The following is a 454206-nucleotide window of genomic DNA, read 5'->3' as shown; positions in this document are numbered from 1 at the left end:
CGCGCCTTCGCCTCGACCCAGTTGATGACGCCGTTCTTGGCGACCTCGTTGCCGAGGAAGATGTTCTCGGTGATGGAGAGCTCGGGGATGAGCGCGAGTTCTTGGTGGATGATCACGATTCCGGCATGTTCGCTGGAACGGATGTCCTTGAAGGCGACGTGCTCGCCCCGGAAGACGATGTCTCCCGTGTAGGTGCCGTAGGGGTAGACCCCGGAGAGCACCTTCATGAGCGTGGACTTGCCGGCACCGTTCTCGCCGCAGATGGCGTGCACCTCTGCGGGCATCACCGTGATGGAGACCTCCGACAGGGCTTTGACGCCCGGGAACTCCTTGGTGATGGACCGCATCTCGAGGATCGGTTGAGGCTCAGACGGCATCGCTTATTTCCCTCCGCACCGTGGCTGAACGTGGACTCCGGCGCTGCCTGCATCGAGGGCCGGCACGCTGTACGGGTTCCCGGCAGCAGTGCTGCAGCGGAAAAGCGCGGTGTCGCTCACGGTCTGACCTCGATGTCAAGGATGGGTCGGATTGCTTGATGCTCGGTCGTGTGACCGTTCACATCGTGTCCCATCGTGCATCTTTCGCGTTCGGACGTCAAGTTGAGGGCAATTACGCTTCAGTAACGGGCGCTGACCGCGTGGATCGGGCCCGTCGAGCCGCGTGCCACGAGCGTGGGCACGACCTGCTCGCCCGCGCCGGCGGTCTCGCCCCGCAGCTCGGCCAGCAGCAGGTCGACCGTACGGCGACCCACCTCGCGGAAGTCCTGGTGCACGGTGGTCAGCGGCGGCCAGACGTGCTGCGCGACGGGGATGTCATCGAACCCGACCACGCTGATCTCGCCGGGCACGTCGACGCCGTGGTCGCGGAAGGCGTGCATCAGCCCGATGGCCATGAGGTCGTTGGCGCAGAAGACGGCGGTGAAGTCGCGGTAGCGCAGCAGTTCCTTGCCGGCGTAGTACCCGAAATCGGCGGTCCAGTCGCCCAGGATGGGAGGGTGCGTGCGCAGGTCGGCGTCGATCACGGTGTCGAGGAAGCCCCGCATGCGTGCCTCCGCCTCGATCCAGTCCTGGGGTCCGGCCAGGTGGATGATCTCCTCGTGCCCGAGTTCGACGAGGTGACGCGTGGCCTCCTTGGCGCCGGCCATCTGGTCGAGCGCGAGCTCGCGGGGATCCTTGGACCCCGTGGATTGCAGGCTCACGAAGGGGACGTCGAGGGCCATCCCGGCGAGCACGTCGAAGACGCGCACCTGCGGAGCGATGACGACCAGTCCCTCGATGTCTTGGAGCATCAGGTGCTTCAGCGCGTCGACGATGGCATCGGGCCGGGTCGAGGTGAGGTTGGCCGTGTTGACGTAGTAGCCCTCCGCGCGCGCGGCATCCTCGATCGCGGCGATGCTCTCGGAGGGGCCGTACTCTCCGCTCGTCGCCGAGAGCACCCCGATGGTGCGGGAGCGGCTTGTCACGAGGGCGCGGGCCGCCCGATTGGGCCGGTACTTCAGCGCCTCCATGGACTCCAGCACGCGGGCGCGCGTCTCGTCACGGATGCTGGGATGGGCATTCAGCACTCGGGAGACCGTCTGGTGGGAGACGCCCGCGAGGCGCGCGACATCGCGGATGCTGGGCGCACGACCCTTCTGCGGCTCTGGCGACATTGACGACCCGATTCGATGTTCACGTTCACATGGAAAAGCTCAGGTCAATTATGCACACTCCATGAGCACGGCGAGATCACCGCGTGAACGTCACGCCGACTGGGTCCCGAGGGCGCCCGAATGCTCGGCGGAAGCATTCCGCCAGAGGAATGCAGGCACCAGCGAGGATACTCTCCACGGCTCGCTTCGCGTCAGGGCGCGGGTGACAGCATCCGGATCGCCGCCGGGCGCACCCCGCAGCGGGTCACCCCGGTCTAGAACTCCTCGTTCGTCTCGGGATCGCCGCCCCAGAGGCGTCCGCGCTCCAGTGCCGACATGGCCTCCATCTCGGAATCGTCGAGCGTGAAGGAGAAGATGTCGAGGTTCTCGCGCTGACGCACCGAATCTCCGGATTTCGGAATCGGAACGCTCGGAAGCTGCGTGTGCCACCGGAGCACTACCTGCGCCGGCGACACCTCGTAACCGCCGGCGATGTCGACGACGACCGGGTCCTCGAGCAGGCCGCTCCCCTTGCCGAGGGGACTCCAACTCTCGGTGATGATCCCATTCCGCTCGTGGAATTCACGCAACTGGGATTGGGGGAAGTACGGATGCAACTCGACCTGGTTGACCGCCGGCGTCACTCCCGTCTCGTCGATCACACGGGTGAGGTGCTCGACCGTGAAGTTGCTGACGCCGATGGAGCGGACCAGGCCGCGCTCCCGCAGCTCGATCATCGCCTTCCACGACTCGACGTACTGGTTCACCCGCGGCAGCGGCCAGTGGATGAGGTAGAGGTCGACGTCGTCGAGCCCGAGATTCTCCCGCGACTCCTCGAATCCCTTGAGGGTGTTCTCATAGCCGTGGAAGCGTCCGGGCAGCTTGGTCGTGACGAAGATCTCCTCACGGGCGATCCCCGACCGCCGGATGCCTTCGGTGACGGTCTGCTCGTTGCCGTAGTTGAGGGCCGTGTCGAGCAGGCGGTAGCCGCCGTCGATGCCCGCGGCGATCGAATCCGCACCCGAGTCGCCATGGAGCCCATAGGTACCGAGCCCGATCGCGGGGATCGTGCCACCGTCGTTGAGGGTGTGCGTGGGAGTCGATGTCATTGCTCGATCCTCGCCCCATCGGCCGCTCGGCACCAGTGCCTTGACACGGATGCGGACGGTGGTGAGTTCCCGACGCTTCGGCGCGCTCGCACGGCCCGACGGCTCAAGCGCCAGCGCCGACCCGGCGGCCGTACCCTCAGGCGCCGGCCTTGAGGGCCGCGAGGCGCGCCTCGACCTCCGACTGCTCCCCCGCATCCTCGAGCTCGTTGAACTGGGCGTCCAGACTCGACGCAGCCAGCTCCTGGGCTCCCCGGACCTTGGCCTCTTCCCGCCGGATCTTGTCTTCGAACCGGGAGACCTCGCTGGTGGGGTCGAGGATGTCGATGGAGCCGACCGCCTGCTGCACCTTGGTCTGGGCCTCGGCGCTCTTCGCCCGCGCGACGAGCTCGCTGCGCTTGGACTTCAGCTGCTCGAGCTTCTCCTTCATCTGGTTGAGGCCGTTCTTCAGCCGCTCCACGACCTCGGACTGCGCGGCGATCTGCGGCTCCGCAGCCTTCGCCTCGTTCTCGGCGCTGATCTGGCGACCCAGGGCGACCTTCGCGAGGTTGTCGAACTTGTCGGCGTCCGCCGCATTGCCCGCGGTGCGGAACTCGTCGGCCTTGCGGCTGGCCGCGAGCGCCTTGTTGCCCCACTCGGCCGCCGCATCCGCGTCTTCCTTGTGGTCGTCTTCGAGGAGGCGCAGGTTTCCGATCGTCTCGGCGATCGCGCTCTCGGCGTCGGCGATGCTGTTGGTGAAGTCGCGCACCAGCTGATCGAGCATCAGCTGGGGGTCTTCAGCGGAGTCGATGAGTGCGTTGACGTTCGCGCGCACGAGCTGTGAGATGCGCCCGAAGATGGACTGCTTTGCCATGATGTTCCCTTTCGTCGTTTCCTGCTGAATCTGACTGCTGCCGCCTCAGAAGCGGCCGCCGCTGCCGAGGCGGCCACGAGAGCCGCCCCCGCCGAAGCTCCCCGGGCTGAATCCCCCGCCGGAGCCGCGCCGGCCGCCGCCTCCACCGAAGCCGCCGCCACCGAAGCCGCCGCCACCGCCGCCTCCGAGGATGCCGCCGATGAGGATGCCGCCGAGCACCGCCCCGAGGTCGCCGCCGCCGCGCGAGCCGCCGTAGCCGCCACCGCCGTAGCCGCCGCCCCCGTTGTAGCCGCCGCCCCCGTAACCGCCGAAGCCCCCGACATCGTTCTGGGCCAGTTGCAGCGCTTCCGCCGCGAGCGCCCCCGCGCGCTGGGCCACGGGCAGGGCCGCCGCCGCATCCGCCGCTCCCGTCGCCTCGGCCTGGGCGAGCAGCCGGGTTGCCTCGGCGAGGCGGGTGCGGGCCTCTGCTCCGACGGCACCACGCCGGGCGACGATGAAGTCGTTCGCCGCCGAGACCTGGCTGCGCGCGGTGAGCAGTGCCTGCTCGAGCATCGTCTGCGCGCGCTGCTCCGCGGCCCGGGCCTGCTGCACGCTCGCGAGCGCGCCGTCGATGCGGCTGTTCGCCTGCTCGAGCTGTTTGACGAGGTCGAGCGGGTTGCGCCCGTTCAGCCCGGCCGACTGCTGCACGGCGGCGACGGTGGCCTGCGTCGCCGCGACGGCCGCCGAGAGGTCGGGTGCCGCAGAGGTGGGGGCGACGGCGGCCGCTGAGCGCAGGTCGCCCGCGAGGTCGGTGAGGCCGGCGGTGATGGCGGCATCCGCCGACGCCAGGTCGCCGGCCAGCCGGTCGACGGCGTCGATGAGCGTGGCCGCCTGGTCGACGGCCTCCTCGGCTGCACGGATGCCGACCGCGGCGCCCCCGGTGTCTGCGGCAGCCAGCCGCGTGCGCGCCTGCTCGAGGGCCGAGCGGGAGAACGCGATTCGGGAGTCGGCCTGGTCGGGATTGTCGGCGACGGTGGCCAGGGCCGCCGCCGCGTAGACGGACTGCAGCTGCGCCAGTCGCGAGCGAGCCGGTTCGATGCGCTGCTCGGCGGCATCGGCCTGACGGCTCACCTCGTCGAGCTGCTGCGGAGCGTTCTTCTCCAGGGCACGCAGCTCGTCGAAGGCGGCGGCCTGCTCGTCGAGCACGTGATTGGCGTTCGCGGTGAGATCGATGATCTGCGCGTACCAGGTGCGCTGCTGCTCCTCGGTGTCGGCCTCGGTGTCATCGAGCTTCTGCTGCAGCCGGAAGGCGTCGCGCAGCCGGGCCTTCGCCTCGTCGAGGGCGCCCTGGAACGGAGCCGTGGCATCCGTTCCGTACGACGCGACGGCGAAGCTGAGCTCGTCTTCGCTCGTCTTGATGGCGTCGTCGGTCTGCACGAGCGCGCTGCCGGCACGCCGCTTCAGCTCCGCCGTGGGAACGGCTGCCACGGCGGGCGGTCCTGCGGATGCTGCGGCGGCCCGCTGCCTGCGCCCTCGCCAGACGAAGAACCAGACGACGCCCGCGGCGAAGAGCACGAGCACCACGATCCACAGCCAGCCGCCGCCACCGCTGCCGCTGCCGCCACCGCTACCGCTGTCGCTGCCGCCACCGCCGCCGGTGCCCGCACGCAGTCCGTCGGCGGCGGCGAGAGCGGCGCCCGCCCAGTTCTCGTCGCGCAACTCCGGTTCGATGCGGTTCTGCGCGATCTGAGTCGCCTGGTCCTGCGTCAGCGAGGACCCCTGGTCGATCGAGAAGTAGTAGGCGCGGCCGTCGATGGCGACCGCGAGTAGGTAGTCCTCGTCGCCCATGTTGTTCCGCGTGGCCGTCGCATCCGCCCACTGCTGCGCGTCGGACGGGTTCGTGAAGTCGTCGACGTACGCCACGAAGAGCTGGCGCCCCGTGTCGTCCGCGAGCGCGTCCAGCGCATCTTCGACCCGCGCCGTGTCGGAGCCGAGTGCTCCCACGGTGTCGACGACGGGAGAGGATCCGAACTCCACCGGGTCTTCCGCGAAGGCGGGCGTCGCACCCAGCAGCAGGATCGCGGCGGCCAGCGCAGTCGCGCCAACCGCCGTCCGTGCCCTCATCGGCCTCTTTCGCTGCTCGGGTGCCCCACGCTCAGCGAGTTTATGGTGCCCCGCCGAACCGCGTAAAGGTCGCCCCGCACCCTTGACAGCAACGCCTCAGCCGCGGAAGACGCCCTCGAGTCTCAGCCGACCGGCACCTCGGCGTAGGCGCGCACCGGGAACGTGCCGAATGCCTCGACCTTCGGAGGCACCGCCGTGAACCGGGCGCCGCGGGCGGGAACGGCATCCAGGCCCGTGAGGTGCTCGACCACGTGGATGCCCGCCGTGAGCAGCAGGGAGTGGGCCGGCCGCTCGCCGCCGCTCTCGGTGTCATCGATGTTGAGCGAGTCGATGCCCACGAGGCGAACGCCGCTCTCGACGAGGTGACGCGCACCTGCCTCGGTCAGGTACGGCGCTCCCTTCGCGTACTCGGGCGTGCCGAAGTGGCGGTCCCAGCCGGTGTGCAGCAGCACGGCGCGATCACGCAGGTCCCGATCGAGGAAGACCTCGGCCCGGATGCCGCGCTCGCGCGCATCCGTGAGGTGGAAGACCTCGGCAGGCAGGGCGACGAGGGTCGACAGTTCGAGCCCGGCCAGGTCGGTTCCGCCCTCGTAACGGTGGAAGGGGCTGTCGAGGTAGGTTCCCGTGTTGCCGATCATCGTGATGAGGTCCATCGCGAACTCCGTGCCGGGGGCATACGTCGACCGGCTCGCCTCGCGCGTGAGGTGCGGCGTTATGACAGGGGCGGGAAGGCCCGGGTAGGTCACCAATCCCGCCCGGATGCTGTGGCTGAGGTCGACGAGACGGGTGGCCGCGCCAACGGGGTCGGCGATCGCGGAGGCCTCCCCGGTGAACCGGCTGCCCCGGTGCTGTTCTGCGACCACGCTGAATCCGCTGAGCGCGACGCTCTCGACGAGCGCGAGCCCCAGGTGCCGCACGAGCAGCTCGCCGACCTGGGCCTCGCTCACCTCGCTGGAGGGAACGTCGAGGCGGAACCCCCGGGCCGTGAGGCCCCCGCCGTTGACGAAGGCGATCTCGGCGTCGAAGTGAGCGCGGTACTCGGTCATGCGGTTCTGGCCTTCCGGTGCTTGATGAGAGCGACGACGAGCGCCGCCACGGCGAGGACGAGCGGGATGAGCAGGTGCACCCCGGCGAGCACGAGCAGGCCGAGGGTGAGCACGGTCGAGATCACCGCCATCCACCAGCCGACACTCCACGTGCCCAGAAGCCGCACCGCTGCGATCATGCCGAAGGCGTAGATGGCGGCCATGCAGCTGGTGTGCACCAGGATGAAGGCCTGCAGGTCGAAGCCGGCGAGAACCATGGCGACGTAGTACACGGCGAACAGCACAGCCGTCAGCCCGAGGGCACGACGGGCGATCTCGCCATCGGCCACCCCCTTGGCCAACGTGCGGGGAAGGTCGCCGTCGCGGCCGAGCGATGCCCCGAGCTTGGCAAAGGCGCCGAGATAGGCGTTGACGACGCCAAGGACGACGACGGCCGCGATGACCGCGATTCCGATGCGCCCGTAGAGCGGTGATGCGTGCTGCACGAGATCGAGCAGCGGCACAGGGCTGGCCGAACCGCGCTCACCGAGCACCGCCACCGTGACCACCTGGAGCACGAGGTAGGCGGCCCCGACGACCACGACGGCGATCGCGGTGGCAAGCGGGATGACGCGGCGCGGGTTGCGGAACTCCCCGGCGATGTGGGTGCCCACCTCCCAGCCGGCGAACGCCCAGAGGAACAGGCTGATGCCGGCGCCCACGCCGCCCCATCCGTGGGGAAGGAACGGTGAGAAGTTCGCCGCATCCGATTGCGGCACCGCGAGCGCGACGACGGCGATCACCACGAGCAGCAGCAGCCCGGTGAGCACGAGCTGGGCCGCACCGGAGACGCGCACCCCGAAGAAGTTGGTGAGGAACGGCGGAACCAGGATCGCGAGGCCCACCCAGGCGACCGCGCCGTGGTCGACGCCCAGCACGGCCACGACGTATTCGGCTCCGAGAACGCCGACGACCGGTGCGCCGACGCAGACGCCGAAGTAGAACCAGTAGCCGGTCATGCGGGCCGCCGTGTCGCCCAGCGCACGCCTGACGTAGCTCGCGACCCCGCCGGGATCGGGGTAGCGCGACGCGAGGGCCGCGAACGTTCCCGCGAGCGGAATGGAGAGCAGGAAGACGGCGGCGACCGAGATGATGGAGGCCGGTCCGGCGATGGATGCCGCCAGGCCGGGCAGCACGAGGATGCCCGTGCCGAGCACGGCGGCGATGTACAGGGCCGTGCCGCGGACGAGGCCGAGCGTGCCGGCCTGCGTGCCCGCGAGGGATCGGCCGGAGGTCGCTTCGCTGGCTGTCGCGCTCGTCACGGCTCAACTATGGCGCAGTAGGGAACGCCGGCGCGTTGGCGGCGGTGACACACTCCGACGAAAAACTGCCAGTTCAGTCCTCGTGCTCGGCGTTCGGCACCTCGACCCACCACTCGGTGAAGCTGTTCGCGCGACCGTCGGGCTCGAGCCGGATGACCCAGAGATTGTGGTACCCGGGCCGGTCGCGGTAATCGGTGAACCCCTGGATCACCGCCGTCGAGGGGGTGAGAGCCACCGGTTCCCAGCGGAACGTGTAGTCGCCGGGCTCGTCGCGGGCCTCGAGCCACCACTCGACGATGGCGTCGACGCCCTTCTTGGGCGGGCGGCCGGGAAGCGTGTAGTACTCGGCGTCGTCGGTGAACAGTGCGCGGATGTGGTCGGGGTCGTTCGAATCCCACGCGGCGATGTAGCGCTGCATCCAGTCGTTGATGTCGCTCATGGTTCCGTTCTACCCCCGGCCCCTGACACGCGATGCACGGGGCTCATCGTCGTCCGGGTCGCGCTGCTCCCTCATCGGGAACTCGGAGCCGAACCAGATCACGCATCCCAGCACCCAGAGGAGCAGGCCGGAGATGAGCGTCACCATGAACGGCGTACCGTCGAACGCCATCAGCGCGCCCAGGATGAGTACGGCGATGCCGAGCAGGGCGCATGCGCCGCCGAGGATGCGCAGGCGTGCGCTGCCGCCTCCTGGAGTCATTCGTCGGGACAAGGTGCGACCTCTCGTTCACCAGACGTGCCCAGCAACGACGCTACAGCGCTCCGAGCGCCTCGTCCACGTCGGCGACGAGATCGGCGACGTCTTCGATGCCCACCGAGAGGCGCACGATGTTCTCGGGAACCTCGAGTTCTGTTCCCCGCACCGAGGCGTGGGTCATCGCCGACGGATAGTTGACGAGCGACTCGACGCCGCCCAGCGACTCGGCGAGCGTGAAGACCCGCAGCGACTCGGCGAACCGGCGGGCCGCATCCGCCCCGCCCTTCACGGCGAGGGAGATCATTCCGCCGAAGGCCGACATCTGGCGCGCTGCGAGCTCGTGTCCCGGGTGCGAGGGCAGGCCGGGGTAGAGCACGCCCTCGAGGGCCGGGTTGCCCTGCACGCTCTCGGCAATGGCGAGCGCGTTTGCCGAGTGCCGCTCCATGCGCACTGCGAGGGTCTTGATGCCGCGCGTGGTGAGGAAGGCATCCATGGGTGCCGACACCGGGCCCGCGGCGAACTGGATGAAGGCGACCTTCTCGGCGAGCTCGTCGTCGTCGAGCACGACCGCGCCTCCGATCACGTCGGAATGCCCGCCGAGGTACTTCGTCGTGGAGTGCACGACCACGTCGGCGCCCAGGGTGAGGGGCTGCTGCAACGCCGGCGACGCGAAGGTGTTGTCGACCACGACGAGGGCGCCGGCCTCGTGCCCGATCTCGGCGAGTGCGGCGATGTCGCTGATCTTCATGAGCGGGTTGGACGGCGTCTCGATCCAGAGGATGCGGGTGCGCTCGGTCGCGACGGCACGGCGCACCGCATCGAGATCGGCGAGGTCGACGGGGGTGTTGCGGATGCCCCACGCGCCGTGGATGCGATTGATGAGCCGGTAGGTTCCCCCGTAGACGTCGTTTCCGAGCACGACGTGGTCGCCGGGGGCGAGTGCGGCACGCAGCAGCGAGTCCTCGGCAGCGAGGCCGGAGGCGAACGAGAACCCGTGGGCCGCACCCTCGAGCGCGGCGAGCTGGGTCTCGAGGCTCGTGCGGGTGGGGTTGCCGCCGCGTGCGTACTCGTACCCGCCGCGCAGCCCGCCGATGCCGTCTTGGGCGAAGGTCGAGGTCTGGTAGATCGGGGGGATCACGGCGCCGGTGGTGGGATCGAAGTCCTGGCCGGCGTGGATGGCGCGGGTGGCGAAGCGGTCGGAGGCGGTCATTGTTCTTCCTCAGTCGAGTTCGTGGCTCTGCGACGGCGGATGCGGGTGCCCCGCGCCGCCGGGGTGGGGGGCGCTCTCAGGCGCCGAGGTAGGTGAGCAGGTCGCTGCGAGTGGCGACGCCGAGCACCTTGCCGCCGTCGGTCACGAGCAGGGCAGGGTGCTCACCGAAGGCGGACCGGGCGGCCGCGACGGGCTCGTTCACGCCGATGAGCGGCAGTGGAGCCCCCACGACCGTTCCGACCTTGTCGGTGAGCTTGACCTTGCCCGAGAAGACGAGCTCCATCAGCTCCTCATCGTGGATCGCGCCCGACACCTCGCCGAGCACGACGGGGGGCTCGGCGCTCAGCACGAGCAGCTGCGAGACCCCGGTCTCGGTCATGCGGTCGATGGCCTCGCGCACGGTGTCGTCGGGGTGGGCGTAGACGAGGTGCGGCGTGCGATCGGCCTTCGCCTTCAGCAGGTCGGCGACGGTGTGACCGGAGGGGGCGTTGCTGAAGCCGTAGGAGCGCAGCCACTTGTCGTTGAAGATCTTGCCGAGGTATCCGCGGCCGCCGTCCGGCAGCAGCACGACGACGAGGGCGTCCTCCGGAAGGTCGCGCGCAGCCTTCAGCGCCGCCGCGACGGCCATGCCGCTCGAGCCGCCGACGAGGATGCCCTCCTCGAGGGCGAGCCGGCGCGTCATGGCGAAGGACTCCGCATCCGTCACCGCGATGATCTCGTGGGGGATCTCGGGATCGTAGGCGGAGGGCCAGAAGTCCTCACCGACGCCCTCCACGAGGTAGGGGCGGCCTGTTCCGCCCGAGTAGACCGAGCCCTCCGGGTCCGCGCCGATGATGCGCACGGTGTCATGGGAGACCTCGCGCAGGAAGCGGCCGGTGCCCGTGATCGTGCCGCCGGTGCCGACACCCGCGACGAAGTGCGTGATGCGTCCGTCGGTGTCGCGCCAGATCTCGGGACCGGTCGTCTCGTAGTGGCTGCGCGGGCCGTTGGGGTTGGAGTACTGGTCGGGCTTGAACGCTCCGGGAATCTCGCGTGCGAGCCGATCCGAGACGCTGTAGTAGGACTCGGGGCTGTCGGGGGCGACGGAGGTGGGGGTCACCACGACCTCGGCGCCGTACGCCGTGAGCACGTTGCGCTTGTCCTCACCGACCTTGTCGGGGCAGACGAAGATGCACCGGTAGCCGCGCTGCTGGGCGACCAGGGCCAGCCCGACCCCCGTGTTGCCGCTCGTGGGTTCCACGATGGTTCCGCCGGGCTTCAGCTTGCCCTCGCGCTCGGCCGCCTCGATGATGCGCTCCGCGATGCGGTCCTTGGACGAGCCGCCGGGATTGAAGTACTCGAGCTTGACCAGCACCGTGGCGGCGATGCCCTCGGTGACCCGGTGGAGCTTGACGAGGGGGGTGTTGCCGATGAGGTCGAGAATCGTGTCTGCGTAGTGCACGGGTCAGGTTTCCTTACGTCTCTTCGCTCCGCGCCGTCGCGGGGCATGCTGATGGGGTCGCGGGATCAGCGACAGCAACAGAAGAGCAGGCTCACCCGCCCTACTCTACAGAGTGCGCGCCGGCCGGCGCGCGTGCGGGCGGGGGCGCCGTTGCGCCACTTGCACGGCCGTTGCGCCAGAACATCTGGCGCAACGGCCGGGGAAGTGGCGCAACAGCGCCTTGGGGTTGGGGGCGGCGGGCGGGGGCCGGGCGGGCGGCGTGCGGGCGCGACGCTACAGCGCGGCCTCGGGGGCCGCGGCCTGCTGCGAGTAGAGCGACGCGTAGGGGCCGCCCGCCCGCAGCAGCTCGGGATGCGTGCCCCGTTCGACGATGCGACCGCCGTCGACCACGAAGATGACGTCGGCGTCGATGATGGTCGAGAGCCGGTGGGCGATCGCGATGGTCGTGCGGCCACGGGCGGCGTCGTCGATCGCAGACTGCACGACGCGCTCCGAGATGGTGTCGAGGGCGCTCGTTGCCTCGTCGAGCACGAGCACCTCGGGGTCTTTCAGCAGTACCCGGGCGATGGCGATGCGCTGCTTCTCGCCGCCGGAGAGCCGGTAGCCGCGCTCCCCGACGACGGTGTCGTAACCGTCGGGAAAGCTCGCGATGGTGCCGTGGATGTTGGCGGCCCGGGCCGCCGCCTCGAGTTCGGCGTCGCTGGCATCGGGCCGCGCGTAGCGCAGGTTCTCGGCGATCGTGGCGTGGAACAGGTAGGTTTCCTGGCTCACGATGCCGATGTGGTCCACGAGCGAGTGCTGCTCGAGGTCGCGCACGTCGACCCCGGCGAAGCGCACGGCTCCCCCGGTGACGTCGTAGAGGCGCGGGACGAGGTAGCCCACTGTGGTCTTGCCGGCGCCGCTGGGCCCGACGAAGGCGGCGAACTGGCCCGGCTCGATGCTGAACGACACGTCGTCGAGCGTCGGATGCGCCGCCCCGGCGGCATCGGGGTAGTTGAACGTGACGTGCTCGAACTCGACCCGCCCGAGTCGGCCGTTCTCGGGCACGGGCCGGGCATCGGGCGCGTCGGTGATCGCGGGCTTCAGGTCGAGGTACTCGAAGATGCGGGCGAAGAGCGCACCAGAGGTCTGCAGGTCGAGGGCGACCCGCATGAGGCCGATGAGCGGGAACAGCAGCCGCGACTGCACCGTCGTGAACGCGACGATGGTTCCTGCGGTGATCGCCTCGGTGCCGTTGGCCGCGAGCCAGCCGGCGAGCAGGTAGACGATCGCCGGGACGCTCGAGAGGAAGATGCTGACGAGCGCGAAGAACCACTGCCCGCTCATCGCCTGGCGCACCTGCAGGCCGATCTGGTTGCGGTTCTCGTCGGAGTACCGCGCGATCTCGGTCTGCTGCCGGGCGAACGCCTTGGAGAGCAGAATGCCCGAGACCGACAGGGTCTCCTGCGTGATCGCGGTCATCTCCGAGAGCGACTCCTGGGTCGCGCCGGCGATGCGCGCGCGTACCTGGCCGACCCTGCGCTGCGCGATGACCATGAAGGGCATCAGCACGACCGCGACGATCGTCAGCCGCCAATCGAGCAGCACCATCGCCACGAAGGCCGAGATGACGGTGACCGTGTTGCCGAGCACCGACGACACGGTGTTCGTGAGAACGCCCGCGACTCCGCCGACGTCGTTCTGCAACCGGGACTGGATGATGCCCGTCTTGGTGCGCGTGAAGAAGCCGAGCTCCATCGATTGCAGGTGCGAGAACATCCGCACCCGCAGCGCGCCCATCACCCGGTTGCCGACCGTGGCCGTGAGGTAGGCCTGCCAGACGCCCAGCAGCGAGCTCACGACGAAGACGATGATCATGGCGGTCACGATCGTGACCAGCACGGGGAGGTTCGGGCCCCTGCCGGGAGGGAAGAGCCCGTCATCGAAGGCACGCTGGGTCAGCAGCGGCGGGATGACAGCGAGCGCGGCCGTCACGAGCACGAGGATGACGGTGAGCGCGAGCGGCGGCTTGTGCGGCGCGAAGAGCTCGGCGATGCGCCGGCCCAGATGCGGGATCTTGGGCGCCTCGGCGTTCGCCGCCTTCTGCGCCTGGATGTCGACCGGTCCGCGGCGCGGGCCCTCGTGGGCCGTCACGCCGGAGGCACGGGCGGCCGGCGATCCGCCGCGACCCCCGCCCATGCTCATTCGATCAGCCTACGCGGACCCCCCGACGCATCGCACCGACGCATCGCGTCGACGCTCACCACTGCGAGCCGCACCACCGCACCACTGCACGGTGCACGACAAGACAGGATGCCGCACTCAGGCGATCTCGGCGCGCGCCCCCCTGCCGGCGATGGGGATGCCCATCACGCGGATGAGCAGGTCGTCGAGTTCGATCTCGAAGGCCGCCAGGCCATCACCGTCCACGCTGCGGGTCTCGATCCAGAACTCGAGCACGACCCACCCCTCGCGAGGAGCCTGCTGCGGGCAGGGTCGACTCGAGAAGCCCTGGCCCCACATCCGCCACATCAGTCGGTAGAGGTCGGCCGCGGGCACCTCTCTCTGCATCACCACCCGGCACGTCACGTCCTTCAGCGTGCGGTGCCATCCCGCTCGGGGGAAGGGTCTTTACCCGCTTGCCCGCGCCGGGTATAAGCCTGCTGCCGACCGCCGCCCCTGAGGCGTAAGGCGGGCGACCGCGGGAGTCGAAACCTTTGCGCCGGGCGCCCGCAGGGGGGAGGATGCGAGTGTCACGAACGACGGGGGGCATCGATGCCGAAGACGGGGACTCCCGCTGCATCCGGTTCGGTGTTCGGCCCGGGCGAGGGCGCGTGGCGCTCGATCGGCGTCGAGGAGGAACTGCTCCTGGTCGACGCCGAGACGGCCGCTCCGGTGCCGGTCGCGCCCCGCGTGCTGCGCCACTCCTCTCCGGCCTCGGCGGGCTTCACCGTCGTTGCGGAGCTGCACCGCGAGATGCTGGAGCTCGTCTCGAGTCCGCAGCGCGCCCTCGCCGACGCCTTCGAGGGAATACTGGCTGCTCGCGAGTTCGCCGACGATGCCGCCAGACGCGTCGGCGCGCGGGCCGCCCCGCTCGCGACCTCGCCCCTGCCGGGAACCCCCCATCCCTCGGCCGGCGATCGCTATCGACAGATGGTGGACCGCTACGGCGCCCTGCCCCGACGGTGCATGACGTGCGGCCTGCACGTGCACGTGAGCATCGAATCGCCGGCCGAGGGCGTTCAGGTGCTCGACCGCATCCGCGTCTGGCTCCCCGTGCTGCGGGCACTCGCTGCGAATTCGCCGTTCCACGACGGGGTCGACACCGGCTACGCGAGTTACCGGTTCTCGCAGTGGAGCGCCTGGCCCTCGAGCGGCCCGACCGACCTGTACGGCGATCTTGCCGCCTACGAGCGGTCGATGAGCGAGGTGCTGGCCACCGGCGCCCTGCTCGACGAGCACATGTGGTACCCCGACGCGCGCCTGTCCCGCCACGTTCCGACGGTCGAGATCCGCGTGGCCGATGTGCCCCTGCTTCCGGATGCGACGGCCGCGATCGCGGCGCTCTGCCGCGGACTCGTGACCGTCGTCGCCCGGCAGGCGCGGGCGGGCGTCGCGGCGCCCTCGACCTCGTCCGCGGCCCTTCGCCTCGCCTCGTGGACCGCCTCCCTGGAGGGGTTGGACGGACAGCTGGTGCACCCTCAGCACGGAGTCCCGGCCCCTGCAGCCGAGGTCGTGGCCGCCCTGCTCGATGTCGCCGCCGACGGCCTGGATCTCTACGGAGAGGAGGCGGCCGTGCGCTCGGGCATCGCCCGCATCCTCCGTGAGGGCAATGGGGCGAGCCGACAGCGCGCCCGGGCAGCGTCCGAGGGGCTGCCCGCCATGGTGCTGGGCCTGACGAGCGACAGCCTGCGAGCGGGCGAGCCGCCTGCGGCGAGCGCCGCGACGGCCTGACCGCCCGGCTACCCCTTCGTAGAGCCCGCCAGCAGGCCGCGCACGAAGTACCGCTGCAGGCTGAAGAACACGATCAGCGGCACCACGATCGAGATGAACGCGGATGCGGTCAGCCGCTCCCAGGCGCCGCCGCGCGTTCCCACGAGTTCGGCGAGCCTCTGCGTCAGCGGAGCGACATCCTGCGTGCCGCCCGAGAAGATGAGGGCGACGAGCAGGTCGTTCCACACCCAGAGGAACTGGAAGATCGCGAACGACGCCAGGGCCGGCACCGCCAGGGGCAGCACGATGCGGAAGAACACCTGGCTGTGGCTCGCGCCGTCCACCCGCGCCGCCTCGATGACGTCGTTGGGGATCTCGGAGATGAAGTTGTGCAGCAGGAAGATCGCCAACGGCAGGCCGAACATCGTGTGCGCAAGCCAGATCGGCAGGTAATTCTGCTCGGGGATGATCGGGATGACGTCGTGCAGCCACTCCTGACCGGGGCGCAGGAAGGTGGTGAAGAACTGCAGCAGCGGAATGAGCGCCATCTGCAACGGGATGATCTGCAGGGCGAACACCACGATGAACAGCGCATTGGAGCCCTTGAAGGGAATCCAGGCGAACGCGTAGGCCGCCATCGCCGCGATCACGGTCGCGAACACCACGACGGGCACGGTGATCGCGATCGAGTTGACGAAGTACGCGCCGAGCTCCGGGGAGGATGCCGAGGTCGAGAGCAGCACGTCCTTGTAGTTGTCGAGGGTCCAGCCCCAGTTCCACAGGGCCGTCCACCATCCGGTGGTCTGGATCTGCTCCGCCGGCCGGAACGACGAGACGAACAGGCCGAACGTCGGGATCGTCCACAGCACCGCGATGATGAGGGCGATCACCGTTGCCGTGCGCGAGGTCAGCCGGCGCTTCACCCGCTTGGTCTGGGTCTGGCCCAGCTCGGCGGCCTCGATGGCCCCGAGGTCCTTGGCGACGGGAAGGTCTGCCGGCGCTACGCTGCTCATCGGATCTCCCTCTGCTTACGAAGCACATTGACGTTGTAGATGACGATCGGAAGCACGAGGACGAACAGGATGACGGCGAGCGCCGATCCTCTTCCCGCCTCGCCCGCACGGAACGCCTGCGTGTACATCTCGTTCGCGATGACGCTCGTGTTGAAGTTGCCACCCGTCATCGTGCGCACGATGTCGAAGACCTTCAGCGTGGCGATCGAGATGGTGGTGATGACGACGACGAGCGAACCGCGGATGCCCGGGACGGTCACGTTCCGGAACCGCTGCCAGCCGTTCGTGCCGTCGAGCTGCGCCGCCTCGATCTGCTCGGTCGGCACGCCCTTGATCGCGGCGCTGAGCACGACCGTGGCGAAGCCGGTCTGCACCCAGATCATGACCACGATGAGCAGCAGGGTGTTGATCGGATCGGTCTGCAGCCACTGCACGGGCTTGCCGCCGAAGCCCGTCACGATCGCGTTCAGGATGCCGATCTGGTCGGTGCCCGGCGGCCGGTACTCGTAGATGAACTTCCAGATGACGCCCGATCCCACGAACGAGATGGCGAACGGCATGAAGACGAGGGCCTTGTAGGCGCGCTCACCGCGGGATCGGTCGATGAACACGGCGTACGCCAGGCCGATGGCCGTCGAGAACACCGGCACGAGGATGACCCAGAACAGCGTGTTGATGAGGGTGCGGATGGCGGTGGGTTGCGTGAAGACCCACACGAAGTTCGCCCACGTGAAAGATCCGCCTCCGTTCGGGAGGAAGGCGAGCGTGGTCGTGCGGATGGCCGGGTAGATCAGCCCGATGATGAGGAAGATCACGGCCGGCGCCAGGAAGGCGACCAGCTGCCAGTAGTCGCGGCCCTTCTTGGGCGCCTTGTCGATGAAGAAGATGAGCAGGCCGATGATCGCCGCGAACACCGCGAGTCCCATCACGACCTGGAGGATCTTGCCGAGGAGGTCGGCTGTGGTCATTGGCCTGTACCCTTTCTTCGCCGTTGAGGTCCGGGGGGATCGAGGGGCGAGGATCCCGGAAGGACCCCGCCCCTCGATCAGGCTGCCAGCGCAGCCATGCGGGCTAGCTGGCCGGCCAGCTCGCTTCGATGTTGTCCACCGTCTCCTTGGTGCTCTGACCGCTCACCCACGCGATCGCCTGCTTCCAGAAGGAGTCAGCGCCGACGGCGCCCGGCATGAGGTCGGAACCGTCGAACCGGAACGTCGTGTCGGGGTCCTGGAGGATCTCGACGCCCTGCTTGAGCAGCGGGCTCTGCGCGTTGTCGGGGTCGAGGCCCTTGTTCGCGCTGATCACGCCGCCGAGCTTGACGCGGATGTTGGCCCACGTATCGCTCGACATGAAGGCACGCACGGCCTCCACCTCCTTGGCGTCACGGAAGGCGACGGGGAACTCGCCACCACCGGTGACGGCCTGGCCGGCACCCTCGTCGGTCGGCGGCATGAGGAAGGCGTAGACGTCGCCGTCGGGGTCGACCTTGGTGCCCTCCGGCCAGAACGAGGAGTAGAACGTGGCCTGGTGCATCAGCGAGCATTCGCCCTTGAGGATCGGCAGACCCGCATCGCGGAAGTTCGTCGACACGAGCGTCGAGGAGTCACCGAAGCCTCCGTTGACCATGTCGTTGTTCTTCAGGATGTCGCCTGCCGCGTCGAACGCCTTCACGATCTCGGGAGAGTTGAAGGGGATCTCGTGTGTCGTCCACTGGTCGTAGACGTCGGGCCCCGACTGACGCAGCACGTAGTCCTCGATCCAGTCGGTGGCCGGCCATCCGGTCGCCTCCGCGGATTCGAGGCCGACGCACCACGGCTTGTGGTCGCCGTCCTTCGCGATCTTGTCGGCGAGGTCGTTCATCTCGTCGAGGGTCTTGGGAACCTTGTAGCCCTTGTCCTTGAACTCCTTGGGCGAGTACCAGATGAAGCCCTTGATGCTCGCCATGAGCGGGGCGGCGTAGAAGGTGCCGTCGGCCGTGCCGTACTTCTTCCAGTCCTCGGACCAGAACTTGTCGGCGTTGGCCTCGACCGGCTTCGAGGCCGGGATGAGCCAGCCGCCTGCTGCGAGCCGCTGCAGGAGTCCGGGCTGGGGGACGATGCCGATGTCAGGGGCGTTTCCACCCTCGGCGAGCACGGCGATCTGCGCCTCGAATTCTCCGGAGCCCTGGTAGTCGACCTCGATTCCCGTGCACTGGGTGAAGGCGTCGAACGTCTTCTGCAGTGCGTCGGCCTCCACCTCGAGGATCGTGCCCGACATCGTGACCTTGGTGCCGTCATCGAAGGTTCCGTAGGTCTTGTACGGTCCGCAGTCGGTGTCCTTGGCGTCGTCGGCCGCGATGTCTCCGGTACATCCGGTGAGTACGAGTCCGACCGCCGCTGCTGCCACGACGGGGACCAACCACCGGCGATGCCGTGTGAGTCTCATGTCCATCTCCTCATTGAGTATGTGTGCAGGGGAACTGGGGAACCGGTTCCAGACGTCACGCTACAGTGACCCGCGTTCGCGGCACAACAGTCGCGCATCACGAAACGGTCACCGTCGAAACGCCCGCCCAGGTTCCCGGAGAACGCTCCCGCCAGCGCGTCTCGCGCGACGGATCCGGCGTGTGGGATCGGTTCCACAAACGGGGCGCATCCCGTTACACTCGGCTCGACGGTGCCACCCGATGGAGAGGGGCCCATGAACGCGATCGCGGATGTCGCGCGCCAGGCAGGGGTGTCGAAGGCGACGGCCTCGCGCGCCCTGAGCGGTCGTGGCTACGTCGCGGAGGAGACGCGCGTGCGGGTGGTGCGGGCCGCATCCGACCTCGGCTACATCGCCTCTCCCAACGCCGCGAGCCTCGTGACGGGGCGCACGAAGAACGTGGGAGTGATCATCCCGTTCGTCAATCGCTGGTTCTTCGGAGAGGTGCTCGAGGGCATCGAGCGCGAGCTCGCGGCCGCCTCGTACGACCTCACGCTCTACAACCTGACGGCGGATGCCGCCGGGCGCGCCCGGATCTTCGAGTTCTTCCTGGCGCGCAAGCGCGTGGATGCGGTCATCGCCGTCGGCGTGGAACTGAGCGCCGACGAGGTGGATCGGCTGCAGCGCATGGGCAAGCCCGTCGTGGGGGTCGGCGGCGCCATCGACGGCGCCACGACATTCGCCATCGATGACGTCGCGGCGGCGCAACTGGCGACCGAGCACCTGATCAGCCTCGGCCACTCACGCATCGCCCATATCGGCGGCGACATCGCCCAGCAACTCGACTTCTCGGTGCACGGCAAGCGCCTGCGCGGGTGGCAGCAGGCCATGACGAGCGCCGGGCTGGGCACCGCCGATGCGTTCTGGCCGGCATCCTTCAGCATGCCGGGCGGGTACGCCGCCGCCCTGCAGGTGCTCGGCGACCCTCGGCAGCGACCGAGCGCCATCTTCGCCGCCTGCGACGAGATCGGCTTCGGCGTGATGCTGGCCGCCCAGCGACTCGGGGTCGACGTTCCCCATGCCCTCTCGGTCGTCGGCATCGACGACCACGAGTACGCGCCCATGTTCGGGCTCACGACCGTGGCCCAGCACCCGGGCGAGCAGGGGCGACTCGCCGTCGCATCCGTCATGCGGCTTCTGGAGAGCGACGCCACCACCACGGCGTCGCAGACCGTGCTGCCGGTACGGCTCGTCGTGCGCTCCTCGACGGCGGCGCCGCGCTGATCAGGATGTGCGCATCCGGTGATGGATGCTCACTATAGGCTCGGCCCAGAGACCGGATGACACAGCGACCGGATGACACAGAGACCGGATGGGCACCGACACCGGGATGGACCGACCGGATGGAGTGAGCATGACCCGAGGGCTCGAGACGCTGAGAAAGCGCACCGCCGCAGCCACGACCGAGACGCGCGCGCTGCTGTTCGCGGTCGCCGGATTCGCCATGGGTCTCCTCGTCGGGTTCATCGGGTTCGGGGGCAGCGACCTGCCGATCGGGGGCCGCGGATCGCTCGGCGAGGTCGCCGCCATCACCGCTGCCATCGTGGCGCTGCCCGTCTTCGTGGGCGGCTACGTGCTCTCCTACGACGAACCCGACCGGGCGTGGCTGAGGCGCGTGAGGCTGGGCCGCCAGATTCTCGACATCGGCGCGCTCGCCCTCGTGCACGCCTCCATCTGCCTGCTGCTCTGGACGGTCACCTTCGCGCTCCTGCAGCAGTCGTTCGTCGACGCCGTGGTGTTCCCGTTCGCTGCCGCGGCCATCCTGGGGGCGGTCGTCGCCCTCAGCGCCTACTTCGTGTTCCTCTCGGCGTCGGGCATGACGACGTCGCGGCTGGCGAGCACCATGGCCGTCTTCCTCGTGCTCGGTGTGGTCGTGAGCATGCTGACTGTCTCGAACGATCACTGGTGGCAGATGAACCTCAGCGCCCTGGGCCAGTACGACGACTTCTCGGCCGGCACCTTCAACCTCACGCTCATCATCGGGGGCATCGTCATCACGACCCTCGCGAACTACATGACGACGGAACTCGAGTCGGGTCCGCTCACGAGAACGGATGCCGCGACGAGCGACGCCACCGCCCTCAGCCGGGCGCGCTACGTCAAGTGGTCCCTCGTGCTCATCGGCGTCTTCCTCGCCTGCGTCGGGATCTTCCACGTGGACGAGCACTTCTGGGTGCACAACACGGTCGCCTCGGGAATGGCGGTCGTCTACGGCGTGCTCGTCATCCGGTTGCGATGGATCGTTCCCGGGCTGCCCGAGTCGTTCTTCATCGTCGGCTACGCGTTCCTCGGGCTCGTCGTCGTCGCAGGGGTCTTCTTCGCGACGGGCTACTGGAACCTCACCGCGGTCGAGATCCTCGCGTTCGCGCTCATCTTCACCTGGCTGCTCGTGCTCATCCGCATGATCTCGGCTGCGGCGACGGATGCGGCACGCGCCTCCGGCAGTACGCCGCAGCCGTCTCCGCTCGTCGCCGAGCCCCAGGGTCCCTCTTCCTAGGCGGCGTCGCCGACGAGCACGGCCTCGGCCTCCGACTCCTCGTCGAGTTCCTCCTCGTCCACGTCGGCACGGGCGAGGGGCTTCGCGGCGAAGAACACCACCAGGAAGGCGATGAAGACCGAGATGGCCGCGGCGTAGTACGGGGCCTCGGGCGAGAACGCCTTCGCGATCTCCGTCGCGGCCGGCGGGGCGATCGCTCCGCCGATGAAGCGCACCGCGGAGTAGGCACTCGAGGCCACCGCGCGCGGCAGGTCGGTCGCCGCCATGACGCACTCCGTCAGCACCGTGTTCAGGATGCCGAGCACGAGGCCGCCGACGATGATGAGCACGACGAGGGCAGCCGTGTTGTCGACGAAGACGGCGGCGAGTGCGAGGTCGATGGCCAGCAGGGGCAGGGCGATCCAGAGCACGCGCGAGCGCCGCATCCGTGCCGTGAGCAGCGGTGCCACGAACACCGACGTGACCGCCAGGCCGACGCCCCAGCCGAAGAAGGTGAGCCCGAGGCCCCAGACGTCGAAGCCGAGGACGAAGGGCGAGTACGCCAGAAGCACGAAGAAGCCGATGTTGTAGAACAGCGCCGCGAGTGCGAGCACGAGCAGCGTCGGCTTGCCGAGCGCGCGCAGAGGGGCCGACAGTGGCATCGGCTCGAGGTCTTGCTTCTCATCCTTCTTCAGCAGCACGAGGATGGCGATGAAGGCGATCGCCATGAGCGCAGCCGTTCCGAAGAAGGGTCCCCGCCAGCTGATGTTGCCGAGGGCCGCCCCCACGAGCGGGCCGACGGCGATGCCGAGGCCCAGTGCCGCCTCGTAGAGGATGATGGCCGACGATGACCCGCCGGATGCCGCACCCACGATGGTGGCCAGGGCGGTTGAGATGAAGAACGCGTTGCCGAGGCCCCAGCCGGCGCGGAAGCCGATGACCATCTCTACGTTGCCCGAGAGGCCGGCAGCCGTCGCGAACACGATGATGAGGGCGAGCCCGATCATGAGCGTCTTCTTGGGGCCGATGCGGCTGGAGACGAAGCTCGTGATGAGCATCGCGACACCCGTCACCGCGAGGTACGCGGTGAAGAGCATCTCAGCCTGGGTCGGAGTCGCCTTCAGGCTCTGCGCGATCGCGGGAAGGATGGGATCGACCAGGCCGATGCCCATGAAGGAGATGACACTGGCGAAGGCGACCGCCCAGACGGACGTGGGCTGGTGGAGGATGGATCCCCCGTGTGATTTCGTGGCGTGGCTCATTGCGTGTTGTACCTCTTGATGCGTTCCGTTTATCCGATGAAGTGAGAAAACCCGGCTACTCGGGCGACGTGAGCTCGGCCGCGATGCGGTCGAGGATCAGGCGTGCCGAGCGGGTGAGGGCGTTCAGGTCGTCGTCATCGACGTCTGCGAAGAGAGGGAACATGGCGGCGCCGAGCCGTTGGCGCCAGTCCTCGAGGGCGTGGCTTCCGGCATCCGTCACGCCGATGAGGCTCACCCTGGCGTCGTCGGCATCGGCGACGCGCTCGACCCAGCCGTACTCCTCGAGGGTGTGCACGAGGTTCGTCATGGTGGGCTGCGAGACCCGGGATTCGGCGGCGAGCGTGCCGAGGCGCAGGGAGCCCGTCGTGGTGAGCACGCTCAGGGTGCGCCACAGGGCCGGAGACTCCACGCTGCCGGCCATTCGGGCGGCGACCCGGGTGAGCCGGTTGGCCGCGCTCGTGATCTCCACCATGGCGGCGCGCACGCGTGCCTCCCGCGCGGATTCCGAAGTTTCTTCGACCATGCTTCGATTATACATAGCTTGCCTATATATATCTATCGGTCGCGCCGCGGAAACGACGGATGCCCCGCCTTCGCAGCAATGCTGCGGAAGCGGGGCATCCGGTGTAGCTGCGGCGCAGGTCGCGCCGCGGAGTGACTACTTGAGGGTGACGGTGGCGCCAGCCTCTTCGAGAGCAGCCTTCGCCTTGTCGGCGGTCTCCTTGTTCGCGCCCTCGAGAACAGCCTTGGGGGCGCCGTCGACGACGGCCTTGGCCTCGCCGAGGCCGAGCGAGGTGAGCTCGCGGACGACCTTGATGACCTGGATCTTCTTGTCGCCGACCGACTCGAGAACGACGTCGAAGGAGTCCTTGACCTCGGCCTCTTCCTCAGCAGCACCGGCGCCGCCGGCCGCGGGGGCGGCAACGGCGACGGGAGCGGCCGCGGTGACCTCGAAGGTCTCCTCGAACGCCTTGACGAACTCGGAGAGCTCGATGAGGGTCAGGCCCTTGAACTGCTCGAGCAGCTCTTCAGTTGACAGCTTTGCCATGATTTTTCTCCTTGGTTTCTTAGTTTTCTCACCGCTTGGGAATCGCGCGTCGACCCGGAGGCCGGACGGGGATTACGCAGCGGACTCCTGCTTCTCACGCAGCGCGTCGACCGTGCGAACGGCCTTCGACAGCGGGGCGTTGAACAGATATGCGGCACCGAACAGCGAGGCCTTGAAGGCGCCGGCAAGCTTGCCGAGCAGCACCTCACGGGACTCGAGGTCGGCGAGCTTGCCCACCTCTTCAGCGGTCAGCGGCTTGCCATCGAAATAGCCGCCCTTGACCACGAGCAGGGGGTTTGCCTTGGTGAAGGTACGCAGGGCCTTCGCGACGGCGACGGGGTCGCCGTGCACGAATGCGATCGCGGACGGACCGGCGAGCTCGTCGTCGAACGACGAGATGCCGGCGTTGTTCGCCGCGATCTTGGTGAGCGTGTTCTTCACCACGGCGTAGGTGGCGTCCTCACGGATGTTGGTGCGCAGCTCCTTGAGCTTGGCAACAGTGAGGCCGCGGTACTCGGTCAGCAGAACGGCGGTCGAGCTCTGGAATGCCTCCGTGAGCTCGGCGACCGTGGCTTCCTTGTTCGCCATGGCGTACTCCTCTTGTCTAGGTCACACGTCGCGGGAGCGTCGTGTGAACCGCGACCGTCGAGCCAGGCTTACATGAAAAAAGCTCCGGCGCAGAGGCACGGAGCACATCGGGAGAAAACCCGGGGAGTTCAGTACACCTGCGCAGGCGCTTGCTCTCGCAAGCCTTCGATCGGCATCCGCATTTCTGCGCACGCCGACAACCGGCGGTCTTTGGCTCCTCCTAGGCTAACGGATGCCGGGAGCTCCGCCAAATCGGGGTTGCCGGGCATCACAGCGTTGCGGCGAATCCGGTGAGCAACGCATCGATGGCGAAGCGGAAACGATGCTCGTCGTCGGTGCCCTGTCCCGTGCGCGCCGCTTGGACGAGCAGCGGGTAGGCCGTGGCATCGAGGCCCGCGATGGCGGCCGTCGACCCGGTTGCTCCGGCCTGGTTGACGGCGGTCGTTGCGTGCTCGGAGACGGCGTGCCCGATGGCGAACACGGAGATGATGTTGATGATGTCCAGTGCGCGACCGAGGTCGAAGCCGGCGGCGATGAGCATGGCTGCTCCCCCCTCCCCCACCGCGAGCAGCCGGGGAGTGGACGCCGGCCGCTGTGAGGCGATCGGAAGGACGCCAGGGTGGGCAAGCAACGCCCGGCGCAGCCCGATGGCGTAGGTACGAAGCGTCTGCTGCCAGTCGGCGGAGGCGACGGCCCGCGGCACCGCCGCATCGAGCACGCGCTCGACGAGCCCGTCGAGCAGGGCGTCCTTGTTGGGGAAGTAGTTGTAGAGGGTCATGGCCTCCACGCCGAGCACGGCGGCCAGCCGCCTCATCGTGAGCGCCCCGATCCCCTCCGTGTCGGCGAGCGCGAGGGCCTCATCGAGAATGCGGTCGCGCGACAGGCCGGCTCGCTCCCCGCGACTGCGCTCGGGCATCCGCACTCCCCTTCTCTGGATGTTCGCCTCTTCTGGGCCTTGGCCTCTGACCGATGGTGGCCTCTTGTAGAACTTACGGCGTAAGTATATAGTGGCCGCAGTTTCTTACGTTGTAAGTTATTGGAGGACTCGCCGTGTTGTTCATCGTTGCGCTTGCGCTCACCATCGGGACCGTCGTGCTTCACCAGCTCACGACGCTCGTGGACCTCTCCCCGTTCAACAACATCCACGGCGCCTCGCCGCGCGAACGCCGCACCGAGGCACTCGTCAACGGTCCGCTGATGGCGCTGCCGGCCGTGCTCGTCGGCGTCGCGTGGTCGACCGGAGTCGCCGCCCTCGGCTACGCGGCCGCCGGGCTGGAGCTGGCATTCGCACTCAGCGGCCTCGCCCTCTGGTGGCTGCCCTACCTCGCCGGCCGCTCCGTACCGTGGGCGACGATGGGCGGTGAATCGTGGGAGTCGCTGCACGCGCGCACCTACGCCTCGACGATCATCGTGCTTCCCGAGCACCGCGGTCGCCCGCGCCCGAACCTCGAGCACATGATCCTGCACACGCTGATGCTGCTCAGCGCGGCCGCCTGCCTCCTCTTCGCGCTGACCCTCTGAGGGATGCGGAGCCCAACCCGCAGAAACGGTGGGTTCGTCTCCGCCGAGCCCGCAGAAAAGGTGGGTGCACCCCGCAGCACACCCACCGATACTGCGGTCTCGGCGCGGTGCGGCGCGGCGCGCGCCCCGGTGGTATTTTCTGAACATGAGCCCCGAGGCGATCGCCACGCTCACGCACCTGCGCCGTGCGCGCGACCTCATCGACCGCGACTACGCGAAGCCCCTCGACGTTCCGACCATGGCGGCCAGGGCGCTCATGTCGCCCGCGCACTTCTCGCGACAGTTCCGCGACGCCTACGGTGAGACCCCCTACCGCTACCTCATGACCCGGCGCATCGAGCGCGCAATGGCGCTCCTGCGCGCGGGCGTCAGCGTGACGGATGCCTGCATGACGGTCGGGGCGACCTCGCTCGGCTCCTTCAGCTCCCGGTTCAGTGAGATCACGGGCATGACCCCGAGCGAGTACCGCATTCGGGAGCACTCCGCCGTCAACGCGATGCCGTCGTGCGTCGCGAAGGCGCACACCCGCCCGAGCGGGCAGCGAGGCGATGCGGCGGTGCAGATCTCGGGATTCCTGCCGAGCAGCATCCGTGACTCCGTGGGCGCACCCGCCTCCTGAGGTCCCCCCGCCCCGCGCCCGATCGAACGGCGCACTGCAGTGCGCGAGAAATCTTCGCGCCGAGGGAATAGTTGACCTCAGTCAATAGTTGACCCAGTACAACTAAGAGATATATAGTTGATATTGATCAACTTGTGAAAGAAGGACACCCGTCTTGTCAGCAACAACCCTCCCGTCAGTGGAGCAGAAGCGTTCGCACCGCGAGGTGCTCATCGCGCTCTCCGGACTCGTCATGGGCATGTTCGTCGCCGTCCTCTCGGGCACGGTCGTCTCGACCTCGATGCCCCGCATCATCGCCGACCTCGGCGGCGACCAGACCGCCTACACCTGGGTCATCACCTCGACCCTTCTCGCCACCGCCGTCTCGACTCCCATCTGGGGCAAGCTCGCCGACCTGCTCGACCGCAAGGTGCTGCTGCAGGTCGCGCTCGGCCTCTTCGTCGTGGGCACCGCGATCGCCGGGTTCGCCCAGAACACGACCATGCTCATCGCGGTCCGCGTCGTGCAGGGCCTCGGCGCCGGCGGCCTGATGTCGCTCGTCATGATCGCCGTCGCGCTCATCATCTCTCCCCGTGAGCGTGGAAAGTACATGGGCCTCGTGGGCGGCGTCATGGCCATGGCCACCATCGGCGGTCCGCTGCTCGGCGGCGTGATCACCGACTCCTTCGGATGGCGTGCCAACTTCTTCATCGGCATCCCCTTCGCCGTCGTCGCCATCATCCTCATCCAGCGCACGCTGCACCTGCCGAAGAACAGCCGCAAGGTGAGCATCGACTACCTCGGTGCCGCGCTCCTGGCCATCGGCGTCTCGCTCGCCCTCGTGTGGGTCTCGCTCGGCGGAAACCAGTTCGACTGGAACTCGACCACGAGCTTCGTCATGGCCGGCGTCTCCGCCGTTGCGCTCATCGCCTTCGTCATCACCGAGTTCTTCGTGCCGGAGCCCATCGTTCCGATGACGCTGTTCAAGAACCGCACGTTCACCCTTGCCGTGATCGCCTCCATCGCGGTCGGCGTCTCGATGTTCGCGACGAGCGTCTTCCTGGCGCAGTACTTCCAGCTCGCGCGTGGAGCCAACCCGACGGAGTCGGGCCTCATGACCATCCCCATGGTCATCGGCCAGATGGGCGCCTCGATCGGCATCGGCGCGCTCGTGAGCCGGTTCGGCAAGTGGAAGGGCTGGATGCTCACGGGCTCCGTGCTCATGATCATCGGCGTGAGCCTCATGTCGACCCTGCACTACGACACCGACTACCTGCTCGTCTCCATCTACATGGTCGTGCTCGGCGCCGGCCTGGGCATGGTGATGCAGAACCTCACCCTGGTCGTGCAGAACGACACGCCCGCCTCGCAGCTGGGCGCCGCGAGCTCGAACGTGAACTTCTTCCGCTCGATCGCCGGCACCGTCGGCGTGACGGTCATGGGCTCGGTCCTCGCGAGCCAGGTGAGCACGCACATCAAGAGCGGCCTGTCGAACTTCGTTCCCGGCTCGCCCGCCGAGATCGCGGGGCTGAAGTCGCTGGCCTCCGGCAACGTGCCGAAGGTCTCAGAGCTGCCCCACGCCATCCGCGTGATCGTCGAGGGCGCCTACGGAAGCGGCATCGGCGATGTCTTCCTCATCGCGGTCCCCCTGGCCGTGCTCAGCCTGATCGCGATCGCCTTCCTGCCCAACAAGTCGCTCTCGACCAAGACCGCGGCGGAGAACCTCGCGGCCGAGAGCGAGCAGGTCGCGATCGACCTGGCCGAGGCCGAGATCGCAGCACCCGTCACCTCGTCGGTGGGCATCGTGACCGGTCACGACGAGAACGACGAGGCCGGGCGCCGGCCCGTGAGCCGCTCAGCGGGGCGTTCTCACTAGCATGATCACCATGACCGGTGCCGACACGAGCATGGACTCGGCGATCGAAGACGTCGAGGAGCAGTTCGGCGTGCTGTTCAGCCGGGTGCGCACGAGCTGGAAGGATGCCGCGGCGCAGATCCACCCCGACCTGCAGCCCGTCGGCTACAAGATCCTCAGCACCATCGCGCGCTCCGGCTCGACGAACGCCCACGCCCTCTCGGAACTGCTCGACGTGGACAAGAGCGTCGTGAGCCGGCAGGTGCGCATGCTCGAGGACGCCGGCCTGGTGCAGAGCGAGGCGGATGCCCGCGACGGCCGGGCGCGTGTCCTTCGTCCGACACCGCTGGCCATCGAGCGGGTGAACGCGGTGCGCTCCGGCAACAAGGGCAGGTTGCACGAGCTGCTGCGCTCCTGGCCGGAGTCGGACGTGAGGGCGTTCGCCGACATGCTCGGCAAGCTCACCGCCGTCTGAGGCGCAGGCAACGAAGAAGGGCGGCACACCGATCGGTGTGCCGCCCTTCTTCGTGTCTCTGCGACTACGCGGTGCGGCGGCTGCCCTTGCGGCCCACGATGAGGCCGTAGATGAGCAGCACGATGATCGATCCGACGATCGCGAGCAGCCAGGTCTGGATGGAGAAGAAGTCCTGCAGCGGGGCGTTGAAGAGCAGGCCGCCCAGCCATCCGCCGAGGAGTGCGCCGACGATGCCGAGCAGCAGCGTGATGAGCCAGCCGCCGCCCTGCTTGCCCGGGAGGATCAGCTTGGCGATGGCGCCGGCGAGAAGACCGAGGATGAGGAAACCGAAGAAGCCCATTTGGGGGTTCGCCCTTTCAGATGCTGTGTGTGCCGCGCCGGTGGACGGGGCGTACCGACAGTAGCGTTTGCTGGGAGAACCAACCGGAGGGTGGCGCGTCGCACACCGCGTCTGCTATAGGCGCGCAGGGAGTGAGACCGTGAACGTGGTCGCTGCCGGTTCGCTCGTGACACTCACCGTTCCGCCGTGCGCCTCGACGACCGCGCGCACGATGGCCAAGCCGAGTCCGGTACTGCCCGTCGCCCGGTTGCGGGAGGCATCCCCGCGGGCGAAGCGCTCGAACAGGGTGTCGGCGATGGCGGGATCGATACCGGGTCCGTCGTCGGTCACGCTCACTCGCACCTCGTCGCCGGCGTCGACCAGCGCGACAGTGACGGTCGTCCCCTCAGGCGTGTGCACGCGCGCGTTGGCGAGCAGGTTCATCACGACCTGCTGCAGTCGCGGCGCGTCGCCGCTCACCTCGATGGGCTCGTCGGGCAGGTCCAGTTCCCACACGTGATCCGGCCCGGATGCGTGGGCATCTCCCACGGCGTCCACGAGCAGGGCGGTGAGGTCGACGCGCTCGTGCGCCAGCTCGCGCCCCTCATCCAGGCGCGCGAGGAGCAGCAGGTCTTCGACCAGCCCCGTCATGCGCACCGACTCGGACTCGATGCGGGAGAGTGCCCGTGCGATGTCGGGAGAGAGCTCTTCACCGCTGCGACGGGTGAGCTCGGAGTACCCGCGAATGGAGGCGAGCGGCGTGCGCAGCTCGTGCGAGGCATCCGCCACGAACTGCCGGACCTTCTGTTCGCTCTGCTGCCGCGCCTCCAGTGCCGCTCCGACGTGATCGAGCATCGTGTTCAGGGCAGAGCCGACATGCCCGACCTCTGTGCGGGGGTCGGCGTCGCGGGCGGGCACGCGCTCGGCGAGCGCGACCTCGCCGTGGGCCAGCGGCAGGCGCGCCACCCGGGTGGCCGTCTCCGTGACGCGGGTGAGTGGGCGCAGGGCGATGCGGATGAGCCACGAACCGATGACCCCGACGATGACGACTCCGAGGATGGCGACGATCGCGATGGTCACCGAGAGCTGGGCCGTCGTGGCGTTGACGCCCGTCAGCGGCAGCCCGATGAAGATGATTCCGCCGAGCTCCCGGTCGATCGCGACGACGCGGTACTCGCCGAGATCGCCCCCCACGTCGACGGTGTGAGGGCGTCCATCGATCGGCACGCTCACCAGGCGCATGCCCTGCGCCACCGTCATGAGCCGCACCGCCCCCTCCTCATCGAGGTAGCCGGCGCTCTGCACGCTGCGGTCGGCCGCGACCAGCGCGATGGTGCCCTCGGCCTGACCCGGGGTCTCGAGGATCATGGCCGCGCTCGGAAGGCCGATGGCCCCTGATCCGTCGTCGTCGGGGCGCAGCGGACCGACAGCCACACGTCCGCGCTCCGTCGCGTTCTGCAGCTGCGAGTCGACGCGTTCGACGAGCGAGGTGTGCAGCACGAGCACGCTCACGATGCCGACGATGGCGCTGACGACGACGAGCACCGCCACGACCGTGATGAGCAGTCGGCGGTTCAGGGTCCACGGCGCCCGGTCGCGCTTGGCTGCGATCACTAGGCGGGCTTGATGAGGTACCCGGCGCCCCGCACCGTGTGGATCATGGGGGTGCGACCGGCGTCGATCTTCTTGCGCAGGTAGGAGATGTAGATCTCCACGACGCTCGAGCGTCCGCCGAAGTCGTAGCTCCACACGCGGTCGAGGATCTGCGCCTTGCTGAGCACGCGGCGGGGATTGCGCATGAGAAAGCGCAGCAACTCGAACTCCGTGGCCGTGAGCTCGATGTTCTCGCCGCCCCGGGTGACCTCGTGGCTGTCCTCGTTGAGCACGAGGTCGCCGATCTCGATCACGGGGTCGGAGGCGACGGCCGTCGTGAGCGTCGATCGCCGTACCAGCCCGCGCAGCCGGGCGACGACCTCTTCGAGGCTGAACGGCTTGGTGACGTAGTCGTCGCCGCCCGCAGTCAGTCCCTTCAGGCGGTCATCGAGCGAGTCCTTGGCGGTGAGGAACAGCACCGGGGCTTCCGGCCGGTCGGCGCGTACCCGTTGCAGCACCTGCAAGCCGTCGATGTCGGGAAGCATGATGTCGAGCACGATCGCATCCGGCCGGAACTCCCGCGCCGCGGCCACGGCGCTGCGGCCGTCGGATGCGGTACGCACGTCCCAGCCCTCGTAGCGCAATGCCATCTGGAGCAGGTCGGTGAGGGTGTTCTCGTCGTCGACGACGAGAACACGAATGGGACTGCCGTCGGCTCGGCGGATGCCGGGCGTATGTGCGCGCGCGGCCGCCTGCTCTGTGAGATTGCTCGTCATGGTGTCTACCAGTATTCGCGGTTTCCTATGAAGGAGCTATGCGGGCGTTGGGAATCAGCTTGGCCAGGGCCTGCTGTGCCTGAGAGAACCGGCGTCTCAGGCGAGGCAAAGGTGCGGCATAGCCCTCCGATAAGCGCGCTGCCTAGCGTCGGCTCGACCGAATCGAAGGAGCAGCATGTTCTTCACCTACTTACGACGCGAACTCGCGGGGCGGCGACGGCAGACCGCCATCATCGCCACGGGCATGGCTCTCGCGATCGCGCTCGTCATCATCGTCAACTCCGTGTCTGCCGGCGTCAGGGCCGCCCAGGCCACGGTGCTGGAATCGGTGTACGGCGTCGGCACCGACATCACCGTCAGCCAGGCCGCAACCCCCCCGTCGAGTGACGGCTCCGCCGCACCCCGCCAGCGCTTCCAGTTCGGCTCGGGTGATGGCCAGACGAGCGATGGCACCACGACCGTCAGCCAGTCGCGCCTCATCGCGGGGCCCGGAACGACGACTTTCGACGCGAGCGCGCTGAAGGACGTCACCGGGGTCGAGAACGTGAAGGCCGCATCCGCGACCCTGTCGCTGCGCAACGTGAGCTTCAACGGCCAATTGCCGCAGTTCAACCGGAGCCAAGGCGACACGACGCAAGGGGCCCAACCGCCCGCCGACCAGAGCGCCCCGCAGGGCGGAGCCGACGGCGCCGGGGGCAGCGCCTTCGACGTCGACTCCTTCACGGTGCTCGGCCTGGATCCGAGCGCCGATGCGATCGGCCCGCTCTCCTCGGTATCCGTCAAGGACGGCCGCACGCTGAAGGCCTCCGACGACGGCACGGCCGTGGCCGTGCTCGACGCCGACTACGCCACGAGCGCGAGCCTGGCGACCGGCGGCACCATCGACATCGGCGGCACGACCTTCACGATCGTCGGAACGGTCACCTCGAACACCGCTGACGGGCAGAGCGCCTCCAACGTCTACATCCCGCTCGATGAGGCGCAGACGCTCTCCACCGAGACAGGCAAGGTCTCGACGATCTACGTGCAGGCCGACTCGTCCACCGACATCGCGCAGATCCAGAAGGACATCGAGAAGGCGCTGCCGGATGCGACGGTCTCGACGCAGGCCGACCTCGCCTCGAGCGTCTCGGGCTCGCTCGCCACAGCGTCGAGCCTCATCGCGGGCCTCGGGCTCTGGCTCTCGATCGCCGTGCTGGTCGCGGCGTTCCTTCTCGCCATCCTCTTCACCATCTCGGGCGTGACCCGTCGTACCCGTGAGTTCGGAACCCTCAAGGCCATCGGCTGGTCGAACGGCCGCGTCGTCGGACAGGTCGCCGGCGAGTCCGTCGTGCAGGGACTCATCGGCGGCGCGCTCGGAATCGTCATCGGCCTGGTCGGGGTGCTCGTGATCAACCTCATCCAGCCCACGCTCACGGGCGGCACCGCCCGCGGCTTCTTCGCGGGCAGTGCGGGTTCGAACGCGGGAACGGGCAACGCCGCCCCCGGGGCGGGCACCGGTGAGTTCGCCGGTCGCGGCTTCGGCCAGGCGGCGCGGGCAGCATCCAGCGCGACGCAGAACGTCGTGCTGAATGCGCCCGTGACGGTCAGCGTCATTCTCATCGCGGTCGCATTGGCCGTCGTCGGCGGCCTCGTGGCCGGTGCCTTCGGCGGCTGGCGCGCCTCGCGGTTGCGCCCCGCAGAAGCCCTGCGGAGCGTCGGTTAGAGCTGGGAGGAACCATCATGTACACACTCGAGAACGTCGGCAAGACCTACACGCAGGGCCGCAGGACCGTGACCGCGCTGAGCGGGGTGAACCTGCGCATCGAGAACGGCCAGATGCTCGCCATCCAAGGCCCGACGGGCGGTGGCAAGTCCACGCTGCTCCAGATGCTCGGAGCCCTCGACCGCCCCTCCACGGGCACCGTCTCGCTCGGAGAGTCGGAGCTCTCACGGCTGCCCGACCGCAAGCTGGCCGGCATCCGCGCCAAGGAGATCGGCTTCGTCTTCCAGGGCTTCAACCTCATCCCCACGCTGACCGCTCAGCAGAACGTCGAGACGGCGCTGGAACCGCTCGGCATCCCCAGCGCGCAGCGCTCCACGCGTGCGGCGGATGCGCTGGCCTCCGTGGGGCTCGCCGACCGCGGTTCGCACCTGCCCAACGAGCTCTCCGGCGGTCAGCAGCAGCGCGTCGCGATCGCCCGGGCGCTCGTGAAGGAGCCCGACGTGCTGCTGGCCGACGAGCCGACCGGAAACCTCGACGAGGAGACCCGCGACGAGATCATGGACCTTCTCGAGGGTCTCTGGCGCGACCGGGGCCTCACCCTCGTCGTCGTCACCCATGACTCCGCCGTGGCCCGGCGTGCGGAGCGTCGGCTCAACATCAAGCACGGCACGGTGCGGGAGGTCTGAGCGCTCGATCGACCGCCGAGGGCCGCCGCATCCGACACCGGGAACGGCAGCCCTCGGGCGTCGGGCGCTACTGGTTCGAGAACGCGGCGTCGAAGGATGCCGTCGGCCGCTGCCAGAGCAGTGAGCGGATGAAGCCGAGCGCCTCCCTCGCGCCGTGCAGCCGGTCCATGCCCGCGTCCTCCCACTCGATCGAGATCGGCCCGGTGTAGCCGACGGCATCGAGGGCACGGAACGCGTCCTCCCACGGCACGTCGCCGTGGCCGGTCGAGACGAAGTCCCATCCCCGGCGCGGGTCGCCCCAGGGCAGGTGCGAGCCGAGCACACCCGCTCGTCCGTTATGGGGACGCAGCCGGGTGTCCTTGCAGTCCACGTGGTAGATGCGGTCCTGGAAGTCCCAGATGAAGCCGACGGGGTCGATGTTCTGCCACATCATGTGCGAGGGGTCCCAGTTGAACCCGAAAGCAGGGCGATGCCCGATCGCCTCGAGGGTGCGCACGCTCGAGACGTGGTCATAGGCGATCTCGGAGGGGTGCACCTCGTGCGCGAACCGCACGCCCTCGTCGTCGAAGACATCGAGGATGGGATTCCACCGGTCGGCGAAGTCCGTGAACCCCGCCGCGATCACCGAGGCGGGAACCGGTGGGAACATCGCCACGTAGGGCCAGATCTTCGAACCCGTGAAACCGACGACGGTGTCGACGCCGAGGGCGCGGGCCACGCGGGCGGCGCGCTTCATGTCGTCGGCGGCCCGCTGGCGCACGCCTTCGGCGTCGCCGTCGCCCCAGGTGTAGTCGCGCACGATCGCCTGGTGGCGAAAGTCGATCGGGTCATCGCACACGGCCTGCCCGGTGAGGTGGTTCGAGATGGCGAACACCTGCAGCCCGTTCCGCCGCAGGATCTCACGCCGCTCCTCGAGGTAGCCGGGCTCCTCCTCGGCCAGCTTCAGGTCGAGGTGATCGCCGGAGCAGGCGATCTCCAGTCCGTCGTAGCCCCACTCGGCGGCCAGGCGAGCCACGTCGGCGAAGGGCAGGTCGGCCCACTGGCCGGTGAAGAGGGTCACGGGGTGACGGGCCGCGTGCTGTACGGATCCGGTCTCGGTCATCGGTTCTCCCTCTCGTGCTGCAGTCGCTGCAGGTGACGGATGCTGCGCTCGGCGAGCGCATCCTGGCTCTCGGCGAGGGGCCTCCAGATGGAGGCAGCCACGGCGATCGTCTCGTTCCCGCCGGTGAAGCTCTCCAGGCCCAGCACGCCGTCGTATCCGGCGTCATCGAGCGCGTCGAGCACCTCGGTCCAGTCGATGTGGTCGTCGCCGACGGGGCCCCGGTCGTTGCCGCAGACCTGCACGTGGGCGATGTGCGGGCCGGCGAGACGGATGGCGTCTCCGATGCGACGCTCCTCGATATTGAGGTGGTAGCTGTCCAGCGCGAGTCCCAACGCGGGTCCGAGGAGCGGTTCCAGTGCGTCGAGAGCCTGTTCGACGGTGTTGAGCAGGCTGGTCTCGTAGCGGTTGAGGGGCTCGATCGCGATCCGCACGCCGGCGCGCTCGGCCTGGCGCACGAGAGGTGCCAAGGCTGCGCGCAGGCTCTCGTAGTGCGCTCGGCGCTCGGCCGCATCCATTCGCCAGGTGCGGCCCGTCGCGGCCGTGAACGGACCGGCCACCACGCCGGAACCGACCTCGGCCGCGACTGCGATGCAGTGCACGAGGTAGTTCTGGGTGGCGAGGATGTCGGAGGCCGGGGCGGCGATGAGGTTGCGTCCCGGCGCCATCGCGCCCACGACGACGGCACGCAGTCCGTGGTCGCCCAGAACCTCCCGGGCCAGCGACGGCGACCAGTCCCCCACGTTCTCGACCGGCAACTCCATCGCGCCGAATCCCATGCGGGCAGCGGTGGCGGCGAGCGCCGGCAGTGTCTCGTCGGTGAGCGGCGATTGCCAGACCCAGGTGTTGACGCCGATGGTGCGGCGCATCCTGCCTCCGTTCGGGGATGTGCAGTCGAAGCGAGCGTTCTGATTCCCGGCCCTTCGACAGGCTCAGGGACCGGGACCGAAGCGAGCGAACCGGTTCCCGGGCTCTTCGACAGGGACCGGGAACCGGCGCGCTCGGCTACGGAATCTGGCGCTGCTGCCAGACCGTGGGATATCCCAGCAGGTCCTCTCCGCCGAACTTGGCGTAGTGCCCGTCGGGCATGCCGTCGTTGGCGGCCAGGAACTCGTCGAGTTCTCCGGCGGTGATCGGACTCTGCGGCAGCACCCATTCGCTCGGCACCTGCTGGCCCTGGAAGATCATCGAGGCCGCGAGCAGCGGCGTGCGCCACTGGAAGTTGGAGTACACCGGTGCCAGGCCGTTCAGGCCGGTCTCCTTCCACTTGCGCAGGAAGCTGAGCTCGTCCTCCCCCGTCATGACGGGGTAGTCGACGCCGGCATCCTCGAACGCCTCGATGGCCGCGACCGCTCCATCGCCCGCATCCATCCAGACTCCGTCGACATCGCCCTTGGCCAGTTCGTCCGAGATGATCTTCTTGATCTCGGCCGGGTCGGCGCCGGTGAAGTAGTCCGCCGCCGTGATGTCGTTCTCGGAGAACAGCTTCTTCGCCGCCGCCCAGCGCTGTTCGAGCACGTCGACACCCGGAAGGATGCGCAGGGCCACGACCTTGCTGCCCGGTTCGAGGTTGTCGATGAGGAACTCGGCAGTGTCGATTCCCCACGCGAAGCCCCCGATCGGGTGGATGAACGTGACGGGGCAGTCGGTCTTGACGCCGCGGTCGAAGACGATCACCGGCTTGCCGGTGTCGCACGCGCGCTGCACCGCCGGCGTCATGGCCGCCGTCGAGTTGGGCGAGATGAGGAAGACGTCGCAGTTGCCCTCATCGATGAAGTAGTCGATGTCGGCGATCTGCGTGTCGTCGCTGTCCTGCGCGTCGCGGGTCTCCATCTCGGAGATGAGGCCCTGCTGCTGCAGTTGCTTCAGCTGCTCGTTCATCGTGATCCACCCGGTCTGGCGCCAGGGGTTGGAGATGGAGGCGTTGGCGAAGCAGGCCTTCTTGGCTCCCGGGCTCGTGAACTTCGAGGTGTCGACCATCTCGGCGTTGATGTACTGCAGGTACGGCTTGCCCTCCGGCCCCTCGGGAACGACGTCCCGCTCCGCGTCCTGCTTGTCGTAGAGGTCCTGGTCGAACCAGTCGACCTCCTCCTCGGCGCTGGGCTGGCCCGAGGGCGCGCTCACGTTCGGATCCGTCGTGCATCCGGCCAGTGCGAACAGCGCGAGCGCGCCGACCATGGCCGACGCCACGGTATATCTGCGTCGCATCACAAACCTCCTTTGGTTGTGTGTTCTGAACCCTCGCTGACGAGGGAGTGGACTGCAGGTCGGGCCGGGCCCTGCGGCTCCGGCTCCTTCTCCGGTGCCGGAGAAGCCTCTGGGGCGCGCCCGCGACGGCGCGACCGGAAATCGGATGCGGCGTAGGCCACCGCGATGATGATGATCACGCCCTGGATCGCGTCGCGCGACGTCGAGGGGACGCCCGCGAAATTCAGCAGGGTGAACAGCGCCTCGAGGGCGAACGCCCCGGCGGCGGCGGCAACGACCCAGCCACGCCCTCCTCCGAGCGTCACTCCGCCGAGCACGACCGCCGTGATGGCGATGAACTCGTAGCCGCGGCCGACCGACGGATGCACGCCGGCATAACCGACGAGAAGCACGCCGGCGATGCTCGCAGCGAGGGCGGAGATGATGAAGGTGCTCACCTTCACCCGGCCAACGCGTGCACCCGAGTACCGCACCGTCGTCGGGTTGTCGCCGAGGGCGAGGATCGTGCGCCCGAAGGGCCGCCGGGCGAACCAGATGGCGGCAGCCAGCACGACCGCGAGAACGATCACCGAGTACGGGATGATCTCGAGCACCGGCACGTCACGGATGCCGCCTCGGCCGATCTGGCGGAAGTTGTCGGCCGGATTGCCGGTGGCCGCTCCTCCGGTCCACCAGAGCACCCCGCCGAGCAGCGCCAGCATCATGCCGAGGGTGACGATGAAGGATGGCACCTTGAGCAGCACGACGACGAGGCCGTTCACGAGCCCGATGAGTGCGCCGAAGACGAGCATGAGCGCGAGCACCGGGAGGGCCTTGGACTCGTCCTGCCCCACGAGGTTGCCGGCGATGACGACTTGGGCGGTCACGACGGACCCCATGGACAGGTCGAATTCGCCGCCGACGATCACGAAGTACTGCCCGATGGCGGCGATGGCGATGGGCGCGACCCGCTGGATGAACCGGATGAACTGGGAGGGCTCGGCGAAGTGCGGGTTGTAGACGGTGATCGCGACGAGGAGCACGATCAGCAGCAGGAAGACCGCACCGCGCGGGCTGATCAGCACGCGACCCAGGTGGGCCAGTCCTGCACCGAAGCCGCGCTGTGCCTTGGGTGCGATGCTCATGATGCGCCTCCGCCCTGCACGACCGGGGGAAGATGCTCGGACTCGCCGACGCGTGAGGTGGAGGCATCCGGCACACCACCGCTCCCGCCGAAGCGCGCCCGGCGTCGATGCACGCTGCGGCTGGTGTAGACCGCGACGGCGGCCACGATCACGACGCCGCGCACGACGTCCTTGAGGAATGGATTGACCTGCAGAACGCTCATCACGCTGTCGACGACGGCGAAGATGGCCACGCCGCCGATGGTGCCCCAGACCGAGCCCCGGCCGCCCATGAGCAGCGTGCCTCCGAGCACGACGGCCGCGATGGAGAGCAGGTCGTATCCGCCCTGCGTTCCCACGGTCGGGCTTCCCACGCCGAGCCGGCTGGCCAGCAGCAGGCCGGCGAGCGCCGCGCAGATCGAGCACAGCACGTGGGCGACGATGAGCGGACGGCTCGTGTGGATGCCGGAGAGCCGGGCGACGTGCTCGTTGCCGCCGACGGCGTACATGTGGTTGCCGGTGCGAGTACGGGCCAGGAAGAGGCCCACGAGCGCGGCCACGACGAGCATGATGATCGTCGAGACGGGCACCGGGCCGAGCCCTGTGGCGCCGATGAGCTGGAACGCCCACGGCACCTCGCCCGCCGTTCCCTGGTAGACGGTGTCGAGGTAGCCCTTGATGATGAGGCCGACGCCGAGCGTCGCGATGAAGCCGTTCACGTGCAGTCGCGTGACGATGAGCCCGTTGACGAGCCCGATCGCCGCCGCCACCGCGAGCACGAGCAGCAATGCGGGAAGGATCCTGCCCGCGTCGCCGCGCATGGCCTCGGCGGCGATGAGGCTCGAGAGGCTCACGACGTAGGGCACCGAGAGGTCCAGCGATGCGCACAGGATGACGAGGGTCTGCCCGATGGCGACGAAGCCGAGCACGCTCATGCCCGTGAGGATGTCGCGGATGTTGCCGGGGCTGAAGAAGTTGCGGCCTGCGGAGGCCACGAGAACCGCCCCGATGAGGATCACCGCGACCAGGGCGATGCCGACGATCCACGTCGCGTCGAGGCGACGCCGGCGCCTTCCGGCGGGGTTCACGAGCGCTCTCCCATGCTCAGGGCGCCGGTCGCCGCCGCCAGCACGGTCTCCTCGTCGGAGGCCGCGGGAAGCTCTGCGGCGATGCGCCCGTCACGCAGCACGAGGATGCGATCGGACATGCCGAGAAGCTCCGGCAGCTCCGAGGAGATCATGAGGATGGCGACGCCGTCCGCGCTGAGCCTGCGCATGAGGTCGTACACGGCGACCTTCGCGCCCACGTCGATGCCGCGCGTCGGCTCGTCCATCAGCAGCACGCGCGGCGCCACCATCAGCCACTTCGTGAGAACGACCTTCTGCTGGTTGCCGCCCGAGAGGAACTGCACCTCCTGGTCGAGGCCCTGCGCTGCGACCCGCAGGGAGGCGAGCACACCCGGCACGTCCCGGCGAGCGGCCGCCGTGCGGCGGCTGAACACTCCACGCACCGCGAGCAGGGCGTTGTCGAGCACCGACTGGTTGAGGGCGAGGCCCTGCGCCTTGCGATCCTCGGTGACGAGCACGACGCCCGCGCGCACCGCATCCCGCGGGCGTGCGATGCGGCGAACGCGCCCGTCGAGCGTGAGCGTTCCCCGGGTGAAGGGTGCAGCACCGAAGATCGCCTCGGCGAGTTCGGTGCGACCGCTGCCCTGCAGACCGGCGACGCCGACGACCTCTCCCGAACGCACCTCGAGGTCGATGCCGTCGACGAAGTCGTTCCCGGCATCCTTCAGCGAGAGCACCGGCTCTCCGAGCACGGTGTCGTCCGCGACGGCGGGGTAGTACGTGGAGATGGGCCTTCCCACCATCCGCCGCACGAGCTCGTTCGTGTCGATGCCGGATGCCGGTCCGCTGGAGACGAGCGCGCCGTCTTTCAGCACGGTGATGGTGTCGCACAGCTCGAAGACCTCGGCGAGGCGATGCGAGACGTAGAGCACCGCGACCCCGCGCGCCTGCAAACGGCGGATGATGGCGTAGAGCAGCTCGACCTCGTGATCGGCGAGCGCGGCCGTCGGCTCGTCCATCTGGATCACCCGGGCGTCGTAGGAGAGCGCCTTGACGATCTCGACGATCTGCTGCTCGGCGACCGTGAGGCCGCCCACCCGTGCCGTCGGGTCGATGCCCGCGATGCCGATGCCCTCCAGCAGCTCCCGTGTGGCCCGTTCCATGCCGGCGCGGTCGAGGAGCCCTCGTCGTCTCGGCTCCCGGCCCAGGAAGACGTTCTGGGCGACACTGCGTTCGGGAAGCAGGGTGAACTCCTGGAAGACGGTTGCCAGTCCGGCCTTCATCGCCTGCACCGGATGCGTGAAGGCGACGTCCTCGCCACCCAGGGTGATCGTTCCCGCATCGGCCTGGTGCACGCCGGCCAGGATCTTCATGAAGGTCGACTTGCCCGCGCCGTTCTCGCCGACCAGGCCATGCACGCTACCGGGGTAGAGAGACAGCCCGACGCCGCGCAGCACGGGAACGCCGAAGAAGCTCTTCGAGAGTCCGGATGCGGTGAGCACGGGCGCCCCGCTCATGACGCCACCTCGACCCAGCCACCGCTGCGCACCGAGGCGAGTACGGCGGCGGTCACGCGCACGGCACGCAGGCCATCCTCGAACGTCGGGAGCCCGTCAGGCGGCTCCGCTCCCCTCATCGCCGCGTAGCTGTCGGCGACGAAGGCGTTGAAGGCGTCCTGGTACCCCATCGGGTGCCCGGGCGGAACGAGGGAGAGCCGGGCCGCATCGGCCGAGAGCTCGTCGCCGCGGCTGAGCACGCGGGACGCGCCCGGGCCCCCGAGCCACAGGGTGTCCGGCGCTTCCTGGTCGAAGCGCACCGCAGCATCCGTGCCCGAGAGCTCGAACACGAGGCTGTTCTTCCGCCCCTGCGCCACCTGTGAGACGAGCAGGCTCCCGAGGGCGCCGCCGGCGAGCTCGACGACGAGCGCCACCACGTCCTCCGTGGCGACGTTCTCGGTGCGGGCGCGGTCGGCGTAGACCGTGCGCGCACTCGCGACGAGCCGCACGATGGGCTCGCCCGAGACGAACTCGATCAGATCGCACAGGTGCGAGCCGATGTCGGCGAAGGCGCGCGACGGGCCGCCGCTCGCGACGTCGACCCGCCAGTCATCCGCGCCCGGATCGGCCAGCCAGTCCTGCAGGTAGGCACCGTCGACCGAGAGGATGCGCCCCAGTTCGCCGCGGGCGATTCGGTCGCGCGCCTCCCGCACGAGCGGATGGAAGCGGTAGACGAACGGCACCGTTCCGAGCACCCCGGCCTCGCGGGCGGCTGCGACGACGCGTTCGGCGTCGGCGACGGAGGTCGCGAGCGGCTTCTCGCAGATGACGTGCTTGCCCGCGGCGATGGCGGCGAGCGTCATCTCGGCGTGCAGCGCGTTCGGCGTGCACACGTGCACGACATCGATGCCCTCGGCGGAGACGAGTTCCTCGACCGAGTCGAATCCCCGGTCGATTCCGAGCGCGTTCGCCGCCCGAACCGCCCGCTCGGGAGAGGACGAGGCGGCTCCGGCGAGCGTGGCCCGAGCAGCCCTGGCCGCCCTCGAGTGCACGGCGGCCATGAAGCCGCCCCCCAGGAATGCCGCGCGCATCACGCTCGCAGGGGCCATGACATCCGTTGTCATGGAGACATAGTGGCACAGCGCCGCCGACTTCTGTCAAGCATTAGACAAAAGTCACCTGTAGGAGAAACAAATCACCGAGGGACTTCGGTCGAAGCGCTATGTTGTTTGCCATGGTCGACACCAGCCGGGCAGGCGCTCCCTCGGCGGCAGCCGCCGGGGAGCTCTTCCAGTTGCTGCGCGACGGCCACCCCCGCACGCGCGCCGAGCTGGCGAGCATCACCGGCCTGGCCCGGTCGACCATCGCACTGCGCGTCGACTCCCTCATGTCGCTCGGCCTCATCGGCCCAGTCGGCGATGCGCTCAGCACCGGCGGACGGCCGCCGTCGCGGTTCGCCCTTCGTCCACAGGCCCGGTTGGTGATCGGTGCCGACCTCGGCGCCTCCCACGCGACGGTCGGCATCACCGACCTCACCGGCACGCTGCTCGCCGAGCACTCGGAGGAGATGGACATCACGAGCGGTCCCGAGACCGTGCTGTCGTGGCTCACCGAGGCGAGCCTGCGCCTCTTGAAGCAGCTGGGACGATCCCGGGCGGACGTCGCGGCCGTGGGCATCGGCGTTCCCGGACCGGTGGAGCATTCCACCGGCAGGCCCTCGAATCCTCCGATCATGGCCGGGTGGGACGGCTTCGACATTCCCGGCTGGATGCAGCGGCACCTCGAGGTGCCCGTGCTCGTCGACAACGACGTGAACATCTCCGCCCTCGGCGAGCGCTCCGTCGCCTGGCCCAACACCGAGCACCTCATGTTCGTCAAGGTCGCCACCGGAATCGGGTCGGGCATCATCTCCGACGGACGGCTGCAGCGGGGGGCCCAAGGCATCGCCGGTGACATGGGGCACGTGCGGGTCTCGCGGGGAGCGGGGGTGTACTGCCACTGCGGCAACGAGGGCTGCCTGGAGGCGCTCGCGTCGGGGCCGGCGATCGCCGGCGCGCTGCGCGAGGCCGGTGTCCAGGCGCAGACCGGCGCCGATGTGGTCGAGCTCGTGAAGCGGGGCAACCTGCAGGCGATCCAGGCCGTGCGCCAGGCCGGTCGCGACATCGGGGAGGTGCTGACGGCGGCGGTGAGCTTCATCAATCCGTCGGTCATCGTGCTCGGCGGCTCGATGGCCCGCGTGGGCGAGCACCTCATCGCCGGAGTGCGCGAGATGGTCTACACGCGCTCGATGCCCCTCGCCACCGAGCACCTCACCATCGTGCAGTCGGTCGCTGCCGGGGATGCCGCGGTGCGCGGCGCGGGAATGCTCGCCATCGACCACGTGCTCTCGCCCGACGGCCTGGACGCCCTCGCCCGCGCGCTCTGAGGTTCGCCCGGCGCTGCTTCGCGTATCACCGGGTTGTGCGCGACCCGCGAGCGCCGTGGCGCCGGATGTCGCCGTCGGGGGTCAGAATGGAGGGGTGACCGATGTGCTGCTCGACCTGTTCGACGAGGTCGAGTCGGCTCCGCTGCTCCCCCTTCCGGCGTCGCATCCGTCGTTGCGTCCCGCTCCACAGAGTGCTCCCGTGCGGCATCCGCACCTGGATCGCATCGTCGCGGATGCGAACAACCGGGTCGCCTGGCTGAAGGCACGTTCCCGAGGCATCACGGCGACGGATGTGGCCAAGCTCGCGACCGCCAAGTCGATCCGGAACGCCGCGTGGGAGAAGCTGAACGGCACCAACTTCGGCGGGAATCCCTACACCGACCACGGCCGCACGCGCGAACCGGTGATCGCGCAGTGGGTGCTGCGGGAGCACGGCATCATCTCCAGCAGCACCCTGTTCCACGCCGAACGCGAGACCCGCCACTTGGCGACCCCCGACGGCATCGTCGTGCGGCCGACGGGCCACGTCGAGCTCGCCGAGATCAAGACCACGAACAAGCCCTGGCGCAGCATTCCGCGCACGTACCTGCGTCAGGTGTGGTGGCAGCAGTACGTGCTCGGAGCCGAGCGTACGCTCGTGGTCTGGGAGCAGCACTCCGACTTCGTTCCGGTGAACGACGAACCGCAGTGCCGCTGGGTCGACCGCGACGAAGACCAGATCGAGATGCTCGTGCGCCTCGCCGACGCGCTCATCGACGAACTGCACGCCATCACCTCGCGCTGAGCCTCTCCCGGCATGGAGAGCGGCGATCCCGCGGATCGCCCGCGTGGGTACGCGAGACTGGTCACGTGAGAATCGCGCTCATCCACGGCCTCGGTTCGCAGCGCCGCTACATGCTCGACCTGTTCGGGCCGGCCCTGCCCAGCCGGGCGCGGGTGCGGGCGCCCGACGTGCGCGCTCACGGGTCGTCGCCGCTCGTGGGCAACCCATCGGACTTCGCCCTGGAGAGTCTGGCCCTCGAGGCGGAGCACGATCTCTCGGATACCGCGTGGCATCCGGCGAGCTCGCTGGAAGAGCTCGACGGCGCCGCGGACCCGGAACCGCTGACCCTCATCGGAGTCTCGATGGGGGCGGCGATCGCCCTGCGCATCGCCATAGCCGGGCGGGTGCCGGTGGAGCGCGTCCTGTTCGTGCGGCCCTCGTTCACCGACGTGCCCCTGCCCGCCAACCTCGTGCCCTTCGCCGTCATCGGACAGCTCCTCGATGACCTGGGCGCGACGGAGGGCGCCGCGCGCTTTCGCGAGACCGGCATCTACCACGACGTGCGTGCCGTCTCCGCCCTCGGCGCGAGCGGCCTGCTCGCCCAGTTCGGCTATCCCCTCGCCCGGGAGCGGGCGATGCGGCTCGTGGAGATCCCGCGCAACCGGGCGTTCAGCGATCTCACCGAACTCGCCGGCCTCGCCGTTCCGAGTGCGGTGATCGCGGCGCCCCGCGACCCCGCTCATCCGTTGCCCGTGGCCGAGCAGTGGGCGGGAGGCTTGAACGCACCGCTCACCGTGCTCCCGGCACGCGACGACGGACAGGCCGCCCAGACCGCAGCGTTGCGTTCCACCGTGGCGGAGTGGATCGCACGCTGAGGAGGGCCCCGTTCGTCGACCAGGGGCTCCCGAATCGGGCGGTTCAGGTGTGGAAGGAAGGCATGGCAGAGACGATGCGCGCAGTCGTGATCGATCGCACCGGAGGCGCGGAGGAGGTGCACGTCGCCGACGTTCCGCGTCCGCTGCGCATCTCGGATGAGGTGCTCGTGCGGGTGGTGGCCGCGAGCGTGAATCCGATCGACGTGAAGACCCGCGCCGGCAAGGGCGCGGCTGCGGCGATCACGACCTGGCCGTTCATCGGCGGGAGCGACTTCTCGGGAGTCGTGGAGGCGGTGCCGTACGCACGGCATCCGTTCCCTCCCGGAACACCGGTGTTCGGCATGGGTCGCGTGCCGAGGGTGGGCGGCAGCTTCGCCGAGTACGTCACCGTAGCGAGCACGGCCCTCGCCGTGAAGCCCGGGCAACTGAGCCACGTCGAGGCTGCGGCAGTTCCGGTCGCGGCCATGACGGCGTGGGGAATGGTGATGAGGCTCGCGCATGCCTCCTCGGGCATGCGGATGCTGGTGCACGCGGGCGCGGGAGGCGTCGGCCACTTCGCCGTTCAGTTCGCCAAGCGGGCCGGAGCCTCCGTGATCGCGACGTGTTCGGCACGCAACGCCGACTTCGTGCGGGAACTCGGCGCCGACGAGACGATCGACTACGGCTCCCAGCGCTTCGAGGAGGTCGTGCGCGACCTCGACGTCGTCATCGACCTGATCGGAAACGTCAAGGACGAGACCGGCACGCGATCACTGAAGGTGCTGCGACCGGGCGGCCTGCTCGTGAACGCGCCGACCGGCAGCTGGCCCGGTATGGCGCAGGAGGCCGAACAGGCGGGGGTGATCGCGACCGGCTTCAACGTGCCCGCCGACGGACGAGTGCTCGCCGAGATCGCCGATGTGCTCGCCGCCGGTGAGGCCCGCGTCCACGTGAGCCGGGTCTTCGAGCTCGACGAGGCCGCCGACGCCCAGCGGGCCGTGGAGGAGGGACACGTGCGCGGAAAGGTGGTCATCCGCATCGCGGACGAGTGAGGGACGGCGACCGGTGAGCACGCAGGGCGCCGAGGCTCAGGCACCGGCCGGCGAGCAGCGCCTCTCCGAGTTCACTGCGCACGTAGAGCACGCTGCGGCCGTAGCGGGTGGACGAGAGCAGTCCCGCATCCCGAAGCGCCCGCAGGTGCTGGTTGACGGCGGAGGTGCTCACGTCGAACCGCACGCCGAGCTCCGTCGACGACGCCGGCTCGGCGAGCGCGGTCAGCAGGCTCGCGCGCACCTCTCCCAGCACGTTGGCCAGGGCCCCGGGGTTGGCCACCCGTTCGGTCTCCCAGAGCGCACCCTGACCGCGGGCCGTGTACATGATCATGGGCGGCCCCGACCCGACGGGGGCCGATGCGCGTCGCGTGAACATCGTCGGCACGAGGGTGAGGCCAGCGCCATCGGTCGGATAGCTGCGGTCGCGCGGATCGCGCATCTGGACCGAGACGACTCCCGCCGAGAAGGAGACGCTCGGCGCGATCTCGTTGAGCATCGTCGAGAGTCCTCCCTGCGCGAGCGCCCGGCCGCGGTAGACGATGTCGGCCTCGAGCACCGACCGCATCCGGGGCCAGTACGGTTCGAAGCAGCTCTCCCACAATCGCTCCAACGCACGGAGGGTGTTCCGCAGCGCCTCTTCGGCGGTCGAACCCAGCTGCTCCGGGATGCGTCCGTGCACGGCGACGAGGTCGCGCTCCACCACCTCGGCCGGCGTGCGTGCCAGCTGGGCGAACTCGTCGTCGATGCGGGTCAGTGGTGAGGCCGGCCGGGGGTTCAGGAAGTCCGGCGTCCACAACCGGTCGTCGATGAGCGCCATGAGGGTGCGCAGGTCGAGCGCGGAGCGGGCCTCCTCGGTGCGACGCAGCCAGGGCAACTGCAGCGGGAATGCGGAAGGCTCCCGAATGGCGCGGAGCGAGAGTCCCAGTTCGCACAGCGGCGAGACCCCGAATCGCACGCCGCCCACATCCGACTCGCTGAGCTGGTAGCGCAACATGTAGAAGAACGCTACATCAATACCGCTCGAGGTCGCGCCCGGGCAGAGTCGCAGTGTGCCAGACGCGACCACCGGATCCCTCCCAGCCATCGATGCTGCGGCCGAGGCTGCCGCGGAGGCAGCGCTCGACAGCCGACCGGGCGGCGGCGCCGCCACGCGTTCGGCGTGGAACTCCCGCGTGCGAGCGTCGGTGGCCGATCCCGTGCTGCGCGTGCTCGTGCTCTCAACGCTCATCGGCCGCGTCGGCCGAGGGATCTTCCTCTCGGTCACCGTGCTCTACTTCACGCTCGTGGTCGGGCTCTCGCCGCTGCAGGTCGCCGTGATGATGGCGGCCTCCAGCGCGCTCGGCGTCGTCTCCTCCGGGGTGGCCGGCCACCTCGCCGACCGACTCAGCGCGCGTCGCATGCTCATGGTCTGCATGATCGTCGAGGGAGTGGGCCTCGGCGGTTACGTCTTCACGACGACGTTCCCGTTCGCCCTCGCCCTCGCCTGCGTGGTGGGCGTGTTCGATTCCGCCGGTAACGCGACGCGCATGGCGATCGTGGCGCGTGCCTTCGAGGGCGGCGCCCGCGTGAACGCGCGGGCCATCCTGCGGACGGTCACGAACATCGCCATCGGCGTGGGAGCCGCCATCGGCGGGTTGGCACTGCTGCTGAACACGCCGACCGCCTACCGCGTGGTCATGGTGGCGGCCGCCGTCGTCTTCCTGGCCGGCACGGGAATCCTGCGGCGCCTGCCGCGACGCGTCGACGCTGCCCCGCGCGAACGCGCCGACGGTGCGGAGAAGGCGCGACGGCAGAGCGCGTCACCGTGGCGCGACGCCCGCTACCTGGCCGTCACCGCTCTCAGCGCCATCTTCGGCATGCAGTTCGGACTCGCCGAGATCGGCGTGCCACTCTGGATCGCGCACGACACCGCGGCGCCGACGGTCGTGGTCTCGGTGCTGCTCATCCTCAACACGATCATCGTCATCGTCTTCCAGGTGCCGCTGTCGCGGGGCACGCACGACGTGCGCCGCGCCGGCACCGTGACCGGCTGGGCGGGAATCCTCATGGCCGCCGCGTGCGTGCTCTATCTCGCCGCCTCCGGGCAGATGGTGATCGCCGCCATCGCGCTGCTGGTCGCAGCGGCCATCGCCCACGCGTTCGCCGAGGTCATGTCCCAGGCGGGCGGATGGGGGCTGAGCTTCGAACTGGCCGACCCGCGGGCACCCGGCGCATACCAGGGCGTCTTCGGGATGGGCTTCAACCTCGGCTCCATGCTCGCTCCCATCCTCATCACGGCAGCCATCGCCGCGGGTACGGGCGGCTGGCTCGTTCTCGCCGTCGTCTTCCTGCTGTCGGCCTTCGGCACGACCGCGATCGCGTGGCGTGCGTCGCGCCGCCATCCTGCGTCGGCCACGGCGTGATCTCGCCGGATCCGCGTTCATCGGATGCGCGCGGCCGCGAACACAGCCCGCGTACAGGGCGGGGCTCGGCGGCCGATTAGCGTTGAGGCATGCCGGAACGTGGGAGGCGCCCCCAGCCCCACGGAACGAGTGCGCCGTCAGCGTCAACACTGTTCGCGCATCCCCGAGCCCAAGCCGGCGTTCGGCGCATCCTGGGCGGGTGGCGCATCGGCCTCGCGGCGCTCGAACTCGTGGCGATTCTCGGCAACCTCGCCTACGTGCTCGGCTTCAGCGCCTTCGGAACGGCGAACTTCTTCTGGTACTTCACCATCCAGACCGCGTTCGCGGCGGTGCCGGTCTTCGCCGTCACCGGGGTCATCGCCGCGCGGGGCCGCGCGGAGCGACCGGCCCTCGCCACCCTGCGCACCGTCGTGCTGACGCACCTGCTGCTCTCGGGCGGCGTCTTCGCCATCATCGTGGCGCAGGCCTCGAGTCGCGACTACCGCATCGAGGTTCCCTGGTCAGACGTGCTGCTGCACTTCGTGGTTCCCGCCGCGGCCCTGCTCGACTGGCTCGTCGACCGATTCCTGGCACCCCCCGCCGTCGCGATCCCGTGGCGGGCGCTGGCCTGGAGCCTGCCGTTCCCCGCCGTGTGGCTCGCGTGCACCCTGCTGCGCGGCGAGATCGTGGGCTGGTACCCGTACTTCTTCCTCGACCCGTTGCAGGTGAGCGGTCCCCTCGAGATCGCCGGCTGGTGCGCCCTCGTGCTCGTGATCATGGTCTCCCTGACCGCAGCGCTTGCCGGGGTGAGCCGGCGCCGCTGCCTGCCTGCGCGTGACCCGATGAGCCCGGATGCCGGGGCTCGGGTCGGGGCTCCGGTCGGCGAGCCTGCCGCGGCCGCCCCCGCGACCGACCAGCAGCACGGCCGGTCGGGGCGGGATTCGGTTCAGGCCAGGTAGGGCTCAAGGCTCGGCAGAACGGCCGCGAGGGCCGCGCCGTCGTCGAGCCGTGCGAGCGAGCGCGCATGGTTCGCGGCGACGGTGCCGGCGAGCACCGGCTCGCCCGTCAACGGCAGCAGGTTCACCCAGTGCGCGACCGTATGCCCGCTGCCGACCGTCGCGAGCACGGTCGCATCCGTCGACCAGAACGGCTCGTCGTAGCGCAGCCACACGCGATCCAGCGCCCCCATGCCCAGCACGGCGATGGCACGCGCCTTCTCGGTCGGCAGTTCCGGAGCGAAGCGGATGGTGTCGGTCTTCAGCACCCCGAGGGGCACGGTGACGATGGCACGATCGACGCCGAGTGACTCCCCGCGCGCGAGTCGGATGCTCACGCGGGAGGCCGTGTACGCGATGCGGGTGACCGCGCTCGTGGTGAGCACGTCGAGATCCTTCGCCAGCTCTGCGATCAGGTCGTCGTAGCCGCCGGTCTGCGGCAGGATCGTGCCGATGTCATCGCCCGGCTGGGCCGCGCCGCCGTTCCAGGCCGAGAGCCGGTCGGCGGCTCCCGTGGTTCGGGTCTCGACGTTGACCGCCAGGTCGTACGCGAGCCAGTCGGCCGGCGCGACGCCGGACTCCTCCGGCGTGGAGGAGAGTGTGCCGGCTCCGGATGCGGCGAGCGCCGTCGCAAGGGTGAGGTCATGGGGCCGGGTGCCCGAGAACTCCACCGCGGTCGCCACCGCCTGCGCGCCGAGGGGGTTCACCGCCACCACCGCCCGCGTGGCGGTGCGCACCTCGTCACGGCGAAGCAGGTCGGCGAACGTGACGCCCGCCGCCTCCGCTTGCCCGCGGACCGAGTTCTGCTCGGGTGGCAGTGTCCATGGCCCCAGCTCCACTGGAGAGGGCCAGCCGTTGGGACGAGCCGTCGAGATGCGACCGCCGAGCCGATCGCGCGCCTCGATGACGACGACGTCGTAGCCGGCCGCCCTCAGCGCCGCCGCGGCGGTCAGGCCGGCCAGACCCGCGCCGATCACCCCGATGCGCTCACCGGTTCCGGCGACGTTGGAGACCTCCCGCGCGGCGCGCTCACCGGACTCCGCGGCGCCGCCGAGCGTTCCGGGGTGCTCGCTGGAGGTCGCCTCCCCGGCGAAGAACAGCCGGTCCTTCACGGGTGCGGCCAGGTCGATGCGATTCGTGCTCGTCGAGCCGACGGCGGGGTAGCTGCTCGCGCCACGCGCGAACGGGTCGCTGCTCCAGCGCGAGCGCACCATGGCTGCGGGCTGCGGAACGGGTGTCGGAGTGCCCGTCGGTGTCGGCGTTCCGGTCGGGGTGGGCGAGGCGGGCGTCGTGGGCCGGGTCGTCGGCCCGAAGCATCCGCTCAGCAGGGCGAGACTCGCACCCGCTGTGCCGACCACGAAGGCACGGCGTGCGATGGGCCTCGACGCGTTCATACCCTCATTCTGCTGCCGCGCGGGGTGCTCGCGGGCATGCAGACGTGAGCGGCGTCAGTTGAGGGGCCTCTCCATGACGAAGTCGTTCTCGAGGCGCTCGCCGACGAGGAAGCGCTTCGCGCCCACCCTCTGAAAGCCGTTCTTCTCGTAGAAGCGGATGGCGCGAGCGTTCTGCTCGTTCACGCCGAGCCAGATGCCGACCGCGTCGCGTTCGCGGGCCGCGTCGAGGGTGGCCGACATGAGCAGCGCCGCGATACCCGAACCGTGGGCCTGCGCCCGCGTGTAGAACTTGCTCAGCTCGACCGTTGGCCGGATTCTGATCGCGGCGGCCGCATCCGCATCGTACGGCTCGCCGAAGACGAGCATGCTGTAGCCGACGGCGGCTCCCCCGTGCTCCGCGACGACGATGGTGCGGTGCGGCTCGGCGAGGTAGCGGGCGAAGTGCTCGCCGGAGAGGTTCGCCGCGAGAAATGCCGAGACGGCGTCGGGCGTGGTTCCGGGTGGGCAGGCGAGGGCGAACGTCGCCTCCGCGAGCTCTGCGAGCGCATCGGTGTCGGCGGGAGTCGCGAGGCGGATGCTGGACGGGTGGCTGGCGGTCACGGGCAGCACCCTACCGGCCGTTCCTGAACAGGCTCGACCGCAGAAGAACTCAGCCGCTGCAGATCGTCTGCAGCTCGTCCATGCTCGTGGAGTACGCGGTCACCTGGTCGGTGAAGTCGGCCGTTGCCGCCGCATCGGGGTCGGAGAGGACCGTGCGCAAGAACTCGTAGTAGGTGCGGGTGGCGTCGGACGCCTTCTGCGCGGCCGGCTTGACGTCGGCATTCGTGACGGATGCGGCGGCGTCGGCGATCTTCTTTTCGGACTCGTCGATGATCGAATCCACCGACGCGTCGGAGTCGGTGGCGTCGGTGGGCACGCCGCTCTCGTCCAGTTGATCGATGGCGCCCGTCATGATGGCGCAGGCATCGGCCTTGGACTGTCCGGCAGCACCGCCACCGGAGGCGTCCGGCGCCGGCGTGCCGGAGGCACCTGGCGTGGGCGTCGGTGTTGCCGTAGACGCGGTGGAGGTGGGCTTCGGAGTGCTCGAACTGCGGTGCGTGGCCGTGGAGGTGGGGCTCGCCGGGCCCGAGGACCCGCATCCCGCCAACAACAGAACGGCTGCGATCGCCGCAGCCGCAACGCCGGTCATGCTCTTCGAGCCCATCGTCACCCCCGTCGGTCGTGCCCGCCGTCGGCCGGGCTGCCTTCGACAGTAGCCGAAGCCCGTCGGATGCGGCAGGGGCTGACTCGACACCACGCAGCACGCCCCTCAGCCTCTGGCTGCCTCGGCCGGGGGTCGCGTTAGCAGGGCGACGCGGCCGGATGCAAGCCTCAGCGCGCCGCTGTCGCTTGCCGGTACCGTGAGCGGGCTCCCCGACACCGGAGGAGCACCCATCCCTCACAGAACGAAGGAACTGCAGTGATCGCCCTGTCCTGGCTCCTCCTCTTCGCAATCATCGGCGGCGTGCTCGCCCTCATCGACGGCATCCTGCGGGTGCGCGGCCGCGGAACCTCCATCATCGGCGTCATCGAGATCATCGCCTCGGCGCTGTTCCTGCTGGCGCTGTTCCTGCCCGGCATCCCGTTCGGCGCGGTGACCCTCGGCATCATCACGCTCATCGTGCTCGTCATCGCCCTGGTGCTCGGACGCGCGCGCTCCGCACTCAGCATCGCCGCGATCATCCTGCTCGCGGTCTGGCTCATCCTCACCCTCGGCTGGCTGCACATCCCCGGCATCAACTGAGGCACCCGGCCGAGAAGCGAGGACATTCCGAAAAGCGAGGCGATTCGACGCGAACCGCCGTGTGGGCGCGCCCCGGACCGGCGCGGCGCAGAGAATCGCCTCGCTTCTCGGTCGGAGAACACGGAGCGGGAGTGTGCCGCGCCATTCTCCCGGCTCCGGGAACGGATGGCAAGCGGCTTGTCCGCATCCATCAGCCGCGTACCGTCGATATCGGCTCACACGTCGGGAAGAACGCAGATGCAGATCGGATACAAGCTTGCGGCAGAGGGTTACGGACCCGCCGAGCTGATCCGCCAAGCCGTGCGGGCCGAGGAGGCCGGGTTCGACTTCGTCGAGATCAGCGATCACTACCACCCGTGGCTCGACGTGCAGGGCCACTCCCCGTTCGCGTGGACCGTGCTCGGTGCGATCGCCGCGAAGACGAGCACCCTCGGCCTTGCCACGGGCGTCACGTGCCCGAGCGTGCGGTACCACCCCGCGATCATCGCGCAGGCTGCGGCGACGCTCGCACTCATCAGCGAGGGTCGTTTCACGCTCGGCGTCGGCGCCGGTGAACGACTCAACGAGCACATCATCGGCACCGGATTCCCGGGGGTGCATGAACGGCACGAGCGTTTCCGCGAGGCCCTCGAGATCATCCGCCTTCTCTGGAAGGGCGGCTACCAGAACTACACCGGCAAGCACCTGCGCATCGAGGATGCCCGGGTGTTCGACCTTCCTGAGGAACTGCCTGCCATCGCCGTGGCCGTGAGCGGTCCGGCATCCGTTCGGCTCGCCGCCGAACTGGGCGACGGCCTCTTCGCCGTTGATCCGGATGCCGAACTCGTCGACGGTTTCGCGAAAGCGGGTGGCTCCGGCCCCGTGTACGGCGAAGCTCCGCTCGCCTGGGCGCCGACCCAGAAGGAGGCGGTCGAAGCGCTCTACAAGACGTCCCGCTGGGCCGTCACCGGCTGGAAGGTGATGGCAGAGCTGCCCAACCCCGTGAACTTCGAGGCGGCGAGTGCGACCGTGCGCGAGGAGGACCTGCTCGAACAGTTCGCCTGCGGCCCCGACGTCGCCCGTCACCTCGAGGTGATCAGCCAGTTCACGGATGCCGGCTTCGATCACGTCGTTCTTCAGAACGCCGGCCCAGATCCCGATGGCTTCATCGATTTCTTCGCCAGCGAGCTGAAGCCACGGCTCACCCGGACCTCGTGAGCCTCGCAACGCCCGCCGCGCGGCGCGCACCCTGAAGTGAACACGCTCGTGCCGAGTTGAGGGATCCTGGCACGGACGTTTCAGGGTGACCCGCGCGGCGGGTCCCTCATCCACCGCTCAGGAGAACGCCGACAGGCCGGTGAGCGCCCGGCCGAGCACGAGCTGGTGGATCTCGTCGGTGCCCTCATAGGTGCGCACCGCCTCGAGGTTGGCGGCATGGCGCATCACGGGATACGCGTCGGTGATGCCATCCCCTCCGAGCAGCGCCCTGGCCTCATGCGCGATGGCGAGGGCCTCCCGAACGCTGTTGAGCTTGCCGACGCTGATCTGCGCGGGCGTGAGCTCACCGCGCTCCTTCAGGCGGCCGAGGTGCAGCGCGAGCAGCATGCCCTTCTCGTACTCGACGGCCATGTCGGCGAGCGTGGCCTGCACGAGTTGCCTCGCGCCGATGGGCGCGCCGAACACCTCGCGCGTCACGGCCCTCTCGATCGCCGCCTCGATGCAGGATGCCGCAGCACCCATCGCTCCCCACACGATGCCGTAGCGTGCCTCGTTGAGACAGGCGAACGGACTGGAGAGCCCACGGGCCTTCGGGAGCATCGCCGCGGCGGGCACTCGCACGCCGGCAAGCTCGACATCGCACTGGATGGAGGCGCGCATCGAGAGCTTGCCCTCGATGACCCGTGCGGTGAAGCCCTCGCTCTCGGTGGGCACGAGGAAGCCGCGCACGACGTCGTCGTCGTCCTTCGCCCAGACCACGGCGATGTCGGCGATCGACGCGAGACCGATCCAGCGCTTCTGCCCCTCGATGATCCAGTGCTCACCGTCCCGGCGGGCCCGCGTGGTCATCGCCGCGGGATCGCTGCCGCCCGAGGGCTCGGTGAGGGCGAAGCATCCGATCGCCTCACCGCGTGCCATGCGCGGCAGCCAATGCGCCTTCTGCTGCTCGGACCCGTGCGTGTGGATGGCCGACATGGCGAGCGAGCCCTGCACCGAGACGAAGGTGCGCCAGGCACTGTCGGCCGCCTCGAGCTCGTGACACACGAGCCCATAGGCAACGGCGCCGGCGCCCGCGCAGCCATAACCGGCGAGTTGCATGCCGAGGAACCCCGCCTCGGCGAGCGGCGCGATCACGTCACGCCGAAAGTGCGCCATCTCGAAGTCGGCGTCGATGACGGGGCGGATGTGCTCATCGGCCACCGCGCGCGCCTTCCGGCGCCAGTCGCGCTCCTCGTCGCTCAGCAGCGCGTTCAGGTCGAAGACCGTCTCGAGGGCCATGGTCGGCGCTCCTGTCCGTGGTTGGGTCCGATGCACGGGCCGCGACGGTGCGCCCGCGCGGCGCCGAGGGGTGCTTCATCCTAGGCGCGCACCGGCGCCATTGCCCCGCCGCACTCGCATAGGCTGACATCCACAGGCCGACCCGGCGGCATCCGACCCAGATGCGCGCCGCGACTCGCACGGAGAAGGGACTCCCATGAGCCAGTACGCAGTGATCAATCCGGCGACGGGTGAGCGGATCAAGGAGTATCCGACCATCACCGACGCCGAGCTGGATGCCGCGATCGCCGCTGCCGACAACGCCTACCGCGGCTGGGGCCGCACTTCGACGGTGCAGGAGCGAGCCGACCTCGTGCGCCGGGTCGGCGACCTGCACACCGAGCGCCGCGACGAACTCGCCGCCATCATCGTGCGCGAGATGGGAAAGCCCCTCGAGCAGGCCTACGCCGAGGTCGACTTCGCCGCCGACATCTACCGCTACTACGCCGACACCTCCCCCGACGTGCTCAAGGACGAGCCCGTCTCGCTGCTTGCCGGCGACGGCAGCGCGGTCATCCGCCGCAGCCCCCTCGGCGTGCTGCTCGGCATCATGCCGTGGAACTTCCCGTACTACCAGGTCGCCCGCTTCGCCGGGCCGAACCTCATCATCGGCAACAGCATCCTGCTGAAGCACGCGCCCCAGTGCCCGGAATCGGCCGAGGCGATCGAGCGCATCTTCTCCGACGCCGGATTCCCCGAGGGCGCGTACGTCAACATCTACGCCACCAACGAGCAGATCGAGCACGTGATCGCCGACCGCCGGGTGCAGGGCGTCTCGCTCACGGGCTCCGAGCGCGCCGGTGCGGCGGTGGCCGAGATCGCCGGGCGCAACCTCAAGAAGGTCGTGCTCGAACTCGGCGGTTCCGACCCGTTCATCCTGCTGTCGGCCGAGGATCTCGACAAGGTCGTCGAGGATGCGGCTGCCGCACGCCTCGACAACAGCGGGCAGTCCTGCAACGCGGCAAAGCGCTTCATCGTGATCGACGAGCTCTACGAACCCTTCCTCGAGAAGTTCCGGGCCGCCCTGTCGGCGGTGCAGCCGAGCGATCCCGCATCCGAGCAGAGCAAGCTGGGCCCGCTCTCGTCGTCGGCCGCCGCCGACCGGTTGCAGGACCAGCTCGACCGCGCGGTCGCGGGCGGCGCCCGACTGCACGCCACCGGGGAGCGCAACGGCAACTACTTCGCCCCGGCGATCCTCACCGACATCACGCCCGACAACGACGCCTACCACGAGGAGTTCTTCGGCCCGGTCGCCTCGGTGTACCGCGTGGGCTCCGAGCAGGAGGCGATCGCCCTCGCGAACGACGTTCCGTTCGGACTCGGTTCCTACGTCTACACGACGGATGCCGACCAGGCCCAGCGCGTGGCCGACCAGATCGAGGCGGGCATGGTGTTCGTGAACCTCGTGCTCGCCGACGGAGTGGAACTGCCCTTCGGCGGCGTGAAGCGCTCCGGCACCGGCCGCGAGATGGGACGCCTCGGCGCCGACGAGTTCGTGAACAAGAAGCTCATCCGCGTCGGCTGACGCGCGCGGCAGGGCTCCCCTCTCGCCGTTGAACCATTTCGTCGCCGTTGATCCGTTCCCGGCGGATCAACGGGCACGAAATGGTTCAGCGGCGATCGAGGTGCGGCGCGCCTCAGTCCAGCGGGCGCAGGATGCGGTCCAGGAAGCGGCGGGTGCGCTCCTGTTCCGGCGCGGTGAAGAGCTTCGCCGGCGGTCCGCTCTCCACGATCACGCCGCCGTCGAGGAAGAGCACGTCGTCGGCGACCTGCCGGGCGAAGCTCAACTCGTGCGTCACGACGACCATGGTCCAGCCCTCGTCGGCCAGCTGCTTCATCACGCCGAGCACGTCGCCGACGAGCTCGGGGTCCAGCGCGCTCGTCGGCTCGTCGAACAACAGCAGGTCGGGCTTCAGCGCCAGTGCGCGCACGATGCCCACCCGCTGTTGCTGGCCGCCCGAGAGCTCGTGCGGGTAGGCATCCCTCTTCTCCGCCAGGCCCACCTGGGCCAGGAGCGCCTCGGCCTCGGCCACGGCCCGGGACTTCGGAACGCCGTGCACGCGCACCGGTCCCTCGATCACGTTCTGCAGCACGGTGCGATGCGGGAACAGGTTGTGCTGCTGGAACACCATTGCGGAACGATCCCGCAGGGCGGCGCGCTGCGCCTTCGTGACGGGCCGCGCGAAGTCGATGTCGGGCCCGCCGGTGATGCTCACAGTGCCGGCATCCGGGGTCTCGAGGCCGTTGAGCGAGCGCAGCACGGTGGTCTTGCCGGAGCCGCTCGGGCCGATGAGCACGACGACTTCTCCGCGCTGCACCGAGAGGTCGACGCCCTTCAGCACCTCGGTCCCGCCGAAGCTCTTGTGCAGGCCTCTCGCCGTCAGCAGAGCTCCACCCTGCGCAGAACCGGCATCCGTGCCGGAAACGGGGTCGCTGGGCTCAGTGGGCGACATAGCGGTCCAATCTCTTCTCGAGCAGGCCCTGGCCGCTCGAGAGCACGAGGCAGATGAGCCAGTACACGAGCGCGGCCTCGATGTAGAGCAGCATGAACTCCTGGCTGAACGCCGCGATCTTCTGCGCCACCCGGAACAGCTCGGTCACGAGGATGAGGGAGGCGAGCGAGGTGTCTTTCACGAGCGAGATGAAGGTGTTCGACAGCGGCGGCACCGCCACCCGGGCCGCCTGCGGAAGGATGATGCGACGCAGGGTGAGGGTTCGCCCCATGCCGATCGTGAAGCCGGCCTCCCACTGTCCCTTCGGAACGGAGAGGATGGCGGCACGGATGATCTCGGCGCCGTAGCCGCCCACGTTCAGCGAGAACGCGATGACCGCACTCGGCCAGGGGTCGATCACCATTCCGAGCGACGGCAGGCCGTAGAAGATGACGAACAGCTGCACGAGAAGCGGTGTGCCGCGGATGACCGAGATGTAGAACCGCGCTATGCCCGACAGCACCCGGTTGCGCGAGATGCGCATGAGGGCGATGCCGAGCGCGATCGCCAGTCCGAGCACGAACGAGAGCACCGCGAGCGGGATCGTTCCCGTGATGCCGCCCCAGACGATCGGCCAGAACGAATTCAGGAAGAGCTGCAGGCCGTCGTTCATGCAGGAAGGTTACGCGAAACGGATGCGGCGCCGACGCTACTTGGACACATCGGTTCCGAAGTACTTCTCGCCGAGCTTCGCGAGCGTGCCGTCGGCGCGCAGTTCGTCGAGCGCCTTGTCGACGGCGGCCACGAGCTTCTTCTTGTCCTTGGCGAACGCGAAGGCGTTCAGTGAGGGATCGTCGGTCTCGGCCGCGACCGCGAGGCCGCTCTTGCCGTTGGTCTTCGTGTAGTCGAGGTAGGTCAGCTTGTCGTTGACGGTCGCGTCGACGCGGCCCTGCGTGAGCAGCTCGACGGCCTGCGCCCAGCCCTCGACCGCTTCGACCTTGGCGCCGTTCTGCTCGGCGAGGGTGTACCAGTTGCTCGTGAGCGACTGCGCCGTCGTCTTGCCCTTCAGGTCGGCGAAGCTCGAGATGTCCTTCGTCGAGTCCTTCACCACGATCACGCCGGGCGAGACGGTGTAGGGCGAGCTGAAGAGGTACTTCTTCTTGCGCTCGGGGTTGATGGAGACCTGGTTGGCGATCACATCCGTTCGCCCGGACTCGAGGCCCGCGAAGATGGCGTCCCACTGGGTCTCCTGGAAGGTGACCTTGAGGTCGAGCTTCTTCGCGACGGCCTTCACGATGTCGACGTCGTAGCCGGTCAGGTCGCCCGAGCCGTCCTCGTGATAGCTGAAGGGCCGGTAGGTGCCCTCGGTCGCCACGGTGAGCGTGCCCGGCTTCGTCAGGCCGTAGTCGTCGCCCGAGCCGGATGCCGTCGTTCCCGATCCGCCACCCGAGCAGCCGGTGAGGGCGAGCGTGAGAGCGGCAGCGGCCGTGAGGGCGGTGAGGAGAGAGCGACGCATGGGAGGTGAAATCCGTTCGTGTGGAGCAGAGGCGCGCCTTCCGCGCCCCCGAGGGGCAACGTCCACTCGATCACGGTCATTCCCCGCGCGCCACCTTTGTGACCGGGAATGTCGGTTCGCGCCTCAGGGCCGCTCGGCCGCCGCGAGCTTCTCGTCGATCTCGGCGCGGCGCAGCTGGATGATGCGGTCGACGAGGGCATCCGAGGGCGGATGCTCGAGCGAGAACCGCAGCGTTCCCTGCGTGTGCGAGAACTCGTCGAGGTCGGGTCCGAGGGCCGTGAGTACCTGGCCGCTGTACGGGTAGAGCGCCAGGTGCTTGGCCGCCTGCATCGTGGCGAGCAGCCCCTTGCCGTGATAGAGGTAGGCGGGCATGGCGTAGCTCGTTCCCTGCACGACCTCGGGGACGAGCACGTAGACGCGGTCCCGGATGCGCCCGAACAGGGCGCCGACTCGGGGCTCGAGCGTGGCGAGGTAATCGTCGACGGTGCCCATGCCGTCATCCTGTCACGTCGTCGAGCCCGGCGACAGGAGAGGCCGGGATCCCCACCGGATGCACAGAAGAGGCCCGCCGACATGCGACGGGCCTCTTCGTGGACGTGAGGTGTTACAGGGCGTTGACGTCCAGCGGGATGCCGGGGCCGAACGTGGTCGACACAGCGCCCTTCTGGATGTAGCGGCCCTTGGCGCTCGAGGGCTTGAGGCGCTGAACCTCGTCGAGAGCCGCGGTGAAGTTCTCGTCGAGCTGCTCGTTCGAGAACGACGCCTTGCCCACGACGAAGTGCACGTTGGCGTGCTTGTCGACGCGGAACTCGATCTTTCCGCCCTTGATCTCGGTGACGGCCTTGGCCACGTCGGGGGTGACGGTGCCGGTCTTCGGGTTGGGCATGAGGCCGCGGGGGCCGAGCACCTTTCCGAGACGGCCGACCTGGCCCATCAGCTCGGGCGTCGAGACGGCCGAGTCGAACGACGTGTAGCCGCCGGCCACCTTCTCGATGAGCTCGGCGCCGCCGACCTCGTCGGCGCCGGCCGCGATCGCAGCCTCGGCCGCGGGGCCGGTCGCGAAGACGATGACGCGGGCGGTCTTACCGGTGCCGTGGGGAAGGATGACGGTGCCGCGCACCATCTGGTCGGCCTTGCGGGGGTCGACGCCGAGCTTCAGCGCAACCTCGACGGTCGAGTCGAACTTCGCCGAGCCGGTCTGCTTGGCGATCGCGACCGCTTCGGTGGGGGTGTAGTACTTGCCGGCCTCGAGCTTCTCGGCCGCGGCCCGGTAGGCCTTGGACTTGGTTGCCATGTTGGTTCTCCTTGAGAGAGTTGTGGTCAGTCGCGCCTGGCTGGCGCTGCCACGAATGTCTGGGGTGTGAACGGATGCGACGCATCCGTTTCGAGGGTGCCGTCAGTGACGGCAGGCGCTCTACTCGACCGTGATGCCCATCGAGCGGGCGGTGCCGGCGATGATCTTCGACGCTGCGTCGATGTCGTTCGCGTTGAGGTCGACCATCTTCGACTCGGCGATCTCACGCACCTGGGCGGAGGTGAGCTTGCCCACCTTCGAGGTGTGCGGGGTGCCGGAGCCCTTGGCGACGCCGGCGGCCTTCTTGATGAGTTCGGCGGCGGGCGGGGTCTTCAGGATGAAGGTGAACGAGCGGTCCTCGTACACGGTGATCTCGACCGGGATGACGTTTCCGCGCTGCGCCTCGGTGGCGGCGTTGTACGCCTTGCAGAACTCCATGATGTTCACGCCGTGCTGACCCAGGGCCGGGCCGATGGGCGGTGCGGGGTTGGCTGCGCCGGCCTTGATCTGAAGCTTGATCAGACCTGTGACCTTCTTCTTCGGTGCCATTGTTTTCTCTCTTTCTTGTTCGAGCATCCGGGCTGAGCGTGTCAGGGCCGGAGCACTCTCCCGCGCGCCCGATCTGGGCGGCGGTGATCTGTCTGCGCGAAGGCGACCTTAGACGGTATCGAACTCGCGCTGCGAAATGTCTTAGAGCTTGGTGACCTGGTCGAAGCTGAGCTCGACCGGCGTCTCGCGCTCGAACAGGGAGACGAGCACGGTGAGCTTTCCGCTCTCGGGCTTGATCTCGCTGATCGAACCGGGCAGGCCCGCGAACGAGCCCTCCTTGATGGTGATCGTCTCGCCGATCTCGAAGTCGACCTCGGCGGGGATGACGCGCTGAGCCGTTGCTCCGCCGCGGCCCGACGAACCCTTGGCCGCAGGGGCCTCGGTGATCTGCACGAGGCTCTTCAGCATGCCGAAGGCCTCCTCGAAGCGCAGCGGCGTCGGGTTGTGCGAGTTGCCGACGAAGCCGGTGACGCCCGGCGTGTGGCGAACGACCGACCAGCTGTCCTCGTTGAGGTCCATGCGCACGAGAACGTATCCGGGGATGCGCACACGGGTGACCATCTTGCGCTGGCCGTTCTTGATCTCGACGACGTCTTCCATCGGAACCTCTACCTGGTAGATGTAGTCCTCCATGGCCATGGAGGTGCGGCGGTTCTCGATGTTCTGCTTCACGCGGCGCTCGAAGCCGGCGTAGGAGTGGATGACGTACCACTTGCCGGGCAGGAAGCGCAGTTCCTGGCGGAAGGCGTCGTAGGGGTCGGCGGGGCCGGCCTCTTCGAGCTCGGTTTCGTCGTCGGCTTCGGCCGCATCCTCGGCAGCGAACTCCTCTGCGGCATCCTCGGTCGCCTCGAAGGCGGCCTCGGCCTCGTCGAGCGAGTCGATCTCGAGGGCGTCGTCCACGACGGCGTCGGCCTCGGGGTCGTTCGCATCCGCGATCGCGTCGAGCACGGCGTCGAGGTCGACCTCGGTGTCCTCGTCATCCACGACGTGGATGGCGTTGTGCTCGGCGGCCACGACCTCGGCCTCGTCGTGGGCGAGGGTGTTGCCCTCCTGGGTCTCGTCGTCCTCGGAGGACTGCTCCGCCGCGGTCGCCCAGTCGACATCGTCGTGCTCAGTCTTAGCCAATTGCTCTCAATCCTTTGCTTCGTTGGGCATCCGATCGGATGCCTGCCGCGTCGGTCTCAGCCCTGTGGTGTGCCGAAGACCCATGCGACGACGAGTGCGAACACCCAGTCGAGCCCGCTCACGAGAGCCATCATGATGATCACGAAGACCAGCACGACACCCGTGTAGCTGAGCAGTTCCTTACGCGTCGGGGTGACGACCTTCTTCAGTTCGCCGATGACCTGGCGGATGAAGAGCGAGAACCGCGCGAACGGTCCACGCTTGGTCTCGCGATCCTTCCTCGCGTTCGCGACGACATCCTCGCTGGGCTCGTCGATAACTTTCCGGGCCACCTCGTATACCTTTCGTGGGGTCGGAGCACGCAGCGCCGACGTGCAGGGCGGACAGGACTCGAACCTGCAACCTGCGGTTTTGGAGACCGCTGCTCTACCAATTGAGCCACCGCCCTACGGCATCCGTTGCCGATGCCGGGACGCCTGAGCCGCGCCTGCCCGCACCGTAAATAGGCGCGGAAAAGCTTGGCTGAATCAGGCAACCTCAGCAAGTGTACGTGACGCCGGAGGCTACGTAAAACCGGCGAGGGCAGCGGGAGGGCTGCCGGCACCGCCGAACGTCACCCACGAACATGGCGGCGCTGTCAATCCCTCCCTGTGCTCGCTGGGGCAGGGGTAACTTCACCATCGGCCGGTCTGCATCGGGGCGGATGCGGCGCGTTTGCGATGAGGGAAAGGACGACCGTGGCGACGACGCACGAGTTGAAGACCATCTCCACGACCATTCCGGCACGCATGGACCGGTTGCCGTGGTCGCGCTGGCACTGGCTGATCGTGATGGGTCTCGGCACGGTGTGGATTCTCGACGGACTCGAGGTCACCATCGTCGGCGCCATCGGCAGTCGCCTCACCGAGCCGAGCAGCGGTCTCGGCCTGAGCACGGCGCAGGTCGGTCAGGCCGCCGCGATCTACGTGGCCGGCGCGTGCTGCGGCGCGCTGTTCTTCGGTTACCTCACCGACCGGTTCGGACGTAAGAAGCTCTTCCTCATCACGCTGGGCGTCTACCTGCTCGCGACCGTGGCGACGGCGTTCTCCTTCAATCCGCTGTTCTTCTTCGCGTGCCGGTTCTTCACGGGCGCCGGCATCGGCGGCGAGTACGCCGCCATCAACTCCGCGATCGACGAGCTCATCCCCGCCAGACGCCGAGGCGTGGTCGACCTGGCCATCAACGGCTCGTACTGGCTCGGCACGGCATTCGGTGCGGTGCTCACGGTCTTCCTGCTGAACACCGACATCTTCGCTCCCGACTTCGGCTGGCGCCTCGCCTTCGGGCTGGGAGCGGTGCTCGGCCTCGTGATCCTGCTCGTGCGCCGCAATGTGCCCGAGTCGCCGCGCTGGATGTTCATCCACGGGCGCGATGACGATGCCGAGAAGCTCGTCGGCACCATCGAGGAGGAGATCGAGAAGGAGACCGACACCCGGCTCGAGACCGTGGATGATGACCGGGCCATCCGCATCCGCCAGCGGGAGAGCACCGGCTTCATCGAGATCGCCAAGACGGCCATCACGCGCTACCCCAAGCGCTTCGTTCTCGGGCTCTCGCTCTTCATCGGGCAGGCGTTCCTCTACAACGCCGTGTTCTTCACCTACGCGCTCGTACTGACGAAGCTGCTCGACGTGCCCGACGACGTCGCACCGTGGTCGCTCGTTCCGATCGCCATCGGCAACTTCCTCGGCCCGGCCCTGCTCGGTCGGTTCTACGACAGCGTCGGGCGCCGCATCATGATCTCCAGCTCGTACATCCTCTCCGGAATTCTGCTCGTGGGCACCGGCATGCTGTTCGGCGCCGGCATCCTCGACGGCTTCTGGCTCACGGTGTGCTGGGTCATCGTGTTCTTCTTCGCCTCGGCGGGCGCCTCGAGCGCATACCTCACCGTCAGCGAGATCTTCCCGCTGGAGACCCGCGCCATGTCGATCGCCTTCTTCTACGCGGTCGGCACGGGTCTGGGAGGCATCATCGGACCGCTGCTGTTCGGCCAGCTGATCACCGACGGCATCCCCGCCGTCGCGGTCGGGTACTACATCGGCGCCGGCCTCATGATCGCGGCCGGAATCGTGGAGATCTTCCTGGGCGTCGACGCCGAGAACCGCTCGCTCGAAGACATCGCGGCACCGCTCTCGAGCCAGGAGGACGAAGAGCGGGTCTGAGGCGCCCGCTCAGGCCGCCGCGGTGCCCGGCGCGCGGCGCGGGAGAGCCCAGAGCACGCCGCCGACCAGCCCGAGCACGACGCCCACGACGGCGACCGCGAGAGCGCTCTGCGCGGGGATGTCCAGGTACACGGTCAGCCCCAGGATGCGGGACAGGCCCCACGGCAGCAGTCCCATCTGGTCGTTCCACACGGTGAGGGCCTGCTCGAGGCCGACCGTCGCGACGAAGCCGCCCCCGAGCGCCAGCACGGCACCCGCCGCGAGCACGACAACGCCGGCCGCCCGGCGCCTGCCGAGCGCTCCGGCGAGCGCCCATGCCCCCGCCACGAGCACCCACCCGAACAGGGCGAAGGCGAGCACGATGTAGGCCGACCGACGCAACGGGTCGGTCCAGAACGCGAACCAGTACCCGCCGGGCCCGGTCACGGCGATGGCCGCCAGCAACAGCACGCAACGCATTCCCGCAGCGCCGCCGACGCTCGCCAGGACGGCCCACACCGCGGTGGAGCGGCGGGCCGCCAGGAGCAGGACGGCGACGAAGAGGGCCCACGCCGACAGCACGAGCACCAGGTGAGCCGGCGCCTCGAACCACGTGAAGATGCCGCGGCTCGCGACGAGGAGAACGGCCGGAACACCGACCACGAGCCCACGCTCGCCGCCGTTCAGCCCGCGCACCGCATCCGCTGCCTGCCAGGGGCGGGTCGCGGCGACCCACGACGCGCGCGCGGCTCGCGCTCCTGGCCACTCCCCCACCCGAGGCCACCGTGCGGCGAATCCCAGCGCCAGCCAGCCGACCGCGAGCAGCAGCGCCACGCGTGCGAGCCAGGCCATCGGCTCGTCGCGCACGGCCCGGTCGACGCCCAGCTCGGCAGCCGTGAGGTTGTAGGCGGGATGGTAGACGTCGCCCTCGTAGCGGGCGAGGTGCGCATCCGCCGCCTGCTGGAAACGAACGACGGCGCCCTTCCACCGTTCGTGCGCGGCATCCGAGAGGGTGTCGTGCCACTGCGCCTGACTGAGCACCATGGTGCGGTAGGTCGAGAGCAGGTGCAACAGGTCGACCTGGTAATCGAGGGTGTCGAGGAACTGCCGGCGCATCCCAGAGTCGCGCCAGTTCTCGGGAGCCGTGTTCGCGAGCGTGGCGCGCAGCTGCTTCGCGGTCTCGACCGCGCGTTCCCCCTGCGCGATCGCCGCATCCACCTGCTGCCTGCTGATGGAGTAGATGACATCGAGCACAGCGCTGTCGCCCGTCAGGATGTCCCACTCGAAGATCCACATCATGGGCGGCGGCTCGAGGCCGATCGCGTAGACCTTGCGTTCCGCGAACGGGCCGATGTAGAGCCCCGTCCCGATCACGTCGCGGGAGGCGGCCATGACGGATGCGATGGACGCGAGCGTCGCCGGGTCGTCGGAGAACCACCGCCGCGCCCAGTCCTGCGTGATCGCGCCAGGATCGGCATCCGGATTCCTGGCCAGCCGCACCGCCAGCTCGGTGTTGAGGTCGTAGAGCTGCCAGAACCCGCTCTTGCGTTCGAGCGTCATCGGTCCCGCCCGCCACGGGCCGCCGTCCTGGGTCCAGGTCCAGATGCCCTCCACGTGCGGATTGGCGGCGATGAACGCGCGAAGGGCCTGCTGGTAGAGGTCGCCGAGGTCGTTCGGCAGCGACCCGAAGGCCTCGAACTCGCGACGGCTCTGGAACTCGATGATGCGACGCTGCTCGCCGGTCTCGAGTGTCGTGTTGAGCGGCAGGTGCGAGTAGAAGTCGCCGAGCGTGTACTTGGTCGAGACGATGAGCTTGTCGGAGTCGATGCCGTCGAGCACGGCATGGTAGGAATCGGGATTCGTGTGCATGTCGCCCACCGCACCCACGCCCACGCTCCAACTGCGGAAGATCACCTCGTGATCGGAACGCTCCGCCTGTGCCGTGAACGCCGTCAGCATCGCCCGAACGGCATCGACGCTCGTGACATCCAGCGCCGAATAGTAATCCCAGCCGGGAACGTCGTAGACCCGGCCGGCTTCCCCGATGCGGATGAGCACCCCATCGAGGAAAGGAAGGGCGCGGTAGAGCTCGTCGAGGCCGGCGGAATAGACGCTCCAGAACTCGGCGGATGCGGTGTCCAGGCCGCCGAACCTGTCGGTGAGGTAGTGCTCGAGCGGGGTGCTGAGCGAGAGCATGTCGGTGCGGAAGTACACCTTCATCCCGAGGTCGTGGGCGTACTTCCACAGCGGTCCGAAGGCACGCTGCATCGCTCGCGCCCGCGCGATGTGCTCGTCTCCCGCGGCATAGACGTCATGGCCGTCGCCGACATCGCTGAAGGTCAGGTATTCGATGAAGCCCGGTACGGCGATGGCGTTGTAGCCCTCAGCGAGCATCCGGTCGACGTAGTCCTCGAAGTCGGCCCGGGCGAGGGTGAGCGCCTTCTCATCGATGTACGGAGCCGACGGCAGGATGACGTCGCTGAAGGCCTTCGAGGCGTGCGAGTAGTCGTCGCCGGGCAACCACTGCTCGGCATCGGGTTGCACGCCGACCGACCCCATGTCGACCATGCGGAATCCAAGCGCGGAGTCGACCTGCAGTCCGAGGCCGGCATCGATCGGGCGGTGGTCGCGCACGGCGGAAGCGAGGTCGTACACGCCGCGCACCGCCCCGGCCTCGGTGGGCGCGACGACGCGGAGCGCGGATGCGGTGCCCTCGAGCCGATAGGACTCGGCGCCGCCCTCGCCGCCGGTCACGGCGACGGACAGCGTCGCGGCGCCCGTCGTGGCCGGCGCCTCGCCGATGGCGTGCTGCAGCTCGCCCAGGGCGAGGTTCATCCGGTCGGTCGCCGGAGCATCCGTCACCGTGACGGTCGGCGGCTGCACGCCCGCTGAGGGCTCAGCGGCGTGCGGCCGCTCTGAGGGCACGTCGGCAGCCTCGCTGCGGATGCCCAGCGCGTCGCCGACGCCGCTGGCGATGCCGGCGCCGAGCACGAGCAGCACCACGATCGCGATCCCGGCGACGATCGGCCGTCCGAGATGCGTCTTCACGTGCTGCACAGTAACAGCGCGTCACGCCGATACGGCCATGCCGTCTCGACGAAAACGGACCGCGCCCCCGAAGGTGGGGCGCGGTCCGAAGCGGTAAGCGAACTAGCGACCCGCGGGCGTCACCCGACGCTTCACGGCGAACGCGCCGATGCCGAGGGCGAACAGTCCGCCGGCGAGAGCCAGGGGCAGGCCGGCGTCGAATCCCGTCTCGGCCAGTGCGGCACGGGCGGCCGTCGTCGTGACGGCAGCCACTCCCGTGACCTGATTTGTCCTTGCCGCGATGGCGAAGCTGATGGCAACGAACTGGTTGGCGTCTCGCGACCACAGCAGGAGCGTGTGATCACCGGCACCCAACTGCGAGAGCTGAGCGGTGGTGAGGTGAATCGTGAGGACGCCATCGCGGTCCGTCACGAAACTCCCGATGAGCGTCGGAGTAGAGAACGCCCAGACGTCGTACACGGTGAGATCGGAGATCGACTGGTCGCCGTCCGTGTCGATCGTCGCGGTGAAGGGCTTGGTCGGGTCGATGCTGTCCGGCAGGCCGACCTCGTGAGCAGAGTGATGCTCGAGGTCGCCGTGAGCGATCGCGGCTGCGACGGCGTCCGAGTCTGCAAGACCCGACGGCACCGAAAGAGCGGGCTGAGCGAAGAGGGTGATGGCTCCACCGAAATCGATGCCCCAGAGCGTCGACCATCCGTCGTCGTTCGACTGAACGCCATAGCCGATGAGGCTGTAGCCGTTGTCTCCCAAGGCGCCCAAGATGTCGGCCAGGGTCGCCGCCGCGTGCGGCGCGCTGATCACGTCCGATCCGACCACGGGATAGGTCGAGTGCCAGACCTGGTCGAGGTCGACGTAGCCCGCGGTGTTGTCGTCGGGATAGAGAGTCGTGAACTTGCCGCCCACGACGTTCCCTGAAGAGTCGAGCGCGCCGAACACGAGCTGGAAGTTGATCGGACTGTCCGCACCCCAAGCGATGCCGTCCTCGCCTTCGATGGTGTCGACGAGCGCATCCGTCGAAAGGGAGGCATCGCCGAGGCCGGTGATCAGCTGGCTCTTGCCCTTGATCTCGATTCCTCGGTTGAGGAGGGTCCAGTTCACGGGATCGCCGGCAGCGGAGTTGTAGCCCTCGTGCCAGGAGTTGTACGTATCAGAGTCCTCGTGGTCGGCGATCGAGGTCACGAGCTGAATTCCCGTGGTGTCCTGCTCGTCTGCTGAAGCCGGAAGCGCGCCGGCCAGGCTGATGCCTCCGGCCAGAAGCAGTGCGGCGCTCGCGGCTCCGATGCGGCGTGCGCTGAACCGAATGTGCATGTCTTCCCCTCGTTGGCGGGCCGACCGCGGAAAGCGGCCGGCCGGATGTGTCCGAATCCTATGAATCCGCTGTGTTCGGACACCAGTGCACGCAGGCAAGTCACACCCCTACTGGGGTGTGGGTGGTCACGTTGCGCCGCGAATCCGTCGCGAGCGCGCGCTCTCGATAAGCTGGGGGCGTGGCCGAACTTCCCCGTATTTCCGCACGTATCTCCGCCATCGCCGAGTCCGCGACGCTGAAGGTCGACGCCAAGGCGAAGGCGCTCCAGGCTGCCGGTCGGCCGGTCATCTCCTACGCGGCCGGCGAGCCCGACTTCCCGACGCCGCCGCACATCGTGGATGCCGCACGGCGCGCCCTCGATGACCCGAAGAACTTCCGCTACACGCCCGCCGCGGGCCTTCCCGAGCTGCGCGAGGCGATCGCCGCGAAGACGCTGCGCGACTCGGGCCTGCAGGTGGCTCCCTCACAGGTCGTCGTCACGAACGGCGGCAAGCAGGCCGTCTATGAGGCCTTCCAGACGATCATCGATCCGGGCGACGAGGTGCTCGTTCCGACGCCGTACTGGACGACCTATCCCGAGGCGATCAAGCTCGCCGGCGGCGCCCAGGTCGACGTGTTCGCGGGCAGCGACCAGGGCTACCTCGTGACCGTCGAGCAGCTCGAGGCGGCGCGCACCGAGCGCACCAAGGCGCTGCTGTTCGTCTCCCCCTCCAATCCGACCGGTGCCGTCTACTCCCCCGAGCAGACGCGGGCGATCGGCGAATGGGCGCTCGCGAACGACCTGTGGGTGATCAGCGACGAGATCTACCAGAACCTCACCTACGCCGCCTCGGGCTCCGACGCATCCGCGACCCCGGTGAAGGCGCTCTCGATCGTCGAGGCCGTGCCGGAACTGGCCGACCGCACCATCCTCGTGAACGGTGTTGCCAAGACCTACGCCATGACGGGCTGGCGCCTCGGCTGGCTCGTCGGCCCGGCGGATGCGGTGGCGGGCGCGGCCAACCTGCAGTCCCACCTGACGTCGAACGTGTCGAACATCTCGCAGCGCGCCGCGCTCGAGGCGCTCACCGGTCCGCAGGAGAGCGTCGAAGAGATGCGGCAGGCCTTCGATCGGCGCCGCCGCACCATCGTCGCCGAGCTCAACAAGATCGACGGGGTCGTGACCCCCGATCCGCAGGGCGCCTTCTACGTGTACCCGGATGTGACGGGCCTGCTCGGGCGTACGTGGCACGGCGTGACGCCCACGACGTCGCTCGAACTCGCCGACCTCATCCTCGAGAAGGCGGAAGTCGCCGTCGTTCCCGGCGAGGCGTTCGGCCCGAGTGGCTTCCTCCGGTTGAGCTACGCGCTCGGCGATGAGCCGCTGCTCGAGGGCGTGCAACGCCTGCAGCGCCTCTTCGCCTAGCTGCCGCCCACCTGCCTCGGATCGAGGTGCCACCTTTTGTGGGTTCGAGCGCGCCCGAACCCGCAAGAAGTGGCAAATCGGCCGAGGTTATTCAGCGGACGAGCGCGAGGCGGGCCTCCGCGGCGAGCTCGTCGGCCACGGCGCTGAGCAGCTCGGACCGCAGGTTCCACTGCTGCCAGTAGAGCGGAACGTGCACCGCGCGCCCCGAAACGAACTCCACGAGTCGCCCGTCGGCGAGTTCTCGTTCGCACTGGGCATCGGGCAGCATCCCCCAGCCCAGACCGAGCGTCACGGCGCGCGCGAAGTCGTTCGACGCCGGCACGTAGTGCGTCGGCGGGACGGCATCGCCCACCCCCATCGCGCGCAGGGCCTGGGCCTGCAGGTCGTCGCGACGGTCGAAGAACACGACCGGCGCGCCGGCGAGCGCCGCCGCCGTCGGCCCGTGCGCCAGCCAGTGCTCGACGAAGTCGGGCGTCGCCACGGGCCGGTACCGCATGGCGCCGAGGAAGGTCGACGTGCATCCGCTGACCGGCTGCTCGCGCGAGGTCACGGCGGCCATCACCTCCCCGCGCTCCAGCAGCTGGGCGGTGTAGTCCTGGTCTTCCCGCCGCAGGTCGAAGGCGACCGGATGCCGGGCTGCGACGCGGGCGAGGGCCGGCAGAATCCAGGTGCCGAGGCTGTCGGCGTTGACCGCCAGGGGAATCGTGGCCACGCCCTCATCCGACAGTCCGAGGCTGCCCAGCGCGTCGTGCTCGAGCAGCGCCACCTGCCGGGCGAGCCGCACGACGGCGGCACCGGCATCCGTCAGCTGCACAGGCTTGGACCGCACGAGCACGACCTGCCCGAGCTGCTGCTCGAGCGCCTTCAGCCGCTGACTGACGGCCGAGGGCGTGATGCGCAGGCGCTGGGCTGCGGCATCGAGGGTGCCGGCGTCAATGACGGCAACGAGCGTGCGCGCAAGGTCGAGGGGGACTGTCACGTAAGCAACACTAACGCTGTAACAGAATCCTGAACTGGACTACAGATGTCACGGCGCTTAGCGTCGAATCATGCTCCCCACCCTTCTCGCCGGCCTCGGTCTCGGGCTCTCGTTGATCATCGCCATCGGCGGCCAGAACCTGTTCGTGCTGCGCCAGGGCATCCGACGCGAGCACGTGCTCGCCGTAGTCGTGATCTGCGCGCTCTCGGATGCGGTGCTCATCGCGGTGGGAATCAGCGGCATCGGAGCTGCGCTGCAGCACCTGCCGTGGCTCCTGAGCGCCGTTCGATGGGTCGGGGCGGCCTTCCTCGTGTTCTACGGGCTGCTCGCCGCCCGGCGCGCGCTGCGGCCCACGGCGCAGTCCGCCGCCCTCACCGACGATGACACCCTCGGCCCCCGCGAAGGCGACGACGGTGTCGCCGGCGCCGGTGTCGACACCTTCCCGGCCGGTGCTGCGGCGCCGGAGGCCGCGGAATCGGATGCTGCCCGGCAACCCGGCCCGGTGCTCACGCGCACAACACCCGCGGCGCGCTCCTCGCTCATCACCGTCATGCTGACCTGCCTGGCCCTCACCTGGCTGAACCCGCACGTCTACCTCGACACCGTCTTCCTTCTCGGCTCGGTCGCCAACACGCACGGTGACGACCGCTGGGTCTTCGGTCTGGGTGCGGCCATCGGCAGCGTCGCCTGGTTCACGGCGCTCGGCTTCGGCGCTCGCCATCTCGGGCGGTGGCTGCGCTCACCACGGTCGTGGCGCATCCTCGACGCCGCCATCGCCGTCGTGATGGTCGCACTCGGCGTGATGCTCGTCGTGCAGGGCTGATTCCCCCGAGGCCGGGCCGACCCACACTGGCGCCAGCGTGCCGGTCCATGCGACGTGCACCGGAAAAGAATTCCGGTCGACTGTCGAAATGGCGATACCGCCGTTCGTCGTCTTCACATAGCGTGACAAACGAAAGGACGGCGCGATGCAATACATGATGTTCGTGGCAACGGATACCGAGCCCGACGACAGCGACACCCCTGAACCCGACGTGCAAGCGTGGGTCGACGAGCTCGACGCCAAGGGAATCCGCATTCGCGGTGAGCGCCTGCGGCCCGCCGAGGAGGGGAAGACCGTTCGGGTACGCCGGGGAGAGCTGCTCGTGACCGACGGTCCGTTCACCGAGGCGAAGGAGTGGATCGCCGGATACGACATCCTCGAGTGCGACAGCCTCGAGCAGGCGATCGAGGTCGCCTCGCGGCATCCGATGGCCCGTGCGGGGCGCATCGAGGTGCGCGCGTTCTGGCCGTTCGAGGGGTGACGGCGATGCGGTACCTCTTCTTCATCTCGACGGCGACGGATGCGGAACCGTATCGCGCCGATGAAGACGACATCGCCGAATGGGTCGCCGAGATGCGCAGGAGCGGCGCCGGGATCGCCGGCGATCGGCTGCGCCCGCCCGACGACGCCACGACGGTCAAGAAGCGCGACGGACAGGTGCTCGTGACCGACGGACCCTTCGCGGAGGGCAAGGAATGGATCGCCGGGTACGACCTGGTCGAGGCGCCGGACCTCGACGCGGCCATCGCGATGGCGTCGCGGCATCCGATGGCGCGGTTCGGGCAGATCGAGATCCGGCCGCTGTGGCCGCTCGACCTGCCCGCGGCCGAATGAGCCGTCTCGCGTGCGCCGCCCGATCGGAGACGGCGTGAGCCCGGCCGACGTCCGGCCGGATGTCGCGGCGGATGTCGCGGCGGATGTCGCGGCGACGATTGCGCACCATCACGGGGAACAGTGGTCGCGCATCGTCGCCGCGCTCATCCGCATCACGGGCGACTGGTCGCTCGCCGAAGACAGCGCGGCCGAGGCGTTCGCAGTCGCACTGGAACGCTGGCCGAAGGAAGGCATGCCCATGAAGCCGGGGGCGTGGCTCATGACGGTCGCCCGCAATGCGGCCATCGATCGCATCCGTCGCAGCATGAACGAGCGCGAGAAGCTCAAGGAGGTCGGCGTGATGCGCGAGTTGGGCGAGAGCGCCGACGAGGACTTCGACGACGACCGGCTGCGGCTGATCTTCACCTGCGCCCATCCCGCGCTGAGCCTCGATGCCCGGGTCGCCCTGACGCTGCGCACCGTGGCGGGCCTCTCGACCCCGCAGATCGCCCGTGCCTTCCTCGTGCCAGAGTCCACCATGGGACAGCGCCTGGTCCGGGCCAAGCGCAAGATCGCCGAGGCCGGCATCCCCTACCGCGTACCACCACCCGACCAGCTCGAGGAGCGGCTCGACGCGGTGCTCACGGTCATCTACCTCGTCTTCAACGCGGGTTACACCCTGACGGATGACGCCGCGCACGACACCGCCCTCGCCGATGAGGCGATTCGGCTGTGCGAGTTGCTCGCGGTGCTCATGCCTCGGGAGGGCGCGGTGTTCGGTTTGCTCGCACTGCTTCAGCTGCAGCACAGCCGCCGCGCCGCTCGCCGTGACGCGAGCGGAGAACTCCTCACTCTCGAGCAGCAGGATCGATCGCTCTGGGATTCGACGTTGATCCGCCGCGGCCTCACCGCGCTCGACCGGGCGGTCGCGCTGGACTCCCACGGCCGTTACCAACTCATGGCGAGCATCGCCGCCGTGCACGCGGTGGCCCCCTCGGCAGAGGGCACCGACTACGTGCGACTGGCCGACCTGTACGTGGTTCTGAGCAGGGTCGATCCGAGTCCCGTCGTCGCGCTCAATGCGGCGATCGCGCGCGGTATGGCCGATGGGCCCGAGGCCGGACTGCGCGCGCTCGAGAGCGCCGCGGCATCCGGTGTGCTCGACGGGTACTACCTCTTGCCTGCCGCACAGGCCGACTTTCATCGTCGAGCTGGTCAGACGGATGCGGCGCTCGAGGCGTACCGGCGTGCGATCGCGCTCTCGCCAGAGGGTCCCGAGCGACGGTACCTCGAGCGCCGCATCGCGGCACTGCGGTCGCCGTGACGGCTCGCCGCGGCGACCTCGTTGCGAATCCGGTTGCTGAGCGCCCGCCGTCGATTCGCGATCGCCTCTGCCGCTGGCGGCCCAACCCTGACACTCTGTGTGAATGAGCGTCAGCGAGGCCGCCGTGAGCGTGCAGAACCTCCGTAAGTCGTACGGTGCGCTCACCGCCGTCGACGGAGTGAGTTTCGAGATCCTGCGCGGTGAGACGTTCGCCCTACTCGGTCCCAACGGTGCGGGGAAGTCGACGACGATCGAGATTCTCGAGGGATACCGTGACCGCACCGCCGGCGACGCACGCGTGCTCGGCATCGATCCGGCAAGCGGCGGCACGGCGTGGAAGGCCCGGCTCGGAATCGTGTTGCAGTCGGGGCAGGAAGCGGGCGTGATGACCGTGTCCGAGCAGTTGCGGCACTTCGCGGGACTGTATCCGCGGCCGCGCGACGTGGCCGAGGTCATCTCGGCGGTCGGGCTCGAGTCCAAGGCGCGCACCCGCATCTCCCGGCTCTCCGGCGGCCAGCGACGTCGGCTGGATGTGGCCCTCGGCATCATCGGACGACCCGAGCTGCTCTTCCTCGACGAGCCGACGACCGGGTTCGATCCCGAGGCGCGGCGGGAGTTCTGGACGCTCATCCGACGGCTCAAGGCCGAGGGGACCACCATCCTGCTCACCACCCACTACCTCGATGAGGCCGCTCAGCTCAGTGATCGCGCCGGCGTGATCAACGCCGGGCGGCTGATCGAGATGGGACCCATCGGCGAGCTCGGCGGTGCCGAGGCGCGCGTCCCCATCGTGCGCTGGCGTGAGGCAGGCGCCCTGCGTGAACAGCGAACGAGCGAGCCGGCGGCCCTCGTCGCCGCCCTGACCAACCGGTTCCAGGCTGAGCCGCCCGACCTCGAGGTCATCCGGCCGAGCCTCGAAGACATCTACCTGCGCCTCGTCGCCGGCAGCACGATCGAAGAGGAGGTGACGGCGTCGTGACCTCGCACGCTGCGGTGACCGACCGTGGACCGAGCCTCATCGGAGCAGGAGTCGCACGCATCCGCTACGAGGTCATCGGATACTTCCGGTCAGCGGACACCGTCTTCTTCACCTTCCTGTTCCCCCTCGTCATGCTCGGCATCTTCACGGCCGCGTTCAGCGCGTCGGGCGATATCGTTCCGAGCCCGGGCGCCGAGGGCGTCTCGGTGGGCGCCTATTACCTTCCCGGAATGCTGGCGGCCGGCATCCTGCTCTCGGGGGTGCAGAACCTCGCCGTCGACATCGCCGGTGAGAAGAGCGATGGCACGCTCAAGCGCCTCGGCGGCACGCCGCTCTCGCCGGTCAGCTACTTCATCGGCAAGATCGGCCAGGTCTTCGTCACCGGAGTGCTGCAGGCGCTGCTGCTGCTCCTGGCCGCCGTGCTGCTGTTCGGCATCGAGTTGCCCACCGACGGTGCGAGCTGGGCCACGTTCGCGTGGGTGTTCGTCTTCGGCATCATCACGAGCGCGCTGCTCGGCATCGCGCTCTCATCGGTACCCCGCACCGGGCGCAGCGCTACCGCCGTCGTCATCCCCATCGTGCTCGTGCTGCAGTTCATCTCGGGCGTGTACCTGCAGTTCTACCAACTGCCCGAATGGATGCAGAACATCGCGAGCGTCTTCCCTCTCAAGTGGATCGCCCAGGGCATGCGGGCTGTCTTCCTGCCGCAGAGCTTCGAGACGCTCGAGGTGGGCGGCGAGTGGAACCTCGGCGGAGTGGCCGTCGCGCTGGCCGTGTGGCTCGTGGTCGGACTGGTGCTCAGCCGCCTCCGCTTTCGCTGGGTGCGTCGCTCCGGCCTCTGACCTCGCCGACTTGCCACTTTTCGCGGGTCGAAGGCGCGTTCAAGCCGCGAAAAGTGGCAAGTCGAGCGAAGGTGTGGAGAACGGCATCCGCCTTCCCGCACGAGGTGGCACCATTTCGGGATGCCTCGCACGAGCCGGCTTCCCGACCACTTCGTCGATGTGCCCTTCACCGTGACCGCTGCCCGAGCCAGCGGCGTCAGTCCCTCGCGTCTGCGAGCCTCTGACCTCGCGTCGCCGTTCACCGGGGCACGAACGCCATCGGCGGTCGAACTGGATCTCATCGCTTCGTGCCACCTCGTGCTGCGGATGCTGCCCGCAGACACCCTCGTCTGGGGGCCCACGGCCGCCGTGCTCCATGGCATCCCGCTGCCCCTGCCGGTCGAGAGGGAGGCGACGGCGATACTGACGCTCGCCGTGCAGCCCCCCACGCGCGCCGTGCGGCGGAAGGGCGTCTGGTGCCGTCAGGTCACGGTTCCGCCGGATCAGCTTCAACTCGTCGGCGGCCTTCCGATCACGACGCCGGAGCGCACGTGGTGCGACCTCGCCTCGCAGGTCAGCCTGAAATGGCTGGTCGCTGCTGGTGATCGGATCATCGCGCGTGAGCATCCGCTGTGCAGCAGAGACCGACTCGCGGATGCCGTGCAGCGCTTCGGGAGCCGCCGAGGTCGGGCGAACCTCGACCAGGCGCTCCCAATGCTGAGCGATCGAGCGGAGTCACCTCGGGAGTCCCTGCTCCGGGTGATCGTCGTGTCGCATGGCCTGCCCCCCGTCGTGGCGAATGCCGAGATCCGGAACGCCACAGGCGCATTCGTCGCTCGGGTCGACCTGCTCTTCCCCGACCACAGGCTGGTGCTGGAGTATCAAGGCGACTACCACAGGGATCCGGATCAGTGGCGAAAGGACATGTCGCGGATCGCCGAGATCGAGTCCCATGGCTACAAAGTGATCCAGGTCAACGCGGACGACCTCGAGGATCCGCGCAGGCTGATCGCGCAGATCAAGCGCTACCTCGCCGCGCGCTGACCTCGCCGACCTCGCCGACTTGCCACTTCTTGCGGGTTCCAGGCGCGTTCAAGCCGCGAAAAGTGGCAAGTCGAGCGAGGGATCAAAGGAGCTTGCGCGCGGTCGCCCAGGCCGTGAGCTCGTGCCGCGATGAGAGCTGCAGCTTGCGCAGCACCGACGAGACGTGGCTCTCCACCGTCTTCGCCGAGATGTAGAGGGTCGCCGCGACCTCCTTGTAGGCGTAGCCGCGGGCGATGAGGCGCATCACCTCCTGCTCCCGGGCCGAGAGCCGGTCGAGTTCCTCGTCGGTGGATGCCGTCTCGCCGACGGCCGCACCGAACGCGTCCAGCACGAAGCCGGCCAGCCTCGGCGAGAACACGGCGTCGCCGTCGGCTACGGCGTGCACTGCGCGCGAGACATCCGCACCGGACGAACCCTTGGTGATGTAGCCGCGGGCGCCCGCCCGGATGACGCCGACCACGTCTTCCGCGGAGTCGGAGACGCTGAGCGCGAGGAACCGCGTTCCCGGCACGAGTGCACTCGTGCGCTGGATCACCTCTGCGCCGCCCGAGCCGTTCGGCGCATCCCCGCCCGGGAGGTGCACGTCGAGCAGCACGACCTCCGGCTGTCGTTCGGCGATGATCGCGACAGCCGACGGCACGTCGTCGGCTTCGCCGACGACCTGGATCGAGCGGTCCAGGTCGGCCCGCAGCCCCGACCGGAAGATGGAGTGGTCATCCACGACGACCACGGTGATGTTCCTCTCAGCCACGCGCCGTCTCTCCCGTCTCGATCCGGAGATGCACTTCCGTCCCCACCCCGCCGGCTCCCCGACGCGCGGTCGCGCTTCCGCCGGCTCGCCGCATCCGGCCGATGATCGACTCACGCACACCAAGCCGGTCTGAGGGAACCGCTGCGGGATCGAAACCGGGGCCACGGTCGCGCACGTAGACGTCGACTCCGGAGCGCGCACCCTCGATGTACACCGAGACCTCGCCGCCCGCGTGCCGCGCGGCATTCAGCATGGCCTCGCGCGCCGCTGCCGCGAGCTCGCCGCTGGCACGCTCGGTGAAGGTGCCGACCGCGACGACCTCGATATGTACGGGATAGTCCAGCTCCAGGGCGGCGGCGAAGTCCCGCAGGTCGCTCGCAAGGTCGCTGTCCGCCGGAAGGTCGCCCGCGAACAGCCAGCTGCGCAGCTCCCGCTCCTGAGCCCGCGCGAGCCGACCGGCCTCGCTGGAGGCGCCCGCCCGATTCTGGATGAGCGCGAGAGTCTGCAGAACCGAGTCGTGCAGGTGCGCCGCGATCTCGGACCGCTGCTCGTCGCGGATGCGGCGCACGCGCTCGCGGGTGAGGTCGTTCCACAGCGTGACGAGCGAGGGGGCATAGACGAGGGCGACGCCGGCGACGACCACGAGCACGCTGATCACGGTGATCGCCGGCGACCCGGCCGCCCCCGGACCGACGATGAGAGCGGCCGCCATGACCACGAGGGCGATGGTGAGCACGACGCGCACGACGCCGACGGTGCGCTGGCCGCGCGCGGGGTCATCCCTGTCGATGAAGCCCACCCACGCGCCCGCTCCGACGGCGAGCGCCACGGCGAAGAAGGCGGAGGCGGTCCACGGCGGTGTCCCGGCCGATTCGGCGGGTGTCGCGAGCATGACGGCGGCCACCGTCAGCACCGCCGCCGCCACGGCGAGCACGGTGAGGATGACCGCGACGGGCGCCCGCCGCAGCGGACGGCCATCGGATGCGAGGGCGCCGACCCCGGGCTCCTCCCACGGCACGAGCGCCCAGAACCAGGCGTACAGCAGCACGCCCACGCCACCCAGCAACCCCGACACGACGAACAGCACGCGCACGAGCAGCACGGGCCACCCGAGATGCCGGGCGAGGCCGCCGGCGACCCCGGCCACGAGGCAATCGCGTTCCCGCAGGAGCGGGAGCGGGGCGCGCACGGTGGACATGTCTTGATCCAAGCAGATCGCCCCGCCTCCCTGAGGGTTCGGCCGCGAGATTCAGGGTCGCATCAGGGTGGTTCCCGATAGCGGCCGGCGGCGGCCGGGCGGCAGCATCGAATCATGGCGAAAGATGCGACACCACCGAGCGACGAGACCGATCCGGCGACGGATGCGGGCCCTTCGACAGGCTCAGGGAACGGCGGGTCGGTTACCGAGACTGGGAGCGACCGTTCGACTGGCTCAGGGAACCGCGGGTCCGGTCCCGAGGCGGGGAGCGACCCTTCGACAGGCTCAGGGAACCGCGGGTCCGGTCCCGAGGCGGGGAACGGCCCTTCGACGGGCTCAGGGAACGACGGATCCCGTCCCGAGGCGGGGAGCGACCCTTCGACAGGCTCAGGGAACGGCGGGTCCGGCCCCGAGGCGGGGAGCGGCCCTTCGACGGGCTCAGGGGACGACGGATCCGGTCCCGAGGCGGACAGCGACCCTTCGACAGGCTCAGGGAACACAGGCTCAGGCAGCGGCGGCGCCGGCAGCGGCGGCGCCGGCAGCGGGGGGCCGTGGGCGGCCTACGCTCGGCCCGCCGCCGCCGGTTCCGGGAACGGGGCACGGTTCTACGGTTGGCTGCGCTCTCTCGGACTGCCGCGCCAGCCCGGCTGGATCGGCGGTGTCTCGGCGGGCATCGCCGCACGGCTCGGCATCGACCCGCTCATCGTTCGCGGCGTGCTCATCGTGTTCGCACTCTTCGGAGCACCGGCGTTCATCCTCTACGGCATCGCCTGGCTGCTGCTGCCCGACACGAGCGGCCGCATCCATCTCGAAGAGCTGCTGCGCGGCGTCTTCGACTCGGCCATCGTCGGCATCGCCATCTTCCTGCTCGTCGGCCTCTTTCCGGGCAACTGGGGCGGCCGCACCTTCTTCAGCAGCGCGTTCGATTCCGTGACGTCGGGCGGGTTCCTCCCCCACGCCCCCTGGGTCGGAGGAATCATCTCCGGCCTCTGGACGATCACCCTCATCGGCGGTGCGGTAGCCCTCGTCATCTGGCTCGTCCACCGCTCCCGCGAGACGCCGACCGCCGGCTATGGATCAACGTCGCCGCAGGATGCGTTCGCCCAGTACGAGGCCGAGGCCGCGACCGGAACGGCAGCCACCGCAGCCGCGGGAGGAACGACGCCGACCGCATCCGCCGCAGCGGGAACCGACACCCTGACCGCCGGAACCCTCACCGGTCCGACCACGCCGCTGCCGCCGACGCCACCGACCCCGCCGTCCGGCGCGCCCAGGGGGTCCGACGACTATGCCGCGTGGAAGCTGCAGCACGAGACCTGGCGGGCGGAGAACGATGCCTGGCGCCGCTCGCAGGCCGAAGCCAGTCGGGCGGCTCGCGCGCAGCTCGCCGCCGAGAACAAGGCACGCGCCGCGCAGTTCCAGGCACAGGCCGAACAGGCACGTCGCCTGCGCCGCCAGACCCGGCCCCGCATCAGCTTCGCGTACTTCATCGCGGCCCTCGGATGCGCCCTGCTGGCCGGAGCCATCGCGGCAATCGCCGCGCTCTCCTCGGCCGGCACGAGCGCCTATGCGACGAGCATCGGCCTGAGCGCAGCGACGATCGCCACGGCCCTCGCAATGGTCGGCGCGGGCATCGCCCGCCGCCGCAGCGGCTGGCTCGCCTTCTTCACGGTCGCTCTCCTGCTGTTCTCACTGGTCTCCGCCACTGCGCCCCGCTCCCAGATTGTCGGCGCGGAGTTCTCCACCGACGTGGTCACCCGATCGGTCGTGCAGCCGGCGGGCACGATCGACGTGCAGGCCGATGCGGCGCTGCTGAGGGCATCCGGCACCCCCCACCTCGCCATCACCCAAGGCGGGGGCGAGGTCGTCGTCCGTGTGGACGCCGACGTGGCGCTCCGGTTCGATGTCCGCTGCGGCAACTGCAGCATCCGGGTCGAGAGCGTGAGCGGCGACCTGGTTCGCCGCACGCAGGTCGTGCAGCTGGCCGCCGACCGCGGCAGAACCTCGTGGAACGACACCGTCGGCCCCGACGGCCGCCCGGCAGATGCTCGCGTCTCGCTGCGCGGCGGCGCATCCACCATCACGATCCAGAGCATCGAGGAGAACCGATGAACGACGAGACGACCGCCAAGATGCCGACGTTCGACGGCCTGAGCGAAGAACTCACGCCTGTGGCGCCGCAGGAGCCGACGGCGAGCCCATCGAGCGTTCCGGATGCTGCGCCCCACCCGCGCGTGCGATGGGCGGCGATCATCTGGGGCATCGCCTTCGCCACGGTTGCGACGGCACTGCTCGTGACCCTCACCGATGCGGATCGACGGGATGCGGCTGCCGCGTGGTGGCAGACCACGTCGCCGTCGACCATCGCGCTCACCCTCCTCGCGGGTCTTGGGGCGGTGCTGCTCGTGGCGGGGCTCGCCGGGCTCGCGCGCAGGGCGGGCAACCGAGCGGTCGAGCGGCCGTAGGCGGCAGGTCCGGCCGGGCACGCGGGTCGGCGCCCGGGAGCCTGGTCCCGGCTAGCATTGCCACGAGAGCAGTGCGAGGCGAAGGGCCGGGATTGTCCATCGAAGCGACGGGTCGACCGACCGCGACCGACTCGAAACCGCGGGGCCGCCTGCGGTCCTGGCTGCTGACCGGACTGGTCGACGAGCGCGGCAGCCATCAGGGGCCACACGCCGAGAACGCTGAACGCACGCACACCTGGTGGCAGGTCATGTGCCTGACCGGCGTCGACTACTTCTCCACTCTCGGCTACCAGCCGGCCATCGCCGCACTCGCCGCCGGCCTCATCTCGCCGTTCGCCACGATCGTGCTCGTCGCCCTGACACTGCTGGGGGCACTGCCGGTTTACCGGCGCGTGGCCCGCGAGAGCTTCAGCGGGTCGGGATCGATCGCCATGCTCGAGCGACTGCTGCCGTGGTGGGCCGGCAAGCTCTTCGTGCTGGTGCTGCTCGGCTTCGCCGCCACGGACTTCATCATCACCATCACACTCTCGGCCGCGGATGCCAGTGCCCACGCCATCGAGAACCCGTTCGCTCCCGCGTGGTTCGAGGGCAACCAGGTGGGCATCACCCTGTTCCTGCTGGCCCTGCTCGGTGCGGTCTTCCTCGGCGGATTCCGCGAGGCGATCGGCATCGCCGTCGTGCTCGTCGGGGTCTACCTCGCATTGAACGTGGTCGTCGTGCTCACCGCGCTCCTGCACGTCGCGGAGCACCCCGTGGTCATCACCGACTGGTGGAGCGCGCTCAACACCCAGCACGGCGACCCCCTTCTCGTGGTGGGCATCGCGCTGGTCGTCTTCCCCAAGCTCGCCCTCGGCCTGTCGGGCTTCGAGACCGGCGTCGCCGTGATGCCGCAGATTCGCGGCGACAAGACGGACACGCCGCAGAATCCAGCCGGTCGCATCCGGGGCACGGGCCGCCTGCTCACGACGGCAGCGCTCATCATGAGCGCCTTCCTCATCACGTCGAGCTTCGCGACCACCCTCCTCATTCCCCAGAAGGAGTTCCAGTCGGGCGGATCGGCGAACGGCCGTGCGCTGGCCTATCTCGCGCACGAGTACCTGGGCAACGCCTTCGGCACGGTCTACGACATCAGCACCATCTGCATCCTGTGGTTCGCGGGGGCCTCGGCCATGGCCGGCCTGCTGAACCTGGTTCCGCGCTACCTGCCGCGCTACGGCATGGCTCCGCAGTGGACCCGTGCCGTTCGGCCTCTCGTGCTCGTCTTCACGTTGATCGCGTTCCTCATCACCATCATCTTCCAGGCCGACGTCGACGCCCAGGGCGGGGCGTATGCGACGGGCGTGCTCGTGCTCATCACCTCGGCATCGGTCGCCGTGACGCTCTCGGCGCGTCGCCGCCGGCGCCAGGGCGCCACCATCGCCTTCTCGGTGGTCTCGGCCGTCTTCCTCTATACGACCGTGGTGAACGTGATCGAACGGCCAGACGGGCTGCGGATCGCGAGCCTGTTCATCCTCGGAATCATCGTCATCTCCGTGGTCTCGCGGGTCGGGCGCTCGTTCCAGTTGCGCGCCACGTCGGTCACCTTCGACGACAAGGCCCTCGAGTTCCTCCGCGACGACGCCGGCACCGGGCAGTTGCTGCTGATCGCCCACGAGCCCGACCCGTCGGACACCGACGAGGAGTACGTGAAGAAGTTCCAGGACGAGCGCAAGTTCGCGCACATCCCTCGGCAGTCGCGCACGATCTTCCTCGAGGTGCACCCCTCCGACTCCTCCGACTTCGAGGAGGACCTCGTGGTGCACGGCGTGGTCGAGCACGGCTACCGCATCCTCACCGTGAGAAGCGGCAATGTGCCGAACACCATCGCGGCCGTGCTGCTCGAGATCCGCGACCTCACGCGCGTCGTGCCGGGCATCTACTTCCAGTGGACGGAGGGCAACCCTCTCTCCAACGGCCTCCGCTACCTCGTCACCGGCGTCGGCGAGGTCGCGCCCGTGACGCGCGAGGTGCTGCGCGAGGCCGAGAAGAACCTCAAGCGCCGCCCGACGGTGCACGTCAGCTGACGTGCCGGGCACGCCGCCGTCCATGGTGTAGCGGGCGGGGGATGCCTCGTCAAGGGCCGTTGTGGATTTCCCGACTCATTTAGCCGGGCTATAGAACTGACGATGGTCGTTTCGACTAACTCAGTGAGCAACAGGCGGGACAGGGATGATGTCGGCAGGGGCGCAGCAACCTCAGGGTGTCGAGACGGTGACGCTCGCGGGCCGCTACGAGATCCGTTCGATCATCGCCCGGGGCGGCATGGGAAGCGTCTACTACGGCTGGGACACCACCCTGGCTCGAGCCGTGGCCGTCAAGGTCATTCCCGCGGGTGTGACCGCCGATGAGCAGTTGCGCAGCGAACGGGAGATCGCCATCGCCAGCCACGCCCGGCATCCGGGGTTCGTCGAGGTCTTCGACGCGGGCGATGCGGTGTGGAACGATGTCGCGTCGCGCTACCTCGTGATGGGATACGTCGACGGCGAGTCCCTTCACGCCGAACTGGCCGAGGGACCGCTCGACCTCGAGACGGTCGCCGAGATCGGCGCCCAGGTCGCCGACGCGCTCGCGCACCTGCACGGCCGCGACCTGCTGCACCTGGATGTGAAGCCCGGCAACATCCTGATCGAACCCGTGCCCACGCTGGGATTCAGCTGCCGCGCCCGGGTGATCGACTTCGGCATCGCACGCCCGAGCGACTCCTCGTCGCGGGAGGCGAACGGCGAGCTGTTCGCGAGTGCCGCCTACATGAGCCCCGAGCAGGTCGCCGATGAGCCACTGTCGGGCGGAAGCGACATGTACTCGCTCGGGCTCGTGCTGCTGCGCGCGATCACCGGCGTCGAGGAGTACACCGGAACCAAGGTCGAGGCGGCCGTCGCCCGACTGCACCGCGATCCGGCGGTGCCCTCGTGGCTCCCGCAGCAGTGGCGAGACCTGCTCGCCGCGATGACGGCTCGCGACCCTCAACTGCGACCCACCGCGCACGACGTGGCCGCCGAGCTCACCGGCATGCTGCACCGGGCGCACGTCCAGTCCGAGCCGCGTCACGCGACGCGGACCAGCTCACGCACCGGAACGCGGCCCGGCTCCCGGCCCGCCGGCATCCTGAGCTTCCTGCAGCGCGACCTTCCGCTGGTGTCGCGCCGGATCGCCTGACGCCAGGGATACCGCCGAGAGTCCGGCCGAAAAGCGAGGCGATTTCGGCGACACCCCGCCCTCGCACGCGTGAAACGCGGCGCGCCGACGAAGAACGCCTCGCTTTTCGGGATGTCCTCGCTTCTCGGCACGGGTTTCGGAGCAGCGGGCGGGTCTGCCGTGCCTCCGGGCGGCGCCGTTGCCAGATCGTGACCATTGTTCATCGGAGATTCAGGGTGATCCCTGTTCCCTTTCGGGGTACACACCGATTAGAACGGATGTAGCGGCAGCAGTGATTTTCGGGGGAAGCCGCTTTCTCGGGGAAGGACCGCAGATGTGCGAGTCAGGTGGCGATGACAGCGAAGTCACGATGCTTGCGGGCCGCTACACACCGGGATCCGTCATCGCACGCGGGGGAATGGGAACCGTGGTCACCGCATGGGACACGGTGCTGCGGCGCACGGTCGCCGTCAAGATCATGAACGCCGACTCGTCGGCCGAGGCGAGCGCCCGGGCCGAGCGCGAGATCGACATCGCGAGCCACGCGCACCACCCGGGGTTCGTCGAGGTGATCGACGTCGGAACGGTCGCCCTCCAGGGCAGCGACCGGCGCTACATCGTGATGGAGTACGTGAAGGGCTCCTCGCTGCAGCAGATCCTCGACGAGCGTCGACCTGAGCCGCGGGCCATCGCCGAGATCGCCGCCCAGGTGGCTGATGCGCTCGGCTACCTGCACCTGCGGGGCATCCTGCACCTCGACGTCAAGCCGGCCAACATCCTCGTCGAACCCAGCCCGACCCTCGGGTTCGGCCGTCGCGCTCGGCTGATCGACTTCGGCATCGCGCAGGCGATGGATGGCCACGGCCGCGCCGAAGGCGCCCCGATCGTGGCCAGTGCGGCCTACATGAGCCCCGAGCACGTTCAGGGTCGGCCGCTCACCGGTGCCAGCGACGTCTACTCGCTCGGTCTGGTGCTGTTGCGCTGCCTGACCGGGCACGAGGAGTTCGCCGGAGACCGGGCGGAGTCCGCCATGGCGCGCCTGCGGCGCGACCCGATCATCCCCGAGAACCTTCTCTCGGGGTGGGATGACCTGCTCCGCGCGATGACCCGGCGGGAACCCGGGCAGCGCCCCCTCGCGCACGACGTCGCGGCGGAATTCTCCGATCTGGCCCGCTCGCTCCGCCATCCGGCACCGTCGGCATCCACGGCCTCGCCGCTGATCCCCGACACGATCGCCGACCTGGAAACGGCGGATGCCTCCCCCGCGCCGCTCGATTCCGCGCTGACCGCGCAGCTCGCTCTGCGCTGACCGCGCAACTCGAGCTGCACTGAAGCCATCGCGCCGGCACTCTCAGGCCAGGTCGCGCACGTAGGTCACGCTCTCCCGCCCGGTGATGGGATGTGCGAACGGCTCGCCGAGCACCGTCCACCCGCCGGCGTCATACAACCGCCGAGCACGGGCATTGTCGGCCACAACGTGCAACACGAGCCGGTCGTATCCTGCGGCCGCGGCATCCCGTGTGATCTCCTTCAGCAGGAGGTTCCCCAGGCCGCGCCCCTGCGCTCGCGGATGAACAGCCAGCAGCGAGAGGTAGGCGGCGTCGGGCGGATCCGACGCCATTCCACTGCCGGCCGGAGCGAGCAGGGCGAAACCGTCGATCGAGCCGGCGTCGAGAGGCAGGTCATCCACCCCATCGGCGTTGAGCGGCGGATCGGAAATTCCATTCGGCACCCGGGAACCGGCCGCCTCAGCGATGAGGAGAGACACGCGAGGCGCCGCCAGCTTCTCCTGAAGGCGGGCACTCTGTGCCGCGCTGGGCTCCACTCCGTCTCGTGCCAGCAGGGCGGCGAGCCACAGGTCGACGCACCGGCTCGCCTCTGCCTCGGTTCCGCCGCGCAGCCCCCGGCGCATGCCTCAGAGCTCGATGCCGACGAGAACCGGCTCGGGCTGCAGGTTCACGCCGAACTCGGCCTGCACCCGCCCCTGCACCAGACGCGCGAGCTGGGCGACCTCGTCGGCCGTCGCATCCCCCCGGTTCGTGATGGCGAGGGTGTGCTTGGTCGAGATCGCCGCCCGGGAGCCGGGCAGGCTGAAGCCGCGACGGATGCCGGCGCGCTCGATGAGCCACGCGGCCGAGAGCTTGACCAGGCGCGGCTGCGCCACCCTGGCGGAGTTCGGCGCCGACAGGGACTGCTGGGCCGCCGTCCACGCATCCACGGGTGCGGCGTTCAAGGGCTCGACGACATCGGGCTCGTCGGGAGTGAGCGGCCAGCGCGGTGCATCCGCAGGAAGCGAGCGCGCGAAGCTCTCGCGAACGATCGGGTTCGTGAAGAACGACCCGCAACTCCAGGTGTCGGGGTCGTCGGCGTCGAGAACCATGCCCTTGGAGGCACGCAGACGCAGCACCGCCTCGCGCACCTGCTGAAGCGGCACACGGTCGCCGAGCTGGACGCCCAATGCGGTCGCGAGCTGGGCGTACTCGATGGGATCGCCGAGCGCCTCGCCGAGCACCTGCTTCTCGCCGGAGGTGTCACGCAGCTGCACCTCGATCGACACCACCACGCCCGCACGGCCGTGCTTGAGCGTGGAGCTGCGGTACCCCAGCTGCAGGTCGGCTGCGGGAACGCGTTCAACCTCGCCGGTCTCGTAGTCGAGGAACTCGATGGCGACGAGCGCGCTCGCTACCTCCTGGCCGTAGGCGCCGATGTTCTGCATGGGAGCCGCACCGGCGAGGCCCGGGATGCCCGAGAGTGCCTCGATGCCCGCCCAGCCGTTCTCGACCGCGCGTGCCACGAGCCCGTCCCAGCTCTCGCCCGCCTGCACCCGCAGCCGCACGAAGCCGTCCGGCGCATCCGGCAGCACGTCGATACCTGCCGTTGCGACCCGGATGACCGTGCCCTCGAAGGGCTCATCGGCCACGAGCAGGTTCGATCCGCCGCCCAGCACCAGCCAATCGTCCCCAGTGGCCCATACCGAGAGGGCGGCGTCGACGAGATCGCGCTGCGTGGTCGCCGTGATGACGCGCTCGGGCACCCCGCCCACGCGCATGGTCGTGAGCCGGCTGAGCGCCACGGATGCCGACTCAGCCAAGCGCGACTCTCACCTGGGCCTTGCCGAGCACCGTCTCGCCACGGAAGGTGACGGTGAGGTCGATACGCGCGATGTCGGCCTCGGCGTCGAGAGCGCCGACCTTCGCGACCACCGATACGACGGCGCCGGTGTCGGGGTCAACGATCACCGGTCGGGTGAATCGCACCTGGTAGTCGAGAACCCGTGCGGGATCGCCGATCCAGTCGACGACCGGTTGCACGGCGAGGCCCATCGTGAGCATGCCGTGCGCCAGAACGCCGGGCAGGCCCACGGCCGAGGCGACGTCGTCGCGGTAGTGGATGGGATTGAAGTCGCCGGATGCGCCCGCGTAGCGCACGAGCGTGTCGCGGGTGAGGGCGAAGCTGCCCTCGGCCACGACCTCGCCGACCGTCAGGGAGTCGATGCTGGGCATCAGTCCTCCCCTCGGACCACGAGCGTCGAGACGGCCGTGACGACGTGCTCGCCCGCGGCATCCGTCACCGTCGACTCGGCCGTCACCATGCCGTGGCCGCCGAGCGACTTGACGCTCGTGACCGCGAGCTGGGCGGTGAGCTCGTCACCCGCCACGATGGGGCGGGTGTAGCTGAAGCGCTGGTCGCCGTGCACGACACGGGTGAAGTCGATGCCACTGTCCGCTGCGTCGAGAAGCTGGGCCAGCGTGTGCTCCTGCAGCACGATCGCGAAGGTCGGCGGCGCGACGATGTCGGCGTGGCCGGCCGCCCTCGCCGCCTCGACGTCGTGATTGATGGGGCTGCTGGCGAAGACGGCGCGGGAGAACTCGCGCACTTTCTCGCGTCCGACGAGATACGGCTGCGCCGGCGGGAACGCGCGGCCCTGCAGCTCGGGGTTCACTGACACGCGCCTCAGTCTACGGAACGCCGGCAACCGGGCGGAGTCCGAATGCGCTGGCGGAGGGACGAGCATCCGCCAGCGCATCGATCGTCCGCCGAGGTTCCTTGGCCGTCCGCTGCGCTCGCCGAAGGCCGGCGCCACCTGATCACGGGCGTAGGCTCGTGCGGTGCCCCTGTTCTCCAGCTACGTCGCCATCGGCGACTCCTTCACCGAGGGCGTCGGCGACGAGCAGCCCGACGGCACGGTACGCGGATGGGCCGACTTCGTCGCGCTCGGGCTCGCGCAGGCCGCTGCCCCCGAACCGGTGACCTACGCCAACCTCGCGATCCGTGGCCGCAAGCTCGGGCCGATCGTGGACGAGCAACTCGAGCCGGCCATCGCCCTCGCGCCCGAGCTGATCAGCTTCAACGGTGGAGGCAACGACATCCTGCGGCCCAAGATGCCGACCGAGCGGGTCGTGACCCGCTTTCGCGAGGCCATCGAGGGCATCCGAGCCGCGGGCATTCACGCACTGATGCTCTCGGGCGCCAACCCGCTCGACCACCTGCCCATGGGCCGTCTGTTCGACAAGCGCGGCAAGGAGCTCACGGCAGCCCTCAGCGACCTCGCGGAGCTGCCGGGAGTGACCTTCGTCGACAACTTCAGCGACGAGGGTTTGCGCGACATCCGATACTGGTCGGCCGACAAGCTACACCTGAATTCCCTCGGGCACGCGCGGGTGGCCAGCAACGTGCTCAGAGCGCTCGAGCTGCCGGTGCCGCCGGAGTGGGGCGTCGAGGAAGTCGCGTCGCAGCCCCCGGGGGCTCGCGCCCGTAACACTGCGGCCTACTACCGCGAGTACGTGCTTCCCTGGATCGGGCGCCGTCTCACCGGGCGCTCGTCGGGCGACGGGCGCAGCTTCAAGCGTCCCGTGCTGGAACGGATCGACATCTCGGCCTGAGTCCCGGCGATCGCCCGCCGATCGTCGCCCGTCGATCCTCGACGGGTATCTTGAGCCTTCCTCAGTGCGGCGTACGCTGGTAGCACGTAGTGAAGGAGGGATGCTGATGCAGGCACAGGTCGGACAGAACCTCGTCATCCGCGGAAGGGTCGTGGGTTCGACAGACCGCCGCGGCGAGATCATCGAGGTGCGTGGCGAAGACGGAGCTCCGCCCTACTACGTGCGATTCGAAGACGGGCACGAGAGCCTCGTCTACCCCGGACCGGATTGTTCCGTCGAGGCAGCCACTCCCGCGAGCGCCGCGGACTAGCGTTCAACAGACCGTCGTTGTCACCCCTGTCGCCGCTTGTCAAGCCCGAGCGCGAACGTGAGCGAGGTCCTAGCGTTGAGCCGTCAACAGAAGGAGTGATTCTCAACCATGATCGCGCTCGTCGTCGTCCTGCTCATCGTCTGGGCGATTCTCGCCGTTCTCGGCTTCGCCATCAAGGGCCTGTTCTGGCTCGCCATCATCGGCATCGTGCTGTTCGTGATCACGCTGATCATGGGATTCATCCGACGCAACACAAGCAAGATCTAGCGTCGCCGGCCTGAATCGCGTCAGGCCAGCACGCTCTCGACGAAACGACCGGCGCGCTCCGCGAGACCGCTGACCCGCGCATCCGCGTAACCGGATGCCGGCACCTCCAGCGGCGCGAGGGGCGCGCCGAGTCGTACGTTCTCGGGGCACGACAGGTCGGCGCAGATGTACTGGCCGACGGTGTTGCCCGCCTCGCCGGCTTCACCGGTGCGCCGGGCCGTGAAGAGCGAGACCTGGTCGGCGGGCTGGAGCGTGTGGCACAGGCTGCAGTACGCGCTGCGGTTGTGCGGCATCACCGACTCCGCGGCACGCAGCACGACACCGAGCGGTCGGCCGTTCTTCTCGGTCACGAGATAGCCCCGGCGCGGTGCCCGAGGATCGCGCCAGCCGAGGAAGTCGATGTGTTCCCACTCGGTGAGAAGGTAGTCGACCGGAAGCGCGATGCTCCGCGCCTCCTCCGGAGTCTGGTTGACGAACGAGCTGCGAATCTCGTCTTCGGTCAGTGGGCGCATCGATAACCCTCCCTGCGCAGGCCTGATCAGCCAAGTCTAGGCAGAAGGATGCCGCGAACCACCCGCGTCCGCCGCGCGCGACGTCGAGCCGAGCGCTCAATCCACCCGTACTTCGACGTCGTCACGGGTCTTCCACCCGACGTCTCGATAGGTCGCCATGGCGTACCAGCGCAACGCGCGGAGCACGAACCACGACCAGAGGGCCATGGCGGGAGCCGTGAGGTAGACCAGGCAGCGCTGCCCGACGCTCTGGTCGCTGCGGGCGATCGAGAGATAGCGAGAGGTGACCGCCAGCTGGATGCCGATCGTGACGCCCAAGGCCCACAGCAGAAGACCGGGAGTCAACAGTGCACCCGAGAACAGCAACGCCACGAACACCACGGTGACGGCGACGTACGCGATCCACTTGGCCGCGTGCAACCAGTAGGCCGGGTGTGAGAGCGGGATGTAGCGGAACCGCCACCAGGAACGGATGAACGATCCGCGCATCCACCGCAACTGCTGGCGGGCGTGATGTCGAAGCCGCTCGGGCATGAGAGTGAATGCGAACGCGGACGGCTGCTGCACAGCCAGGCCTTGGCGTAGTGCGAACAGTGTGAGCATGCTGTCGTCGGACATGTGAACCGGCCGGCCGAAGAGGGTCTCCGTCAGATAGGTCTGCGCGTTTGCGCGGAGCAGGTTTCCGCGTTAGAACGCACATCCGCCGGAGTTGACCATGACGGAACCCACTGTGGACAATGCGGACCGGTCGCCGAGTTGCAGGCTGACGCAAAAGAGATCCATCATCCGCGTGAGCAGGTTGGTGCCGTAGTTCGCGGTCAGGATGACGGCGGCCACGGATTGCACTCGCCGATCCGCGAACGGCTTGAGGCCCTCTTCGAGGGCATGCGCGTCGAGCCGGCTGTCGGAATCGACCGTCACATAGATGTCAGCAGTCGACTCGAGGCGGGCTGCGACCACCTGCGCTGAACGTTTGCCGGCGTTCTCGGTACGTCGCCAGTGCCCGCGAACGCCCATGGCCGCCGTCTCGGCCACGAACCATTCCCGCACTGTCGCGTAGTCGGAGGTCGTACTTCCGTCATCGGTCAAGGCGATCGCCTGCGGAAGCCGCGTCTGCTCGAGCAGCGATCCCAGGCAGAGCCGGAGCGCCTGGGGGTCCTCGTTGTAACACGGCACGAGTACGACCACCGTGAGACGCTCCAGCGCTGCTTGCTCCTCTGCGTCCACCGTGAAGGGCCGGGAGAATTGCGCGGCGGCGAACTGCACGAGGAGCAGCACCAATGAGCCGAGGTAGACGGCCGTGGCGAGGCCCGTCTGGCCCCCGAGCACGACGACGAAATGTCGAGCGGCGAACGCGAACACAGCGAGACCGGCGATCGCACCGACCGCGGAAGCCAGACCGGGCAGCCGCCGCGCCGCCAGCATCGCGCCTAAGCTCTGCCGTGGTCTTCGGTGCCAGTGCCAAATGGGCCCTCGGCGGGAGCAGGCCCCCCGAACACCGGCCGGCTCTCGTCGGCGAATCCCACGTAGCCCTGGTTCATCACCGGCTGGTGAGCCAGGGAATGGCGTCGGCTCAGTCGGATGAGAATGATGCCGACGATCGCGGCCAGCACGGCCGCCACGAGGAACCAGTACCAGCCGGTCGCGACGCCCGTGAGCGCGAGCGCTCCGGCAGCAGTACCGGTTCCCGTCATCCCGTCACTCATATCGCACCCCTCGCTTCAGGGTAGGACGTGGCCGGAGAGGGGGCAAGGCACCCTCGAGCACTGCTCCTCGAGCGTGATTCAGACATCCGACAGCGAGCGGGTCTAGTTTGTAGCAATGTCGTCTGCTGCACGATCTACCCGGTTCGCGGTGCTGTGCGGCATTCTCGCGGCGGCGCTCACGGTGGCTGCGAGCGAGGTCGCTGCCCTCTTCATCGGGTCGTCTACCTCGCCGCTGTTCGCGGTGGGGTCGTGGGTGATCGACCTCACTCCAGGCTGGCTGAAGGATGCGGTGGTCGCCGCGTTCGGCACCGCCGACAAGATCGTGCTCTTCATCTGCCTGGGCATTCTGCTCGTGCTGCTCGCCGCGCTGATCGGAGTTCTCGAATACCGCCGGCCTCCCTGGGGCTCGGTGGGACTGGCCGTCATCGCGGGAATCGCCATGGTGGCGGTGCTCACGCGTTCCGGCGCAGGCGCGTTGTCGCCCCTGCCGACGCTGATCGGCGCGGGCGTCGGCGTGTGGGCGCTGCGCACCGGCATCCGTCGGCTGCATGCCTGGCAGGATGGGCCGGCCCCGGATGCGCGCGGAGTGGATCGGCGCTCGTTCCTCGTGTTCGCTTCGGTCTCGGCGGCGGCAGCGGTGATCGCGGGCACCGGCGCCCGCCTCGTGAACGGCGCGAGCACCGCCGTCAATTCGGTGCGGGATGCCCTGAAACTGCCCCGCCCCGCCACGCCCGCCGCGGCGGTACCGGCCGGCGCGGAACTCGGCATCGAGGGACTCTCGCCCTATGTCACGCCGAACGCCGATTTCTACCGCATCGACACCGCCCTGGCCGTCCCATCGCTCGACCCCTCCGACTGGAAGCTCCGGGTGTACGGCATGGTCGACCACGAGTACGAGCTCAGCTGGAAGGAACTGCTCGAGTTGCCGATGACCGAGCACATGCTCACGTTGGCGTGCGTCTCGAACGAGGTGGGCGGCGACCTCATCGGCAATGCACTCTGGCTCGGCTACCCCCTGCGGGAGCTGTTGAAGCGGGCAGGGCCGAAGGCCGGTGCCGACATGGTGCTCTCCCGCAGCAGCGACGGCTTCACGGCCAGCACGCCGCTCGACGTGCTGCAGGACGAGGGCACGGATGCGCTGCTCGCCATCGGCATGAACGGCGAGCCGCTGCCTCTGGAACACGGCTTCCCGGCCCGACTCGTCGTGCCCGGTCTCTATGGCTACGTCTCAGCCACGAAGTGGGTCACCGAACTGAAGGTGACCACCTTCGCGGCCGACCAGGGCTATTGGACCGACAAGGGATGGACCGCCCGCGGCCCGGTGAAGACCGAGTCGCGCATCGACACTCCGCGCTCGGGCGGATCGGTGAGGCCCGGACGGGTCGCGGTGGCCGGCGTCGCTTGGGCGCAGCACACCGGTATCGCGAAGGTCGAGGTGCAGGTGGACGACGGCTCCTGGGAAGCAGCAACGCTCGCCGACTCGGTCTCGGCCGACACCTGGCGGCAGTGGGTGTACCCGTGGGACGCGCGCGCAGGGCGGCACACGCTGCGCGTGCGGGCGACGGATGCGTCGGGCTACACGCAGACAGGCGCGACCGCACCCCCGGCTCCGGATGGTGCGACCGGATGGCACGAGGTGACGTTGACCGTCGCCTGAGAGAAGGGAAGCACGTATGAAGGCAGCCAGCTTCAGCCGCTTCGGCGGTCCGGAGGTTCTCGAGATCGTCGATCTTCCCGACCCTCATCCCGCCCCCGGCGAGGTGCGCATCGCCGTGCGCGCTGCGGGCGTGAACGCGAGTGACTGGAAGAAGCGTCAGGGCCTGATGGATGAGGAGCTGCCGCAGACGATGGGCTACGAGGCCGCGGGCATCGTCGACGAGCTCGGCGAGGGGGTGACGGCGGTCGCTCTGGGGTCCTGCGTGTTCGGGTACTCCAACGGCGCCGCGCAGGCGGAGAAAGCGGTGCTGTCGTTCTTCGTGCCGATCCCGCCTGCACTCGACTTCGCGGATGCCGCGGCTCTCCCGTCGGCCGTCGAGACGGCTGCGCGCGCGCTCGACCAGCTCGGCGTCGAGTCCGGCTCGACGCTGCTGATCAGCGGCGCCTCCGGATCGGTCGGAAGCGCTGCCGTGCAGCTCGCCGTGTCTCGGGGAGCTCGGGTGATCGGCACGGCCAACCCGGCCAACCACGACGCGCTGCGTACTCTCGGCGCCGAGCCGATCGCCTACGGGCCGGGCTTGAAGCAACGCGTGCTGGCCCTGGCGCCCCATGGCGTGGACCGCGCGCTCGACGTCGCCGGAAGCGGCATCCTGGATGAGCTCATCGACCTTGCGGGCACCGCCGAGCACGTTCTCACCATCGCCGACTTCACCGGCTCACGCACGCACGGCGTGCGCTTCAGCCGAGGCGACTCGGGCAGGGCCACCTACGCGCTCGAGCAGGTGAGCGCGCTGATCGAGGCGGGCCGCTACCAACTGCCGCCGGTGCACACCTACCCACTGGCCGACATCGCGGAGGCCCACCGAGCCGGCGAGTCGGGTCGCATGCGCGGCAAGCTCGTGCTCACCGTCGACTGACGCCCACCGCGTCCGCCAGCACTGGTGCGGCGTACTTCTCCTCCACAGGCGTGGATGCGGTGGACGTGCCTGTGGATAACAAATTGCCTGATCAAAGTGGCTTCTTTGCCGTTCCAGTGTCGGTGGGCGGTGGGATCGTTGAGTTATGCAGAACCCGGCCCTGGATGCTCTCGCGGAGGAGCTCGCGACGCTCGACGCGATCTGGTCGGGTGCGCTGCCCGCTTTCGGTGCCGTCGCCCAATTGGGTGCTGGGGAGCAGGTGGAGTGCATGAGCGATGCCGGCCTGGTGCAGGTCAACGACGCCGCCGCCGCCATCGTGCGTCGCGGTCTCGCGGTGCTCAGCGCGTCCGCTGCCGAGATCGCCAAGCGGTCGGCGCCCGAGCTGGGAAAGGAGGGTCTGGCGAAGAGGCTCGGGTTCCCCAACGCGACCCAGCTGGTGGCCGCCTCGATGCGCGGCCGGGCAGCGGAGGCGGCCAAGGTCGTGGGCGTGGGTAAGGCGTGTGCTCCCCGGCAGGCGATCAGTGGTGAGCAGATGCCCGCGCGGCACCCGCATGTCGCCGACGGTGTCGCATCCGGTTCGATCAGCATCGACGCCGCCTCGGCGATCGCGGCCATGCTCGACCGGGTGGGTGTGCGCGCGGACCCGGTCAGAGCGGACAAGAGCGAGCAGGTGCTCGCGAAACTGGCCGCCACGCTCCCGTACGACCTGCTGCTGAAGGCGATTCAGCGGGCCGAGGCCCGGCTCGACCCCGACGGAGTCGAGCTCCGGGAGCACGAGGCCAAGGCGCGGCGGGCGTTGACGATACGCCACCACCACAACGGCATGACGCACCTGCGCGCCGTGCTCGACGCCGAATCAGCGGCGGTCATCAAGACGGCCATCGAGGGCATCGTCACGCACTGGATGAGAGCCGGCAGCGACGCCTGCGCCTCCGGGCATAACGAAGACACCGATGGCCGGGTGGCGGAGGGCGCCGGCGTGATGGGAGACGGCCGTACGATTCCGCAGATGCAGGCCGATGCGCTGGCCCTGATCGCCCGGCACGCTCTGGGCTGCCGGCGGATGCCCGAAGCGCCGGCCATGAGCATCGTGGCCCGCGTCGAGATGCAGACTTTGGTGGATGGTCTCGGCGTGGCCACCATCGACGGGTTGCCCCAACCGGTCTCCGCCGGCACCATCCGGCGCATGGCCGCCACCGCCGAACTCATCCCCGCCGTCTTCGGCGGAGCAAGCCTCCCCCTGGACCTCGGCCGCGATAAACGCCTCTTCAGCCGCGCCCAACGCCTCGCCCTGGCCGAACGCGACGGCGGCTGCGCCTCCTGCGGACTCGACGTCGCCTACTGCGAAGCCCACCACATCCTCTGGTCCAAACGCGACCACGGACGCACAGACCTCAGCAACGGGGTGATGTTATGCCCGCCCTGCCATGCCCGCATCCACCACGACGGCTGGATCATCAAGATCATCAACTCCCACGTCTGGTTCCAGCCACCACCCCACGTGGACCCGCAACAGAAATGGCGACTCGGCGGCCGCGCCCGATTCGACCCCGTCGCCGCATAACCGAAAGTGAGGGGCGGTTGCGCTGCCCTGGGCGGTGCTGCCGTCGGCGGAAACGGATGCGGCGGTTCCGCCCGCGGCGCAGGCTGACGTCATGGCAGACGACGACCCTCAGGTACCCCGGTTCGATTCCCGGGCCCGGCAACAACTCCTCCACCAGCGCGTGCTCGTGCTCGACGGCGCCCTCGACGACGACAACGGCACGCTGCTGGCCACCCAGCTGCTCACCCTCGCCGCGGAAGACGAGCACACCGACATCGCACTGTGGATCCACTCCCCCGGCGGCTCCGTGCATTCGATGCTCGCCATCCGCGACGTGATGCGACTCGTGCCGTGCGACGTCTCGACCCTGGCCCTCGGCATCGCCTGCAGCGCAGGCCAGTTCCTGCTCTCCTCCGGAGAGCCCGGCAAACGCTACGCACTGCCGCACGCGCGCATCCTCATGCACCAGGGCTCGGCCGGAATCGGCGGCTCAGCCGTCGAGGTCGAAGTGCAGGCCGACGACCTGCGCCACATGCGCGATACGGTTCTCGGCCTCATCGCCTCAGACACCGGGCAGCCGGTCGAGCGCATCTTCGAGGACTCGCTGCACGACCGCTGGTACACCGCCGCCGAAGCTCGCACCTACGGTTTCATCGACCACATCGTCGACTCGTTCGTCCAGGTCATGCCCGCCCGCCGGCATCCGGTCGGCTTGGGGGTTCCCGCATGAGCAGCTACACCATCCCGAGCGTGATCGCCCAGCATCCGCGCGGCGAGCGCATCATGGATGTCTACTCGCACCTTCTCACCGAGCGCATCGTCTATCTCGGTACGGCGATCGATCCCGGCGTCGCGAACGTGCTCATCGCGCAGCTGCTCCACCTGGAGGCCGAGAGCCCCGACCGCGAGATCAATCTCTACATCAATTCCGAGGGGGGCGACATGACGTCGATGCTGGCCGTCTACGACGCGATGCAATACGTTCAGGCACCGGTGGCCACCACGTGCGTCGGGCAGGCTATCGCTGCCGGCGCCGTCTTGCTGGCTGCCGGAGCTCCCGGTCGCCGAGCGGTGCTGCCGCACACCCGCGTGGTGCTGCACCAGCCCGCCGCGCGGGGTCAGGGCACCATCCCCGACCTCATCCTGCAGGCCGACGAGGTGGTGCGGGTGCGTTCCGAGATCGAGAACATCCTCTCGGAGCACTCTGGCCAGTCCGTCGAGACGCTGCGACGAGACACCGACCGCGACCGCGTGTTCACTCCCGAGGCGGCGGTCGCCTACGGGCTCGCCGATCGAGTGCTAGGCCCTCGACGCTCCGCACGCAACTGAGGGTGCGCGGGTGGTGGCCCGCGCATCCGTCAGGCGGCGAGCGCCACCATGCTGCGGCTGAGGGCGGCGTGAACGGATGCCGTCAGCTCGCGTCGGCGCAGTTCGTCGGCGACCTGCTGGGTGAGGTCGACGAGCGAGCTGTCGAGGGCTCCCGCCACCGCCGCGATCATCTCGCTCGAGGGCTCCTTGCGACCCCGCTCGATCTCGGAGAGGTACTGCGGCGAGATGCCCGCGCGCTCCGCGGTCTCGGTGAGGGTTCCCCTGCGCTCGGCGCGGAGCCTTCGCAGGCGATCCCCGAGCAGCTCCCGCCAGAGCGGCTCGATGGCCGGCGGCGCTGTGGGCTTCTGTGGTTCGTCGGGCGCATGCTGCTTCATGGCCTCACGTTAGGCATCCGGGCACCGCGCTGTCAGCCGATTCCGCTCAGAGCAGACGAGGCAACACAGGGCTAGCATCGCAATCAGCGCAGCGCTTCGCTACGTCTTCACGTCGACGACGACCTGCAAGGAGACCGCTCATGTGCCGCTGGCTCGCTTACGCCGGTGATCCGCTTCTTCCCTCGATACTGGTGCTCGATTCTCCGCATTCGATCGTCGCGCAGTCCCGCAATTCGCCTCTCGGCGCCGAGACCGTGAACGGCGACGGATTCGGCTTCGGCTGGTATCCGAGGGACGACCGCACCTCCGGCAAGCCCTCGCTCTTCCACAGCACGGAGCCAGCCTGGAACGACGAGAACCTGCGCGAGCTCACGACGGCCATCGAATCACCGCTCTTCTTCGCGCACGTGCGGGCGGCGACTCATCCGCCCGTGCAGCAGAGCAACTGCCATCCGTTCCGTTACGAGAACTGGATGTTCATGCACAACGGCGCGATCAGCGGCTGGCCCATCCTCAAGCGAGACCTCACCCTCGCGGTCGACCCGGCGTTGTATCCGCTCATCAGCGGCACCACGGATTCCGAGGTCATGTTCTACCTGGCGCTCACCCTCGGCCTGCAGCAGGATCCACTGAACGGACTGCGTGAGGCGGTGCGGCTGGTCGAGGCCACCGGTCGCAGCCACGGGGTGCGGTTTCCCATGCAGGGCACAATGGCGGTCTCCGATGGACACACGCTCTGGACCGTGCGCTACTCCACCCAGGGCCGCTCGCGCACCCTGTTCCACTCCGCCGACATCCCCACGCTGCGCCAGCTGTACCCGGATGCGGAACAGTTGCACCTGTTCAGCGACCACGACCGGGTCATCGTCTCGGAACCGCTGAACGACCTGCCCGGTGCCTTCCTCGAGGTTCCCGAGTCAACGGCCACGATCATCGACGTCGACGGATTCCGCTACGAGCCCTTCGCGGTGGCCGCGTGAAGTTCAGATGAGGTTGATGGTCACGTCGTCGATGTAGAGCAGCCCGGCGATCAGCACCGACAGCGTTCCGGTCGCCAGCAGCAGGCCCGGATGCGCGAGGCCGAGGATGATGGCGCGCGTGCGCGGCGCATCCTCGAGAAAACGGCTCGGCAGGCGCGTCATGGCCGGCCGCGCCCTCCAACCGCGCAGCCGGGTGAGGAACCAGACGTAGCGGAGGATGAGCAGCAGCCACAGGAATGAGACCACGACCGGAACCGCGGCGACGAGCAGCGAGATGCCCGCGCCGATCGTGTCCTGCTCGTTGCCGTGGCCGGCGGACTGCAGGTCGGTCGCGATCGCGGCACTCAGAACGACGGATGCCGTCCAGACCACGAACGCGAAGGCATAGCCGGCGAAGCGGTTGAAGAAGTGGCCGAGCACGGACTCCTCTCGCCTCAGCGAAGAGTGCGGGGTGTGGCTGAGCACCACGACGGTCGCGGTGAAGGTGGGGGCGACCATGAGCACGACGACGAGCACCCAGATGGCCGCGTGCCAGTCGAAGTGGTCGGCCGCGAGCAGCACTGGCACCCAGATGGCCGCCCAGACCCAGCCGGCGGCGAGCGGATGCGAGACGAGCCAGGTCGGATGCCGGCTCTCGAAGTGCGCGGCCGCACGAACCACAGAGCGTCGTGCGACGACGAGATCGAGCGGCTCGTTCATGCGACCAATGTAGCGGCAGCCGCTGGCGAAGCCGCGCGCTGAGCCCGTCAAAGCGGCGTACGCAGCGCGGGGACCGGCCCTTCGACAAGCTCAGGGACCGGACTCATCCGCTGCTCGTCACCACCGCTCGCTGAGCCCGTCGAAGCGTGGCACCCAGCGCAGGGACCGGCCCTTCGACAAGCTCAGGGACCGGACTTTCCAGCATCGCTCAACCACCGCTCAGGCACGGGACCTTCCCACCGCTCGCTGAGCCCGTCGAAGCGTCGCACCCAGCGCAGGGACCGGCCCTTCGACAAGCTCAGGGACCGGACTTTCCCCGCCGCTCGTAACCACCGCTCGCTGAGCCCGTCGAAGCGCGGCACCCAGCGCAGGGACCGGCCCTTCGACAAGCTCAGGGACCGGACCCTCCAGCGTCTCAGCCGACCGGGCGCGGCGGGCCCGCAGCCACCCGGGCTCGCGCGTACCCCGCGATCTCGTCGGCCGGCACCTGCCAGTTCGACTCCAGCCACCAGGTGGCGCCCGCGGCGATCCACGGCTGCACGGTCTCGGCGTCAGCGCCGGCATCGCGTCCCGTCGTCGTGCCCTCCTGCACGATGTCGAAGGGCGCATCCCCCACGCCGCGCGCCTCCCGCTCCTGCACGATCCAGCGGATCGCATCCGCTGCCACCTGCGGCGTATAGAGACGCTGCTGCTCCTCGGGACCGCTGGGGCTCGTGCCCACGGGCGCGTAGTTGGGAATCCACCCGTCGTAGTCCAGGACACGGCGCATCGATCGCATCCGTGGCCACGCACCGACGACCCACACCGGGATGCGCGGCTGCTGGACGCTCGGCGGCGGAAGCATCTGATCGGTGCGCTTCGCCCGGTAGTGCTGCCCGTCGAACTCGAACGGCTCCGCTCGCCAGAGCCACTGCATCAGCTCAAGGCTCTCGTCGAGCAACTCCGCGCGCACCTTGCGACCGGGATCGTCTTCGAAGATCCAGAACCTCGGCTCGGCCTCCGAGACGCCGAGCCCGGCGGAGAGGATGACGCGCCCTCCCGAGAGCCGGTCGACCGTCATGCTCTGGCCCGCAAGCTCCCACGGGCGACGCCGTGGAACAGGTGTGAGCATCGTTCCGAGGCGGATGCGCTCGGTCACGACGGCGGCAGCGGCCAACGTGGACCACGGGTCGACCGCCCAGATGCCCTCCCAGACGAAGAACCCGTCCCAGCCCGAGGATTCCGCCAGTGCGGCCAGTTCGACCGCGAGGTTCGGGTCGCTGCCGGTGAAGATGAAGCCGTACTTCATGCTCGAACGTTAGCGTGCGGCCACGACATCGTCGCCGGTGATGCACTGGGAGCACCCCGCGATGAATGCCCCGGCACGCGTAACCTTGACCCCATGGCACACGAATTCACGCACGAGGCGGATGCCCGGCGTTACGTGATGCGGGTCAACGGGCAACTCGCCTCCACGGTCGAGTACTCCATCCTCGGCGACGCCGTCTCTCTGACGCGCGCCTTCACGACCCCCTCGATGCGAGGAAAGGGCTACGCGGCTGAGATCGTGCGATACGCCGTCGATGACATCGAGGCGGGGGCCAACCGGCGCATCGTGCCGATGTGCTGGTACGTCTCCCAGTGGTTCGACGAGCACCCCGACCGAGCCCACCTGCTGAACGCGCGCCCTGTCGCCTGACCGCGCTGTCGCCTGACCGTCCTGGTGACGGGTCTGCCGTCTCGATGCCGCCGCTCAGACAGAGCCGGCGAGAAGGTCCGGCAACCCGGCGACCGATCCGAGGATGTGGGTGTGCCGGTGCCGGCCCAGTTCTTCCGCCGTCGCCGCTCCCGTCAAGACACCGACGACCAGCCGCGCTCCCGCATTGATGCCGGCGCCCAGGTCGTTCGGCGTATCGCCGGCCACCAGGACCTCGTCGACCGAGTGCACGCCCGCCACTTCCATGCTGCGGAAGACCAGGTAGGGCGCCGGGCGTGAGGCGGCCACCTCATCCGATGTCACGAGACCGTCGATGTCGCGACCGACCGCCCAGCCGACGGCGTCGAGGAGCGATTCGGCGACCTCGCGGGTGTAGCCCGTCTGCAGCACGACGGCCACGCCGTTGCGGCGGAGCTCGATGATCGCCTCGCCAACGCCCGGCAGGGCCGTCGGCGCCTCGCGGGAATAGGCCTCCGCCAACCGCACCAAGAACTCCTGGAACAGCACGTCGGCACGCGCGACGTCGCCATCCATCTCGGCGAGGATTCCCTCGATCGCCTCGCGCTTGCTCGTTCCGGTCCACCGGGCGAGCACGTCGGCGGGAACCGGCCGACTCAGCTCGCCCTCGATCGTCTCCTGCACGAGCTCGTAGACCACCCCGCCCTCATCGATCGTCGTTCCTGCCATGTCGAGTGACACGAGTCGGATGCTCATCGTTCTCCTTCGGGGATCTGGCGTCCCACTGTCGGTCGCGCCTGGCTGCGCGAGCGCGCGTTATGGATGGAGAGGGCGGCACGGTCGCTGCGGTAGCGGTCATCCGAGTACTCGATCGGCTCGCCGCGCTCGGACCGCGTCACCCGTTGCACACGCAGTAGCGGGGCCCCGCGTGGCACATCGAGCTGCTCGGCATCGACCGCGTCGGCGGGAATCGCGTCGATGGTGTGCGAGCCGCTGTCCAATGGCACGCCACGCTCGAGCAGGGCGTCGAAGATCGAGCCCGCGTCGGTGTCGATTCCGAACAGCGGGCGTCCCGCCCATTCGACGAAGGTCGTGCGTTCGAGCATGACGGGCGCGTCGTCGATCAGCCGCAGGCGGGTCAGCTCGACCGCGGTGTCGGCGCCCGACAAGCCCAGCGCCACACGGGCCGCATCGGATGCGGCACGCCGGGCGATCTCGAGGGTTCGCTGGCCGGGGGTTCGGCCCGTCGAGCGCACCCACGACGAGAACGAGAAGAAGTCGTCGATCGACTGTGCCAGCGGTCGCTGCTGCACGACCGGCACCTTGCCCTGCTGTGTATGGATGAGCCCCTCGGCGCTCAGAGCGGTGATCGCCTGCCGCACCGGGCCGCGGGAGGCACCGAACTCGGCACACAGCTCCGCCTCGGAGGGCAGGGCTGCTCCGATCGGGAGAAGCCGACCTCGTCGTCGTAGGCGCCGGCATCCTCGGGCTCTCGGTGGCATGGCACGCGGTTCAGGCTGGGCTTCGGGTCGTCGTCCTGGAGCGCGACGCCGTGGCGTCGGGTGCGAGCGTGCGCAACTTCGGGCACATCTGCACCTCCGCGCAGGCCGGTCGGGCCCTGGAGTTCGCCCTCGACGCCCGCGAGGAATGGTTGCGCATCGGTCGCGAGGCGGGCATCGTCGTGCGCGCCAGCGGAACCGTCGTCGTGGCACGCACGGCGGCCGAACTGGCCGTGCTCGAGGAGTTCGCGGCAACGCGTGACGGCCTTGCCGAGGTGCTCGACGCGCCTGCCACCGCCGCCCGGTCGGGGTTCTCCGCTCCCGGAACCGTCGGCGGCGCCTTCCTTCCCCTCGACCTGCGGATCGACGCCCCATCCGTCATCCCGGCCCTGACCGCACACCTCATCGCCCGAGGAGTCGACGTGCGGTTCGGGGAGAACGTGCTCGAGGTGACCTCCGGCAGCGTGCGCACCACCCGCGGCAAGTACGCCGGCGAGCGGGTGGTGGTCGCCGTCGGGCACGACGTCGACCGGCTTTTCCCCCAGATCGCAGAACGCGAAGCGGTGCTCCGCTGCCGTCTGAGGATGCTCGAGGTCGCCGCCCCGGGCGGCCTTACCGTCACTCCGGGCATCTTCACGGGCCTCTCGCTCCTGCGCTACGAGGGCTTCTCGTCGACCGCGGCCGCAACGGCTGTGCGGGACGAGATCGCCGCATCCGCACCCGAACTGCTCGATCACACCGTCAACCTCATGTTCACCCAGCGCCCTGACGGTCGGCTCGTGATCGGCGACAGCCACCACTACGAGAACACGCTCACGCCCTTCGAAGACGACCGCGTCGATGAGTTGCTGCTCTCGGAGTTCCGGCGCCTGCTCGACGTCGACGAGTTCGCCGTGCTGCGGCGCTGGCGAGGCGTCTACGCCTCGAGCGTGCGCGGCCCGTACCTCATCGAGCGTCCAGAACCGGGAGTGACGGTCGCATCGATCACGAGCGGCATCGGCATGACCACCGCCCTCGGACTGGCGCGATCCCTGCTCGCCTCAGACCTTCCCTGACCCACCTCGGCAGCGCCCGCTTCGCCGAGTCAACCGCAGCACACAGGAGGAACACCATGCAGTCACGAATCACGCGTCCACGGGTGGCCCGAGCCGCCCTCGCACTCACGATGGCCGGTGTCGCCGCCCTCGCGCTGTCCGGATGTTCCGGAGCCGCGACCGCGTCGTCGACGAGCTCGGTTTCGAAGGCGGATGCCGCGAAGGCGACCAGCGCCGAGGACTTCGGCGGCATCGACGGCCTGGTGGCCGCGGCCAACGCCGAGGGACACCTGAACGTCATCACCCTGCCGCCGTCGTGGGCGAACTACGGCAAGATCATCGCCGGCTTCGAGAAGAAGTACCCGAAGATCAAGATCACCTCGGCCAACCCGAACGGTTCCAGCGCCGACGAGGTCGCCGCTGCCAAGTCGCAGAAGGGCCAGAGCACCGCACCCGACGTCTTCGACATCGGCACGGCGGTGCTCAGCCAGAACCTCGACCTCATCGCTCCGTACAAGGTGGCCAACTGGGCCGACATCCCCGATGAGTTCAAGGATGCCGATGGCAAGTGGTACTACGACTACACCGGCCTCATGTCCATCGGCTACGACTCCAAGCAGATCACCAAGGCTCCCACCTCGGTGGAAGACCTGCTCGGCTCGGAGTACAAGGGCAAGGTCGCGATCAAGGGCGACCCCACCCAGGCCAACGAGGCGGCGAGCGCGGTGTACTGGGCCGACCTGCAGTCCGGCGGAACCGCCGACGACATCCAGCCCGGCATCGACTTCTTCGCCAAGCTGAAGTCAGCGGGCAACTTCCTGTCGGTTCTGCCCACGCAGGCCACGGTGAACTCGGGCGAGACGCCCGTGGTCATCCAGTGGAGCTACAACAACCTCGCCTGGGGACCCGACGGCGGCTCGACCGGAAACCCCAACTGGAAGACGGTCGTTCTGCCCGGCGTCGCGCTCGGCAGCTACTACAACCAGGCCATCAACGCCGACGCTCCCAACCCGGCCGCGGCGCGTCTGTGGGAGGAGTACCTCTACAGCCCCGAGGTGCAGAACCTCTACCTGGCCTCCGGCGCCTACCCGGCGACCCTCGCGGCGATGCAGGAGAACAAGACCGTGGATGCGAGCGTGCTGAAGTCGGTCGGCGAGCCGCCGAAGGACTTCGTGCAGCTGACGAGCGACCAGGCCGCTGCCGCAGCCACGGTGCTCGGCTCCAGCTGGTCAGCCGCCATCGGCTGAGAACCCCCTCATGACCGCGACATCCGCAGAGATCGCGACGGCCGCCGTGCCTCGTGACGTGAGCGCCACACGGCGCGCACGTCGCGGGGCCGGCTGGCTCGGCTTCACGCCGTTCGCCGTCTACGTGATCCTCTTCCTCGCCGTACCGACCGCCTACGCCGTGGCCAGCGGGTTCTTCACCAACGACGGCGCATTCACCATGGCGAACCTCGCCGCGTTCGCCAATCCGGTGATCATCACCGACTTCGTGAACTCCGTGGTGGTCTCGGCGGTCACCGCTCTCCTCAGCGCAGTGGCGGGTGCGCTCATCTGCGTCGCCCTGCTGGCGACCCGGCCGGACGGAATCCTGCGTACCCTCGTGGATTCGGCCAGCAGCGTGCTCGCGCAGTTCGGCGGCATCATGCTCGCCTTCGCCTTCATCGCGCTCATCGGCATCCAGGGGGTGCTGAGCATCTGGCTGAAGCAGGCCTTCGGGGTCGACATCAACGCGAACGGCCCGCTGCTCTACCAGGTGAGCGGGCTCATCTTCCCCTACGTCTACTTCTCGGTGCCGCTCATGGTGATCACCTTCATGCCCGCCGTCGAGGGCCTCAAGTCGCAATGGGGTGAGGCGGCCGCAACCCTCGGCGCCACCCGCGCCGACTACTGGAGGAGGATCGCCTTGCCCATCCTCGCCCCGGCGTTCTGGGGCAGCACGATCCTGCTGTTCGCCAACGCGTTCTCGTCGTTCGCCACGGCGGCCGCCCTCATCAACCAGGGCGGCATCGTGCCCCTCGCCATCAAGCAGCAGTTGACCAGCGAGACGATCGTCGGAGTCTCGAACACCGCCGGTGTTCTGGCCCTGGGCATGATCGCCGTCATGGTCGTGGTGATGTGGGCCTATTCGGCCTTGCAGCGACGTGCGCGGAGGTGGCAGCGATGAGCGAGAGCGCGGCCGCTGCGGCCGCTCCTCTCGTGACGCAGTCCACGCGGGCACGCCCCGTGCGCGAGCGCCCGGTCGGAGCGGTGCCCACGCGAACCACGGCCGTCGTCATCCTGGCAGTCGCCGGCATCCTGTTCCTGCTTCCGATCGGTGCTCTGCTGCTCTTCACGTTCCGCGTCGCCGGCGACCCGAGTGCCTTCACACTCGCCCACTACGCCGCGATCTTCGACCCCGATCAGGCGTACACCTACGACGGCCTGTTCGAGGGCATCGGCAACTCCCTGGTCATCTGCGCGATCACCGTGCTCATGGTGCTGCTCATCCTGTTGCCGACCATGGTGCTCGTCGAGCTGCGTTACGTTCGGATGCGACGGGTGATCGAATTCGTCTGCCTGCTGCCGATCACCGTGCCCACCGTGGTTCTCGTTGTCGGGTTCGTTCCCGTCTACCAGGTCGTGGCCGGAGTCTTCGGTCCGGTGCCGTGGACGCTGTCATTCGCCATCGGCATCATCGTGCTGCCCTACGCCTACCGGCCCATCCAGGCGAACCTGCGCTCGATCGACTCGGTCACCCTGAGCGAGGCGGCTCGCTCTCTTGGAGCCGGCTGGTTCACCGTGCTGTGGAGGGTCATCCTCCCCAACCTGCGACGCGGCATCCTCTCAGCCGGCTTTCTCACGATCGCCGTCGTACTCGGCGAGTTCACCATCGCCTCCTTCCTCACCCAGACCACGTTCCAGACGGCGCTGTTCCTGCTGCAGCAGACCGATCCGTACGTGGCCGCCATCTTCGCCGTGTTCGCCCTGCTGTTCGCCTTCGTTCTGCTGGCGGTCATCGGGCGAGCCGGCGCCATCCCCCGAAAGCGAGCAAAACGATGACGACGACGGTTCCCATTGCTCCGACCGGTCCGCTGGCCATCGCCGGCACGGCGGTCGAGCTCTCCGGGGTGAGAAAGCGATTCGCCTCGCACACGGCGCTGGCGGGAATCAGCCTCAGCATCCGGCCCGGCGAACTCGTCGCACTGCTCGGACCATCGGGCTGCGGCAAGACCACCGTGCTGCGCGCGCTGTCTGGCTTGGAGCGCATCGACGAGGGCAGCATCACCATCGACGGCGACGACGTGGAGAACCTGCCGGTGAACCGACGCGACATCGGCATGGTGTTCCAGTCGTACTCGCTCTTTCCCCACCTCAGCGTGGAGCAGAACGTGGAGTTCGGCCTGAAGATGCGGAGGGTGGATCGCCGGCGTCGCGCTTTCCGCGTCGCCGAAGCCCTCGAACTCGTGGGACTCGGCGAGCACGGAGCGCGCTACGCCTACCAGCTCTCCGGAGGGCAGCAGCAGCGGGTCGCCCTGGCACGCGCACTCGTCACCCGGCCCCGGGTGCTGCTGCTCGACGAGCCGCTCTCCGCCTTGGACGCCAAGGTTCGTGTGCAGTTGCGGGAGCAGATCCGCCGCATCCAGCGCGACCTCGGAATCACCACCCTCTTCGTGACGCACGATCAAGAGGAGGCACTCGCGATGGCCGACCGGGTGGCCGTGATGAACGCCGGCGTGATCGAGCAGATCGGCACGCCTGAAGACCTCTACCTGCGGCCCGCCTCCCCCTTCGTCGCCGACTTCGTCGGCCTCAGCAACCGGATGCGCGGCACCGCCGCATCCGGAACGGTCACCCTGTACGGGCAGCAGCTGCCCGTGATCGGAGACGCCGTCGGCGGTGAGGTGACCGCGTTCGTACGCCCCGAGGACATCATCTTCGCCGGCACCGGCATTCCGGGACGGGTCGTCGCCTCGAGCTTCCTCGGTTCGCTGCGCCGCACCACCGTTCGGCTCGACGACGACTCGATCGTCGCCGTGCAGCACGAGGTCGAGAACCGGCCGGCACCGGACTCCGAGGTGCGGCTGCGCTTCACCGGACGCCCGGTCGTGGTGCGTTCGACGCAGTGACCACCAACTCGAAGCGCGCTGAAGGAATCAGGCGCGCAGCAGCACCTTGCCGACGCGGCCCGGCTCGTTGCTCGCCGCAACCGCCGCACCGATCTCGCCCAGGTCGTGGGTCGCAGCGACGGGCAGTGTGAGTGTGCCGTCGAGCACGCGACCGATCAGTTCACCGAAGAGCTGACCGCGGATGTCGGCCGGCATCTGGCGGCTGACCGCGCTTCCCCAGAAGCCCTTCACGCTGACCTGCCGGAAGATGATGTCGCCGGAGGAGATCTCGAGGTTCGGTGCGGCCATCGCGCCGAAGACGACGAGGGTGCCGTTGTCGGCCAACGCCGAGACGACTTGGCCCGCCGCTTGACCCCCGACCGAGTCGATTCCCACGCGGATGGGGGCGCCTCCCGTGATCGCTGCGACCTCGTCGAGCCAGCCGTCGGAGTCGGTGGCCACGATGCGCTGGATACCCTGCGCCCGCAGTTCGTCGACACCTGCCGCGCGCCTCACCAGCCCGACGACGTTGATGCCGCGGGCCGCGGCCAGCTGGGCGACCATGCGACCCACAGCGCCATTCGCGGCGTTCTGGATGAGCCACTCGCCCTGCTGCAGGTCGAGCGAGTGCAGCAGGCTCAGCGCGCTGAACGGCATGGCCACCAGCTGGGCGGCGGCCTCGTCGGGCAGCGCATCCGGAACCGGGATCAGCCCGGCTGCGTCTGCCACGAAGTACTCGGCCCACACGCCGAAGGTGCCGCCGGTCGTGACCCGCTGGCCGACCTCGAGGCTGTCCACACCCTCGCCGAGTGCGTCGATCACTCCGACCGCCTCTGTCCCCGCCTGTGCGGGGAGTTCGGGCTTGAACCCGTAGGTGCCGCGCACGGTCCACAGGTCATGGTTGTGGATGGGCGAGAGCAGAGTGCGCACCCTCACCTGTCCCGGCGCGGGCTCAGGCAGCGGCCGGTGCTCGACGGCGAGAGCTGTGGCGGGGTCGCCGAATTCGCTGTGGACGAGGGCGCGCATGGTGTCCGCCGGGTTCGGGTTGTTCATCAGTGCCTTTCCGTCGATCCCGTCACGCGCCATCGGTGACACCCGACCGCTGAGCGGTCAGCGTGCCCGGCGCCGAGGCGGACGATGTGCGCGAACAGACAGGGTGCACGCGCCGAGGATGAGCAGGACGACAGCAACCAGTATCGCAGGCTCACCCTGATACCCGCTTGCCGAGAGGGACCCGGAAGCTCGGTCGGTGGGTGCGGATGGAGTCGGCGGCACAGGAGGAACCGGCGTCACCACCAGGTCTGCACTGGCCGAAATGACGCCCGGCGACAGGGGGTTCTGCCACTCCACCGAGGCCGTGTTCACGAGCGCGCCGACGGCGGTTGCGAGAACTTCGACGTCGATCTGAACCGGGTCGGCGTTGGCCGCGATCGACGGGAAGGCGCAGTTCAGCGTGCTGCCTGCCACGACGCACGCCGGATCCGAGACGCTCACGATGGAAAGCCCACTCGGCAACGGATCACTGAGCACTACGTTCGTCGCGGCACCGGGGCCGGCGTTGGCGATCGTCAGTCGGAAGCTGCCCGCACCGCCCTGTGCGACGGCCGAGGGAAGTGCCTGCTTGGTGAGGCTGAGAGCAGCCGGCGCGGGGCCCGCGACGATCGTCGCCGACGACGAGTTGTTCGCCAGATTCGGGTCGTACGGTGTGGAGGCGCTGCGATCGGAGGATGCACTGCTGGTGATCGTTCCCTCCGCCGTCACCCGGGCGACGACGGTGAGCACGGCACCGACATCCGGATGCGCAGGGTCGAGGTCGATGGGAAGCAGGCCATTCGGCAAGGTCCAGATGCCCGTCGCGGCGTTGTAGGTGCCGGCGGTCGGCGTGGCCGAGATCAACTCCAGACCCGACGGGAGCGGCGCCGCGACGAGAAGCAGACCCGACGGGTCGCTGAACCGGTTGCTGACGTCGATGGTGAACGTGACCGTGTCGCCGACGTAGCTGACCGGCTTGTCCACGGAGGCGCGCACATCGATGTCGGCGGAGGGCACCGTGAGGTCAACCGATGCGACGTTGTTGGTGATGTCGGGATCGGGCCACAAGCCGCTTCGTACCGAGGCGGTGTTGCGGAAGAATCCGCTCTCAGCGTTGACTCTGGCGTGTACTTCCAGGGTGACGCTCGCGCCGTTGGCGAGGTCGCCGATGGTCCACACTCCCGTCGAGCGGTCGAAGCTCGTACCCGCCGGAGCGATGACGTCGAGGATACGAGGGTCCGTGCCTGCGGCGTCGAACCCGGTGACGTCTTCGGCATCATTGGGGCCGGCGTTGGTCACGGTGATGTTGTAGACCACCTCCTGCCCAGGACGCGCGATCAGGTGGTCGACGCTCTTGAGAACGCGAATGTCGTTCAGACGGATGATCCCGAACGGCACGGAGGCGAGGTTATTGGAGGGGTTGGTGTCCGTCTCGCCGACAGTGAATAGCGAGACCGAATTCGTGGTGCTCGAGGGGGCCACGCCGACTTCGGTGAGGCGGATGGTCGCGGACTGACCCGAGGCGAGCGCGCCCACCGTCCAGACGCCGGTCGCGGGGTCGTAGGTTCCCTGCCCGGACTGCGAGACGAACTGCAGTCCGGTCGGCAGCGCGTCGAGGAGCGAGAGCCCCGTGGCGGCGGTCGGGTCGGGCCCGGACTGGTTGTTGGTGGCCGTCAGCTCGAAGGTCAGGGGTACCCCTATGGGGACCGCAGTGGGGGCGTACCCGCCGCTGTCGACGATCGATTTGGTCACGGCGATGTCGAGAGGCGGCTCGACGCCGGTGACGGTGGCACTGGAGACGTTCTTCGAGGGGTCGGTGTCCTGTTGATTGAGCGCGTCGATCGTGGCGGTGTTCGTCTGCGAGCCCGGCGCAATGACCCGCGCTGTGAACGTGGCGTGGGCGAGGCCTCCAGGTTCGAGTGTGCCGATGTCCCAGCGTGAGTTCGCGGCGTCGGCGGTGCCCTGCGATATCTGCGAGGTCAGGATCTGCACGCCCGGCGGAGTGTTGTCGATCGCATACACGTCGTAGGCCGTCTCGGGGCCGAGGTTCGTCGCATCCACCTGGTAGGTCACGACGTCGCCCACGGTGGCGGTCTGCGGGAAGACGTTCTTCACGATCGAGAGGTCGGTCAGGACGGGGCGAACTGTGAGCGTGGCGCTCGAGGCGTTGTTCGTGGCGTTGTTGTCGGGGGGCGACGACGTGGGGGCCAGGATCGCGAGGTTGGTGAAGGTGCCCACTTGAGTCGTCTGCACGCCGATGGTGAACGACGCGGTACCCCCGACCGGCACACTGCCGACCGTCCAGACACCCGAGACGGGATCGTAGGTGCCGTCGCCGGAGGAGGCCGCAGCGTCGTAGACGAGAGACGGCGGCAGTGCGTCGAAGAGCCGTACCCCCGTTGCATCTCGCGGGCCGAGGTTCCTCACCGTGACCCGGAACGCCGAATCGGTGCGGTAGGCGACGGTGGTGTCGCCCACGACGGTCTTGGTCACCGCGAGGTCGGCCGTGGGTGTGAACGGTGACAGCGTCACGGAGGCGAGGTCGTTGACGGGATTGATGTCGAGCTGGTCGACGTGCACCACGGCCGCTGTATTCGTCGTCGGAGCACTCGAATTGACCTTGGCGACGACCTGGAGCGTGACGGATTGGGAGACCGCGAGGCTGGGAATGGTCCACAGGCCGGTTGCCGGGGCATACGTCGTTCCGGCAGGGGGCGCCGATGACACGTACTGCAGGCGACTTCCGCCGGCGAGAGAGGGAACAGGGTCCGATACCTGCACGTTCGTCGCGGGGCTCGGGCCGTAGTTGGTCGCCACGATCGTGTAGGTCTCATTGGCGCCGACGTCGGGCGCGGGGTTGGCGGCCGTCTTGACGATGCCGACATCCGTCGCCACCGGGATGCTGAAGGAGGCAGGCGGCGAGACCACGGACTGACCGATCGGTGTCACGGCACTGGCGGTGGCCGTGTTGACCAGATATCCCGCCGTAGTCAGATCCTGCGTTCGGATGACGGCACTGCCTGTGCACGTGGCGGTCTGCTGTGGCAGCAGTGTGGTGCGATCGCAGGTGATGGCGGAGGTCGGGATGCGGTCGTCGGTGACGGCGACGGTGCTCAGTGTGGAGGACCCTGTGTTGGTGATCCCGTACTGGTAGCCCACCTGCTGGCCGATCGCATACGGCGCGGGCGTCGAGGCGGCCTTGGTGAGCGACAACGCCGACACGAGCGGAACCGTCACATTCGCCTGGGGCGACACGACTCGACCACCGCCCGAGTCGTAAGCCGACGCGGTCGCGACGTTCGTGACGGAGCCGGCTGCGACGTCGGCGGAGGTGACGGTGTAGGAACCTCGACACACCGTCGTCGAGCCGATCGCCGGCGCGGGAGCCAGGGTCGTCGAGTCGCACGCGATCGCAGGGATGCGGTCATCCGCGATGGCGAGAGCCGACACGGGGACCGTGCCCGCGTTGGTCACCGTGTACTGGTACGGAATCTGCGTGCCAGCGGAGATCACCGCCGGAAGCGTTGCCTCTGTGCGATCCACCTGCTTGGCGAGTTGCAACTCCGGGAGCGGATCGATGGTGGAGATGCGTGCCGCCCGCACGAGGTGCACGTCGGTGCTTCCTCCCGTCGACGACATGATGCCGAACTTGTACGTGGACGGAACCTCGGGCGGCGCAAGGATGTTGAGCTCCTCCACCCAAGGACCGCCGTCGGTGTATTGCACCTGCACGATGATGCGCGGGATCGGATTCGCGCCGCTCACCGGGGTGACCTGCACATTGACCGTGCGCTTGGAGTCCGCGATGTCGGCACCGCGCAGCGTGCCACGACTGGCGTTCAGCGTCGTTCCGGGATGCTGCGGGTTCGTGACGGGCGTCGGCACTGTGGCGCCGATGAGGCAGTAACCCACGATGCCGCGGCCCGGTCCGCGCACGGCGATGACGTTGGGTGCAATGGGGCCGTTCGACGTCGTCGGCGACTTCTGCGTCGCCGGGCATCCGTTTCCACGGTTCTCGCCGTCGTCCCAGTAGTTGCCGTAGGAGTCCAGTCCGACGCCGATGTAGCCGCCTTCGATTCCAGGGCTGAGGTTCCGCTGCGCGTAGCCGAGGCTGCCGCCGTCTGCGCCCGTCTCGTTGAGGTTCGTCGAGCCGTCGACGAGGAAGAAGCCGATTCCGTCGGCTCCGCTGCCGCCGTACTGGTACTGCTCGAAGGTGATGGAGACACCGGCTGTGGCTTGAATGGGCAGGTTGTAGAGGGCCGCGCCGCGAGTGAAGCCGCCGTTGTCTGTCAGTTGCAGGTACCCGGGTGTGACGGCGAGCGGCGGCACAGCGCCGTTGCGGTGCGTTGAGCAGTCGGGAAAGTTCGCCGATCCGGCCGGTGGGGCGCCGTTCGCGCCGGTCAGGCAGGCATCGTTGAGCGCCACCCAGTTCGGGTCGGCGACGCTGGAGCCTTCGAAGCTCTCGGCGACGACGGTGGTTCCGCCCGTCGGCGGATCGGCCGAGGCGGGGGAAGGCGGCTCAACAACGGCTACGCCGATCGCGCCGATCGCGAGTGCGACGACCAGCAAAGCTGCGCGACCACTGGGCCTGGCCCCGGCCGGGTGCCCCTGCAGAAAGCTGCTCCGCATGGCACCCCCAACGTGAGCACGTCTCATCTGCTCTGGCGTCAGTCAATCACAGCGCGCCCGCTGGGTGCCATACCCGCCCTTGCGAGGCTGGTGGGAGGTTGATGGGATGCGGCGGCGCGTGCGCCCCGAGGATCGCGATCCTGCGCAGGGCACCGGAGAAGACGCCTGAAAGTGGGCTGTTCTAAGCCGCGTGATTCCGGCGCTCGTGGATAGCTCATTGATAGGAATCCTCTAGCAGAGCGCAAATTATCCTCTACCGATTCCGCACCAGCAAAATAGCTGCTCAGATCAGTAATCGGATCGCCCAGATCCTTCAAGGACTGGTTCCACCACCAAGGTGTGAAATGTCCGGCCCAAACGTCATGTCCAAAAGCTGAATGTCTCGATGGATGACTACTGGCAGGTGAGCTGTGGCATCACCGTTGGGCGAAAAAGTGGCGGAGAAGGGGTGCTGGGTGGCACTTTCGATTCCTTCAGTCGTGAGCGGTGTTGACCATCCCAGGTCCGTGATCGGAACGTGTCTGCTGCGAATTGCCGTTACTACAGCCGTGTCTCCGACTGTGCCACCACTTTTCGCGGAAACCAGTTGATGGAACTGGAGAATCGGCTCGAATGTCGCGGCAACATTGTCAGCATTCGCACGGTGAACGAACTTGATCGATCGTTCGAGCTCGCGAAGGGCTCGATGCGGGTACGGTGAGCCCACGGCGCCGACAAGCACCCGGTGATTGCCGAGCCCGTTGTGCCTCACCGTAAAGTCACCGACACCGTAAGCCTGTACGCGGCCTCCCGCTTCGCGCCATTCACAATTCGAGACTTCGATCCCCATCGGGATTCGTGCGGGAACTCGAGCTGTGTTGTATCCGAAACCTAGGAGCCGGAAATGATGCGGGATGCCTCGTACAGCGGGAGTCGTTCCGTAATAGGCCTGCATCGCATCCCGGAGTATCTCTGGCCAGTCGAGGGGGTTCTGACCGGCAAGCCGATCGGCAACCCATTCGGCCATCGACTGACCACCGACCTCGGCGAGCCCGGTGAAGCCCATCAACAACTGTCCGTTCAAGAGGAACGTCTTCATCGCGGAGTCCTCGAAACTCACCGCACGGCCGCGCACAAGTCTGGTGACGCGGCGATCGCTGACGATGACTGCATACTCGGGGGTAATCGCCCACGTGATCAAGGTCATGCGCGATGGTACGACATCGACGTTCCACCAATGTGGAGTCAGGTCCGGGATTACCAAGCAGTGACACGGGACTGTCACTCGTCTGTCACTCGTCGCTGACTGTCGACGAGCTTCCCTGCAACTCGGTGCAGCGAAGTTGCCGCTGACCTGCGGAACCCATTTCTACGGAACGCCTTGACGTCGTACGACGTCCTAGGACATGTCAGTTACACGTCATATGTCAGTCCCTGTCAGTCACCGAAATCTCATGGAAGCTCTCCGTCCTCCCCGGTCAGCCAACAAAAATCCGATTTGCCAAAACGTCGGTGGGTGTGCGTATTGTTCTCGGCATGCCTCGCACCGACGCGTCCCTCCTCGCCGCAATCGCGGCGCTTCGACGCGCCCACGAGGAACCCACCTGGAAGCTGCTTACCGCCTACAAGGGTCCGGAGGTGATCAGCATCCTCCGGTCAAACTTCTACGACGCCGGTGCCAGCCGGGTCCCTGCGGCACGTCTCGTGGAGCGGGTCGCCGACGACCTCCGCGCGATCGAACGCACCGACCGGAACATGCTCCTCAGTCCCCAGAAGTACATCTCCGACTGGGTCGGTGACGGCTGGCTGCTGCGCGACCTCAGCGACGACGGGACCGAGGAAGTGTACGACCTGTCCCCGGAGGCGCTGCACGCGATCCTCCTCGTGGAGCAGATCACCACCCCGGCGTCCTCGGCCACCGAGTCGAAGATCTCCTCGACGTTCAACCAGCTCACCGAGATCGCCGTCGCCACCGACGAGAATGGCGAAACCCGCCTCGCCGCCCTCATCGCCCGCCGCGAGGAACTGGACCGGCAGATTGCCGACGTCCTCGACGGGCGCACCACCGTCACCGGCGACGAACAGGCGCTGGAAGCGGTCCGCGGCATCCTCCGCGACAACCGGCAGCACGAGGCGGACTTCGCCCGGCTGCGGCGGTCCGTGGACACCGCGCTGATGGACCTGCGCCGGCAGGCGATCGAATCCGACGGCGCCCGCGGCGACGTCCTGGAGCTCGTGCTGCAGCAGGTGAACCAGCTCGACAACACCGACTTCGGCCGGTCGTTCAAGGCTTTCTATCAGGTGCTCGGCGACCCGGAACGGATCCGCGGCCTGGAAGCGACCATCGAGGCGCTGCTGTCCCGCTCGTTCGCCGACAAGCTCACCGCCCGCGAGTACGAAGAGCTACAGGACATGATCCCGAAGCTGCTGCGCCGAGCCTCCGACGTGCACGCCGTGTTCGACGCCCTCGCCGGCAAGCTCCGCTCCTTCGTCGAGGACCGCCACTTCGCCGAGGAACGCCGCGTCGACCAGATCGTCCGAGACATCTACGGGGCGTACCGGACGCTGTCGCAGACCCAGCACATGTCCGGTCGCACGAAGGTGCCGTACGAGCTGCAACTGTCCACCAGCGAGATCCGCTCCGCCAGTCAGATCCAGCCGAAGCTAGTGGACACCACGTTCCCGGACCCGGTGGACGACAACTCCGCGAACACCGCCCCGGACATCGCCACCCTCGCCCACCTGGTCGAGGAGTCCGACATCTACTTCCCCGCCCTGCGGAAGAACATCGCGGACGCCATCGCTGTCCACGGCGGAGGTGTCTCGATCGCCACGATCCTGAGGCTGCACCCGGCCGCGCAGGGGCTCGCGTCCCTGATCGGCTTGGTGCTGCTCGGCCTGCGCGGCGCTAGCGACCCGACGAAGAAGACCGCAGCCGTCTACGCCGACAAGCACGAGACCGTGTCGTGGACCGACGGCCGGTACGCCCGCATCCCGAAGATCATCTTCCACTCCGAGGAGAGCCGTGTTTGACGAGCTCGGCCACACCCCCAGTGCCACCGGCCCGGACGACTTCGAGACCATCGATGGGAACGCCCGCTCGATGTACTTCGAGGGTGACACCGGCGAGTACCGCGTCACGCTGCGGACCGCGATCGTGAAGCTGGTCCGCGGACCGCTGCTCAGCTTCGAGGACGACCCGGAAGCGTGGAACGCGTTCGCCGCGAACCGCGAACTGGTCACCAAGCACCTGGCGGAGATGTTCCTGACGGTGAGATGCGACCCCGACCGGAAGATCGCGTTCGCGAAGCAAGCTGAGTCCGACCACGCGTTCCCGAAGCTGATGACGAAGAAGCCGCTCACCCTCGTGGAGACCGCCGTGCTCATGTACCTCCGCCAGGCGCTCTCCCAGGCCGCCGGGCAGGACTACGCAGCGGTGTCCACCGAGGAGATCTACGACGAGATCCGGGTGTTCACCAGGCTCGACGGGAACGCCGCCGGATTCCACAAGAGCGTCGAGAACGCCGTCGACAAGATGGTCAGCTACAACATCCTCCGCCCGCTCCGCGGCTCCGAAGGCCGGTACTCCGTCCAGCCGGTACTGCGGATGCTGTTCGACGCCACCCAGGCTGTCGCGCTGCTGGAAGCGATGAACACGATGATCTCCCCCGCGAACCGCGCCACCGAACCCGAAGGAGCAGCCAACGATGACTGACACACTCACCCTGATCGACGACGCCAGCGAGCCCCGCCCCGACCCGCAGTTCCGCCTCACCCGGTTCCAGATGGTGAACTGGGGAACTTTCAGCGGGTACTGGGACATGCCGGTTTCCCCCGACGGACACCTCATCACCGGCGAGTCCGGGAAGGGGAAGTCCACCATCCTCGACGGGTTCGCCGCCGTCCTGTTCGCTCCGAAGGACCTGGACTTCAACGCCGCCGCCCGCGATGCCACCACCAAGGGACGCGACCGCACCCTCCTCACCTACGTCCGCGGCGCCTACGGCAACAAGCCCGACGACGAGTCCGACGCCACCACCCAGTACCACCGGCAGAAGATCGCCACGTGGAGCGCCCTGTCGCTCGAGTTCACCCACCCGGACAAGGGCGTGGTCAACCTCATCCGCATCTTCCGCGCCGCCGCTGGCACCGAGGACGTGGAGTCCCTGTCGAAGGTGGCGATGATCCTCGACCACAGCTACGACCTGAAGGACCTCGAAGAGCTCGTCCGCATTCGGCTGGACTCCGGCGTCCTCAAGCGGAAGCTGAACCCGGTCCTCGTAAAGTCCGACTTCGCCCGGTATGCGGAGCGGTACCGCGCGCTTCTCGGCATCGAGTCCGAGCAGACGCTGGCGCTGCTGCAGAAGATCCAGGCGATGAAGGGCCTGGACAGCCTCGACGGGCTGATGCGGGAGTTTATGCTGGACACCCCGCAGACGTTCGTGATCTCCGACCGCGCCGTCACCCAGTTCACCGACCTGAAGGCGGCGCACACCTCCGTCGTCACCGCGAAGGCGCAGCGGGACCACCTCCGCCCCATCGTCGGGATCGCAAAGGACCGCGAGGAGGCAATCGAAGCAATCGCCACCCTCGAAAAGCAGTCCTCCGCCGTGGAACGCGCTCGCATCGGACGTGCGGTCAACCTCCTCACCGAAGGCATCCGCACGGCGGAGACCGAGGAGGCCACCGCGAAGAAGGACGCCAAGACGGCTGCCCGCCTGTTCGAGCAGTACGACACCCAGGTCCGTGGTCTGCAGGCTGCGTACGACGGCGCCGGCGGCGACCAGCTGAAGGAGCTGGACACCCTGATCGACCGAGCGGCGCGCGAGAAGTCGGCACGGTCTGCCGCATGCCGCACCTTCCACTCCACACTCGCTGGACTCGGTCTGCCGCTCCCGTCCGACGCGGACGAGCACGCCGCCGTCGTGGCCGCAGCCCAGGCCGAACTCGACGGGATCGACCAGCAGCACAAGGACAGCCGCGGCGAGGCGTACTCCGCCCACGAGCGCGTGGCGAAGCTGGGCGGCGAGCTGCGGAACGCCGAGCGGGAGCTCGCCTCGCTGCAGAAGCGTCATTCCAACATCGACGACCGGGACGTTGACCTTCGCGACGTGATCGCCCGAGCCTGCGACCTCGACCCGTCTGACCTCCCGTTCGCTGCCGAACTGATGCAGGTCAAGGGATCCGAGTCCGACTGGGCCGGCGCGATCGAGCGGGTTCTCCGTTCGTTCGCCACCTCGATCCTCGTGCCGTCCGAGCACGCCTCGAAGGTGTCCCGCTACGCGAACGGCCGTCACCTCGGCCGGGACGTGTTCTTCATCTCCGTGCACAACCGCGACGTCCAGGAGCGCACCGACTACTCCGCGGACAGCATCATCCGGAAGTTGGACGTCGCCGACCACCGGTTCCGCGGGTGGATCCTGGACCGGCTCCGGAGCAACCTGAACTACCACTGCGTCGACAGCGTCGACGAGCTGGGCGGAAACCGTCTCGCCGTCACCCGGGAGGGCCTCGAGTCCTCCCCCGGGGACCGGTTCGCCAAGCGCGACCGTCACAACATCAACGACCGGAGCCGGTGGGTGCTCGGGTTCGAGAACACCTCCAAGCGGGGCCTGGTCGAAGCGCGAGTCATCGAGCTCCGCGGCCTGCTCGAGAAAGCGGTCGACGCTCGCACCCTGGTGGAGGCGGAGCAGGAGGCTCGACGTGCCCGCGAGGGGAAGCTCCGCTCCGTCATCGCCCAGGACTGGGCTGACGTGGACGTCCTCGGCGCCGTCGACGACATGGACTCGTTGACCATGACCCGGGACTCCATCCTGAACGACAACACCGACCTCGCCGCTATCGCCAAGCAGTTGGACGCCGTGAAGAAGCTGAGCGACAAGCAGGCTGAAGCCCGCGAGGAGGCAGCCGGGATCGTGGCAGCCGCAACCCGAGACCGGGAGCGCCTCGCCGTCAGCCTGGCCGCCGAGCAGCGCCGTCTCACCGGGGAGCCGGAAGCGGACCCAGAGACCCTGGCAGCGATCGACGCCCGGTTCGCTGCGGAGGACTGCTCCGACATGGATTTGCTCACCGACGTGGCCCGGCAGATCGCCGCCCAGATCACCGAGGATGAGGACAAGGCTCGTGCGAAGCTCACCTTCACCCTCGCGCACATGACGAAGGTGTTCTCGAAGTTCCTCCGCGACTACCCCGACGTGGGCGCCGACCTGGACGAGAGCATCGACTCGCTGCCGGACTTCCTCGCGCTGCTGGATCGGATCGAGCGGGACCGACTGCCGGAGTTCGAGCGGGAGTTCCGCCGGCTCATGCAGGAAGGCCCGACCCGGCACCTCACCGACCTGATCCACCGGCTCGAAGAGGAGCGGAAGCTGATCGACCGGAGGATCGAGCCGATCAACCGGGCGCTGTCCGAGACGTCCTTCAACCGCGGAACCCACCTGCAGATCGAGGTGAAGAAGGTGACCGTGGAGCCGCTGAACGAGTTCAAGCGGATGCTGCACGAGTTCATGCAGCTGTCGATCCGGGCGGCGGAGGACACCGCCGAGGAGCGGTACGAGAAGCTGGACCAGATCATCGGGAAGCTCTCCTCCGAGGACCGCGAGGCGGTGCAGTGGAAGCAGGCGGCGCTGGACGTCCGCAAGCACGTCCGGTTCGTCGCCAACGAGTACCGCGGCGAGGAGATCATCGACGTCCACACCTCCGGCACCGGCCGCTCCGGCGGCCAGCGGGTCAAGCTGGTGACGTTCACGCTCGCGGCCGCGCTGAAGTACCAGCTCAGCCAGCCCGGCTCCGACAAGCCGCTGTTCGCCGCCGTCATCATCGACGAGGCGTTCGCGAAGGCTGACCACGGGTTCACCGAGCAGTCGTTGGAAGTGTTCCGCACGTTCGGGTTCCAGCTGATCCTCGCCACCCCGAACAAGATGCTGATGACGTTCCAGCACTACGTCGGCGGGGTCACCATCGTCGACCGGTCCGACATGACGAACCAGAGCTCCGTGCACCACATCTCCACCGACGAGCTCCCGGAGTCCGCATGACCGACCCGTTCGCCCCGGTCCGCCGGGAGACGTTTAGAAAACTGAACCGCAACCTGGCGGAATGGGTGCACACCGCGGTGACCGGGCAAGAATTCTCTCTCCGCATCCCGATCACGGGGGTGTCGGAGACGGACGCCATCGCCGACTGGGATCAGACGCTCGCGCGGGTGCAGGCCTACCACGGTCATACCGGCCATGGCGAGGTGAACTTCGCCCGGAGGCGTTGGCGGGCCACCGGTGTCATCGACATACCTCGGTACATAGTGTTCACCTCGGCCGCCGACGCCAGCCGGTTCGCCCGCGCCGACGAGATATGGGATCTCGCCTACCGGCGGGTGACTGACCTCCGCGACGAATGGCCGGAAACACAGGAGATCCGCCGCGGTGTCCTAAACCTGCTCACCGGGTTCCCGGAGGACGAATGGCAGCGACTCCTGACCGCGCTCCGCTGGTCGGAAGACCACGATGTCGACGGGCTACTGCCCAGGATGGTGGCGATAGAAGGCCTGGATACCAAGCAGGTGCAACGGCTGTGGCCCACGGTCAAGCTGCTCGCCGGACTCGGTGTTCGCCGGAACAGCCAGCCGATCGGTGAGGTGCGGGCGGTGGAGACGGTAACGTTCGTCCGACTCCTCGACGACGACCTCCGCGTCCAGGCCGGCGGTCTGGGGCTCTTCTGGGCGCCGCCGTCCGAGCTCGAGAAACTGCAGGTCACCCCCCGGCAGGTGATCATCTGCGAAAACCTGTCGAACGGGTATTCGTTCACGGACCGCTCCGGCACCGCCGTCCTTGCCGGCAAAGGCAACGACGTCGCCCGGTTCGCTGAGTTCCCTTGGGTCAGGGACGCGGAAGTGCTGTACTGGGGCGACATCGACACGTACGGGTTCCGGATCTTGAACCTATTCCGTGGCCACATGCGGAATGCCCGCTCCGTGCTGATGGACGAGACGACCCTGCTCGCAAACCCTGGCATGTGGGTGAGGGAGGAGAACCAGACCATCGGAGAGTTGACCGAACTGACGGCGGAAGAGCAGAAGGTGTACCGGTCGTTGATCGACGGAACCCATGGCGACAAGGTACGGCTCGAGCAGGAGCGGATCCCGTGGCCGCAGGTGGTTGCCGCGCTCGGATAGCACAGCTACCAGCTAGTCCATAAACAAAGACGGCCCCTTGCGGGGCCGTCGGGCCATGGTTGGCGTGAACCAACCAGGCGGGGTGTAAGAATGCTATAGCCCCCGGATCCGGGGCGCCAGTCCATTTGGAGTCCCGGGCGTGTCGAGGTGCGAATTGACCAGTTTACCAGCCAAACCACATAGGCCGGCCGATCGCCTGATCGTCTACATCGATGGCTTCAACCTCTATCACGGCATGCATGACGCAAGCGGCCGGAGCGCGCTCTGGATCGACTTCGTCCAACTCGCCAAGCTCCTCAGGCCACGCAGTCGCCTTGTCGCGGTGAAATACTTCACCGCGCCCGTCCTCGATGATCCGGGTGGGCTCAGCCGGCAGGCGCACCATCAGGCCGCCTTGCTCGCGAAGTACCCCACACTCTTCGAAGTAACCCAGGGACGCTACCAGACAAAGACAGTGACCTGTTTCAAGTGCAATGCGCCGCGGCAGGTTCGCGAGGAGAAGGAAACCGACGTCAATATCGCGGTAAGTCTGGTGAGTGATGCAGCACAGCGGCACATGGACGCAGCCCTGCTGATCAGTGCGGACAGCGATCTGGCTCCAGCCGTTCGAATGGCGAAGAATCTGCAACAGAACACGTTCATCGCGGCCGCCTTTCCGCCGGAGCGCTACTCGAATGAGCTGAAGGCCCTAATGCCGGCCTCGTTCCAGATCGGCCGTGACCGGGTAAGAAAAGCACAACTACCTCCCTCTTTCTCGGTGGGCTCGACGACGTTCAACAAGCCGACGAAGTGGGCCTAGATCTGTCGACCGTGGCTGCGACGACACTCGATCCACATCAAGGGGAAGATCGCAGCTCAGCCAAGCGGGGTGTTCACTCCGAGGGTGTCAGCGCTCGCGCTCGTCGCCCAGCAAGCTCTCGCTACCGAGCGCTTCATCGCAAGAAGTCATGCGCAGCGTGACCCGGCCAGGTCAGGCGCGCGAAACCCAAAAGGCGAACATCACCATGCGGCCGCCATCCGCCAGGTCAACCTCGACCGGGAACGGAGGTGCTTGGTCCGGTTCGGCGTTGAACCCATTCTCGCCGAAAAGCTGACGCGCGGCTGAGTCGAGGACTTTCAGCACCTCGGCGTACTGACGACCGCTCTTGTCCGAGTACACGTACTGCATAGGTTCGAAGGGTGGTACCGCCCCGGCAGTCTGCAACTCGCCGATCGCCGGAACGGCGCCGGATCGGGATCCGTGATCTCTTGCCACCGCCGCCGTTAGCAACGGTGCAACGATGTCACCGCCCCCCGGGATCGACTCGAACCGGGCAACCCCGATCCACACTCGGACCGGCGAACCAGTCACGTCCTGCAGTGCCTCATGCCATGAACTCACAACCGAACATCATACGGAACTGGCCAGCGACCAAGTTTCGGCACAGAGATTCACCGAAGCGCAGGACGGCGCGTCATGTCCAGCCCGCACACGGCGTCGACCAGAAGACGTCTCGTTCGCAGAACTGAATCGGCCTGACTTTCGTTCCTATCGGGAGCCTTGTCCGACAGGTGCCGGTTGGGCTGATTCCAGGTCAGCGTAGTGCGCCTGCTCGACCTCGAGTGGGGTGCGCATGTCCAGCTCGCCGTGCAACCACTGGTTGTTCCACCACCAGACGTACTCGAGGGTTGCGAGTTCGACCTGCTCGACCGTGCGCCAGGGGCGCGCTGACGGATCAACTCGGTCTTGTAGAGGTTATTGATCGCCTCAGCCAACGCGTTGTCATAGCTGTCGCCGACCGTTCCCCTGGACGGGATCGCCCCGAGTTCGACGATCCGGTCGGTGTAGACCATCGCCATGTAGTTCGAGCCGTGGTCGGAGTGATGCGTCAGCCCGGTCAGGTCACCGCCCGCGTCCCACGCGGCCATGTCGAAGGCCTGCAACAGCAGGATCTCGGCCTTCAGGGTCGCGGCAACGTTCCAACCCACGATGCGGCTCGAGTAGACGTCCGTGACGAACGCGACGTACGCGAACCCGGACCACGTCGCCACATAGGTGATGTCGGCAACCCAGAGTCGGCGCGGGGCATCAGCGGTGAAGCGGCGATTGACTAGGTCCTTCGGCCGGGATTGCGTCGGGTCGGTCTTTGTCGTGAAGACCCGCTTGGACTTCTTCACCCCGCGCACCCCGGCCAGGCGCATGAGTCGTTCGGTTTGGTCGCGGCCGATGTCCCAGCCCTGCCGTCGCATCAACGCGTGCATCTTGCGGCGCCCGTACACGCCGTAGTTCTCCGCATGCAGCCGCGCGACTTCCGGGAGGAGGAGATCGTCGCGCAGCTGTCGTGCCGACGGCGCACGAGTGCTCGCGGCACGGTAGCCGCGCGCGGTGAGGAACCCCGTGACTGCCGGCCTGAGGACCCGGCAGATGAGCTCGACCCCGAAACGATCCCGGTGCACGTCGATGAACCGGATCATCTCAGTCAGGGGCGGTCGAGCTCCTTCGCGAAAAGCACGCTCGCAGCCTTGAGGATCTCGTTCGCCTTCCGCAGCTCGGCGTTCTCCTTCTTCAGACGTTTGATCTTCGCCGCTGCGTCCGTGCTCAGCCCGGGCTTCGCCCCGGCATCGACCTCATAACGGCGCTGCCACAACCGCAACGTCTCAGCGCTCATCCCAATCAGCCCCGCGACGTGCCGGACCGCACTCATCATGTTCGGGTGATCCTGCCGTGCCTCCGCGAGCATCCGCAACGCCCGCTCACGCATCTCCGGCGAGTACTTCGTATTCATCGAGTTCCATCCTTGCTTGAAGAACGGAACGAAAGTCAGGCCGATTCACCAACTGCAGCAACTACAAGAAGGGCTGGCCGCTTCCGGCCAGTCGGTTCATCGAGCCACCGCCAGACTGACCCGGCCGCTCTCAGCAGCTCCCGACACCCCCCGCGTACCGACTAACCGAACAATTCGACGCGCCCAAAAACAGGGAATCGGGCGTTCAGAGGGTACCGACCTCGAAAAAGATCCTCTGCAGAAGTGCCAGACCACACGGAACAGACGACAAAAGGCCCCCGGAACACCGGAGGCCTCTTCTTTAAGCCAGTTCTAAGAACAACTGCCGAGGGCAGCTTAGACAAGCCCCTGAAAGTAGCGGGAGCGGGACTTGAACCCGCGACACCACGATTATGAGCCGTGTGCTCTAACCACCTGAGCTATCCCGCCGCAGCCTCGACGCGAACATCGCGCAAAGCCGGAGCCCCGAGTCAGGATTGAACTGACGACCCCTTCCTTACCATGGAAGTGCTCTACCACTGAGCTATCGGGGCGCGTCCCCCATCGCGTCACCGCGATTTGGCACCAGTAGAGAATAGCATCCCCGCAACGGGGCCGAAGACAGCCACGAGACGTGCGGTCTCGGCCGAGCGGATGCCGCTGCGTGCCCTTTCCGAGCAGCATGCCACCGGGACCGCCCTGTCCTCGGCAGGGGCTCGCCCCCGGCCCAGGTTGAGGGCTGGTACCGATAACCGTCGCGTGCGGGCGGCGTAGCGTGAGCATCATCCACAGAGTCCCTCGATGTGGAATCCCGTCGCTATTGGGGTGATGATGGGCGCGATCAGCGCGAGTCCGCTCGCCGGAGCATCAACCGACATTCTCCGACCGCGCCTGCTGGAGCACTTCGGCTCACGGCGCGTATTCGTGATCGGAGCCATGGGGAGCGGCAAGTCGGCCCTGCTGCAGCAGTTCGCCGCCTCCGCCGGCGTCGAACCGCTGCGACTGGGGCCGCAGCACTCTTCGCCTGCCGCTCTCGCGGCTACGCTTCAGCGGCTTCCGATGACGACCAGTGACACGGTCATCATCGACGATGCCGGCTGGGCGATCGGAACCGAAGCGGAATCGGTGCTCGAGGGCCTCATCAGCGAAGCCCCCGGCCGCGTGATCATCGCCTCCCGAACCACGCCGCGTCACGGGGTGAACCACTCCGAACTCGGATCGACCGAGGTCATCGACGTCAGAGCCCTCGCGCTGCGGCTTCCCGAGATCGTCGGTGCCGTTCGCGCCGCGACGGGTCAGGCCATCGGGCTGGAATGCGCCTCACGGGTCCTCACCGAGACAGGGGGATGGCCGGCTCTCGTCGGCCTCGTCGCCCGCGCTGTGCGCGGTGTCGACGCGGACGGGATGGATTCCGCCATCGACGCCGCCATCTTCGGCGACGTCGCGACGCCGTTCTTCGATGCACTGCTCGAGGAACTCGATCCGACGGTACGCGACGCGCTCGAGCATTCCTGCCTGACTCCGGCGATCGACCCTGAGACGTGCGCAAGCCTCTTAGGCGGTGAACGTGCCCGAGCCCTCATCGCGGCTCTGGACTCCGGACAGCTCGTGAACCGGCTGGGCCGGGGGCAACTTCGGGTGCTGCCACGCATGCTGCAGCGCCATGTCGCCCGGCACCTCAACGCATCCGCTCGCACGAGGCGCGCCATCGAGACCTCGAGCGCACTGCTCACAGCCGGCGACGTGCGTGGGGCGACGGCGGCCCTCGCGAGCGCCGCGGCGTGGGTGCCGCTCGCCGAGCAGCTGAACAGCACCCCAGAGTTGATGCTGAGCCCGGGCAGCTGCCCGTGGGCGCTGCACCTCTCGCCGGCCGTTTCGCGACACGAGAGCATCGCACTCGCTCAGGTTCGGGCACTGATCGATGACCGCGCCCTCGTCGATGCCCGCGAGGCGCTGACGCACGTCGACCTCGCCGACCTCAGCCACGTCGCCGCTCAATTGAGCATCGAACTGGAACCGGCCACGCCCCCGGCCAGACGTCATTTGCCGGGAGCCCGCCTGACGCCCGACGGAACGTTCGCGGCCGCCGTCGGGCGACTGCGGTTGGGCGACGTGGTCGGAGCCGTACCGCTTCTGCAGCGCGCCGTGCACGCGCGCTCGGCGACCGCATCCGTGTGCATCTCGGCCCGTCTCACGCTCATCGTTCTTCGGGCGGCCACCGCCCCGCGCCCGGCGACGATGACAGCGCTCTGCCTTCTCGAACGCGATGCCCTCGAGAACGGACTCAGCGGCCTCGCCCGCCTGGTGCGGGGTGCGATCGCCGCCCATCTGAACGACGCGGATGCCAGCGCGGTCGCCGGAGTCGTCTCCGAGTGCGAGGCCGCCGCAGACGACGATGGCGCCGCGATCGTCTCGGCGATGCATCTGCTCGTGCGACTGCGCGAAGGACGAGCGCCACTGGCGCACGCGGTGGAACTGGCCGATCGCTTCACGCGGGGCCATCGCACGGATGCCGCGGCATGGGTGCAGGCCGTCGCCGCGCTGATCGCGGCCGAGCACGCGTCGCCGCACGCCCGCGCCCTGCTGACCTCGGCGGAATCGGCCGCCATCACGGCCGGCATTCCGGCGATCCACGTCTTCCTCGATGCGGCCCGAGCGTTCCTGCACCCCGAGGAGGCGGCCCGCCGCCTCCTCACGGCCAGGCGGACGGCCCGGGAGGTCGGGCTGCCGCGCATCCCGGGCTCGTTGCCTGCACCGCCGCGCGCCAACGCGGGCGCGGCTCAGACCACCCTCCGTCTGCCTCGCATGACGATCGGATGCTTCGGCGGATTCCGGCTCACGATCGACGGCACCGACCTCGACCTGCGGGGCGTGCGCCCTCAGGCCCGGACGCTGCTGCGCATGCTCGCGCTCAATGCCGGCAGTCCCGTGCATCGCGAGATCATCGCCGACCTGCTGTGGGGCGACCTCGGTACCTCGTCGGCGGTGCACGCCCTGCATGTGAGCATCTCGAGCCTTCGACGCGCCCTCGGCGCCGACGCATCCGTCCCCATGGTCGAACGGGCAGGCGAGGCGTACCAATTGCGACTGGCGAACCGCCGCGACTGCGACCTCATCGATTTCGACGCCAGCCTCGCGGATGCCGGCGTCGCGAAGGCACGCGGCGAGGCGCAACTCACCGCTGAAGGGCTGCGGCACGCGGTCGGCCTCTACGTGGGCGAGGTACTGCCGGAGGACGGGCCTGCCGAGTGGGCCATCGGTGCCCGCGACCGCTACCGCACGCGGGCGGCGGAGGCTGCGGCATCACTCGCCCAGCTCGAACTGCACTTCGGGGACCGCCGAGCCGCGGTGGCCGCGGCGGAGCGTTCGGTCGAGATCGACCCGTGGCTCGACGAGTCGTGGCGCACCCTCGTGGCGGTTCATCAGACCTCGGGTGACGTCGTGGCCTCCCGGCGAGCGCAGCAAGGGTACCGCCGCATGCGCGTAGCGCTGGGTGTGTAGGGCGCAGCTTCGCGAGCGGAGGTTCCGGGAGCCTGTTCGCTGAGCCTGTCGAAGCGAACGCGACACCCAGCGGGCGCCGTCCCTTCGACAGGCTCAGGGAACGGGGGTTTCCGGAACGCGGCTCACCGACCCCGGAAGGCGAGTTCCGCGATACCCACATGGGTCGCGTCCGTCGCGCCGTGTGCGGTGGCCAGCGTCAGCCGCACTGCCTTCACGTCGTCGACCCCCATATCCCATGACTGCGAGCCGGGCTCGTCGGCGACGGTGATCGTCTTCTCGACCGTGCCGCCGCTGGCCCGGGTCAGCGTGACCAGCACGGTGTCCGGGCGCCCGTCAGCGAGGAAGTCCGCCGGCTTGTCGGATGCCCCCGCGATCATCTGCAGCGACACCAGTCGGAACGGCTTGGCGAACGTGGCCTCGATGAATTCCCCCGCGGCCGGGCCGGCCGCTGCCGGCGCCCACGAGGTGTTCGAGAAACCGTCGTAGGCGAGTTCCGCTCCACGACCGTCCATCGAGGAGGACGCGGTCAGCTGGTTGGGGCTCACAGGGGTCGCCGCCGCCACCCGGTCGATGAGCGACGCCGTCAGGCTCGCGATCGCGTCGCGTCCCAGCCAGGCCGCCGCCGCGAGAACGAGGATGAGCACCGGTACCACGATGAAGGCCGGTCGCATCCGGCTGCGCTTGGCGAGAGGACGCGCCCCCGCGACCGGCTGGCTCGAGGGCGCGAGCGTGCGGTTCGCCGTCGCCGTGAGCTGCATGGCACAGCGGCGGCAGAAGTTGCGGCCGGGAGGGTTTCCCGCTCCGCATCGCGGGCACACCACGTCGCCGGGCTTCGGAGCGTCTTCGGGCCTGACGTGCACCTCGAACGTGCGAGGTGCGGTGGCGACCGGGCGGCGAGCGGCAGGTTCCTCGGCGACCGATGGCTGCGGTCTCTGCGCCGGTGGTTGCTGCGCCTGCTCAGGTTGGGGCCTGAGGGCTTGGATCGGCACGGCATCGGCGGCGAACGGCTCGAACTCCGTATCGCTCGGAGGCTCAGTCAGCTCGATCGTCTCGGGTTCCGCGGATGGCGGGACGAAGAAGTCGGCGATGTGCGTGGTCACGTCGTCGACCTGAGGGGCGTGCTCCTTTGGTGCCGAGTGCTCCACGGATGCCGAGGCCGTCGCGAGAGGCGCCTGGGCCACGGGAGCTTGGCCTGCGTCGAGCGGCGCCCCAGTCGGATCGGGGCCATCGGGCGCATCGGTCGCATCGGGCGCATCGGGCGCCTCGACCTCCTCCCAGGCGAGGTAGGAGCCGCAGTTGCCGCAGAAGTCATCACCCGCCGGGTTCTTGGTACCGCACTCGGGACAGGTGATCAGCGTCGCGGTCACGTCGAGCGTCCCTCGTCGTCCGGCTCCGCCGGCGGCTTCGCCGCCTCATCAGCGGCTGCCACAGCATCCGGAGGCGCCTCGGCCGGAGTGACGGGCGCCACGTCGGGCAACGTCTCGGCGGGCGCCGTGGCGCCGGCCGGCTCCTTGCCCGGGCCCTGCACCACGACGGTGCACGGGACGTGGGCCGGCACGAGGCTCATCGCCACCCGTTCCAGCCGGTGCTGCAGCGCGTCGACGTCGCCCTCGGCAACGCCCACCCTCACCCGCACTCCAGGCGCATCAGAACCCGGAAGCGCTCCGCCGGGGGTGCGCGACGATGCCGTCCCGCCCGATTCCTCCACGTCGACGGATGCCTCCGGTCCGGCGGCCAGTCGCACGGCGTCACGGATGCCCGAGGCGGTTCCCAACCGGTGATGCAGCGCGGCCGCGCCGGCGATGATGTCGCGCCGTTGCTGCTGGGACCACGCCTCGTCGACGGCGATGTCGACCCAGCCCCCGATCCACTCGAGGAAGTCGGCGGGCGCCAGCTGCGGGTCGATGTAGGCCGTCAGGTTGTCGAGCACCGCGAACACCGGCGCGAGCGTGTCGTCGAAGGCGGGCAGCATCCGCTGCAGGAAGTCATCGTCCTGCAGGATGGCCGGAACACGCGTGATGAACGGCGATGGGCTCACCAGTCCGGGAACGATGCCGCGCATCTCACACCCCCGCCGCGACCCGCACCCGGTGCTCGAAGCTGAACACGAGCGAGTTGGCATCGAGCGGGATGCGCTGGGCCGGCTCCCCGCGCTTGCCGGTCACGGGGTCGGCGGCGAACAGCAGCACCTCGTCGACGAGCTCGGTTCCCGGCAGCGCCTGCAGGACGGCGTAGACCTCGCCCGCCAGGACAGGGCGTCCGAACGGCCAGCCGCCGCCATCCGCACCGCCGTAGACCGGATCGAAATGGCGGTAGAGGGCGTCGAGGGCCTGCGAGCGCAGGGTGTCGACCGCCACTCGCGGCCGAGCGATGAGCTTCGCCACCACGGTGACCCCCTGGTACAGCGGCGGCTCGATGAGCAACCGGGAGCCCACGGGCCGGCGGCCATCCAGGTCGTCCGCGATGGTGCGCAGCACCTCGTCCGACGGGATGAGGTCGGCGAAGTCCCGTCGCCCGTCGCCGCCGACGGCGGCATTCGGAACGACGAGCAACCGCACGCCGAGCGCCTCGCCCTCCGCCCGCGCCGGCACGCACCGAGCCCGCGCGATTCCCGGGGCCGCCCGCTTGGCGAGTTGCTCGTAGTCGGCCGCGGTGACGGCGCGATCGCGCGTGCGCAGGGCGAGCGGCCCGCGCACCTTCGCCTCATCGATCGACTCGCCGTCGGTGCCGTCGTGCGCGGCCACCCGGTTGATCGTTCCGCTGACGAAGGGAACCGTCGAGCGCAGAACGCTGAGCGCCCCGGCCGAGACGTTGCCCGCCCGGCCTCCGCCCACCCTGTACCGCGGCACGCGCAGCGGCGCGCCCTTCGGCGGCACGGCTCCGTAGTGCACGAGCGACCCGTCCGCCTCCCTCACCGCGGGCGGGAAGGTGACGATGCCCCGAGTGCGGTCCACCTGCACGACCTGGTCCGCGGCATCCGCGCCGGCGAAGGAATCCACCTCGCGCCACTCGTCCCAGCCGCCGCCGTTGCCCACGTCGACGAGGAACGCCTCGCCGTCGTTCAACACGGGATGCGCGGCGAGCTCGAAATGCTGGCCGGGCACCCCCTCGGAGAGTCCGAGGATCTCGTCGTCGACCGTTGCGGCATGGATGGCGCTCGTCACACCGCCGACCGTCGATCCCGACACCGACCTGATCAAGGGAGAGGCCGAATACGTCGGCGTTCCGAGGGGAACCTCGACGAGCCGGCAGCGCAGCCATCCCGCTCGGTTGCCCGCGAGAACGGATGCGACGTGGTCGCGCGGCACGATGACCACCACGTCGCCGGCCTTGTTGAGGCCGCCCGTCCCGTCGGAGACGAGGTCGCAGGCGACCCAACGGGCGCCGTTCCACGCCTCCCACACGATCGGCGGGTCGAGCGGGTCGACGCCGACTCCGCGCACCAGGCAATCCAGGCGCACGCAGATCGCCAGGTTCGGCGCAGCGGCATCCAGCCCGATGAGCAGGGCGTCGCCCACCTGCGGCTTCGCCGAGAAGGCGTCGATGCTCTCCTCACCCAACCGGGCGGTGCGCACCCATGGCTCACCCGTCGCCGGCGCCGTGCCCACGAAATCGACGGTGCGTGGAGGGATCTCGAGCGCCCGCAGCGTGGAGAAGACGATGGCCGCGTTCTCCTCCGTGCGCGGCGTGCCCACCTCGGTGCGCGCCGGAACCGTGACGGTCTCCTTGAGCGGAGCGGAGAGCCACATCACCACGTCGGCCGTCGCGGCCGTCGGCGGGAACAACTGCACGCCGAGCAGTTCGAGAAAACTGACGTAGAGCTTGTCGGGAACGCGGTTGAGTCGGTAGAAGAGCTCATCCGTCATGAAGGCGAACGTCTCGATGAGCGTCACGCCGGGATCGGAGACGTTGTGGTCGCTCCACTCGGGGCAACGCAGCGCGACGAGGCGCTTCGCGTCGTCGACGAGGTCTTGAAAGCGACGATCGTCGAGGTTGGGAACGGGCAGCGTCATGAGACGGCCTCCGATTCGTCGCGGGGAATGATGTAGAAGGGGAAGACGAGGTTGCGGGGGTCGTTCGTGCCGAGGATCACGTAGCCGATGCTGATGAGCAGGGTTCCCCCGTCGACACCGTCGAACGAGACGCTGATGCCGGTCACGGCGATGCGCGGCTCCCAGAACTGCAGCGACGAGCGCACGGCGGCGCCGATCGCGCCGGCGGTGGTGGCGTCGGCCGGCGCGAAGACGTAGTCGTGCACCGCGCAGCCGAACTCGGGGCGCATCGGCCGCTCGCCGGGCGCCGTCGCGAGAATCAGGCGGATGCTCTCCTCGATCTCGCGCTCGTTGCTCGAGAGCGCGATCCGGCCCGTGTCATCAGCGTGGATCGGGAATGCCCAGCCCCGCCCGACGAACTCCTGCGCCATCGTGATCGCCGCCTCAGTTGATCTTGACCATGCCACCGCTGATGGTGGTCATCGCGCTGCCCGAGAGTTCCGCCGTCGCCTGGGCCTTGAGGGACAGGGATGCGCCGGAGACCTCGGCCTTGCCCGTACCGGCGAGCTTGATGCCGACGCCCTGCACGTCGACGTTGCCTCCGGCGGAGAGCTTCAGGTCGGTGGTGGCCTTGATCTCGACGGTCTTGCCCGAGAGCGTGATGGTGCCGGAATCGGCCGTCACCGTCGCATCCGTCTTCGCGGTCACCTGCACCGGACCTTCGGAGATGATCTCGATGCCCTTGCTGGCCGTCTGCGTGAGGGTGACGCGCTGGGCGCCCTCGTTGGTCGAGATCTGCACGAACTCTGAGCCCGTGTCTTCGGAGAGTTCGACGAGCATTCCGGTACGCGAGGTGAACGAGCGACGGAAGGGCGTTCCCGACTTCACGGATGCCGCCCAGCCGCCTTTCGGAAGGTCCTTGCCGTTGTAGAGCCCGCCGAGCACGAAGGGGCGGTCGAGCGAGCCGTTCTCGAAGGCGACGAGCACCTCATCGCCCACCTCGGGCAGCACCACCGTTCCCCGGTCGCCGCCCGCGCCGAGCTGAACGGGGCGCGCCCACGAACTCTCGTAGTCGTCGGAGAGCGTGGGGAAGGTCACCTTGACCATCCCGTCTGCGTTCACGGAGCCGCTGCTGTCGCCGTGCGCCGTGACCACGGCCGGTACGACGCCGTGCATCGGCGAGGTGCCGATCGCGGCGCCGAGGCCCCCGGCGGTCGTGATGCCGTACAGGGAACGATCGGAGGCATTGCTCACGATCGCCTTGGTCGTGTACCCGACCTCTGGACTGAAGTCGTGCACGGTCTCGGTCACCGAGTACCGGCCGTCGAACGGGTCGCCGAAGCCCTTGAGCTTGACGGCGGTGCCCGAGCGGATGCGCGCCGTTCCCAGCACGAGCGCCTCGAGTTCGGCGAATCCGCCGGCGATGCGCTCGGCCACCGCGGCGGCGAGCCCGTCCTGCGACTTGGCCTCGCCGTCCCCGACGGAGAGCACGTACGACGGACTCTTGAACACGTCGGCGATCTTCGCCGGCGTGATCGAGAGCTCGGCGCTACGCGTCTTGGCCGGTGCCTTGGAGAGCACGGTCTTCTTGTCCTTCACGTTCCAGCCGCGCACCTCGACCTGGGGAACCTGCTCGGCACTCGTGATGGTGGAGTGCAGGTAGAGGGTGTTCATGCCGTGCTCGATCACGACCGGATCGCTGCGCGCACCCTCCGAGCCCGATGGCGCATCCGCGGCATCGGTGGGCTTCTCGAAGCTCAGCTTTCCCTGGCTCACCGAGAAGCTGTATCCCACCATGTCGGAGAGCCGCTTGAGGAAGACCCAGTCGCTCACGTTGTCCTGGCTGATCTTGGCGTACACCTGCGATGTCGTCGAGACGGTCGCCGTCGTGATGCCGGCATCGGTGGCCACCTTCTGCACCACATCCGAGATGGTGCTGTCGATGAAGGCGCGCACCCTGCGACCGCGGAAGAGCCGGTGGCTCTTGTCGAGGCCCCGCACCCGGGTGATGAGCGCTCCCCCGATGTCTTCGCGTTCCAGCGCGGTCACCTCGCCGTCGACGAGCACGGTCGGGCTCTCGGGCCCGTTCTCCGAGACCGAGATCGTGACCGTGGAACCGATCTGGATGCGCGCCTTGGTGAGCAGGTCGCCTGCACTGTCGGTGAACTCGAGATCGAAGCCGTCGGGCAGGCTCGCGGCATCCGTCACGCGGCCGTGCGTCAGCAGGCCGGAGAGCTGCGCGTCGAGCTGGGCGCCGTTCACGGCGACGAGCATGAGACTCGTGTAGACATCAGCGGAGGGCACGGGCCAGCTCCTCTCGCACGGCTTCGCGCGGGCCGCGGAATTCCTCCTGGGTCGGCAGCAGGATGCTGGTTCCCGGTCGGATGCGCTGCGGATCGTCGATGCCGTTCACATCGGCGACCGCTCGCCACAGCGCCGCATTGCCGTATTCGCGGTAGGCGATCGCGGGCAGGGTGTCGCCCTCGCGGACGACGTGCACGCGACGGGGTTGCAGGCCACCCGAGGTCGGGTTCTGCTTGCCGGGCTCGGCCGCCATCTCCTCCATCGCGACGGTGCAGACGGCCCGCAGGGGGGAACCTGCCGGAGAGAACAGCGTGTACTTCGCCGAGACGCTCGTGATGTAGCCGACGAATCCGGTCAGGCCGCCCCACGTGAAGCGCACCCAGGGCGCGGACGGGGTCTTCGTGCTCTTGGACTTGTCGGTCGGAGCGGTCGCCTTGAACAGCGCCTCCACGTTCTCGACCACGCTGTTGTCGCGGGAGAGCGAGGCGTCGAAGTACATCTCGATGCTCATCTTCTGCGGCTCGGGGCCGAGGTAGCTCGCCGGCGGGGCCGAGCTGGCCTTCTTCTGGTTCTTCTTGTCCCACTTGGCGCCCTTGGCCATCGTGAGCTCTTTGGGATTGATCTGGAACTTCAGCGTGCTGAGCACCGGGCCCGGCGCGCCGGCGCTCTGGCCTGGCTCGAGCAACTCGAGTGAGGCGTGGACGAGCTTGGTCGTGTCGGCTGCGGTCTGGGTGATGGGCATCGTCGTGGCCTAGAACTTCGCGCCGGTCTTGCTGAACCCGTGATGGGCGATCTCGAGGGTCTCGGTGAGCACCTTGGGGCTGTCGGACGTGAGGGCCGGACCGGTCCACCGCACCGGGATGACGTCGTTGAGCTCCCAGGTGGCGATCACGTCGCCGTGGGCGGTCATCGCCTCGATCTTGCCCGTGCTGCGTTGCATGCCCGTCGTCGTCGCGAGGATCCAGTTGATGATCTTCTCCGAGGTCTCCGGCCCGATCGGCCGCGACAACTTGATGTTGGGATACTTCAGCCGCGTGGGGAACTGCCAGACGAAGGCGTTGTTGCCGCCCTCCTCCCTGCTCTCCAGCACGACCTCGACGCCGAGCCCCTCGCAGCTCGAGAACTCACCGAGCTTTGAGGTGTCGAGCTCCACGCGGTAGCAGACGCTCACCGCGGTCTGGGTGTCTTCGATCACGAGCGGCCTCACAATCCGTCGATGCGAACGCCGCGGCGTTCACGATCGAGCAGCATCTCGGACTTGATGCGCCGAACGAGTGGCGCGTACAGGCGGGCGGCGAGTTTCTCGAGCTCCTCCGGCGACGAGGCGGCGGCTGCCGGTGCCGTGCTTGCGGTGCCCGCAGCCGCCGAGGGCGCGGGGGCGGATGGCGCCGAGGCCTCCCCGTCGCCGGGTTCCTCGGCGCGCTGCACGACGATCTCGCGGACAGCCGCGGTGGCCGGTTCGGCCTCGGCGCTCGCCACCACCGTGCGCGGTGCCGGCACGGCGACCGGCATCGCTCCCCCGCGAGGTGCGCCGGAAGACGGCGCCGTGCTGGGCGCGGACTCCTGCCGCTGAACGGTGGGCATCGCGACGCTCTCGCTCGGCTCGACCGTCGTCGAGACGACGTGGTCGGCCCGGGCGCCCGCGGCATCCGGCAGCGTCGGCTGCGGAACCAGCACGCGCGCGCTGACCGTCTGGGAGGAGGTGCTGTGGCCGGAGGTGCCCGGTGCCGCGGAGGTACGTTGCACGGACGCTCGTGCGGGCGGGACGCCGAGAGGAGCGCCGAGGGAGGGCGCCAGGGCGACGAGAAGCGGAACGGACGGGCGCGCTGTGCGGGTGCCGCCCTCGGTTGAGCGCTGCACTGCCGGGAGCGAGGATCTGCCGAGAAAGCCGGCCGTTCCGCCTCCCGCAGCGAGCGTCATCGACGTGCCGGTGGGCGCGTTCGACGGTCCTGCCGCCGCCAAGGGACTGCCGCCCGCGGAAGACCCCGGAATCGCGCCAACCGGAAGCACGTGCGCACCGGCTTCATCGACGAAGCGCTGCACGAGAGGCGGGAGTGCCTGACCGATCGACGACGGGGAGGCAGGAGAGTCGTCGGACTCGGACGGTTCGGCTCCGAGCGCCGGCTCGAGGGCACGCTCGCCGAGCAGTCCCTGCTGCAGATCCGAGCCGGATCCGCGGGATAGCGTCGGGAGGAGGAGCCCGGCGTCCTGGGCGGTCGGGTCGGCGGGATGCGGGGATGCGAACGAAGGCGCGGCTGCGGTCGAGGGCAAGGACGGGGTCCACGTAGGGGACGCGGGCGACCGCGACGAATGCGATGACGTCGAACCGGATGCCGCCGACTGGTCCGCGCTGCGCTGCACCGGCAGGGCCGATCGTCCCGGCGAAGCGGAGGTCGAGGTGGGCAGGGGCGCCCCGAGGCCGAGTCGGCGCGGCGGCGACGCCGGCGCGGACGGCGCCGTTCCTGCCTGCCGTTGCACGTGAGCCCCGGCAGGTGCATCCGCCGTTCCCAGGGTCGGAGCCGCCGCCCGTGGGGTCGGCGGCGTCGTCGTCGGTGCGGCTGCCTCCGGGGCGGGCGCGGTCGCCGCGTTGCCGGAGGGAGGGGAACCGACTGCCGCCGAGGATGCGCCGGCTCCTCCCGTGCTCGCAGCTGCGGATGCGGCCGAAACGCGCTGCACCGCCGGAGCTGCGGACGAGGAAGACGGGGCCGCGGTCGGCTCCGGATGCGGAAGCGGCATCGAGGCCCCCTCGGCCGGGGTTGAGGTCGGCTTCGCCGCTGCGGGAGTGGCGTGCGCACCTGCGTCCGGCCGCGCGACGGAGGGGCCCGACGCATCCGTCGCCCCGAGCGTGGAGCGCTGCGGCGACCGCTGCACCGGGGCGCCGGGCATCGCGGAGGCGCCCATGGCAGCAGACGGCTCACTGGCGGAGGAATCGACCGCGGCCTCGAACGGCGCGCCGTCGACAGCTGCGTCGAGCAGCGGCGTGCCCTCGTTCACGAGAGGCGACGCCCCGGCCTCGACGCGCTGGGCCGTCACGCGCCCCCGACCGCCGACCGCACGATCCTCGCGCGGTGCGTGCAGCGGGAACTCGGCGGGCTCCGCGCGCTGAACCGGGAGGCTCAAGGCGGCTTCGTCTCGGGCGACGGTTCCGGCGGGCGCAGAGGGATCGAGCAGGTGGCCCATGGTTCCGAGGAAGGTGGGGTTCACCCTGGTCGGAAGCCGGTCGAGAAACGTGGCCGGCATCGCGCGCGGCGGCGTGCGGTCGACCTCGCGCTGCAGCGGCGGAAGGAACGCCCAGCCCGCGGGCGCCGGTGCGGATGGCGCGGCATCCGTCGGGGAGTGCGACGGATGCCGCGTCGGCTCGTTCCGCTGCCAGGGCCAGCGCATGGCTCAGCGCTCCTCGGAGAGTCGGGTGTTGATGGCCGCGATCTCGTGCACGTAGCGCAGGCGCGTCGGGTGCTCCATGTCGAGGATGTCCTCGAGCGACCAATGGAAGTGATAGGCGACGTACGCGACCTCCTCATGGATGCGGTCGGCCGCGTACGTCATGATTCCCCCAGGCGCCCACCCGCGAGATCGGCCGTGAACTGGTGCGAGCACTCCGGGCACGTCACCGCGATGCGGGTGTGGCCCTCGGCGTTGATGCGGCGGTAGAAGTCCTGCAGGAAGGCGACGTCGGAGGCGAACATGTTCTCGATCACCGAGCCGTCGACGTGGCCGAGCTCGCCGAGCGAGGTGATCACCCGGGCCAGCAGAACCACGGTCGTGTAGGCCGCGTTCTCCTGAACCCGGGCGTCGTACAGCGGCAGCAGCTCGTCGCGGGCCGTCGCCAGGCGCATCACACCGCGGCGGTGCACCCGGCCGTCCGGTCCGAGGTAGCCTCGCGGCAGCTCGAACGCGAACTCGGTGCGCATCACCCCGTCGTCTGCGGCCGGCGACTCCGGCGCATCCGTTGTGCTCGGGCGCGTGGCGATGACCCGTTGCATCACGACACCGTCGACTCGTCGTAGCAGACGGTGAACTTCTCGGTCGCCTGCTCGGCCGCACCGGCCTTGAGGGAGTTGAGCTCGACGCTGCGTACCCAGCAGTTCTTGAACTCGTAGGTCTTCAGCGTCTCGCCCTTGTAGTCGAGCAGGGCGACGGATGCCGTCTTGCGGGCACCGGCCACGTCGCCTTCCATCACGACCTTGAGCCAGTCGGTGACGGTCTTGCTGTCGGTGAGACCGCGCGTCACCGTGAACTCGCCCGCCTTGGGGCGGCCGATGAGCTGGCGCACGATGTACTTGCCATCCTTGGTCTGCTGCTTGAGCTCGATCTTGTCGACCTCGTTCTTGAGCCCCGAGACCTCGATGACCTTGGGTATCTCGACACTGTCGATGGTGACGGTGAAGCCGTAGGCCGGTGCGGAGTCGAAGGCGTCGGCGAGTGGCATGGTGTCCTCCTAGTGATGGGTCATTCGGTGACGAGGCTGGTGCCACCGGAGAATTGCGAGAGTTCGAAGACCACGAATTCCGCGGGCTTCACCGGAGCGATGCCGATCTGGCAGACCACCTGGCCGGAGTCGATCACATCCGCGGGGTTGGTCTCGTCGTCGCACTTGACGTAGAAGGCCTCTTCCGGAGTGCGGCCGAACAGCGCGCCCTTGCGCCACTCCCCGATGAGGAACGACGAGATCGAGCGGCGCAGCTTGCCCCACAGGGCGGGGTCGTTGGGCTCGAAGACCGCGAACTGGGTGGCGTTCAGCACCGACTTCTCGATGTAGTTGAACAGCCGACGGATGTTGATGTAGCGCCAGGCCGGATCGCTCGAGAGCGTGCGGGCTCCCCAGACACGGATGCCGCGGCCCGGGAAGAACCGCAGGGCGTTGATGCCGATGGGGTTGAGCAGTTCCTGCTCCGTGCGGGTGAGTTGGGTCTGCACAGCGACCGCGCCGCGGATGATCTCGTTCGCCGGCGCCTTGAAGACGCCGCGTTCGGAGTCGTTGCGGGCCCAGATGCCGGCGAGGTGACCCGACGGCGGCACGAAGCGGTTGGTTCCGGTGATCGGGTCGAGCACCTTCACCCACGGGTAGTAGAGGGCGGCGAACTTGGAGTCGTAGCCGGCGCCGTTGCGCCGCCAGTCGCCGATCTCCTGGGCGTTCAGGCCGGGAGGGGGATCGAGGATCGCCATCCGGTCGCCCATGAGCTCGCAGTGCGCGATCACCGCCAGTTGCACGGCCTTGACCGTCTCGAGGTCGATGGCACCCGCTTCGTAGGCGGCCATGAGGTCGGGAACCGACACCATGGTGATGTCTTCGATCTCTTCGAGGCCGCTGAAGCCGGTGCGCTCCGCGGCGTCGCCGATGTAGTTCGCGGCCGACAGCTTGTCGAGGGCGAGCGGCTCGGGTGCCGGTTCGGGCACCGCGAGGTCGAACGTTCCGACGGCCGGCTTCACGGGCGGTGTCGAGGGGGCGGCCTCTTCCGCGGTGAGCAGCTTGGACTCCGACGACAGCTTGGTGACGACGTAGTTGTCGTTGCCCGGCTTCGTGGACAGGTTGCCCCAGACCTCGGGCTGGCGGCCCTCGACCACGACGGTGAGCTTGAACTCGTCGTCGGGTGGGTTCTCGCCGTCGGCCGCACCGATCTCGACCTTCACGGGCTTGGCGTTCGGCGAGGCGTTCTTGGCGATCAGCCGGTAGTTGCCGATCGTGAGTTGCTGCGGCTCCGCCGATACGGGCTTGGCCTCCCGGCGACTCCCCTTGGCGCTGGCCGCCGCCGTGCCGATCCGCACGATGTAGCAGTTGCCGCCTCCGTTGAGGAAGTAGCCGTAGACGGCGTACGCGAGGTAGGAACCGGGGTAGAGCCCGCCGAACTGCTCGACGTACTGCGTCCAGTTGGACACGAGGGTCGGAGAGTTCTCAGGGCCGGTCGGGGCGAGCCCGATGAATGCGGCGACCGCGGTGCCGACGCCCTCGATCGGCCGCGTCGCGGCGTCGATCTCCTGCACATATACACCGGGTGAAAGATAGGTGGGCATCGGCTGCTCCTTCGATGAACTGCATGCGTGCTGCAAGCATCGAACGGATGCCGAGGGCGCCCTCAGTCTGCGCGGCCTGCCGCGGGGGAAGCGTTGGCTGCACGATGGGGCACGGTGCGGGCCGCGCTTCGCGGCGCGCGTTGCGAGCGGATGGCTGCGTTCTCCGGGAGCCGTTCCCTGATCCTGTCGAAGGGAACCCAACCCGCAGAAACGGTGGGTTGCGAGCCCGGGACACCCGCATCCATTGCGGGCTCGGCGTGAGGCAACGCACCGAAACTGCGGGATCGATGCCGCACGCGGCACTCGTAGACGCCGTCACCGCGCTTCGACAAGCTCAGCGAGCGGACGGGCGGGTTCCCCGGAAACCGTTCCCTGAGCCTGTCGAAGGGAACCCAAGCGCCGAGCGGATGGCAGGGTTCCTAAGGAGCCGTTCCCTGAGCCTGTCGAAGGGAACCCAACCCGCAGAAACGGTGGGTCGTGAGCCCGCAACACCCACATCCATTGCGGGCTCGGCGTGACGCAACCCAGCGAAACTGCGGGGCCGGCAGCGCGAAGCGCGCCAGCGCTCACCAGCCGCGCGGCTTCACCCGGATGAGCTTGCCGACCGACAGGCCCGAACTGGCGAGCCCCCGCATCTGGGCGAGGAGGTGCTCCGTCTTCGCCCACACCGGAGCGAACGCGTAGAAGTGCGAACGCCGCAGCGCTCCCGCGAGCGTGTCTTCCAGGATGCGCTCGTCGAAGGCGCCCACGCGCTGCTTCAGCGCCTTCGTGAGCATCGCCCGGGTCTCCTCGGCGAAGGGGTTGTCGGCGTGCAGCAGCGAGCGCGCCTTCGACTCGTTCCACCGCAGCCCACCCTGGGTGCCGAAGTCGGTCGCGCTCAGCGAGGGCACGTGGTTCGAGTCGCCCGCGATGTGCTTGCACTCGAGGTTGTAGAGCTGGATGAGGTCGCCCTGCTTCGCGATGCCGAGACCGTCGTAGCCGTGGCCACCGCCGTGCAGCTTGGCGTCGATCACCGTCATGCGGGGCAACCCCTGCTGGCTGAAGTAGCCGGATGCGCTGCCCTGCCGGATGATGCGCTCGAATTCGGCAGGCGACATCGAGGCGAGCTTGAGCTCGCTGAAGGGCACCTCGACGATCTCGACCATGCTGCGCTGCAGGCTCTTCTGCACCGGTGAGGCGGGTGCCATGGACTCGACCTGCGCGTTGATCGCGGCGCTGAAGTCGGCAGCCTTGCCGCCGAATCCCACGTACCCCATCTCCTCGCTGCCGCCTCCGCCGATGATCTCGATGACGGCATCGAGGGCCTCGCCCATGGCCGCCTGTTCGATGCCGCTCGCGATGGCGAGTGCGGCGCGCGCGGCCGACCCCTCCTGCCCGGCTGCGGCCTTCACCGCACTGGCCTCGGCCGCCTGGAAGACGCCCGTCCGCCAGCCGGTGAGCTTGGCCACGGCGCCCGGCTCGGCGGTTCCCACGAGCTTCTGCCAGTTGCCGAACGCCTTCGCGGTGGCCGCGGGTCCGATGGAATCGACCGAGCGCGTCACCACGGCGCGCGCATCGGCGACCGCAGCGCCCTGGGCCACCTTGCGCAAGGCCGCCGCATCCGAGACCCGTCCCTCGAGGGCGGACACCGCCGCCTTGCTCGCGGTCGACGCGGCCTTGACGGCCTTGCCGACGCCGTAGACGTCGAGCAGGGCGGCCGCCGTCGAGATGAGGGCGCCGAGTTGGGCGGCATCCGCCTGGTCCTGGGTGACGATCGCGTTCTTGTCGCTCACGGTCGACTTCGCCGCAGCTTCGAGCTTGCTCCAGTCGTTCCAGCTGGCCGCTGTCGTACCGGCGGATGCGGCGAGGCTGATGAGCGCCCCCACCACAGGCGTCGCGGTTCCGCCCGATGCCACCTCAACAGTCGTGATGAGCGCGATGGTCAGCAGGCTCACGAGCTTGCTCGCCGCGGCTTCGGCCCCGCCCTCCTCGGTCACATAGTCGGCCGCGACCTTCTTCGAGAAACCGTCGCGGAACTGCGGATCGCCTGCCAACACCGTGCGGTGAACGGGCTGCATCTCGCTGAAACTCAGAGAGCGGTCCTGGATGTCGGAGCGCGTCTTCGTGGCGTTGCGCATCACGTCGAGCAGCGCCTCGGACATCTTCGCCCGCACCGCATCCGTGCTGCCCTCGAGGGCGGCATCCGTTCCGCCCCGAGCCGCCATGGCGTACAGAGCCGGATTGGCGTTGAGCAACTCGCCGACAGCCGTGGTGATCGACTCGTGCACAGCCTTGACGGCCTCGTACTTGCCGATTCCGGCGCCCGGGTTGGGGTCGGGGTCCGAGCGCTCGAGAGGCGGCTTGTCGGGATCGAAGGTCGCGATCTTCTTCGGCTCGATGTCGGGCGTTCCGCCGGGTGGAAGGGCCGGCGCCTTTCCCCCGCCGGCGGTGCCCCAGCTGGGCGGCCCGTACCCCACCGGGATGGTGCGCAGCTGCTTGAGCTTGGCATTGGCATCCCGAATCTGCATGGCGACGCCGCGTTGCTGGGCGACGGCCTCATCGGCCTGCGCCGAGGGCTGCACCGGGCTGCCGTCCACGGCGATGCCGAGCCGCTTGGCCTCCGCCGTGATGGCTGCGGAGTTCTTGTCGACGCTCGTGGTCGCCGACTCCCTGACCCGGTCGGCGAACGTCGTGCGCAAATCGCGCATCCACGGGATGAGGGCCATCTCGGCGCCGTAGTTGTCGCACTCCTTCCAGAGCGCCCAGTCGCTCTCCTCGAGGTGCGAGCGGTCCCCCGCAACGGCCCGCCAGGCTGATTCGATGGTGACCTCGTCGTCTGGCCCGACCCAGCGGTTCTTGTCGATCACCAGTCGGCAGATCTTGCGCAGCTGGGGCACGGACAGTGGCGGGAACGGCCGGAACGGCTTCAGAGCGTCGGGGTCGTCGCCCTCGAGTACCTCGCCGAAGGTCTTCTTCTCGTCATCGCGCTGAACGACCGCTTCCGTACCCGGCACCTTCAGCCGCGAAGCCACGAGGGCGGCCACGGCGTGGTTTCCGCTCGCGCGCTGCAGTGCGACCAACCGGCCACCGACAGCGGATGCCGCTGCCGACCCTCCCTCGGAGCGCGCGGACGCGGCCGGTCGGGCGACGCCGAGGGTCGCCGACTGCTCGTGCGATGCATCTGCGGGGGTGGGCGGCATGCGGATATCTCAGGCGCCGAGTTCTTCGTCTTCCTCCGTCGGCGCCTCCTCACGCTGTACGAAGGAGCCCTGCAGCGATTCCTCTTCATCCTCCTCGGTCGCCTGGGCGCGCTGCACCGAGGCGCCGGCATCCGCACCGGCCGAGTCGCGCTGCACAGGTGCCGCGGACGCTGCCGCCGGCGCCGCGGCGCTCATGACCCGGGTGGCGTTCTCCGCGGCCGCCCTCTCGTACCGATCACCCGGATTGCTCACGCTCACTCCCGAGGCGGTCGGCGTGCCGTCGACCGGTCCGGAGCGCTGCTGGATGACGTGGGTCAGTTCGTGCGCGAGGGTCGTGCGGCCCGCATCCGACGAGGGGTCGAAGGCATCGCGCTGGAACACGACGTTGGTGCCGACCGTATAGGCGTGAGCGCCCACCGACCGCGCCGACTCGTGGGCGTCGGACCCCGTGTGCACCCGCACGTCGGAGAAGTCGGCGCCCAGCCGGCCTTCCATGTCGGCCCGCACGTCGGCCTGCAGCGGCGTACCGCCGCCGGAATTCACGACGTCGAGCACCGGCGACCGCTGCTGTTCGACGAGGTCGCTCACCGCCTCGTTGCCGGCATCCCGCTGCAACTGCAGCAGGCCGCTGCGGCCGAGCACGTCGGGCCGGTGCTCGGCCACGCCGGCGAGACCGGCCTGTTCGGGCCCGGCTCCCTCTTTACCGCGACGGCCGACCTCGAGGTCGAGTCCGTCGAAATCGTGCGTGTGCATGACGCACCTCCATTTCCTGCTTCACGACGCATTGCTTCACGACACCTTCCGCCGTTGAACCATTTCGTCGCCGTTGAGCCGCTACAGGCGGATCAACGGGCACCAAATAGTTCAACGGCGAAGAAGAAAGGTGGGGGCCCGACGGCGGGGCCGGATGGCGGCTCACGCGGACACCTCCTGCCAGAAGGCGCCGAATTCGCGCTCCACCACGAGCCGGCCGAGCTTGCGGTATTCGCGCTCGACCGCGAGCACGAGGTGCAGCATCCGTACGACGGCACCGTCGGCGGCAGCGAGGTACGCGGCCGTGACCGCGGCAGAACGGATGCCGCCCCCGGCGAGCTCGAACGAGCGGCCGAGGAACTCGAGGTCCACGTCGGGAGCGCGCTCGAGCGCGCGACCCAGGCAGCGGTCCCACAGCGCGCTGCGGTGCTCCGCATCGGGCATGGGGAAGTCGACGATGACGTCGAGACGGCGGGTGAAGGCCTCGTCGATGTTGGCGCGAAGGTTGGTGGCGAGGATCGCGAGCCCGTCGAAGGTCTCCATCCGCTGCAGCAGGAACGCGCTCTCGACGTTGGCGTAGCGGTCGTGGGAGTCCTTGACCTCGCTGCGCTTGCCGAACACCGCATCCGCCTCATCGAACAGCAGCACCGCGTTCGTTCCCGCGGCCGCCGTGAAGATGCGGTCGAGGTTCTTCTCGGTCTCGCCGATGTACTTGTCGACCACCGTGGAGAGGTCGACCACGTAGAGGTCGAGTCCGAGTTCGCCGGCCACGACCTCTGCCGACATCGTCTTGCCCGTCCCGGAGTCGCCCGCGAACAGCGCCACGACACCGTGCCCACGCCCTCCGCCCGGCCGCATGCCCCAGTCTCCGAGCACCCGCTCGCGGTGCCGCGCGCGCAACTCGATCTCGTGCAGCGCGTTCATCGTGGCCGGGGGCAGCACGAGGTCGCGCCATCCGACGGCCGGGCTCACCCGGCGCGCCAGCCGGTCGAGGGCCGATCCGTTCTCGGCGCGCGCGCCCGCCGCGAGATGCTCGGGAGTGATCACGCCGCTCGGCGTCAGCGCGGCCTGGCTGAGCGCCGTGGATGCCGCCCGCTGCACCTGCTCGGGTCGCAGCCGGAACTGGGCGGTCGTCGCCGCGACGTCGATGCCACCGGCGGTGCCGCCGAGCGCCTGCAGCCACAGCTCGCCGCGTTCCTCACTCGTGCTCGCTCGCACCTCATCCATGGCGGGGAGGGTGCCCGACCAGCCTGGATCCCACATCGACTCACCGATGAGGATGGTGGGCTGCGGGCTCGCGTCAAGGGCCTCCAGCAGGCTCGGACGCACGTCACGACCGACCGGAGAGGCGATGAGCCCGCAGCGCCGCAGCCGCGCCTCCCGCGCGGCGAGACGGGCGAGTGTCGCGGAGTCCTCGTCGGATCCGAGTCGGGACAGGTCGACGTGCAGGGCATCCAGTCCGCTCGCGCGCAGGGCGCGCACGGCGACCGCCTGCCCCGAACCGGTCGCCGATTCGCGCAGGTACAGCAGACGGATGCCGGCGGCCAAGGCTCGCGCGACGCTGCGTTCATCTCCCCAGGCCACGGCGGCGGGGTTTCGCAGCACGCCGTCGAGAGCGCGGTCGGCGGAGTCGTCGCCGAGCAGGTGGCCCACCACCCGATCGGGCGCGCGCACCGCCCGGCTCGGAAGCGGCCTGTCGAGGTCTTCGACGATGAGCAGTCCGCGTGACACGAGCGGCCCGTCGACCAGGCGCGCCCGGTCGGCCGGCGAGGTCAGCGGCACCCCGCACAGCTCCATGGCGACGACAACAGAGGGGCGGCGCCTGCCCACGTCGTCGTTGAGGTAGCCGAAGAACCGCTCGAACCTGGCGTCGAGGTCGGCGGCGAGCGCCACGACGAGAAGGTCGATGTCGAGGGCGTTGAGCCCGAACGTCGTCGTGAGCTCCCGCAGGCGCAGCCGGTGCCCGGCGGCCTCGGCCATGTCGGCCCCCTGCTCGCAGGCGGCGAGCCGCGCCGACGCATCCGACCAGTCGTGAATCGGCGGCACCTCGGCGAGCAGCCGGTCGATCATCTCATCGCTGAGATACAGACCGCGGAACGGGTCATCGGGCTGCGGGTCCACGCTGCGACGGGCTGCGACGAGACGACGGATGCGGTCCTCGATCACGCCGAGACGGCCGAGCAGGTGGGTCACGCTGGGGTCGGCGATCATGTCAGCGTCCTCGGCTGCGGGCCGGGGCCTCTGCCGGCTTCTTCGGCGAGCGCCACGAGCGGGATTCGCTCACGTCGAGCCCGATCCATTCGAAGTTGCCCTTGAGCCCGACGGTCACGGGCGGTCCGACCCGGTAGACGACGCCCGTCGAGATGGGGGCGGTGACGACCACGTCGAGCGACGGCTTCAGCTCGCCGCCGAGCGATGACCAGACGTCGGCGAAGGCGCGGTCCTCGGGCGGCGGCAGCGCCACCGAGATCCAGGCCGGAAGGCCGGTCTCGGCGATGGTGTCGACCACGAAGGCCTCGGGGATGGCGTCGAAGCGCAGGAAGCAGCGCATGAGGGCGTCGAGCAGGCGGTGCTCGTCGTCGGGGCGTTGGGTCCACGCGGTGACCAGATAGCTGAGCTTGAAGTACCGGGGAGGAGGCGTGCGCTCGGTCACGATGCCCTTCTCGTCGCGTCGTTCGAGAAAGCCCTGGGAGCGCCGCTTGGTGTCTTCACGGATGTCGTAGAGGAACAGGTTGACCGTCGGGGCGTTCCGCCGCGCGGCCCAGTCCTTGGTCGGCGCCTCGAGCGCGACGTCGATGTCCTTGCCGATGCCGGGCGCCTCGCGCACGAGCGATCGCATGGCATCGTCGATCTCGCCGATCATCCGCCTCTCCCCACGAGGTTGGGCGCCGAGGCCTGCCGCGGCACGACGAGCAGTGGATTGGCCGTCTCGATGTCACCGAAGAGTCCGTTGACGCTGTGCACGAACAGGAACCGTTCTCCGGGCGTCGCCCGGCGCAGCAGCAGCACCGGCCAGCGCGTCGCGGTCGCATCCGCCGGCACGGTGATCGGGATGGGGAACGTCACAGCCGCGCTGAACGATCCCTTGGCCGACCAGCCGAACCGCAATTGCTCACCGGGCGGCAGGTTCGTCGCGAATGCCGTGACCACGTCGCCCGGCTTGCCGATGCCCGGCGCGAGCACGATGGCGGGCTGCAGGACGGTGAAGCCCTCGCGGTCGGATGCGACCCAGGACAGCGGGAGGGCGAGGTCCGGCGGCTCCGCCCCAGGGCCGGGAGTCGGCGTCGGCGTGGGCGTGGGCGTGGGCGTCGGAACCCCGGCGGTGGGCGTCGGAGTGGGCGTCGGGGTCGGCGTCGGGGTCGGCGTCGGGGTCGGCGTCGGGGTCGGCGTCGGCTCGCAGAATTCCTCGCCCGGCGCGCAGTCAGCGGGGGGCGGCTCCTCTTCCACCGGGGGCGGGGGCGCGTAGAACAGTGCGGAGGCGCTCACGGTGAGGTCGCCGACCTGTGCGTCGCGCGGAGGTCCGGCCGCCGGAATGTCGAAGACCATCACCACCTGCTTCGACGCTCCCACCGCATCCAGCCCGGTGAGAACGCAGGTTCCCGCGGTGAAGGTGTCGCAGCCCGTCGTCGAGACGGGCGTGAGGAAGGCGGGCCAGGTGAAGTCCAACCCCACGCTCAGGTCGGGGAAGGTCGGGTCGTACCCGTCGTCGGCGGATGCCGTTCCGGGTGCATGGCTGATCGTCGTGGTGGCCACGAGCTGCTTGCCGCCGGTGTAGCCGGGGTTGTGATCGAGCACGAGGTCGACGGGGAAGGCGGCATCCTTCGAGGTGAACGGCTGGGCATCCGAACCCACCCAGGCCGTCGGCAGGTCGCCGGCATCGCCCGGCACGCCGTTGCGCAGAAAAGCCGCCGTCGCCGAGATGGCGCCCGTACCCACGCCCGCCGTCGCCATCGCGAAGGTCAGGGTGAGGGTCTTCTCCTGTCCGACGCTCTCCCACCCTTCGAGGGTGCAGACACCGTCGGTGAGGTCATCGCACCCGGTCACTGCAGCGGCGGGCAGGAACGCAGGCCAGGCCAGGGCCAAGCCCAGGAACGGCCGGTCGGCGCTCACCTTGAGCCCGTGGTCGTAGCGGACGGTGACCGTGGCGACCAGGTCGGGCCCTGTGGGCCAGCTCACGTCGCGGTCGAGGGCGACGTGCACCGTGAAGACGTCGCGGTCGACGACCAGTCGCTCGGCGGCGCTGTCGATCCACTCGAGCGGCATCGGATAGCTCGTGACCTCGGCGGGTACGACAGCGGCACGTGTCGCGGCGAGCATGCCGCCTCGGGCGCCGCCCCGCGCGAGCGAGATGATCGGGCCGGGCGGCGGCGTGATCGCGCCGCTGAACCCTTCGGCCCGCACCATGCCCTCGCCGACGGCATCGGCTGGCATGCCGAGCGTCATCGTGACCTCGCGCGGCGGGGCGCCGGCGGGGCCGAGAGCGCCGAGGGTGCACTGGGCGTCTGCGGCTCCCTGGGTCAGAATGTCGCAGCCGGCGATGCTCGGTGGCGGCAGGAAGGCAGGCCACGACAGCCGCAGCGTGACGACGGCGTCAGCGAAGTCGGCCGTGCCTGCCAGGTGGATGAGCTTCACGGTCGCGACGGATGCCGGCCCGCCCGGCCATCCGGTATTCGGCGACAGGGTGAGCTCCACATGGAAGGGGTGCAGTTCGACCACGAAGCGCTGGGCTCCCGAACCGAGCGTGGCAGTTCCCACCGACGCGCCCGTCACCGTATTGTCGGCGTGCAGGATGACGCCGCGTGAGGCCGCAGCGCTCACGTCGCCCGCGTACGGGGGCGCGAGGTCCACGTGGAAGGCCAGCGTGATCACGGTGCTCGATCCGGGCGCGGCAAGACCGGGCACCAGGCAGTCTCCGCCGTTCGGGATGTCGATGTTGAAGCCGCCCGAGGCGGGCACGAGCGCGTTCGCTCCGCCGTGCTGGGTCCAGCCCGCGCATCCCGTGACGTCGGTCACCTGGCCGCCCCTCAGCATGCCGGGCCAGCTCACCTGCACCGCGATCAGCGTGCCGGCGGCCAGGGTCGTGGCGAACAGCGGGTCGTGATGCACCGTGATGCGCGTCGTCATCGTTCCGCCTGAGGCCAGCTGGGGCGCCGAGTTCGAGACGTCGACGCTGAACGACGGGCCGGTCACTCCGGCGGCCGCCGGGCCGTCGGCGAGCGCAGCCGCCATACCTGCTCCGAGGGCGGTCACCCCGCCGAGCACGACGGCGATGGATGCCGCCGCGGCCACGATCGAGCGCACGAGTCTCACGATGCTCCTCTCGAACCTCTCCTCACTCTGCGTACGACGGATGCCGCTCGCGCCGCAGCGCGGGCACCCTTGCGGGCACCGGGCGCTTCCCTCTCGGGCAGCGGCCGGGCATCCGCTCGCGGGGTGAGGTCAGATCAGGCCCTCGCGCATGGCGTACGCGACGGCGTGCGAACGGTTGCGCAGCTGCAGGCGGGTCGTCACGTCGTGCAGCACGTTCTTCACCGTGCGTTCCGAATAGCAGAGCTTGGTGGCGATCTGGGCCGTGTCCCAGCCGTCGGCGACGAGCTTCAGCACCTCGACTTCACGCGCGGCCAGTCCGGTGAACGCGATTCCGCGCGGGTCGAGCACCGTGCGCTGCAGCCGCCCGACCTGGTCGAGCAAGCGCCCGAGCAGGTCTGGAGGAACGGTGCCCTCGCCCTCCGCGGCAGCGGCGATGACCGAGACGAGCCTGTCCGGTGTGGCATCCGTTCTGCGCACCAAGCCGACGACGCCGCTCTCGACGGCGCGAACGAGGTCTTTGTCGTCGAGCTGGGATGCGATCAGCACCACACGCGAGTCGCCGTTGCGCCGCAGGAAGCGCAGGGTGTTCAGGGCCTCGTCGTCGACGTGCTCGACGATGACGAGAACGACCTCTGGGGCATCCTCTTCGTCGGCAGCGACGATGCGCACCTCGGGACGCGGTCGAAGCTGGCTCGAGAGTCCGGCTTCGGAGATGGGATCACGTGCGTAGACGCGCACGGTTGTTCGGGTCATGATTCCTCCTGATGGGTGTGCCCACGTGGTCGGGTAGGGCAACACGAGCATTGTGAGGGGCTGCACTCTTCGCGCAGTAAACAAAGACTCAACGGGCAGAGATTCTGCACCCGCGATCGCGCGCTCGGTCAGGTCGGCAGCGCGCATCCGCTCCTACCGTTGCGACATGGCCACGGTTGCGCACCTCGATCCGATCACGCTGTCCGTCGTGCCCGGGGAACACGCCGTGTTCACCGCGAGCGTCACGAACGACTCCCTCATCGTGGAGTCCTACACCCTGACACCGGTCGGACCGGTTTCAGCATGGACCACGATCGATCCGGTCGAGCTCACGATCTACCCGGGCAAGACCGAGACGACGACCCTCACGGTGTCGCCGCCGCGCGCGGCGGAGGCCGTCACCGGCGACGTCGCGGTGGGGGTGCATGCGCAGCCGGCCGAGCAGCCGGACTTCGCCGCCTCGGCGGAAGCGACCCTGAGCATCCTGCCGTTCTCATCCGTCAACGCCGAGCTGATCCCCCGTCTCAGCCGGGGGCGAGGTCGCAAGCGCGTGCGGGTGGCCGTCGACAACCAGGGCAACACACCGCTCGTCGCGAGCATCGCCGGCACGAGTTCGGATGCCCTGGCCATCACCACCGCGACCCCCGACGTCGTGGTCGACCCCGGACACGCCGTGTTCGTCGACATCGACCTGGTCCCCCGGGCCCGGGTGTGGAAGGGCTCGGATGTCACGCATCCGTTCGGCATCACCGTCGTGCCCGAGGGTGAGCAGGCGCCGATCGAGCTGAACGGCAGCTACACGCAGCAGCGGGTCTTCCCGCGGTGGCTGTGGAAGGTGCTGCTGGCGCTGCTGCTGCTGCTCGCCGCGCTCGTGGCGCTGTGGTTCCTCGTGTTCAAGCCGGCCATCGAGGCGACGGCCAAGCAGGCGATCGACGGCCCTGTGGCCGACGCGAACCGGCGATCGGATGCGGCCGCCCAGCAGGCCGACAAGGCTGCGGCGAGCGCGAACGAGGCCAAAGCGGCCGTCGGTCAGCCCACCGAACCGGTGGCGCCGGTCGCGCCCGGTCCAACGGTGAGTACCGACAACGTCGACCTGCGCCTCACGGTGACGGTCGGGCCCGGCGCTACCGGCAAGAGCGCGAACTTCGCCATCCCTGCGAACTCCGTGCTGAAGATCACCGACGTCGTGATCAGCAATCCGCAGGGGGACTTCGGAAAGGTGACCCTGGAGAACCAGGACACCGTGGCTCCCATCTTCACGTCGGGCCTGGAGAACTTCCGCGACCTCGACTTCCACTTCGTCACGCCGATCGAGGTTCAGGCGGGCGACAATCTCTTCAGCCGGCTCACCTGCGCGGCCGTCGGCACCCCACCGCCCGGAACAGCGGCACCGACCACGTGCTCGAGCCAGGTGCTCGTCACCGGCGTCGTCGTGACGACCCACTGATCATGCCGACCGGGCCGGCACTGCGCGCGGGAGACATGGCGCTCTGCCCGCTGATGGACGGGCCGAAGCCCCACGTGGGCGGACCGATCACGCCCGCGGCGACCGTACCGACTGTGATGATCGGCGGGATGCCTGCTGCCGTGGCCAACGCCATGCCGGGCGGCATCGTGTGCGTCTCGCCGGCACCGAACGGCATCGCGATGGGAAGCATGACGGTGCTCATCGGGGGGTTTCCGGCCGCGCGGCTGGCCGACCTGAGCATGCACGGCTCACCGATCGTGCCGGGCCCGGGTTGCCCGACGGTCATCATCGGCGGCTGAGCGCCGGAGCACCGGCCGCGAAAGGCCCGGTCCCTGAGCCGGTCGAAGGGCCGGGAGCACACCTTACGACGCTTCGACAAGCACAGCGAACAGCGCACCGCGACAGGCCTCGAAAGGCCCGGTCCCTGAGCCTGTCGAAGGGCCGGGAGCACGCCTCACGACGCTTCGACAAGCTCAGCGAAAAGCGCCGCAACACGCCTCGAAAAGCCCGGTCCCTGAGCCCGTCGAAGGGCCGGGAGCACGCCTCACGACGCTTCGACCCCGGTCCCTGAGCCTGTCGAAGGGCCGGGAGCACACCTCACGACGCTTCGACAAGCTCAGCGAACAGCGCCGCAACACGCCTCGAAAAGCCCGGTCCCTGAGCCTGTCGAAGGGCCGGGAGCGCACCTCACGACGCTTCGACAGGCTCAGCGAACAGCGGCGAACGATAGACCCGGAGTCAGGCTTCCTCCGGCACGCGCAACGGCGGCAGCCGCCACGCCGCGAACGACGGACCCGCGCCGCCGAGCGCGACGCCGCCTGCCACCGGCTCAAGGGCGACGTCACCGTAGAGCCGCTTCGCCGCCGCGAGCCCGGGGAGGGTGGCATCCGTGACCGTGACACTGAACGGACCCCGGGCGGCGACGCACAGCACCGACTCCCCCACGCTCTCGCGCACGTACACGAGCGCGTCCTCCCCCACGTGCAACCAGCGCAGGCCGCCCGTGGCCAGTGCGGGATGCGCGTGCCGCAATGCGATGAGGTCGCGGTAGAGCGCGGTGCGTTCCGCCACCTCGGGCTGCTCGGAACGATCCCACGGAATCGGCGAGCGCGAGGCCTCGCCGTCTTCGCCGACCAGCCCGAACTCGTCGCCGGCGAACACGACCGGGATCCCCGGCAGCGTCACGGCCAGTCCCACGGCGACGGGAACAGTTCCCGGGCGCGCATGCGTCGCGAACCGGGCGGTGTCGTGCGTGTCCAGAGCGTTCATCGACCCGAGTCGCACCCGCCAAGGCAGCCCTGCGGTGAAACGGGTCTGCATCTGCACCAGGTCCTCCCCGGTGTACTGGGGGATGCCGCCGGTCGGCTGCCCGAAGAACCACGCGCCACGCGCCGGCTCGCTGAGCCATCCCCACACAGGCCGGGTGAAGGCGGGATACGTCATGGCGCCGTGCCAGGCGTCGCCCTGGAAGTCGCTCGCGGCGTCGTTCGTCGACTCGGCCAGCAGGATCGTCTCTCGATCGACTTCTTGCATGGTGCGCCGGATGAGCTGGCGCACCTCGGCGTTCAGGTCCTCGGCTCCGAGGCGGCCGGTCATGTTCGCCACGTCGATGCGCCAGCCGTCCAGCTCGAACGGCGGCTGCAGCCAGCGGCCGACGATGGACTCCGGGCCCTCGATGAACCGGCGTCGCAGCTCCCCCGACTTCCAGTTGAACTTGGGCAGGCTGGGCACGCCGAGCCAAGCGTTGTAGCGCTCGTTGTCGGCATCCTCGAAGTAGTAGAAGCCGCTCTCAGGGGCGTGCGGCTGCCGGAACGCCGACTCGAACCACTCGTGCCGATGCCCCGAATGATTGCTCGTGAGGTCTCCGATCACGCGGATGCCGCGGGCGTGCGCCGCCTGCACCAACCGCACGAGCGCCTCGTCTCCGCCGAGCAGCGGGTCGACGTGGGAGAAGCTCGCCGCGTCGTAACGGTGGTTCGAGGCGCCGGGGAAGATGGGCGTGAGGTAGATGAGCGTCACGCCCAGCTCATCGAGGTGATCGAGGTGGTCGAGGATGCCGTCGAGGTCTCCACCGTAGAACTGCTGCGAACGGCCGGGCGGAACGGCGTCGACCGGCTCGTGCCACTGCGCCGGAAGTGCCCAATCGGGCGCGGGCCAGACATCGGCCGAGGCGGAGCGCGCGAACCGATCGGGGAAGACCTGGTACATCACCGCATCGCCCAGCCAGGCCGGTGGCTCGTTGCCGGCGACGAGCGCGAAGTCCTCGGCGTCGAGCGTCTCGGTGCGATGCACCCCGGTCTGGTTCAGCCACTCGATCGTGCCATCGGCGTGCTCGAGCAGGAACCGGTAGCCGTGCCGTGGGTTGCGCACGACGGTCGAGCCCTGCCACCACTGCCACCCGTCGACCGAGCCCAGAGGCCGCGCCTCGTCCCAGTGCGGCTCGTGGTCGGGATTGGAACGGATGCGCACGGCTGCGAGCGGCCGGTAGCCCTCCGGAACGCGCAGCCGCACCGCCACCTCGTCGCCCAGCTGCGGCGTCAGCGTGGAGACGTGCAACGGCGAGCCGTCGTGGTGCGGGAGCGGGCCGACGGCCGCATCCGTGCTCACTTCACGCTGCCCGCGGTCATTCCGCTGACGATGTAGCGCTGCAGGAAGAGGAACAGCAGCATGACCGGCAGCGCGGCGAGCACGGCGCCGGCGGCGAAGACGCCCCAGTTCTTGGACTGGGCCTGCGACACGAAGGTGTAGAGACCGACCGCGAGGGTCTGCGAGTCGGGGTCGGTGAGCATGACCGAGGCGATGACGAACTCGCTCGTGGTTCCGATGAACGAGAGCAGGCCGACGACCGCGAGGATCGGCACGACCAGCGGAAGCACGATCGTGAAGAAGGTGCGGGCGTGGCCCGCGCCGTCGATCTTCGCCGCCTCGTCGATGGAGGTCGGGATGGTGTTGAAGAAGCCGTACATGAGGAAGGTGTTCACCCCGAGGGCGCCACCGAGGTAGATCATGATCAGGCCGATCTGCGTGCCCAGGCCGATGGCCGGGAACACGTCGGAGATCGAGACCATGAGCAGGAAGATCGCCACCACGGCCAGGAACTGCGGGAACATCTGCACGAGCAGCAGGGTGAGAAGGCCCACGCGCCGACCGGTGAACCGCATGCGGGAGAAGGCGTACGCCGCGAGAGCACCGAGGAAGACCGTCGCGAAGCCGGTCACGAGGCCGATGACGAGCGTGTTGAGGAACCACTTGGCGAACGGCAGGTCGGGGTTCGAGAGCAGGTCGACGTAGTTCTGCACATCGATGGATGCGAACAGGCGATTGGACCCGGTGAGGGTGCCCGTCGAGCTCAGCGAGACCGAGACAACGTAGAGCAGCGGGAAGATCGAGAACGCAACGGCGGCCAGGCCGATCACGTGGCGCCAGCCGACCTCGGCGAACCAGCGGCCCGGGCGCTGCCTGCGATGGGTGGGAATGGCGCGCTCGTCGTCATGGAGGCCGCGCCCACCACGGTTCGGAAGCACCTCATCCTCGATCGCGGCCTCGACCAGTGCGGGAGTGTTCGAGTCAGACATCAGTTCAGGTCCTCCAGTGCGCGGGTGCGCTTGAAGCTGATCGCCGAGACGACCGCAACGATGATGAAGATGAGGATGGCGAAGGCGCTCGCGAGGCCGTAGTCCCGCCCGCCGCCGCCACCGAAGGCCACCTTGTAGACGAGCGTGATGAGCAGGTCGGTGGAGCCGATGTCGAGCGTGGTGTCGGTGAACCGCGGCCATCCGCGGGTCAGCATGAAGATGACGTTGAAGTTGTTGAAGTTGAACGCGAACGACGCGATGAGCAGCGGCGCGACCGAGACGAACAGCAGCGGCAGCTTGACCGACCGGAAGGTGCGCCAGGCGCTCGCGCCGTCCATCTTCGCGGCCTCGACCACGTCGTCGGGCAGCGACTGCAGTGCACCCGTGCAGACGAGGAACATATAGGGGTATCCGAGCCACAGGTTCACGAGCAGCACGCTGAATCGTGCGAGCCACGGATCGGAGAGCCAGGGTATCTGCGCACCACCGAAGAAGACCTGGTTGATGAACCCGAACTCCGGATTCAGCAGGCCCGCCCAGACCAGGCCGCCGAGGAAGGCGGGGAACGCGTAGGGCAGGATCACGAGCACGCGGTAGAACTTCTTGCCCCGCACGTTCGGGTGGTTGAAGACGAGCGCGAGGAAGAGCCCGAGGGCGAAGGTGGAGAGCACCGAGAGGATCGCGAAAGCGAACGTCCAGATGACGACGCGGATGAGCGGGTCGCGGATCTGCTCATTGGTGAAGGCCTGCGCGAAGTTGTCGAACCCGATCCACACCCGCCAGCCCGGCGTCAGCGCCTCCCCGGCGTCGGAGCGGAACGTGCCGCGGCCGTCATCGGCGTATACGGTGCCGGTCTTCTCGTTCGTGAAGGTGTCGGCCTTCTGGTCGAACGCGAGGCTGCTCGTGAAGACGAAGGCCGACGAGCCGTCTGGGCTGCGGATGGTGCCGTCGTTCGGGTCGGATGAGATCGGCACCGACAGGGCGAGCACTTGGTCCTGGTAGCGAACGACCTGATTGAGGTTGAGGGTGTCCCAGCCGTCGATGCCCTTGGGGGCGCCGAGCCCGTTCAGCTCGCTGTCGACCTTCTTCAGGGGCGTGTCGTTCGTGCCGAACTCCACGTCGCCGTCGGGGTCGGCCACGAGCATGCCGAAGGTGTCGCCCTGCCGCACGATCGAGACCGTGTACTGCGGCGAGTCGGGAACACGCTCCTGCGAGGTGCGGATGATCTGCGCGACCGCATCCTCCTTGGAGCCGTTGTGCTGGTCGCCGTAGTTCGTGAAGGCGATGTAGCCGGTGTAGACAACGACGAAGATCTGGAAGACGGCGAGGAAGATGAGCCCCGGGGTGAGGTACTTCGCCGGCAGCAGCCCGCGCTTGAGGTAGATGACGTTGATGAGGATGGCGACCGCGGCCACCACGACGGCCGTCAGCCACTGCTCCTTGACGGCGAGCACGAAGAGGGCGAACACCACGGCCGCGTCGAGCAGGCCGAGTAGCACCACCTTGATCACGAGGGCGAGCATGCCGCCGCGGGATCCGCGGGGCGGCGGAGGCGCCGAGCCCTCGGCTCGGGCCCTCTTGGGAGCGGGCGCGAGCGCCGGCTTCTGCGTCACTTCGGTCATCTGCGGGTACCCCTCGTGGTGCTCGGAACGACGGAGAATGCGCGGGTGGGGCGTTTGCTGCCCCACCCGCGGCATCCGTCTAGCCGGCGATCTTCGCCTGGATGTTGGTCGCTGCCGTCGTCCACACCTGGGTGGGGTCGCCCTCGCCCTTGATGAGCTGCAGCTCGGCGTTACCCCAGTCGGCCCACACGGAGCCCATCTCGGGGATGGCCGGCATCGGAGCGCCGGTCAGGCCGATCGAACCGAAGGCCTTGATGTCGGCGTCTTCCTTCGCGGCCTTGTCGTAGGCGGCCTTCAGTGCCGGCGGGCGTCCGCCGACCTTGTAGAGGCTGGTCTGCGCGGCCTCGGTCGAGAGGTAGTTGACGATGAAGTTGGTGGCAGCCACCGCGTTCTTCGACTTGCTCGAGAGGAAGAAGCCGTTCACGCCGATGAAGGGGCGGGCAGGCTGGCCACCGGCGCTCGGAAGCGGGTCGATGGCGTATTGGATGCCTGCCGCCTTGATGTCCGGGATGTTCCACGGGCCCGTGAGGTAGTACGGCGACTGTCCGTCGATGAAGAACTGCTTGGCCTTATCGCCGTCGATGTTGGCGTTCAGGACGCCCGCGGCACCCCAGTCCTTCAGCGCTGCGGCGAACTTCTGCCCGGCCTCATCACCGAGAACGAGCTTGGAGGCGTCGTAGCTGCCGTCGGCGTTCTGCGCGAACACCTGCGAACCGAACGAGGTCTGCAGCGGGTAGAGGTGGTACGGGTCTCCCTGGTCGGGCGAGAGGCCGAGAAGGAAGGGGTACTTGTCGGGCTGACCGGCTGCCCACGCCTGGCCCTTGGCGAGCACGTCGCTGAAGTCGGCGGAAGCGTCGGGCACGAGGGCGGTGTTGCGCACGAGGGCGACGTTCTCGATCGAGTACGGCACGCCGTAGACCTTGCCGTCGTAGGTCATGGCCTGCACGGCGGACTCGGCGAACTCATCCTGCACCTTGCCGAGCTCGAGGGGAGCAACGACGCCGGCGGCCACGTAGGCGCCGAGCTTGTCGTGGGGGCTGACGATGATGTCGGGGCCCTTGCCGGTGGGAACCTGGCTGATGAAGTCCTGGTCGACCGTGGCGAAGTCCTTGACGACGAGCTTGACCTCGATGCCGGTGTCTTCCTTGAACGAGGCGGCGACCTCCTTGAGGGCCGGCGCACGCTCGGTGTCCACCCACAGCGTGATGGGCTGGCTCGAGCCCTTATCGGAGTCCTTGTCGCCGGAGTTCGACGATGAGCAGGCCGTGAGGCCGAGCGCACCGACCGCGACGACCGCGACAGCGGCCGCGATGCGACGTGAATTCACCTTCATCGGTGATTCCTTTCTGTGTGGCACCGCAGTGAGCCACGTGTGGAGCCCGTTCTCCGGCGCGCATGTGAATGCAAGCGGTTTCATGTATACCGGCAGAACGGTGTCGAGGCAAACCGGTGTTACCGAAGCGATATGGAGAGCGCGATCATCGGCGCGTGCAGTCGGTCGGCAGCCGGTTGTAAACGCTTGCACAGCTCAGATCGCGTAGGGTGTCGCTCATGAGTATCGAGACCACCCTCATCGCGCCCGCAAGCGCGTCGCGCGATCACTCGGACGCACGGCCGTCGGAGTGGTGGCGTTCGGCCGTCATCTACCAGATCTACCCCCGCTCCTTCGCCGATGCCGATGGCGACGGCATGGGCGACCTCTCGGGCATCACCGGCCGGCTGGACGCGCTCAGCGAGCTCGGCGTGGACGCCATCTGGCTCTCACCGTTCTTCACGTCGCCGCAGAAGGATGCGGGCTACGACGTGGCCGATTATTGCGACGTCGACCCGCGGTTCGGAACCCTCGCGGACTTCGACAGCATGCTGGCGCGCTCGCACGCGCTCGGCATCCGCGTGATCGTCGACCTCGTTCCCAACCACACCTCGAGTGAGCACGCCTGGTTCACGGCCGCTCTCGCAGCAGGGCCGGGCAGCGTCGAGCGCTCGCACTACATGTTCCGTGAGGGCCGCGGCGAGAACGGCGAGCTGCCCCCGAACAACTGGGAATCGGTGTTCGGCGGGCCGGCCTGGACCCGCATCACCGAAGCCGACGGCACGCCGGGCCAGTGGTACCTGCACCTGTTCGACAGCTCGCAGCCCGACCTGGATTGGAACGACGAGTGGGTGCGCGAGCAGTTCCGCGACATCCTGCGGTTCTGGCTGGATCGCGGCGTTGACGGCTTCCGTGTCGACGTGGCGCACGGCCTGATCAAGGCCGATGGACTGCCCGACTACACGCCCCCGGAGGCGGGAGGCAGCATGGGCGGTGCGGCCACGCCGCTCGAGCCCGGTGTCGCATCCGAGCACGAGGACCGGCCGCCCTACTGGGCGCAGGAGGGCGTGCACGAGATCTACCGCGACTGGCACCGCGTGCTCGCCGCCTACCCCGGAGATCGGGTGCTGTGCGCCGAGGCCTGGGTCGACCCGCTCTCGCAGCTGGCCAAGTGGGTGCGCCCCGATGAGATGCACCAGGCCTTCAACTTCGCCTACCTCGAGACGCCCTGGAAGGCCGCTCCCCTGCGCGAGGTCATCGACCGCTCGCTCGAGGCCTTCGCGACCGTCGGTGCGCCGAGCACGTGGGTGCTCTCGAACCACGACGTCGTGCGACACGCCTCCCGCCTGGCGCTGACGGCCGACAACCTGCAGGGACACGGCATCGGGCCCAACACCCCCGGCCTGCCCGACCCGGTGCTCGGCCTGCGACGCGCGCGAGCGGCCACGGCACTCATGCTCGCCCTGCCGGGCTCGGCCTACGTCTACCAGGGCGAGGAACTCGGACTGCCCGAGGCGATCGACCTGCCCGATGAGGCGCGCCAGGATCCGACCTGGTTCCGCACCCACGGTGAGCGCTACGGCCGCGACGGCTGCCGCGTGCCGCTGCCCTGGCAGACGGATGCGCCGTCGTTCGGCTTCGGCCCCTCCTCGGCGTCGTGGCTTCCGCAGCCCGCCATCTGGGCGCAGTACGCGCGGGACGCGCAGGAGGGCGACGCCGGCTCGACCCTCGAGCTCTACAAGCGGGCGCTTCTGGTTCGCCGGCAGGAGGGCCTGGGCGTCGGAACGCTCGAGTGGCTGGACGGCTTCGGCGAGAACGTGGTGGCCTTCCGCAACGGCGGCGTTCGAGTGATCGCCAACGTGAGCGGCGCATCCGTGCCGCTGCCTTCGGGAGAGGTGCTGCTCAGTTCGGCACCGCTGGAGGGCGACGAGGTGCCGGCCGACACGACGGTCTGGCTCGCCGAGTAGGGCGAACGAAGAACGCCTCCTTCCCATCGCCGGATGGGGAGGAGGCGTTCTTGCGTCAGGTCGGTCTCGACGCTCAGTTGGTGTTGGCGTACAGCCACACGAGCGGATCGGTCCACGGGCCGTTGATGCCGCCGAGACGGATCTCGAAGTGCAGGTGCGGACCGGTCGACATGCCGGTCGTGCCGACGGTTCCGATGATGTCGCCCACCTTGACCTGGTCGCCGACCTTGAAGCGCATGGAACCGTGCTGCATGTGCGCGTACACCGACGTGACCGTCTGGCCGTTGATCTGGTGGGTGATCATCATGTGCACGCCGAGGTCGCCGTCGCCGTCCTCCGCGAAGCTGACCACGCCGTCGGCGATGGCCTGGATGTCGGCGCCGAGCCCGGGGTTGAAGTCCTGACCGTGGTGGTCCTCCGAGCAGCCGGCGCAGTTGCGGTAGCCGAAGCGGTCGCCGATGTGCACGCCCACCATGAACGGCCACTGCACCGTGCCGTTGGGGTCGTTCGTGAAGGTGGCGGACTCGGGCCGGATGCCACTGGATGCGGCCACCTGGGCGAGCGACTCGGCACCGTAGCCGTCGCGCTGCACCGACGTCTCGCCGACGGCGTCGCTCACGTGAACCGATTGGGCCTCGCCCTTCGCGGTGACGTTCGTCACCGCGGCTGCGGCCTGAACGTCGGCAGGCGAGAGCAGGGCGTTGGCCGGAACCGAGGTGGCGATCGCGATGAGCGCGACGACGCCCATGACGAGGGTCGTGGCCAGGCCCTTCTTCGCCGAGTGGCGCGAGGGCTTCTTAGGAGCCGCCGTGACGACGGGAACGCTCTGCGTCGTGAGCTTGGCGCGAGTCGTGACGGCGTCGGAGTGCGCGGAGCGGCGTGCCTGTGCCGTCACCTCGTCGACCGGGTTGGTACGGGCCTCACGCCGCGAACGCGGCGGTGCCGGCGGAAGGTCGTCGCTGGTGAGATCGGCCGTGGTGCGACGCAGCGCCTCGCGGTTGCGTGCCCGACTGGTCGGCTGCTGCTCTTCGACCACGACGACGGGGTGCTCTTCGGTGGCGTGCACGGCGGGAGCGGCGGGCTCCACGACGACGAGCGTCTCATCCTCCACGGAGGCGGTGGGCGCGTCCTCGAGAGGTACGGCGACTCCGGCCGCGGGCGGCGCATCCGTCGTCGATGACGCCTCGTTGGCGGCCCTCTCCCGTTCGCGCAACTGCCGCCTGGTGAGTGCGGGCTCGCCGTCCCCAGACACAGCTGGGGCTAGGGAGTCATCGAGCACGCGTCTAAAACCTTCGGCACAGGGAACGTAGGGAACCGTCACCTGCCGGGGTAAGCGCGTAACGGATTGGTAAAGAGGCTAACGAACCCTCCCTGAAAACTCTATGAATGCGTAACAAGTCACCCCCGAATGAGGGTTGTCAGGGAGTGGTGCGCTCAGACCGCGTCGGCGCCGGATTCGATGAGCAGCCTCTCGAGCGCTTCGAACAGCTCAGACTCGGCCGCGATGGTCATGGCCTTGCTCTCGGCAGCCCCACGGAAGCCGCCGACCCTGGCACCCGCCTCGCGCGCGATCAGCGCGCCCGCCGCGTGGTCCCAGGCGTTGAGGCCGCGTTCGAAGTGGGCGTCGAGCCGGCCGGCCGCCACGTTGCACAGGTCGAGTGCGGCCGAACCGATGCGACGGATGTCCCGCACGTTCGGTAGAACGGTGTTCAGCACCTGCGCCTGCCACCCGCGCGTCTGCGAGGAGTAGGAGAAGCCGGTTCCGACCAGCGCGAGCGGCAACTGCACGCCGCGGTTCACCTCGAGGCGGCGACCCTGGTGCCAGGCGCCTTCGCCGGCGCTCGCCGTGAACACCTCGCCGCTGGTGGGGTTGATGACCACACCGGCCAGGGCGCTCCACGTGGACGGGTCGGGTTCGCCCTCGACGACGGCGATGCTGATGGCCCACGCCGGTACGCCGTAGAGGAAGTTGACCGTACCGTCGATCGGATCGACGACCCAGGTCAGTCCGCTCGTGCCGCCCGTGGCATCCGACTCCTCGCCGAGGAAGCCGTCATCGGGGCGGGCGTCGGCGATGAGGGAGCGGATGTGCTGTTCGACCTCGCGATCGGTGAAGGTCACGATGTCTTCGGGCGCGGACTTGCTCGCCGCGATCTCGATGCCCTCGGATCGCCGCCGCGCCGCGAGCTCGGCAGCCGACTCGGCGATGCCGCGGGCAAGGGTCAGCAGTTCGGCGCTCATGCCGCAACGCTAGCGCGGCCGCGCCGCCGCGCGCTGAGTGCGTCGAAGCGCGCGCCGGCGTGTGGAACCCAGCCCCGCGTTCGCTGAGCCTGTCGAAGCGCCGCACGCCGACCTGTGGGTCGCCACCCTTCGACAAGCTCAGGGAACGAGCGCGAGAGACCCAGCCCCGCGTTCGCTGAGCCTGTCGAAGCGCCGCACGCCGACCTGCGGACCGCCCCCTTCGACAAGCTCAGGGAACGAGCGAGCGAGACCCAGCCCGGTGCTCGCTGAGCCTGTCGAAGCGCCGGACCGCGGACGCGAAAACGGCCTCCCGCAGGAGGCCGTTGACAGTGGCGAGTGAGGGATTCGAACCCCCGAATGCTGAGCAGTCTGATTTACAGTCAGATCCCTTTGGCCGCTTGGGTAACTCGCCAGTGCGCACCCGCCCACGTGATTCACATGACCGAAGACGCGTCATAAGGATACCCGGCGGCGACCCTGCCGAGAAATCGGACCCGCCCGTCCGTCGGCGCGCCTACCGGGCGGCCGCGGCATGCCCCGCCGGTAGTATCGTGCCGAGACTCTCGGAGGCAGCATCCATGGCCGGCATCGACGAAGTCGCCAAGCTCGCGGGCGTGTCGACAGCGACGGTCTCGCGCGCGCTCAGCGGCAGCGTGAACGTCTCGCCGGCCACCAAGCAGCGCGTTCAGGATGCCGCACTCCAGCTCGACTACGTCGTCTCGTCGAACGCCTCGAGTCTCGCATCCGGCCGCACCCGCAACATCGGCGTCGTCGTGCCGTTCCTCGGTCGCTGGTACTTCACCTCGGTGCTCGAGGGCGCCCAGCGCGCTCTGCTGCGCAACGGGTACGACCTCACGCTCTACAACCTCTCGGGAGAGGGCGACGAGCGCCAGAGCGTCTTCGAGCACTTCCTGCTGCGGCAGCGCGTGGATGCCGTCATCGCGGTATCCCTCGAGCTCACCGAGGCCGAGGTGCTGCGCCTGCACCAGATGAAGAAGCCGCTCGTCGGCGTCGGAGGACCCATTCCGGGCGTGCCGACGCTGCGCATCGACGACCTCTCGATGGCGCGGCTGGCGACGGAGCACCTCATCGGACTCGGCCACACCCGCATCGCGCACATCGGCGGTACCCACGAGTTCGACCTGGACTTCCACCTGCCCACCAACCGCCGCCTCGCCTACGAGCAGTCGCTGCGGGATGCGGGCATCGAGGTGGACGCGAGCCTGTTCGCCTCGGCCGACTTCACGATCGGCGGCGGCTACCATGCGGCCAAGCAACTGCTCGGCGTTCCACGGGGGCGGCCGAGTGCCATCTTCGCGGCGTCCGACGAGATGGGGATCGGAGCCATCCTCGCCGCGCGCGACCTCGGCCTCTCGGTGCCCCGCGACGTCTCGATCATCGGCATCGACGACCACGACCTCTCCGAGTTCTTCGGGCTCACCACGGTCGCCCAGTTCCCGCAACGACAGGGGGAACAGGCCGTGGAGATGCTGCTCGAGGTGCTGCGACCGGCGTCGACGGATGCGGAGCCGGCCAGCGCCGCCCTGCCCCACGAGTTGATCGTGCGCTCGAGCACCGCCCGGCCGCAGTAGTCATCGGGCGCGGCTGCGCGGGTAGGATTTCGCCATGGCTGATTCCTCGTTTGACATCGTCTCGAAGGTCGACAAGATGGAGGCCGACAACGCGGTCAACCAGGCCCGCAAAGAAGTCGAGCAGCGCTACGACTTCAAGAACGTCGGCGCATCCGTCGAGTGGAGCGGCGAGAAGATCCTGCTGAAGGCGAACACCGAAGAGCGCGTGAAGGCCGTGCTCGAGGTCGTCGAGTCGAAGTTCATCAAGCGCGGCATCACGCTGCGCTCCCTCGACGAGGGTGAGCCCTACCCCTCGGGCAAGGAGTTCCGCATCGAGGTCGGGCTGAAGAACGGCATCGACAGCGACAACGCGAAGAAGATCTCCAAGATCATCCGCGAGGAGGCCCCGAAGACCGTCAAGAGCCAGATTCAGGGCGACGAGCTAAGGGTGAATTCGAAGAGCCGCGACGACCTTCAGCAGACGATCGCACTGCTGAAGGGCAAAGACCTCGACGTGGCCGTGCAGTTCATCAACTTCCGCTGAGACCGGCGCCGCAGATGGCCGACGAGACCCCCGACCGTCGCGGCCGCACCGGCCTGGATCGCGTCGGACGCGACCTGGACGGGAACCCGCGGGTACGAGTGCGCGATGTTCGCGTGCTCGCCTCCAACTGGTACGTCACCCGCACGACGACGTTCGACTTCCAGCACCGCGACGGCAGGTGGTCGACCGAGGAGCGCGAGACCTACGACCGCGGAAACGGCGCCTGCATCCTGTTGTACGACCGCGAGCGGCGAACCGTGCTGCTCACTCGCCAGTTCCGTTTTCCGGCGTACGTCAATGCGCATCCCGATGGCATGCTCATCGAGGCGGCTGCGGGACTTCTCGACGATGACGATCCCGAGACCGCCATCCGCCGCGAGGCCGAGGAGGAGACGGGACACCGGGTGGGCGAGGTCGAGCACGTCTTCGACGCCTACATGAGCCCCGGATCGGTCACCGAGAAGCTGCATTTCTACGCGGCGCCGTACACGAGCGACACCTCCACCGGCGCAGGCGGAGGGCTGCAGGACGAAGGCGAGGACATCGAGCTGCTCGAACTCGACGTCGACGACGCCCTTGCGCGGATCGGCCGCGACATCATCGACGCGAAGACCATCATGCTGCTGCAGTGGGCCGCGCTCTCGGGCCCGTTCTCCGCATCCCGCTGACCGCCGCCGGGCGCACAAACGCAGGACCAGCCGCACAGCGGGGCTGCAGAGCGGATGCTGAGCCGCTCATCCTGCGTTTCGCCGCTGGGTCGCGCCGCCGCCGCCGGACGCACAAACGCAGGATGAGCGGCACAGCAGAGCCGTGGAGCGGATGCTGCGCCGCTGATCCTGCATTTCGCCGCCGGGCAGGGCGGCATCAGCCCGGCCGGTACCCCCGCAGCCAGCGCGTCACGGCCTGGAAGGCTGCCTCCCGGGGTCCGGGCGCCGAGAGGGTCACGTCGTGCAGGGCGCCGTCGATGCGCGCGACGGTCACCGTCGACCCGAGTCTCAGCGCGGCGCGGGCGATGTCGTCGACGTCGAGAACGACGTCGCTCGTCATCATCGCGGGCGACCAACGTGGTGAGAGGGTCGATCGGCTCGAGAGCAGCGTGAGCACCGGCGCGGTGATGGCCAGGCCGGCGGCCACCTCGGCCTGTCCGGCGAAGATGGCCGACAGCCAGGCCGGATGCGTGGCGAAGCCGCGCTCGGGCCGCCAGGTGGAGTCGTAGTCCCACTCACCGCCGAGCGCCCGTGACACCGAGCGCGTGTAGAAGCCGAGGTCGACCTTGGGATGCGCGCCCAGCGGATCGAACTGCGCCCGCACCCGCTCGATCGGAGCGATCGCCTCCCGGGCGATGGCGTGCGCCTGGAACTCGAGCCACGGACTGTTGAGCACGACGGCGGCGGTGCGCACGGGATGGTGCGCCGCCCACAGGCTGAGCACGAGCCCGCCGGTGGAGTGGCCCATGAGCACGAGTGGGCGCTCGCTCAGCAGGTCTGTCTTGCCGTGCTCGATGCGATCCAGCGCGGCCTCGATGTCTTCGTCGTATGTGCGCAGGTCGCGCGTGAAGCCCGGCGTCTGGTGCGGCCGCAGGCTCCGACCGTACTTGCGCAGGTCGAGCGCGTAGAAGTGGGCGCCCTGTCCCGTCCAGAACTCCGCGAGGTGGCGCTGGAAGAAGTAGTCCGACCATCCGTGCACGTAGAGCACGTCGAGGCCGGCGGCGGCCCCGCGACGGAACGGGTCGGCGAGCGGCTCGTGGTGCCGCACGAGCGTGGCGACGACCTCACCCTCATGGTCGGGCTCCAGCTGCAGGGTGCACTGCTGAAAACCGCGGCCGAGGATGTCGGGCTTCCAGTCCTCGGCTCGCGTCACCCGATCAGCGTATGACGTCCGCCCATTCCGCGGAGGAAACCCGGCCGTCGGTGCCGTCGCAGCACCACGAGGCGAGCTCAGGCGCGGGAGATGGCGACCATGTCCTCGCGCGGAACGACCTTGATGCGCGTCCGGCCCTCGTCGGCACCGAGGCGCTGCTCGTGCTGGTCGAGGTTGTGCCAGCCGTCGAGGTCGGTGTAGGCGATGCCGCGGGAATCGAGCAGGTCGACCACGCTCTGCTCCGACGGCGACTCGGGCTGCCACCAGTTGCCGAGGTCGTTGATGAGGTGCCGCACGGTCTCCATCGCATCCGACTTGGTGTGCCCGATCAGGCCCACCGGCCCGCGCTTGATCCACCCGGTGGCATAGACGCCGTACATCTGCCGGAACTCCCCGCTCGTCTTGTCGCGGATGAGCACCTGGCCCTCGTGATTCGGGATCACGCCGAACTTCTTGTCGAACGGGATGCCGGGCAGCGGCGAGCCGAAGTAGCCCACCGCGCGGTACACGGCCTGCACGGGAACGCGGCGCAGCTCGCCGGTGCCGACGACCCCGCCCTCGCCGTCGGGCTTCGTGCGCTCGTAGCTGATGGCGCCGACGTGACCGCTGCCGTCATCCAGCACCGAGATCGGCTTGGCGAAGAAGTGCAGGTGCAGGCGGCGGGATGCTGCGCCCACCTCGCGCTGACGCCACTGCTGCAGAACCTTGTCGATCACGAAGACCTGCTTGTTGCCCGCAACGGCTGCGCGTGCGGCGTCGTCGTAGTCGAAGTCCTCGTCGTAGACGATCATGTCGACGTCGCGCAGTTCGCCGAGCTCCCGCAGCTCGAGCGGCGTGAACTTGACCGAGGTGGGTCCGCGGCGCCCGAAGACGTGCACGTCGGTCACGGGAGAGGCCTTGAGGCCCTCGTAGACGTTCGCCGGAATCTCGGTGGGCAGCAGGTCGTCGGCGTGCTTGGCGAGGATGCGAGCGACGTCGAGCGCCACGTTGCCGTTGCCGATCACGGCGACCGACTCGGCCTCGAGCGGCCACTCGCGCGGGTAGTCGGGGTGGCCGTCGTACCAGCTGACGAAGTCGGCCGCGCCGTAGGAACCCTCCAGGCCGATGCCCGGAATGGCGAGGTCGGCATCCTTCACGGCACCGGTCGCGAAGATGACGGCGTTGTAGTGCTTCTTCAGGTCATCGAGCGTGATGTCCTCGCCGAAGCGCACGTTGCCGAAGATGCGGATGTCGCCGCGATCGAGCACCTCGCGCAGCGCGGTGATGATGCCCTTGATGCGCGGGTGGTCGGGAGCGACGCCGTAGCGCACGAGTCCATAGGGCGCGGGCAGGTGGTCGAACAGGTCGATCGAGACGTCGAAGTTCCGCTCGGCTTTGAGCAGGATGTCGGCGGCATAGATGCCGGCCGGGCCGGCACCGATGATCGCCAGGCGGAGCTTTGTCATCGGGTTCCTTCTGTCGGGGCTAACTGCTGCGCTCGACGATCGAGTCGGCGAAACGGGTGAGGGCCTTGACCACCTGGCCGTCGGGAAGCACGGCGAGGGCGTCGACCGCGTGGCGCGCCCAGGCGTGCGCCTCGTCGCGTGTCGCGGCGGTCACCGGGTGGTCGCGAAGCTCGGCGATCAGCACGTCGGCGGTGTCGCTGGGGGTCTCGACGCCGATCACCTCGGCCTCGAGGCGCTCGAGCAGCCGTGCGGATGCCGCGTCGGTCTCGGCGCGCTCCCGCAGCCGAAGCAGGGGAAGCGTGACGACGCCGGCGCGCAGGTCTGTTCCGGGAACCTTGCCGGTCTTGCGCGGCTGCGGCGAGAGGTCGATCACGTCGTCGATGAGCTGGAAGGCGATGCCGATGCGCTCGCCGTAGGCGACGATCGGCTCCTCGTACTCGGCGGGGGCGTTCGAGAAGATCACGCCGGACTGCGCGGCAGCGGCGATGAGGGAGCCCGTCTTGTCGGCCAGCACCTGGATGTAATGCGCGACCTGGTCATCACCGGCCTTGGGGCCGTTCGTCTCGTGCAACTGTCCGAGCACGAGGCGTTCGAAGGTGGCCGCCTGCAGGCGGATCGCGCCCTCGCCCAGGCCTGCCATCAGCTGGCTGGCGCGCGCGAAGAGCAGGTCGCCCGCGAGGATGGCGACGGAGTTGCCCCAGACGGTCTGGGCGCTGGGAACCCCGCGACGCTTGTCGGCATCGTCCATCACGTCGTCGTGGTAGAGGCTCGCAAGATGGGTGACCTCGATGGCCGTCGCCGCCGTGATCACGTCGTCGGTGATGCCGTCGCCGAGGTGCGAGGTGAGGAGGGTGAGCATGGGGCGCACGCGCTTGCCGCCGGCGTTCAACAGGTAGCGGGTGGTGACATCGGCGATCTCGTCGGCGAACTCCACCTGCTTCAGCAGCTGCACCTCGACCTCGTCGAGGCCGGCTTCGACGGCACGGGCGAAGTCGCGATCGGCCGGAGTCGCGCGCAGACGGTCGCCGAGGCCCAGCTGGTCTGCGAGGGCATGGCTGCGCCGGACGGCCGGAGAATTCACTCCTCTAGCCTACCCAGTGCGACATGTCGGGCATTCCGGTCTCAGGCCGTCGGCTTGACGCCACGGTGCAGGGCAACAACACCCGCCGTGAGGTTGCGCCAGGCGACGTCGATGAACCCGGCTTCGCGCAGCCAGGCGGCGAGCTTCGGCTGATCGGGCCAGGCGTTGATGGAGTCGTTGAGGTACTCGTAGGCCGCATCGTTGGAGCTCGAGAGCCGCACGAGCGGCGGCATCACGTAGCGCTGGTAGACGGAGTAGCCGGTGCGTACGAGGCCGTTCGGCGGGGTGGAGAACTCGCAGATCACCACACGGCCGCCGGGCTTCAGCACCCGGAAGAACTCACTGAGCGCCTTCTGCGGCTCGACCACGTTTCGCAGCCCGAACGAGATGGTCACGGCGTCGAAGTGGTCGTCGTCGAAGGGCAGTGCCGTCGCATCCGCCTGCAGGAAGACGATGTTGGGGACACCGGCCTGGCGCCTCCTGCCCACCTCGAGCATTCCGGGCGAGAAGTCGGCGGCGACGACGGATGCGCCGGAGCGCGCGAGCGAGGCGCTCGAGGTTCCGGTGCCGGCGGCGACGTCGAGGATGGCCTCGCCCTGCTTGGGTGCGACGGCCTTCGTCGTGGCCGCCCGCCACAGGGCGGCGTTGCCAACGGACAGCACGGTGTTGGTGCGGTCGTACTGGGCGGCGACCTCGTCGAACATCGCCGCCACGCTCTCGGGCTGCTTGTTCAGATCGGCTCGCGTCATGCTCTCGATTCTAGGTGCGGCGCCGGTGAGAGCCCTGAGACCGGGAATGGCGGCAGGCATCCGTCCGTTGTCTCGAGTGCAGGCGGCGGACTCCCCCTTCCGCCGCCCTGCATGCGCCCCTCGAAGGGCCGCGCGTGCGACGGGAGAAGGAGAGACATGAAGGCCATCTGGAACGGAACGGTGCTCGCCGAGTCCGACGAGACCATCGAGATCGAGGGCAACCAGTACTTTCCTCCGAACGCCCTGAACCGCGAGTACTTCAGCGACAGCCAGCGTCACTCGGTGTGCCCGTGGAAGGGCACGGCGAGCTACTACCACGTCGAGGTCGACGGCGAGCGCAATCCCGACGCCGCCTGGGTCTACCCGACGCCCCTCTCCGCAGCGAAACAGATCACCGGTTACGTCGCCTTCTGGCGCGGCGTCGAGATCACCCGCTGATCCCGCTGCATCCCCCTGCCGACCGGCCGCGCTGCGCGCCAGCGTAGGCTGGTTCGGTGACCAGCCCGGCACTGCGCGTCGAGACCACAGCCGTCTCCGGTCCGCGGTCGCTCGTGTTCCTCACCGAGCCGCGGCATCCGCTGGTGTGGATGCGCGGCGGCGAGGGATTCGCCGGTTACGGCGAGGCGGTGCGCCTCGAATTCAGCGGCCCACGGCGGTTCACGGATGCCGCAGCGGCCTGGGCCGAGATCAGCGCGGCCGCTCGGGTCGAAGACGCGGTCGACCTTCCCGGAACGGGTCTCGTGGGTTTCGGAACCTTCGCCTTCGACGACGCCTCCTCGGCGACCAGCGTGCTCATCGTTCCGCGGGTGATCGTCGGGCGCCGTGGGACGAGGTCGTGGCTCACCCGCATCCGTGTGGGCGATGAGCAGACCCCTGATCCGGTGGAGCACGCCTTCGGAAGCGACTACCGGGTCTCGTTCCGGGCAGCGCAGCAGACCGCACCCGGTTTCAGCGACGCCGTCGCGGCCGCCGTCGAGCGCATCCGGGGCGGAGCGGCCGAGAAGGTGGTGCTCGCGCGCGACCTGATCGGCCGCGTGCCCGCCGGCGCCGACCTGCGCCGGGTGCTCGCGGAGCTCGCCCTGGGCTACCCCGACTGCTGGACCTTCGCCGTCGACGGCTTCCTCGGCTCGAGCCCCGAGACCCTCGTGCGCTCGCAGAAGGGAACGGTCTCGGCGCGGGTGCTCGCCGGAACGACTCCCCGCGGGCGCGACCTGCTCTCCGACGCCGAAGCGGCACGCTCCCTGGCGGGCTCGCCCAAGAACGTGCAGGAGCACGGCTTCGCCGTGCGCAGCGTGCTCGCAACCCTCGGCCCGCACACCCGCCGGCTGCAGAACTCCGATCCCTTCACCCTGGAACTGCCCAACCTCTGGCACCTCGCCACCGATGTCGAAGGCGTGCTGGGCGACGGCTCGACCTCGCTCGACCTGGTCGCCGCGATGCATCCCACCGCCGCGGTCGCCGGAACGCCGACGGATGCCGCCCTCGCCATCATCCGCGAACTCGAGCCCTTCGACCGGGGACGCTACGCCGGTCCCGTCGGATGGATCAACGGCGCCGGCGACGGCGAATGGGCCATCGGCCTGCGGTGCGCACAGGTCGCCGACGATGACACGGTGCGGGCGTATGCCGGCTGCGGCATCGTCGCGAGTTCCGAACCCGCGGCCGAACTGACGGAGTCGCGCATCAAGTTCCGCCCGGTCGTCGAGGCGTTCGCCTGAGGCACGTGCTCGACCGATCGCGGGATCAGCTCGCGGCGAGCCGGCCCTTCTCGACCTGGACGTCGTAGTCGGGCGTCGGCCACTCGAGGTCGAGACTGCGGAGCGCGTCGATGAGCAGGTGCTGCACGGCGAGCCGGGCGTAGCGCTTGTGGTTCGCGGGAACGACGTACCACGGCGCCCAGTTGGTCGTGGTCGTCTCGAAGACGCGCTGGTAGGCGTCCTGGTAGTCGTTCCAGCGCAGGCGCTCCGTCACGTCGCCGGGGTTGTACTTCCACTGCTTGCGCGGCTTGTCGAGGCGGTCCTGCAGCCGCTTGCGCTGCTCATCGGCCGAGATATGCAGCATCACCTTCACGATCGTGGTGCCGGCGTCGACGATCTCGCGCTCGAAGGCGTTGATGAGGTCGTAGCGTGCGTCGATCTCCTCGAGCGGGACGATCTCGTGCACCCGTGCGATCAGCACGTCTTCGTAGTGGGAACGGTCGAAGATGCCGATGTAGCCCGGTGCCGGGAGTTGCGGGCGCACCCGCCAGAGGAAGTCGTGCCTGCGTTCCTCATCGGTGGGCGCCTTGAAACCGTGATAGCGCACCCCGGCCGGGTTCGCGGAACTCATCACGTGCTTCACGGCACCGCCCTTGCCGGCCGTGTCCATGGCCTGCAGCACGAGCAGGATCGACTTCTGCCCGCCGCCGACCGTCGCCGACGCGAACAGCTGCTCCTGCAGCTCGCCGAGGATGTCGCCACCCTCCACGAGCGCCTTGGTCTGGTCGCGCTTGGAGATGTCGATGCCGGGAGTCGCCGACGCATCCACGTCGCTCAGCCGGAACCCCGGCTGCACCCGCAGCAGGTTCGTCGGATCGTCGTTCCAGAAGCTCTCAATGCCCGCCACAGACGCCTCCTCGCTCGTGATCACCCCATCCTGCACCCTCGAGGCGTCCGCGAGGCGTCCGCGAGGGCTCAGCGCGGGAGCGGCACCTCGAGGATCGTCGGCTCCGTCACGGGGGCGGTGAGGGCGTCGTTGAGCTCGCCGCGGGTCTGCGCCCGCCGGTACTGCCAGCCGTAGGCCGCCGCGAGGGCGGCGATGTCGACCGTGTGCGGCGTGTACAGCACGCGGTCGAAGGATGCGGCATCCGCCGATGCTGCGACCTCGAGGGTGTCGAAGATGGTTCCGCCGCCGTCGTTTCCGACGACCACGAGCACCCGCGGACGCGGCTCGCCCGGGGCGATGTGCAGCGAGCCGGCGTCGTGCAGCAGCGTCACGTCGCCGATGAGGGCGCGCGTGGTTCCCGGTTCACCGGCCGCCTGGCTGGCCGAGGCGACGCCGAGCGTCGTGGCGATCGTTCCGTCGATGCCGGCGAGGCCCCGGTTCGCGACGGCCCGGATGCGCTTGCCGGGCACGCTGCGGTCGGCCTCGCGGATGATGCGGCTGGCTCCGAAGACCAGGCGATCGTGCGGCCACGTGGCGTTCCAGACCGCTGCGGCGAGCATGCGGCGATCGACCGGAGTGCGCACGACGGCCATCTCGGCCTCGAGGAACGCGCGCCGGTTCTGCCTGCCGCCGCTCATCGGGAGGATCGGCGTCTCGGGCGAATCCTCGTCGAGCAGGGCTCGGCTGGTCATGACCCAGCGACGGGTCCAGCGACGCTCGTCGGGGCGCTGCGCCTCGTGCACGCGCACGGCCCGCACGAAGCGGCGCACGCGCCTGCCCGGGTTGTACTGCTCGGCATCCGCCGGCGCGACGACGACGGCATCGACGTCGTCGCGCTGCACGAGAGCGGGAACCTCCCGGCTGAGGGTCGGGTGACCGAACACGATGACACGCTCGACCGCGCCCCCGAACTCGGGGTGAGCGAGCAGTTCCCGGTAACCGACGACGAGGTTGGGGCCGAAGTGCGCGCCGCTCGTGACCTCGGCGATGAGGGGCCAGTCCGCCTCGCGCGCCAGAGCCTCCGCGTCCTCTCCGGCGTCGGCCCCGGCGATGACGACGGTGCGCGGGCCGTGCGCGAGCAGCAGCGGCTCGTCGTGTTCCCGCGCCGCGGCGCTCGGGCGCCCGGCGCTCGCCGTCGAGTGCTCCGGGGACGCCTCAGGCGACGTCGATGCAGCCTCGGGAAGCGGCCGCGTCGGGCCCGCCGACGACAACGGCTCGCGGTACTGCAGGTTCAGGTGCACGGGTCCCGGATTGCGGGGGTCGGTCGCCCCGGAGACGGCGCGTTCGGCGAGCGCTCGCGCATCCGCGGTGCTGTCGTCGCCGGCCGTCGGCGCCGGCACGTCGATGCCGAGTCGCACCGCGGTGCCGAAGATGCCCGGCTGGCGGGTGGTCTGGTTCGCGCGGATGCCGCGCAGTTCCTCCGGCCGGTCCGCGGTCAGCGCGATGAGGGGGATGCCGGAGTGGTGCGCTTCGAGCACTGCGGGGTGCAGGTTCGCGACGGCGGTGCCCGAGGTGGTGACCACGAGCGTCGGGACGCCCGATTCGCGGGCCGCCCCGAGCGCGAAGAAGGCGCCGCCGCGCTCGTCGATGCGCACGTGCAGGCGCATCCGGCCGGCCTCGTGCAACCGGGCCGCCGCGAGGGCGAGGGCCTGCGACCGGGAACCCGGGCTCACCACGACATCGCGCACCCCGAGGTCGGCGAAGGCGAGCAGCAGGGCGAAGGCGGCGTCCGTGGCCGGGCTCTGCCGGGCATCGCGCGTCGCCGGTCGCGCTGGGTCGTGCTCGGGTGTCCCTTCCGTCACCGCAACGCCCGACGGGGCGTCAGGCATCCGTACGGCCGGGCTTGTCGCCGTCGGATCGGTGGTCGGTGGGGTGCTCGTGCGGTTCGGTGTCGCTCGGGGGCTCGTCGTCCAGTTCGGCGAGTTCCTGCTCGATGCGCCGGATGCGCTCCTCCTGGGCGGCATCGCGGCCGAGCTGGCCGAGGAAGGCGGGGTCGTCGTCCGGCGCGAGAGGGCGCGCGCGCTGGGGGTCGTTGCGTCCGCGGCCCACCACGAGCCAGAGCACGCCGCCGATGAGGGGGACGAAGAGGATGACGAGGATCCAGACGGCGCGCGGCAACCCGCGGATGCGCGACCGATCGAACAGCGCACAATCGATGAGCGTGTAGATCATGAACACGACGGCCGCCACAACGAGGCCGACGAGCAAGCGGGTCATGCCCTAAGTGTAGGTCTGTTTACCTGAAGATCACCGGGGGTTCTGCCCGGCCCGTCGAGCCCGATCCGAGCCACCCGTTGCGGCGGGCACTCAGGCGTCGAACGTAGACTTGGCGCTCGTGAAAACCTCATCGCTGGTCGCGTTCACGGTGCTGCGGCTGCTCGCCTTCTTCGTGCCGCTCGCCGTTCTGCTGCTCCTGAACGTGAACCCGTGGGTCTCCGCCCTCGTCGCCGCGGTCGTGGGCTTCTGCATCTCGTACATCTTCCTGCGGCGCCCCCGCGAGCAGGTGGCCGGCGCCATCTACGAGCGCCGCCATCGCGAGACGCCCCTCGTGCACCCCGACGATGAGACCGAGGATGCGGCGATCGACGCTGCCGCCGCCACCGCAGCCGCTTCCCCTACTGCCCCGACCGCGGCGCCCGGAAGCGCCGCCGCATCCACCGTTCCGCTACAGCGCGAACGCCGCGCCGAGTCCCACGCCGACGACCAGGCCCACGAGGCTCGTCAGCTTGAGGGCGAGGACGAGCTCCGCTGAGGTTCGCGCCGTCACCGTGATGAGGCAGGCCGGCAGGGCGATGAGCAGGCCGAACAGCGTCAGCCAGGCGATCGGGTAGATCAGGGCGAACAGCGCCACGATCACGAACGGCGCGAGCAGCAGGATGCAGAACGCCACCTTCGACGCGGTCGCGCCGATGAGCACCGAGAGCGTGCGCTTCCCAGCGAGCTTGTCCTGCTCGCGGTCGCGCAGGTTGTTCACCATGAGCACCGCGCAGGCGACGAGCCCGATGGCGACGCCGGAGAGCCAGCTCTCGGTGGGCACGGCGAGAACCTGCACATAGGTGGTTCCGGCCGTGGCCACGAGGCCGAAGAAGACGAAGACCGCCACCTCGCCGAGGCCGTAGTAGCCGTACGGGCGCTTGCCCCCGGTGTAGAACCAGGCGGCGACGAGAGCCACGGCGCCGACAGCGAGCAGCCACCACTGCTGCGTCAGCACCACGAGGACGAGACCGGCGACGGCCGCGATCCCGAAGAAGACCAGTGCGACGATGAGCACACGTCGCGGATTCACCGCACCCGAGCCGGTGAGGCGGGCCGGCCCGACGCGGTAGGCATCCGTGCCGCGGATGCCGTCGGAGTAGTCGTTGGCGTAGTTGACGCCGATCTGCAGTGCGAGCGCCACGACGAGGCAGAGCAGCGCACGCACCCAGTGGTAGACGCCGGGACCGGCGAAGACGACCGCGGCCCCGGTTCCCGCTGCGACGGGCGCGATGGCGAGGGTGAGGGTGCGGATGCGGGCGCCGGCGATCCACGCGGCCGCACCGACGGGGCCGCTGTACGCCTGGGTCGCCGCGGCGCGCTTGGCCGGGTTTCCGCTGCGGGCCGCGTTGGGCCGGCGCGCCGCCGGGGTCCCGTTCGTCACCGGTTTCGCCTGCGAGGGCCGTGCCTGTCGATTCTGTGCCACGGGGAGCATTTTAGGGGCGCTTGCTTGGGCCGGGTGATCAGCAACCGGTGCGATCTGCAGGATGAGCGGCTCGGCGAGGCTCAGGAGGGGGCGCCGTGCCGCTCGTCCTGCGTTTTCAGCCCTCGGCGAGCATCCGTGCCAGGGCGCGGCGATCCGGCTTGCCCGACGACAGCACCGGAAACGCAGCGAGCAGCTCGAGCCGCGCCGGTCGGGCGGCGGCTCCGGACCGGGCAGCGACCGCCTCGCGGATCTCGGGCAGCTCGGCATGCGCCGCCGGGGGCGCCGCGACGACGACGGGAACCTGTCCCCACTCCGGGCTCGGCGCGGCGAGCACCACGGCATCCTCGAGCCCGGGCAGCGACCGCACGATGCGCTCGACCGCCCCGAGCGAGACCTTCTCGCCTCCCGAGATGATGACGTCGTCGGCCCGGCCGGTGACGCGGAGGCGCCCGTCGGGCAGGAACTCGCCGAGGTCGCCCGTGCGATACCACCGCCGCCCGTCGTGTTCGGGAAAGGCGGCGCGCGTGCGGTCGTCGTCATCGAGGTAGCCGAGCGCGAGCGATGAGCCCGACAGCTCGACGACTCCGTCGACGATGGCCGCGCGGGTGTCGCCGATGGGCACGCCGTCGTAGACGCATCCACCCGCCGTCTCGCTCGAGCCGTAGGTGCGGGTGACGGCGATGCCGAGGGAGGCGGCCCGGTCGATGAGGGCCTGCGGTGCGGCTTGGCCTCCCACGAGGATGCGGGCGAAGCGGGCGACGGAGGCCTGCACGGCCGCATCGGACGCGGCGGCCTCGACCACCCGCGCGAGTTGGGCGGGGACGAGCGAGGTGAAGCGCAGGTCGGCGTCGAGGCGATCCGCCGCGGCAGCGAAGGCCCGGGCCTCGAAGTGGCCGGCCGGCAGCAGCACGGGATCGGTCCCGGCGGCGATCGAGCGCACGAGCACCTGCGCGCCGGCGATGTAGTGGGCCGGAACGGCGAGCAGCCACTGACCCGCTCCGCCGAGGGCGACGGCGCTGGCCGCGGCCGAGGCCAGCAGCGCATCCGTCGAGAGGGCGACGCGCTTCGGCGCGCCCGTCGAGCCGCTCGTCTCCACGACCAGTGCGGTGGCTCGGGGAACGTGCTCGGGAAGCGGATGCGGGCTCGCGCCGGCGGCGGCCGGAAAGAGGGCCGGACCCTCGCCCGTCAGCGCGTCGCGCAGCGAGCGCATGACGGCATCCGGGTCGGTGCCGTCGATGCGGGCCAGCGGCCGCGTCATGCTCAGAACTGCCAGGGGAAGGGCGACCAGTCGGGGTCGCGCTTCTCGAGGAACGCGTCGCGGCCCTCCACGGCCTCGTCGGTGCCGTAGGCCAGGCGCGTCGCCTCGCCGGCGAAGACCTGCTGGCCGACGAGCCCGTCATCCACCGCGTTGAAGGCGAACTTGAGCATGCGGATGGCCGTCGGCGACTTGGTGAGGATCTCGCGCGCCCACTCGATTCCCGTGCTCTCGAGCTGCTCGTGGGGAACGACGGCGTTCACGGCGCCCAGCTCGTAGGCGCGTTCGGCCGAGTACTCGCGGGCGAGGAAGAACACCTCCCGAGCCGCCTTCTGCCCGATCTGGCGGGCGAAGTACGCGCTGCCGTAACCCGCGTCGAACGAGCCGACGTCGGCATCCGTCTGCTTGAAGCGGCCGTGCTCCCGACTGGCGATGGTGAGGTCGCAGACCACGTGCAGGGAGTGCCCGCCGCCGGCGGCCCAACCGGGGACCAGCGCGATGACGACCTTGGGCATGAAGCGGATGAGGCGCTGCACCTCCAGGATGTGCAGCCGGCCCGCCGCTGCGCCGGATGCCGTCGAGGCACCCTGAACGATGCCCGTCTCGGCGTCGGAGTACTTGTAGCCGTCGCGGCCACGAATGCGCTGGTCGCCTCCCGAGCAGAACGCCCAGCCGCCGTCTTTGGGACTCGGGCCGTTGCCCGTGAGGAGCACGACTCCGATCGCCGGATTCATGCGGGCGTCGTCGAGGGCGCGGTAGAGCTCGTCGACGGTGTGCGGGCGGAAGGCGTTGCGCACCTCGGGACGATCGAAGGCGATGCGGGCGATGCGCCCGTCGGTCGAGTGGTGGTAGGTGATGTCGCTCAGTCGCTCGAAGCCGGCGACGGCTCTCCACTGCCCGGCGTCGAACAGCTGGGAGACCTCTGCGCTCATGCTTCCAGCCTACTTCGGCGGAGGCATCCCGCCCCGGCGGCGGGTGGCGGTGCAAGGATGGGCGCATGCCCCTGCCCCCGCTCGATGAACTGCGCGCGACCGCTCGCGTGGTGGCCCTTCCGCTGCTCACCCGGTTCCGCGGCATCGACGTGCGGGAGGCGATGCTGTTCGAGGGACCGTCCGGGTGGACGGAGTTCTCGCCGTTCGTCGAGTACGACGACCACGAGTCCTCCGCGTGGCTCTCGGCCGCGCTCGACTTCGGTTGGCGGCCGACGCCGCCGACGCTGCGGGAACGCATTCCGGTCAACGCCACGGTGCCCGCGGTGGGGCCCGAGGAGGTGCCCGGGGTGCTGGCCCGCTACGCCGGCGCACGCACCGCGAAGGTCAAGGTGGCCGGCTCGGACTCGACGCTTGCCGAGGACGTGGCCCGCGTCGCGGCGGTGCGGAATGCGCTGGGCGCGGAGGGCCGCATCCGCGTGGACGCCAACGGCAACTGGAATCTCGACGAGGCCGAGCATGCCATCCACGCGCTCGCGCCGTTCGACCTCGAGTACGTCGAGCAGCCCTGCGAGACGGTGGCGGAGCTGGCGGAGATCCGTCGGCGCACCGCGTACCTCGATGTTCCGATCGCCGCCGACGAGAGCGTGCGGAAGGCCGAGGATCCCCTCGCCGTCGCGCAGGCCGGGGCGGCCGACCTCATCATCGTCAAGGCGCAGCCGCTCGGCGGCATCCGTCGTGCGCTCGAGATCGTGCGCGCAGCCGGGTTGCCCGTGGTCGTCTCCAGCGCCATCGACACGAGCGTCGGCCTCTCGATGGGCGCACACCTCGCAGCGGCCATTCCCGATCCGGAATACGACTGCGGGCTGGGCACGGCCGAGCTTCTGGCGACGGATGTCGCGCGCTCGCCACTCGTGGTCGAGGACGGCTCGATCGCGGTGCGCCGCGTCGTTCCCGATCCTGACCTGCTCGATGCGAACGCCGCATCCGATGACCGCCGACGGTGGTGGCTCGACCGCCTGGCGCGCTGCTACAAGCTGCTCTGACCGCGCCGCCCTCACCTCGCCGCGTCACCTCGCCGTTGAACCATTTCGTCGCCGTTGATCCGCGCCTGGCGGATCAACGGGCACCAAATGGTTCAGAGGCGAGGAAGAGGATGCCGCGCGAGGTCGGGGATCAGAGGCCCGAGTAGGCGTGCAGGCCCTTGAAGAACAGGTTCACGATCGTGAAGTTGAACAGCACGGCCGTGAATCCGATGATGGCGAGGGATGCGGCACGCGACCCACGCCATCCGCGCGTCGCCCGCGCGTGGATGTAGCCGGCGTAGATCACCCAGATGATGAACGTCCAGACTTCCTTGGTGTCCCAGCCCCAGTAGCGGCCCCAGGCCTTCTCGGCCCAGATGGCGCCGGCCATGAGGGTGAAGGTCCACAGGATGAAGCCGATGATGTTGATGCGGTAGGCGAGCGCCTCGAGCTTCACGGCGTCGGGGAGGGTCGCGAGCAACCGTAGTCCGGCCGGCTTGCCGGCGGCGACCGCGGCTTCGCGGCGTGCCTGCAGCAGCTGCGCGACCGAGAGCCCGAACCCGATGGCGAAGAAGCCGACGCCGGTCGTGGCCACGAAGACGTGGATGACGAGCCACACCGATTGCAGCGCCGGGGGCAGCGGGGTGACGGCGACGTAGAAGTTGACGGATGCCAGCCCCAGCAGGATGAGCACCAGGCCGGTGATGAAGGTGCCGAGCCAGCGCACGTCGACCTTGAGGTTCACGACCAGGTAGACGGTGACGATGACGAGCGTGCCGGTCATGGCGAACTCGTACATGTTTGCCCACGGCACGCGGCCGGCGGCGATGCCGCGCAGCACCTCCGCACCGAGGTGGAGCGCCCAGGCGAGAACGGTGAGGGCGACGCCGACCCGCAGCGACGGTGAGCGCCCGTAGTCGCCCGGCGTTGCGGGGGCGGCCGGCTCGCGAACGAGGGTGTCGGTCGTTCTTGCCGCCTGCACTCCCGCCACGCGCGCGGTGGCGAGTGCCGGAGCAGCGGCAGCGGCGGTCGCCCGGGAGGCGGCCGAACGCCGGGCGAGGTCGACCGCGTAGGCGATGAAGGCGAGCGCGTACACGGCCATCGCCGAGTAGAGGGCGATCACCGAGAGTTCATCGAAGTTCGTCATGCGTGTCCATCGATTCTTCGGGCGATTGCTGTGTCGATTCCTGGGCGGATTCGCCGGACCGGGGTGCGGGCGTCGGGGGCAAGCCACCCGCGTGCTTGTCGGCGACCGCGGCGACGGCGGCCTCCAGGCCGGGGTCTTCTCCGCGTGCCAGTCCAGCGTATTCGATGCGCAGGTCGCCGTCATTCCCCGTGACCTTCACCCACACGCGGCGGCGCGGGATGAACAGCGAGGTGATGAGCCCGGCGACCACCAGTGCGGCGAAGAGCGCCACCCACCCCTGAGTGGGATCGTGGTGCAGGTCGAGTGAGGCGAACCGCAGCACCGAGTGCGAGAAGTCGTTCTGCGCGGCACCGGGATCCGCCGAGTCGAAGGTCACCGAGCCAAGACCGTTGGGCAGCTCCTGGGTCTGTCCTGGCATCAACTGCAGGGCCTTGGCGTCGGCCTGCGGGCCGGCGATCTGCGTCATGTCGTCGGTGTCGAGCGCGTAGACGGATGTCGCCTTGCCGGCGTCGAGGCCGAGGTCGCCCTGGAAGACCTGGAGAGTCAGCACGGGATATTCGAGGTCGGGGTAGCTCGAGAAGAACGGGGGCTTCTGCGCTCCCTGCGTCGGGTAGAACAGTCCGATCATGCCGAGCTGCTTCGACAGGCCGTCGGGCACCTTGATGATGCCGATCGAGGTGAGCTGCGCATCCTGCGGCAGGAACGCGATGGAGTCGTGGAAGACCACTGCCCCGCTCGGGTCCTTCACCGTGATCGTGGGCGCGTAGCCGTTGCCGAGCAGGTAGATGTCGGTGTCGCCCGTGCGCAGCGGCTCGTTCACCTTGATCTGCTGCTTCTCGGGCTCCTGGCCCTTGTGCTCGACCGTCACATGCGCGGTGTAGTCGATGGGCTGGCCGAGCGCCTTGGCATTCTTCTGCTCATAGGTCACGTCGAACTCGTTCAGCGTGAGCGCGTACGGATCCAGGGAATCGGGGTTGAAGAAGCGCCCCGGGTTGAACGAGTCGTAGGCCGAGAGGGTATTGACGAAGGTCTGGCCCTGCACGATGACCCGCTGGCCCTGGAACCCGAATCCGCCGCCGAACCCCACGGCGAAGAGGATGCCGACGAGCGCGGTGTGGAAGACGAGGTTGCCGGTCTCGCGCAGGTAGCCGCGCTCGGCCGAGACCGAGCGTTCGCCCCGGCTCTCGTAGAGAGCGACGCGGTAGCCCGCGGAGCGCAGCTGCGAGCGGGCGGCCTCGACCGCGGCGTCGACCGAGCCGGATGCGCGCCGTTCGGTGAAGCCGGCGAGGCGCGAGAGCCGGGCGGGCGTCTTGGGCGGCTTGGCGCGCAGGGCGTCGAAGTGGTGCTTGGTGCGCGGGATCACGCATCCGATGAGGGAGATGAACAGCAGCAGGTAGATCGCCGAGAACCACGCCGAGGTGTACACGTCGAACGCCTGCAGCTTGTCGAGCACCGGCGCGAGGTCGGGGTTGTCGCGGAAGTACTGCGAGACGCCGTTCGGGTCGCTCGACCGCTGGGGAACGAGGCTGCCGGGCACGGCGGCGATGGCGAGCAGCAGCAACAGGAAGAGGGCCGTGCGCATGCTCGTGAGCTGGCGCCAGAACCAGCGCAGCCAGCCGACGAGCCCGAGCTTGGGCTGGGTGATGTCGGTGGAGACCACGGAGTCGACGTGGTCATCGGGCCGGGCGAGCCCCGCCTCGGCGTCGTTCTCGGGGTGCTTAGAGGATGAGGTCAAAGCCGCCGATCACCGCCTGAAGTGACGAGATCCACATCGCCCACACTCCCGTCACCATGAGAACGCCGACCGCGATGAGCAGGAGTCCGCCCACGATGTTGATCGTTCGGATATGCCGCTTGAAGAATGCGACGGCGCCGGTGACCCACGAGAGTCCGAGAGCGACGAGCAGGAATGGAACGCCGAGCCCGATGCAGTAGACCACGCCGAGCAGTGCGCCCCGCCACGCGGATCCCGAATCCAGGCTCAGGCTGAACACGGCCGCGAGGGTCGGACCGATGCAGGGCGTCCAGCCGAGGCCGAAGACGATGCCGAGCAGCGGCGCTCCGATGAGACCGGTGGCCGGCCGCCATCTCGGCTTCAGCGTGCGCTGGAAGAGCGTGAACTGGCCGACGAAGACGAGGCCCATGAGAATGACGACGACGCCGAGGACGCGCGTGATGAGGTCGGAGTAGACCTTGAGCCAGATGCCCACCGCTCCGACGAGCGCCGAGAAGGCGACGAAGACGACCGTGAAGCCGAGCACGAAGAGGGCGACGCCGAGCAGCAGGCGCGCACGGTAGCGGCGCTCCTGGCCGGCATCCGTCGACGCGTCGGTGAACCCGCCGATGTAGCCGAGGTACCCCGGCACCAGCGGAAGCACGCACGGCGAGAGGAAGGAGACCAGGCCCGCGGCGAGGGCGATGGGAATGGCGGCGAGCAGTTGCCCGCTGGCCACGATGTCGCCGATGCCGCCCATCACTCGGTCTCGGCGATGGTGTCGCGCACGAGCGTCTCGAGGATGGAGCGGTCCTCGAGCTGGCCGAGCACACGCGCCGCCACCCGGTGCTTGGCATCGAGTACGAGCGTCGTCGGCACGGCGTTGGGCGGAACGGTTCCGGCGAAGGCGAGCTGGACGGCGCCGTCGTTGGCGTCGATGATCGAGCCGTACCCCACGTCGTAGGTCTGCTCGAACGATGACGCGGTCGCCGCCTGGTCGCGTACGTTCACTCCGACGAACGTGGCGCCCTTTCCGTCGAACTCCTCGTTGACGGCCTCGAGGTCGGCCGCCTCGGCGCGGCACGGCGCGCAACCGGCGTACCAGAAGTTGACCACGAGCACCTCGCCGGCGTGCTCGGTGGAGTCGAAGGCGGTGCCGTCCTCGGTCGTGCCGGCGAACTCGACGGCGTCGGCGCGATCGTCGGGGTGGATCTCGGTGACGCTGCCGTCTCCGGCCACGTAGTTCTTACCGCTGCCCGACTTGTACTGGTCGGCGAGCGCGTCGTTCGAGCAGCCCGTGAGCGCGAGCGCGGCCACGAGACCCAGCGCGGCAACCGAGGCCGCACGGCGAACACGACGTGAGGAGGGCAGCGACATCAGACCGCCCCGACGTCGGTGGCCGCGCCGCCGAGGTGCGCGGCGGGATCGGAGTAGGCGACCTCGACCCAGCGGCCGTCGCGCCGTTCCATGGAGGTGATGCTCGACAGGTCGCAGCGTCGGCTGCTCACGTTGTGGGCGAGCGGCTTGCCCGCCACCGTACGCGCGATCATCCAGATCGGGGACTGGTGGCTGACGATGACCACATCGCCATCGTCGACGGATGCCGCTGCCGCATCCATGCCCGCCATGGCCCGGGCGGCGATCTGCGCGAAGGGCTCTCCCCAGCTCGGGCGCAGCGGGTTGCGCAGAAGGGGCCAGTTGCGGGGGCGCCGCAGCGCGCCCCCCGGGCCGCGCATCCGCATGCCCTCGAAGGCGTTGGTGGGCTCGATGAAGCGCTCGTCGACCTGGATCGGCAGCGAGAATGCCTCGGCGATGGGGGCGGCCGACTGCCGCGTGCGCAGCAGAGGGGAGGCGAACAGACCCGTCACCGGGCGGCCCATGGCCACAAGCTCATCGGCGGCGGCGCGGGCCATCCGCTGCCCGAGTTCGGAGAGGCCGAAGCCCTCGAGGCGTCCGTAGATCACGCGCTCGGGGTTGGCCACCTCGCCGTGCCGCACGAGGTGGATACGGGATGCAGCCACCCCCCAAGTGTACGGAGCGGCTCGCTCGGAGTTCGCCGAGTGCTCAGCCGGTAGAATCCACAGGTGAGCACCCGTACCCTCGTCAAGAACCTCGCCGCCCTGCCCGACGGTCCCGTCACCGTCTCCGGATGGGTCGAGACCGTCCGCGATCAGAAGAAGGTGCAGTTCGTCATCCTTCGCGATGAGTCGGGTGCGGTTCAGCTCGTGAACCCCGCCGTTCGCGAACTCGACCCCGAAGGCGTGAGCGTCGGCGCTGCCGAGGCGCTCGCGACGACCGAGTCCATCTCGGCGCTCACCCACGGCTCCTTCCTCACGGTGACCGGAGAGCTGAAGCACGACGAGCGCGTGAAGCTCGGCGGACTCGAGGTGAAGATCGGCGCGCTCGAGGTCGTCACCGCGGCCAGCCCCGAGACGCCCATCGCGGCCGACTCGAGCCTCGACAAGCGCATGGACTGGCGATTCCTCGACCTGCGCCAGCCCAAGCAGAACCTCATCTTCCGCATCCAGACCACCTTCCTGCACGCGCTGCGCGGCGTCTGGGTCGAGAAGGGGCTCATCGAGATCCAGACCCCCAAGCTCATGGCGAGCCCGTCGGAGTCCCGCGCCGAGCTGTTCGAGGTGGAGTACTTCGAGGGCAAGGCGTTCCTGGCCCAGAGCCCCCAGTTCTTCAAGCAGATGGCCCAGGCCGCCGGCTTCGGCGGCGTCTTCGAGGTGGGCCCGGCGTTCCGCGCCGACCCGTCGTTCACGAGCCGGCACGCCACCGAGTTCACGAGCGTCGACACCGAGATCAGCTGGATCGACTCCCACGAAGACGTCATGGCCCTGCACGAGGAGCTCATGGTCGCCGGTTTCACGGCCGTGAAGCAGAAGCACGGCGCCGAGATCGCCGAGTTGTTCGGCATCGAGCTCGAGGTTCCCACGACCCCGTTCCCGCGCATCCCGCTCGCCGAGGCCAAGCGCATCGTGGCCGAGAACGGCTACGTCATCCCCCGCGCCGACGACGACATGGACCCCGAGGGCGAGCGCCGCATCTCGGCCTACGTCAAGGAGACCTACGGCCACGACTTCGTCTTCCTCACCGACTACGCCTCGAGCATCCGGCCGTTCTACCACATGCGTCGCGAGGGCGACCCGAGCATCACGAACTCGTACGACCTCATCTACAACGGCGTGGAAATCTCGACCGGAGCCCAGCGCGAGCACCGCGTCGACGTGCTCGTCGAGCAGGCGAAGGAGAAGGGACTCGAGCCCGAGGAGCTGGGGTTCTACCTCGATTTCTTCCGCTACGGAGTGCCGGCGCACGGCGGCTTCGGCATGGGCCTCGCGCGCGTGCTGATGCTCATGCTCGGCGAGTCCTCCATCCGCGAGACCACGTACCTGTTCCGCGGCCCGACCCGCCTGCTCCCCTAGCCTCCCCTTTGGCCGACTTGCCACTTTTCGCGGGTTCCCGCGCGCGCGCACCCGCAGAAAGTGGCAACTCGACAGGGGATGCGCGCTGAGCTCGTCATAGGCTCGAAGTGTGAGGGATGCGACGCGCATGGTGAGGATCGAGGGCGGCACCTTCCGCATGGGCTCGACCGAGTTCTACGCGGATGAGACGCCCGTGCACGAGCGCAGCGTCGAGGCCTTCGAGATCGACATCCACCCCGTCACGACCGACCAGTTCGCCGCGTTCGTCGAGGACACCGGCTACGTGACCGTGGCGGAGCGGGCGCTCGACCCTGCCGACTTCCCCGGAGCCGACCCGGCCGATCTCGTTCCCGGCGGTCTCGTGTTCACGCCGACGCCGGGTCCGGTCGACCTGCGCGACTGGCGCCAGTGGTGGCGGTGGGGCGAGGGCGCTAGCTGGCTGCATCCGTTCGGCGCCGATTCGGGCATCGACGGCCGCGGCGATCACCCGGTCGTGCAGGTGAGCTTCGAAGACGCCCAGGCCTATGCCGCCTGGGCGGGCAAGCGCCTGCCCACCGAGGCGGAGTGGGAGTTCGCGGCCCGCGGCGGCCTGGATGGCGCCCGCTTCGTCTGGGGCGACGATGAGCGCCCGAACGGGGAGCTCATGGCAAACCGCTGGCAGGGCTCATTCCCCTATCGCAACACCGGCGCCGCGGGCTGGGTCGGCACCTCGCCCGTGATGACCTTCGCCCCCAACGGCTACGGGCTCTATGACTGCGCCGGCAACGTGTGGGAGTGGACCACCGACTTCTACACCGAGCGGCACGTGGTTCCGGGCAGTTCCTTCGCGGATGCCGGTGCCCGGCCCAACCTGCTGGCCGCGGCGAGCGCCGAGCCCGGTTCCCGCATCCCCCGCCGTGCCCTCAAGGGCGGATCGCACCTGTGCTCCCCCGACTACTGCCTGCGATACCGCCCGGCCGCTCGTTCTCCGCAGGCCGACGACACGGCCACGACGCACATCGGCTTCCGCTGCGTGAGGGACCTGCCCTAGCGATACCCTGACGCCGTGGGCGATCTCATCCTCGAGCTGGTGCCGCTGGCGGTCGGCGTCTTGTTCAGCCCGCTCGCCTACATGGCTCTCATCGCCGTGCTGCTGTCGAGGCTTGCGCGCGTGAACGGCTTCGCCTACCTCATCGGCTGGGCGATCGGCGTGGTCGGAGTGCTCGCGCTCTCCATCTGGGTCTTCGGCCTGCTCGACGTGCAGCCGCTCGGCGATCCCCCGGTGTGGGTGTCGATCCTGAGGCTCGTGCTCGGCCTCTTCCTCGTCGGCGGGGCCGTCTGGGTCTACCGTCGCGGTGCGACGCACGTGCGCACGATGAGCAAAGCGAACACACCCCGTGAGGTCGCCGCCGCAGCTCCGCAACTGCCGGGGTGGCTGCAGGCGGTCGATACCTTCACCCCCGTGCGTTCCGGCCTGCTCGGACTCGGCATCTTCGTGCTCAACCCGGTTGACGCGACCTGCGCGATCATCGCCGGTCTGGACCTCTCGCTGGCATCGGTCACCGATTCCGAAGCCACCGTCGCCGGCACGCTCTTCGCCGTGCTCGGCATCCTGCCCATCGCGGTGCCGGTGCTGTACGTGCTCGTTCTCGGTGAGAAGGCCCAGCCGTTCCTCGACGCCACTCGGCGGTGGATCGCCGGCCACACCGGCGCTCTCAACGCCGCCCTGCTCCTCGTCGTCGGCGTGCTGCAGCTCCAGAAGGCGCTCACGGCGCTGCTGTAGGCCCCCGCGGACCCCGGCGCAGCCGGGGTCGGCTCAGACGGGCCGACCGTCTGCCGGGAGTTCTCCACCGGCTACCGCTTGCGCCGGCAGTGGCGCAGCCAGCGCCTCGTCCATCGTCGCGAACGCCCGTCCCGACGACTCGACGCCCTGATACCAGCTGGTCCGCCGCGCCACCGCCAGGGCATCCTTCGGCAGGCCTGCGATGCGCAGCTGTACGCCCGAGCCGGCCAACTCGTGGTCCAGGTCGGTGAAGGCCTCCAGCACCGTGATCGAGACCTCCTCGATGCGCGCCGCATCGAGCACGAGCACCCGCAGGTCGGCCACGGATGCCGCTTGCGCGAGCACCGCCTGCTCCGTTGCCAGCACGTTGGCGGTGTACACGGGGGCCAGCAGCTTCACGCCGATGACGCCGCCACCGTCGTGCGTGCGTGCGATCCGCACCTTGTTGAGCGTCATCAGGATGAGGATGAGCGTGAGCACCACGCCGACCGCGACCGCCGCGAGCAGCCCCGCGGTGAGGCCGACCGCCGCGGTGAACAGGGCGATCCAGAAGTCCCGCCTGCTGATGCGCCACAGCCGCGTGAGAGCCGGGATGTCGATGAGGCCGAGCACGGCGACGAAGACGAGCGCGGCGAGGGTCGCCTGGGGAAGCTGACTGAGCACGGGCCCGAGGAACAGCCCGACCAGAAGCGCCAAAACGACCGTGACGAGTCCTGCCAGTTGCGACCGTGCCCCCGCGTTCTTGTTGACGGCGCTCTGCGAGAATCCGCCGGCGGCGGGCAGTACCTGGAAGAACGAGCCGACGGTGCTCGCTGCCCCCGCCGCGAACAGCTCACGATTGCTGTCGATCACGGTGTCACCGGGGTCACGGATGGCACGGGCGACCGCGGCGGTCTCCAGGAACGCCATCACCGCGATGGCGAGGGCACCCGGCACGAGGGCCGCGATGTGGTCGAAGGTCGGAAGGGCCGGCAGCGGAAAGCCCTGCGGGACAGGAGCGATCCGCTGCACCCCGGCATCCGCGATACCGGTGAACGCCACGAGCACGATGCCGGCCGCCACGACGATGAGTGCCGCGGGCACCCGCGGGAGGAAACGCTTGAACAGCAGGAGCGCAGCGACCGAGCAGACCGAGAGCACGATCGTCGGAAGGTTCGCACCGGGTACGGCGGCGAGGACTTCGAGAATCGCCCGGATGAAACCCTCCCCCGAGACATTGGTGGTCTCGCCGAGGAGCTTCGGCAACTGGCCGACGGCCACGGTCGCACCGACGCCGATCTGCACCCCGATGAGGGTGGGGCGGTTGATGATCTCGACGAGTCCGCCGAGCCGCAGCAGTCGTGCGAGCAGCAGGATGACGCCGACCATCAGGGTGAGAGTCAGCAGGTCGCCCGGGATGTCGGTCGACGACGCGACGACCCCCGCCGAGACGAGCGTCGTCGCAACGAGGGTCGCGATCGTCGAGGTCGTGGAGACGCTCATCGCCCGTGACCCGCCGAGCAGTGCGTAGACGATCATCGGCACGATGCAGGTGTACAGGCCCGCCTGTACCGGAAGGTTGGCGATGGTCGCGTACGCCATCGCCTGCGGGATGACGACGGCACCCGCCGTGAGGCCGGCGAGCACGTCGCGCCCGATCCAGGCGCGTTGGTAGCCGGCGAGGGTCGGCAGCAGGAATCGGCGGCGCGGCGGCGTGATCGTCGTCATTCTCGGAGCCTAGGCCGTGCCATCCGCCGGCTCGTCGAAGACGTTGCTCCAGTCGTTCTTCACGCTCACGACGGTGTAGCCGCGATCGGCTGCCGCGGCGAGGGCGACCTCGGCTCCCTTGTCGTACGGAGCATCCCCACGCTCGGTGTCGTCGTCGTGGTGCACGAGCAGCGCGAAGCCCGCGCCACCGTGGTGGGCGAAGTCGAGCATCTGGACGTCGCCGTTGGAGTTGCCGCCCGCGAACACCGGCCGGCGACCGATGCGGCTCCAGATGCGCACGGGCTTCTCGGGGCCGTCGTCCATGTACGAGAACGACGTGCCGTAGCGCACCTCTGCGGAGTCCTCGTCGTACCGCAGCCCCAAGGCAGAGCCGACGACGTGCTCGGGGGGAATGCCGTAGTAGTCGCTCGTCATGGGGCGCATGAAGTCGCGATCGCCGCCCGAGACGATGTAGCAGGTGAAACCGTTCTGCTCCAGGTATCGCAGCAACTCGACCATCGGCCGGTAGACCACGTCGGCGTACGGCCGGTGCAGGGTCAGGTGCTGGGCATCCCGATAGAAGTCGCTGACGGATGCTGCGTAGTCCTCGACGCTCACGTCGGCGGTCAGACCGATGATCGCGCCGATCATCGCGTGCAGGTCGGAATCATCGCCGTTGTAGTGCTTGTCGATCGCCGCGCCGAGCCAAGCCAGATCGCCCGTGACGGCAGCCTTGTACGGCTGGCTCTCGGCGAGGGACGGGTCGGCCTTCGCCGCGGCCGCCCACTGCTGCACGATGTAGTGCAGCTGCGTCGGCATGGGCTTCTCCGTCCACAGCGTGCCGTCGTTGTCGAATACCGCGACGCGTTCGACCTCCGGAAGTGCATCGGGACCGCTCGTGACGGATGCCACGAAGTCGATAAGAGCCCGCCGGGTGCTGCCGTTCCGCCAGGACGGCAGCACCCCCGGGTTTTCAGTCACGTGCCATCGCCGCCGCGTAGTGCGCCTCGACGTCGACGTAGGCGTCATCGGCGATGTCGAAGACCACCTTGACGATCTCACCGTTCGCGAACGGGAAGTTCGAGCCTTCGTACTCGCTCGAGACGGCATCCGCGGAGTCGTAGCCTATGCACAACCCCTCGCCGCACAGCGAGAAGTGGCCCAGCACCGTGCGGATCTCCTCCTCGGCTACCTGCTTGTCGTCGATGAACAGCTTCAGCGGGCCGATGCCTTCCCGATACTGCCCCATCCGCTCCTTGGTGAACTCGATGCCCACGATGTGCTTTCCGGTGAGCGCGATGGGTGCTGAGACGCGATTCTCCGGCGGGATGCCGAGGAAGTTGTACGCGTACGTCAGCACGCCGTCCTTGATGAACAGCGAATGGCCACCGAAGCGCGAGCCCGCAGCGAAGATGACGCCCTCGCTCTGCTCGGTGAGGTCGAGTTCCGCGAGCGCCTTGTAGGAGACGCCGTGCACGTTCGCAGCGGATCGCTCGGGGATTTCCGAGGTGCCGGGATAGTAGGTGTACTGGCCGGTCGGAGGAACCGGGAGCTTGAACTCCATGTGATTGACGAAGAGGTCGAAGTCCTCCGCGCTGGACAGAATCGCCAGGTCATTGAGTGGAAGCACGTCGTTCGCCTTGGCCTCCTCCATCCACAGCGCCTTGAGCTCATCGAGCTTGTCGGGATGCTCTGCAGCGAGGTCACGGGACTCCGAGCGGTCGACATCGGTGTGGTAGAGCTCCCACGTATCGTTGTCGTAGTCGCCCTTGCCGCTGACAGGCCCGTGCACCGTCACCGCCTTCCAGCCCTGATGCCAGATGCCGCGCTGGCCGAACATCTCGTAGTACTGCGTCTCCTTCTGCGTCTGCCCGTCGGGGGCGTCGTCGAAGCTGTAGCGCATCGATACCCCGTCAAGAGGCCGCTGCTGAACGCCGTTGTACTCGGCGGGCAGCTCGACGCCGCAGACGTCGAGGATGGTCGCGACGATGTCGGTCGAGTGGTGGTACTGGTTGCGCACCTCTCCCTTCGCCTGAATGCCGGCCGGCCAGTGGATGACGAGCGGATCGGCGACACCGCCCTGGTAGGTGTAGCGCTTGAACATCTTGTACGGAGCCGAGAATGCCATCGCCCACCCCGTTGGGTAGTGGTTGTAGGTGTCAGGGCTGCCGAGCAGGTCGACCTTGGTGAGGTTCTCCGCCTCGTCGTCGGGGTAGCCGCCGAAGATCTTGCCCTCGTTGACCGATCCGTTGGGGCTGCCCTCACCGGAAGCACCGTTGTCTGCGCAGTACAGGACAAGGGTGTTCTCGAGCTGGCCCGACTCCTCGAGGTAGTCGATGATGCGACCGACCTGGGCATCGGTGTACTCGGAGAACCCGGCGTACACCTCCGCCATGCGGCAGAACATCGCCTTCTCCTCGTCGTTCAACTCCGCCCACGGGCGCACGGTGTCGCCCTCACTGAACGTGCCGTCGGGCATCGGGTTGATGTCGCCGTAGACCGTGCCCTCCGGCAGCAGCCCGCGCTCGATCATGCGGGGAACCACCCACTCGCGATAGGCCTCGTAGCCTTCGTCGAACGCGCCCTTGTACTTGTCGATGTACTCCTGAGGAGCGTGGTGCGGCGCGTGGTTCGCGCCGGGGCAGAACCACAGGTACCAGGGCTTGTCGGGCTCGGTCTGCTTGCTGTCGCGGATCATCCGCAGAGCCTGGTCGGCGAGGTCCTTCGAGAGGTGGTAACCCTCCTCCGGAGAGTAGGGCTGCTCGATGTAGTGGTTGTCCTCGGCGAGCGAGGGATACCAGTTGTTGGTCTCGCCGCCGATGAAGCCGTAGAAGCGGTCGTAGCCCTGCCCGAGCGGCCAGTTCTTCTTGGAGGCGCCTGCGGTCCACTCATCGATGGGCACGTTGTGGTTCTTGCCCACCCAGTAGGTCGACCAGCCGGCGTCGCGGAGGATGTTCGCCATCGTGGCGTTGTGGGGCGGGATGTGCGAGTTGTATCCCGGGAAACCCGTCGAGGACTCCGAGATGGTCGCGAAGCCGTTCGAGTGGTGATTGCGACCCGTCAGGAAGGTGGACCGCGTGGGCGAGCACAGCGCCGTGGTGTGCCACTGCGAGTAGGTCAGGCCTCCGGCGGCGAGGCGGTCCATGGTCGGCATGTTGATGCGCCCGCCGTAGGGCGACCAGGCGGCCTGTCCCGTGTCGTCGTAGAGCACGACGAGTACATTCGGCGCGCCTGCGGGTGCCTTGTCGGAGAGGAACGCGTCCCAGTCCGCCGTCGAATCCCGCACGTCGAGCTTGATCTCGCCGTTGAACTTCTTCGCCATCATTTCCCCTTCGAGTGGCCGGTGAGCCGTTGGCATGCCGCTCTGAGCATCCCTCGCTTCACACACTAAGCGCCACAGCCCGACGCGGCCAGAGGCAGCCGCTGAACGGCGCGCCACCCGAACGGGGGCTTCTAGACCTGAGTTGATCTCACGGCTAGATTGAGTCGCAGCGCGGTCCGAAGCGGCGCGCCATCGACAACGGAAGGCACATTCCATGGGTTTCTGGGACATCCTCTGGCTCTTCTTCTGGAGCTTCGCTTTCATCGCGTACCTCTACGCCCTGTTCGCGATCATCGGCGACCTCTTCCGCGACCACACGCTGAACGGCTGGTGGAAGGCGCTCTGGATCATCTTCCTGATCTTCCTGCCCTTCCTCACCGCGTTGGTCTACCTCATCGCCCGCGGCCAGGGCATGGCCGAGCGCGCCCAGAAGGAAGCGAAGCAGGTGCAGGCGTCTGCGGACGACTACATCCGCACGGTTGCCGGATCGAGCCCCTCCGACGAGATCGCCAAGGCCAAGTCGCTGCTCGACAACGGCACGATCACGCAGCAGGAGTACGACCTGCTGAAGGCGAAGGCCCTGCAGCACCCCACCCAGACGGTCTGAGACAGGCGGGAAGCCGGTCGCCCCGCTGAGGGGCGGCCGGCTTCACTCATGCCGTCGCGAGGGCAACCCTCAATCGCGCCGGGTCGATGCGCCAGTAGTTGTGCACCTTGCCGTCGATGAGCAGCACGGGAATCTCGTCCCAGTAGCGGGCATTGAGCTGCTCGTCGTCGAGGATGGACCGCTCCTCCACGACGAGAGGTTCGCTGCGATCGGAGAGCTCCGCGACGACGGATGCGACCACCTCACGTGCGTCATCGCACAGGTGGCAGCCGGGCTTTCCGATGAGCGTGAGAGTGGTCACGCAACCGAGCCTACGATGCAAAAAGCGCCCGACCGCAGTCGAGCGCTTGTGCAGTAGAGCTGGGCCCTACTTCTTGTTGCGACGCTGGTGGCGCGTCTTGCGAAGAAGCTTGCGGTGCTTCTTCTTCGCCATACGCTTGCGGCGCTTCTTGATTACAGAACCCACGCGAACCTCACACGAATCGGGGGCGACCGGCGGCTGCGCGGTCACACGAAGTTGCCAGTCTACCGCACACCGCGAGAGCCGGATGACGTTGCCGCCCTGAGCGCCCGTCGATCAGGCGGTATCGGCCACGTGGTTCTGCACGGCCGCCTCGACCGCCGTCTCCGGAACCCGGAAGGAACGCCCGAATCGGATCGCGGGGAGATCGCCCGAGTGCACCAGGCGATACACGGTCATCTTCGACACCCGCATCATCTGGGCGACCTCGGCGACGGTGAGGAAGCGCACATCGCGCAGGTCGTTCGTCATCTCGCGAACCTTCATCATCGGTCAATCGGCACGGGAACACTCGAGTGATCCAGTGTGACGCGAGTGTTCAGTCGAACTCTAGAACTCCACGATGGGCGCAGTCCAGCGAAATCGGTGCGAATCCACCGTCGGCACGCCGGACAAGCCCCCGCTGACGAGCCGAGACGGAGCTCAGGAGCCCTTGCGCCACGCCTTGGGCGCGACGTCCTTGACGGCGTGCGAGGCGTCGGCCACGACCTTGCCGATGGCGGCGGCGAACGCCTTCTGCTCGTTCTTCAACCCGTCGCCCTGCTCCACCGCCTCGACGACCGAATCGAAGTCGACGCTGAGGAACGGGATGAGCCAGTCCTCGATCTCTTCGAGGGGGCCGTAGTCCAGGTGGTAGTAGCGGTGCTGCCCCTCTTCGCGAACCGCGACCAGGCCGGCCTCACGCAGCACCTTCAAGTGCTTCGAGACCGTCGGCTGGCTGAGCCCGAGTTCAGCCACGATGGCGGAGACGCTGACCTCTCCACGGCGCGTATCCGTCGAATGGTGCGCGAGCAGGGTGCCCAGAATGTCGCGTCGGGTCGAGTCCGCCACCACGTCGAAGATGTCCGCCATGCCCCAAGGGTAGTAAGAACAGGCGGGGAGTACCATGACATTTCGGATTACCGGCGCGGTTCTCCGAAGGCTTCAGCGAGGGGGCACGGATGCAGCGCACGCTCGCGTCGCGTCGCCTCGGCACCGCGCCGCGCAACGTCTTCGAGCGCATCCGCGACGCCATCGACGCTCTCGCCCGCCATTCGCCGTCCCGCTTCGCCATCCTCATCTTCACCGCCCTCATCCTGCTGTGGACGCTGCTGCTCGCCTTGCCGATCTCGGCAGTGGCACGCACGGCGACCCCGCTGGCCGACGCGCTGTTCACCGCCGTCTCCGTCATCTGCGTCACCGGACTGTCGACGGTCGACATGGCCACCCACTGGTCGGCGTTCGGCAACGCGCTCATCTTCATCGGCGTCAACATCGGCGGTGTCGGCGTGCTGACCCTCGCCTCCATCCTCGGCCTGGTGGTCTCGCGACGGCTCGGCCTGCGCGCACGCCTGATGGCGGCTGGCGACAGCAACCCGTCGCGCATCCACGTCGGACCGGTCAACGAGAGCCAGGCGGTGCGCCTCGGCGAGGTCGGCAACCTGCTCGCCACGGTCGCCTTCAGCGCGCTCGCGATCGAGGCGGTGACCGCCGTCGTCCTCTTCCCGCGCGTGCTGGCCGCCGGGTACGACGCCGGTGAGGCGATCTGGTACAGCTTCTATTACGCCGCGATGGCGTTCACCAACACGGGCTTCACACCCAATGTCGGTGGGCTCACCCCGTTCGCGACCGACTACATCTTCCTCGGCGCCCTCATGTTCGGCGTGATCGCCGGGGCGATCGGCTTTCCCGTGATCTACGCGCTCGTGCGCAGCTGGCGACGCCCCCGGCAGTGGAGCGTGCACGTGAAGCTGACCCTGTTCACCTACGGCGCACTGCTCGTCGTCGGGTGGGGGGCCTTCTGGTTGCTCGAGGCCGGCAACTCCAAGACGCTCGGCTCGATGGGCGTCGGCGACGGCATCGGCCAGTCGCTGTTCCTCTCGGTCATGACCCGCTCCGGCGGATTCTCGACTCTCGACATCTCGAACCTGAACGGGTCCAGCCTGCTCCTCTCCGACATGCTGATGTTCATCGGCGGCGGCTCCGCATCCACCGCCGGCGGCATCAAGGTGACGACACTGGCCGTGTTGTTCCTAGCGGCCTTCGCCGAGGCGCGCGGTCGGCAGTCGATGGAGGCGTTCGGGCGCCGCATCCCGCGCGACATCCTGCGCCTCTCGGTGAGCGTGGTGCTGTGGGGCGCCACAACGGTGGCGGTCTCGAGCATCCTGCTGCTGCAGATCACCAAGGAGTCGCTCGACGTCGTGCTCTTCGACGTCATCTCGGCCTTCGCCACCTGCGGGCTCTCGACGGGACTCACCGGGGGGCTGCCGGATGCCGGTGTCTACGTTCTCTCGGCCACCATGTTCATGGGCCGCATTGGTACAGTGACACTCGCCGCGGCACTGGCGGCGAGCGAGTCACGCCAGCTGTTCAAGCGCCCGGAAGAGAGGCCCATCGTTGGTTGATCGCATCAAGCACGACGCCCCGGTGCTGGTCATCGGGCTCGGCCGCTTCGGTGCGGCGACGGCCGGCCAGCTCGACCGGCTCGGCCGCGAGGTGCTCGCCGTCGACGACAACGAGCTGCTCGTGCAGAAGTGGTCGGAGCGCGTGACGCACGCCGTGGTCGCGGATGCGAAGTCGCTCGACGCGCTGCGCCAGATCGGTGCCCAGGACTTTTCGATCGCGGTCTGCGCCGTCGGCTCGAGCGTCGAGGCATCCGTGCTCATCACCGCCAACCTGGTCGACCTGAAGATTCCACAGATCTGGGCCAAGGCCATCTCGACCTCGCATGGCAAGATCTTGGAGCGCATCGGCGCGAACCACGTGATCTACCCCGAGCGCGAGGCCGGCGAACGCGCTGCCCACCTCGTGAGCGGCCGGATGCTGGACTTCATCGAGTTCGACGACGACTTCGCCCTGGTGAAGATGTACCCGCCGAAGCCCATCCGGGGCCTCACGCTGCGCGAGTCGGGCGTGCGCAGCAAGTACCGCATCACCGTCGTGGGCGTGAAGAGCCCCGGGAAGCCCTTCACCTATGCGACCGAGGACACCGTCGTGTCCAACCACGACCTCATCATCGTCTCGGGCACCGAGGCCGACATCGAGCGGTTCGCGGCCCTCGGCGGCTGAGGCCGTGGCCTGTCCTACCCCGCCGCGAGCTCACGGGCGCGGGCGAGGGCCGCATCCGTCGCCCGCTCGAACAGGACGGCGAGCTCGCCGTGCTCGAGCACGGCGACCGCCCGTTCGGTGGTGCCGTTCGGGCTCGTCACGCGCCTGCGCAGCTCCTGCGGGCTCTCGCCCGAGGCGACGAGCAGCTCCGCGGCGCCGCGGAAGGTGCCGTTGACCATCGTCGCCGCCTGCTCGCTCGTGAAGCCCTTTGCGATCGCGGCATCCGTGAGGGCCTCGATGAGGTAGAAGACGTAGGCGGGCCCGGATCCCGAGATCGTCGAGAGCGCATCGATCTGCTCCTCGGGAACGACGAGCACGTCGCCGACGGTCTCGAAGAGGGTGCGCGCGAGGGCGAGGTCGTGCTCGCTCGAGCGGGCACCCGCCGAGAGGCCCGTGACCGCGCGTCCCACGACGGCCGGCGTGTTCGGCATCGAACGGATGACCGCGACGTTCGCCGGCAGCAGCGCCTCGAATCTCGCCAGCGTCACTCCGGCGGCGACGCTGATCACGAGCGTGCCAGGGTCCAGCGCGTCGGCGATCTCGCGCAGCAGGTCGGGCACCATGCCCGGCTTGACCGCCACGACGACGATTCCGGCCCCGCGCACCGCGGTGCGGTTCGCGTCGGCATCCGTCTCGGTCGCCGACGCCGTCACTCCGGGCAGGCTCGCGAGCTCGGCGGCCTTGGCGCTGGAGCGGTTGGTGGCGCGGATGCCGCCGCTCACCTCGATGCCCGGCTGCAGCAGGCCGGTGAGGATGGCGCGGGCCATGCTGCCCGCTCCGAGGAAGGCGATGGAGGGGAGGTTCGTTCTCACGCGACCATCCTAGGATTGCCTCATGAGCGCATCCGGAGGAAGCAAGGCGATCGTCGCCGCACTCGCGGCCAACCTGGGCATCGCGGTGACCAAGTTCATCGCGGCGTTCTTCTCGGGATCATCCTCGATGCTCGCCGAGGGCGTTCACTCGCTCGCCGACTCGGGCAACCAGCTGCTGCTCATGCTCGGCGGACGCAGGGCGCGCAAGCGCGCCGACCGCGACCACCCCTTCGGATACGGCCGGGAGCGTTACGTCTACGCCTTCGTCGTCTCGATCATCCTGTTCTCCGTCGGCGGCGTCTTCAGCGTCTACGAGGGCGTCGAGAAGCTCCAGCATCCTCACGGGCTGGAGAACTGGTGGCTGCCGGTACTCGTGCTCGCGGTCGCGATCGGCCTCGAGTCCTTCTCGCTGCGCACCGCCGTGAAGGAGTCCAACCCGCTGCGCGGGGGCGAGAGCTGGGTGGCGTTCGTCCGGCACGCGAAGGCGCCCGAGCTGCCCGTCGTGCTGCTCGAAGACGTCGCCGCGCTCACCGGCCTCGTCTTCGCCCTTCTGGGCGTCGGGCTGACCGCCATCACGGGCGATGGCATCTGGGATGCGATCGGCACGCTGCTCATCGGCGCCCTGCTCATCCTGGTGGCGATCATCCTCGGTGTTGAGACCAAGAGCCTGCTCGTGGGCGAGGGCGCGAGCGCCCGCGACATGTCCGAGATCGAGAACGCCATCCTCGACGGCCCCGAGACCACGCGCATCATCCACATCAAGACGCTCTACCTCGGTCCTGACGAACTGCTCGTGAGCGCCAAGATCGCGGTGGACGCCGAGGCCCGGTTCGCCCAGGTGGCCGAGGGCATCGACGCCATCGAGGAGCGCATCCGCGCCGTGGTGCCGATCGCCCGGCAGATCTACCTCGAGCCCGACGTCTACCACCCGCACACCGGTCCGCAGCCCGAGACCGATGCGATCGTGATCAAGGGACTCGAGTGAGCTCCGACCGGGCGCGTTCGGCGCTCGTGCTGCGCCACGATCCGATCATCGGGCTGGGAAACCTGGAGTCGACGCTTCGCGAGCACGGCTACGACGTGCACATCATCGACACGCCGTTGACGGATGTCGCGGCCCTCGATTCGCACAGCGCCGACCTGCTCGTCGTGCTCGGCGGCGAGGAGGGCGCCTACGAGGGCGACACCCATCCGTACATCGCCGCGGAGATCGACCTGCTGCGCCGGCGGATCGCCGATCAGGCACCGGTCTTCGGCGTCTGCCTGGGTGCGCAACTGCTCGCCGCCGCTCTCGACGCCCCCGTCTACAAGGGTCCGGTCAAGGAGATCGGCTACGTCACCGTCACGCCGACCGAGGCCGGCCTCGACTCGCCCGTGCGGCATTTCGCCGGCGTGGCCGCGATGGAGTGGCACGGCGATACCTTCGACCTCCCTGAGGGAGTCACGCACCTGGCGAGCTCGGAGACCTACGGCAACCAAGCCTTCTCCATCGGGCAGTGGCTGCTCGCCGTGCAGTTCCACCCCGAGGTCACCGACGCCATTCACGAGGACTGGGTGCAGACCTCCGGCCAGGACCTGCTCGAGGTGGGCCAGACGCCGGAATCGGCGCGTGCGGAACGGGTCGCGCACTCGGCCGCCCAGCAGGAGGCCTCACGCCTGTTGCTCGGCGAATTCCTCGAACGCCTGCCGGCGCGAGAACCGGCCGAGGCCTCGGCGGGCTCCTAGGCCCTCACCCTCAGCCGTCCTGGGTCGGCACCGCTGCGATCGCGTCGATCTCCACGAGCGCCCCCGGGCGGGCGGGAGCGACGCCGAGCACGGTGACGGCCGTGCGCGTGCGTCCCCAGACCGATCCGGTCGCGGCATAGGCATCCGATGGGTCGATGCCGGGTGCCAGGTAGATGGTGAGCTTGACGACGTCGGCCTGGCTCGCGCCCGTCTCGGTGAGCACCGCGAGCAGGTTGCGCAGGGCTTGCTCCGTCTGAGCGCCGAGGCCTTCGAGGAGGGCCCCATCGGCATCGACGCCGTTCTGGCCGCCGACGAAGAGGATCGGTCCGGGCGGAGCGATCATGCCCTGCGCGAAGGCCGGGCTGCGGTACAGCTGGGGCGGATCGATCGGAGTGGTTCGGGAATCCATGATGGCGTCCTTCCTCGAGATGCTGCCAGTATGGCCCCGCCCGCAGACACGGGCACGGCGAGACCGGGCCTTCTGAGGATGAGCCCTCAGCGCCGACCCTGGAAGAACGTGAGCAGCAGCTCGGCGCACTCCTCGGCGGCAACCCCTGCGAAGACCTCGACCCGGTGGTTCAGCCGCCGGTCGCGCAGCACGTCGTACGACGAGCCCGCCGCGCCGCCCTTGTCGTCCCAGGCGCCGAACACGACGCGCGGCAGCCGCGCCGCGACAATGGCGCCGGCGCACATGACGCACGGCTCGAGCGTCACCGTGAGGGTGCAGCCCTGCAACTGCCAGTCGCCGAGCGCTTGCGCCGCCTGACGGATGGCCTGCACTTCCGCGTGGGCCGTCGGATCGTGGCGCAGCTCCCTCTCGTTGTGACCACGGCCGATGACCGCACCCGACGCATCCGTCACGATGGCACCGACGGGAACGTCGCCACTCGCGAGCGCCAGTTGCGCCTCGTCGAGCGCGAGCCTCATCCACGCTGCATGTTCTTCGATTCCCGCCATCGGCGCTCGAACCTCCTCTGAATAGGATGATCGCATGCGCGTTCATGTTGCCGATCACCCGCTCATCACCCACAAGCTGACGGTGCTCCGCGACAAGAACACCCCCTCCCCCGTCTTCCGCGCACTCGTGGCGGAACTGATGACGCTTCTGGCCTACGAGGCCACCCGCGACGTGCGCGTGGAGGCTCACGAGATCCAGACGCCGGTCGCTCCTACGACGGGCGTACGCATCGCCGACCCGAAGCCGCTCATCGTGCCGATCCTGCGCGCCGGACTCGGGATGCTCGAGGGCATGACCACGCTGCTGCCCACGGCTGAAGTGGGGTTCCTCGGCATGGCGCGCAACGAGGAGACCCTCGAGCCGACGACCTACGCCGAGCGCCTTCCCGACGATCTCAGCGACCGGCAGTGCTTCGTGCTCGACCCTATGCTCGCCACGGGCGGTTCGCTCTCGGCTGCCATCGAGTTCCTGTTCGCCCGGGGTGCCCAAGACGTGACGGCCATCTGCATCCTCGCTGCTCCCGAGGGCCTGGCCGCCGTTGAGAAGGCGTTCGACGGGCACGAGGTGACCATCGTTCTCGGAGCCCTCGATGACCACCTCAACGAGCACGGCTACATCGTGCCCGGATTGGGCGACGCCGGAGACCGGCTGTACGGCTTGGTGTAGTTCGTAGCTTCTTCGGCGTGCGCCGCGCCCATCTGCGCATACTTCACGAAAATTCGATGAATCCCCATTCGTCACCGGATTCTTCGACTGTCCGAGCGATCGCACCGGATGCTGCTGCTGGGTGGCTGCAGCGTCGCACCTCCTCCGCGCCCGATTCGTCCTTTTGCGTGAGATGAATTGACACACTCCGTCACAGTCGATTTACTTTCCCTCATGACCCACGACGCGCGCTTCTCGACCTCCTCCGAGGCCTTGAGGACCGACGGCATGATGATGCCCGTCGCTGCGCCGCTGTGCTGTCGAATGTGCCGCTGACACCGACGCCCCAGCCGAGACGCCGTCGCACCCGCTCCTGACGCGGGCCGATCATCCGTCTCCCGGATGCCCTCCGCCATCCGCACCGGCCGCCCCGGAAGCACCTCCTCGCAACGCAGACCAGCGCAGCGCACACCTCAGCGACCCGCCCCTCGGCGGCTCGCGCATCATCTTTCGAAGGATCACCCCATGTCGATCGCCATCCTCACTCCGACCACCCCCTCCCCCGTTTCACGCCCCGCCCTCGTCGACGCGCCGCAGCCGGCCGCTGCCGCCCGTGTGCGAGCGGTTCCTGAGGGCACCGAGGCCCGCGGATTCGTGCTCTACGTCGGGTTCGACGAGGCCAAGGCCGCGGTGGCGGGCACGTCGCTTCACCGCGTCGTCGAAGCACTGAAGGCGCTCGCTGCCGAGGTCGCTCCCGGCAGCGAGACCTACGCCGCCGTCGCACTGGCCCCGCAGGGAGCGGGCGGACGCGACGTCGACGTCGTGCGCCTCGCCCTCCAGGACCCCTCCGCCCTCGCCAAGCACCGTCAGGTCGCTCCGGGAGTCGATGACCGCCACCCCGCCGGCGTCATCGTCGACATCTCACGCAAGCGCGTGCTGCTCGATGGCGAGTCGGCCGGACTGACCTACAAGGAGTTCGAGCTGCTGCAGTACCTCGTTCTGCGGGAGGGCCGCACCATCGAGCGCGCCGAGCTCATCGCGTCACTGTGGGATGCGGCCGACGAAGAGGACGCACCGAACGAGCGCACCATCGACGTGCACGTTCGGCGCCTGCGGGCCAAGCTCGGCGCCTATGAGGACATCGTGCGCACCGTGCGCGGAGTGGGCTACCGCTTCGACCGCCACGCGGACGTCTCGATCCGTCAGGCCTCAACGCCCAGCCCCGATCTCTACTGAATCACCTCGGGGCCTCACTCAGTCCCGGCACCCGGTGAGTGCAACTCGAGGCTGATCTCGTCGGCATCGAGGGACTCGAGTGCCCACGTGAGCGCTCCCGACGAGTATGTTCCGGCGTTCCGCAACTCGAGTAGTCGGCGGCGCTGCGCCTGGATCATCTCGAGGCGCACCGAGCGGATGCGATCCGCGTCGCGGGAGGGGGACGGCACGTCCTGGGCATCCTGCGCGTCGTCGCCCGGCGGTCGGCGCAGCGCGCGCACGTCGATGCCGTTCTCCTTCAGTGCCGCCCGGGCTGCGATGCTCAATTCGTTCGAGAGGCGCTCGCGTTCCTCGGTGTTCGCACCGACGCCCGTCAGGCGCAGCCACCGCGCAAGCGGAGCGACGGTGCCTCCCTGCAGAAGCAGCGAGGCGGCCGCGACGAAGAACGCGACGACGATGAGCAGTGACCGCGAGGGGGTGTCGGCGGGCAGCGTCTGTGCGGCGGCCAGAGTCACGACACCGCGCATGCCCGCCCAGACGATGAGGGTTCCCTCGCGTACGCCCAGCGGTTCCGCCTGCATGTAATCGAGGTCGGCGACGAATCGCGCCAGACGGGTGCGGAAGCGCTCGGCGTCCTGCGGCCGCGGGACCGGTCGTCCTCGTGTGCGCCGGCCGGCCCCGCGCCCGGATGGCGGTTCCTCCGGCGCGGGCGCCGGACCGTGCGGCTGACCCGCGGCAGCAGCATCCAGCCGGCTCTGCATCGCTTCGACACCGTCGAGACGAGACGCGTCGCGCCTCGCCGAGCGCGAGAGCCCGGAGAGCAGCGGAGCGACATAGGCCGCACGGATGACCAGCGTCGCAACGAGGGCGAGCGCCGCCAACCCGGCTGCGATGCCGAAGCCGGCGATCTCGTCCGCTTCGACGTCGTTCAGGATCGCGGTGAGTTCGAGGCCCATGAGCAGGAAGACACCGCCCTCGAGGAGTAGTTCGATGGTGCGCCAGTTCTGCGCGTCCGAGAGCCGATGCTGCGGGGTGAGCCAGCGAGCCGCACCACGACCGGTGATGATTCCGGCGGTCACGGCGGCGACCAGGCCCGACGCCCCGAGCAACTCCGCCGGGATGGATGCCACGAACGGGATCGTGAACGAGACCGCCGTGTTGACCGCAGCATCCCTCACCCGGGAACGCAGTCGCAGGTTCAGCAGGCCCACGGCCAGTCCGATCGCCACGGCGACGGCGACGGCGTAGAAGAAGTCGCCGACGACGCCCCAGAACGAGATCGACGTCGCCGTGGCCGCGATCGCCGAGCGAAGCACGACGAGGGCGGTCGCGTCGTTGAGCAGGCTCTCCCCCTCGAGCACGGCCACGATCCGCGGCGAGACGCCGAGCTGCTTGACGATCGTCGTTGCGACCGCATCCGTCGGGCTGATGATTGCGCCGAGCGCGATGCCCGCCGGCACGCCGAGGCCGGTGATGAGCCAGGCGAACAGCAGCCCGAGACCGACCGAGCTGATCACCACGAGCACGACGGAGAGCCCGCTGATGGCGCGGAAGTCGCGGCGGAACTCCATCGTCGGCATGGAGACGGCGGCGGAGTACAGCAGCGGCGGCAGCACCCCGGCGAGAATCCACTCGGGCTCGACGTGCACCTCGGGAACGATCGGAAGCAGGCTGACCCCGATGCCCAGAACGACGAGGACGAGCGGGGCGGCGACCCTCAGGCGCGTGGAGGCCTGCGCGGCCAGCACGATCGCGAAGACGGCGAGCACGCCGATGATCAGCACATCCATGCGTCGCCCTTCGCTCGCCGGCCTTCGCTCTAGCGTGGCAGAGAACGATGCATCGTGGAGGGGTGGCGGCGCCTCCGGAGCGCATTCGAGACTCGCGGTTGAACCATTTGCTCGCCGTTGACCCGCCAGCAACGGATCAACGGCGACGAAATGGTTCAGCGGCGAGAAGGGGGCGACGCCCCCGCCGGCGGAGTGGAAGCGCGCCGGTCAGGCGGCCAGGTGGAAGGTGCTCGCGAATCGGTCGAGCAGGGTGTTCGGCCCCCGCAACACCTCCACGACGCCGGTCTCGATCGCGCGGTCGGGCGCCAGTGCGCCCGAGATGAGCCGATGGATGCCGGGCCCCGCAGCGAAGGCCAGGTCGACGGGGCCGATGCCCCGCGTCACGTCGAGGCGCGAGCCGTCCACACGGACGAGCAACTCCGCGGAACCGAAGCGCGCGCCGTAGGCGGTGGCCGGCAGCTGCGCGGCCACCTCCGGACGGAAGGCGGTGCGCAGGTCGATGGTCATCGCATCCGGCGTGATGACCTGCTCCTCGCGGGGCTCGCCGATCGCCTTGAATCCCCAGGCGCCGAGCGCGATGACGACGGGCTCGAGCTCACGCCCGTAGGGAGTGAGCTCGTAGACGATGACGCGCGAGTGCGGCACCCGGCGCAGCACGCCGGCGGCCTGCAACTCCTTGAGCCGCGCCGCGAGGATGTTGCTCGGGATTCGGGGAAGCCCCGCGGCGAGCTCTCCATAGCGGCGCGGCCCGACGAGCAGGTCGCGAACGATGAGCAGCGCCCAGCGCTCGCCCACGAGCTCGAGGGCTCGCGTGACACCACCCGCCTGCCCGTAGTCGCGCGCGGCCATCTCTCTCGCTCAGCCCTGCTGGTTCGCGAAGGCGTCGGGCCCCTGCGCGGCAGCGGTCGGGTCCATCCAGCCGAACTCGAGGATGTTGCCGTCGGGGTCGTTGAGCTGGCGCTGGTACATGAAGCCGTAGTCCGAAGCCGGACGCGCCTCGGATCCGCCCGCTGCGACGCCGTCGGCGACGGCCTTGTCGACCGCATCCCGGCTCTCGAAGAAGATGGCCGTCGAGACCGACGGGTTGACCGCGGGGTCGCCGATGGGCAGCTCGGTGAAGGTCTGGAAGTACTCGCGCACCAGGATCATGAAGTAGCTGTGGTCCTCTTCGACGACGACGCAGGCGGCGTTGTGATCGGTGAAGAGCGGGTTGATGGTGAAGCCGAGCGCCGTGTAGAACGCCTTCGCGCGCTCCAGGTCGGTCACCGGCAGGTTGACGAACATCGATGTCATCGTTCTCTCCCTCTCATGGGTCCGAAAGTGGACGATCCCCACACTTGCAAAAAACAAGTGACGCGTCAAGACCGAATCTAGCGAAGGATGGCCGCGGACGGCCGAGCGCGCCGCATCATGGGATGACGGGGCGCAGCTGGTTCTCCGTCACTGGAAAAGGGAGCGTGTAGTAGAGCTGCGGCGCGGTCATGTCGCCCCAGTCATCCTTCTTCACCCGAATGGCGGCTGCCGACACCTCCGCGATCCTTACGCGCAGCCACGAGCCGTCCTCCAGCCGCAATTCATGCGGATCAGCGAGGTAGCGCAACCCGATCTCGTCGAGCGCCTCCTCCGCGCCGAGCCAATCCACCACCTCGGTTCGCGGCCGTCCGAGCAGATCGATCGCGATGTAGCCGTCGTCGACGGGTCGCATCCAGCCCAGGCGCTCGCCGTCGGCGCCCCGCCGGTGCTCGATCCAGTCCGCGTCCATGGGTCGACATTAGCGAGTGCGTCGGCCCGCTCCTCGTTCTCGGCTCGGCGCCCGTGCCGTCAGTGCCCCGAGAGGCGTGCGACGAGCGGCGCGAGACGCGTCGCGAACTCCCCGGGCACCGTCCAGTACGAGATGCCCGTCTGCTCTCGCACCCGCCGCAGCGCCTCGGCGTCAAGCTCGACGTCGCCGGAGAGCAGCCCCACGGCCCCCGATCGCCGGAGACCGTCGGGGGTGAGACCCATCTGCTGGCGGAGCCACTGCGGCAGGTCGTCGCCCACCCCCGAGACCGAGAGTGATAACTCGAGCCCCTCGCCTGCGACGGCACCCACGCGCCGTGTCAGACGCTCCAGTTCTTCCAGATCGGCGGAGGGCGAGGTGGGCAGCGCCAGCGTGGATGCGAACTCGCCCGCCAGCCGCAGCATCCGGTCTCCCTGACCGGCGACGACGATGCTCGGCGCCGGCTGCACCTCTGCCCGAACCGCCGCGATCACCTGCCGCACGCGGCCCACCCGGTCGCCGGGGGATCCCCACTCGGTCCCCAACGATGCGGCGTCCCTCTCGCCCCCTGGTCGGCCGGCGCCGATCCCGAGTTCCAGCCGTCCGTCCGACAGGCCCTGCAGGGTCGTGGCCTCACGCACCACCTCCGCCGGCCGACGCAACGGAGCCGACAGCACCCACGTGCCAAGGCGCAGGCGCGTCGTGCGCGCGGCGACCGCCGACAGCACGAGGAACGGAGACGGCGTCCAGAGCGTGTCAGGCACCAGCAGCGTGGAATATCCCCGCGCTTCCAGTTCGCGCCCGGCATCGGCCCACGCCATCGCGTTCTCGCGCAGCGACAGCACGGCTCCGAATCGGAAGGGACGAGAACGATCACTCATGGCCCCATCCTCCGCGGGCCAGCGCGCCCCCGCATCCTCCAACGGGAGGCGGCGCTCTACTCCTCGAGGGGTACTCGCCGCTGGAGTGCGGCCGCCTCCTGCGGCATCCCGCCCTGCAGTTCCCGCGTCAGCTCGTCGAAATACTCGACGGGCCCCGCCTCGGCGAACCACAGCCACAGTTCCGCCGCGTGGATGGGCACCCACGGCTGCAGCGCGGCCACGGGCACGCCGTACCCCTCGGCCAGCGCCGCGAACGAACGCGGGTCCTTCCGAGCCGCGCCCCATGCTGCCCGCGAGAGTTCCCGGAGCGGATCGCCCAGATGCGCGGCCTCCCAGTCGATCACGGCCGAGATGCGGCCCCGGTGCGTGAGCAGGTTCCCGTCGGTCCAGTCGCCGTGGCAGAACACGGGCGGGTTCGCCGGAGGGATCGTGAAGGGCAGCGGTGGGCCGCCGGCCTCACGGTAGCGCTCGATGATGAGCGCGTCATCCGGCGCATCGGGCAGCCCCTGAGGGGGCTTCAGCGCGTGAAGTCGCCGGAGGATCGATGCGGATGCGCGCAACTGGTCCAGCCGCAACCCATGGTCGACCCTGTCGAGACGCTCGCCGGGCATGAGCGTCATAAGGATCGATCCCGGATGCACCTCGACGAGCGCGGGAACCGGGATGCCGCTCCCGGCGAGCGCGCTCAAGGCGAGTGCCTCGGTGTCGTGACGGGCCGGGTCCGTCAGGCGCTTCTCGACACACTCGTGGCCGTCTCGGCGCACGAGTCGCACCTGTCCGACCGCGCCCTGCTGCACCACGTCATCCTCGCAGGAGGCGACCTGAAACGTCTCCTGCTCGGAATGGGCGACCGCGCCCTGACGTTCGCACTCATGCGAGCACCGGCCGGCATTCCCTGATCGGCATGCTGCGCCTCGACGTCGGCAACACCGGCGCCTCCTCCCGCACGACCTGATCGAACGGCCCGAAGCGACCTCGGCCGCTGTTCCAGCCTGCAGCGCTCGCGGCCGCCGAACGCCCTGCTCAACAACCAGAAGGAGAACCACCATGGCAACCACCACCACTCGACCCGCGGATGCCTCGGGCACCTTCGCCCTCGGCGGCGACCTTTCCGTCACCCGCCTCGGCTACGGCACCATGCAACTCACCGGCCCGGGCGTCTGGGGAGAACCGGCCGACCGCGAGAACGCGATCAACGTCGTTCGGCGCGCAGCAGAACTCGGCGTGAACTTCTTCGACAGCGCGGATGCCTACGGCCCGGATGTGACCGACGGCATCCTCCGCGCGGCACTGCATCCCTATGCCGACGACATCGTCATCGCGACCAAGGTCGGCCAGACTCGCCAGGGCCCCGGCCTCTGGACTCCGACCGGCGTGCCTGCCTATCTGCGCCAGCAGGTCGAGATGGAGTTGCGGCACCTCGCTGTGGAGCGCATCGACCTGCTGCAGTTGCACCGCATCGACTCGACGGTTCCCTTCGAAGACCAGATCGGCGAGCTGAAGGCCCTGCAGGACGAGGGCAAGATCCGCCACATCGGGCTCAGCGAGGTCACCGTCGCCGACGCCGAGGCGGCGCTGAAGATCGCCCCGATCGTCTCCGTGCAGAACCTGTACAACCTGGCGCACCGCGACGCCGAAGAGCTGCTCGACTGGGCGACGGCGAAGGGCATCGGATTCATCCCCTGGTTCCCTCTCGCCACCGGCCGCCTGACCGCAGAGAGCAGCCCGCTCACGACCCTGGCGAGCGAGCACGACGCCACCCCGGCACAACTGGCACTCGCCTGGCTGCTCAAGCGGTCGCCGGTCATGCTCCCCATCCCGGGGACCTCGAGCCTCGAGCACCTGGAAGACAACATTCGCGGAGCGTCCATCCAGCTCAGCGATGCAGAGTTCGACGCGCTGTCTGCAGCCGCAGAGTAGCCCGCAGGGACCGACTCGACCTTCCTGGTCGCCTCGCGATCACGGTCCGCCTGTCCCCCATTCGATGAATAACGGGAAAAGTCGCGCCCGCTACTAGCGGCCGTTACCTCTTCGTTATATATTCAGAGAGCGTCAGTTGTTTGCTGTGGCGGCTGACGCGGAATGTGATTGCAGGACACTCTTGGTGCAAGGGAGAGGGCCGGTCGTTAGCCTCAACGACCGGCCCTCAATCACGTTTCCGGCCGTTTTCGGTCGTCCCCCTTCGCGCGGGGCGAGTGCTCGACCCCATATTCTTGTACCTCAAAGGGGAGGACAGTGGATGTCGGATCGCGCCGCCGCAGTCAACGCGTGGGAGTCGCTCTTCAGGGCGCAGGTCGCCGTCATGCGCACCCTGGCACAGGAGTTCCCCTCCCTGGACATCTCGTTCAACGAGTACGACGTCATGTTCAACATCTCCCGGCAGCCGGGGCGCCAGCTGCGCCTGCGTGAGCTCAACCGGCATGTGCTGCTCACCCAGCCGAGCGTGAGCCGGCTCGTCGATCGACTCGTCGCACGTCGCTACCTCGAGAAGGTCAACGACCCGAGCGATGGTCGAGGCGCCATCGTGCGCCTCACGGATGCCGGCTACGACCTCTACCGTCGGGTGGCCGTCGAGCACGCCGACTCCATCAGTCGCCGCGTGGGAACGATGCTCGAACCCGCGGAGCTCAGCGAGCTGGCCCGCCTCTGCGACAAGCTGCGCGGCTCGTCGATCTGATACGAAGGCGAGCGGCTGACTCGAAGGGAACGGTGGGGCGGAGACCCTACTCCCCACCCCACCGCGGCAGTCCCTCGCAGGATTGCCTTCTCGACCCGGGCTACCCGAACATGGCCCGTCGAGAGCCGTCCGATCTCGCGTCACCGGTCATCGGCGCGATCCTGCCGGAGGGCAGGACAGGCACGAATCGGGTCGCCGAAGAGCGCTCGGAAGCCGGCAGCTGGAGTTCGGGCTCCATGTGCACGCGCCTTTCGGGTCGGCTGACGTGTTGCCATGCAGAGGCTGCGTACGGCGACCTTGGCAGTGGCGCGGGATCGGGTGGGTGGCATCCGAATGGGGGATGCCTTCCGGCAACCCTACTGATGCACCGCATCGACTCAAAGTACCCCGAAGTGGGGGTTACTCGCGCCCGCGTCGGCGGCGGGGCGGATCTCAGTCCGCGGCGGCCGCATCCAGGAACGCCTGCGGGAGCACGACGTTGGCGGGTGCGCCTCGAAAGAAGGGCGCGATCTGCTTCGGAGCGTAGCCGGCGATGCCGCAGCCGATCTCGGTGACGAGGAACCGCAACTCCGGATGCGCCCCCGCATACTCGAGGAATCCACTCACCTCGCGCTCGATCACCGGGAGCCCGCTCATGGTGTCGATGCCGTAGGAGCGGCCCTGGAGCCCGCTCGCCTGGCCCCAGACCGCACCGAAGTGATCGTAGGCGTACCGGGCCGCACCGCCTCCGTGGGAACCGGAGGCGTTGGAACCGAAGACGAAGACCTCGCCCTCGCGCAGCTCGGTGATCACGAGGTCTGCTCTTACGCTTCCAGGGGCTCCGCGCCGAGCACCAGGCCCTGCGTGCTCGCCGCCGAGACCGCGAGGTCATCCAGCCACTGGCGGTTCAGGACCGGCGTGCGCGAGCCGTTGAAGCGGAAGTACAGCGGAACGGAGTCCGAGATCCAGAGCGCCCGCCGCCCGCTGCCGAGCTCGACCCCGTCGGTCCAGCTGAAGAAGAAGTTCTCGCGACGCCTCAGCTTCGCGCTGAAGACGACCTGCAGGTGCGCGAGCACACGGTCGTCGAAGGTGAATTCCGTCGCCGTTGCGCCGTAGTAGAGCGTTCCCATGTTCCCGTCCCGAATCGACAAGCGCACCGATCGCACCCGGTCACAGGGGTTGACTCGACGACGAAGTCGGGGCAAAGCTTGAACCCGGGCGAACCGGCAGGATCGCTGGTCCGGCGCGCGTAGCAATAGTACGGGAACGAACCCGCACGAACGCCCAGATCCGCGGCACTTCGCGCACGTTTCCTTGGCCGCCCGCGCCGCATCCGTCAACCCTGTTGATCCGCTCAGCTCCGCCGCCTAGCGTTCGGTCATGACCTCACTGTGGCTCGACCGTTCACCGGCGATCGAAACGGATGTCCTCGGCCGCCGCGACTTCGACGAGATCGTCGTGGGCGCGGGGCTCACCGGCCTCACCACCGCACTGCTTCTCGCCCGCGCCGGACGCAGGGTCGCCGTTCTCGAGGCCCGCGACGTGGGAGCGGTCGCGACGGGCAACACCACGGCGAAGCTGAGCCTGCTCCAGGGCTCGCACTTGCAGAAGATCCGTTCCAAGAACACCGAGGCCGTGCTGCAGGCCTACGTGGCCGCCAATCTCGCCGGACAGCGCTGGATGCTCGACTTCGCCGCAACGCACGCGGTTCCCGTGCAGCGGCGCACGGCGTACAGCTATGCGACGACGCCGGAGGGCGCGCGCACGGTCGAAGCGGAGTTCACCGCGGCATCCGCTGCCGGTCTCCCCGTGACACTCGAGCCGGATGCCGGGCTGCCGTTCCCGACCACGGCCGCCGTCGCCCTGGCCGACCAGGCGGAATTCGATCCCATGCACGTGCTCGCGGCCCTCGCCCGCGAGTTCCGCTCCCTGGGCGGAGTGCTGCACACGGGCGTGCGCCTCGTCGGCGCGAAGGCGATCCACCCCGTCGCGGTGCACACCACGGTCGGTGCGTTCCGTGCCGAGCGGCTCGTGCTCGCGACGGGAACACCCGTGCTCGACCGTGGCCTCTATTTCGCCAAGCTCCGCGCGCTGCGTTCGTACGCCGCGAGTTATCGCGTGGCGGCGGGCACCGCCCTCCCCTCGGAGATGTACCTCAGTGTCGACAGCCCGTCGCGCTCCATCCGCACGACTCCCGACGGGGAAGGCGGGGAACTGCTCGTCGTCGGCGGCAACGGTCACGTCGTCGGACGGGACCCCTCGCCGGCCGCGCTCGTCGAAAACCTGCATGAGTGGACCCTCACCCACTGGGCCGGAGCCGAGCGCACGAACTGGTGGAGCGCGCAGGATTACGAGACGCCGCACGGCGTGCCGTTCGTGGGATGGCTTCCGCGGGGTCGCGGCCGCATCTTCGTGGCCACCGGCTATGACAAGTGGGGCATGACGAACGCGGCGCAGTGCGCCCTGACGCTCGCGGCCGACCTGCTCGGCGGCGAGCCCGAGTGGGCGAGAACCCTGCACCACCGGCCGACGCTTCCCGCGGCCATCGCAACCGGCATCGGCATGAACGCGGCGCAGCTGAAGTACTACGCGGTCGGCTGGGCGGGGGCGCTCAGCCGGCGCCTGCCGGATGCCGCACCCGCCGAGGGTGCCGGCGTGGTCGGACGTGCGGGGGTGGCCCCGACCGCGGAGTCGACGGTGGAGGGCCTCACGTGCCGCGTGTCGGCCATCTGCTCACACCAGCACGCCATCCTGGGCTGGAACGACGCGGAGAAGAGCTGGGACTGCCCCGCTCACGGCTCGCGCTTCGCTCCCGACGGCGCCGTGCTCGAGGGTCCCGCGAAAGAAGGACTCGGAACGCGCACGCAACGCAACCCATCCCGCGCGGCCCAGCAGCAGCCCGCAGCCGCCGGCCGCTGACTCACGCGACGTAGGTCGGCTACTCAGAGGTTGCGGCCGGCTCAGGCGGCGCTCACGGCGAGACCGGTGAGGATGACCAGCGTGAACGTCGCCCAGTCGTTGAGGATGTGGGCTCCGGTGCTGACCCAGATGTTCTTCGTTCGGATGAAGGCCAAGGTGAGCACGAGCCGTGCGACGCCGATGACGAGCAGCGCCTGGGCGACGTTCCACTGGTACGTGGGCAAGTGCGCAGCACCGAACCAGACCGCCGTGACGAGCCACGCGACGAGAACGGCGCCCTTGCGGCCGAGCCCTGCCCGATGCATCCAGTACAGCACGGCGAGGAACGGCAGGATCGTGAAGAGCTCCTCGCCGAACAGCTGGATGCCGGTGCCGAGGTAGAACGCGATCAGGTCGACGGCACCGTGTTCGCCCACACCGCCGGCCGCAGGATTGGACGCTGCGCCGAACAGCGCTTTCACGAGGATGCCGACGAGGAACGTCACCGCCAGGTTGAGCAGCCAGAACACGACCATCGTCAGCACGTCCCGACCCGTGACCCGGCGGAAGATCGCCGACCACTGGGGCCTGACGAGCACTGCGAAGGTCACGAACGGAACCAGCGGAAAGAGGATGCGCGGGAGCAGCGCCGCGAGGTTCGTCGGCTGCGGCAGAAGAATCAGCAGGGCGAAGCCGAGGACGCAGGCGAGGATCACGACGATCCACTTCCAGCTCGCGACGTGCACCGGGATGCCGTCGTAGTAGGGGAAGTCCCTGCCGTCGTTGCGCTCGATCGCCCGCCCGAAACGATCGGCCTGCGCCTCTTGGTCCACCGCAGCTGTGCTCATGAATATCCCTCCGTTGGCAGACACGGTAGCGACTATCGATGTCGCCCAGGTTGCGCGACCGTAACGTCGGCGCAGATCGGTCGGGGTTTCGACAGGCTGGCAACGCCCCCGACGTGTTCAGGAGGGCCGAGAAACGCGAAAGGCCCGCCGAAGCGGGCCATTCGATCACTGTCTCACAGTGTGCGCCTGGAGGGACTCGAACCCCCAACCTTCTGATCCGTAGTCAGATGCTCTATCCGTTGAGCTACAGGCGCATTCCGCCGCCTCCGCGACCGGAAGCAACCTAGAGACTATATCCCAGGAAGCCGGCCATCTCCAATTCAGCCCTTGACGGCGCCGCCCAGTCCGGCGCTGCGCAGGAACAGCCGCTGGAACACGAGGAAGAGCACCACGGGGATGATCGTCGAGATCGCCAGGGCCGCCAGGAACACGTCGAGCTCTGTCTGCGACTGCACCGCTGGCAGGCGCACCGACAGCGGCTGCACCGCCGGGTCGGGCAGCACGAGAAGCGGCCAGAGGAAGTCCTTCCAGGCGGCGATGACCGCGAAGACGGAGACCACTCCGAGGATCGGCTTCGACATCGGCAGCACGATGGACCAGAACACCCGGTACGGCCCGGCGCCGTCCGTCTTGGCCGCCTCGAACACCTCGCGCGGGAGGTTGTCGAAGAAGCGCTTGACGAGCAGGATGTTGAACGCATTGGCGGCCGCGGGCAACCAGACCGCCCAGTAGGTGTTGAGCAGCGAGGTGCCGATCACGGGCGGATGCAGGATCGTGAGGTAGAGCGGCACGAGCAGCACCACGGCGGGGACGAACAGCGTCGCGAGCACGAGTCCGTTGAGGATCGGTGCGTACTTCGGCCGCAGGATCGAGAGGGCGTATCCCGCCGTCGTCGCCACGAGCACCTGGAAGAACCAGGAGCCGAGGGCGATGATGACGGTGTTGAGGAAGTACTGGTCGATGTGGATGTCGTTCCACGCCGATGAGAGGTTCGCCCAGTCGATGCCGTTGGGCCAGAGGGCGAACGGCTGGCGCAGGGTGTCCTGCGTCGGGGTGACGGCAGCCTTGGCGAGCCAGAGGATGGGGCCGAGCCCGGCGACGACGAGGCCGACGAACAGCACGATGTGCACGGCGCTCATCGAGACCCGCACACCCGGCTTGCGCCGATCGAAGCCGCTGAGTACGCCGCGATCCGCGATGTCGTCGAGCGACTGGCGACGCTTGCTCTTCCTCACGCTCATGGCCGGCCGTTCGATGCGGCTGAGGTCGGTGGGTGCTCCGGCGGTCAATTCGTGCTCCAACGCTCGGTCAACTTGAAGTAGGCGAAGCTCAGGATGCCCAGGAACACCGCGAGCATGAGGCTCAGCGCGGTGGCCTCGCCGTAGGCGCCGCCGAGACTGTTCTGGAAGGCATAGCGGTAGATGAGCAGCAGGATGGTGAGGGTCGCGTTGTTCGGTCCGCCCCCGGTGAAGAGGTACGGCTCGAGGAAGACCTGCGACGTCGCGATCACCTGCAGGATCAGCATGATGAAGAGCACGCCGCGCAACTGCGGCAGTGTGACGTGCCAGATCTTGCTCCAGATGCCGGCCCCGTCGACCTCGGCCGCATCGTAGAGCTCGGGGGGAACGCTGATGAGTGCGGCGAGGTAGATGATGATCGACCCTCCGGCCGCCGCCCAGGTCGCCTCGATCACGATGGAGGGCATCGCCGTCGCCGACGACTGCAACCACGGCTGGGGCGGAATGCCGAACCCGCCCAGGATCACGTTGAACACGCCGTTCGGACTTGCGTCGTAGAAGACGGTCCACAGCAGCACGGCGACCACCGGCGGGATGACGACCGGCAGGTAGGCGAGGGCGCTGTAGAGCCCCTTGCCGCGCTTCACCTCGCTCATCAGCACCGCGAGGATGATCGGCAGCGGAAACCCGAAGACGAGGGCGAGCGCCGCGAAGTACAGGGTGTTGAGGATCGCCGTGCCGAGGTTGGGGTCGGCGAGCACCTTGGTGAAGTTGTCGACGCCGACAAAGACCGCCGGCGTCACGAGGTTCGTCTTCTGGAAGCTCATGACGACGGACTGCACGATCGGTCCCCAGCTGAATGCCGCGAACACGATCAGCATCGGCGCGAGGAAGACGAGATTCGCCAGGCCGCCTCCACGCAACCAGGTGGTCGGGGTACGTGAGCGCTTGCGCTGCGGTGCGGGTGCCATCGGATGCTCGGGTTCCGGTTCGAGCAGGGCGGGTGCAGGATGCGTGACCGTCATCTGCTGGATTCCTTCCGGGAGTGGGGTGTAGTTCCCTTCGACAGGCTCAGGGAACAAGGCTCAGGGAACGTCCCTTCGACAGGCTCAGGGAACGGCTGCTCGGGGAACGGTTCCCTTCGACAGGCTCAGGGAACGAGGCTCAGGCAACAGCGGTTGGGGAACGGGAGCCGGGGCCGACGCCGCAGCGCCGGCCCCGGCATCCGGTCAGCCTTCGTCGATGAGCGCCTGGGCGTCGCTGTCGAGCTTCTTCAGCAGGGCATCGATGTCCGCGTTCTTGTCGGTGAGCACGGCCTGCACCACGTTGTCCATGAGTGCGTAGATGGGCTGCGTCTGCGCCTTGGACTCTCCGACCGGCTTCTGGTCGAAGATGCCGTCGAAGAAGCCCTTCATCTGGTCGAGCGGCACGTTCACGTAGGGCTTGATCCATTCCTGGTCCTGCTCGTACGTGGCCTTGTCGAGCACCGGCAGCACCGGCGTCCCCACGGCCTGGTCGCTCGCGGCGAGCGCCTTGGCGTCCTTCACGGCGGCATCCTTGTCGAGCAGCTTCTGCATGTAGTACCAGTCGATCCAGGTGACGCCCGCCTTCTTGTGGGCGTCATCGATCTTCGGGCTCATGACGGCGACGTCACCGCCGCCGAGCACTCCGCCGTCGTTCTCCGTCGGGATGACGGTGAGGCCGTACTGCTCGGGCTTCATGCCGAAGTCGCGAACGAGTGCGGTGTAGACATCCGAACCGGAGGTGTACATGCCGATGTTGCCCGCGGCGAACTCCTTGTTGATGCCGCTCCAGTCGAGCAGGAAGTTGTCTCCCATGGAGTTGTCTTCCCAGCGCAGGTCGTGCAGGTACTGCAGGGTCTCCTTCGTCGCGTCGTTGTCGATGGTGGAGGTGTACTTGCCACCCTTCTCGGTCTGATCAACGGCACCCCGCGAGACCGACTGGGTCGTCAGCTGCCACCCGCCGGTGTTGCCCTTGGTCATGGTCGCGTACCCCGCCTTGCCGGTCTTCTCGGCGATCTGCTTGGCATCGGCCCGCACCTCGTCCCACGTGGTCGGCGGCTTGTCGGGGTCGAGGCCGGCCTGCTCGAACAGGTCGCGGTTGTAGTGCAACCCGTTGGCGTAGGCCTGACGCGGGAATCCGAAGATCTCGCCCTTGTCGTCCTTGACCTCATTGAGGATCACCGGGTTGAACTTGTCGGAGTAGCCGAGGTCTTTCACCTCCTTCGTCACGTTCATGAGCTGGCCGTTCTCGAGCAGCGTCTTCGTGTCGGTGAACGGCACGAGGAACACGTCGGGCAGGCTGCCGCCGGCGAGCTGGGCGGCGAAGGTGGGCGCCTTCCACTCGTACTCGACGCCGATGATGTCGATGTCGGGGTGTTCCTTCTCGAACTGCTTCTCCTGAGTGGCGAAGGCGTCATAGGCGGCCTGGTCGGCGCCCGGAGGGAACGTGGCGACGCGAAGCTGCAGCTTCCCGTCGCTCGAACCGCCTGCGGGGCTGCAGCCGGTCATGGCGCCGGCGAGCGCGAGTGCCGCAACACCCGCGATCGCCAGCTTTGCTGGTGACTTCATTGTCTGGTCCTTTCGGTGCTGTGTTCATCTGTGGTCGGTGGTGGTACAGGGGGTGGTGCGCCGGCAGGCACGCCGGCCTCGTCGGTCAGGCGGAGATCCTCAGCCAGGCCGCGGAGTCGGAGGGCAGCATCCCGTCGAGCAGGGGTGTGCTGCTCAGCAGGATGCTGTCGTGGTCGGGCAGCTGGATCGCCCGATCGGAGAGGTTGGTCACGGCCACGAAACGGTCGCCCCTGGCGAAGGCGAGCACCCGGGGGTCGCTCGGAAGCCATCGCAGCGGAGTATCGCGCAGGTTCTCTTCGGCTCGAATGCGCAGGGCCTGCCGGTAGAGCCACAGCATGGAGGAGGGATCGGCCTGCTGCGCCTGTACGGTCAGGCTCGCCCAATCCGCCGGCTGCGGCAGCCACGGCTCGCTGGTCGAGTCCTCAGGGCTGAAGCCGAACGGCGCCTGCGTGCCCCGCCAGGGCAGCGGAACACGGCATCCGTCCCGTCCGGGATCCACGCCGCCGGAGCGGAAGTGCATCGGGTCGTGCAGCAGCTCGCGAGGCAGCTCGACCTCGGGCAGCCCGAGTTCATCGCCCTGATAGATGTAGAGGCAGCCGGGAAGAGCGGCGGTGAGCAGCGCGGCCGCGCGCGCCCGCCGGGTTCCGAGGGCGAGGTCCGTCGGCGTGCCGAAGCGCTTGGTCGCGAAGGCGAACGAGGAGTCCTCCCGTCCGTAACGGGTCACCGGGCGGGTGACGTCGTGGTTGGAGAGCACCCATGTGCTCGGGGCTCCCACCGGCGCGTGCACCGACAGCATCAGGTCGATGGACTGCCGCAGCTGGCCGGCATCCCACCCCCGCGACATGAAGTCGAAGTTGAACGCGGTGTGCATCTCGTCGGGGCGCAGGTAGGCGGCGAACCGGTCGGCGTCGGGCAGCCAGATCTCGCCGACGAGCACGCGGGTTCCCTCGTAGGAATCGGCGATGGCCCGCCAGGACCGATAGATCTCGTGCAGCTCGTCGCGGTCGGTGTTGGGATGCTCCCCTGGGCCGGGGTTCTCGGGCACCTCGGGCAGGGCGTCGTCTTTCACGAGCAGGGCGGCGGAATCGATGCGCACCCCCGCGACACCGCGATCGAACCAGAACCGCAGGATGCTCTCGTGCTCGGCCCTGACATCGGGGTGGTTCCAGTTCAGGTCGGGCTGCTCGGGAGTGAACAGGTGCAGGTACCACTCCCCCGGCGTGCCGTCGGGATTGGTCGTGCGCGTCCAGGTTTCGCCGGCGAAGTTGGAGACCCAGTTGTTCGGCATCTGGTCGCCGCCGGGGCCGACGCCGGGACGGAACCAGAAGCGCTCCCGCTCGGGCGACCCGGGCCCCGCGGCGAGCGCCGCTTGGAACCAGGGGTGCTGGTCGCTGATGTGGTTGGGAACGATGTCGATGATGGTGCGGATGCCCAGGGCGAGCGCCTCGGAGATCAGCAGCTCGGCCTCGTGAAGCGTTCCGAAGGCGGGATGGATGTCGCGGTAGTCGCTCACGTCGTAGCCCCCGTCCGCGAGCGGAGAGGGGTACCAGGGGTTGAACCAGATCGCGTCCACGCCGAGCTGCTTCAGGTACCAGAGGTGCGATCTCACGCCGGCCAGGTCGCCGGTACCGTCTCCATTGCCGTCCGCGAAACTGCGCACGTACACCTGGTAGATGACCGCGTTGCGCCACCACAGGGCGTCATCGCCCGCAGCGCCCAGCACTCCCGTGTCCAGCACCGACATCGTCACCCGGGGAACTCCTCGTCCGTTCGCACGGGGAAGTCCGTGCGCGCCGGCGACAGTATCTGAACGACGTCATCGGCGTGCTGCCGAACGTAGTGTTTGTAACAGAATGACGCAACAAATCAACAGAACGCAATCTGCTTGCGCGAATTTACGTCTGCTTTCGCGCGCTGTGATGTAACCGTGACCATCTGCGGTCGCCGCGAGGGCGCGAGAGGTCAGGCCGCAGGCGTAGCGGATCGGCCCGTGGAGGCACGCACGACGAGCTCGGGCTCGAAGAAGAGCTCGTCGACGATGGGGGAACCGCTCGTCATCTGGCGCATCAGGAGTTCGACGATCATGCGTCCCATCGATTCGATGGGCTGGCGCACCGTCGTCAGGGGCGGATCGGTGCAGTTCATCAGCGCGGAGTCGTCGAAGCCGATGACCGAGACCTCGTCCGGAACCCGCAATCCCGCGCGCCGGACTGCTCGCACCGCACCCAGGGCCATGGGATCGCTCGCGCAGATGATTCCCGTGACCCCGTCCGCGATGAGCCGGGTGGCGGCGGCCTGCCCGGCTTCGAGGGAGTACAGCGAGTGCACGATACGGCGCTCGCTCAGGCGGATGCCGGAGGTCTTCGCGATGCGCTCGGCCGCCTCGAGCTTGCGGCGGGAGGGCATGTGATCGGTCGGCCCCAGCAGGATTCCGATCTCCGAGTGCCCCAGTTGGAGCAGGTGCCCGAACGCCTGCTGCATCGAGACGCTGTCATCGCACGAGACCGTCGCGAAGTCGAGGTCGGGAACGGGTGCGTTCACGAGCACGGTCGGAAGGTTGAGTTCGCGGAGGCGGTCGTAGTGATCGTGCGACGTGTCGGCCTGAGCGTAGGCGCCGCCCACGAAGATCACTCCGGAGACGTGCTGATGAAGCAGGAGCTCGACGTAGTCGGACTCCGAGATCCCGCCGGCCGTCTGGGTGCACAGCACCGGCGTGTAGCCGTTCTGCGCCAGACCGCCCGAGATGACCTCGGCGAACGCGGGGAAGATGGGGTTCTGGAGTTCCGGCATGACCAGCCCGACCAGGCGGGCGCGCTCTCCGCGCAGTTTCGTGGGGCGCTCATAGCCCAGCACGTCGAGCGCGGTGAGCACGGTGCGGCGGGTGGATTCGCTCACGCCCGGCTTGTCGTTGAGCACGCGCGACACAGTGGCCTCGCTGACGCCCACCTTGCGCGCCACATCCGCCAACCGCCTCGACATGGCGAAAGCATACGTCAGGCGCGACACGCCGCGTGGGAGCCGACGTAGCAATGGCCCCTCCGCCGTCGCAGAGGGGCCATCGACTCGCGGAGGCTACTTCGAGGAGCAGGCCGAGTTCACGCCGTTCGCGGCGTCCTGGATGTCACCGGTCGCCTTGGCCTGAGCGTCGGCGTCGGGGTCGCTGCCGTCGGTCGGAACCGTGCCGACGTAGTCCTTGGCGGCGTCGAGCGAGTCACCGAGCTTGTCGAGCGCGTCGCTGACCTTCGAGTCGCTCTTCCAGGTGTCCTCGAGCTTGTCGGTGCGCTCACCCAGGCTGTCGAGGTACTCGGTCGCAGCGCTCTGCGCGTCAGCGTCGCTGAGGTCGCCGGCCAACTGGTTCTGGGCGCCGTTGGAGATGTCGCGAACCTCGGAACCCAGGGTCCCGCAGTCGCGCGCGGCGGTCGTGGCGGAGCCTGCGCTGCCGGAGGCGCATCCGGTGAACAGCAGGGCGGCGGAGACGGCGATGGCCGCTGCGATGGCGGGGCGGGTCTTCTTCATGTGGTTTCTCCCCTAAGAGGTGCTTGTGGAACAGGTGACGCAAAGCCATAATCCTACGCTCGTCGCCGCCGGTGCGTCCCTGACCAGTGCTCGCATTCGCCGCCGTCGGGGCCGGGCGGAGCGCGCCTCTCAGCCCGCGTGCGAGACGGAGGCCCTGCGTCCGAACGCCTCCCGCATGATGGTCTCGCCCAGGCTCGGCTCGCCCTCAGCGGTCGAGACTGCGAGGATGCGCCGCACATAGGCGTCGTCATCGACCTGGCGAACGAGCACTGCCGCGAGGTCGGCGCGCGCGGTGAACTTGCCTGCCACGTGGTTCTCCCCGATGCGATAGTCCGAGACGGCCGGTGCATCGAACAGGCCGGAGGGGCGCACGATCGTCCAGTCGAGGTCAGTGGTGCGCACGAGAGCCTCCATCCGCCGCATGTCGGCGTACACGGTGCGGCCGATGGTGTTGACGATGATCGGCTGCAGCACGCGCTCGAAGAAGAAGCCGCCATGGGCCCCCGCAGAAGGGTCGGTCGCACTCGAGCTCACGCAGGCGAGACGGCGCACGCCGTGGGCGCGCATGCCCGCGAGGATGTTGGCGATCCCGGTCGAGTAGACCGTCACCGGCCGGCGCCCGAAGGGAACTCCGAGCACGGAGAGCACCGCATCCTGACCCTCGATGGCCCGCATCGCGAAGGCGGGGTCGAGAACGTCTCCGCCGAGAACTCGCACCCCGCTCGTCGGGAAGCCGTCGGGATGACGGGTCACTGCCGTCACCACATGACCGGCGGCGGCGGCCTGGTCCACCACGAGCCGGCCCGTCGGTCCGTTGGCCCCGAAGACGACGATTCTCATGCGGCTCTCCTCGCTACTACGCTGTTGTCAGCAATCCAAACTTTACGGAAACAAGATTATATGACTTCCGAAGAAAAGCAATCGACCGAGCGGTCACGCCGTCGCGCCACGACCGACCTCAAGGACGCGTTGCGGGAGTTGCGCGTGCAGCTCTCGGTGCTCAACCATCAGGTCGGGGTGCGCGCCGACCTGCGTGATGTCGACCTCGATTGCCTCGACCTCATCTCCGCCGAAGGACCCCTCGCCCCGAGCGCTCTCGCACGCCTCGCCGGCGTGCATCCGGCCACGCTCACCGGCATCCTGGACCGTCTCGAGCGGGGAGGCTGGATTCGCCGCCAGCGCGACGAGGCCGATCGCCGCTCCATACTCGTGAGCATCGATCCCGCCCGGAATGCGGAGATGTTCCGCCACTATGCGCCGATGAACGCGCGCATGGACGCGGTCTGCGCCGAGTACGACCCCGCCCAACTGGCGCTGGTGGCCGACTTCCTGACGCGCGCAGCGGACGCCGGCCGTTCGGTGACGGAGCAAATGGTGGCGGCGAAGGACTGAGCACGCCGCCGCAGAGTTCACTCTCTGTTCACGTGCGACCTGACGGTCCGAGGCCGAAGCTGGAAGGGCTGACGACCGGAAGGACCTCCTCGTGAACGTGATCATCACCGTGATGCTTGTCGTCGCGGTCGCGCTCTTCTTCGACTTCACCAACGGCTTCCACGACACTGCCAATGCGATGGCCACCTCCGTGGCGACCGGTGCCCTCAAGCCGCGCACGGCCGTGGCGATATCGGCCGTGCTCAACCTCGTAGGCGCCTTCATCTCCACCGAGGTGGCGCAGACCGTCTCGCAGGGCATCGTGCGGGAAGGACAGGACGGCATCGAGATCACACCGGCGCTCATCTTCGCCGGGCTCGTGGGCGCCGTGCTGTGGAACCTCACCACGTGGTACCTGGGCCTGCCCTCCAGCTCGACGCATGCCCTCTTCGGCGGCCTGATCGGCGCCGCCATCATCGGCGCCGGCATCGGCGCCGTTGACTGGTCGGTCGTGCTGTCGAAGATCGTGATTCCGGCCCTCGTCTCTCCGCTCGTCGCAGGCCTTGTCGCGATGCTCGCGACGTTCGCCGCCTACCGCATCACCCATCAGGCCCGATCCCGCGGTTCGCGAGCCGGTTTCCGGCACGGCCAGACCATCTCCGCGTCGCTCGTCTCGCTGGCACACGGCACGAACGACGCCCAGAAGACCATGGGCATCATCACCCTCACGCTCATCGCGGCGGGCTACCAGGACTCCGGTACCGGTCCGCAGTTCTGGGTCATCCTCGCGTGCGGGCTGGCCATCGCGCTGGGTACCTACGTCGGCGGATGGCGCATCATGCGCACCGTGGGCAAGCGCATCACCGACGTGCAGGCGCCGCAGGGCTTCGCCGCAGAGGCCAGCTCGGCGGCGACCATCCTCATCTCGTCGCACCTCGGATTCGCGCTCTCGACGACGCAGGTGACCTCGGGCTCCGTCGTGGGAGCCGGGCTGGGCCGGCGCCTGGCATCCGTTCGATGGGGAATCGTCGGACGAATCGGCATCGCGTGGGTGATCACGCTCCCCGCGGCCGGACTGGTCGGCGGCCTCGCCGCCTGGGCGGCCTCGGCCGGCACGCTCGGACTCGTCATCGTCGCGGTGGTGGCGCTCGCGGCCGGTATCGGCATCTTCACGCTCGCACGCCGCAACCCCGTCACCCGTGAGAACGTCAACGACGTCGAGGACGCTCCTGCATCCTCGACGCCGGCGACGGTCGGAGCAGAGAGGGCATGACCATGGCGGTATCGACCTCCGGCATTCCGGCCGGCGTGGTGCGGGCGGCGGTAGAAGGCCAGTGGCTCGGCGTGGACTGGGGCGCCTTCCTCGTGGTGCTCGTCGTCACCCTCCTCGCCGGGCTGGCGACCGTCATCTTCTACTCGCTCGGCCTGCGTCTTCTCGCCGTCGGCGCACCGGACGACGAACTCGACGAGACCGCGCGCGACGGCGTGATCACCGCGCCTCGACTGTCGGCGCGGCCGGCGCTCGCCACGGTCGGGGCGGTGCTGTGCTTCGCCGTGAGCGGCGGCGCCGTTCTCTACGGCCTTTACCTGCTCATCCCGTTCTTCCACTGAGCGCGCGCCGCCCGCCCACCGGGCAGACGACGAACGCCCCGACCGAGGCCGGGGCGTTCCAAGGGGCTGATCAGTACCAGTTCATCGACTGGCTGTGACTCCAGGCCGAGCAGGGCGTGCCGTAACTGCCCTTGATATATCCCAGCCCCCAGAGAATCTGGGTGCGCGCGCTCGTCTGCCAGTCCGCACCGACGGAAGCCATCTTGCTGCCGGGAAGCGCCTGGGGAATGCCGGTCGCGCCCGATCCGCCGTTGGATGCCTCCACACGCCAGTTCGACTCCTTGGTCCAGAGCTTGTCGAGGCACTGGAACTGGTCGTCGCCCCAGCCGTACTGGGCCGCCATCAGATCGCGCGCCTGTGCGCGAGCGCCGACGGGCGTATTGGCGACGCGGGCTGCTTCGGCTGCGGCGGCAGCCTGCGCAGCAGCCGCGGCATCCGCGGCGGCGACCGCATCCTGGGTCTGCTGCGCGAGGGAGCGTGTGTCGTCGGTGAGCTTGACCACTCGACCGACGGAGAGCAGTTTGTAGTCCGCGAGCTGCGCCGTCTTCTCCTGGAGGGCCGAGGCGTCGACCTTCGAGGTCGCTGCGGCGAGCACCTGCTGGGCGCTGTCGAGAGTGGCCTGCGCCTGCTGTGTGGCCCGATAGGCCGCGACGCGCGAGTAGACGTCGAGCTGGTCGTGGTCCAGCGCGCCCTGCTGGTTGAGCGCCGCCGTTGAGCGCTCCGCCGCGGTCTGGGCGGTGGCCGCGTTCGCAATGAAGGGGGCCGAGAGAAGGGTGCCGGCGATGACGAGGGCGCCGGCGCTGCCGGCGATGAGTTGGGTGCGCTTGCTGAAGCGCGAGTTCTTGATGTGGCGGTGCACGAGGGTCCAATGGTCGGGCTTCCCTGCTGCGGGCGCCTCGGGGTGGCGGCCGCACGGAACGTACCTCGGGTGTACGGACCTGCAGGCTGGTCGGCGCTCGGGACGGGCTCGAACGCACAGCGCAGCACGCCCCGATCACCGGATGCGCGGTGCCACACTGTCCCTGACGCCGGTCGGGAGACGAGCGGCAGGTGAGATGGCGTTCGTCGACGGAGCCGGCGAACGCAGATCACCCTAAGAGGGCGCCCTGAGCGAGTTCTGTGCTCGTCCTGAGCGACCTCTGACAGCCGTGGTCGCGCGAACTCCACCAGGGCGTCGCTCGTACCCGGCCGCAGTCGCCCCCTCTAGAGTGGACGCGTGACAGATCGGCCGGGCACCTTCGATGGCGTGCACCGTCGGAACCTCTCGCGCGTGCTGCGGCTCGTGCACATGCACGGGCCCCTCTCTCGGGCGCAGCTGACCGCACGCACCGGCCTGAACCGCTCGACGGTCGCAGCGCTTGTCGCCGAGCTCGCCGAGCAGCGTCTCGTCGACGAACGACCCCCGGATCCGACCAACAAGGTGGGGCGGCCCTCACCCACCGTCGCTCCCAACGCCGGCGTCGTCGCCATCGCCGTGAACCCGGAAGTCGACGCCGTCACCATCGCGGCCGTCGGCCTCGGCGGCCGGATCGTCGAGCGGGCGCGCATCGACGTGGACCACACGATCACTCCCGAGGAGACCGCTCGGCTCATCGCGACCACGCTGGCGGGCTGGCGGGCGGAAAGCCTGCACTCCGCTCGGGTGAGCGGCATCGGCCTCGCCGTCCCGGGCCTGGTGCGCGCCTCCGATGGACTGGTGCGTTGGGCGCCGCACCTCGAGTGGACCGATGCGCCACTGGCTGGACTCGTCGAATCGGCCACCGGCCTTCCCGTGCGCATCGCCAACGACGCCTCGCTCGGATCGCTCGCGGAACACCTGTTCGGCGCCGGGCGCGACGTGAACGACATCGTCTACCTCAACGGCGGGGCGAGCGGCATCGGCGGCGGAGTGATCGTCGGCGGACGTCCCGTCGGCGGCTCCGGCGGGTATGCCGGCGAGTTCGGCCAGAACCGCCCCGGCATCGCCAATGCCGAGGACCGTCGGGCGCCGGGCGGCGTGCTGGAAGACGAGGTCAGCCGGCTGTTCCTGCTCGAGGCGGTCGGCCTGAGCACCGCCGACGAGCCGACGCTGGCCCGGGCGCTGTTCGAGTCGGGTGACCCCGCCGTCGGCGCCGAGCTCGCCCGGCAACGACGCATCCTCGCGACGGCGCTGACCAACGCCATCAACGTGCTGAACCCCTCGGTCGTGATCCTCGGCGGGTTCCTGGCGACGCTCGTGCAGAGCGACCCGAGCGATTTCGAGAGAACCGTGGAGCTGCAGGCGATTCCGGCTGCCTTCGAGGGCACCAGCATCCGGATCGCGGAGCTCGGCGAAGACCGTCTGCTCATCGGAGCGGCACAGATCGCCTTCGAGGCACTGCTCTCAGATCCCCTGACCTGAGAAGCCGTTGGCGCTCGACTGCTCGAGAGGCGGTCGGCAGAGCGCAGGTCCGTGTTCCTTGGCCCCGAATGGCGCCACGTCAAGCGGGTTGTCGCTATCCATGGGCGATCGTAACCTCGCACTATGAAGCACCTCACGTACGCAGAGAAGTCACTGCTCGTGGGCGATGAAGCGGCCGGCCTACTGCTCGAATACGCGGCCGCTCTCACCCGCAGCTCCAGTGGCGATACCGTCGAGGTGAAAGCGGTGGGCGCGGATGGGGCCGACGTCGTCGCCACCTTCCTTCTCGGGGCCGGCTCTCCCCTCATGGTCGAGAGCAGCGACAGTTCGATGGTGGAACCCGATAACTCGGCGGCCGAGGTGTACCTGCGAGACCATCTGCGCATCCTCAACGCACACCCGCAGGGGCTGCCTGTCGGTCAGGCCGACCTCGCCCAGCTCGAGGAGGACTTCCTCGACGACTGAGTTCGGCCGCTCAACCCGCGTCCCTCGGATGCGGACTCAGTCGATGAGCTCCCCCTCGGCCTCGAGCGCGGCTGCCAACTGCTCGGCGATGATTCGCGTCAGGTCGATCTCGTATGCCATCGGTGTCCCCCTTCAGGCCGGGCCCCCGCCCAGTGCATCGATCATGCCCCCATAAGTGGGCGCAGGAAAGAGGCTGAAGGTGAATTGTTCCTGCGGAAATCCCCAGCGTCGACCGTCAACGGCGCAGCGCCGTGGGGCGCGGCAGGCCGAGCTGCTCGATGAGGTCGCCGAGCCTGCGGTCCAACTCGACGGCAGCCTGCGTGATCTTGTTGTTGTCGAAGACCGCGAACACCGAACTCGGCTGATCGACGCTCAGCACCGTTCCGCCTGGCCGACTGGAGTGCATCTCGATCCTGAGCGGCAGGTGCAGCATGATGCCGGCGTCGTGACGGAACATTCGGGCGGCCGTGGCGTAGTCGCCGATGAGGTAGCTCGCGCTCTGCACGTCGGCGCCGCCGATGTGCATGATGGCACTCGGGTGATGCTGCCAGAAGGAGACGAAGCCGTGCAGTTCGCTTCCGGCCGACGCCCGCACGAACTCCCGCCATTCCGCACCCTGCTCGACAAGGCGGCGGAAGAGCTCCTCGTCGACAGGCAGGACCTCGGCCTCGAAGGCACTCCGTAACTCGGCGAACGGCACGTCGGCCTCGATCTCGATGCGGTTCACGGAGACCTGCACGACTCGCTCTTCTGCGGGGATACTCATCGGCTCATTCGTAGCAGGTCTCGAGCGGACCGTGGAGGGCCCGAGGCTCGGGAGCCGGGCTCAGACACTCGGCTCGGGCGCGAGCTCAGAGCCGTTCACCCGCATGCGCTCGGGCCGGCGCCTCGCTCGCGTGCACGATCATCTCCGGCCCACGGCTCACGAGCAACCACACCGGCAGGATGGCGATGCACAAGATCGGCAGCACCGTGACGCTGCCGGTGACCGCGACCGCGACGAAAAGCGCGATCCAACCGTCGCGCGAGACCGCCAGTACCATCCCCAGCACGCCGGCGCCTACGGCGACCACGGCCGGAACGGCGGGGACCAGTGCGTTCGAGAGCACTCCGATGGCGACGCCGATGAACACGGCGGGAAAGATGCGTCCGCCGCGAAAACCGGCTGCGGCGCTCACCAGGAGTGCAACGACCTTCACCACGACGATGAGCACCAGTGTTCCGACCGCGTATTCGGCTCGATCCTCGACGAGGGTGTTCATCTGGGCGAGGCCCTTGAAGAGCGTGATCGGGCCGCCGATGACCCCGAGAAGGCCGAGCAGCACCCCGCCGACCGTCACGTAGACCGCCGGGTTGCGCAGGAGGCGGAAGGCGTGGTGCAGCCGGGGGAAGACCGCGGCCGCGGCCAGCCCGAGAGCCGCCGCGACGGCTGCGACGCACACGGCGCCCAGCAGGTCGAGCGGCGCGACCCTGTCATATCCGGGCAGGTCGACCGCGAAGGTGGGATGCACGAGAAGCGTCATGGTCACGGAGCCGGCGGCGGCCGCAAGCAACGGCAGGAACAACCGGTCCCAGAGGGTTCCCCCGCTCTTCAGAGCCGCGACGACACCCGTGAAGACGAGTGCGGCGGCCACGGGTGTGCCGAACAGTGCGCCAATGGTCCCTGCTGCCGCGACCATGACCACCAGGTCGACGGACACCTTGGGCCAGAATCGTCGAACGAGCGCCACGAGGATGGCGGTGTTGATGACGATGATCGGTCCCTCGGGCCCGAGGCTGACACCTCCGGCGAGGGCGAGCACCGTGACGATCACGACCGAGGGAAGGGTGCCGAGACCGACCGGGGGCGCCATGAGCTCGACCGTCGCGGAATCGTGCCCGCCATGGCCGGGAACCAACCAGATCACGAGGCCGACGGCCAGTCCGACGAGCGAGAGCACGCCGAAGATCCACCATCCCGACGCGGGATCGACCCCGAGCGCATCCGGAGCGGCCTCCCAGAGCCAGTGCTCCAGCAGCGCTGCCAGCTCGTCCATCAGGTAGAGAACGAGAGCCGAGACGACGCCGACAACCAACGCCGGAAGCGACATGGCGAGGAGAAACCGCACCGTGTCGACCGCTGGCCGGTCGGCAGCCGAACTGCCGGGATGCTCGCGCGGTGCGCCTTCGGCGCTCATCCGGCCTTCCCCGACGGCGTACCCGAGTCTGCGCAGATGGTCATGCCCACCGTCCGATCGCTGCTCTCGACTGAGCCACAGGCTATCGTCGTCGACGACGCCGAGGGAAGAACGCAGCGGGCGTTCGGTCGGCGCTGCGGCACCGGCACGGCGGTGTTCCGAGCGCTAAACGGCCGCCATGAGCAGCGTGCCGGTTGTCATCGCGACCACCTCGAACCCACCCAGGAAGTAGCGGGTCGGGTTGCCGCCGTCGGTCTCCCGGCGCCGGAGCGACCGCACGACGAGTCGAACGCCATGAGCGGCATAGCCGACGGTGAGCATCAACACGATAACGTGCAGCGGAACGCCGTGGTGCTGCCACCCTGCGACGCCCCTCGCCGCCACCGCCTCATGCCCGGTCACCGCCAGAGCGGCCATGACGACCCCTCCCACAGCCCGATGCAGGGCCACCGGTTGCACCCGGCCCGCGATGCGCACCAGCGCGAACGGCACAGAGGCGAGCGCGCACGCGAAGGCAACGAGCCTCGCGCCCGGAGCAACCTGGGCAAGGACGCAGGCGATCATCGCGGCAAGCATCAGCAGGGCGCCGATACGCGCACGGCTCGAGCCAGTGACGCCGATCACGCAGCAGGCCGATGTCGTCGAGGCGACGTACGCCCCGACGTCCATCGTCATGAGCACCCGCAGCCGCAGGCCGAGCCCACGGCGGCGCCGTGATCGGTGGCGCCATGCCCCGCCCCGCCGTGCGCGGCCGGGTGAATGGTCGCGGGAACGTCGAGCGTGGGGTTGCGATCGAAGAAGCCGTACGGCTTCAGCGTGAACCCGCATGTGTCGACCGGCATGACAGGCCAATCCTCGAGACGCGGAAAGTGCGTCAGGCCGAAGGTGTGCCAGAGCACGATGTCCTCGTCCTCGATGTTGCGGTCCTGCTCGGTGTAGGCCGGCAGGCCGGCTCCGCCCGGATGCAGGTTGACCGTGTAACCGGCAGCCCACAGTTCCTCGGGAGCGTATTTCGTGACCCACAGGTGGTGGGCAGCGAACGTCGAGCGTTTGCGGGCCGGCGCCTCGTCGGCACTGAAGAGTGCTACGCCCGCCTCGGGATGCAGTACGTAGCTCGTCGGCCGCCCGACACGGTTGACCCGGTCGGAACTGCTGATGCTCCACACACGCCCGACGGCGCCGTCGGCGTCACGACGGGCCTCGGACTCCGTGTGCAGGCGGGTCAGTCGCCGGTCGATCGCGTTGCCCCACGGGTTCGCGTGCGAGACGGGAACCCTGACGACGTCGATCTCGTCGACCGAGTTGCGCGCCCCGTCGACGGCCATGTCGAGCCGGGCGCAGAACAAGTGCTGGTGCACCGGGGCGCCGAGGCGCGGGGCGAGCGGCGTGGCGTACGGGTAATCACTCCCGTCGTGGGCTCCCGTGAACACAATGCCGGTGGCCTTCGCCTCCACCTCGAAGGTGCCGTCGAGATAGAAGTAGAAATAGAAGCCGTAGTCGTAATTGCCGACGGTGGTGAAGAACGAGACCACGAGACGACGCTGCCTGCGCGTCTCCGACGTGTGCGTGAACTCGTCGTTGTGCTTCCAGAGGATGCCGTAATCCTCCTCGTGGATGCAGATCGCATTGCTGATCACTCGCGGTCGGCAGAAGTCGTCGGCCACCACGGCGTCGAGATAGACGATCTCTCCCAGGCAGTCGCAGCCCAATTCGAGGGAGTTGGCCAGCCGCCCGAACTGGTACTCGCCGGCGTCGTAGTAGTTCTGCCAGCCGTGCGTGGGTGTCGGGTCGGCGTAGTTGACGACCATCTCGGAGATCGAGGCGCGGTACAGCACCGAACGACGCTCGCCGCGGTAGCTGAACCCGACGTCGTGGAGCGTGAGGCCTTCGCGGCCGTTGAAGCCGACGCGCAGGTCCCAGTTCTCCCAGCGCAGCACACCATCTTCGATCGCGAAGCTGACGCCCTCGGGCTGGGTTATGGAGATCGGCTTGAGGGTTGTGCGCAGGGGGCCGCGCACCTCGGGGTCCAGGTAGTCCCCCGACTCCGTCGGAATGTGCTCATGCTCCGTCTCGATGAGCTGCACCACGATCTGTTCCGTGGCGTCGACGTGGGCGACGACGCCGTCGATGGGGTGCGCCCACGGCAGGTCGGCCTGGTCCTCCTGGAAGAAGGCCAGCACGCGGAACATCCGCCGCCCCTCCTCGCCCTCGTAGCCGAAGATGCCGGCTGTGAGCGGGCAGGTGCGCACCTTGGTCAGGTCGTCGACTCCGCGACGCTTCATGGCCGCGATCCAGCGCTCGTCGTTCTTGACGACCCGGTCGACGATGTCGAACTCCTCATCGAGCACCGGCGCCGTCCCCTCGGTTCGCGGGTCGAGCTCGCGGGTGTGCACGACGACGCCTTCGGTCACATCGGTCACGGTCTCGGTGACGGCGCCGGTGGCGACATCGAGCAGGAGCGCCTCGACGTGACGGCGGGCTCGCGCGGCACGCTCAGGGTCGAGCACGTCGCGCTTGTGCGGCTCGCGGAGCATGACGTAGGTGAACCGAGTCGTGGCGCCGACGAGGCCGGCGGCCGTCAGAACCTCGCGGGCGCGCTCGATCTCCGCACCGGACAACGGCGTGAGCGGGTGGGGCGCGGGAATCGTGATGGGCGCAGGCATGTGGTTCTCCTCTGACCGTGAGCTCCGATTATATTGACTGTCCAGTCAAAAACAATTCGAAGCGTCGATGCCGGGCATCGGTCAGGATGAACGCATGCCCAAGATCGTCGATCACGAGCAGCGTCGCCGCGAGATCGTGGACGCGTACCTCAGCGTGCTCGCGAAGCAGGGGATCGCCGGTACGAACGGCCGCTCGGTCGCCGCTGAGCTCGGCGTCGTGCCCGGAACGCTGTGGCACTACTTCCACTCGTTCGAGGACATCGGCGAGGATGCCGCGCTCCACGGCATTCAGCGCACCCTCGCGCGCATCGAGCGACGCGCCGGCGGCCTGCGCGGCCTGCCAGCCCTTCTCGCGATCGGCGAGGAGATCTTGCCGACCACCGAGGTCACGCGTGAGGAGGCCCGGGTGGTCGTGGCGTTCTGGGGTCAAGTGCACTCGGGTGGCGACGCCCGGTCCGCGTTCGGACGTGTGCGCGAATTCACCGAGCTGACGACGTCGGCCCTTCAGCAGGCGGTCGATGACGGCGAACTGATCGCGCAGACGCCGGTCGGGGCGCTGGTGCGACTCATCGACTCGGTCTACGCCGGCGAGCAGGTGATCTCCGCAGCCGACTCCTCGGAGAACGACCCGGACACCGTGCGACGGGTGCTGGCGACCTGCGTAGCGCCGTGGCTCGCCGATGCCGACTCCCCCGCATCCCTCACCCTGCGTACCTGGCTGGGCGAGGTCTGATCACAAATCGTCCTGAGTCCGAGGGGTCAGCGCGAAGTCGACGATCGTCTGCCCGAGCGCGATGGCCGCGTCGCGCAGCGCGCGCGTGGCATCCGGACCGACGCAGTGCTGCGCGAACTCGGGTTGGTGGTTGGTGGCCGGGAGGCTGTCGATGCCGATGTACGGGTGGATGGCCGGAACGACCTGCGACACATTCCCCATGTCCGTGGAGGCGCGATTCATGCGGCCCGACCCCGACGTGTCGAAGACGCGGCCCAGCGCCTCGGCGTTCGCGCGGTAGAGCTCCAGCGCGCGAACGTCGTTGCGGAACTCCGAGTAGGGCTTGCTCTCGGGCGTGAGGGTGAGGGTGGCTCCGGACGCGAGCGCCCCGGCCTCGAAGCAGCGCACCACCTTGGCCTCGATGAGCTCGAGCTCACCGAGAGTCTCGGCACGCACGTACCACCGCCCCTCCGTGAGGTCGGGAATGACGTTGGGAGCCTGGCCGCCGTTGGTGACGATCCCGTGCACCCGCGATCCATCCGGAAGCTGCTGGCGCAGCAGGCCGATGGCCACCTGAGCGACGACGAACGCGTCGTTCGCATTGACGCCCTGCTCCGGGTAGGCGCCCGCGTGCGCCGAGGCCCCGTCGTAGCGCACGTGCGAGTGTGAGACGGCGAAGGGGCGTGCCTCAGCGACGTCGACCGGTCCGGGATGTGCCATGACGGCGAGGTCGAGGCCGGAGAACGCCCCCCTGTCGAGCAACTCGATCTTCCCGCCGCCGCCCTCCTCGGCCGGGGTGCCGTACACCTCGATCGTGATGCCCAGCTCATCAGCGAGCGGGGCGAGGGCGGATGCGATGCCGACCGCGATCGCGGCGATGAGATTGTGACCGCACGCGTGCCCGAGTCCGGGCAGGGCGTCGTACTCGGCGCAGATGCCGATCCGGGTGGCGCCCGTGCCGGAGATGCCGAGAAAAGCGGTCTCGAACCCGAGATAGCTCGCGGTGACCTCGAACCCGGCTGCGGTGAGAACCTCCGCGAGCCAGCCGGACGCACGGTGCTCCTGCCACGCCGTCTCGGGGTTGGCGTGAATCAGTTCGGAGAGCTGCACCAGGCGGTCAAGATCGGCGTCGACCCGCGAGCGCACCTCCTCCTTGAGCACCTCAGCCGACCGAGGAACCTCACTCATCACCCGGTACCCCGTACCCGGGAGCGGCCGCCGGGTGCAGGCCGCGCACGATGTAGGCGTCGCGCTGCGGCATCCATACGTCGGTCAGGATCTCGCTCAGCTCCCCCACCGGATCGGCCGACCAGTCCACGCGCAGATCGGAGACGCGCCAGCCGGCATTACGCACGACGGCGAGACCCGCCGAGTGCACGGGCCCTTCCTCGCCGCCGGCGTCCATCGCGGCGGTGAGAGCGGCCAGCAGCCGGCTCTCGAGTTCGCCCGCGCTCGCTTCGAAGGCGTCGATCATCCGTTGCGGCACGTCGGGGCGCGCGAGCATGTTGCCTGCTGCGACAGCGCTGGCCGACCGCGCCTCACCGAAGACTCCGAGCACGTGGGCGCCTGAGTAGACGGCCGAGCGCCCGCCGGCGTCGATCGCCATCAGCTGCCGGTACTCGATGTCGGCCGTCGACCCCACGACGTCGCGCATCGCTTCGTCGACCGGCAGCCCGCGCCCCAGCCCCCGGAGCAAGCGTGGCCCGAGTCGGGGATCCGTGATGTTCTGCGAGTGCGCGCCGCCAACGTTCTCGGTGAGATTCACGCAGCGGGCTGCGACGGCGGGCGACGACGAGCAGATGGCCGAGCCGATGGCGCCGGTCTCGTCGACGGCGAGGATCGAGAACGTCATGGCGTGGCCGTCTCGCTGAGAACGGCGGTGGCGTCGATCTCGACGAGCCACTCCGGTCGCGCGAGCGCTGAGACGACGATGCCCGTCGAGACCGGGTAGACACCCTTCAGCCACCTGCCGACGACCCGATAGACCGGCTCGCGGTACCGCGGGTCGACGAGGTAGATCACGATCTTCACGACGTCGCGCAGGCTCGAGCCAGCTTCCTCGAGAAGCATCGCGATGTTGGCCATCGCCTTCTCGGCCTGTGCCTCGACGTCGCCGATGCCGACGGACTCTCGCGTCTCGAGATCCTGCCCGATCTGACCGCGCAGGTACACCACTCCATTGGCCACGACCGCCTGGCACAGGTCGTTGTCGAGGTTCTGCTCGGGGTAGGTGTCCTTCGTGTTGAACGGTCGGATGCGCGTATGGGTCGACATCAGAATGCCCCTTCTGGTGCGGCTGCGGCCGCCGCCTGCCGGTCATAGGCGAGGTAGCCGCGTTGGATCGCGATGTGGTCGGTCACGTACTTCGCGTCGTGCCAGACACCCCAGATGAAGCTGGACCCGCGCCGCGACTGCCAGGGAAGGCCCAGAAAGTAGACGCCCGGTTCCCTCGACACTCCGCGCTGTTGCTCCGGTCGCCCATTCTCGTCGAACGCGTCGACGTTCAGCCACCCGTAGTCGACGCCGAAGCCGGTCGCCCACACGATCGAGGTGATACCGGCATCCGCGAGGGCGAGCTCGAGCAGAGGCGACGTGGCGTCCTGCGGCTGTGGACCGAGGGTGCGCGCCTCGGGGTCTTCTGGCAAGTCGAGCCCGTTTCGAGCGATGTAGTCGTCGGCCTCGTCCAACAGCGACAGCAGGTTGGCGTCGCCGTTGGCGATGTTCCTGTGCAGGTCGGGAGCGAAGTACACCGTCCCGTCCTCGAAAGCCGTGGTTCGGCCGACGAGCCGGATGCCACTCTCGGACAGGGCACGGAAATCGACCGTCTTGCCACCGTCAGCGCCGCTGACGGCGATCGTGACGTGTTCGGCTCCGAGCGCCGGAGCCGAAGCGTCCCACTTGCCGAGAACGCCGAGCCACCAGACGAAGTCACGGCCGCGATAGCGCCGCGGGGGTCGATCGTGCGGACCGACCGAGAGGTAGACCTGACGGCCCGATTCTTGGATCTCGGCCGCGATCTGCACCCCCGACGATCCCGCGCCAACGACGAGCACGGCGCCGGGCGGCAACTGCCGGGGATTGCGGTAGGAGCTCGAGTGCAGCTGAAGGATGCCGGCGTCCTCCGGAACGAGGGAGGGGATGACCGGGTGCTGGAAAGGCCCCGTCGCTGCTACGACATAGCGCGCATCAATGATCCCGGCGGTGGTCTCGGCGGTGAAGCCGGGCCGGCCGACGTTCCGACGAACAGAGGTCACCTCGATTCCGCACCGGATAGGGGCGGCGATCATGTTCGCGTAGGCCTCGAAGTAGTCGGCGACCTGCTCCTTGGAGGCGAAGCCCTCGGGATCCACGTGGGCGATCGCGAGCTTGGGAAACCGATCGTGCCAGGCGGGGCCGTTGGCGACCAGCGAATCCCATCGCTGCGACCGCCAGCTCTCCGCAATGCGATCGCGCTCGACGACGAGGTGGGGGATGCCGCGCTCGCTCAGATGATCGCTCATCGCCACACCGGCCTGACCGGCCCCGACGACGAGCACCTCGACCTCTTCGCTCGCCATGCGAACTCCCTCCGTGATCTGCCAAGTCTGAAGAGGGCGCCTCGATCTGTAAAACAGACAAAAGCGCCGAAACGAATCATCAGAATCGATCTGGAAACATGGCCTGCGCCGCTCCACCCCACTTGGCCGCATCCTCTGCTGCCGGGTGCCGTGATCCTCCGGCCCATCACCGGGACAGATGTGGTGCAACGGAATCTTCCGTTCGGAGAACGAACCGGGGCATGCGTACTCTGCCCAGAAGCCCTGATTCCCTCGTCGAGCAGTGGTCGGCGCCGCACACACCAGGAGAAAGCCCATGATGACTTCCCCGACCCTGCAGCTCGACGGGCGAGCGGTGATCGGCGGGCAGCGCACCTCGGCCGCCTCCGGCGAGACATTCCTCAGCGTCAATCCGGCAACGGGGCAACCGCTCGGCGAGATCGCCAAGGCCGACGTCGAAGACGTCGATCGGGCGGTACGTGACAGCCGCGCCGTGTACGAATCCGGCGCATGGAGCCGCCGCGACGCCGCCGGGCGCGGCGCCGTTCTTCGCGCCCTCGCCGACCTCATCGACCGGGATGCGGAACAGCTCGCGCTGCTCGAGTCACTCGATATGGGCAAGCCGCTGTCACAGACGCGCACGGTCGATGTGCCAGGGACAGCCGCCACTTTCCGCTGGTACGGCGAGCTCGCTGACAAGCTGTACGACGAGGTACCGGCGACACCGCCGGGTTCCACCGCGCTCGTAACGCGCGCTCCGCTCGGCGTGGTCGGTGCGATCGTGCCGTGGAATTATCCGCTCGAGATCGCGGCATGGAAACTCGCGCCCGCCCTCCTGGTGGGGAACAGCGTCGTTCTCAAGCCGGCAGAGGCGACGAGCCTCACGGCTCTGCGATTGGGCGAACTGGCACTCGAGGCGGGGCTCCCCGCAGGCGTGCTCAACGTCGTGCCGGGTTTCGGTTCCGTGACGGGGCGGGCGCTGGGAACTCACATGGACGTCGACGCGGTCACGTTCACCGGTTCAACCGCTGTGGCCAAGCAGCTGATGCTCTACTCCGGTCAGTCGAACCTCAAGCGGCTGAGCCTCGAGGCCGGAGGCAAGTGTTCCAACATCGTCTTCGCCGACACCGAGAACCTCGCCGTTGCGGCCGAGAAAGCGGCCTTCGGAGCGTTCTACAACCAAGGCGAGGTGTGCTCGGCCAACTCACGGATCTTCGTGCAACGCGACGTCTACGACGAGTTCGTCGCGCTGCTGGTCGCCGCCGCCACGCGCTACCGTTCCGGCGATCCGCTCAGCGATGACAGCGGCAACGGCGCGCTCATCACCGAGGCTCACGCCGACAACGTGGCGCGGGCGATTGCCGCAGCCGCCCGAGACGGCGAGCTCATCGGAGGCGAGCGCATCACCCGGGGCGAGTCGAGCGCCTTCATCGACCCGGCCATCGTGCTGGGGCTGCCCCTGACGCACGAGCTGCATCGGGAGGAGGTCTTCGGACCGCTCGTGATCGTGCAAGCGTTCGATGACGAGGATGCGGCCGTCCAGGCCGCGAATGCCACGGACTACGGGCTCGCGGCATCCGTGTGGACCTCCAACCTCTCGCGCGCGCACCGGGTCTCCGAACGGCTCGTGGCCGGCACGGTCTCGGTCAACACCGTCGATGCACTCGGCCTCACCACCCCGTTCGGCGGTTTCAAGGGATCCGGGTTCGGTCGCGACCTCTCCCGCCATGCCATCGACAACTACGTGGGCATGAAGACCGTCTGGTTCCAGCACGGTTAGCGCCGAAAGGCGTGGCCGCCGGGCGCTGGATCCAAGCTGCCCGGCGGCCTCCCCTTCGTCCCGCAGGCCGGCCGCTAAGCGGTAGCCGGGGTGGTCGGCTCCGACGTCGCCTCGGCCGACGCCTCAGGGATTGCCAGGCGCCGGGCTGACGCACGGGCTTCCCAGAAGTAGCCCGCGAGCGCGAGGACCGTGATCACTACGAGTGTGCCCACCGTGAAGACCTCGAAGGTGAGTCGGTTCACGCCCCAGCCGTCGACGAAGTCGTAGTCGATTCCGAAGAGCGACTCCAGCGTTCCGGGGAAGACGGCCACCCACGAGCCCAACAGCACCCACAGGTAGATGACGGCCGTGCAGACCCACAGGCCAGCGCGGCCCCCTGGAACCCGGAACGGGCGCTCCACGTCCGCGAATCGGCGCCGAAGCACGAGCACGGTCGGGAAGATGACCAGATACGAGAGCAGGAGCGTCGAGATGGCGATGATGAGCACCACGCTGAAGACGTCGGCGGTGCTGCCTTCGAGAAGCACCGTCGCCGCCACGCAGAAGACGGAGGCGATGATTCCGGACAGCAGGTTCATGCGAACCGGCGTGCCGAAGCGAGCCGAGAACACCCCGAAGTAGCGGAAGAACGCCCCGTCCGCACCAGCGGCGGCCTGAACCCGGTCGGAGGCGATCATCCACGCGCTCGCCTGCGTCAGCACGACGAAGACGAAGAGAAGCCCAGCGATGAACATGACCGGACCCGACGCCAGTCCATAGACGGTGAAGACCTCACGGAAGGCATCGAGGAACCCGCTCGCCCCCTGCACCTTGGCTGCGGGCAGTACGGCGAGGATCGCGAAGATCGGCACGAGGTAGCAGAGGATCGAGACGGTGCCCGAGGATGCGATCGCCCGTGGCACATCCTTCTGCGGGTTGCGCATCTCCTCGGCGGCGCCATTCGGTGCCTCGAAGCCCACCACGGCGAACAGGATGACCGGGGTCACTGCGAGGAAGCCGCCGAGGGTCGGCGAGAAGTCGCCCACAGCGTAGCCGTGCACGCCGTGACGGAGCGCATAGATGCCGACTGTCACGACGAAGATGAGCAGCAACGCGATCTTCACGATCGCCCCGGCCGCCACGATGTGCTTGCCGTACTGCAGGCCGATGATGGCGGTTCCGATGGCGAGCCAGATGAAGACCAGCTTGAAGACGTAGTCCCAGAGGCTGCCTTCCGGCAGCGGCGAGATGTAGGCGCTCCAGGTCGCCGCCGAGATGAAGACGAGCGATCCGCCCATCCACAGTGGGTTCGTGATCCAGTAGAACATGGTCGCGATGGCGGCGGTCAACTTGCCGAAGGCCAGCCGCACCCAGACGAAGGGGCCGCCCTCTTCATGGAAGGTGCTGCCCAGCTCCGCCATGATGAGGGCGTACGGAATCAGGAAGGTGACGCCGATCACCAAGGTCCAGGTGAACGCCTCGGCGCCGCCGCCCGCGGCGATCTGCGCGACGGTATCGATCGCGATGATCGCACTGAGCGACAGGAAGACGATGTCCATCCTGCCGAGCGTCTTCCTGAAGTGCTGCGTTCGTATGTTTGACGTTTCGATTTCGACGGCAGTCATCGTGGCTCCTATTCTCCGATACGGATAGGGTCGGCCGGCACGGTGCCGTCGCTTGGCATAGAAGCCTGTGCCCAACATCCGCATCTATCAAGTAGAGTTGCGTGAACCACTGCATCACCTTGACAGATGCTGGCCGCGGCGAAATCGCGCCGAAACATGGGCGTAAAGAGAGGGCCGCTGTGACCAGGAAGCCCGACGTCACTCTGGCGCAACTGCGGTACTTCATCGAGGCCGCCACGCAGCTCTCGATGACGCGCGCGGCGGAAGAACTCTTCGTCGCCCAGTCGGCCGTCTCATCCGCCATCGCACAACTCGAACAGCAGGTAGGGGCGCAGCTCTTCATCCGCCAACGCTCTCGCGGGCTCGCGCTGACCCCGGCCGGTCAGCAGTTCCTCGGCGACGCCCGGGCGCTGCTGCTCAACCTCGAAGAGGCGCTCGACACCGCACGGGGAATCGACAACCAGGTGCGGGGCACGATCCGCATCGGCTGCTTCGTCACCCTTGCGCCGTTCATCCTGCCCGCGATCGTGAGCCGCATGCGCATGGCCCATCCGCACGTCGACATCGAAGTCGATGAGCTCGATGCGGATGCCGCCCGGTCGGCGTTGCGGGACGGACGCGTCGAGCTCCTGGTCGGCTACGACTTCGGGCTGGGCGAGGAGGTTCGCAAGAGCGTTCTCTCCGACATCCCTCCCCACGTGCTGGTCTCGGCTGACCACCCGTTGAGCGCCGCGCCGCAGATCTTCCTGCGCGAGCTGTCGCGTGAGCCGATGATTCTGCTCGACCTGCCGCACAGCCGCGACTACTTCCTCGGCATCCTCGCGTCCGTCGGGCTTCAACCCGAGATCCGTCACCGCTCCATGAACTTCGAGACCGTGCGGGCCTTCGTCGCGCGGGGGCACGGTTTCTCGATTCTCAACCAGCGACCACGGCACGACCTCACCTACGACGGACAGCGCGTCGCCGCCCTTCCCATCGCCGACAACGTTCCCTCTCTTCCCGTCGTGCTGGCCGCGCTGCGCTCGGTGCGCACGACGGCGAGGGCCAAGGCCGTCGCCGACGTCGCCGCTCACGTGGTCGCCGAGGTGCTGAACCGCTGAAGCCGCCGGTGCATCAGCGGACGGGTCGCGCCCCTCGCCAGGGCTCAGCCGTGCGCCTGCTCGAGCGCCTGCTCAGCGCGCTCCGGAGCACCCTCGGCGAGTCCGCGGTCGATGCTGCGACGCGACGCGAGCCACATGACTACGCCGACGAGGAACACGATCCCCTCCGTGATCGTCAGGGCCCAGATGATGCCGGGCAGGCCGAACCAGAGGTTGCCGAGGATCACGATCGGAATGAACAGCACACCCTGGGAGATCGACATGACCGTCGCCGGGAGCGCTCGTCCGGTGGCCTGGAACAGCGAGGTGATGAGGCCGGCGAACCCGTTCGCGATCATCGCGACGAGCTGTGCCGTGAGGATGCTGACCCCGATCGCCAGCACGGAAGGGTCGGGCACGAAGGCGCCGAAGACCTGGTCGCGGAAGACGTAGACGACGGCGGAGAAGAGCAGCGCGATGCCGCCCACGGTGATGGCGGATGCGCGCACGGCACTCATCAGGCGCCGGCGGTCGCCGCGTCCGTACGCGTAGGCGAGCAGTGGGAGCACGCCGAGCGTCACCCCCATCAAAAGGAACTCGGGCACCTGCGCGATGCGCACCGCGACGCCCATGGCGGCGAGTGGGCCGTCTCCATAGGCGGCAGCCAGGTTGTTCAGGACCAGCGACGTGACGATGAGGAATGCGGACTGCAGCAGTTCGCCGATTCCCACGCCGAACACCGGCTTCAGCACCGCCGACGAGAGCGTGAACCAGCGCGGCGCGAGGCTCACGTGCTCGCTGTTGCGCTGCAACCAGACGATGAAGTAGACGACGACCGCGAGATTCGAGACACCCATCGCGAGCGCGGCGCCGGCCACACCCCAGTGCAGCACGAGGATGAACAGCACGTCGAAAAGCAGGTTGGCGATCGTGGAGGCGATCAACCCGACCATGACCTGGCGCGATGCACCTTCTGCCCGCACGAGTTGCTCGAGGCAGAAGGCCGCGGCGAGCACGGGCACGAAGGCGAGCATGACCCCGACGTAAGCGCTCGTCGCGTCGGCGGCGGCGGCATCCGCCCCGAGCAGCGCCACGAGCGGATGCAGCAACGACAGGCCGACGCCTCCGACTACCGCTCCGGCGATCGCGGAACCCCAGACGGCGAAGGAGGAGACCCGCTTGATCTCACCGGCTTTCTCTGGATCGTGCTCGGAGGCGCCGAGAAGGCGGGAGATGAGTGCGCCGCCGCCGACGCCGAACACGCCACCGACGGCCATGACGAGGCCGAGGACCGGCGTGCCGAAGGTGACGGCTGCCAGAAGCGCACTGTCGTGGAGCGAGCCGATGAAGCCGGCGTTGATCACGTTGTAGACGGCTCCGACGATCATCGCGGCAGCCATCGGCACGCAGAGGTGCAGGAGGGCACGGAGGATCGGGGCCGTGGAGAGATACCAGCGGTTGCTGCCGACGGCATCCGATTCGGCGGGGGTTTCGAGGGCGATGGTGCTCATGACTGCTCCTTTCCGGGCAGCGCGGAGCCGCCGGGTACGTTCGAGGGCGCGCCGACGAGCGCCGGCACGGCGAGGGGAATGCAAGCGCGGCTGTGCCGCGAGAGGGCGAGGAGGAACGCGTCGAAGACGCGCGCTCGGCTAGGGCCGAGTGGGTTGCGGCAGGTGCGCGGTGATCTTTCTGAGCAGCGTGTTCAGCGCGGCCCGCTCGTCGTCGTTCAGAGGGGCGAGGATGCTCTCATCGGCCTGCGCCATGGCGGCGTCGAAGCCCGCGATGAGTTCTGCTCCGGCGGGCGTCGCTGAGACTCGCTTGCTCCGTTCATTGCCACCCTCCGTTCGACGTTCGATGAGACCGCGTCGTTCGAGCCCCTGCAGCAGGCTCGACACGCTCGCGGCGCTGGTGCGCGTCATCTGGGCGATGTCGCGCTGAATGGAACCGGGATTCTGGACCAGGAAGCCCAGTGCGAACGCCTGCTCATGGGTGAGCTCGCGCGCCCGAATCCAGTCCTCGCCCGCCTTGCGTTGGGCCCAACCGATCCAGCGCACCAACTCCAGGCCGGTGCTGGTTCCCATCGATCGCTCGCTCATATTAGAAGTATGACTGTTAGATCTCTAACTGTCAATCGGCGCTCGCAAGGTCTCGAACCCGCAGTTTTTGTGGGCGTGAGAGCCGCAGCACCCGCGATTTCTGCGAGCTCAGTGCGGGAGTACCCGCCGATTCTGCGTACTCGGCAGTCTGATACAGCCCTGAAGTGACGCAGCAGGTGATCGATCAGGGGGTCGCTAGCGACGAGGGTCCTACCGCACAAGAGTCAACAGCGTCGCCAACCCCACTATGACGAACGGTGGCACGACGTGGGCGAAGGTTCCGTAGAAGTGCCGTGAATACCCCACTCATCAGGCATTTCAGAGCGGAGACGGAGGGATTTGAACCCTCGGTTCCCGTGAGGGAACTCCACCTTAGCAGGGTGGTGCACTAGGCCGAACTATGCGACGTCTCCCGATGCTCGCACGCGAACATACGACAGCAATCATAACCACAGATCGGTGGCCGCCAGAATCGGCCGCGGCCAGCATCCGCCGCATCCCGGGTCATCGGATGGAGCGGAGGGCGTGGGATTCGAACCCACGAGACATTTCTGCCCACCAGTTTTCAAGACTGGCTCCATCGGCCGCTCGGACAGCCCTCCATGGTTGTCGCTCGCCCTTCGCCAGGCTCGGGGAACGAGCCGGTTCGAGGAACGATCAACCGCGGTGAGTCTAACGGATGCGGCGCCGCCGCTACTGGTCGTCGAGGGTGCGCCCCACGCTGCAGGTCTGCTCCGCCGCCGTCTGACCCGTGATGCTCTCGGGCAGTTGAACGGGCTCGGATGGCGCGGCCGTCTGGCCGGGTTCGGTCGGGGCCGGTTCGCTCGGGGCCGGTGCGGCTGGCGTCTCGGGAGTGGCCGACGGCCCATCGGTCGCCTGGCTCCCCTCACCTGTCGCGCCGGGGATGATCGGCTGGTCGGCCGCGAGGGCCTGCATGAGAACGTCCGCGTCATCCTCCCGCGGGCGCAGCCCGCCATCGGCCGCGTAGCTCGGATACTGCACGAAGCTCACGTGGTCGAGCGGGATGTCGGCGAGCGCCTTCGCAATCGACACCATGGTGGTGATGTTGTTGAGCGACGTCGAGAGGGTCATGTTGTCGGCGGCCGCCTTGGCCAGCCCGTAGAGCTTCAACGGGTTCGTGAGGGTGTCGTTGCTCTTGATGGTGCGAGCGAGCGAAGCGAGGAAGACCTGCTGGTTCGAGATGCGCGCGGTGTCGCTCCCCGTGGCGATGCCGTGCCGGGTGCGCAGGAACTGCAGGGCGTCGATGCCCTGCAGGGTGTGCATTCCGGGGTCGAGGAAGAGCCCGGTGTACTCGTCCTCGATCTTCTCCGCGACGCAGACCGGCACTCCGCCGACCGCGTTCGACATGGCCACGACGCCGTTGAACTCGATGGTGGCCGCATACGGAATCTCAAGACCCGTGAGCTGGCTGATGGTGCGGGCCGTGCAGGCGAGGCCGCCGTAGGAGAGGGCGGTGTTCAGCTTGTCGGTGCCGCCGTCACTGCCCGGGGCATCCTCGGCCTCGGAGGCATCGCACTCGGGGATGCGCACGAACAGGTCGCGCGGAAAGCTCACGACCGTCGCGTTCGAATGGTCGTTGGCGATGTGCATGAGCATGGTCACGTCGCCGAGGTGCTCGCCGCGGTCGCCGTACTGGGGGTCGCCCTGTCCACTGTCGCTGCCGACGACGAGCAGGTTGACTCCGCCGGGGATGGCGCCGATCTCGGGAATCGGCAGGGCACTGGGCGTTCCACTCGGGCCCGCGATGGGGTCCAGGTCGATCGTCGGCTTGATGGAACCGGTGACGCTGGCCAGCGCGATGGCGACGACGGATGCGCCGCTCACCAGCAGCACGCAGACCGCGATGCCGAGCAGTCCCAGCAGGGTCGACATCGGCTTGGAGGGCCGCAGGCGGCCGTGGCGCACCAGGTCGCTCAGCGGGGACCTCCGGTGAAGGATGCGAGCGCGTGCGCGAGGCCGTCTTCGTACACGGTTCCCGTCACCTCGGTGGCGGCGCGCTTCACCTCGTCGGGAGCCTGCCCCATGGCGACGGCGCGGCCATGGGCTCCCGCCCAGCGGAACATGTCGATGTCGTTCCGTCCGTCACCCACAGCGAACAGTCGATCGAAGGGGATGTCGAGTGATGCCCGCACCTTCTCGAGCCCGGTCGCCTTATTCACGCCCTCGGGCGCGATGTCGAGCCAGGCCGTCCAGCCGATGGCGTAGGTGACGTGATGCAGGCCCATGCCCTCGACGATAGTGAGGAACTCCTCGAGATCATGGTCGGGAGACACGACCACGACGCGTGTCGCGGGCTGCCCGCTCAATTCGTCGAACTCCACCATGCGGGCATTGTCGAGATTCCACTCGGTCATGCCCTCGGTGTAGAGCCGGAAGCCGTCGGCGTGCTCCACGAGAAAGCGGCCCTGCGGCAACTCGGAACGGATGCGGCGCAGCACCGGTCCCGGATCGAACGTCTCGACCCACTCGCGGCGGTAGCCCGACGCCGCAGTGGGGTCACGGCGCATCACGATGGCGCCGTTCGCACACACCACGAACTCCGGCTCGAGGCCGAGCTCGCCCAGGATCTCGTGCGCCGTCTCCCAGCTGCGCCCGGTGGCCAGCAGCACCTCGTGGCCGAGCTCGTTCACCCGTTCCACCTCTTCGCGCACGAGCGGGCTGAGCGTCTCGTCCTCGTGGATGATCGTGCCGTCCACGTCGAGGGCGATGAGCCAGCGATGCTCGCCGGGGATCGCTCCGGGACCGCCCATCAGCGCACGACCGGCTGGAGCACCTCGATGCCGCCGAGGTACGGGCGCAGCGCCTCGGGCACGCGCACCGACCCGTCCGCCTGCTGGTGCGTCTCGAGCAAGGCGACGATCCATCGAGTGGTGGCGAGCGTTCCGTTCAGCGTGGCCGCCGGAGCCGTCTTTCCGCTCTCGGTGCGGTAGCGGGTTTCGAGCCTGCGGGCCTGGAAGGTCGTGCAGTTGCTCGTCGAGGTCAGTTCACGATAGGCGCCCTGCGTGGGCACCCACGCCTCGACGTCGAACTTGCGGGCGGCGCTGGAACCCAGGTCGCCCGCCGCGGTGTCGATCACCCGGTAGCTGAGCCCCAGCGCGCCGAGCATCTCCTCCTGCCAGCCGAGGAGGCGCTCGTGCTCGGCCTCGGCCTGCTCGGGAAGGGTGTAGACGAACATCTCCAGCTTGTTGAACTGGTGCACGCGGATGATGCCGCGGGTGTCCTTGCCGTGGCTGCCGGCCTCACGCCGGTAGCAGGTCGACCAGCCGGCGTAGCGCAGCGGACCTTTGGAGAGGTCGATGATCTCGTCGGAGTGGTAACCGGCGAGGGCGACCTCGCTCGTCCCGGTGAGGTAGAGATCGTCGTCGGGCAGGTAGTAGATCTCATCGGAGTGCGCGCCGAGGAAGCCCGTGCCCTGCATGATCTCGGGCTTGACGAGCGTCGGGGTGATGAGCGGCGTGAAGCCGTTGCCGAGCGCGCGATCCAGCGCCATCGACATGAGGGCCAGTTCGAGCCGGGCGCCGATTCCCTTCAGGTAGTAGAACCGTGCGCCGCTCACCTTCGCCCCGCGCGTCATGTCGATCGCGTCGAGCAACTCGCCGAGTTCGAGGTGATCGCGCGGTTCGAAGTCGAAGCTCGGGATGCCGCCCACCTCGCGCAGCGTGACGAAGTCGTTCTCGCCGCCTGCGGGCACGCCCTCGATGATGACGTTGCCGATGCCCCGCACGATCTCATCGAACCGGGCCGCCGCATCCGTCGCCTGCTGGTTGGACTCCTTGACGCGGGCGGCGAGCTGCTGCACCTCGGCCACCAGCGCCTTCTTCTCATCGCCGGAGGCCTGCGCCACGCGCTTGCCGAAGGTGTTCTGCTCGGCGCGCAGCCGCTCGAACTCCGAGATGGCCGCCCGCCGGGTGGTGTCGGCGGCAAGCGCCTCATCGACGAGCTGAGGGGAGTCGCCGCGCGCCTCTTGCGAGGCCTTGATGAGGTCTGGGTTCTCGCGCAGGAGGACGGGATCGATCACGCGGATCAGTCTACAATCGCCCATTTGACGGCCGAGGTCGCTCTTGCGGGGCGCGGGAGCGCATGCCGTACCGTAGTGCTCGTGTCCGCCCAACCGGAAGTACGCCGTGCGGCCGTCGTGGCGAACCCGACCAAGGTCGACATGCAGCGGCTGCGCATCGCCGTAAATTCCGCCGCAGCGGCAGCCGGGTGGGGCGAGACGATCTGGCTCGAGACGACCATCGAAGATCCGGGCCACGGGATCGCGGCGCAGGCGGTCGAAGCAGGGGCGGCGATGGTGCTGGCCGTCGGAGGCGACGGCACGGTGCGCGCCGTCTCTGCCACTCTGAGGGGAAGCGAGATCCCCCTCGCCCTCGTGCCGCAGGGCACCGGCAACCTGCTCGCCCGCAACCTCCGCCTGCCGCTGGGCGACCTGACGGCTGCCGTGCACATCGCCTTCGCCGGCGAGACCCGGTCGGTCGATGTCGGCGTCGCGTCGGTGACCACCGAGCACGGCGAGCAGGAGGAGCACGCCTTCGTCGTCATGGCCGGCATCGGCATCGACGCCGACATGATCGCCAATGCCGACCCCCAACTCAAGCGCAGGGTGGGCTGGCTCGCCTACGTCGACTCCGGGGTGCGCGCCATCCCGAAGGCCACGCGCTTCCGCATCCGTTACCGCTTCGATGACCCCGAGCTGCACCATGCGCACATCAGTTCCATCCTCATCGGCAACTGCGGGGTGCTGCCCGGCAACATCCTGCTGTTCCCCGAGGCCCGCATCGATGACGGCGTGCTCGACATCGCCATGCTGCAGCCCAAGACCCTCTTCGGGTGGCTCGACATCTGGCGACGGGTGACCTGGGAGAACCGGGTGCTGCGCCGCTTCTCGGTGGGGCGCCGCATCATCAGGCTCACGGATGCCGCCCGGCCGACCACCATGACGACGGTGCAGGGAGCGGGCATCACCGTCGACCTCGCCGATCCGCGCGTCTTCGAGCTCGACGGCGACGAGGTGAGCGTCGTGCGCACGCTGCGCGCCTGGGTCGACCCCGGCTCGCTGTTCGTGCGGGTGCCCGCACTGGCGGCGTAGCGCGGCGGTCAGGGCGCGGCGATCAGGGGACGACGGCCGGTGCGTGGGCCTCGAGCCACGGAAGGAAGGTTCCGAGGGCCCTGAGAGCGACCAGCCCGTGACCGGTGTCGGCGATCTTCTCGTAGGTCACATCCGCCCCGAGGCCGCTCTGCCGACCGACGAAGGCATCCGTGAGCCCCGGCCGCACGAGCGTATCCGTGTCACCCTGGGCCACGTAGAGGGGAATGCTGATCCGCTCGGCTCCCGGCGTGTTCTCGGCGAGCAGGCTCGCCCACGGCTCGGTCGTGGCCGGGTCGGCCGTGAGGAACGCCCCGACCAGCGGATCGGCGATGGCGTGCAGTTGCGCATTCTGGCCGAGCAGGCAGAGGGCGTTCATCTTCGGCACCGCCGCAGCAGCCGCGGGCGTGAGGATCTCGTCGAGGTCGGCGCCCGGCGTCGTGGGCCCGTAGACCTCGCTGTACGCCGCGAAGGCGTAGGCGCCGATGCTCACGCCGCTCACGTCGACGATGTCAGCCGTCAGGAGCGCGGCGAGGTCGACGGCCGGGGCGGCTACTCCCACAGCCTGCACCGCCAGCTCGGGCGCGTAACTGGTGGCCAGTTGCGCCGCGAAGAGGGCGGCCTGCCCTCCTTGGGAGTGCCCCCAGAGCGCCACACGCGATGAGGAATGCGTCGCGCCGAGCTTTCGCGCCGCTCGGGCGGCGTCGAGCACATTGCGGCCCTCTGTCTCACCGATGAGGTACGACGGCGGCCCGGGCAGTCCCATGCCGGAATAGTCGGTGGCCGCAACGACGTAGCCGCGCTTCAGCAGGTCGGTCAGGCCCTCGATGTCATCGAACGGGTCCACTCCCACTGAGGGACCGCATCGGGGAGCCGTACCGGTGGTCGGATGGGCCCACGAGATGACGGTGCGCCCACCGGAGGGTGCCGGCGCCGTCGGCGCGACGATGACGCCCGAGACCTGGATGTCGTCGCCGCCGAGGTCCGTCGAGTGGTACACGACGCGCCAGCCGCGGCTGCCGCTCGGCGGGTTGTCGATGACGTCGGCGCGCACGATCGATCCGGGTGCCGCCTGTTCCGCCGGCGCCGTCGGGCTCGCATAGAAGGGCGCATCCGTGCGTTTCTGCTCGAAGCCCTCGACGAGTCGACCCTCGAACGAGCACCCGGCGAGGGCGAGGACCACGGCGAGCGCCCCGGCGTGGGCCGCTCCACGCCTACGACGACCGATTCCCCGCAGCGCTCCGTGCATCTCAGCCCCTCCGAGCCCGCGAGCCGGAGGCCCAGCGCACGCCGTAGTACGCCACGAGTGCGAGGGTCGACGCGAACAGCAGGGTTGCGCACGCCGGAATCACGAGCACCTCGAGCACGTTGACCCAGGCCCAGTCGGTGTTCGCGTACTCCTGCTCGCGCAGCCGATCGGGCAGGGCCAGAACGAGGGCGACTCCCCCGCCGGCCACCCCGGCGAGCCCGAGCACTCCGGCAGCCCACAGTGCGAACTCCCAGGGGTTGCGGGGCGGCGTCATCGCGTCGCCCGCTCTCTACCGCGCCAGTGCAACGCGTGGAACAGGGTCAGGGCCACCATCGCGGCGAGCCCGACACCGACGGCCGTCGGCGCGACGGTCCACGCGGTCTGAATGAAGATGTCGCCGGCGGTGAGCGATGGCACGAAGCGCGAGGTGGGGGTGGAAGCGGCCTGCACGATGAACCACGCGCCGGCGACGACGAGGACGGCGCTGACCACCCAGAGCGCGATCAGGAATGGGTTTCTCCGATCAGGACCCGGATGCGTCGCGGCGTCCGCGTCCTCGGCGTCGGCGTCGGCGTCGAGGTCCGCGTCGGCTTCGGTCTCATCGACGACTGGGCGACCAGCATCCGGAGCAGGCCGGTCTCGGGCGGGCGGCAACACGCCGGGTGTTCCCACGCCGATGCCACCGGTCGGATTCTTCAGCGACGACGAGAACAGCGGGCGCTCGGAATCGGTGCCCCGCGCGGGCCGGTCATGTCGTTCCGGGTCGTATCCGCGCTGGAAGCGCGGGTCGAAGCGAGGGTCGATGCCCACCGGCCGAGGGGATTGCGCTTCCCCTTCATCCGCGCCCTCACCCTCCGGCTGCGGTTCGGGAACGTATCCGCGCTGGAACCGCGGATCGAAACGAGGATCGTAGGGTGATCTGACGTCGTCGTCAGCGGGCGTGGTCATCTCCGCTTCCCCTATATGCCGTTCTCGGCACCCGCGTCGGGTTCCCCGCTCAGGATGCCGCGCAGCCAGTCACGTGCCTCGATGAACACCCCGTCGTCATAGCGCGAGACGAACTCGATGGGGCGTTTGTCGGCGCGGGGGTAGGAGCCCAGGAAGATCACCTGGGGGCTGAATCGGCGCAGGCCGAGCAGCGCGTCAGCGACGCGTTCGTCGTGCAGGTGGCCGTCGGCGTCGACGACGAACCGGTAGCGCCCGAGGGCGTCGCCGACCGGACGGGACTCGAGCAGGCTCAGGTTCACACCGCGGGTCGAGAACTGCTCGAGCATCTCCAGCAGCGCGCCGGGGCGATCATCGGGCAATTCGACGATGAGGCTGGTCTTGTCGGCACCGGTACGCTCCGGGATGTCGCGGATGCGGCTGACGAGCACGAATCGCGTGACGGCGTTCGGGTTGTCGCCGATGTTCTCGGCCAGCACGACGAGATCGTGGTGGTCGATGATGCCCGGAGGAGCGATCGCGGCATCCGCCTGGCCGCTCTCGAAGAGCTCGGCCGCCGCCGCCACGTTGCTCGATGAGGGGATGTGGCCGTGCTCGGGCAGGGTCGCTTCCAGCCACCCGCGGCACTGGGCGTAGGCCACGGGATGCGCGTTGAGCACCTTCACGTCGGCGAGCGTGGTTCCGGGTCGCGCGACGAGCACGAAATTCACCGGAACGAGGTATTCACCGATGATGCGCAGCCCTGGCACGCTCGCGAGCGCATCCTGAGTGGCCGAGACCCCGCCCTCGATCGAGTTCTCGATCGCGATCATGGCGGCGACGCTGCGCCCCGAGACGACGTCGGCGAACGCCTCACCGACGTTGTTCACGCTGCGCCAGTGCTTTCCGCGAGCGGCATCGACCTGGGCCAGTGCGGCCTCGGTGAACGTTCCGGCAGGCCCGAGGTAGCTGTAGCTCTCGGCGGCGGCGCTCACGTCTGGCATGCCGACAGCCTACTGAGCGCTGCAACCGCTCTCGATATCCACGGGGCCCGGGTGACAGACTGGGCTCATGACGGATCGCGCAGGAACGCCCGCAAGCCCTTCGGACCTCATCGACGTGGACGCGCTCATCCGCGCGTACCACGAGCTGCGACCGGATCCCTCGGTCGCCGAGCAGCGGGTGGTGTTCGGCACCTCGGGGCACCGCGGCTCCTCGCTCACCACCTCGTTCAACGAGTGGCACATCGCCGCGACCACGCAGGCGATCGTCGAGTACCGGGCCGGCCAGGGCATCAAGGGCCCGCTGTTCATCGGCGCCGACACGCACGCGCTCAGCGCTCCCGCCATGACCACGGCACTCGAGGTTCTCGTCGGAAACGACGTCACCGTTCTCGTGGACGCCTACGGCGACTTCGTGCCGACGCCCGCGCTCTCGCACGCCATCCTGACGTGGAACAACGATCCGGCCCACCGTTCGAGCGGCCAGACCGCCGACGGCATCGTCGTCACCCCGAGCCACAACCCGCCCTCCGACGGCGGGTTCAAGTACAACCCTCCGCACGGCGGCCCCGCAGACACGGATGCCACCAGCTGGATCGCGAATCGCGCCAACGAACTCATCGCCGACGAACTGCGCGGCGTGAACATGAGCGAGGCGAGCGCCGTGGAGACCTATGACTTCCGCGGCATGTACGTGGCCGATCTCGAGAACGTGATCGACTTCGACGCCATCCGTCGCAGCGGCATCCGCATCGGCGCGGACCCCTTGGGCGGCGCCTCCGTCGGCTATTGGGGAGCGATCGCCGAGCGCTACGGCATCGACCTCACGGTCGTGAACCCCACCGTGGATCCCACCTGGAGCTTCATGACGCTCGACTGGGACGGCAAGATCCGCATGGATCCCTCCAGCCCCTCGGCAATGGCCTCCGTCGTGAGACACCAGAACGAGTACGACATCCTCACGGGCAACGACGCCGACGCCGACCGGCACGGCATCGTGACCCCCGACGCCGGTCTCATGAACCCGAACCACTACCTCGCGGTGGCCATCGCCTATCTGTACGGGCACCGATCGGGATGGCGCACGGATGCCGCCATCGGCAAGACCCTGGTCTCATCGAGCATGATCGACCGCGTGGCGGCGAGCCTCGGCCGTCGGCTCTGGGAGGTGCCCGTCGGGTTCAAGTGGTTCGTGCCCGGGCTCATCGACGGATCCGTCGCCTTCGGCGGCGAGGAGAGTGCCGGCGCGAGCTTCCTTCGTTTCGACGGCACGGTCTGGACGACCGACAAAGACGGCATCCTGCTCGCGCTGCTCGCCTCCGAGATCCGCGCCGTCACCGGACAGACGCCCTCGCAGCTCTACGCCAAGCTCGTCGCCAAGCACGGCGACCCCGCCTACCAGCGCACGGATGCCGAGGCGACGCCCGCGCAGAAGTCGGCCCTGAGCAAGCTCGACGGCGACGCCATCGCCGCCACGGAACTCGCCGGGGAGCCGATCACGGCGAAGCTCTCGAAGGCTCCGGGCAACGACGCGGCCATCGGCGGCGTCAAGGTGGTCAGTGAGAACGCCTGGTTCGCCGCGCGACCCAGCGGCACCGAGAACGTCTACAAGATCTACGCCGAGTCCTTCCTCGGCGAAGACCACCTGCGTCAGGTGCAGGCCGAGGCCCGCGAGATCGTGGACGCCGCCCTCGGTGGCTGAGGGCCGCCTCCACCGGTGATCGCGTGAGGTGCCGACCTCAGCGGATGCTCCAGAACGCGATGCGCGCATCCGACCCGCCGGTGGCGAGCGCCTCGTCGACGTTCCAGAAGTCCATGTCCTTGGTGTGACCGCCGACCCAGACGCGGGTTCCCGAGTCGGTGTGCTCGACACGGGTGACGGTGGCGGTGTGATCCCAGTCCCCCGAGCCGTCCCAGTCGAACTGGGCGATGTCGCCGACCTTGAGGTCATCCCGCGTCTCACCGAGCAGCGTGGCACGCTCGGGATGCGCGGACAGGTAGCCGTAGAGCGCCGTCGAGCTCACCCACGAGGAACTCGTGGCGCCGCCTGCGTACCACCAGTCCGCATCCATCGACCAGCCCCGGGCGAGCAGGCCCTGGCTGGCGAAGTTGGCGCAGTCCGCGCCGCTGAGCTGCAGGTAATCCGGGTTGTAGTTGGACCAGTACGCCTGGATATAGGCGCTCTGCGCCTGGATGCCCGCGTCGGGTACGTAGGTGAAGGTGAGGGCCGGCGCCGCAGAGACCGCGACCGGGGAGTCCGCCGCCACGGTGGTTGCCGGGGTCAGGTCCACCGGCACTGGCGCGCCGCCGGCGTCGAGCAGGTCGATGCCGGCCGTGCCCTCGGCGTAGTGCACCGCCGAGGGCACGGTGAGCGTCACGGCATCCGGCGTAACGGATGCGAGAGCCGCCGCCTGGCCACCGACGCTGGCGGAGGCGACCTTCTCGAGGTTCGCTCCACTGAGGGTGATGGTCGTTCCGCCGGTCACCGGCCCCTGCGTCGCGACCGGGAGGGCGTCGATCACCGGGTTGCCGTCGTTGACCACGAACGGCAGACGCACCCGCGAGCCGAGGGCCGCGGCATCGATACGCGCACTCGGCTGGGACGCCGCCTGCTTCTGCCGGGGCTGCTGGGCGACGCTGGCCTGGGCGGAACCGTCCGAGCCCATGCCGAGCGTGAGGGCCCCGGCCGTGATGGCGAGCGCGAGACCGCATCCGGCCAGCACGGTGCCACCGGTGAATGACGACGGGCGCGCATGCCGCCCGCGCCGATGCCGCCGTGAGGCCAGAAGGGCGGCACGAGCGGTGAGGCTGGGCGAGGAGAGGACGGGCGAGGAGGGGGTGGTGCGGGTGGAACGAGTCACGTGAGAGAGATTTCGGGTCGCGTGCAAAGACCCGCAAGTGCACCACGCCGGAATGGGTGGGCCCTGCACGAACGCTCAACTTTTCATGGGAACGCATGAACCGCCGAGATGCCGCTTTTCGCGGGTGCCGGGCGCCTCGAGGCCACGAAAGGTGGCATGTCGACCACTCGGGTCGACGGTTCAGTAGGTCGGAGCGGCGGGCAGGCCGAAGAACTCCTCGAGCGTGGTGACACCGGTGTCGTGCATCTCGGTGGCGAGGTCGACCCCGATGTAGCGGTAGTGCCACGGCTCGAACTCGAACCCCGTCACCGGCACCTTGTCGGCCGGATAGCGCAGCAGGAATCCGAAGCGATACGCGTTCTGCGCCAGCCAGGTGCCCTCCTGAGTGTTCGCGAAGCAGGCGTCGAGCGAGCAGTTGCCGGACTCGGCCCCGATGTCGATCGCGAGGCCGGTCTGGTGCTCGCTGAAGCCGGGCCGTGCGGTGGACTGGTCCGCGGCATCCTGGCCGTGCGCGCCGACGTCCTGGTTGTAGACGCTGACCTGGGAGTCGTAGCTGCGGTACGCGCTGTTGGAGGCGAGGTGGAGACCCGCCTCGGCGGACGCCGCGGCGAACATGGCGACGAGCTGGGCCGAGGCCTCCGCCCGAAGCTGCGGGTCCCAGGTGTGCGCGACGGGCACGTCGACGAGGTCGGGGGGAACGAAGTCGGGGGGATTCAGCGCCCGCTTCTTGTCGGAGACCACCCAGATGCTCGCCGGGTCATCGATGGAACGCGCGTGCCTGTCGAAGCTCGGCGGGATCGCCGTCGGCGCTGCCGTCGATTGCGGCGCCGGACGCGGTGTCGGCGTCGCGCTGGGGGACGCCGTCCTCGTGCCGGTCGGGGGCGTCTGGGCCGCCGCATCCGTGAGACGCGCTCCCCACACCACGCCCCCGATCACCGAGAGCGCGAGCAGTACCGCCACGCCCGCCGACAGCACGATCAGGCGGTTGCGACGGACGCGCCGAGAAGGCGGTCCGGACGCACGTACTGGCATGCTCACAGGCTACTGCGGGCTCCGACGGTGTGGGCGCACCTCAGTCGGCGAGGCTCCAGTAGTAGACGGCCGCGCCGGGGTGGTCCTCGTGGATCGCCTTGTCGACATCGCGGTACTCCGAGTCATCCGTGTGCCCGGCGAAGTAGATCTTGGTTCCGGATGCGGTGTGCTTGACACGCGTGACGACGCCCGTGTGATCGCGGTCGCCGGAGCGGTCCCAGTCGAACTGCACGATGTCGCCCACCTTGACCTGATCACGCTGCTCGTCGGTGAGGGCGGTGGCCAGGTCGGGACGCGTCTTCAGCCAGTTGCGCATCGCGGTCGAACTGCGCCACGCGCTCGAGGCGTCGGCGATGTCGTCGGCCGAGTACCAGTCGTCGTCCTCGCTCCAGCCGCGAGCGATGAGGGACTGGCTGGTGAAGTTGACGCAGTCGTTGTCGTCGAGCACGCCGTAGTCGGGGTTGTAGTGCTTCCAGTACGTCAGAACGTAATCCAGCTGAGCCTTCACGGCCGGGGTTGCCGGCGAGTTGGACAGCGCGGCCGGCTCCGGCGCGCCTGCCGAGGGAGTCGGCCGCGGGCCATCCGTCGCGGGCGCGACGTGCGAGGTGCCCTGCTTCTCAGCCTCCGCTTGCGCAGCTCCCACCGAACATCCAGCCGTGCCGAGAAGAACAGCGACCGAAACGGTCAGGACAGCGGTAGATTTCAGACGGCGCACGGCGCGACCCTAACAAGCGGGAATCTGAAGAAGCCGTGAATGGTTGCCCCACTCACGAGGTCTCCACCAGCCACCGTCGGTCGCTCCCGTCGCTGTCACGCATTCTCGCCGGAAGGTACGTGCAACATGTCGAACACCGCCCCCGCCTCGAAACCGCTGATGAGCCACCGGCAGATCCTCTTCGTGATCTTCGGCCTGATGGCCGGCATGTTCCTCTCGGCGCTCGACCAGACCGTCGTGGGCACCGCCATCCGCACGATCGGCGACGACCTGCACGGCCTCAGCCAGCAGGCGTGGGTGACCACGGCCTACCTCATCGTTTCGACGATCTCGACGCCCATCTACGGCTAGCTCTCCGACATCTTCGGACGCCGCCCGCTCTTCATCCTCGCGATCGTCATCTTCGTCGGCGGCTCCATCCTCGCGACCTTCTCGAGTTCGATGCTCGAACTGGCCGCCTTCCGCGCCATCCAGGGTCTCGGTGCGGGCGGACTCATGTCGATGCCACTCGCGATCATGGGCGACATGCTGGCACCGCGCGAGCGTGCGAAATACCAGGGCTACTTCCTGGCGGTGTTCGGCATCTCGAGCCTCGTCGGCCCGCTCGTGGGCGGCCTGTTCGCCGGCGCCGACCAGATTCTCTGGATCGCCGGATGGCGCTGGGTCTTCTTGATCAACGTTCCGATCGGCATCGTCGCCCTCATCATCGTGCTGCGATTCCTGCATCTTCCCAAGGGCGAGCAGCGTTCTGTGCGCATCGACTGGTGGGGCGCCGCGACCGTCATCATCGCTCTCGTGCCGCTTCTGCTCGTGGCCGAGGAAGGCCGCGAATGGGGCTGGGACAGCGGCATCGCGATCGCCTGCTACGTGATCGGAGTTCTCGGCATCATCGCCTTCATCCTCGTGGAGATCCGGATGAAGGATGACGCGCTCATCCCGATCAAGCTGTTCCGGTCCTCGACCTTCACGATGGCGACCATCATCGGCGTCTTCGTCGGCTTCGGCATGTTCGGTGCGATGCTGACGCTTCCGCTCTATCTGCAGCTCGTGCTCGGGTCCACACCGACCGAGAGCGGCATCCAGCTGCTGCCGATGATCCTCGGCCTCATGATCTCCTCCATCGCGAGCGGCCAGATCATCGCGCGCACCGGGCGTTACCGACTGTTCCCCATCCTCGGCACCGCCTTTCTCGCGGGCGGGTTCTTCGACCTCACCTTCCTGCACTACGACTCGTCGTACTGGTTCCTCGCGGGTGCGATGCTGCTGATCGGCCTCGGCCTCGGCCAGCTCATGCAGACGCTCACCATCGCGAGCCAGAACTCCGTGGGCCTGCGCGACATGGGCGTGGCCACGAGCGCCTCGACCTTCTTCCGGCAGATCGGCGGAACGCTCGGCACGGCTGTTCTGCTCTCGCTGCTGTTCACCGTGATGCCCGCCAACATCACCGACTCGCTCTCCGACAAGGCGACCCTCTCGGATGCGATCGACGCGGCCCTCGATCCCGCGGTGGCCAACGCCCCCGAGAACAAGCAGATCATGGCGAAGATCTACACGCCGATCGTCGGGCCGGTCGAGGCCAACCTCCCCCCGCAGGTCGATCTCAGCGACGCGACCCAGCGGGCAACGGTCGTCGACCAGGTCGTCCCCACCGTGAAGGACGCCCTCACCTCCGGCACGGGCGGAGACAGCTCGATCGGCAGCGGAACCCTCGATGACACCTCGTTCCTGAACGGCACGGATCCGCGCCTGTCCAAGCCCTTCCTCGTCGGCTTCAACGCCTCGGCCGTTGAGGTCTACTGGGTGGCCCTGATCGTCGTGCTCATCGCCTTCGCGCTCGCGCTGTTCTTCAAGACGCCGCCGCTGCGTGCGAAGTCGGCCCTGCAGGAGGCTGCGGACAACCGCGCCGAGGCCGAGCGCGCAGCATCCGACGAGCCGGCCAACGGCCCGCTCGTGCGCATTCTCGGCTCGGCTGCCGAGGACGACGACGCGGAGAACTACGACACCGGCATCCTCGCAAACCGGGCCGCGGTCGACTTCGGGGCACTCATCGAACCGGGCGCCGACACCGCCTCCGTGCGAGCGCAGCGTCAGGGCAACGCCACGGAGTAGGCCTCCGCGACTCGAGTCGCGAGCGGTGCATGAGGTCACGACTCGGTAACGAACGGCTCCCGTGAGAGCGCTCTCTTGACTTCCGTAGTGCGGCATGTCAGCATCATCCTGCAACCGTGAGAGCGCTCTCACACTTCGGTGATAGCGCTCCTTCGAGCACCTATCCTGTCCACGCACACAAGGGAGTGACCGTGAAGCTTTCACGACGCACCAAGGCTGCAGCAGCCATTGCCGGCGCAGCGGCATTCGCCCTCATCGCCACCGGATGTTCCTCGAACTCCGGCGATTCGGGCAGTTCCGACGAGAAGGTAACCCTGACCGTCACGACGTTCGGCACCATGGGTCTCGACGACTTGTACAAGTCGTACGAGAAGGAGAACCCGAACATCACCATCAAGGCGACCAACATCGACACCGGTGGAAACGCCCTCACCGACTGGAAGACCAAGCAGGCAGCCGGCGCGGGTCTTCCCGACGTGCAGGCCGTCGAAGAGGGCTGGCTCGGCCAGGTCATGCAGGTCTCCGACAGCTTCACCGACCTGACCAAGTACGGCGCCAACGACATCAAGGACCGCTGGGTCGACTGGAAGCTGAAGCAGGCCACCGACAAGGACGGCCGCATCATCGGATACGGCACCGACATCGGCCCCGAGGGCCTGTGCTACAACAGCAAGCTGTTCGCCGCAGCCGGCCTGCCGAGCGACCGCGACGGCGTCGCACAGCTCTTCGGTGGTGCGGACGCGACGTGGGACAAGTTCTTCGAGGTCGGCAAGCAGTACAAGGCCGCGACGGGCAAGCCCTTCTACGACCAGTCCGGCTTCGTCTGGAACGCCATGGTCAACCAGCTGCCCGAGGGTTACTACTCCAAGGACGGCAAGATCGACGTCGAAGACAACGCCGACCTGAAGACCCAGTGGGGCAAGCTCGCCGACGGCGCAGCAGCCGGCCTCTCCAGCGCTCAGACCGCGTGGGACTGGGGTAAGGGCAAGGCCTTCACCGACGGCTCGTTCGCGACCTTCATGTGCCCGGGCTGGATGCTCGGTGTCGTCAAGGGACAGGTCGAGACCGCGGGCGGCGACGCCACCAGCGGCTGGGACTTCGCGGACGTCTTCCCCGGCGGCCCCGCCAACTGGGGTGGATCGTTCCTGACGGTGCCCACCACGTCGAAGCACCCGAAGGAGGCAGCCGCCCTGGCCGCCTACCTCACCACGGCCAAGTCGCAGGTTGCCGCCTTCCAGGCAGCCGGCACCTTCCCGAGCGTGACCGAGGCGCAGAGCGACCCCGGCGTGACCGGCGAGAGCGACCTGACCAAGTTCTTCAACAACGCACCGGTCGGCGAGATCCTCGCCAAGCGGGCGGAGGGCGTGAAGGCCCAGTTCAAGGGCCCGAACGACTCGGTCATCCAGGAGCAGGTCTTCGGACCGGCCACCCAGGAGCTCGACAAGGGAACCGACGGGAACACCGCGTGGAACGACGCGCTGAGCACCCTGAAGAACCTCGACCTCAAGTAATTCCCACCTAGCTCCATGGAGGCCCCCCGGAGACCCGTTTCCGGGGGGCCTCACTCCTCGAAGGAGAGCAGCATGACAACGACCGCGAGCAGGCCGACCGCCACGCCGTCACCGAAGCCGACGCCGGCATCCGAAGAGCGCGTGCCGCTGAGGCACCGGCTGAGCAAGCTCGATGTGAAGGTCTCGCCCTACCTGTACGTCGCGCCGTTCTTCGTGCTGTTCGGGTTGATCGGACTGTTCCCGCTCGTCTACACCTTCGTCGTCTCGCTGAACGACTGGGACATCTTGGCCGGCCCCGGAAAATGGATCGGGCTGCAGAACTACGGCGCCGAACTCGCGGACCCCTATTTCTGGAACTCGCTGTTCAACACGCTCAGCATCTTCCTGCTCAGCTCCATCCCGCAGCTGATCGCGGCCGTCTTCATCGCCGCGATCCTCGACCAGAACCTGCGTGCCAAGACGTTCTGGCGCATGAGCGTGCTCATTCCCTATGTCGTGACGCCCGTCGCCGTGGCCATCATCTTCTCCAGCGCGTTCAGCGAGAAGTACGGCCTGATCAACAACATCCTGCAGTCCTTCGGACTGGATGCCGTGAACTGGAAGACCGAGGTCTTTCCCTCCCACTTCGCCATCGCGACCATGGTCAACTGGCGCTGGACCGGCTACAACGCGCTCATCCTTCTCGCCGCCATGCAGGCGGTGCCCCGCGACATCCACGAGTCGGCCGCCCTCGACGGCGCCGGAGCGTTCCGCCGGTTCTTCTCGATCACGCTGCCGAGCATCCGCCCCACCATGATCTTCGTCATCATCACGGCGACCATCGGCGGCCTGCAGATCTTCACGGAGCCCAAGCTGTTCAACCCGCAGAGCGCCAACCTCGGCGGTCCGCACCGCGAGTACCAGACGACGGTGCTCTACCTCTGGGACATGGCCTTCAACCGCGGCAACTTCGGCAAGGCCTCGGCCATCGCCTGGCTGCTGTTCATCATCATCGTGGCCTTCGGGCTGCTGAACTTCCTGATCTCCCGCCGCATCGCGTCGGTCGAAACCCGCTCGGGCAAGAAACGAACGGCCAAGAGAATCAGCGAATTCCGTGACGAGAAAGCCGCGGGCGCAGTAGCACTGTCCGCGGCGGTCGAGGAGAAGCGACTGTGAGCACCGACACTGAAACCCGCACGGCGACCGGCTCGGCCGCGGTGCCCGCGAAGCCTGCACAGCGCGCACCGCGCCAGCCGCGGCGTCGGGCGATGGGCATCGATCGCCGTCCCGGCTTCCTCACCTACGGCCTGCTGATCGCGCTGTTCCTCGGCGGCGCCTACCCGCTGTGGTGGTCGTTCGTGATCGGCGGCAGCAAGAACAGCGCCCTCGGCGACACCTGGCCCCCGCTGCTGCCCGGCGGGCGGTTCTGGATCAACGTCGCCGCTGTGCTCGACACCGTTCCTTTCTGGACGGCGCTCGGCAACAGCATCATCGTGGCGACGACCATCACCGTCTCCGTCGTGTTCTTCTCGACCTTGGCCGGCTACTCGTTCGCGAAGCTGCGCTTCCGCGGCCGCGAGGGCCTCATGGTCTTCGTGATCGCGACGCTCGCCGTTCCGACGCAGCTGGGCATCATCCCGCTGTTCATGCTCATGAAGCAGTTCGGCTGGACCGGCACCCTCGGTGCCATCATCATCCCGACCCTCGTGACCGCGTTCGGCGTGTTCTTCATGCGTCAGTACCTGGTGGACGTGATTCCCGAGGAGCTCATCGAGGCCGCCCGTGTCGACGGCGCGAGCATGTTCGGCACCTTCTGGCACGTGGGCCTGCCCGCTGCCCGGCCGGCGATGGCCATCCTCGGCCTGTTCACCTTCATGACCGCATGGACCGACTACCTCTGGCCGCTGCTGGTCTCGCCGCAGAACCCGACGCTGCAGGTGGCCCTCAGCCAGCTGCAGTCGGCGAAGTACGTGGACTACTCCATCGTGCTCGCGGGCGCCGTGATGGCCACGATCCCCCTTCTCATCCTCTTCGTACTCGCCGGACGGCAACTCGTCTCGGGCATCATGGCAGGAGCAGTCAAAGGCTGATGACGACACCACTCACAGATCGAACCTGGCCGCACGGCTTCCTCTGGGGCTCGGCCACCGCGGCCGCGCAGATCGAGGGAGCCGCCCACGAGGGTGGCAAGGAGGATTCCATCTGGGATGCCTATGCCCGCGTTCCGCTCGCGGTCGCCAATGGCGACACCCCCGAGGTCGCGGTGGATCACTACCACCGCGTACCCCAGGACGTGGCTCTCATGCGCTCCCTCGGGCTCGACTCCTACCGGTTCTCCACGAGCTGGGCGCGCGTGGTGCCCGGCGGCCGTTCCATCAACGACGAGGGCCTGGAGTTCTACAGCCGGCTCGTCGACGAACTGCTCGAGAACGGCATCCTGCCCTGGCTCACCCTCTACCACTGGGACCTGCCGCAGGCCCTGCAGGAAGACGGCGGCTGGGCGAACCGCGCGACGGCCGACCGCTTCGTGGAGTACGCCGAAGCGGTCTACCGGGCGCTCGGCGACCGGGTGACTCACTGGACGACCTTCAACGAACCGCTGTGCTCCTCGCTCATCGGGTACGTCGCCGGTGAGCACGCGCCCGGACTCAACGATCCGGATGCGGGCCTCGCCGCGCTGCACCACCAGCACCTGGCACACGGCCTCGCCACGCGACGCCTGCGCGAGCTGGCGGCGGCCGACGGCCGGGAACTGCAGATCGGCATCACGCTCAACCTCACGAACGCCGTGCCGAACGACCCGAGCGACCCCGTCGACCTCGAGGCCGCGCGTCGCATCGACGGCCTGTGGAACCGCATGTACCTCGAACCGCTCATCCTCGGCGCCTACCCCGCCGACGTGCTCGAGGACCTTCGGGCCTACGACTTCGAGCAGTACGTGCACGAGGGCGACCTCGACGTGATCAGCGCACCGATCGACTTCCTCGGGGTCAACCACTACCACGACGACAACGTCAGCGGGCATCCGGCGCCGGCCGATGCCCCAGCCGGGTTGAAGCCGACCGCCAAGCCCGGGCGCTCGCCGTTCGTCGGCAGCGAGCACGTGAGCTTCCCGCCGCGGGCACTCTCCCGCACCGCCATGGACTGGGAGGTCAACCCCGAGGGCCTTCGCCACCTGCTCGTGCGTCTCGGGCAGGAGTACCCGACCCTGCCCGCCCTCTACGTGACCGAGAACGGCGCCTCCTACGACGACGTGCTCGAGAACGGCGAGGTGAACGACGTCGAGCGCTGGACCTACATCGACGCGCACGTCAGCGCCGTCGCGGATGCGATCGAAGCCGGCGCCGATGTGCGCGGCTACTTCGTGTGGTCGCTCCTGGACAACTTCGAGTGGGCGTGGGGCTACAACAAGCGCTTCGGCATCGTCTACGTCGACTACGAGACGCAGGAACGCATCCCGAAGCTGAGTGCCCGCCAGTACGCCGGCCTGATCGCCTCGACCAAGGTCGGCGTCTGAATCGGCACTATGGTTGATCCAACTCAGAGGACGGGAAGTGATCGGGTGGCGGGGAAGCTGCGCGACGGCGCTGTGCCGACACTCGAGATGGTCGCCGCCCACGCAGGTGTGTCGCGAGCGACCGTTTCCCGGGTCGTCAACGGCTCGCCGAAGGTGACGCCGGAGGTCGCCCAGTCGGTGCGCCAGGCCATCGAGGCCCTGAACTACGTACCGAACCGGGCGGCCCGCTCCCTCGCCAGTCGCAAGACGCAGGCGATCGCGCTGGTGGTTCCCGAGACGGCGGCCAAGGTGTTCGCAGACCCGTTCTTCGCCTCGATCGTGCAGGGCGTGGCGTTCTACCTGGCCGATACCGATTACACGCTCAACATGCTGCTCGAGTCGGAGTCCCAGCCCGGCAAGACCCGTCGGTACCTGCTCGGCGGCAACGTCGACGGCGCTCTCGTGGTCTCGCACCACTCCGGCGACCACAGCTACGCCCAGCTGAGCCAGACGCTTCCCGTCGTGTTCGGTGGCCGGCCGCTGCTGGATGCCGGCGGAGACAACTACTTCATCGACGTCGACAACGTCACGGGTGCCGAGCAGGCCGTGGCGCTGCTCGTCGAGAAGGGCCGCACGCACGTGGCCACGATCGCGGGGCCTCAAGACATGCCCCCCGGCGTCGACCGCCTCGCCGGGTGGAGGCGCGCACTGGAGTCGCACGGCCTGGACGCGACGCTCATCGAACTCGGCGACTTCACCCCGGCATCCGGTGTCGCGGCCATGAAGCGCCTTCTCGACCGGGGCGAGCCGATCGACGCGGTCTTCGCGGCCAACGACCAGATGGCCATCGGCGCCTACTCGGCCATCCGCGAGAGAGGCCTGGAGATTCCGCGCGACATCGCCGTGCTGGGCTGGGACGACGACAACTACGGCGCCACGGCGACTCCTCCGCTCACGACCGTGCACCAGCCGACCGTGGAGATGGGCCGCGAGATGGCCCGGGTGCTCGTGCGCCTCATCGAGGGCGAGCCGGTGGAGACGATCACGCGGCTGGGCACGTCGATCGTGATGCGCGACTCGGTCTGAGGGCAGCAGGAGGCCGGGCTGCCGGCTACTGAGCTGCGGGCGCGAACTGGCTGGCGACGAAGACGGCGCCGAAGGGGTCGGGCAGCCGCACTTCCTTCGTCCACTCCCCCTCGTCGCGAGAGAGCTCGGTCGCTCCCGCCTGAACCGCCAGCGCGGCAGTCGCGTCGCGGTCCTGCACGCTGAATCGCACCTCCCAGACCGACGCTCCGTCGTAGGGCTCCAGGCCGGCGATCACGTCGGCGAAGCCCGGCGGCGCGAACCGTTGGCGCTCGTGGATGCCGGGATCCGCCGTGCTCGCCAGATGGTCGCCGTAACCCGGCAGCCGGATCATGCCCGCCCCCAGGTCGGTGCTCATCTCCCACCCGAACGCATCGCGGTAGAACGCCAGCGCGGCCTCCGGATGCCTGCCTCTCAGAACGCTGAAGTTCCATCCGCCGGGCGCGTTCACGTACTGGGCTCCCACGCAGGTGCCGGCCTGCCAGAGCCGGAACTGCGTGCCGTCGCGATCGGCGCACACCGCCCAGCGTCCGTAGGGGCCGGCGTTCTCGGGCGGGCGCAGGATGCTCCCACCCTTCTCTGCGACGCGTTCGGCGGTGAGGTCCGCATCATCCGCCGCGATGTAGGTGCGCCAGGCGACCTCCACGTTCCCGCCCACGGGCGCGATGCCGGCGACGTCGGCCCCGTCGACATGCACGAAGAGGTACCCGGCCGACGGATCGCGGACCTGCCAGCCGAAGAGCGTGCCGTAGAAGCGCGCAGCCTCGGTCGGATTCGGCACGTCGAGCTGCACCCACGAGGGAACGCCCTCGGGATAGGTGCGGGGTACGGGCGTCGTATCGGTCACGTCCCCGAGGCTACGACCGCGGACTCCGTCACGCCAGCGGAAAGAGGAGAAACTCGACCGAAAAGCGAGGCGATCTCACGCGACACCCCGCATCGGCTCGTCCGCCGTCGGCGTGCCGCCCAAGATCGCCTCGTTTTTCGGAATCTCCTCGCTTTTCGGTTCCGACGCGGCGCGGCACCGGGAGGGCGAAGCGGGCGCGGCGGGCGGCGCCGGGAGGGGGAGGCGCGGCGGGGCGCGGGCTATTCGAAGGTCACGTGCGGCAGGCCGGCGAAGCGCTCGCGCATGATCGCGATGGCGTCGGCGCTCTCATCCACGAGCGTGAAGCCGCGGCCCAGGGCTGCGGCCACCGCGCCGGTCGTGCCGCTGCCCGCGAAGAAGTCGAGCACCGCGTCGCCCGGCCGGCTGGATGCCTGGATGATGCGCCGCAGGATGCCTTCGGGCTTCTGCGTGGGGTAGCCGGTCTTCTCCCGGCCCGTCGGCGAGACGATCGTGTGCCACCAGACGTCCGTCGGCAGTTTGCCGAGCTCCGCCTTCTCGGGCGTCACGAGTCCGGGCGCCATGTAGGGCTCGCGGTCGACCGTAGTCGAGTCGAACCAGTAGCCGGCAGGGTTCTTCACGTACACGAGGATGGTGTCGTGCTTCGTGGGCCAGCGGCGCTTGGCTTTGGCACCGTAGTCGTAGGCCCAGATGATCTCGTTGAGAAAGCTCGCGCGCCCGAACAGCGCATCGAGCAGCACTTTGGCGTAGTGCGCCTCGCGGTAGTCCAAGTGCAGGTAGAGCGTTCCGTCGTCGGCGAGCAGCCGCCAGGCGTGCAGCAGCCGGGGCTCTAGGAACGCCCAGTAGTCCTCGAAGCTGTCGTCGTAGCGGTAGAGGTCACCGCGGATGCGCTCGTACTGCACGCCCTTGAATCCCGAGATCGTTCCGGATGCGCCGGGCGCGGCATCCGTGCGCACGTGCGTCATGGCCTGCCGCGCCTGGGCGCGGCCGGTGTTGAAGGGCGGATCGAGGTAGATGAGCGTGAAGGCGCCATCGTCGAGGGTGGGCAGCACCTCGAGGTTGTTGGCGTGGATCACCCGGCCCGTCGCCGTCGGGGCGCTTGCGGGGGACGCGGCGCTGGGAGTCGACTGTGCGGGGGCGCCGGGCATTCCCTCATTCTGCCAGCCGCCGGTATCGTGACCGCATGACAACGGAGTTGCGGCACGAGCCTGAGCAGAACCGGTACACGTTCTGGGTCGACGGAGACGAGATCGGGCTCGCCGACTACCGGCGTCATGGCAACGTGCTCGACCTCGTTCACACCGAGATCGACCCGGCACGGCGTCGTTCGGGGTACGGCGCCCAGCTGGTGCAGGGTGCGCTCGACGACATCCGCGCGAACACGGACGCGCGCGTGGTGGCGTCGTGCCCGTTCGTTCGGCGGTTCATCGAGGAGCACCCCGACTACGAGGAGCTCACCACCCGCTGACCCGTCCAACGTCGGCCGAGCCGGCCGGCGGGACCGACCGGAGTGCTCAGAGGTCGAGGCGGATGCGACCCTCGAAGCGCGAGGCAGGCTGCGCATCGCCGGCCTCCGCCTGCGCGATGCCCTTGTCGCCGTCGCCGGGAAGGGGTGCCGGAGCGGGGAGCACGGTCTGGCGGTCCTGCTCGACGGCCGCCTCGTGATGGGTGGGCGCGAAGACCTCGTCGAGCACGCCGACCGCGCCGCCCATGCCGCCCGTGCGCGTCTTGTTCGAGAGGTCGATCCACCCCCGCTTGGTCGCGAGCACGAGCAGAGCGATGACAGCGGCGACGGCTGCGATGATCCACCAGTCCACGCCGTCATCCTATGAGCACGCCCTGATGAACGCCTCGGAATCGCCGTGGTCACGGTACGCGGTACAGCCACTCGTCGGTGGCGAACTTGGTGCGCACGAGGTCTTCGGCCGCCGCGTACTCCTCGTCGCTGATCTCCCCCGGCGTCGCATCCGTCAGCGCCGTGAAGACCTGCTTCATCCGCTCGATGATCTCGGCCCGTGGCAGTCCCGACTGGCTCTTCAGGGGGTCCACGCGCTTGGCGGCGGATGCGATGCCCTTGTCGCTGATCTTCTCGCGACCGATGCGCAGCACCTGGGTCATGACCTCGCCGTTCATGTCGTAGCTCATGGTCACGTGGTGCAGCACGCCGCCGTTGCCGAGGCGCTTCTGGGCGGCGCCGCCGATCTTGCCGGAGGGGCTCGTGATGTCGTTGAGCGGCTGGTAGCTCGCGTCGACGCCGAGCGAGCGCAGCGCATCCACGGCCCAGGCGTCGAGGAAGGCGTACGACTCCGCGAAGGTCATGCCCTGCACGAGATCGCCCGGAAGGTAGAGGGAGTAGGTGACGATGGCGCCCTTCTCCATCATCATGGCGCCACCGCCCGAGATGCGGCGCACGACGTCGTAGCCGTAGCGGGCCGCCCCCTCGGGGTCGACCTCGTTCTTGACCGACTGGAAGCTGCCGATGACGACGGCCGACTGGTCCCACTCCCAGATGCGCAGCGTGGGCTCTCGCGTGCCGGCGCCCACCTCGGTGGCGAGCACCTCGTCGAGCGCGAGGTGCAGCGCGGGCGAAACCGCCTTGGCGTGCACGATGTTCCAGCGGTAGTCACGCCAGCTCGTCGCCTTCTTGAGCGCACGACGGATGGCGACGGCCACCGATTCGGCGCTGAAGCCGAGCATGGCCGTTCCAGGGGGAAGCGCGGCGGTGATCGCCGCGGCGATGCTCTTCACGTCCGCATCCGCCGACAGTCCGTTCACGGCGGAGTCGATGGCCGCGAGCGCCTCGTCGGGTTCGAGGAAGAAGTCGCCGGCGAGCCGGAAGCCGGTGATGGCCTCGTCGACCACCTCGAAATCGACGACGACGAGCTTGCCCTGGGGAACCTTGTATTCACCGTGCATGGCCTCCAGCCTAGGCCGCGGCCGGCGCTCACTCCTCGAGCAGCACCTGCTCGAGCGCGTGCCGGCCGATGCGGGCGATCGGGCCGTCACCCTCGAGAGTGTCGACGAGCGCGGTGCCGAGCACGAGCGCCCAGCCTCGGGCACGCCCCCAGGTCGCGGCGTCGACATCGCGCCCCTCGTCGATACGGCCGCGGAAAGCGGCACGCCCGGCCGCATCGAAGCTGAGCCAGGCGGTGGCGAGGTCGGCGGCCGGGTCGCCCGCGGTCAAGTCCCCGAAATCCAGCACCGCCGCGAGGCCGCCGTGCGCGGCGATGAGGAGGTTGCCCGGATGCAGGTCGCCGTGCAGCCAGAGCGCGGGGCCGCGCCAGGCGGGGAGGGCGCAGACGCGCTCCCACAGGCCGGCCAACCGGTCGGGCGAGGGCATGCGCGGGTTCCGCAGCCGGGCGGTGACGACATCCGCGCGGGCCGCGAGCGGAACTCCCCGATACCGATTGGCCGGAGCGTCCGCGGGGGCCGGCACCGCGAGGGCGTTCACGAAGTCGGCGAGGTCTTCGGCCACGCCGAGGCGCTCGGCCGGCTCGAGGGTCGCCGCCGGCGTACCGGCGAACCACGGCACGATCGACCACGGCCACGGATAGAGCTCGCTCGGCATCCCGCGCCGCACCGGCACGGGAACGGGCACGCGGAGCCGCGGCGCGAGCTTGGGCAGCCAGCGCTGCTCCGAGAGGATGAGCGCGGCGGCCGACTCCCTGCGGGGAACCCGCACCGCCAGCGAGTCGCCGAGGCGATAGAGCTCGTTGTCCCACCCCTCGGCCGCGAGCCGAAGGGGGCCGTCGAGGTCGGGATGCTGCTGCCGCACCAGGGCCGCCACGAGGTCGCCGTGCACGGCGATGTCTGCGGGAGGGGAATCGGCGACCACGGCATCGAGCGTAGCGAGACCCCTCCGATCGCGCCCGAGCGGCCCCGTGCCCGGGCGGCCGGATGCGGCGGGCCTGTCGCGCGCCCGCCGCATCCGTCATGCCCGTCAGTCAGCCGCGCAGGGCTTGCCGTTCAGCGTGAACAGCCAGGGCTCGACCCGCTGGGCCGCGCCGCGCCCGATGAAGCCGACGTGGGTGGTCGCCCCCGCCTTGACGTTGCTCGTCAGCTTCGTGCTCGTCAGCGTGAGGGCGTCGCCGGACTGCGTGCGGGTGCCGCCGACCACGGTGATCAGCTTCTCGGAACCCTCCCAACTCCACTTCAGCGTCCAGCCCTTGAGCGGCACCGAGCCGGTGTTCGTGATGGCGATGTCACCGGCGAACAGGCCGAACAGCGGCCGGGTGGCCGAGTAGGACACGTGGCAGGCCGGTGTCTCGAATGCCGGCGACGCGAAGGCGATCAGCTCGCGCGCCTGCTCGGGGAACCACTGGCCGGCCGGCGGGTCCTGGATGCCGCGGATGGGGTCGAGGGGGCCGGCCGTGCTGCGGAAGCACTGCCCGTCGCTCTCACCGGGAACCTTGATCCAGAGGAAGGCATCGATGAGCGCATCCTTCGTGTCGGCGGTCGGCCGCTCGCCCGCGCCACGGTCCGGCGGGTTGCACCACGCCTCGATGTCGCCGTTCCAGACCGGCGGGGTCCAGGCATCCTGACCGTTGCGGCTCGTGTCGATCACGAAGTGCTTCTGCTTCGAGGGGTCGACGGTGATGCCCGCGTCGGCGAAGCGCTGCGCGTAGTCGGCGTCGGTGGCGCCCCACGTGCTGAAGTCGCTCGCGGTCGCCGGGAAGTACTGGCTGCCGCAGTAGCCGTAGTCCCACCAGCTCACCTCGGCCTTCAGCCGCAGGCAGTCGCTGATCCAGGTGCCGTACTTCTGCAGCTTCGGCGTGGCGATGTAGTTCGACGCGTTGAGGAAGAAGCCGTCGGCCTTCGCGACTCCCGCCTTGTCGAGCCGGTCGGAGATGTCGCCGACGCTGAGCCACCCGCTGTGCGTTCCATCGAGGTAGACGGCGGTGTTGGGCAGTGCCGTCAGCGCGTCGACTGCGTGGTTGAGAGCGGCGAAGCGGTCGGATGCCGCGGTCGCCGGGTCTGCGTCGGCCGGCTGGCACCATTCCTGCTGGCCCTGGTTGCTCGTGTACCAGGGGATGATCCCGAGCCCGTCGGGTTCCAGGATGATCACGGCCTTGTTGCCACCGATCCCGGCGGCAACGGCGTCGACCCACGCCTCGTAGTCGGCCGTGTTGGCGGCACCGCCGGCCGAGTACTGAGAGCAGTCGCGGTACGGCAGGTTGTAGACGACGAGGGTCGGCACGGCGTTCGCGGCCGCGGCATCCGTCGTCGTCTTCGACGCGGCTGCCTGCGCTTCAGAGGGCGTGCCCTTCGTGAGCCAGGTGGCTGAGGCGAAGCTTCCGAGCAGCTGCGCGTCTGTGCGCGCCTGACCGGTGAGCGTGGACGCAGCCTCGAGGGTCGTCGAATGCGGGTCGACGTAGAGCGCTGTGCCTGGACTCAGCACGTCGTTGGCCGCGACGGCCGGTGCCGCCGCGAGTCCGAGCGTGGCGACCGCCGCGACCGCGGCGATGCACGAGGCTCGGATGAGTGAGCGTTTGGTCATGTGTTCTGCACTCCTGGTCATCGTCGACCGTGGCCGACATCGTTGTGGACCGTGATTGCGGTTGCCCGCAGCCTGACCGTGAGAGCGCTCTCACGGCTGGCTTAGCTCTTAGAGTGCTCCCCGAGGCATGCTCATGTCAATGGGGTTTACGAGCCCGCTACGCTCCCGTCGAGAGATGCTCGTTCAGGAATGCAATGGTGTCGGCGATGACCTCGTCGCGGTTCGTCTCGTTGTAGACCTCGTGGCGGGCGCCCTCATAGACGATGAGTCGCACGTCGCTGAGGTGCGCCCGGCGCCGGTACGCATTCGCGAGTCTCAGGGCGCTGCGCTCCCCGCCGACGCTGTCATCGCCGCCGACCTGGATGAGCACCGGGATGTCCGCCATCCGCGCCGAGGGAACGCCGAAGAGGCGGGCAGCCTCGGTGAGCCCGAAGAGCCTCTGCAGTGAGACGCCCGTCGTGAGCGGGTCGTCGAGAAAGGCCTGCGCGACGGCGGGGTCGCGGCTCAGCCATTCGGCCCCGGTGGTTCCCAGTTGCCGGTGGCGGCGGTTGAGGTCGCCGGCGGCCAGGTACCCGGGCATCCGGTATGCCGTGCCGGTGAGCACTGCGGCGGCGTAGTCGGCCGCGTGCGCGTTGAGGATGATCTGGGCGATGAAGGAGCCCCATGAGTGCCCGATGAGAACGAGCGGAACGCCCGGATTCTCGGCGCGGATGATGCCCGAGAGCTCATAGACGGATGCGACGGCCGCCCGCAGCCCGCCGGGCCCGAGTCGTCCGAGCTTGCCGACGTCTCCGCCGTGCTGCTCCAGGCCGGTTCGGCCGTGCCCGTGGTGATCGTCGATGTAGACCGAGAAGCCCGCCTCATTCAGCGCCCGGGCGACGTGGGCGTAGCGCCCCGCGTGCTCGCCGACGCCGTGCACGACCTGCGCGACGCCGCGCGGGCGCTCCACAGGCCAGACGTCGTAGTGCACCCGCACTCCGGCGGCATCCGTGTAGGTGCGGGCATCATCGCTCATGCGCCCACAGTAGCGCCGGCCCTCACGGATAGCCGACCCGCGCCGCGTCACGCCTCGCGCGTGATCTCGACCTTCACGAAGTGCTCCGATGCCTTCGTGCCCGCGTACACCCCGCGCAAGGGCGAGACGTCGCGGTAGTCCCGTCCGCGGCCGACGAGCACATGCCGCTCGCCGATCTCGATGCGGTTCGTCGGGTCGAATCCCACCCAGGTGCCGCTGAAGAACTCCAGCCAGGCATGCGATTCCCCGATCACCGTCTCGCCGATGGCCGCAGAGGGTCGCGGATGCAGGTACCCCGAGACGTAGCGCGCGGGGATGCCGACCGCACGCAGTGCGCCGATGGCGACGTGGGTGATGTCCTGGCACACGCCCTTGCCGACCTGCCACGCCTCACTGGCCGTCGACGTGACCGCCGTCACGCCGGGCATGTACTCCATCCGGTCGCGCACGGCGGCGCAGATGCCCGCGGCCGCAGAGCCGGGGTCGAGGCATCCGTCGACGATCTCCCGGGCGAGACGCTCGACCTCGGCAGGCGGGGCGGTACGGCTGGTCTGCCGGGACTGCTCCACGTAGACAGTGGCGCTCTCCCGGATCTCGGCGAGCTCTTCCCAGCCGATCGCATGCCGGGCCGCCGCAGCAGCCGACACGTCGACGAGGCTCGTGGCGGTCACTGAGAGCTCCGTATGCGGGTGCAGCACCTCGAAGGTGCTCACGCGGGTACCCCAGTAGTCGAGGTAGGAGTGCTGGTGGGCTCCCGGTTCGATGCTCAATTCGCTCGCCAGCACGAACTGGCCGTCCCCATGCCACGGAAGCATGCGCGCCTCGTTGTACGAGGCGGTGGCCGCTTGGGAGTAGGTGAACCCCGTGCGGTGCACGATGCGGATGCGGCTCACGAGTTCTCCCCGATCCAGATCGGCACCGCGCTCGTGGGAAAGTAGCGCTCCCGGATGGCCTGGCTCGTGATGCTCAGGCCTGCCTGCAGCTCCTCCATCTGCTCGGGAAGCTCCGCCACGATGGAGGCGATCGGGCGGAACTCGAGCTCGGCGCGAATCTGGCCGAGGGCGCGCTGCGCGACATCCTGAACGCCGACGCGGCCGCTCGAGGGTCCCAGTTCGTGGAGGTACTCCTCGGCGCGGCTCACCGAGAACATCACGGAACGGGGGAAGAGCCGATCCAGCAGCAGGAACTCGGCGGCGTTGAGTGCGGAGGGGATGCCGCGATAGGTGCGCAGGTACGCCTCGAAGGCGCCGCAGCTGCGCAGGATGGTCGTCCAGCTCGGCCCGCTCGCCTCGGTGAGGGACCGCGTGGCGAGCAGCCGTGCGGTCATGTCGGCGCGCTCGATGGCCCGGCCGAGTGAGAAGAACAGCCAGACGTCGTCGCGGCTCGTCGAGGACTCGGTGACGCCCACGGCGAGCGCAGCGCGCTCGCGCACCCAGCGGAAGAACTCGTGCGCCTTCTCGCCGGCGACGCGTCGCGGCATGCGGGCGTTCGTCGTGTTGAGGCACTCCCAGAGTTCGGTCGAGATGATCTCGCGGGCGCGTCGGGCGTTCTCGCGTGCCGCGCTCAGCGACGAGGCGATGGATGCGGGATGCTCGCGATCCACGGCCAACAGGGCGAGCACGTCGGCGCGGGTGAGGGTGCTCTCGGGATCGGCCTCGCTGCCCATCACCGAGATGAGCGAGCGGCACGCGGTGTCCTCGTCGATCCAGGGGTCTTCGAGCAGCAGCTGCAGGTGAACGTCGAGGATGCGCGCGGTGCCGTCGCTGCGCTCGATGTAGCGCCCGATCCAGAACAGCGACTCGGCGATGCGGCTCAGCATTCGGCACCCCCTCTCTTCGCCGAGGTGCCACTTTTGGTGGGTTCACGGGGCGCCGAGGGAACAGAAAGTGGCACGTCGGCAAGGGTCTGCTGCTGTTGCTGTTCCTGCTGCTGGCGCACCGAGCCGTTGTCCTGCGGGGATGCCGCGGGCGCCTCCTTGTGGTCGTAGAGCACGGCGGCGGCGCCGCCGATCGCCTGGTCGGCGACCATCGCACCGGCGTCGGCCGCCGCCGTTCCCCCTTCGGGACGGCCGAGCACCCAGGTGTCCTTCGACCCGCCGCCCTGGCTCGAGTTCACCACGAGCTGGCCCTCGGGAAGGGCGACCCTTGTCAGGCCCCCGGGCAGCACCCACACCTGGTCGCCGTCGTTCACGGCGAACGGGCGCAGGTCGGCATGCCGCGGTCGCATGCCCTCGTCGACGAGGGTGGGGATGGTCGAGAGCTGAACGACCGGCTGCGCGATCCAGCCGCGCGGGTCGGCGATGAGCCGGGTGCGCAGCTCCTCGAGTTCGTCCCGGGATGCCGCCGGCCCCACGACGAGGCCCTTGCCGCCCGAGCCGTCGACCGGCTTGACCACGAGTTCGTCGAGTCGGTCGAGCACTTCGGCGAGCGCTTCGGGCTCCTCGAGCCGCCAGGTGTCGACGTTCGGCAGCACCGGCTCCTCGCCGAGGTAGTAGCGGATGAGGTCGGGAACGTAGGTGTAGACGAGCTTGTCGTCGGCCACGCCGTTGCCGATGGCATTCGCGATGGTCACGTTGCCGAGGCGTGCGGCCAGCAGCATCCCCGGAGAGCCGAGCACCGAGTTCGGCCGGAACTGCTGCGGGTCGATGAACTCGTCGTCGACCCTGCGGTAGATCACGTCGACGCGGGTGGGACCGCTCGTCGTGCGCATCCACACGCGGCCGCCCGAACAGAACAGGTCGCGGCCCTCGACGAGCTCGACGCCCATCGAGCGGGCCAGGAGCGTGTGCTCGAAGTAGGCGGAGTTGTACACGCCCGGAGTGAGCACGACGATCGTGGGGTCATCCACGCCGTCGGGAGCACTCGCTCGCAGCGCGCGCAGCAGCTGGTTCGGGTAGTGCCCGACGGGCCGCACGCTCATCGCGGTGAACAGCTCGGGAAGCGTCTGCGCCATCACGCGGCGGTTCGAGATGACATAGCTCACCCCGCTCGGCACCCGCACGTTGTCTTCGAGCACGCGCCAGGCACCGCGCTCGTCACGGATGAGGTCGATGCCAGAGACGTGGATGCGCACCCCGTTGGCGCTCTCGATGCCCGCGGCCTGGCGATGGAAGTGCGTCGACGACGAGATGAGGGCTGCAGGGATGACGCGGTCGTGCACGGCGGCCTGCGGCCCATACGCATCGGCGAGGAACGCCTCGAGCGCGCGCACGCGCTGCTGTACCCCGCGTTCGACGACCGCCCAGTCGGAGGCCTCGATCACCCGCGGCACGGCATCGAGCGGGAACGGGCGCTCCTCGCCGGCGAAGTCGAAGGTGACGCCCTGCGCGAGGTAGGAACTGGCGAGCGCCTCGGTGCGCCCGCGCAGCTCGTCCTGCGTCATCGAGGCGAGCGCCCGGTGAATGACACCGTAGGGCTCGCGAACGGATGCGTCATCCGAGATGCGCGGGAACATCTCGTCCCACGGCGATGCGCTCCGTCGCTGCGTCGCGGTGGAGCCGTACCCCTCGAACAGGTTCGCCATGTCGTGAGTGTCTCAGCGGCCCATTACGCGGGCGTTTCGGCGCCGGGTCGGAACCGTGAAGCCACGGCCGCCCGGGCATCCGTCGGCGGGAGCCTCGTGTCTGCCTGTCATGAACGGAGACTAGGACTCAGCCGCTGCGGCCACCACCCCTTGACTGCTCTGCAGTCGGCCTCCTCAGGTTGTTTAGCAAGGCTAATGAGCTAAGCTAAGTAACATGACCACTCTCGCGCAGCAGGCATCGCAGGTGCGCCTGGCGACCTTCCGACTTGCGCGGCGCATGCGAGCGCAGAAATCCGATGACAGCATCACCGATGGCCAGATGACGGTGCTCATGACGCTCTCGAAGCAGCCATCGCTCACGCTGTCGGCCCTCGCCGAGCGCGAGCGGGTGAGCGCCCCCTCGATGAACCGCACGGTGAACTGCCTCGAAGAGGCGGGCTTCCTCGCTCGCGCCGAAGACGGCGAGGACCGCCGCAAGACCAACATCAGCCTCACCCCATCGGGCCAGGAGGTCGTGAAGAAGACGGTCTCGCAACGCGACGCCTGGCTGACTGAGCGGATGCGCGCCCTCACGCCCGACGAACGCGACGTGCTCGCGCGCGCGGCTGAACTCATGGGGAGGCTCGCGACCCAGTGATGTTCCGCAGCCTGCGCATCCACAACTACCGGCTCTGGTTCATCGGAGCCCTCATCTCGAACATCGGCGGCTGGATGCAGTCGACCACCCAGGACTGGGTCGTGCTGACCGAGCTCAGCCACAACAACGCGACCGCCGTCGGAACCACCTTGGCCCTGCAGTTCGGGCCGCAGCTGCTGCTCGTTCCCCTCACCGGCGCCGTCATCGACCGCTTCGATCGCCGCAGGCTGCTGATGGTGACGCAGAGCGTTCTGCTGCTGCTCGCCGTCGGCCTCGGGCTACTGCTTCTCGGCGGCCACGCCCAGCTCTGGCACGTCTACGCCTTCGCGCTCGCCCTCGGCGTCGCCAACGCCTTCGACGCACCCGCTCGCCAGACCTTCGTCTCCGACGTCGTCTCGGGGGCGAACGCCTCCAACGCGGTCGCCCTGAACGCGGCATCCTTCAACACCGCTCGCCTCATCGGACCGGCTGCAGCGGGCGGGCTCATCGTGCTCGTCGGCTCGGGATGGGTCTTCCTCATCAACGCGCTCACGTTCATCGCCATGATCGTCGCGCTGCTCATGCTGCGCACCGAGGAACTCGCCCACCGACCCCGGCCCGTGCGAACGGGTAATCCGCTCGTGCAGGGCTTCCGTTACGTCGGTGGCCGCAGCGACCTGGTGACGGTGCTCGTCATCGTCTTCCTCATCGGCGCGTTCGGCATGAACTTCCCCATCTTCTCCTCGACGATGGCGGTCATGTTCGGCCAGGGCGCCGGGCAGTACGGGGTGGTCTCATCGATCCTCGCGATCGGCTCCCTCACCGGGGCGCTGCTCTCGGCGCGGCGGGAACGCGCTCGGCTCCGGGTGGTGCTCATCGGCGCCGGATGCTTCGGGCTGGCCGCCCTCATCGCGTCGCTCATGCCGAACTACGGGGCCTTCGCCGCATCCACGATCCTCATCGGGTTCAGCTCGGTGACCCTGCTCACGACGGCCAATGGGTACGTGCAGACGACGACGCCCGCCGGCGTGCGGGGTCGCGTGATGTCGCTCTACACCGCCATCCTCATGGGCGGCACGCTCATCGGCGCGCCGATCGTCGGCTGGGTGGCGGATGCGTTCGGCCCACGCTGGGCGCTCGGGGTGGCGGCTCTTTCGGGCGCCGCCGCGCTCGCGGTCGGCCTCGGCTGGCTCGTCGCCGCGCGCGGCCTGCGCCTGGCCCGTAGCCCCCAGTCGCGCTGGGGAGTCGGCATCGCGTGGGCCGGTTCCAGCGACGCCATCGCGGCGGGCGACGGCGTCGCGCACAGCGCGGATCCGGAGCACTTCTCCGACCAGATCGCCATGACCTCTCCGATCGCGCTGCCGAAGCTGCCCGAGCGCGCACCCCAGCGTTCCACCGGCGAGCCCGGCCGCGCCTGAGCGACCAACCCCTGGTCGGTCAGATCGCGCCGCCCGTTAATTCGGCGAGCGCGGCATCCCGGCACGGTTCGAGCCTGTGCGGTACCAGCCCTCGCAGCACCCCCGGTCCTAGGCTGCTGACATGACGGATGCGCCTTCCGGCCCCGAACCGTTCACCTCCCGCGCGAGCACCGAGAGCCTGACCGACCTGCGCACCAGGCTGAGGGCGACCCGCTGGCCCGACGAGCCGGCCGACGCCGGCTGGTCGCTCGGCACCGACCTCGGCTTCCTGCGGGAGCTCGCCGGGTATTGGGCCGACGGATTCGACTGGGGAAGCCAGGAAACGGCGCTAGCCCGGCTGCCCCGTTTCCGCGTCGCGCTCCGCGGCGTGGGGATCCACTTCGTGCACGCTCGGGCCGTCGCCCCCGTCGGTCCGGTTCTTCCGCTGGTGCTCAGTCACGGCTGGCCGGATTCCTTCTGGCGCTACTCGAAGGTCATCCCGCTGCTGACCGATCCCGGGGCGCATGGCGCCGACCCTGCCGACGCCTTCGATGTCGTCGTGCCCGACATGCCCGGATTCGGGTACTCCGACCGTCCCGCGGGTGCGCCGCTGGACTCGATCGCCGTCGCGGGCCTGTGGGCCGAGCTCATGCGAGTGCTGGGCTATGAGCACTTCGGCGCCGCGGGAGGCGACATCGGCAGCCACGTCAGCCGCTACCTCGCCCTGGACCACCCGGATCGCGTCGTGGCGGTGCACCGCACGGATGCCGGCGTGCCCGTGCCGAGCGCCCTGCCGACCGATCTCACGGCGCAGGAACGGGCATGGGTCGCCGACGCCGCTGCTTGGGGCGCGTCGGAGGGCGCCTACGCGGCGATGCATCGCACCAAGCCGCAGACGGTGGCGTTCGGCCTGACCGACTCACCGGTCGGCCTGGCCGCCTGGATCGTGGAGAAGCTGTCGTCGTGGAGCGACGGCGACGACGTGACGCAGGCGTTCACGCCCGACGAGCTCCTCACCGATATCACCCTCTACTGGCTCACGGGCACGATCGGCTCGTCGATGCGCATGTACAGCGCGAACGCAGCGATTCCGCCTGCACAGCTCTCCCGCCGGGTCGAGGTGCCCTCCGGATTCGCTCTGTTCCCGGGCGACATCCTGCGGCCGCCGCGGGCATGGCTCGAACGCACGACGAACCTCGTGCACCTCTCAGAGCCCGAGCGCGGCGGCCACTTCGCTGCGTTCGAAGAGCCGGAGCTGTATGCCCGAGAGCTGCGGGACTTCTTCCGCCCCTACCGACCCGCCGCCCGCTGATCCGACTGGCCGCCGAGCGCGTCAGGCGAGCGGAAGACGGCCCAGCCCATCGACGACCGGGATCGACGCGAGCAGTCGGGCGGTGTAGTTGGTGGCCGGGCTGTTCCAGACCTGCTCGATGGCGCCTTCCTCGACAATACGGCCGGACTGCATGACGGCGACCCGATCGGCGATCACGCGCACGACCGACAGGTCGTGGCTGATGAAGAGCAGCGATGCGCCGTTCTTCAACGCCACATCGCGCATCAGCGTGGCGACCCGCGCTTGCAACGAGGCATCCAGGGAGGCGATCGGCTCGTCTCCGATGAGCACCTGCGGCGCCGCGGCGATCGCACGCGCGATCGCGATGCGCTGTCGTTGACCGCCCGAGAACTGATGTGGATACAACCGGGCAGCGGATGCCTCGAGGCCGACATCGGCAAGCAACTGACCGACGGTCGAGCGCGCTGCACCGGCCACGGCGAAACCGTCGGCGATCTGCGCACCGACCCGGCGGCGCGGATTCAGTGACGCATAGGGGTTCTGGAAGACCATCTGGATGCGGCGCAGGTGAGCCGGCCGACGGCGCAGGCCCAGCCGTCCGATCGGCTCGCCGTCGAATGCGATCGAGCCCGACGCGAGTGGCTCCAGCCCGCAGATCGCTCGGGCGAGAGTGGACTTGCCACAGCCGGACTCCCCCACGAGCCCGACCACCTCGCCCGGGTCCAACGCGAGGGAGACGCCGTCGACGGCGGTCAGATCGCCGCGCCCGCGGCGCTTGTACCGCACGCTCACATCGTCGATAACGAGATGACCGCTCATGAAGCCCCCTCCACATCCGCCGCCTCATCCGCCGCCACATTAACCGCGACCGATTCGATCGGTCCGTGCCGCACGGTTGGATCGGTGTTCGGCAAGGCGTCGATGAGTGCCCGCGTGTAGTCGCTGGCCGGTTCACGGATGACCTGGTAGCGCGTGCCGTGCTCGACGATCATTCCTTCGCGCATGACCGCGATCGTGTCGGCGAGCGCCGACATCACCCCGAGGTCGTGCGTGACGAGCAGGATGGCGAGATCGAGCGTGTCGCAGAGCTCGCGCAGCAACGCGAGGATGCCGGCTTGGACCGTGACATCCAGTGCGGTGGTCGGCTCGTCGGCGATGAGCACGTCGGGGTCGCAGGCCAAGGCGATCGCGATCGCAATTCGCTGCAACTGCCCGCCCGAGAACTGGTGCGGGTACTTGCCCAGTGCCGCATCCGGCTCGGGCACCCGGACACGCTCGAGCAGTTCGATGGCGCGAGCTCGAGCGGCAGCCCGGGACAGGTCGAGATGGTGCCGCACGTGGTCGGTGAGCTGCGACCCGATCGAGATCATCGGATGCAGGCTCGCCGTCGGGTCCTGGAAGATCATCGCGATCTCTCGGCCGCGCAGACGATTCATCGCGCGCGGCGACAGCTCCAGCAGGTCATCGACCTGCCGACGGCTTCCCGAGAACGAGATGGTGCCCGTGACCCTCGACCCCGCCGGCTGGAGACCGCAGACGGACAGGCCGGTCAGGGTCTTTCCCGACCCCGACTCCCCGGCAAGCCCCGTGATCGAGCCCGCGGGCACGTCGAGGTCGATACCGCGCAGGATCCGCTTGGGTTGCGTGACAGGTCCGAGCTCCAGTGCGAGGTTCCGGATCTCGAGGCCCTTCATACCGACACCCCCTGCACTGTGCCGGCGGAGCGCGGATCCAGGGCGTCGCGCATGGCGTCGCCGAGGAAGTTGAACGCCATGACCACTGTGAAGATGGCGAGGCCCGGGAAGGCCGCTATCCACCATGCACTGAAGTTCTGCACGCCGTCCGAGACCATCGATCCCCACTCCGCGGTCGGCGGTGTTGCCCCCAGTCCCAAAAACGACAGACCCGAGAGCAGCAGGATCGCGTTGCCGAAGTCGAGCGTGGCCAGCACGAGCACCGGCGCCGCGACGTTCGGAAGCACATCGCGGCCGAGCGATCGCAGCGACCCCGCGCCGAGCAGGCGCCCTGCGATCACGTACTCCCGTCCGCGTTCGCCGAGCACCATCGAGCGCATGACGCGGGCGTAGCTCGGCCACGATACGACGAGCAGTGCGACGACGGCATTGGCGAGGCTGGGCCCCAGGGATGCCGCGACGATCATGGCCAGGATGATCGTCGGAAAGGCGAAGACGAGGTCGGAGATGCGCATGATGATCTCGTCGAGGGCCCGCCCCAGGTACCCAGCCAGGGCGCCGAGCACGGAACCGATGACGAGAGAGCCCGTCACGAGGATGAGAGCCAGGGGCAGCGAGACCCGCGCGCCGTACAGCGTGCGCGAGAGCACGTCGCGGCCGACGGCATCCGTTCCGAACCAGTGCTGCAGGTTCGGTGCCGCCAAGCGCGGAAAGTCCTGCGCGAGCGGATCGTAGGGGGCGATGAGCGGGGCGAAGATGGCAATGACGACCCACAGCGCGACGACCGTGCCACCCACGATCGTGAACGGTCGCCGCCAGACCGACGAGCGCAGAAGGGTGCGGCGCTTGACAGCGACGTCGAGGATATCGGTCACTGCAGCCTCACTCTCGGGTCGATGAGGCCGTAGATGACGTCGATGACGAAGTTCGTGACGATGTAGACGACTCCGACGACGAGGCCGACCCCCATGACGGCGGGCAGGTCGAGCGTGGTCGCCGCCTTGTAGGCGTACTGTCCGATGCCGCCCCATCCGAAGACCTGTTCCGTCAGGACCGTGCCGGAGAGCAGCGAGCCGAAGGCCAGACCGACGATGGTGAGGATGGGCAGAAGCGCTCCTCGCAGCGTGTAGCCGAAGACAACCCGTGCGGAGCCGAGCCCCTTGGCTCGAGCTGCGCGGATGTAGTCCATGCCGAGAACATCGAGCACGGCGGAGCGTGCGAAGCGTACAAGCAGGCCGACCGTGTAGAGCGTGAGCACAACACCCGGCAAGATCAGGTGCGAGAACGCGTCCGCGAACGTCGCCCCGTCCCCTGCCAACAGGGCATCCACGGTGTACATCCCCGTGACCGTAGGAGGCGCCGTCGCGGCCGGGTCGAGGCGTCCGCTGCCGGGCGCCCAGTGAAGTTGGTAGAAGAACACGAAGTAGATCACGAGGGCGAGCCAGAACGTCGGGATGGAGATACCCGCGAGGCTCACGACCCGGATGACCTGGTCGGAGATCCTGTTGTGGCGAAGCGCGGCGATGAGGCCCAACCCGAGACCGATGATGATCGAGAAGAAGATGACGAACAGCGCCAGCTCGGCCGTCGCGGGAAACGCGACCGCGAGGTCTTGGGAGACCGGGTTGTGCGTCTGGGTCGAGGTGCCCAGGTTGCCCTGCAGCAGATGACCGAGATAGATGAAGTACTGGGCGACGACGGGCTGGTCGAGACCCTGCGCCTTGCGGAAGGCTGCGACCACCTCCGGATCCGCTGCGGCCCGCTCACCGAGGGCAGCCTGCGCGGGGTCGGAGGGCACCAGATTGGTCAGCACGAAGGTGACGATGCTCACCCCGATGATCAGCAGCAGACTGACGCCCGAACGCAGGGCGATATAGCGCAGCAACGGATGCTGACGCCGCCGGTCCTCGGGCGGCGTCAGAGCACGCTCGGTGTCGGTGCTACTTGATTGCAGCGAGGTCAACAGTCCACACGGGGTTGAGGTCCAGGGTTTTCACCGACTTCGCGGTCACGACGAACTGGCCGGGCTGCAGCACCGGAACGAACGGCCCGGTCGCGTTCGCAGCGGTCTGCCACGCCTGGTAGGCGGCGGCGCGATCATCGCCGACGGCCGCCGAGGCCGCATCCGCCGCCTGGGTGACAGCGGCGTCGGTGCCTTCGGCCCAGCCGGCGCGGAGGCCCAGCGACTGACCGGGGTTGAAGACAAGGTAGTCCGAGGGGTCCGGAAAATCGGGGCCCCAGTACATGATCCCCGACTGCAACGTGCCGGCACGGTAGGCGTCGAGGAAGGTGGCGATGGGCGAGGGCGCGAGCGTGAGCGTGATGCCGACGCTCTTCAACTGCGATTGGATCGCCTCGGCGAGGGTCTGCATCTGCAGGCCGTTGACGGTGATGTCGTTGGGATAGGCGAAGGTGACCTCTTGACCGCTGTAGCCGGATGCCGCCAGCGCCGCCTTCGCGGCATCCGCGTCGAAGACGTTCGCGGGGTCGGACTCGAGCGCACCGAGGAACTGCGACGGCACCATTCCGCCCGGCTGGGTCGAGCCCGCGCCCGCGATCTCCTGGATCTTCTTGTAGTCGATGCCCTTGCGCACGGCGGTCAGGAAGTCTTTGTTGTTGGTGACTCCGGCGCCCACAGCGGCGTCCTGATTGAACCAGGTGTAGATCACGTCGGGCGATGTGCCCTTGATCGTGGTCGTTTTCGAGTCGTCGAGCCCCTCGATCTGGTCGGCGTTCAGGCCGAGTGCGACCTGCGCGGTGCCGGCCTGCACGTTGATCTTCTGCGTCGGACCGGCGACGTTTTCCAGCACGACCCTGCTGTAGGCCGGCGTGTCTCCGGCGTAGTGCGGGTTGAGCTTGAAGACCACCTTCGTTGTCACGCCATAGGACTCGATCTCGTACGGCCCCGATCCGGCGGAGGTCTTGTTGAGGAACGCCTCGGCCGAGTCGGAATCGTCTTCGGCGCCGCCGTTCTTCTTGACGAGCTTGGAGTTCAGGATGCCGAGAGAGGGGTTGGGGAGGATGAACGGAAGCGCGGGGTTGGGGGTGGCTGTCGTGAGGGTGAGGGTCTTGTCGTCGACCTTGGCCACAGTGACGCCGTCGAGCAGGAACGACGGATTGCCCTTGATGCCCTGCACGCGGTTGAGCGAGAAGACGATGTCGTCGACCGTGACGGGCGTTCCGTCGGAGAAGGTGTGCGTGCCATTGAGAGTGAGGGTGAGCACCGTGTTGTCGGCGTTCTCCTCGTACGTGGCGATCTGCGGCACGGGCTTCGTCACGTCGGAACCGTCGAAACCGAGCAGCGTCTCGTAGAGCGCCCGGTCGACGATGGACCCCGTGAGTTCGAAGGCCCGTGCCGGGTCGGCGGTCTTGAGGTCGAAGGACTGGTCGACGACGAGGGCCTTCGAGGCGGCGGTGGAGCCGCCTCCCCCACCCGCCGAGCATCCCGTCACCGCAAGGGCCACGGCCATCCCCATGGCGGCGAGCGCCGCCCCAGTGCGCTGTGTGTGCTTCATGTGCGTCGATCCCCGTTCATCGCTGGGCCTGCGGTCACGCCGGCATTCAGTGCACGCCGTAGTTTTCCTCACCATAGACGCGTTCACGTTTCACGGGTGTTTCGCCACCCTGAAGGGGAGTCAGGGAGATTGCGGGTGCTCTCGTCAGAGCTCGAGCGCTACGGACGTTCGGGGGTTCGTGAACCGGTCATCCGTCGCACGCAGCACGCGCAGCACGTTCTCGCTGGCGAGTGCGGCCAGCTCGGTCTGCGACCAGCCGCGTTCGACGAGTTCCTCGAACAGGAGCGGATAGCCGTCGACTCCTTCCATTCCCACGGGAAAGTCATCAGTGCCGTCGTAGTCTCCGCCCAACCCGATGTGCCGCCAGCCGGCAACGTCGCGGCCGTGTTCGACATGGTCGGCCAGGTCGGACACTCGCACAGGAGGAGCAGGCTCGCTGCGGTCGCTCTCGAACCAGGCGGCGAAGTCATCCGTGAGGAACTGGGGAACGAAGGTGATCATCTGCACGCCGCCGTTCGTCGACAGTCGCGCGAGCACGTCATCCGGCACGTTGCGAGGATGCCGCGCCAGAGCGGCGCAGGAACTGTGGCTGAAGATGACCGGCGAATCGCTCACGTCGAGCGCGGCGTGCATCGTGGCCGGCGAGACATGGGAGAGGTCGACGAGCATGCCCAACCGATTGAGCTCGCGAACGTAGTCCCTGCCCCTCTCCGACAGGCCGCCGTGGCGCACGCTGTCGGTGGCCGAGTCTGCCCAGGCGGTGTTGTGGACGTGCGTCAAGGTCAGGTATCGCACACCCAGCTGGGCGAACATGCGAAGCACAGCGGGAGAGTCCGCGATGCTGTGGGCCCCCTCGGCTCCGAGCAGGCTCGCGATGCGACCCGTAACCATGGCCGCGTCGACATCCGCGGCGGTTCGGGCCAACGTGAAGACGTCGGGGTAACGCGCGACCAGACGATGCACCCAGTCGATCTGCTGCAGCGTGCCGACGACCGATTCGGCCTCGGGTTGCTCGTCAGACGTGTAGACCGACCAGAACTGTCCGCCGACCTGGCCGGCCCGCAGCCTGGGAATGTCGGTGTCGAATGCCGGCGAGAGATCAACATCGAGACCCTCGACCGAGTAGCCGCGTCGCGCTCGCGCCTCCCAGGCCCAGTCGTTGTGCCCGTCGATCACCCTCAGTGCCGCGATGTCGACGCCGCCGGGGACCGCGCCCGTGACGGCGCCCCGAGATTGCTCCCCGCTCATCGCCTCACTGTATCGGCGCGGTCGCACACGCCGCAGCATCGCCGACTTGCCACTCTTTGCGGCTTCGGTGGCTCGGAAACCCACAGAAAGTGGCAAGTCGGTCGCCCTCAGACCGCGTCGGGGATGGGCTCCTTCGGAAGCTTGCGCACCTTCGCGCGGCGCTTGCGACGCTCGGGGATCATGAGGCGCATCTCTTCGAGGCGCCCGAAGCAGAGCAGGCGGTCCTCGGCCTCGAGCTCGACGGATCCGCGGGGATTCGGGATGACGGACGCGCCTCGGTGCAGGGTGAGCACGGTGATATCGCGCTCACCCAGCCCCGAATCGCTGATGCGCTTGCCCACGATGTCGGCCCCGCCACGCACGACGAGCTCGGCGACGCCGTAGCCCGTCGAGACCGTGAGCCGCTGACGCACGTCGATCTCGGGGAAGCCGACCTGGTTGTCGATGAAGTCGATGATGGCGCCGGCGACGTCGAGGTTGGTGGCACTCTCGATGCCCTGCAGGCCCGGCGACGAGTTGACCTCCATGACGAGCGGGCCATCCGAGCCCTCGAGCATGTCGACTCCGGCAACACGCAGGCCCATGATCTGCGCCGAGCGCACCGCAGCCTGCTCGTACTCCGGCTCGAGCTCGACGGCCTCGACCGATCCGCCGCGGTGCACGTTGGAGCGGAACTCGTCGCCGCTGGCCGTGCGTCGCATCGCGGCGACCACCCGATCGCCCACCACGAGGGCCCGGATGTCGCGGCCCTTGCTCTCGGCGACGAACCGCTGGATCAGCACGTTCTGCTTGGTGGAGTGCAGCGTCTCGATGATCGCCTCGGCGACCTTCACCTCGGGGGCGAGGATCACGCCGATGCCCTGCGTGCCCTCGAGCAGCTTGATGACGACGGGAGCACCGCCCACGCTCGCGATCGCGGGGCGCATGTCGGCCCGGTTGCGCACGAAGGCCGTTGCCGGCATCCCGATGTTGTGCCGCGAGAGGATCTGGTTGGCCCGCAGCTTGTCGCGCGAGTTCGTGATGCCGTTCGCGGTGTTCGGCGTGTAGACATCCATCTGCTCGAATTGGCGCACGACGGCCGTGCCGAAGTAGGTGATCGAGTTGCCGATGCGAGGCAGGATGGCGTCGTAGTCCGAGAGCGGGCGACCGCGGTACTGCAGGTCGGGCTCGGCTCCGGCGAGGTCGATCGCGAAGCGCAGGGTGTCGAGCACCTTGACCTGGTGACCGCGCTGAAGTGCGGCTGCACGCAGTCGCTGAGTGGAATACGCCTGCGGGGCGCGCGAGAGGATCGCAAGTTTCAACGGAAGCCCCTGAGATGATGATGGCGTGGCAGAACCTACCCATCTAAACACCCCCGCAGGGTGGCGCGAGTGGGTGAGCCTGCCGCAGCTCGCCGTGCCTTGGATCAAGGCCAAGCTCGACACCGGCGCGGCCACGTCGTCGCTGCACGCGTTCGATCTGGAGGAGTTCGAACGGGACGGTGCCGACTGGGTGCGCTTCCGCGTGCGCCCGTGGCAGGAATCGGATGACGACACCGTCACGGTCGAGCGACCCGTGCACGATCGCCGCTCGGTGCGCAGCTCTTCGGGGCACGTCGACGACCGGCTCGTCGTACTACTGGAGATCGTGCTGCTCGGACGCACGCTCGAGGCGGAGGTCTCGCTCAGCAACCGCGACGAGATGGGCTTCCGGATGCTCGTGGGCAGGCAGGCACTGCGCCAGGGCTTCCTCGTCGACGCCGGCGCCTCGTTCCTGGGCGGTCGGGCGCCGCGCCCGGTGCGGCACCGCAACCGCGGGCGGTGATGCTGGGCGCGCGCCCCGCATCCCGCCGACGCGCCACTCTGGTGGTTTCGGGCGCAGTGGCTTCGGGCGCAGTGGCTTCGGGCGCGCGAAAACCCGCAAGAAGTGGCACGTGGCCCGGAATGGGGCGCGGCCTACGCTGAGGGGATGAGTGATCTTCTCGTCAGCGTTCCCGGCCGAACGCTTCGCGACGCCGTCGAGGCCATGGGCCCGCTGCCCGACGTCGAGTTCATCGAGTGGGACCTGAACGCTCCGGCTCCCCGCGACCGCTTCGACATCGTGGTGCCGCCCTACATGGACGCGCTCGGCCGGCTCGGCGCCCTCGCCTCGGTGCAGACGCGGCTCGTGCAGAGCCAGTCGATCGGCTACGACGGCGTGGAGGACGCCCTGCCCGCCGGCGTCGTCTATGCGAACGCCGCATCCGTGCACGAGGCCTCGACGGCGGAGCTGACCGTCGGCCTGATACTGGCCGCCCAGCGCGGCATCCCCGATTTCGTGCGCGCCGCCGATCGCGGGCAGTGGCAGCCGAGCCGGCGCCCGAGCCTCGCCGACCGGTCGGTGCTGCTCGTGGGAGTCGGCGGGGTGGGCCGGGCCATCGCCGATCGGCTGGCTCCGTTCGAGGTGCTCCTGACCCGCGTCGCACGCCACGCCCGCGACGATGATCGCGGCCACGTGCACGGCATCGACGAGCTGCCGCGGCTGCTGCCCGAGGCGGAGATCGTCGTGATCGCCGTACCGCTCTCGGAGCAGACCACCGGCCTGGTGGATGCCGCCTTCCTCGCCGCACTGCCCGACGGGGCACTGGTCGTCAACATCGCCCGGGGCGCGGTGCTCGACACGCCTGCTCTGCTCGCCGAGCTGCAGAGCGGTCGACTGCGCGCGGCGCTCGACGTGACAGATCCCGAGCCGCTGCCCGACGGGCATCCGCTCTTCACCGCGCCGGGCGTGCTGATCAGCCCGCACGTGGGCGGCGCGACGACGGCCATGATGCCGCGCATGGCGCGCCTGCTGCGCGACCAGATCGAGCGGATGCTGCGCGGCAAGCCGCCGCGCAACGTGGTGCTGCGCACCTGAGCGCCGCCCGGCCGGTCCCGGTCCCGCCCCGCCGCCGCGCCGCGCCCCGCCCCACCCCGCAGCGCTCTTGCGCCACGTGTTCCGCCGTTGCGCCAGAACAACGGGCGCAACGCCCGTGGAAGTGGCGCAACGCGAATCGGGAGGTGGGGTGGCAGGCCGGGGAGAGGCGGCGGGGCGGCGCCGCCCTAGACTTGAGGCGAGCGAGCGGGAGGCACGCCCTGATGAACGGAACCGCGGAACCGCGCGTCGCGGTCTACATCGACTTCGACAACATCGTCATCTCGCGCTATGACCAGATCCACGGTCGCGGATCGTTCAGCAAGGACCGCGCGCGCAACGCGTCGCGTCCGGCATCCGCCACCGCGACCGGAGTCGCCGCCGTCGAAGGCGTTCCCGCCAAGCTCGCCGCGGCCACCGTCGACCTCGGCGCCGTACTCGACTACGCCTCGTCGTTCGGCGACATCGCCGTGTGCCGGGCGTACGCCGACTGGTCCGTTCCGGTGAACGCGGGCTACCGGATGCAGCTCATCGAGCGCGCTGTCGACCTCGTGCAGCTCTTTCCCACGACGGCCGCGATGAAGAACGGCGCCGACATCCGGCTGGCCGTCGACGTGATCGAAGACCTGTTCCGCCTGCCCGATCTCACGCACGTCGTGATCGTCGCCGGCGACTCGGACTACATCGCGCTCGCCCAGCGCGCGAAGGTGCTCGGGCGATACGTGATCGGCATCGGCGTGGCGGGCGCCACGAGCAAGGCCCTCACCGCCGCCTGCAACGAGTTCGCCGACTACGACGCCCTTCCGAGCTTCAGCACCGAGGCCGCCGATGACGACGAGCCCGATGCCGCCGACGGCGCTGACAGCGCGCTCGACGAGGCCGACGCGGCTGCCACCGATGAGGAGCCCGAGCAGCCGGAGTCGCCGATCGTGCTCGAGTCCGGCCTGCAGCCCGCGTTCGTGCAGCCGAGCACCGCGCCTCGGGCCGCCGCTCAGGGCCCGGTGCAGAACAAGCCCTCCCAGAAGTCGGCCGAGCGCACGGCGCGCAAGCTGCTCGTCCGCGCCCTCGAACTCGGCGAGGCGAAGAACGACGAGGAGTGGCAGTCCAGCGGTGTGGTGAAGAACCAGATGCAGCGCATGGACCCGAGCTTTCAGGAGCGCGCCCTGGGCTTCTCGTCGTTCACCGACTTCGTGAAGGCCGAGGGCGGCCTCGTCGAGCTCGACGAGACGCACCCCTCGCGTCGCATCCGTCTGCGGCGTTCGGGCCGGCAGGCGTAGCGAGCGCTCGCTCGGCCGCTGGCCCGTTGCGGCGTTGCGCCACCTTCTCGGCCGTTGCGCCAGAACATGTGGCGCAAGGGCGCTCGACGTGGCGCAACGTGCGAGGCGTCGACGAGACCATCCGTCACGCGGGTCTCGCGGCTCGTTCCGTTTCCCGTCCGGTGATGGATGCGGCAGACTCCCCCGAAAACGCAGGACCAGCGGCACGGCGCGCCCCTCACAGCCCCGCCGTGCCGCTCATCCTGCGTTTCCCGGCGGGAGGCGACTCAGCTTCCCGATGGACGGATGAGGCGGTTCTCGCGCCGGTCGAGCGTATGGGCCGACAGCACCCGCCAGAACTCCTCGCCCTGCACTGCCGCGAGAGCCTCGGGAACCTCCACCAAGGCCGCGCGTTGATCGGCATGCGGCAGCAGTCGCACGTGCACCGCCCCTCCGTCGTCTGCCGAGCCCTCGTGCACCCGGCTCGCCGCGACGATGCCGCCGCCCGCATCCGTGACGACCCAGAGCATCCGGGTCTCGTCGCGCTCAGACATTTCCGCCTCCCTGGATCGAGAAGCTGCAGCCCTCGCCGCCGATGTTGGTGACTGTGACGATGTACACCACCGGATTCGGCGAGTCCGGATGCCGGCGGATGGCCTTGCGCTCCTTGGTGTGCTCGCTCACCATCAGCCGGCCCTCATGCGAGCCGCGCCCGTTGTGCTGTGGATCGGCCATTATCCACTGGGCGCCGAAGTCCTCGCCGCCCCACTCCTCGTCGGGCACGAGGTTGCCGCGTGCCAGTGCGATCCGCGTGCTGGCACCTGGCTGGAGCCAGAAGTCGCCCACACCGTTGAATGACATCGTCGCCTCCGTTCGGATGCCGCGCCGGCATCCGTCAGCAGCCTAGGAACGGCGGCGCGGATGCCGCTGCGCGATCGGGCCGGCAAAGGTGCAGACGCCCGAATGCAGGATCAGCGGCACGGCGAACCCATATCTGGCTCACCGTGCCGTTCGTCCTGCAGATCGACCGAATCAGCCGTTCGACGCGGCGAGGAGCTGCTGGACCTGCTCGCGGCTGATGCCTCCGCCCGGAAGCGGGAACGCGAGCAACCGGCCGATGGGGAACGAGGCCATCATCTTGAACATCGACGGGTCCGCGATGAGCCCTGCGGCTGCTCCCTCTCCCCCGGCGAGCGCCTGCAGAACGACGGGGCCGGCCACCGGATGCGCGAGGATCTCGCCGACGGAGGACTCCATCGTGAGCGGCACGCTCGCCGTGTCGCCCTGCACCTCGACCGACGCCGTCGAGCGGATGTCGCGGCTGGATGCCCCGACCTCGATGACGTACGTGCCACCCTCGACGAGCCAGCGCTCGACCCGGGTGTCCCAGTAGGCGAGGTCGTCGCGGTCGATGACCACCTCGACGTCGGCCGTCTCGCCGGCGGCGAGGGCGACCTTCGCGAAGCCTTTCAGCTCGCGCGGGGCGCGCACGACGGCCGACGACGGCAGCGAGGTGTAGACCTGCACGACCTCGGCGCCGTCACGCTCACCCGTGTTGGTCACGCTCACGCGCACGCGAATGCCCTCTTCGGATGCGGTGGCCGTCGCATCGGAGTAGGCGAAGCTCGTGTACGAGAGGCCGTGGCCGAAGGGATAGGAGACTCCCGCATCCCGGGCGTCGTACCAGCGGTAGCCGACGAAGAGGCCCTCCCCGTAGCGCACGTGCCCGTGCTCGCCCGGGAAATCGAGGTAGGCGGGCGAGTCCTGCAGGCGCACGGGAATGGTCTCGGCGAGCCGGCCCGATGGATTGACACGACCGAAGAGCACGTCGGCGACCGCACTGCCGCCGGCCTGACCGAGCAGCCAGCCCTCGACGATCGCCGGCACCCGGTCGGCGAACCCCGACAGGCGCACGACACCGCCGTTGGAGAGCACGACGACCGTGTTCGGGTTCGCCGCGATCACGCCCTCGAGAAGAGCCAGCTGCTCGGCAGGCAGTTCGATGTCGTCGCGATCGAAGCCCTCCGACTCCTGCTCGGCGGGAACGCCCAGGAAGAGCAGCACAACCGCGGCATCGCGCGCCGCGCTCACGGCCGCCGCGGTCAGCTCGTCGGAACCCGAGCCGTCGCTCCCGTAGCCCGCCGCGAAGTCGACCGTGCCGGCGAGCTCGCGGATGGCGTCGAGCGCGTTGTCGAGCCGGGTCGGGTTGATCAGCGACGAGCCCGCGCCCTGGTACCGCGGCGTGCGGGCGAGCTCGCCGACGACCGCGATGCGCTCGTCGCCGGCCAGGGGCAGCAGAGGACCCTCGTTCTTCAGCAGCACGACGGATGCGGCGGCCGCCTCCCGCGCGAGCGCGTGGTGGGCCTCGGCGTCGTACGCGGCGTCGGCATCCGCTGCCGCCACCGCCGAGCGCACGAGCGCAACGACCCGCGTCGCCGCCGTGTCGACGACCGACTCTTCGAGGCGTCCGTCCCTGACCGCCGCGACGATCTCAGCATCCGTCACCCCGTTCGACGAGGGCATCTCCAGGTCGAGGCCCGCGACGAGAGCCGCGATGCGGTCGTTGACGGCGCCCCAGTCCGAGACCACGAGACCCTCGAAGCCCCACTCATCGCGCAGCACCGTGTTCAGCAGCCACGGGTTCTCCGACGAGTAGACGCCGTTGATGCGGTTGTAGGAGCACATGACCGTCCAGGGTTGCTCGTGCGTCACCACGCGCTGGAAACCGCGCAGGTAGATCTCGCGCAGCGGTCGCGGGTCGATGTCTGCCGAGACCCGCATGCGGTCGGCCTCCTGGTTGTTCGCGGCGAAGTGCTTGAGCGATGCGCCGACGCCGGTCGACTGCAGGCCGCGCACGAGGGCCGAGCCGAGCACGCCGGAGATGAGCGGGTCTTCGGAGAGGTACTCGAAGTTGCGCCCGCACAGCGGCGATCGCTTGATGTTGATGCCCGGTCCGAGCAGCACCCCCACCTGCTCGGCGAGGGACTCCTCACCGAGGGCGACGCCGACCCGCTCCAGCAGTGCCGCATCCCAGGTGGAGCCGAGCGCAACGGCCGGCGGGAAGCAGGTTGCCGGAACACTGTCGCCGATGCCGAGGTGGTCCGAGCCGGCGCGCTGCTTGCGCACGCCGTGGGGGCCGTCGGTGAGCATGATCGAGGGTGCTCCGGGCACGTCCTTGGTCGTCCAGAAGTCGGCGCCGCTCAACAGCGAGGCCTTCTGTTCGAGGGTGAGGTGGGCGACGATCTCGGATGCGGTGGCCGCCGAATTGAGTGTGTCGGTCATTGTTCTCCTCAGGGTTGTTTCGATGGTGCGCCCCTCAGAGGGAGGAACGCCAGGGGTGGACGCGGAGTTCAGTGCACGTGGACGCCGAGGTCACCGCACGTGGACGCGGAGTTCAGCGCACGGCCTTGATGAACCAGACGGCGAAGGCGCCGAGGATCGAGAGCACGATGCCAACGGGGAAGAGCCCGACGTAGCCGAACGCGAGCACGATCGCGCCGGCGACCGCGGGGGCGAGCGTCTGCGGCAGCGTCGCTGCGATGTTCACCACGCCGAGATCCTTGCCGAACGAGGCCGATGAGGGCAGTACCTCGCTCATGAGCGCCTGGTCGACCGACTGGAAGATGCCGAAGCCGAGGCCCGATACCGCGGCGAAGATGAACCAGCCGTTCACCGTGGGCATCACCATCGGCACGACGAGGGTGACACCGACGAGCACCGACGAGATGAAGACGAAGACCTTGCGTCGGCCGAGCCGGTCGCTGAGGGGTCCGGATGCGACGGTGCCGACGATGATGCCGGCCAGGCTCACGAGACCGAACAGCGGAATCATGGCCGCCGCACCGTCATCGCCGAGCCCGATGTAGGCGGAGAGGATGAAGAGCTGGTAGCCGGTGACGGCGAAGTAGCCGGTGTAGAGCAGGAGCCGGCCCGTGAAGGCCCAGAAGAAGTCGGGGTGCTTCACCGGGTTCACCCAGAAGGTGCGCAGGAAATCGCCGAGCACGAACCGCTCGCGAGGAGCATCCGTGCTGGGGTGATCAGGATTGAACAGCACGAACAGCACGATCACGATGAGGGCGAGGCCCGCGAACAGCAGGTATCCGGCCGGGATGTTCTTCGCGAACATCGCACCGACGATCTGGCCCCCAAGGGCACCGAGCATGGCGCCCAGACCAGCAAGCGCCGAGAACGTGCCACGGGCACTTCGGGGCACGCGGTCGGGAAGGATCGCGCTCAGCGGCCCCTGCGTGAAGTTGTACGCGATCTGCACGATCGACCAGGCGATGGCGACCTGCAGGATGGTGCTCGCGCTTGCGATGCCCACGAGGGCGAGGCCGCCGACGAGCACGCCGGCCACCATCCACGGCGCACGGCGGCCGAAGCGGCTCCGCGTGCGGTCGGAGATGGTGCCCGCGATCGGCTGCGCGAGCATCGCGAGGAACGCCCCGACGGTCGAGACCACGGCGAGGCTGCCGACACGGTTCTCGGGGTCGATCGCGGTGATCTGCAGTGGCAGCAGCACGCCCGGGATCGCCCCCCAGAGGATGAAGATCGAGAAGTTGGCCGGGATGATCCAGCCGAGCAGGCGCCGGATCGTGCCCTTCACGAGCGGGCGCGGATTTTCGAGGCCTTCGGCTGCCTCCGGGGGAAGCGTGGCTGACGTCGTTGTCATGTGCGGGTGTCCTTTCGGGGACCTCGACGGTGAGGCCTGGCGAAAACAATACGGCGCTCGGTTTTCAATCTCAAGTGGCCTTCGGTTTACGATCGAGCCATGGCGGGACGGGGGCAGTATGCGAAGGGCGTCGCCAAGCGCGAGGAGATCCTCACGACCGCCCTCGAGGTGATCGCGCGCAACGGCTACCGCAAGACCTCCGTGCGCGAACTCGCCGATGCGGTCGGCCTCAGCCAGGCCGGCCTGCTGCACTACTTCTCGTCCAAGGAGGAGCTCTTCCAGGAGATTCTGCGCAAGCGCGACGAGCTCGACACGGTCTCGAGCGAGATGACCGACCTGCATTCCGGACTGGTCTCGCTCGTGCGGCACAATGCCAAGGTGCCCGGCCTCGTGCAGTTGTACGCCCAGCTCTCGACCGCGGCGACGGATGCCGACCACCCCGCCCACGAGTTCTTCCGGCAGCGCTACGCCACCCTGCGCGAGTACATCGCCCGCGACATCGCCGCTCGCCCCGAAGCCTCTAGCCTTCCCGCCGGCGTGGACGGCGCCAAGTGGGCGACCATCCTGGCCGCCGTCATGGACGGACTGCAGACGCAGTGGATGCTCGATCCCTCGATCGACATGGCCGCGCACATGGAGTACCTCGTGCAGATCGTCGGTCGGTCCGAGGCCGCGAACACCCGCTGATCCGACGGAGAGGATGCGATGACGCAGACCGAGGACCTCGTCGAGGTGGCCACCGCCGCGGGACGCGTGCGCGGGCGCTGGCGCTCGGGGCCGGGCGACGCTGCGCGAAGCGCGGCGTTCCTCGGCATTCCCTTCGCCGAGCCGCCCGTCGGCGACCTGCGCTTCGCCGCACCGGTGTCGCACCGGCCGTGGGACGGCATCCGGGACGCTCTCGAGTACGGGGCGACACCGCAGCGGGGCACCGCCGACGCCCCGACCATCATTCCCGAGCCGAGCGTGCCGGGCAGCTCCACGCTCAACCTGAACGTCTTCACGCCGCGCCCGACCACGGCGGATGCCGGGCTCCCGGTGCTGGTCTACATCCACGGCGGTGGATATACTGCGGGTTCTCCCGCGAGCCCCTGGTACGACGGGGCAGCCTTCAACCGCGACGGCGTCGTGACTGTCACGATCTCGTACCGCCTCGGATTCGACGGCTTCGGCGCCATTCCCGACGCCCCCGCCAATCGGGCGGTGCTCGACTGGCTGCTCGCCCTCGAGTGGGTGCGCGACAACATCCGTTCCTTCGGCGGCGACCCTCAGCGGGTGACGATCGCGGGCCAGTCCGCCGGCGGCAGTGCCGTGCTCACCCTGCTCGGCATGGAGCGGGCCCAGTCGCTCTTCAGCGCGGTGTACGCGATCTCGGCGCCACCCGCCGATATCGCGGCGACGGATGCCCGCGCGGCGAGCGAGCGGATGGCCGCTGCCGCGGGCGTACCGAACACCCTTGCGGGCTTCGCCGGGGTCGACGAGCAGCGGCTGCTGGAGATCCAGAAGAAGATCGGGGAGCCGGTCGCCGGAACCAACCCGCTCGACATCATGCGCAGCATGCTCGATGAAGGGCTCCCGTGGGCGCCCGTCGTCGACGGCGACCTCATCACTCGACCCACCCTCGACGCCATCCGGGCCGGTGTCGGCGCCGACAAGCCGCTCGTGCTCGGTGCCAACGACGACGAGTTCTCCATGATCCTCACGTCGGCCGCGGGCAAGCTGCGCTTCGTGCCGGCCGGCCTGATTCTCGGCAAGGCGGGCATGCCCAAGGCGGCGCGGCGGGCCTACCTCGCCGCCAATCGCGACCTGCCGGGAACCGCGCGCATCGTCGGGCGTTACATCACCGATCGGATGTTCCGGGCGTACGCCCTCGCGATCGCCGAGGCACGCGCGGCGGCCGCCGAAGCGGGCGGCGCGGCCGCGGGCACCTGGCTCTACCGCTTCTCGTGGTTCTCGCCGGTGTACGGGCTCGCGGTGCATTGCCTCGACGTGCCGTTCTTCTTCGACTGCCTGGACGCCGACGGGGTGGAGGCACTCGCCGGAGGGCACCCTCCCCAGCAGCTCGCCGACGAGATGCACGCCGCCGCCGTGGGGTTCGTGCGCAGCGGCGACCCGGGCTGGCGTGCCTTCGACGGCGAGAGCGAGGCGGCGCGTGTCTTCGACGTTCCGGCATCCACTCTCGACAGGGCCCTCGAGGCGACGCGCGCGCTCGTCTGAGGCGAGCGCCGAGCTGAGGAGGGGCGCGTGCGGCTCAGCGCACCCCGGCCATCAGGCGCAGCACCGGTCGGGTGAACACGGCGAGTATCGCTCCGAGCACGATCGCGATGCCGCCCAGCACGCCGAAGTACGCGACCTCGTTGTCGGCGGAGTAGAGCGTTGCGAGCTGGCCCGAGATGGCGGTGCCGAGGGCGACCGACAGGAAGAACAGCGCCACCATCTGCGTGTTGAACACGCGAGGGGCGAGTTTCGTCGTGACGGAGAGACCGATCGGCGAGATGAGCAACTCGGCCACGGTGAACACGAACAGGATGCCGATGATGGCCAGCAGCGGCGTCGAGTTCGGCCCGCCTCCGGCGAAGGGCAGGAAGAGCAGGAAGGCCGCGCCCATGATCATGGTGCCGAGCGCGAACTTGAGCGGCGTCGAGGGCTGGCGCGTGCCGAGCTTCGTCCAGACGGCGGCGAAGACGCCCGAGAGCACGATGATGAAGATCGGGTTGATCGACTGCACCCACGAGACCGGCATCTCCCAGCCGAGCAGGTCGCGGTTCAGCTTCTTGTCGGAGTAGATGGTGAGCACCGTGAACTGCTGCTGGTACAGCGACCAGAAGGCGACCGAGGCGATGAACAACGGGATGAACGCGAAGACGCGGGAGCGCTCGGTTGCGTCGATGTGCCGACTCGAGAGGATGACGATGAAGTAGGCGATGGCCGCGACGATGGTCGTGCCGATCACGATGAGTGCGAGGTTCTCCGCTCGGATGAGGCCGGTGAAGGTGCAGATGAGCAGCACGACGACGGCGGCCGCGGCGATGCCGATCGCCAGCGGCATCCGTTCGCGGGGCAGCGGATTCGCCACCCTGTGGGCCGCGGCGGGCAGGTGCTTGCGGCCGATGGCGTACTGGGTGAGGCCGATCGCCATGCCCACGGCGGCGAGGCCGAATCCCCAGTGGAAGCCGAGCGTGGTCTGCAGCAGGCCGGTGAGCAACGGGCCGAAGAACGCGCCGAGGTTGATGCCGAGGTAGAACAGCGAGAACCCGGCGTCACGGCGCGGATCGTGCTCGGAGTAGAGCGTGCCGACGACCGCGGTCGCATTGGCCTTCAGCCCGCCCGAACCCACGGCCACGAGGATGAGCCCGACGATCACGCCCGAGAATCCCGGAAGCAGCGCGAGGGAGATGTGGCCGAGCATGATGACGACGGCGCTGTAGAACAGCACCCGCTCGCTGCCGAGCAGGCGGTCGGCGATCCAGGCACCGAGGATGGTCGAGAGGTAGACACCACCGCCGTAGGCGCCGACGATCGCGGCCGCCGTGTCCTGCGGTACGTCGAGGCCCCCGCGCGTCGCCGAGTAGTACAGGTAAATGAGCAGGATGCCCTGCATGCCGTAGAAGCTGAACCGCTCCCACATCTCCACGCCGAAGACGGTCGCCAGCGACCGCGGCTGTCCGAAGAAGCCATGGTCGCGTGCCGAATCCACCGGCGGTTCTTCGTCAGCTGCGACGGAGTCCGGAACCCTGCTCACTCCGCCAGTGTCCCACGAATGGGGCACATCCGCGCGGCCGAGATTCTCCCGACAACGCACGATGGGGCCAGCCGCGACGACTGGTGACCCCTCCGCATCCAATCCCGATCGCATGGGACTCCGAACTTCTGGTGTGCGCCGTTCGGCGTACGAACGGCGCCGAGTTGGCGCAGCACACAAGGAGTGAAGCATGACGTCATCACCCAACCGCCTCGTCGGCACGATCTTCGGCGCGGTCTACCTGCTCGTCGGAATCCTCGGATTCTTCGTCACGGCCGGTGTCGGATTCATCGCGACGAAGGGCGGCCTGCTGCTCGGCATCTTCGAGGTGAACCCGCTGCACAACGTTGCCCACCTTCTCATCGGAGCCGCCCTTCTGATCGCCGGGCTGAGCGGCGTGCGAGCCGCCAAGGCGACGAATACGGTGGTCGGCGCGGCATACCTGCTGCTCGGCATCGTGGGCTTCTTCCTCGTCGGAACGATGGCGAACGTTCTGGCCCTCAACACGGCCGACCACTTCCTGCACCTCGCCAGTGCCATCGTGCTGCTCGGCGTCGGCCTGGCCGCCGACAAGGCGGAGCGTTCGCGCACCGTCACCGCCTGAGCGCACGCGACCATGATCTCGATGAGGGCCCAGCAGGCGCTGCCCGTGAAGGCGACGCCGGGGCAGGCGGCGACGGATGCGCCCGCAACGAGCGCCACGGCGACCACACCGTCGGCAGGGGCGCGAGCGCGGACGGTCCGAGCGACCTGGCCGCTTCTCGCGGCCCTCGGCGCCGGACTCATCGAGATCGCCGTCGCGGCGAGCGCACCTCCTCTTCTCGGGGCGTTGCTCGCCGCGCTCGGCGTCGCCTCACTGATCTGGGCGACGCTCGGCCTGCGTGCCGGACGGCTTCCCGTGCCACGGGTCGCGATGACGCTCGCCGCGGCGGCACCCGTGGCGTGGGTCGCCGCGGCGTTCACCTTGAGCGTCGTGGGAACCGCATCCGGCGCATCGATGTTGCCGGCACTGCCACTGGCGGCCGCCGTCGCGTTCGACCTCTTCGTCGCCCTGGAATGCGCCCGCATCGTGCGCAGCGGCGAACGGCCAAGCGCGGCGGACGGCTGGCGCCTGCTCGTCGGGCTGGCCGGCGGCGCCGTTCTGGTCGCGGCGCTGGCCACCCCCGCGCTGGCGGCGACGGATGCCGGTGGGCACCCGCACGACCACGGCGGAGTTCCCGGCGTCTCGGTGCCGCCGGGGCACCAGCACTGACGCAGCGAGCCCGCAGAATGTGTCGGAGCGGGCGACCCTGCAGAACTTGCGGGTTGCGGCGGGTCCGCACCCACCGAAACTGCGGGATCGTTGAGCCCACATCACCTGCGGGATCGGCGAACCCGCAGAATCTGCGGGTCGCGGCGGCTCATCACCCACCGAAACTGCGGGCTCGGCGTTAGGCACCCACCAGATCTGCGGGATCGACGCACGCAGCACCGACACAATCTGCGGAATCGGCGAACCCGCAAAACCTGCGGGTCGCGGCGGCTCATCACCCACCGAAACTGCGGGATCGATGAACCCACGTCATCTGCAGGATTGGCGAACCCGCAGAATCTGTTGGTCGCAGTGGGTGCACACCCACAGAAACTGCGGACTCGGAGTTCGGCACTCGCCCAAGCTGCGGACTCGCAGTCCGGCACCCACCGGAACTGCGGGCTCGGCATTCGGCACCCACCGGAACTGCGGGCTCAGGCGAGAGACCGGCCCGTAGACTCGTGGGGATGACTCCCCGGGACACCGCCGCCCGCGCGTTCCCGTGGCTCCTCGTCACCGGCATCGCGCTCGTGGCCCTCAATCTGCGCACGCCGATCATCGCGATTGCGCCGGTTCTGCGCGAGATCGAGCACGATCTCGGACTCACCCCGACGACGGCGGGCCTGCTCACGAGCATCCCGGTGCTGTGCTTCGCCCTGGCCACGCCGATCGCGACCGCGGTCATTCGGTGGACGGGGTCGGAGAGGGCGATCGTGTTCGCCCTGCTCGGCGTGTTCGCCGGCACGCTGCTGCGTTCCGCCGACGGCTTCCCGCTGGCTCTCGCCGGCACGGTCGTCATCGGGGTGGCGATCACGATCGGCAACGTCGTCGTCCCCGTCGTCATCCGCCGCGACGTTCCGCCGCACCGCGCACAACTCGTCACCGGCATCTACACGGCCATGCTCAACGTGGGGTCGATGCTCGCGACGCTGGGCACCGCTCCGCTCGCCGAGGTCGTCGGCTGGCGCTGGGCCACCGCGAGCTGGGCGGCGCTCGTGATCCTCGCTCTCGTGGTGTGGGGCGTGCACCTGCGACGGATGCCGCCGGAGGTGCCCGAGACCGGCTCGGTCACGACCGACCCGCCGGCATCCGCCTGGCGCACCCCGATCACCTGGCTGCTCGCTGGGGCGTTCTCGGCGCAGGCCTTCTCCTACTACGGCATGACGACCTGGCTGCCGAGCATCCTCTCCGACGAACAGGGCCTCGACGTCGTCTCCTCAGGGACCTTCTCGTCGGTCTTCCAGATCTCGGCGGTCATCGGTGCGCTCGGCGTGCCACTGCTGGGTGCGCGCACGCCGCGCTGGGTGCCGGCCGCGGTGATCGGCGTGCTCTGGGTGAGCCTTCCCGCCGGGATGCTGCTGGCGCCCAACGGATTCCTGCTCTGGTCCATCCTCGGCGGCATCGCCCAGGGCGGCGGCTTCACGGTCGTGTTCAGCATCATCGTGCGGGTCGCCCGCTCGAACCGGCAGGCCACCCAGATGTCGGCGCTCGTGCAGGCGGCCGGCTACCTCGTGGCCGCTCTGGCGCCGCCGTTGCTCGGCGCCGTGCATGAGGCGGTCGGCGGCTGGACGGCATCCATCACCCTCGTGCTCGTCTCGACGATCGCGTTCCTCGTGCTCGCGATCGCCTCGACGCTCCTGGCCGACCGCCTGCGCACGCGAACCCGCACCCCCTGACCTCGCCGACTTGCCACTTTTGGTGGGTTCGAGCGCGCGGGAACCCACCAAAAGTGGCACCTCGGCGGAGGGTGGGAAAGGGTTACGCGGCCGTCAGGTCGGCGAGCACGGCCTCGAGCTGGTCGACGGCCCAGTCCAGGTCGTCCTGGGAGACGACGATCGGCGGGGCCAGCCGGATGGTCGACCCGTGCGTGTCCTTGGCGAGCACCCCGCGCTCCATGAGCGCCTCGCAGACCGCACGACCCGAGGCGAGCGCGGGATCGATGTCGATGCCCACCCAGAGTCCGGCGCCCCGCACGGTGAGCACGCCTCGTCCGACGAGACCCTGCAGACGCTCGTGCAGGTGCGCACCGAGCACGCGCGCCCGCTCCTGCATCTCGCCGGTGGACAGCATCCGAACGACCGCCCGGCCGACGGATGCCGCGAGCGGGTTTCCGCCGAAGGTCGAGCCATGCTGGCCCGGCTCCAGAACGCCGAGCACGTCGCTGTCGCCGACCACGGCTGAGACCGGCACGATTCCGCCGCCGAGGGCCTTGCCGAGCAGGTACAGGTCGGGAACCACGTCGACCAGATCGCATGCGAAACGCGCTCCGGTGCGGCCGAGCCCGGACTGGATCTCGTCGGCGATCATCAGCACGTTGCGCTGCCGCGTGATGGCGCGCACGGCGGGCAGGAAATCGGCGGGCGGCACGACGATGCCGGCCTCACCCTGGATCGGTTCGACCAGCACGGCGACCGTGTTCTCGTCGATCGCCGCCTCGACGCCGGCGGCATCGCCGTACGGCACCGTGCGGAAGCCGGGCGTGTACGGCCCGAAGTCGGCGCGCGCGTCGGCGTCGTCGCTGAAGGAGATGATCGTGGTCGTTCGACCGTGGAAGTTGCCCGCCATGACGATGATGTTCGCCCGATCGCGCGCGACGCCCTTGACGCGGTAGCCCCAGGCACGGGCGACCTTGAGAGCCGACTCCACGGCCTCGGCGCCCGTGTTCATGGGCAGCACCATGTCCTTGCCGCAGAAGGCGGCCAGTTCGGCCACGAACGGAGCGAGCTGGTCGTTGTGGAAGGCCCTGCTGGTCAGGGTGATGCGGCCGAGTTGCGCGCGCGCCGCCTCGAGCAGCACGGGGTTGCCATGGCCGAAGTTGACGGCCGAGTACGCGGCGAGGCAGTCCAGGTAGCGACGGCCGTCCACATCCGTCACCCATGCGCCATCACCGGAGGCGACGACCACGGGAAGCGGGTGGTAGGTGTGCGCCGAGTGCTGCTCCTCCTCGCGGATGAGCGCCGCGGTGGCCGGGCTCACCGCGGTCGTGGGGCTCATGTGCAGGCTCATCGGCGCAGCTCCAGCGTGCAGCACTTCACGCCGCCGCCGCCGAGCAGCAGCTCGGACAGGTCGACGCCGATGGGGTTGTACCCGTGCTCGCGCAACTGGCGTTCGAAGTCGAGGGCGCGCTTGGCGATGACCACGTTGTAGCCGTCGCTGAACGAGTTGAGTCCGAGCACGGCGGCATCCTCATCGTTCACGAGGATCGCGTCGGGATAGCGCTGCTCCAGGATGGCGCGCGAGGCTTCGTCGAATGCCCCCGGCAGGTAGGCGACGTGCTCCTGGCCGGCGCGGCTGTCGAGCACGGCGAGCGCGGTGTCGAGGTGGTAGAAGCTGGGGTCGACGAGCCGCAGGCTGATGACGTCCTGGCCGAAGACCTCACCGAGCTCGGCGTGGCTCGCGGCGTCGCTGCGGAAGCCCGTGCCGGCGAGGATGGTGTCGCCGACGAGCAGGAAGTCGCCCTCGCCCTCATTGATGTGCCGCGGCTCGTGAACGCGCAGCCCGTTCTCGGCGAACCAGCGCATGTAGGCGGGCCCCTCGGGCTGGCGTTCCGGATGCGTGAACGAGGCCCCGTATGCGATGCCGTCGATGACCATGCCGCCGTTGGCCGCGTAGACCATGTCGGGCAGGCCGGCGATCGGGTCGATCAGCTCGACGTCGTAGCCGAGGCCGAGATAGGTCTCGTAGAGCGTCGTCCACTGGTCGAGGGCGTTCGCCGTGTCGGTCGGCAGCGCGGGGTCCATCCACGGGTTGATGCGGTAGACCACCGTGAAGTGCTCGGGGCGGCACATCAGCACGGAGCGGTGAAGAGGCGTGCGCGAGGGTTGCACAGGGGTCGTGAGCGTGTCGGTCATGGCCGTCTCCTTGCGGATCGAGGATGCGAGAAGTGGCGGACCAGGTCGTTCTCGTGAACCGGCTCACCCGCTGGAGGCTCGCCCGACGCCGTACCCAGTGTCACACGCAGGATGGCGGCATGTGCTGCCGCTGGGCGCGAGATTCATGCGTATGTACGTGCGCTCACGCAACGAAGCCGCCTAGACTTCGGGCATGGACAACATCGACCGGAGCATCCTCGATCAGTTGCGCCAGAACGCGCGCACCGGCTACGGCGACATCGGCTCGGTCGTGGGGCTCTCGGCGTCCGCGGTGAAGCGGCGAGTGGATCGCCTCGTCGGCGACGGCGTCATCCGCGGCTTCACCATCCATGTCGACCCCACCGTCGACGGCACGACGACCGAGGCGTGGGTCGAGGTGTTCTGCCGCGGAACCGTTTCGCCCGACGAACTGCAGCGCATCCTCTCCTCCGTTCCCGAGGTGGTCTACGCCGGCACGGTCACGGGTAGCGCCGATGCGATCGTGCAGATGCGCTCGCGCGACATCACGAGCCTGGAAGCCGCACTCGAGAAGGTACGCCTCGCCCCGAACGTGGATCACACCCGGAGTGCCATCGTGCTCACCCGGCTCATCCAGCGCGCCGTCGAGGACTGAGCGCCGCGCGTGAACCGGCTCTCGTGAAGTTCTCGATCGTCGAGGGCGCCGAGGCGCCCTTCGAGCAACTGCGCCGCCAGGTCGTCGACGCGGTGCATTCGGGCGAACTCACCGCCGGCACGCGGATGCCCACGGTACGCGCCCTCGCCGCCGAACTCGGGCTGGCGACGAACACCGTGGCGAAGGCGTACCGGGCGCTCGAGGAGGACGAGGTGATCGAGACGCGGGGCCGCAACGGCTCCTTCGTGTCGGCGAGCGGCGACCCCTCCCATCGCCAGGCACAGCAGGCGGCTGTCGCGTACGCCGCGACCATCCGCCGTCTGCGCCTGGATGCCGCCGAGGCCCTCGAGCTCGTGAGGGCGGCCCTGAAGTAGGCGCCCTGCAGCAGGTCCGCCCTGAAGCAGGTCGGCCCGCGGCCCTCAGAGCACGTCGTCGCTCAGCGTCGTCGGGTTGCCGAAGCGGTGGTTCGTGATCGAGATGGCCTGCTCGTGCAGGAACGGCAGCAGCTCCACCCGGCCCGACTGCGTGACCTCGTGCGCGTACACCGCGACGTCGGGGATGCCGTCCGTCGCGGCCGTCACATCGGTCGCCTTCCCGCCGATGAGGCGGATGCGCTCCGGCGGCCGCTTGCCGATCGCGGCCAGCCACGCGGCATCCGTCTCGACCTTCAGCGGAATGTCGCGCTCGGCGAGCAGCCGGCGCACCGCAGCCGGAAGTGCCGTCGCCGACGACACCGTGAACGGCGCCTTGGCGAGAACGCCCGCGACGATCACCCGGAGCGCCTCGACGAGGGTGCCGCCCTCGGCAACGCGCACGGCGACGGGCACGGCCCGGTAGCGGAAGACGTTGCGCTCGAGTCCGAGGCGGGAGACGTCTTTCGCGATGCCGAACTCGTCGCGCCAGGCGAGCGCATCCGAGAGGGCGCCGCGGCGCAGCACGTCGAACTCCTCGTAGGAGAGCGAGGGCTGGGACGCCTCGATGAGGTGGGTCACCCGCCGCTCCAGGCCGCGCAGGTGCAGCGTCTTGGACGCCTCGTCTCGGCCGGGCTTCCAATCGCCGAGTCCGAAGAGGTAGTTGGGGCCACCGGCCTTGGTACCCGCTCCCACCGACGACCGCTTCCAGCCTCCGAAGGGCTGGCGCCGCACGATGGCGCCGGTGATGCCGCGGTTGACGTAGAGGTTGCCCGCCTCGACGGTGTCGAGCCAGAGCGCGAGCTCCTCGGGGTCGAGCGAGTGCAGTCCGGCGGTCAGGCCGTAGTCCACGGCGTTCTGGAAGCGGATCGCCTCCTCGAGGTTGCTCGCCCGCATGACGCCGAGCACCGGCCCGAAGAACTCGGTGAGGTGGAAGTAGGAGCCGGGCGCGACCCCGGTGCGGATGCCGGGCGACCACAGTCGGCCCGCAGCGTCCAGCTGCGTGGGCTTCACGAGCCACTTCTCGCCGATGCCGAGCTCGGTCAGCGCCCACAGCAGCTTTCCGCTCGCCGGCTCGATGATCGGGCCGACCTGGCTGGCCGGGTCATCGGGGTAGCCGACGCGCATCGACCGTGCGGCATCCACGAGCTGGCCGATGAACCGCTCCGAGCGCGCGACGGAACCCACGAGGATGACGAGGCTCGCGGCCGAGCACTTCTGGCCGGCGTGGCCGAAGGCGCTCTTGACCACGTCGGAGGCGGCGAGGTCGAGGTCGGCGCTCGGCGTGACGATGATGGCGTTCTTGCCGCTCGTCTCCGCGAGCAGGGGCAGGTCACGACGGAAGGACCGGAACAGCTTGGCGGTCTCGTAGCTGCCGGTGAGGATCACCCGGTCGACCGAGGGATGCGCGATGAGCCGCTCCCCCAACTCGCCCTCCTCGATGTCGGCGAGGGCGAGCACGTCGCGCGGAACCCCCGCCTCCCACAGGGCCTCGACCAGAACCGCGCCGCAGCGGCGGGCCTGCGGCGCCGGCTTGATGATGACGCCGGACCCGGCCGCGAGCGCCGCGAGGACACCGCCGGCGGGGATGGCGAGGGGGAAGTTCCACGGCGGGGTGACGACGGTCAGCTGCGAGGGCACGAAGCGTGCGCCCTGCACGGTGTCGAGTTCGCGCGCCCGTTCGGCGTAGTAGTGCGCGAAGTCGATGGCCTCGCTGACCTCGGGGTCGGCTTCGCCGATGGTCTTCCCCGTCTCGGATGCGGCGACCTCGATGAGGCGGTCGCGGTTCGCCGCCAGGGCGAGGCCGGCGCGGTGCAGCACGGCGGCGCGCTCGGCGCCGGGGCGCTCGCCCCACGCCTTTCCGGCCGACGCGACGGATGCGACGAGCCCGTCGAGCGCACCGGCATCCGTCACTCGCGCCGCGGCGATAGAGTCCTCACCGAGCGTCGAGGCCGCGACCCGCGCGAGGATGCGTCGGCCCCAGGCGCGGTTGGCGGCCAGTGAGGGGTCGGTGTCCGCCGCATTGGAGAAGGAGTCCACCCCGCGCGATCCGCGGCTGAGGCCGAGGAGGGCCGCCGTCAGCTCCGGCTGGGTCTCGCCGGGGTCGTCGGCGCGCGGATGCGTGATGCTCTCGAGCTGGGTGACCTGCGAGCGGTCCTGCGTGCGGTTGGGGCGCGGAACCGTGAGGTCGAGGTTGGCCAGCGAGGCCAGGAACCGGTCGGTCTCGCGCTGCAGGAGGCCTGCATCCGAGGTGAGCTCGAAGACGGCCGACATGAAGTTCTCGGTCGAGGCGTTCTCCTCGAGCCGTCGGATGAGGTACGCGATGGCCACGTCGAACTCGGCGGGGTTCACGACGGGCGTGTAGAGCAGCAGCTGCCCGACATCGGCGCGCACGGCCTCGGCCTGGCCGGTCGCCATGCCGAGCAGCATCTCGAAGTCGACCCGGTCGCTGACTCCGCGCCGCTCGGCGAGCAGGCGGGCGTAGGCGACGTCGAAGAGGTTGTGCCCGGCGACGCCGATCTTCACTGCATCCGTGTTCTCGGGCGTGAACGCCCAGTTGAGCACGCGCTTGTAGTTGGTGTCGGTGTCCTGCTTGCTGTCGTAGGTCGCGAGCGGCCAGTCGTGCATGACGGCGTCGACCTGCTCCATCGCGAGGTTGGCGCCCTTCACGACCCGCACCTTGATCGGCGCGCCGCCCGCCGCCCGGCGGTGCCGCGACCAGTCGGTGAGGTTCTGCAGCGCCCCGAGGGCGTCGGGCAGGTAGGCCTGCAGCACGATGCCGGCCTCGAGATCGCGCAGGCTGGGAGTGGCGAGGATGCGCGTGAACACGGCGATCGTGAGATCGAGGTCGCGGTACTCCTCCATGTCGAGGTTGATGAACTTCGGCTTGCCGGCGGCGCTCGAGCGCGCGGCGAGCTCGTAGAGCGGCAGAAGCGTCTCGACGACCTTCTCGACGGCCTCGTCGAAGGACCACATGGAGAGCTGGCTCACGACGCTCGAGACCTTGATCGAGACGTAGTCCACGTCGTCGCGGGCGAGCAGCTCCCGGGTTCCGGCGAGCCGGCGGGCCGCCTCCTTCTCGCCGAGCACCGCTTCGCCCAGCAGGTTGAGGTTCAGCCGGTTGCCGGATGCGCGCAGGCCGGCGATGATCGGGCCGAGCTTCTCAGGGGTGGCATCCACCACGAGGTGCCCCACCATGCGCCGCAGCACCCGGCGCGCCACCGGGATGACGACCCACGGGATGACCGGACCGAGAACGCCGCCGAGCCAGATCGCCGCGCGCATCGGCCACGGCAGGAATCGCGGGGCCTTCTTCGCGACCTTGGCGAGGTTCAGGCCGGCCACCATGAGATCTTCGGGGCGCATGACGCCATCGACGAAGCCGACGGTGAACTCGAGTCCGTTCGGGTCTTTGAGCACGCCGGCCAGTCGCTCGGCCGAGGGATCCGACGGCGCGTCGGCGCTGGCGGCGAGCCAGCGATGCACGAGGGCGATCACCTCGGGAGCGAGGTCGGTCTCTGTCGTCGTCTGGGTCACGTGAGGTCTCTCTCTCGAGGCGCGGTGGTGCTGCCTCCAGTCTGCCCCTCCGATTCGCTAAGCAGAAGCGAACGTTCCTGATGAATATCGATTAGATTCTCTGATGAATCACCGGCCCGGTTCGAGGGCGAGAGAGGGAGGCGAGCGGATGCTCGACGTGCGCCGCCTGCGCCTGCTGCGCGAGGTGAAGCTGCGCGGCACGCTCGCAGCGGTCGCCGAGGCGCTCGCCTACTCACCGTCGGCCGTGTCGCAGCAACTGGCGCTTCTCGAGAAGGAGGCGGGCGTTCCCCTGCTCGAGAAGGCCGGGCGGCGCGTGCTGCTCACCCCGCAGGCCGAGGTGCTCGTGCTGCACGCCACGACCGTACTCGATGCCCTGGAGCGCGCTGAGGCCGACCTCAGCGCCTCCCTCACGAGCGTGCGCGGCACCGTGCGGGTCGCCGTCTTCCAGTCGGCGGCGCATGCCGTCCTGCCAGCGGCGCTCACCATCCTCTCGACCGAGTTCCCCGACCTGCGGGTGGAGGTGACCGAACGGGAGCCAGAGGCCGGCCTGTTCGACGTCTCGGCCCGCGACTTCGACCTGGTGGTCGCGGAGCAGTACCCCGGCCACACGCGCGCCCATCGGGCAGGGCTCGACCGCGTCGTGCTCGGCGGCGACGCCATCCGGCTGGGAGTCGGCCCGCTTCTCCCTGCGGCGACGGCGAAGGCGAGGGCCGCGACCGCGCCGCAGGTCGGCCTCGCCGACTGCCGGGACCGGGCCTGGGTCATGGAGCCCGCAGGCACCGCCTCGCGGGAGTGGGCCGTGCAGCTGTGCCGTGCCGCGGGATTCGAGCCCGACGTACGGTTCGAGACGGCGGACCTGATGGCGCACATCCGCCTCATCCGATCCGGCAACGCGGTCGGCCTGCTGCCCGACTTCGCGTGGGCGGGCGAGACGCCCACGGTGCAGCTGGCGCCGCTGCCCGGTGATCCGCACCGCACCATCTTCAGCGCTGCGCGCCGTTCCAGCGCCGACCGCCCCGGCGTCGCCGCCGTGCGGGCGGCACTCGCGCAAGCCGTCGCCCTCGTGGGCGCGGGGCCGGTACCCTGAGCCTTCCGATGATGAGGAACAGCGGGCACCGGTTCGCCGTGGTCGCCGGGTGGGTGCTCGGGGCGATCGCGCTGCTCGTCGTGTGCCTACTGGTGTGGACGCAGACCGTCATGCCGGGCGACCGTGCTGCCGCGTTGAAGGCCTGGCGCGACGACGCCATCAGCATCCGCTCGACCGATCACTCCATCGTGATGACGCCGACGGATGCCGACGGCTCGGGCCTCGTCTTCATCCCCGGAGCGAAGGTCGACCCCTACGCGTACCTGTACAAGCTCTCGGGCATCGCGGCCGACGGAACCACCGTCGTGGTCACCAAGCCCACCCTGAACCTGGCGTTCTTCGACACCCGCCCGCTCGGCACCTTCACGGCCGACGCCCCCGACGTCACCGACTGGTTCGTCGGCGGTCACTCGCTCGGCGGGGTGCGGGCATGCATGCTCGCCGATGACCCCGCCGTGGGCGGGCTCGTGCTGTTCGGCAGCTACTGCGCCAACGACCTGTCGCACACGTCGCTGGGCGTACTGAGCATCGCCGGCGGCAACGACGGGCTCTCGACGCCCCAGAAGATCGCCGACTCCGCGCATCTCCTGCCGCAGTCAACCCAATTCGTGCAGATCGACGGGGCCAACCACGCCGCCTTCGGCGACTACGGCGTGCAGCCGGGAGACGGCGTCGCCACGGTGGGTTCCCGGCGGGTACGCGAGGAGATCACCCGCGCGTCGGAGCACTTCATCGGCTCCGACCGCGGGTAGGCGTCGGCGTCCTCAGAAGACGAAGACCTGGCCCAGCACGATCGCGAGCACGACGAGCACGCCCACTCCCCCGGCGACCCAGACCAGCGCCCGGCCCGAGAGCTTGGCGATGCCGAATCCGACGACGAAGGGCAACGCGAGAAGCAGCAGGGCGACGATCCACCAGAACGCCTGGTAGCCGCCCACCGTGGCATCCGAGAGCCGGCCCGCGAACAACTGCTTGGTGTGCGGATGCGTCGCGAACGCGATCGCGGCCGAGAGCGGCATCGCGATGAAGACGGCGACGACGACCCCCGCCAGCCAGCCCCAGGCGCTCGAGCGGTCCTCCGCGAGCAGAACTCCGCTGTGGTGCTGTTCCTGGACGCCGCGTGACCGATTGCTCATGAGGAAAACTCTAAGGCACCCCTGCGCCGGCTCCCACGCAGGCATAGTCTGACAGTGCGAACGGAGGTGCGAGCGATGTCAATTCGACCCACTGGCCGACTCGCCCAGCGCGACGACGGCCTCTACCTGCTCATCGACCGCCTGTTCACGGCGCCGATCGAAGACGTCTGGCACAGCCTGACCAATCCCACTGCGATGGAAGGGTGGATCGGCACCTACACCGGCAATCCCGCGACCGGCGGCGTGAAGTTCCTGATGACGGCCGAACCGGAGGCCGGCTGGCAGTACGTGAGCATCATGGAGTGCGCGCCGCCGCGCCGCTTCCTCGCCTCCGCCCAGAAGGGCGACGGCGAGTGGCGCATCTTCTGCCACCTGCGTGAGGCCGGCGGCATGACGACCCTCACCCTCGGGCAGCGGCTGACGTCGGCCGCCGAGGCCAAGACGATCGGTCCGGGATGGGACTACTACCTCGATCGCCTGATCGCGGCGCGCGAAGGTCGGCCGCATCCGGACTGGTCGCACTACTACCCGGCTCACGCCGACTACTACGGCGCGCTCCTGCCACCCGCGCACTGAGATCCGAAGGAGCGGCTCCCCTCACGACGATCCTGCGGGCCCTAGGCTGACGCCGTGAGCAATCTTCAGCAGAAGAGCCGACAGCACCGACTGCTCCAAGCGGGTGCGAGCATGGTGGCCGATCATCCTTTCCGTTGGGCGTTCATCGCCACGCTCGGCGTTCTCGTGGCGCTCGCACTCGCCTACGCGTTCGTCGGGCTCTCGACCGTCGTGTTCTCCGTCTTCGCGGCGGCGTTCATCACGCTGGGCCTCGATCCGCTGATCCGGTGGCTGCAACGCAGGGGAATGACGCGCGGCTGGGCGATCCTCACCGTCATCCTCCTGTTCGTGCTCGTCGTGATCGGGTTGCTCTGCCTCGTGCTGCCGCTCGTGATCGGCCAGGCCTCGGACTTCATCAGCGACCTGCCGGGGATGTACGCCCGCCTCAAGCAACAGGACTGGTTCCAGCAGGCCCAGGCCGGCACGGGCGGGTTGCTGGGCACCATCTACACCTGGGTGGTCGACACGGTGAGCGACCCCAGCTTCTGGGCGACCGTCGGCGGCGGTGCCATCCAGGTCGGCATCGCCATCGTGAGCGGCATCTCGAGCGGCTTCTTCATCTTCATCCTCACCATCTACTTCGTCGCGACGCTCGACTCGTCCAAGAGGGCCATCTACTCCCTCATCTCGGCGTCGCATCGCTCGCGGGTGGTCGAATACGCCGAGCGCATCATGCAGAACGTCGGGCGCTACCTCAGCGGCATGGTGGTGCTCGCGTTCTGCAACAGCGTGTTCAGCCTGTTCATCCTCACGGTGACGGGTGTTCCGTTCGCCCTCGTCATCGCCGTGGCGGCCTTCTTCATCACGCTCATCCCGCTGATCGGAACGGTGCTCACCACGGCGGTCATGACGGTGATCGCACTGTTCGTCTCCCCCGTCGCGGGGCTGATCGTGCTCATCGCCATGCTCATCTACATGCAGGTCGAGGCCTACATCCTCACTCCGCGGGTGATGAGCAAGGCGGTGCAGGTGCCCGGCTCGATCGTGCTCATCGCCGCGCTCGGCGGCGGAACACTCGGTGGCCTGCCCGGAGCCCTCGTCGCCATCCCGGTCGCGGCCGGCATCCTGCTCATCATCAAGGAGGTCGTGGTGCCGAAGAAGGCGCGCTCCTGACGCGCGTCGGCGGCTCTCAGAGCCAGAGCGACGGCGCTGCGGCGCGGGTGGCCGGCAGTTGCACGGCCTGACCCCAGTCGAGCAGCCGCTGCGGCACCTCGAGCCCCTCGGGAATGCCGCCGCTGGCCTCGATGACCTCCGCGATCGGCACGGTGCCGCCCGTCTTCTTCAGGAACCGCCCGCGGATGTAGCCCTTGGCGTACACCTCGAGCCGGCCGTCGGCATCCGGTCGCACGAACCGCTGCTCGACGTAGACGGCCTTGTCATCGAACCCGAGGATGCGCGATTCGATGGCGAAGCGCTGACCGAGCGTGAGCGACTTGCGGAAGCTCAGCGTCTCGCTGACGACGACCGGGTACCACCCGCGCGCGCGGAAGACGTCCCACGTGCCGCTGCGGATGGTCTGGTCGAAGCGGGCGATGTCCATGATCGAGAAGTAGACGCCGTTGTTCATGTGACCGAGCACGTCCTGGTCGGTCGGCAGCGTGCGGAACCACGAACGGCTCACGTCGTAGATGCCGATCGGTCGGCGCAGGCGTGCGAGCGCGATGTGGAAGATGGTCCGGAAGAACATGTGCACCGGGTCACGCTAACGGCCCGGCTGCGCATCCGTCATGGCGGATGTGGCTGACGCACAGGGGCGGCCGCACCGTGGGCGCCGGTACTGTGCGCCTTTCGACAAAGCGCGGCTGCGAGCTACGCGGCGCCCTCTCCCTCAGTGGCGGATGGCTCGGGAACCTCGCGCTGCGCCGGACCGTTGTAGACCGAGAGCGGCCGGATGAGCGCGTTCGAGGCGAGCTGCTCCATGATGTGGGCCGTCCAGCCGGTGATGCGACTGGCGACGAACAGCGGCGTGAACGTCTCGGTCTCGAACCCCATGAGGTGGTAGGTCGGACCGGCCGGGTAGTCGAGGTTCGGCTTGATGTTCTTGCGCTGCGCCATCGCCTGCTCGAGCGCCTCGTAGAGGTCGAGCAGTTCTGGCCGGTCGTAGTGGCGCACCATCTTCTCGAGCGCGCCGCGCATCGTGGGCACCCGGGAGTCGCCGTTCTTGTAGACCCTGTGGCCGAAGCCCATGATCTTCGCCTTGCGGGCGAGGGCGGCATCCAGCCACTCCTCCGCCTGGTCGGCGCTGCCGATCTCGTCGAAGGTGTGCATGACGGCCTCGTTCGCACCGCCGTGCAGCGGGCCCTTGAGCGCGCCGATGGCGCCGACGACGGAGGAGTACAGGTCGGAGAGCGTGGAGGCGATCACCCGCGCCGTGAAGGTCGACGCGTTGAAGGAGTGCTCGGCGTAGAGCACCATCGACACGCTGAAGGCATCGACGACCTCTGGGTCGGCCTCCTCGCCGAAGGTCATCCAGAGGAAGTTCTGGGCGTAGTCGAGGTCGTCGCGCGGTTCGACGAGGGGCAGCCCCTGACGGCGTCGCTGGTCGTAGGCCACGATCGCCGGAAGCTGGGCGAACAGGTGCTTGGCCTTGCGCAGGTTCTCACTCGGCTCGTTGTCTTCGGCGTCGGGGTCGTTCGCGCCGATGACGCTCACCGCCGTGCGCAGCACGTCCATCGGATGCGACTGGGTGGGGAGGTCATCGATCACCCGGCGCACATTGGGCGCGAGCGCGCGGTCGCTGCGCTCCTCCTCGACGAAGGCGTCGAGCTGCTCCGGCGTGGGCAGCTCCCCATACCAGAGCAGCCAGGCGACCTCCTCGAAGCTGCGCCGAGCGGCGAGGTCCTGCACCGGGTAGCCGCGGTAGAGCAGCGTGTTGGTCTCAGGATTGACCATTGAGACGGCGGTGTAGTCGACCGGAACGCCGGCCAGTCCCTTGTAGATCTCGCGCTCGTCCATCCACGTCCCCTTCGCTCGTGCGGCTCCCAGACTACTTCCCGAACGGCGGCGCGTGGCACGCGCCGGCCATGCCTCAGCGGGCGACGGTGAAGTTGAAGATCGAGGTGTCGAAACGGTTGTAGCCCTCGTAGTCGATGAGCTCGTAGAGCTCCGCGCGGTGCTGCATCTCGCCGAGCTTTCCCGTGAGGTTCCCGGCATCCGTCAGCTCGTCGAGGCCGCGCATCGCGGCTCCCATCGCCAGGCGCAGCAGCGACACCGGCCAGATAACGATGTTCATGCCCACGTCGGCCAGCTGCTGCACCGTGAACAGGTCGCTCTTGCCGAACTCGGTCATGTTGGCCAGGAGCGGAACGTCGACGGCGGCGCGGATGGCGGCGAACTCCGCGAGGGAGGCCATCGCTTCGGGGAAGATGGCGTCGGCGCCCGCGTCGACGAGCTTCTTCGCACGGTCGACGGCCGCGTCCATGCCCTCCACGGCCCGGATGTCGGTGCGCGCCATGACCAGGAAGTTCGGGTCGCGGCGCGCGTCGACGGCGGCCCGGATGCGCTGCAGCGCGGTGTGCTCGTCGACCACCTGCTTGCCGTCGAGGTGACCGCAGCGCTTGGGATTGACCTGGTCTTCGATGTGCAGGCCCGCGAGCCCGGCATCCTCGAGCTCCTGCACGGTGCGGGCCACGTTCATGGGCTCGCCGAAGCCCGTGTCGGCGTCGACGATGGCCGGCAGTTCCGTCATGCGCGCGATCTGCTTTGCCCGGCCGGCGACCTCGGTGAGCGTGGTCAGGCCGATGTCGGGCAGCCCGAGATCGGCCGAGAGCACTCCGCCCGAGATGTAGACGCCCTCGAAGCCCTTCTGCTCGATGAGTCGTGCGCTCAGCGGGTTGAACGCCCCCGGAAAGCGCAGCAGCTCACCGCTCGTGAGGGCGGTGCGGAAGTCGGCGCGCTTCTCGGCCGGCGTCTTCTGGGCATAGAGCATGGTGCTGCCTCCTGGGTGGCGTGCGGGTTAGAAGAGGCCCTGCGGGCTCTCGACCGATGCGAGAACGCCCGGAGCGGCAACGACCGTCAGGCCGAGGAGCTCTTCCGGACGCAGCTCGGGCAGGCGCTCGGCCAGCGCCAGGAAGCGCTCGATCTCGGCCTCCTCGAGCACGAAGTCGGCGAGGGTGCGGAACTTCGCCACGTACTCCGCGCGCCCGAACGGGCGGGCGCCGAGCGGATGCGCATCCGCCACCGCGATCTCGTCGGTGATGGTGTTGCCGTCGGTGAGAATGATCTCGACGCGGCCCCCGAAGGCCTTCTCGCCCATGTCGAGCGAGTGGTAGCGGCGGGTCCACTCCTCGTCTTCGACGGTCGTGATCTTCTTCCAGAGCTCCACCGTGTCGGGCCGGTTGGCGCGCGCCGGCGTGTAGGAGTCGACATGGTGCCAGGCGCCGTCCTGCAGGGCGACGGCGAAGATGTACGGGATGGAGTGGTCCAGCGTCTCGCGGGACGCCGACGGATCGTACTTCTGCGGGTCGTTCGCGCCCGAGCCGATCACGTAGTGGGTGTGGTGCGAGGTGTGGATCACGACGCGCTCGATGTTGGCGACGTCATCCAGCAGCAACGGGTACTCGTTGTGGAGCTTTCTGGCGAGGTCGATCCAGGCCTGGGCCTGGTACTCGGCGGAGTGCTCCTTGGTGTAGCTGTCGAGGATGGCGCGCTTGGCCTCTCCGCGCCCGGGGAGCTCGACGTCGTAGGAGGCATCGGGCCCGTCGAGCAGCCACGCGATCACGCCGTCCTCCCCCTCGTAGATGGGCGACGGACTCGTCTGTCCCCGCATCGCCCGGTCGACGGCCTCGACGGCCATCTTGCCGGCGAAGGCGGGCGCGTGCGCCTTCCAGGTCGAGATCTCGCCCTTGCGCGACTGGCGGGTGGCGGTCGTGGTGTGCAGGGCCTGGCCGATGGCCTGATAGACGATCTCCTGGTCGAGCCCGAGCAGGGTGCCGATGCCCGCGGCTGCGGATGGCCCGAGGTGGGCGACGTGGTCGATCTTGTGGGCGTGCAGGCTGATCGCCTTGGCCAGGTCGATCTGAATCTCGTAGCCCGTCGCGATGCCGCGGACGAGGTCCCGCCCGGTGAGCCCCCGGTTCTCGGCCAGGTGCTGGGCGACGGCGAGGATCGGCGGGATGTTGTCACCGGGGTGCGAGTACTCGGCGGCGAGGAAGGTGTCGTGGTAGTCGAGTTCGCGCACGGCCACACCGTTGGCCCAGGCGGCCCATTCCGGAGATGTACGGCGGCCGGCCGTCACGCCGAAGACCGTCGAGCCCTGGCCTCCCACCGAGACCGGATGCGCGAGCGCCTGGCTGCGCGCCGAGGTCACGGGCGGGCGAGTGAGCGACGCCACGGCGACCGCCGCATTGTCGATCACGCGGTTGATGACCATCTCGGTGACCTCGTCGGTGACCTCGACCGGGTCGATGGCGAGGGCCGCCAGCTGCCACGCGAGCTGACCGTCTTTGGCCAGGTTCTCTTCACTCCGATGTACGCGCAGGTGATGTGTCTTCACTCTGCAACGGTACCTAATCGCCCTGTGAGCCGGAATTTGCCGCTCAGGGGCGGCTTTCGCGGTCGGGATGGGGTAGAGGCCGAACGGGCATAGGATTCCGTCGTGGTGCCCGCATCGAACCTGCTCGCCTTCGCGCTGGCCTCCGTCGTGCTCATCGCGATACCGGGGCCGAGCGTGCTCTTCGTCATCGGCCGCTCGCTCGCCCTCGGCCGCGCGGGCGGCATCCTGAGCGTCGTCGGCAACGCGCTCGGCATGATTCCGCTCGTGATCGCCGTCGCCCTGGGCATCGGGGCGATCGTGGCGGCATCCGTCGCCGTCTTCACGGCGGTCAAGTTCGCCGGTGCCGCCTACCTCGTCTACCTCGGCGTGCAGGCCATCCGGCACCGGCACGATGCCGCCGCGGCCGCCACAGGCGAGGTCGCACCGCGACCCGCATGGCGCCTGCTCGGCGAGGGGTTCATCGTCGGCGTCACCAACCCGAAGACGATCGCGTTCTTCGTGGCCGTGCTTCCCCAGTTCGTGGACGCGCGCTCGGGCGCGCCCGCCGTGCAGTTGGTCGAACTCGGCCTGGTCTTCGTCGCCCTCGCGCTCTGCTGCGACAGCATCTGGGCGCTCGCGGCCGGAACCGCACGCGACTGGTTCGCGCGTTCACCGCGACGCATCGCACGCCTCTCCGCGACGGGCGGCGTGATGATGATCGGGTTGGGCGGCGTGCTCGCCCTCAGCGGCTCCAAGCACTGACCGGCGCGGGCGCGCGCTGAGGGGAGTGCGGGCGCTCAGTCGCTCGAGGCCGTCCCCACGAGGATGCCGCGGGCAAGCGAGTGGAAGTGGTTGTTGAACCCGAGGATGGCGGGTGTCGCATCCGCGGGAATGTCGAGCGTCGGCACGTCGAGGGCGTTGACCACGATGAAGTACCGGTGGGTGCCGGTTCCCGGGGGCGGGGCGGAACCGCTGTACGAGGTGAGCCGGTTCTCGTTCGGCAGGGTGACGCTGCCCTCCGGCAGGTTTCCCCCCTGCGCCGCCCCTGCCCCACGCGCGAGCGAGGTGACCGTGGCCGGGATGTTGAAGACGGCCCAGTGCCAGAAGCCCGAGCCGGTCGGCGCATCCGGATCGAAGATCGAGACGCTGAAACTGCGCGTCTCGGCAGGCGCGCCGCTCCACGAGAGCTGGGGCGAAATGTCACGACCGCCCATCGCGGCGTCCCACTGCTCCTTCTTCAGCGGCTGCCCGTTCTCGAGGTCGTCACTCGTGAGCGTGAGCGGGGGAAAGTCGCGCAGTGCGGCGAGCGCGGCATAGGGGTCGTAGTCCAGCATGTTCTCTCCTTCAATCCGTCCCCGACGGCTTCCCTCACGCAATCACCGCCGGTCTCGCCCGCGCAAGGGGTTGCGAGCGCTCGCAGGATGGTCGGCGATGATGGACGGATGCCCGTGCCGAAGGTTGTGCTCTACTACGCGTTCACCCCACTCCCCGACCCCGATGCGGTGCGGCTGTGGCAGCGCGACCTCTGCGAGTCGCTCGGATTGCGGGGGCGCATCATCCTCTCCTCCGACGGCATCAACGCGACCCTCGGCGGCGAGCTGAAGGCCCTCAAGCGCTACCTCCGCAAGACCAAGGACTACCCGGCGTTCGCCGGCATCGATGTCAAGTGGAGCGAGGGCAGTGGGCTGGACTCCGAAGGGCTCAGCCTCGACTTCCCCAAGCTCAGCGTGAAGGTGCGCGACGAACTCGTCTCGTTCGGGGCGCCGGGCGAACTGCGGGTCGACGACGGCGGAGTCGTCGGAGGCGGCACGCATCTGGATCCAGCCGGCCTGGATGCACTCGTGGCCGAGCGCGGCGACGAGGTGGTGTTCTTCGACGGCCGCAATGCCTTCGAGGCACAGATCGGCCGGTTCGCGGGAGCGGTGGTGCCCGACGTGGCGACGACGCGCGAGTTCGTCGCCGAACTCGACAGTGGGCGTTACGACGACCTGAAGGGTCGCCCGGTCGTCACGTACTGCACGGGCGGCATCCGCTGCGAGGTGCTCTCGGCGCTCATGGTCGAGCGGGGCTTCGGCGAGGTCTACCAGCTCGACGGCGGCATCGCCCGCTATGGGGAGGCTCGCGGCGACGACGGCCTGTGGCAGGGGTCGCTCTACGTGTTCGACAAGCGCGGGTCTCTCGACTTCAGCGACCGCGCCGCCGTCATCGGCCGGTGCGCGGAGTGCGGGGCGGCGACCAAGCGCATGCAGAACTGCGCGGATGCCTCCTGCCGCATCCAGCTGGTGGTGTGCGCGGCGTGCGCAGCCCGCGAAGCCGCCTTCTGCGACGAGCACGCCGCCTAGCCTGACTCCTTCGCCGCGCCGCGCGCCCTGTCGCGGCGCGAGTAGGCCCGGGCCGATCGGCTCGAGAGCGCGAGCAGCACGAGGATGTCGAGCGAGAGTCCGACGAGGGTGGTGCGCAGGGTGATGGGCGCGCCGCCGGCGGCCACGTCGACGGCGGCGAGCACGATGCCCAGGCTCGCCACGACGAGCACGAGCATCCTGGCCCCGTCGACGCCGCGGTAGACGAGCGCCACGACGGCCACCTCGACGCCGAGAACGATCACGCCGATGCCGAGGATGACCCAGAGGGCCGCCTGGGCGAGCGCACCGTCGACGTCGCCGATGACCGTGACGTTGTGACGCAGGAGCTGGTCCCACCCGGCGGCGATGTCGATGAGCCAGGCCGCTCCGCCGATGACGCGGAGCACGACGAGGGCGACCCCCATGGTGATCGTCACCGGCCGTTTCGCGGACGGCGCCGAACGCACCGGAAGGGCGAGGTCGAGGGAACTCTCGAAGGCTGCCCGCTTGCCGGCCGCCGACGCACGCGGGTGACGCACGGGCTCGAGCCGGGAGCGCGTCGGTGCGCCGAGAACGTGGGTTGCGCCGGATTCCTCGGAGTCCTCCGAGGCGAGCGACGCGGTCCGCGTGCTCGCAGCATCCGGTCGCACGTCGATGATGGGCAGGTCGCCGTCGGTCGAGATCGAGTCTCCGCCGCCGTTGCGCGAGTGGTATCCGGTCGAGAAGTCGCGGATGAGCTCCACCCGAGTCTCGGGCGACGAGCGGCGGATGCTCTCCACGATGTGATCGCGTTCGACGTCGGTGTCGGCGTCGATCTTGTGCGTGATCTGCAGCGTGAACAACGAGAACCCGACGGCACGATCGAAGGTGCCGGCAGCCAGCCATTCCACGCGGCGCCCGCCCGGAAGCAGCCAGTCGTCGGGGCATCGCCAGAACCGCACGTGATGCCGCTTGGCGGGGTTGCCGGCCACCTCCTGCTGGTAGGCGAAGTCCTGCTGGCGGCCGAACAGGAACAGCGGGCTCACGGGCGCCTCGTCGTAGCTGCGCCGACTCAGGGTCGACGAGATGATGCGCAGGCTCGAGGCGGCGGTGACGTCGTCGGCGCGGGTCCAGCCCGCCCGTGCCATGGCCGTGTGCACGTCGCGCTCCTCGCCCAGCAGTGCGAGGTTGATGGGGTCGCCGAGCAGCCCGTCGCTCGTGCGTGCCCGCCCGATGAAGTAGTCGGGAACGTAGATCGTCGTGAGGATGCGGTGCAGGCGTGGCAGCACGAGGTACGCCACGAGAACCCAGAAGACCACGAAGTAGAGCACGGAGGACCACGCCCACTGGAAGCCCTCGCCCGCCACGAGGGTCGCGAGCCAGACGGCGGCGAGCCCCGCGAAGATGAAGAAGAAGCCGTCGAGGAACGCACTGACCGAGTAGCGCACACGGCGGCTACCGCGCTGGCGTGTGACGACGACCTCCGACGCGGTCATGTCGCCATGCTAGACCGCGGCTCCGGCCAAGGGGGCCGCCGCCTGCACGCCGTGCACCGAGGGAAGTGCAGGCTCGCCGGACACCGCATCCCACCCCCTGGGATCCGACCGCTACTCTGGGGCCATCCCCCGAGGAAAGGCATGGCGATGCCAACTGGCGTTCCCATCGAGTTCTCCCGCGTGACGAAGACGTTCGGCGCGGTGACAGCCGTCAACGACCTCTCGTTCAGCGTCGAACCTGGCCGGGTGACCGGATTCCTCGGCCCGAACGGAGCCGGCAAGACGACGAGCCTGCGCATCCTGCTCGGGCTGGTGCGGCCGACCTCCGGCACGGCGACCTTCGGCGGCACCGCGTATGCCCGGCTGCCGCAACCGCTCGTGACGGTGGGCGCCGCCCTCGAGGCGGCGAGCTTCCATCCGGGGCGCACGGCGCGCGACCACCTTGGTGTCTACGCCGCTGCCGCCGGAATCGCCGCCCCGCGCGTGGGCGAGGTGCTCGACCGGGTCGGACTGGGCGAGTACGCCAACCGTCGTGTCGGCGGATATTCGCTCGGCATGCGGCAGCGCCTGGGGCTCGCCTACACCCTCCTCGGCGATCCGGGCGTGCTCGTGCTCGACGAGCCGATCAACGGGCTGGACCCAGAGGGCATCAAGTGGATCCGGCTGTTCCTGCGCGAGCTCGCCGCTGAGGGCCGCACCGTGCTCGTGAGCTCGCACCTGCTCAGCGAGGTGCAGCAGAGCGTCGACGAGGTGGTGATCATCGCGAAGGGCGAACTCGTTCACCGCGGCTCGCTCGCCACCCTCGACACGGATGTCGCCCCCCGCGTCGTCGTGGAGTCGCCCGATCGCATTCGGCTCGCAGAGGTGCTGCGATCGGAAGGGCTCGAGTTCACCGAGGGCCGTACGGGACTTCTCGTCGCCGACCCCGACCCTGCTCGCATCGGGCACCTGGCCTTCGTCAACCAGGTCGAGATCTCCGCCTTGCATCGGCAGAAGGCCGGGCTCGAGGAGTCCTTCCTCACGCTCGTCGGAGACGCCGAGGCGTCGGCCGCCGCCGGCCATGCACCGGCGGAGGACGCGGGCCCGGCCGCGGCAGTCGTGCACGATCCTCCGCCGGATGCCGCCCCGTCGCCGCCCGTCGAACCCGCACCCGACTCCGAGGGAGGTGCCCGATGAACGTACTGCTGCGGGCCATCGGAGCCGAGTTCCTCAAGGTGCTCACCACCCGAACGTGGTGGGTGCTCGCGATCGTGATGGCCGCCTACGTCGCACTCCTCGCGGGCGGTCTGGGCGGGCTCTTCGGTTACATCAGCGCTCATCCGGAGGCCGCGCGTGGCGGAAGCGGCGGCGGACTGCCGCCCGGCACCGCCGTGCAGCAACTCATCTACGGGTTCGCCACCACGATCGGCTACGTCTTCCCGGTGCTGTTGGGCGCTCTCGCCACGACCGGCGAGTTCCGCCACCAGACCCTGACCCCCACCTTTCTCGCGACCCCCCGCCGCGGCCTCGTGCTGCTCGCGAAGGTGAAGGTGTTCTTCCTCGTGGGCGCCGTCTTCGGCGTCATCGCGTGGGCGGCCTCGCTCACAGCCGGCGGGCTCGTGCTCGGCGCGGTCGGGCTCGAGAGCCAGCTCGGCCATCCCGACGTCTGGGCGGAGGCCGGCCGCGGCATCCTCGCCATGGCGTTGTGGTCCGCGATCGGCGTGGGGCTCGGCGCGCTCGTGCGCAGCCAGGTGGCGGCGATCGTCATCGTTCTCGCCTTCACCCAGTTCGTCGAGCCGCTCCTGCGGCTGGCCGCTGGATTCATCGATGCCACCGCGGCCATCGGGCGCTTCCTGCCCGGCGCCGCGAGTGACGCCCTCGTGGGATCGAGCTTCTACTCGATTGCCGGCACGGGCGGAGGCGCGAGCGACCCGTTGAGCTGGTGGGCGGGCGCCCTCGTGCTGCTGGCCTACGCCGTTCTCTTCACCGTCGCGGGCTACTTCACGAGCTGGCGCCGGGACGTCTCCTGAGCGCACCGCGACCCCCATCGCGCCGCCCCGCCTCCCCGCCAAGCCCCGCGCTTGAACCATTTCGTCGCCGTTGATCCGCAGGCAACGGATCAACGGGCCCCAAATGGTTCACCGGCGAGGCAGGACCTCGCGGCGCGAGCGGGCAACGGTTAGGTTGGCGGAGTGAGCGAAACCTTCCGGGCCATCGTCGTCGATCGCGAAACGGATGCCGAGGGCCGCCCCTCGCTGACGTCCGGCATCCGCGAATTGCGCGTCGACGACCTGCGCGAGGGCGATGCCGCGCCGCACGGCGACACGGTTCTCATCGAGACCCTCTACTCCAGCCTGAACTACAAGGACGGCATGGCCGTGCGCGGCAAGCCGGGCATCACCCGGGCGTACCCGATCGTCGCGGGCATCGACCTGGTCGGCCGGGTGGCGAGCAGCGAGGACTCCCGGTGGTCAGCCGGTGACGTCGTCGTGTTGAATGGCGCCGGCCTCAGTGAAACCCGACATGGCGGTTTCACCGAACGGGCGGTCGTGGAGTCCGCGTCTCTCGTGGCCGTACCCGCCGGCATCTCGCCCCGGCAGGCCGCCGCGATCGGCACGGCCGGCGTCACCGCCATGCTCGCCGTGCTCGCGCTCGAGCGCTACGGCATCCACCCCGAGCTCGGGCCGGTGCTCGTGTCGGGCGCATCGGGCGGCGTCGGGTCGGTCGGCATCGCGATTCTCGGCCGGCACGGTTACGAGGTGGCTGCCCTCACCGGCCGAGGCGATGAGAACGGCGATTACCTGAGGCGGCTGGGTGCGGTGCAGATCGTCGACCGCGACGAGTTCGCGGAGCCGGGACGACCGTTGCAGAGCCAACGCTGGGCAGCGGGCATCGACTCCATCGGCGGAGTGCCGCTGGCCAACCTGCTCTCCCAGATCGAGTATGGCGGGGCCGTCGCGGCCTGCGGCGTCGCGGCATCCAGCGACCTGCCGACGACCGTGCTGCCGTTCATCCTGCGGGGCGTCGCCCTGCTCGGGGTGAACTCCGTGGAGGCGCCCCTGTTCCTGCGTGAAGAGGCCTGGACGCGGCTCGCGACCGACCTCGACCTCGAGCTGCTCGAGGCGATGACGACCGAGATCACGCTCGACGAGGTGGCGGATGCGGGCGCCGAGATTCTCGAGGGCCGTACGCGCGGTCGCGTCGTCGTGCGCATCGGCCGGTGACCGGAGCCGTCATGCTTTCGGCCGAGGTGCGCGCACGTCGTTTGCACAACCTGCTCGTCTGGTCGCCGGTCGACGACGACCCCGGAGCGGTCGTCGGCCGGCTTCTCGCTGTGCAGGGCCAGGAATTCGCGTACGCCCTGTGGTCGGTGGCGCAACGCATCGAGGAGTCCGTGCGACCGAGCGCCGCCGACCTCGCCGTCTCGTACGACCTCGGCGGCATCCTGCGCACCCACCTGATGCGACCGACCTGGCACCTGGTGGCACCCGATGACGCGCGCTGGCTTCTCACCCTCACGGCGGGCCGCGTGCATCAAGCCAACCGGGGAATGTACGAGCGCAACGGCCTTGACGCCCAGACGCTCGCCCGCACGACGGATGCGATCGCCCGCGCCGTCGATGGCGGGCGGCACCAGAGCCGGGCGGGGTTGCGCACGGCCCTGCAGCAGAGCGGGCTCGAGCTGTCGAACCTCGCCTTCACGTACGCGGTCATGTTCGCCGAGCTCGAGCGCGTGATCATCAGCGGCGCGACGGACGGCAAACAGCGCACGCACGCCGCCTTCGACGAGCGCGTACCGCCGGGCTTCGTCCGCGGCGCTGATTCCTTCGACCACGAGCAGGCGCTCGCCGAGCTGGCCCGGCGCTACTTCAGCACGCGCGGACCGGCATCACTGAAGGACTTCTCGGCGTGGAGCGGGCTCACCCTCGCCGCCTGCCGCACGGGGCTGAGGCTCGCCCTCGAGCAGAATCCCGGTTTTCTCGAAAGCGCCGACGTTGCCGGTGTCGAGTGCTGGCTGCCCCCTGCCGACGCCCCCGACAGCCCGCCGAGTGGCCGACTCGACCTCCTGCAGGGCTACGACGAATACGTGATGAGCTACCTCGAGACGCGCGGCCACATGCAGCATCCGGACTATTCAGCGCCGAGTGTCACGGCGCCGTCGATCCACTTCTTCCTCGTGGACGGACGGCTGGCCGGTTTCTGGAAGCACGAACTGCGACGGGCGGATGCGACAATCACCGTGCACCCGATCGAGCCGCTCTCCGCGGCTGTCGAACGGGCCGAGCGGCGAGCGGTGGCGGAATACGGCGCCTACCTGAAGGTGCCGGTCGAACTCCGCCGCGGCTGAGACGCGGCCTGCGTCGACGGCCAATCGCTAGGACTAGCCTCCCCGCAACGGGATGATGAGGGCATGGCCCTGATCGCATCCGCCGTCGTCGCACTCGCCGCGCTGCTGCACGTCTACATCTTCTTGATGGAGAGTGCGTGGTGGTCGCGCCCCTCGACGTGGAAGCGCTTCGGCGTTCCCAGCCAGGAGGCGGCGGACACCACGCGCCCGATGGCGTACAACCAGGGTTTCTACAACCTGTTCCTCGCCATCGGGGCAGCATCGGGACTGGTGGCCTACTGGTCGGGCGCCGAGGCCGCCGGCGCAGCGCTCATCCTCTTCAGTACGGGATGCATGCTCGGCGCGGCGATCGTGCTCACGACGACGGGACCGGGATACCTGCGGCCCGCTCTCGTGCAGGGGTCCCTTCCCCTCGTGGGCATCGTGCTGTTCGCCATCGCGCTGGCCCTCTGACGGCGATGTCACCCGTACTGGGGGCGGTCGCGGCCTCGGGGCGCCGGTAGCTTCTGACTCGGTTCACGCTTCTGAGGATTGCTCAGGCCGTTCGAGGGGTGTGTACCGATCGCACCATGCCTACCCGAACGGACGAGCACTCACGGGTTCTCGTCCGGCGCACACCCGACACCCGCCCCTCACCCGGAACCCGAAACCGATGACTGGCATCTTGATGCGCGCCCGCGCGCACGCAGCGGCGACCCGACGACTGCTGACCCGCGCCCGAGCGCATGGTGTCTGCGCGCCCTTCCCCCGACCGTCCGCTGACGCGGTCAATCGCCTCCCCGGCGTCGCCCCAACGGCGCCGGGGAGCCACCCGCTTTCATGACGTCTGCACACCCTGGTTCGCGAGCGGTGAACCGCACTGCAGAGCGGGACCGCTTCACGGACATCCCGACCGCCGCGCTGACGAGGTTCAGGAACGCAACAGCGCCCGCGGATCTGGTGGTCGTCATCGTGACGTACAACAGCGCCGCTCACATCGACAGCTGTTTGGCCTCACTCCGGGTCGCCAGCGCCCGCTTGGCGGTACGAGTGATCATCGTCGACAACGCGTCGAGCGACGGAACACTCGACCTGGTGAAACGCAACCACCCCGACGTGATGACTCTCGACTCCGGGAGCAATCTCGGCTACGCGGGTGGGATCAACCACGCACGCGCCCACCTGGGCGCTCACCGGGCGCTGCTCATCCTCAACCCCGATCTCACCCTTGAACCCGCGAGCCTGAACAATCTGATCTCGCGGCTGGAGCGTGCGGGTAGTGGCATCGTCGTGCCACGTATCCTCAGTCCGGACGGCGTCACCTATCCATCCCTGCGCAGGGAGCCGACCCTGTTGGCAACGTTGGGTGATGCCGTCTTCGGCGGCCGGTGGCGGGGGCGCCCAGCCGCCCTGTCGGAGACGGATTTCACCCGGTCGCACTATACGTCGCCTCGGCGAATCGACTGGGCGACGGGCGCTGCCCTGATGATCGATGCGAAGAGCGCAGAACGCCTCGGCACCTGGAATGAGATGTACTTCCTCTTCTCTGAGGAAACGGACTACATGCGTCGGGCTCGGGACTCCGGCGTTCAGATCTGGTTCGAACCGTCCGCGTCAGTTCGGCACGCTCAGGGCGGCTCCGGATTCTCCGCCCGACTGAACGCGCTCTCGTCGGTGAACCGCATCCGCTACATCCGTGAGTTCCATTCGCGCGGGTACGCGGCGGTGTACCGCCTCATCACGGTGCTTGCTGAAGTGATCCGGCTGCGCAGGCCGCAGAACGCGGGAGTTCTGCGGACGGTACTCGACGAACGACGGTGGGCCCGACTCGTGCCGCCCCGCACCCGACGATCGGCAACGCTCGGCTACCTGGTGCCGGAGTTCCCAGGCCAGACGCACGGCTTCTTCTGGCGCGAGATCCAGTGGCTGCGTCGAGAGGGAACGAACGTCGATGTCGTCTCCACGCGCAGGCCCGCACACGGCACGACGTCTCACAGCTGGGCCGCCCAAGCCGCGGGAGACACGCACTATCTCGCGCCCCTGCGACCGGCCACCCTGTTCGCAGCGACAGCGGAACTTCTCAGAGCCGCCGCCCGCGGCAGGATGCCGGCGCTCGTGCGAGCGCTTCGAACCGCCGCGGCAGAACGGCCGACTCGCCTGCCCCGACAGGCGCTCCTCGTCATGGTGTCGGCCGCTCTGGTGCTTCGTGCGCGTCGGAAGCGGTGGGATCACCTGCATGTGCACTCCGCTGCGGACTCCGCTCAGATCGCCCTCTACGCGCACACGCTGAGCGGTCTTCCGTACAGCCTGACCCTCCATGGGCCCCTCGCGGACTACGGCCCCAACCAGCACGCCAAGTGGTCGCACGCCTCATTCGGCCTCGTGATCACGGAGGAGTTGCGATCGGAACTTCGAGAGCGCCTTGGACGCGCGACACCGAAGACGGTGGAACTCGCGCCCATGGGCGTGGACCCGGAGCAGCTGACGCGACGGCGGCCATATCGCCCCTGGGGCAACGGAGAGCCGGTCCGCCTCTTCAGCTGCGGCCGCCTCAACCCGAGCAAGGGCCACGACGATCTGATCCGCGCGGTCGCCCTGCTCGTCTCGGAGGGCCGGGACGTCCGGTTGCACATCGCCGGCGAGGACGAACACGGAGGGACCGGCTACCACCGAGTTCTCGATGCATTGATCGACCGTCTGGGCCTGCGGGAGAGGGTGCAGCTTCTCGGCACCGTATCGGAGGCGCGGATCATCGAAGAGCTCGAAGACTGCCACGTCTTCACTCTCGCGAGCCACGCAGAACCACTGGGAGTGGCCATCATGGAAGCGATGGCGATGGGCGTTCCGGTCGTGGTCACCGAAGGAGGCGGGGTCGCAGCCCTCGTGGAGGACGGGGTCACGGGTCGCTTCGCACGGGCGAACGACGCCGAATCGCTCGCCCGTGTGATCGCCGAGGTGCTCCACGACTCGGAGGCTGCGATGACGCTTGGGTCGTCGGGCGCCGCACACATCCGGCGGGGGTTCACGAGCGACAACGGGGCCGCCCGGATCGCGCAGCTGATGAGGCCGGGGCCGTCCGCGCAAACGGCGTGAGGACATTCTCATCTGCGCCGAACCGCTGATCAGAACGACTTATTGCTCCCCTGCACGCCGCGCCCCCTCCGCCGGCGGTGCACCACTGACATGATGCTGCTAGTCTGCCGCACAGGTTTGGGGACCTGAAAGTTCCGCACTTTCATCCGAGCATGAGTTCAGGTCACGGTCGCCATGGATACTCTCGCCCCACACGCCGCCCGACACAGGGCGTGGCGGATCATCGCTGGGCTCGCACTGGCCGGCTTCGCTGTCGCGGCGGCGGTGAATGCCCCGGCCGTTTCGTTCGCGGGGACGACGGTGAGCGTCTTCTCGCCGTCGACCCGACCCCAGATCGAGGCCGATCCTGAACGTCGCACCGTGCAACTCGGCATGCGATTCGTCTCGAGCGTCGCCGGTACCGTGACGAGCATCCGCTACTACCGCTCAGCCGAGAATCGCGGGCCCCACTACGGCGGCCTGTGGTCCACGGACGGGAAACTCCTCGCGATGACGCAGTTCTCATCGGAGACCGAGTCCGGATGGCAGAGCGCCACCCTCTCGAAGCCCGTGAAGATCAAACCCGGTCATGAGTACATCGCGTCTTATCTTGCCGTCTTCGGGCGCTATTCCGCGGACAACCACGGCTTCGACAAGCCGATCCGGAGCGGGCCGCTCACCGCTCTCGAAGGTCTCTATCGGTACGGTTTCGGCGGGATGCCGCGTCACAACTACGAGAATTCCAACTATTTCGTGGATGTCGAGTTCGTGCCGTCGGCTGTCACCACCCCGTCGCCGACGACGACCCCGAAACCCACTGCGACGCCGAAGCCGGGCGATCCGACCGTGAGCGCAACGGTGCGACCTGTCGACGGAGGCGCCGACTATTACGGAGGATTCACGAACGGGCTGCCCTCGACGGCGGACTACTTTCCCCTTGGAGTGTGGTTCGAGAGTGTGACCTCCGAGGGCGACGTCAGTCTCGACAGGGCGGCTGGCATCAACACCTACGTCGAACTGACCGCCAACTCAGATCTCGGCATCGTGAGAGCAGCCGGCTCGTATGCCGTGACCACACTCAGTTCCGCCTTGAACAACGGCTCGCTCATCGCCGATGAGGCCGACATGTGGGCCGGTCCAGGGAGCGGCACCTGGACGGGCAACTATCCGGGTCATGGCGACGTCTGCAGTCCCTCCGATTCGCCGTGCGGCTATACCGTCATCAAGACGCTCATCGACGCGAATCCCGCTGGCGTGATGACGTATGCCAACTACGGCAAAGGCGTCACCTTCTGGCAGAGCGATGCGGAGGCCCGCCCGTTCGTCAATGCAACTGACGTGGTCTCAGCTGACAACTACTGGTTCACGGATCCCAACATCTGCGGAGCAACGGAAGGCGGGTGGGGCCCTGGAACGGGCGTGCCACTCAGCGACGCGCAGTGCCGCTCCGCCGCCAACTACGGATGGACGGTCGGCCACCTACGCAGGCTGGTCCAACCGACGGGCTCACGCCCCGTCTGGAACTTCGTCGAAGTGGGCCACCCCGCCGGAGAGGATTGGACGCCCACCATCACAGCCCCCCAGATTCGCGCGGCGGTGTGGAGCGGCATCATTCATGGCGCGCGAGGCGTGATCTACTTCAACCACAACTTCGGTGGGCCATGCCAATCGCAACACGTGTTGCGAGAACAGTGCGGAGCGACGGTGCGTCCCACTGTCAGCTCTGTCAATGCGCAGATCTCAGAGCTGGCGCCCGTGCTCAACGCTCCGTTCATCGACGGCCTCGTCACCGCGTCGGGGCACGTCGACTCGGCTGTGAAGTTGTACGAAGGTGTCTTCTACGTCATCGCTGGATCGACCTCCGATAATCCTCAGCAGGTCACGTTCTCCAGCGAATGCACCGGGGGAACCACCGCCAACGTCCTCGGAGAGAGCCGCACGGTTCCTATCAGCGGAGGGCGGTTCAGCGATACCTTCGCAGATGGGAACGCCGTGCACATCTACCGAATCGACGGCGGCACCTCCTGCGGTCTCGGCTGAGAGAGCCGGCTCACCAGCCTTCCCGGCTCACGCCTTACGGCGGTTCTCCGAAGTCGGCGCTTCGGCCCCGTCGATCAGAGGGGAGATGGTGGCCGTCGGACCATCCGCGGCACCCGCCTTCGATGCCGGCTGACCTCGTCGCCTGGCGCGGCCCCTGTCGAGCCACCGGCCGAGCGAAACCGCGCCGAAGAGCAGCACGATCCCGGCCACGCCGACGACCACGACTGCCCTGAGCCTGCTCGAGAACTGTTCGGTGGCCTCATCGGGATAGGCGACGACCAAAGAGGTGAACAAGTAGCGATCGTCGGCGCCGTTGATCTTCTGAACGCTCGAAAGTTCGCGTTCGAAGAACTTGCCGAGTTGCGTCGTTGTCTCGATCGACTGCTCGGGCGATGAGCCGACGCCGGTGATCCGAACGATGAGGCCGCTGCCTCCGATGCCCGGGGAGACGGTGAACTCCGTGCCGAGCCCGGCATCCTTCAACTCCTGTGCCGTACCCGGAGAATTGAGCCTCGTCATGACGACGTTTGCGATGAGGTTGGGGTCCGTTGACCGCAGGTAGGGGTTGTCGCTGTTGAGATTGCCGAGCTCGGGATGCTCCTCGATCTCGGCCTCGGTGGGAATCTGCGGATTGACCACCGCGTAGCTCATCGTCGATTCGTAGGCCCGCGGTCCGAGGAAGTAGACGTAGCAGGCCGCGGCGACGGCTATCACGAGCGTCGGCAATACCAGCCACTTGTACCGCCAGAGAGCCCGAACGACAGACAACGGATCCATGCTCAGACTCCTCCGATTGCCCCGGAACGCGAGGATGACCGCTCGCGAAGGGAATGTGGTTCGTGTGGTTCACGCGGTTCGCCTGCTTCTTCGGCACGAACCAGGATCCAGACAGCGCCCGCGAGACCCACGATCGCCGGATAGACGAGGGCGAAGACGGGGAACGACAGGGAGTCGAACGTCAGGGAGCACACACCGCCGACCGAAGCGCCGGCAGCCAGCGCCCCTGCGAGAGCACGCAACCGTGGGTCCCGTGCCGTGCGCGCAGCATGAATGCCGGCGATGCCCGGCAGGAGCAGGTAAATCCCCAAGGCGAACACTCCTATGGTCCCCAACGTCACGAGCGTGTTGAGGTACTGGTTATCGAGTATCTCCAGCGCGTTCGTCGGCATGTAGTTGCCCGGACCCGAACCCAGTACCGGATGAGCATCCATCAGACGTGCGACACGAGGGTAGTTGTTGAGTCGCGTCGCGATCGAGGGATCGGAGCTGTCGGCCGTCACGGCCGATCCCAGCGTTCCGATGAATCCGGGAACGCTGATGAAGATGAACCCGACGACCACAGGGATGATCATCAGAGCCTTCCGACGAATCGGGCCCGGCAGGAAGGGCAGGAAGACCGATGTTCCTACGATCAGACCCAGCACTCCGGAGCGTGAAACCGTGCAGGCGACTCCGAAGAGAAGGAGGCCTGCTTGAGCCCAATGCAGCCACCGCCTCCCCCGGTCGTCGAAGAGCGCCCGCCACAGCGAGAGTGGCAGGAGCATGGCGCAGACGACACTCAGTTCTATCGAGTGGAAAGTGCTGCCGGCGACCCGAATGAAGTTACCGCGCAACTGGAAGGGCGTGTCCCCGCCGTTATATGTGAAGCCCGGCATACCCAGCTGCACCCACTCCATCGGGTTGATCCGAAGAAAGAACTGCGCGAGCGCGACCAAGCAGCAGAAGAAGCCGCCGGCCAGCAACGCCTTGACGTACATCATCACGTCAGAGGCCGTGCGCGCCGTCTCGGCGATGACCAAGATCAACGCAGCGCTGGCGGCGAGCAGGATCAGCCATCTGTCTCCGGCGGCGCGGGATGTGTCGGTCGTCGAACCGGTGAACCCGATGTACATCGCAGCGTACGACGCCAAGGAGGCAAGGACGATGGCACTGATCGCCAAGCGCCCGGGATGCCGAGTTGGGATTGGATCGTGCAGCCCCCACACGCTCGAGGCGATCCAGAGCAGAAAGAGAAGGCAGCACAACAGGATGGGGACCGTCGCTGCCGCCCCGATCGGCTTGATGATCATGCTCGAGGGAAAGAAGAAGATGCTGAACAGGGTGACCCGGACGAGAAGCGACGGGCGCGCACCCACCTCGGTTCCGTGCTCGGTTGACTCCCTCCGCCGAGTCAGACTTTCCGGAGGTGCGAGACGTGCGTGCGATTTGGAGAGGTTCATGTCTGCCCGGCCCGCTCTGCCATGACGCTTCGGCGCACGTCGAGTGGTGTGCCGGAACGGGCTGACACCATCACGGCGACATCGTTCGGACCCACCGTGCCGAGGAAGCGTCGCATGGAGTCGGCATCGAAAGCGACTTCGTCCGGCTGCACGATGCAGTGCATATCATCGGTGAACACCGGCGCCTGTTGGCGACCGACGATCTCTTCGACGTAGACGCCGTAGAGGATCATCTCGGAGAAGTGCAGCTCACGGCCGATTGCCGTGGACCACGGCGCCGCGGTCACTTCTTCGATGCGTGCGAGCATCGAGCGAACCAGCGCGGGCTGCCATATGCAGGGCCAGCATATGTAGTCGGGAAGGGTCGTCGAATCAGTGGGCTCCAGACCCAGCAGCCGACGGGCCACGGAGTGCCATACCCTGTGGCGTGGAAGGTCAGGTGTGACACCACCTGCCAGTCGATAGAGCGGCACAGCACTACCCGCCATGAACGTCTGGGTGGAGAAGGGTGCGACGAACTCGAGATCCGAGTCCGCCAGAAGGGCGAGATCGGCGGTGCAGTCGGCGACGGCTTGGATCTTGACGATCTGTTGAGCGATCCACCCTCGAATCGGCGGCAACGGGTGGCGCGCATTGACCCAGAAGTTGTTTCCAGGCACGCGGAGGAAGGTGGTCGGGAGGTAATCGGCCGCGTCCGCGACGCTCGTCCGGGTGCCGGAAAGGCTCGCGAACGCCGGGAGGTCACGTCGGGGAACGACGATCCGGTGGTTCACGGACTCGTCCGAGAACGCCAGGACCGACGCTGCAAGATCGGCACAGAGGCCGCGGTCGGGGCGGTAGCTGGGTGTGATGACCGTCATGGTGGCGCTGGTCATGACGAGACTCCGGCAGGGCGGGAGGACGATTTCGGCGCGAGCTCGTCGAGCTCGTCGAGAATGATGGAGGCGACCCGCTTCTGGGCTGTATCCCAGCCCGGCCTGATGAACGCCGCCGCCCTCGCCGCGCGCGCGTCGACGTTGGGGTCATCGACGACAGCGCAGAGTGCTTCAGCCAGACTCGAGGGACTCGGGTACGCCCACTTCGCATCCGGATGATCCAGATCGGCGCGTGCGAGCGGATTGTCATTGATCACGGGGATCGCTCCCGCAGCCAGCATCTCATCGGCTACGAGGCTCACGTTCGTGAACGATAACGCCAAGCCCCCGACGACCTCGTTGTAGAGCCGATTCAACTGTGACGGTGGAAGCCGCCCGTGATTGACGACCGGAATCGACCAGTCGACGATGTTCCCGCCGAACACGTGGATGGGCTGGTCGGGACGCATCCGGTGAAACTCCTGAAGCGCGAGCTTTCCCAGGAGATACCCGCGTCGATCGTTGCCCGGCTTGGCGTAGAAGACGACTCCCGACCGCGCGCCCTCACTCCGAAGTGAATAGACGCCGGCGTCCCTGCCCCATGGCACTTCATCGGAGGGGATGCCCAAGACCCGCAGCTGATCGTGCACCATTGCGCCCAGCGCCAACGTGCGGAAGCCGAAGCGGTAACTCATGTCGGCGAGCGCAGACAGGCTGCCGCGAGGATAGAAATACGGCTCATAGTCCTGAACGAAATACAGCCGGCGGCGAGCTTCGGCAGAGCGCCGTGCCAGGACATGCGCGGTCTCCCAGGAGCTCGCCACGACCGCGTCCATCGCATCGAACCCGCTTTCGACCGTCCTGACATCGGCCCGCAGCCATGGCCAGTTCTCCCGGATGACGCGTTCATGGCGCGCCAGATCACCGCCGCGTGGGTCGTACAGGTAGATCACACTCCTCATGCCGAAATCGGCGAGCCCATCGGCCATGCGGAAGAGCGTCGTATGGCCGCCAGAGCCCGGTCCGGGAGCGGTGCAGATCCAACCCACTCGAGGCGCGCCTTCTCGAATGTTCCCGGCGAGCCTCGGAGCTTCGACATCCGATGGGTCGCACAGGTCTTGCTCCGCGATGGAGAGCTCCAGCCGTTGGGCATCCAGTCGGTGATAGAGCTCGTACGCCAGTCGTCGTGCCACCCCGGCGACGCCTTCGGCTCGCATGCGGCGGTAGACCTCAGCAAGGCTTGCCCCGTTGGTGAAAGGAATCGCCATGTGTCACCTCAATCCGATCCGGCCGTCGTTCACAGGCCGGTTCGCCATCGTTGCCGCGTGCTCAGATTGTTCGCGAGGCGACGACGAGCCGCCCATCCGATGAGGCGCGCCGACCGTACGGCCCTACTCGGGCCCAACGACACCGCCAACGCGAACATCCGTGACTCGGGGCTCTCGCTCACGTCTACGCCGAGGCCGCGCGCGAACGCCTCGTACGCCTGCGTCTCTGGAGTTCCTCCGCGTCCGCGAGCGTAAGCGGCCACTCCACGCCCGAGAGCTTCCGCGGCCAGCGATCGCTTCGCCGCCTTCAGTCCGATGGCGCCGGCGACCGGGTCCACCCCGTCGCCGAAGAGGGTCTCGAAGGCCGCGTGACGCTCCTCGAGTTCCACGATGACATCACCCATGGCAACCGACAGACTTCCCGCGTGCTCCCGATGCCATGCCTGGTCGCAGCCAGACAACCAGCCGACGTCAGAAGATCGCGCGATCCGCATCCACATCTCCATGTCATGCGCATGCGGCAATGCCCGCTGGCCCCCGACCGCCTCCACGACCGACTTCCTCATGAGGACTTCAGGAGACGTGATGCAGTTGCACCCGCGACGCACCCGTTCATCCAGCCAGCTGCGGCCCTCCCACAGCACCCAACGGGTGACCTGGCCGCGAAAAGTGGCGGGGATTCCGTCGCTGAAGTGCACAGGGTGCCCATAGATCAACCCCGCCGTCGGGTGGCTCTCCGCGAACGCGGTCGCGCGTGCCAACGAACCGGGGGTCAGGAGATCATCAGCGTCGAGGCGGACGAGGTATTCCCCCTCAGCCTCCGCGAGCCCATCATTGAAGGTCTGCACGGGTCCTGCGTTGCGGGTGTGAGTCAGTACCCGCACGCGGGCGTCTCGGTTCGCCATGCCCTTCGCGACCGCGACCGAGTCATCGCTGGAGGCGTCGTCCACGACAACGACGTCGACGTCGACGAATTCCTGCCCGAGGACGCTGCCAATGGCGTGCGGCAGGTAGCGCGCGTAGTTGTAGCAGGGGATGACGACACTGACGCGGGGCGGATTGTCGGGCCGCCGGCGAACGTTCACGGTACTCTCCAGCACCGTGACCGAGGAACGTGTTGTCGCGGTCGTCATGACGTCGACGCCTCGGCGCGCGGGAGAGGGGTCGCGGGCTGCGGCATCGTCGGCGAAGCATCGACCTGTTCGGCCGGCGGGACGACCTGCACAAGCTGGGGGGCCACCGCCGAAGCGCTCTGCGCCGACGGTTTACGTGCCGCGGCCAACTCGCGTTTCAGCCAGCGCCGAACCAAGAGCCAATAGACGCCGGCAGCCGCGCATCCTCCGCAGAGAAGCGCGAGCAGTGCCGAATGCGCGAGCGGCACCTGGATGAGCGCGGCCAGACCCGCGGCAGGCACCGTCGCGATAGTCGGGACGGCACTACCGCTCAGGAGGGGGCGCAGCCGAACGCCGTGGCGCCTGAGGGTGACCAGGTATGCCGGGAGTACGACGAGAACCGAGACGACGACGTGCACGAGAGCGGCGCCGATGATGCCGAGAGCGGCCGTACCCACGATCATGCCGACGAGGATCGACACGAACCAGATCACTTGGACGATGAGCACCGAACGCGATGACCCCCGCGCAAGCAGGTAGGAGGCGAAGTTGTCGAAAACCGCACGGAAGGAGCCGACGATGCCGAGCGAGGCCAGGATGACGGCGGAACCGGCCCACTTCTCGCCGTACAGTACGACGATCACCGGTGTGCTCAGAACCGCCAGAAGGGTTCCAGCGGGCAGCGATGCCGCCCAGGTGAGCACCGTCGCTCGTCGCAGGCCCGCGTAGGCCTCCGCTCCCGAGGCGCGGGAGAAGTAGGGCAGGGCGACGGATCGCACGACCTGCGCGATAGCCGTCATCGGCCAACTGGAGATGTTGAAGGCGAGCACGTAGAGACCGAGGGCGGCGGGACCCACGAGGCGGGCGATGACGACGTTGTCGACGTTCAGTAGCGCCCATGAGAGAAAATTGGCGGCCGCCACGGGAAGCCCGAAGGCGAGGATAGGTCGAAGGAGCGAGCGATCTACCCCGAATCGGGGAACCTCGCGTGCAAGCACGAACTGCAGGACGACCGCGGTCCCCTGCGCGACGACACGGCCGATCGCGAGGCTCAACACGCCCCATCCGGCGGCGATCAGGCAGAGTGTGACGACAGTCGAGAGCACGAGGTCTACGGCCGCGACGACGAAGAGTTTCCTCTGTTCGAAGCGACGCTGGAGCATCGCGTATGGCACGACCCCGATGCCTGCCAGCAACAGTGTGCCGCTGAGCACGGCGATCGCCGGAGCTGCGGCCGGCGCGCCAAGAGTGGCGGCGACCTGGCCGGACAGAGCGATCATCGTCAGTGTGAGCGCGAATCCGACGGTCGCGCCGAGAGTCGCCACCGTTGGCGCCCGCTTCCTCGGGTCGTCGCTGCGGATCAGATCCGCGGAGAGCCCCAGGTCGGCGAGCGTCATCAGAATCGTCTGCACGGTGAGGGCGATCGCATACAGACCGAATTGCTCCGGCGTCAGGACCCGCGCCAGCACGATCCCGACGACCAGACCCCCGAGCCGGAGTGCGAGGCTGTTGACGGTGCTCCACGCCACGCCGGAGCCGACACCGGGTGTCGGGCGACCGCGCGCCGAATCGTGCCTCACGTTCCGAACCTTCGCCAGCGTCGCCACCGAAGCGACCACCGTGCGCGCTCGAGCAGCGCGTGCGTTCGCGCGAGCGGCCGCGCAGCAATCGGATGACCGAGACGCCAGACATGGAGGCGCCAGCCCGGGGTTCTCACGATCCTCGGCAGACATTCCCGCGCCGCTTGGGTGAATTCGGCCGAAGCGGCCCGACCCTCCGGACCCTGCCCCTCGAGGACTCCCGCTCGACGCAGCGCCTCCTTCGCCATCGTCCTGCGAGCGATGCGATGCAAGGCTCCGGCGTCGCGAGCGGTGTAGAAGCCGCCCTCTGCGAAGAACAGATCGAAGGTGTTGAGCCGGGCTCGAAAATCGACGAGGTCGCCCGCGAAGGTGGTCAGGTGCATGTTGCCGCCGTGCACTCGGTAATACGCCTGCACCGGCCCGTTGACCCGTGCGACATCTGAGACGGCTGCCGCGCGCATCCACAGGTCCATATCGGCGGTCTGCGGAAGGGCCGGGTCGTAGGCACCGACGCTCTCGAGCACCGAACGACGCATGATCGCCTCGGGATTGACGATCGTGTTGCTCCCTCGCACGCACATGCGTCTCAACCACGCGCCGCCCGACCAGATGCGTGTGCTGCTGCGTCTGGGCCGGTCGGGCGCTGGCACGTCCACGAAGTCTTCCGCGTATCCATAGACGAGCCCGACCCCGCGGTGGGCCTCCATGACCGCGGTGGAGCGGGCGAGCGCACCCGGTGCGAGCAGGTCATCGGCAGACAGCAGCACGACATACTCACCGCCGGCCCTGCCCAGTCCGTCGTTGTAGGTGGCGATATGGCCGTGGTTGGTCTCATGCGCCACGACGCTGATCCGATCATCGCGGGCGGCGAGCTCTCGCGCGACATCGACCGAGCCATCCCGGGACGCGTCGTCGACGATGATCACATCCACATCGACCCCCGGTTGGTCGAGCGCACTGCGAACCGCCTCGGGAAGGTAATGCGCGTAGTTGTAGCACGGGATGACCACGGTCACCCGAGGCATCTTCGCCACCTCTGGCCGGGTCCGCGCCGGACGCGCTGCCGCGGCGAGCGTGCGGTTCGTCGAACTCATGCGATGGCCCTGATCGCTTCCGTCCCGGTCAACACGTCGGCCAGCGCATCCGCCACCAGCTCCTGCTGCTGCTCGGTGAGGTGCGGGAACATCGGCAGCGACAGGATGCGGCCGGCCGCGGCCTCGGCGACAGGGAACAGGCCCCGTCCGAGTCCGGCGCCCGCATAGGCGGCCGTCAGGTGCAGCGGCGTCGGGTAGTGGATGGCCGTTCCGATGCCGCGCGCCGCCAGTTCGCGCGCGACCTCGTCGCGATTGCCGAATCGGGCGACGTAGAGGTGCCAGACGTCCAAGTTGCCGGGCCGCGTGCGAGGCACCTGCACGCCGAGCGGCTCCAGCAACTCGGCGTATCGGGCCGCGGCCGCCCGGCGGTGTGCGTTCCAGTCCTCGAGCCGACGCAGCTTGGCGCTCAGCACCACGGCCTGCACCGCGTCGAGCCGGGAGTTGACGCCGATGCGCTCGTGCACGTACTTCACCGAGCTGCCATGCGCTGCCAGCTCGCGCACGGCGTGGGCGAGCCCGGCGTCATCCGTCGTCACCGCGCCCGCGTCGCCGGCTGCTCCCAGGTTCTTGCCGGGGTAGAAGCTCGTCGCCGCGATGGTGCCGAGTGATCCCGTGCGGCCGAGGAGCGAGGACGCTCCCTGCGCCTGCGCATTGTCTTCGATGAGCGGGATGCCGGCACGTGCCGCGATCGGCAGCAGCGCGCCGATCGGCGCGACCTGGCCGTAGAGGTGAACCGCGATGATCGCCTGGGTGCGCGGCGTGACGGCGGCGGCCACCGCATCCGGATCGATCAGCAGGAAGTCGGGGTCGACGTCGACGAACACCGGCGTGGCACCGACTCGGGACACCGCTTCGGCCGTCGCGATGAACGTGTTGACGGGGAGGATGACCTCGGCGCCGGGTTCGATCTCCAGTGCACGCAGGGCGAGCTCGATCGCATCCGTGCCGTTGGCGACACCGACGGCGAAGCGCGCACCGCTGAACTCGGCGAACTCGCGCTCGAACCCCTCCACCTCGGGACCGCCGACGAACGACGAACTGCGGAAGATGCGCTCCCACGCGGGGAGAACCTCGTCGGCGATCTCCGCCTGTTGCGCGTTCAGGTCGAGGAAGGGAACGGTGAGGGCCTGCGCCATCTCACACTCCCTTCGACGCGGCACGGATGGAAGCGACCACCCGCTCGATGTCGGCAGGCTCGAGCTGGTGGTAGAGCGGCAGGATGAGCGTCGAGTCGGTGAGGTGCTCGGTGATCGGCAGCGCCGGCCGGGCGACGCCGGCGTACGCCGGCTGCCGGTGGGAGGCCATGATGCCGCGACGGGCCGAGATGCCGTCGGCGGCGAGCGCGGCCAGCAGTCCCTCGCGATCGAGCGGGAACTCGGGCAGCACCTCGATCCAGAAGGACTGGAAGTTGCTCGTTCCCCATTCCGGGTCGGTACTCAAGCGGATGCCCGGCACGTCGGCGAGCAGTTCGCGGTAGCGGGCCACGTTCTCGCGGCGCTGATCGACCACGACCGGGAGCTTGGCGAGCTGTACCAGCCCGACGGCGGCCTGCAGGTCGGTCATGCGGAAGTTGAAACCCACCTCCGCGTACACCTCGGGAGGTGCCAGCAGGCTGGAGTGCCGCTCGCTCGCCGAGACGCTCATCGCGTGCTCGCGCAGGCGACGCGCGCGCGCAGCCCACTCGGGGCGCGAGGTCGTGAGCATGCCGCCCTCGCCCGTGGTGAGGATCTTGCGCGGGTGGAACGACCACGCAGTCAGCTCCGCTCCGGCGCCGACCGGTCGGCCGGCGTAGGTGGAACCGGCTCCACAGGCGGCATCCTCGATCACGACGATGCTCAGCGGGTCGCAGAGCGCGCGGATGGGTGCCAGGTCGACCGGCATGCCGCCCTGGTCGACGACGATCACGGCACGGGTCGTGGGGGTGAGGGCGTCGGCGACGGTGTCGACCGTCACGTTGCCGGTCACGGCATCCACCTCCGCGAACACCGGCGTGGCCCCGACGTACCGGGCCGCATTCGCCGTCGCGATGAACGAGAACGACGGAACGACGACGTCATCACCGGGCCGGATGCCCGCAACGATGAGCGCCAGGTGCAGCGCGGTCGTGCAACTCGAGGTCGCGACGGCTTCCCCTGCCTGCATCTGCTCGGCGAATGCTTCTTCGAAGGCCGCAACGCGCGGGCCCTGGGCGACCCACCCGGATGCGATGACCTCGGCGACGGCGTCGGACTCGTCGGTGCCGAGCCACGGCTTCATCACGTTGATGCGGGTGAGGGTTGCCTCGCTCATGCGACGGGTACCGCCTTTCCGGAACGGACGGCCTCGCGCTGGGGCCGCCACCAGTCCACGAGCTCGCGGAGCCCGTCATCGAGGCCGACCTCGGCCTGGAACCCGAGCACCTCACGGGCGGCGGAGGTGTCGGCGAGCCGGCGCACGACGCCGTTCACCGCCCGCTCCGGCCCATGCGCGACGGGAAGATCGGAGTCCATCACCCGCAGGAGCGCCTCGGCGAGCTGCAACAGGCTCGTCTCCGTGCCACTCGCCACGTTGAACACGCCCTCGGTCACCTCGCTCGCTGCGGCGAGGAGGTTGGCCCGGGCGATGTCGCGGGTGTAGATGAAGTCCATCGTCTGGGCGCCGTCGCCGAAGATGAGTGGCGCTTCGCCGTCGGTGATCCGCTCCATCCAGCGCACGAGCACCTCGGTGTAGAGGCCGTGCACGTCCATGCGTGGGCCGTACACGTTGAAGTAGCGCAGCAGAACGTAGTCGGTGCCGTACATCGCCCGGAAGCTGCGGAGCATTCCCTCGTTGAACGACTTGGCGGCGCCGTAGAAGGTGTCATTGTTGTGGTGGTGATGCCGCTCGGGCGTCGGGAACTGCTCGGCCATGCCGTAGACCGAGGCACTGGATGCCGCGACGATCTTGTCGACCTTGTGGCGGGCGGCGGCCTCGAGCACGTTGAAGGTACCGTCGACGAGCACCTCGAGTGCGAGGCGCGGCTCCTCGGCGCACTGGGTGATGCGGATAGCTGCCTGGTGGAAGACCAGATGCTTGCCGCGGGTGACATCGTCGATGAGGTCGCGGTCGCGGATGTCGCCCTCGATCAGGCGCACCCGGCCACTGGCCAGTGCGCCCTCGAGGTTCTCGACACGGCCGCGCACGAGGTTGTCGAGCACGTCGACGGAGGCGACCCCCGCATCCAGGAGCTGGTCGACGATCGTCGACCCGATGGTGCCGGCTCCGCCGGTGACGAGCACATCCGCGCCGCGGAGAGCGGAGTCGATGCGGGAGGCGGAAGAGGAGACGGGTTCGGGCACGTAGGGTTTTCCTCACTCGAGGCCGACGGTCGGGTGTCAGCGGTCTGCGGTTCGGTCACGCCGGCCACGACGGCACGGCGAACGTGCTGTCGTAACGGAGGCGGCGCAGCCAACCGTTCGAGTGATCTTCCGAGAACGACGAATGCCGTTATCGAGGAATCTTCGGGTGTGTCACCGTTCTACACGAGCCCCGGTGTGCGCTCTGCCCCCCGTTCGGGGTCGCTTCAGAGGCTCAGTTCGTCGAGCCGATGGCCGCGAAGCCGATGGAGAGGAACAGCACGGCCAGCGCGGCGCCGATGAGCACCTCGATGGCGCCGATCACGATGCCCGCGACGGCCCATCCGTTGCTGAAGCCCGCACGGCGCGACTGCACGAGGGCGATGATGCTCACGATCATGCCGATCAGGGCCGTGAAGAACGAGAGCACGAAGCCGACGATTCCGAGGGTTCGACCCGGATCGTCTCGGGGATTCCGGGGCGCTCGGTCTTCGTCGAGCCCCTGGAGGTTCTCGGGGTTTCCGCCCGGCAAGATGGGACCCTGTCCGGGAATCTCGCTGAAACCGGTCATGATTGCACCTCGTTCTCGTGGGCGACCGCATCCGGCTGCATCGCCTCGTGGATGACCGGGGCCTCGCTGCCGGTGGCTTCGGAGGAGTCGACTGCGAGGGAAGGGTCTTCGGAGATCTTCAGCGAGCTGATGAGGTCGACGGCGTGCGGAGTGCTCACGATCACGCGCGAGAACTCGCCCTCGGCGATGTCGATGACGACGGCCTGCCGCTTGTTCTTGACGACCAGGAAGTCCTTGCCACCGTGGAACTTCCACGTTCCAAGGGCGAGGGTCAGCGGAACGGCCGTTCCGGGAGCCCGGATGCCGCGGATCCAGATCCACGGGTCATCGGTGATCGCGACCGAGCGGATCTCATCACGCCGCACCACGATGTCCTCGCGACGCAGCGCCAGCACGCGCTCGGCAGCGGTCAGGTGAATCTCGAGCCGATCCTGATGCACCCTGAGCGACGCCATACGCCTATCCTGCCAACTCCCAGCGACAAACGCGTTGTCGACATGGCACAACGCTGCGCTACCCGACTAGGGGCGCGGGGCGGATGCGGCCGCGCGCGCGGCTGCCGGGAGAGCCTCCAGGATGCGACCGATCGCCGTGTCGTCGTGGGCTGCGGTGACGAACCAGGCCTCGAAGACCGACGGCGGCAGCGAGACGCCGCCCTGCTGCATGGCGTGGAAGAACGCCGGGTAGCGCCACGCCTCCTGCGAGAGCACGGCGTCGTAGTCGCGCACCCCAGCCGCCACCGACTCGCCGAAGACGAAGCTGAACAGGTTGCCGGCCCGCTGCACGGCGTGCGCCACGCCCTCTGCGGTGAGCGCATCCGAGACCGCCGACGAGATGGTCGCCGCTGCTCCGTCCAGGTGCTCGTAGACGTGGGCATCCGCCAGCCGCAACGTCGTGAGGCCCGCGGCCACGGCCACGGGATTGCCCGACAGTGTGCCGGCCTGGTAGACGGGTCCGAGAGGTGCGAGGTGGTCCATCACGTCAGCACGGCCGCCGACCGCGGCGACCGGCATGCCTCCGCCGACCACCTTTCCGAAGGTGAACAGGTCGGGCGCGTACCCGCGTGCCGCCGCGCCCGGGCCCGCACCGTCGCCGTTGCGCCCGTTCTGCGGCGTTTGCGCCAGATCTTCTGGCGCAACGGCCGCGGAAGTGGCGCGATGGGTGCCGACGGGCGTCGCAGACGTCGCAGACTCGGCGGACGTGGCGCGACGCGTCTGGTCGAGCTCCCAGAAGCCCGCCCGCGCGACGCGGAAGCCGGTGAGCACCTCATCGAGGATCACGAGCGCACCGTGCTCGTGCGCGATCTCGACCAGGGCTGCGTTGAAGCCAGGGTCGGGGGCGACGACGCCCATGTTCGCCGCGGCGGCCTCGGTGATGACCGCGGCGATGTTCGCGCCGTGCTCGGCGAACGCCGCACGCACCGCGTCGAGGTCGTTGTAGGGCAGCACGAGCGTCTGGGCGGCGGTCGCCGCCGTGACGCCGGCGGAGCCCGGCAACGCGAGGGTCGCGACGCCCGAGCCGGCCGAGGCGAGCAGACCGTCGGAGTGCCCGTGGTAGTGCCCGGCGAACTTGACCAGCAGGTCGCGTCCCGTGAAGCCGCGCGCCAGGCGGATGGCCGTCATCGTGGCCTCGGTGCCCGTGGAGAGCAGGCGCACCTTCTCGACCGGGGCGACGCGCTCCTCGATGAGCTCGGCCAGCTCCGTCTCGGCCGGCGTGGGCGCACCGAACGAGAGGCCCCGTGCGGCCGCCTGCTGCACGGCGTCGACGACCTGCGGATGCGCGTGCCCGAGAATCGCCGGACCCCAGCTCGCCACGAGGTCGACGTATTCGCGGCCGGCCGCATCCGTCACGTACGCGCCGCGCGCTGAGGTGAGGAACAGCGGAGCACCGCCGACGGAGCGGAACGCGCGCACCGGGGAGTTCACGCCACCGGGGATGGCGGCCTGCGCGCGCTCGAAAAGGTCTTCGTTGAGGCTCACGCCGCCACTCCCTCGCGCAGCCAGCCGGCCAGCTCCGTCGCCCAGTAGGTGAGAACGGTGTCGGCACCCGCGCGACGGATGCCCACGACGCTCTCGTGCACCGCCCGGCGGCGGTCGATCCACCCGTTCGCGGCGGCGGCCTCGATCATCGCGTACTCGCCCGAGACCTGGTACGCCCACACCGGCACCTCGCTGGCCGCTGCCACGTCGGAGAGCACGTCGAGGTAGCTGCCCGCCGGCTTGACCATGACGATGTCGGCGCCCTCCTCGATGTCGATCATCGCCTCGCGCAGCCCCTCGCGCCGGTTGCCCGGATCGAGCTGGTACGTGCGACGGTCGCCCTCCAGGGTGGACTGCACCGCCTCGCGGAAGGGCCCGTAGTAGGCGGAGGCGTACTTGGCCGAGTAGGCGAGCAGGGCGGTGTCGCTGAAGCCGTCGTCGTCGAGGGCGGCACGCACAGCGGCGACCTGGCCGTCCATCATGCCCGAGAGCCCGAGCAGCGCAGATCCGGATGCCGCCTGCACAAGAGCCATGTCACGGTACCGCTCGAGCGTGGCGTCGTTGTCGACGACGAAACCGCCGTGCGATCCGGTCGGGCGCAGCACACCGCAGTGGCCGTGGTCGGTGAACTCGTCGAGGCAGAGGTCGGTCTGCACGACGAGCGCGTCGCCCACCTCATCCGCCACGACGCGCGTCGCCCGGTTCAGGATGCCGTCGGGATCCGTCGCGCCCGTTCCGATGGCATCGCGCACCTCGGGAACGCCGAAGAGCATCACGCCGCCGATGCCGGCCTCTGCCGCATCCGTCACGGCCTTCTTCACCGAGTCGATCGTGTGCTGAACGACGCCGGGCATGGAGGTGATCGCCACCGGCTCGCTCACTCCCTCGCGCACGAAGATCGGCAGAACCAGGTCGGCCGGATGCAGGCGCGTCTCGGAGACGGCCCGGCGCAGCGCCCCTGAGGCGCGCAACCGACGGGGACGGACGCGGGGCGTGTAGTCACTCACCCGTCAAGCCTAAGCGGCCGCGGTTGAGCGTCGTCTGGGATGAGCGGGTAGAGGGTGGTTCGGGGTAGCGCCGCGGGCCCCCGCCGTCAGGAGACGCGGCGCCTGCCGTCAGGAGACGCGGGCCCCCGCCTCGCGCTCGAGCGCCTCGATGAGCGAGGCGGCAGTGCGCTCGTCGGCGATGGCGTGCACCGTGAGGCCGTAGCCGCGCGCATCCTTCGCTGTCTGGGGGCCGATGCAGATGACGATGGTCGAGTCGGGCAGCGGCCCGAGTTGCTCGGACACCTGCTGCGCCACGCTTCCCGAGGTGACGAGCACGGCGTTCACCCGGCCGGATGCGACATCGTCGCGCACCTGGGGCGAGACCGGAACGCCGACGGTGCGGTAGGCGACCACCGAGCGCACCTCGTGGCCGATGCGCTTCAGGCCCTCGGTGAGCAGCGGGGCGGCGATCTCAGAGCGCAGCGTGAGCACGCGCAGCGGTACGACACCGGAAGTCGCCTGTGTCCACTCCTCGAGCAGTCCCCGAGCCGAGTTGTCCTCGTGCGGCACGATGTCGACGCGGTAGCCGGCCGCCGTCAGCGCGGCCGCGGTCGTCTCGCCGACGGCAGCGACGCGCGTCGTCGACGGGATGATGGCGCGCTGAGAGGAGAGCACGTCCACCGTCGTGGCGCTCGTGATGGTCACCCAGTCGAAGGCACCATCGGCCAGGTCGGCGAGCGCGGCGCGCAGCGCCTCGGCGTCGTCGGTGGGGGCGAAGTTGATCATGGGAGCCACCACCGGTGCGGCGCCCTTGGCACGCAGGGTGGCCGCGACACTGTCACCCCATGGCCCGCCACGGGGCACGAGCACCCGCCACCCCTCGAGGGGCTTGGGAGCTCGATGTGCTCGGTCTATCACGGTGCGCCTTTCGTGCTCTGCAGCGGAGCAAGGTCAGCGGCACCTTTGCCGAGAAGTTCTCGAACGACTCTACCTGCCACGTCGTGTGCAGCCTCGCTCAGGTGCAGGGCGGCATGCGTATCGGGTGTCGCAGCATGAGAGCTGGTGATTTTCGCGGTTCCATCGGGAGCATAGACGGTCGCGGTCAGGAACAACAGGTCGCTGTCGATCACGGCGGATGCCGCGACGGGCGCGGCGCATCCCGCTTCGAGACCCGCAAGTACCAGGCGCTCCGCCTCGACGCTCGCCGCCGTGCTCGCGTGGTTCACCGCGCGGAGGCCGGCTTCGAGGGCCCGGTCCGCACGCTCGTCGCGTACCTCGAGGGCGAGCGCACCCTGCCCCGGGGCGGTCGGCCAGTCGTCGAGTCCGAGGAATTCGGTGACCGCTTCCAACCGGCCGAGGCGCTCGAGCCCTGCGGCCGCCAGCAGCACGGCGTCGAGCCGGTCGGCGGGGTCGATGCCCGCATCCGCCCCGCCCACACGACGCAGGCGGGTGTCGACGTTGCCCCGGATGTCGACGACCTCGAGATCGGGTCGGGCGGCCAGCAGCTCCGCAACGCGCCGCGGCGAACCGGTGCCCACGCGCGCTCCGGCCGGCAGCGCCGCAAGGTCGAGTCCGTCACGGGCGCAGAGCACGTCGCGCGGGTCGGCGCGCTTCGGCACTGCTCCGATGCGCAGGCCCGGGTACGGCGCGGTCGGCAGGTCCTTGAGGGAGTGCACGATCACGTCGCACTCCCCGGCCAGCAATGCCTCACGCAGTGCTGAGGCGAACACGCCGGTGCCGCCGAGGCTCGCGAGCGAGTCGGTCGAGGTGTCGCCGTGGGTGGTGAGAGGCACGAGCTCGATCTCCGCCTTCGCGGCGGCGCCGAGCTTCGCGGCGATCTGGCGCGTCTGCGCCATGGCGAGCGCGCTGCCGCGCGTGCCGATGCGGATGACGGCGGTCACGGTGCGATGCCCGCCAGCGCCGGCCGGAATCCGCGACGCACGTTCTCGCAGCATCCCGGGCGGCACATGTCGTACCACGGTCCGTATCCCGTCATGGCCGGGCGCTCGCTCGTCGGGATGCCCTCCAGGCGCTCCATCACGAGGTCGACGAGCCCGGAGACGAACGCCGGATGCGTTCCCGGCGTCGGAATGCGGATCGCGCGCAGGCCGTGCTCGGCCGAGGTCTCCTGGGCCTCGTTGTCGAGATCCCAGAGCACCTCCATGTGGTCGCTGACGAACCCGAGCGGCACGATGACGACCGCGGAGACGCCGCGAGCCGGCAGCTCCGCGATGGCGTCGTTGATGTCGGGCTCCAGCCAGGGCTGCGAGGCGGGGCCGCTGCGCGACTGGTAGACGAGCTGCCAGGTGTAGGGCTTCTCGGTGGCGGTGCGCATGATCACGTCGGCGACGGCGGAATGCTGGGCGGCGTAGGCGCCACCCGGGCCGAACCCGCGATCCGCTTCGAGGTGCTCCGGCGAGACGGCCGGTCCTGAGCGCAGCGCATCCGTCGTGGGGATGGAGTGCGTTGCAAAGAGCACCTCGACCTGGCCGGGCTCCAGACCGGATGCCTCGAGCTCGGCGAGCGCCTGGCCCAGGCCCTCCACGAAGGGGGCGACGAAGCCGGGGTGATCGAAGAACTGCCGCACCTTGTCGATCTGCAGCACGCCGCCCAAGCCGGTGTCTTGAAGGGCGTCGGCGAAGTCCTCGCGGTACTGCCGGCAGCTGGAGTACGAGCTGTAGGCGCTCGTGGCGATGGCGAGCAGGGATCGGAACCCGCGCTCGTTCGCATCGAGGAGTGCGTCGTTCAGGTACGGGTCCCAGTTGCGGTTGCCCCAGAGAACGGGCAGCTCCACTCCCCGTGCGGCGAGCTCGGCCTCGATCGCGGCCTTCAGGCTGCGGTTCTGCGCGTTGATGGGGCTCACGCCGCCGAAGTGGCGGTAGTGGTGAGCCACCTCCTCGAGGCGCTCGTCGGGGATGCCGCGGCCCCCGGTGACGTTCCGGAGGAACGGGATGACGTCGTCCTGACCCTCCGGACCGCCGAAGCCGGCGAGCAGGATGGCGTCGTAGGCCACCGGCGTCTCGACGTGCTCCGGTCCGGCCTGGGCGGCCGCGGTCGCGCCCGGCACGAGGGCTCCCGGGGCACAGAACGCCTCGGTTGCGGGCGCCGGCTTGCGTCCGGCTTCGGCTCCGATGTTGCGCGCGGGCATTACTGCAGCACCTCCACGAGTTCCGCCGTCGTGATGCGCCGACCGGTGTAGAACGGCACCTCTTCGCGCACGTGCCGTCGGGCATCCGTGTCGCGCAGAGCCCGCATCATGTCGACGAGGTCGGTCAGGTCGTCGGCCTCCATCGGCAGCAGCCACTCGTAGTCGCCGAGGGCGAAGGCGCTCACCGTGTTCGCGATGACCCCGCGGTAGGCGGCGCCTTTGCGCCCGTGGTCGGCGAGCATGCGGCCACGCTCCTCGCCCGGCAGCAGGTACCACTCGAAGCTGCGCACGAAGGGGTAGACGGTCAACCAGGACTTGGGCTCGACGCCCCGCAGGAAGCCGGGAACGTGGGAGCGGTTGAACTCGGCCGCGCGGTGAACGCCCATGGCGTTCCACGTGGGAAGCAGGCTCTTGATCAGCCGGGAACGACGCAGTTCGCGATGCGCCCACTGCAGCGTCTGGGCCTCGGCCGCGTGGGTCCAGATGAGTACGTCGGCGTCGGCCCGCAGGCCCGACACGTCGTAGAAGCCCCGCAGCGTGACGCCCTCGTTCTCGATCACGCGCACGACGTCGTCGAGCTCGTCGACGACGCGGCGCACGTCGTGTCCGTCGAAGTCATCGGGATTGCCGGGGTCGCGACGAAGAACGGTGAACAGGGTGAAGCCTTCGGGCTGGGGCTCGAGCGTCGCATCGGTTCCCGAGGGCGACGGCACGGACACCGCATCGGCCGCTTCGTGAGCAGCGTGGTGAGTCATGACCACAAGTCTCTCTCGCTCGGCGCCGACGGCCAAAAGCGAGCGCCGATGGGTAGCTCAGTCGCGGATGATGCCGCGCACGATGGCCCAGACCGCTAGCCCGACCACCGCGGCGGCCGTCGCGGCGACGCCACCCAGGAGCGCGGGGTTCTCGCGTGCGGCAATCTGGATCCTGGTGCGGGCGCGACCGGTCGCGAGCTGGAGCTGGCGGGGAACGTTGAGCTTGTCCTCGATGGCATCGAAGGTGGTGGCGATCTCGGAGCGCGCGCGCAGCACGTCGGCGCGCAATTCGGCCCGGCTCTTCTCAGTCATATTGGCCCGTTCCCTTCACCGCGTCGACATCGTGCTGGATCGCCTCTTTCACGGGCTCCTCCAAGTTCTCGGCGCCCGCCTTGAAGCGGCTGATGCCGATGACGACGAGTACCACGATGATCACGAGCAGGATGCCGGCCACGACGAGGGCGGCGGCCCAGCCCGGCAGCACAAGGGTGAACGCGAGCACCGCACTGGCGATGAGCACGGCGAACACCCAGAAGAGCAGGAAGGCCGCGGCGGCGAAGAGCCCGGCGCCGGCGCCGTAGTTCTTGCCCTTGCGCACCAGTTCGGCCTTGTAGGCCGCGACCTCTGCGCGAATCAGGTCACGGAGGAGGTCGGGAAGAGTGCTGAGCAACTCGAACAGCGAGCGCCGCAACTTGGGGTTGTTCTCGTTGACCACGGCTACGCGTCCTTAGAACTCGACGCCTTCGCGTTCTCAGCGGCCGCGTGCACCTTGGCCGCGGCCTCGGCTGCGGCCTGCGAGGAGTCTTTGGCCACGCCGGCTGCACGCGATTGCACCGGAGACGTTGCGCTCTTCTGCGACTTCGTGGCCGACGAGATGAGTTTCTTGGCCCCGTCCAGAACCGTCTCGGAGACGTCGCCGACGCGGGCGAGGGCGAAGCCCTTGACCTGCTCGACGCCCTTCTGCACGGCGGGAGTGTTCCAGACCTTCTCGGCACCGGATCTGATCTGCTCGTAACGGGCGCGTCCGGCACGGGTACCGAGCACATAGCCGGTTCCGAGCCCAACGACGAAGAGAAGCTTCCCCTTCACAGTGCACCCCATTTCTGTTCGGCGGTCGCCCCAGCGTATAGCCCTGCACGCGGTCAAGACGAGGGCTTGACAAACATCAGGCGCTCATATGCCCTGATCGGTATGCAGGGCGGCCCTTCGCAGGCGGCCCGCGGCCTCGCGTGCGTCCGGAACGACGGATGCCAGACCGGTGCCGGCGAGCCACGCGCCGACCGCCTCGATGGCGGGATCGTCGGCGAGCGCCGTGCGCACCTGCTCCACCCGGCCGAGTTGCCCGACGGCGGCGCGGGAGACGGCATCGCTCCAACGGGTGCGGGCGAACCCGACGACCTGCTCCGATCGCAGGGCGACTCCCAGGATGGCGCTCGCGTCGGCGAGCGCCAACCCCTCGAGGGCGGCGTCGTCGAGGTGCGCCGTGGGCAGCGCGGCGCCCACGCGCCCGTACGAGAGCCGCAGCGCGTGGCGACCCGGGGCATCCGTCGCCCATGCCCACTTGGCCGTCACGTGCGTGAGCGCTTTCGCCCTCACGCCGGGGGTCCCCTGCGCCACCAGCACTCCCGATCCGCGCGGTGCCGCATCGAGTTCCGGAGCGTCGACGACGAGCGTGGCGAGTTCGATGGTCGTCGGCTGCGGCCAGTCGAGAGCGGCGAGGTGTCGCCACTCCGGGCGCGCACCGGCCAGCAGGCGAATGGCGGTGCCGAAGGAGGCCGCGACGACGACCTGACGCGAGGTCACCCTCTGCGTGCCGCCGGCTGTGGAGTAGTCGACGGTCCACCCCTCGGCGGAGCGCTCGAGGGCACTCACCGAAGCGTCGATGTGCAGGGCGGCGCCGTAGTGCTCCAGGTCGGCGGCGAGCGCCGACACGAGCCGTGACATCCCTCCGGCGATGCCCCGGACGGCTGCGCCGGGACGCGCCGAAGCGCGCAGTTCAGAGACCGCTCCGGACAGGGAACCGGCCCGCGTCATGGCCGCGTTCAGTCCGGGGGCGACGACGTCGAGGTCGAGATCGTCGGCGTTTGCCGAGTACACGCCCGATGAGATGGGCGAGACGAGGCGGTCGAGCACCGCTCGGCCCATCCGCTTCTCGACGAGCGGCCCGAGCCGTCGGGCGGTGCCGATGGTGAGGATGGGCGTGACCCGGTCGAGGTAGGCGCGGATGGCCGCCCGCGTGCCGATGGCAGCCCGCACGTCGTCGGCGAGCGGAGAGGCGGGAATGCCGAGCAGCGCGGTCTTGGGAGCGCGAACGCTCATCGCACCGTCGCCGCTCAGGGCAGGCAGGTGCAACCACGAACCAGCTGGATTCGGGCTGACGATGTCGTCGGCGAGGCCGAGCTCGGCCAGCAGCGTCGCCACGCTGTCGTTCCGCGTCGCGAAGCTCTCGGCGCCGGAGTCGAGAGTGAGGCCGCCGACGTCGTGCGCCCGCACGCATCCGCCGAGCGCGTCGCGCTCCTCGAGCACGAGAGTGCGCAGGCCCACGTGCGCGCACTCGCGTGCGGCGGTCAGGCCCGCGACTCCCCCGCCGATCACGACGACGTCGTAATCAGGCCGGGTCGGGTCCGGCTCGGGCAGGCCGGGCTGGCCTGGCATGCCGGGCAGGTCTGGCTGGTCTGGCGCGGCTGCGCTCACGCGGCACCCAACTCGTGCACCAACCCGACGAGTCGGGTGAGCAGGTCGGGATCGGTGTCCGGGGAGACGCCGTGGCCGAGGTTGACGACATGGGCCGGAGCTGCGGCGCCCCGCTCGACGACGTCCCGCACGTGTGCCTCGAGCACGTTCCACGGAGCCTGCAGCAGCGCCGGGTCGATGTTGCCCTGAAGGGGAACGGACCCGCCGAGCCGGCGGTTCGCCTCATCGAGCGGGATGCGGTAGTCGATGCCGACCACATCCGCCCCGGTGTCGCGCATGGCGGCGAGCAGTTCCCCGGTGCCGACGCCGAAGTGCACGAGCGGCACGGTACGCGTCGTCGCGACCGCCTCGTCGCCCGCGCCCTGCCACACCGTGTATTCGAGACCGGCCACGTGGCGCAGCGCGCGGGAGGATGCCGGCGCGACGTGACGCTCGTAGTCGGCGAGCGAGAGCGAGCCCGCCCAGGAGTCGAACAGCTGGCCTGCGCTGGCACCGGCGAGCACCTGGGCGCGCAGGAAGCGTCCGCTCAGGTCGGCGGTCCACTCCATGAGCGCGCGCCAGGCGCCCGGGTCGGCGTGCATGAGCGCTCGGGCGGCGATGTGGTCCTTCGACGGGCCGCCCGCCACGAGGTACGCGGCGAGGGTGAACGGCGCGCCCGCGAAGCCGATGAGAGGGATCGCGCCGCCCTCGAAGGCGCCCAGCTCGGCGACCGTGCGGCGCACCGCATCCGTGATCGGCTCGATGACCTCGTCGAGCGACGCGGGATCGATGGCCGTGAGTTCGGCGACCTGCTTCGCTCCGGTGACGGCCGTGCCGAAGACCGGTCCGCGCCCGGGCACGATCTCGACGTCGACACCGACGAGCTTGAGCGGAACGACGATGTCGCTGAAGAAGATGCCGGCGTCGACCCGGTGGCGCCGCACCGGCTGCAGGGTGATCTCACTCGCGAGAGCGGGATCGAGGCAGGCGTCGAGCATGCGGGTGCCCACCCGCAGCTCGCGGTACTCGGGCAGCGAGCGCCCCGCCTGGCGCATGAACCACACCGGCAGCCGGTCGCCGCGTTCTCCCTGATAGGCACGGACGAGCGGGGACGAGCTCGTCTGGCCGGTGGACAGGGGATGCAGCGGGGGAAGACTCACGTACTCCATTGTCATGCACGCCGCTGGGCGCGCGGTTCGAGGCTCGGTGCCGCTCCCGCCGCCTCCGCCTCAGTCCCGTCGAGGAGCGCGTCGCGCTCGCCGAACGGCGAGAAGCAGGAGCAGAAGGGCAACCAGCGCCAGCACGATGCCGCCGCCCGGGGCCGCTCCGGTCTCCGACAGCTGCCGGATGCCGGAGCCGCGCGCCGCCGCCGTCGCCGTCGCGACGTCCGTTGCCGGTCCGATTCCCACGGGTGCGGAGACGACGGGGGCCGGTCCGGCGACACTGCCCGGGTCGCCGTTCCCGCCACCGGCAGGCTCCGCCACCACGAACGTGAGCCAGCCCACCACGGTTCCGGCGTCATCCTGAAGCACGACGGTGTGCGTGCCGCTGGGCAGTCCACTCGGAAGCGGCACGACAAGCCAGCCGAAGGGGTCCGCTTCGAGGCGCCCGAGCGACACTGGAGTCGAGAAGACGGTGACCCAGTATCCGGCCGACGGCGTGACCCCCTGGATCGCGGCATCCTTCCCCGGAGCGGGCGAGGCACCGCGGAAGCGCAGGCCGCCGCCGCTGGCACCCACGAGAGCGTCCGGATCGGGCAGCTGCGGGCGTGGGGGGATCGGGATCGTCCGGTGCATCCGCACGAGCAGATCAGAGGTCCCGGCGTCGCCGAGAACGAGGCTCGCAGTGGCATCGTCGTAGTTGCGTGCTGAGGACCGCACGCCGTAGCTTCCGACCACGGGTGCGTCGAAGGCGAATGCTCCGTCGGGACCGGTGAGGACATTCTCCGTGTCGCCGACCCACGGGCCCGAAAGGGAGACCCAGGCGAAGGGGACGGCGGCGCCGGTTGCATCATCGACCAGATGACCACTCACGGGGATGCCGGGGGCGAGGACGAAGTCGACCTCCGGCGCACCGCCGACGGAGCCGTCGGTCGTCACCTCCGCCCTGCCTGCCCGCAAGAAGCCGCCGTTGCTGTCTCGGCCCAGCGCCTGGAGGATGTAGTGGCCGGGTAGCAGTTCGGTGAACCTGTAACGCCCGTTCAGGATGGCGGCGTCCGCCACGTGGTGGGCCTCGCCGGGCCTCCCACTGTAGGCGCCGACGTACCCGTATTCGACACGCGATCCATCGGACGTCACGACGCTTCCCGCGAGAACGCTCGGCACGGTGAAGTCGAACCGGATGCCGGCGCTCGTCTGGCCGGCGACCACGGTGACGGGCGTGGCTGCGGCCGCATCCGCCGCGTCGTTCCAGTACTCGTCCGGACCGAAACCGGACGCCTTCACGATCCACTGCCCGACGGCAAGCCCACGCAGCGTCCACGCCTGCGGCGTTCCTTCGGGAACGTCCCGCAACCACTGGGACATCTCGTCCCCTCCGCCCGCCGGCGTCGCGGTGATGGACGCGCCGTACGGCAGCGTCACGGGTGAGGTCAACGTGCCCGAGATCGCTCCCGCCGGTTCGGCCAGCACGTCGGCGTAACCGGGATGATCGGCGTCGATGACGATCGTGGTCGCATCCCGCGAGCTGCCTGTCGGCCCGTACCAGCGCAGCGCGACGTTGAGCGCGGTGCCCGGGCCGACGCGCAACTGATACGAACCCGCCGCCAAGCCGTTCAGTTCGAACGCTCCGGATGCGTTCGTCGTCGACGTGAACGCCGGCCCCAGCCCCATCCCGTGGCCGCCGCGCATCAGCTCAACGTCGGCGCCGACCGCAGCGGATCCGTCGGCGAACCGCACGGTGCCGGTGATGCGGGAGGAGGCACCCATGACGAGCGTCCCCCCGGCCACTGTCTCACCATCGGCGGCGACGGCGATCGGCGTCGGAAAGTTGCCGAAGGCGCCGCTGACCTCGCTCACCCTGAGGGTGTAGCTGCCGGTCTCTCCCACGACGACCGCGTAGGTGCCATCGGCAGCCGTGACGTCGTCGCCGAGCACGTCTCCCGCCTTCTCGGCGAGCACCGTCGCGCCGGCCACGGGCGTCCCGTCGCGCAGCACGATGCCGCTGATGATGGAGCCGCGGGGAATGCTGTCGTCCACCCCCACGACATCGGCCCCCGCCACGTGCAGGATGCGGCTGCCGAGCGCGTGCCGACCGGCGCCCCACCACACCCACGGACCATCGACCGCGCCGAACATGACGTGGTACTCGCCATCGGCGACCCCCGCTATCTGGAAGGCACCCGACGAGGATGCGATGGTCTCGTAATGATCGTCGGGCGTTCCCGCGAGGTTCGACAGCGTGACGGTCGCGCCCGCCGCCGGGGCTCCGTCGAGGGTGTGCAGGGTGCCCGAGACGGTGACGCCGGCGCTGGGGGAATCGTCGGCGACGGCGGCGATCGGCCCCGCGATCACGGCCACCGCCGCGAGCGCGGCTACGAGAAGAGCGAGAGCAGGGCGGGATCGACGGCCGTCGCGGGTCATGGGTCTCCTGTGCACGAAGATCCGCGACAACGGACGGCCATCCGGGCCGCCCCGTCGAATCTTGTGCGAGCCTAGGGAAACCTGAGAGTTTCTCACTGACCCCAGTCTGGGGGGTCGATTTGTCCACGGAACGGGTCTTCCGTTGAAGAACTGATGATTTCTCGGTATTTCCATCCGACGCGCGGCTCGCTCCGAACACTCACCATGACCCGAGCGAGGCGGCCGTGACCCCGGGCGCGGCGGCATTGCAGCCGCCGCGCGACGGCGTGGCGCCCAGGACGGATGCGGTCTCGGCCTCCGAGCGGCCCGCGACAGAGCGCGCCGGCTGGCTGGAGCGGCACCAGCGTTCGTTCGCCTCCCTGGTCTCGGTGCTCGCGGTGGCGGCGCTGCTGCAGGCCGGGAACATCGCGGGGGTTCCGCAGCGCTCGGCCGGGGAGGGCGGCAACGTTGCACAGGCGTGGCTGGTACTGCGGCCCGACCTCGGCGCCGTGCCCGTCCCGTCGGGTTCCTCTCCGCTCGCCGCGCTTCAGCTCGCCGGCTACGCCGGTCTCACCGGAGCCTTCGATCGGTACGACCTCGCCGTCCTCGCCGCGCGGGAGGCGATGACGGTGTTCGCCCTCGCGTCGGTCCTCCTCGTCTGGCTGCTCAGCCGCCGTCTCGGCGGGTCAGTGCCGGCGGCAACTGCGGCCTGTCTGCTGTTCGCGGTCTCACCACTGGCCGTGCAACTGCACCGGTCGGTGTTCGTCGACAACCTCGCGGTGCCGTGGCTGCTCGGTGCGTTCGTTCTCGCCACGGTGCGTCGCAGCCAGCTCGTGGCCTTCGCCGCCAGCGCGTCGGCGTATTCGGTCGCGGTGCTCAGTGAGGGTCGCTGCCTGCTCGCGCTCCCCTTCCTCGCCTGGGTGATGTGGCGAGGCGCCGATCCGCGCACACGCGTCTATACGCTGCCCGTGGCCGGTGGCATCGCGACGCTTCTCATCGGTGCGACCTCGGCGGCCTTCGCGTCGGCGGGAGACGCATCCGCGGGACGTGCCGGCAGCACGACGCCGCTCGATGCGGCGCTCGCGCCCTTCGTGAACGGGAGCGGTTGGCCCTTTTCGGCCTCGAGCGCGAGCGTCGCCGTCTTCTCCACGTGGTGGCACCTCGGAGCGGTGCTTCTCGTCTGCGGAGCCTGCGCCGCGGTGCTCGCGCTCTTCCTACGGCGACTGCGCCCCATCGCCGCACTCGTGATCCTCCTCGCCGTCTTTCTGCTGCTGCCTCAGACGCTCGCGGCGCAGTACCTCATCGTGGCGCTGCCATTCGTGGCGATCGTGATCGCCGGGGTGGTCGAGGAGGCGACCCGCCGCATCCGCTCCCGTCGCCGCAAGCTCTATCCGCGCTGGACCGAGCGCTTCCTCGGTGCGGTGGCGATCGTGGGGGCGGTGGTCGCGCTCGGTGTGGCGGCCCCGAGCACCGTCACCCAGCTCGGCGGGCTGCTCAGTGCGGATGCGGACCGGCCGATCCGCGACGCGCAGCAATGGGTACGCACCAACCTCCCCCACGGTGCCCGACTCATCGTCGATGACGCCGTCTGGGTCGATCTGGTGCGCGACGGCTTCGGCCAGGGGCGGCTGGCACGCTACTCCGGGCCAACCGATGCCGGCGCCGACACGCAGCGACCGATCGCCTGGCGCCGCTACGACTACGTCGTGGCCACCGACACCATGCGCAACTCGCCGGCGAGCCTGCCCGGCCTGCGCTCGGCCATCGCGGATTCGCAGACCGTCGCCGCGTTCGGAACGGGTCGTGAGGCCGTTCAGGTGCGGCGCATCCACGCCGAGGGGCTCGAGGCCGCCGCGCAGGCGGAGGCGCGTCTCACCGCCAAGCGCTCCGACGCCGGCGGCCAGCTGCTGCGGAACCCGGCGGTGACGACGACGGATGCCGCCGGTCGGCTGATCGCACAGGGACGGGTCGATGCGCGCCTGCTCGTGCTCATCGGACAGTTGGCGACTATGGGGCCCGTCGCCGTGCATGACGTGCCGGTGCTGGCCGGCGAGCGCGGCGAGGTTCGCCGCACCGCCCTCCTGAGCACGGGCACCTTCACGGGCGACACCGCCGTCCGCATCGCCATCGACGTGCTGGGCGACCCGTTCGCGCCCAGCGAGGTGCGCACGAGGAGCGACGGCCTGCAGATCACCTACTCGGTCGGTGAGCCGGATGTGCTGCCCTAGCGCCCCCGTGCGTCGCGCGTCGCAGCATCCGGCGCCCGCCCCCGAATAACCCGAATCAAGGAGGACTCCATGAACGTCATCACCCTCTCGCGCCGGCTCGTGGCCGGTGTGGTGGCGAGTCTCGCCGCAGCCGGACTGGTCGCGCTGGCCGCCGCGCCCGCCCTGGCGGCACCGACCCCCGATACGGGCGTGGCGGTTGCGACCGCCGACACCGGTTGGGTGCGAGTCGGCCACCTCTCGCCCGATACCGCCGCGGTCGACGTGACGCTCTCCGCCCTCGCGGGAGGGTCCACGATCTTCCAGCTGCAGAACGTGGCGTACGGACAGGTGTCGGCGTATCGCCCCCTTGCGGCAGGCACCTACGTCGTCGCTATGGTTCCGGCCGGATCGCCCGCAGGCACGCCGGCCGTGATCTCGGCGACCGTCACGGTGACTGCCGGGCAGGCGGGAACGGTCGCCGCGTACGGGCCGAACAAGAACCTGCGAACGCTCGCCTTCACCGACGACCTGACCAGCCCGGCAGCAGGGCAGTCCCGCATCCGCGTCATCCAGGCGTCGACGAAGGTCTCCGACGTCGACGTCGAGACCACGAGCGGCATGCCCATCGCGACGGATGCGAAGGCGGGCACGGCGACCGGGTACGCGAGCGTCCCCGTCGGCCCCTGGGACCTGAAGCTGAGTGCCGAGGGCGTCGCATCCGCAGCCCAGGTCTCGCTGGCCCCCGGAACGGTGAACACCCTCTTCGTGCTCGACAACGCCTCGGGCGGCCTCACCTTGATGGCCGTGCTCGACAGCTCCGGCGCGGGCGAGGTTCCCGGCGGCTCGCTCGAGACGGGCGGGGGCTACCTGGCCCATCGGGCGACCGATCCGTTCGCGCTGATCGGCCGCGTGCTCTCCGATCTGTTCCGGGGGCTCGGCGGTCTCGTTCGGCTGGGCTGATGGGGGCGCATTCTGCACGGCCCTCCGGTGTGCCACTGCGACGCTGGGCTCCTCCTGCGCTCGCCGCGCTGGCTCTCGTGCTCACGGGGTGGGCGATCACGGTGAGCACAGCGGCGTCGGCACCCCCATCCTCCGCACCCGCGGGTTCCGCGTCGTCGCCGACCGCATCCCGACCGCCGACGGTGACCCAGCAACCCTCGGCGGGAACCGGAGCCGCCAGCGCACTGCAGGACCCGTCCCCGCTTCCGCAACCGGCGGACAGCGCCGGCCTGAGCGTCGCCCGGCTGCAGATTCCCGCCATCGGCGTGGACGCCGCGGTCGTGCCGTTGGAGCGCACGGCCGACGGCGTTCTTCAGCCGCCGGAGGCTTGGGCGGATGCCGGCTGGTACGAGCAGGGCGTGTTTCCCGGCCACGTCGGCCCCGCCGTCATCGCCGGTCACCTCGACACGACGGTGCGCGAGGCGGTGTTCGCCCACCTGCGAGACCTCGTGGCCGGCGACGCCATCACGGTGACGCTCTCCGATGGCTCCACCGTCGGGTTCGTGGTCGATCGCGCCATCGACGTCGCGAAGAACGCCTTTCCGACGCAGGAGGTCTACGGCCCGACTCCCGACCCGCAGCTGCGACTGATCACGTGCAACGGACCCTACGACGACGCGGCGCAGTCCTACACGAACAACTACGTCGTCTTCGCGTCGCTCTCCCAACCGGCGCAGTGAGGAGTTCGACGCCTACGACCGGATGACGCCGGTTCCGGCCGATGCCCGAGGCGTCCGAGGCGGTCACCACCGTCCCTATCCCCCCGTCGCGGCTCGCCCTCGCCTGGCGTCGTCCGCCGAGAGCGGAGCCGCACACCGTGGCAGCGGCCCCGCTTCGGCGGATCCGCCCCTACGCGAATCGCTACGGCGACGGATGCGACGCCGGCGCGCGAGTTGCGAAGCAGGCGCGTCATCCGTCGGCGAGCAGCACCGCTGGCGCTGCTGCGCACAGCCTACGTTCGCGTACATGCGTATGCATGTCCCCGAGTGCGGGGCGTGCGCATCCGGCCGCCGCCTGCCGGCTCCCCGAGCGGCCGGACGCCCATTACGGAGCGGTTACAATCGATCAGTGCTCATCTGCCTTTCCGCGAGTCACAAGAACTCCAGCTTCGACATGCTGGAGCGCTTGAGCGTGGACGCCGAGCAACTCGGACGCAGCATCGTCGACGGCCACGACAGCCTCAGCGGAGCCGTCGTCGTCGCGACCTGCAACCGCTTCGAGGCCTACCTCGACCTCGATGAGCCCTTCGGCGTCTCGCCGCTGCCTGCGGTGTTCTCGACGCTGGATGCCGTGAGCAGCGCGAGCGGCGTGAGCGCGGAGGAACTGCGGGCGAGCCTCGACCTCGTGCACGGCAACGGGGTGGCTGAGCACCTCTTCTCGGTCTCGGCCGGTTTGGACTCGGTCGTCGTCGGCGAGGGCGAGATCGCCGGTCAGGTGCGTCGCTCGCTCGAGAGCGCCCGTTCGGTCGGAACGACGAGCCCGGAACTCGAGCGGCTCTTCCAGCGGGCATCGCAGACCAGCCGCAGCATCAAGAACCGCACCGGCATCGGCTCGGCGGGGCGCTCGCTCGTACGCCTCGCGCTCGACATGGCCGAGAGCCGCATCCGCGACTGGGCGGCCGCCGAGGTGCTGCTCATCGGCACCGGGCGCTACGCCGGCGCCTCGCTCGCCGCGCTGCGTGATCGCGGCGTCGTGAACGTGCGCGTGTACTCGCCGTCGGGGCGCGGCGTGAAGTTCGCCGCCAACCACGACATCGCGGCGGTCGAGGCGAACGGCCTGCAGCGGGCGATCGCCTCCGCCGATCTGGTCGTGGCCTGCACCGCGACGGCGGCTCACGTGCTCTCGGCGCGCGACCTCGCCGGCATCCCCGCCGGAAAGCGCCGGCTCATCATCGACCTGGGCCTGCCGCGCAACATCGATCCGGATGTCGCGGGCATCGAGGGATTCGACCTGCTCGACCTCGAGACCATCAAGCTGCACGCCCCCCTCGACGAGTTCGACACGGCGGCCGACGAGGCGGCGGCGATGGTGCAGAAGGCCGCACGCAAGTTCGGAACCGTGGCAGAGGAGATCAATCTCGCCCCCGCGGTCGTGGCCCTGCGCTCGCACGTCTTCGACCTGATGGAGGCGGAGATCGCCCGGGCCAACGCCCGCGGCGAGGGTGCCGCTGCGGAACAGGCGCTGCGCCACTTCGCGGGCGTACTGCTGCACACCCCGATGGTGCGTTCGCGCGAGTACGCCCGCAACGGCGAGCCCGAGGCGTGGATCGATGGCCTCGAGGCCGTCTTCGGTGTCGTGCCCGAGGCCGCACCGGCGCGCTCGGCGACCGGCCACCCGACAGCACACCACGGCGACGACGAGCGCGCGGTCGGTTGATGAGCGAAGCCGTCGACGACTTCTTCGCACCTCCCGCCCTCGCACTCCCCTTCGACGCCGCCGCTTGGGACAGCGCTCCCCTGCGTACGGAACGACTCGTGCTCCGCCCGCTGCGCGTCGAGGATTCCGCCGACGTCTGGGAGTACCAGCGCATCGCCGACGTGCTGCGCTTCATCCCGTGGCCGCCCCGCACCCGCGACGAGGGCTATGCGCACACCCTGCGCCGCTCGCAGAGCCGGGTACTGACCGCTGACGGCGACGCCCTCATGCTCGCCGTCGAACTGCCGGGCGAGGCTGCCGTCGAGGGCACCGGTGATCGCGTCATCGGCGACGTGATGCTGCGCGTCGATTCGGTGGATGCCGCCGCTCTCGAGCTCGGCTGGGTCTTCCACCCCGACTTCCAGGACCACGGCTACGCGACCGAGGCGGCCACCGCGGTGCTGCGGGCCGCCTTCCAGCAGGTGAACGCGCACCGGGTCCTGGCACGCCTCGACCCGAGGAACGCGGCATCCGCCGCCATCTGCCGTCGCCTCGGGATGCGGCACGAGGGGCGCGAGCTCGAGTCGTTCTACGACAAGGGCGAGTGGCAGGACGGCGACACCTACGCCATCCTGCGACGCGAGTGGGCGGCCTCCCCGGCCCGCTGACGCGCCCTCACCGCCCGCCGCTGGCCCGCCCGTTGCGCCACTTCGGGCGCCCTTGCGCCAGTCGTTCTGGCGCAACGGCCGGGGAAGTGGCGCAACAGCGTCAGCGAAGCGGGCGCCGGAGCAGGGCGCGCCGGGCGCTCAGGCGCCGCGCAGACGCTCCGCGAGGTAGCCGTACAGCACGTCGAGGCCCACGCGCTCCTGCTGCATCGTGTCACGGTCGCGCACGGTGACGGCGCGGTCCTCGAGCGAGTCGAAGTCGACCGTCACGCAGAACGGCGTGCCGATCTCGTCCTGCCGGCGGTAGCGGCGTCCGATCGCGCCGGCGTCGTCGAAGTCGACGTTCCACGACTCACGGAGGGATGCGGCCACCTCGCGAGCGATCGGCGAGAGGGCCTCGTTGCGCGAGAGCGGAAGCACGGCCACCTTCACCGGCGCCAGGCGCGGGTCGAGCTTGAGCACCGTGCGGGTGTCGACGCCGCCCTTCGCGTTGGGCACCTCCTCTTCGTGGTAGGCATCCACGAGGAAGGCCATCAGCGAGCGGGTGAGGCCGGCCGCAGGCTCGATCACATAGGGCGTCCAGCGCTCGTTCTTCGTCTGGTCGAAGTACGAGAGGTCCTTGCCGGATGCCGCGGAGTGCGTCGAGAGGTCGAAGTCGGTGCGGTTCGCCACGCCCTCGAGCTCGCCGAACTCGCCGCCCTGGAAGCCGAAGCGGTACTCGATGTCGACCGTGCGCTTGGAGTAGTGCGAGAGCTTCTCCTTGGGGTGCTCGAACAGCCGCAGGTTCTCGGGATCGATGCCGAGGCCCACGTACCAGTTGAACCGCAGGTCGATCCAGTACTGGTGCCACTGCTCGTCGGTACCGGGCTCGACGAAGTACTCCATCTCCATCTGCTCGAACTCGCGCGTGCGGAAAATGAAGTTTCCGGGGGTGATCTCGTTGCGGAACGACTTGCCGATCTGGCCGATGCCGAACGGCGGCTTCATCCGCGCCGCCTGCAGCACGTTGGCGAAGTTCACGAAGATGCCCTGGGCCGTCTCGGGCCGCAGGTACTGCAGCCCCGACTCGTCGTCGACGGGCCCGAGGAAGGTCTTCAGCAGGCCCGAGAACGCGCGGGGCTCGGTCCAGGTGTGGCGGTTGCCGCAGTTCGGGCAGGCGATGTCGTCGAGGCCGTTCTCGGGCGCGCGGCCCTTCTTCTCCTCGTACTCCTCCTCGAGGTGGTCGGCCCGGAAGCGCTTGTGGCAGTGCTGGCACTCCACGAGCGGGTCGGTGAAGACCTCGACGTGACCGGATGCCTCCCACACCTGGCGAGGCAGGATGACGCTCGAGTCCAGGCCCACCACGTCGTCGCGGCTCTGCACCATCGTGCGCCACCACTGGCGCTTGATGTTCTCCTTGAGCTCCACGCCGAGGGGCCCGTAGTCCCACGCCGAACGGGATCCACCGTAGATCTCACCCGCCTGGAAGACGAAGCCGCGGTGGCGGGCGAGGGCGATGACGGCGTCGAGACGGCTGGGTGCGGCCATGGTGGCTCCAATGGGGCAGGTGAGTGGGCGAGATGCCCGAACGGTCGAGTACCAATCTTACGGAGCTTCCGCGGAGCTCTCGGCGCCTAGGCTGGCGACATGGCGTTGCCCGAGATCCACACCGCGACCATCGCGCTGATTCGAGACCGCCGCGTGCTCATGGTGACGGCCCGCGGGCGTGAGGTCTACTACATGCCCGGCGGCAAGATCGATCCCGGCGAGGCGCCGGCCGAGGCGGCCGCGCGGGAGGCGTTCGAAGAGGTCTCCCTCACCGTCGACGCCGCCGAGCTGGAGCCGCTCTTCGAGGTGCTCACGCAGGCCCACGGCGAGCCGGAGGGCCGCCTCGTGCGCATGCACGTCTTCGCGGTGAGAACGGATGCCGACCCTGCTCCGTCGGCGGAGGTGGACGCCGTGCACTGGGTGGGCACCGCCGAGGTGCATCACTGCCCGCCGGCGGGCCGTGAGGTGCTGCGCCGTCTCGCCGACGCCGGACTGATCGACTGACCGCGCCCGCTTCTCGCCCCTTCGCTGCCGTGAGCGAATCGTGACCACGGCGCTCGCACCCTCGACGTACCGTTGAGGAATGGGGGAACAACGACGTGCATTCATCATCGGGGGAACCGGCCAGATCGGGTCGGCGGCCGCTCGCCGGCTGATCAGCGACGGATGGGAGGTCACGCTCGCCTCCCGCGGCATCCGCTCGTCGGACACGAACGCGAACGCTCCCGCGATCGAAGGAGCCCGCCACCTGCTGCTGGACCGTGACGACACCGCCGCGCTGCTGAAGGCCGCGCGTGGACACGACCTCGTGCTCGACACCGTCGCCTACACACCGCAGCACGCCGACCAGCTCGTCGCGCTCGGGGATGCGGTGGGTGCCCTCGTGGTCATCTCGACCGGATCGGTCTACGCGGGCACCAACGGCGACGAGCTCTACCTCGAGACGGCCGTCGCCCTCGAGGAATACCCCGACTACCCCGACCCCCTCACCGAAGACCTGCGCATCGTTCCCCGCCCCCGCTCCGGCTCGCGTACGGCGCATTCCTACAGCCCGCTCAAGGCCGAGGTGGAACGGCGGCTGCTCGCGAGCGGCCTGCCGGTCAGCATCCTGAGGCCCGGCGCCATCCACGGTCGCCGCGGCGGGATGCTGCGGGAGTGGTACTTCGTGAAGCGGGCCCTTGACCGGCGGCCGTTCGCACTGCTCGCCTACGACGGCCTCAGCCGGTTCAGCACGTCGGCCACGGCCAACATCGCCGAGCTCGTCGCCCTCAGCGCCGATCGCCCGGCTCGGCGGGTGCTGAATGCGGTCGATGAGGAGAACCTGACCGCCGCCCAGATCGGCGAGACCGTGTTCCGCCTGCTCGGGCACGACGCCGACATCCTCACCTTCGCCGGACCGCCGACGTCCGAAGAGGTCGGCGCCTCGCCCTGGTCGGTGCCGCACCCCATCCACCTGAGCATGGCCAAGGCGAAGGCCGAGCTCGGCTACCGGCAGGTGGTGAGCTACGAGGACAGCCTCGCCGACGACATCCGCTGGTCGCTCGTGACGGTCGCGGAGGCCGAGGAGCGGGGGCTGGGCTGGCGCGAGGCGTTCCCGATGCTGCTCTCGCGCTACGGCGGCGATGCCTGGTTCCCCTATGCCGAAGAGGATGCCTACGTGCGGCGCCATCGCACCGCATCCATGTGGGCCAAGGCCGGCTGAGCAACTCGGCTGAGGCCGACGATGCCCCATGGGGACGCCCGCGAGGAACGCCGGACTGCCCGATCGGGCACGGCCCACCTCGTCGCCCGACGTACCGTGCGGTAATGCCCACCCGTGAGGCGCGAACGGATGCGCCTGCGACCAGTGCCGCGCGCGCCGATGGCATCCGTCGCGCGGCGCCGAGACGACGGCCGAACCCGCGCGTCACCTCGGTCGAGGAACTCCAGGCCGTCGCGGGAAACCGCGCCACCACGCGGGCCGTGCAGACGGTGTCTGCGCCGGCCACCACGCCGGTCTCCGCGCAGGCCCGGGTGCAACGCGAGAGCCCGGCGCCGCCGGGGGCACTCGTGCTGAAGCCCGAAGATCCCGGCGGGCATGTGGGCGACCTCAGCTGGTCCCAGCTGCAGGATGCGATCGACGAGCACCGCCGCTACCTCGCGCAGCAGACGTCCTCATCACCTGAGGTCGTCCGGCGCGAGAACCGGCTCGCCGAGCTCGAGTCCGCACAGCGCGCACGGGCGGGCTCCGCCGCCACGGCCAAGCCTGGGAAGCCGGCCCGCAAGGGGCGCCCCGCGACACCCCTGCCGGAGCGACCGCACTCCCTCGACAACAGCATGGACCTCGCAAAGCTGCCGGCCGGCGCCGTGCGCGCCGAGCTGGATCGCGTGGTCGCCTACCTCGCCGCCGGACCGAGCCGAGCCGACCGGGCGATCCTCGAGCTCGAGCTGCCCTACCTGGAATCGGCGGCGGGGGTGCGCCGCGCCGAGAAGCAGAAGGCCCAGCGCCTCGAGGCGCTCTCCGAGGCACTCTCGCCGACGACCGGCACCGAGGCAGACCAGCTCATCGAGATGCTCACCCGGGTGCAGGATGCCGAACGCGACCCATCGGGCAACGGCACCTGGTACCTCCACTACGGCGACCTCGCCTTCCCGCTGCAGGCCCAGGAGCTCGTGGAGCTGCGCGGCAAGGTCGCCGCCGGGCTCACGGCGGGCGCCGCCGCGGTCAACGGCTTCATCGACGACGTCGAGTCGGCGTGGAAGGAGCGCACCTCGACCAATCGCAAGCACAACATCGTGCACGGCCTCGTGAAGTTCACGACGGGAGCCGACGACATCCCGCGGTCGGACATCGACAGGATGGTGAGCGTCGGCAACACCTTCATGGCCCGGGTGCGCCAGCGCGGGGCGGCCGGTGCCCTCGTGCTCGCCGGCGGCGACCTGCTCATCATGGACCGGTTCGCACGGCACTGGGCGCAGAAGGTCGGCCAGTGGGAGTCCACGCTGATGGGAGGCGCCGGCCGCTGGGTGCTCGCCCTCACCATCCTCAAGGAGTCGCTCGGACTCATCGCCGGCGTGGGTGCGGCGGGGTTTGCTGCCAAGGCAGGCGGCGGCCTCGCCGGCGTTCTGAAGGCCGGCGGCACCATCGCCTCCATCACGACCGCCACCGGCGCGATCGCCGGCGGCGTCTCGTCGGCCGTCACCGGCCGCGACGTGGTCAGCGGTGTGCGAGCCGGCGGCGGTGCAGGCTTCGGAGTCGGTGCGAACGCCCTCACGGCGGGCACCTCCCGCATCGCCTCGATCGCGGATGCGGCGAAGGCGAGCGGAGCCGCAGCCAAGGCATTCGCGGTCGGCAAGGCGGTGGCCCTCGACGCCGGCGTGAACGTGGCCACCGGCGTCACGCAGGCGGCGATCGAGGGCAACGACAAGGGATCGGCGGCGCTCGGCGCGCTCGCGATGTCGCCGATCAACACGCTGGGCGGCGGACTGGTCGATGCCTATGCAGAGGGCAAGGCCGCGCTCACGGTCGGAAAGGCGTTCGTGGGCGGCACCGCGGGTGTCGCGGGCGCGGCCGCCACCGGCTCCGACCTCAAGTCGGGCGCCCTGCTGGGAGCGGGCGGCGGCGCCTACGGGGAACTCTCCTCACCGGCGCACGCCTCCGCCGAAACGGATGCGGTGCCCGCGCCCGAGAACGCGAAAGCCCCGGAGCAGACGCCTGAAGCGAGGGGGTCCGGCCCGTCGCCGGCGGCCTCGCCGAGCGGCGGAGAGGTCCTGCCGCCGGAGCTGCTCTCGATCTTCATCGCGGCCGCACACGGGAGCGCCGCTGCGCCGACGCCGGCCCCGGCCGCGGCGAGCGCGGTCCCTGCCCCGCCACCATCTGGCGCGCCCGCCGACGAGCGCATGTTCACGCCGGGCGAGGTCGACGCTCACCTCGCCGGACTCGAGGACGACGTCGGCGGGCACAACGCCGACGGCGCGAACCTGTACTCCGTCTCCGGCGGAGCCCTGCGTGATGCCCGTTTCTCGCGCACGGACGGGTCGGCGCTCGATGTGGGCGGCATCGCCCGGGTGGGCGTTCAGGAGGGCAACGCCCCGCTCTCGGCGGCAGATCCGCATCCCCCGACCGCCGCCGCGCCGCTGCCTCCCGAGACCTGGCTGCTCGATCCGGCGCGCGCGAACCTCGCAGACCCGGCGCTCATCGCCGACGAACAGTTCCGTCCCAACCGCACGGACGGCGCCTACGACGTGCGCAACGCCCAGATCGTCGCGGGTCCTGACGGCGAGCGCATCACGACTCCCGCGGGGCCGATGTTCGGTCCTGACCGTGTCGTCGGCGGTGCGATGGGCGCCGCGTTCGACCCCACCACGCCGGGATGGATCCCGGCCGAGCCGCCCTATGCGCGCCCCTTCAACCCGCTGGGCCAGGATGCGGCGTTCCAGCCGAGGACGACGGACGAGTGGCACGCCTGGGAGCAGACCCACGGCCCCCTCACCGAACAGGAGCGCTACGCGCTGTGGTTCTACAGCGACGACCTCTCCGGGCATCTCAACCGCGACCTGCGTGGGCAGGCACCGGCGGAGTTCGTCACCGACCCGCATGCGGCAGCGGCCGCGGCGAGCGTGCTCGACCGGTCGATGCGCGCGGTTCCCTTCGACACCGTGGTGCACCGTCGCGCCTCGCTGAGTGAATTCCGCGCCCTCGGGGTGACCGATCCAGCGCAGCTGGCCGCTCGGATCGGCCAGACCTACACGCAGCACGCCTATGAGAGCACCTCGATCGAAGCCGGTCACTGGAGCGGGGCCGTCGACATGGTCATCGAGGTGCCCAAGGGCACGCGAGGGCGCTATCTCGGCGGCGAGACGGGCGCCGCGCCGCAGACCAACCCGGTGCGGCCCGAGCCCGGCGCGCCTCTCGCATCCATGCCGGCCGAGGTGGAATTCCTCATCGAGCGCGGCACGTCGTTCACCATTCAGAACGCCACGCACGACGCGGCCACTGGCCGGTGGACGGTGCACGTGCGCGTCGCCGCCCAGGGCGAGCCGCCCGCCGGTCCGTGAGGGAACCGCGGCGGACGAGCGGACGGTCAGCGGTGCCGAAGCGCCTCGCGCGTGATCTCGTCCACGCGGTTCAGGCCGGCGAGGCCGAGGGTGATGTCGAACTCCGCGATGATGTTGCGCACCACCTCGCTCACGCCGCGCGCCCCCGCCGCTGCGAGCCCGTAGGCGTAGGGCCGGCCGATCGCCACGGCGCTGGCTCCGAGCGCGAGCGCGATGAAGGCATCCGCCCCGCCGCGGATGCCGCTGTCGAAGATCACCGGAGCCCGGCCCCCGACGCGCTCGACCACCCCGGGCAACGCTTCGAGTGCGGCAACGGAGTCATCGACCTGGCGGCCGCCGTGGTTCGAGACCCAGACGCCATCGACGCCGGCGTCCATCGCCCGTCCGGCGTCGTCGGGATGCAGCACGCCTTTGAGCACGACGGGCAGGCTCGTCCATTCGCGCAGCCTGTCGAGATCGGCCCAGGTGAGCGCCGGCTGGGCGAAGACCTCGAGGAAGGTCTCGACCGCGGCACGGGGAAGCGGCGAGCGGATGGCGGCCCCCCATCCCCCGGGTACGACCCGTGTGCCGCTGTTCGCCCGCGCCATGCGCAGGGCGGCGGCGATGGCCTTGGGCGTCACCTTGACGGCGGGCAGGGTGGTGTCGGCCGCACGAGCCGCGTGTTCGCGCACCAGGCCGGCGAAGACGGGGTCGCTCGTGTACTGCGCGATGCCCTGGCCGCGGGCGAACGGCAGGAACGCGAGGTCGATGTCGCGCGCCCGCCAGCCCAGCAGGTGGGTGTCGAGGGTCACCACGATGGCCTCGCAGCCGCTGTCCTCCGCCCGACGCGCGAGGCTCGCGTTGAGCTCGTCGCTTCGGCTCCAGTACAGCTGGAACCAGCGCGAGCGCGACGGCCCCGTCGCATCCATCGCCACGGCCACGTCTTCCATCGACCGGGACGCCTGGTTCGACAGCACGTACGGCACGCCGAGGGCGGCGGCTGCCCGCCCGACCGCGATGTCGGCCTCCGGATGCGCGAGCTCCATGACCCCGAGCGGCGCGAGCAGGAACGGCGTCGAGCGTCGGCGGCCGAGCAGCTCGATGCTCAGGTCGCGCTCGGCGACGTCGGCGAGCACCCGCGGCCAGATCTGCCAGTCGCCGAAGGCCGCACGATTGGCGGCCATCGTGCGCTCGGTTCCAGCCCCGCCCGCAAGGTAGTCGAATGCCTCCCGGCTGATCGCGGCACGCGCCGCGCGCTCGAGGGCGTCGGCGCTTGCGGGAACAGCGGGCAGGATGCCGCTGATGCCCTTGCGATACACCGCGGACTGCACCGCCCGGGCGAACCCGCCCCCGCCGGCGGCCGTGCTGCGTTCTGTGTGCTCCACCGCGCCTCCTCAGCGCCATTGAATCATGCAACCGAGCCGCGGGAGCGACGGGGCCGGCCGTGCGGCCGGCATGGTAGAACCGGAAGATGACCGCGCGCCGCGATTACCGTCCCCGTGATGGTCGATCACCCGAGATCGAGGACGATCTCAGCGGCCCCGCCATCGTCTCCCCCCAGCCGGGAAGCGCCCGTTGGACCGATGCATTCACCGGCACGAGGGCCGCGCGGCTCTGGCACGGCCTCGTGGCGGTCATGGCGTTCGCCGGCATCGGCATGGAGCTGTGGACGGCCATCGCCGACACGGTGGCGAGCGGCCCGGCCGCTGTAGCCGCGCGCCTGGCCTACCTGTTCTGCTACTTCACGATCCTCTCGAACACCCTCCTCGCCGTCACGTCTGTCCTGCTCGTGCTCGATCCGCGGAGGGACGGTCCGATCTTCCGCGTGGCACGCCTGGACGCCGTGCTCTGCATCGCCGTGACGGGCATCGTCTACAACACGGTGCTGTCGGGCCTGCGCGACCTCACCGAGGCGGGCATCGTCTCGAACTTCCTGCTGCACCAGGGCGGCCCGCTGCTCGCCGTCGTGGGATGGTTCGTCGTGGGCCCCCGACCCCGGGCCGACCGACGCACCGTGGTGTGGTCGATGGCGGCGCCGCTGGCCTGGATCGCCTACACCTTCGCAGCGGGCGCGATCTCGGGCTTCTACCCGTACCCGTTCATGCAGGCCGATGTGATCGGCTATCCCGCTGCACTGCTCGGCACGGGCATCGTCGTCGTGATCTTCCTCGTGCTGGCGAGCATCCTCGGTCGGCTCGACACCCGGCTGGGGCCGGTGCCGACCGCCTGAGGCTCAGTGCACGTACTCGAGCAGGTCGAGCCCGATCTGGCGCATGCCGTCGAGAACCGCCAACCGGGCGGTGAGGTTGGTGTCGGCGAAGTACATCGAGACGGCATAGGTCACCGCCGCACGCGGACCGCGCAGCACCCCCACCTCGGCGCGCACCCCGCCGTCGGTTCCGGTCTTGTTGACCAGCAGGATGCCGTGGTCGACCGAGCGGTGCGCGAGCGGGTCGAGGCCGAAAGCGCTCGCCACCATCGAGAAGTCGGCGTTGAGCGAGAGCCAGCCGATGACCCGCTGCGAGACCTCCCGCGAGACCACCTCTCCGCGGGCGAGCGCCGCGAACAGCCACGTCAGCTCGTTGGCCGATCCGATCGAGAGCTGCGGTGCATCATCCGGCCCGCGATGATCGCGAACGAGGTCGAGCAGTGCCGTGTGCTTCAGCCCGAGCTGCTCGGTGCGCGCGCGCACCGCCTCGAGCCCAACGGTGCGGATGAGCACGTTGGTGGCCAGGTTGTCGCTCGTGGCCCCGACGAGGGCGGCGAGGTCGCCGATGGGCAGCGCCGGGGCCTGCAGGTGCTGCCAGATGCCCGAGTCGCCCACGAAGTCGCTCGAGGCCCGGTCCAGGATGACGTAGCCGTTGAAGTCGGGCTCGGAGAGGCGCGCGGCCACCTCGACGAGCAGCAGCACCTTGCCGATGGATGCCGTGGGCATGACCACGTGGTCATCGACCGAGAACAGCACGCGGCCCGTGGCGAGGTCGGTCGCGCGTGCCGAGACCTGCACTCCGTTGACGGCGAGCGAGCCGAGCGCCGTGAATCCGCGGGAGAAGTTCTCGTTCCCCTCGCTTCCGAGGTGCTTTCCTTCGCGAGTCGAGGTGTGCCGGGCACGCCGTTCGGACTGGCTCGCGGGGATGGTCAACGGCTTCTCTCTCAAGGCACGTGCGGCGATGGACTCAGGGCAGCATAACCCGAACTGGGCACAGCGATCTGCGCGCCAGCCGAGCGCCTGGCGGCACTCACCAGATGGCGACGCGTTCCTGCGCCGGCAGCCACAGCGCATCCGCCTCGCCCACGCCGAAGGCGTCGTAGAAGGCGTCGATGTTGCGCACGATCTGGTTGCAGCGGAACTCGTTCGGTGAGTGCGGATCGATGGCCAGCAGCCGGATGACCTCGGCGTCGCGGGCCTTCAACTGCCAGGACTGCGCCCAGGCGAGGAAGAACCGCTGTGCTCCGGTGAGGCCGTCGATGACGGGCGGTTCGGCTCCTTCGAGCGAGATGAGGTAGGCCTTCCAGGCGATGGCGAGGCCGCCGAGGTCGCCGATGTTCTCGCCGATCGTGAGGGCGCCGTTCACGTGGTGATCGGGCACCTGCGCCGGCGCGAGGGCGTCGTACTGGGCGATGAGCGAGCTCGTGCGCTGCTCGAACGCGGCGCGGTCCTGCTCGGTCCACCAGTCGGTGAGGCGGCCGTCGCCGTCGTACTTGGATCCCTGGTCATCGAAGCCGTGACCGATCTCGTGCCCGATCACCGCTCCGATGGCGCCGTAGTTGGCCGCGGCATCCCGGTCGGGGCTGAAGAAGGGGTACTGCAGGATGGCGGCGGGGAACACGATCTCGTTGAAGCCGGGGTTGTAGTACGCGTTGATGGTCTGCGGCGTCATGAACCATTCGTCGCGGTCGAGCGGCTTGCCGATCTTGCCGAGTTCGCGGTTGAACTCGAACTCGCTCGTTGCCCGGACGTTGCCGACGAGGTCATCCGCGCTCACCTGGAGCGAGGAGTAGTCCCGCCACTTCGCGGGGAAGCCGATCTTCGGGGTGAACTTCTCGAGCTTCTCCAGTGCACGCTCGCGCGTCTGCTCGCCCATCCACGGCAGCTGCGAGATCGACTGCCGGTACGCCTCGATGAGGTTTGCGACGAGCACGTCCATGGCCTGCTTGGATGCCGGCGGGAAGAACCGCTCGACGTAGATGCGCCCGACCGCCTCGCCCATGGCTCCCTCGACGAGCGAGACGCCGCGCTTCCAGCGGGCCCGCATCTCGGGAGCGCCGGTGAGGGTGCGGCCGTAGAAGTCGAAGTTCGCCTCGACGAAGGCGGTGGAGAGGTACGCGGCGTTCGAGCGGATGACCTGCCAGGCGAGCCAGTCGCGCCAGCCATCGAGATGCTCCTCGGTGAGCAGTTCGCCGAGGCCGCCGAGGAACTCGGGCTGGCGCACGACGAGCTCGGAGAAGGCGCCGGCCGGAGCTCCCATCGCGTCGAGCCAGATGTCGAGGTCGGCTCCGCCGGCCTGCCGCACGCTATCGACGACGTCGGACCACGACCGCAGGTTGTAGGTCTTCTCGCTGTCACGCGATGCCACGTTGTCCCAGTGGTGACCGGCGATGGCCGTCTCGAGGGCGAAGATGCGCTCCGCGCGCTCGGCCGCGTCGTCCAGGCCGGCGAGTGCGAGCATCCGCTCGAGGTGGGCGCGGTAGCTCTCACGGATGGCTGCGAACTTCTCGTCGCGGAAGTAGCTCTCATCGGGCAGACCGATGCCGCCCTGTTCGAGGAAGACGAGGTAGCGCTCGGGATCGCCCGGGTCGTTGTCGACGAACAGCTGCGCGAAGCCGCTCACGCCGTGCTTCTCGAGCGCGCCGAGCGCGCTCAACAGGTCGGGCACGGCGCGCACGGATGCGGCGAGCGCGAGCTGCTCCGCGATGGGCTCGACGCCCAGCGCCTCGATGCGCTCCTCGTCCATGAAGCTCGCGAACAGGTCGCCCACCTTGCGCGCCTCCACCGCATCCTCGGCCGGCCCGGTGGTGCCGTCGGCGGCCTCGAGGATGATGTCGTGCACGGCCTTCTCGGCCTCCTCGTGCAGCAGGTAGAACGACCCGTAGCGCGCCTTGTCGGCGGGGATCTCGGTGCGCTGGATCCACTTGCCGTTCACGTGCCGGAAGAGGTCGTCCTGGGGGCGGACGGCGGGGTCGAGTTCGTCGAGGGCGATGCCGGATGCGAGGGGTTCGGTCATTGCATCAGCCTATGGGTGCCGGCATGCTGAACGCGCGGGTGACCTGCGGGCTCTCGTGGCGCCGATCATTCACACCCGCCGCCCACGTGGATCATGCCGACACGCTGATCGCCCGCGGCGCGACCTCAGGGCCGAGCCGGCCGCTGCGCGTACCACTCCTCGAGGAGTTGAGGCAGTCGGCGTTCCACGAAGGTGAAGAACTCCGCCATCTCCTGAACCCGCTGGGCTCCCGTCGCATCCTCATTCCCGAACGCGGGCCGCGCCGCCTTGGCGAGCGCGAGGATCGTGTCGTACGTCGGATTGTGGCCGAGGGTGGCCGCGTACCAGGCGTGGGCGGGCAGGTCGTAGCGATCCAGCCTCGAGCCCTGCTGCGAGACCCGGTGCACCATCCGCACCGTCTGGAGGTAGCGGACCGCGCCCGAGATGGCGGCCGCGCTGACGCCGAGGTAGTCGGCCAGCTCCGGCGCCGTCAGGCCGTCGGAGTCCGAGACCATCAGGGCCATGAGCACGCGCGCGGGCATGCGAGGAAAGCCGGCCGCCGTCAGGGCCGCAGCCGACTGCTCCACGTAGTCGGCGATCGCCTTCTCGTCGCGTGCCACCCGTTCATCCTCCCAGTGCCAGGTCACGCCGGCGCACGAGCGCCACCGATGCCGCCGCCGCGAGAACGCCGAGCGCGAGCATGACCCAGGCCGCCCCCCAATCGGCGTCATCCGCCGTCACGAGGGGCGTATGGCTGAAGGGGGATGCGTCGCGCACCCAGTCGGGCAATCCGAAGAGGCCGCCGAACTGGCCGATGAAGATGGCGACGAGAACGATCGCCCAGCCGAGCGCGATCGTCCAGCGTGGCAGCAGGGCGAAAACGACCGCCACGATGGCGGCGAGCAGCAGAGCCGCCGGCAGTTGCGCGAGCGCCGCCTCGGCAATGGTGCGGAAGCGCTCGGAGGACGCTCCGGATGCGGCAGCGCCGATGAAGGTGCCCGCCATCCCGGCGGCGAGCACGGTGACGGCGCTCACGAGGGCCAACAGCAGGTAGCCGCCGAACCAGTGCACGCGCGAGACCGGGGCGGAGAGCACGGTCTCGACCGTGCCGGAAGCCTCATCCTGACGCGCGCGGACGATCGTCTGCACCCCGGCCACTGCGGCCAGCGCTCCCATGATGGCGAACATGGCGACGATGAATACGTCGGCGAACGTGCCCTGGGCGTTCGGGCCCGCGAGGCTGCCCACGGTATGGCCGAGGTTCTCCTGCAGGTCGCCGCCGACCCCCTCGGTGAGAACCTGCGCGAGTCCGCCGACGAAGAGCCCGAGCAGGCCGGCGGCGATCGCCCAGCCGATGACGGCGTTGCGCAACTGGCGCACCGTGAGGCCGATCGGGCCGGCGAGCGTCGCCGGAGCCGTGAGGCGGCCGCGGCGCTCGGGCACGAGGCTCGCGTCGAGGTCGCGTTGCGAGCGCAGCGCGAACACGACCGCGAAGAGTGCGACGCCCACGATGAGGGCGACGAGCAGCGGCGACCAGTTCGGCCGTGAGAACGGCAGGGTCAGTGCGCCCCAGCCCGAGGGGCTGGCCCACATGAGTCCGCTCGGCGTCATGGAGAGCCCGTCCTCGTTCACGGTGCCCCGGGCGTCGGCGACGCCCCGCACGAGGTAGGCCGCACCGGCGATGGTCGCCGCGAGCGCGTTCGCGCCGCGAGAGGTGCGCATCAGCTGGGCGCACAGCAGGCCGATGCCCAGGAACACGACTCCGTTCGTCGCCATCGCGAGGCCGGCCAGCAGCACCCCTTCGGCACGCGCGCCGTAGAGTGCGAACCCCGTGGCGTAGAGAACGCTGAGCACGGCCGTGGCGAGGATGCCCTCGATGCTCGTCGCCACGAGCGGCAGAAGGCGTCCGGCGGGAGTGGACTCGACGAGCTCCGCCCGTCCGGCCTCCTCGTCTCCGCGTGAGTGGCGCACTGCGAGGAAGGTGGCCATGAGCGCCACCAGGATGGCGGTGAAGCCGTAGAGCAGCATGAACTGGAAGGCGTCGGTCTGCGTGCCCTGCGGGGTGCCGCGCAGCACGAGCACGCTCGGTGTCTGGATGAGCAGCCGGATCACCTCGGCGCGATCCTTCTCGGTTCCGTACTGGGCCGCGACCGCGCTGTGGCCCACGAGCGAGAGCACCGCGATGCCGAGCGCCCAGCTGAGCAACTGCCAGCGGTCGCGGAGCAGACGCTGCCGCAGCAGCGGCCAGAGGGTGCTCATCGGGATGCCTCGGCCACCGGCTCGGCGGGGACCTCATCGTGGTAGTGCCGCATGAAGAGCTCCTCCAGGCTCGGCGGAGTGATCGTGAGGCCGCCGACGTTCAGCGCGGCGAGGCGCGGAAGCAGGCCGGTCACGGCATCCGCGTCGGTGGTGAAGCGCACGCGCGCACCGTCGACGGCGAGGTCGTGGGCACCGGGAAGGGCAGACAGGGCGGCCGGATCGATGCCGGCAGACGAGAACGAGATCTCGGTGCGGGTGAGGTGGCGCAGTTCGGCGAGCGTTCCGGACTCGACCGTCTTGCCCGCCCGGATGATGCTCACGCGATCGCAGAGGTGCTCGACCTCGCCGAGGATGTGGCTGGAGAGCAGAACGGTGGCCCCGTCGGCGAGCACCGACGTGACCTCGCTGCGGAACACCGCCTCCATCAGGGGGTCGAGGCCCGACGTCGGCTCGTCGAGGATGTAGAGGTCGGCCGGCGTGGCGAGCGCCGCGATGAGGGCGACCTTCTGGCGGTTGCCCTTCGAATAGGTACGGCCCTTCTTGGTCGGGTCGAACTGGAAGACGTCGACGAGGTGGGCACGTCGCTGCGTGTAGTCGCGGGTCGCCGTGGCTCCGGAGCCTCCGCGCAGTCGGGCGATGAGGTCGATGGCCTCGCCGCCGCTGAGGTTGGGCCACAGGTTCACGTCGCCGGGCACGTAGGCGATGCGCTCGTGCAGCGCCACGGCATCCTTCCACGGGTCGCGGCCGAACAGGCTCACCTCGCCGCCGGTGGCCTTGATCAGGCCGAGCAGCACGCGGATGGTCGTGGACTTCCCGGCACCGTTGGGGCCGAGGAAGCCGTGCACCTCGCCGGCGGCGACGCTGAGGTCGAGTCCGTCGAGGGCGCACACGCGGCCGAAGTGCTTCTGCAGGCCGCGCGTCTGGATGATGGTGTTCATGGCGCTCACGCTACGCCCGTTTCAGTATTTTGTGAATGTTCAAAATCGGGTTCTCCGTCAGACCGAAAAGCGAGGCGATTTCGGCCGCCACGCCGCGGTTCCGCGCATCCGGCACGGCGCGTCTTCACGATCGCCTCGCTTTTCGGTCGGGCAGCAGGATCGCCTCGCTTTCGGGGTGCGAGGGGGACGGAGAGGACAGAGCGGGAGCCGGGCCTCGTACGCTGGGCGGGTGCCCCGCTCCGTCGACCGCGAGATCCTGCGCCTGGCGTTGCCCGCACTCGGCGCGCTCATCGCGGAGCCCCTCTTCCTGCTGGCCGACGCCGCCATGGTCGGCCACCTGGGCGCGGTTCCGCTCGCCGCTCTCGGCATCGCGAGCACCGCCCTGCAGACGATCATCGGGCTCATGGTCTTCCTCGCCTACGCCACCACGCCCGCGGTCGCCCGGCGGCTCGGAGCCGGCGACCCTCGAGGAGCTGTCGAGGTGGGCATCGACGGCCTCTGGATCGCGCTCGGGCTCGGCATCGCGCTGGCCCTGCTGGGCTGGTTCTCGGCCCCGGCCCTGGCTGCCGCCTTCGGTGCGGCTCCCGAGGTGACGGATGCCGCCTCCCTCTACCTGCGCCTCTCCATGCTCGGGTTGCCGGCGATGCTTCTCGTGTTCGCCGCCGCAGGCCTGTTGCGCGGCCTGCAGGACACCCGCACGCCGCTCGTGGTCGCCGTGGTCGGATTCGTCCTGAACGCCGGGCTGAACTTCGCCCTCATCTACCTTGCGGGACTCGGTATCGCCGGGTCCGCGATCGGAACCGTGATCGCCCAATGGCTCATGGTGCTCGCCTATCTCGGCGTCATCGCCCGCCATGCCGCGCGGGCGGGAGCCCGCATCCGACCGCATCACGCGGGCGTGATGGGCGGGCTCGCGTCGGGCGGCTGGCTGCTGCTGCGCACGGCGAGCCTGCGCGCGGCCATCGTGATCGCCGTGCTCGTGGCGACCGGCCTCGGAACCGCGGAGCTCGCGGGCTTCCAGATCGTGATGACCCTCTACTCGACCCTCGCCTTCGCCCTGGACGCGCTCGCGATCGCCGCACAGGCTCTCGTCGGCCGCGGCCTCGGCTCCGGCGACGTGGGCTTCGTGCGGGCGGTGCTCTCCCGCTGCCTGGCGTGGGGAGTCGGAGGCGGCGCGGTACTCGGCGTGCTCACGATCGCGCTCGCGTGGGTGCTTCCCGCGGTCTTCACCGGTTCCGCCGCGGTGACGGCGGTGCTTCCACCGGCCATCGTGTTGCTCGGCCTCTCCGTGCCGCTCGCCGGATACGTCTTCGTGCTCGACGGCGTGCTCATCGGCGCCGGAGATGCGCGCTACCTGGCACTCACCGGGCTGCTCAACCTTGCCGCGTTCGTTCCGCTCGCGATCGCCGTCGCCGCCTGCGCGCCGGCGGGTGCGGCTGGACTGGCATGGCTGAGCGCGGCCTTCGCGCTCGGCTATCTCGCGGCTCGCGCTCTCACGCTCGGCCTGAGGGCACGCGGCGAGCGCTGGATCGTCGTCGGCGCCACCCGCTGATCGACCGCTCATCCACCGCTCATCGACGCCTCATACGGGCCGCTCCAGAGCGCACCCACGCGCCACGCCTCAGCGTGCCAGCCACTCCAGGGCTGCCGCCCGCAGTGCCTGCACCCCGATGGAGAGGGTCGGCTCGATGACGGGCGCGAACGCATCCGAGTGGTTCGAGGGGATGTCCTCGTCGAGGCGGCCGGCGGCCTCCGCCGCGTGGTACTGATCGGGGTCAACGCAGCCGAGCAGCCAGTAGACCAGCGGCGCTCCGACGGCCGCGGCGAGAATGCCGACGTCCTCGCTCCCCATGAGCACTCCTGGATCGATCACGCGGTCGGAGGCGACCACGCCGCGCAGCGCCCGCACCACGCGGGCCGACGCGTCCGCGTCGTTCACGGTCACCGGATAGGTCTCGGCCGTGCGGAACTCGGGCTCGCGGGTCGCTCCGGAGGCATCCGACTCGGCCCGGATGATGCGCCGCACGGCCGCGGCCATCCGGTCGCGAACGACCGGGCTGAAGCTGCGCAGCGAGAGACCCAGCCGGGCCTCACCGGGGATGATGTTGTTCTTGGTGCCGGCATGCAGGCTGCCCACGGTGACCACCGCGGTGTCGAGCGGGGCCACCTCCCTGGCGACCACCCCCTGCAGCCGCATCACCACCGCCGCCGCCATGAGTACCGGGTCGATCGTCTTCTGCGGCCGCGACCCGTGCCCGCCGCGGCCGAACAGGGTCACGTGCAGGGTGTCGACGGCAGCCATGAAGGCGCCCGGATGCACGCCGAGCGTTCCGGCGGGCAGCGGGTTCAGGTGCTGGCCGAGCACAACATCGGGCCGGTGGATGCGGTCGAACAGGCCGTCGGCGATCATCGCCTGCGCGCCGCCCTCGCGTTCCTCTGCCGGCTGGAAGACGGCGACGAGCGTGCCGCTCCACTCGGACTGCTCGCGCGCGAGCTGCTCGACGGCTCCCACCAGGCAGGTCGTGTGCATGTCGTGGCCGCAGGCGTGCATCACGGGAACGTCGAGGCCGTCGGGATCGACGCCGCGCGCCTGCGAGGCGTACGGCAGGCCGGTGTTCTCGAGCACGGGCAGCGCATCCATGTCGGCCCGCAGCAGAACGCACGGCCCCTCGCCGTTGACCAGCACGGCCACGACGCCCGTGCCCGCGATGCCGGTCTGCACCTCGAGCCCGGCATCCCGCATCCGCTCGGCGACGATCGCCGCCGTGCGGTGCTCGGCGAACGAGAGCTCGGGGTTGGCGTGAAGGTCGCGGTACAGCTCGTCGAGCATCATCCCCTCATCCTGCCCAGACTCTGCGCCGCTTTGAACCATTTCGTCGGGATTGAGCCGCCAGGGGCGGATCAGCGGCGGCGAGATGGTTCAGCGGCGAGGGGGCGGAGGGCTCAGCGCGCGGCAGGCGGCGGCCCGGTCGTATCGCCGCGGTGGAAGGTGCTCGTGAACGTGACCGATTCCGGATGCTCGCCCGCGAGCATGCGCACGACGGCGTCGCCCGCCGCCTTGCCCTTGGCCTGCGAGGGCTGGCTGAGCGTGGTCAGGTCGTAGTCCAGGCCCTCGACCGTGATGCCGTCGAACCCGACCACACTCACGTCGTCGGGGACGCGCAGGCCGAGCTCCTCGGCGGCGCGGATGACGCCGGCCGCGAGCAGGTCGCTCTGCGCGATCACGGCCGTCGGGCGCGAGGCGGGGTCGGCGAGCAGTGCCCGCCCGGCGATGATGCCTTCATCGACGTAACTGCCGGCCGCGACCACCCCGGGGGCATCCGGGTACACGTCGCGCGCTCCGAGCAGCCGCTCTGTCGCCGTCGAGACGGTGGATGCCGCGGCCCGCGCGGGCGTGAGGGCACCGCGTGCACGGGAGGGGTCGAGGGGCAGGGTCACGATGGCCACCCGCTCGTGGCCGAGGTCGCGCAGGTGCTGGGCGCCGAGCCGGGTCGCCTCACGGTTGTCGAGGGCCACCTCGGGCACGTCCTGTCCGGCGTCTCCCTCGATGACGACGGCCGGGATGCCGCGACGGGCCAGCATCGCGACCGCCTCTTCCAGCCGCGGGCTGCAGCCGAACAGCACCACGGCATCCAGCGGAGCCGTCTCGAGGCTCACGGGCGTGTCGGCGCCGCTGACGCCCGTGAGCAGCAGCAGTCCCGCCTCGATCTCGCCGATGGCCTCGGCGACGCCGTCGAGCATGGCGATGTTCACGGGATCGCGAAAGGCCTCGCTCACCCGGTCGTCGATGACCACCCCGACGATGCCGCTGCGCCCGCGGCGAAGGGAGCGGGCTCGCGGATCGGGCCCGCCGTAGTTGAGTTCGCGCGCAGCGGCGAGCACCCGCTCACGCGTGGCGTCGGAGACCGGTCCCGTGCCACTGAAGGCGAGGGATGCGGTGGACGCCGACACGCCCGCCCGAGCCGCGACATCCGCCAGCGTCGGTCGTGAAACGGTGTCGCCGTGCATCCGATTCCTCCTCGATGCCTGCCGCGCCGGCTTGACCGCCGACGGGTTCGGCACTACTTTAGTCGAATCGATTCGATCGAATCGATTCGAGATCGTAAAAGCAGGACAATGTCACAGATGACCGCATCCCCCGCCCAGCGCAGCCGCCGTGAACTCGTGGCCTGGCGCAATGCCGTGTTCGCGGTCTTCTTTCTCAGCGGTCTCTCGCTCGCGAGCTGGGTCGCTCGCATTCCCGCGGTGCGCGACGACACCCACCTCACCCTCGACGCCATCGGCATCGTCATCTTCGGCATGTCGGTCGGCTCCATCGTCGGCCTCGTCGTGGCCCCGTGGATCCTGGCGCGCTTCGGCGCCCGCCGCGGAATGGTGATCGCACTGTACGTGGTGTGCGTCGGGCTCGTGGTGATCGGGCTCGGCAGCACCGTGTTCGCCCTCCCCGTCATGCTCTTCCTCGGGATGGCGCTGTTCGGGTTCGGCAACGGGTCGGTCGACGTCATGATGAACGTCGAGGGCGCTCTCGCCGAGCGGGCCAACGGCAAGACCCTGATGCCGCTGATGCATGCGTTCTTCAGCTTCGGTACGCTCGGCGGTGCGGGGCTCGGGGCGCTCGCGTCGTGGGCCGGCATCCCGGTGGTCTGGCACTTCGTGGCCATCGCGGTCATCATCGCCATCGCCATCGTCGTCTCCGTGCGCTACGTTCCCGTCGACGCCGAGGCGGAGGACGACGCGCCGGCCGCACCGAAGGTGCCGTGGCGGGAACGACTGCGCGAGAACCTCTCGGCGTGGGGCGACGTGCGACTGCTCTTCATCGGCGTCATCATGCTCGGGATGTCGTTCGCCGAGGGTGGCGCAAACGACTGGATCACCCTCGCGGTGGTCGACGGCCACGGCGGTGCGAACACGTTCGGGGCGGTGGTCTTCGGCGTCTTCACGGCGGCCATGACCGCGTCGCGCGTGCTCGGCGGCCCCGTGCTCGACCGGTTCGGCCGGGTTCCGGTACTGCGCGCCTGCGCCGCGATCGGAGTGGTCGGCCTGCTGCTGTTCATCTTCGGCACCGCCCCGTGGATGTACATCCTCGGCACCGTGCTCTGGGCCCTCGGCTGCTCGCTCGGGTTCCCCGTCGGCATGTCGGCAGCCGCCGACGACCCCAAGCGCGCTGCGGCCCGGGTGAGCGCGGTGGCGATCATCGGTTACTGCGCCTTCCTCGTGGGGCCGCCCCTGCTCGGGTTCGTCGGCCAGCACTACGGCATCCTCAACGCGCTGCTCGTCATCCTCGGCCTCATGGTGCTCGCCGGCCTGGCCGCACCCGCCGCCCGCGAGCAGAGCGGACGGCTCGCCAAGCCCGCGAAGCCCGCCAAGCCCGCCAAAGTCTGAGCCGACGGCCGGGGGTTCGCTCGCCGTCCCTCCCCCGGTGACCGCCGCACCCGCCGCGTCTCTCGCTCGACCTAGAATCGTCGAATGCGCCTGGTCATTGCGAACTGCTCCGTCGACTACGCCGGCCGGCTCTCCGCACACCTGCCGCTGGCCACCCGCCTGCTCATGCTCAAGGCCGACGGCAGCCTGCTCGTGCACTCCGACGGCGGCAGCTACAAGCCGCTCAACTGGATGAGCCCGCCGTGCACTCTCACGGTCGGTGAGCCGACCGATGAGCAGCGCGCCATCGGGGTCACGCAGGTCTGGACGGTCGCGCAGGCCAAGACGAACGACCTGCTCATCGTCTCGATCCACGAGGTGCTCCACGATTCGGCGCACGAGCTCGGCGTCGACCCCGGCCTGCAGAAGGACGGCGTCGAGGCCCACCTGCAGAAGCTGCTCGCAGAGCAGATCCACCTGCTCGGCGACGGGCACCGCCTCGTGCGGCGCGAGTACATGACCGCGATCGGCCCTGTCGACATCCTCGCGACGGATGCCGAGGGCCGCTCGGTCGCGATCGAACTGAAGCGCCGCGGCGACATCGACGGCGTCGAGCAGCTCACCCGCTACCTCGAACTCATGAACCGCGACCCGCACCTTGCTCCCGTCGCCGGCGTCTTCGCCGCGCAGGAGATCAAGCCGCAGGCGCGCACCCTGGCGGAGGACCGCGGCATCCGTTGCGTCGTTCTGGACTACGACGCCATGCGCGGGCTCGACGACGCCCTCGACCGCCTCTTCTGACGGCGAGCCCCCTTCGCCTCTCCCCTCCCTCCCGTCTTCGCCTCTGAACCATTTCGTCGCCGTTGATCCGCCAGAAACGGATCAACGCCGAGCAGATGGTTCAGAGGCAGAATTGGAGGGCGAGAATTTCTCAAAGTCACTTACTTGTCAGTAAGTGTTCTCGCTAGCATGGGGCATGCCCCGCCGGGGCAGATCGCAGGCACCACCTCCGCCAGTTTCTGTTCAAGGGAGAACACCGCTGTGAAACGAGAACGCGCACTGCTCGGAGCGGCGGCCGCAATCGCGGCCGTCGTCGCGAGCTCGATCGTGCTGACCGTACCGGCGAGCGCCGATGCGGCCTCGCCCGATTTCGGACCCAACGTCACGGTCTTCGATCCGTCATGGTCGACCGACGACATCAACGCCGCCTTCCTGGCCGCCTCGCACGAGAGCGAGTTCAGCCTGAACCGGCACGCCTTCTTCTTCAAGCCGGGCAGCTACGGCAGCGCGGCCGGGCAGAACGACCCCGCCAACGCGACCGACATCGTCAACGGCCAGATCGGTTACTACACGAGCGTCGCCGGTCTCGGTGCGACGCCCGACGACGTCACGATCAACGGCGCCATCCATTCGGAGGGCCGCGCTCCCGCCGACCGCTGCCCGTGGGACGGCGGCGAGGGCGACACCGCACTGACCAACTTCTGGCGCTCCCTCAGCAACATCGCCATCAACCCCATCCAGCGCCCGGTCGCCGACGACACCGGCATCCCGGGAGCCTGCTACCCGCCGGCGCTCTTCCCCGAGGGCGGTGCCGACCCGCACCAGCTGCGCTGGGCGGTCTCACAGGCCGCTCCCCTGCGCCGCGTGCACGTCGAGGGCAACCTGTCGATCTTCCCGCACTTCGGCGGCTACTCCAGCGGCGGCTACCTCTCCGACAGCAAGGTCGACGGAACCCTGCAGGCCGGCTCCCAGCAGCAGTGGTACACCCGGGACTCCAGCATCGGCGGCTTCGACGGCGGTGCCTGGAACATGGTGTTCTCCGGAACGCAGGGCGCTCCCGCGCAGAACTTCGCGCAGCCGCTGCCCAACGGTGGCACCGGCATCGTGACGGCTCTTCCGACGACCTCGCTGAGCCGTCCGGCTCCGTACCTCTACCTCGACGGCGACGCCTACAAGGTCTTCGTGCCGAAGGCCCGCACCGCTTCGAGCGGCCCCGACTGGTCGACGGATGCGGCCCACGGCGACTCCATCGGCATCGGCGACTTCTACATCGCCCACGAGGGCGACTCGGCGGCGACCATCAACGCGGCGCTCGCGAGCGGCAAGAACCTGCTGCTGACGCCCGGCGTGTACCACCTCGCCGACTCCCTCAAGGTGAACCGGGCCGACACCGTCGTGCTCGGCATCGGCCTGGCCAGCCTCACGCCCGACAACGGCACGGCGGCCATCGAGGTCGGTGACGTCTCCGGCGTCAAGATCGCGGGCATCACCGTCGACGCGGGAGTGACGAACTCCTCCGTGCTCGTCAAGGTCGGGCCGACGAACGCCGCGCACAGCGTCGCGGCCGATCCGACGACGCTCTCCGACGTCTTCATCCGCGTCGGCGGACCGTGGGCGGGCAACGCCACCACGAGCATCGAGGTGAACAGCGACAACGTGCTGCTCGATCACATCTGGGCCTGGCGCGCCGATCACGGCCTCGACGGCAGCGGAACGTGGACCGGAAGCCGTGGCGACCACGGACTCGTGGTGAACGGCGACGACGTCACGGCGACGGGACTGTTCGTGGAGCACTACCAGAAGAACCAGGTGCTCTGGAACGGAAACGGCGGCTCCACGACGTTCTACCAGAGCGAGATCCCCTACGAGGTGCCCGACCAGGGATCGTGGACGGACGGCGGCCGCAACGGCTACGCCTCGTACCGCGTCGCCGATACGGTCACCAGCCACCACGCAGTGGGTCTCGGCATCTACTCCTACTTCAACCAGGGAGTGCCCGTGCTGCTGGAAAGCGCCATCCAAGCGCCGAAGTCGAAGAATGTGACGTTCGCCTCGATGACCACGGTCTTCCTGAGCGGCTCGGGCGGAATCTCGCACGTGATCAATGACGCCGGCGCTCCGGTCATCGGCTCGTACGCCACCAGTCAGCTGGCCAGCTACCCGCCGGCCGACGTGCAGGCGCCCACGGTGAGCATCGCTCCGAGCCCGGAGTCGCCCGACGGCGCGAACGGCTGGTATCGCACACCCGTCACGCTGACGGTCGTCGGCAGCGACGACTTCACCCCCGGACCGCATTTCGAGGCGAGCGTCGATGGCGGCGCCTGGAAACCCGTCACCGGACCGATCACGCTGAAAGACGGCAGCCACACGGTGAAGGCGCGCGCCATCGATGACTCGGGCAACGTGTCCGAGACCATCACGTGGGGCGGCAAGGTCGACACCGTCGCACCCAAGGTGAAGGCGGGCGGCTCCGGCGGCACGCTCACCCTCACGGGAACGGATGCCGGATCCGGCGTTCGCACCATCCAGTACGCCCTCGTGCGCGACCTCCTCACCAATCCGAACGCCTGGTCGACGTACACCGGACCGGTCACTCTGCAGCGCGGTCTGCGGGTCGTCGTGTTCCGGGCGACCGACGAGGCGGGCAACGTCTCGAGGCTGGACGGGACCATCAGGATCGTGCTTCACTGATACTCCGAAGAGGGGGTGAGAGCGCTCTCACGCCTTACCCCCTCTTCGAGAGGCATCCACGATCCGTACAGAAATCCTCACTTAGGATGGCCCGGTGATGAGCACCTCCACAGCAACCTCCGCAGTAGCCTCGACGACCACCCGCACCTGGACGGCCGTTCTGTTCGACCTCGATGGCACGATCATCGACTCCGCCCCCAGCATCACGGATGCCCTCGAGCGCACCTTCGTCGCGCTCGGGCTGCCCGTTCCCTCCCCCGCCGACCTGCTCGGCTACGTCGGCCCGCCGATGCTCGAGAGCTTCGCCGTTCGCGCCGGTCTCTCCGAGTCCGATGCCCGCGACGCACTCGCCGTCTACCGCGGCTTCTACAGCGGCGAGGCCCTGCGCACCGCGGTCTTCCCCGGCATGGCTGGCCTGATCGAGCGACTGCACCGCGCCGGCATCCCGCTGGCCCTCGCCACGAGCAAGCCCGAGAGCGTGGCCACCCGCCTGCTCGAGCACTTCGGCCTCGCGCAGTACTTCACGACCATCACCGGCGCCTCAGAAGACGAGGTGCGCAGCGCCAAGGCCGATGTGGTCGGCGAGGCCCTGCGACGCCTGCAGGATGCGGGCGTCGACATCTCGCGCTCGGTCATGGTGGGCGATCGTCACTACGACGCCCTCGGTGCCGCGGCACACGGCGTTCCCACGATCCTGGTCGAGTGGGGCTACGGCTCGCCGGCCGAGGCGCGCGACGCGATCGGCTCCGTGCACTCCACGGACCAGCTCTGCAAGAAGCTGCTCTCCTGAGCGCCCGCGCCGAGAACCTCACGGGACCCATCGCCCAACACGGCGAGGGACCGGTCTACTCGCCCACCTGGGGCGGCCTGCGCATCGTCGACCTCAGTGCGGGTGAACTGGTCACCCTCACCGACGAGGGCGTGCGACGCCTCTCGGTGGGCAGCCCCATCGCCGGGTTCGTGCGCCCCCGGGTCGGCGGCGGATACATCGTCGCGACCGAGCGCGGCATCGCCCTGAGCACCGACCCGCACGGCGAGCCCACCGAGCGTCGCGAGCTCTGGAGCGACGCATCCGTGCGAATGAACGACGGGGGCACCGACCCCTTCGGCCGTCTCTACGCGGGTTCGATGTCGTACACCGAGCAGCCCGGCGCGGGGCGCCTCTACCGCATCGACACCGACCTCTCGGTGACCGAGGTGCTTTCGAGTGCGACCATCTCCAACGGCATCGCCTTCTCGCCCGACGGATCGCTCTGCTACTACGTCGACACCACGACGCAGCGCGTCGACGTGTTCGACCACGTCGACGGCGAACTCACCAACCGACGCCCCTTCGTGAGCATCCCCGACGAGCACGGCTCGCCCGACGGCCTCACGGTCGCAGCCGACGGCAGCGTCTGGGTCGCGTTCTGGATGGGACGGGCAGTGCGCGCCTATTCACCCAGCGGCGAGCCCGTCGACGTGATCGACGTGGACGCCGACCGGGTGACGGCCTGCACGTTCGGGGGCGAGGATCTCGGCACGCTCTACATCACGACCTCGCGGCAGGGTCTCTCCGAGGGGGAGGACCCGGCGGCGGGATCGGTCTTCGTCGCCCAGCCCGGGGTGCGCGGCCTTCCGGTCGTGCCCTTCGCGGGCTGAACACCGAGCGCTCGGCCGGCTGACACCTCAACTCGGAACCGATGCACCGCATCCGTTCCGAGCTCCCCCTAGTTGAGGTGCAGCCGACCTCAGGCGTAGCGCTCATACGCCCGGTCGGAGGGTGGCACAGACCACCGCAGTCCGAAGACTCGACCTATCTGTGAGCATAGTTCGAGACCGCGCGGATGCAAACCAATCGCCCCGTTTTGTCACCGCGCTGCGCGACACCTGCGGCGCTGTGTCGAGCCCTCGAGGCCCGTTACGCTGAAGCTATGGCCGTGCCCCAGCAGCAGCGTGCGCGTGAGACCCGGCAACGGTTGATCGAGGGGTCCGCCCGCGTGTTCGCACGACTGGGCTACACGGCGACCGCGCTCAGCGACATCCACGCCGAGACGGCCATCTCGAAGGGTGCACTGTACTTCCACTTCCGGTCGAAGGAGGAGGTCGCCCGCGCCGTGCTGGCCGAAGAGCAACGCATCGCACAGGCATCCGCCGAGCGGGTGATCGCGGCGGCGCCGAGCTCGCTCGCGGCGGCGATGGCACTGTGCGCCGACTTCGGCCGGCTGGTCTCCTCCGATGACGTCGTGCGGGCCGGCGTGCGGTTGACCAATGAGGCCGACCGCTTCGACCCTCCCCTCGCCTCGCCGTTCGAGGACTGGATACCGGCGATCGCGGCTCTCCTCTCGGCGGCCGTCGCGGAGGGCGACGTGCGCGCCGAGGTCGACACCGACGCCTTGGCTCGCTTCGTCATCCCCGCGTTCACCGGCGTGCAACTCGTCTCGGCCGTGCTCACCGGGTACGACGACCTTCCGGAGCGTCTGCGCGAGATGTGGCTGCTGCTGCTTCCCGGCATCGCCGTTCCAGAGCAGATGGAACGCATCCGTTCCGTGCTCGACGACACACTGCCGGGCAGCTGGCCGGAGTCTACGAAGCGCCCGGCGTGACCTTGACCGTGAAGGTGACCGAATCGCCGCTCTCGGAATTGTTCATCGTCACCTCGGTCTGGCCCTGCGTCTTCGGCTCGAAGCCCGGGTTGAACTGCGCGCTGCCGTCATCGCGTCCCTTGGTGAAGGTGACGATGTCCGGATCCGAGATGTCGGCATCCCAGGTCGTGTAGGTCTGATCATCGCCGGTGATCACGAGCGTCTGGTCGAGCGGAAGCTCGACGGTGGTGCCGTTCACCTCCGAGATGTCGGCCATCACGGGCGGAAGCGCGCTCGAGTCGGAGCTGGACGGTGAACTGCACGCGGTCGCAGTGAGAGCCGCCACGGTGATCGCGACGACGCTCACTGCTCGGCGCATTCGCACTCTCATCATGCCCACCCCTCCTCGAGCACCCGACTCATGCGGCTGTACTGCGGCGCGGACCGCGCGATCGGTCCCTCAGCGATGCGCGCGACCGAGTTCACGTCAGCAAGAAGGTACCCCGGTGCATCCGCCGCAGCAACCGGTCGACGCGAGGGCGCTTCCCGCGCTACTCGGCCGGTGCGTACCGCTGCAGGAAGACGAGCGCCTCGTCCGCCACTTCCCGCCACCCGCTGTCGATGGTCAGCGAGTGCCCACGGCCGGGAACGGTGAGCTCCTCGGTGACGCCGGGGTTCTTCGACTGGATCTTGTAGCTGGCGTTCGTGATGACCGGCGGAACGGTGTTATCGCTCTCGCCCCCGATGATGAGCAGCGGCCCGCGCTCGGGGTTCTTCGAGTCCACGGCGGTCTGGCCGCCGAAGGGATTGAAGTTGGCGAAGGCGGCCTCGAAGAGCGGGGCGCCCGCGGCCGGCACGTGGTACTGCTCGTAGAGCGCCTTGCCCTCTTCCTCGCTGAGCGCGTTCACCCAGCCGAACTGGAACTGCTCCCAGGTCAGCGAGACGCCCTTGCCCGCGTTGGCAGGGTTGGTCAGCACCGGCGCGGCCGACTTCAGGGCGGAGACGGGCAGCGGCAGCACTCCCTTGAAGGGCGCGTTGTCGATGGAGACCGTTGCGCGGGCGACGCCCTCGCCGGCGATCTTCTGCGCGATGAGGCCTCCGAAGGAGTGCCCGATCACGATGGGCGCCTCGGTGAGCTGCGCGATGGCGGCGAGGTAGTGATCGGTCACCTGCTGCACCATCTTCTTGGCGAATGCCTCCGGATGCTCGCGGGCCTCGGCGACGGTCGCCGGGTCGTCAGGCCATCCCGGAGCAAGCGTCGTGTAGCCATTGTCCTCGAAGAAGTCCCGCCACGGCTGCCAACTGCTCGAGAGCAGCCAGAGGCCGTGCACGAACACGACGGGGATGCGGCCGGAGGCGTTGGCGCGATCGATCTCCGCCACCTCCCAGTCGGCGAGGGTGGCGGCGGGGGTCTCGCTCATACGGATGCTCCTTCTTCACGGCATACCTGACGGATGCTCTCGTTCGTGACGGTAGCGGAACGAGAGAGCGCTTTCTAGAGCCAATCCGGGTGGGCATGACCCTGCTGGGGTCAGGTCCGTCGTGCCGCTGCTGGGACTGCTCGCTGAGCCTGTCGAAGCGTGGCGAGTCCGAACGCGCTCCCTTCGCAGGTACCGCTCGCTGAGCCTGTCGAAGCGTGGTGACGACCCAGCGCAACGCGCGTCCCTTCGACAATCTCAGGGAACGGGCGGTCGCCTCCGCAAATGCTGCTCGCTGAGCCTGTCGAAGCGTGGTGAGGCCGAACGCGCGCTCCCTTCGCAAGCACCGCTCGCTGAGCCTGTCGAAGCGTGGTGACGACCCAGCGAAACGCGCGTCCCTTCGACAAGCTCAGGGAACGGACGTGGTGACGAACCAGCGGAACTCGCGCTCCCTTCGACAAGCTCAGGGAACGGGTGGTCGCCTTCGCAGGTACCGCTCGCTGAGCCTGTCGAAGCGCGGTGACGACCCAGCGCAACTCACGCTCCCTCGACAAGCTCAGGGAACAAGTGGTCGCCTTCGCGCGTGCTGCTTGCTGAGCCTGCCGAAGCGTGGTGACGAACCAGCAGAACTCACGGTCCCTTCGACACGCTCAGGGAACGGTGGTCGCCTTCGCAAGTACCGCTCGCTGAGCCTGTCGAAGCGTGGTGACGACCCAGCGGAACGCGCGTCCCTTCGACAAGCTCAGGGAACGGGTGGTTGCCTTCGCAAGTGCCGCTCGCTGAGCCTGTCGAAGCGTTGTGACGACCCAGCAGGACGCACGTCCCTTCGACACGCTCCGGGAACGCGGTGCGGAGGGCAGCCTCAGGGGGCCGGGTGTTCCGGCAGCGCGTTCGCGATGATCGCCCGGATGCGCTCCGCCGGCACCTTCGGAACGCGGTCCGCCGTCACGAGCCCGTTCGTCTCCTGCAGCGTGTCGGCGAGCTGCGTGTAGCAGAACCCCGCGAGCACGGCGCTGGCGTGCACGGCGCCGAACAAGAGCGCGAGCCGGTCGGCGAAGTCCTCGGGAGTCGTGACGACCGAGTACCCCCAGCTGTCGCGCTCGTCGCCATCGACATCGAACGAGATGCCGCCGAACTCGGTGAGCATCACGGGCGCCTCCGACACGTCGCCGCTGAGCACGAGTACCCGGCCGGCTGGTCCGATGCCAGCCAGCATCCGCTCGATCGCGGCTCGGTCGGCGTACCGCTCCCGCACGACGGATGCCGCAGCCTCGTAGTCGTGGATGGCGACGATGTCGGTGTCGACCTGCTCCCATCCGTCGTTCGAGACCACGGGTCGGGTGGGGTCCAGCGCCTTGGTGAGTTCCACGAGCGACCGGGCGTAGTGCCGCATCCGCGGGTCGTGCGCGATGTGCTGCACGCCCCAGCTCTCGTTGAGCGGCACCCAGGTGACGATGGAGGGGTGCGAGAAGTCGCGGTGCACGACCTCGAGCCACTCGCGAACGAATCGGCCCACCGAGGTGGGCGTGAACGTGAAGCTGGCCGGAGACTCACCCCACACGAGCAGGCCGAGCCGGTCGGCCCAGAACAGGAACCGCGGGTCCTCGAACTTCTGGTGCACTCGAGTGGCGTTGAAGCCGAGGTCCTTGATGAGTTGCGCCTCGGCCCGGAGCGCCTCCGCCGAAGGGGCGGCGAGGTGCGACTGGGGCCAGTAGCCCTGGCCGAGCACGGACCGCACGTAGTAGGGCCGGTCGTTGAGCATGAAGCGTCCGCGCGTGACCGCGGCGGAACGCAGCCCGACATACGAGGCGGCGACATCCGTCGCGCCTCCCGCAACGAGCCGGATCTGCGCATCGAGCAGCCGGGGGTGCTCGGGCGACCACAGCAGCTCCTCGTAGGCCTGGCCATTGGTCTGCCGCTGCAGTGGAACCACGAGCTCGACTTCACGCGTCGAGACGGCGACCTCGATGGCCCCGAGCGTGGCGCCCCGGAACCCAAGTTCGAGGGCGAGCCGGGAGCCCGTCGGCGCCGTCGAGGTCAAGCCGACGTGCGCCCGCACGGTGGCCGCGGCGGGGTCGGCGCTCCAGTGCACCCATTCGACGGCGACACCGGGAACCGCCTCCAACCAGACCGGCTGCCAGATTCCCGTCGTGCGGTGATACCAGATGACGTGCGGCTGCTCCCGCCAGTCCTGCTTTCCGCGGGGCTGGGTGACGTCGATCGGATCGTCCTCGGCACGCACGACGATGCTGTGCCGCTCGTCCGAGGCCAGCGCATCCGTGACGTCGAAGGCGAAGGGCGTATGGCCGCCCTCGTGGGCACCGACGTGCACACCGTCGACCCAGACGTCGCACCGATAGTCGACCGCGCCGAATCGCAGCATGAGCCGGGTGCCGTGCGCGTAGCCGCTCGCCTCCAGTTCGGACGGGCTCACCTCGCGGTGGTACCAGACGACCGGGTGGAAGGCGGTGTCGCCGATGCCGGACGCCGGCGACTCCGGCGGGAACGGCACGGTGATCTCGCGATCGAAAGCCGGCTGCGCGAACCAGCGCTGCGCCAGCCCGACGTTCTCGTCATCGAAGGCGAACCCCCACGGCCCGGAGAGGTCACTCCAGTGCTCACGCACCAGTTGCGGGCGCGGGTAGCGCCCGTCCTGCTCGCTCGCAGGCGGCAGAGGCACGTGGTCGTCACTGATCATGGCGACAAGCATGCCTCAAATCTGCAGCGCTGTAAAACAGCGTTTCAGGATGCGGCAGCCGCTGGCGCGCTCTCGCGCAGCACGAGCTCGTAGCCCACGAGCTCGTGCCTGCCGAGGCCGTCGAAGCCGGCGATGCGCTCGAGCAGCAGGGCGAGCGCACGCTCGGCGAGCGCCTCGAGGTCCGGTGCGATGCTCGAGAGGCTGGGAAAGGTCACGGCGGTGAGGTGGATGTTGTCCCATCCCGTGACGGCGACGTCGTTCGGAACATTCAGGCCGCGCTCCTGGAGCGCGCGCAGCGCTCCGATCGCGGCGAGGTCGTCGCGGCAGACGAGGCCGTCGAACCGGAGGCCGGCATCCCAGGCGGCGCCCACGGCGGCGAGGGCGCCTGCCGCCGAGATCGACTCGCTCGCGATGAGCAGAGCGGGATCCGCGCGCAGTCCTGCCTGCTCGAGCGCCTGCTGGTAGCCGATGATGCGCTGGTTCGACGTCGCGGAGAGCCCGGCGGCTTCGTGCCCTGCGAACGCGATACGGCGCCGGCCGAGTCGGATCAGGTGACGGGCGGCATCCGTCGCCGCGGCGACGTTGTCGATCATCACCCGGTCCATGCTGAGCGGGGCCGCGCCCTCTCCGAGCGTGACGATGGGAACGTCGCCGCGATGGCGGGCGATCTCCGTCGACGACATCACGCTCGGCTGGAAGAGCACGCCGTCGACGAGACCTGCCTCGGAACTGGCAACGACGGCCCTCTCGCCCTCGAGGGTCGCATCGGTCTCCTCGAGCAGCACTCGATAGCCCAGCTCCTGAGCCTTGGCCGAGACCACCCGGGCGAGTTCGGCGAAGTACGGGATCGAGACGTTCGCGAACGCGAGTGCGATCAGGCCGGTCTTCCCCGTCGCCAGGCGCCGTCCCATCATGTTCGGCCGGTAGCCGAGCTCGTCGATCGCGCGCTGCACGCGCTCGCGCATCTTGACGCTGACGTGCGGATAGTCGTGCACGACGTTGGAGACGGTCTTCATCGATACGCCCGCCAGCTCCGCGACGTCTTGCAGACGCACTCCCCGCATGTCTCCTCCGCGACGACTCTACTGTGAGGCGCGTTCCTCGGCGCGCAACACCCTTGACACCCTACTTTCAGCGCTGTAAATTCGCACTCCACTGACCGGTGTCCTGCTCCGGTCTGCCCGGTGCCGGTTCTTCCGGCGCCCGACTCAAAGGAGAGCAATCACATGAAGAAGGCATCCGTGCGTCGTGCACTCGGCGCCGGCCTCGCGCTCGCCGTCGGCCTGGCGCTGACCGGCTGCGGCAACTCGGGCGGTGGCGGCTCGGCGGCCGTCGCCGGCGGAGACTACAAGGGACCCAAGGTCACCGTGACGTTCTGGAACGGCTGGACGGGCGGCGCCGCCCCCGTGCTCGTTCCCAAGCTCATCAAGAAGTTCAACTCCGAGCACGACAACATCGTGGTCAAGGACGTTCCGCTCGAGTGGGCCGACGTCATCGCCAAGATGCCGCTCGCGATCAAGGCGGGCAAGGGGCCGGATGTCGCGGTGCTGCACGGCGACGACCTCGCCACGTTCGCCGCCCAGAACCTGCTTCTGAAGAGCGACGACATCGTCAAGAGCCTCGACTACTCGGCAGACGACTTCCCGAAGGGCGTCTTCGACAAGGGCAATTACAAGGATGCCCAGTACGCCGTACCGTGGAGCGTCACGCCGCTGGGCCTCTACGTGAACAAGGACGTGCTGGCCAAGGGCGGCGTCACCGACGTTCCGACCGACGCAGCCTCCTACACCGCGGCCCTCAATGCGCTGAAGGCCGCCGGCGTTCAGGGTGAATGGGTCGACAGCTACGTCTTCACCGGAACCTTCGAACTCGAGTCGCTCATCTGGCAGTACGGCGGCGAGCTCTACAACGACGACGTCACCGAGGCCACGTTCAACTCGGAGGCCGGCGTGAAGGCGCTCACCTGGATGGTCGATATGGTGAACAAGGGCTACAGCCCCGCCAACGTCGCCCAGGACGCCAACATCAACGCGCTCATCTCGGGCGACACCGCGTTCAACTGGAACGGGGTCTGGCAGACCACCAACTCCGCCTTCGGCCCCCTGAACTGGCAGGCCGCCCCCGTTCCGCAGATCGGCGACGAGAAGGCTGTCTGGTCGAGCTCGACCCACTGGGTGTTCCCGTCGAACAAGGGCCAGGACAAGAACGAGACCGCCGCAGCGGCCACCTTCGTCAAGTGGATGAACGACAACTCGGCCGGCTGGGCCGAGACGGGCGAGCTTCCCGCTGACAACACGGTGCGCGAAGACCCGAGCCTGCTGCAGAAGTACCCGAACCTGCAGCCGTTCATGGATGAGCTCGAATACGCCCACTACGAGACGGTATCCCCCGGTATCGCGGAGGCGAACGCGACCATCACCACCGCGCTCTCGCAGGCGCTCACGGGCAAGAAGTCGCCGAAGGAGGCTCTCGACGACGCCAAGGCCAAGGCCGACAAGCTCCTCGAGCAGAACCAGAGCAAGTACGGTGGCTGATACGGTCGCAGCCCCCGTGACCCCCCGGCGCGCGAGCGCCGGGGGGCTCGGTGCCCCTCTCACCGACAAGCGCTCGCCGCGCCGGCGCCGCCAGACGCTTGTCGCCTACCTGTTCCTGGCGCCGTTCCTCATCCTGTTCTGCGTGTTCGTGGTGGCACCGGCCATCTTCGGACTGTGGATGAGCCTGACCGACTGGAGCCCGTTCCGCGACGTGCAGCACTTCGTCGGAGTGCAGAACTACGTCGACCTCTTCACCCCCGGCTCGACCACCTCCGGCGACTTCTGGCAGTCGATGATCGCGACGGGCATCTTCACGCTCGGCAGTGTGCCGCTGCTCATCATCGTGCCCCTGTTCATCGGCGTACTGCTCAACCAGAAGATCCGGGCGGGAAGCCTGTTCCGCACCATCTTCTTCGCGCCCTACGTTCTCGGCGTCGGCGTCATCGGCGTGATCTGGGTCTACCTGCTCGACACCCAGGCGGGCGTGGTCAACCACCTGCTCGGCCTGATCGGGCTGCCCGACGACATCCCGTGGACGGTCGACGTTCCGTGGGCGTGGGTCACGCTCGTGGGCGTGACGGTGTGGTGGACGATGGGCCTGAACACCATCATCATCCTGGCTGGCCTCAAGGGAATCAACAACGACCTCTACGAGGCCGCGTCCCTCGACGGCGCCGGCGTGTGGCGCAAGTTCATCAGCGTGACCCTTCCCGGGCTGCGACCGGTCATGACCTTCGTCACGACGACCACCATCCTCGCGTCGGCCAACATGTTCGGGCAGTCCTACCTCATCACCCAGGGACACCCGGGAAACGTCACCCGCTCGGCGATCATGTACATCGCCGACCAGGGCCTCTCGCAGAACAACATGGCCCCCGCGGCCGCGATGAGCTACGTGCTCTTCGCCTTCCTCTCCATCATCAGCATCATCAACTTCCGCTTGCAGCGCGAGCGCGTCGAGAAGGGCGTCTCATGACGACGACAGCCGCCCCGGCCACACCGGTACGCCCGAGCAGCACTCCCACCTCGCCCGCCAAACGTCGGGCGTCGGGCCGGTCGATCACGGCGAAGACCCTGCTCTACGTCGTTCTCATCGCCATCGCGCTCATCATCATCCTGCCCCTGGTCTGGATTCTCATCACGTCGTTCAAGACCGACGCGGATGCGGTGCGCAACCCCTACTCGCCGGTGCCGAACCCGTTCTCGTTCGACGCCTACGTGACACTCTCGAGCGGACAGCAGCCCATCTTCCTGTGGCTGTGGAACAGCTTCGCGGCCGCCGCCGTGCAGAGCATCCTCATCCTCGTCACGGCATCGATGGGGGCGTACGCCCTCGCCCGGCTCGACTTCGCCGGCAAGAAGTTCGTCTTCGGGGCCATCGTCGCGACCCTGCTCGTACCGCCGGTGGTCTTCCTCATCCCGAACTACCTCATCGTGCAGAACCTCGGCTGGCTCGACACCATCTGGGCCATCACCATTCCCGGGGCGGCGGGGGCGTTCGGCATCTTCTTCCTGCGGCAGTTCTTCGTGGGGCTGCCCGTGGAGATCGAGGAGGCCGCCCGCATCGACGGCGCCGGTGAACTGCGCATCTTCCTGCAGGTGGTGCTGCCACTGGCCCGGCCGGCGCTGGCCACGCTCGCCGTGCTGTCGTTCCTGAACAACTGGAACGACTTCCTCTGGCCGGTCTACGTGCTGCTCTCGCCCGAGAACCTCACGCTGCAGCCCGGCCTCTCCCAACTGCAGGGCGCGTACTCCACGCACTTCGCGATCGTGATGGCGGGGGCGGTGATCGCCTCGGTGCCGGTGCTCGTCCTCTTCGGATTCGCGCAGCGGCAGATCGTCGAATCCGTTGCGGGCTCCGCGGTGAAGGGCTGAGCGCGTGTGTCTGCTGCGCACGCCGACAAGAGGCATCGTCGGCGCGGTCGCGGTCACCGCGCTCCTGGCGCTCTCCGGGTGCTCGGGCGCCGGGTCGACGTCGCAGACGCCAGCCTCGACCTTCGTGATCGATGCGTCCTTCGCTGACCCGGACCTCATCTCGACGAGCGACGGCTACGTGGCCTACGCGACGAACTCGCCCTCGATCAATGTGCAACTGGCGACATCGACCGACCTCGAGCACTGGGACCTCTCGGACCAGGACGCTTTGCCGACCCTGCCGTCGTGGGCCGTCGCGGGCCGCACGTGGGCGCCCGACGTCTCAGAACTCCCGAACGGGGGCTTCGTGATGTTCGTGGTCGCCGAAGACCGGGCGTCGCAGAAGCAGTGCATCGGCACGGCGACGAGCCCGACGGCAGCCGGTCCTTTCACGCCGGTGGGGGATGCGCCGCTGCTGTGCCCGCTGGACCAGGGTGGTGCGATCGACCCGAGCACCTTCGTCGACGATGACGGCACGGCGTACCTGCTGTGGAAGAACGACGGCAACTGCTGCAACCTCGACACCTGGATCGAGATCGCTCCGCTCGCCGCGGATCGGCTCTCGCTCGCCGGAGCCTCGACCAGGTTGTTCACACAGACCGAGCAGTGGGAGGGCAATCTCGTCGAGGCGCCGACGATGCTCAAGCACGGCGACCGGTACATCGTGCTGTACTCGGCCAACGACTACGCGACGGATGCCTACGCCATCGGCGTCGCCTCGGCACCCGCCTTATCAGGCCCGTACGAGAAGCAGCCCGGGCCGTTGCTGTCGACGGAGTCGAGCGACGGCCGCTACTACGGTCCCGGTGGCCAGGAGGTGCTGCACACCGACGATGGCGACCGCCTCTTCTTCCACTCGTGGGACGAGAACGTCATCTACCGGGGCATGAACGCCGTCGCGCTGACCTGGAAGGACGATCTGCCGGTCGTGAAGCTGCCCTGACGATGGTCGGGCGAGGCTCAGGGCGGCATCCTCGGGCGGTCAGGGAATGGTCTCCGCCGTGAGTTCGAGGTCTGTCTTGGCGCGCTCGCGCTGGGTGGCGATCGCCGTCCCGGCCGAGACGCACACGACGGCGATGGCGATCACCTCGATCGTGCTGAACTGCTCGCCGAGCACGAGCCATCCGAACACGGCCGCGACGACGGGGCCGAAGCTCGTGATGATGGCGTAGAGGCGCGGTGTGATGCGGCGCAGGATGAAGGTGTCGAGGCTGTAGGGAAGCGCCGAGGAGAGCACTCCGATGCTGAGCAGCAGGAGCAGGATGCGGGTGTCCAGGGCGCTCCACTGCAGCGTCACCAGGGTGGGCGGCAGCAGCAGGACGAGGCTCACGACACTCGCGACCGTCAGCCCGTGCAGGCCGGGCAGCTTCAGCGCGACCTGGCGGGTGAGCACGATGTACGCGGCCCACGCTGCGGCGGCCGTCAGCGCGAGCAGCACGCCCCACAGGTTCGTCGTGCCGTCGAAGCCCGTGAGCAGGAAGACGCCGAGGGCCGCGGCGAGCGCGCACACGGCATCCAGGAGCCGGCGCGACATGGCCAGCGCGAGGGCGAGCGGTCCGAGGAACTCGATGGTCGCGGCAACGCCCAGCCCCAACAGGTGCACCGACTCGTAGAAGGACAGGTTCATCACGGCCAGCACGACGCCGAGGGCGATCGCCGGCCAGAGCGCACGCCACGTCAGCTCGGAGCGGTGGGGTCGGTAGAACGGCAGCACGACGAGAACCATGACGAGCTGGCGCACGGCGACGACGAGGAATGCTCCCACCACGGGCACGGTGAGCCCCGCGAGCGAGGACCCGAAGTTGATGCTGACCTCGGTGCCCACCTGGGTGGCGGCGCCGATCACCCGGTCCGAGCGCGCGGGCTCGGGGTGGATGCTCATGCTCCGAGCGTAGAGCGCCGTCGTCGCCGGCACAGAATCGCATCTCGCGGGGCGGCGCTGCTCACCCCCACGAGGCGGGTCGCGGAATTCCGGCCGGCAGCCGTGTCGTGGCGTCCCCGATGGCAGCAGCGACCTGCGGAGGACTGAGGAACAGCGCACGGGAGAGATCGGCGCCGCGCAGGTCGGTATCGCGCAGGTCGGCGCCGATCAGGTCGGCGAAGGCGGCATCCGAGCCCCGAAGATCGGCCGCAATGAGGTACGCGCCCCGAAGGTCGGCGCCGACGAGGTCGGCTCCGCGCAGCCGTGCACCCACCAGGTCGGCGCCGCGGCCGGCGCGCGGATGCGGTCGTCGTCCAGCGAGAGCCTCCGCGCGAGTGGCTGCGCTGGCGGCGCGCAGCAGCTCATCCACGCCGGCCCAGTGCTCCTTCAGGTCGAATGCGAGCAGGTCTTCCGGTGAGCCGTCGCTCACCCGCTGCGTCTCCGCGAGGGCCCACGAGAGCCGCTCGTGCACCTCGACGGCCGCCTGCAGCATCAGCGCCTGGGAGAGGTGGAGCAGAAGCTCGTGCAACTGCCGCATCACGTCGAACACCGCGAACATCTCGGTGCCCGAGACCTCCGGTCGTCGCCAGGAGATTCCGCCGAACGTCTGCTGCGAGACCTTCTGGCCCGCGCCCAGGCAGTCATAGACGGTGCAGCCGCGAAACCCACGCCCGCGCAGGCCGGTGTGGATGCTGCAGCTGTCGTCCTCCGCGAGGTGCGGGCACGGAGTGCCGGCCTCCTTGTCGATGGCGAAGTCGGCCGATGCCGCGAATCGCAGGGCGATGCAGCACAGGGCGAAGCAGCGGCTGCAGTCGGCCCGCAGCTCGGAGCTCAGCTCATCGAGCGCCGCTTCTCCCACGCTACCGAGAGTACGCGCCCCCGCCTCTTTCGGCCTCGGCCTGCACCACGGGCGGCACGGGCGCAACCCCGTTCGGCCGCCGACCCGGAAGTCCTAGCCTGAGGCCATGGCACTGACACAGCTCTGGCTCACGCGGCACGGCGAAAGCGTCGGCAACGTGGCCGCCAGCCGCGCGAACGCCGAAGGCGCCAGCGTGATCGAGCTCGACATCCGCGATGCGGACGTGCCGCTCTCCCCCGCCGGGGAGGAGCAGGCGGCCGCACTCGGCGAGTGGTTGGACACGCATCGGCACCAGATCGGAGCCTTCTGGTGCTCGCCCTACCTACGAGCCAGACAGACGCTCGAGATCGCAATGGGCGAGGCGAGTGCTCCTGTGCTCGTGGACGAACGCCTGCGCGATCGTGAGCTCGGCATTCTCGACCTGCTGACGAGCAAGGGTGTGCAGGAGCGGCATCCCGAGGAGATGGCACGGCGTCGCCACCTCGGCAAGTTCTACCACCGACCGCCCGGCGGCGAGTCGTGGGCCGATGTGGTGCTGCGGTTGCGCTCGTTCTTCGCCTCCGTCGACGCGGTGAGCGCCAACTCCGCCCTGCTCGTTGCCCACGATGCCGTCGTCATGCTCGCGCTCTATGTCTTGCTGGGCCTCGATGAGAAGCAGCTTCTCGAGTTCGCCGGCCAGAACACGGTCACCAACGCGTCGATCACGCATCTCGTGCGCGAGCCGGCCGGATGGCGCCTCGTCGAATTCAGCACCGTCCAGCACCTGCAGCAGGAGGGGGCCGCCGTGACGGCCCATTCAGGAGATGAGCATGTCGCACCGCGTTGAGCCCCGCCCGGCCGTCGAGGTGACGGATGCCCTGCTGAGCGGGTGGTCGCTGCCCGACCCGGGCTCCTCGAAGAACAGCCGCGGCCGCGTGGTCGTGATCGGCGGTTCGGCCGTCGCTCCTGGTGCGGTGATGCTCTCGGGACTCGCGGCGCTGCGCGTCGGCGCCGGCCGCCTGAGTGTCGTGGTTCCCCCGGCGAGCGCGAGTACGGTCGCTGCGGCCGTCCCCGAGGCGGGCGTGTTCGAACTGGATGGCCGTGGCCGGCTCTCGAGCGAGGTGCGCCAGGAGGTGCGCACCGCGAGCGCCGTACTCCTGGGGCCCGGGTTGATGGACTTCGCCCAGACCGAACGGCTTCTGAAGGAGGTCTCGGCAGAGCTCGCGGCCGAGACCCCGCTCGTTCTCGATGCCTTCGCGCTCGGGGTGATCGGCAAGCGACGGCGCGGTCCGCGACATGGCGTTCTGCTGCTCAACCCCAACCTCGATGAGACCGCTCGGCTGCTGGGCCGCGAGATCGAGAACCTGGACTCCGACGTCGCGGAGGTCGCCGGGAACTTCAACGCAGTCGTGAGCTCGCAGGCGTGCGTCGCAGCGCCCGACGGCCGCGTCTGGCGCATCCGGAACGGCGGTCCCGGGCTCGGCACTTCGGGCAGTGGCGATGTGCTCGCGGGAGCGATCGCCGGTTTCGCGGCGCGCGGCGTGGATGCGGCTGAGGCGGCCGTGTGGGCGAGCCAGGTGCACGCGTCAGCCGGTGATTGGCTCGCGCACCGCATCGCGCCGCTGGGGTTCCTCGCGCGGGAGTTGTGCGACGAGCTCGCGCCAGCCCTGGCCGCCATCGAGGAATGACGCCGTAGACAGCGAAGCGCCCGACCGGCGTCGACCGGTCGGGCGCTGTTGCTCGCTGCTCAGATCGTCAGCGTGTGCGAGGAATCCGCGGGCGTCTGCTGCTGGGTGACCTCGATCTTGCGCGGCTTCGCCTTCTCGCTCACCGGAATGGTGACGCTCAGCACGCCGTTCGAGTAGCTCGCCGAGATGTGCTCGGTGTCGAGCCCCTGGCCCAGGCTGAGCTGGCGCAAGAAGCTGCCGGCCTCTCGCTCGCGGGTGATCCACTTGACGTTCTCGGCATTGCTCAGCGTGCGCTCGGCACGGATGGTGAGCAACTGGCCGTCCACGTCGATGTCGACCGAACCGGGATCCACACCCGGCAGGTCGGCAGAGAGCACGTAGTGGTCGCCGTCGCGATAGAGATCCATCGGCATCATGCGCGGGCCCCTGCGCGTGTCGAGAAGGGCGGATGCGACGCGATCGAACTCGCGGAACGGGTCGAAGGTGTTGGCCATGATCATCTCCTCTGTGTTGAAAGTTGAGCGTGATGGACTCAACGACAGATTAGCACTCTCGGGAGCTGAGTGCTAAGAGATCTCCGCAGGTTTTTCCACAAGGATTGAACCGCTGGTCAGGAGTTCGGTGCCCGGCGCGTCTCGGGCGCGTTCTTGTCGCGGAGGTGACCAGGGAGGTCTCGGCCGGGCACCTGATCGCCGTCGGGGCCGCGGAAGTGGGCGTCCCTGTTCTCGACCTGGTGAACGACGTGGCCGACGGCGAAGAGCGTCGTCGCGGCGCCGAAGCCGCTGGCGAAGCACAGCAGGGCCACTGCGACGCCGCCGAGCGTGAGCCACACCGGTAGCCACGAGGAGCGGGCTCTCGGCTGCCCGGCCGACGCAGGCGGGGTGGTCGGTGTCGGGTTGATCGGATGCTGGTTGATCGGATGCTGGTCGATCGGATGGTCGGTCATGGGTGCTCGCCTTTCCACCGGCATTGTGCGCTGCCCCGTTATGAAAGCGCTATGGACGCACCACCGGTCCGCTCCAAGTTGGGCCGGTTTCGACGGGGGTCGGCTGAGGCAGCGTCGAACACCGCGGCGGTCGCCTGGCGGCGCCGTCCCTCAGAGCGGCCAGCCCTCAGAGCGGCCAGCCCTCGGGTCCCTGGGATCCGGCCGGGTAGTCCTCGAGCACAACCGTGCCCGCCTTCCATGCGGCGAGCACCGGCTCGACGATGCGCCAGCACTCCTCGGCCACGTCACCCCGCACCGAGAGCGTCGGGTCCCCGTCGAGGATGCCCTTGAGCACCTCGCCGTAGGGAAGCAGCTGGCCGGGTTCCTGCGTCGCGGTGAGGGTCGCCCGCTCCAGGCGGAACGGGTCGCCGCCGCCGTTCATGGTGAGATGAAGCTCGACCGCGCCGCTGCGCAGCTCGAGCACCACCACATCCGGTTGCTCGACACCCTCGATCCCCTCGGGCGTATGCGTTTCCTTGAAGGTCGCCACCACCTGCGTGCGCTTGCTCGCGAGGGCCTTGCCCGATCGCAGGGTGAAGGGAACGCCCTTCCAGCGCGGCGTATCGACCGCGAGCGTGACCTCGGCGAGGGTCTCGGTGTTCAGCGCGGGGTCAACGCCCGCCTCGTCGACGTACGAGGGCATCGATCGGTCCCCCACCGTGCCTGCCGTGTACCGCGCTCGGTGACTGGATGCGACCGGATCCCCCTGCCAGACGGAGGTCTCGCGCAGCACCTCCACCACGCGGTCGCGAAGCTCCGCCTCGTCGACGCGGTCCGGCCGCTCGAGGGCGAAGAAGGCGAGCACCTCGAGTAGGTGGCTCTGGATCATGTCGACGAGGGCGCCCGAGTGGTCGTAGTACCCGCCGCGGCCCTCGAGTCCCAGCGTCTCGTCGTAGCGGATGTCGACGCGGTCGATGGAGTCGCGGTTCCACACGCCTTCGAGCAGCTTGTTCGAGAATCGCAGGCCGAGCATGTTGAGCACGGTGGTCATGCCGAGGAAGTGATCGATGCGGAAGATCTGGGTCTCGGGCACGAGGTTCTTCAGCAGGCCGTTCAGCCGGCGAGCGCTCTCGAGATCGACACCGAAGGGCTTCTCGAGGGCGAGCCGGATGCCTTTCGGCAGCTGCACATGGGCCATCGTCTCGCAGACCTTGGCCGTGACAGCTGGGGGCAGCGCGAAGTAGACGACCGGAGTGCCGTCGCACGCTTCGAACAGCTTCTTCAGGTCGTCGGGGTCCGTCGCGTCCGCGGTGATGTATCGGGTGCCCTCGAGCACCCGGTCGCGCGCCGGGCCCGAGCCCTCTCCGCTGAAGGAGTCGTGAACCAGGCTCTTCCATTGCTCCTGGCTGCGCTCGTCGAGCCCAGACCCGAGAAGTTGCACGTCGTAGTCGTGCACGCTCAGCAGGCTCGCCAGACCGGGCACGAGCAGCCGCTTGGTCAGGTCGCCGCCCGCGCCGAGGATCAACAGGCTCACGCGTTCTTTGCTCACGAGGCCACGGTAGGCGGCATCCGCCCCGCTGTCTTGATCTAGCCCGCCGGAGGCGCCGGTGCTACTCTGTCGGCCCCTCTCAGGTCCCGTCCACGTGCCACTCCTGGCGGGCCCACGGCGTCAGGAAACCGGCAAAAGGTGGCACGTCCGCAGGTCTGCTCCGTAGGGTGAAGGCGTGAGCCCCACGAAGGATTCGGCCGCGGTGCTGCAGCTCGACGGCCGTGAAGTGCGCGTCAGTCATCCCGACAAGGTGGTCTTCCCCCAGCCCGGCGTGACCAAGCTCGACCTCATCCGGTACTACCTCGCCGTCGCGGACGGCGCCGTGCGCGGCGTGAGGGATCGGCCGATGGTGCTCAAGCGCTTCGTGAAGGGCATCGACCAGGAGGCCTTCTTCCAGAAGCGCGCGCCGTCGTCGCGACCGGACTGGATCGAGACCGCGACCCTGCACTACGCCTCGGGAACGTCGGCCGAAGAGGTCGTGGTCTCGGATGCGGCAGCGCTGGCCTGGGTGGTGAACCTCGGCTGCATCGACCTCAACCCGCATCCCGTGCGCTCCGGCGATCTCGCCCATCCCGACGAGTTGCGCGTCGACCTCGATCCCATGCCGGGGGTGGAGTGGTCGCAGATCGTGGATGTCGCCCTGGTGGCCCGCGACGTGCTCGAGGATCACGGCCTCGTCGGCTGGCCGAAGACCTCCGGCTCCCGCGGCATGCACATCTCGGTGCGCATCTCTCCGCACTGGACGTACCGCGAGGTGCGGTTGGCCGCCGAGACGCTCGCCCGTGAGGTCGAGAACCGTGCGCCCGGCCTCGCGACCGCCCGATGGTGGAAGGAGGAACGCGGCGAGAGCGTGTTCGTGGACTTCAACCAGAACGCCAAGGACCGCACGGTGGCCTCGGCGTACTCGGTGCGCGCGGTACCGGACGCCCGTGTGTCGACGCCGCTGGAGTGGGACGAGGTTCGCCACGCCCGGCCCCAGGACTTCACGGTGCTCACGGTGCCGCAGCGCTTTGCCGAACGCGGCGACCCGGCCGCCGGAATCGACGAGGCGCCCGGCAGCCTGGATGCGCTGCTCGCCCTCGCGAAGCAACTCGGGCCGGCCGAGAAGCCGCCGCCCGCATCCGACGGCTCGGGTCGCCGGCGCTCGACGATGCCGCTCATCGAGATCGCCCGCGCCAAGACGAAGGATAAGGCGCTGGCCGGGCTCGAGAGCTGGAAGAAGCGCCACGGCGACATCGTGCCGCTCCTGGAACCGGCCGACGTGCTCGTGGACGGCATGCGCGGATCCAGTTCGCTGTGGTACCGGATCCGGGTGAACCTGCAGCACGTGCCCGAGGGGGCCCGGCCCGAGCAGGAGCCCCTCGAGGTCGACTACGACCCCTGGGCCGCTCGGCGCTGAGGCGCCATCGACGACACGAGGTCGTCCGCCGCTTCACCTTCGCAGCGTCAGCCCCAGCCACTGCGCCAGCTGCTCGATCTCGTGGTGCACGGCATCGGAGATCTCGGAGGTGAAGGGCCGATCCTCGTGCACGGCGTGCACGAGGAGTGCTCCCGCCTTGCGATCGGCGATCGCATCCAGCTTTCCGACGAGGGCGTCGCCATGCAGGATCGGCAGGGCGAAGTACCCCACCGCCGGGCGGCAGCCGGCTTGTACATCTCGAGCGTGAACTCGAAGTCGAACAGGGCCAGCGCCCGAACGCGATCGTGCACGAGCCGGTCCAGCGGGGAGAGCAAGGCGGTGCGCGCCGTGAAAGGCCGCTCGAGTTGCGAAGGGTCGACGCGCCACACACCCGCTACTCCCTCGATGACGGCCGGCTCTCCGGCATCGTGCACGATGGCGGGCTCCATCGGCACCACCGGCCCCGTCCCACGCGCGATGCCGAGCGCACGCAGCCGGCGCTCGTCGCGCATCCGCTCGGCCTCATCGGCGCTGATCTCGGCACCGTCGGAGGGGTAGACCCGTTCGGCCAGATCCCACAGCCGCTCCCGGCCGCGCCGCCCCGAAACCGCCACCTCACCCCGCATGGTGAGCGACTCGAGCATCCGGGTCACATTGCGGTTGCCGGTCCAGCCGCTCGACGCCCACGGCACGGTGCTCGTATCGGGGATGTCCCGCGAGGCGAGCGGACCCTCCGCCCGCAGACGGGCCAGCACATCCGAGTGGAAGCGCTCGTTGCCCTCCAGCCAGTCGCGATACCGCTCCCAGGTGGGCCACGCCGCCATCTCGGCCCGGTACAGCGGCAGGTCGGTCATGGGGCGGATGAGCGCGTTCAGCTCGAACAGGGAGCGGTCGTGCTCGAGGGCGTGCGTCAGGTGCTCCGGGCGATAGCGCGAACCGAGGCGGCTCCATGCCACGAGATCGGCGTTGGGAGCGATGGCCGCGGTCGGATCGACCTGCAGCAGGGTGAGCTGCTCGACGACCGTCAGGAGCTCGGTCGGGCGCTCGGCGCTGAGCAGCTGGGCACGCACGGCGATCTGCCGCGCCTGTTCTCGATCGAGCCGGTGGGGTTCCACCGTCTCAGGGTAGCGAGCGCACCGGCCGAGGGCCGATCCGCTGGGATCGGCCCTCGAAGCCGTGGGTCAGGCGGCGGACCAGCCACCGTCCGAGGGCAGGATGACGCCGTTGAGGTTCACGCCGTCATCGCTCAGCAGGAAGGTGATCGATGCCGCGAGCGCGTCGCCCTCGGCCGCATCCGGCATCACGGCCATGCCCACACGCACGCGCGCGGCGCCGAGTTCGGAGTTGAACTTGGCCTCGATGTTCGTGATGGTCGGGCCCGGCGCGACGGCGTTCACCCGGATGCCGCTCGGACCGTACATGAAGGCGCTGCTCTTGGTCAGCCCCGCGACCGCGTGCTTGGAGGCGGTGTAGGCGGCGCCGGCGGCCGATCCGCGAAGGGCCGCCTCGGAGGCGACATTGACGATCGATCCCCGCCCCGCGGCGAGCATCGCCGGGATGACGGCGCGGGAGAGGCGCATCGTTCCCTCGACGTTGACCGCGAACACCCGGCGCCAGACATCGTCGCTCACCTGGTGCACCGGGGTCATGTCGTCCATGATCCCGGCGACGTTGGCGAGGCCGTCGATGCGATCGCCGGCCGCAGCCACGATCGCGGAGATCGCCTCGTCGCTCGTGATGTCGCCCGCCACCACCACGATGTCGCTTCCGGAGAGCTCGGCGGTGAACTCATCCAGTCGTTGCCTCGAGATGTCGACGGCGATAACGCGGCCGCCCTCGCGCGCCACGCGGGAGGCCACCGCGCGGCCGATGCCCGAGCCGGCACCCGTGACGATAACGGTCTTGCCGTAGAAGCGGCCCGGGGTGATGCGCTCGACCCACGGCTCGCGCTCGGGAACGTCGCCGAGTTCCGTAGAGCCTTCCTCCTCAGCGCTCGGCGCGGCGGCATCCGCACCGGCGGGAACCTCGCCCGCCTCGGCACGGCGCACGAGATCGGCGACCATCTCGTCGGTGAAGGCGCCCTGGCTCAGCTTCACGAGCCGCTTGATGGCGAGCATGCGCACGGGGCGCATGACGGAGGCATCCTGCCCGGCCTGGGCGAGAAGGTCGCGGATGATCGGGCCGCCCACCGGGTCATCGAGCCAGGTGCCGATCGAGGAGTCTGCGGAGAGGGGCTTGCGGGCCATGCGGAATCTTCTTTCTGGGTTGCGTCGAGGGAGAGGACGAGCGGACTCCAAACCGGACAACGCTGTCCGGTAGTACGCTACACCCGTGCCAGACCAGCCGAGAGCCAATCGCGGACCGAGCGCAGGCCCGGCCAATCGCGCGGCGCTCATCGCCGCAGCGCGAGCCGTGTTCGCGGAGATCGGCTACACGGCACCGCTGAGTGCCATCGCCCGCCGCGCTGGTGTGGGCCAGGGCAGCCTGTACCGGCACTTCCCCGACCGCATCGCTTTGGCTCTTGCCGTTTTCGACGACAACATCGACGACCTCGAGGAGATCGCCGAGTCGGAGCAGTCCACACTCGTCGACCTGTTCGATCGCGTCGCCGAGCAGGCGATGGCATCGACGGCTCTGATCGACCTGATCACCTCCCAGCGACACGATCATCGGGCCGAGGCGCTCGGCGCTCGGGTCGCGGCCGTGGCGGAGCGCATCCTCGCGCGCGATCGAGCCGCGGGCCGCATCCGTGCCGAGGTGTCGACGGATGACGTGATGCTCGCGGTCGGCATGCTCGCCTTCCTGCTCTCCCGGACTCCCGATGACGAGCGACGCGCCGCCGCGGAACGGGCGCGGGGGATCTTCCGCGCGGCCTTCGGCTATCGCAAGGACGGCGGCGGGCAGTAGGGACGACGGTGCCGGTCACGTCGCCGTCGACTCAGCCCATTCGGCCGGAGGCGAGCATCGCGCGCCCGGTCACGGACGCGCGCGGCTGCACCAGCCAGAGCGCGGCCGGGAGCAGCAGCGCCGCGGCGAGTGCCGCGTATCCATCGAGGCCGAACCTCGTGACGTAGAGCATCGGCACGAAGACCGCTGCCGCGGCCAGCGTGGCGTTCGACAGGGAGACCTCCTCGCCGTTCCGACGGGGGCGCACCGGAGCCGTCTCGAAGCGTCCCACGACACGGGACCAGAGCAGCACGAGCGCGAACGTGGCGATGAGCATGAGCGGGCGCGACGCCCACCAGGCTGCGGTGGCCGGATCGGGTGCTGCGCCCGGGATGAGCAGGGTCGCTCCTGTCACCGACACCAGCCCGATCATGTGCCAGAGGTAGATCGTCATCAATCGACTTCCGAACAGGAACACCACGGCGCGCGGTGTGCGCCGCCTCATGAGACGAGCGAGGGCCGACCGCGACAGCACGAGCACGCAGAGCTGGATGACGCCGAGCAGCATGAGCGGCACGGTCGGCGGGTTCAGGTTGGCGAGCATGTCGGGCACGTAGAGACCCGCGAGGACGAGCGCGGCGAGCACGAGGATGGCGCTTGAACCGATCGCGACCACCGCGCCACGCGAAAAGCGGAAGAACCATCCGTCGGCGTAGAGGAATCCCAGCTGCTGCACGAACAACCAGACGAAGGCCATGTTCAGCAGGCCGACCGGCTCGAGGCCGGTCGAGAATCGCACCGCGTCGACCCCGACCGCAGCTGCGGCGAGGCCGGCCAGCGTGCCGACGGGGGCCTCCGCGTGAAGCCGCGCCATGAACGGCACGCACCACTGGCACAACACGTACGCCGCGAGGAACCACAGCGGTGTTCCGATGCCGGCGACCACGCCGTCAACGAAGCCGGCGGGCACGTCGGCCAGCAGTGCGGCGTTGATGGCGACGGCGAAGAAGACGAAGACGACGATGGCGGGCCGAACGAGCCGGGCGATGCGGCTCCGGATGTAGTCCGCCGACGAGCCGCCCCGACCTTCCAGTGAGCGCCATCCCGTGAGCGAGGCGAATCCACCGAGCACGAAGAACAGCGGCATGATCTGCAGGAAAAGGGTCGCGACCGGGAACCAGGACTGGCTCGTGAGCGGCTGGGAGATCACGATGCCGGCAACCGGGTCGATGCGCACGCCGACCATCAGCAGGTGCGTCGTGACGACGACCACGACGGCGAAGACCCTGGCCAGGTCGACGGCGAGGTCGCGTTCGGCGGGCAGGCCACCGTGTCCGGCGACGACGGATGCGGGAGGGTCAGAAGGGAAGGACGGCGTCATGTCTCTATGACAGGACACGCATGCACGCATGCCGCAGCGGGCATGCACGGAGACCGTCTCAGGGCGGACCCCGAGTTCTGCGCCGGGCGGGCGGCCGCATCCGAGGCGAAGTAGCATCGCGTAGAGCGAGGAGGAGCGAGTGAGGAGCATGCCGGCCTGGGCGAGCACGGGAGCCGCCTCGTGAGCCCGGAACGGGCGGCCGCGATCCTCGAGATTCCCGTGACGGCGACCTCGGAGCAGATCCGTTCGGCCTATCGAGCCAAGGCGCGCAACGCCCATCCCGATCGCTACGCCGGTGCGACCGACCAGCAGAAGGCCGCGGCCGCGGCCGAGTTCATCCGGGTGACCGAGGCATATGAGGAGCTCATCCGCCGGCCGCCGGAGTCCCGGCCCTGGCTCAGAGACGAGCCGCGGCCTCCGTGGTCGCCGGCCGCGTCGCGGCAGGCGGCACCGGCCCCCTCCGTCTCGCCGCGGGTGCGGTCGTTCTGGCGGTGGACGGCGATTCTCGTCGCCTCGCTGCTGGCCCTGCTCTTCTCGAGCGGATCGGTCGGGCTCTCGCCGGGAACCTTCGGCGTCGCGGCGAACTCTCCCTGGTTCGTTCCGGTGATGGTCGTAGCCGAGGCGGTCTGCCTTCTCGCCACGGTGGCCTGCGCCCTGTACGCCGCGACGGGCCGGCGTGCCCTCGGCCGCGCGGCGGGAATCCTGGCGGGCATCGTGATCGCCGCCTTCTTCGTCGCGTCACTGACGCTGGCGCCGTTCACGGTGAGCACGCTGTTCTTCGCGACGTTCGGCACCGCCATCACCATGAGCCCCTTCCTCGCCCTGCTGCTGATGGGCCGCATGAAGCGGGAACGCGGCTGAGTCCCCGCCGCCCCACCACCCGAAAAGCGAGGACATTCCGAAAAGCGAGGCGACTTCGCCCGACACGCCGCGATCGTGCGGCGAAACGCCGGGCGACCTCGCGCATCTCCTCGCTTTTCGGAATCTCCTCGCTTTTCGGAATCTCCTCGCTTTTCAGCCGAGGGTTCAGGGCCGGGGGTCAACCTGCGGTGACGCCGAGCGGATGCTGCGGCTCAGCCCGCCCGACGGCGCGACCACCAGCGGCGGCGGTTGCGGCGCTCCTCCCGTGCGGCGCGCTCCTGCGACTCGTGCCGGCGGAACCGCGCCTCCCGCCGTTCGCGCCACGCGGCGACCTCGTCGTCGACGGATCGGGTGGGCGTGACGACCGGTGGGCCGCCGAGCAGCTGGCGGCGCGCGTCGATGACTCGGGCGTTGAAGTCCTTGACCGCCTCGCGCACCTCGTCCTCGCGGTGCAGCCGGTCGAGTCGATCCGCCAGCTGCGTGCTCTCCACCCGCAGCGTGAGCGCCGGTGGGCCCAACCCGGTGAGTTGTTCCCGCTCGATCTTTCGCCGGATCCACCAGTCCGGGTCGTGCTGACCCGTCAAGCCCTGCAACGGCTTTCCGGCGCCCGGCAGGTTGTCGAACTCGCCCCGGCGGATCGCCTGCTGGATCGCGGTCTCGACATAGGCGGCACGGGCAGCCGCGCTCACCGCTCGGGGCGGCTCGTCGTTCTCAGCCTTCTCCGCCGGAGTCTCGCCGCGGGCGATCGCCTCTTCGCGTTCCATCCGCTCGATGCGGTAGCGCCAGGCATCCCGTTGCGGATCACTGCTCACCCCGCACCTCCCCGGTGGCGCTGTTACCGATCGCCTTCCACGATACGACGGTCCGGGCGCTCACCGAGGGCTGCGCAGAAGTCACTCGTGCGAAACGTGGCCCTGCAAGGATGTGCTTCATGACGGAGACTCTCAAGGTGCGACCTCGGGTGTGGATCGGCCTGGCGATCTACATCGGATATGTGGCGATCGTGTTCCTGGTGCAACGGCTGAGCGGGGTTCCTTACACCGATCTCGGTGACAGCGGGGGCAATCTTTTCCTCGGCGTCGGGCTGTCGCTCATCATCGCTGCGATCCTGCTCGCGGTCACGACGACACTTCTCGGCTGGTGGCGTCCTGCACTGTACGAGCGAAAGCGCAGTGTGCGCTGGCCGATCATCGCGCCGATTCTCATGGTCGTCGCATTGCTGATCGATCTCGCCGCCACCGACTGGGCGTCGTACGATGGCGCGTTCTTCGCTGCGTCCCTCGTGCTCATCATCGTCGGCTTCACGGAAGAGCTCACCACTCGCGGGCTGCTGCTCACCTCGCTGCGCAGCAGGCTGAGCGAGGGCTGGGTGTGGTTCCTCACCACGGCGCTGTTCGCCCTCATGCACCTGATCAACGCCGCGACAGGGCAAGATCTTCTTTCGACGTTGCAGCAGGTGGCCTTCGCGTTCCTGGGCGGCACGATCTTCTATATCGTGCGTCGTACCACCGGCACGCTCATCTGGTCCATGGTGCTGCACGGTCTGTGGGACTTCACGGTGTTCGCCGTCGGACATGGCAACCCGGGAGCCCTCGCAGGCGTCGGGCCGATCGTCTACCTGGTCGCCGGTGTCCTCGCTCTCGCATCCGTCGCCTTCGTGATCCGCGGCGCGGATGAGCGGGTGGGCGCCCATGCGTGACGCTGTTCCCGGGGCGGCCGGTCGTGCACGGAGCGTGCTGCTCGCTCTCGCCGCTCTCGTCTTCTACGTGCTCCTGGCCGCCGGTCTCGGCGACCTGCTGAGCGGCCTGGTGAGCGACGACCAGGAGCTTGCGCAGTTCGCCTTGGGGCATTTCATCCCGCTCGGCATCGGGATCGTCGGACTGCTGCTGTTCCTGCGCTGGGTGAGGTGGGGGCAGGACGTCTGGCGCGAGCGGCCGACCCCGACGCTGACTCCACGGCGTTGGTGGCTCGTCTCCATTCCTGTCCTCGTCGTGCTGCTGCCCATCAGTCAGCTGGGCGACGTCCCTTGGGCGTCGCGCCCGATCGGCTTCATCCTCGTCATCGCGGCGGGAACGCTCATGGTCGGCTTCGGGGAAGAACTCGTCATCCGCGGCATCCTGCTCACCGCCGTCCGAGCCCGACACGGCGAGCTCGTCGCTCTTCTCGCAACGAGCGCCGTGTTCGCGCTCGCCCACATTCCCGGAAGCATCATCGCCGGCGTCCCGATTGCCGCCATCGTCTTCCAAATCTCGTTCCTCGCCGCGGCCGGAGCCTCCTACTACTGGGTGCGACGCGTGACGGGGCGGCTCTGGGCCGCCATGCTCGCGCACGCCCTCACCGACTGGGTGCTCTACCTCGCCTCCGGTGCGGGCACTCCCGCAGCATCCATGCCGCAGGATCACTCAGGAAGCCCGGAACCGTTCCCTGTGACCGTCCAAGTGCTGCTTCTCATCGCGACCACGATCAGCATCATCAGCGTCATCCGAGAAGACCGGCGCAACAAACGCGCGACCGCTCCGCAGGCGCCGGGTCAGACCTTGCTCAGCCCGTAGATCGGACTCCGCGCCTGCTCGGCCTCGTTGTCCGGACCAAGCGGGATGCGACTGCGGTCGCGCAGAAGCAGCGTCGCCACGAGGCCGATCAGCGTCATCCCGGCGAGATACCACGTCACCGAGACCGTGCTGCCGGTCGCCTGCACGAGCGCCGTGGCGATGGTCGGGGCGAACGCCCCGCCCAGGATCGCACCGATCGCGTACGAGATCGACACTCCCGAGAACCGGATGGATGCGGGGAACAGCTCCGCGTACAGAGCCGCCTGCGGCCCGTACGTGAATCCGAGTCCGATCGTGAGGATCGCCAGGCCGAGGAAGAGCAGGCCGATCTCACCGGTGTTGACCAGCGGGAACAGCGAGAACACGCCGATCAACTGAAGCACCCATCCGATGAGGTAGGTCGAGCGCCGGCCGAGGCGGTCGCTCAGCCAGCCTGCGAACCACGTCGAGGCGAGCCAGACGACCGCCGATCCGGTCACCGCCCACAGCACCGGACCGCGCTCCAGGCCGAGAGGGCCTTCCGGATCGGTCGAGTAGTTCTGGATGTAGCCGCCGGTGGTCATGTATCCGACGGCATTGTTGCCGGCGAAGACGAGCGCGGCGATGACGACGAGCAGCGCGTGCCGCCGGAAAAGCTCGACGATCGGCATCCGGGTCTGGTCCTTGCGCTCGGCGATCTCGAGGAACACGGGGCTCTCCTCGACCCGCCGCCGCACGTAGTAGCCGATCGCGATGAGCACGACGCTGAGCAGGAATGGGACGCGCCATCCCCACGCGAGAAAGGCGTCGCCGGGCGCGATGATCGCCATGAGCGCCATGGTTCCCGAGGCGAGCAGCAGGCCGAGAGGAACGCCGAGCTGCGGCGACGCGCCGAACAGTCCGCGCTTCGCCTTCGGAGCGTGCTCGACCGCCATCAGCACGGCGCCGCCCCATTCGCCTCCCGCCGAGATGCCCTGCAGCACGCGCAGCAGGATGAGCAGGATGGGGGCGGCCACGCCGATCACGTCGTACGTCGGCAGCACGCCGATGAGCGCCGTCGAGGCGCCCATGAGGATGAGGGTGAGCATGAGCACCAGACGGCGGCCATGCCTGTCGCCGAGGTGACCGGCGAGGAATGCCCCGAGGGGCCGGAACAGGAAGCTGATGCCCACAGTGAGGAACGAGAGGATCGTTCCGATCTGGGGGCCGGCCGGCTGGAAGAACAGCTGCCCGAAGACGAGGCCGGCGGCCGACGCGTAGATGAAGAAGTCGTACCACTCCACCGTGGTGCCGACCACCGTCGCGAAGAGCACGCGCCGTCGGTCGACCTGGGTCGCGATCGTCCCTGTCGGCGTGAAGCCGGGGTGGGCGGACGTACTCATGGCGTGACTCCTTCGTCTCGCGACCACGGAAACGGGGCATCCACGGTCGTCGTTGCTACCAGTCTGACGATGATATACGATCTGAAATACAATTCAAGGGTGAATGCGAGAGGGCACATGAGCGACGAGACGGCCGAGACGACCCCGGCGCACGAGCCGACCGAAGCGGCCGCGGCTCGGAGCTCTCGGTTCGGTGCCCTGGAGGGGCGTCCGGGCAAGATCATCGCGGTGCACCTCTCCTATTCCTCCCGCGCCGACCAGCGGGGCCGGAGGCCGGCGGCACCGTCTTACTTCTTCAAGCCCTCCAGTTCGGTCGCGGCCAGCGGCGATCGCATCGAGCGGCCGGCGGGAACCGAGCTGCTCGCCTTCGAGGGAGAGATCGCGCTCGTCATCGGCACGGCCGCCCGCAGGGTGAGCCTCGCGGATGCATGGGGTCACGTCGCGTGGGTCACGGCCGCGAACGACTTCGGCCTGTACGACCTGCGGGCGAACGACAAGGGCTCGAACGTGCGCTCCAAGGGCGGCGACGGCTTCACGCCGATCGGCCCGGCGCTGCTCGACGCGCGCGAGATCGACCCCGACGCGCTGAGGGTGCGCACCTGGGTCGACGGGCAACTCGTTCAAGATGACACGACCGCGGGGCTCATCTTTCCCCTTCCCCAGTTCGTCGCCGACCTCTCCCAGCACTTCACGCTCGAGCCGGGCGACGTCATCCTCACCGGAACACCCGCCGGCTCCTCGGCGATCGAGCCGGGGCAGCGCGTCGAGGTCGAGGTCGACGTTGCGGGCGGGCCCTCGAGCGGCCGCCTCGTGACCACCGTCGTGCAGGGCGAGGACCGGTTCGATCCGGCCCTCGGTTCACTCCCCGCCGTGGACGACACCCAGCGCTCCGAGGCATGGGGAACGCCGCCCCGTCACGCGACCGATCAGACGCCGGTGGCGCCTGCCCTCTCCCCCGCACTGCGCGACAAACTGCTCCGCACGCCGGTCGCGGCGCTGTCGGCACAGCTGCGCGCACGCGGACTGAACAACGTGACCATCGACGGCGTGCACCCGCTTCATCCGGAGACGAAGCTCGTCGGTGTGGCGAAGACGCTGCGCTTCGTGCCCAACCGCGAAGACCTGTTCACGGCTCACGCCCGCGGCTACAACGCCCAGAAGCGCGCCTTCGACACCGCCGCCGAGGGCGAGGTCATCGTCATCGAGGCACGCGGCGAGACCGGGTCGGGAACGCTCGGCGACATCCTCGCCCTCCGTGCCCGGTCACGCGGTGCCGCGGGCGTCGTCACCGACGGCGGCGTGCGCGACCTCCTGGCCGTTGCCGAGACGGGGCTTCCGGTCTTCTCCGCGGGTGCGCACCCCGCGGTGCTGGGGCGACGACACGTTCCCTGGGACGTCGACGTCACGATCGCCTGCGGCGGCGCAACCGTGCAGCCCGGCGACATCATCGTCGGCGACGCCGACGGAGTTCTCGTGCTCCCGCCGTCGATGGCCGACGAGGTGGCGGATGCCGCCCTCGCGCAAGAGGCCGAAGACGCCTGGATAGCGGCCCGGGTCGCCGAGGGCAACGCCATCGAGGGCCTGTTCCCCCTCGACGCGACCTGGCGGCAGCGCTACGAGAACGAGCGCGAGCGATGAGCACTCTCGCCCCGACGGCCAGCAAGTCCGAGCGCGCCTACGCCTGGATTCGGGACCGCATCGCCCGGCACGACTATTCGCCGGGTTATCGCCTCGTTCTCGGGCCCATCGCCGAGGAGTTGCAGATGAGCGTCGTGCCCGTGCGCGAGGCCATCCGCCGGCTCGAAGCCGAGGGCTTCGTCACATTCGAGCGCAACGTCGGCGCGCGCGTCGCCCTCGTCGACGAGAGCGAGTACGTCTACACGATGCAGACCCTCGGTCTCGTCGAGGGATCGGCCACCGCCCTCTCGGCTCCGCTGCTGGGGGCGGAGCAACTGGAGCGGGCCCGCGATCTGAACGAGCGCATGGCCGGCCTGCTCGAGCACTTCGATGCGCACACCTTCACGCTCGTGAACCAGCAGTTCCACTCGGTGCTGTTCGAGCCCTGTCCCAATCCGCACATCCTCGAGCTGGTGCACCGCGGATGGGCGCGGCTGGCCGGCATCCGCGACTCGACGTTCGCCTTCGTGCCGGGCCGTGCCCTTCACTCCGTTCACGAGCACACCGAGATCATCGACCTCATCGCCGCGAGTGCCGATCCCCTCGAGATCGAGCTCGCGGCCCGCAATCACCGCTGGCGCACCATGAACGCCTTTCTCAGCGCACGCCACGCGGGTACCGACACCCCGATGGAGGAATCATGACCGAAACCGCCACGACCACCTCGACACGGCACACGCCGCGCGACCTGCCCACGAGCATCCGGCACTTCATCGACGGGGAGTTCGTCGACTCGGCCGACGGTGACACCTTCGACGTGCTCGATCCGGTGACCAATGAGGTGTACGCACAGGCCGCTGCAGGCAAGCAGGCCGACATCGACCGCGCGGTGGCTGCGGCCCGGCGCGCCTTCACCGCCGGCCCGTGGCCGAAACTGCTGCCTCGGGAGCGCTCCCGCATCCTGCACCGCATCGCCGACCTCGTCGAGGCGCAGGATGCCCGGCTCGCCGAGCTCGAGACCTTCGACACGGGACTGCCCATCACGCAGGCGCTCGGGCAGGCCAAGCGCGCCGCCGAGAACTTCCGGTTCTTCGCCGACCTCATCGTCGCCCAGCGTGACGACACGTACAAGGTGCCCGGGCGGCAGATCAACTACGTCAATCGCAAGCCGATCGGTGTCGCCGGCCTCATCACGCCGTGGAACACGCCGTTCATGCTCGAGTCGTGGAAGCTCGCCCCGGCCCTGGCAACCGGCAACACGGTAGTGCTGAAGCCCGCAGAGTTCACGCCGCTCTCGGCGTCGCTCTGGGCCGACATCTTCCGCCAGGCCGGCGTTCCCGACGGCGTCTTCAACCTCGTCAACGGCCTCGGCGAAGAGGCCGGCGACGCGCTCGTGAAGCATCCCGACGTTCCCCTCATCTCGTTCACGGGCGAGAGCTCGACGGGCTCGCTCATCTTCGCCAACGCCGCCCCCTTCCTCAAGGGCCTCTCGATGGAGCTCGGCGGCAAGAGTCCCGCGGTCGTCTTCGCGGATGCCGACCTCGAGGCAGCGATCGACGCCACCATCTTCGGCGTGTTCTCACTCAACGGCGAGCGCTGCACCGCGGGCAGCCGCATTCTCGTGCAGCGCCCGGTGTACGACGAGTTCGTCGAGCGCTACGCCGCCCAGGCCAAGCGGGTGATCGTGGGCGATCCCCACGATGTGAAGACCGAGGTCGGCTCGCTCGTGCATCCCGAGCACTTCGACAAGGTGATGTCGTACGTCGAGCTCGGCAAGAGCGAGGCCCGACTCGTGGCGGGCGGCGGGCGACCCGAGGGGTTCGAGACGGGCAACTACATCGCTCCCACCGTCTTCGCCGACGTTCCGCCCGAGGCCAGCATCTTCCAGGAGGAGATCTTCGGCCCTGTCGTGGCGATCACGCCGTTCGACACCGACGAGGAGGCACTCGCCCTCGCGAACGGGGTGAAGTACGGCCTGGCCGCCTACATCTGGACGAACGACCTCAAGCGCGCCCACAACTTCTCGCAGGCCGTCGAGGCCGGAATGGTGTGGCTGAACTCCAACAACGTTCGCGACCTGCGTACGCCGTTCGGGGGCGTCAAGGCGTCGGGACTCGGACACGAGGGCGGCTATCGCTCGATCGACTTCTACACCGACCAGCAGGCCGTGCACATCACCCTCGGCAAGGTGCACAACCCGACCTTCGGTGCCGCCGAACCGGAACCCAGCGAAGACGACCCGCTCGACGACCCCGACCCGCGCTGACCCTTCGACAGGCTCAGGGACCACCCTTCGACAGGCTCAGGGACCACCCTTCGACAGGTTCAGGGACCGCCTTCCGACCTCCTCTCATCCCACGCAAGGACGCTGATATGAGCACCATCACTCCCGATTCGCCCGACCGCATCCCAACGCCGAAGGCAGCGCCGCCCGACATCGTGCGGTGCGCATACATGGAACTCGTCGTGACCGACCTGGCCGCCTCCCGCGCCTTCTACGTCGACGTGCTCGGCCTCGTGATCACGGAGGAAGACGAGAACACCGTCTACCTGCGCAGCATCGAGGAGTTCATCCACCACAACCTCGTGCTGCGCGCCGGCCCCGCCGCCGCAGTCGCCGCCTTCTCCTACCGGGTACGCACTCCCGAAGACCTCGATCACGCGGTCGCCTTCTACACCGAACTCGGATGCCGCGTGGAACGGCGAGCGGAGGGGTTCACGAAGGGCATCGGCGACGCCGTGCGGGTGGAGGACCCGCTCGGCTTCCCCTACGAGTTCTTCTACGACGTCGAGCACGTCGAGCGGCTCGCGTGGCGCTACGACCTGCACACGCCCGGCGCAATCGTGCGGCTCGACCACTTCAATCAGGTCACCCCCGACGTTCCTCGCGCCGTCGCCTACATGGAAGACCTCGGCTTCCGGGTGACCGAAGACATCCAGGACGAAGCAGGCACCACCTACGCGGCCTGGATGCGACGCAAGCCGACCGTGCACGACACCGCCATGACCGGCGGCGACGGCCCCAGAATGCACCACATCGCGTTCGCGACGCACGAGAAGCACAACATCATCGCCATCTGCGACAAGCTCGGCGCGCTGCGCCGTTCGGATGCGATCGAGCGCGGGCCGGGCCGGCACGGCGTCTCGAACGCGTTCTACCTCTACCTGCGCGATCCCGACGGCCACCGGGTCGAGATCTACACGCAGGACTACTGGACGGGCGATCCCGACAATCCCGTCGTGACCTGGGACGTGCACGACAACCAGCGCCGCGACTGGTGGGGAAACCCCGTGGTGCCGTCGTGGTACACCGAGGCCTCGCTCGTGCTCGACCTCGATGGCAACCCGCAGCCCCTCACGAACCGCACCGACCAGTCCGAGATGGCGGTCACCATCGGCGCCGACGGCTTCTCGTACACGCGCAAGGACGACGGCGACGACCTGCCCAGTTGGAAGCAGGGCGAGTACAAGCTCGGCGCACAGCTGTAGCATCCGAAAAGCGAAGGGAACAGCGCATGCTGGATGCCGCAACGATCACGGCGATCGCCGACGAGCTCGCCGCCGCCGAGCGTGAGCGCACCACGGTGCCCCTGCTCACGGCCCGCTACCCCGGCATGGACGTCGAGGATTCGTACGCGGTGCAGAACGAGTGGCGTCGGCGCGGCATCGAGGCGGGGCGTCGCCCGGTCGGGCGAAAGATCGGCCTGACCTCCAAGGTGATGCAGGCCGCCACGGGCATCACCGAGCCCGACTACGGGGCCATCTTCGCCGACCAGGTCTACGAGAACGGCGCCGTCATCCCGCATGACCGCTTCTCGAACGTGCGCATCGAGGTCGAGCTCGCCTTCGTGCTGGCCGAGCCGATCGAGGGCCCGGATGCCACGGTCTTCGATGTGCTTCGCGCCACCGAGTTCGTGGTTCCCGCCCTCGAGATCCTCTCCTCCCGCATCGAGCTGCAGGGGCGCACCATCGTCGACACCATCAGCGACAACGCGGCGCTCGGCGGCATGGTCTACGGCGGCAATCCGGTCGCCCCCGGCGAGGTCGACCTGCGCTGGGTGTCGGCGCTGCTCTACCGCAACGAGACCATCGAGGAATCCGGTGTGGCGGCCGCCGTGCTGAACCACCCCGCGAACGGCGTCGCCTGGCTCGCCGGCAAGCTCGCCTCCCACGGCGACCGCTTGGAGGCCGGCGAACTGGTGCTTGCCGGCTCGTTCACCCGGCCCCTCTGGGTCGAGAAGGGCGACACCGTGCTCGCCGACTACGGACCGTTGGGAACCATCGCATGCCGCTTCGCCTAGCCCGCACCCTTCGGCACCGTCTCGCCGACGCCGACCGCCCGCTCTACGGCATGTGGGCCTGCTCGGGCAGCCCGCTCGTCGCCGAGATCTGCGCCGGCAGCGGGCTGGATTGGCTTCTCATAGACATGGAGCACGCGCCGAACGGCCTCGAGTCCTCGCTCGCCCAACTGCACGCCGTCTCCGGCTACCCGGTGACTCCCGTCGTGCGGGTTCCGGCCGCGGATGCCGTCACCATCAAGCAGGTGCTCGACCTCGGTGCGCAGAGCATCCTCGTTCCGATGGTGTCGACGATCAACGAGGCCCGCGCACTCGTCGAGGCGGTGCGCTACCCTCCCCGCGGCCGCCGCGGTGTCGGCAGTGCACTCGCGCGGTCGGCGCGCTGGAATCGTGTCGAGAACTACCTGGCGGACGCCGACGACCACACGGCCCTGTTCGTGCAGATCGAGACGGTGGAGGGTGTGAGCGCCGCCGCCGAGATCGCCGCACTCGACGGCATCGACGGGGTCTTCGTCGGACCTTCCGACCTCGCGGCCTCGATGGGCCTGCTCGGCGAGCAGACGCATCCCGACGTGCGCGCCGCCGTGCGGGCCACGATCGACGCCGTGCGCTCCGCCGGAAAGCCCGTCGGAGTGAACGCGTTCGATCCCGGGGTTGCGCGGGAGTACGCAAGAGCCGGGGCCGCCTTCCTGTTGGTGGGGGCGGATGTCGCCCTCCTGGCCCGCGGCAGCGAACGGCTGGCCGCCGATTTCATCGGAGACGCCGCCGGCCGCGGGCCGGCGAGCTACTGAGCCCCTCCCACCCCGTTCTATAATCGAACGCGAGTCACCGGAGCCCGATGACCCGTCGGCGATCGGCCCCGGATCGGAGAAGCGCGTGAGCACTGGAGCCACAGAAGCCGCCTCCGCACCGCACTCGCAGACCCTCTCCCGTGGCATCCGGGTGCTCGAGATTCTCGCCGACGCTCGGCAGCCGCTCTCGATCGACGAAGTCGCCCAGCGCCTGGGGGTGCATCGATCGGTCGCCTACCGCTTGGTGCGCACGCTCGAAGAGCATCGGCTCACCGTTCGGGATGCGGCCGGCCGCATCACGCTCGGAGCACGACTGGCCGCCCTGGCAGCGGGCGTCGCCCACGACCTGCAGGCCGAGGCGCTGCCCGAACTGACGAGCGCCGCCAATGAGTTGGGCATGACCTGCTTTCTCGCGGTGCTCGACGGCGACGAGGTCGTGACGCTCACGAGCGTCGAACCGCGCCACGCGATCGCGTCGGTGGCGCAGCGCCCGGGAACCCGTCATTCCGTGGGCGTTGGCGCTCCGGGCAAGGTCGTGAGGGCACTGCTGCCAGCCGATCGCTGGCCGGCCGATCTCGACGGCGAGCGCCGCGCCGAGCTGGATGCGGTGCTCGGGAACGGCTTTGCCATCAGCCACGACGAGGTCATCCCGGGCCTGCGCTCCGTCGCGGTTCCGCTCAGGCTTCCGAGCGGGCAGCCGGCGGCCATCGCGGTGGTCTACGTCTCGAGCGAACGAAGCGATGCCGCCATCGCGGAACGCCTGAGCACCGCCTCGCGCGCGATCCGCGACGCCCTGGGCGGCTGACCCAAGCCCTCCGTTCTGCCCATCGGTCCCGGTCGGCCTCCGCTCAGTGCACCGCCGCCACGCGCGTGGCCAGGATCGGCGCGAAGAACGCGGCCAGCTCATCCGTCGCCGTAAGGGGCAGCACGTTGGCCACGTACTGGTCCGGCCGAACGATGACGACCGCCCCTTCACGATCGATACGGCGCACGGCGAAGACGTCGCGGTCGGGATCGGCGGCGAACACCTTCTCGAGGTCGATGAGTGCGAACGGCCCCACCCGTGGCCGGAACACCGCGGGAACGCTCGTGATATCGACCTCGGTGTGGGGCTGCTGATAGATCACCTTCACGTCGAACCAGGCATCCGGGTCGGCGCCTGCGGGCGTCGCCGCGAGGGGTGACGCCGAGTCATGCTCGAGCCATTCGGCCAGGTGGGCGACCGGGGAGTCCTCGCCGGCGCATGCGGCATCCGCGAACACGTAGATGCGCCAACGGCCGTCGGCGGTCGCGAGGTGTCCGAGGTGCACGTCGTTCCCATCGCAGACCCGACGAACGGGCTCCGAGCGGAAGCGTTTTCCGATCGGGAAGCCGGCCGCGCACTCCTGGTGCACCGGCACCCCCGTGATGAGAGAGGGGGCGTACTCCGTCATGAAGCCCGCGGGAAACTCTGCCGTGCGCACGTAGAAGTCCTCGAGCTCGGACGGGTCGTCGAGGTCCTCCGGCTTGGTGGCCATGAGGCTCGACCACTGCTTGTCGAAGTCGATGAGGTTCTGCGCGACCACCTGGCGCTCAGCGGAGTAGGTCGCCAGCAGCGACTCGGGACTCCGTCCCTCGAGCACGTGACCGAGCTTCCAGCCCAGGTTGAAGCCGTCCTGCAGCGACACGTTCATGCCCTGGCCCGCCTTGGCGCTGTGGGTGTGGCAGGCGTCGCCGGCGATGAAGACGCGCGGAGTGCGCGAGCCGGCCACCTCGACCGGAACATCATCGAATCGGTCGGTGAGCCGGTGCCCCACCTCGTACACGCTGTGCCAGGCGACATCCTTCACGTCGAGGGTGTACGGATGCAGAATCTCGTTCGCCCGGGCGATGATCTGCTCGATGGGCGTGGAGCGCACGGCGCGGGAGTCGGCCTCGCCGACCTCGCCGAGATCGACGTACATGCGGAAGAGGTAGCCCCCCTCGCGGGGGATGAGCAGGATGTTGCCCGCCTCCGACTGGATGGAGCACTTCGTGCGGATGTCGGGGAAGTCGGTGACGGCCAGCACGTCCATGACGCCCCACGCGTGGTTGGCCTGATCGCCTTCCATGTGACAGCCGATCGCCGCCCGCACGCGGCTGCGCGCGCCATCCGCGCCGAGCACGTACTTCGCGCGCACCGTGCGCTGCTCCCCCTCTCGCGGACCCGACGTGTGCGACAGGGTGACCGTGACCGGGTACTCCCCCTCGTCAGCGATCTCGAGCCCCTCGAACTGCAGTCCGTAGTCGGGTCGCACGCGAGCCGGCGAGTGCGCGGCGAACTCCGCGAAGTAATCCAGCACGCGCGCCTGGTTGACGAGAAGGTGCGGGAACTCGCTGATGCCGCTCGGATCGTCGACGGCCCGCGTGGCCCGAACGATGCGCGCGGGATCGGCGGGATCCGGCTTCCAGAAGGCCATCTCGGTGATGCGGTACGCCTCTGCGACGATGCGCTCCGCGAACCCGAACGCCTGGAACGTCTCGACACTGCGCGCCTGGATGCCGTCGGCCTGCCCGATCTCCAACCGGCCGGGGCGGCGCTCGACGATGCGCGTGGTCACGGTGGGGAACTGAGCGAGCTGAGCGGCGGCGATCATCCCCGCCGGTCCGGAGCCGACGATGAGCACGTCGACCGCATCCGGAAGCTCAGCGGGCCGGTCGACGCCGACGCCGGCCGCCGGCTGGATGCGCGGGTCTCCCGAGACATAGCCGTGGTGGTGAAACTGCACTGGTGCTCCTCACATCATTGTGATGGCCGTTCGATAATCGAACGAGGAATTCTCATACCGCTCACTCGATGATAGAAGACCGCCTTTTCCGGAGCAACCACGCGGTCTAAGCTGTCGCTGTCCGCCCTCGAGGCGATGCTCGAAAAAAGGGCACGAAGCGGCCGGATGCGGCGCGCGAGACACATACGGACTCTCCTCCGTCGTCTCGAAAGGCTTCGCCATGCCCTCCGTCTCCACCCACGTCGCCGACACCCTCTCGCGCCACGTCGACCACGTCTTCGGCGTCATGGGCAACGGCAACGCCTACTTCATCGACGCCCTCGAGCGCAGCGGGTCCGTGCAGTACACCGCCGTGCGGCACGAGGCGGGCGCGGTCGTCGCCGCCGACGCCTACCACCGCGCCTCGGGGCGTCTCGCCGCCGCGACCGCGACCTACGGCGCCGGTTTCACGAACACGCTGACCGCCCTCGCCGAGGCCGTGCAGGCGCACGTGCCCCTCATCCTCGTCGTCGGCGACGAACCGACCTCGGGCCCGCGGCCGTGGGACGTCGACCAGATCGCCCTGGCCTCGGCCGTGGGCGCCCGAACGTACACGGTGGGGCGAGCCGACGCCGCGGCCACGACCGCGATCGCCGTCGAGCACGCGCTCACCTACCGGGTGCCCACCGTGCTCGCCATCCCCTACGACGTGGCGACACGCGAAGCCGGGCCGGTGCCGGATGCGGTTCCGCTCGCCCTTCCGGCACCGATCGGGCCCGCCGGACCGTTCTCCCGAGCCGCGGTCGCCGATGCCGCAGCCGCCCTGGCCTCCGCGCGCCGGCCGGTGCTGCTGGCGGGCCGCGGCGCGTGGCTCGCCTCGGCCGGGGAGGCGCTCGGCGAACTCGCCACCGCCGTCGGCGCACTCACCACCTCGACGGCCCTCGGGCGGGGCGTGTTCCCCGACGAGCGGTACGACCTCGGCGTCGCCGGCGGTTTCGGTGCCGAAGCGGCGATGGAGACGGTGCGCGAAGCCGATGTCGCGGTCGTCTTCGGCGCCTCCCTCAACCAGTTCACCATGCGCTTCGGCGACCTCTTCGCGCCGGGCACCCGGGTCATCCAGGTGGACACCGCGCCGGCTGCCACGCATCCGCATGTCGGCTCCTATATACGTGGCGACGCCGGCGTGGTCGCCGAGTTGCTCGTCGACGAGCTCCGCACGCTCGACGCCTCGCCCTCGGGATGGCGCGAGTCGCTCGACGTCGCGGCCCTGCGCGAGCGCCCACTCGGCGACGGCCTCGCACCCGACGGGCGCCTCGACCCACGCAGCGCTGCTGCCCGGATCGCGGCGCTGCTCCCCTCCGACCGTGTGGTCATCTCCGATGGCGGCCATTTCATCGGCTGGGCGAACATGTACTGGCCGGTCGCCTCTCCCGACCGGATGCTGATGGTCGGCACCGCCTACCAGTCCATCGGTCTCGGCTTCCCGAGTGTCGCGGGCGCCGCACTCGCGCATCCGGAGTCGATCATCGTGCTCACGACCGGAGACGGCGGCGGCCTCATGGCACTCGCCGACCTCGAGACCGCGGTTCGCGTTGCCGCGGGGCGCGGCATCGCCGTGGTCTGGAATGACGCGGCCTACGGGGCCGAGGTCCACCTCTACGGGCTGAAGGGCCTCGCGCAGGAACCGATGCGCATCCCCGAGGTGGACTTCGCCGCCCTCGCCGTCGCGGTGGGTGCTCAGGGGGTTGTCGTACGCACGCCGGCCGACCTGGACGTCGTCGCCGACTGGGCGGCTCGGCTCCCGAGCGAGCGCCCGTTCCTCCTGCTCGACCTGCGGGTCTCGGGCGCCGTGATCGCGCCGTACCAGGAGGAGATCATCCGCATCAACAGCTGAGGCCGGCCTGCACGGCCGCTGCCCGCTCGGGTGAGCTCATGCTGTCGAAGAGCACGTCGAGCGCCGACGCGAGATGGTCGGTGCTTCCCGTCGACCACATGACGATGACGCCGCCCTGAATACCGGCGAGCAGCGCTGCCGCGAGGTAGTCGGCGTCGCGGTCGGCGCTCATCGATCCCGATCGCTGCATCGAGCGGATGCCGGTGGCCAGGTGCTCCTGCCACTGCGAGAGCAGGGCGCGGGTGACCTCTCTCGCACCGGGGGTGCGTCCGAGTTGACCGATGAGCGAGTTCAGCGGGCACGCCGTGCCCTGCGCCCGATAGCGCTCGAGGAGCGCGGCTCGCCAGCTGTCCCATGCCGCCCACGTGGTGAGGTTATCGAGGTGCGGTTGCTGGTCGGCCAACACGCGGTTCGCCTCGGAACGCATGACGGCGAGCAGCAGCTCGTCTTTGCCACCGGGAAAGTAGTGGAAGAGCTGACCCTTGCTCGTGCGCGTGGCCGCCAGTACGTCGTCGAGGGTCATCTCCTCGAACTCCGTCTCGCGAAGGTGGCTCGCTGCGCCCTCGATGATCCGCTGCCGGGTCGCCGCACCCTTGCTCGTCAGTGCCATGCTTTGAGAATACCCCGCGATTGGACTTGCTAGTCCAGAAATGCGCTCCTAATGTCGCCGTCATGACTCAGAGATTGAACGGAAAGACCGCCCTCGTCACCGGCTCCACGAGCAACATCGGACGCGCGATCGCGAGTGCCTTCGCGAGAGAAGGTGCGCACGTGATCGTCTCCGGCCGCAATTCCGTGCGCGGCGAGGACGTCGTCGCCTCCATCCGCGACCGGGGCGGCCGGGCGGACTTCGCACGCGCCGACCTCGATGGCTCACCGCAGGAGAGTCGGCTGCTCGCGGAGAAGGCGCTCGCGCTGCTCGGCGGACGCGTCGACATCCTCGTCAACAACGCCGGCGTCTATCCGCCGCACTCGACTCAGAGCGCGAACGGCGAGCTGTTCGACCGCATCTTCGGGGTTAACGTCAAAGCGCCGTTCTTCCTGACGCAGGCCCTCGCGCCAGCGATGATCGAGGCCGGCGGCGGAACCGTGATCAACCTCGGCTCGTGGATCACCCGTCGCGGCCTGCCCTCGAGCGCCCTTTACAGCGCGTCGAAGGGGGCGATCGAGACTCTCACCCGCGCCTGGGCCGCCGAGTTCGGTGCCCGCGGGGTTCGGGTGAACGCCATCTCACCGGGCGTGATCCGACCACCGGAGACCGACGGCGGGGCCGAGTTCGCCGGCGAGGCCCTGATGTCGGGCACCCCGGCCGGCACCGCCGGGCATCCGTCCGCGATCGCGGCTGCGGCGGTCTATCTGGCCTCCGATGACGCGTCGTTCGTGCACGGAACCGTCATCGACGTCGACGGTGGCCGACAGGGCGTGCACCTGACCCTGCCGAGCGCCGCCTGAGCCGGTCGCCGGTCGGCGTGCATCAACGACCGGGAGTCTGGCGCGATCTCACGTGACCTGAGTGATTCTCAGGAGTATCGTGAGGCGCGTGACGGGGGTCCACGGTCGCGAGAATGACATTCGGCTCGGCATGGTTGCCCGGGGCGCAGTCCGATGACCAGCCAATGCGCGCTGGCCGCGACCGGGTCGACCGGCGGCGTGCTGCTGATGATTGCGGCGGTGGTGCTCGCGATCGGTGCGGGGCTCGTCATCTTGGGCCGCGGACGCTCCCACGCGAACACCGTGGCCGTCGGAGCTGTGCTGCTGGTCCTCTTGGGCACGGCGCAGTTCGCAGCAGCACCCAGTGCATCCGCCGCCGAACCCTGCGCGCAGTCGGCGACGCCCGACGCTCCCCCTGCGCCCGCACCTACCCCCACCCCAACCCCGACACCTCCGCCGGCGACACCGACGATCTCCACGATCGCCACGGATGCGGCTGACGGCGACAAGACGCTTCCCGCCGTAGGTGGCACGATCATCGACACGGTCCAATACGCCGGCCTCGTCGTCGGTCGGCTCTATCGGCTCGACGGCGTGCTGCTGAACGCGGCGACCGGCGTCAGCGTCGGCATAACGGCCACGACCTCGTTCACGCCAACAGTGGCCGACGGCGTTACGACAGTCGAGTTCACGGTAGGCCCCGGTTTCGCTGGGCTGGATCTCGTGGTGTCGGAGATCTTGTACGACGGCGATACGGTCATCGCCCGAGAGGATGCGCCCGACGACGTCGAGCAGACCATTCACGTCGCACTCCCGCCACCGCCACTGCCCACAGTGACCACATCGGCCGTCGACGCCGCCGACGGCGATCGAACCCTGCCGACGGGAGGCGGCACGATCACCGACACGATCGCGTTCACCGGACTGACCGCTGGCCGGTCGTACACGCTCGTCGGAGTCCTCATGGACAAGGCGACCGGCTCGAGCACAGGCATCACCTCCACCCGCGTCTTCACGGCAGCCGCGCCAGCCGGAACGACGACGAACACGTTCATCGTGCCCGCCGGGTACGACGGGAAGGATCTCGTCGTCTTCGAGACGATTCTGGATGGCGCAACGGTCGTCGCCCAGCACACCGATTTCAACGATGCGAACCAGACGATCCACTTCAACACCACTCCACCACCCGCTGTCATCAGCACGTCGGCGGTCGACCAGGCCGACGGGGATCGAGTGCTCAGCTATAACGGGGGCATGATCACCGATACGGTCACCTTCTCGAACCTGACGCCCGGAGCAACGTACGAACTCGCCGGAGAGTTGATGGACCAGTCAACCGGTGGTGGCACGGGAATCGTGGCGACCCGAACGTTCACGCCGGTCGCGCCGGCCGGAACCATCACGATCGACTTCACGGTGCCGGCCTCGTTAGCGGGTGAGACACTCGTGGTGTTTCAGAAGGTCCGTCTGAACGGAGTCGAGGTCGCCACGGAGATGAACCTGAATGATCCGCTGCAGACGATCACCGTCGAGAACCCGCCGATCGGCTGATCGGTCCTTCTCAGTCGTCTGGAAGGGCAACGCTCACGAGCCGAGCCGCCGTACCGGCCTCGACCGGAAGCCTGCTGAGGGCGCGGAAGATCAGCGCCCCCACGAGAGCCTCGCCGATCTCCTGGATCGGGGCATCGCGACGCAGGTCGCCGTCGGCGATGGCTCGCTCGAGCCGCTCCGACAGTGACGACGCGACGCCGAGGCTGTCGTAGAGGCGTCGGCCGACGTCGGCGTGCTCCGCGGCGGCGGCGATGAGCGAGCGGATGAGCGCCTCACCAAGAGGCTGATCGAGCAGTTCGAGAATCTCGTCGAGCCAGGCCGTCAGGTCGGCACGGATGTCGCCGGTGCTCGGGGGCTCGAAGCGGTCGGGGAGCAGCAGCCCCTCGAGCAGGCAGTCCGCCACGAGGGCACCCTTCGAGGCCCACCAGCGGTAGATCGTCTGCTTTCCGACACCGGCTTCGGCCGCGACTCCCTCGATCGTGAGGTGGTCGTATCCCGCCGCCGCGAACAGGCGCGCCGTCGCCTCGAGAATCGCTCGCCGGGCCGCTTCGCTGCGCACCGGTCCTCGTCGCTGGTCGGACATGCTCACATTGTATTCACAATAACGAGACGAACCGTTCCGTATTATTGCGTTGAGGCTTCGAGAGGACCAAGGCAATGGCTGAGCTGCTTTATCGGTTGGGCAAGTTCGCGGCGCGGCGCGCGTGGACCGTCATCGGGGCATGGGTGCTCGTGATCGCCATCGCGGCCGTCGGGTTCGCCGTCGGCTTCAAGGGACTGACGACCAGTTTCGACATCCCCGGTACCGCATCCGGCGCCGTCATCGAAGAACTCCAGAAGAAGCTCCCCGACTTCAGCGGTGCCTCGGGCACGGTCGTCTACCAGACCACCGACGGCTCGCCCTTCACCGACGAGCAGAAGAGCGAGATCAGCACTCTCGTCGACGACGCCTCCGACCTGCCCGACGTGGCGAAGGTCGTCGACCCCTTCGACACCGAGGCGCAGCGCGCCGGCCAGCAGCAGCAGCTCGCCGACGGCACCCAGAAGATCACCGACGGGAAGGCACAGCTGGATACCGGTCAGGCCCAGCTCGACGCCGGCCAGAGCCAGCTGAACGCCGGCAAGGCCCAGCTGGATGCCGCCCGCCAGCAGGCCGAGGCCGCCGGCGCATCTGCGGCGCAGCTCTCCGCCCTCGACGCCCAGCAGGCCCAGCTCGACGCCCAGCAGGCCCAGCTGACCCAGCAACAGGCGAGCATCGACGCCTCGAAGAAGGAGCTCGCCACCCAGAGCACCAAGGTGGAACTGGGCTCGAAGCTGCTCGCCCTCTCTGACGGCATCCAGGTCGTCTCGAAAGACGGATCGACCGCCCTCGTCAACATCGCGTTCACGAAGCCGCGCCTCGAGCTGTCCGAGGAGTCGAAGCAAGCCGCGGTCGAGCACTTCGAGTCGACGCCCATCGACGGCGTCGAGGTCTCGTTCTCGACCGACATCGCTCAGAGCGTTCCCGCGATCGTGGGAGTCGGCGAGCTCGTCGGCGTCATCATCGCCGCCATCGTGCTGCTCGTGATGCTGGGCTCTGTCATCGCGGCGGCGCTGCCCCTCGTCACCGCCCTCGTGGGTGTCGCCATCGGCGCGCTCGGCGCGCTGGCCTTCTCAGGTGTCGTTCAGATGGCATCCGTCACCCCGGTTCTCGGCATCATGCTCGGGCTCGCCGTGGGCATCGACTACTCCCTGTTCATCATCAACCGGCACCGCAAGCAGTTGCTGCAGGGTGCCGAGGTTCGGGAGTCGGTCGGCCTGGCCAATGGCACCGCGGGCAATGCCGTCGTCTTCGCGGGGACCACCGTGATCGTGGCGCTTGTCGCGCTCAACGTGACGGGCGTGCCCTTCCTCGGGCTCATGGGAACGGTCGGCGGCATCAGCGTGGCCATCGCCGTGCTCATCGCCGTCACCCTCACGCCGGCTATCCTCGGCAAGCTCGGCACCCGCATCCTGAGCCGCCGCGCCCGAGCGCGCATCGGCCAGGAGCACCACGAAGACACCAAGGCCAAGCCCATGAAGACGTGGCGGGCCATCGTGACGGTGCTCGCCGCATCCGCCGCGCTGCTGATCGTGGCCATGCCCGCTCTCTCGATGCGTGTCGGCCTGCCCGACGGATCGTCGGAGCCGGTCGAATCGACCACCTACACGGCCTTCACGACGACCGAGCAGGAGTTCGGCGCGGGCGCGACCGGTCCGCTGCTCGTGACCGCGAAGCTGCCCGCCGGACTCGACGACGATTCCGTGTTGCAGGCGCAGGCGGACGTCGCCACGGCACTCTCCGACCAGAAGGACGTCGCGGCGGTCGCGCCGATCGCCGTCTCCGACGACAAGCGGCTGGCGGCATTCCAGGTCGTGCCGAAGCACGGTCCAAACAGCGTCTCGACCGAGAACCTCGTGGTCGACCTGCGCAACCTCGAGCCCATCGACGGCGACATCACCCTCGGTGTCGCCGGCCAGGCCGCGATCAACATCGACATCTCGGCGAACCTCGCCGCCGTGCTGCCGCTCTACCTGACCGTCGTGGTCGGGCTCTCGTTGCTCATCATGATCCTCGTGTTCCGTTCGCTGCTGGTTCCGATCATCGCCACGGGCGGGTTCATCCTGTCGCTGTTCGCGACCTTCGGCGCCATCGTCGCCGTGTTCCAGTGGGGCTGGGGAGCTGATGCGCTCGGCATCCACACCGGTCCGATCCTGAGCTTCCTGCCGGTGATCCTCGTCGGCATCCTGTTCGGCCTCGCGATGGACTACCAGCTCTTCCTCGCATCCGGCATGCGGGAGGCCTACGCGCACGGAGCGCCGGCACGTCTGGCGGTGGCCCGCGGCGTGCGGGCGGGCCGCTCGGTCGTCACAGCGGCGGGCCTCATCATGGTCTCCGTCTTCGGTGGCTTCATCTTCTCGGAGTCGACCATGATCCGCTCGATCGGCTTCGGCCTCGCCTTCGGCGTGCTCGTGGACGCGTTCGTCGTGCGGATGCTGCTCATGCCCGCGCTCATGCACCTGCTGGGGAACACGGCCTGGTGGATTCCGCGCTGGCTCGACAAGGCCATGCCGAACGTCGACGTGGAGGGCTCTGCGCTGGAGCGCCGCCACCACGCCCCCGATCCGGTCGCAGCGACCGAGCCGGAGTCCGTGGGGGCCACCGCCCACGGTTGAGCCCGGCGGCTTCGGCCGACGCGGTTGCGGGCTCCCGAGTCCGCAGATTCGGTGGGTGCTGGCATGGCGAGCCCGCAGATTGGGTGGGTGCGGCATTGCAAACCCGCAGAAATGGCGGGTGAGTCAGCGCGTGCACCCACAATTCCTGCGTTCTCGCCGCTGAGGAAGCCGAGCCCGCAGAATCCGTGAGTGATGCGAACCCGCAGAAGTGGCGGGTGGGTCCGCGCGCTTGCACCCACCATTTCTGCGTTGTCGCCGGTGGGGATGCCGACCCCGCAGAATCGGCGGGTGCTCCTCTGCGAGTCCGCAGATGTGGTGGTGCTGGTTGCCGAGCCCGCAGATTCGGTGGGTGGGTCAACGCGTGCACCCACAATTCCTGCGTTCTCAGCGCTGCGGATGCCGAGCCTGCAGAACGGCGGGTGCTCCTCCGCGAGTCCGCAGATGTGGTGGTGCTGGTCTGCGAGCCCGCAGATTCGGTGGGTGCGGTGGCACTTGCACCCACGATTTCTGAGGGCTCGTTGCGACCCGACGCCGAGTCCGCAGAATCGGTGGGTCGCGCAGCGGGCCGCATCGGAAACACGCAATTTACGTGGGAGATATCCAGTAGCAACGGGTCACGCGGACGATGGTGACGTGAGCCTGTCAACTGACAGGTATCGGTCCGACCGCGGAAGGCTTGCCATGAGCACCCACGAACCATCCCGGCTCCACTCATCTGCACCGACGGCCTCCCCCGAGCTCGCAGTGCCCGCCTATGTTCAGGAACTCCACCGCGGCGTGGGCTCCTTCTCGTCGTTCGCCGCGGGGTTTTCGTTCGTGTCGATCCTGACGACCGTCTTCCAGTTGTTCGGACTTGGGTTCGGCATCGGCGGCGCCGCGTTCTTCTGGACCTGGCCGCTCGTCTTCGTCGGCCAGTTGCTCGTCGCGCTCAACTTCGCCCAGCTCGCCGCGAGCTGGCCCATCTCGGGAGCGATCTTCCAGTGGGCGAGCCGCTTGGCCGGCACGACCTTCGGCTGGTTCACCGGCTGGGTCATGATCATCGCCCAGATCCTCACCGTCGCCGTCGCCGCCATCGCGCTGCAAGCGGTGCTTCCCTCCATCTGGGACGGCTTCCAGATCATCGGCGGCCCGACGGCGGATGCGACCCTCACATCCGACACCGGCGCACGCAATGCCGTCGTTCTCGGCGTCGCGCTGCTCGCCATCACGACGGTCATCAACATCCTGAGCGTGCGCCTCATGGCACTCGTGACGAGCACGGGCGTGCTCATCGAGATCATCGGCGTCGTCGTGCTCATCGTCGCCCTCTTCCTGCTCCCGGAGCGCAGCCCCTCAGTGGTGTTCACGACGGAGGGCTCCGCTCCCACCGACGACCCCTACATCTGGGCCTGGCTGGCGTCGTCGCTCATGGCGGCCTACGTGCTCGTCGGATTCGACTCGGCCGGCGAGCTCGCGGAGGAGACCCACGCGCCTCGCAAGACCATCTCGAAGACCATCGTTCGCGCCGTCGTCGTCTCCGGACTCGGCGGCGGCCTGCTCATCCTCGCGACCCTCGTCTCCGCTCCGAGCCTGAGCGACGGCAACCTCGCCTCGGGCGGCATGGCCTACGTGCTCACCGAGCGCCTCGGACCCACCTTCGGCCGCCTCCTGCTCGCGACGGTCGCCGTCGCGGTACTCGCCTGCACGCTCGCCGTGCAGACCTCCGGTTCGCGGATGGTGTACTCCATGGCGCGGGAACGCTCGCTCCCCTTCTGGCGCACCTTGGCTCGGGTCTCGCCCCGAACCGGTACCCCGGTGGCAGCCAGCATCGTGGTGGGAGTGGGCGCCGCCCTCGCCCTCGCAATCAACTTCGGCCAGGCGGCGATCTTCACCGCCCTCTCGAGTCTCTGCATCGCCATGCTGTACTTGGCCTACCTCGGGGTGACGGTCCCGCTGCTGGTGCGACGCATCCGGAATCGTACGACCGGCTTTCCCGGCGGTGTCGATGAAGACGGCAAGCCGCTGTTCTCGCTCGGCCGCTGGGGGATCCCCATCAACGCCGTCGCGGTCGCCTACCAGATCGGCATGGTCATCAACCTGGCCTGGCCCCGGCCCGAGATCTACGACCTCACCGGCGGTACGTGGTGGCTGCAGTGGAGCGCGCTGCTCTTCATCGCGGCGACGATCGGCATCGGGGTGCTCGTGCACCTCCGCAACCGAGCGCGCGACGGGGCCATCACGCTGCGCCACCTGCCCGTGACGGCCGACATCCCGCTCGTGCCCGAGAACGTCCGCACCGCCTCCTGAGAGAAAGCGACGGCACGATGCCTTCGACTACGCAGTTCCATACGACAGACAGTGTGCTCGCCGCGCGGGAGGATGCCCGCGCTCGCGCGGCGCTGACCGCCGAGTACATGCCGTACCGGCCGGCCGCCACCTCGCCGTTCATCCCCGCGGGCGTTGCCCCCGACGACCTCGTATGGGCGGAGACCGTCGCCCCGGGCGGCTACACCTCCAAGGTGCTCGCCCGTGGAACGCGGCTGCGACTCGACGACCCGACGGGCGAGGCTTCGGCGAACCTCCTGCTTTACAACGCCGACCAACCGTGGGAGCGCATCAACGTCGCCGACACCGTCAAGATCCCCTGGCAGGCCTACCTGGGTACGGGGCATCCGCTGCTCTCCGGGGACGGTCGCGTGCTGGCCACCCTCATCGAGGACTCCTCCGGCCACCACGACGCCTTCTGCGGCACGACGACGGATGCGTTCAACGAGCGCAAATACGGCACGGCCGAACCGTTCGGCCCGGCACCGTCGGGTCGTTCGCTCTTCACGCTCGCCTCCGCCAAGCACGGCCTCTCCCCTCGCGACCTGCCGCCGAGCGTCTCCTTCTTCCAGGGCGTGCGCGTGGAAGACGATGGGCAGCTCACCTTCCAGGGCGGCGCCGGTGCGGGCACCCACGTCACACTCGTCGCCGAAATGCCGCTGCTCGTGCTGCTCGCCAACGTGCCGCATCCGCTCGACCCTCGCCGCGACTATGTCGTCGGCCCGCTGCGGGTGCATGCCTGGCGCGGCCTGCCGACCTCGCGCGAGTCTGCGGCGACGCCCGAACTCGACCGGGCCTACCTCAACACGATCGACTACGCGGAGGCGCGAGCACTGTGAGCACGACCATCAGCACCCCCGCCGCCGAAACCCCGACGACGAGCACCCCAGGGACCGCCGAAACCCCGACGACCTCCTTCACCACAGCCCGGGGCACTTTCGCGTCGACCGTCGTCGGCGGCGAGCGCTTCGGCCCCGACACGGTGTTGGATGCGAGCGGTCCGCTCGTGGCCGGCACGGTCACGCGCGATGACGACGTTCCCGCCCTCGCGCCCTGGTCTGCGCTCGTACGCGCGGGTCAAGTGCTCACGATCGTCGACGTCGGAGGCAACCAGTCCGCCGACTGCATCATCTACCGGGCAGCCGACACCGACGAGCGCTACTCGGTACCCGACACCCTCGCCTGGCAGGGCAACGCCTACATCCGCACCGGGTCCGTGCTTCGCTCCAACCTCGGCTCCCCTCTCATGACGGTGGTCGCCACCGAGATCGAGCGCCACGACACCATCGGCGGGGCCTGCTCCAAGGAATCGAACACCCTGCGCTACGGAATGCACACCGAGTACCAGCACGCCTGCCGCGAGAACTTTCTCGCCGAAGCCTCCCGCCACGGACTCGGCGCACGCGATCTCGTGTCGAACCTCAACTGGTTCATGAACGTCCCGGTCGAGGCGGATGGATCACTCGGCATCGTGGACGGCATGTCGGCTCCGGGAAAACGGGTGGCCGTGCGCGCCGAGGTCGACGTGCTCGTCATCGTCTCGAACTGCCCGCAGATGAACAATCCCTGCAACGACTTCAACCCGACACCGCTGCGCATGATCATCACCGAACCGGATGCGCAGCCGACGACCGGATCGGCCCTCTGATGGCAGCGGGATTCGAAACGCTCCTCATCGCAAACCGCGGCGAGATCGCACGCCGCATCATCCGTTCGGCACGGAAGCTGGGAGTGCGCACCGTCGCCGTCTATTCCGACGCCGACCGCGCCGCGCCGCACGTGCGAGAGGCCGACGAGGCGGTCCGGCTCGGGCCGGCGCCCGCCCGCGACTCCTATCTCGATATCGACGCCATCATCGAGGCGTCGCTGCGACTCGGCGTCGGAGCGATCCATCCCGGCTACGGCTTCCTGTCGGAGAACCTCGAGTTCGCCCGCCGCATCGAGGCCGAGGGCATCCGTTTCGTGGGGCCGACGGCCGACCAGATCGCCGCCTTCGGCGAGAAGCACACCGCGAGAGAGCTCGCCGCGAAGGCGGGCGTTCCCATGCTCGCCGGCACCGGGCTGCTCGGCTCCGCCGACGAGGCCGTCGCAGAAGCACAACGCATCGGCCTTCCCGTCATGCTCAAGGCCACCGGGGGTGGAGGCGGCATCGGCATGCAGGCCTGCACGACGCCCGAGGAGGTGCACGACGCCTTCGAGCGCGTGGCCCGGCTCGGTTCGAAGAACTTCGGCTCCGACGGCGTCTTCCTCGAGCGCCTCGTGCGCCCGGCTCGGCACGTCGAGGTGCAGCTCTTCGGCGCCGGCGACGGGCGCGTCGCCGTCATCGGCGACCGCGACTGCTCGCTGCAGCGTCGCAACCAGAAGGTCATCGAAGAGGCTCCGGCTCCCGCCCTTCCTGACCGGGTGCGTCGAGAGCTGCACGAATCCGCGCGGGCCCTCGCGGCATCCGTCGGCTATCGCTCGGCGGGAACCGTCGAGTTCGTCTACGACCCTCTGCGCGAGGAGGCCTCCTTCCTCGAGGTCAACACGCGCCTGCAGGTGGAGCATCCGGTGACCGAGGAGGTCTACGGCGTCGACCTCGTCGAGGCGATGCTGCGCTTGGCACGCGACGGTGCCGACGGCATCGACGAGGTCGATCCGGGCTTCTTCAGCCGCACCTTCGAACCCAGTGGCCACGCGTTCGAGGCGCGCGTCTACGCGGAAGACCCAGCGAAGAACGGCCTGCCCAGTTCCGGCCTCGTGACGCAGGCCGTCTTCCCCGGTTTCGGATCCCCCGCTCTCGGCGGCGTGCGGGTCGACGGCTGGATCGAGACGGGCCTCGAGGTCTCCGCTCACTACGACCCCATGCTCGCCAAGGTCATCGCAGCCGGCCCGAGTCGCGACAGCGCGCTCGACCTGCTGCAGGAGGGACTCGCCGCCAGCCGCGTGGACGGCGTCGTGACCAACCTCGGCCTTCTGCGGTCGCTGCCGGATGCGATCGACCTGCGAGCCGCCGTGCACTCCACGTCGACGCTCGACGTCACGACAGATCCCGAACCACGCATCGACGTGATCGAGGCCGGTGCGATGACGACCGTGCAAGACATCCCGGGGCGTACCGGCTACTGGCAGATCGGCGTACCGCCGAGCGGGCCCATGGATGCGGCGTCGCTCACCGAGGCGAATCTCGCCGTGGGCAACCCCGCCGGGGCACCCGGCCTCGAGATCACGGCGACGGGTCCGACCCTGCGGTTTTCCAGCCCCGTGCTTCTCGCGCTCACCGGCGCCCCCGTTTCCGCGACCCTCGACGGCGTCGAGGTGCCGCTGTGGGAGCCCGTCGAGGCGCCGGCGGGTTCGACCCTCGTCATCGGCACGATTGCCGGGCCGGGTCTGCGCAGCTACCTCGCCGTGCGCGGAGGACTCGACGTGCCTCTCTACCTGGGCAGCGCCTCCACCTTCACCCTGGGAGGCTTCGGAGGCCACGGGGGGCGGGCCCTCCTGCCCGGTGATGTGCTGCGCCCCGGCTCATCGGATTCCGATGCGGAGCATCCCGCCTTCCCAGCAGGCACCCGCCTCGGACTCGTCGGCGGCGCCACCCCGCACGACCGGCGGCCGGCGCTCACGTCCACGTGGCAGGTCGGCGTCACGGAGGGCCCGCATGCGGCGCCCGACTTTTTCACGCGCGCCGACATGGATGCCTTCTACGGCGCCGACTACGAAGTGCACTACAACTCCGCCCGCACGGGCGTGCGCTTGCTCGGCCCGCGGCCTGCCTGGGCGCGCAGCGATGGCGGCGAAGCGGGACTGCATCCGTCGAACATCCACGACAACCCGTACGCGATCGGCGCCATCGACTTCACGGGCGACACTCCGATCATCCTCGGTCCCGACGGACCGAGCCTCGGCGGCTTCGTCTGCCCCGCGGTCGTGGCGAGCGGCGAGCTCTGGAAGCTCGGGCAACTGCGCCCCGGCGACACCGTGCGCTTCGTCCCCGTGCGCGAAGCCGAGGCGGCTGGCCTTCTGCACGAGCGTTCCTCGTTCACGGTTCGCACGTCGGGAGGCGACGGCGATGACGGCGTGATCGCACGGCTCGACGCATCCGACGACCGGCCCTCGGTGACCTACCGTCGCGACGGCGACGAGAACCTGCTCGTCGAGTACGGCGACCTCACCCTCGACCTCGGCCTGCGGATGCGCGTGCACGCGCTCATGACGAAGCTCGGTGAGGCGACCCCGCTCGGCGTGCGGGAGCTGACGCCGGGCATCCGTTCGCTGCAGATCCACACCGACGCCTCGGAACTGCGGGCCACTCGACTGGCCGGGCTGCTGCAGGAACTGGAGTCGGAGATTCCGGCGACGCACGAACTCGTCGTGCCATCGCGCACCGTGCGCCTGCCGCTGTCGTGGGACGACCCGGCGACGCACCTAGCGATCGAGCGCTACATGAACGGCGTGCGCAGCGACGCCCCGTGGACCCCGTCGAACATCGAGTTCATCCGTCGCATCAACGGCCTCGAGTCGGTGGATGACGTCTTCCGCACCGTCTTCGACGCCAGCTACCTCGTGCTCGGCTTGGGCGACGTCTACCTCGGCGCTCCGGTCGCGACGCCGCTCGACCCGCGTCACCGCCTGGTCACCACAAAGTACAACCCGGCCCGCACGTGGACCGCGGAGAATTCCGTGGGCATTGGAGGCGCCTACCTCTGCATCTATGGCATGGAGGGTCCCGGCGGCTACCAGTTCGTCGGACGCACCGTGCAGGTGTGGAATCGGTTCCGCCGCGGAGGTCTGTTCACCGAGAACCCGTGGGCGCTGCGCTTCTTCGACCGCATCGAGTGGTACCCGGTGTCGGCAGACGAATTGCTCGAGCTGCGAGCCGAGACGGATGCGGGGCGCGGCGAGTTCGAAACGCACGAGGGCACGTTCGCGATCGCCGACTACGAGCGTTTCCTCGCCGAGAACGCCGAGTCCATCGCCGACTTCCGGGCCATCCAGGCTCGGGCGTTCTCCGAGGAGAAGGAGCGCTGGCACGCCTCGGGCGAGTTCGATGTCAAGATCGAGGTCAAGGATGCGGCGCCGACACTCGCGGTGACGGTACCCGATGGAACCACTCCGGTCGCCGCATCCTTCACGTCGACGGTCTGGCAGATCGCCGTGCAGCCGGGAGCGCGGGTGTCGGCCGGCGACAAGATCATCGCCGTCGAAGCGATGAAGATGGAGTCGGCCGTGGTGGCGCCGCACGACGGCGTGGTCGTCGAGGTGTTCGTGAACCCCGGCGACCAGGTCGCTCCCGGCCAGGTGCTGCTCGCGATCGGAGCGCACTGATGGGCGGCGAGAACACGGCGCTGGTCGCCGCGACGGAAGCAGGCACGGAGTCGCGAGTAGGCACAGAGACGGAAGTAGGCACCGCGGTGAACCGCATCCGCGCCGCCTACCGCCGCATCCGGGCGGTCGATCGACCCGAGATCTGGATCACCCTGCGCGACGAGGCCGAGGCCATCGCCGAGGCGCGAGCGATGGATGCGCGCCTCGCCCGGGGCGAGTACCTGCCACTGGCGGGCCTGGTCGCCGCCGTGAAGGACAACATCGACGTGGGCGGACTGCCGACAACCGCGGCCGCCGCCAGCTATTCCTACACTCCCGACGTCGACGCCACGGCGACCGCGCGGCTGCGTGCTGCGGGGGCCATGATCATCGGCAAGACCAACCTCGACCAGTTCGCGACCGGACTCGTCGGCACCCGCAGCCCGTACGGGGCAGTGCGGAACGCCTGGGATCCGGCCCGCATCTCCGGGGGCTCGAGCTCGGGCTCGGCCGTCGCCGTGGCACTCGGGATCGTCGACCTCGCCCTCGGAACGGACACGGCCGGATCGGGTCGGGTGCCCGCGGCCCTCAACGGCATCGTCGGCGTCAAGCCGACGCGTGGCCTCATCCCGGCCACCGGTGTCGTGCCCGCCTGCCGCACGCTCGACTGCGTCACCGTCTTCGCGCGCGACCTCGCCTTGGCCCGAACGACGGCGCAGTTGCTCGCCGGCGACGACGGCCGCGATCCACTCGCCCGCCGAGCCGACGAGGTGAGCAGCCGCACGGTCGGCACGACGATCGGCGCCCGCGCCCGTGTCGCCGTTCCCACACCGGAACACCTGGAGGGTCTCGCCGAGGGCTGGCGCGAGGCCTTCGCGGCGGCGGTCGAACGTCTCGTGGCCTCCGGCGTGCAGGTGGAAGAGGTCGACGTCACGCCGCTGCTCCGCGCGGCGGCCCTGCTGTACGACGGCGCCTTCGTCGCCGAGCGCTACGCCGCCGTCGGCGCGCACATCGAGGCGCACCGCGACCTGATCGGCACCGACCTCGATCCCTCCGTCGCCGCCATCGTTCTCGGCGGAGCCGTACACACGGCGGTCGACCTCTTCCGCGACGGTGAGCGGTTGGACCGGCTCGCCGCGGAGGCCCGCGAACTGCTCGCCGGCTTCGATGCGCTCCTTACTCCGACCACGACGTGGCATCCCACACTGGAGCAGCTGGCGGCCGACCCCATCGGCGCCAACGGCCGCATGGGCCGGTACACGAACTTCGCCAACCTGCTCGACATGAGCTCGATCGCCGTGCCAGCCGGCACGGTCGACGGGCTTCCCTTCGGCGTCATGCTCACGGCTCCGGCCTTCCACGATGCGGTCATCGGCCAGCTCGCCGCTTCGTTCTCGGCACCGACGGTCGAACTGCTGGTCGTGGGCGCCCATCTCAGTGGGCAGCCGCTCAACCATCAGTTGGTGGCGGCAGGCGGCTCGTTCGTTGCGGAGGTCGTCACGAGCGCCGACTACGCGCTCTTCGCGCTCCAGACCGTTCCACCCAAACCGGGCCTCGTGCGGGTTGAGGATGGCGGCGTCGCCATGCAGGGCGAGCTCTGGGCGCTGCCCGCTGCGGGTTTCGGCGCCTTCGTCGCGGCACTGCCATCGCCCATGGCGATCGGGAAGGTGACTCTCGATGACGGCCGGGCGGTGTCGGGGTTCCTCGTGGAGCCGATCGCCACCGACGGGGCCCCGGACATCAGCCGCTTCGGCGGCTGGCGCGCGTGGCTCTCCGCATCGGCGCTGCCGTGAGCCCCTCGCCCGGTGCGAGGATGACGGCATGAGTTCAGCGAATGCAGCGACCGGGCGAGCCGGTCGCCCGCGGGCGATGTCCGAGTCCTCGCTGTCGACCGCATCTGCTCTTTCCCCGCGCGAACAGATCCTCGATGCGGCCGCGGCCCTCTTCGCCGAGGCCGGATTCGCCGGCACCTCCACCCGCGCCATCGCGGACCGCGTCGGCATCCGACAGCAGTCCCTCTACTACCACTTCGCCGGCAAAGACGAGATTCTCATCGAGCTGCTCGCTGAGACGGTGCGCCCGAGCATCGACTTCGTGGCGGCGATCGAAGCGCGCGTGCCCGACGACGCGAGCGCTGCCGCCGCACTCTTCGCCCTCGCGAGCATCGACGCCCGAACCCTGAGGCGAACCCCGCACAACATCGGCACGCTCTACCTGCTGCCCGAGGTGCAGGATGCCCGCTACGACGACTTCCGTCAGCAGCGTGCCCTGCTTCGTGCCACCTACGGCCGCCTGGGGCAGCGTGCCGCGACCCCCGCGGTGCGCGCATCGCTCGATGAGGCTCGCATCGGCGCCATCCTCATCCAGCTCGCGGAGATCGTCATCCAACTGCGCCGCGACGGCGAGCCGGATGCGAAGGACGACGAGACCATCGCCGCCTCCTGCTTGCGGGTACTCGGCGTGGCTGCCGACGAGATCGCCGCTGCCCGCCGCGACGCGGCCGAGATCATCGCCGCGGTGGAAGCCGATCGGTTCGCGAACGTGGCCGACTGATGCGCTGCGGCGGATGCCCCCGCCAGGACGGGCCAGCCACTCGAACAGGGATGCGCGGAGGCCCGCCGAGGACGACAAGCCGATGAACTAAAAGGGCCGCCCCGACCGGGACGGCCCTCGGATTGGTGCGCGAGGGGGGAGTTGAACCCCCACGCCCTTTCGGGCACACGGACCTGAACCGTGCGCGTCTGCCTATTCCGCCACTCGCGCTCACCAGTCGGCTCGCCTCGGCGAACCAACTCAGCGAGGTTAGCACTTCCGTAGGCCCGATGCCATTTGAGGCCCGGGCGGCGGATGCGATCCCGCGAATTCACTTGTGCACAGCCATTGTTCGGGCGGGAAGTGGCGCAATAGCATCGGAGCGTCAGCAACGCATGGGCCACGGCGGCCCTCGTCAACTCGTGCACCACTGCGTGAGGAGGGTCCATGCCACCAGTGCGTCGCCTGAGCGCTCGGATACCGGACGGCATCCGAGCCTTTCTGTTCGACCTCGACGGGGTGCTGACGCCCACGACCGACCTCCACATGGACGAGTGGCGCAACCTGTTCCGTCCATTCCTCGCCGACCGTGGGGTTCAGCCCTACACCGACGACGACTACTTCGCTCACATCGACGGCAAGCGCCGTGCGGACGGCGTGCGCGACATGCTCGCCGCCCGCGCCATCGACCTGCCCGACGGGAGCCCCGCGGACGGGCCGGAGGTCGCGAGCGTGCACGGTCTCGGCAACCGCAAAGACGTCGCCGTCATGCGCCGCCTGCACGAGGAGGGCATCGCGCCGTACCCCGCATCCGTGGAATTCATGGATGCGGCCGAAGCGGCCGGCTGCCTGCTCGCCGTCGTCTCGAGTTCGGCCCACGCGCGCGACGTGCTCGAAGCCGCACGGATCATCGACCGCTTTCCGGTCATCGTCGACGGTACCCTCGCCACCGGCCTGCGCCTTCACGGCAAGCCCGCCCCCGACACGTACCTCCACGCCGCCACGGAGGTCGGGGTTCCGGCATCCGCGTGTGCGGTGGTGGAGGACGCCGTATCGGGTGTCGCCGCCGGGCGGGCCGGCGGCTTCGGCCTGGTCATCGGCATCGATCGGGGCGCCGGCATCGACGCGCTGACGGATGCCGGCGCCGACCTCGTCGTGCGCGAGCTCGACGAGCTTCTCGAAGGGGACCCCGCATGAGAATCCCCACCGACGTTCCCTATGACGAGGTGCGTTTTCCGCTGGATGAGTGGGCGCTCGTCGAGTCGGCCATGAGCCCGAGCGACATGGGTACGACGGAGAGCGTCTTCGCGGTCGGCAACGGCTACCTCGGCATGAGGGGCAACGTCGAAGAGGGCCGGGATGGCAGCCTTCACGGCACCTTCGTCAACGGCTTCCACGAGACCTGGGCCATCCGTCACCCCGAAGAGGCCTTCGGCTTCGCCCGGGTCGGCCAGACGATCGTGAACGCACCCGACGCCAAGGTGATCCGGCTGTACGTCGACGATGAGCCCCTCGTGCTCACCGAGGCCGATCTGATGGAATACGAGCGTCGGCTCGACTTCGCGGGCGGCGCTCTCTCGCGCCGCATCGAGTGGCGCACCCCGGCCGGCAAGCGGGTGCTCATCACCTCGCGCCGCATGGTGAGCTTCACCGACCGCCACCTCGCGGTCATGACGTACGACGTCACTCTCCTGGATGCGGACGCCAAGGTGACCGTCTCGAGCCAGATCATCAACCGCCAAGACGGTCGCGACGAGTATCCCGCCGCAACGGTGGCCGCTTTCGACCCGCGCCGTCCGGAGGGATTCGATGAGCGCGTCCTGCAACCGCGCCTGCGCCGCGAGCGCGATGGTCGCATCCTTCTCGCCTACCAGTCCACGAACTCCGCGATGTCGATCGCCGTGGCCGCCCAGCACACCTTCACGACGATGGATGAATTCTCCGCCTCCCCCAGCCTCGAAGACGACCTCGCGAAGATGATCTACTCGGTGCACGCCCGCCGGGGACACACGATGCGGCTGACCAAGCTCGTCAGCTATCACACGGCACGCTTCGTGCCGGCGCGCGAACTCGCCGACCGGTGCGACCGCACTCTCGACAGCGCCATGGAGACGGGCATCGAAGAGCACTTCTCCGCACAGCGCCGCTGGCTGGACGATTACTGGGAGCGCGCCGACGTGCAGATCGTCGGCCAGCCCAGGCTGCAGCAGGCGCTGCGCTGGAACCTGTTCCAGCTCGTGCAGGCGACCGCCCGCACCGACGGCGGCGGTGTCGCAGCCAAGGGGGTCACGGGTACCGGCTACGGCGGCCACTACTTCTGGGACAGCGAGATCTACGTCATGCCGTTCCTCAGCTATACGTCGCCCACCGTCGCGCGCAACGTGCTGCGCTTTCGGCAACGGATGCTCGACGCCGCCCGCGCCCGCGCTCTCGAACTCAACGTGCGTGGCGCCCTGTACCCCTGGCGCACCATCAACGGCGAGGAGTCCTCGGCCTACTACGCGTCGGGAACGGCGCAGTACCACATCGACGCCGACATCTCCTTCGCGCTCTCGCAGTACGTGGCCGCGACGGGCGACGAGGACTTCCTCGACCGCGGGGCCGTCGACGTGCTCGTCGAGACCGCGCGCATGTGGGCAGACCTGGGATTCTGGCGCGGCAACGGTGAAGAGGTCTTCCACATCCACGGCGTGACCGGCCCAGACGAGTACACGACCGTCGTGAACGACAACATGTACACCAACGTCATGGCCCGCTCGAACCTCTCCGCGGCGGCCGCGGCCATCCGTTCTATGCGCACGCGCAACCCGGCCGCCTACGACGGCGTGGTGCGGCGGCTGGGCCTGACCGACGACGAGGTCATCGAGTGGGCACGAGCCGCTCTCGCCACGCACATTCCCTACGACGTGAACCTCGGCATCCACCCGCAGGACTCCGCCTTCCTGCAGAAGGAGATCTGGGACCTCGACAAGACCCCTCCCGGTCACCTTCCGCTCCTGCTGCACTATCACCCGCTCGTCATCTACCGCTTCCAGGTGCTGAAGCAGGCGGATGTGGTGCTCGCCCTGCTTCTTCGAGGCGACGAGTTCACGCCCGAGCAGAAACGGGCCGACTTCGAGTACTACGACCCGCTGACCACGGGAGACTCGACCCTGTCGGCGGTAGTGCAGTCCATCATCGCCGCCGAGGTCGGCTACGGCGACCTCGCGCTGGACTACTTCCGGTCGGCGCTGCTCGTCGACCTGCTCGATCTGCACGGCAACACCGGTGACGGGGTGCACGTCGCCTCCACCGGCGGCGTCTGGGCGTGCATCGTCAACGGCTTCGCGGGGTTCCGCGACCACCGCGGACGGTTCACCTTCGATCCTCGGCTTCCCGAGGAATGGGAGGGGCTCAGCTTCCGCCTCACCATCCGCGGGTCGCGCATCCGCGTCGACCTGGTGAAGGAGAGCATCACGTTCACGGTCGAGACCGGCGACGGCGTCGACGTGAGCGTTCGACGCCAGCCCGTGCTGGTTCGACGGGGAGAACCTGCGGTCGTCATGCTCGCCCACCAGGGGGCGCGCCTTCCGGGGGCGCCCACGATGGATGACGTACGCGGGCAGCGTCGTGCCGACGGTACCCTGCTCACCGCATCGCTGCCGGCCCTGGCCCTCGACTTCGAAGGGCTCGAACCGCCCGGTCCAGGCGACTGACCGAACGACGGACGCGCCCAGGCACATCGTGCATAGCCTGACGCGGCCCGCGCCAGCAGTCTCTTTCCAGCGGCTCCGGCTAACATGCAAGAGTCAGAAACCGGATCGGGAGACCTGTGGGGATACTGGACAACTTCGAGAAAGGCCTCGAGCGCGCCGTCAACGGCGCCTTCGCGAAGACCTTTCGGTCGGGGCTGCAGCCGGTCGAGATCACCGCAGCGCTGCGCCGTGAGCTCGACACCAAGGCCGCGGTCGTCTCGCGCGACCGTGTGCTCGTGCCCAACAGCTTCACCGTTCGGATGAGCCACGACGACTACGCGCGCATGGTCGCGCTCGGCCCCACGCTGATCGACGAGCTGACCGATCTCGTGCAGAAGCACGCCGCGAGCCAGCACTTCCAGTTCGCCGGCGGCATCAGCATCCGGCTCTCCGAAGACCCCGGGCTCTCGCTCGGCATGGTGCAGGTCGACTCCGGCAACGTGAAGGGCGAGATCGCCTGGACTCCCGTGCTCGACATCGCCGGCAAGCGCTATCCGCTGCTCAAGGCGCGCACCGTGATCGGGCGGGGCAGTGAAGCCGACATCACCATCGACGACACCGGAGCCAGCCGCAAGCATCTCGAGGTCTCGTGGGACGGCCGGCGCGCCCAGGTGCGCGACCTCGGCTCGACGAACGGAACCCAGCTGAACGGGCAGCCCGTGAAGCAGGCCGTGCTCGAGCCCGACGCCATTGTCACCGTCGGACGTACTCGTATCGTGTTCCGCGTGCTGGCACAGGCGTCCGCCCCCGCAGGCAAGGGACCCGTCGACGACGTGACGAAGCGGCACGACATGGGCGGATTCTGGGGGCCCGCCTCGTGAGCGAACTCACGCTCCTGGTTCTGCGACTGGGGTTCCTGCTACTTCTCTGGGCGTTCGTCTTCGCGATCGTCTACGCACTGCGCTCCGACCTCTTCGGACAGCGCGTGCGCAAGGTCAAGGAGATGCCGGCGAGCGCCGCCCCTGCACCCGCGCCGGTTCCGGTGGGCGCAGCAGCGCCGACCGGGCCCATCACCGCCCCGAGCGCGACGCTGTCCTCCGGCTTCGGGCGCACCGTCGCCTCCCCGGACAACGCCCGCGCGATCGTCGTGACGAGTGGCGCCAAGGCCGGGGCCGAGTTCCCCCTCGGTCGCGACGAAGTGACCATCGGCCGATCCTCCGACTCGGCCATCGTCATCCGCGACGATTACACCTCCACGCACCACGCCAAGCTGATGCTGTGGAATGACCAGTGGATGCTGCAAGACCTCGACTCGACGAACGGAACGTTCCTCGACGGTCAGCGCGTGACCGTTCCGACGCCCGTGCCCCTCGGCGCGACGGTGAAGGTGGGCGCGACGACCTTCGAGTTGCGCGGCTAGCCATGGCGATGCTCATCGACGCGGCGGCCGTCTCCAATGTCGGCCGCGTGCGATCCAACAACCAGGACTCCGGTTTCGCCGGAGACAACCTGTTCCTCGTCGCCGACGGCATGGGCGGTCACGCCGGGGGCGATGTCGCCTCCGCCATCGCCACGCGCCGCATCGCCGAGGCCGACCAGCACTACGACTCCCCTCAGGATGCGGAATTCGCCCTGCAGGCGGCGCTCATCGCCGCGAACGCCCAATTGGCCGAGGCCGTGTTCGAGCACGCCGAGCTCACCGGCATGGGAACCACGGTCAGCGCTCTCTACGTTCTCGGCGACACCGTCGCACTCGCGCACATCGGCGATTCCCGCATCTACCTCTACCGCGAAGACGAACTCAGCCAGGTCACCACCGACCACACCTTCGTGCAGCGCCTCGTCGAGAGCGGCCGTATCACCGAGGAGGAGGCGGCGGTGCATCCGCGGCGGTCGGTGCTCATGCGCGTGCTCGGCGACGTCGACTCCGCCCCGGAGATCGACACGTCCATCCTCGCGACACGGCCCGGCGATCGATGGCTGATCTGCTCCGACGGGCTCTCAGGCGTCGTCTCCGCCGAGGAGATCGCCGCCGCACTGGCTTCCGAGCCCTCGGCACAGGCGGCGGCCGACCGGCTCGTCCGCGTGAGCCTGGAGGCCGGGGCACCCGACAACGTCACGGTGGTCATCGTCGACATCGGCAAGCCGGCGGCTGGGCACCCTTCGCCCACCGTCGTCGGATCGGCGGCCGAGCCGCTCGCCTTCACCACCGCCCCGGAAGAGCCGCCGCGCCGGGCATTGCGGATGCCGCCGTTCCGGCTGCACTCCGTGCCGGAGACGCACTTCGAGCCCGATGTCGAGGAGTACCTCGACGAGCTCATCGAAGAAGACGCGCGGCGAGCGCGACGGCGCCGCGTCACCTGGTTCGTCGGTGTGCTGCTCATCGTTCTCGCCATCGTGAGCACCATCTTCTTCACCTACCAGTGGACGCAGACCCGCTTCTACGTGGGCGCCGATTCGAACAGCGTCGTGATCTTCCGCGGAATCCAGCAGGATCTCGGCCCCATCACCCTGCACCGTGTCTACGAAGACACCGGCATCCCGCTCGACGAGCTCACCGTCTACGACCGTCAAGCGGTGCAGGCCACCATCAGCGCCGACTCCCTGAAGGCCGCCCAAGCGATCACCGACCGGTTGGAGCGCAGCAGTGGCGACTGAGACGGCCAACCCGCAGACGGCGCCGGTGCGCCGCATCCACCTGCCCCAGAAGCTGCGCAACCTCGAGCTGGGGCTGCTGATCTTCGCCTGCGCCATCAACTCGACGGCGATCGTGCTCGTTCAGCTCGGCGCCCTCGGGCACCTCGACCTCACCCTCGTCTCGCTCGGGGCGGCGCTCTCGCTGCTCGTGTTCGGACTGCACGTCGCCATGAGGTTCGTGGCTCGTGACGCCGACCCGTTCCTGCTGCCGATCGGAACGGTGCTGAACGGCCTGGGCGTCGCGATGATCTACCGCATCGACATAGCCGACAAGCACTTCGGCTGGGAGAGCGCGGCCGTGCGCCAGATCGCCTGGAGCGCCATCGCCATCCTGTGCGCCATCGCGGTGATGATGCTCATCCGCAACCACCGCATCCTGTTCCGCTACACCTACGTGGCGGGGTTCGTGGCGATCGTGCTGCTGCTGCTGCCCCTCGTGCCCGGGCTCGGTCGCGAGGTCAGCGGCGCGCGCGTCTGGATCGGGTTCGGCGACTTCGCCACCTTCCAGCCCGGTGAGATCGCCAAGATCGCCCTCGCCGTCTTCTTCGCCGGCTACCTCGTGCGCAACCGCGACTCCCTCTCCATGGTCGGTACCCGCATCCTCGGCATCCGCTTCCCCCGCGCGCGCGACCTCGGCCCGCTGCTCGTCATCTGGGCGCTCTCGATGTCGGTCATCGTCTTCCAGCGCGACCTCGGCACGGCCCTGCTGTACTTCGGCATGTTCCTGGTCATGCTCTACGTCGCCACGGGACGCCTCAGCTGGGTACTGCTGGGACTCGTGCTGTTCTTCGGCGGCGCCATCATCGCGGCGAGCACCCTGGACTACGTGCAGGGCCGCATCGTGAACTGGCTCGACGCGTTCAATCCCGAGGTCTACAACGCCGACGGCGGCAGCTTCCAGCTCGTGCAGGGATTGTTCGGCCTCGCGCACGGCGGCCTCATCGGCACCGGCTGGGGCCTCGGCCGACCCGACCTCACCCCGGTTCCCCAGAGCGACTACATCATCGCGAGCCTGGGCGAGGAGCTCGGACTCGCCGGCCTGTTCGCCATCTTCGGCCTCTACATCCTCTTCGTCTCGCGCGGGTTCCGCATCGGCTTCGCTGGACAGGATGACTTCGGCAAGCTGCTCGGCGTCGGCCTGGCCTTCGTGATCGCGCTGCAGTGCTTCATCGTCATCGGAGGCGTCACGCGCATCATCCCGCTGACGGGCCTCACCACGCCGTTCCTGGCGGCGGGCGGATCCTCGCTCGTGGCCAACTGGATCATCACCGCCCTGTTGCTGCGCATCTCGGATACCGTCAGGAACCAGCCTCGATTGGTGGTGGACGCATGAACCGGGAACTGAAGCGCGTCGGCATCGTCGTGCTCGTGCTGTTCATCGCCCTGTTCAGCTCGACGACGATCATCCAGGCGGTCGCGGTCGACCAACTGACCGCTGACTCCCGCAACACCCGCACGCTGTACGAGAGCTACCAGGTCGAGCGCGGCCCGATTCTCGTGGCCGGCAACCCCATCGCCTCCTCGACGCCGTCCGCCGACAACTACAAGTGGCAGCGCAACTACTCCAACGGGCCGCTCTACGCACCCGTCACCGGCTTCTTCCCCGTCAACGGAGAGGCCACGGGCATCGAGGGGTCGATGAACGACTACCTCAGCGGCAGCAGCGGATCGCAGTTCCTGACGAAGCTCGAGCGCATCTTCACCGGCCAGAAGCCCAAGGGCGCTGCGGTCGAGGTCTCCATCGATCCGGTGGCACAGCAGGCGGCATGGGATGCACTGGGCGACTACCAGGGCGCCGTCGTCGTCACCGAGCCGAAGACGGGGCGCATCCTCGCGCAGGTCTCCAAGCCCACCTACGACCCGAACACGCTCGCGGTGCACGACACCAAGCAGGTGAACGCCACCTTCGACTCTCTCGTCTCCGACCCGGGCGACCCGCTCATCGATCGCAACCGGGCCGGCGATCTGAATCCCCCCGGTTCCACCTTCAAGCTCGTGGTGGTCTCGGCCGCACTCGAGTCGGGCAAGTACACCCCCGACAGCCGGTTCCCGAATCCCGGACAGTTCCAACTTCCCGGATCGAGCTCGATCGTCATCAACTCCGGCGGCGGAACGTGCGGCCCCGGCGACACGGTCACCATCGCCGACGCCCTCCGGCTCTCCTGCAATATTCCGATGGCGGAATTGGCGATCGAACTCGGCGACAACGCCATTCGCGCGCAAGCCGAGAAGTACGGCTTCAACGTGGAGCACCACATCCCCATGACCGTCGAGAAGAGCGTGTACCCGTCGAGCGCGGATGACGCCCAGACCGGCCTGTCGGGCTTCGGCCAGTGGGAGGTGCGCGCGACACCCCTGCAGATGGCGATGGTCTCGGCGGGAATCGCCAACGGAGGCATCGTGATGCAACCCGGTCTGGTCGACCAGGTGACGAACTCGGATCTGTCGGTCATCAAGACCTTCGAACCGCAGCAATTCGGCCGCGCGATCAGCACAGAAACCGCTGCCGCGCTGACGACGATGATGGTCGCCGACGTCAGTGACGGCGCGGCCGATAATGCAAGAATAGACGGGGTCGAGGTGGCCGGTAAGACGGGCACTGCCGAGAATGGTGACGACGAGCCGTACACGCTCTGGTTCACCGGATTCGCACCGGCGAACGATCCGAAGTACGCGATCACCGTTCTCGTCGAGAACGGTGGCGGCTTGGGCCAGACGGGATACGGCAACCTCGTTGCCGCCCCGATAGCGAAAAAGGTACTAGAGGCGGTGCTGAATAAATGAGACCCACGGCAGGGCTCACCTTCGGGGGGCGCTACGAGCTGCAATCGCGCATTGCCATCGGCGGCATGGGCGAGGTGTGGCAGGCCACAGATCTCGTCATCGGCCGCCAAGTCGCCATAAAGATTCTCAAAGACGAATATCTCGGTGACCCCGGGTTCCTCGAGCGGTTCCGCGCCGAGGCCCGCCATGCCGCGCTGGTGAACCACGAGGGCATCGCGAACGTCTTCGACTACGGCGAGGAGGACGGCAGCGCTTACCTCGTGATGGAGCTCGTGCCCGGCGAGGCGCTCTCCTCCATCCTCGAGCGTGAGCACGTGCTCTCGACCGACAAGGTGCTCGACATCGTCGCGCAGACCGCCGCTGCGCTGCATGCCGCCCACGCAGCAGGACTCGTGCACCGCGACATCAAGCCGGGCAACCTGCTGATCACCCCCGATGGACGGGTGAAGATCACCGACTTCGGCATCGCGCGCATCGCCGACCAGGTTCCGCTGACCGCCACGGGCCAGGTCATGGGAACGGTGCAGTACCTCTCCCCTGAGCAGGCATCCGGCCACCCCGCCTCGCCCACGACCGACATCTACTCGCTCGGAATCGTGGCCTACGAGTGCCTCGCGGGTCGCCGGCCGTTCACGGGTGAGTCGCAGGTGGCCATCGCCATGGCCCAGATCAACGAGACGCCGCCCGACCTTCCCGTCACGGTCTCGGAGCCGGTGCGCAACCTCGTGTTCGCGTGCATCGCCAAGAATCCCGCGGACCGGCCGGCGTCGGCTGCGCACCTCGGCCGTGCGGCATCCGCCCTGCGTCGCGGAGACGTGCAGGCCGCAGCAGCGGCCGTTCCCGCCGTGCTCGGTGGAGCGGCAACGGCCGCCACCATGCTCATGCCGCAGTCGACGACCTCGACGAGTGCGGCGACCACCGTTCTCCCGCAGCCCGTCGCCGTCGCGCCCACGACCCGCACGGATGCTATGCAGGCCGAGAAGAAGAAGCGCAGCCCGTGGACGTGGCCGCTGATCGTGCTGATCGCCCTCTTGGCCATGATCGCGATCATCTGGATCATCTCTCTCGCCGTCAAGTCGGGCGACGAGCCCGCGCCCACCCAGTCGACCACCGCCTCCTCGACGCCGACGCAGAAGCCCTCGCCGACTCCGACGCAGACCACCCCGCCGACCCCGACCAAGGTTCCCGTGGCCGAGGCGGACTTCGTCGGCCTCAGCGGAGACGACGCGCGTACCAAGGCCGAGGGCCTCGGACTCACGGTCACCGTGACCACGGGCAACGCCGCGACCGACCCCGCCAAGGTGGGAACCGTCTATGCCGTCAATCCGACCGGCAACCTCGACCCCGGAACCCTGATCACCTTCACCGTCTACGGTGACGTGGTGCAGCCCGATAAGGCGACCGCACCGCGGCTCCAGGGCGGCATCACCAACACGACTGTGCAGAAGGGCGAGGCGACCATCGTCTGGGACAACCAGTCCTGCCCGTCGGGCCAGACGCTCTCGGGCTTCCAGTTGTCGGTGACCGGCGGCAACGCCACCATCAAGGTGCAGGACCAGACGCCGGGCGGCTCACGCACCGCGGTGGTCACGACCGGTGACGTGGGCACGAGCTTCCAGGCCACGCTGCAGTACTTCTGCGGCCAAGTCAGCTCGCCGCAGTCCGATCCGCTCAACGTGACGGTCGTCGCGCCCTAAGGCAGGCTTCAGTCGGCTCGGATAAGCTTTCACCGCCGGGCCCCGAGGCTGCCGAAGGGTCCGAAATGCATGCACCGCCGTTCGATGGGCTCGCCCAGGGGACGGGTACCACGAAGGATCGCCCAGATCGGCGCCGGGGGATGGCGACGAGAATCAGGAGTTCGCATTGACTGACGATGGCCGCCTGCTCGCAGGCCGCTACCGCGTCGGTGACCTCTTGGGGCGCGGCGGCATGTCCGAGGTGCATCTGGGCACCGACACCCGTCTGGGTCGTACCGTCGCGATCAAGCTGCTGAAGCCGTCGCTGGCCCTCGATCCGGCCTTCCGCACCCGTTTCCGTCAGGAGGCGCAGGCGGCCGCCCGCATGGCGCATCCGACCATCGTGCGCGTCTTCGACGCCGGCGAGGAGACCGTCCGGGATGCCGGCGGCCACGAGACGCAACAGCCCTTCATCATCATGGAGTACGTCGACGGGCGGCTGCTCAAAGACCTCATCCGCGGTGGCGCCCTCGATCCGCAGGAGGCGGTCCGCATCCTCGAGGGAGTGCTGACCGCGCTGGAGTACTCCCACCGTGCCGGGGTCGTGCACCGCGACATCAAGCCGGGCAACATCATGATCACGAAGACCGGCCAGGTGAAGGTCATGGACTTCGGCATCGCCCGGGCCATCTCCGACTCCACCACGACGGTGGCGCAGACGACGGCGATCCTCGGCACCGCCTCGTACTTCTCGCCTGAGCAGGCCAAGGGCGAACTCGTCGACGCCCGCACCGACCTGTACTCGGCCGGCGTCGTTCTGTTCGAGATGCTCACCGGACGGCCGCCCTTCCGCGGCGACACTCCAGTCGCCGTGGCGTACCAGCACGTGAGCGAGACGGCGAGCAAGCCCAGCTCCATCAACCACAAGGTCTCCCCCGCCCTCGACATGGTCGTGGCCAAGGCCCTGCAGAAGGACCGCTTCGACCGCTATCAGACGGCCGCCGAGTTCCGTGCGGATCTCGAGATCGCCGCATCCGGGCGCCTGCCGATCCACAAGAAGAACGAAGAGCCCACGACGCTCTTCGGTGAGCCGCCGCCCATCACGACGAGCACAGAACTCGCCTTCAAGCAGTTGGCCGAAGACGACCGCATGGTGCGCACGCAGCGCCGGCCACCGGCCATCTGGATCTGGGCCGGCATCCTGAGTGTCATCGTCATCGTGGCGGCCGTCATCTTCTGGGTCTTCAACCTGGCGCCGACCAATGACATCCCGGCCGCCTCGCGCGCCGTTCCCGCGCTCACCGGCCTGACCTTCGAAGAGGCCTCGGCCAAGCTCGCCGACGTCGACCTCTCGGCCACGCAGGTGAGCGAGACGAGCGCCACTGTCGAGAAGGGGAAGGTAACCCGCACCGATCCTCCCGAGGGCCAGACCGTCTCCCCCGGAACCTTCGTGACCGTGTACGTCTCGAGCGGTAAGACCCAAGTGCCGGTGCCGGATGTGACCAATCAGCCGATCACGGATGCGCAGAACGCCGTCGGCACGGCCGGGCTGACCCAGGGATCGGTGACGAAGGAGAACTCTCCGACGATCGCCGGCGACGTCGTGCTGCGCACCGATCCGGTTGCGAACACCTCGGTCGACTCCGGCTCGACCGTGAACTTCGTGGTCTCGAGCGGACTCGTGACCCTGCCCGACCTCACCGGCCAGACCCTGAACGCGGCCACCGACACGCTGCAGAGCGCGAACCTGCAACTCACGCCGAACGCCGTCCCCGACCCGTCATGCCCGCAGCAGCCCAACCTGCCGATCACGCGCCAGTCGGTCTCGCCGGGCGACGTGCCGCAGAAGTCGACGGTCGACCTCAGCTACTGCGCCGGCTGACGCCGCGCCAGCGATGGCATCCGCCGAACGAAACCGAACCCGCAGAATCCGTGGGTGTTGACCTGTCCACACTCGCGAAATCTGCGATGTCGATCTGACACACCCGCCCGAACTGCGTTCCCGATGCGGGGGCGACGGCCTACAGCTTGACGAGCGGCGTCTTGCCCTTCGCGGCTTCGCGGGCACCGGCGAGGCCGGCGCTCTCGAGCCAGTTGCCCAGAAGCGTGTAGCCGCCCTCGGTGAGCACAGATTCGGGATGGAACTGCACCCCGTAGAGCGGGGCATCCTCGTGGCGCAGTGCCATGATCACGCCGCCCGGCGTGCGCGCCGTCACCAGCAGCTCCGGCGGAACCGTCCCGTCCACGACCGCGAGCGAGTGGTACCGCGTTGCCGTGAACGGCTCCGGCACATCGTCGAAGAGCGGGCTCTCGTCGTGCGAGACGACCGACGTCTTGCCGTGCATGAGTTCCTCGGCGTTCGTCACCGTGGCACCGAAGGCCTCGGCGATGGCCTGGTGTCCGAGGCAGACCCCGAGAACCGGCGTACGAGAGTCGAACGCCGCTCGGACCACCGGAATCGATACGCCGGCGTCCGCCGGCTTGCCCGGTCCGGGAGAGACGAGCACTGCGTCGTACTGCGCGATGCGCTCCGCCGCCTCCTCGGGCGGGAAGGCGTCGTTGCGCACCACATCCGTCTCGGCGCCCAGTTCCTGCAGGTACCCGTTGAGCGTGTAGACGAAGCTGTCGTAGTTGTCGATGACGAGCACGCGAGTCATGTTCCGACCGTCGCTTCCGTGGGGTTGATGAGCTGGTCGATCACCGGGAACACCCAGGTCGCGAGCGTGAACAGCACGGCGGCCAGCAGAACGAGGAGAATCAGCACCCGCACCCACCAAGGGCCGGGCAGAACGTGCCACAGGGCTGCATACATGTCTCTCCCCCTATCCCGCGCTCGCCTGAGCAGCGACGAGTCCCGCGATCGCATCCGGCGGTCCGGCGGATGTGGGACGGAAGTCATCGAAGACGCCGTACGCGATCATCCGCTCAGCCGTGGAGTAGAGCGGATTGCAGGTGGTCAGCGTGATGATGCGGTCGGTGGGCGTCGCTCCGTCAACGGTGGGTACCGCGTTCAGCACCTCGACGTGGTCGGCGGTCACGTACTGCAGGTTGCGGAAGCGGTACGTGTACCAGCCGTCCTGCGTCTGCACGATGATCGGATCGCCGAGCTGGAATTCGTTGAGAACGTGCATGCCGCCGCCGTACGCGCTGCGATGGGATGCGATGGCGAAGTTGCCCACCTGCCCCGGCATCTGCGTGTCGGGGTAGTGGCCGATGCCGAGCTTGGTGCTGTTCAGAACGTCGAGACCGGCGCCCTGGGCGATGTTGCGCTGGTAGGTGTCGCCGAAGCGTGGAACGTAGAGCACACCGAAGGCCTTGCCCTCGGCGGGAGCGGCGAGCACGGGAGGATCGGCAATCGGTGTCGTCGTGGGTGCCGCCGTCGGATCGGGATGCTCCGTGGCGCGCGACTGTTCGATCCACTTCTGGCTCTGATCGGCCGCGGCCGAGGTCTGCTGGGTGGCAGTGATCCAGTCGTTCCACCAGAGCTGCCAGCCGATGAAGAGCAGCACCAGCACGCCGGCGGTGATGAGGAGCTCGCCCAGCACGCTCACGAGCGTGGCGCGGGGGCGCGGTCGTCTGGCCCGATGTGCGCCCTGTGAATTCGAGTGAGCCACCGTGGACTCGTCGATCTCATCGGAGCGCGGCTGCCCAGTGCCGGCGTCCGTCATGCCTCGATTCTAAGGTGGCAACCCGAGCAGGATAGAATCGCGGGCATGGCACGCACGAAGACAACGAAGCCTGAGCGCCAGGCCACGGTACGCAGCAGCGAAGACGCTCCCAACCCCGTCTGGTTCAAGCCGCTCATGGTCAGCTTCCTCCTGCTGGGGCTCATCTGGATCATCGTCTTCTACGTGAGCCAGGGAACGCTGCCGATCGCCGCGATCGGCTCGTGGAACATCCTCGTCGGCTTCGGAATCAGCATGGTCGGGTTCCTCATGACGATTCGCTGGCGCTGACGCGAAACCAGCTTCGAGGTGGCCGCCGAACATCGGCGGCCACTTTTTTGTGCCTTTACCCCCCGTTCACGGCAATTACACCTGTGTAACTATCCCCAGTGTTAATAACCCTGTGGATAACTCCTGTGGATGACTCCCGCCGGATGCGCGCCCCCGGCCAGCCACCGTCCCGACCCGAGCGTCCGTCGAAACTCAGCCGCCGCCCCCTGAGCCTGTCGAAGGGCCGCGACCCACACGGACGGCACGACGCTTCGACCAGCTAAGCGAACACACGTCCCGACCCAGCCACCCTCACGAGCCGACCGCCGGCGTGAAACCCAGCCACCGTTCCCTGAGCCTGAACCGCACTGTGTTTGATGGAGGCTTCGTGTTCACGCGGACAGGGGTTCCTGGGCGTGGTTCTGATGGTAATCAGTCTCGTACTCGATCGGGGTTCGGTAACCGATCCCGGAGTGCAGTCGATGCTCGTTGAACCAATGCACCCAGTTGGCGGTGGCGACCTCGACGGCTTGCCGGCTGGGCCAGGTGCGCCCGCGGCCGGCGTGGATCAGTTCGGTCTTGTACAGGCCGATGGTGGATTCCATCAGAGCGTTATCGAGAGCGTCGCCGACGGTGCCGATCGATCCGGCGATGCCGGCCTCGCGCAGTTGCTCGGTCAACGCGATCGACGTGTACTGCGAGCCGGCATCGGAGTGATGCACCAGCCCGCGGGTGGTGAACTGTGCTGGTCCGCGTCGGCGCAGATGCAGCGCCTGATCCAGTGCTGTCGCGACCAGGGTGGTCTCCTTGGACAGCGATACCGTCCAGCCCAGGATGTGACGGGAGGCCACGTCGGTGATGAACGCCACGTAGGCGAAGCCTTGGTAGGTCCACACATAGGTGAAGTCCGCCACCCACACCCGGTCGGGTTCGACCACATCCCAGCCGCGATGTACGAGATCAGGGTGCCTGGGCGCCCCCTTCGAGGCGGTGGTCGTGATGGTGTGGTGCCGGCCGCGGATCGCACCGGACAGGCCCGCCGCCCGCATCAGCCGAGCAGTACGGTCCCGGCCGATGTCGATGCCGCGGCGGCGCAGGGTGCGCCACATCTTCAGCACCCCGTAGCAGGAGTAGTTCTCCTCGTGCACGACACGGATCACCGCGATCAGCGACGCGTCGTCGACGGCGCGTTGCGAGGGCGGGCGTGTTTTGAACGCGTAATAGGTGCTCAGGGCGATCCGGTACCCGACCCGTTCGGTCAGGACACGAGGGTGTCAGATTCTCTGTGTAAGAGCTGGCGGGTCGGTCTGAAGGGATTCAAGACTGATGTCTATGACGGATCAGAAGAAGGCGCAGCGGCAGGCTGCGCGTGATGCTGTGCACGAGCTCGAGGCCACTGGTGGGCTGGACGCGTTGTACGCGCAGATCGATGCCGGGCAGCTGCAGCTCACCGGCGAGGGCGGCTTCGTGCCCGGCCTGATCAAGGCGGCCCTCGAGCGGGGTTTGCAAGCTGAGCTGACCGAGCATCTGGGTTACGAGAAGGGCGACCCGGAAGCTAGGTTCTACGACAACTCACGCAACGGCGCCACGACGAAGACAGTG

414 protein-coding genes, 8 tRNA genes and 2 pseudogenes (1 of these 424 only partly in view) are annotated in these 454206 nt (G+C 68.9%); 176 read left to right on the top strand and 248 right to left on the bottom strand.

The features are described 5' to 3' along the window. The 13 genes from mmsA to WDJ51_RS12605 all read right to left on the bottom strand — a co-directional run. A protein-coding gene (gene mmsA, locus WDJ51_RS12665; RefSeq protein WP_337852811.1) for a multiple monosaccharide ABC transporter ATP-binding protein crosses the window boundary here: on the bottom strand, positions 1–377 show its 5' end (the start). It extends 1177 nt beyond the left edge of the window; the window shows 377 of its 1554 coding nt (coding positions 1–377); its start codon is at positions 375–377; the stop codon falls past the left edge of the window. A 239-nt stretch (positions 378–616) separates the two neighbouring features. After that, the gene (locus WDJ51_RS12660) at positions 617–1651 is read right to left on the bottom strand and encodes a LacI family DNA-binding transcriptional regulator (protein ID WP_337852810.1); all 1035 of its coding nucleotides are present in this window, start codon (positions 1649–1651) and stop codon (positions 617–619) included. Positions 1652–1905: 254 nt separating this feature from the next. Then, a complete protein-coding gene (locus tag WDJ51_RS12655; RefSeq protein ID WP_337852809.1) occupies positions 1906–2739 on the bottom strand; it encodes an aldo/keto reductase in 834 nt (277 codons plus the stop codon). 136 nt (positions 2740–2875) lie between these two features. Further along, positions 2876–3589 (bottom strand): PspA/IM30 family protein, encoded by a 714-nt coding sequence (locus WDJ51_RS12650; RefSeq protein ID WP_337852808.1) that lies wholly within the window; start codon positions 3587–3589, stop codon positions 2876–2878. Between the two features lie 45 nt (positions 3590–3634). Then, positions 3635–5692, bottom strand: coding sequence for a TPM domain-containing protein (locus tag WDJ51_RS12645; protein ID WP_337852807.1), 2058 nt, complete (start codon positions 5690–5692; stop codon positions 3635–3637). Positions 5693–5814: 122 nt separating this feature from the next. After that, a complete protein-coding gene (locus WDJ51_RS12640) occupies positions 5815–6738 on the bottom strand; it encodes a cyclase family protein (protein ID WP_337852806.1) in 924 nt (307 codons plus the stop codon). After that, positions 6735–8039, bottom strand: coding sequence for an APC family permease (locus tag WDJ51_RS12635; protein WP_337852805.1), 1305 nt, complete (start codon positions 8037–8039; stop codon positions 6735–6737). The genes WDJ51_RS12640 and WDJ51_RS12635 overlap by 4 nt, the downstream gene beginning before the upstream one ends. A gap of 73 nt (positions 8040–8112) precedes the next feature. After that, on the bottom strand, positions 8113–8478 hold the full coding sequence (locus WDJ51_RS12630) for a nuclear transport factor 2 family protein (RefSeq protein WP_337852804.1): 366 nt from the start codon (positions 8476–8478) through the stop codon (positions 8113–8115). 9 nt (positions 8479–8487) lie between these two features. Continuing rightward, complete coding sequence (locus tag WDJ51_RS12625; protein WP_337852803.1) at positions 8488–8739, bottom strand: hypothetical protein; 252 nt, start codon at positions 8737–8739, stop codon at positions 8488–8490. A gap of 52 nt (positions 8740–8791) precedes the next feature. Further along, the gene (locus tag WDJ51_RS12620; protein WP_337852802.1) at positions 8792–9946 is read right to left on the bottom strand and encodes a cystathionine gamma-synthase; all 1155 of its coding nucleotides are present in this window, start codon (positions 9944–9946) and stop codon (positions 8792–8794) included. A gap of 76 nt (positions 9947–10022) precedes the next feature. Further along, entirely contained in the window at positions 10023–11387 is a 1365-nt protein-coding gene (locus WDJ51_RS12615) for a cystathionine beta-synthase (protein WP_337852801.1), read from the bottom strand. Between the two features lie 273 nt (positions 11388–11660). After that, positions 11661–13565, bottom strand: coding sequence for an ABC transporter ATP-binding protein (locus WDJ51_RS12610; RefSeq protein WP_337852894.1), 1905 nt, complete (start codon positions 13563–13565; stop codon positions 11661–11663). 123 nt (positions 13566–13688) lie between these two features. Further along, on the bottom strand, positions 13689–13943 hold the full coding sequence (locus tag WDJ51_RS12605) for a hypothetical protein (RefSeq protein ID WP_337852800.1): 255 nt from the start codon (positions 13941–13943) through the stop codon (positions 13689–13691). 198 nt (positions 13944–14141) lie between these two features. On the opposite strand from WDJ51_RS12605, the gene WDJ51_RS12600 reads away from it, so the two are divergent. Beyond that, a complete protein-coding gene (locus WDJ51_RS12600) occupies positions 14142–15320 on the top strand; it encodes a carboxylate-amine ligase (protein ID WP_337852799.1) in 1179 nt (392 codons plus the stop codon). Positions 15321–15328: 8 nt separating this feature from the next. Here the strand turns inward: WDJ51_RS12600 and WDJ51_RS12595 are convergent, their stop codons facing one another. The 3 genes from WDJ51_RS12595 to WDJ51_RS12585 all read right to left on the bottom strand — a co-directional run bounded on the left by WDJ51_RS12595 (position 15329) and on the right by WDJ51_RS12585 (position 18733). Beyond that, complete coding sequence (locus tag WDJ51_RS12595; RefSeq protein WP_337852798.1) at positions 15329–16312, bottom strand: carbohydrate ABC transporter permease; 984 nt, start codon at positions 16310–16312, stop codon at positions 15329–15331. Then, the gene (locus WDJ51_RS12590; RefSeq protein ID WP_337852797.1) at positions 16309–17280 is read right to left on the bottom strand and encodes a carbohydrate ABC transporter permease; all 972 of its coding nucleotides are present in this window, start codon (positions 17278–17280) and stop codon (positions 16309–16311) included. The genes WDJ51_RS12595 and WDJ51_RS12590 overlap by 4 nt, the downstream gene beginning before the upstream one ends. Positions 17281–17383: 103 nt before the next feature. Beyond that, positions 17384–18733 (bottom strand): ABC transporter substrate-binding protein, encoded by a 1350-nt coding sequence (locus WDJ51_RS12585; RefSeq protein WP_337852796.1) that lies wholly within the window; start codon positions 18731–18733, stop codon positions 17384–17386. 255 nt (positions 18734–18988) lie between these two features. On the opposite strand from WDJ51_RS12585, the gene WDJ51_RS12580 reads away from it, so the two are divergent. Further along, on the top strand, positions 18989–19996 hold the full coding sequence (locus tag WDJ51_RS12580; protein WP_337852795.1) for a LacI family DNA-binding transcriptional regulator: 1008 nt from the start codon (positions 18989–18991) through the stop codon (positions 19994–19996). An 88-nt stretch (positions 19997–20084) separates the two neighbouring features. After that, positions 20085–21269 (top strand): hypothetical protein, encoded by a 1185-nt coding sequence (locus tag WDJ51_RS12575; protein ID WP_337852794.1) that lies wholly within the window; start codon positions 20085–20087, stop codon positions 21267–21269. On the opposite strand, the gene WDJ51_RS12570 is transcribed toward WDJ51_RS12575, so the two are convergent. The 5 genes from WDJ51_RS12570 to WDJ51_RS12550 form a co-directional block, all read right to left on the bottom strand. Continuing rightward, positions 21266–22510 (bottom strand): MFS transporter, encoded by a 1245-nt coding sequence (locus WDJ51_RS12570; protein WP_337852793.1) that lies wholly within the window; start codon positions 22508–22510, stop codon positions 21266–21268. The genes WDJ51_RS12575 and WDJ51_RS12570 overlap by 4 nt on opposite strands. Before the next feature lie 55 nt (positions 22511–22565). Continuing rightward, entirely contained in the window at positions 22566–23033 is a 468-nt protein-coding gene (locus tag WDJ51_RS12565; protein ID WP_337852792.1) for a MarR family winged helix-turn-helix transcriptional regulator, read from the bottom strand. A gap of 135 nt (positions 23034–23168) precedes the next feature. Further along, positions 23169–23558, bottom strand: a complete 390-nt coding sequence (gene rplL / locus WDJ51_RS12560; protein WP_337852791.1) for a 50S ribosomal protein L7/L12 — start codon at positions 23556–23558, stop codon at positions 23169–23171. 72 nt (positions 23559–23630) lie between these two features. Next, complete coding sequence (rplJ, locus tag WDJ51_RS12555) at positions 23631–24146, bottom strand: 50S ribosomal protein L10 (RefSeq protein WP_337852790.1); 516 nt, start codon at positions 24144–24146, stop codon at positions 23631–23633. 268 nt (positions 24147–24414) lie between these two features. After that, a complete protein-coding gene (locus tag WDJ51_RS12550; RefSeq protein ID WP_337852789.1) occupies positions 24415–25062 on the bottom strand; it encodes a TetR/AcrR family transcriptional regulator C-terminal domain-containing protein in 648 nt (215 codons plus the stop codon). A 134-nt stretch (positions 25063–25196) separates the two neighbouring features. On the opposite strand from WDJ51_RS12550, the gene WDJ51_RS12545 reads away from it, so the two are divergent. From WDJ51_RS12545 to WDJ51_RS12530, 4 genes are all read left to right on the top strand, one after another. Then, positions 25197–25667 carry a hypothetical protein gene (locus WDJ51_RS12545; protein ID WP_337852788.1) on the top strand — a complete coding sequence of 157 codons (471 nt, stop codon included), beginning with the start codon at positions 25197–25199 and terminating at the stop codon, positions 25665–25667. A gap of 145 nt (positions 25668–25812) precedes the next feature. Then, positions 25813–26286: a helix-turn-helix transcriptional regulator gene (locus WDJ51_RS12540; RefSeq protein WP_337852787.1), complete on the top strand. Its 474-nt coding sequence runs from the start codon at positions 25813–25815 to the stop codon at positions 26284–26286. Between the two features lie 232 nt (positions 26287–26518). Beyond that, positions 26519–28141: a DHA2 family efflux MFS transporter permease subunit gene (locus WDJ51_RS12535; protein WP_443218496.1), complete on the top strand. Its 1623-nt coding sequence runs from the start codon at positions 26519–26521 to the stop codon at positions 28139–28141. 10 nt (positions 28142–28151) lie between these two features. After that, positions 28152–28595: a MarR family winged helix-turn-helix transcriptional regulator gene (locus tag WDJ51_RS12530; RefSeq protein ID WP_337852785.1), complete on the top strand. Its 444-nt coding sequence runs from the start codon at positions 28152–28154 to the stop codon at positions 28593–28595. Positions 28596–28659: 64 nt separating this feature from the next. Here WDJ51_RS12530 and WDJ51_RS12525 read toward each other — a convergent pair whose 3' ends face one another. From WDJ51_RS12525 to WDJ51_RS12515, 3 genes are all read right to left on the bottom strand, one after another. Next, on the bottom strand, positions 28660–28935 hold the full coding sequence (locus WDJ51_RS12525; protein ID WP_337852784.1) for a GlsB/YeaQ/YmgE family stress response membrane protein: 276 nt from the start codon (positions 28933–28935) through the stop codon (positions 28660–28662). A gap of 114 nt (positions 28936–29049) precedes the next feature. Beyond that, complete coding sequence (locus WDJ51_RS12520; RefSeq protein WP_337852783.1) at positions 29050–30528, bottom strand: sensor histidine kinase; 1479 nt, start codon at positions 30526–30528, stop codon at positions 29050–29052. Then, the gene (locus tag WDJ51_RS12515) at positions 30528–31283 is read right to left on the bottom strand and encodes a response regulator transcription factor (protein WP_337852782.1); all 756 of its coding nucleotides are present in this window, start codon (positions 31281–31283) and stop codon (positions 30528–30530) included. The genes WDJ51_RS12520 and WDJ51_RS12515 overlap by 1 nt, the downstream gene beginning before the upstream one ends. A gap of 175 nt (positions 31284–31458) precedes the next feature. Between WDJ51_RS12515 and WDJ51_RS12510 the strand changes: the two genes are divergently transcribed. Both WDJ51_RS12510 and WDJ51_RS12505 read left to right on the top strand, forming a co-directional pair. Then, positions 31459–32988 carry an ABC transporter permease gene (locus WDJ51_RS12510; RefSeq protein WP_337852781.1) on the top strand — a complete coding sequence of 510 codons (1530 nt, stop codon included), beginning with the start codon at positions 31459–31461 and terminating at the stop codon, positions 32986–32988. Between the two features lie 17 nt (positions 32989–33005). Then, positions 33006–33674: an ABC transporter ATP-binding protein gene (locus WDJ51_RS12505; RefSeq protein ID WP_337852780.1), complete on the top strand. Its 669-nt coding sequence runs from the start codon at positions 33006–33008 to the stop codon at positions 33672–33674. Between the two features lie 67 nt (positions 33675–33741). Here WDJ51_RS12505 and WDJ51_RS12500 read toward each other — a convergent pair whose 3' ends face one another. From WDJ51_RS12500 to WDJ51_RS12470, 7 genes are all read right to left on the bottom strand, one after another. Further along, entirely contained in the window at positions 33742–34776 is a 1035-nt protein-coding gene (locus WDJ51_RS12500; protein ID WP_337852779.1) for a sugar phosphate isomerase/epimerase family protein, read from the bottom strand. After that, on the bottom strand, positions 34773–35642 hold the full coding sequence (locus tag WDJ51_RS12495) for a sugar phosphate isomerase/epimerase family protein (protein WP_337852778.1): 870 nt from the start codon (positions 35640–35642) through the stop codon (positions 34773–34775). Before WDJ51_RS12495 ends, WDJ51_RS12500 begins: the two co-directional genes overlap by 4 nt. 136 nt (positions 35643–35778) lie before the next feature. Beyond that, complete coding sequence (locus WDJ51_RS12490; RefSeq protein ID WP_337852777.1) at positions 35779–36981, bottom strand: substrate-binding domain-containing protein; 1203 nt, start codon at positions 36979–36981, stop codon at positions 35779–35781. Continuing rightward, complete coding sequence (locus WDJ51_RS12485) at positions 36981–38105, bottom strand: ABC transporter permease (RefSeq protein WP_337852776.1); 1125 nt, start codon at positions 38103–38105, stop codon at positions 36981–36983. The genes WDJ51_RS12490 and WDJ51_RS12485 overlap by 1 nt, the downstream gene beginning before the upstream one ends. Next, positions 38102–39172 (bottom strand): ABC transporter permease, encoded by a 1071-nt coding sequence (locus tag WDJ51_RS12480; RefSeq protein ID WP_337852775.1) that lies wholly within the window; start codon positions 39170–39172, stop codon positions 38102–38104. The genes WDJ51_RS12485 and WDJ51_RS12480 overlap by 4 nt, the downstream gene beginning before the upstream one ends. Further along, positions 39169–40668 carry a sugar ABC transporter ATP-binding protein gene (locus WDJ51_RS12475; protein WP_337852774.1) on the bottom strand — a complete coding sequence of 500 codons (1500 nt, stop codon included), beginning with the start codon at positions 40666–40668 and terminating at the stop codon, positions 39169–39171. The genes WDJ51_RS12480 and WDJ51_RS12475 overlap by 4 nt, the downstream gene beginning before the upstream one ends. Next, on the bottom strand, positions 40665–41771 hold the full coding sequence (locus tag WDJ51_RS12470) for a Gfo/Idh/MocA family protein (protein ID WP_337852773.1): 1107 nt from the start codon (positions 41769–41771) through the stop codon (positions 40665–40667). The genes WDJ51_RS12475 and WDJ51_RS12470 overlap by 4 nt, the downstream gene beginning before the upstream one ends. A gap of 110 nt (positions 41772–41881) precedes the next feature. On the opposite strand from WDJ51_RS12470, the gene WDJ51_RS12465 reads away from it, so the two are divergent. From WDJ51_RS12465 to WDJ51_RS12450, 4 genes are all read left to right on the top strand, one after another. Further along, on the top strand, positions 41882–43072 hold the full coding sequence (locus WDJ51_RS12465; protein WP_337852772.1) for an ROK family transcriptional regulator: 1191 nt from the start codon (positions 41882–41884) through the stop codon (positions 43070–43072). A gap of 172 nt (positions 43073–43244) precedes the next feature. Further along, on the top strand, positions 43245–43856 hold the full coding sequence (locus tag WDJ51_RS12460) for a YqaJ viral recombinase family protein (RefSeq protein WP_337852893.1): 612 nt from the start codon (positions 43245–43247) through the stop codon (positions 43854–43856). Positions 43857–43921: 65 nt separating this feature from the next. Beyond that, a complete protein-coding gene (locus tag WDJ51_RS12455; protein ID WP_337852771.1) occupies positions 43922–44710 on the top strand; it encodes an alpha/beta fold hydrolase in 789 nt (262 codons plus the stop codon). A 62-nt stretch (positions 44711–44772) separates the two neighbouring features. Continuing rightward, a complete protein-coding gene (locus WDJ51_RS12450; RefSeq protein ID WP_337852770.1) occupies positions 44773–45741 on the top strand; it encodes an NADP-dependent oxidoreductase in 969 nt (322 codons plus the stop codon). Here WDJ51_RS12450 and WDJ51_RS12445 read toward each other — a convergent pair. Then, a complete protein-coding gene (locus WDJ51_RS12445; RefSeq protein WP_337852769.1) occupies positions 45719–46735 on the bottom strand; it encodes an ArsR/SmtB family transcription factor in 1017 nt (338 codons plus the stop codon). The two genes, WDJ51_RS12450 and WDJ51_RS12445, sit on opposite strands and share 23 nt — an antisense overlap. A 55-nt stretch (positions 46736–46790) precedes the next feature. Here WDJ51_RS12445 and WDJ51_RS12440 point away from each other — a divergent pair, with 55 nt between their 5' ends. Continuing rightward, the gene (locus WDJ51_RS12440) at positions 46791–48143 is read left to right on the top strand and encodes an MFS transporter (protein ID WP_337852768.1); all 1353 of its coding nucleotides are present in this window, start codon (positions 46791–46793) and stop codon (positions 48141–48143) included. A gap of 89 nt (positions 48144–48232) precedes the next feature. After that, a complete protein-coding gene (locus tag WDJ51_RS12435; RefSeq protein WP_337852767.1) occupies positions 48233–49081 on the top strand; it encodes a Pr6Pr family membrane protein in 849 nt (282 codons plus the stop codon). On the opposite strand, the gene WDJ51_RS12430 is transcribed toward WDJ51_RS12435, so the two are convergent. From WDJ51_RS12430 to WDJ51_RS12420, 3 genes are read right to left on the bottom strand one after another with little or no spacing between them, the layout of a single operon-like run. After that, a complete protein-coding gene (locus WDJ51_RS12430) occupies positions 49069–50511 on the bottom strand; it encodes a flavin monoamine oxidase family protein (protein ID WP_337852766.1) in 1443 nt (480 codons plus the stop codon). The two genes, WDJ51_RS12435 and WDJ51_RS12430, sit on opposite strands and share 13 nt — an antisense overlap. 54 nt (positions 50512–50565) lie before the next feature. Next, complete coding sequence (locus WDJ51_RS12425) at positions 50566–51111, bottom strand: GNAT family N-acetyltransferase (protein ID WP_337852765.1); 546 nt, start codon at positions 51109–51111, stop codon at positions 50566–50568. A gap of 49 nt (positions 51112–51160) precedes the next feature. Next, entirely contained in the window at positions 51161–51463 is a 303-nt protein-coding gene (locus WDJ51_RS12420; RefSeq protein WP_337852764.1) for a hypothetical protein, read from the bottom strand. 82 nt (positions 51464–51545) lie between these two features. On the opposite strand from WDJ51_RS12420, the gene WDJ51_RS12415 reads away from it, so the two are divergent. The 3 genes from WDJ51_RS12415 (at position 51546) to WDJ51_RS12405 (ending at position 53491) form a co-directional block, all read left to right on the top strand. Then, on the top strand, positions 51546–51767 hold the full coding sequence (locus WDJ51_RS12415) for a hypothetical protein (RefSeq protein WP_337852763.1): 222 nt from the start codon (positions 51546–51548) through the stop codon (positions 51765–51767). A gap of 203 nt (positions 51768–51970) precedes the next feature. After that, positions 51971–52294: a hypothetical protein gene (locus tag WDJ51_RS12410; RefSeq protein ID WP_337852762.1), complete on the top strand. Its 324-nt coding sequence runs from the start codon at positions 51971–51973 to the stop codon at positions 52292–52294. Positions 52295–52531: 237 nt separating this feature from the next. Continuing rightward, complete coding sequence (locus WDJ51_RS12405; protein ID WP_337852761.1) at positions 52532–53491, top strand: TIGR03557 family F420-dependent LLM class oxidoreductase; 960 nt, start codon at positions 52532–52534, stop codon at positions 53489–53491. A 117-nt stretch (positions 53492–53608) separates the two neighbouring features. On the opposite strand, the gene WDJ51_RS12400 is transcribed toward WDJ51_RS12405, so the two are convergent. Beyond that, positions 53609–54769 (bottom strand): acyl-CoA dehydrogenase family protein, encoded by a 1161-nt coding sequence (locus WDJ51_RS12400; RefSeq protein ID WP_337852760.1) that lies wholly within the window; start codon positions 54767–54769, stop codon positions 53609–53611. A gap of 196 nt (positions 54770–54965) precedes the next feature. On the opposite strand from WDJ51_RS12400, the gene WDJ51_RS12395 reads away from it, so the two are divergent. Further along, on the top strand, positions 54966–56333 hold the full coding sequence (locus WDJ51_RS12395; RefSeq protein WP_337852759.1) for an NAD-dependent succinate-semialdehyde dehydrogenase: 1368 nt from the start codon (positions 54966–54968) through the stop codon (positions 56331–56333). Between the two features lie 112 nt (positions 56334–56445). Here the strand turns inward: WDJ51_RS12395 and WDJ51_RS12390 are convergent, their stop codons facing one another. The 9 genes from WDJ51_RS12390 to WDJ51_RS12350 all read right to left on the bottom strand — a co-directional run bounded on the left by WDJ51_RS12390 (position 56446) and on the right by WDJ51_RS12350 (position 62172). Continuing rightward, positions 56446–57261, bottom strand: a complete 816-nt coding sequence (locus WDJ51_RS12390; RefSeq protein ID WP_337852758.1) for an amino acid ABC transporter ATP-binding protein — start codon at positions 57259–57261, stop codon at positions 56446–56448. After that, a complete protein-coding gene (locus WDJ51_RS12385; RefSeq protein ID WP_337852757.1) occupies positions 57248–57913 on the bottom strand; it encodes an amino acid ABC transporter permease in 666 nt (221 codons plus the stop codon). The genes WDJ51_RS12390 and WDJ51_RS12385 overlap by 14 nt, the downstream gene beginning before the upstream one ends. Positions 57914–57949: 36 nt before the next feature. After that, entirely contained in the window at positions 57950–58756 is an 807-nt protein-coding gene (locus WDJ51_RS12380) for an amino acid ABC transporter substrate-binding protein (RefSeq protein WP_337852756.1), read from the bottom strand. A gap of 123 nt (positions 58757–58879) precedes the next feature. Beyond that, positions 58880–59248 (bottom strand): iron chaperone, encoded by a 369-nt coding sequence (locus WDJ51_RS12375; RefSeq protein WP_337852755.1) that lies wholly within the window; start codon positions 59246–59248, stop codon positions 58880–58882. A gap of 112 nt (positions 59249–59360) precedes the next feature. Then, positions 59361–60050: a 50S ribosomal protein L1 gene (rplA, locus tag WDJ51_RS12370; protein WP_337852754.1), complete on the bottom strand. Its 690-nt coding sequence runs from the start codon at positions 60048–60050 to the stop codon at positions 59361–59363. A gap of 120 nt (positions 60051–60170) precedes the next feature. Continuing rightward, the gene (gene rplK, locus WDJ51_RS12365) at positions 60171–60599 is read right to left on the bottom strand and encodes a 50S ribosomal protein L11 (RefSeq protein ID WP_337852753.1); all 429 of its coding nucleotides are present in this window, start codon (positions 60597–60599) and stop codon (positions 60171–60173) included. 141 nt (positions 60600–60740) lie between these two features. Continuing rightward, complete coding sequence (nusG, locus tag WDJ51_RS12360; RefSeq protein ID WP_337852752.1) at positions 60741–61724, bottom strand: transcription termination/antitermination protein NusG; 984 nt, start codon at positions 61722–61724, stop codon at positions 60741–60743. Between the two features lie 56 nt (positions 61725–61780). Next, on the bottom strand, positions 61781–62056 hold the full coding sequence (secE, locus tag WDJ51_RS12355) for a preprotein translocase subunit SecE (RefSeq protein WP_337852751.1): 276 nt from the start codon (positions 62054–62056) through the stop codon (positions 61781–61783). A gap of 43 nt (positions 62057–62099) precedes the next feature. Further along, a tRNA-Trp gene (locus tag WDJ51_RS12350) sits at positions 62100–62172 on the bottom strand. Between the two features lie 289 nt (positions 62173–62461). Here WDJ51_RS12350 and WDJ51_RS12345 point away from each other — a divergent pair. Next, complete coding sequence (locus tag WDJ51_RS12345; RefSeq protein ID WP_337852750.1) at positions 62462–63925, top strand: MFS transporter; 1464 nt, start codon at positions 62462–62464, stop codon at positions 63923–63925. A gap of 9 nt (positions 63926–63934) precedes the next feature. Here WDJ51_RS12345 and WDJ51_RS12340 read toward each other — a convergent pair whose 3' ends face one another. Together WDJ51_RS12340 and WDJ51_RS12335 are read right to left on the bottom strand one after the other, a co-directional pair. After that, positions 63935–66952, bottom strand: coding sequence for a hypothetical protein (locus WDJ51_RS12340; RefSeq protein ID WP_337852749.1), 3018 nt, complete (start codon positions 66950–66952; stop codon positions 63935–63937). Positions 66953–67054: 102 nt separating this feature from the next. Beyond that, positions 67055–68260: a hypothetical protein gene (locus tag WDJ51_RS12335; RefSeq protein ID WP_337852748.1), complete on the bottom strand. Its 1206-nt coding sequence runs from the start codon at positions 68258–68260 to the stop codon at positions 67055–67057. Positions 68261–68439: 179 nt separating this feature from the next. Here WDJ51_RS12335 and WDJ51_RS12330 point away from each other — a divergent pair, with 179 nt between their 5' ends. Continuing rightward, a complete protein-coding gene (locus WDJ51_RS12330) occupies positions 68440–69666 on the top strand; it encodes a pyridoxal phosphate-dependent aminotransferase (protein ID WP_337852747.1) in 1227 nt (408 codons plus the stop codon). Positions 69667–69757: 91 nt separating this feature from the next. Here the strand turns inward: WDJ51_RS12330 and WDJ51_RS12325 are convergent, their stop codons facing one another. Continuing rightward, positions 69758–70645 carry a LysR family transcriptional regulator ArgP gene (locus WDJ51_RS12325; RefSeq protein WP_337852746.1) on the bottom strand — a complete coding sequence of 296 codons (888 nt, stop codon included), beginning with the start codon at positions 70643–70645 and terminating at the stop codon, positions 69758–69760. 70 nt (positions 70646–70715) lie between these two features. On the opposite strand from WDJ51_RS12325, the gene WDJ51_RS12320 reads away from it, so the two are divergent. The 7 genes from WDJ51_RS12320 (at position 70716) to WDJ51_RS12290 (ending at position 76449) form a co-directional block, all read left to right on the top strand. Further along, positions 70716–71468: a LysE/ArgO family amino acid transporter gene (locus WDJ51_RS12320; protein ID WP_337852745.1), complete on the top strand. Its 753-nt coding sequence runs from the start codon at positions 70716–70718 to the stop codon at positions 71466–71468. Between the two features lie 145 nt (positions 71469–71613). Beyond that, on the top strand, positions 71614–71949 hold the full coding sequence (locus WDJ51_RS12315) for a YciI family protein (RefSeq protein WP_337852744.1): 336 nt from the start codon (positions 71614–71616) through the stop codon (positions 71947–71949). 5 nt (positions 71950–71954) lie between these two features. Then, entirely contained in the window at positions 71955–72302 is a 348-nt protein-coding gene (locus WDJ51_RS12310; protein ID WP_337852743.1) for a YciI family protein, read from the top strand. 10 nt (positions 72303–72312) lie between these two features. Beyond that, positions 72313–73605 (top strand): RNA polymerase sigma factor, encoded by a 1293-nt coding sequence (locus WDJ51_RS12305; protein ID WP_337852742.1) that lies wholly within the window; start codon positions 72313–72315, stop codon positions 73603–73605. 103 nt (positions 73606–73708) lie between these two features. Then, positions 73709–74584 (top strand): ABC transporter ATP-binding protein, encoded by an 876-nt coding sequence (locus WDJ51_RS12300; RefSeq protein ID WP_337852741.1) that lies wholly within the window; start codon positions 73709–73711, stop codon positions 74582–74584. Continuing rightward, a complete protein-coding gene (locus WDJ51_RS12295; protein WP_337852740.1) occupies positions 74581–75426 on the top strand; it encodes an ABC transporter permease in 846 nt (281 codons plus the stop codon). The genes WDJ51_RS12300 and WDJ51_RS12295 overlap by 4 nt, the downstream gene beginning before the upstream one ends. A 120-nt stretch (positions 75427–75546) precedes the next feature. Next, positions 75547–76449 (top strand): endonuclease domain-containing protein, encoded by a 903-nt coding sequence (locus WDJ51_RS12290; protein WP_337852739.1) that lies wholly within the window; start codon positions 75547–75549, stop codon positions 76447–76449. A gap of 82 nt (positions 76450–76531) precedes the next feature. Here the strand turns inward: WDJ51_RS12290 and WDJ51_RS12285 are convergent, their stop codons facing one another. After that, a complete protein-coding gene (locus WDJ51_RS12285) occupies positions 76532–77200 on the bottom strand; it encodes a response regulator transcription factor (protein ID WP_337852738.1) in 669 nt (222 codons plus the stop codon). Continuing rightward, positions 77193–78398 (bottom strand): sensor histidine kinase, encoded by a 1206-nt coding sequence (locus WDJ51_RS12280; protein WP_337852737.1) that lies wholly within the window; start codon positions 78396–78398, stop codon positions 77193–77195. Before WDJ51_RS12280 ends, WDJ51_RS12285 begins: the two co-directional genes overlap by 8 nt. A 114-nt stretch (positions 78399–78512) precedes the next feature. On the opposite strand from WDJ51_RS12280, the gene WDJ51_RS12275 reads away from it, so the two are divergent. The 5 genes from WDJ51_RS12275 to WDJ51_RS12255 all read left to right on the top strand — a co-directional run bounded on the left by WDJ51_RS12275 (position 78513) and on the right by WDJ51_RS12255 (position 85346). Next, positions 78513–80510 carry a PspC domain-containing protein gene (locus tag WDJ51_RS12275; protein ID WP_337852736.1) on the top strand — a complete coding sequence of 666 codons (1998 nt, stop codon included), beginning with the start codon at positions 78513–78515 and terminating at the stop codon, positions 80508–80510. Continuing rightward, complete coding sequence (locus WDJ51_RS12270) at positions 80507–80863, top strand: hypothetical protein (protein ID WP_337852735.1); 357 nt, start codon at positions 80507–80509, stop codon at positions 80861–80863. The genes WDJ51_RS12275 and WDJ51_RS12270 overlap by 4 nt, the downstream gene beginning before the upstream one ends. A 98-nt stretch (positions 80864–80961) precedes the next feature. Continuing rightward, positions 80962–82926: an amino acid transporter gene (locus WDJ51_RS12265; RefSeq protein WP_443218495.1), complete on the top strand. Its 1965-nt coding sequence runs from the start codon at positions 80962–80964 to the stop codon at positions 82924–82926. Positions 82927–83071: 145 nt separating this feature from the next. Continuing rightward, positions 83072–84058, top strand: coding sequence for a serine/threonine-protein kinase (locus WDJ51_RS12260; protein WP_337852734.1), 987 nt, complete (start codon positions 83072–83074; stop codon positions 84056–84058). A gap of 313 nt (positions 84059–84371) precedes the next feature. Further along, the gene (locus WDJ51_RS12255; protein ID WP_337852733.1) at positions 84372–85346 is read left to right on the top strand and encodes a serine/threonine-protein kinase; all 975 of its coding nucleotides are present in this window, start codon (positions 84372–84374) and stop codon (positions 85344–85346) included. Positions 85347–85388: 42 nt separating this feature from the next. On the opposite strand, the gene WDJ51_RS12250 is transcribed toward WDJ51_RS12255, so the two are convergent. From WDJ51_RS12250 to WDJ51_RS12235, 4 genes are all read right to left on the bottom strand, one after another. Further along, a complete protein-coding gene (locus WDJ51_RS12250) occupies positions 85389–85805 on the bottom strand; it encodes a GNAT family N-acetyltransferase (protein ID WP_337852732.1) in 417 nt (138 codons plus the stop codon). Positions 85806–85952: 147 nt separating this feature from the next. Then, positions 85953–87128: a UDP-N-acetylmuramate dehydrogenase gene (locus WDJ51_RS12245; RefSeq protein ID WP_337852731.1), complete on the bottom strand. Its 1176-nt coding sequence runs from the start codon at positions 87126–87128 to the stop codon at positions 85953–85955. Beyond that, positions 87121–87540: a MaoC family dehydratase gene (locus WDJ51_RS12240; protein WP_337852730.1), complete on the bottom strand. Its 420-nt coding sequence runs from the start codon at positions 87538–87540 to the stop codon at positions 87121–87123. Before WDJ51_RS12240 ends, WDJ51_RS12245 begins: the two co-directional genes overlap by 8 nt. Next, positions 87540–87986 carry an FAS1-like dehydratase domain-containing protein gene (locus WDJ51_RS12235; protein WP_337852729.1) on the bottom strand — a complete coding sequence of 149 codons (447 nt, stop codon included), beginning with the start codon at positions 87984–87986 and terminating at the stop codon, positions 87540–87542. Before WDJ51_RS12235 ends, WDJ51_RS12240 begins: the two co-directional genes overlap by 1 nt. A gap of 160 nt (positions 87987–88146) precedes the next feature. Between WDJ51_RS12235 and WDJ51_RS12230 the strand changes: the two genes are divergently transcribed. From WDJ51_RS12230 to WDJ51_RS12220, 3 genes are all read left to right on the top strand, one after another. After that, positions 88147–88920 carry an SGNH/GDSL hydrolase family protein gene (locus WDJ51_RS12230; RefSeq protein WP_337852728.1) on the top strand — a complete coding sequence of 258 codons (774 nt, stop codon included), beginning with the start codon at positions 88147–88149 and terminating at the stop codon, positions 88918–88920. A 106-nt stretch (positions 88921–89026) separates the two neighbouring features. Further along, the gene (locus tag WDJ51_RS12225) at positions 89027–89230 is read left to right on the top strand and encodes a DUF1918 domain-containing protein (protein WP_337852727.1); all 204 of its coding nucleotides are present in this window, start codon (positions 89027–89029) and stop codon (positions 89228–89230) included. A gap of 108 nt (positions 89231–89338) precedes the next feature. After that, the gene (locus tag WDJ51_RS12220; RefSeq protein ID WP_337852726.1) at positions 89339–89497 is read left to right on the top strand and encodes a hypothetical protein; all 159 of its coding nucleotides are present in this window, start codon (positions 89339–89341) and stop codon (positions 89495–89497) included. A 20-nt stretch (positions 89498–89517) separates the two neighbouring features. On the opposite strand, the gene WDJ51_RS12215 is transcribed toward WDJ51_RS12220, so the two are convergent. The 4 genes from WDJ51_RS12215 to WDJ51_RS12200 form a co-directional block, all read right to left on the bottom strand. After that, positions 89518–90009: an FBP domain-containing protein gene (locus WDJ51_RS12215; RefSeq protein ID WP_337852725.1), complete on the bottom strand. Its 492-nt coding sequence runs from the start codon at positions 90007–90009 to the stop codon at positions 89518–89520. 96 nt (positions 90010–90105) lie between these two features. Next, positions 90106–90543: a hypothetical protein gene (locus WDJ51_RS12210; RefSeq protein ID WP_337852724.1), complete on the bottom strand. Its 438-nt coding sequence runs from the start codon at positions 90541–90543 to the stop codon at positions 90106–90108. 153 nt (positions 90544–90696) lie between these two features. Further along, positions 90697–91434: a glycosyltransferase gene (locus WDJ51_RS12205; protein WP_337852723.1), complete on the bottom strand. Its 738-nt coding sequence runs from the start codon at positions 91432–91434 to the stop codon at positions 90697–90699. A 5-nt stretch (positions 91435–91439) separates the two neighbouring features. Next, positions 91440–91715, bottom strand: a complete 276-nt coding sequence (locus WDJ51_RS12200) for a hypothetical protein (protein WP_337852722.1) — start codon at positions 91713–91715, stop codon at positions 91440–91442. A 115-nt stretch (positions 91716–91830) separates the two neighbouring features. Between WDJ51_RS12200 and WDJ51_RS12195 the strand changes: the two genes are divergently transcribed. The 5 genes from WDJ51_RS12195 to WDJ51_RS12175 all read left to right on the top strand — a co-directional run bounded on the left by WDJ51_RS12195 (position 91831) and on the right by WDJ51_RS12175 (position 97160). Then, complete coding sequence (locus tag WDJ51_RS12195; protein ID WP_337852721.1) at positions 91831–93372, top strand: molybdopterin-dependent oxidoreductase; 1542 nt, start codon at positions 91831–91833, stop codon at positions 93370–93372. 16 nt (positions 93373–93388) lie between these two features. Further along, on the top strand, positions 93389–94288 hold the full coding sequence (locus tag WDJ51_RS12190) for an NADP-dependent oxidoreductase (RefSeq protein WP_337852720.1): 900 nt from the start codon (positions 93389–93391) through the stop codon (positions 94286–94288). Positions 94289–94433: 145 nt separating this feature from the next. Continuing rightward, entirely contained in the window at positions 94434–95852 is a 1419-nt protein-coding gene (locus tag WDJ51_RS12185) for an HNH endonuclease signature motif containing protein (RefSeq protein ID WP_337852719.1), read from the top strand. Positions 95853–95943: 91 nt separating this feature from the next. Then, positions 95944–96561: a ClpP family protease gene (locus tag WDJ51_RS12180; protein WP_337852718.1), complete on the top strand. Its 618-nt coding sequence runs from the start codon at positions 95944–95946 to the stop codon at positions 96559–96561. Then, entirely contained in the window at positions 96558–97160 is a 603-nt protein-coding gene (locus WDJ51_RS12175; RefSeq protein WP_337852717.1) for a ClpP family protease, read from the top strand. The genes WDJ51_RS12180 and WDJ51_RS12175 overlap by 4 nt, the downstream gene beginning before the upstream one ends. A gap of 29 nt (positions 97161–97189) precedes the next feature. Here the strand turns inward: WDJ51_RS12175 and WDJ51_RS12170 are convergent, their stop codons facing one another. Continuing rightward, positions 97190–97534, bottom strand: coding sequence for a helix-turn-helix domain-containing protein (locus WDJ51_RS12170; protein ID WP_337852716.1), 345 nt, complete (start codon positions 97532–97534; stop codon positions 97190–97192). Positions 97535–97674: 140 nt separating this feature from the next. On the opposite strand from WDJ51_RS12170, the gene WDJ51_RS12165 reads away from it, so the two are divergent. Next, positions 97675–98514: a class II glutamine amidotransferase gene (locus WDJ51_RS12165; protein WP_337852715.1), complete on the top strand. Its 840-nt coding sequence runs from the start codon at positions 97675–97677 to the stop codon at positions 98512–98514. A 3-nt stretch (positions 98515–98517) separates the two neighbouring features. Here the strand turns inward: WDJ51_RS12165 and WDJ51_RS12160 are convergent, their stop codons facing one another. Both WDJ51_RS12160 and WDJ51_RS12155 read right to left on the bottom strand, forming a co-directional pair. Beyond that, positions 98518–99213: a hypothetical protein gene (locus WDJ51_RS12160; RefSeq protein ID WP_337852714.1), complete on the bottom strand. Its 696-nt coding sequence runs from the start codon at positions 99211–99213 to the stop codon at positions 98518–98520. 415 nt (positions 99214–99628) lie between these two features. Continuing rightward, positions 99629–100501, bottom strand: coding sequence for an LLM class flavin-dependent oxidoreductase (locus tag WDJ51_RS12155; RefSeq protein WP_337852713.1), 873 nt, complete (start codon positions 100499–100501; stop codon positions 99629–99631). 93 nt (positions 100502–100594) lie between these two features. Here WDJ51_RS12155 and WDJ51_RS12150 point away from each other — a divergent pair, with 93 nt between their 5' ends. Next, positions 100595–100891: a GNAT family N-acetyltransferase gene (locus tag WDJ51_RS12150; protein ID WP_337852712.1), complete on the top strand. Its 297-nt coding sequence runs from the start codon at positions 100595–100597 to the stop codon at positions 100889–100891. 54 nt (positions 100892–100945) lie between these two features. Here WDJ51_RS12150 and WDJ51_RS12145 read toward each other — a convergent pair whose 3' ends face one another. Together WDJ51_RS12145 and WDJ51_RS12140 are read right to left on the bottom strand one after the other, a co-directional pair. Next, entirely contained in the window at positions 100946–101623 is a 678-nt protein-coding gene (locus WDJ51_RS12145; RefSeq protein WP_337852711.1) for a phosphonatase-like hydrolase, read from the bottom strand. After that, positions 101620–102369, bottom strand: coding sequence for a GntR family transcriptional regulator (locus tag WDJ51_RS12140; protein ID WP_337852710.1), 750 nt, complete (start codon positions 102367–102369; stop codon positions 101620–101622). Before WDJ51_RS12140 ends, WDJ51_RS12145 begins: the two co-directional genes overlap by 4 nt. Here WDJ51_RS12140 and WDJ51_RS12135 point away from each other — a divergent pair. From WDJ51_RS12135 to WDJ51_RS12115, 5 genes are read left to right on the top strand one after another with little or no spacing between them, the layout of a single operon-like run. Next, entirely contained in the window at positions 102363–103421 is a 1059-nt protein-coding gene (locus WDJ51_RS12135; RefSeq protein WP_443218493.1) for a TIGR03364 family FAD-dependent oxidoreductase, read from the top strand. The two genes, WDJ51_RS12140 and WDJ51_RS12135, sit on opposite strands and share 7 nt — an antisense overlap. Before the next feature lie 56 nt (positions 103422–103477). Next, complete coding sequence (locus WDJ51_RS12130) at positions 103478–104647, top strand: ABC transporter substrate-binding protein (protein WP_337852709.1); 1170 nt, start codon at positions 103478–103480, stop codon at positions 104645–104647. Between the two features lie 10 nt (positions 104648–104657). Then, positions 104658–105569: an ABC transporter permease gene (locus WDJ51_RS12125; protein ID WP_337852708.1), complete on the top strand. Its 912-nt coding sequence runs from the start codon at positions 104658–104660 to the stop codon at positions 105567–105569. Then, positions 105566–106444 (top strand): ABC transporter permease, encoded by an 879-nt coding sequence (locus WDJ51_RS12120; RefSeq protein ID WP_337852707.1) that lies wholly within the window; start codon positions 105566–105568, stop codon positions 106442–106444. Before WDJ51_RS12125 ends, WDJ51_RS12120 begins: the two co-directional genes overlap by 4 nt. Continuing rightward, on the top strand, positions 106441–107511 hold the full coding sequence (locus tag WDJ51_RS12115; protein WP_337852706.1) for an ABC transporter ATP-binding protein: 1071 nt from the start codon (positions 106441–106443) through the stop codon (positions 107509–107511). The genes WDJ51_RS12120 and WDJ51_RS12115 overlap by 4 nt, the downstream gene beginning before the upstream one ends. A 27-nt stretch (positions 107512–107538) precedes the next feature. On the opposite strand, the gene WDJ51_RS12110 is transcribed toward WDJ51_RS12115, so the two are convergent. From WDJ51_RS12110 to WDJ51_RS12100, 3 genes are all read right to left on the bottom strand, one after another. Beyond that, a complete protein-coding gene (locus tag WDJ51_RS12110) occupies positions 107539–108516 on the bottom strand; it encodes a zinc-binding dehydrogenase (protein WP_337852890.1) in 978 nt (325 codons plus the stop codon). Between the two features lie 84 nt (positions 108517–108600). Further along, positions 108601–113091, bottom strand: coding sequence for a DUF7507 domain-containing protein (locus WDJ51_RS12105; RefSeq protein ID WP_337852705.1), 4491 nt, complete (start codon positions 113089–113091; stop codon positions 108601–108603). A gap of 373 nt (positions 113092–113464) precedes the next feature. Beyond that, complete coding sequence (locus WDJ51_RS12100; protein ID WP_337852704.1) at positions 113465–114337, bottom strand: hypothetical protein; 873 nt, start codon at positions 114335–114337, stop codon at positions 113465–113467. Between the two features lie 329 nt (positions 114338–114666). Between WDJ51_RS12100 and WDJ51_RS12095 the strand changes: the two genes are divergently transcribed. From WDJ51_RS12095 to WDJ51_RS12075, 5 genes are all read left to right on the top strand, one after another. Further along, positions 114667–116163, top strand: a complete 1497-nt coding sequence (locus WDJ51_RS12095) for a DUF3375 domain-containing protein (RefSeq protein WP_337852703.1) — start codon at positions 114667–114669, stop codon at positions 116161–116163. Beyond that, positions 116156–116845 (top strand): DUF4194 domain-containing protein, encoded by a 690-nt coding sequence (locus WDJ51_RS12090; RefSeq protein WP_337852702.1) that lies wholly within the window; start codon positions 116156–116158, stop codon positions 116843–116845. Before WDJ51_RS12095 ends, WDJ51_RS12090 begins: the two co-directional genes overlap by 8 nt. Then, a complete protein-coding gene (locus tag WDJ51_RS12085) occupies positions 116838–120167 on the top strand; it encodes an ATP-binding protein (protein WP_337852701.1) in 3330 nt (1109 codons plus the stop codon). Before WDJ51_RS12090 ends, WDJ51_RS12085 begins: the two co-directional genes overlap by 8 nt. Next, entirely contained in the window at positions 120164–121300 is a 1137-nt protein-coding gene (locus WDJ51_RS12080) for a Wadjet anti-phage system protein JetD domain-containing protein (RefSeq protein WP_337852700.1), read from the top strand. The genes WDJ51_RS12085 and WDJ51_RS12080 overlap by 4 nt, the downstream gene beginning before the upstream one ends. A gap of 154 nt (positions 121301–121454) precedes the next feature. Then, positions 121455–122099 (top strand): NYN domain-containing protein, encoded by a 645-nt coding sequence (locus tag WDJ51_RS12075; RefSeq protein WP_337852699.1) that lies wholly within the window; start codon positions 121455–121457, stop codon positions 122097–122099. 171 nt (positions 122100–122270) lie between these two features. Here the strand turns inward: WDJ51_RS12075 and WDJ51_RS12070 are convergent, their stop codons facing one another. From WDJ51_RS12070 to WDJ51_RS12055, 4 genes and pseudogenes are all read right to left on the bottom strand, one after another. Further along, on the bottom strand, positions 122271–122468 hold the full coding sequence (locus WDJ51_RS12070) for a hypothetical protein (RefSeq protein WP_337852698.1): 198 nt from the start codon (positions 122466–122468) through the stop codon (positions 122271–122273). Positions 122469–122828: 360 nt separating this feature from the next. Next, positions 122829–124065: pseudogene (locus tag WDJ51_RS12065) on the bottom strand (IS3 family transposase). Positions 124066–124420: 355 nt separating this feature from the next. After that, positions 124421–124494: transfer RNA gene (locus tag WDJ51_RS12060), tRNA-Met, on the bottom strand. A gap of 32 nt (positions 124495–124526) precedes the next feature. Beyond that, positions 124527–124598, bottom strand: a tRNA-Thr gene (locus WDJ51_RS12055). A 370-nt stretch (positions 124599–124968) separates the two neighbouring features. Here WDJ51_RS12055 and WDJ51_RS12050 point away from each other — a divergent pair. Further along, complete coding sequence (locus WDJ51_RS12050) at positions 124969–127545, top strand: AfsR/SARP family transcriptional regulator (RefSeq protein WP_337852697.1); 2577 nt, start codon at positions 124969–124971, stop codon at positions 127543–127545. Between the two features lie 122 nt (positions 127546–127667). Here WDJ51_RS12050 and WDJ51_RS12045 read toward each other — a convergent pair whose 3' ends face one another. From WDJ51_RS12045 to WDJ51_RS11960, 18 genes are all read right to left on the bottom strand, one after another. Beyond that, positions 127668–128912 (bottom strand): zinc ribbon domain-containing protein, encoded by a 1245-nt coding sequence (locus WDJ51_RS12045; protein WP_337852696.1) that lies wholly within the window; start codon positions 128910–128912, stop codon positions 127668–127670. Further along, complete coding sequence (locus WDJ51_RS12040; protein ID WP_337852695.1) at positions 128909–129607, bottom strand: phage tail protein; 699 nt, start codon at positions 129605–129607, stop codon at positions 128909–128911. The genes WDJ51_RS12045 and WDJ51_RS12040 overlap by 4 nt, the downstream gene beginning before the upstream one ends. Before the next feature lies 1 nt (position 129608). After that, positions 129609–131558 (bottom strand): putative baseplate assembly protein, encoded by a 1950-nt coding sequence (locus tag WDJ51_RS12035; protein WP_337852694.1) that lies wholly within the window; start codon positions 131556–131558, stop codon positions 129609–129611. After that, on the bottom strand, positions 131555–131968 hold the full coding sequence (locus tag WDJ51_RS12030) for a GPW/gp25 family protein (RefSeq protein WP_337852693.1): 414 nt from the start codon (positions 131966–131968) through the stop codon (positions 131555–131557). The genes WDJ51_RS12035 and WDJ51_RS12030 overlap by 4 nt, the downstream gene beginning before the upstream one ends. Before the next feature lie 13 nt (positions 131969–131981). Continuing rightward, on the bottom strand, positions 131982–133841 hold the full coding sequence (locus WDJ51_RS12025; protein WP_337852692.1) for a VgrG-related protein: 1860 nt from the start codon (positions 133839–133841) through the stop codon (positions 131982–131984). Further along, entirely contained in the window at positions 133828–134583 is a 756-nt protein-coding gene (locus tag WDJ51_RS12020; protein WP_337852691.1) for a CIS tube protein, read from the bottom strand. Before WDJ51_RS12020 ends, WDJ51_RS12025 begins: the two co-directional genes overlap by 14 nt. Before the next feature lie 9 nt (positions 134584–134592). After that, the gene (locus WDJ51_RS12015; protein WP_337852690.1) at positions 134593–135048 is read right to left on the bottom strand and encodes a phage tail protein; all 456 of its coding nucleotides are present in this window, start codon (positions 135046–135048) and stop codon (positions 134593–134595) included. Next, on the bottom strand, positions 135045–137225 hold the full coding sequence (locus WDJ51_RS12010; RefSeq protein ID WP_337852689.1) for a hypothetical protein: 2181 nt from the start codon (positions 137223–137225) through the stop codon (positions 135045–135047). The genes WDJ51_RS12015 and WDJ51_RS12010 overlap by 4 nt, the downstream gene beginning before the upstream one ends. Positions 137226–137228: 3 nt before the next feature. Next, entirely contained in the window at positions 137229–137387 is a 159-nt protein-coding gene (locus tag WDJ51_RS12005; protein ID WP_337852688.1) for a DUF6760 family protein, read from the bottom strand. Continuing rightward, positions 137384–137824: a hypothetical protein gene (locus tag WDJ51_RS12000; RefSeq protein ID WP_337852687.1), complete on the bottom strand. Its 441-nt coding sequence runs from the start codon at positions 137822–137824 to the stop codon at positions 137384–137386. The genes WDJ51_RS12005 and WDJ51_RS12000 overlap by 4 nt, the downstream gene beginning before the upstream one ends. Then, positions 137824–138270, bottom strand: a complete 447-nt coding sequence (locus WDJ51_RS11995) for a phage tail protein (protein WP_337852686.1) — start codon at positions 138268–138270, stop codon at positions 137824–137826. The genes WDJ51_RS12000 and WDJ51_RS11995 overlap by 1 nt, the downstream gene beginning before the upstream one ends. 20 nt (positions 138271–138290) lie before the next feature. Further along, entirely contained in the window at positions 138291–139853 is a 1563-nt protein-coding gene (locus WDJ51_RS11990) for a phage tail sheath family protein (RefSeq protein WP_337852685.1), read from the bottom strand. Positions 139854–140419: 566 nt separating this feature from the next. Then, the gene (locus tag WDJ51_RS11985) at positions 140420–143032 is read right to left on the bottom strand and encodes a hypothetical protein (protein WP_337852684.1); all 2613 of its coding nucleotides are present in this window, start codon (positions 143030–143032) and stop codon (positions 140420–140422) included. A 9-nt stretch (positions 143033–143041) separates the two neighbouring features. Continuing rightward, a complete protein-coding gene (locus tag WDJ51_RS11980) occupies positions 143042–143785 on the bottom strand; it encodes an eCIS core domain-containing protein (RefSeq protein ID WP_337852683.1) in 744 nt (247 codons plus the stop codon). Between the two features lie 162 nt (positions 143786–143947). Then, complete coding sequence (locus tag WDJ51_RS11975) at positions 143948–145996, bottom strand: ATP-binding protein (RefSeq protein WP_337852682.1); 2049 nt, start codon at positions 145994–145996, stop codon at positions 143948–143950. 1 nt (position 145997) lies between these two features. Further along, positions 145998–146648, bottom strand: a complete 651-nt coding sequence (locus tag WDJ51_RS11970; RefSeq protein ID WP_337852681.1) for a DUF4255 domain-containing protein — start codon at positions 146646–146648, stop codon at positions 145998–146000. After that, positions 146645–149095 (bottom strand): hypothetical protein, encoded by a 2451-nt coding sequence (locus WDJ51_RS11965; RefSeq protein ID WP_337852680.1) that lies wholly within the window; start codon positions 149093–149095, stop codon positions 146645–146647. Before WDJ51_RS11965 ends, WDJ51_RS11970 begins: the two co-directional genes overlap by 4 nt. A 129-nt stretch (positions 149096–149224) precedes the next feature. Further along, on the bottom strand, positions 149225–149848 hold the full coding sequence (locus tag WDJ51_RS11960; protein ID WP_337852679.1) for a response regulator transcription factor: 624 nt from the start codon (positions 149846–149848) through the stop codon (positions 149225–149227). 166 nt (positions 149849–150014) lie between these two features. Here WDJ51_RS11960 and WDJ51_RS11955 point away from each other — a divergent pair, with 166 nt between their 5' ends. Together WDJ51_RS11955 and WDJ51_RS11950 are read left to right on the top strand one after the other, a co-directional pair. After that, entirely contained in the window at positions 150015–151295 is a 1281-nt protein-coding gene (locus WDJ51_RS11955) for a COG1470 family protein (RefSeq protein ID WP_337852678.1), read from the top strand. 2 nt (positions 151296–151297) lie between these two features. Further along, a complete protein-coding gene (locus tag WDJ51_RS11950) occupies positions 151298–151615 on the top strand; it encodes a PAAR domain-containing protein (RefSeq protein ID WP_337852677.1) in 318 nt (105 codons plus the stop codon). Between the two features lie 439 nt (positions 151616–152054). Here the strand turns inward: WDJ51_RS11950 and WDJ51_RS11945 are convergent, their stop codons facing one another. The 4 genes from WDJ51_RS11945 to WDJ51_RS11930 form a co-directional block, all read right to left on the bottom strand. Then, positions 152055–153923 carry an alpha-amylase family glycosyl hydrolase gene (locus tag WDJ51_RS11945; RefSeq protein WP_337852676.1) on the bottom strand — a complete coding sequence of 623 codons (1869 nt, stop codon included), beginning with the start codon at positions 153921–153923 and terminating at the stop codon, positions 152055–152057. Continuing rightward, positions 153920–154891 (bottom strand): sugar ABC transporter permease, encoded by a 972-nt coding sequence (locus WDJ51_RS11940; protein ID WP_337852675.1) that lies wholly within the window; start codon positions 154889–154891, stop codon positions 153920–153922. The genes WDJ51_RS11945 and WDJ51_RS11940 overlap by 4 nt, the downstream gene beginning before the upstream one ends. Then, the gene (locus tag WDJ51_RS11935) at positions 154891–156513 is read right to left on the bottom strand and encodes an ABC transporter permease subunit (protein ID WP_337852674.1); all 1623 of its coding nucleotides are present in this window, start codon (positions 156511–156513) and stop codon (positions 154891–154893) included. The genes WDJ51_RS11940 and WDJ51_RS11935 overlap by 1 nt, the downstream gene beginning before the upstream one ends. Before the next feature lie 79 nt (positions 156514–156592). Beyond that, a complete protein-coding gene (locus tag WDJ51_RS11930; protein ID WP_337852673.1) occupies positions 156593–157846 on the bottom strand; it encodes a sugar ABC transporter substrate-binding protein in 1254 nt (417 codons plus the stop codon). A 218-nt stretch (positions 157847–158064) separates the two neighbouring features. On the opposite strand from WDJ51_RS11930, the gene WDJ51_RS11925 reads away from it, so the two are divergent. Continuing rightward, positions 158065–159792, top strand: a complete 1728-nt coding sequence (locus WDJ51_RS11925) for a glycoside hydrolase family 13 protein (protein WP_337852672.1) — start codon at positions 158065–158067, stop codon at positions 159790–159792. 73 nt (positions 159793–159865) lie between these two features. Here WDJ51_RS11925 and WDJ51_RS11920 read toward each other — a convergent pair whose 3' ends face one another. The 3 genes from WDJ51_RS11920 to WDJ51_RS11910 form a co-directional block, all read right to left on the bottom strand. Further along, on the bottom strand, positions 159866–161044 hold the full coding sequence (locus WDJ51_RS11920) for a M23 family metallopeptidase (protein ID WP_337852671.1): 1179 nt from the start codon (positions 161042–161044) through the stop codon (positions 159866–159868). A gap of 182 nt (positions 161045–161226) precedes the next feature. Next, entirely contained in the window at positions 161227–162033 is an 807-nt protein-coding gene (locus WDJ51_RS11915) for an inositol monophosphatase family protein (RefSeq protein WP_337852670.1), read from the bottom strand. A 330-nt stretch (positions 162034–162363) separates the two neighbouring features. Beyond that, positions 162364–162445 (bottom strand) — tRNA-Tyr (locus tag WDJ51_RS11910). Between the two features lie 166 nt (positions 162446–162611). Here WDJ51_RS11910 and WDJ51_RS11905 point away from each other — a divergent pair. Genes WDJ51_RS11905 through WDJ51_RS11895 form a run of 3 tightly spaced genes read left to right on the top strand, consistent with a single transcriptional unit; the run spans position 162612 to position 164816 of the window. Next, positions 162612–163625 (top strand): LacI family DNA-binding transcriptional regulator, encoded by a 1014-nt coding sequence (locus WDJ51_RS11905; RefSeq protein ID WP_337852669.1) that lies wholly within the window; start codon positions 162612–162614, stop codon positions 163623–163625. A gap of 34 nt (positions 163626–163659) precedes the next feature. After that, a complete protein-coding gene (locus tag WDJ51_RS11900) occupies positions 163660–164148 on the top strand; it encodes a YajQ family cyclic di-GMP-binding protein (protein WP_337852668.1) in 489 nt (162 codons plus the stop codon). A gap of 14 nt (positions 164149–164162) precedes the next feature. Beyond that, a complete protein-coding gene (locus WDJ51_RS11895; RefSeq protein ID WP_337852667.1) occupies positions 164163–164816 on the top strand; it encodes an NUDIX domain-containing protein in 654 nt (217 codons plus the stop codon). A 196-nt stretch (positions 164817–165012) separates the two neighbouring features. Here WDJ51_RS11895 and WDJ51_RS11890 read toward each other — a convergent pair whose 3' ends face one another. From WDJ51_RS11890 to ubiE, 4 genes are all read right to left on the bottom strand, one after another. After that, a complete protein-coding gene (locus WDJ51_RS11890; RefSeq protein WP_337852666.1) occupies positions 165013–166008 on the bottom strand; it encodes an alpha/beta hydrolase in 996 nt (331 codons plus the stop codon). Between the two features lie 77 nt (positions 166009–166085). Beyond that, positions 166086–167453 (bottom strand): FAD-dependent oxidoreductase, encoded by a 1368-nt coding sequence (locus WDJ51_RS11885; RefSeq protein ID WP_337852665.1) that lies wholly within the window; start codon positions 167451–167453, stop codon positions 166086–166088. A gap of 19 nt (positions 167454–167472) precedes the next feature. After that, positions 167473–168534: a polyprenyl synthetase family protein gene (locus WDJ51_RS11880; RefSeq protein WP_443218492.1), complete on the bottom strand. Its 1062-nt coding sequence runs from the start codon at positions 168532–168534 to the stop codon at positions 167473–167475. A 41-nt stretch (positions 168535–168575) separates the two neighbouring features. After that, positions 168576–169283, bottom strand: coding sequence for a bifunctional demethylmenaquinone methyltransferase/2-methoxy-6-polyprenyl-1,4-benzoquinol methylase UbiE (gene ubiE, locus WDJ51_RS11875; protein ID WP_337852664.1), 708 nt, complete (start codon positions 169281–169283; stop codon positions 168576–168578). 156 nt (positions 169284–169439) lie between these two features. On the opposite strand from ubiE, the gene WDJ51_RS11870 reads away from it, so the two are divergent. Together WDJ51_RS11870 and WDJ51_RS11865 are read left to right on the top strand one after the other, a co-directional pair. After that, positions 169440–169721, top strand: coding sequence for a DUF427 domain-containing protein (locus tag WDJ51_RS11870; protein ID WP_337852663.1), 282 nt, complete (start codon positions 169440–169442; stop codon positions 169719–169721). 56 nt (positions 169722–169777) lie between these two features. Further along, a complete protein-coding gene (locus WDJ51_RS11865) occupies positions 169778–171001 on the top strand; it encodes an isochorismate synthase (protein ID WP_337852662.1) in 1224 nt (407 codons plus the stop codon). Positions 171002–171026: 25 nt separating this feature from the next. On the opposite strand, the gene WDJ51_RS11860 is transcribed toward WDJ51_RS11865, so the two are convergent. From WDJ51_RS11860 to WDJ51_RS11850, 3 genes are all read right to left on the bottom strand, one after another. Beyond that, positions 171027–171887 carry a PPK2 family polyphosphate kinase gene (locus WDJ51_RS11860; protein WP_443218491.1) on the bottom strand — a complete coding sequence of 287 codons (861 nt, stop codon included), beginning with the start codon at positions 171885–171887 and terminating at the stop codon, positions 171027–171029. Positions 171888–171955: 68 nt separating this feature from the next. Further along, entirely contained in the window at positions 171956–173755 is a 1800-nt protein-coding gene (menD, locus tag WDJ51_RS11855) for a 2-succinyl-5-enolpyruvyl-6-hydroxy-3-cyclohexene-1-carboxylic-acid synthase (protein ID WP_337852661.1), read from the bottom strand. Further along, complete coding sequence (locus WDJ51_RS11850) at positions 173748–174143, bottom strand: PLD nuclease N-terminal domain-containing protein (RefSeq protein ID WP_337852660.1); 396 nt, start codon at positions 174141–174143, stop codon at positions 173748–173750. Before WDJ51_RS11850 ends, menD begins: the two co-directional genes overlap by 8 nt. Before the next feature lie 118 nt (positions 174144–174261). Here WDJ51_RS11850 and WDJ51_RS11845 point away from each other — a divergent pair, with 118 nt between their 5' ends. Beyond that, positions 174262–174678 (top strand): DUF4229 domain-containing protein, encoded by a 417-nt coding sequence (locus WDJ51_RS11845; protein WP_337852659.1) that lies wholly within the window; start codon positions 174262–174264, stop codon positions 174676–174678. Here the strand turns inward: WDJ51_RS11845 and WDJ51_RS11840 are convergent. The 3 genes from WDJ51_RS11840 to WDJ51_RS11830 form a co-directional block, all read right to left on the bottom strand. Then, a complete protein-coding gene (locus WDJ51_RS11840) occupies positions 174592–175563 on the bottom strand; it encodes a 1,4-dihydroxy-2-naphthoate polyprenyltransferase (protein WP_337852658.1) in 972 nt (323 codons plus the stop codon). The two genes, WDJ51_RS11845 and WDJ51_RS11840, sit on opposite strands and share 87 nt — an antisense overlap. Before the next feature lie 157 nt (positions 175564–175720). Continuing rightward, a complete protein-coding gene (locus WDJ51_RS11835) occupies positions 175721–176863 on the bottom strand; it encodes an AMP-binding protein (RefSeq protein WP_337852657.1) in 1143 nt (380 codons plus the stop codon). A 2-nt stretch (positions 176864–176865) separates the two neighbouring features. Then, positions 176866–177792, bottom strand: coding sequence for a 1,4-dihydroxy-2-naphthoyl-CoA synthase (locus WDJ51_RS11830; protein ID WP_337852656.1), 927 nt, complete (start codon positions 177790–177792; stop codon positions 176866–176868). A gap of 65 nt (positions 177793–177857) precedes the next feature. On the opposite strand from WDJ51_RS11830, the gene WDJ51_RS11825 reads away from it, so the two are divergent. Then, positions 177858–178835: an o-succinylbenzoate synthase gene (locus WDJ51_RS11825; RefSeq protein WP_337852655.1), complete on the top strand. Its 978-nt coding sequence runs from the start codon at positions 177858–177860 to the stop codon at positions 178833–178835. Positions 178836–178965: 130 nt separating this feature from the next. Here the strand turns inward: WDJ51_RS11825 and ccsB are convergent, their stop codons facing one another. From ccsB to WDJ51_RS11800, 5 genes are read right to left on the bottom strand one after another with little or no spacing between them, the layout of a single operon-like run. Beyond that, entirely contained in the window at positions 178966–179961 is a 996-nt protein-coding gene (gene ccsB, locus WDJ51_RS11820; RefSeq protein WP_337852654.1) for a c-type cytochrome biogenesis protein CcsB, read from the bottom strand. After that, positions 179945–181696 (bottom strand): cytochrome c biogenesis protein ResB, encoded by a 1752-nt coding sequence (gene resB, locus WDJ51_RS11815; RefSeq protein WP_443218490.1) that lies wholly within the window; start codon positions 181694–181696, stop codon positions 179945–179947. The genes ccsB and resB overlap by 17 nt, the downstream gene beginning before the upstream one ends. After that, positions 181680–182435 (bottom strand): cytochrome c biogenesis CcdA family protein, encoded by a 756-nt coding sequence (locus tag WDJ51_RS11810; RefSeq protein ID WP_337852886.1) that lies wholly within the window; start codon positions 182433–182435, stop codon positions 181680–181682. Before WDJ51_RS11810 ends, resB begins: the two co-directional genes overlap by 17 nt. Next, complete coding sequence (locus WDJ51_RS11805) at positions 182435–183052, bottom strand: TlpA family protein disulfide reductase (protein ID WP_337852653.1); 618 nt, start codon at positions 183050–183052, stop codon at positions 182435–182437. The genes WDJ51_RS11810 and WDJ51_RS11805 overlap by 1 nt, the downstream gene beginning before the upstream one ends. Next, positions 183052–183696 (bottom strand): histidine phosphatase family protein, encoded by a 645-nt coding sequence (locus WDJ51_RS11800; RefSeq protein ID WP_337852652.1) that lies wholly within the window; start codon positions 183694–183696, stop codon positions 183052–183054. Before WDJ51_RS11800 ends, WDJ51_RS11805 begins: the two co-directional genes overlap by 1 nt. Positions 183697–183759: 63 nt before the next feature. On the opposite strand from WDJ51_RS11800, the gene aspS reads away from it, so the two are divergent. From aspS to WDJ51_RS11785, 3 genes are all read left to right on the top strand, one after another. After that, positions 183760–185106, top strand: a complete 1347-nt coding sequence (aspS, locus tag WDJ51_RS11795) for an aspartate--tRNA(Asn) ligase (protein WP_337852651.1) — start codon at positions 183760–183762, stop codon at positions 185104–185106. A 127-nt stretch (positions 185107–185233) separates the two neighbouring features. Then, entirely contained in the window at positions 185234–186136 is a 903-nt protein-coding gene (locus WDJ51_RS11790) for a formylglycine-generating enzyme family protein (RefSeq protein ID WP_337852885.1), read from the top strand. Positions 186137–186151: 15 nt separating this feature from the next. Beyond that, a complete protein-coding gene (locus WDJ51_RS11785) occupies positions 186152–186868 on the top strand; it encodes a GAP family protein (RefSeq protein ID WP_337852650.1) in 717 nt (238 codons plus the stop codon). Between the two features lie 33 nt (positions 186869–186901). Here the strand turns inward: WDJ51_RS11785 and WDJ51_RS11780 are convergent, their stop codons facing one another. The 3 genes from WDJ51_RS11780 to WDJ51_RS11770 are packed head-to-tail and all read right to left on the bottom strand — an operon-like array spanning position 186902 to position 191876. Next, complete coding sequence (locus WDJ51_RS11780; protein WP_337852649.1) at positions 186902–188575, bottom strand: SulP family inorganic anion transporter; 1674 nt, start codon at positions 188573–188575, stop codon at positions 186902–186904. A gap of 9 nt (positions 188576–188584) precedes the next feature. Next, the gene (locus tag WDJ51_RS11775) at positions 188585–189535 is read right to left on the bottom strand and encodes an HAD family hydrolase (RefSeq protein WP_337852648.1); all 951 of its coding nucleotides are present in this window, start codon (positions 189533–189535) and stop codon (positions 188585–188587) included. Next, positions 189528–191876 (bottom strand): arylsulfatase, encoded by a 2349-nt coding sequence (locus tag WDJ51_RS11770; protein ID WP_337852647.1) that lies wholly within the window; start codon positions 191874–191876, stop codon positions 189528–189530. The genes WDJ51_RS11775 and WDJ51_RS11770 overlap by 8 nt, the downstream gene beginning before the upstream one ends. Positions 191877–192090: 214 nt before the next feature. Between WDJ51_RS11770 and WDJ51_RS11765 the strand changes: the two genes are divergently transcribed. Then, entirely contained in the window at positions 192091–192483 is a 393-nt protein-coding gene (locus tag WDJ51_RS11765; RefSeq protein ID WP_337852646.1) for an SHOCT domain-containing protein, read from the top strand. Positions 192484–192529: 46 nt separating this feature from the next. Here WDJ51_RS11765 and WDJ51_RS11760 read toward each other — a convergent pair whose 3' ends face one another. From WDJ51_RS11760 to WDJ51_RS11745, 4 genes are all read right to left on the bottom strand, one after another. Next, on the bottom strand, positions 192530–192784 hold the full coding sequence (locus tag WDJ51_RS11760; RefSeq protein WP_337852645.1) for a glutaredoxin family protein: 255 nt from the start codon (positions 192782–192784) through the stop codon (positions 192530–192532). A 66-nt stretch (positions 192785–192850) separates the two neighbouring features. Then, entirely contained in the window at positions 192851–192949 is a 99-nt protein-coding gene (locus WDJ51_RS11755) for a 30S ribosomal protein bS22 (protein WP_003792170.1), read from the bottom strand. Positions 192950–193060: 111 nt separating this feature from the next. Further along, on the bottom strand, positions 193061–193255 hold the full coding sequence (locus tag WDJ51_RS11750; RefSeq protein ID WP_337852644.1) for a helix-turn-helix domain-containing protein: 195 nt from the start codon (positions 193253–193255) through the stop codon (positions 193061–193063). Positions 193256–193426: 171 nt separating this feature from the next. After that, a complete protein-coding gene (locus WDJ51_RS11745; RefSeq protein ID WP_337852643.1) occupies positions 193427–193855 on the bottom strand; it encodes an ArsR/SmtB family transcription factor in 429 nt (142 codons plus the stop codon). An 89-nt stretch (positions 193856–193944) separates the two neighbouring features. Here WDJ51_RS11745 and WDJ51_RS11740 point away from each other — a divergent pair, with 89 nt between their 5' ends. Next, positions 193945–195387 (top strand): TrkH family potassium uptake protein, encoded by a 1443-nt coding sequence (locus WDJ51_RS11740; protein WP_337852642.1) that lies wholly within the window; start codon positions 193945–193947, stop codon positions 195385–195387. Beyond that, on the top strand, positions 195380–196051 hold the full coding sequence (locus tag WDJ51_RS11735; protein WP_337852641.1) for a potassium channel family protein: 672 nt from the start codon (positions 195380–195382) through the stop codon (positions 196049–196051). Before WDJ51_RS11740 ends, WDJ51_RS11735 begins: the two co-directional genes overlap by 8 nt. A gap of 14 nt (positions 196052–196065) precedes the next feature. On the opposite strand, the gene proC is transcribed toward WDJ51_RS11735, so the two are convergent. Then, positions 196066–196902 carry a pyrroline-5-carboxylate reductase gene (gene proC, locus WDJ51_RS11730; protein ID WP_337852640.1) on the bottom strand — a complete coding sequence of 279 codons (837 nt, stop codon included), beginning with the start codon at positions 196900–196902 and terminating at the stop codon, positions 196066–196068. A gap of 22 nt (positions 196903–196924) precedes the next feature. Between proC and WDJ51_RS11725 the strand changes: the two genes are divergently transcribed. Next, positions 196925–197887 carry a cation diffusion facilitator family transporter gene (locus WDJ51_RS11725; RefSeq protein ID WP_337852639.1) on the top strand — a complete coding sequence of 321 codons (963 nt, stop codon included), beginning with the start codon at positions 196925–196927 and terminating at the stop codon, positions 197885–197887. Then, a complete protein-coding gene (locus tag WDJ51_RS11720) occupies positions 197884–198627 on the top strand; it encodes a glutamine amidotransferase-related protein (RefSeq protein ID WP_337852638.1) in 744 nt (247 codons plus the stop codon). The genes WDJ51_RS11725 and WDJ51_RS11720 overlap by 4 nt, the downstream gene beginning before the upstream one ends. A gap of 10 nt (positions 198628–198637) precedes the next feature. Here the strand turns inward: WDJ51_RS11720 and WDJ51_RS11715 are convergent, their stop codons facing one another. Further along, positions 198638–199036: a RidA family protein gene (locus WDJ51_RS11715; RefSeq protein WP_337852637.1), complete on the bottom strand. Its 399-nt coding sequence runs from the start codon at positions 199034–199036 to the stop codon at positions 198638–198640. A gap of 86 nt (positions 199037–199122) precedes the next feature. After that, a complete protein-coding gene (gene tadA, locus WDJ51_RS11710) occupies positions 199123–199584 on the bottom strand; it encodes a tRNA adenosine(34) deaminase TadA (RefSeq protein ID WP_337852636.1) in 462 nt (153 codons plus the stop codon). Positions 199585–199618: 34 nt separating this feature from the next. Here tadA and upp point away from each other — a divergent pair, with 34 nt between their 5' ends. Together upp and WDJ51_RS11700 are read left to right on the top strand one after the other, a co-directional pair. Beyond that, on the top strand, positions 199619–200251 hold the full coding sequence (gene upp, locus WDJ51_RS11705) for a uracil phosphoribosyltransferase (RefSeq protein WP_337852635.1): 633 nt from the start codon (positions 199619–199621) through the stop codon (positions 200249–200251). A gap of 504 nt (positions 200252–200755) precedes the next feature. Further along, complete coding sequence (locus tag WDJ51_RS11700) at positions 200756–201466, top strand: winged helix-turn-helix domain-containing protein (protein ID WP_337852634.1); 711 nt, start codon at positions 200756–200758, stop codon at positions 201464–201466. Positions 201467–201480: 14 nt separating this feature from the next. On the opposite strand, the gene WDJ51_RS11695 is transcribed toward WDJ51_RS11700, so the two are convergent. The 6 genes from WDJ51_RS11695 to WDJ51_RS11670 form a co-directional block, all read right to left on the bottom strand. Next, on the bottom strand, positions 201481–203235 hold the full coding sequence (locus WDJ51_RS11695; RefSeq protein WP_337852633.1) for a cation:proton antiporter: 1755 nt from the start codon (positions 203233–203235) through the stop codon (positions 201481–201483). A 207-nt stretch (positions 203236–203442) separates the two neighbouring features. Then, on the bottom strand, positions 203443–204084 hold the full coding sequence (locus WDJ51_RS11690) for a winged helix-turn-helix transcriptional regulator (protein ID WP_337852632.1): 642 nt from the start codon (positions 204082–204084) through the stop codon (positions 203443–203445). Positions 204085–204093: 9 nt separating this feature from the next. Continuing rightward, positions 204094–204528, bottom strand: a complete 435-nt coding sequence (locus WDJ51_RS11685) for a VOC family protein (RefSeq protein WP_337852631.1) — start codon at positions 204526–204528, stop codon at positions 204094–204096. A gap of 115 nt (positions 204529–204643) precedes the next feature. Then, positions 204644–204997, bottom strand: a complete 354-nt coding sequence (locus WDJ51_RS11680; RefSeq protein ID WP_337852630.1) for a hypothetical protein — start codon at positions 204995–204997, stop codon at positions 204644–204646. Between the two features lie 59 nt (positions 204998–205056). Beyond that, a complete protein-coding gene (locus tag WDJ51_RS11675) occupies positions 205057–205875 on the bottom strand; it encodes an LLM class flavin-dependent oxidoreductase (RefSeq protein ID WP_337852629.1) in 819 nt (272 codons plus the stop codon). Positions 205876–205931: 56 nt separating this feature from the next. Next, a complete protein-coding gene (locus tag WDJ51_RS11670; protein WP_443218494.1) occupies positions 205932–206639 on the bottom strand; it encodes a phosphotransferase family protein in 708 nt (235 codons plus the stop codon). On the opposite strand from WDJ51_RS11670, the gene WDJ51_RS11665 reads away from it, so the two are divergent. From WDJ51_RS11665 to WDJ51_RS11655, 3 genes are all read left to right on the top strand, one after another. Further along, a complete protein-coding gene (locus tag WDJ51_RS11665; protein WP_337852627.1) occupies positions 206583–206774 on the top strand; it encodes a hypothetical protein in 192 nt (63 codons plus the stop codon). The genes WDJ51_RS11670 and WDJ51_RS11665 overlap by 57 nt on opposite strands. 148 nt (positions 206775–206922) lie before the next feature. Then, positions 206923–207795 (top strand): aldo/keto reductase, encoded by an 873-nt coding sequence (locus tag WDJ51_RS11660; protein WP_337852626.1) that lies wholly within the window; start codon positions 206923–206925, stop codon positions 207793–207795. Between the two features lie 319 nt (positions 207796–208114). Next, positions 208115–208552 carry a MarR family winged helix-turn-helix transcriptional regulator gene (locus WDJ51_RS11655; protein ID WP_337852625.1) on the top strand — a complete coding sequence of 146 codons (438 nt, stop codon included), beginning with the start codon at positions 208115–208117 and terminating at the stop codon, positions 208550–208552. A 432-nt stretch (positions 208553–208984) separates the two neighbouring features. Here WDJ51_RS11655 and WDJ51_RS11650 read toward each other — a convergent pair whose 3' ends face one another. Beyond that, a complete protein-coding gene (locus WDJ51_RS11650) occupies positions 208985–209344 on the bottom strand; it encodes an A1S_2505 family phage non-structural protein (protein ID WP_337852624.1) in 360 nt (119 codons plus the stop codon). A gap of 11 nt (positions 209345–209355) precedes the next feature. Then, a complete protein-coding gene (locus tag WDJ51_RS11645) occupies positions 209356–209661 on the bottom strand; it encodes a DUF7882 family protein (protein WP_337852623.1) in 306 nt (101 codons plus the stop codon). A gap of 250 nt (positions 209662–209911) precedes the next feature. On the opposite strand from WDJ51_RS11645, the gene WDJ51_RS11640 reads away from it, so the two are divergent. Further along, positions 209912–211450, top strand: a complete 1539-nt coding sequence (locus WDJ51_RS11640; protein ID WP_337852622.1) for an FAD-dependent oxidoreductase — start codon at positions 209912–209914, stop codon at positions 211448–211450. Between the two features lie 41 nt (positions 211451–211491). On the opposite strand, the gene WDJ51_RS11635 is transcribed toward WDJ51_RS11640, so the two are convergent. From WDJ51_RS11635 to WDJ51_RS11595, 9 genes are all read right to left on the bottom strand, one after another. Further along, complete coding sequence (locus WDJ51_RS11635) at positions 211492–212277, bottom strand: CPBP family intramembrane glutamic endopeptidase (RefSeq protein ID WP_337852621.1); 786 nt, start codon at positions 212275–212277, stop codon at positions 211492–211494. Positions 212278–212458: 181 nt separating this feature from the next. Beyond that, positions 212459–212531, bottom strand: a tRNA-Arg gene (locus WDJ51_RS11630). Between the two features lie 66 nt (positions 212532–212597). Continuing rightward, positions 212598–213518: a carbohydrate ABC transporter permease gene (locus WDJ51_RS11625; RefSeq protein ID WP_337852884.1), complete on the bottom strand. Its 921-nt coding sequence runs from the start codon at positions 213516–213518 to the stop codon at positions 212598–212600. 44 nt (positions 213519–213562) lie between these two features. Beyond that, positions 213563–214540, bottom strand: a complete 978-nt coding sequence (locus tag WDJ51_RS11620) for a carbohydrate ABC transporter permease (protein ID WP_337852620.1) — start codon at positions 214538–214540, stop codon at positions 213563–213565. Positions 214541–214744: 204 nt separating this feature from the next. Continuing rightward, the gene (locus WDJ51_RS11615; RefSeq protein ID WP_337852619.1) at positions 214745–216106 is read right to left on the bottom strand and encodes an ABC transporter substrate-binding protein; all 1362 of its coding nucleotides are present in this window, start codon (positions 216104–216106) and stop codon (positions 214745–214747) included. A gap of 85 nt (positions 216107–216191) precedes the next feature. Beyond that, the gene (locus WDJ51_RS11610; protein WP_337852883.1) at positions 216192–217850 is read right to left on the bottom strand and encodes a glycoside hydrolase family 13 protein; all 1659 of its coding nucleotides are present in this window, start codon (positions 217848–217850) and stop codon (positions 216192–216194) included. Positions 217851–218068: 218 nt separating this feature from the next. After that, the gene (locus WDJ51_RS11605) at positions 218069–219085 is read right to left on the bottom strand and encodes a LacI family DNA-binding transcriptional regulator (protein ID WP_337852618.1); all 1017 of its coding nucleotides are present in this window, start codon (positions 219083–219085) and stop codon (positions 218069–218071) included. Between the two features lie 93 nt (positions 219086–219178). After that, entirely contained in the window at positions 219179–219622 is a 444-nt protein-coding gene (locus WDJ51_RS11600) for a hypothetical protein (RefSeq protein WP_337852617.1), read from the bottom strand. Positions 219623–219751: 129 nt separating this feature from the next. Beyond that, the gene (locus WDJ51_RS11595; RefSeq protein ID WP_337852616.1) at positions 219752–220462 is read right to left on the bottom strand and encodes an NAD(P)-dependent oxidoreductase; all 711 of its coding nucleotides are present in this window, start codon (positions 220460–220462) and stop codon (positions 219752–219754) included. A gap of 60 nt (positions 220463–220522) precedes the next feature. On the opposite strand from WDJ51_RS11595, the gene WDJ51_RS11590 reads away from it, so the two are divergent. The 3 genes from WDJ51_RS11590 to WDJ51_RS11580 all read left to right on the top strand — a co-directional run bounded on the left by WDJ51_RS11590 (position 220523) and on the right by WDJ51_RS11580 (position 222604). Further along, on the top strand, positions 220523–221014 hold the full coding sequence (locus WDJ51_RS11590; RefSeq protein WP_337852615.1) for a MarR family winged helix-turn-helix transcriptional regulator: 492 nt from the start codon (positions 220523–220525) through the stop codon (positions 221012–221014). A gap of 91 nt (positions 221015–221105) precedes the next feature. Continuing rightward, positions 221106–222266: an inorganic phosphate transporter gene (locus tag WDJ51_RS11585; RefSeq protein WP_337852614.1), complete on the top strand. Its 1161-nt coding sequence runs from the start codon at positions 221106–221108 to the stop codon at positions 222264–222266. Then, positions 222263–222604, top strand: coding sequence for a hypothetical protein (locus WDJ51_RS11580; RefSeq protein WP_337852613.1), 342 nt, complete (start codon positions 222263–222265; stop codon positions 222602–222604). The genes WDJ51_RS11585 and WDJ51_RS11580 overlap by 4 nt, the downstream gene beginning before the upstream one ends. A gap of 70 nt (positions 222605–222674) precedes the next feature. Here WDJ51_RS11580 and WDJ51_RS11575 read toward each other — a convergent pair whose 3' ends face one another. Beyond that, the gene (locus tag WDJ51_RS11575) at positions 222675–223463 is read right to left on the bottom strand and encodes a hypothetical protein (RefSeq protein WP_337852612.1); all 789 of its coding nucleotides are present in this window, start codon (positions 223461–223463) and stop codon (positions 222675–222677) included. A gap of 357 nt (positions 223464–223820) precedes the next feature. Between WDJ51_RS11575 and WDJ51_RS11570 the strand changes: the two genes are divergently transcribed. Together WDJ51_RS11570 and WDJ51_RS11565 are read left to right on the top strand one after the other, a co-directional pair. After that, on the top strand, positions 223821–224984 hold the full coding sequence (locus tag WDJ51_RS11570; protein WP_337852611.1) for an ROK family transcriptional regulator: 1164 nt from the start codon (positions 223821–223823) through the stop codon (positions 224982–224984). Positions 224985–225107: 123 nt separating this feature from the next. Continuing rightward, positions 225108–225449 carry a hypothetical protein gene (locus WDJ51_RS11565; protein WP_337852610.1) on the top strand — a complete coding sequence of 114 codons (342 nt, stop codon included), beginning with the start codon at positions 225108–225110 and terminating at the stop codon, positions 225447–225449. 235 nt (positions 225450–225684) lie between these two features. Here WDJ51_RS11565 and WDJ51_RS11560 read toward each other — a convergent pair whose 3' ends face one another. From WDJ51_RS11560 to WDJ51_RS11545, 4 genes are all read right to left on the bottom strand, one after another. Next, positions 225685–226215, bottom strand: a complete 531-nt coding sequence (locus tag WDJ51_RS11560; protein WP_337852609.1) for a hypothetical protein — start codon at positions 226213–226215, stop codon at positions 225685–225687. Between the two features lie 85 nt (positions 226216–226300). Beyond that, positions 226301–227626 carry an ion channel protein gene (locus WDJ51_RS11555; protein ID WP_337852608.1) on the bottom strand — a complete coding sequence of 442 codons (1326 nt, stop codon included), beginning with the start codon at positions 227624–227626 and terminating at the stop codon, positions 226301–226303. Between the two features lie 165 nt (positions 227627–227791). After that, a complete protein-coding gene (locus tag WDJ51_RS11550; protein WP_337852607.1) occupies positions 227792–228301 on the bottom strand; it encodes a hypothetical protein in 510 nt (169 codons plus the stop codon). Beyond that, positions 228298–230289 (bottom strand): primary-amine oxidase, encoded by a 1992-nt coding sequence (locus tag WDJ51_RS11545; protein ID WP_337852606.1) that lies wholly within the window; start codon positions 230287–230289, stop codon positions 228298–228300. The genes WDJ51_RS11550 and WDJ51_RS11545 overlap by 4 nt, the downstream gene beginning before the upstream one ends. A gap of 94 nt (positions 230290–230383) precedes the next feature. On the opposite strand from WDJ51_RS11545, the gene WDJ51_RS11540 reads away from it, so the two are divergent. Then, positions 230384–231022: a TetR/AcrR family transcriptional regulator gene (locus WDJ51_RS11540; protein WP_337852605.1), complete on the top strand. Its 639-nt coding sequence runs from the start codon at positions 230384–230386 to the stop codon at positions 231020–231022. Here the strand turns inward: WDJ51_RS11540 and WDJ51_RS11535 are convergent, their stop codons facing one another. Genes WDJ51_RS11535 through WDJ51_RS11520 form a run of 4 tightly spaced genes read right to left on the bottom strand, consistent with a single transcriptional unit; the run spans position 231023 to position 234558 of the window. After that, a complete protein-coding gene (locus WDJ51_RS11535; RefSeq protein ID WP_337852604.1) occupies positions 231023–232189 on the bottom strand; it encodes a M20 family metallopeptidase in 1167 nt (388 codons plus the stop codon). After that, complete coding sequence (locus WDJ51_RS11530; protein ID WP_337852603.1) at positions 232182–232853, bottom strand: DUF1028 domain-containing protein; 672 nt, start codon at positions 232851–232853, stop codon at positions 232182–232184. The genes WDJ51_RS11535 and WDJ51_RS11530 overlap by 8 nt, the downstream gene beginning before the upstream one ends. Next, positions 232850–233275 carry a RidA family protein gene (locus WDJ51_RS11525; protein WP_337852602.1) on the bottom strand — a complete coding sequence of 142 codons (426 nt, stop codon included), beginning with the start codon at positions 233273–233275 and terminating at the stop codon, positions 232850–232852. Before WDJ51_RS11525 ends, WDJ51_RS11530 begins: the two co-directional genes overlap by 4 nt. After that, positions 233275–234558 (bottom strand): flavin-containing monooxygenase, encoded by a 1284-nt coding sequence (locus WDJ51_RS11520; protein WP_337852601.1) that lies wholly within the window; start codon positions 234556–234558, stop codon positions 233275–233277. Before WDJ51_RS11520 ends, WDJ51_RS11525 begins: the two co-directional genes overlap by 1 nt. Before the next feature lie 295 nt (positions 234559–234853). Between WDJ51_RS11520 and WDJ51_RS11515 the strand changes: the two genes are divergently transcribed. After that, entirely contained in the window at positions 234854–236317 is a 1464-nt protein-coding gene (locus WDJ51_RS11515) for an aldehyde dehydrogenase family protein (protein WP_337852600.1), read from the top strand. A gap of 74 nt (positions 236318–236391) precedes the next feature. Here the strand turns inward: WDJ51_RS11515 and WDJ51_RS11510 are convergent, their stop codons facing one another. Next, on the bottom strand, positions 236392–237855 hold the full coding sequence (locus tag WDJ51_RS11510; protein WP_337852599.1) for an APC family permease: 1464 nt from the start codon (positions 237853–237855) through the stop codon (positions 236392–236394). A gap of 245 nt (positions 237856–238100) precedes the next feature. On the opposite strand from WDJ51_RS11510, the gene WDJ51_RS11505 reads away from it, so the two are divergent. Next, the gene (locus tag WDJ51_RS11505; protein WP_337852598.1) at positions 238101–239021 is read left to right on the top strand and encodes a LysR family transcriptional regulator; all 921 of its coding nucleotides are present in this window, start codon (positions 238101–238103) and stop codon (positions 239019–239021) included. Between the two features lie 44 nt (positions 239022–239065). Here the strand turns inward: WDJ51_RS11505 and WDJ51_RS11500 are convergent, their stop codons facing one another. The 7 genes from WDJ51_RS11500 to serS all read right to left on the bottom strand — a co-directional run bounded on the left by WDJ51_RS11500 (position 239066) and on the right by serS (position 245135). Beyond that, the gene (locus WDJ51_RS11500; protein WP_337852597.1) at positions 239066–240511 is read right to left on the bottom strand and encodes an MATE family efflux transporter; all 1446 of its coding nucleotides are present in this window, start codon (positions 240509–240511) and stop codon (positions 239066–239068) included. Positions 240512–240649: 138 nt separating this feature from the next. Further along, positions 240650–241096 (bottom strand): MarR family winged helix-turn-helix transcriptional regulator, encoded by a 447-nt coding sequence (locus tag WDJ51_RS11495; protein WP_337852596.1) that lies wholly within the window; start codon positions 241094–241096, stop codon positions 240650–240652. Positions 241097–241420: 324 nt separating this feature from the next. Then, positions 241421–241509: transfer RNA gene (locus WDJ51_RS11490), tRNA-Ser, on the bottom strand. A gap of 104 nt (positions 241510–241613) precedes the next feature. Beyond that, a tRNA-Ser gene (locus tag WDJ51_RS11485) sits at positions 241614–241698 on the bottom strand. Between the two features lie 91 nt (positions 241699–241789). Beyond that, positions 241790–243022 carry an LCP family protein gene (locus tag WDJ51_RS11480; protein ID WP_337852595.1) on the bottom strand — a complete coding sequence of 411 codons (1233 nt, stop codon included), beginning with the start codon at positions 243020–243022 and terminating at the stop codon, positions 241790–241792. 8 nt (positions 243023–243030) lie between these two features. After that, positions 243031–243867: an HAD family hydrolase gene (locus WDJ51_RS11475; RefSeq protein WP_337852594.1), complete on the bottom strand. Its 837-nt coding sequence runs from the start codon at positions 243865–243867 to the stop codon at positions 243031–243033. Continuing rightward, the gene (serS, locus tag WDJ51_RS11470; protein ID WP_337852593.1) at positions 243867–245135 is read right to left on the bottom strand and encodes a serine--tRNA ligase; all 1269 of its coding nucleotides are present in this window, start codon (positions 245133–245135) and stop codon (positions 243867–243869) included. The genes WDJ51_RS11475 and serS overlap by 1 nt, the downstream gene beginning before the upstream one ends. An 81-nt stretch (positions 245136–245216) precedes the next feature. Here serS and WDJ51_RS11465 point away from each other — a divergent pair, with 81 nt between their 5' ends. Beyond that, positions 245217–246206, top strand: coding sequence for a diacylglycerol/lipid kinase family protein (locus WDJ51_RS11465; RefSeq protein ID WP_337852592.1), 990 nt, complete (start codon positions 245217–245219; stop codon positions 246204–246206). A 22-nt stretch (positions 246207–246228) separates the two neighbouring features. Here WDJ51_RS11465 and WDJ51_RS11460 read toward each other — a convergent pair whose 3' ends face one another. The 4 genes from WDJ51_RS11460 to pheA form a co-directional block, all read right to left on the bottom strand. Continuing rightward, positions 246229–247386 (bottom strand): alpha/beta fold hydrolase, encoded by a 1158-nt coding sequence (locus tag WDJ51_RS11460; protein WP_337852591.1) that lies wholly within the window; start codon positions 247384–247386, stop codon positions 246229–246231. Positions 247387–247453: 67 nt separating this feature from the next. Then, positions 247454–247726 (bottom strand): hypothetical protein, encoded by a 273-nt coding sequence (locus WDJ51_RS11455; protein ID WP_337852590.1) that lies wholly within the window; start codon positions 247724–247726, stop codon positions 247454–247456. Next, entirely contained in the window at positions 247723–248262 is a 540-nt protein-coding gene (locus WDJ51_RS11450) for a hypothetical protein (RefSeq protein ID WP_337852589.1), read from the bottom strand. Before WDJ51_RS11450 ends, WDJ51_RS11455 begins: the two co-directional genes overlap by 4 nt. A gap of 149 nt (positions 248263–248411) precedes the next feature. Further along, positions 248412–249380 (bottom strand): prephenate dehydratase, encoded by a 969-nt coding sequence (gene pheA / locus WDJ51_RS11445; RefSeq protein WP_337852588.1) that lies wholly within the window; start codon positions 249378–249380, stop codon positions 248412–248414. A gap of 67 nt (positions 249381–249447) precedes the next feature. On the opposite strand from pheA, the gene pgm reads away from it, so the two are divergent. Then, positions 249448–251079, top strand: a complete 1632-nt coding sequence (pgm, locus tag WDJ51_RS11440) for a phosphoglucomutase (alpha-D-glucose-1,6-bisphosphate-dependent) (protein WP_337852587.1) — start codon at positions 249448–249450, stop codon at positions 251077–251079. A 37-nt stretch (positions 251080–251116) separates the two neighbouring features. Here pgm and WDJ51_RS11435 read toward each other — a convergent pair whose 3' ends face one another. The 3 genes from WDJ51_RS11435 to WDJ51_RS11425 form a co-directional block, all read right to left on the bottom strand. Next, positions 251117–252238: an amidase domain-containing protein gene (locus WDJ51_RS11435; protein WP_337852586.1), complete on the bottom strand. Its 1122-nt coding sequence runs from the start codon at positions 252236–252238 to the stop codon at positions 251117–251119. A 180-nt stretch (positions 252239–252418) separates the two neighbouring features. Beyond that, entirely contained in the window at positions 252419–253270 is an 852-nt protein-coding gene (locus tag WDJ51_RS11430) for a M15 family metallopeptidase (protein WP_337852585.1), read from the bottom strand. 40 nt (positions 253271–253310) lie between these two features. Next, positions 253311–253913 (bottom strand): amidase domain-containing protein, encoded by a 603-nt coding sequence (locus WDJ51_RS11425; protein ID WP_337852584.1) that lies wholly within the window; start codon positions 253911–253913, stop codon positions 253311–253313. 231 nt (positions 253914–254144) lie between these two features. On the opposite strand from WDJ51_RS11425, the pseudogene WDJ51_RS11420 reads away from it, so the two are divergent. From WDJ51_RS11420 to WDJ51_RS11395, 6 genes and pseudogenes are all read left to right on the top strand, one after another. Further along, positions 254145–256094: pseudogene (locus tag WDJ51_RS11420) on the top strand (MDR family MFS transporter). Positions 256095–256285: 191 nt separating this feature from the next. Then, positions 256286–257605, top strand: coding sequence for an ABC transporter substrate-binding protein (locus WDJ51_RS11415; RefSeq protein WP_337852583.1), 1320 nt, complete (start codon positions 256286–256288; stop codon positions 257603–257605). Between the two features lie 72 nt (positions 257606–257677). Continuing rightward, the gene (locus tag WDJ51_RS11410) at positions 257678–258760 is read left to right on the top strand and encodes a carbohydrate ABC transporter permease (RefSeq protein ID WP_337852582.1); all 1083 of its coding nucleotides are present in this window, start codon (positions 257678–257680) and stop codon (positions 258758–258760) included. A 92-nt stretch (positions 258761–258852) separates the two neighbouring features. After that, the gene (locus tag WDJ51_RS11405; RefSeq protein ID WP_337852882.1) at positions 258853–259674 is read left to right on the top strand and encodes a carbohydrate ABC transporter permease; all 822 of its coding nucleotides are present in this window, start codon (positions 258853–258855) and stop codon (positions 259672–259674) included. Beyond that, complete coding sequence (locus WDJ51_RS11400; protein ID WP_337852581.1) at positions 259674–261101, top strand: GH1 family beta-glucosidase; 1428 nt, start codon at positions 259674–259676, stop codon at positions 261099–261101. Before WDJ51_RS11405 ends, WDJ51_RS11400 begins: the two co-directional genes overlap by 1 nt. 87 nt (positions 261102–261188) lie before the next feature. Then, entirely contained in the window at positions 261189–262166 is a 978-nt protein-coding gene (locus WDJ51_RS11395; RefSeq protein WP_337852881.1) for a LacI family DNA-binding transcriptional regulator, read from the top strand. Positions 262167–262191: 25 nt separating this feature from the next. Here the strand turns inward: WDJ51_RS11395 and WDJ51_RS11390 are convergent, their stop codons facing one another. Continuing rightward, complete coding sequence (locus tag WDJ51_RS11390) at positions 262192–263010, bottom strand: VOC family protein (RefSeq protein WP_337852580.1); 819 nt, start codon at positions 263008–263010, stop codon at positions 262192–262194. 239 nt (positions 263011–263249) lie between these two features. Further along, positions 263250–264155: a DNA-methyltransferase gene (locus WDJ51_RS11385; RefSeq protein WP_337852579.1), complete on the bottom strand. Its 906-nt coding sequence runs from the start codon at positions 264153–264155 to the stop codon at positions 263250–263252. 35 nt (positions 264156–264190) lie between these two features. Between WDJ51_RS11385 and WDJ51_RS11380 the strand changes: the two genes are divergently transcribed. After that, a complete protein-coding gene (locus WDJ51_RS11380; protein ID WP_443218489.1) occupies positions 264191–264475 on the top strand; it encodes a GNAT family N-acetyltransferase in 285 nt (94 codons plus the stop codon). A gap of 46 nt (positions 264476–264521) precedes the next feature. Here WDJ51_RS11380 and WDJ51_RS11375 read toward each other — a convergent pair whose 3' ends face one another. The 8 genes from WDJ51_RS11375 to WDJ51_RS11340 all read right to left on the bottom strand — a co-directional run bounded on the left by WDJ51_RS11375 (position 264522) and on the right by WDJ51_RS11340 (position 273041). Further along, the gene (locus tag WDJ51_RS11375; RefSeq protein WP_337852577.1) at positions 264522–264824 is read right to left on the bottom strand and encodes a hypothetical protein; all 303 of its coding nucleotides are present in this window, start codon (positions 264822–264824) and stop codon (positions 264522–264524) included. 49 nt (positions 264825–264873) lie between these two features. Further along, positions 264874–265923, bottom strand: a complete 1050-nt coding sequence (locus WDJ51_RS11370) for a lipoate--protein ligase family protein (protein ID WP_337852576.1) — start codon at positions 265921–265923, stop codon at positions 264874–264876. 28 nt (positions 265924–265951) lie between these two features. Further along, positions 265952–266842, bottom strand: coding sequence for an aminoglycoside phosphotransferase family protein (locus WDJ51_RS11365; RefSeq protein WP_337852575.1), 891 nt, complete (start codon positions 266840–266842; stop codon positions 265952–265954). Between the two features lie 105 nt (positions 266843–266947). After that, positions 266948–268504, bottom strand: a complete 1557-nt coding sequence (locus WDJ51_RS11360; protein ID WP_337852574.1) for a glycoside hydrolase family 6 protein — start codon at positions 268502–268504, stop codon at positions 266948–266950. A gap of 157 nt (positions 268505–268661) precedes the next feature. Continuing rightward, positions 268662–269519: an alpha/beta fold hydrolase gene (locus WDJ51_RS11355; protein WP_337852573.1), complete on the bottom strand. Its 858-nt coding sequence runs from the start codon at positions 269517–269519 to the stop codon at positions 268662–268664. 47 nt (positions 269520–269566) lie between these two features. Continuing rightward, entirely contained in the window at positions 269567–270412 is an 846-nt protein-coding gene (locus tag WDJ51_RS11350) for a transglutaminase family protein (protein ID WP_337852572.1), read from the bottom strand. Then, complete coding sequence (locus WDJ51_RS11345) at positions 270409–271338, bottom strand: alpha-E domain-containing protein (RefSeq protein ID WP_337852571.1); 930 nt, start codon at positions 271336–271338, stop codon at positions 270409–270411. The genes WDJ51_RS11350 and WDJ51_RS11345 overlap by 4 nt, the downstream gene beginning before the upstream one ends. Continuing rightward, a complete protein-coding gene (locus WDJ51_RS11340; RefSeq protein WP_337852570.1) occupies positions 271332–273041 on the bottom strand; it encodes a circularly permuted type 2 ATP-grasp protein in 1710 nt (569 codons plus the stop codon). The genes WDJ51_RS11345 and WDJ51_RS11340 overlap by 7 nt, the downstream gene beginning before the upstream one ends. A gap of 214 nt (positions 273042–273255) precedes the next feature. Between WDJ51_RS11340 and WDJ51_RS11335 the strand changes: the two genes are divergently transcribed. The 3 genes from WDJ51_RS11335 (at position 273256) to WDJ51_RS11325 (ending at position 276366) form a co-directional block, all read left to right on the top strand. Beyond that, entirely contained in the window at positions 273256–273678 is a 423-nt protein-coding gene (locus tag WDJ51_RS11335; protein ID WP_337852569.1) for a MarR family winged helix-turn-helix transcriptional regulator, read from the top strand. Beyond that, a complete protein-coding gene (locus tag WDJ51_RS11330; RefSeq protein WP_337852880.1) occupies positions 273678–275075 on the top strand; it encodes an MFS transporter in 1398 nt (465 codons plus the stop codon). Before WDJ51_RS11335 ends, WDJ51_RS11330 begins: the two co-directional genes overlap by 1 nt. A gap of 121 nt (positions 275076–275196) precedes the next feature. Continuing rightward, positions 275197–276366: an epoxide hydrolase family protein gene (locus tag WDJ51_RS11325; protein ID WP_337852568.1), complete on the top strand. Its 1170-nt coding sequence runs from the start codon at positions 275197–275199 to the stop codon at positions 276364–276366. 21 nt (positions 276367–276387) lie between these two features. Here the strand turns inward: WDJ51_RS11325 and WDJ51_RS11320 are convergent, their stop codons facing one another. From WDJ51_RS11320 to WDJ51_RS11290, 7 genes are all read right to left on the bottom strand, one after another. Then, positions 276388–277167: an ABC transporter ATP-binding protein gene (locus WDJ51_RS11320; RefSeq protein ID WP_337852567.1), complete on the bottom strand. Its 780-nt coding sequence runs from the start codon at positions 277165–277167 to the stop codon at positions 276388–276390. Continuing rightward, entirely contained in the window at positions 277164–278042 is an 879-nt protein-coding gene (locus WDJ51_RS11315) for an ABC transporter ATP-binding protein (protein WP_337852566.1), read from the bottom strand. The genes WDJ51_RS11320 and WDJ51_RS11315 overlap by 4 nt, the downstream gene beginning before the upstream one ends. Continuing rightward, a complete protein-coding gene (locus WDJ51_RS11310; protein WP_337852565.1) occupies positions 278039–278917 on the bottom strand; it encodes an ABC transporter permease in 879 nt (292 codons plus the stop codon). The genes WDJ51_RS11315 and WDJ51_RS11310 overlap by 4 nt, the downstream gene beginning before the upstream one ends. Further along, the gene (locus WDJ51_RS11305; RefSeq protein ID WP_337852564.1) at positions 278914–280005 is read right to left on the bottom strand and encodes an ABC transporter permease; all 1092 of its coding nucleotides are present in this window, start codon (positions 280003–280005) and stop codon (positions 278914–278916) included. The genes WDJ51_RS11310 and WDJ51_RS11305 overlap by 4 nt, the downstream gene beginning before the upstream one ends. Further along, entirely contained in the window at positions 279983–281557 is a 1575-nt protein-coding gene (locus WDJ51_RS11300; protein ID WP_337852563.1) for an ABC transporter substrate-binding protein, read from the bottom strand. The genes WDJ51_RS11305 and WDJ51_RS11300 overlap by 23 nt, the downstream gene beginning before the upstream one ends. Before the next feature lie 144 nt (positions 281558–281701). Continuing rightward, on the bottom strand, positions 281702–282805 hold the full coding sequence (locus tag WDJ51_RS11295) for a dipeptidase (RefSeq protein ID WP_337852562.1): 1104 nt from the start codon (positions 282803–282805) through the stop codon (positions 281702–281704). A 107-nt stretch (positions 282806–282912) separates the two neighbouring features. Continuing rightward, positions 282913–284106: a RimK family alpha-L-glutamate ligase gene (locus WDJ51_RS11290; protein ID WP_337852561.1), complete on the bottom strand. Its 1194-nt coding sequence runs from the start codon at positions 284104–284106 to the stop codon at positions 282913–282915. Positions 284107–284131: 25 nt separating this feature from the next. Here WDJ51_RS11290 and WDJ51_RS11285 point away from each other — a divergent pair, with 25 nt between their 5' ends. From WDJ51_RS11285 to WDJ51_RS11275, 3 genes are all read left to right on the top strand, one after another. Then, positions 284132–284608, top strand: a complete 477-nt coding sequence (locus tag WDJ51_RS11285) for an ATP-dependent zinc protease family protein (RefSeq protein WP_337852560.1) — start codon at positions 284132–284134, stop codon at positions 284606–284608. Between the two features lie 144 nt (positions 284609–284752). Then, a complete protein-coding gene (locus WDJ51_RS11280; RefSeq protein WP_337852559.1) occupies positions 284753–285679 on the top strand; it encodes a 2-hydroxyacid dehydrogenase in 927 nt (308 codons plus the stop codon). Between the two features lie 221 nt (positions 285680–285900). Further along, on the top strand, positions 285901–286953 hold the full coding sequence (locus tag WDJ51_RS11275) for an NYN domain-containing protein (protein ID WP_337852558.1): 1053 nt from the start codon (positions 285901–285903) through the stop codon (positions 286951–286953). A 266-nt stretch (positions 286954–287219) separates the two neighbouring features. On the opposite strand, the gene WDJ51_RS11270 is transcribed toward WDJ51_RS11275, so the two are convergent. From WDJ51_RS11270 to WDJ51_RS11255, 4 genes are all read right to left on the bottom strand, one after another. Continuing rightward, positions 287220–287486 (bottom strand): hypothetical protein, encoded by a 267-nt coding sequence (locus WDJ51_RS11270; RefSeq protein WP_337852557.1) that lies wholly within the window; start codon positions 287484–287486, stop codon positions 287220–287222. Then, on the bottom strand, positions 287479–287793 hold the full coding sequence (locus WDJ51_RS11265) for a hypothetical protein (RefSeq protein ID WP_337852556.1): 315 nt from the start codon (positions 287791–287793) through the stop codon (positions 287479–287481). Before WDJ51_RS11265 ends, WDJ51_RS11270 begins: the two co-directional genes overlap by 8 nt. 171 nt (positions 287794–287964) lie before the next feature. Next, a complete protein-coding gene (locus tag WDJ51_RS11260; protein ID WP_337852555.1) occupies positions 287965–290214 on the bottom strand; it encodes a glycoside hydrolase family 3 C-terminal domain-containing protein in 2250 nt (749 codons plus the stop codon). Positions 290215–290326: 112 nt separating this feature from the next. Then, positions 290327–291604, bottom strand: coding sequence for an MFS transporter (locus WDJ51_RS11255; RefSeq protein ID WP_337852554.1), 1278 nt, complete (start codon positions 291602–291604; stop codon positions 290327–290329). 99 nt (positions 291605–291703) lie between these two features. On the opposite strand from WDJ51_RS11255, the gene WDJ51_RS11250 reads away from it, so the two are divergent. Together WDJ51_RS11250 and WDJ51_RS11245 are read left to right on the top strand one after the other, a co-directional pair. Further along, positions 291704–292291 carry a TetR/AcrR family transcriptional regulator gene (locus WDJ51_RS11250; RefSeq protein WP_337852553.1) on the top strand — a complete coding sequence of 196 codons (588 nt, stop codon included), beginning with the start codon at positions 291704–291706 and terminating at the stop codon, positions 292289–292291. 18 nt (positions 292292–292309) lie between these two features. After that, positions 292310–293818: a carboxylesterase/lipase family protein gene (locus WDJ51_RS11245; RefSeq protein WP_337852552.1), complete on the top strand. Its 1509-nt coding sequence runs from the start codon at positions 292310–292312 to the stop codon at positions 293816–293818. Positions 293819–293852: 34 nt separating this feature from the next. Here the strand turns inward: WDJ51_RS11245 and WDJ51_RS11240 are convergent, their stop codons facing one another. Next, on the bottom strand, positions 293853–295343 hold the full coding sequence (locus WDJ51_RS11240; protein ID WP_443218488.1) for a peptide MFS transporter: 1491 nt from the start codon (positions 295341–295343) through the stop codon (positions 293853–293855). A gap of 190 nt (positions 295344–295533) precedes the next feature. On the opposite strand from WDJ51_RS11240, the gene WDJ51_RS11235 reads away from it, so the two are divergent. The 3 genes from WDJ51_RS11235 to WDJ51_RS11225 all read left to right on the top strand — a co-directional run bounded on the left by WDJ51_RS11235 (position 295534) and on the right by WDJ51_RS11225 (position 298310). Beyond that, positions 295534–295947: a DUF4383 domain-containing protein gene (locus WDJ51_RS11235; protein ID WP_337852551.1), complete on the top strand. Its 414-nt coding sequence runs from the start codon at positions 295534–295536 to the stop codon at positions 295945–295947. Positions 295948–295968: 21 nt separating this feature from the next. Then, positions 295969–296595, top strand: coding sequence for a hypothetical protein (locus tag WDJ51_RS11230; protein WP_337852550.1), 627 nt, complete (start codon positions 295969–295971; stop codon positions 296593–296595). A 506-nt stretch (positions 296596–297101) separates the two neighbouring features. After that, complete coding sequence (locus WDJ51_RS11225) at positions 297102–298310, top strand: MFS transporter (protein ID WP_337852549.1); 1209 nt, start codon at positions 297102–297104, stop codon at positions 298308–298310. Positions 298311–298392: 82 nt separating this feature from the next. Here WDJ51_RS11225 and rocD read toward each other — a convergent pair whose 3' ends face one another. Together rocD and ddaH are read right to left on the bottom strand one after the other, a co-directional pair. Then, the gene (rocD, locus tag WDJ51_RS11220) at positions 298393–299628 is read right to left on the bottom strand and encodes an ornithine--oxo-acid transaminase (RefSeq protein WP_337852548.1); all 1236 of its coding nucleotides are present in this window, start codon (positions 299626–299628) and stop codon (positions 298393–298395) included. 8 nt (positions 299629–299636) lie between these two features. Beyond that, positions 299637–300485 carry a dimethylargininase gene (gene ddaH / locus WDJ51_RS11215; protein WP_337852547.1) on the bottom strand — a complete coding sequence of 283 codons (849 nt, stop codon included), beginning with the start codon at positions 300483–300485 and terminating at the stop codon, positions 299637–299639. Positions 300486–300678: 193 nt separating this feature from the next. On the opposite strand from ddaH, the gene WDJ51_RS11210 reads away from it, so the two are divergent. Next, positions 300679–301119 carry an Lrp/AsnC family transcriptional regulator gene (locus WDJ51_RS11210; protein ID WP_337852546.1) on the top strand — a complete coding sequence of 147 codons (441 nt, stop codon included), beginning with the start codon at positions 300679–300681 and terminating at the stop codon, positions 301117–301119. Between the two features lie 23 nt (positions 301120–301142). Beyond that, positions 301143–301493, top strand: coding sequence for a GntR family transcriptional regulator (locus tag WDJ51_RS11205; RefSeq protein WP_337852545.1), 351 nt, complete (start codon positions 301143–301145; stop codon positions 301491–301493). A 45-nt stretch (positions 301494–301538) separates the two neighbouring features. Here WDJ51_RS11205 and WDJ51_RS11200 read toward each other — a convergent pair whose 3' ends face one another. Next, positions 301539–305066 (bottom strand): bifunctional proline dehydrogenase/L-glutamate gamma-semialdehyde dehydrogenase, encoded by a 3528-nt coding sequence (locus WDJ51_RS11200; protein WP_337852544.1) that lies wholly within the window; start codon positions 305064–305066, stop codon positions 301539–301541. Positions 305067–305214: 148 nt separating this feature from the next. Between WDJ51_RS11200 and WDJ51_RS11195 the strand changes: the two genes are divergently transcribed. Both WDJ51_RS11195 and WDJ51_RS11190 read left to right on the top strand, forming a co-directional pair. Continuing rightward, positions 305215–306153 (top strand): LysR family transcriptional regulator, encoded by a 939-nt coding sequence (locus tag WDJ51_RS11195; protein WP_337852543.1) that lies wholly within the window; start codon positions 305215–305217, stop codon positions 306151–306153. Between the two features lie 8 nt (positions 306154–306161). Continuing rightward, entirely contained in the window at positions 306162–306905 is a 744-nt protein-coding gene (locus WDJ51_RS11190) for an alpha/beta hydrolase (RefSeq protein WP_337852542.1), read from the top strand. A 12-nt stretch (positions 306906–306917) separates the two neighbouring features. Here the strand turns inward: WDJ51_RS11190 and WDJ51_RS11185 are convergent, their stop codons facing one another. Further along, on the bottom strand, positions 306918–307289 hold the full coding sequence (locus WDJ51_RS11185) for a hypothetical protein (protein WP_337852541.1): 372 nt from the start codon (positions 307287–307289) through the stop codon (positions 306918–306920). Between the two features lie 75 nt (positions 307290–307364). Here WDJ51_RS11185 and WDJ51_RS11180 point away from each other — a divergent pair, with 75 nt between their 5' ends. Both WDJ51_RS11180 and WDJ51_RS11175 read left to right on the top strand, forming a co-directional pair. Next, positions 307365–307865 carry an SRPBCC domain-containing protein gene (locus tag WDJ51_RS11180; RefSeq protein ID WP_337852540.1) on the top strand — a complete coding sequence of 167 codons (501 nt, stop codon included), beginning with the start codon at positions 307365–307367 and terminating at the stop codon, positions 307863–307865. 54 nt (positions 307866–307919) lie between these two features. Then, positions 307920–309017 (top strand): AI-2E family transporter, encoded by a 1098-nt coding sequence (locus WDJ51_RS11175; protein ID WP_337852539.1) that lies wholly within the window; start codon positions 307920–307922, stop codon positions 309015–309017. A gap of 16 nt (positions 309018–309033) precedes the next feature. On the opposite strand, the gene WDJ51_RS11170 is transcribed toward WDJ51_RS11175, so the two are convergent. The 4 genes from WDJ51_RS11170 to WDJ51_RS11155 form a co-directional block, all read right to left on the bottom strand. Then, on the bottom strand, positions 309034–309591 hold the full coding sequence (locus WDJ51_RS11170) for an acyl-CoA thioesterase (protein ID WP_337852538.1): 558 nt from the start codon (positions 309589–309591) through the stop codon (positions 309034–309036). 122 nt (positions 309592–309713) lie between these two features. Continuing rightward, positions 309714–310859 carry a bifunctional 2-methylcitrate synthase/citrate synthase gene (locus WDJ51_RS11165; RefSeq protein ID WP_337852537.1) on the bottom strand — a complete coding sequence of 382 codons (1146 nt, stop codon included), beginning with the start codon at positions 310857–310859 and terminating at the stop codon, positions 309714–309716. A gap of 73 nt (positions 310860–310932) precedes the next feature. Continuing rightward, positions 310933–311832 carry a methylisocitrate lyase gene (gene prpB / locus WDJ51_RS11160; RefSeq protein ID WP_337852536.1) on the bottom strand — a complete coding sequence of 300 codons (900 nt, stop codon included), beginning with the start codon at positions 311830–311832 and terminating at the stop codon, positions 310933–310935. Between the two features lie 27 nt (positions 311833–311859). Then, the gene (locus WDJ51_RS11155; protein WP_337852535.1) at positions 311860–313398 is read right to left on the bottom strand and encodes an MmgE/PrpD family protein; all 1539 of its coding nucleotides are present in this window, start codon (positions 313396–313398) and stop codon (positions 311860–311862) included. 102 nt (positions 313399–313500) lie between these two features. Here WDJ51_RS11155 and WDJ51_RS11150 point away from each other — a divergent pair, with 102 nt between their 5' ends. Beyond that, positions 313501–314139, top strand: coding sequence for a LysE family translocator (locus WDJ51_RS11150; protein WP_337852534.1), 639 nt, complete (start codon positions 313501–313503; stop codon positions 314137–314139). Positions 314140–314174: 35 nt separating this feature from the next. Here the strand turns inward: WDJ51_RS11150 and WDJ51_RS11145 are convergent, their stop codons facing one another. After that, positions 314175–314711: a YbhB/YbcL family Raf kinase inhibitor-like protein gene (locus WDJ51_RS11145; protein ID WP_337852533.1), complete on the bottom strand. Its 537-nt coding sequence runs from the start codon at positions 314709–314711 to the stop codon at positions 314175–314177. 108 nt (positions 314712–314819) lie between these two features. Here WDJ51_RS11145 and trhO point away from each other — a divergent pair, with 108 nt between their 5' ends. Then, positions 314820–315719 (top strand): oxygen-dependent tRNA uridine(34) hydroxylase TrhO, encoded by a 900-nt coding sequence (gene trhO, locus WDJ51_RS11140; RefSeq protein WP_337852532.1) that lies wholly within the window; start codon positions 314820–314822, stop codon positions 315717–315719. Here trhO and WDJ51_RS11135 read toward each other — a convergent pair. After that, a complete protein-coding gene (locus tag WDJ51_RS11135) occupies positions 315716–317194 on the bottom strand; it encodes an LssY C-terminal domain-containing protein (RefSeq protein ID WP_337852531.1) in 1479 nt (492 codons plus the stop codon). The genes trhO and WDJ51_RS11135 overlap by 4 nt on opposite strands. 141 nt (positions 317195–317335) lie before the next feature. Here WDJ51_RS11135 and WDJ51_RS11130 point away from each other — a divergent pair, with 141 nt between their 5' ends. The 7 genes from WDJ51_RS11130 (at position 317336) to WDJ51_RS11100 (ending at position 326612) form a co-directional block, all read left to right on the top strand. After that, complete coding sequence (locus tag WDJ51_RS11130) at positions 317336–318370, top strand: ATP-binding cassette domain-containing protein (protein ID WP_443218487.1); 1035 nt, start codon at positions 317336–317338, stop codon at positions 318368–318370. Then, a complete protein-coding gene (locus WDJ51_RS11125; RefSeq protein ID WP_337852530.1) occupies positions 318367–319203 on the top strand; it encodes an ABC transporter permease in 837 nt (278 codons plus the stop codon). Before WDJ51_RS11130 ends, WDJ51_RS11125 begins: the two co-directional genes overlap by 4 nt. 162 nt (positions 319204–319365) lie before the next feature. Further along, a complete protein-coding gene (locus tag WDJ51_RS11120) occupies positions 319366–320397 on the top strand; it encodes an acrylyl-CoA reductase family protein (RefSeq protein ID WP_337852529.1) in 1032 nt (343 codons plus the stop codon). After that, entirely contained in the window at positions 320394–321521 is a 1128-nt protein-coding gene (locus WDJ51_RS11115) for a winged helix DNA-binding domain-containing protein (protein WP_337852528.1), read from the top strand. The genes WDJ51_RS11120 and WDJ51_RS11115 overlap by 4 nt, the downstream gene beginning before the upstream one ends. A gap of 63 nt (positions 321522–321584) precedes the next feature. After that, positions 321585–321974, top strand: coding sequence for a DUF1304 domain-containing protein (locus WDJ51_RS11110; RefSeq protein WP_337852527.1), 390 nt, complete (start codon positions 321585–321587; stop codon positions 321972–321974). A gap of 396 nt (positions 321975–322370) precedes the next feature. Next, on the top strand, positions 322371–324593 hold the full coding sequence (epsE, locus tag WDJ51_RS11105; protein ID WP_337852526.1) for an exopolysaccharide biosynthesis GT4 family glycosyltransferase EpsE: 2223 nt from the start codon (positions 322371–322373) through the stop codon (positions 324591–324593). Between the two features lie 174 nt (positions 324594–324767). Continuing rightward, positions 324768–326612, top strand: a complete 1845-nt coding sequence (locus WDJ51_RS11100) for a DUF4082 domain-containing protein (RefSeq protein ID WP_337852525.1) — start codon at positions 324768–324770, stop codon at positions 326610–326612. 27 nt (positions 326613–326639) lie between these two features. Here the strand turns inward: WDJ51_RS11100 and WDJ51_RS11095 are convergent, their stop codons facing one another. From WDJ51_RS11095 to WDJ51_RS10980, 24 genes are all read right to left on the bottom strand, one after another. Continuing rightward, complete coding sequence (locus WDJ51_RS11095) at positions 326640–327389, bottom strand: chain-length determining protein (protein WP_337852524.1); 750 nt, start codon at positions 327387–327389, stop codon at positions 326640–326642. 2 nt (positions 327390–327391) lie between these two features. Then, positions 327392–328747, bottom strand: a complete 1356-nt coding sequence (locus WDJ51_RS11090; protein ID WP_337852523.1) for an O-antigen ligase family protein — start codon at positions 328745–328747, stop codon at positions 327392–327394. Between the two features lie 80 nt (positions 328748–328827). Next, entirely contained in the window at positions 328828–329706 is an 879-nt protein-coding gene (locus WDJ51_RS11085) for a DUF6492 family protein (protein WP_337852522.1), read from the bottom strand. After that, a complete protein-coding gene (locus WDJ51_RS11080) occupies positions 329703–330953 on the bottom strand; it encodes a rhamnosyltransferase WsaF family glycosyltransferase (RefSeq protein WP_337852521.1) in 1251 nt (416 codons plus the stop codon). Before WDJ51_RS11080 ends, WDJ51_RS11085 begins: the two co-directional genes overlap by 4 nt. A gap of 29 nt (positions 330954–330982) precedes the next feature. Beyond that, entirely contained in the window at positions 330983–332086 is a 1104-nt protein-coding gene (locus tag WDJ51_RS11075; protein WP_337852520.1) for a glycosyltransferase family 2 protein, read from the bottom strand. Then, entirely contained in the window at positions 332083–333645 is a 1563-nt protein-coding gene (locus WDJ51_RS11070) for a lipopolysaccharide biosynthesis protein (RefSeq protein ID WP_337852519.1), read from the bottom strand. Before WDJ51_RS11070 ends, WDJ51_RS11075 begins: the two co-directional genes overlap by 4 nt. Beyond that, positions 333642–334739 (bottom strand): glycosyltransferase family 2 protein, encoded by a 1098-nt coding sequence (locus WDJ51_RS11065; protein WP_337852518.1) that lies wholly within the window; start codon positions 334737–334739, stop codon positions 333642–333644. Before WDJ51_RS11065 ends, WDJ51_RS11070 begins: the two co-directional genes overlap by 4 nt. Next, positions 334736–335875 carry a DegT/DnrJ/EryC1/StrS family aminotransferase gene (locus tag WDJ51_RS11060; protein ID WP_337852517.1) on the bottom strand — a complete coding sequence of 380 codons (1140 nt, stop codon included), beginning with the start codon at positions 335873–335875 and terminating at the stop codon, positions 334736–334738. Before WDJ51_RS11060 ends, WDJ51_RS11065 begins: the two co-directional genes overlap by 4 nt. A gap of 1 nt (position 335876) precedes the next feature. Further along, complete coding sequence (locus WDJ51_RS11055) at positions 335877–337028, bottom strand: DegT/DnrJ/EryC1/StrS family aminotransferase (protein WP_337852516.1); 1152 nt, start codon at positions 337026–337028, stop codon at positions 335877–335879. Next, positions 337025–338056 (bottom strand): NAD-dependent epimerase/dehydratase family protein, encoded by a 1032-nt coding sequence (locus tag WDJ51_RS11050; protein ID WP_337852515.1) that lies wholly within the window; start codon positions 338054–338056, stop codon positions 337025–337027. The genes WDJ51_RS11055 and WDJ51_RS11050 overlap by 4 nt, the downstream gene beginning before the upstream one ends. Before the next feature lie 232 nt (positions 338057–338288). Continuing rightward, on the bottom strand, positions 338289–338624 hold the full coding sequence (locus WDJ51_RS11045) for a DUF4190 domain-containing protein (protein WP_337852514.1): 336 nt from the start codon (positions 338622–338624) through the stop codon (positions 338289–338291). Then, positions 338621–339079 carry a hypothetical protein gene (locus WDJ51_RS11040; protein WP_337852513.1) on the bottom strand — a complete coding sequence of 153 codons (459 nt, stop codon included), beginning with the start codon at positions 339077–339079 and terminating at the stop codon, positions 338621–338623. The genes WDJ51_RS11045 and WDJ51_RS11040 overlap by 4 nt, the downstream gene beginning before the upstream one ends. 66 nt (positions 339080–339145) lie before the next feature. Further along, on the bottom strand, positions 339146–340603 hold the full coding sequence (hemL, locus tag WDJ51_RS11035; RefSeq protein WP_337852512.1) for a glutamate-1-semialdehyde 2,1-aminomutase: 1458 nt from the start codon (positions 340601–340603) through the stop codon (positions 339146–339148). Then, a complete protein-coding gene (hemB, locus tag WDJ51_RS11030; protein WP_337852511.1) occupies positions 340600–341610 on the bottom strand; it encodes a porphobilinogen synthase in 1011 nt (336 codons plus the stop codon). Before hemB ends, hemL begins: the two co-directional genes overlap by 4 nt. Positions 341611–341718: 108 nt before the next feature. Next, the gene (locus tag WDJ51_RS11025; RefSeq protein WP_337852510.1) at positions 341719–342459 is read right to left on the bottom strand and encodes a uroporphyrinogen-III synthase; all 741 of its coding nucleotides are present in this window, start codon (positions 342457–342459) and stop codon (positions 341719–341721) included. Between the two features lie 44 nt (positions 342460–342503). Continuing rightward, positions 342504–343544 carry a hydroxymethylbilane synthase gene (hemC, locus tag WDJ51_RS11020; RefSeq protein ID WP_443218486.1) on the bottom strand — a complete coding sequence of 347 codons (1041 nt, stop codon included), beginning with the start codon at positions 343542–343544 and terminating at the stop codon, positions 342504–342506. Next, entirely contained in the window at positions 343487–344737 is a 1251-nt protein-coding gene (locus tag WDJ51_RS11015; RefSeq protein ID WP_337852508.1) for a ferrochelatase, read from the bottom strand. The genes hemC and WDJ51_RS11015 overlap by 58 nt, the downstream gene beginning before the upstream one ends. After that, positions 344737–345492 (bottom strand): hydrogen peroxide-dependent heme synthase, encoded by a 756-nt coding sequence (gene hemQ / locus WDJ51_RS11010; protein ID WP_337852507.1) that lies wholly within the window; start codon positions 345490–345492, stop codon positions 344737–344739. Before hemQ ends, WDJ51_RS11015 begins: the two co-directional genes overlap by 1 nt. A 57-nt stretch (positions 345493–345549) precedes the next feature. Further along, the gene (locus tag WDJ51_RS11005; RefSeq protein ID WP_337852506.1) at positions 345550–345804 is read right to left on the bottom strand and encodes a DUF3618 domain-containing protein; all 255 of its coding nucleotides are present in this window, start codon (positions 345802–345804) and stop codon (positions 345550–345552) included. Next, positions 345797–346207 (bottom strand): phage holin family protein, encoded by a 411-nt coding sequence (locus WDJ51_RS11000; protein ID WP_337852505.1) that lies wholly within the window; start codon positions 346205–346207, stop codon positions 345797–345799. Before WDJ51_RS11000 ends, WDJ51_RS11005 begins: the two co-directional genes overlap by 8 nt. Positions 346208–346209: 2 nt before the next feature. Continuing rightward, positions 346210–346581, bottom strand: a complete 372-nt coding sequence (locus tag WDJ51_RS10995) for a YtxH domain-containing protein (protein WP_337852504.1) — start codon at positions 346579–346581, stop codon at positions 346210–346212. A gap of 84 nt (positions 346582–346665) precedes the next feature. Next, positions 346666–348147 (bottom strand): protoporphyrinogen/coproporphyrinogen oxidase, encoded by a 1482-nt coding sequence (locus WDJ51_RS10990; RefSeq protein WP_337852503.1) that lies wholly within the window; start codon positions 348145–348147, stop codon positions 346666–346668. A 35-nt stretch (positions 348148–348182) separates the two neighbouring features. Further along, the gene (gene hemE, locus WDJ51_RS10985; RefSeq protein ID WP_337852877.1) at positions 348183–349334 is read right to left on the bottom strand and encodes a uroporphyrinogen decarboxylase; all 1152 of its coding nucleotides are present in this window, start codon (positions 349332–349334) and stop codon (positions 348183–348185) included. A 60-nt stretch (positions 349335–349394) separates the two neighbouring features. Continuing rightward, positions 349395–351746, bottom strand: a complete 2352-nt coding sequence (locus WDJ51_RS10980) for a carboxypeptidase-like regulatory domain-containing protein (RefSeq protein ID WP_337852502.1) — start codon at positions 351744–351746, stop codon at positions 349395–349397. A gap of 224 nt (positions 351747–351970) precedes the next feature. On the opposite strand from WDJ51_RS10980, the gene WDJ51_RS10975 reads away from it, so the two are divergent. The 5 genes from WDJ51_RS10975 (at position 351971) to WDJ51_RS10955 (ending at position 357954) form a co-directional block, all read left to right on the top strand. Next, complete coding sequence (locus WDJ51_RS10975; RefSeq protein WP_337852501.1) at positions 351971–353953, top strand: hypothetical protein; 1983 nt, start codon at positions 351971–351973, stop codon at positions 353951–353953. 69 nt (positions 353954–354022) lie between these two features. After that, positions 354023–354892 (top strand): DUF4397 domain-containing protein, encoded by an 870-nt coding sequence (locus WDJ51_RS10970; RefSeq protein WP_337852500.1) that lies wholly within the window; start codon positions 354023–354025, stop codon positions 354890–354892. After that, complete coding sequence (locus tag WDJ51_RS10965) at positions 354892–355611, top strand: class F sortase (protein ID WP_337852499.1); 720 nt, start codon at positions 354892–354894, stop codon at positions 355609–355611. The genes WDJ51_RS10970 and WDJ51_RS10965 overlap by 1 nt, the downstream gene beginning before the upstream one ends. A 388-nt stretch (positions 355612–355999) precedes the next feature. Continuing rightward, the gene (locus tag WDJ51_RS10960) at positions 356000–357307 is read left to right on the top strand and encodes a glutamyl-tRNA reductase (protein WP_337852498.1); all 1308 of its coding nucleotides are present in this window, start codon (positions 356000–356002) and stop codon (positions 357305–357307) included. Beyond that, positions 357307–357954 (top strand): GNAT family N-acetyltransferase, encoded by a 648-nt coding sequence (locus tag WDJ51_RS10955; RefSeq protein ID WP_337852497.1) that lies wholly within the window; start codon positions 357307–357309, stop codon positions 357952–357954. Before WDJ51_RS10960 ends, WDJ51_RS10955 begins: the two co-directional genes overlap by 1 nt. Positions 357955–358092: 138 nt before the next feature. Here the strand turns inward: WDJ51_RS10955 and WDJ51_RS10950 are convergent, their stop codons facing one another. Next, the gene (locus tag WDJ51_RS10950; RefSeq protein ID WP_337852496.1) at positions 358093–359478 is read right to left on the bottom strand and encodes a glycine--tRNA ligase; all 1386 of its coding nucleotides are present in this window, start codon (positions 359476–359478) and stop codon (positions 358093–358095) included. A gap of 99 nt (positions 359479–359577) precedes the next feature. On the opposite strand from WDJ51_RS10950, the gene WDJ51_RS10945 reads away from it, so the two are divergent. The 3 genes from WDJ51_RS10945 (at position 359578) to WDJ51_RS10935 (ending at position 364515) form a co-directional block, all read left to right on the top strand. Next, the gene (locus WDJ51_RS10945) at positions 359578–359982 is read left to right on the top strand and encodes an NUDIX hydrolase (RefSeq protein WP_337852495.1); all 405 of its coding nucleotides are present in this window, start codon (positions 359578–359580) and stop codon (positions 359980–359982) included. Between the two features lie 79 nt (positions 359983–360061). After that, positions 360062–361180, top strand: a complete 1119-nt coding sequence (locus WDJ51_RS10940; RefSeq protein ID WP_337852494.1) for an NAD-dependent epimerase/dehydratase family protein — start codon at positions 360062–360064, stop codon at positions 361178–361180. A 104-nt stretch (positions 361181–361284) separates the two neighbouring features. After that, positions 361285–364515, top strand: coding sequence for an ADP-ribosyltransferase (locus tag WDJ51_RS10935; protein WP_337852493.1), 3231 nt, complete (start codon positions 361285–361287; stop codon positions 364513–364515). A gap of 26 nt (positions 364516–364541) precedes the next feature. Here the strand turns inward: WDJ51_RS10935 and WDJ51_RS10930 are convergent, their stop codons facing one another. Further along, entirely contained in the window at positions 364542–365879 is a 1338-nt protein-coding gene (locus WDJ51_RS10930) for an alpha-hydroxy-acid oxidizing protein (RefSeq protein ID WP_337852492.1), read from the bottom strand. An 86-nt stretch (positions 365880–365965) separates the two neighbouring features. Between WDJ51_RS10930 and WDJ51_RS10925 the strand changes: the two genes are divergently transcribed. Next, entirely contained in the window at positions 365966–366724 is a 759-nt protein-coding gene (locus tag WDJ51_RS10925; protein ID WP_337852491.1) for a Pr6Pr family membrane protein, read from the top strand. Positions 366725–366727: 3 nt separating this feature from the next. Here the strand turns inward: WDJ51_RS10925 and WDJ51_RS10920 are convergent, their stop codons facing one another. From WDJ51_RS10920 to WDJ51_RS10900, 5 genes are all read right to left on the bottom strand, one after another. Further along, positions 366728–367636 (bottom strand): serine hydrolase, encoded by a 909-nt coding sequence (locus WDJ51_RS10920; RefSeq protein ID WP_337852490.1) that lies wholly within the window; start codon positions 367634–367636, stop codon positions 366728–366730. 97 nt (positions 367637–367733) lie between these two features. Then, on the bottom strand, positions 367734–369719 hold the full coding sequence (locus tag WDJ51_RS10915; protein ID WP_337852489.1) for a M13 family metallopeptidase: 1986 nt from the start codon (positions 369717–369719) through the stop codon (positions 367734–367736). A gap of 125 nt (positions 369720–369844) precedes the next feature. After that, the gene (locus WDJ51_RS10910; protein ID WP_337852488.1) at positions 369845–370318 is read right to left on the bottom strand and encodes a GbsR/MarR family transcriptional regulator; all 474 of its coding nucleotides are present in this window, start codon (positions 370316–370318) and stop codon (positions 369845–369847) included. Between the two features lie 4 nt (positions 370319–370322). Next, positions 370323–371957, bottom strand: coding sequence for an ABC transporter permease (locus WDJ51_RS10905; protein WP_337852487.1), 1635 nt, complete (start codon positions 371955–371957; stop codon positions 370323–370325). Next, the gene (locus WDJ51_RS10900; RefSeq protein ID WP_337852486.1) at positions 371954–372895 is read right to left on the bottom strand and encodes an ABC transporter ATP-binding protein; all 942 of its coding nucleotides are present in this window, start codon (positions 372893–372895) and stop codon (positions 371954–371956) included. Before WDJ51_RS10900 ends, WDJ51_RS10905 begins: the two co-directional genes overlap by 4 nt. Positions 372896–373124: 229 nt before the next feature. Here WDJ51_RS10900 and WDJ51_RS10895 point away from each other — a divergent pair, with 229 nt between their 5' ends. Then, complete coding sequence (locus WDJ51_RS10895) at positions 373125–374447, top strand: MATE family efflux transporter (protein WP_337852485.1); 1323 nt, start codon at positions 373125–373127, stop codon at positions 374445–374447. 69 nt (positions 374448–374516) lie between these two features. On the opposite strand, the gene WDJ51_RS10890 is transcribed toward WDJ51_RS10895, so the two are convergent. Continuing rightward, positions 374517–375728 carry an amidohydrolase gene (locus WDJ51_RS10890; RefSeq protein WP_337852484.1) on the bottom strand — a complete coding sequence of 404 codons (1212 nt, stop codon included), beginning with the start codon at positions 375726–375728 and terminating at the stop codon, positions 374517–374519. A gap of 110 nt (positions 375729–375838) precedes the next feature. After that, on the bottom strand, positions 375839–376903 hold the full coding sequence (locus tag WDJ51_RS10885; protein ID WP_337852483.1) for a LacI family DNA-binding transcriptional regulator: 1065 nt from the start codon (positions 376901–376903) through the stop codon (positions 375839–375841). Positions 376904–377020: 117 nt separating this feature from the next. On the opposite strand from WDJ51_RS10885, the gene WDJ51_RS10880 reads away from it, so the two are divergent. From WDJ51_RS10880 to WDJ51_RS10855, 6 genes are all read left to right on the top strand, one after another. Next, positions 377021–378277 (top strand): MFS transporter, encoded by a 1257-nt coding sequence (locus WDJ51_RS10880; protein ID WP_337852482.1) that lies wholly within the window; start codon positions 377021–377023, stop codon positions 378275–378277. An 84-nt stretch (positions 378278–378361) separates the two neighbouring features. Next, positions 378362–379057 carry an endonuclease NucS gene (gene nucS, locus WDJ51_RS10875; RefSeq protein ID WP_337852481.1) on the top strand — a complete coding sequence of 232 codons (696 nt, stop codon included), beginning with the start codon at positions 378362–378364 and terminating at the stop codon, positions 379055–379057. A gap of 240 nt (positions 379058–379297) precedes the next feature. Then, on the top strand, positions 379298–381727 hold the full coding sequence (locus tag WDJ51_RS10870; RefSeq protein ID WP_337852480.1) for an OmpL47-type beta-barrel domain-containing protein: 2430 nt from the start codon (positions 379298–379300) through the stop codon (positions 381725–381727). A gap of 97 nt (positions 381728–381824) precedes the next feature. Further along, a complete protein-coding gene (locus tag WDJ51_RS10865; protein ID WP_337852479.1) occupies positions 381825–382517 on the top strand; it encodes an HAD hydrolase-like protein in 693 nt (230 codons plus the stop codon). Continuing rightward, positions 382430–383368, top strand: coding sequence for an SMP-30/gluconolactonase/LRE family protein (locus tag WDJ51_RS10860; RefSeq protein ID WP_337852478.1), 939 nt, complete (start codon positions 382430–382432; stop codon positions 383366–383368). The genes WDJ51_RS10865 and WDJ51_RS10860 overlap by 88 nt, the downstream gene beginning before the upstream one ends. Before the next feature lie 272 nt (positions 383369–383640). After that, positions 383641–384312, top strand: coding sequence for a ScbR family autoregulator-binding transcription factor (locus WDJ51_RS10855; protein WP_337852477.1), 672 nt, complete (start codon positions 383641–383643; stop codon positions 384310–384312). Here WDJ51_RS10855 and WDJ51_RS10850 read toward each other — a convergent pair. The 4 genes from WDJ51_RS10850 to WDJ51_RS10835 all read right to left on the bottom strand — a co-directional run bounded on the left by WDJ51_RS10850 (position 384293) and on the right by WDJ51_RS10835 (position 389471). Next, on the bottom strand, positions 384293–384685 hold the full coding sequence (locus WDJ51_RS10850; RefSeq protein WP_337852476.1) for a hypothetical protein: 393 nt from the start codon (positions 384683–384685) through the stop codon (positions 384293–384295). The genes WDJ51_RS10855 and WDJ51_RS10850 overlap by 20 nt on opposite strands. A 157-nt stretch (positions 384686–384842) precedes the next feature. Next, positions 384843–385712 (bottom strand): alpha/beta hydrolase, encoded by an 870-nt coding sequence (locus WDJ51_RS10845; protein ID WP_337852475.1) that lies wholly within the window; start codon positions 385710–385712, stop codon positions 384843–384845. An 859-nt stretch (positions 385713–386571) separates the two neighbouring features. Further along, the gene (locus WDJ51_RS10840) at positions 386572–388407 is read right to left on the bottom strand and encodes a glycoside hydrolase family 2 protein (RefSeq protein WP_337852474.1); all 1836 of its coding nucleotides are present in this window, start codon (positions 388405–388407) and stop codon (positions 386572–386574) included. A 44-nt stretch (positions 388408–388451) separates the two neighbouring features. Next, entirely contained in the window at positions 388452–389471 is a 1020-nt protein-coding gene (locus tag WDJ51_RS10835; protein ID WP_337852473.1) for a LacI family DNA-binding transcriptional regulator, read from the bottom strand. Between the two features lie 162 nt (positions 389472–389633). Here WDJ51_RS10835 and WDJ51_RS10830 point away from each other — a divergent pair, with 162 nt between their 5' ends. The 4 genes from WDJ51_RS10830 to WDJ51_RS10815 are packed head-to-tail and all read left to right on the top strand — an operon-like array spanning position 389634 to position 393798. After that, positions 389634–390941, top strand: coding sequence for an ABC transporter substrate-binding protein (locus WDJ51_RS10830; protein ID WP_337852472.1), 1308 nt, complete (start codon positions 389634–389636; stop codon positions 390939–390941). Beyond that, entirely contained in the window at positions 390934–391917 is a 984-nt protein-coding gene (locus tag WDJ51_RS10825) for a carbohydrate ABC transporter permease (RefSeq protein ID WP_443218485.1), read from the top strand. Before WDJ51_RS10830 ends, WDJ51_RS10825 begins: the two co-directional genes overlap by 8 nt. Then, entirely contained in the window at positions 391914–392816 is a 903-nt protein-coding gene (locus WDJ51_RS10820; protein ID WP_337852470.1) for a carbohydrate ABC transporter permease, read from the top strand. The genes WDJ51_RS10825 and WDJ51_RS10820 overlap by 4 nt, the downstream gene beginning before the upstream one ends. 4 nt (positions 392817–392820) lie before the next feature. Next, positions 392821–393798: a glycoside hydrolase family 43 protein gene (locus WDJ51_RS10815; RefSeq protein ID WP_337852469.1), complete on the top strand. Its 978-nt coding sequence runs from the start codon at positions 392821–392823 to the stop codon at positions 393796–393798. A 39-nt stretch (positions 393799–393837) separates the two neighbouring features. Here the strand turns inward: WDJ51_RS10815 and WDJ51_RS10810 are convergent, their stop codons facing one another. Both WDJ51_RS10810 and WDJ51_RS10805 read right to left on the bottom strand, forming a co-directional pair. Continuing rightward, the gene (locus WDJ51_RS10810; RefSeq protein ID WP_337852468.1) at positions 393838–394737 is read right to left on the bottom strand and encodes an EamA family transporter; all 900 of its coding nucleotides are present in this window, start codon (positions 394735–394737) and stop codon (positions 393838–393840) included. 61 nt (positions 394738–394798) lie between these two features. Beyond that, the gene (locus tag WDJ51_RS10805; protein ID WP_337852467.1) at positions 394799–395635 is read right to left on the bottom strand and encodes a pentapeptide repeat-containing protein; all 837 of its coding nucleotides are present in this window, start codon (positions 395633–395635) and stop codon (positions 394799–394801) included. A 106-nt stretch (positions 395636–395741) separates the two neighbouring features. Between WDJ51_RS10805 and WDJ51_RS10800 the strand changes: the two genes are divergently transcribed. Beyond that, entirely contained in the window at positions 395742–396461 is a 720-nt protein-coding gene (locus tag WDJ51_RS10800) for a histidine phosphatase family protein (protein ID WP_337852466.1), read from the top strand. Next, positions 396445–397302, top strand: coding sequence for an NAD(P)H-hydrate dehydratase (locus tag WDJ51_RS10795; protein WP_337852465.1), 858 nt, complete (start codon positions 396445–396447; stop codon positions 397300–397302). Before WDJ51_RS10800 ends, WDJ51_RS10795 begins: the two co-directional genes overlap by 17 nt. A gap of 59 nt (positions 397303–397361) precedes the next feature. Here WDJ51_RS10795 and WDJ51_RS10790 read toward each other — a convergent pair whose 3' ends face one another. The 3 genes from WDJ51_RS10790 to WDJ51_RS10780 form a co-directional block, all read right to left on the bottom strand. After that, positions 397362–397796: an Hsp20/alpha crystallin family protein gene (locus WDJ51_RS10790; protein WP_337852464.1), complete on the bottom strand. Its 435-nt coding sequence runs from the start codon at positions 397794–397796 to the stop codon at positions 397362–397364. A 116-nt stretch (positions 397797–397912) separates the two neighbouring features. Then, the gene (locus WDJ51_RS10785; protein ID WP_337852463.1) at positions 397913–398248 is read right to left on the bottom strand and encodes a hypothetical protein; all 336 of its coding nucleotides are present in this window, start codon (positions 398246–398248) and stop codon (positions 397913–397915) included. Positions 398249–398414: 166 nt separating this feature from the next. After that, the gene (locus tag WDJ51_RS10780) at positions 398415–399776 is read right to left on the bottom strand and encodes a glucose-6-phosphate dehydrogenase (protein WP_337852462.1); all 1362 of its coding nucleotides are present in this window, start codon (positions 399774–399776) and stop codon (positions 398415–398417) included. Positions 399777–399951: 175 nt separating this feature from the next. Between WDJ51_RS10780 and ligD the strand changes: the two genes are divergently transcribed. Next, complete coding sequence (ligD, locus tag WDJ51_RS10775; protein ID WP_337852461.1) at positions 399952–401175, top strand: non-homologous end-joining DNA ligase; 1224 nt, start codon at positions 399952–399954, stop codon at positions 401173–401175. A gap of 47 nt (positions 401176–401222) precedes the next feature. Here the strand turns inward: ligD and WDJ51_RS10770 are convergent, their stop codons facing one another. Next, positions 401223–402290, bottom strand: coding sequence for a DNA glycosylase AlkZ-like family protein (locus WDJ51_RS10770; RefSeq protein WP_337852460.1), 1068 nt, complete (start codon positions 402288–402290; stop codon positions 401223–401225). A gap of 66 nt (positions 402291–402356) precedes the next feature. Continuing rightward, positions 402357–403421, bottom strand: a complete 1065-nt coding sequence (locus WDJ51_RS10765) for an SDR family NAD(P)-dependent oxidoreductase (RefSeq protein WP_337852459.1) — start codon at positions 403419–403421, stop codon at positions 402357–402359. An 85-nt stretch (positions 403422–403506) separates the two neighbouring features. Between WDJ51_RS10765 and WDJ51_RS10760 the strand changes: the two genes are divergently transcribed. After that, positions 403507–404082 carry a helix-turn-helix domain-containing protein gene (locus WDJ51_RS10760; RefSeq protein ID WP_337852458.1) on the top strand — a complete coding sequence of 192 codons (576 nt, stop codon included), beginning with the start codon at positions 403507–403509 and terminating at the stop codon, positions 404080–404082. A 31-nt stretch (positions 404083–404113) separates the two neighbouring features. Here the strand turns inward: WDJ51_RS10760 and WDJ51_RS10755 are convergent, their stop codons facing one another. Further along, complete coding sequence (locus tag WDJ51_RS10755) at positions 404114–405442, bottom strand: acyltransferase family protein (RefSeq protein ID WP_337852457.1); 1329 nt, start codon at positions 405440–405442, stop codon at positions 404114–404116. 180 nt (positions 405443–405622) lie between these two features. On the opposite strand from WDJ51_RS10755, the gene WDJ51_RS10750 reads away from it, so the two are divergent. Beyond that, a complete protein-coding gene (locus WDJ51_RS10750) occupies positions 405623–406303 on the top strand; it encodes a J domain-containing protein (protein WP_337852456.1) in 681 nt (226 codons plus the stop codon). 212 nt (positions 406304–406515) lie between these two features. Here WDJ51_RS10750 and WDJ51_RS10745 read toward each other — a convergent pair whose 3' ends face one another. Then, complete coding sequence (locus WDJ51_RS10745) at positions 406516–407115, bottom strand: J-domain-containing protein (RefSeq protein WP_337852455.1); 600 nt, start codon at positions 407113–407115, stop codon at positions 406516–406518. A gap of 119 nt (positions 407116–407234) precedes the next feature. Between WDJ51_RS10745 and WDJ51_RS10740 the strand changes: the two genes are divergently transcribed. Together WDJ51_RS10740 and WDJ51_RS10735 are read left to right on the top strand one after the other, a co-directional pair. Further along, positions 407235–408002, top strand: coding sequence for a CPBP family intramembrane glutamic endopeptidase (locus WDJ51_RS10740; RefSeq protein ID WP_337852454.1), 768 nt, complete (start codon positions 407235–407237; stop codon positions 408000–408002). Next, positions 407995–408855, top strand: coding sequence for a CPBP family intramembrane glutamic endopeptidase (locus WDJ51_RS10735; protein WP_337852453.1), 861 nt, complete (start codon positions 407995–407997; stop codon positions 408853–408855). Before WDJ51_RS10740 ends, WDJ51_RS10735 begins: the two co-directional genes overlap by 8 nt. Here WDJ51_RS10735 and WDJ51_RS10730 read toward each other — a convergent pair. Further along, complete coding sequence (locus WDJ51_RS10730) at positions 408834–410216, bottom strand: MFS transporter (protein ID WP_337852452.1); 1383 nt, start codon at positions 410214–410216, stop codon at positions 408834–408836. The two genes, WDJ51_RS10735 and WDJ51_RS10730, sit on opposite strands and share 22 nt — an antisense overlap. Before the next feature lie 117 nt (positions 410217–410333). On the opposite strand from WDJ51_RS10730, the gene WDJ51_RS10725 reads away from it, so the two are divergent. From WDJ51_RS10725 to WDJ51_RS10695, 7 genes are all read left to right on the top strand, one after another. Next, positions 410334–411854 (top strand): fumarylacetoacetate hydrolase family protein, encoded by a 1521-nt coding sequence (locus WDJ51_RS10725; protein ID WP_337852451.1) that lies wholly within the window; start codon positions 410334–410336, stop codon positions 411852–411854. Beyond that, positions 411851–412537: a GntR family transcriptional regulator gene (locus WDJ51_RS10720; protein ID WP_337852450.1), complete on the top strand. Its 687-nt coding sequence runs from the start codon at positions 411851–411853 to the stop codon at positions 412535–412537. Before WDJ51_RS10725 ends, WDJ51_RS10720 begins: the two co-directional genes overlap by 4 nt. Beyond that, positions 412534–414099, top strand: a complete 1566-nt coding sequence (gene hpaE, locus WDJ51_RS10715; RefSeq protein ID WP_337852449.1) for a 5-carboxymethyl-2-hydroxymuconate semialdehyde dehydrogenase — start codon at positions 412534–412536, stop codon at positions 414097–414099. The genes WDJ51_RS10720 and hpaE overlap by 4 nt, the downstream gene beginning before the upstream one ends. A 107-nt stretch (positions 414100–414206) precedes the next feature. Further along, positions 414207–415322: a 3,4-dihydroxyphenylacetate 2,3-dioxygenase gene (gene hpaD / locus WDJ51_RS10710; protein ID WP_337852448.1), complete on the top strand. Its 1116-nt coding sequence runs from the start codon at positions 414207–414209 to the stop codon at positions 415320–415322. A 26-nt stretch (positions 415323–415348) separates the two neighbouring features. Continuing rightward, positions 415349–416134, top strand: a complete 786-nt coding sequence (gene hpaH / locus WDJ51_RS10705; protein ID WP_337852447.1) for a 2-oxo-hept-4-ene-1,7-dioate hydratase — start codon at positions 415349–415351, stop codon at positions 416132–416134. Beyond that, a complete protein-coding gene (locus tag WDJ51_RS10700; RefSeq protein WP_337852446.1) occupies positions 416119–416922 on the top strand; it encodes an HpcH/HpaI aldolase family protein in 804 nt (267 codons plus the stop codon). Before hpaH ends, WDJ51_RS10700 begins: the two co-directional genes overlap by 16 nt. A gap of 85 nt (positions 416923–417007) precedes the next feature. Continuing rightward, positions 417008–417727: an IclR family transcriptional regulator gene (locus WDJ51_RS10695; protein ID WP_337852445.1), complete on the top strand. Its 720-nt coding sequence runs from the start codon at positions 417008–417010 to the stop codon at positions 417725–417727. 43 nt (positions 417728–417770) lie between these two features. Here the strand turns inward: WDJ51_RS10695 and WDJ51_RS10690 are convergent, their stop codons facing one another. Then, positions 417771–419669, bottom strand: coding sequence for an FAD-binding monooxygenase (locus tag WDJ51_RS10690; protein WP_337852444.1), 1899 nt, complete (start codon positions 419667–419669; stop codon positions 417771–417773). 220 nt (positions 419670–419889) lie between these two features. On the opposite strand from WDJ51_RS10690, the gene WDJ51_RS10685 reads away from it, so the two are divergent. After that, positions 419890–421542, top strand: coding sequence for a thiamine pyrophosphate-binding protein (locus WDJ51_RS10685; RefSeq protein WP_337852443.1), 1653 nt, complete (start codon positions 419890–419892; stop codon positions 421540–421542). On the opposite strand, the gene WDJ51_RS10680 is transcribed toward WDJ51_RS10685, so the two are convergent. After that, positions 421532–422152: a TetR/AcrR family transcriptional regulator gene (locus WDJ51_RS10680; protein WP_337852442.1), complete on the bottom strand. Its 621-nt coding sequence runs from the start codon at positions 422150–422152 to the stop codon at positions 421532–421534. The genes WDJ51_RS10685 and WDJ51_RS10680 overlap by 11 nt on opposite strands. A 62-nt stretch (positions 422153–422214) precedes the next feature. Between WDJ51_RS10680 and WDJ51_RS10675 the strand changes: the two genes are divergently transcribed. Together WDJ51_RS10675 and WDJ51_RS10670 are read left to right on the top strand one after the other, a co-directional pair. Then, complete coding sequence (locus WDJ51_RS10675) at positions 422215–422994, top strand: SDR family NAD(P)-dependent oxidoreductase (protein WP_337852441.1); 780 nt, start codon at positions 422215–422217, stop codon at positions 422992–422994. Positions 422995–423147: 153 nt separating this feature from the next. Further along, positions 423148–424524 carry a VaFE repeat-containing surface-anchored protein gene (locus WDJ51_RS10670; protein ID WP_337852440.1) on the top strand — a complete coding sequence of 459 codons (1377 nt, stop codon included), beginning with the start codon at positions 423148–423150 and terminating at the stop codon, positions 424522–424524. A gap of 10 nt (positions 424525–424534) precedes the next feature. On the opposite strand, the gene WDJ51_RS10665 is transcribed toward WDJ51_RS10670, so the two are convergent. Further along, positions 424535–425107, bottom strand: a complete 573-nt coding sequence (locus tag WDJ51_RS10665; RefSeq protein ID WP_337852439.1) for a TetR/AcrR family transcriptional regulator — start codon at positions 425105–425107, stop codon at positions 424535–424537. A 74-nt stretch (positions 425108–425181) separates the two neighbouring features. Between WDJ51_RS10665 and WDJ51_RS10660 the strand changes: the two genes are divergently transcribed. From WDJ51_RS10660 to WDJ51_RS10630, 7 genes are all read left to right on the top strand, one after another. After that, the gene (locus WDJ51_RS10660) at positions 425182–427719 is read left to right on the top strand and encodes an MMPL family transporter (protein ID WP_337852438.1); all 2538 of its coding nucleotides are present in this window, start codon (positions 425182–425184) and stop codon (positions 427717–427719) included. 681 nt (positions 427720–428400) lie between these two features. Continuing rightward, positions 428401–430005 (top strand): APC family permease, encoded by a 1605-nt coding sequence (locus WDJ51_RS10655; RefSeq protein ID WP_337852437.1) that lies wholly within the window; start codon positions 428401–428403, stop codon positions 430003–430005. 17 nt (positions 430006–430022) lie between these two features. After that, on the top strand, positions 430023–430862 hold the full coding sequence (locus tag WDJ51_RS10650) for an urea amidolyase associated protein UAAP1 (RefSeq protein WP_337852436.1): 840 nt from the start codon (positions 430023–430025) through the stop codon (positions 430860–430862). A gap of 143 nt (positions 430863–431005) precedes the next feature. Further along, positions 431006–431671 carry an urea amidolyase associated protein UAAP2 gene (locus WDJ51_RS10645; protein ID WP_337852876.1) on the top strand — a complete coding sequence of 222 codons (666 nt, stop codon included), beginning with the start codon at positions 431006–431008 and terminating at the stop codon, positions 431669–431671. Next, complete coding sequence (uca, locus tag WDJ51_RS10640; RefSeq protein ID WP_337852435.1) at positions 431671–435327, top strand: urea carboxylase; 3657 nt, start codon at positions 431671–431673, stop codon at positions 435325–435327. Before WDJ51_RS10645 ends, uca begins: the two co-directional genes overlap by 1 nt. Before the next feature lie 86 nt (positions 435328–435413). Continuing rightward, positions 435414–437099, top strand: a complete 1686-nt coding sequence (atzF, locus tag WDJ51_RS10635) for an allophanate hydrolase (RefSeq protein WP_337852434.1) — start codon at positions 435414–435416, stop codon at positions 437097–437099. Between the two features lie 28 nt (positions 437100–437127). Beyond that, positions 437128–437859 (top strand): TetR/AcrR family transcriptional regulator, encoded by a 732-nt coding sequence (locus WDJ51_RS10630; RefSeq protein ID WP_337852433.1) that lies wholly within the window; start codon positions 437128–437130, stop codon positions 437857–437859. 123 nt (positions 437860–437982) lie between these two features. Here WDJ51_RS10630 and WDJ51_RS10625 read toward each other — a convergent pair. After that, a tRNA-Leu gene (locus WDJ51_RS10625) sits at positions 437983–438069 on the bottom strand. A gap of 216 nt (positions 438070–438285) precedes the next feature. On the opposite strand from WDJ51_RS10625, the gene WDJ51_RS10620 reads away from it, so the two are divergent. The 9 genes from WDJ51_RS10620 (at position 438286) to pknB (ending at position 450551) form a co-directional block, all read left to right on the top strand. Then, positions 438286–439035, top strand: a complete 750-nt coding sequence (locus WDJ51_RS10620; protein WP_337852432.1) for an HAD family hydrolase — start codon at positions 438286–438288, stop codon at positions 439033–439035. Further along, positions 439032–441533, top strand: a complete 2502-nt coding sequence (locus tag WDJ51_RS10615; protein WP_337852431.1) for a glycoside hydrolase family 65 protein — start codon at positions 439032–439034, stop codon at positions 441531–441533. Before WDJ51_RS10620 ends, WDJ51_RS10615 begins: the two co-directional genes overlap by 4 nt. Before the next feature lie 116 nt (positions 441534–441649). Next, on the top strand, positions 441650–442393 hold the full coding sequence (locus WDJ51_RS10610) for a DUF3662 and FHA domain-containing protein (RefSeq protein ID WP_337852430.1): 744 nt from the start codon (positions 441650–441652) through the stop codon (positions 442391–442393). Further along, the gene (locus tag WDJ51_RS10605) at positions 442390–442932 is read left to right on the top strand and encodes an FHA domain-containing protein FhaB/FipA (RefSeq protein WP_337852429.1); all 543 of its coding nucleotides are present in this window, start codon (positions 442390–442392) and stop codon (positions 442930–442932) included. The genes WDJ51_RS10610 and WDJ51_RS10605 overlap by 4 nt, the downstream gene beginning before the upstream one ends. A 2-nt stretch (positions 442933–442934) precedes the next feature. Beyond that, positions 442935–444170, top strand: coding sequence for a Stp1/IreP family PP2C-type Ser/Thr phosphatase (locus WDJ51_RS10600; RefSeq protein WP_337852428.1), 1236 nt, complete (start codon positions 442935–442937; stop codon positions 444168–444170). After that, positions 444160–445542: an FtsW/RodA/SpoVE family cell cycle protein gene (locus WDJ51_RS10595; RefSeq protein ID WP_337852427.1), complete on the top strand. Its 1383-nt coding sequence runs from the start codon at positions 444160–444162 to the stop codon at positions 445540–445542. The genes WDJ51_RS10600 and WDJ51_RS10595 overlap by 11 nt, the downstream gene beginning before the upstream one ends. Continuing rightward, complete coding sequence (locus WDJ51_RS10590; protein WP_337852426.1) at positions 445539–446993, top strand: peptidoglycan D,D-transpeptidase FtsI family protein; 1455 nt, start codon at positions 445539–445541, stop codon at positions 446991–446993. The genes WDJ51_RS10595 and WDJ51_RS10590 overlap by 4 nt, the downstream gene beginning before the upstream one ends. Then, a complete protein-coding gene (locus WDJ51_RS10585) occupies positions 446990–448690 on the top strand; it encodes a protein kinase domain-containing protein (protein WP_337852425.1) in 1701 nt (566 codons plus the stop codon). The genes WDJ51_RS10590 and WDJ51_RS10585 overlap by 4 nt, the downstream gene beginning before the upstream one ends. Positions 448691–448856: 166 nt before the next feature. Then, the gene (gene pknB, locus WDJ51_RS10580) at positions 448857–450551 is read left to right on the top strand and encodes a Stk1 family PASTA domain-containing Ser/Thr kinase (protein WP_337852424.1); all 1695 of its coding nucleotides are present in this window, start codon (positions 448857–448859) and stop codon (positions 450549–450551) included. Positions 450552–450690: 139 nt separating this feature from the next. On the opposite strand, the gene WDJ51_RS10575 is transcribed toward pknB, so the two are convergent. Genes WDJ51_RS10575 through WDJ51_RS10565 form a run of 3 tightly spaced genes read right to left on the bottom strand, consistent with a single transcriptional unit; the run spans position 450691 to position 452337 of the window. Continuing rightward, positions 450691–451326 (bottom strand): anthranilate synthase component II, encoded by a 636-nt coding sequence (locus tag WDJ51_RS10575; protein ID WP_337852423.1) that lies wholly within the window; start codon positions 451324–451326, stop codon positions 450691–450693. Continuing rightward, entirely contained in the window at positions 451323–451481 is a 159-nt protein-coding gene (locus WDJ51_RS10570; protein ID WP_337852422.1) for a hypothetical protein, read from the bottom strand. Before WDJ51_RS10570 ends, WDJ51_RS10575 begins: the two co-directional genes overlap by 4 nt. Before the next feature lie 10 nt (positions 451482–451491). Continuing rightward, on the bottom strand, positions 451492–452337 hold the full coding sequence (locus WDJ51_RS10565; protein WP_337852421.1) for a class E sortase: 846 nt from the start codon (positions 452335–452337) through the stop codon (positions 451492–451494). 45 nt (positions 452338–452382) lie between these two features. On the opposite strand from WDJ51_RS10565, the gene WDJ51_RS10560 reads away from it, so the two are divergent. Beyond that, positions 452383–452625 (top strand): cell division protein CrgA, encoded by a 243-nt coding sequence (locus WDJ51_RS10560; RefSeq protein ID WP_337852420.1) that lies wholly within the window; start codon positions 452383–452385, stop codon positions 452623–452625. 371 nt (positions 452626–452996) lie between these two features. Here WDJ51_RS10560 and WDJ51_RS10555 read toward each other — a convergent pair whose 3' ends face one another. Continuing rightward, positions 452997–453836 (bottom strand): IS3 family transposase, encoded by an 840-nt coding sequence (locus tag WDJ51_RS10555; protein WP_337852875.1) that lies wholly within the window; start codon positions 453834–453836, stop codon positions 452997–452999. 100 nt (positions 453837–453936) lie between these two features. Here WDJ51_RS10555 and WDJ51_RS10550 point away from each other — a divergent pair. Then, positions 453937–454206, top strand: a 270-nt coding sequence (locus WDJ51_RS10550; protein WP_443218484.1) for a transposase, incomplete at its 3' end; no start/stop codon positions are given.

Origin of the sequence: Rathayibacter sp. YIM 133350 (assembly GCF_037404875.1) — a bacterium.
Taxonomy (GTDB): Bacteria; Actinomycetota; Actinomycetes; order Actinomycetales; family Microbacteriaceae; genus Orlajensenia.
The sequence above is the reverse complement of the archived record's forward strand: the minus strand, read 5'-3'. Positions and strand labels throughout refer to the sequence as shown.

What these genes read in the sequence shown, in the direction of transcription:
- WDJ51_RS12660 (WP_337852810.1), bottom strand. Translation starts at nt 1,651, where the DNA reads ATGTCGCCAGAGCCGCAGAAGGGTCGTGCGCCCAGCATCCGCGATGTC.
- WDJ51_RS12655 (WP_337852809.1), bottom strand. Translation starts at nt 2,739, where the DNA reads ATGACATCGACTCCCACGCACACCCTCAACGACGGTGGCACGATCCCC.
- WDJ51_RS12650 (WP_337852808.1), bottom strand. Translation starts at nt 3,589, where the DNA reads ATGGCAAAGCAGTCCATCTTCGGGCGCATCTCACAGCTCGTGCGCGCG.
- WDJ51_RS12645 (WP_337852807.1), bottom strand. Translation starts at nt 5,692, where the DNA reads ATGAGGGCACGGACGGCGGTTGGCGCGACTGCGCTGGCCGCCGCGATC.
- WDJ51_RS12640 (WP_337852806.1), bottom strand. Translation starts at nt 6,738, where the DNA reads ATGACCGAGTACCGCGCTCACTTCGACGCCGAGATCGCCTTCGTCAAC.
- WDJ51_RS12630 (WP_337852804.1), bottom strand. Translation starts at nt 8,478, where the DNA reads ATGAGCGACATCAACGACTGGATGCAGCGCTACATCGCCGCGTGGGAT.
- WDJ51_RS12625 (WP_337852803.1), bottom strand. Translation starts at nt 8,739, where the DNA reads ATGACTCCAGGAGGCGGCAGCGCACGCCTGCGCATCCTCGGCGGCGCA.
- WDJ51_RS12620 (WP_337852802.1), bottom strand. Translation starts at nt 9,946, where the DNA reads ATGACCGCCTCCGACCGCTTCGCCACCCGCGCCATCCACGCCGGCCAG.
- WDJ51_RS12610 (WP_337852894.1), bottom strand. Translation starts at nt 13,565, where the DNA reads ATGGGCGGGGGTCGCGGCGGATCGCCGGCCGCCCGTGCCTCCGGCGTG.
- WDJ51_RS12600 (WP_337852799.1), top strand. Translation starts at nt 14,142, where the DNA reads ATGCCGAAGACGGGGACTCCCGCTGCATCCGGTTCGGTGTTCGGCCCG.
- WDJ51_RS12595 (WP_337852798.1), bottom strand. Translation starts at nt 16,312, where the DNA reads ATGAGCAGCGTAGCGCCGGCAGACCTTCCCGTCGCCAAGGACCTCGGG.
- WDJ51_RS12590 (WP_337852797.1), bottom strand. Translation starts at nt 17,280, where the DNA reads ATGACCACAGCCGACCTCCTCGGCAAGATCCTCCAGGTCGTGATGGGA.
- WDJ51_RS12585 (WP_337852796.1), bottom strand. Translation starts at nt 18,733, where the DNA reads ATGAGACTCACACGGCATCGCCGGTGGTTGGTCCCCGTCGTGGCAGCA.
- WDJ51_RS12580 (WP_337852795.1), top strand. Translation starts at nt 18,989, where the DNA reads ATGAACGCGATCGCGGATGTCGCGCGCCAGGCAGGGGTGTCGAAGGCG.
- WDJ51_RS12575 (WP_337852794.1), top strand. Translation starts at nt 20,085, where the DNA reads ATGGGCACCGACACCGGGATGGACCGACCGGATGGAGTGAGCATGACC.
- WDJ51_RS12570 (WP_337852793.1), bottom strand. Translation starts at nt 22,510, where the DNA reads ATGAGCCACGCCACGAAATCACACGGGGGATCCATCCTCCACCAGCCC.
- WDJ51_RS12565 (WP_337852792.1), bottom strand. Translation starts at nt 23,033, where the DNA reads ATGGTCGAAGAAACTTCGGAATCCGCGCGGGAGGCACGCGTGCGCGCC.
- rplL (WP_337852791.1), bottom strand. Translation starts at nt 23,558, where the DNA reads ATGGCAAAGCTGTCAACTGAAGAGCTGCTCGAGCAGTTCAAGGGCCTG.
- rplJ (WP_337852790.1), bottom strand. Translation starts at nt 24,146, where the DNA reads ATGGCGAACAAGGAAGCCACGGTCGCCGAGCTCACGGAGGCATTCCAG.
- WDJ51_RS12550 (WP_337852789.1), bottom strand. Translation starts at nt 25,062, where the DNA reads ATGCCCGAGCGCAGTCGCGGGGAGCGAGCCGGCCTGTCGCGCGACCGC.
- WDJ51_RS12540 (WP_337852787.1), top strand. Translation starts at nt 25,813, where the DNA reads ATGAGCCCCGAGGCGATCGCCACGCTCACGCACCTGCGCCGTGCGCGC.
- WDJ51_RS12535 (WP_443218496.1), top strand. Translation starts at nt 26,519, where the DNA reads ATGGGCATGTTCGTCGCCGTCCTCTCGGGCACGGTCGTCTCGACCTCG.
- WDJ51_RS12530 (WP_337852785.1), top strand. Translation starts at nt 28,152, where the DNA reads ATGACCGGTGCCGACACGAGCATGGACTCGGCGATCGAAGACGTCGAG.
- WDJ51_RS12525 (WP_337852784.1), bottom strand. Translation starts at nt 28,935, where the DNA reads ATGGGCTTCTTCGGTTTCCTCATCCTCGGTCTTCTCGCCGGCGCCATC.
- WDJ51_RS12515 (WP_337852782.1), bottom strand. Translation starts at nt 31,283, where the DNA reads ATGACGAGCAATCTCACAGAGCAGGCGGCCGCGCGCGCACATACGCCC.
- WDJ51_RS12510 (WP_337852781.1), top strand. Translation starts at nt 31,459, where the DNA reads ATGTTCTTCACCTACTTACGACGCGAACTCGCGGGGCGGCGACGGCAG.
- WDJ51_RS12505 (WP_337852780.1), top strand. Translation starts at nt 33,006, where the DNA reads ATGTACACACTCGAGAACGTCGGCAAGACCTACACGCAGGGCCGCAGG.
- WDJ51_RS12500 (WP_337852779.1), bottom strand. Translation starts at nt 34,776, where the DNA reads ATGACCGAGACCGGATCCGTACAGCACGCGGCCCGTCACCCCGTGACC.
- WDJ51_RS12495 (WP_337852778.1), bottom strand. Translation starts at nt 35,642, where the DNA reads ATGCGCCGCACCATCGGCGTCAACACCTGGGTCTGGCAATCGCCGCTC.
- WDJ51_RS12490 (WP_337852777.1), bottom strand. Translation starts at nt 36,981, where the DNA reads ATGCGACGCAGATATACCGTGGCGTCGGCCATGGTCGGCGCGCTCGCG.
- WDJ51_RS12485 (WP_337852776.1), bottom strand. Translation starts at nt 38,105, where the DNA reads ATGAGCATCGCACCCAAGGCACAGCGCGGCTTCGGTGCAGGACTGGCC.
- WDJ51_RS12475 (WP_337852774.1), bottom strand. Translation starts at nt 40,668, where the DNA reads ATGAGCGGGGCGCCCGTGCTCACCGCATCCGGACTCTCGAAGAGCTTC.
- WDJ51_RS12470 (WP_337852773.1), bottom strand. Translation starts at nt 41,771, where the DNA reads ATGACAACGGATGTCATGGCCCCTGCGAGCGTGATGCGCGCGGCATTC.
- WDJ51_RS12465 (WP_337852772.1), top strand. Translation starts at nt 41,882, where the DNA reads ATGGTCGACACCAGCCGGGCAGGCGCTCCCTCGGCGGCAGCCGCCGGG.
- WDJ51_RS12450 (WP_337852770.1), top strand. Translation starts at nt 44,773, where the DNA reads ATGGCAGAGACGATGCGCGCAGTCGTGATCGATCGCACCGGAGGCGCG.
- WDJ51_RS12445 (WP_337852769.1), bottom strand. Translation starts at nt 46,735, where the DNA reads ATGTTGCGCTACCAGCTCAGCGAGTCGGATGTGGGCGGCGTGCGATTC.
- WDJ51_RS12435 (WP_337852767.1), top strand. Translation starts at nt 48,233, where the DNA reads ATGCCGGAACGTGGGAGGCGCCCCCAGCCCCACGGAACGAGTGCGCCG.
- WDJ51_RS12430 (WP_337852766.1), bottom strand. Translation starts at nt 50,511, where the DNA reads ATGAACGCGTCGAGGCCCATCGCACGCCGTGCCTTCGTGGTCGGCACA.
- WDJ51_RS12420 (WP_337852764.1), bottom strand. Translation starts at nt 51,463, where the DNA reads ATGACGGGCGCCATCGATCAACTGGACGAGAGCGGCGTGCCCACCGAC.
- WDJ51_RS12405 (WP_337852761.1), top strand. Translation starts at nt 52,532, where the DNA reads ATGCAGATCGGATACAAGCTTGCGGCAGAGGGTTACGGACCCGCCGAG.
- WDJ51_RS12400 (WP_337852760.1), bottom strand. Translation starts at nt 54,769, where the DNA reads ATGGCCCTCGAGACGGTCTTCGACCTGAACGCGCTGCTGAGCGACGAG.
- WDJ51_RS12395 (WP_337852759.1), top strand. Translation starts at nt 54,966, where the DNA reads ATGAGCCAGTACGCAGTGATCAATCCGGCGACGGGTGAGCGGATCAAG.
- WDJ51_RS12390 (WP_337852758.1), bottom strand. Translation starts at nt 57,261, where the DNA reads ATGTCGCCCACTGAGCCCAGCGACCCCGTTTCCGGCACGGATGCCGGT.
- WDJ51_RS12385 (WP_337852757.1), bottom strand. Translation starts at nt 57,913, where the DNA reads ATGAACGACGGCCTGCAGCTCTTCCTGAATTCGTTCTGGCCGATCGTC.
- WDJ51_RS12380 (WP_337852756.1), bottom strand. Translation starts at nt 58,756, where the DNA reads ATGCGTCGCTCTCTCCTCACCGCCCTCACGGCCGCTGCCGCTCTCACG.
- WDJ51_RS12375 (WP_337852755.1), bottom strand. Translation starts at nt 59,248, where the DNA reads ATGGGCACCGTCGACGATTACCTCGCCACGCTCGAGCCCCGAGTCGGC.
- rplA (WP_337852754.1), bottom strand. Translation starts at nt 60,050, where the DNA reads ATGGCAACCAAGTCCAAGGCCTACCGGGCCGCGGCCGAGAAGCTCGAG.
- rplK (WP_337852753.1), bottom strand. Translation starts at nt 60,599, where the DNA reads ATGGCACCGAAGAAGAAGGTCACAGGTCTGATCAAGCTTCAGATCAAG.
- WDJ51_RS12335 (WP_337852748.1), bottom strand. Translation starts at nt 68,260, where the DNA reads ATGCACATTCGGTTCAGCGCACGCCGCATCGGAGCCGCGAGCGCCGCA.
- WDJ51_RS12320 (WP_337852745.1), top strand. Translation starts at nt 70,716, where the DNA reads ATGCTCCCCACCCTTCTCGCCGGCCTCGGTCTCGGGCTCTCGTTGATC.
- WDJ51_RS12315 (WP_337852744.1), top strand. Translation starts at nt 71,614, where the DNA reads ATGCAATACATGATGTTCGTGGCAACGGATACCGAGCCCGACGACAGC.
- WDJ51_RS12310 (WP_337852743.1), top strand. Translation starts at nt 71,955, where the DNA reads ATGCGGTACCTCTTCTTCATCTCGACGGCGACGGATGCGGAACCGTAT.
- WDJ51_RS12300 (WP_337852741.1), top strand. Translation starts at nt 73,709, where the DNA reads ATGAGCGTCAGCGAGGCCGCCGTGAGCGTGCAGAACCTCCGTAAGTCG.
- WDJ51_RS12290 (WP_337852739.1), top strand. Translation starts at nt 75,547, where the DNA reads ATGCCTCGCACGAGCCGGCTTCCCGACCACTTCGTCGATGTGCCCTTC.
- WDJ51_RS12280 (WP_337852737.1), bottom strand. Translation starts at nt 78,398, where the DNA reads ATGTCCACCGTGCGCGCCCCGCTCCCGCTCCTGCGGGAACGCGATTGC.
- WDJ51_RS12275 (WP_337852736.1), top strand. Translation starts at nt 78,513, where the DNA reads ATGGCGAAAGATGCGACACCACCGAGCGACGAGACCGATCCGGCGACG.
- WDJ51_RS12270 (WP_337852735.1), top strand. Translation starts at nt 80,507, where the DNA reads ATGAACGACGAGACGACCGCCAAGATGCCGACGTTCGACGGCCTGAGC.
- WDJ51_RS12260 (WP_337852734.1), top strand. Translation starts at nt 83,072, where the DNA reads ATGATGTCGGCAGGGGCGCAGCAACCTCAGGGTGTCGAGACGGTGACG.
- WDJ51_RS12255 (WP_337852733.1), top strand. Translation starts at nt 84,372, where the DNA reads ATGTGCGAGTCAGGTGGCGATGACAGCGAAGTCACGATGCTTGCGGGC.
- WDJ51_RS12240 (WP_337852730.1), bottom strand. Translation starts at nt 87,540, where the DNA reads ATGCCCAGCATCGACTCCCTGACGGTCGGCGAGGTCGTGGCCGAGGGC.
- WDJ51_RS12225 (WP_337852727.1), top strand. Translation starts at nt 89,027, where the DNA reads ATGCAGGCACAGGTCGGACAGAACCTCGTCATCCGCGGAAGGGTCGTG.
- WDJ51_RS12220 (WP_337852726.1), top strand. Translation starts at nt 89,339, where the DNA reads ATGATCGCGCTCGTCGTCGTCCTGCTCATCGTCTGGGCGATTCTCGCC.
- WDJ51_RS12215 (WP_337852725.1), bottom strand. Translation starts at nt 90,009, where the DNA reads ATGCGCCCACTGACCGAAGACGAGATTCGCAGCTCGTTCGTCAACCAG.
- WDJ51_RS12210 (WP_337852724.1), bottom strand. Translation starts at nt 90,543, where the DNA reads ATGCCCGAGCGGCTTCGACATCACGCCCGCCAGCAGTTGCGGTGGATG.
- WDJ51_RS12205 (WP_337852723.1), bottom strand. Translation starts at nt 91,434, where the DNA reads ATGCTGGCGGCGCGGCGGCTGCCCGGTCTGGCTTCCGCGGTCGGTGCG.
- WDJ51_RS12200 (WP_337852722.1), bottom strand. Translation starts at nt 91,715, where the DNA reads ATGAGTGACGGGATGACGGGAACCGGTACTGCTGCCGGAGCGCTCGCG.
- WDJ51_RS12195 (WP_337852721.1), top strand. Translation starts at nt 91,831, where the DNA reads ATGTCGTCTGCTGCACGATCTACCCGGTTCGCGGTGCTGTGCGGCATT.
- WDJ51_RS12190 (WP_337852720.1), top strand. Translation starts at nt 93,389, where the DNA reads ATGAAGGCAGCCAGCTTCAGCCGCTTCGGCGGTCCGGAGGTTCTCGAG.
- WDJ51_RS12185 (WP_337852719.1), top strand. Translation starts at nt 94,434, where the DNA reads ATGCAGAACCCGGCCCTGGATGCTCTCGCGGAGGAGCTCGCGACGCTC.
- WDJ51_RS12180 (WP_337852718.1), top strand. Translation starts at nt 95,944, where the DNA reads ATGGCAGACGACGACCCTCAGGTACCCCGGTTCGATTCCCGGGCCCGG.
- WDJ51_RS12175 (WP_337852717.1), top strand. Translation starts at nt 96,558, where the DNA reads ATGAGCAGCTACACCATCCCGAGCGTGATCGCCCAGCATCCGCGCGGC.
- WDJ51_RS12170 (WP_337852716.1), bottom strand. Translation starts at nt 97,534, where the DNA reads ATGAAGCAGCATGCGCCCGACGAACCACAGAAGCCCACAGCGCCGCCG.
- WDJ51_RS12165 (WP_337852715.1), top strand. Translation starts at nt 97,675, where the DNA reads ATGTGCCGCTGGCTCGCTTACGCCGGTGATCCGCTTCTTCCCTCGATA.
- WDJ51_RS12160 (WP_337852714.1), bottom strand. Translation starts at nt 99,213, where the DNA reads ATGAACGAGCCGCTCGATCTCGTCGTCGCACGACGCTCTGTGGTTCGT.
- WDJ51_RS12155 (WP_337852713.1), bottom strand. Translation starts at nt 100,501, where the DNA reads ATGAAGTACGGCTTCATCTTCACCGGCAGCGACCCGAACCTCGCGGTC.
- WDJ51_RS12150 (WP_337852712.1), top strand. Translation starts at nt 100,595, where the DNA reads ATGGCACACGAATTCACGCACGAGGCGGATGCCCGGCGTTACGTGATG.
- WDJ51_RS12145 (WP_337852711.1), bottom strand. Translation starts at nt 101,623, where the DNA reads ATGAGCATCCGACTCGTGTCACTCGACATGGCAGGAACGACGATCGAT.
- WDJ51_RS12140 (WP_337852710.1), bottom strand. Translation starts at nt 102,369, where the DNA reads ATGCCACCGAGAGCCCGAGGATGCCGGCGCCTACGACGACGAGGTCGG.
- WDJ51_RS12130 (WP_337852709.1), top strand. Translation starts at nt 103,478, where the DNA reads ATGCAGTCACGAATCACGCGTCCACGGGTGGCCCGAGCCGCCCTCGCA.
- WDJ51_RS12125 (WP_337852708.1), top strand. Translation starts at nt 104,658, where the DNA reads ATGACCGCGACATCCGCAGAGATCGCGACGGCCGCCGTGCCTCGTGAC.
- WDJ51_RS12120 (WP_337852707.1), top strand. Translation starts at nt 105,566, where the DNA reads ATGAGCGAGAGCGCGGCCGCTGCGGCCGCTCCTCTCGTGACGCAGTCC.
- WDJ51_RS12115 (WP_337852706.1), top strand. Translation starts at nt 106,441, where the DNA reads ATGACGACGACGGTTCCCATTGCTCCGACCGGTCCGCTGGCCATCGCC.
- WDJ51_RS12110 (WP_337852890.1), bottom strand. Translation starts at nt 108,516, where the DNA reads ATGCGCGCCCTCGTCCACAGCGAATTCGGCGACCCCGCCACAGCTCTC.
- WDJ51_RS12100 (WP_337852704.1), bottom strand. Translation starts at nt 114,337, where the DNA reads ATGACCTTGATCACGTGGGCGATTACCCCCGAGTATGCAGTCATCGTC.
- WDJ51_RS12095 (WP_337852703.1), top strand. Translation starts at nt 114,667, where the DNA reads ATGCCTCGCACCGACGCGTCCCTCCTCGCCGCAATCGCGGCGCTTCGA.
- WDJ51_RS12085 (WP_337852701.1), top strand. Translation starts at nt 116,838, where the DNA reads ATGACTGACACACTCACCCTGATCGACGACGCCAGCGAGCCCCGCCCC.
- WDJ51_RS12080 (WP_337852700.1), top strand. Translation starts at nt 120,164, where the DNA reads ATGACCGACCCGTTCGCCCCGGTCCGCCGGGAGACGTTTAGAAAACTG.
- WDJ51_RS12070 (WP_337852698.1), bottom strand. Translation starts at nt 122,468, where the DNA reads ATGCAGTACGTGTACTCGGACAAGAGCGGTCGTCAGTACGCCGAGGTG.
- WDJ51_RS12040 (WP_337852695.1), bottom strand. Translation starts at nt 129,607, where the DNA reads ATGCGCGGCATCGTTCCCGGACTGGTGAGCCCATCGCCGTTCATCACG.
- WDJ51_RS12035 (WP_337852694.1), bottom strand. Translation starts at nt 131,558, where the DNA reads ATGACGCTGCCCGTTCCCAACCTCGACGATCGTCGCTTTCAAGACCTC.
- WDJ51_RS12030 (WP_337852693.1), bottom strand. Translation starts at nt 131,968, where the DNA reads ATGGCGCAGGAGTTCGTCGGGCGGGGCTGGGCATTCCCGATCCACGCT.
- WDJ51_RS12020 (WP_337852691.1), bottom strand. Translation starts at nt 134,583, where the DNA reads ATGCCCATCACCCAGACCGCAGCCGACACGACCAAGCTCGTCCACGCC.
- WDJ51_RS12010 (WP_337852689.1), bottom strand. Translation starts at nt 137,225, where the DNA reads ATGCGCTGGCCCTGGCAGCGGAACGAGCCGACGCGGCATCCGTCGCAC.
- WDJ51_RS12005 (WP_337852688.1), bottom strand. Translation starts at nt 137,387, where the DNA reads ATGACGTACGCGGCCGACCGCATCCATGAGGAGGTCGCGTACGTCGCC.
- WDJ51_RS12000 (WP_337852687.1), bottom strand. Translation starts at nt 137,824, where the DNA reads ATGCAACGGGTCATCGCCACGCGCCCGAGCACAACGGATGCGCCGGAG.
- WDJ51_RS11995 (WP_337852686.1), bottom strand. Translation starts at nt 138,270, where the DNA reads ATGCCACTCGCCGACGCCTTCGACTCCGCACCGGCCTACGGCTTCACC.
- WDJ51_RS11990 (WP_337852685.1), bottom strand. Translation starts at nt 139,853, where the DNA reads ATGCCCACCTATCTTTCACCCGGTGTATATGTGCAGGAGATCGACGCC.
- WDJ51_RS11985 (WP_337852684.1), bottom strand. Translation starts at nt 143,032, where the DNA reads ATGCCGCCCACCCCCGCAGATGCATCGCACGAGCAGTCGGCGACCCTC.
- WDJ51_RS11980 (WP_337852683.1), bottom strand. Translation starts at nt 143,785, where the DNA reads ATGCACACGCACGATTTCGACGGACTCGACCTCGAGGTCGGCCGTCGC.
- WDJ51_RS11975 (WP_337852682.1), bottom strand. Translation starts at nt 145,996, where the DNA reads ATGATCGCCGACCCCAGCGTGACCCACCTGCTCGGCCGTCTCGGCGTG.
- WDJ51_RS11970 (WP_337852681.1), bottom strand. Translation starts at nt 146,648, where the DNA reads ATGATCGGCGAGATCGACGATGCCATGCGATCGCTCGTGCGCGAGGCG.
- WDJ51_RS11960 (WP_337852679.1), bottom strand. Translation starts at nt 149,848, where the DNA reads ATGACCCGAACAACCGTGCGCGTCTACGCACGTGATCCCATCTCCGAA.
- WDJ51_RS11955 (WP_337852678.1), top strand. Translation starts at nt 150,015, where the DNA reads ATGGCCACGGTTGCGCACCTCGATCCGATCACGCTGTCCGTCGTGCCC.
- WDJ51_RS11950 (WP_337852677.1), top strand. Translation starts at nt 151,298, where the DNA reads ATGCCGACCGGGCCGGCACTGCGCGCGGGAGACATGGCGCTCTGCCCG.
- WDJ51_RS11940 (WP_337852675.1), bottom strand. Translation starts at nt 154,891, where the DNA reads ATGTCTGACTCGAACACTCCCGCACTGGTCGAGGCCGCGATCGAGGAT.
- WDJ51_RS11935 (WP_337852674.1), bottom strand. Translation starts at nt 156,513, where the DNA reads ATGACCGAAGTGACGCAGAAGCCGGCGCTCGCGCCCGCTCCCAAGAGG.
- WDJ51_RS11930 (WP_337852673.1), bottom strand. Translation starts at nt 157,846, where the DNA reads ATGAAGGTGAATTCACGTCGCATCGCGGCCGCTGTCGCGGTCGTCGCG.
- WDJ51_RS11925 (WP_337852672.1), top strand. Translation starts at nt 158,065, where the DNA reads ATGAGTATCGAGACCACCCTCATCGCGCCCGCAAGCGCGTCGCGCGAT.
- WDJ51_RS11915 (WP_337852670.1), bottom strand. Translation starts at nt 162,033, where the DNA reads ATGAGCGCCGAACTGCTGACCCTTGCCCGCGGCATCGCCGAGTCGGCT.
- WDJ51_RS11905 (WP_337852669.1), top strand. Translation starts at nt 162,612, where the DNA reads ATGGCCGGCATCGACGAAGTCGCCAAGCTCGCGGGCGTGTCGACAGCG.
- WDJ51_RS11900 (WP_337852668.1), top strand. Translation starts at nt 163,660, where the DNA reads ATGGCTGATTCCTCGTTTGACATCGTCTCGAAGGTCGACAAGATGGAG.
- WDJ51_RS11895 (WP_337852667.1), top strand. Translation starts at nt 164,163, where the DNA reads ATGGCCGACGAGACCCCCGACCGTCGCGGCCGCACCGGCCTGGATCGC.
- WDJ51_RS11885 (WP_337852665.1), bottom strand. Translation starts at nt 167,453, where the DNA reads ATGACAAAGCTCCGCCTGGCGATCATCGGTGCCGGCCCGGCCGGCATC.
- ubiE (WP_337852664.1), bottom strand. Translation starts at nt 169,283, where the DNA reads ATGACGCGAGCCGATCTGAACAAGCAGCCCGAGAGCGTGGCGGCGATG.
- WDJ51_RS11870 (WP_337852663.1), top strand. Translation starts at nt 169,440, where the DNA reads ATGAAGGCCATCTGGAACGGAACGGTGCTCGCCGAGTCCGACGAGACC.
- menD (WP_337852661.1), bottom strand. Translation starts at nt 173,755, where the DNA reads ATGCCTGACGCCCCGTCGGGCGTTGCGGTGACGGAAGGGACACCCGAG.
- WDJ51_RS11850 (WP_337852660.1), bottom strand. Translation starts at nt 174,143, where the DNA reads ATGACCCGCTTGCTCGTCGGCCTCGTTGTGGCGGCCGTCGTGTTCATG.
- WDJ51_RS11835 (WP_337852657.1), bottom strand. Translation starts at nt 176,863, where the DNA reads ATGACGCGGCCGCTGGCCCGCATCGACGGCACCGACCCGGATGCCGTC.
- WDJ51_RS11830 (WP_337852656.1), bottom strand. Translation starts at nt 177,792, where the DNA reads ATGAGCGCAGAGGTCTCCCAGCTGTTCGACGCCGGGCAGTGGAGAGCC.
- WDJ51_RS11825 (WP_337852655.1), top strand. Translation starts at nt 177,858, where the DNA reads ATGCCCCTGCCCCCGCTCGATGAACTGCGCGCGACCGCTCGCGTGGTG.
- ccsB (WP_337852654.1), bottom strand. Translation starts at nt 179,961, where the DNA reads ATGACGAACTTCGATGAACTCTCGGTGATCGCCCTCTACTCGGCGATG.
- WDJ51_RS11810 (WP_337852886.1), bottom strand. Translation starts at nt 182,435, where the DNA reads ATGGGCGGCATCGGCGACATCGTGGCCAGCGGGCAACTGCTCGCCGCC.
- WDJ51_RS11805 (WP_337852653.1), bottom strand. Translation starts at nt 183,052, where the DNA reads ATGTCGCTGCCCTCCTCACGTCGTGTTCGCCGTGCGGCCTCGGTTGCC.
- WDJ51_RS11790 (WP_337852885.1), top strand. Translation starts at nt 185,234, where the DNA reads ATGGTGAGGATCGAGGGCGGCACCTTCCGCATGGGCTCGACCGAGTTC.
- WDJ51_RS11780 (WP_337852649.1), bottom strand. Translation starts at nt 188,575, where the DNA reads ATGACGACGATCACGCCGCCGCGCCGCCGATTCCTGCTGCCGACCCTC.
- WDJ51_RS11770 (WP_337852647.1), bottom strand. Translation starts at nt 191,876, where the DNA reads ATGGCGAAGAAGTTCAACGGCGAGATCAAGCTCGACGTGCGGGATTCG.
- WDJ51_RS11765 (WP_337852646.1), top strand. Translation starts at nt 192,091, where the DNA reads ATGGGTTTCTGGGACATCCTCTGGCTCTTCTTCTGGAGCTTCGCTTTC.
- WDJ51_RS11750 (WP_337852644.1), bottom strand. Translation starts at nt 193,255, where the DNA reads ATGACGAACGACCTGCGCGATGTGCGCTTCCTCACCGTCGCCGAGGTC.
- WDJ51_RS11745 (WP_337852643.1), bottom strand. Translation starts at nt 193,855, where the DNA reads ATGGCGGACATCTTCGACGTGGTGGCGGACTCGACCCGACGCGACATT.
- WDJ51_RS11740 (WP_337852642.1), top strand. Translation starts at nt 193,945, where the DNA reads ATGCAGCGCACGCTCGCGTCGCGTCGCCTCGGCACCGCGCCGCGCAAC.
- WDJ51_RS11725 (WP_337852639.1), top strand. Translation starts at nt 196,925, where the DNA reads ATGAGCGCATCCGGAGGAAGCAAGGCGATCGTCGCCGCACTCGCGGCC.
- WDJ51_RS11715 (WP_337852637.1), bottom strand. Translation starts at nt 199,036, where the DNA reads ATGGATTCCCGAACCACTCCGATCGATCCGCCCCAGCTGTACCGCAGC.
- tadA (WP_337852636.1), bottom strand. Translation starts at nt 199,584, where the DNA reads ATGGCGGGAATCGAAGAACATGCAGCGTGGATGAGGCTCGCGCTCGAC.
- upp (WP_337852635.1), top strand. Translation starts at nt 199,619, where the DNA reads ATGCGCGTTCATGTTGCCGATCACCCGCTCATCACCCACAAGCTGACG.
- WDJ51_RS11700 (WP_337852634.1), top strand. Translation starts at nt 200,756, where the DNA reads ATGTCGATCGCCATCCTCACTCCGACCACCCCCTCCCCCGTTTCACGC.
- WDJ51_RS11695 (WP_337852633.1), bottom strand. Translation starts at nt 203,235, where the DNA reads ATGGATGTGCTGATCATCGGCGTGCTCGCCGTCTTCGCGATCGTGCTG.
- WDJ51_RS11690 (WP_337852632.1), bottom strand. Translation starts at nt 204,084, where the DNA reads ATGGCCGCGCGCGACTACGGGCAGGCGGGTGGTGTCACGCGAGCCCTC.
- WDJ51_RS11685 (WP_337852631.1), bottom strand. Translation starts at nt 204,528, where the DNA reads ATGACATCGATGTTCGTCAACCTGCCGGTGACCGACCTGGAGCGCGCG.
- WDJ51_RS11680 (WP_337852630.1), bottom strand. Translation starts at nt 204,997, where the DNA reads ATGGACGCGGACTGGATCGAGCACCGGCGGGGCGCCGACGGCGAGCGC.
- WDJ51_RS11675 (WP_337852629.1), bottom strand. Translation starts at nt 205,875, where the DNA reads ATGAGTGATCGTTCTCGTCCCTTCCGATTCGGAGCCGTGCTGTCGCTG.
- WDJ51_RS11660 (WP_337852626.1), top strand. Translation starts at nt 206,923, where the DNA reads ATGGCAACCACCACCACTCGACCCGCGGATGCCTCGGGCACCTTCGCC.
- WDJ51_RS11655 (WP_337852625.1), top strand. Translation starts at nt 208,115, where the DNA reads ATGTCGGATCGCGCCGCCGCAGTCAACGCGTGGGAGTCGCTCTTCAGG.
- WDJ51_RS11645 (WP_337852623.1), bottom strand. Translation starts at nt 209,661, where the DNA reads ATGGGAACGCTCTACTACGGCGCAACGGCGACGGAATTCACCTTCGAC.
- WDJ51_RS11640 (WP_337852622.1), top strand. Translation starts at nt 209,912, where the DNA reads ATGACCTCACTGTGGCTCGACCGTTCACCGGCGATCGAAACGGATGTC.
- WDJ51_RS11635 (WP_337852621.1), bottom strand. Translation starts at nt 212,277, where the DNA reads ATGAGCACAGCTGCGGTGGACCAAGAGGCGCAGGCCGATCGTTTCGGG.
- WDJ51_RS11625 (WP_337852884.1), bottom strand. Translation starts at nt 213,518, where the DNA reads ATGAGCGTGAGGAAGAGCAAGCGTCGCCAGTCGCTCGACGACATCGCG.
- WDJ51_RS11620 (WP_337852620.1), bottom strand. Translation starts at nt 214,540, where the DNA reads ATGACGGTCACGCATCCTGCACCCGCCCTGCTCGAACCGGAACCCGAG.
- WDJ51_RS11615 (WP_337852619.1), bottom strand. Translation starts at nt 216,106, where the DNA reads ATGAAGTCACCAGCAAAGCTGGCGATCGCGGGTGTTGCGGCACTCGCG.
- WDJ51_RS11610 (WP_337852883.1), bottom strand. Translation starts at nt 217,850, where the DNA reads ATGTCGGTGCTGGACACGGGAGTGCTGGGCGCTGCGGGCGATGACGCC.
- WDJ51_RS11605 (WP_337852618.1), bottom strand. Translation starts at nt 219,085, where the DNA reads ATGTCGAGGCGGTTGGCGGATGTGGCGCGCAAGGTGGGCGTCAGCGAG.
- WDJ51_RS11600 (WP_337852617.1), bottom strand. Translation starts at nt 219,622, where the DNA reads ATGAAGAAGACCCGCCCCGCCATCGCAGCGGCCATCGCCGTCTCCGCC.
- WDJ51_RS11595 (WP_337852616.1), bottom strand. Translation starts at nt 220,462, where the DNA reads ATGAGAATCGTCGTCTTCGGGGCCAACGGACCGACGGGCCGGCTCGTG.
- WDJ51_RS11590 (WP_337852615.1), top strand. Translation starts at nt 220,523, where the DNA reads ATGACTTCCGAAGAAAAGCAATCGACCGAGCGGTCACGCCGTCGCGCC.
- WDJ51_RS11580 (WP_337852613.1), top strand. Translation starts at nt 222,263, where the DNA reads ATGACCATGGCGGTATCGACCTCCGGCATTCCGGCCGGCGTGGTGCGG.
- WDJ51_RS11565 (WP_337852610.1), top strand. Translation starts at nt 225,108, where the DNA reads ATGAAGCACCTCACGTACGCAGAGAAGTCACTGCTCGTGGGCGATGAA.
- WDJ51_RS11560 (WP_337852609.1), bottom strand. Translation starts at nt 226,215, where the DNA reads ATGAGTATCCCCGCAGAAGAGCGAGTCGTGCAGGTCTCCGTGAACCGC.
- WDJ51_RS11555 (WP_337852608.1), bottom strand. Translation starts at nt 227,626, where the DNA reads ATGAGCGCCGAAGGCGCACCGCGCGAGCATCCCGGCAGTTCGGCTGCC.
- WDJ51_RS11550 (WP_337852607.1), bottom strand. Translation starts at nt 228,301, where the DNA reads ATGACGATGGACGTCGGGGCGTACGTCGCCTCGACGACATCGGCCTGC.
- WDJ51_RS11545 (WP_337852606.1), bottom strand. Translation starts at nt 230,289, where the DNA reads ATGCCTGCGCCCATCACGATTCCCGCGCCCCACCCGCTCACGCCGTTG.
- WDJ51_RS11540 (WP_337852605.1), top strand. Translation starts at nt 230,384, where the DNA reads ATGCCCAAGATCGTCGATCACGAGCAGCGTCGCCGCGAGATCGTGGAC.
- WDJ51_RS11535 (WP_337852604.1), bottom strand. Translation starts at nt 232,189, where the DNA reads ATGAGTGAGGTTCCTCGGTCGGCTGAGGTGCTCAAGGAGGAGGTGCGC.
- WDJ51_RS11530 (WP_337852603.1), bottom strand. Translation starts at nt 232,853, where the DNA reads ATGACGTTCTCGATCCTCGCCGTCGACGAGACCGGCGCCATCGGCTCG.
- WDJ51_RS11525 (WP_337852602.1), bottom strand. Translation starts at nt 233,275, where the DNA reads ATGTCGACCCATACGCGCATCCGACCGTTCAACACGAAGGACACCTAC.
- WDJ51_RS11520 (WP_337852601.1), bottom strand. Translation starts at nt 234,558, where the DNA reads ATGGCGAGCGAAGAGGTCGAGGTGCTCGTCGTCGGGGCCGGTCAGGCC.
- WDJ51_RS11515 (WP_337852600.1), top strand. Translation starts at nt 234,854, where the DNA reads ATGATGACTTCCCCGACCCTGCAGCTCGACGGGCGAGCGGTGATCGGC.
- WDJ51_RS11510 (WP_337852599.1), bottom strand. Translation starts at nt 237,855, where the DNA reads ATGGACATCGTCTTCCTGTCGCTCAGTGCGATCATCGCGATCGATACC.
- WDJ51_RS11500 (WP_337852597.1), bottom strand. Translation starts at nt 240,511, where the DNA reads ATGAGCACCATCGCCCTCGAAACCCCCGCCGAATCGGATGCCGTCGGC.
- WDJ51_RS11495 (WP_337852596.1), bottom strand. Translation starts at nt 241,096, where the DNA reads ATGAGCGAGCGATCGATGGGAACCAGCACCGGCCTGGAGTTGGTGCGC.
- WDJ51_RS11475 (WP_337852594.1), bottom strand. Translation starts at nt 243,867, where the DNA reads ATGGGCGGTCCCGGAGCGATCCCCGGCGAGCATCGCTGGCTCATCGCC.
- WDJ51_RS11455 (WP_337852590.1), bottom strand. Translation starts at nt 247,726, where the DNA reads ATGACGCCGCCCCGCAACCCCTGGGAGTTCGCACTGTGGGCTGCCGGA.
- pheA (WP_337852588.1), bottom strand. Translation starts at nt 249,380, where the DNA reads ATGCCAGACGTGAGCGCCGCCGCCGAGAGCTACAGCTACCTCGGGCCT.
- pgm (WP_337852587.1), top strand. Translation starts at nt 249,448, where the DNA reads ATGACGGATCGCGCAGGAACGCCCGCAAGCCCTTCGGACCTCATCGAC.
- WDJ51_RS11430 (WP_337852585.1), bottom strand. Translation starts at nt 253,270, where the DNA reads ATGCCAGTACGTGCGTCCGGACCGCCTTCTCGGCGCGTCCGTCGCAAC.
- WDJ51_RS11410 (WP_337852582.1), top strand. Translation starts at nt 257,678, where the DNA reads ATGACAACGACCGCGAGCAGGCCGACCGCCACGCCGTCACCGAAGCCG.
- WDJ51_RS11405 (WP_337852882.1), top strand. Translation starts at nt 258,853, where the DNA reads ATGGGCATCGATCGCCGTCCCGGCTTCCTCACCTACGGCCTGCTGATC.
- WDJ51_RS11400 (WP_337852581.1), top strand. Translation starts at nt 259,674, where the DNA reads ATGACGACACCACTCACAGATCGAACCTGGCCGCACGGCTTCCTCTGG.
- WDJ51_RS11395 (WP_337852881.1), top strand. Translation starts at nt 261,189, where the DNA reads ATGGTCGCCGCCCACGCAGGTGTGTCGCGAGCGACCGTTTCCCGGGTC.
- WDJ51_RS11385 (WP_337852579.1), bottom strand. Translation starts at nt 264,155, where the DNA reads ATGCCCGGCGCCCCCGCACAGTCGACTCCCAGCGCCGCGTCCCCCGCA.
- WDJ51_RS11380 (WP_443218489.1), top strand. Translation starts at nt 264,191, where the DNA reads ATGACAACGGAGTTGCGGCACGAGCCTGAGCAGAACCGGTACACGTTC.
- WDJ51_RS11370 (WP_337852576.1), bottom strand. Translation starts at nt 265,923, where the DNA reads ATGCACGGTGAATACAAGGTTCCCCAGGGCAAGCTCGTCGTCGTCGAT.
- WDJ51_RS11360 (WP_337852574.1), bottom strand. Translation starts at nt 268,504, where the DNA reads ATGACCAAACGCTCACTCATCCGAGCCTCGTGCATCGCCGCGGTCGCG.
- WDJ51_RS11355 (WP_337852573.1), bottom strand. Translation starts at nt 269,519, where the DNA reads ATGAGCGATGATGCCCGCACCTACACGGATGCCGCCGGAGTGCGGGTG.
- WDJ51_RS11345 (WP_337852571.1), bottom strand. Translation starts at nt 271,338, where the DNA reads ATGCTGAGCCGCATCGCCGAGTCGCTGTTCTGGATCGGGCGCTACATC.
- WDJ51_RS11340 (WP_337852570.1), bottom strand. Translation starts at nt 273,041, where the DNA reads ATGGCGAACCTGTTCGAGGGGTACGGCTCCACCGCGACGCAGCGACGG.
- WDJ51_RS11335 (WP_337852569.1), top strand. Translation starts at nt 273,256, where the DNA reads ATGACCACTCTCGCGCAGCAGGCATCGCAGGTGCGCCTGGCGACCTTC.
- WDJ51_RS11330 (WP_337852880.1), top strand. Translation starts at nt 273,678, where the DNA reads ATGTTCCGCAGCCTGCGCATCCACAACTACCGGCTCTGGTTCATCGGA.
- WDJ51_RS11325 (WP_337852568.1), top strand. Translation starts at nt 275,197, where the DNA reads ATGACGGATGCGCCTTCCGGCCCCGAACCGTTCACCTCCCGCGCGAGC.
- WDJ51_RS11320 (WP_337852567.1), bottom strand. Translation starts at nt 277,167, where the DNA reads ATGAGCGGTCATCTCGTTATCGACGATGTGAGCGTGCGGTACAAGCGC.
- WDJ51_RS11315 (WP_337852566.1), bottom strand. Translation starts at nt 278,042, where the DNA reads ATGAAGGGCCTCGAGATCCGGAACCTCGCACTGGAGCTCGGACCTGTC.
- WDJ51_RS11300 (WP_337852563.1), bottom strand. Translation starts at nt 281,557, where the DNA reads ATGAAGCACACACAGCGCACTGGGGCGGCGCTCGCCGCCATGGGGATG.
- WDJ51_RS11295 (WP_337852562.1), bottom strand. Translation starts at nt 282,805, where the DNA reads ATGAGCGGGGAGCAATCTCGGGGCGCCGTCACGGGCGCGGTCCCCGGC.
- WDJ51_RS11280 (WP_337852559.1), top strand. Translation starts at nt 284,753, where the DNA reads ATGAGTGATCTTCTCGTCAGCGTTCCCGGCCGAACGCTTCGCGACGCC.
- WDJ51_RS11275 (WP_337852558.1), top strand. Translation starts at nt 285,901, where the DNA reads ATGAACGGAACCGCGGAACCGCGCGTCGCGGTCTACATCGACTTCGAC.
- WDJ51_RS11270 (WP_337852557.1), bottom strand. Translation starts at nt 287,486, where the DNA reads ATGTCTGAGCGCGACGAGACCCGGATGCTCTGGGTCGTCACGGATGCG.
- WDJ51_RS11265 (WP_337852556.1), bottom strand. Translation starts at nt 287,793, where the DNA reads ATGTCATTCAACGGTGTGGGCGACTTCTGGCTCCAGCCAGGTGCCAGC.
- WDJ51_RS11260 (WP_337852555.1), bottom strand. Translation starts at nt 290,214, where the DNA reads ATGACCGACACACTCAATTCGGCGGCCACCGCATCCGAGATCGTCGCC.
- WDJ51_RS11255 (WP_337852554.1), bottom strand. Translation starts at nt 291,604, where the DNA reads ATGACAACGACGTCAGCCACGCTTCCCCCGGAGGCAGCCGAAGGCCTC.
- WDJ51_RS11250 (WP_337852553.1), top strand. Translation starts at nt 291,704, where the DNA reads ATGGCGGGACGGGGGCAGTATGCGAAGGGCGTCGCCAAGCGCGAGGAG.
- WDJ51_RS11245 (WP_337852552.1), top strand. Translation starts at nt 292,310, where the DNA reads ATGACGCAGACCGAGGACCTCGTCGAGGTGGCCACCGCCGCGGGACGC.
- WDJ51_RS11235 (WP_337852551.1), top strand. Translation starts at nt 295,534, where the DNA reads ATGACGTCATCACCCAACCGCCTCGTCGGCACGATCTTCGGCGCGGTC.
- WDJ51_RS11230 (WP_337852550.1), top strand. Translation starts at nt 295,969, where the DNA reads ATGAGGGCCCAGCAGGCGCTGCCCGTGAAGGCGACGCCGGGGCAGGCG.
- WDJ51_RS11225 (WP_337852549.1), top strand. Translation starts at nt 297,102, where the DNA reads ATGACTCCCCGGGACACCGCCGCCCGCGCGTTCCCGTGGCTCCTCGTC.
- rocD (WP_337852548.1), bottom strand. Translation starts at nt 299,628, where the DNA reads ATGAGCCCCACGACCGCGGTGAGCCCGGCCACCGCGGCGCTCATCCGC.
- ddaH (WP_337852547.1), bottom strand. Translation starts at nt 300,485, where the DNA reads ATGACCGACACGCTCACGACCCCTGTGCAACCCTCGCGCACGCCTCTT.
- WDJ51_RS11210 (WP_337852546.1), top strand. Translation starts at nt 300,679, where the DNA reads ATGGACAACATCGACCGGAGCATCCTCGATCAGTTGCGCCAGAACGCG.
- WDJ51_RS11195 (WP_337852543.1), top strand. Translation starts at nt 305,215, where the DNA reads ATGCTCGACGTGCGCCGCCTGCGCCTGCTGCGCGAGGTGAAGCTGCGC.
- WDJ51_RS11190 (WP_337852542.1), top strand. Translation starts at nt 306,162, where the DNA reads ATGATGAGGAACAGCGGGCACCGGTTCGCCGTGGTCGCCGGGTGGGTG.
- WDJ51_RS11185 (WP_337852541.1), bottom strand. Translation starts at nt 307,289, where the DNA reads ATGAGCAATCGGTCACGCGGCGTCCAGGAACAGCACCACAGCGGAGTT.
- WDJ51_RS11180 (WP_337852540.1), top strand. Translation starts at nt 307,365, where the DNA reads ATGTCAATTCGACCCACTGGCCGACTCGCCCAGCGCGACGACGGCCTC.
- WDJ51_RS11170 (WP_337852538.1), bottom strand. Translation starts at nt 309,591, where the DNA reads ATGTTCTTCCGGACCATCTTCCACATCGCGCTCGCACGCCTGCGCCGA.
- WDJ51_RS11165 (WP_337852537.1), bottom strand. Translation starts at nt 310,859, where the DNA reads ATGGACGAGCGCGAGATCTACAAGGGACTGGCCGGCGTTCCGGTCGAC.
- prpB (WP_337852536.1), bottom strand. Translation starts at nt 311,832, where the DNA reads ATGCTCTATGCCCAGAAGACGCCGGCCGAGAAGCGCGCCGACTTCCGC.
- WDJ51_RS11145 (WP_337852533.1), bottom strand. Translation starts at nt 314,711, where the DNA reads ATGCTGGACTACGACCCCTATGCCGCGCTCGCCGCACTGCGCGACTTT.
- trhO (WP_337852532.1), top strand. Translation starts at nt 314,820, where the DNA reads ATGCCCGTGCCGAAGGTTGTGCTCTACTACGCGTTCACCCCACTCCCC.
- WDJ51_RS11135 (WP_337852531.1), bottom strand. Translation starts at nt 317,194, where the DNA reads ATGACCGCGTCGGAGGTCGTCGTCACACGCCAGCGCGGTAGCCGCCGT.
- WDJ51_RS11130 (WP_443218487.1), top strand. Translation starts at nt 317,336, where the DNA reads ATGGCGATGCCAACTGGCGTTCCCATCGAGTTCTCCCGCGTGACGAAG.
- WDJ51_RS11125 (WP_337852530.1), top strand. Translation starts at nt 318,367, where the DNA reads ATGAACGTACTGCTGCGGGCCATCGGAGCCGAGTTCCTCAAGGTGCTC.
- WDJ51_RS11110 (WP_337852527.1), top strand. Translation starts at nt 321,585, where the DNA reads ATGGCCCTGATCGCATCCGCCGTCGTCGCACTCGCCGCGCTGCTGCAC.
- WDJ51_RS11100 (WP_337852525.1), top strand. Translation starts at nt 324,768, where the DNA reads ATGGATACTCTCGCCCCACACGCCGCCCGACACAGGGCGTGGCGGATC.
- WDJ51_RS11095 (WP_337852524.1), bottom strand. Translation starts at nt 327,389, where the DNA reads ATGGATCCGTTGTCTGTCGTTCGGGCTCTCTGGCGGTACAAGTGGCTG.
- WDJ51_RS11085 (WP_337852522.1), bottom strand. Translation starts at nt 329,706, where the DNA reads ATGACCAGCGCCACCATGACGGTCATCACACCCAGCTACCGCCCCGAC.
- WDJ51_RS11080 (WP_337852521.1), bottom strand. Translation starts at nt 330,953, where the DNA reads ATGGCGATTCCTTTCACCAACGGGGCAAGCCTTGCTGAGGTCTACCGC.
- WDJ51_RS11075 (WP_337852520.1), bottom strand. Translation starts at nt 332,086, where the DNA reads ATGACGACCGCGACAACACGTTCCTCGGTCACGGTGCTGGAGAGTACC.
- WDJ51_RS11065 (WP_337852518.1), bottom strand. Translation starts at nt 334,739, where the DNA reads ATGAGTTCGACGAACCGCACGCTCGCCGCGGCAGCGCGTCCGGCGCGG.
- WDJ51_RS11060 (WP_337852517.1), bottom strand. Translation starts at nt 335,875, where the DNA reads ATGGCGCAGGCCCTCACCGTTCCCTTCCTCGACCTGAACGCGCAACAG.
- WDJ51_RS11055 (WP_337852516.1), bottom strand. Translation starts at nt 337,028, where the DNA reads ATGAGCGAGGCAACCCTCACCCGCATCAACGTGATGAAGCCGTGGCTC.
- WDJ51_RS11045 (WP_337852514.1), bottom strand. Translation starts at nt 338,624, where the DNA reads ATGACCGGTTTCAGCGAGATTCCCGGACAGGGTCCCATCTTGCCGGGC.
- WDJ51_RS11040 (WP_337852513.1), bottom strand. Translation starts at nt 339,079, where the DNA reads ATGGCGTCGCTCAGGGTGCATCAGGATCGGCTCGAGATTCACCTGACC.
- hemC (WP_443218486.1), bottom strand. Translation starts at nt 343,544, where the DNA reads ATGCTGCGAGAACGTGCGTCGCGGATTCCGGCCGGCGCTGGCGGGCAT.
- WDJ51_RS11015 (WP_337852508.1), bottom strand. Translation starts at nt 344,737, where the DNA reads ATGCCCGCGCGCAACATCGGAGCCGAAGCCGGACGCAAGCCGGCGCCC.
- hemQ (WP_337852507.1), bottom strand. Translation starts at nt 345,492, where the DNA reads ATGACTCACCACGCTGCTCACGAAGCGGCCGATGCGGTGTCCGTGCCG.
- WDJ51_RS11005 (WP_337852506.1), bottom strand. Translation starts at nt 345,804, where the DNA reads ATGACTGAGAAGAGCCGGGCCGAATTGCGCGCCGACGTGCTGCGCGCG.
- WDJ51_RS10990 (WP_337852503.1), bottom strand. Translation starts at nt 348,147, where the DNA reads ATGCCAGGCCAGCCCGGCCTGCCCGAGCCGGACCCGACCCGGCCTGAT.
- hemE (WP_337852877.1), bottom strand. Translation starts at nt 349,334, where the DNA reads ATGGAGTACGTGAGTCTTCCCCCGCTGCATCCCCTGTCCACCGGCCAG.
- WDJ51_RS10980 (WP_337852502.1), bottom strand. Translation starts at nt 351,746, where the DNA reads ATGACCCGCGACGGCCGTCGATCCCGCCCTGCTCTCGCTCTTCTCGTA.
- WDJ51_RS10970 (WP_337852500.1), top strand. Translation starts at nt 354,023, where the DNA reads ATGAACGTCATCACCCTCTCGCGCCGGCTCGTGGCCGGTGTGGTGGCG.
- WDJ51_RS10965 (WP_337852499.1), top strand. Translation starts at nt 354,892, where the DNA reads ATGGGGGCGCATTCTGCACGGCCCTCCGGTGTGCCACTGCGACGCTGG.
- WDJ51_RS10955 (WP_337852497.1), top strand. Translation starts at nt 357,307, where the DNA reads ATGAGCGAAGCCGTCGACGACTTCTTCGCACCTCCCGCCCTCGCACTC.
- WDJ51_RS10950 (WP_337852496.1), bottom strand. Translation starts at nt 359,478, where the DNA reads ATGGCCGCACCCAGCCGTCTCGACGCCGTCATCGCCCTCGCCCGCCAC.
- WDJ51_RS10945 (WP_337852495.1), top strand. Translation starts at nt 359,578, where the DNA reads ATGGCGTTGCCCGAGATCCACACCGCGACCATCGCGCTGATTCGAGAC.
- WDJ51_RS10940 (WP_337852494.1), top strand. Translation starts at nt 360,062, where the DNA reads ATGGGGGAACAACGACGTGCATTCATCATCGGGGGAACCGGCCAGATC.
- WDJ51_RS10935 (WP_337852493.1), top strand. Translation starts at nt 361,285, where the DNA reads ATGCCCACCCGTGAGGCGCGAACGGATGCGCCTGCGACCAGTGCCGCG.
- WDJ51_RS10925 (WP_337852491.1), top strand. Translation starts at nt 365,966, where the DNA reads ATGACCGCGCGCCGCGATTACCGTCCCCGTGATGGTCGATCACCCGAG.
- WDJ51_RS10915 (WP_337852489.1), bottom strand. Translation starts at nt 369,719, where the DNA reads ATGACCGAACCCCTCGCATCCGGCATCGCCCTCGACGAACTCGACCCC.
- WDJ51_RS10905 (WP_337852487.1), bottom strand. Translation starts at nt 371,957, where the DNA reads ATGAGCACCCTCTGGCCGCTGCTGCGGCAGCGTCTGCTCCGCGACCGC.
- WDJ51_RS10900 (WP_337852486.1), bottom strand. Translation starts at nt 372,895, where the DNA reads ATGAACACCATCATCCAGACGCGCGGCCTGCAGAAGCACTTCGGCCGC.
- WDJ51_RS10890 (WP_337852484.1), bottom strand. Translation starts at nt 375,728, where the DNA reads ATGATGCTCGACGAGCTGTACCGCGACCTTCACGCCAACCCCGAGCTC.
- WDJ51_RS10885 (WP_337852483.1), bottom strand. Translation starts at nt 376,903, where the DNA reads ATGCACGGCGACACCGTTTCACGACCGACGCTGGCGGATGTCGCGGCT.
- WDJ51_RS10880 (WP_337852482.1), top strand. Translation starts at nt 377,021, where the DNA reads ATGACCGCATCCCCCGCCCAGCGCAGCCGCCGTGAACTCGTGGCCTGG.
- nucS (WP_337852481.1), top strand. Translation starts at nt 378,362, where the DNA reads ATGCGCCTGGTCATTGCGAACTGCTCCGTCGACTACGCCGGCCGGCTC.
- WDJ51_RS10865 (WP_337852479.1), top strand. Translation starts at nt 381,825, where the DNA reads ATGAGCACCTCCACAGCAACCTCCGCAGTAGCCTCGACGACCACCCGC.
- WDJ51_RS10855 (WP_337852477.1), top strand. Translation starts at nt 383,641, where the DNA reads ATGGCCGTGCCCCAGCAGCAGCGTGCGCGTGAGACCCGGCAACGGTTG.
- WDJ51_RS10850 (WP_337852476.1), bottom strand. Translation starts at nt 384,685, where the DNA reads ATGATGAGAGTGCGAATGCGCCGAGCAGTGAGCGTCGTCGCGATCACC.
- WDJ51_RS10845 (WP_337852475.1), bottom strand. Translation starts at nt 385,712, where the DNA reads ATGAGCGAGACCCCCGCCGCCACCCTCGCCGACTGGGAGGTGGCGGAG.
- WDJ51_RS10840 (WP_337852474.1), bottom strand. Translation starts at nt 388,407, where the DNA reads ATGATCAGTGACGACCACGTGCCTCTGCCGCCTGCGAGCGAGCAGGAC.
- WDJ51_RS10835 (WP_337852473.1), bottom strand. Translation starts at nt 389,471, where the DNA reads ATGCGGGGAGTGCGTCTGCAAGACGTCGCGGAGCTGGCGGGCGTATCG.
- WDJ51_RS10830 (WP_337852472.1), top strand. Translation starts at nt 389,634, where the DNA reads ATGAAGAAGGCATCCGTGCGTCGTGCACTCGGCGCCGGCCTCGCGCTC.
- WDJ51_RS10820 (WP_337852470.1), top strand. Translation starts at nt 391,914, where the DNA reads ATGACGACGACAGCCGCCCCGGCCACACCGGTACGCCCGAGCAGCACT.
- WDJ51_RS10810 (WP_337852468.1), bottom strand. Translation starts at nt 394,737, where the DNA reads ATGAGCATCCACCCCGAGCCCGCGCGCTCGGACCGGGTGATCGGCGCC.
- WDJ51_RS10800 (WP_337852466.1), top strand. Translation starts at nt 395,742, where the DNA reads ATGGCACTGACACAGCTCTGGCTCACGCGGCACGGCGAAAGCGTCGGC.
- WDJ51_RS10795 (WP_337852465.1), top strand. Translation starts at nt 396,445, where the DNA reads ATGTCGCACCGCGTTGAGCCCCGCCCGGCCGTCGAGGTGACGGATGCC.
- WDJ51_RS10790 (WP_337852464.1), bottom strand. Translation starts at nt 397,796, where the DNA reads ATGGCCAACACCTTCGACCCGTTCCGCGAGTTCGATCGCGTCGCATCC.
- WDJ51_RS10785 (WP_337852463.1), bottom strand. Translation starts at nt 398,248, where the DNA reads ATGACCGACCATCCGATCGACCAGCATCCGATCAACCAGCATCCGATC.
- WDJ51_RS10765 (WP_337852459.1), bottom strand. Translation starts at nt 403,421, where the DNA reads ATGGCCCGCAAGCCCCTCTCCGCAGACTCCTCGATCGGCACCTGGCTC.
- WDJ51_RS10755 (WP_337852457.1), bottom strand. Translation starts at nt 405,442, where the DNA reads ATGACGCCGTCCTTCCCTTCTGACCCTCCCGCATCCGTCGTCGCCGGA.
- WDJ51_RS10740 (WP_337852454.1), top strand. Translation starts at nt 407,235, where the DNA reads ATGACGGAGACTCTCAAGGTGCGACCTCGGGTGTGGATCGGCCTGGCG.
- WDJ51_RS10735 (WP_337852453.1), top strand. Translation starts at nt 407,995, where the DNA reads ATGCGTGACGCTGTTCCCGGGGCGGCCGGTCGTGCACGGAGCGTGCTG.
- WDJ51_RS10730 (WP_337852452.1), bottom strand. Translation starts at nt 410,216, where the DNA reads ATGAGTACGTCCGCCCACCCCGGCTTCACGCCGACAGGGACGATCGCG.
- WDJ51_RS10725 (WP_337852451.1), top strand. Translation starts at nt 410,334, where the DNA reads ATGAGCGACGAGACGGCCGAGACGACCCCGGCGCACGAGCCGACCGAA.
- WDJ51_RS10720 (WP_337852450.1), top strand. Translation starts at nt 411,851, where the DNA reads ATGAGCACTCTCGCCCCGACGGCCAGCAAGTCCGAGCGCGCCTACGCC.
- hpaE (WP_337852449.1), top strand. Translation starts at nt 412,534, where the DNA reads ATGACCGAAACCGCCACGACCACCTCGACACGGCACACGCCGCGCGAC.
- hpaD (WP_337852448.1), top strand. Translation starts at nt 414,207, where the DNA reads ATGAGCACCATCACTCCCGATTCGCCCGACCGCATCCCAACGCCGAAG.
- hpaH (WP_337852447.1), top strand. Translation starts at nt 415,349, where the DNA reads ATGCTGGATGCCGCAACGATCACGGCGATCGCCGACGAGCTCGCCGCC.
- WDJ51_RS10700 (WP_337852446.1), top strand. Translation starts at nt 416,119, where the DNA reads ATGCCGCTTCGCCTAGCCCGCACCCTTCGGCACCGTCTCGCCGACGCC.
- WDJ51_RS10685 (WP_337852443.1), top strand. Translation starts at nt 419,890, where the DNA reads ATGCCCTCCGTCTCCACCCACGTCGCCGACACCCTCTCGCGCCACGTC.
- WDJ51_RS10680 (WP_337852442.1), bottom strand. Translation starts at nt 422,152, where the DNA reads ATGGCACTGACGAGCAAGGGTGCGGCGACCCGGCAGCGGATCATCGAG.
- WDJ51_RS10675 (WP_337852441.1), top strand. Translation starts at nt 422,215, where the DNA reads ATGACTCAGAGATTGAACGGAAAGACCGCCCTCGTCACCGGCTCCACG.
- WDJ51_RS10670 (WP_337852440.1), top strand. Translation starts at nt 423,148, where the DNA reads ATGACCAGCCAATGCGCGCTGGCCGCGACCGGGTCGACCGGCGGCGTG.
- WDJ51_RS10665 (WP_337852439.1), bottom strand. Translation starts at nt 425,107, where the DNA reads ATGTCCGACCAGCGACGAGGACCGGTGCGCAGCGAAGCGGCCCGGCGA.
- WDJ51_RS10660 (WP_337852438.1), top strand. Translation starts at nt 425,182, where the DNA reads ATGGCTGAGCTGCTTTATCGGTTGGGCAAGTTCGCGGCGCGGCGCGCG.
- WDJ51_RS10655 (WP_337852437.1), top strand. Translation starts at nt 428,401, where the DNA reads ATGAGCACCCACGAACCATCCCGGCTCCACTCATCTGCACCGACGGCC.
- WDJ51_RS10650 (WP_337852436.1), top strand. Translation starts at nt 430,023, where the DNA reads ATGCCTTCGACTACGCAGTTCCATACGACAGACAGTGTGCTCGCCGCG.
- uca (WP_337852435.1), top strand. Translation starts at nt 431,671, where the DNA reads ATGGCAGCGGGATTCGAAACGCTCCTCATCGCAAACCGCGGCGAGATC.
- WDJ51_RS10630 (WP_337852433.1), top strand. Translation starts at nt 437,128, where the DNA reads ATGAGTTCAGCGAATGCAGCGACCGGGCGAGCCGGTCGCCCGCGGGCG.
- WDJ51_RS10620 (WP_337852432.1), top strand. Translation starts at nt 438,286, where the DNA reads ATGCCACCAGTGCGTCGCCTGAGCGCTCGGATACCGGACGGCATCCGA.
- WDJ51_RS10615 (WP_337852431.1), top strand. Translation starts at nt 439,032, where the DNA reads ATGAGAATCCCCACCGACGTTCCCTATGACGAGGTGCGTTTTCCGCTG.
- WDJ51_RS10600 (WP_337852428.1), top strand. Translation starts at nt 442,935, where the DNA reads ATGGCGATGCTCATCGACGCGGCGGCCGTCTCCAATGTCGGCCGCGTG.
- WDJ51_RS10590 (WP_337852426.1), top strand. Translation starts at nt 445,539, where the DNA reads ATGAACCGGGAACTGAAGCGCGTCGGCATCGTCGTGCTCGTGCTGTTC.
- WDJ51_RS10585 (WP_337852425.1), top strand. Translation starts at nt 446,990, where the DNA reads ATGAGACCCACGGCAGGGCTCACCTTCGGGGGGCGCTACGAGCTGCAA.
- WDJ51_RS10575 (WP_337852423.1), bottom strand. Translation starts at nt 451,326, where the DNA reads ATGACTCGCGTGCTCGTCATCGACAACTACGACAGCTTCGTCTACACG.
- WDJ51_RS10570 (WP_337852422.1), bottom strand. Translation starts at nt 451,481, where the DNA reads ATGTATGCAGCCCTGTGGCACGTTCTGCCCGGCCCTTGGTGGGTGCGG.
- WDJ51_RS10565 (WP_337852421.1), bottom strand. Translation starts at nt 452,337, where the DNA reads ATGACGGACGCCGGCACTGGGCAGCCGCGCTCCGATGAGATCGACGAG.
- WDJ51_RS10560 (WP_337852420.1), top strand. Translation starts at nt 452,383, where the DNA reads ATGGCACGCACGAAGACAACGAAGCCTGAGCGCCAGGCCACGGTACGC.